At 38.5% G+C, this 461,373-nt stretch carries 423 protein-coding genes, 4 tRNA genes, 1 other RNA gene, 4 pseudogenes, 1 riboswitch and 2 other annotated features (1 of these 435 running past the window's edge); of the genes and pseudogenes, 45 read left to right on the top strand and 387 right to left on the bottom strand.

Features of this window, described 5'->3' with window-relative positions:
• The 12 genes from BLP54_RS02810 to rsfS form a co-directional block, all read left to right on the top strand.
• Positions 1-888 carry the 3' portion of a TIGR03960 family B12-binding radical SAM protein gene (locus tag BLP54_RS02810; RefSeq protein ID WP_090166514.1) on the top strand. 981 nt of this gene lie to the left of the window's left edge, so only the last 888 of its 1,869 coding nucleotides appear in the window; its start codon lies off the left edge, out of view; the stop codon is at positions 886-888.
• Positions 878-1,594, top strand: a complete 717-nt coding sequence (locus tag BLP54_RS02805; RefSeq protein WP_090166512.1) for a TIGR03936 family radical SAM-associated protein — start codon at positions 878-880, stop codon at positions 1,592-1,594. The genes BLP54_RS02810 and BLP54_RS02805 overlap by 11 nt, the downstream gene beginning before the upstream one ends.
• The gene (locus BLP54_RS02800) at positions 1,584-2,468 is read left to right on the top strand and encodes a ribonuclease E/G (RefSeq protein ID WP_090166510.1); all 885 of its coding nucleotides are present in this window, start codon (positions 1,584-1,586) and stop codon (positions 2,466-2,468) included. Before BLP54_RS02805 ends, BLP54_RS02800 begins: the two co-directional genes overlap by 11 nt.
• A gap of 36 nt (positions 2,469-2,504) precedes the next feature.
• On the top strand, positions 2,505-3,077 hold the full coding sequence (locus BLP54_RS02795; RefSeq protein ID WP_090166507.1) for a thermonuclease family protein: 573 nt from the start codon (positions 2,505-2,507) through the stop codon (positions 3,075-3,077).
• A gap of 24 nt (positions 3,078-3,101) precedes the next feature.
• Positions 3,102-3,470 carry a hypothetical protein gene (locus BLP54_RS02790; protein ID WP_090166505.1) on the top strand — a complete coding sequence of 123 codons (369 nt, stop codon included), beginning with the start codon at positions 3,102-3,104 and terminating at the stop codon, positions 3,468-3,470.
• 162 nt (positions 3,471-3,632) lie between these two features.
• Positions 3,633-3,941, top strand: coding sequence for a 50S ribosomal protein L21 (gene rplU / locus BLP54_RS02785; protein ID WP_072918564.1), 309 nt, complete (start codon positions 3,633-3,635; stop codon positions 3,939-3,941).
• A gap of 2 nt (positions 3,942-3,943) precedes the next feature.
• Positions 3,944-4,270, top strand: a complete 327-nt coding sequence (locus BLP54_RS02780; protein WP_090166503.1) for a ribosomal-processing cysteine protease Prp — start codon at positions 3,944-3,946, stop codon at positions 4,268-4,270.
• Between the two features lie 3 nt (positions 4,271-4,273).
• Entirely contained in the window at positions 4,274-4,558 is a 285-nt protein-coding gene (gene rpmA / locus BLP54_RS02775; protein ID WP_015549701.1) for a 50S ribosomal protein L27, read from the top strand.
• Positions 4,559-4,617: 59 nt separating this feature from the next.
• The gene (gene obgE / locus BLP54_RS02770) at positions 4,618-5,901 is read left to right on the top strand and encodes a GTPase ObgE (protein WP_090166501.1); all 1,284 of its coding nucleotides are present in this window, start codon (positions 4,618-4,620) and stop codon (positions 5,899-5,901) included.
• Between the two features lie 13 nt (positions 5,902-5,914).
• Complete coding sequence (locus BLP54_RS02765) at positions 5,915-6,202, top strand: YhbY family RNA-binding protein (protein WP_028247079.1); 288 nt, start codon at positions 5,915-5,917, stop codon at positions 6,200-6,202.
• Positions 6,203-6,211: 9 nt separating this feature from the next.
• The gene (nadD, locus tag BLP54_RS02760; RefSeq protein ID WP_090166499.1) at positions 6,212-7,405 is read left to right on the top strand and encodes a nicotinate (nicotinamide) nucleotide adenylyltransferase; all 1,194 of its coding nucleotides are present in this window, start codon (positions 6,212-6,214) and stop codon (positions 7,403-7,405) included.
• 3 nt (positions 7,406-7,408) lie between these two features.
• Positions 7,409-7,756, top strand: a complete 348-nt coding sequence (rsfS, locus tag BLP54_RS02755; RefSeq protein ID WP_028247078.1) for a ribosome silencing factor — start codon at positions 7,409-7,411, stop codon at positions 7,754-7,756.
• A 42-nt stretch (positions 7,757-7,798) separates the two neighbouring features.
• Here rsfS and lexA read toward each other — a convergent pair whose 3' ends face one another.
• A complete protein-coding gene (lexA, locus tag BLP54_RS02750) occupies positions 7,799-8,413 on the bottom strand; it encodes a transcriptional repressor LexA (RefSeq protein WP_090166497.1) in 615 nt (204 codons plus the stop codon).
• 178 nt (positions 8,414-8,591) lie between these two features.
• Here lexA and BLP54_RS02745 point away from each other — a divergent pair, with 178 nt between their 5' ends.
• The 3 genes from BLP54_RS02745 to BLP54_RS02735 all read left to right on the top strand — a co-directional run bounded on the left by BLP54_RS02745 (position 8,592) and on the right by BLP54_RS02735 (position 12,189).
• Positions 8,592-8,924, top strand: a complete 333-nt coding sequence (locus tag BLP54_RS02745) for a LysM peptidoglycan-binding domain-containing protein (protein WP_090166494.1) — start codon at positions 8,592-8,594, stop codon at positions 8,922-8,924.
• Positions 8,925-9,014: 90 nt separating this feature from the next.
• A complete protein-coding gene (locus tag BLP54_RS02740) occupies positions 9,015-10,640 on the top strand; it encodes a hypothetical protein (RefSeq protein WP_090166492.1) in 1,626 nt (541 codons plus the stop codon).
• Positions 10,641-11,124: 484 nt separating this feature from the next.
• A complete protein-coding gene (locus BLP54_RS02735; protein WP_090166490.1) occupies positions 11,125-12,189 on the top strand; it encodes a tyrosine-type recombinase/integrase in 1,065 nt (354 codons plus the stop codon).
• Here the strand turns inward: BLP54_RS02735 and BLP54_RS02730 are convergent.
• From BLP54_RS02730 to BLP54_RS02460, 55 genes and pseudogenes are all read right to left on the bottom strand, one after another.
• Positions 12,186-13,100, bottom strand: coding sequence for an RluA family pseudouridine synthase (locus tag BLP54_RS02730; RefSeq protein WP_090166488.1), 915 nt, complete (start codon positions 13,098-13,100; stop codon positions 12,186-12,188). The genes BLP54_RS02735 and BLP54_RS02730 overlap by 4 nt on opposite strands.
• Before the next feature lies 1 nt (position 13,101).
• Positions 13,102-13,623 carry a signal peptidase II gene (lspA, locus tag BLP54_RS02725; RefSeq protein ID WP_090166486.1) on the bottom strand — a complete coding sequence of 174 codons (522 nt, stop codon included), beginning with the start codon at positions 13,621-13,623 and terminating at the stop codon, positions 13,102-13,104.
• A complete protein-coding gene (aroB, locus tag BLP54_RS02720) occupies positions 13,623-14,711 on the bottom strand; it encodes a 3-dehydroquinate synthase (RefSeq protein WP_242870610.1) in 1,089 nt (362 codons plus the stop codon). The genes lspA and aroB overlap by 1 nt, the downstream gene beginning before the upstream one ends.
• A 66-nt stretch (positions 14,712-14,777) precedes the next feature.
• Entirely contained in the window at positions 14,778-15,290 is a 513-nt protein-coding gene (locus BLP54_RS02715; protein WP_090166482.1) for a cell division protein SepF, read from the bottom strand.
• A gap of 17 nt (positions 15,291-15,307) precedes the next feature.
• The gene (locus BLP54_RS02710) at positions 15,308-16,012 is read right to left on the bottom strand and encodes a YggS family pyridoxal phosphate-dependent enzyme (protein WP_090166480.1); all 705 of its coding nucleotides are present in this window, start codon (positions 16,010-16,012) and stop codon (positions 15,308-15,310) included.
• Between the two features lie 16 nt (positions 16,013-16,028).
• The gene (locus tag BLP54_RS02705; protein WP_090166478.1) at positions 16,029-17,414 is read right to left on the bottom strand and encodes a biotin/lipoyl attachment domain-containing protein; all 1,386 of its coding nucleotides are present in this window, start codon (positions 17,412-17,414) and stop codon (positions 16,029-16,031) included.
• A 65-nt stretch (positions 17,415-17,479) separates the two neighbouring features.
• Complete coding sequence (locus BLP54_RS02700; RefSeq protein WP_090166476.1) at positions 17,480-17,902, bottom strand: twitching motility protein PilT; 423 nt, start codon at positions 17,900-17,902, stop codon at positions 17,480-17,482.
• A gap of 192 nt (positions 17,903-18,094) precedes the next feature.
• The gene (locus tag BLP54_RS02695) at positions 18,095-19,075 is read right to left on the bottom strand and encodes a D-alanyl-D-alanine carboxypeptidase family protein (protein WP_242870609.1); all 981 of its coding nucleotides are present in this window, start codon (positions 19,073-19,075) and stop codon (positions 18,095-18,097) included.
• On the bottom strand, positions 19,059-19,454 hold the full coding sequence (locus tag BLP54_RS02690) for a methylglyoxal synthase (protein ID WP_028247062.1): 396 nt from the start codon (positions 19,452-19,454) through the stop codon (positions 19,059-19,061). The genes BLP54_RS02695 and BLP54_RS02690 overlap by 17 nt, the downstream gene beginning before the upstream one ends.
• Positions 19,455-20,570 (bottom strand): FtsW/RodA/SpoVE family cell cycle protein, encoded by a 1,116-nt coding sequence (locus BLP54_RS02685; protein WP_090166474.1) that lies wholly within the window; start codon positions 20,568-20,570, stop codon positions 19,455-19,457. It lies immediately after the preceding gene.
• Positions 20,571-21,251, bottom strand: a complete 681-nt coding sequence (locus BLP54_RS02680; protein WP_090166472.1) for a septum site-determining protein MinC — start codon at positions 21,249-21,251, stop codon at positions 20,571-20,573.
• Positions 21,252-21,279: 28 nt separating this feature from the next.
• On the bottom strand, positions 21,280-24,129 hold the full coding sequence (locus tag BLP54_RS02675; RefSeq protein WP_090166470.1) for a penicillin-binding transpeptidase domain-containing protein: 2,850 nt from the start codon (positions 24,127-24,129) through the stop codon (positions 21,280-21,282).
• Positions 24,116-24,661 carry a rod shape-determining protein MreD gene (gene mreD, locus BLP54_RS02670; RefSeq protein WP_090166467.1) on the bottom strand — a complete coding sequence of 182 codons (546 nt, stop codon included), beginning with the start codon at positions 24,659-24,661 and terminating at the stop codon, positions 24,116-24,118. Before mreD ends, BLP54_RS02675 begins: the two co-directional genes overlap by 14 nt.
• Positions 24,654-25,517 (bottom strand): rod shape-determining protein MreC, encoded by an 864-nt coding sequence (gene mreC, locus BLP54_RS02665; RefSeq protein WP_242870608.1) that lies wholly within the window; start codon positions 25,515-25,517, stop codon positions 24,654-24,656. Before mreC ends, mreD begins: the two co-directional genes overlap by 8 nt.
• 12 nt (positions 25,518-25,529) lie before the next feature.
• Positions 25,530-26,543 (bottom strand): rod shape-determining protein, encoded by a 1,014-nt coding sequence (gene mreB / locus BLP54_RS02660; protein WP_090166465.1) that lies wholly within the window; start codon positions 26,541-26,543, stop codon positions 25,530-25,532.
• A gap of 49 nt (positions 26,544-26,592) precedes the next feature.
• Complete coding sequence (locus BLP54_RS02655; RefSeq protein WP_090166463.1) at positions 26,593-27,879, bottom strand: methionine gamma-lyase family protein; 1,287 nt, start codon at positions 27,877-27,879, stop codon at positions 26,593-26,595.
• 1 nt (position 27,880) lies between these two features.
• Positions 27,881-28,819 (bottom strand): tRNA (adenosine(37)-N6)-dimethylallyltransferase MiaA, encoded by a 939-nt coding sequence (gene miaA / locus BLP54_RS02650; RefSeq protein ID WP_090166461.1) that lies wholly within the window; start codon positions 28,817-28,819, stop codon positions 27,881-27,883.
• Positions 28,819-30,701, bottom strand: a pseudogene (gene mutL / locus BLP54_RS02645) (DNA mismatch repair endonuclease MutL). Before mutL ends, miaA begins: the two are co-directional and overlap by 1 nt.
• A complete protein-coding gene (gene mutS, locus BLP54_RS02640) occupies positions 30,701-33,310 on the bottom strand; it encodes a DNA mismatch repair protein MutS (protein WP_330386121.1) in 2,610 nt (869 codons plus the stop codon). Before mutS ends, mutL begins: the two are co-directional and overlap by 1 nt.
• A gap of 19 nt (positions 33,311-33,329) precedes the next feature.
• Positions 33,330-34,913, bottom strand: a complete 1,584-nt coding sequence (locus BLP54_RS02635; RefSeq protein ID WP_090166459.1) for an NAD(P)/FAD-dependent oxidoreductase — start codon at positions 34,911-34,913, stop codon at positions 33,330-33,332.
• Positions 34,914-36,125 carry an aminoacetone oxidase family FAD-binding enzyme gene (locus BLP54_RS02630; RefSeq protein WP_090166457.1) on the bottom strand — a complete coding sequence of 404 codons (1,212 nt, stop codon included), beginning with the start codon at positions 36,123-36,125 and terminating at the stop codon, positions 34,914-34,916.
• A gap of 5 nt (positions 36,126-36,130) precedes the next feature.
• Positions 36,131-37,813: a putative polysaccharide biosynthesis protein gene (locus BLP54_RS02625; protein ID WP_090166455.1), complete on the bottom strand. Its 1,683-nt coding sequence runs from the start codon at positions 37,811-37,813 to the stop codon at positions 36,131-36,133.
• A gap of 7 nt (positions 37,814-37,820) precedes the next feature.
• The gene (locus BLP54_RS02620) at positions 37,821-38,957 is read right to left on the bottom strand and encodes a DUF3048 domain-containing protein (RefSeq protein WP_090166453.1); all 1,137 of its coding nucleotides are present in this window, start codon (positions 38,955-38,957) and stop codon (positions 37,821-37,823) included.
• A gap of 19 nt (positions 38,958-38,976) precedes the next feature.
• Positions 38,977-39,474: an rRNA maturation RNase YbeY gene (gene ybeY, locus BLP54_RS02615; protein WP_090166452.1), complete on the bottom strand. Its 498-nt coding sequence runs from the start codon at positions 39,472-39,474 to the stop codon at positions 38,977-38,979.
• Positions 39,471-40,613 (bottom strand): hypothetical protein, encoded by a 1,143-nt coding sequence (locus tag BLP54_RS02610; protein WP_176754441.1) that lies wholly within the window; start codon positions 40,611-40,613, stop codon positions 39,471-39,473. The genes ybeY and BLP54_RS02610 overlap by 4 nt, the downstream gene beginning before the upstream one ends.
• Before the next feature lie 63 nt (positions 40,614-40,676).
• Positions 40,677-41,663 (bottom strand): PhoH family protein, encoded by a 987-nt coding sequence (locus tag BLP54_RS02605; protein ID WP_090166447.1) that lies wholly within the window; start codon positions 41,661-41,663, stop codon positions 40,677-40,679.
• Between the two features lies 1 nt (position 41,664).
• On the bottom strand, positions 41,665-42,969 hold the full coding sequence (locus tag BLP54_RS02600; protein ID WP_176754440.1) for a pyrimidine-nucleoside phosphorylase: 1,305 nt from the start codon (positions 42,967-42,969) through the stop codon (positions 41,665-41,667).
• 19 nt (positions 42,970-42,988) lie between these two features.
• Positions 42,989-43,468 (bottom strand): 23S rRNA (pseudouridine(1915)-N(3))-methyltransferase RlmH, encoded by a 480-nt coding sequence (rlmH, locus tag BLP54_RS02595; RefSeq protein WP_090166445.1) that lies wholly within the window; start codon positions 43,466-43,468, stop codon positions 42,989-42,991.
• Between the two features lie 222 nt (positions 43,469-43,690).
• Positions 43,691-44,848 carry a chitobiase/beta-hexosaminidase C-terminal domain-containing protein gene (locus BLP54_RS02590; RefSeq protein ID WP_090166443.1) on the bottom strand — a complete coding sequence of 386 codons (1,158 nt, stop codon included), beginning with the start codon at positions 44,846-44,848 and terminating at the stop codon, positions 43,691-43,693.
• Positions 44,849-44,850: 2 nt separating this feature from the next.
• A complete protein-coding gene (locus tag BLP54_RS02585) occupies positions 44,851-46,521 on the bottom strand; it encodes a formate--tetrahydrofolate ligase (protein ID WP_090166441.1) in 1,671 nt (556 codons plus the stop codon).
• A gap of 16 nt (positions 46,522-46,537) precedes the next feature.
• Positions 46,538-49,270 (bottom strand): FtsK/SpoIIIE family DNA translocase, encoded by a 2,733-nt coding sequence (locus tag BLP54_RS02580; RefSeq protein ID WP_090166439.1) that lies wholly within the window; start codon positions 49,268-49,270, stop codon positions 46,538-46,540.
• A gap of 79 nt (positions 49,271-49,349) precedes the next feature.
• Entirely contained in the window at positions 49,350-50,798 is a 1,449-nt protein-coding gene (locus tag BLP54_RS02575; RefSeq protein WP_090166437.1) for a glycogen synthase, read from the bottom strand.
• 39 nt (positions 50,799-50,837) lie between these two features.
• The gene (locus BLP54_RS02570; protein WP_090166435.1) at positions 50,838-51,566 is read right to left on the bottom strand and encodes a YebC/PmpR family DNA-binding transcriptional regulator; all 729 of its coding nucleotides are present in this window, start codon (positions 51,564-51,566) and stop codon (positions 50,838-50,840) included.
• Positions 51,567-51,627: 61 nt separating this feature from the next.
• On the bottom strand, positions 51,628-52,512 hold the full coding sequence (locus tag BLP54_RS02565; protein WP_090166432.1) for a hemolysin family protein: 885 nt from the start codon (positions 52,510-52,512) through the stop codon (positions 51,628-51,630).
• A 103-nt stretch (positions 52,513-52,615) separates the two neighbouring features.
• Positions 52,616-53,374, bottom strand: coding sequence for a hypothetical protein (locus tag BLP54_RS02560; protein ID WP_090166431.1), 759 nt, complete (start codon positions 53,372-53,374; stop codon positions 52,616-52,618).
• A gap of 8 nt (positions 53,375-53,382) precedes the next feature.
• Positions 53,383-54,015: a redox-sensing transcriptional repressor Rex gene (locus BLP54_RS02555; protein WP_090166428.1), complete on the bottom strand. Its 633-nt coding sequence runs from the start codon at positions 54,013-54,015 to the stop codon at positions 53,383-53,385.
• Positions 54,016-54,091: 76 nt separating this feature from the next.
• Positions 54,092-56,011, bottom strand: a complete 1,920-nt coding sequence (gene abc-f, locus BLP54_RS02550; protein ID WP_090166425.1) for a ribosomal protection-like ABC-F family protein — start codon at positions 56,009-56,011, stop codon at positions 54,092-54,094.
• Positions 56,012-56,077: 66 nt separating this feature from the next.
• The gene (locus BLP54_RS02545) at positions 56,078-58,159 is read right to left on the bottom strand and encodes a polyribonucleotide nucleotidyltransferase (RefSeq protein ID WP_090166423.1); all 2,082 of its coding nucleotides are present in this window, start codon (positions 58,157-58,159) and stop codon (positions 56,078-56,080) included.
• A gap of 180 nt (positions 58,160-58,339) precedes the next feature.
• Positions 58,340-58,606: a 30S ribosomal protein S15 gene (gene rpsO, locus BLP54_RS02540; RefSeq protein WP_028247035.1), complete on the bottom strand. Its 267-nt coding sequence runs from the start codon at positions 58,604-58,606 to the stop codon at positions 58,340-58,342.
• Positions 58,607-58,755: 149 nt separating this feature from the next.
• Complete coding sequence (locus BLP54_RS02535) at positions 58,756-59,385, bottom strand: DUF4340 domain-containing protein (protein WP_090166421.1); 630 nt, start codon at positions 59,383-59,385, stop codon at positions 58,756-58,758.
• A 65-nt stretch (positions 59,386-59,450) separates the two neighbouring features.
• Positions 59,451-60,725 carry an adenylosuccinate synthase gene (locus tag BLP54_RS02530; RefSeq protein ID WP_090166419.1) on the bottom strand — a complete coding sequence of 425 codons (1,275 nt, stop codon included), beginning with the start codon at positions 60,723-60,725 and terminating at the stop codon, positions 59,451-59,453.
• A gap of 27 nt (positions 60,726-60,752) precedes the next feature.
• Entirely contained in the window at positions 60,753-61,625 is an 873-nt protein-coding gene (locus tag BLP54_RS02525) for a DegV family protein (protein ID WP_090166417.1), read from the bottom strand.
• A gap of 92 nt (positions 61,626-61,717) precedes the next feature.
• Positions 61,718-63,352, bottom strand: coding sequence for a chaperonin GroEL (gene groL / locus BLP54_RS02520; protein ID WP_090166414.1), 1,635 nt, complete (start codon positions 63,350-63,352; stop codon positions 61,718-61,720).
• Positions 63,353-63,387: 35 nt separating this feature from the next.
• Complete coding sequence (locus tag BLP54_RS02515; protein WP_072918020.1) at positions 63,388-63,672, bottom strand: co-chaperone GroES; 285 nt, start codon at positions 63,670-63,672, stop codon at positions 63,388-63,390.
• A 177-nt stretch (positions 63,673-63,849) separates the two neighbouring features.
• Positions 63,850-64,977 (bottom strand): DUF2974 domain-containing protein, encoded by a 1,128-nt coding sequence (locus BLP54_RS02510; RefSeq protein WP_090166412.1) that lies wholly within the window; start codon positions 64,975-64,977, stop codon positions 63,850-63,852.
• A 9-nt stretch (positions 64,978-64,986) separates the two neighbouring features.
• Positions 64,987-65,712 carry a DUF308 domain-containing protein gene (locus BLP54_RS02505; RefSeq protein ID WP_090166410.1) on the bottom strand — a complete coding sequence of 242 codons (726 nt, stop codon included), beginning with the start codon at positions 65,710-65,712 and terminating at the stop codon, positions 64,987-64,989.
• Positions 65,713-65,728: 16 nt separating this feature from the next.
• Positions 65,729-66,367: a CPBP family intramembrane glutamic endopeptidase gene (locus BLP54_RS02500; RefSeq protein WP_090166408.1), complete on the bottom strand. Its 639-nt coding sequence runs from the start codon at positions 66,365-66,367 to the stop codon at positions 65,729-65,731.
• On the bottom strand, positions 66,354-67,007 hold the full coding sequence (locus BLP54_RS02495) for an HAD hydrolase-like protein (protein WP_090166406.1): 654 nt from the start codon (positions 67,005-67,007) through the stop codon (positions 66,354-66,356). The genes BLP54_RS02500 and BLP54_RS02495 overlap by 14 nt, the downstream gene beginning before the upstream one ends.
• Positions 67,004-69,244, bottom strand: a complete 2,241-nt coding sequence (locus BLP54_RS02490; RefSeq protein WP_090166404.1) for a DNA gyrase/topoisomerase IV subunit A — start codon at positions 69,242-69,244, stop codon at positions 67,004-67,006. The genes BLP54_RS02495 and BLP54_RS02490 overlap by 4 nt, the downstream gene beginning before the upstream one ends.
• A 33-nt stretch (positions 69,245-69,277) precedes the next feature.
• A complete protein-coding gene (locus tag BLP54_RS02485; protein WP_090166402.1) occupies positions 69,278-71,203 on the bottom strand; it encodes a DNA gyrase/topoisomerase IV subunit B in 1,926 nt (641 codons plus the stop codon).
• Between the two features lie 88 nt (positions 71,204-71,291).
• Positions 71,292-71,729, bottom strand: coding sequence for a dUTP diphosphatase (dut, locus tag BLP54_RS02480; protein WP_090166400.1), 438 nt, complete (start codon positions 71,727-71,729; stop codon positions 71,292-71,294).
• A 21-nt stretch (positions 71,730-71,750) separates the two neighbouring features.
• Complete coding sequence (gene nrdG, locus BLP54_RS02475) at positions 71,751-72,242, bottom strand: anaerobic ribonucleoside-triphosphate reductase activating protein (protein WP_090166398.1); 492 nt, start codon at positions 72,240-72,242, stop codon at positions 71,751-71,753.
• Positions 72,243-72,270: 28 nt separating this feature from the next.
• The gene (nrdD, locus tag BLP54_RS02470) at positions 72,271-74,394 is read right to left on the bottom strand and encodes an anaerobic ribonucleoside-triphosphate reductase (protein WP_090166396.1); all 2,124 of its coding nucleotides are present in this window, start codon (positions 74,392-74,394) and stop codon (positions 72,271-72,273) included.
• A gap of 184 nt (positions 74,395-74,578) precedes the next feature.
• Complete coding sequence (locus BLP54_RS02465) at positions 74,579-75,208, bottom strand: lactate utilization protein (RefSeq protein WP_090166394.1); 630 nt, start codon at positions 75,206-75,208, stop codon at positions 74,579-74,581.
• Between the two features lie 18 nt (positions 75,209-75,226).
• Complete coding sequence (locus BLP54_RS02460) at positions 75,227-76,045, bottom strand: MBL fold metallo-hydrolase (protein ID WP_090166393.1); 819 nt, start codon at positions 76,043-76,045, stop codon at positions 75,227-75,229.
• 72 nt (positions 76,046-76,117) lie between these two features.
• On the opposite strand from BLP54_RS02460, the gene BLP54_RS02455 reads away from it, so the two are divergent.
• Positions 76,118-77,107, top strand: a complete 990-nt coding sequence (locus tag BLP54_RS02455) for an acyltransferase family protein (RefSeq protein WP_090166391.1) — start codon at positions 76,118-76,120, stop codon at positions 77,105-77,107.
• Positions 77,108-77,113: 6 nt separating this feature from the next.
• On the opposite strand, the gene BLP54_RS02450 is transcribed toward BLP54_RS02455, so the two are convergent.
• Entirely contained in the window at positions 77,114-78,028 is a 915-nt protein-coding gene (locus BLP54_RS02450; protein WP_176754439.1) for a hypothetical protein, read from the bottom strand.
• 13 nt (positions 78,029-78,041) lie between these two features.
• On the bottom strand, positions 78,042-78,578 hold the full coding sequence (locus tag BLP54_RS02445; protein ID WP_090166389.1) for a flavodoxin domain-containing protein: 537 nt from the start codon (positions 78,576-78,578) through the stop codon (positions 78,042-78,044).
• A 171-nt stretch (positions 78,579-78,749) separates the two neighbouring features.
• Here BLP54_RS02445 and BLP54_RS02440 point away from each other — a divergent pair, with 171 nt between their 5' ends.
• The gene (locus BLP54_RS02440) at positions 78,750-79,820 is read left to right on the top strand and encodes a metallophosphoesterase (RefSeq protein WP_090166387.1); all 1,071 of its coding nucleotides are present in this window, start codon (positions 78,750-78,752) and stop codon (positions 79,818-79,820) included.
• 66 nt (positions 79,821-79,886) lie between these two features.
• Here the strand turns inward: BLP54_RS02440 and BLP54_RS02435 are convergent, their stop codons facing one another.
• Together BLP54_RS02435 and BLP54_RS02430 are read right to left on the bottom strand one after the other, a co-directional pair.
• Positions 79,887-81,278 carry a glycoside hydrolase family 32 protein gene (locus BLP54_RS02435; protein ID WP_090166385.1) on the bottom strand — a complete coding sequence of 464 codons (1,392 nt, stop codon included), beginning with the start codon at positions 81,276-81,278 and terminating at the stop codon, positions 79,887-79,889.
• A 14-nt stretch (positions 81,279-81,292) separates the two neighbouring features.
• Positions 81,293-83,158 (bottom strand): PTS sucrose transporter subunit IIABC, encoded by a 1,866-nt coding sequence (locus BLP54_RS02430; RefSeq protein WP_090166383.1) that lies wholly within the window; start codon positions 83,156-83,158, stop codon positions 81,293-81,295.
• Positions 83,159-83,427: 269 nt separating this feature from the next.
• On the opposite strand from BLP54_RS02430, the gene BLP54_RS02425 reads away from it, so the two are divergent.
• Positions 83,428-84,408 (top strand): LacI family DNA-binding transcriptional regulator, encoded by a 981-nt coding sequence (locus tag BLP54_RS02425; RefSeq protein WP_090166381.1) that lies wholly within the window; start codon positions 83,428-83,430, stop codon positions 84,406-84,408.
• Positions 84,409-84,476: 68 nt separating this feature from the next.
• Here the strand turns inward: BLP54_RS02425 and BLP54_RS02420 are convergent, their stop codons facing one another.
• The 34 genes from BLP54_RS02420 to BLP54_RS02255 form a co-directional block, all read right to left on the bottom strand.
• A complete protein-coding gene (locus tag BLP54_RS02420) occupies positions 84,477-85,484 on the bottom strand; it encodes an NAD(P)H-dependent glycerol-3-phosphate dehydrogenase (RefSeq protein ID WP_090166379.1) in 1,008 nt (335 codons plus the stop codon).
• Positions 85,485-85,625: 141 nt separating this feature from the next.
• Positions 85,626-86,276: a glycerol-3-phosphate acyltransferase gene (locus BLP54_RS02415; protein ID WP_242870607.1), complete on the bottom strand. Its 651-nt coding sequence runs from the start codon at positions 86,274-86,276 to the stop codon at positions 85,626-85,628.
• Positions 86,276-87,601 (bottom strand): ribosome biogenesis GTPase Der, encoded by a 1,326-nt coding sequence (der, locus tag BLP54_RS02410; protein WP_090166377.1) that lies wholly within the window; start codon positions 87,599-87,601, stop codon positions 86,276-86,278. Before der ends, BLP54_RS02415 begins: the two co-directional genes overlap by 1 nt.
• A 19-nt stretch (positions 87,602-87,620) precedes the next feature.
• Complete coding sequence (locus BLP54_RS02405) at positions 87,621-88,940, bottom strand: DUF512 domain-containing protein (RefSeq protein WP_090166375.1); 1,320 nt, start codon at positions 88,938-88,940, stop codon at positions 87,621-87,623.
• Positions 88,934-89,293, bottom strand: coding sequence for a YraN family protein (locus BLP54_RS02400; RefSeq protein ID WP_090166373.1), 360 nt, complete (start codon positions 89,291-89,293; stop codon positions 88,934-88,936). Before BLP54_RS02400 ends, BLP54_RS02405 begins: the two co-directional genes overlap by 7 nt.
• 6 nt (positions 89,294-89,299) lie before the next feature.
• Entirely contained in the window at positions 89,300-89,596 is a 297-nt protein-coding gene (locus BLP54_RS02395) for an EscU/YscU/HrcU family type III secretion system export apparatus switch protein (RefSeq protein WP_090166371.1), read from the bottom strand.
• Between the two features lie 18 nt (positions 89,597-89,614).
• On the bottom strand, positions 89,615-91,492 hold the full coding sequence (locus tag BLP54_RS02390; protein WP_090166369.1) for a flagellar hook-length control protein FliK: 1,878 nt from the start codon (positions 91,490-91,492) through the stop codon (positions 89,615-89,617).
• 17 nt (positions 91,493-91,509) lie between these two features.
• A complete protein-coding gene (locus BLP54_RS02385; RefSeq protein ID WP_090166367.1) occupies positions 91,510-92,274 on the bottom strand; it encodes a ribonuclease HII in 765 nt (254 codons plus the stop codon).
• A gap of 2 nt (positions 92,275-92,276) precedes the next feature.
• Complete coding sequence (gene lepB, locus BLP54_RS02380; protein WP_090166759.1) at positions 92,277-92,810, bottom strand: signal peptidase I; 534 nt, start codon at positions 92,808-92,810, stop codon at positions 92,277-92,279.
• Positions 92,811-92,968: 158 nt separating this feature from the next.
• Positions 92,969-93,808 carry a ribosome biogenesis GTPase YlqF gene (ylqF, locus tag BLP54_RS02375; protein WP_090166365.1) on the bottom strand — a complete coding sequence of 280 codons (840 nt, stop codon included), beginning with the start codon at positions 93,806-93,808 and terminating at the stop codon, positions 92,969-92,971.
• Positions 93,809-93,817: 9 nt separating this feature from the next.
• Positions 93,818-94,414 (bottom strand): signal peptidase I, encoded by a 597-nt coding sequence (gene lepB / locus BLP54_RS02370; protein ID WP_090166362.1) that lies wholly within the window; start codon positions 94,412-94,414, stop codon positions 93,818-93,820.
• Between the two features lie 118 nt (positions 94,415-94,532).
• Positions 94,533-94,883, bottom strand: coding sequence for a 50S ribosomal protein L19 (gene rplS / locus BLP54_RS02365; protein WP_028246997.1), 351 nt, complete (start codon positions 94,881-94,883; stop codon positions 94,533-94,535).
• Positions 94,884-94,983: 100 nt separating this feature from the next.
• Positions 94,984-95,688 carry a tRNA (guanosine(37)-N1)-methyltransferase TrmD gene (trmD, locus tag BLP54_RS02360; RefSeq protein WP_090166360.1) on the bottom strand — a complete coding sequence of 235 codons (705 nt, stop codon included), beginning with the start codon at positions 95,686-95,688 and terminating at the stop codon, positions 94,984-94,986.
• 1 nt (position 95,689) lies between these two features.
• On the bottom strand, positions 95,690-96,208 hold the full coding sequence (rimM, locus tag BLP54_RS02355) for a ribosome maturation factor RimM (RefSeq protein ID WP_090166357.1): 519 nt from the start codon (positions 96,206-96,208) through the stop codon (positions 95,690-95,692).
• A 9-nt stretch (positions 96,209-96,217) separates the two neighbouring features.
• Positions 96,218-96,604, bottom strand: a complete 387-nt coding sequence (locus tag BLP54_RS02350) for a hypothetical protein (protein ID WP_090166355.1) — start codon at positions 96,602-96,604, stop codon at positions 96,218-96,220.
• Between the two features lie 2 nt (positions 96,605-96,606).
• A complete protein-coding gene (locus tag BLP54_RS02345; protein ID WP_090166352.1) occupies positions 96,607-97,590 on the bottom strand; it encodes an ABC transporter ATP-binding protein in 984 nt (327 codons plus the stop codon).
• Positions 97,583-98,728 (bottom strand): ABC transporter ATP-binding protein, encoded by a 1,146-nt coding sequence (locus BLP54_RS02340; RefSeq protein ID WP_015549832.1) that lies wholly within the window; start codon positions 98,726-98,728, stop codon positions 97,583-97,585. Before BLP54_RS02340 ends, BLP54_RS02345 begins: the two co-directional genes overlap by 8 nt.
• 13 nt (positions 98,729-98,741) lie before the next feature.
• Positions 98,742-100,274 (bottom strand): ABC transporter permease, encoded by a 1,533-nt coding sequence (locus tag BLP54_RS02335; RefSeq protein ID WP_090166350.1) that lies wholly within the window; start codon positions 100,272-100,274, stop codon positions 98,742-98,744.
• A gap of 13 nt (positions 100,275-100,287) precedes the next feature.
• A complete protein-coding gene (locus BLP54_RS02330; protein ID WP_090166348.1) occupies positions 100,288-101,277 on the bottom strand; it encodes an ABC transporter permease in 990 nt (329 codons plus the stop codon).
• A 224-nt stretch (positions 101,278-101,501) separates the two neighbouring features.
• Positions 101,502-103,760, bottom strand: a complete 2,259-nt coding sequence (locus tag BLP54_RS02325) for an ABC transporter substrate-binding protein (RefSeq protein ID WP_090166346.1) — start codon at positions 103,758-103,760, stop codon at positions 101,502-101,504.
• Positions 103,761-103,822: 62 nt separating this feature from the next.
• Positions 103,823-104,398, bottom strand: coding sequence for a hypothetical protein (locus BLP54_RS02320; RefSeq protein ID WP_176754438.1), 576 nt, complete (start codon positions 104,396-104,398; stop codon positions 103,823-103,825).
• Between the two features lie 264 nt (positions 104,399-104,662).
• The gene (locus BLP54_RS02315) at positions 104,663-104,899 is read right to left on the bottom strand and encodes a KH domain-containing protein (protein WP_028246987.1); all 237 of its coding nucleotides are present in this window, start codon (positions 104,897-104,899) and stop codon (positions 104,663-104,665) included.
• 33 nt (positions 104,900-104,932) lie between these two features.
• Complete coding sequence (gene rpsP / locus BLP54_RS02310) at positions 104,933-105,175, bottom strand: 30S ribosomal protein S16 (RefSeq protein WP_028246986.1); 243 nt, start codon at positions 105,173-105,175, stop codon at positions 104,933-104,935.
• Positions 105,176-105,225: 50 nt separating this feature from the next.
• Positions 105,226-106,566, bottom strand: a complete 1,341-nt coding sequence (gene ffh, locus BLP54_RS02305) for a signal recognition particle protein (RefSeq protein WP_090166342.1) — start codon at positions 106,564-106,566, stop codon at positions 105,226-105,228.
• A 3-nt stretch (positions 106,567-106,569) separates the two neighbouring features.
• A complete protein-coding gene (ylxM, locus tag BLP54_RS02300; RefSeq protein ID WP_090166340.1) occupies positions 106,570-106,905 on the bottom strand; it encodes a YlxM family DNA-binding protein in 336 nt (111 codons plus the stop codon).
• A gap of 79 nt (positions 106,906-106,984) precedes the next feature.
• Positions 106,985-108,196, bottom strand: a complete 1,212-nt coding sequence (gene ilvA / locus BLP54_RS02295; RefSeq protein ID WP_090166338.1) for a threonine ammonia-lyase — start codon at positions 108,194-108,196, stop codon at positions 106,985-106,987.
• 20 nt (positions 108,197-108,216) lie between these two features.
• Positions 108,217-109,146, bottom strand: coding sequence for a signal recognition particle-docking protein FtsY (gene ftsY, locus BLP54_RS02290; RefSeq protein ID WP_090166336.1), 930 nt, complete (start codon positions 109,144-109,146; stop codon positions 108,217-108,219).
• Positions 109,147-109,148: 2 nt separating this feature from the next.
• Positions 109,149-112,709 (bottom strand): chromosome segregation protein SMC, encoded by a 3,561-nt coding sequence (smc, locus tag BLP54_RS02285; RefSeq protein WP_090166334.1) that lies wholly within the window; start codon positions 112,707-112,709, stop codon positions 109,149-109,151.
• A 51-nt stretch (positions 112,710-112,760) separates the two neighbouring features.
• Positions 112,761-113,462 (bottom strand): ribonuclease III, encoded by a 702-nt coding sequence (gene rnc, locus BLP54_RS02280; RefSeq protein ID WP_090166332.1) that lies wholly within the window; start codon positions 113,460-113,462, stop codon positions 112,761-112,763.
• 68 nt (positions 113,463-113,530) lie between these two features.
• Positions 113,531-113,767, bottom strand: coding sequence for an acyl carrier protein (gene acpP / locus BLP54_RS02275; protein ID WP_015549845.1), 237 nt, complete (start codon positions 113,765-113,767; stop codon positions 113,531-113,533).
• 3 nt (positions 113,768-113,770) lie between these two features.
• Entirely contained in the window at positions 113,771-114,790 is a 1,020-nt protein-coding gene (plsX, locus tag BLP54_RS02270; RefSeq protein ID WP_090166330.1) for a phosphate acyltransferase PlsX, read from the bottom strand.
• 93 nt (positions 114,791-114,883) lie between these two features.
• Positions 114,884-115,063, bottom strand: coding sequence for a 50S ribosomal protein L32 (rpmF, locus tag BLP54_RS02265; protein ID WP_028246978.1), 180 nt, complete (start codon positions 115,061-115,063; stop codon positions 114,884-114,886).
• 1 nt (position 115,064) lies between these two features.
• Positions 115,065-115,595, bottom strand: a complete 531-nt coding sequence (locus BLP54_RS02260; RefSeq protein ID WP_090166328.1) for a YceD family protein — start codon at positions 115,593-115,595, stop codon at positions 115,065-115,067.
• A gap of 90 nt (positions 115,596-115,685) precedes the next feature.
• Positions 115,686-116,882 (bottom strand): acetate/propionate family kinase, encoded by a 1,197-nt coding sequence (locus BLP54_RS02255; protein ID WP_090166326.1) that lies wholly within the window; start codon positions 116,880-116,882, stop codon positions 115,686-115,688.
• 196 nt (positions 116,883-117,078) lie between these two features.
• On the opposite strand from BLP54_RS02255, the gene BLP54_RS02250 reads away from it, so the two are divergent.
• Positions 117,079-118,248, top strand: a complete 1,170-nt coding sequence (locus BLP54_RS02250) for a tRNA(Met) cytidine acetate ligase (protein WP_090166323.1) — start codon at positions 117,079-117,081, stop codon at positions 118,246-118,248.
• A 36-nt stretch (positions 118,249-118,284) separates the two neighbouring features.
• On the opposite strand, the gene BLP54_RS02245 is transcribed toward BLP54_RS02250, so the two are convergent.
• The 67 genes from BLP54_RS02245 to BLP54_RS01915 all read right to left on the bottom strand — a co-directional run bounded on the left by BLP54_RS02245 (position 118,285) and on the right by BLP54_RS01915 (position 185,410).
• A tRNA-Glu gene (locus BLP54_RS02245) sits at positions 118,285-118,356 on the bottom strand.
• Between the two features lie 91 nt (positions 118,357-118,447).
• A complete protein-coding gene (gene galE / locus BLP54_RS02240) occupies positions 118,448-119,464 on the bottom strand; it encodes a UDP-glucose 4-epimerase GalE (protein WP_090166321.1) in 1,017 nt (338 codons plus the stop codon).
• Positions 119,465-119,675: 211 nt separating this feature from the next.
• The gene (gene rplT, locus BLP54_RS02235) at positions 119,676-120,035 is read right to left on the bottom strand and encodes a 50S ribosomal protein L20 (RefSeq protein WP_015549854.1); all 360 of its coding nucleotides are present in this window, start codon (positions 120,033-120,035) and stop codon (positions 119,676-119,678) included.
• Between the two features lie 44 nt (positions 120,036-120,079).
• On the bottom strand, positions 120,080-120,277 hold the full coding sequence (gene rpmI, locus BLP54_RS02230; RefSeq protein ID WP_015549855.1) for a 50S ribosomal protein L35: 198 nt from the start codon (positions 120,275-120,277) through the stop codon (positions 120,080-120,082).
• 18 nt (positions 120,278-120,295) lie between these two features.
• Positions 120,296-120,793, bottom strand: coding sequence for a translation initiation factor IF-3 (gene infC, locus BLP54_RS02225; RefSeq protein ID WP_090166319.1), 498 nt, complete (start codon positions 120,791-120,793; stop codon positions 120,296-120,298).
• Positions 120,794-120,995: 202 nt separating this feature from the next.
• Positions 120,996-121,811, bottom strand: a complete 816-nt coding sequence (locus BLP54_RS02220; RefSeq protein WP_176754437.1) for a Cof-type HAD-IIB family hydrolase — start codon at positions 121,809-121,811, stop codon at positions 120,996-120,998.
• The gene (locus tag BLP54_RS02215; protein WP_090166315.1) at positions 121,804-123,966 is read right to left on the bottom strand and encodes an RNA degradosome polyphosphate kinase; all 2,163 of its coding nucleotides are present in this window, start codon (positions 123,964-123,966) and stop codon (positions 121,804-121,806) included. The genes BLP54_RS02220 and BLP54_RS02215 overlap by 8 nt, the downstream gene beginning before the upstream one ends.
• A 14-nt stretch (positions 123,967-123,980) precedes the next feature.
• Positions 123,981-125,396, bottom strand: coding sequence for a Ppx/GppA phosphatase family protein (locus BLP54_RS02210; protein WP_090166313.1), 1,416 nt, complete (start codon positions 125,394-125,396; stop codon positions 123,981-123,983).
• Positions 125,397-125,415: 19 nt separating this feature from the next.
• Positions 125,416-126,552: a prephenate dehydratase gene (gene pheA / locus BLP54_RS02205; RefSeq protein ID WP_090166311.1), complete on the bottom strand. Its 1,137-nt coding sequence runs from the start codon at positions 126,550-126,552 to the stop codon at positions 125,416-125,418.
• A 29-nt stretch (positions 126,553-126,581) separates the two neighbouring features.
• Complete coding sequence (locus BLP54_RS02200) at positions 126,582-127,604, bottom strand: DUF5050 domain-containing protein (protein WP_090166309.1); 1,023 nt, start codon at positions 127,602-127,604, stop codon at positions 126,582-126,584.
• Between the two features lie 39 nt (positions 127,605-127,643).
• A complete protein-coding gene (locus BLP54_RS02195) occupies positions 127,644-132,092 on the bottom strand; it encodes a PolC-type DNA polymerase III (RefSeq protein WP_090166307.1) in 4,449 nt (1,482 codons plus the stop codon).
• Positions 132,093-132,113: 21 nt separating this feature from the next.
• Positions 132,114-133,163, bottom strand: coding sequence for a flavodoxin-dependent (E)-4-hydroxy-3-methylbut-2-enyl-diphosphate synthase (ispG, locus tag BLP54_RS02190; protein ID WP_090166305.1), 1,050 nt, complete (start codon positions 133,161-133,163; stop codon positions 132,114-132,116).
• A gap of 14 nt (positions 133,164-133,177) precedes the next feature.
• Positions 133,178-134,224, bottom strand: coding sequence for an RIP metalloprotease RseP (gene rseP, locus BLP54_RS02185; RefSeq protein WP_176754436.1), 1,047 nt, complete (start codon positions 134,222-134,224; stop codon positions 133,178-133,180).
• Positions 134,218-135,366: a 1-deoxy-D-xylulose-5-phosphate reductoisomerase gene (locus BLP54_RS02180; RefSeq protein ID WP_090166302.1), complete on the bottom strand. Its 1,149-nt coding sequence runs from the start codon at positions 135,364-135,366 to the stop codon at positions 134,218-134,220. Before BLP54_RS02180 ends, rseP begins: the two co-directional genes overlap by 7 nt.
• Before the next feature lie 12 nt (positions 135,367-135,378).
• On the bottom strand, positions 135,379-136,179 hold the full coding sequence (locus tag BLP54_RS02175) for a phosphatidate cytidylyltransferase (RefSeq protein WP_090166300.1): 801 nt from the start codon (positions 136,177-136,179) through the stop codon (positions 135,379-135,381).
• A 12-nt stretch (positions 136,180-136,191) separates the two neighbouring features.
• On the bottom strand, positions 136,192-136,890 hold the full coding sequence (locus BLP54_RS02170) for an isoprenyl transferase (RefSeq protein ID WP_090166298.1): 699 nt from the start codon (positions 136,888-136,890) through the stop codon (positions 136,192-136,194).
• A gap of 76 nt (positions 136,891-136,966) precedes the next feature.
• Complete coding sequence (gene frr / locus BLP54_RS02165) at positions 136,967-137,521, bottom strand: ribosome recycling factor (protein WP_028246961.1); 555 nt, start codon at positions 137,519-137,521, stop codon at positions 136,967-136,969.
• Positions 137,522-137,530: 9 nt separating this feature from the next.
• Entirely contained in the window at positions 137,531-138,226 is a 696-nt protein-coding gene (gene pyrH, locus BLP54_RS02160) for a UMP kinase (protein WP_028246960.1), read from the bottom strand.
• Between the two features lie 39 nt (positions 138,227-138,265).
• Positions 138,266-139,048 carry a polymer-forming cytoskeletal protein gene (locus BLP54_RS02155; protein WP_090166296.1) on the bottom strand — a complete coding sequence of 261 codons (783 nt, stop codon included), beginning with the start codon at positions 139,046-139,048 and terminating at the stop codon, positions 138,266-138,268.
• Positions 139,049-139,073: 25 nt separating this feature from the next.
• The gene (locus BLP54_RS02150; protein WP_242870606.1) at positions 139,074-139,988 is read right to left on the bottom strand and encodes a polysaccharide deacetylase family protein; all 915 of its coding nucleotides are present in this window, start codon (positions 139,986-139,988) and stop codon (positions 139,074-139,076) included.
• A gap of 124 nt (positions 139,989-140,112) precedes the next feature.
• Positions 140,113-141,042 carry a translation elongation factor Ts gene (gene tsf, locus BLP54_RS02145; protein WP_090166292.1) on the bottom strand — a complete coding sequence of 310 codons (930 nt, stop codon included), beginning with the start codon at positions 141,040-141,042 and terminating at the stop codon, positions 140,113-140,115.
• 4 nt (positions 141,043-141,046) lie between these two features.
• A complete protein-coding gene (rpsB, locus tag BLP54_RS02140) occupies positions 141,047-141,775 on the bottom strand; it encodes a 30S ribosomal protein S2 (RefSeq protein WP_072914316.1) in 729 nt (242 codons plus the stop codon).
• A gap of 145 nt (positions 141,776-141,920) precedes the next feature.
• Entirely contained in the window at positions 141,921-142,496 is a 576-nt protein-coding gene (locus BLP54_RS02135; protein ID WP_090166290.1) for an endolytic transglycosylase MltG, read from the bottom strand.
• Positions 142,496-143,173, bottom strand: coding sequence for a DUF6115 domain-containing protein (locus tag BLP54_RS02130; protein WP_143001978.1), 678 nt, complete (start codon positions 143,171-143,173; stop codon positions 142,496-142,498). Before BLP54_RS02130 ends, BLP54_RS02135 begins: the two co-directional genes overlap by 1 nt.
• Before the next feature lie 77 nt (positions 143,174-143,250).
• Complete coding sequence (locus BLP54_RS02125; protein WP_090166286.1) at positions 143,251-143,577, bottom strand: hypothetical protein; 327 nt, start codon at positions 143,575-143,577, stop codon at positions 143,251-143,253.
• 63 nt (positions 143,578-143,640) lie between these two features.
• Positions 143,641-144,408: a FliA/WhiG family RNA polymerase sigma factor gene (locus tag BLP54_RS02120; protein ID WP_090166284.1), complete on the bottom strand. Its 768-nt coding sequence runs from the start codon at positions 144,406-144,408 to the stop codon at positions 143,641-143,643.
• A 32-nt stretch (positions 144,409-144,440) separates the two neighbouring features.
• Positions 144,441-144,749 (bottom strand): hypothetical protein, encoded by a 309-nt coding sequence (locus BLP54_RS02115; RefSeq protein ID WP_090166282.1) that lies wholly within the window; start codon positions 144,747-144,749, stop codon positions 144,441-144,443.
• Between the two features lie 20 nt (positions 144,750-144,769).
• Positions 144,770-145,255 (bottom strand): chemotaxis protein CheD, encoded by a 486-nt coding sequence (locus BLP54_RS02110; RefSeq protein ID WP_090166280.1) that lies wholly within the window; start codon positions 145,253-145,255, stop codon positions 144,770-144,772.
• A gap of 13 nt (positions 145,256-145,268) precedes the next feature.
• Positions 145,269-145,883 (bottom strand): chemotaxis protein CheC, encoded by a 615-nt coding sequence (locus tag BLP54_RS02105; RefSeq protein ID WP_090166278.1) that lies wholly within the window; start codon positions 145,881-145,883, stop codon positions 145,269-145,271.
• 11 nt (positions 145,884-145,894) lie between these two features.
• On the bottom strand, positions 145,895-146,362 hold the full coding sequence (locus tag BLP54_RS02100; protein WP_090166276.1) for a chemotaxis protein CheW: 468 nt from the start codon (positions 146,360-146,362) through the stop codon (positions 145,895-145,897).
• Between the two features lie 14 nt (positions 146,363-146,376).
• Positions 146,377-148,506: a chemotaxis protein CheA gene (locus BLP54_RS02095; protein WP_090166274.1), complete on the bottom strand. Its 2,130-nt coding sequence runs from the start codon at positions 148,504-148,506 to the stop codon at positions 146,377-146,379.
• Between the two features lie 20 nt (positions 148,507-148,526).
• Positions 148,527-149,777 (bottom strand): chemotaxis-specific protein-glutamate methyltransferase CheB, encoded by a 1,251-nt coding sequence (gene cheB, locus BLP54_RS02090; RefSeq protein ID WP_090166272.1) that lies wholly within the window; start codon positions 149,775-149,777, stop codon positions 148,527-148,529.
• A 3-nt stretch (positions 149,778-149,780) separates the two neighbouring features.
• Positions 149,781-150,524, bottom strand: coding sequence for a flagellar brake protein (locus BLP54_RS02085; RefSeq protein WP_090166270.1), 744 nt, complete (start codon positions 150,522-150,524; stop codon positions 149,781-149,783).
• Between the two features lie 2 nt (positions 150,525-150,526).
• On the bottom strand, positions 150,527-151,402 hold the full coding sequence (locus tag BLP54_RS02080) for a MinD/ParA family protein (RefSeq protein WP_090166268.1): 876 nt from the start codon (positions 151,400-151,402) through the stop codon (positions 150,527-150,529).
• Positions 151,403-152,746 carry a flagellar biosynthesis protein FlhF gene (flhF, locus tag BLP54_RS02075; protein WP_090166266.1) on the bottom strand — a complete coding sequence of 448 codons (1,344 nt, stop codon included), beginning with the start codon at positions 152,744-152,746 and terminating at the stop codon, positions 151,403-151,405.
• A 5-nt stretch (positions 152,747-152,751) separates the two neighbouring features.
• Complete coding sequence (gene flhA / locus BLP54_RS02070) at positions 152,752-154,800, bottom strand: flagellar biosynthesis protein FlhA (RefSeq protein ID WP_090166264.1); 2,049 nt, start codon at positions 154,798-154,800, stop codon at positions 152,752-152,754.
• A gap of 26 nt (positions 154,801-154,826) precedes the next feature.
• A complete protein-coding gene (flhB, locus tag BLP54_RS02065; RefSeq protein WP_090166262.1) occupies positions 154,827-155,957 on the bottom strand; it encodes a flagellar biosynthesis protein FlhB in 1,131 nt (376 codons plus the stop codon).
• On the bottom strand, positions 155,957-156,736 hold the full coding sequence (locus tag BLP54_RS02060) for a flagellar biosynthetic protein FliR (RefSeq protein ID WP_090166260.1): 780 nt from the start codon (positions 156,734-156,736) through the stop codon (positions 155,957-155,959). Before BLP54_RS02060 ends, flhB begins: the two co-directional genes overlap by 1 nt.
• Positions 156,737-156,742: 6 nt before the next feature.
• Positions 156,743-157,012 (bottom strand): flagellar biosynthesis protein FliQ, encoded by a 270-nt coding sequence (fliQ, locus tag BLP54_RS02055; RefSeq protein WP_090166258.1) that lies wholly within the window; start codon positions 157,010-157,012, stop codon positions 156,743-156,745.
• Positions 157,013-157,053: 41 nt separating this feature from the next.
• A complete protein-coding gene (gene fliP, locus BLP54_RS02050; protein ID WP_090166256.1) occupies positions 157,054-157,914 on the bottom strand; it encodes a flagellar type III secretion system pore protein FliP in 861 nt (286 codons plus the stop codon).
• 22 nt (positions 157,915-157,936) lie between these two features.
• Positions 157,937-158,299 (bottom strand): flagellar biosynthetic protein FliO, encoded by a 363-nt coding sequence (locus BLP54_RS02045; RefSeq protein ID WP_090166254.1) that lies wholly within the window; start codon positions 158,297-158,299, stop codon positions 157,937-157,939.
• Positions 158,300-158,301: 2 nt separating this feature from the next.
• On the bottom strand, positions 158,302-158,664 hold the full coding sequence (locus BLP54_RS02040) for a response regulator (protein WP_015549898.1): 363 nt from the start codon (positions 158,662-158,664) through the stop codon (positions 158,302-158,304).
• A gap of 24 nt (positions 158,665-158,688) precedes the next feature.
• Entirely contained in the window at positions 158,689-159,873 is a 1,185-nt protein-coding gene (gene fliY, locus BLP54_RS02035; protein ID WP_090166252.1) for a flagellar motor switch phosphatase FliY, read from the bottom strand.
• Between the two features lie 3 nt (positions 159,874-159,876).
• Entirely contained in the window at positions 159,877-160,854 is a 978-nt protein-coding gene (gene fliM, locus BLP54_RS02030) for a flagellar motor switch protein FliM (protein WP_090166250.1), read from the bottom strand.
• A 41-nt stretch (positions 160,855-160,895) separates the two neighbouring features.
• A complete protein-coding gene (locus BLP54_RS02025) occupies positions 160,896-161,420 on the bottom strand; it encodes a flagellar basal body-associated FliL family protein (protein ID WP_072914400.1) in 525 nt (174 codons plus the stop codon).
• Between the two features lie 14 nt (positions 161,421-161,434).
• The gene (locus BLP54_RS02020; protein ID WP_090166248.1) at positions 161,435-162,421 is read right to left on the bottom strand and encodes an OmpA/MotB family protein; all 987 of its coding nucleotides are present in this window, start codon (positions 162,419-162,421) and stop codon (positions 161,435-161,437) included.
• On the bottom strand, positions 162,421-163,218 hold the full coding sequence (locus tag BLP54_RS02015; protein WP_090166246.1) for a motility protein A: 798 nt from the start codon (positions 163,216-163,218) through the stop codon (positions 162,421-162,423). Before BLP54_RS02015 ends, BLP54_RS02020 begins: the two co-directional genes overlap by 1 nt.
• 270 nt (positions 163,219-163,488) lie before the next feature.
• Entirely contained in the window at positions 163,489-165,309 is a 1,821-nt protein-coding gene (locus BLP54_RS02010) for a flagellar hook protein FlgE (RefSeq protein ID WP_090166244.1), read from the bottom strand.
• Between the two features lie 92 nt (positions 165,310-165,401).
• Positions 165,402-165,803: a TIGR02530 family flagellar biosynthesis protein gene (locus BLP54_RS02005; protein ID WP_090166242.1), complete on the bottom strand. Its 402-nt coding sequence runs from the start codon at positions 165,801-165,803 to the stop codon at positions 165,402-165,404.
• Between the two features lie 14 nt (positions 165,804-165,817).
• Positions 165,818-166,681 carry a flagellar hook assembly protein FlgD gene (locus BLP54_RS02000; RefSeq protein ID WP_090166240.1) on the bottom strand — a complete coding sequence of 288 codons (864 nt, stop codon included), beginning with the start codon at positions 166,679-166,681 and terminating at the stop codon, positions 165,818-165,820.
• Between the two features lie 31 nt (positions 166,682-166,712).
• The gene (locus tag BLP54_RS01995; RefSeq protein WP_090166238.1) at positions 166,713-168,188 is read right to left on the bottom strand and encodes a flagellar hook-length control protein FliK; all 1,476 of its coding nucleotides are present in this window, start codon (positions 168,186-168,188) and stop codon (positions 166,713-166,715) included.
• Between the two features lie 57 nt (positions 168,189-168,245).
• The gene (locus BLP54_RS01990) at positions 168,246-169,139 is read right to left on the bottom strand and encodes a MotE family protein (protein ID WP_090166235.1); all 894 of its coding nucleotides are present in this window, start codon (positions 169,137-169,139) and stop codon (positions 168,246-168,248) included.
• A gap of 3 nt (positions 169,140-169,142) precedes the next feature.
• Positions 169,143-169,598 (bottom strand): flagellar export protein FliJ, encoded by a 456-nt coding sequence (fliJ, locus tag BLP54_RS01985; protein ID WP_090166233.1) that lies wholly within the window; start codon positions 169,596-169,598, stop codon positions 169,143-169,145.
• 11 nt (positions 169,599-169,609) lie between these two features.
• Positions 169,610-170,902 (bottom strand): flagellar protein export ATPase FliI, encoded by a 1,293-nt coding sequence (fliI, locus tag BLP54_RS01980; RefSeq protein WP_090166755.1) that lies wholly within the window; start codon positions 170,900-170,902, stop codon positions 169,610-169,612.
• 26 nt (positions 170,903-170,928) lie between these two features.
• Complete coding sequence (locus tag BLP54_RS01975; protein ID WP_090166231.1) at positions 170,929-171,837, bottom strand: FliH/SctL family protein; 909 nt, start codon at positions 171,835-171,837, stop codon at positions 170,929-170,931.
• Positions 171,821-172,828: a flagellar motor switch protein FliG gene (gene fliG, locus BLP54_RS01970; protein ID WP_028246924.1), complete on the bottom strand. Its 1,008-nt coding sequence runs from the start codon at positions 172,826-172,828 to the stop codon at positions 171,821-171,823. Before fliG ends, BLP54_RS01975 begins: the two co-directional genes overlap by 17 nt.
• Before the next feature lie 4 nt (positions 172,829-172,832).
• Positions 172,833-174,446 (bottom strand): flagellar M-ring protein FliF C-terminal domain-containing protein, encoded by a 1,614-nt coding sequence (locus BLP54_RS01965; RefSeq protein WP_090166229.1) that lies wholly within the window; start codon positions 174,444-174,446, stop codon positions 172,833-172,835.
• Positions 174,447-174,624: 178 nt separating this feature from the next.
• Positions 174,625-174,930 (bottom strand): flagellar hook-basal body complex protein FliE, encoded by a 306-nt coding sequence (gene fliE / locus BLP54_RS01960; RefSeq protein WP_242870605.1) that lies wholly within the window; start codon positions 174,928-174,930, stop codon positions 174,625-174,627.
• 29 nt (positions 174,931-174,959) lie between these two features.
• Positions 174,960-175,415 carry a flagellar basal body rod protein FlgC gene (gene flgC, locus BLP54_RS01955; protein WP_090166225.1) on the bottom strand — a complete coding sequence of 152 codons (456 nt, stop codon included), beginning with the start codon at positions 175,413-175,415 and terminating at the stop codon, positions 174,960-174,962.
• A 22-nt stretch (positions 175,416-175,437) separates the two neighbouring features.
• Positions 175,438-175,836 carry a flagellar basal body rod protein FlgB gene (gene flgB, locus BLP54_RS01950; protein WP_090166224.1) on the bottom strand — a complete coding sequence of 133 codons (399 nt, stop codon included), beginning with the start codon at positions 175,834-175,836 and terminating at the stop codon, positions 175,438-175,440.
• A 278-nt stretch (positions 175,837-176,114) separates the two neighbouring features.
• Positions 176,115-176,891 carry a GTP-sensing pleiotropic transcriptional regulator CodY gene (gene codY, locus BLP54_RS01945; protein WP_090162189.1) on the bottom strand — a complete coding sequence of 259 codons (777 nt, stop codon included), beginning with the start codon at positions 176,889-176,891 and terminating at the stop codon, positions 176,115-176,117.
• Between the two features lie 151 nt (positions 176,892-177,042).
• Positions 177,043-179,112 carry a type I DNA topoisomerase gene (topA, locus tag BLP54_RS01940; protein WP_090166222.1) on the bottom strand — a complete coding sequence of 690 codons (2,070 nt, stop codon included), beginning with the start codon at positions 179,110-179,112 and terminating at the stop codon, positions 177,043-177,045.
• 143 nt (positions 179,113-179,255) lie between these two features.
• Positions 179,256-180,353 (bottom strand): DNA-processing protein DprA, encoded by a 1,098-nt coding sequence (gene dprA / locus BLP54_RS01935; protein ID WP_090166220.1) that lies wholly within the window; start codon positions 180,351-180,353, stop codon positions 179,256-179,258.
• Between the two features lies 1 nt (position 180,354).
• Positions 180,355-181,884: a YifB family Mg chelatase-like AAA ATPase gene (locus tag BLP54_RS01930; RefSeq protein ID WP_090166218.1), complete on the bottom strand. Its 1,530-nt coding sequence runs from the start codon at positions 181,882-181,884 to the stop codon at positions 180,355-180,357.
• An 89-nt stretch (positions 181,885-181,973) separates the two neighbouring features.
• Complete coding sequence (trpS, locus tag BLP54_RS01925; protein WP_090166216.1) at positions 181,974-182,981, bottom strand: tryptophan--tRNA ligase; 1,008 nt, start codon at positions 182,979-182,981, stop codon at positions 181,974-181,976.
• 17 nt (positions 182,982-182,998) lie between these two features.
• Positions 182,999-183,541, bottom strand: coding sequence for a DUF5662 family protein (locus BLP54_RS01920; RefSeq protein ID WP_090166214.1), 543 nt, complete (start codon positions 183,539-183,541; stop codon positions 182,999-183,001).
• 15 nt (positions 183,542-183,556) lie between these two features.
• Entirely contained in the window at positions 183,557-185,410 is a 1,854-nt protein-coding gene (locus tag BLP54_RS01915) for an alpha-amylase family glycosyl hydrolase (RefSeq protein WP_090166212.1), read from the bottom strand.
• Positions 185,411-185,540: 130 nt separating this feature from the next.
• Between BLP54_RS01915 and BLP54_RS01910 the strand changes: the two genes are divergently transcribed.
• The gene (locus BLP54_RS01910; protein ID WP_028246912.1) at positions 185,541-185,849 is read left to right on the top strand and encodes a DUF1292 domain-containing protein; all 309 of its coding nucleotides are present in this window, start codon (positions 185,541-185,543) and stop codon (positions 185,847-185,849) included.
• Between the two features lie 2 nt (positions 185,850-185,851).
• Here the strand turns inward: BLP54_RS01910 and BLP54_RS01905 are convergent, their stop codons facing one another.
• The 10 genes from BLP54_RS01905 to hrcA form a co-directional block, all read right to left on the bottom strand.
• Positions 185,852-187,549, bottom strand: a complete 1,698-nt coding sequence (locus BLP54_RS01905) for an ATP-dependent helicase (protein WP_090166210.1) — start codon at positions 187,547-187,549, stop codon at positions 185,852-185,854.
• A gap of 56 nt (positions 187,550-187,605) precedes the next feature.
• Positions 187,606-189,054 (bottom strand): glutamate--tRNA ligase, encoded by a 1,449-nt coding sequence (gene gltX, locus BLP54_RS01900; RefSeq protein ID WP_090166208.1) that lies wholly within the window; start codon positions 189,052-189,054, stop codon positions 187,606-187,608.
• A gap of 100 nt (positions 189,055-189,154) precedes the next feature.
• Positions 189,155-190,456 (bottom strand): carbohydrate-binding domain-containing protein, encoded by a 1,302-nt coding sequence (locus tag BLP54_RS01895; RefSeq protein ID WP_090166206.1) that lies wholly within the window; start codon positions 190,454-190,456, stop codon positions 189,155-189,157.
• Between the two features lies 1 nt (position 190,457).
• Entirely contained in the window at positions 190,458-191,147 is a 690-nt protein-coding gene (locus BLP54_RS01890) for a DUF4956 domain-containing protein (RefSeq protein ID WP_090166204.1), read from the bottom strand.
• Between the two features lie 22 nt (positions 191,148-191,169).
• Positions 191,170-191,865, bottom strand: a complete 696-nt coding sequence (locus tag BLP54_RS01885; RefSeq protein WP_090166203.1) for a polyphosphate polymerase domain-containing protein — start codon at positions 191,863-191,865, stop codon at positions 191,170-191,172.
• Between the two features lie 148 nt (positions 191,866-192,013).
• Positions 192,014-193,507 carry a UDP-glucose--hexose-1-phosphate uridylyltransferase gene (gene galT / locus BLP54_RS01880; protein ID WP_090166201.1) on the bottom strand — a complete coding sequence of 498 codons (1,494 nt, stop codon included), beginning with the start codon at positions 193,505-193,507 and terminating at the stop codon, positions 192,014-192,016.
• A 165-nt stretch (positions 193,508-193,672) separates the two neighbouring features.
• Positions 193,673-194,842, bottom strand: coding sequence for a molecular chaperone DnaJ (gene dnaJ / locus BLP54_RS01875; protein WP_090166199.1), 1,170 nt, complete (start codon positions 194,840-194,842; stop codon positions 193,673-193,675).
• 3 nt (positions 194,843-194,845) lie between these two features.
• Positions 194,846-196,738, bottom strand: a complete 1,893-nt coding sequence (gene dnaK / locus BLP54_RS01870) for a molecular chaperone DnaK (protein WP_090166197.1) — start codon at positions 196,736-196,738, stop codon at positions 194,846-194,848.
• 26 nt (positions 196,739-196,764) lie between these two features.
• Positions 196,765-197,370 carry a nucleotide exchange factor GrpE gene (gene grpE / locus BLP54_RS01865; protein ID WP_090166195.1) on the bottom strand — a complete coding sequence of 202 codons (606 nt, stop codon included), beginning with the start codon at positions 197,368-197,370 and terminating at the stop codon, positions 196,765-196,767.
• 11 nt (positions 197,371-197,381) lie between these two features.
• Complete coding sequence (hrcA, locus tag BLP54_RS01860; RefSeq protein WP_090166193.1) at positions 197,382-198,431, bottom strand: heat-inducible transcriptional repressor HrcA; 1,050 nt, start codon at positions 198,429-198,431, stop codon at positions 197,382-197,384.
• A 199-nt stretch (positions 198,432-198,630) separates the two neighbouring features.
• Here hrcA and lepA point away from each other — a divergent pair, with 199 nt between their 5' ends.
• From lepA to BLP54_RS01840, 4 genes are all read left to right on the top strand, one after another.
• Positions 198,631-200,436: a translation elongation factor 4 gene (gene lepA / locus BLP54_RS01855; RefSeq protein ID WP_090166191.1), complete on the top strand. Its 1,806-nt coding sequence runs from the start codon at positions 198,631-198,633 to the stop codon at positions 200,434-200,436.
• Position 200,437: 1 nt separating this feature from the next.
• Positions 200,438-201,640: a radical SAM family heme chaperone HemW gene (gene hemW / locus BLP54_RS01850; RefSeq protein ID WP_090166189.1), complete on the top strand. Its 1,203-nt coding sequence runs from the start codon at positions 200,438-200,440 to the stop codon at positions 201,638-201,640.
• Between the two features lie 130 nt (positions 201,641-201,770).
• Positions 201,771-202,034, top strand: coding sequence for a 30S ribosomal protein S20 (gene rpsT, locus BLP54_RS01845; protein WP_072914510.1), 264 nt, complete (start codon positions 201,771-201,773; stop codon positions 202,032-202,034).
• Between the two features lie 67 nt (positions 202,035-202,101).
• Positions 202,102-203,049, top strand: a complete 948-nt coding sequence (locus BLP54_RS01840) for a tRNA dihydrouridine synthase (protein WP_090166187.1) — start codon at positions 202,102-202,104, stop codon at positions 203,047-203,049.
• An 8-nt stretch (positions 203,050-203,057) separates the two neighbouring features.
• Here BLP54_RS01840 and BLP54_RS01835 read toward each other — a convergent pair whose 3' ends face one another.
• The 25 genes from BLP54_RS01835 to argC form a co-directional block, all read right to left on the bottom strand.
• The gene (locus BLP54_RS01835; RefSeq protein ID WP_090166184.1) at positions 203,058-203,822 is read right to left on the bottom strand and encodes a hypothetical protein; all 765 of its coding nucleotides are present in this window, start codon (positions 203,820-203,822) and stop codon (positions 203,058-203,060) included.
• Between the two features lie 63 nt (positions 203,823-203,885).
• Entirely contained in the window at positions 203,886-204,683 is a 798-nt protein-coding gene (locus tag BLP54_RS01830) for a PilZ domain-containing protein (RefSeq protein ID WP_090166183.1), read from the bottom strand.
• 287 nt (positions 204,684-204,970) lie between these two features.
• Complete coding sequence (gene holA, locus BLP54_RS01825) at positions 204,971-205,951, bottom strand: DNA polymerase III subunit delta (RefSeq protein WP_090166181.1); 981 nt, start codon at positions 205,949-205,951, stop codon at positions 204,971-204,973.
• A gap of 43 nt (positions 205,952-205,994) precedes the next feature.
• Complete coding sequence (locus BLP54_RS01820) at positions 205,995-206,582, bottom strand: cytidylate kinase-like family protein (RefSeq protein WP_090166178.1); 588 nt, start codon at positions 206,580-206,582, stop codon at positions 205,995-205,997.
• A gap of 18 nt (positions 206,583-206,600) precedes the next feature.
• Positions 206,601-207,344, bottom strand: coding sequence for an amino acid ABC transporter ATP-binding protein (locus tag BLP54_RS01815; RefSeq protein WP_090166176.1), 744 nt, complete (start codon positions 207,342-207,344; stop codon positions 206,601-206,603).
• Positions 207,334-208,005, bottom strand: coding sequence for an amino acid ABC transporter permease (locus BLP54_RS01810; protein ID WP_090166174.1), 672 nt, complete (start codon positions 208,003-208,005; stop codon positions 207,334-207,336). The genes BLP54_RS01815 and BLP54_RS01810 overlap by 11 nt, the downstream gene beginning before the upstream one ends.
• 66 nt (positions 208,006-208,071) lie before the next feature.
• Complete coding sequence (locus BLP54_RS01805; protein ID WP_090166172.1) at positions 208,072-208,866, bottom strand: transporter substrate-binding domain-containing protein; 795 nt, start codon at positions 208,864-208,866, stop codon at positions 208,072-208,074.
• A gap of 18 nt (positions 208,867-208,884) precedes the next feature.
• Positions 208,885-209,586 carry a gamma-glutamyl-gamma-aminobutyrate hydrolase family protein gene (locus BLP54_RS01800; protein ID WP_090166170.1) on the bottom strand — a complete coding sequence of 234 codons (702 nt, stop codon included), beginning with the start codon at positions 209,584-209,586 and terminating at the stop codon, positions 208,885-208,887.
• A gap of 76 nt (positions 209,587-209,662) precedes the next feature.
• Positions 209,663-210,634, bottom strand: a complete 972-nt coding sequence (locus BLP54_RS01795) for an SGNH/GDSL hydrolase family protein (protein ID WP_090166168.1) — start codon at positions 210,632-210,634, stop codon at positions 209,663-209,665.
• Positions 210,635-210,649: 15 nt separating this feature from the next.
• Positions 210,650-211,540, bottom strand: a complete 891-nt coding sequence (locus BLP54_RS01790) for a radical SAM protein (RefSeq protein ID WP_090166167.1) — start codon at positions 211,538-211,540, stop codon at positions 210,650-210,652.
• Positions 211,541-211,542: 2 nt separating this feature from the next.
• Positions 211,543-213,309: a threonine--tRNA ligase gene (gene thrS, locus BLP54_RS01785; protein WP_090166165.1), complete on the bottom strand. Its 1,767-nt coding sequence runs from the start codon at positions 213,307-213,309 to the stop codon at positions 211,543-211,545.
• Between the two features lie 98 nt (positions 213,310-213,407).
• Positions 213,408-213,615 (bottom strand) — a binding site (T-box leader).
• Positions 213,616-213,653: 38 nt separating this feature from the next.
• Positions 213,654-214,715, bottom strand: coding sequence for a hypothetical protein (locus tag BLP54_RS01780; RefSeq protein ID WP_090166163.1), 1,062 nt, complete (start codon positions 214,713-214,715; stop codon positions 213,654-213,656).
• Positions 214,716-214,718: 3 nt separating this feature from the next.
• A complete protein-coding gene (locus BLP54_RS01775; RefSeq protein ID WP_090166161.1) occupies positions 214,719-215,177 on the bottom strand; it encodes an NUDIX hydrolase in 459 nt (152 codons plus the stop codon).
• Positions 215,178-215,270: 93 nt separating this feature from the next.
• The gene (locus BLP54_RS01770; RefSeq protein WP_242870604.1) at positions 215,271-215,915 is read right to left on the bottom strand and encodes a peptidoglycan recognition protein family protein; all 645 of its coding nucleotides are present in this window, start codon (positions 215,913-215,915) and stop codon (positions 215,271-215,273) included.
• 49 nt (positions 215,916-215,964) lie between these two features.
• On the bottom strand, positions 215,965-216,183 hold the full coding sequence (locus BLP54_RS01765) for a hypothetical protein (protein WP_090166159.1): 219 nt from the start codon (positions 216,181-216,183) through the stop codon (positions 215,965-215,967).
• Positions 216,184-216,237: 54 nt separating this feature from the next.
• Positions 216,238-218,535 carry a DNA internalization-related competence protein ComEC/Rec2 gene (locus BLP54_RS01760; RefSeq protein WP_090166157.1) on the bottom strand — a complete coding sequence of 766 codons (2,298 nt, stop codon included), beginning with the start codon at positions 218,533-218,535 and terminating at the stop codon, positions 216,238-216,240.
• Positions 218,536-218,546: 11 nt separating this feature from the next.
• Positions 218,547-219,560 carry a GerMN domain-containing protein gene (locus BLP54_RS01755; RefSeq protein WP_090166155.1) on the bottom strand — a complete coding sequence of 338 codons (1,014 nt, stop codon included), beginning with the start codon at positions 219,558-219,560 and terminating at the stop codon, positions 218,547-218,549.
• On the bottom strand, positions 219,560-220,996 hold the full coding sequence (locus BLP54_RS01750) for a sensor histidine kinase (RefSeq protein ID WP_090166152.1): 1,437 nt from the start codon (positions 220,994-220,996) through the stop codon (positions 219,560-219,562). The genes BLP54_RS01755 and BLP54_RS01750 overlap by 1 nt, the downstream gene beginning before the upstream one ends.
• Before the next feature lie 35 nt (positions 220,997-221,031).
• Positions 221,032-221,730: a response regulator transcription factor gene (locus BLP54_RS01745; RefSeq protein ID WP_090166148.1), complete on the bottom strand. Its 699-nt coding sequence runs from the start codon at positions 221,728-221,730 to the stop codon at positions 221,032-221,034.
• A gap of 16 nt (positions 221,731-221,746) precedes the next feature.
• Complete coding sequence (locus BLP54_RS01740) at positions 221,747-222,313, bottom strand: ComEA family DNA-binding protein (protein WP_090166146.1); 567 nt, start codon at positions 222,311-222,313, stop codon at positions 221,747-221,749.
• A gap of 154 nt (positions 222,314-222,467) precedes the next feature.
• On the bottom strand, positions 222,468-223,667 hold the full coding sequence (locus BLP54_RS01735; protein ID WP_090166144.1) for an aspartate aminotransferase family protein: 1,200 nt from the start codon (positions 223,665-223,667) through the stop codon (positions 222,468-222,470).
• The gene (gene argB, locus BLP54_RS01730; RefSeq protein ID WP_090166142.1) at positions 223,660-224,556 is read right to left on the bottom strand and encodes an acetylglutamate kinase; all 897 of its coding nucleotides are present in this window, start codon (positions 224,554-224,556) and stop codon (positions 223,660-223,662) included. Before argB ends, BLP54_RS01735 begins: the two co-directional genes overlap by 8 nt.
• A gap of 112 nt (positions 224,557-224,668) precedes the next feature.
• Positions 224,669-225,892: a bifunctional ornithine acetyltransferase/N-acetylglutamate synthase gene (gene argJ, locus BLP54_RS01725; RefSeq protein WP_090166140.1), complete on the bottom strand. Its 1,224-nt coding sequence runs from the start codon at positions 225,890-225,892 to the stop codon at positions 224,669-224,671.
• A 9-nt stretch (positions 225,893-225,901) separates the two neighbouring features.
• A complete protein-coding gene (locus tag BLP54_RS01720; protein WP_090166750.1) occupies positions 225,902-226,354 on the bottom strand; it encodes a GNAT family N-acetyltransferase in 453 nt (150 codons plus the stop codon).
• Between the two features lie 203 nt (positions 226,355-226,557).
• Entirely contained in the window at positions 226,558-227,610 is a 1,053-nt protein-coding gene (argC, locus tag BLP54_RS01715) for an N-acetyl-gamma-glutamyl-phosphate reductase (protein WP_090166138.1), read from the bottom strand.
• 295 nt (positions 227,611-227,905) lie between these two features.
• Between argC and BLP54_RS01710 the strand changes: the two genes are divergently transcribed.
• On the top strand, positions 227,906-229,129 hold the full coding sequence (locus BLP54_RS01710; protein ID WP_072914598.1) for an argininosuccinate synthase: 1,224 nt from the start codon (positions 227,906-227,908) through the stop codon (positions 229,127-229,129).
• 37 nt (positions 229,130-229,166) lie between these two features.
• Here the strand turns inward: BLP54_RS01710 and BLP54_RS15770 are convergent, their stop codons facing one another.
• From BLP54_RS15770 to BLP54_RS01630, 18 genes are all read right to left on the bottom strand, one after another.
• Positions 229,167-229,334 carry a hypothetical protein gene (locus BLP54_RS15770; RefSeq protein WP_176754435.1) on the bottom strand — a complete coding sequence of 56 codons (168 nt, stop codon included), beginning with the start codon at positions 229,332-229,334 and terminating at the stop codon, positions 229,167-229,169.
• A gap of 76 nt (positions 229,335-229,410) precedes the next feature.
• Positions 229,411-229,893, bottom strand: coding sequence for a hypothetical protein (locus tag BLP54_RS01705; RefSeq protein WP_090166137.1), 483 nt, complete (start codon positions 229,891-229,893; stop codon positions 229,411-229,413).
• A 12-nt stretch (positions 229,894-229,905) separates the two neighbouring features.
• Entirely contained in the window at positions 229,906-231,489 is a 1,584-nt protein-coding gene (locus BLP54_RS01700; RefSeq protein ID WP_090166136.1) for a DUF4153 domain-containing protein, read from the bottom strand.
• A gap of 11 nt (positions 231,490-231,500) precedes the next feature.
• On the bottom strand, positions 231,501-231,728 hold the full coding sequence (locus BLP54_RS01695) for a helix-turn-helix domain-containing protein (protein ID WP_090166134.1): 228 nt from the start codon (positions 231,726-231,728) through the stop codon (positions 231,501-231,503).
• 22 nt (positions 231,729-231,750) lie between these two features.
• Positions 231,751-232,227: a DUF2975 domain-containing protein gene (locus tag BLP54_RS01690; RefSeq protein WP_090166132.1), complete on the bottom strand. Its 477-nt coding sequence runs from the start codon at positions 232,225-232,227 to the stop codon at positions 231,751-231,753.
• A gap of 128 nt (positions 232,228-232,355) precedes the next feature.
• Positions 232,356-233,108 (bottom strand): exodeoxyribonuclease III, encoded by a 753-nt coding sequence (locus BLP54_RS01685; protein ID WP_090166131.1) that lies wholly within the window; start codon positions 233,106-233,108, stop codon positions 232,356-232,358.
• Positions 233,108-234,361 carry an ABC transporter permease gene (locus tag BLP54_RS01680; protein WP_090166129.1) on the bottom strand — a complete coding sequence of 418 codons (1,254 nt, stop codon included), beginning with the start codon at positions 234,359-234,361 and terminating at the stop codon, positions 233,108-233,110. Before BLP54_RS01680 ends, BLP54_RS01685 begins: the two co-directional genes overlap by 1 nt.
• Positions 234,361-235,860, bottom strand: a complete 1,500-nt coding sequence (locus BLP54_RS01675) for a biotin/lipoyl-binding protein (protein WP_090166127.1) — start codon at positions 235,858-235,860, stop codon at positions 234,361-234,363. Before BLP54_RS01675 ends, BLP54_RS01680 begins: the two co-directional genes overlap by 1 nt.
• Positions 235,844-236,548, bottom strand: a complete 705-nt coding sequence (locus BLP54_RS01670) for an ABC transporter ATP-binding protein (protein WP_090166125.1) — start codon at positions 236,546-236,548, stop codon at positions 235,844-235,846. The genes BLP54_RS01675 and BLP54_RS01670 overlap by 17 nt, the downstream gene beginning before the upstream one ends.
• 2 nt (positions 236,549-236,550) lie before the next feature.
• Entirely contained in the window at positions 236,551-237,747 is a 1,197-nt protein-coding gene (locus BLP54_RS01665) for an efflux RND transporter periplasmic adaptor subunit (protein WP_090166123.1), read from the bottom strand.
• 131 nt (positions 237,748-237,878) lie between these two features.
• Positions 237,879-238,337 (bottom strand): HD domain-containing protein, encoded by a 459-nt coding sequence (locus BLP54_RS01660; RefSeq protein ID WP_090166748.1) that lies wholly within the window; start codon positions 238,335-238,337, stop codon positions 237,879-237,881.
• A gap of 115 nt (positions 238,338-238,452) precedes the next feature.
• On the bottom strand, positions 238,453-239,334 hold the full coding sequence (locus BLP54_RS01655; protein WP_090166121.1) for a hypothetical protein: 882 nt from the start codon (positions 239,332-239,334) through the stop codon (positions 238,453-238,455).
• 11 nt (positions 239,335-239,345) lie between these two features.
• Entirely contained in the window at positions 239,346-240,008 is a 663-nt protein-coding gene (locus tag BLP54_RS01650) for a PilZ domain-containing protein (RefSeq protein WP_090166119.1), read from the bottom strand.
• Positions 240,009-240,039: 31 nt separating this feature from the next.
• Positions 240,040-240,894: a bifunctional 5,10-methylenetetrahydrofolate dehydrogenase/5,10-methenyltetrahydrofolate cyclohydrolase gene (locus BLP54_RS01645; RefSeq protein ID WP_090166116.1), complete on the bottom strand. Its 855-nt coding sequence runs from the start codon at positions 240,892-240,894 to the stop codon at positions 240,040-240,042.
• Positions 240,895-240,907: 13 nt separating this feature from the next.
• Complete coding sequence (locus tag BLP54_RS01640) at positions 240,908-241,522, bottom strand: cyclodeaminase/cyclohydrolase family protein (protein ID WP_090166114.1); 615 nt, start codon at positions 241,520-241,522, stop codon at positions 240,908-240,910.
• Between the two features lie 76 nt (positions 241,523-241,598).
• Positions 241,599-241,772: a hypothetical protein gene (locus tag BLP54_RS15765; RefSeq protein WP_159430880.1), complete on the bottom strand. Its 174-nt coding sequence runs from the start codon at positions 241,770-241,772 to the stop codon at positions 241,599-241,601.
• A 62-nt stretch (positions 241,773-241,834) separates the two neighbouring features.
• Positions 241,835-243,511: a GGDEF domain-containing protein gene (locus BLP54_RS01635; RefSeq protein WP_090166112.1), complete on the bottom strand. Its 1,677-nt coding sequence runs from the start codon at positions 243,509-243,511 to the stop codon at positions 241,835-241,837.
• A gap of 24 nt (positions 243,512-243,535) precedes the next feature.
• Complete coding sequence (locus BLP54_RS01630; protein WP_090166110.1) at positions 243,536-244,462, bottom strand: carbohydrate kinase family protein; 927 nt, start codon at positions 244,460-244,462, stop codon at positions 243,536-243,538.
• Positions 244,463-244,561: 99 nt separating this feature from the next.
• Here BLP54_RS01630 and BLP54_RS01625 point away from each other — a divergent pair, with 99 nt between their 5' ends.
• Positions 244,562-245,497, top strand: a complete 936-nt coding sequence (locus tag BLP54_RS01625) for a GTP-binding protein (RefSeq protein ID WP_090166108.1) — start codon at positions 244,562-244,564, stop codon at positions 245,495-245,497.
• A gap of 67 nt (positions 245,498-245,564) precedes the next feature.
• On the opposite strand, the gene BLP54_RS01620 is transcribed toward BLP54_RS01625, so the two are convergent.
• From BLP54_RS01620 to BLP54_RS01595, 7 genes are all read right to left on the bottom strand, one after another.
• Positions 245,565-247,391: an alpha-amylase family glycosyl hydrolase gene (locus BLP54_RS01620; RefSeq protein ID WP_176754434.1), complete on the bottom strand. Its 1,827-nt coding sequence runs from the start codon at positions 247,389-247,391 to the stop codon at positions 245,565-245,567.
• 290 nt (positions 247,392-247,681) lie between these two features.
• On the bottom strand, positions 247,682-247,858 hold the full coding sequence (locus BLP54_RS15760) for a hypothetical protein (protein ID WP_176754433.1): 177 nt from the start codon (positions 247,856-247,858) through the stop codon (positions 247,682-247,684).
• 111 nt (positions 247,859-247,969) lie between these two features.
• Entirely contained in the window at positions 247,970-249,211 is a 1,242-nt protein-coding gene (locus BLP54_RS01615) for a 3-isopropylmalate dehydratase large subunit (protein ID WP_090166104.1), read from the bottom strand.
• Between the two features lie 13 nt (positions 249,212-249,224).
• Positions 249,225-249,704: a LeuD/DmdB family oxidoreductase small subunit gene (locus BLP54_RS01610; RefSeq protein ID WP_090166102.1), complete on the bottom strand. Its 480-nt coding sequence runs from the start codon at positions 249,702-249,704 to the stop codon at positions 249,225-249,227.
• A complete protein-coding gene (locus BLP54_RS01605; protein ID WP_090166100.1) occupies positions 249,704-250,951 on the bottom strand; it encodes a 3-isopropylmalate dehydratase large subunit in 1,248 nt (415 codons plus the stop codon). The genes BLP54_RS01610 and BLP54_RS01605 overlap by 1 nt, the downstream gene beginning before the upstream one ends.
• A 15-nt stretch (positions 250,952-250,966) precedes the next feature.
• Positions 250,967-251,434 (bottom strand): LeuD/DmdB family oxidoreductase small subunit, encoded by a 468-nt coding sequence (locus BLP54_RS01600; RefSeq protein WP_090166098.1) that lies wholly within the window; start codon positions 251,432-251,434, stop codon positions 250,967-250,969.
• 79 nt (positions 251,435-251,513) lie between these two features.
• A complete protein-coding gene (locus BLP54_RS01595; RefSeq protein ID WP_090166097.1) occupies positions 251,514-253,457 on the bottom strand; it encodes a glycoside hydrolase family 127 protein in 1,944 nt (647 codons plus the stop codon).
• Between the two features lie 195 nt (positions 253,458-253,652).
• Between BLP54_RS01595 and BLP54_RS01590 the strand changes: the two genes are divergently transcribed.
• Positions 253,653-254,201: a YgjV family protein gene (locus BLP54_RS01590; protein WP_090166095.1), complete on the top strand. Its 549-nt coding sequence runs from the start codon at positions 253,653-253,655 to the stop codon at positions 254,199-254,201.
• Positions 254,202-254,297: 96 nt separating this feature from the next.
• Here BLP54_RS01590 and BLP54_RS01585 read toward each other — a convergent pair whose 3' ends face one another.
• The 16 genes from BLP54_RS01585 to gloA2 form a co-directional block, all read right to left on the bottom strand.
• Positions 254,298-255,716 carry a flagellin N-terminal helical domain-containing protein gene (locus BLP54_RS01585; protein WP_090166093.1) on the bottom strand — a complete coding sequence of 473 codons (1,419 nt, stop codon included), beginning with the start codon at positions 255,714-255,716 and terminating at the stop codon, positions 254,298-254,300.
• 193 nt (positions 255,717-255,909) lie between these two features.
• Positions 255,910-257,079, bottom strand: a complete 1,170-nt coding sequence (gene alr, locus BLP54_RS01580; RefSeq protein ID WP_090166091.1) for an alanine racemase — start codon at positions 257,077-257,079, stop codon at positions 255,910-255,912.
• A gap of 94 nt (positions 257,080-257,173) precedes the next feature.
• Complete coding sequence (locus tag BLP54_RS01575; RefSeq protein WP_090166089.1) at positions 257,174-257,911, bottom strand: amino acid ABC transporter ATP-binding protein; 738 nt, start codon at positions 257,909-257,911, stop codon at positions 257,174-257,176.
• A gap of 16 nt (positions 257,912-257,927) precedes the next feature.
• Positions 257,928-259,433, bottom strand: coding sequence for an ABC transporter substrate-binding protein/permease (locus BLP54_RS01570; protein ID WP_090166087.1), 1,506 nt, complete (start codon positions 259,431-259,433; stop codon positions 257,928-257,930).
• A 127-nt stretch (positions 259,434-259,560) separates the two neighbouring features.
• Positions 259,561-260,304: a sce7726 family protein gene (locus tag BLP54_RS01565; protein WP_090166085.1), complete on the bottom strand. Its 744-nt coding sequence runs from the start codon at positions 260,302-260,304 to the stop codon at positions 259,561-259,563.
• Between the two features lie 4 nt (positions 260,305-260,308).
• The gene (locus BLP54_RS01560; protein ID WP_090166083.1) at positions 260,309-260,761 is read right to left on the bottom strand and encodes a low molecular weight protein-tyrosine-phosphatase; all 453 of its coding nucleotides are present in this window, start codon (positions 260,759-260,761) and stop codon (positions 260,309-260,311) included.
• A 112-nt stretch (positions 260,762-260,873) separates the two neighbouring features.
• Entirely contained in the window at positions 260,874-261,566 is a 693-nt protein-coding gene (locus BLP54_RS01555; protein WP_090166081.1) for a L,D-transpeptidase, read from the bottom strand.
• Between the two features lie 185 nt (positions 261,567-261,751).
• On the bottom strand, positions 261,752-263,599 hold the full coding sequence (locus BLP54_RS01550) for an alpha/beta hydrolase-fold protein (RefSeq protein ID WP_242870603.1): 1,848 nt from the start codon (positions 263,597-263,599) through the stop codon (positions 261,752-261,754).
• A gap of 196 nt (positions 263,600-263,795) precedes the next feature.
• Positions 263,796-263,869, bottom strand: a tRNA-Met gene (locus BLP54_RS01545).
• A 21-nt stretch (positions 263,870-263,890) separates the two neighbouring features.
• A tRNA-Val gene (locus BLP54_RS01540) sits at positions 263,891-263,963 on the bottom strand.
• Between the two features lie 149 nt (positions 263,964-264,112).
• Entirely contained in the window at positions 264,113-265,156 is a 1,044-nt protein-coding gene (rsmH, locus tag BLP54_RS01535) for a 16S rRNA (cytosine(1402)-N(4))-methyltransferase RsmH (protein ID WP_090166077.1), read from the bottom strand.
• An 18-nt stretch (positions 265,157-265,174) separates the two neighbouring features.
• Positions 265,175-265,867 (bottom strand): DUF4230 domain-containing protein, encoded by a 693-nt coding sequence (locus tag BLP54_RS01530; protein ID WP_090166075.1) that lies wholly within the window; start codon positions 265,865-265,867, stop codon positions 265,175-265,177.
• Positions 265,860-266,669, bottom strand: a complete 810-nt coding sequence (locus BLP54_RS01525) for a hypothetical protein (RefSeq protein ID WP_090166073.1) — start codon at positions 266,667-266,669, stop codon at positions 265,860-265,862. Before BLP54_RS01525 ends, BLP54_RS01530 begins: the two co-directional genes overlap by 8 nt.
• Positions 266,670-266,692: 23 nt before the next feature.
• Positions 266,693-266,896: a PspC domain-containing protein gene (locus tag BLP54_RS01520; RefSeq protein WP_072918962.1), complete on the bottom strand. Its 204-nt coding sequence runs from the start codon at positions 266,894-266,896 to the stop codon at positions 266,693-266,695.
• A 189-nt stretch (positions 266,897-267,085) separates the two neighbouring features.
• The gene (locus tag BLP54_RS01515) at positions 267,086-267,631 is read right to left on the bottom strand and encodes a prolyl-tRNA synthetase associated domain-containing protein (protein WP_090166071.1); all 546 of its coding nucleotides are present in this window, start codon (positions 267,629-267,631) and stop codon (positions 267,086-267,088) included.
• Between the two features lie 58 nt (positions 267,632-267,689).
• Positions 267,690-268,073, bottom strand: a complete 384-nt coding sequence (gene gloA2, locus BLP54_RS01510; protein ID WP_090166069.1) for an SMU1112c/YaeR family gloxylase I-like metalloprotein — start codon at positions 268,071-268,073, stop codon at positions 267,690-267,692.
• A gap of 370 nt (positions 268,074-268,443) precedes the next feature.
• Here gloA2 and BLP54_RS01505 point away from each other — a divergent pair, with 370 nt between their 5' ends.
• Positions 268,444-268,650 (top strand): hypothetical protein, encoded by a 207-nt coding sequence (locus tag BLP54_RS01505; protein ID WP_028246811.1) that lies wholly within the window; start codon positions 268,444-268,446, stop codon positions 268,648-268,650.
• Here the strand turns inward: BLP54_RS01505 and BLP54_RS01500 are convergent.
• Together BLP54_RS01500 and ltrA are read right to left on the bottom strand one after the other, a co-directional pair.
• A complete protein-coding gene (locus BLP54_RS01500; RefSeq protein ID WP_090166067.1) occupies positions 268,634-269,218 on the bottom strand; it encodes a DUF6434 domain-containing protein in 585 nt (194 codons plus the stop codon). The two genes, BLP54_RS01505 and BLP54_RS01500, sit on opposite strands and share 17 nt — an antisense overlap.
• A gap of 279 nt (positions 269,219-269,497) precedes the next feature.
• Complete coding sequence (gene ltrA, locus BLP54_RS01495; RefSeq protein ID WP_090166065.1) at positions 269,498-270,778, bottom strand: group II intron reverse transcriptase/maturase; 1,281 nt, start codon at positions 270,776-270,778, stop codon at positions 269,498-269,500.
• A gap of 531 nt (positions 270,779-271,309) precedes the next feature.
• On the opposite strand from ltrA, the gene BLP54_RS01490 reads away from it, so the two are divergent.
• The 3 genes from BLP54_RS01490 to tnpC all read left to right on the top strand — a co-directional run bounded on the left by BLP54_RS01490 (position 271,310) and on the right by tnpC (position 273,916).
• The gene (locus BLP54_RS01490) at positions 271,310-271,690 is read left to right on the top strand and encodes a hypothetical protein (protein WP_090166063.1); all 381 of its coding nucleotides are present in this window, start codon (positions 271,310-271,312) and stop codon (positions 271,688-271,690) included.
• Positions 271,680-272,042, top strand: coding sequence for an IS66 family insertion sequence element accessory protein TnpB (gene tnpB / locus BLP54_RS01485; RefSeq protein WP_072919712.1), 363 nt, complete (start codon positions 271,680-271,682; stop codon positions 272,040-272,042). Before BLP54_RS01490 ends, tnpB begins: the two co-directional genes overlap by 11 nt.
• A 269-nt stretch (positions 272,043-272,311) precedes the next feature.
• Positions 272,312-273,916 (top strand): IS66 family transposase, encoded by a 1,605-nt coding sequence (gene tnpC, locus BLP54_RS01480; protein WP_090166060.1) that lies wholly within the window; start codon positions 272,312-272,314, stop codon positions 273,914-273,916.
• 474 nt (positions 273,917-274,390) lie between these two features.
• On the opposite strand, the gene BLP54_RS01475 is transcribed toward tnpC, so the two are convergent.
• The 46 genes from BLP54_RS01475 to BLP54_RS01255 form a co-directional block, all read right to left on the bottom strand.
• Positions 274,391-275,641, bottom strand: a complete 1,251-nt coding sequence (locus BLP54_RS01475) for a site-specific integrase (RefSeq protein ID WP_090166058.1) — start codon at positions 275,639-275,641, stop codon at positions 274,391-274,393.
• A gap of 88 nt (positions 275,642-275,729) precedes the next feature.
• Positions 275,730-275,909, bottom strand: coding sequence for a helix-turn-helix domain-containing protein (locus BLP54_RS01470; RefSeq protein ID WP_028246809.1), 180 nt, complete (start codon positions 275,907-275,909; stop codon positions 275,730-275,732).
• Positions 275,891-276,274 carry a type II toxin-antitoxin system PemK/MazF family toxin gene (locus tag BLP54_RS01465; protein ID WP_090166056.1) on the bottom strand — a complete coding sequence of 128 codons (384 nt, stop codon included), beginning with the start codon at positions 276,272-276,274 and terminating at the stop codon, positions 275,891-275,893. Before BLP54_RS01465 ends, BLP54_RS01470 begins: the two co-directional genes overlap by 19 nt.
• Positions 276,275-276,685: 411 nt before the next feature.
• Complete coding sequence (locus BLP54_RS01460; protein WP_072919459.1) at positions 276,686-277,201, bottom strand: sigma factor-like helix-turn-helix DNA-binding protein; 516 nt, start codon at positions 277,199-277,201, stop codon at positions 276,686-276,688.
• Positions 277,202-277,960: 759 nt separating this feature from the next.
• Positions 277,961-278,482, bottom strand: a complete 522-nt coding sequence (locus BLP54_RS01455; protein ID WP_090166054.1) for a hypothetical protein — start codon at positions 278,480-278,482, stop codon at positions 277,961-277,963.
• Between the two features lie 151 nt (positions 278,483-278,633).
• Positions 278,634-278,990: a helix-turn-helix domain-containing protein gene (locus BLP54_RS01450; RefSeq protein WP_072919454.1), complete on the bottom strand. Its 357-nt coding sequence runs from the start codon at positions 278,988-278,990 to the stop codon at positions 278,634-278,636.
• Between the two features lie 289 nt (positions 278,991-279,279).
• Positions 279,280-279,807: a sensor histidine kinase gene (locus BLP54_RS01445; protein WP_090166051.1), complete on the bottom strand. Its 528-nt coding sequence runs from the start codon at positions 279,805-279,807 to the stop codon at positions 279,280-279,282.
• Between the two features lie 17 nt (positions 279,808-279,824).
• Positions 279,825-281,324 carry an RNA-binding domain-containing protein gene (locus tag BLP54_RS01440; RefSeq protein ID WP_090166049.1) on the bottom strand — a complete coding sequence of 500 codons (1,500 nt, stop codon included), beginning with the start codon at positions 281,322-281,324 and terminating at the stop codon, positions 279,825-279,827.
• A 696-nt stretch (positions 281,325-282,020) separates the two neighbouring features.
• Positions 282,021-282,659, bottom strand: a complete 639-nt coding sequence (locus tag BLP54_RS01435) for a flagellar filament capping protein FliD (RefSeq protein WP_090166048.1) — start codon at positions 282,657-282,659, stop codon at positions 282,021-282,023.
• Positions 282,660-282,771: 112 nt separating this feature from the next.
• Complete coding sequence (locus tag BLP54_RS01430; RefSeq protein ID WP_090166046.1) at positions 282,772-283,437, bottom strand: hypothetical protein; 666 nt, start codon at positions 283,435-283,437, stop codon at positions 282,772-282,774.
• A 20-nt stretch (positions 283,438-283,457) separates the two neighbouring features.
• Positions 283,458-284,234, bottom strand: coding sequence for a hypothetical protein (locus BLP54_RS16035; RefSeq protein ID WP_242870602.1), 777 nt, complete (start codon positions 284,232-284,234; stop codon positions 283,458-283,460).
• Between the two features lie 33 nt (positions 284,235-284,267).
• Complete coding sequence (locus BLP54_RS01420) at positions 284,268-284,846, bottom strand: hypothetical protein (protein WP_072919632.1); 579 nt, start codon at positions 284,844-284,846, stop codon at positions 284,268-284,270.
• 12 nt (positions 284,847-284,858) lie between these two features.
• Positions 284,859-285,650, bottom strand: coding sequence for a FlxA-like family protein (locus BLP54_RS01415; RefSeq protein WP_090166044.1), 792 nt, complete (start codon positions 285,648-285,650; stop codon positions 284,859-284,861).
• A 15-nt stretch (positions 285,651-285,665) separates the two neighbouring features.
• Positions 285,666-286,244, bottom strand: coding sequence for a DUF6033 family protein (locus BLP54_RS01410; protein ID WP_090166043.1), 579 nt, complete (start codon positions 286,242-286,244; stop codon positions 285,666-285,668).
• Between the two features lie 195 nt (positions 286,245-286,439).
• Complete coding sequence (locus BLP54_RS01405; protein WP_090166041.1) at positions 286,440-287,825, bottom strand: sensor histidine kinase; 1,386 nt, start codon at positions 287,823-287,825, stop codon at positions 286,440-286,442.
• Between the two features lie 2 nt (positions 287,826-287,827).
• Complete coding sequence (locus BLP54_RS01400; RefSeq protein WP_090166039.1) at positions 287,828-288,544, bottom strand: LytR/AlgR family response regulator transcription factor; 717 nt, start codon at positions 288,542-288,544, stop codon at positions 287,828-287,830.
• Positions 288,545-288,699: 155 nt separating this feature from the next.
• Positions 288,700-289,341: a hypothetical protein gene (locus tag BLP54_RS01395; RefSeq protein WP_072919644.1), complete on the bottom strand. Its 642-nt coding sequence runs from the start codon at positions 289,339-289,341 to the stop codon at positions 288,700-288,702.
• Between the two features lie 102 nt (positions 289,342-289,443).
• Positions 289,444-289,800, bottom strand: coding sequence for a hypothetical protein (locus BLP54_RS01390; RefSeq protein ID WP_090166037.1), 357 nt, complete (start codon positions 289,798-289,800; stop codon positions 289,444-289,446).
• A 156-nt stretch (positions 289,801-289,956) separates the two neighbouring features.
• Positions 289,957-291,189: an LPD16 domain-containing protein gene (locus tag BLP54_RS01385; RefSeq protein ID WP_090166035.1), complete on the bottom strand. Its 1,233-nt coding sequence runs from the start codon at positions 291,187-291,189 to the stop codon at positions 289,957-289,959.
• Complete coding sequence (locus BLP54_RS01380) at positions 291,180-291,476, bottom strand: SpoVG family protein (RefSeq protein WP_072919429.1); 297 nt, start codon at positions 291,474-291,476, stop codon at positions 291,180-291,182. The genes BLP54_RS01385 and BLP54_RS01380 overlap by 10 nt, the downstream gene beginning before the upstream one ends.
• A gap of 102 nt (positions 291,477-291,578) precedes the next feature.
• A complete protein-coding gene (locus BLP54_RS01375) occupies positions 291,579-292,751 on the bottom strand; it encodes a relaxase/mobilization nuclease domain-containing protein (RefSeq protein WP_090166033.1) in 1,173 nt (390 codons plus the stop codon).
• A gap of 77 nt (positions 292,752-292,828) precedes the next feature.
• Positions 292,829-293,113 (bottom strand): hypothetical protein, encoded by a 285-nt coding sequence (locus BLP54_RS01370; RefSeq protein WP_090166030.1) that lies wholly within the window; start codon positions 293,111-293,113, stop codon positions 292,829-292,831.
• 71 nt (positions 293,114-293,184) lie between these two features.
• Positions 293,185-293,517, bottom strand: coding sequence for a plasmid mobilization protein (locus BLP54_RS01365; protein ID WP_330386109.1), 333 nt, complete (start codon positions 293,515-293,517; stop codon positions 293,185-293,187).
• The gene (locus BLP54_RS01360) at positions 293,474-293,776 is read right to left on the bottom strand and encodes a DUF4316 domain-containing protein (RefSeq protein ID WP_090166026.1); all 303 of its coding nucleotides are present in this window, start codon (positions 293,774-293,776) and stop codon (positions 293,474-293,476) included. The genes BLP54_RS01365 and BLP54_RS01360 overlap by 44 nt, the downstream gene beginning before the upstream one ends.
• 10 nt (positions 293,777-293,786) lie before the next feature.
• The gene (locus BLP54_RS01355) at positions 293,787-294,461 is read right to left on the bottom strand and encodes a DUF4366 domain-containing protein (RefSeq protein WP_242870601.1); all 675 of its coding nucleotides are present in this window, start codon (positions 294,459-294,461) and stop codon (positions 293,787-293,789) included.
• The gene (locus BLP54_RS01350; RefSeq protein WP_072919416.1) at positions 294,448-294,720 is read right to left on the bottom strand and encodes a DUF4315 family protein; all 273 of its coding nucleotides are present in this window, start codon (positions 294,718-294,720) and stop codon (positions 294,448-294,450) included. Before BLP54_RS01350 ends, BLP54_RS01355 begins: the two co-directional genes overlap by 14 nt.
• An 11-nt stretch (positions 294,721-294,731) precedes the next feature.
• A complete protein-coding gene (locus BLP54_RS01345) occupies positions 294,732-296,060 on the bottom strand; it encodes a CD1108 family mobile element protein (RefSeq protein WP_090166022.1) in 1,329 nt (442 codons plus the stop codon).
• Complete coding sequence (locus BLP54_RS01340) at positions 296,060-298,582, bottom strand: VirB4-like conjugal transfer ATPase, CD1110 family (protein WP_090166020.1); 2,523 nt, start codon at positions 298,580-298,582, stop codon at positions 296,060-296,062. Before BLP54_RS01340 ends, BLP54_RS01345 begins: the two co-directional genes overlap by 1 nt.
• A gap of 12 nt (positions 298,583-298,594) precedes the next feature.
• Complete coding sequence (locus tag BLP54_RS01335; RefSeq protein WP_090166018.1) at positions 298,595-299,461, bottom strand: VirB6/TrbL-like conjugal transfer protein, CD1112 family; 867 nt, start codon at positions 299,459-299,461, stop codon at positions 298,595-298,597.
• Between the two features lie 95 nt (positions 299,462-299,556).
• A complete protein-coding gene (locus BLP54_RS01330; protein WP_090166016.1) occupies positions 299,557-299,769 on the bottom strand; it encodes a Maff2 family mobile element protein in 213 nt (70 codons plus the stop codon).
• A 263-nt stretch (positions 299,770-300,032) separates the two neighbouring features.
• Positions 300,033-300,875, bottom strand: a complete 843-nt coding sequence (locus tag BLP54_RS01325; protein ID WP_090166014.1) for a carbon-nitrogen hydrolase family protein — start codon at positions 300,873-300,875, stop codon at positions 300,033-300,035.
• A gap of 125 nt (positions 300,876-301,000) precedes the next feature.
• Complete coding sequence (locus tag BLP54_RS01320; protein ID WP_090166012.1) at positions 301,001-301,525, bottom strand: hypothetical protein; 525 nt, start codon at positions 301,523-301,525, stop codon at positions 301,001-301,003.
• Positions 301,526-301,733: 208 nt separating this feature from the next.
• Positions 301,734-303,479: a VirD4-like conjugal transfer protein, CD1115 family gene (locus tag BLP54_RS01315; RefSeq protein WP_090166010.1), complete on the bottom strand. Its 1,746-nt coding sequence runs from the start codon at positions 303,477-303,479 to the stop codon at positions 301,734-301,736.
• Entirely contained in the window at positions 303,476-303,955 is a 480-nt protein-coding gene (locus BLP54_RS01310; protein ID WP_090166008.1) for a PcfB family protein, read from the bottom strand. Before BLP54_RS01310 ends, BLP54_RS01315 begins: the two co-directional genes overlap by 4 nt.
• A gap of 40 nt (positions 303,956-303,995) precedes the next feature.
• Positions 303,996-304,118: a hypothetical protein gene (locus tag BLP54_RS16205; protein WP_278335353.1), complete on the bottom strand. Its 123-nt coding sequence runs from the start codon at positions 304,116-304,118 to the stop codon at positions 303,996-303,998.
• 9 nt (positions 304,119-304,127) lie between these two features.
• Complete coding sequence (locus BLP54_RS01305) at positions 304,128-305,072, bottom strand: ParB/RepB/Spo0J family partition protein (protein WP_090166005.1); 945 nt, start codon at positions 305,070-305,072, stop codon at positions 304,128-304,130.
• A complete protein-coding gene (locus BLP54_RS01300; RefSeq protein ID WP_090166003.1) occupies positions 305,032-305,853 on the bottom strand; it encodes a ParA family protein in 822 nt (273 codons plus the stop codon). Before BLP54_RS01300 ends, BLP54_RS01305 begins: the two co-directional genes overlap by 41 nt.
• On the bottom strand, positions 305,846-306,775 hold the full coding sequence (locus BLP54_RS01295; protein ID WP_090166001.1) for a replication initiator protein A: 930 nt from the start codon (positions 306,773-306,775) through the stop codon (positions 305,846-305,848). The genes BLP54_RS01300 and BLP54_RS01295 overlap by 8 nt, the downstream gene beginning before the upstream one ends.
• A 33-nt stretch (positions 306,776-306,808) precedes the next feature.
• Positions 306,809-307,879 (bottom strand): DUF5688 family protein, encoded by a 1,071-nt coding sequence (locus BLP54_RS01290; RefSeq protein WP_090165999.1) that lies wholly within the window; start codon positions 307,877-307,879, stop codon positions 306,809-306,811.
• A gap of 280 nt (positions 307,880-308,159) precedes the next feature.
• Positions 308,160-309,083, bottom strand: a complete 924-nt coding sequence (gene metA / locus BLP54_RS01285; RefSeq protein ID WP_090165997.1) for a homoserine O-acetyltransferase MetA — start codon at positions 309,081-309,083, stop codon at positions 308,160-308,162.
• A gap of 60 nt (positions 309,084-309,143) precedes the next feature.
• Positions 309,144-310,823 carry a GGDEF domain-containing protein gene (locus tag BLP54_RS01280; RefSeq protein WP_090165994.1) on the bottom strand — a complete coding sequence of 560 codons (1,680 nt, stop codon included), beginning with the start codon at positions 310,821-310,823 and terminating at the stop codon, positions 309,144-309,146.
• On the bottom strand, positions 310,816-312,444 hold the full coding sequence (locus BLP54_RS01275; RefSeq protein WP_176754432.1) for a sensor domain-containing diguanylate cyclase: 1,629 nt from the start codon (positions 312,442-312,444) through the stop codon (positions 310,816-310,818). Before BLP54_RS01275 ends, BLP54_RS01280 begins: the two co-directional genes overlap by 8 nt.
• Positions 312,445-312,574: 130 nt before the next feature.
• On the bottom strand, positions 312,575-314,578 hold the full coding sequence (gene ligA / locus BLP54_RS01270; protein WP_090165990.1) for an NAD-dependent DNA ligase LigA: 2,004 nt from the start codon (positions 314,576-314,578) through the stop codon (positions 312,575-312,577).
• Positions 314,578-315,312, bottom strand: coding sequence for a pseudouridine synthase (locus BLP54_RS01265; RefSeq protein ID WP_090165988.1), 735 nt, complete (start codon positions 315,310-315,312; stop codon positions 314,578-314,580). The genes ligA and BLP54_RS01265 overlap by 1 nt, the downstream gene beginning before the upstream one ends.
• 65 nt (positions 315,313-315,377) lie before the next feature.
• A complete protein-coding gene (locus tag BLP54_RS01260) occupies positions 315,378-316,655 on the bottom strand; it encodes an SH3 domain-containing protein (RefSeq protein WP_090165986.1) in 1,278 nt (425 codons plus the stop codon).
• 33 nt (positions 316,656-316,688) lie between these two features.
• Positions 316,689-316,762, bottom strand: a tRNA-Arg gene (locus BLP54_RS01255).
• Positions 316,763-316,902: 140 nt separating this feature from the next.
• Between BLP54_RS01255 and BLP54_RS01250 the strand changes: the two genes are divergently transcribed.
• Both BLP54_RS01250 and BLP54_RS01245 read left to right on the top strand, forming a co-directional pair.
• Positions 316,903-317,763 (top strand): shikimate dehydrogenase, encoded by an 861-nt coding sequence (locus BLP54_RS01250; protein ID WP_090165984.1) that lies wholly within the window; start codon positions 316,903-316,905, stop codon positions 317,761-317,763.
• A 2-nt stretch (positions 317,764-317,765) separates the two neighbouring features.
• On the top strand, positions 317,766-318,797 hold the full coding sequence (locus BLP54_RS01245) for a 3-deoxy-7-phosphoheptulonate synthase (RefSeq protein WP_090165982.1): 1,032 nt from the start codon (positions 317,766-317,768) through the stop codon (positions 318,795-318,797).
• A 107-nt stretch (positions 318,798-318,904) separates the two neighbouring features.
• Here BLP54_RS01245 and BLP54_RS01240 read toward each other — a convergent pair whose 3' ends face one another.
• The 15 genes from BLP54_RS01240 to BLP54_RS01175 form a co-directional block, all read right to left on the bottom strand.
• Positions 318,905-319,357 (bottom strand): chemotaxis protein CheW, encoded by a 453-nt coding sequence (locus tag BLP54_RS01240; RefSeq protein WP_090165980.1) that lies wholly within the window; start codon positions 319,355-319,357, stop codon positions 318,905-318,907.
• Between the two features lie 40 nt (positions 319,358-319,397).
• Positions 319,398-321,419, bottom strand: coding sequence for a methyl-accepting chemotaxis protein (locus tag BLP54_RS01235; protein ID WP_090165977.1), 2,022 nt, complete (start codon positions 321,417-321,419; stop codon positions 319,398-319,400).
• A 288-nt stretch (positions 321,420-321,707) separates the two neighbouring features.
• Positions 321,708-322,250, bottom strand: coding sequence for an NUDIX hydrolase (locus BLP54_RS01230; RefSeq protein ID WP_090165975.1), 543 nt, complete (start codon positions 322,248-322,250; stop codon positions 321,708-321,710).
• 53 nt (positions 322,251-322,303) lie between these two features.
• Positions 322,304-323,854 carry a ribonuclease Y gene (rny, locus tag BLP54_RS01225; RefSeq protein ID WP_330386107.1) on the bottom strand — a complete coding sequence of 517 codons (1,551 nt, stop codon included), beginning with the start codon at positions 323,852-323,854 and terminating at the stop codon, positions 322,304-322,306.
• A gap of 195 nt (positions 323,855-324,049) precedes the next feature.
• Positions 324,050-324,643, bottom strand: a complete 594-nt coding sequence (locus tag BLP54_RS01220; protein ID WP_090165973.1) for a regulatory protein RecX — start codon at positions 324,641-324,643, stop codon at positions 324,050-324,052.
• A 2-nt stretch (positions 324,644-324,645) separates the two neighbouring features.
• Positions 324,646-325,701 carry a recombinase RecA gene (recA, locus tag BLP54_RS01215; protein ID WP_090165971.1) on the bottom strand — a complete coding sequence of 352 codons (1,056 nt, stop codon included), beginning with the start codon at positions 325,699-325,701 and terminating at the stop codon, positions 324,646-324,648.
• Between the two features lie 189 nt (positions 325,702-325,890).
• Complete coding sequence (locus BLP54_RS01210) at positions 325,891-327,480, bottom strand: peptide chain release factor 3 (RefSeq protein WP_090162758.1); 1,590 nt, start codon at positions 327,478-327,480, stop codon at positions 325,891-325,893.
• A gap of 85 nt (positions 327,481-327,565) precedes the next feature.
• On the bottom strand, positions 327,566-327,739 hold the full coding sequence (gene rpsU / locus BLP54_RS01205; protein ID WP_015549455.1) for a 30S ribosomal protein S21: 174 nt from the start codon (positions 327,737-327,739) through the stop codon (positions 327,566-327,568).
• Between the two features lie 207 nt (positions 327,740-327,946).
• On the bottom strand, positions 327,947-330,601 hold the full coding sequence (gene alaS, locus BLP54_RS01200; RefSeq protein ID WP_090165969.1) for an alanine--tRNA ligase: 2,655 nt from the start codon (positions 330,599-330,601) through the stop codon (positions 327,947-327,949).
• A gap of 43 nt (positions 330,602-330,644) precedes the next feature.
• On the bottom strand, positions 330,645-330,779 hold the full coding sequence (locus tag BLP54_RS16200; RefSeq protein ID WP_255405294.1) for a hypothetical protein: 135 nt from the start codon (positions 330,777-330,779) through the stop codon (positions 330,645-330,647).
• Positions 330,780-330,877: 98 nt separating this feature from the next.
• On the bottom strand, positions 330,878-331,801 hold the full coding sequence (locus BLP54_RS01195; protein WP_090165967.1) for a cobalamin biosynthesis protein: 924 nt from the start codon (positions 331,799-331,801) through the stop codon (positions 330,878-330,880).
• Between the two features lie 21 nt (positions 331,802-331,822).
• Entirely contained in the window at positions 331,823-332,662 is an 840-nt protein-coding gene (locus BLP54_RS01190; protein WP_090165965.1) for a DNA-3-methyladenine glycosylase 2, read from the bottom strand.
• Between the two features lies 1 nt (position 332,663).
• Positions 332,664-333,425 (bottom strand): MBL fold metallo-hydrolase, encoded by a 762-nt coding sequence (locus BLP54_RS01185; RefSeq protein WP_090165963.1) that lies wholly within the window; start codon positions 333,423-333,425, stop codon positions 332,664-332,666.
• A 119-nt stretch (positions 333,426-333,544) separates the two neighbouring features.
• The gene (locus BLP54_RS01180; protein WP_090165960.1) at positions 333,545-334,657 is read right to left on the bottom strand and encodes a DUF5692 family protein; all 1,113 of its coding nucleotides are present in this window, start codon (positions 334,655-334,657) and stop codon (positions 333,545-333,547) included.
• A gap of 139 nt (positions 334,658-334,796) precedes the next feature.
• Entirely contained in the window at positions 334,797-335,723 is a 927-nt protein-coding gene (locus BLP54_RS01175; protein WP_090165958.1) for a diacylglycerol/lipid kinase family protein, read from the bottom strand.
• A 75-nt stretch (positions 335,724-335,798) separates the two neighbouring features.
• Here BLP54_RS01175 and BLP54_RS01170 point away from each other — a divergent pair, with 75 nt between their 5' ends.
• Entirely contained in the window at positions 335,799-337,076 is a 1,278-nt protein-coding gene (locus BLP54_RS01170) for a chloride channel protein (RefSeq protein ID WP_090165956.1), read from the top strand.
• A 34-nt stretch (positions 337,077-337,110) separates the two neighbouring features.
• Here the strand turns inward: BLP54_RS01170 and BLP54_RS01165 are convergent, their stop codons facing one another.
• From BLP54_RS01165 to BLP54_RS01145, 5 genes are read right to left on the bottom strand one after another with little or no spacing between them, the layout of a single operon-like run.
• Positions 337,111-339,447, bottom strand: coding sequence for an alpha-galactosidase (locus BLP54_RS01165; protein WP_090165954.1), 2,337 nt, complete (start codon positions 339,445-339,447; stop codon positions 337,111-337,113).
• A 26-nt stretch (positions 339,448-339,473) separates the two neighbouring features.
• Positions 339,474-340,889 carry a glycoside-pentoside-hexuronide (GPH):cation symporter gene (locus BLP54_RS01160; RefSeq protein ID WP_090166740.1) on the bottom strand — a complete coding sequence of 472 codons (1,416 nt, stop codon included), beginning with the start codon at positions 340,887-340,889 and terminating at the stop codon, positions 339,474-339,476.
• 11 nt (positions 340,890-340,900) lie between these two features.
• Entirely contained in the window at positions 340,901-342,373 is a 1,473-nt protein-coding gene (locus BLP54_RS01155) for a DUF6937 domain-containing protein (protein ID WP_090165952.1), read from the bottom strand.
• A gap of 24 nt (positions 342,374-342,397) precedes the next feature.
• On the bottom strand, positions 342,398-344,857 hold the full coding sequence (locus BLP54_RS01150; RefSeq protein WP_090165950.1) for a glycoside hydrolase family 2 protein: 2,460 nt from the start codon (positions 344,855-344,857) through the stop codon (positions 342,398-342,400).
• Positions 344,858-345,418, bottom strand: a complete 561-nt coding sequence (locus BLP54_RS01145) for a TetR/AcrR family transcriptional regulator (RefSeq protein ID WP_090165948.1) — start codon at positions 345,416-345,418, stop codon at positions 344,858-344,860. It lies immediately after the preceding gene.
• Positions 345,419-345,620: 202 nt separating this feature from the next.
• On the opposite strand from BLP54_RS01145, the gene BLP54_RS16195 reads away from it, so the two are divergent.
• A complete protein-coding gene (locus BLP54_RS16195) occupies positions 345,621-345,752 on the top strand; it encodes a hypothetical protein (RefSeq protein ID WP_255405296.1) in 132 nt (43 codons plus the stop codon).
• A 728-nt stretch (positions 345,753-346,480) separates the two neighbouring features.
• Here the strand turns inward: BLP54_RS16195 and gltA are convergent.
• The 7 genes from gltA to BLP54_RS01110 form a co-directional block, all read right to left on the bottom strand.
• Positions 346,481-347,869 (bottom strand): NADPH-dependent glutamate synthase, encoded by a 1,389-nt coding sequence (gene gltA, locus BLP54_RS01140; protein WP_090165946.1) that lies wholly within the window; start codon positions 347,867-347,869, stop codon positions 346,481-346,483.
• On the bottom strand, positions 347,869-348,759 hold the full coding sequence (locus BLP54_RS01135) for a sulfide/dihydroorotate dehydrogenase-like FAD/NAD-binding protein (protein ID WP_090165944.1): 891 nt from the start codon (positions 348,757-348,759) through the stop codon (positions 347,869-347,871). Before BLP54_RS01135 ends, gltA begins: the two co-directional genes overlap by 1 nt.
• A 106-nt stretch (positions 348,760-348,865) precedes the next feature.
• A complete protein-coding gene (locus BLP54_RS01130) occupies positions 348,866-349,822 on the bottom strand; it encodes a TIGR03943 family putative permease subunit (RefSeq protein ID WP_090165942.1) in 957 nt (318 codons plus the stop codon).
• 22 nt (positions 349,823-349,844) lie between these two features.
• A complete protein-coding gene (locus tag BLP54_RS01125) occupies positions 349,845-350,984 on the bottom strand; it encodes a CobW family GTP-binding protein (RefSeq protein WP_090165940.1) in 1,140 nt (379 codons plus the stop codon).
• Between the two features lie 216 nt (positions 350,985-351,200).
• A complete protein-coding gene (locus BLP54_RS01120; RefSeq protein ID WP_090165938.1) occupies positions 351,201-352,034 on the bottom strand; it encodes a PRD domain-containing protein in 834 nt (277 codons plus the stop codon).
• A gap of 16 nt (positions 352,035-352,050) precedes the next feature.
• Positions 352,051-354,174 carry a PTS sugar transporter subunit IIABC gene (locus tag BLP54_RS01115; protein WP_090165936.1) on the bottom strand — a complete coding sequence of 708 codons (2,124 nt, stop codon included), beginning with the start codon at positions 354,172-354,174 and terminating at the stop codon, positions 352,051-352,053.
• Positions 354,175-354,423: 249 nt separating this feature from the next.
• Entirely contained in the window at positions 354,424-355,539 is a 1,116-nt protein-coding gene (locus BLP54_RS01110; protein ID WP_176754431.1) for an acyltransferase family protein, read from the bottom strand.
• A gap of 180 nt (positions 355,540-355,719) precedes the next feature.
• Between BLP54_RS01110 and BLP54_RS01105 the strand changes: the two genes are divergently transcribed.
• Complete coding sequence (locus BLP54_RS01105) at positions 355,720-356,376, top strand: hypothetical protein (RefSeq protein WP_090165931.1); 657 nt, start codon at positions 355,720-355,722, stop codon at positions 356,374-356,376.
• A 17-nt stretch (positions 356,377-356,393) separates the two neighbouring features.
• Positions 356,394-357,824: an Mbeg1-like protein gene (locus BLP54_RS01100; RefSeq protein ID WP_090165929.1), complete on the top strand. Its 1,431-nt coding sequence runs from the start codon at positions 356,394-356,396 to the stop codon at positions 357,822-357,824.
• A 74-nt stretch (positions 357,825-357,898) separates the two neighbouring features.
• Here the strand turns inward: BLP54_RS01100 and BLP54_RS01095 are convergent, their stop codons facing one another.
• Positions 357,899-358,321: a hypothetical protein gene (locus tag BLP54_RS01095; RefSeq protein ID WP_090165927.1), complete on the bottom strand. Its 423-nt coding sequence runs from the start codon at positions 358,319-358,321 to the stop codon at positions 357,899-357,901.
• 141 nt (positions 358,322-358,462) lie between these two features.
• Between BLP54_RS01095 and BLP54_RS01090 the strand changes: the two genes are divergently transcribed.
• Entirely contained in the window at positions 358,463-359,362 is a 900-nt protein-coding gene (locus BLP54_RS01090; protein WP_090165925.1) for a tRNA modification radical SAM protein MnmL/YtqA, read from the top strand.
• Here the strand turns inward: BLP54_RS01090 and BLP54_RS01085 are convergent.
• The 28 genes and pseudogenes from BLP54_RS01085 to BLP54_RS00950 form a co-directional block, all read right to left on the bottom strand.
• Complete coding sequence (locus tag BLP54_RS01085) at positions 359,359-360,318, bottom strand: Gfo/Idh/MocA family protein (RefSeq protein WP_090165923.1); 960 nt, start codon at positions 360,316-360,318, stop codon at positions 359,359-359,361. The genes BLP54_RS01090 and BLP54_RS01085 overlap by 4 nt on opposite strands.
• 18 nt (positions 360,319-360,336) lie before the next feature.
• Positions 360,337-361,101 carry an HD domain-containing protein gene (locus tag BLP54_RS01080; RefSeq protein ID WP_090165921.1) on the bottom strand — a complete coding sequence of 255 codons (765 nt, stop codon included), beginning with the start codon at positions 361,099-361,101 and terminating at the stop codon, positions 360,337-360,339.
• On the bottom strand, positions 361,094-362,194 hold the full coding sequence (locus tag BLP54_RS01075; RefSeq protein WP_090165919.1) for a pyridoxal phosphate-dependent aminotransferase: 1,101 nt from the start codon (positions 362,192-362,194) through the stop codon (positions 361,094-361,096). The genes BLP54_RS01080 and BLP54_RS01075 overlap by 8 nt, the downstream gene beginning before the upstream one ends.
• Positions 362,158-363,136: pseudogene (gene cbiB / locus BLP54_RS01070) on the bottom strand (adenosylcobinamide-phosphate synthase CbiB). Before cbiB ends, BLP54_RS01075 begins: the two are co-directional and overlap by 37 nt.
• Positions 363,090-363,665: a histidine phosphatase family protein gene (locus BLP54_RS01065; RefSeq protein ID WP_090165916.1), complete on the bottom strand. Its 576-nt coding sequence runs from the start codon at positions 363,663-363,665 to the stop codon at positions 363,090-363,092. Before BLP54_RS01065 ends, cbiB begins: the two are co-directional and overlap by 47 nt.
• A complete protein-coding gene (locus tag BLP54_RS01060; RefSeq protein ID WP_090165914.1) occupies positions 363,666-363,998 on the bottom strand; it encodes a bifunctional adenosylcobinamide kinase/adenosylcobinamide-phosphate guanylyltransferase in 333 nt (110 codons plus the stop codon).
• A gap of 23 nt (positions 363,999-364,021) precedes the next feature.
• Entirely contained in the window at positions 364,022-364,801 is a 780-nt protein-coding gene (locus BLP54_RS01055) for an adenosylcobinamide-GDP ribazoletransferase (protein WP_090165912.1), read from the bottom strand.
• A complete protein-coding gene (locus tag BLP54_RS01050) occupies positions 364,798-365,316 on the bottom strand; it encodes a bifunctional adenosylcobinamide kinase/adenosylcobinamide-phosphate guanylyltransferase (protein WP_090165910.1) in 519 nt (172 codons plus the stop codon). The genes BLP54_RS01055 and BLP54_RS01050 overlap by 4 nt, the downstream gene beginning before the upstream one ends.
• Positions 365,313-366,392 carry a nicotinate-nucleotide--dimethylbenzimidazole phosphoribosyltransferase gene (locus BLP54_RS01045; RefSeq protein WP_090165908.1) on the bottom strand — a complete coding sequence of 360 codons (1,080 nt, stop codon included), beginning with the start codon at positions 366,390-366,392 and terminating at the stop codon, positions 365,313-365,315. The genes BLP54_RS01050 and BLP54_RS01045 overlap by 4 nt, the downstream gene beginning before the upstream one ends.
• Positions 366,379-367,719: a cobyrinate a,c-diamide synthase gene (locus tag BLP54_RS01040; RefSeq protein WP_090165906.1), complete on the bottom strand. Its 1,341-nt coding sequence runs from the start codon at positions 367,717-367,719 to the stop codon at positions 366,379-366,381. The genes BLP54_RS01045 and BLP54_RS01040 overlap by 14 nt, the downstream gene beginning before the upstream one ends.
• A complete protein-coding gene (gene cobK, locus BLP54_RS01035) occupies positions 367,716-369,779 on the bottom strand; it encodes a precorrin-6A reductase (RefSeq protein ID WP_090165904.1) in 2,064 nt (687 codons plus the stop codon). The genes BLP54_RS01040 and cobK overlap by 4 nt, the downstream gene beginning before the upstream one ends.
• Complete coding sequence (gene cobJ / locus BLP54_RS01030) at positions 369,776-370,531, bottom strand: precorrin-3B C(17)-methyltransferase (RefSeq protein ID WP_090165900.1); 756 nt, start codon at positions 370,529-370,531, stop codon at positions 369,776-369,778. The genes cobK and cobJ overlap by 4 nt, the downstream gene beginning before the upstream one ends.
• A gap of 8 nt (positions 370,532-370,539) precedes the next feature.
• Positions 370,540-371,451 carry a cobalt-precorrin 5A hydrolase gene (locus BLP54_RS01025; RefSeq protein WP_090165898.1) on the bottom strand — a complete coding sequence of 304 codons (912 nt, stop codon included), beginning with the start codon at positions 371,449-371,451 and terminating at the stop codon, positions 370,540-370,542.
• An 8-nt stretch (positions 371,452-371,459) separates the two neighbouring features.
• Positions 371,460-372,254, bottom strand: a complete 795-nt coding sequence (gene cobM / locus BLP54_RS01020) for a precorrin-4 C(11)-methyltransferase (RefSeq protein WP_090165895.1) — start codon at positions 372,252-372,254, stop codon at positions 371,460-371,462.
• A gap of 12 nt (positions 372,255-372,266) precedes the next feature.
• A complete protein-coding gene (locus BLP54_RS01015) occupies positions 372,267-373,766 on the bottom strand; it encodes a cobyric acid synthase (protein WP_090165893.1) in 1,500 nt (499 codons plus the stop codon).
• Positions 373,754-374,875: a cobalt-precorrin-5B (C(1))-methyltransferase CbiD gene (cbiD, locus tag BLP54_RS01010; RefSeq protein WP_090165891.1), complete on the bottom strand. Its 1,122-nt coding sequence runs from the start codon at positions 374,873-374,875 to the stop codon at positions 373,754-373,756. Before cbiD ends, BLP54_RS01015 begins: the two co-directional genes overlap by 13 nt.
• A gap of 2 nt (positions 374,876-374,877) precedes the next feature.
• Entirely contained in the window at positions 374,878-375,507 is a 630-nt protein-coding gene (locus BLP54_RS01005) for a precorrin-8X methylmutase (protein WP_090165889.1), read from the bottom strand.
• Entirely contained in the window at positions 375,504-376,289 is a 786-nt protein-coding gene (locus BLP54_RS01000) for an ABC transporter ATP-binding protein (RefSeq protein ID WP_090165887.1), read from the bottom strand. Before BLP54_RS01000 ends, BLP54_RS01005 begins: the two co-directional genes overlap by 4 nt.
• A complete protein-coding gene (locus BLP54_RS00995; RefSeq protein WP_090166738.1) occupies positions 376,276-377,256 on the bottom strand; it encodes a FecCD family ABC transporter permease in 981 nt (326 codons plus the stop codon). The genes BLP54_RS01000 and BLP54_RS00995 overlap by 14 nt, the downstream gene beginning before the upstream one ends.
• Positions 377,257-377,301: 45 nt before the next feature.
• A complete protein-coding gene (locus BLP54_RS00990) occupies positions 377,302-378,831 on the bottom strand; it encodes an ABC transporter substrate-binding protein (RefSeq protein WP_242870599.1) in 1,530 nt (509 codons plus the stop codon).
• 21 nt (positions 378,832-378,852) lie between these two features.
• Complete coding sequence (locus BLP54_RS00985; protein ID WP_090165885.1) at positions 378,853-379,413, bottom strand: hypothetical protein; 561 nt, start codon at positions 379,411-379,413, stop codon at positions 378,853-378,855.
• Between the two features lie 12 nt (positions 379,414-379,425).
• Positions 379,426-380,625, bottom strand: coding sequence for a sirohydrochlorin cobaltochelatase (locus BLP54_RS00980; protein ID WP_090165883.1), 1,200 nt, complete (start codon positions 380,623-380,625; stop codon positions 379,426-379,428).
• 109 nt (positions 380,626-380,734) lie between these two features.
• A riboswitch (cobalamin riboswitch) is annotated at positions 380,735-380,930 on the bottom strand.
• 44 nt (positions 380,931-380,974) lie between these two features.
• Entirely contained in the window at positions 380,975-383,131 is a 2,157-nt protein-coding gene (locus BLP54_RS00975; RefSeq protein WP_090526706.1) for an EAL domain-containing protein, read from the bottom strand.
• A 141-nt stretch (positions 383,132-383,272) separates the two neighbouring features.
• Positions 383,273-385,816 carry a translation factor GTPase family protein gene (locus BLP54_RS00970; protein ID WP_090165879.1) on the bottom strand — a complete coding sequence of 848 codons (2,544 nt, stop codon included), beginning with the start codon at positions 385,814-385,816 and terminating at the stop codon, positions 383,273-383,275.
• A complete protein-coding gene (locus BLP54_RS00965; RefSeq protein ID WP_090165877.1) occupies positions 385,816-386,682 on the bottom strand; it encodes a YitT family protein in 867 nt (288 codons plus the stop codon). The genes BLP54_RS00970 and BLP54_RS00965 overlap by 1 nt, the downstream gene beginning before the upstream one ends.
• A 28-nt stretch (positions 386,683-386,710) precedes the next feature.
• A complete protein-coding gene (locus BLP54_RS00960) occupies positions 386,711-388,033 on the bottom strand; it encodes an RsmB/NOP family class I SAM-dependent RNA methyltransferase (RefSeq protein WP_090165874.1) in 1,323 nt (440 codons plus the stop codon).
• Complete coding sequence (argS, locus tag BLP54_RS00955; protein WP_090165872.1) at positions 388,034-389,794, bottom strand: arginine--tRNA ligase; 1,761 nt, start codon at positions 389,792-389,794, stop codon at positions 388,034-388,036.
• A 118-nt stretch (positions 389,795-389,912) separates the two neighbouring features.
• A complete protein-coding gene (locus BLP54_RS00950; protein ID WP_090165870.1) occupies positions 389,913-390,281 on the bottom strand; it encodes a hypothetical protein in 369 nt (122 codons plus the stop codon).
• A gap of 104 nt (positions 390,282-390,385) precedes the next feature.
• Between BLP54_RS00950 and BLP54_RS00945 the strand changes: the two genes are divergently transcribed.
• The gene (locus tag BLP54_RS00945) at positions 390,386-390,769 is read left to right on the top strand and encodes a thioesterase family protein (protein WP_090165869.1); all 384 of its coding nucleotides are present in this window, start codon (positions 390,386-390,388) and stop codon (positions 390,767-390,769) included.
• 41 nt (positions 390,770-390,810) lie between these two features.
• On the opposite strand, the gene BLP54_RS00940 is transcribed toward BLP54_RS00945, so the two are convergent.
• The 21 genes and pseudogenes from BLP54_RS00940 to trpD all read right to left on the bottom strand — a co-directional run bounded on the left by BLP54_RS00940 (position 390,811) and on the right by trpD (position 425,181).
• Entirely contained in the window at positions 390,811-391,614 is an 804-nt protein-coding gene (locus BLP54_RS00940) for a cohesin domain-containing protein (RefSeq protein WP_090162838.1), read from the bottom strand.
• Positions 391,604-395,863 (bottom strand): S8 family serine peptidase, encoded by a 4,260-nt coding sequence (locus tag BLP54_RS00935; RefSeq protein ID WP_090165867.1) that lies wholly within the window; start codon positions 395,861-395,863, stop codon positions 391,604-391,606. Before BLP54_RS00935 ends, BLP54_RS00940 begins: the two co-directional genes overlap by 11 nt.
• A gap of 66 nt (positions 395,864-395,929) precedes the next feature.
• Complete coding sequence (locus BLP54_RS00930) at positions 395,930-396,553, bottom strand: hypothetical protein (RefSeq protein ID WP_090165864.1); 624 nt, start codon at positions 396,551-396,553, stop codon at positions 395,930-395,932.
• Positions 396,554-396,699: 146 nt separating this feature from the next.
• Positions 396,700-397,263, bottom strand: coding sequence for an ANTAR domain-containing response regulator (locus tag BLP54_RS00925; protein ID WP_090165862.1), 564 nt, complete (start codon positions 397,261-397,263; stop codon positions 396,700-396,702).
• Between the two features lie 13 nt (positions 397,264-397,276).
• Positions 397,277-398,524: a glutamine synthetase family protein gene (locus BLP54_RS00920; RefSeq protein WP_090165860.1), complete on the bottom strand. Its 1,248-nt coding sequence runs from the start codon at positions 398,522-398,524 to the stop codon at positions 397,277-397,279.
• A 135-nt stretch (positions 398,525-398,659) separates the two neighbouring features.
• Positions 398,660-400,405 (bottom strand): ammonium transporter, encoded by a 1,746-nt coding sequence (locus BLP54_RS00915; RefSeq protein ID WP_090165858.1) that lies wholly within the window; start codon positions 400,403-400,405, stop codon positions 398,660-398,662.
• A gap of 77 nt (positions 400,406-400,482) precedes the next feature.
• Complete coding sequence (locus BLP54_RS00910; RefSeq protein WP_090165856.1) at positions 400,483-402,576, bottom strand: glutamine synthetase III family protein; 2,094 nt, start codon at positions 402,574-402,576, stop codon at positions 400,483-400,485.
• 16 nt (positions 402,577-402,592) lie between these two features.
• Complete coding sequence (gene asnB, locus BLP54_RS00905) at positions 402,593-404,179, bottom strand: asparagine synthase B (protein ID WP_090165854.1); 1,587 nt, start codon at positions 404,177-404,179, stop codon at positions 402,593-402,595.
• Between the two features lie 232 nt (positions 404,180-404,411).
• Complete coding sequence (locus tag BLP54_RS00900; protein WP_090165852.1) at positions 404,412-405,908, bottom strand: glutamate synthase subunit beta; 1,497 nt, start codon at positions 405,906-405,908, stop codon at positions 404,412-404,414.
• Between the two features lie 10 nt (positions 405,909-405,918).
• Positions 405,919-410,451 carry a glutamate synthase large subunit gene (gltB, locus tag BLP54_RS00895; RefSeq protein ID WP_090165850.1) on the bottom strand — a complete coding sequence of 1,511 codons (4,533 nt, stop codon included), beginning with the start codon at positions 410,449-410,451 and terminating at the stop codon, positions 405,919-405,921.
• Between the two features lie 144 nt (positions 410,452-410,595).
• Positions 410,596-412,425, bottom strand: a complete 1,830-nt coding sequence (locus tag BLP54_RS00890; protein WP_090165848.1) for a cellulase family glycosylhydrolase — start codon at positions 412,423-412,425, stop codon at positions 410,596-410,598.
• A 10-nt stretch (positions 412,426-412,435) separates the two neighbouring features.
• Positions 412,436-414,871 (bottom strand): glycoside hydrolase family 9 protein, encoded by a 2,436-nt coding sequence (locus BLP54_RS00885; protein ID WP_090165845.1) that lies wholly within the window; start codon positions 414,869-414,871, stop codon positions 412,436-412,438.
• A gap of 149 nt (positions 414,872-415,020) precedes the next feature.
• Complete coding sequence (locus BLP54_RS00880; protein WP_090165843.1) at positions 415,021-416,697, bottom strand: cellulase family glycosylhydrolase; 1,677 nt, start codon at positions 416,695-416,697, stop codon at positions 415,021-415,023.
• 352 nt (positions 416,698-417,049) lie between these two features.
• Entirely contained in the window at positions 417,050-418,663 is a 1,614-nt protein-coding gene (locus BLP54_RS00875; protein WP_090165841.1) for a GH25 family lysozyme, read from the bottom strand.
• 101 nt (positions 418,664-418,764) lie between these two features.
• Positions 418,765-419,328 (bottom strand): anthranilate synthase component II, encoded by a 564-nt coding sequence (locus BLP54_RS00870; protein ID WP_090165839.1) that lies wholly within the window; start codon positions 419,326-419,328, stop codon positions 418,765-418,767.
• Positions 419,325-420,818, bottom strand: coding sequence for an anthranilate synthase component I (trpE, locus tag BLP54_RS00865; RefSeq protein ID WP_090165837.1), 1,494 nt, complete (start codon positions 420,816-420,818; stop codon positions 419,325-419,327). Before trpE ends, BLP54_RS00870 begins: the two co-directional genes overlap by 4 nt.
• A complete protein-coding gene (trpA, locus tag BLP54_RS00860) occupies positions 420,808-421,584 on the bottom strand; it encodes a tryptophan synthase subunit alpha (protein ID WP_090165835.1) in 777 nt (258 codons plus the stop codon). Before trpA ends, trpE begins: the two co-directional genes overlap by 11 nt.
• The gene (gene trpB, locus BLP54_RS00855) at positions 421,577-422,806 is read right to left on the bottom strand and encodes a tryptophan synthase subunit beta (protein WP_242870614.1); all 1,230 of its coding nucleotides are present in this window, start codon (positions 422,804-422,806) and stop codon (positions 421,577-421,579) included. The genes trpA and trpB overlap by 8 nt, the downstream gene beginning before the upstream one ends.
• Positions 422,801-423,367, bottom strand: a pseudogene (locus BLP54_RS16325) (phosphoribosylanthranilate isomerase); the annotation flags it as partial. The gene trpB and the pseudogene BLP54_RS16325, both read right to left, overlap by 6 nt.
• 1 nt (position 423,368) lies before the next feature.
• Positions 423,369-424,148: an indole-3-glycerol phosphate synthase TrpC gene (trpC, locus tag BLP54_RS00850; RefSeq protein WP_090165831.1), complete on the bottom strand. Its 780-nt coding sequence runs from the start codon at positions 424,146-424,148 to the stop codon at positions 423,369-423,371.
• Positions 424,108-425,181 (bottom strand): anthranilate phosphoribosyltransferase, encoded by a 1,074-nt coding sequence (trpD, locus tag BLP54_RS00845; RefSeq protein ID WP_090165829.1) that lies wholly within the window; start codon positions 425,179-425,181, stop codon positions 424,108-424,110. The genes trpC and trpD overlap by 41 nt, the downstream gene beginning before the upstream one ends.
• Positions 425,182-425,372: 191 nt before the next feature.
• Positions 425,373-425,615 (bottom strand) — a binding site (T-box leader).
• Positions 425,616-425,842: 227 nt separating this feature from the next.
• Between trpD and BLP54_RS15755 the strand changes: the two genes are divergently transcribed.
• Positions 425,843-426,010, top strand: a complete 168-nt coding sequence (locus BLP54_RS15755; RefSeq protein WP_176754429.1) for a hypothetical protein — start codon at positions 425,843-425,845, stop codon at positions 426,008-426,010.
• Positions 426,010-426,747, top strand: coding sequence for an ion transporter (locus BLP54_RS00840; RefSeq protein WP_090165827.1), 738 nt, complete (start codon positions 426,010-426,012; stop codon positions 426,745-426,747). Before BLP54_RS15755 ends, BLP54_RS00840 begins: the two co-directional genes overlap by 1 nt.
• A gap of 41 nt (positions 426,748-426,788) precedes the next feature.
• Here BLP54_RS00840 and ftsZ read toward each other — a convergent pair whose 3' ends face one another.
• The 16 genes from ftsZ to pckA all read right to left on the bottom strand — a co-directional run bounded on the left by ftsZ (position 426,789) and on the right by pckA (position 444,082).
• Positions 426,789-428,006 carry a cell division protein FtsZ gene (ftsZ, locus tag BLP54_RS00835; RefSeq protein WP_090165825.1) on the bottom strand — a complete coding sequence of 406 codons (1,218 nt, stop codon included), beginning with the start codon at positions 428,004-428,006 and terminating at the stop codon, positions 426,789-426,791.
• 122 nt (positions 428,007-428,128) lie between these two features.
• Positions 428,129-428,893, bottom strand: a complete 765-nt coding sequence (locus tag BLP54_RS00830; RefSeq protein WP_090165823.1) for a cell division protein FtsQ/DivIB — start codon at positions 428,891-428,893, stop codon at positions 428,129-428,131.
• The gene (locus tag BLP54_RS00825; protein WP_090165821.1) at positions 428,886-430,043 is read right to left on the bottom strand and encodes an FtsW/RodA/SpoVE family cell cycle protein; all 1,158 of its coding nucleotides are present in this window, start codon (positions 430,041-430,043) and stop codon (positions 428,886-428,888) included. Before BLP54_RS00825 ends, BLP54_RS00830 begins: the two co-directional genes overlap by 8 nt.
• 18 nt (positions 430,044-430,061) lie before the next feature.
• The gene (gene mraY, locus BLP54_RS00820; RefSeq protein ID WP_330386103.1) at positions 430,062-431,009 is read right to left on the bottom strand and encodes a phospho-N-acetylmuramoyl-pentapeptide-transferase; all 948 of its coding nucleotides are present in this window, start codon (positions 431,007-431,009) and stop codon (positions 430,062-430,064) included.
• 11 nt (positions 431,010-431,020) lie between these two features.
• Positions 431,021-432,967: a peptidoglycan D,D-transpeptidase FtsI family protein gene (locus tag BLP54_RS00815; RefSeq protein ID WP_242870598.1), complete on the bottom strand. Its 1,947-nt coding sequence runs from the start codon at positions 432,965-432,967 to the stop codon at positions 431,021-431,023.
• 139 nt (positions 432,968-433,106) lie between these two features.
• On the bottom strand, positions 433,107-433,595 hold the full coding sequence (locus tag BLP54_RS00810; protein WP_090165815.1) for a hypothetical protein: 489 nt from the start codon (positions 433,593-433,595) through the stop codon (positions 433,107-433,109).
• Positions 433,596-433,656: 61 nt separating this feature from the next.
• Positions 433,657-434,601: a 16S rRNA (cytosine(1402)-N(4))-methyltransferase RsmH gene (rsmH, locus tag BLP54_RS00805; RefSeq protein ID WP_090165813.1), complete on the bottom strand. Its 945-nt coding sequence runs from the start codon at positions 434,599-434,601 to the stop codon at positions 433,657-433,659.
• Positions 434,602-434,609: 8 nt separating this feature from the next.
• Complete coding sequence (gene mraZ, locus BLP54_RS00800; protein ID WP_090165811.1) at positions 434,610-435,041, bottom strand: division/cell wall cluster transcriptional repressor MraZ; 432 nt, start codon at positions 435,039-435,041, stop codon at positions 434,610-434,612.
• 270 nt (positions 435,042-435,311) lie between these two features.
• A complete protein-coding gene (gene lgt, locus BLP54_RS00795; RefSeq protein ID WP_090165810.1) occupies positions 435,312-436,172 on the bottom strand; it encodes a prolipoprotein diacylglyceryl transferase in 861 nt (286 codons plus the stop codon).
• Between the two features lie 12 nt (positions 436,173-436,184).
• A complete protein-coding gene (locus BLP54_RS00790) occupies positions 436,185-436,532 on the bottom strand; it encodes a PilZ domain-containing protein (protein ID WP_090165808.1) in 348 nt (115 codons plus the stop codon).
• Positions 436,533-436,567: 35 nt separating this feature from the next.
• Entirely contained in the window at positions 436,568-438,928 is a 2,361-nt protein-coding gene (gene pheT, locus BLP54_RS00785; RefSeq protein WP_090165806.1) for a phenylalanine--tRNA ligase subunit beta, read from the bottom strand.
• 15 nt (positions 438,929-438,943) lie between these two features.
• Positions 438,944-439,999: a phenylalanine--tRNA ligase subunit alpha gene (locus BLP54_RS00780; protein ID WP_176754428.1), complete on the bottom strand. Its 1,056-nt coding sequence runs from the start codon at positions 439,997-439,999 to the stop codon at positions 438,944-438,946.
• A 71-nt stretch (positions 440,000-440,070) separates the two neighbouring features.
• Complete coding sequence (gene queA / locus BLP54_RS00775; RefSeq protein WP_090165804.1) at positions 440,071-441,108, bottom strand: tRNA preQ1(34) S-adenosylmethionine ribosyltransferase-isomerase QueA; 1,038 nt, start codon at positions 441,106-441,108, stop codon at positions 440,071-440,073.
• A 52-nt stretch (positions 441,109-441,160) separates the two neighbouring features.
• Positions 441,161-442,033, bottom strand: coding sequence for a YihY/virulence factor BrkB family protein (locus tag BLP54_RS00770; RefSeq protein ID WP_090165801.1), 873 nt, complete (start codon positions 442,031-442,033; stop codon positions 441,161-441,163).
• Between the two features lie 80 nt (positions 442,034-442,113).
• Positions 442,114-442,295: non-coding RNA, 6S RNA (gene ssrS, locus BLP54_RS00765), on the bottom strand.
• A gap of 173 nt (positions 442,296-442,468) precedes the next feature.
• Positions 442,469-444,082, bottom strand: coding sequence for a phosphoenolpyruvate carboxykinase (ATP) (gene pckA, locus BLP54_RS00760; RefSeq protein ID WP_090165799.1), 1,614 nt, complete (start codon positions 444,080-444,082; stop codon positions 442,469-442,471).
• A gap of 340 nt (positions 444,083-444,422) precedes the next feature.
• On the opposite strand from pckA, the gene BLP54_RS00755 reads away from it, so the two are divergent.
• Positions 444,423-445,796 carry a citrate/2-methylcitrate synthase gene (locus tag BLP54_RS00755; protein ID WP_090165797.1) on the top strand — a complete coding sequence of 458 codons (1,374 nt, stop codon included), beginning with the start codon at positions 444,423-444,425 and terminating at the stop codon, positions 445,794-445,796.
• Between the two features lie 582 nt (positions 445,797-446,378).
• Here the strand turns inward: BLP54_RS00755 and BLP54_RS00750 are convergent.
• The 3 genes from BLP54_RS00750 to BLP54_RS00740 all read right to left on the bottom strand — a co-directional run bounded on the left by BLP54_RS00750 (position 446,379) and on the right by BLP54_RS00740 (position 449,075).
• On the bottom strand, positions 446,379-447,947 hold the full coding sequence (locus tag BLP54_RS00750; protein WP_090165795.1) for a sensor histidine kinase: 1,569 nt from the start codon (positions 447,945-447,947) through the stop codon (positions 446,379-446,381).
• Positions 447,948-447,963: 16 nt separating this feature from the next.
• Complete coding sequence (locus BLP54_RS00745) at positions 447,964-448,638, bottom strand: response regulator transcription factor (RefSeq protein ID WP_090165793.1); 675 nt, start codon at positions 448,636-448,638, stop codon at positions 447,964-447,966.
• A gap of 86 nt (positions 448,639-448,724) precedes the next feature.
• On the bottom strand, positions 448,725-449,075 hold the full coding sequence (locus BLP54_RS00740; protein ID WP_090165791.1) for a hypothetical protein: 351 nt from the start codon (positions 449,073-449,075) through the stop codon (positions 448,725-448,727).
• 207 nt (positions 449,076-449,282) lie between these two features.
• On the opposite strand from BLP54_RS00740, the gene BLP54_RS00735 reads away from it, so the two are divergent.
• Both BLP54_RS00735 and BLP54_RS00730 read left to right on the top strand, forming a co-directional pair.
• On the top strand, positions 449,283-449,663 hold the full coding sequence (locus tag BLP54_RS00735) for a response regulator (RefSeq protein WP_090165789.1): 381 nt from the start codon (positions 449,283-449,285) through the stop codon (positions 449,661-449,663).
• Between the two features lie 3 nt (positions 449,664-449,666).
• Positions 449,667-450,548, top strand: a complete 882-nt coding sequence (locus tag BLP54_RS00730; RefSeq protein WP_090165787.1) for a chemotaxis protein CheX — start codon at positions 449,667-449,669, stop codon at positions 450,546-450,548.
• A 42-nt stretch (positions 450,549-450,590) separates the two neighbouring features.
• On the opposite strand, the gene thrC is transcribed toward BLP54_RS00730, so the two are convergent.
• From thrC to BLP54_RS00715, 3 genes are all read right to left on the bottom strand, one after another.
• Positions 450,591-452,081 carry a threonine synthase gene (gene thrC, locus BLP54_RS00725; RefSeq protein ID WP_090165786.1) on the bottom strand — a complete coding sequence of 497 codons (1,491 nt, stop codon included), beginning with the start codon at positions 452,079-452,081 and terminating at the stop codon, positions 450,591-450,593.
• Positions 452,082-452,153: 72 nt separating this feature from the next.
• Positions 452,154-455,039 (bottom strand): ABC transporter permease, encoded by a 2,886-nt coding sequence (locus BLP54_RS00720; protein ID WP_090165785.1) that lies wholly within the window; start codon positions 455,037-455,039, stop codon positions 452,154-452,156.
• Positions 455,040-455,099: 60 nt separating this feature from the next.
• Positions 455,100-455,801 carry an ABC transporter ATP-binding protein gene (locus tag BLP54_RS00715; RefSeq protein ID WP_090165782.1) on the bottom strand — a complete coding sequence of 234 codons (702 nt, stop codon included), beginning with the start codon at positions 455,799-455,801 and terminating at the stop codon, positions 455,100-455,102.
• Positions 455,802-455,998: 197 nt separating this feature from the next.
• Here BLP54_RS00715 and BLP54_RS00710 point away from each other — a divergent pair, with 197 nt between their 5' ends.
• Positions 455,999-456,832, top strand: coding sequence for a transglutaminase domain-containing protein (locus tag BLP54_RS00710; protein WP_090165780.1), 834 nt, complete (start codon positions 455,999-456,001; stop codon positions 456,830-456,832).
• Between the two features lie 2 nt (positions 456,833-456,834).
• Here the strand turns inward: BLP54_RS00710 and asp2 are convergent, their stop codons facing one another.
• The 3 genes and pseudogenes from asp2 to BLP54_RS00695 form a co-directional block, all read right to left on the bottom strand.
• Positions 456,835-458,331 carry an accessory Sec system protein Asp2 gene (gene asp2 / locus BLP54_RS00705; RefSeq protein ID WP_090165778.1) on the bottom strand — a complete coding sequence of 499 codons (1,497 nt, stop codon included), beginning with the start codon at positions 458,329-458,331 and terminating at the stop codon, positions 456,835-456,837.
• 21 nt (positions 458,332-458,352) lie between these two features.
• Positions 458,353-459,375: a hypothetical protein gene (locus BLP54_RS00700; protein WP_090165776.1), complete on the bottom strand. Its 1,023-nt coding sequence runs from the start codon at positions 459,373-459,375 to the stop codon at positions 458,353-458,355.
• A gap of 126 nt (positions 459,376-459,501) precedes the next feature.
• Positions 459,502-461,373: pseudogene (locus BLP54_RS00695) on the bottom strand (hypothetical protein); the annotation flags it as partial.

Raw genomic sequence — 461,373 nt, 5'->3', positions numbered from 1 at the left:
GATTTCCTTATTGATGACTGTTTATCAGAGGGTGTTAATGTTTCATTACCTTCTTTACGTATTGACGCATTTTCTCTTGATGTTATGTCAAAGGTTCAGGATGTTAGAAAATCAAGTATCACATTTGCTCCTGAGGCAGGCTCTCAGAGAATGCGTAATGTAATTAACAAAGGTCTTACTGTAGAAGATATCATCGGTGGTGCCACACTTGCATTTAAGGGTGGCTGGAACAAGGTTAAGTTCTACTTTATGCTTGGTCTTCCTACTGAGACTGATGAGGATATGAAGGCTATCCCACAGCTTGCTAATGAAGTGGCTGCGGCTTATTACGATACTGTTCCAAAGGAACAGCGTCAGGGTCGTTGCCAGATTACTATTTCTACATCATTCTTCGTACCAAAGCCATTTACTCCATTCCAGTGGGCTCCAATGTACGAGGCTGGAGAGTACTTGCGTCGTGCCAAGGTTGTTAATGACGAGATGAAGGCTCAGCTTAATCAGAAGTCGCTTAAGTATAACTGGCATCATTCTGATGTTACTGTTCTTGAGGGTGTGTTTGCCCGCGGAGACAGACGTCTTTGTCCAGCTATTTTAGATGCTTATAAGAGCGGATGTTTCTTTGATGCCTGGGGTGAATACTTTGATTTCGATAAGTGGCTTGCTGCTTTTGAAAAGAATAATATTTCAATAGATTATTATGCATACCGTCAGCGTGATTTAGATGAAATTCTACCATGGGATTTCATTAATTGTCACGTTACTAAGGATTTCCTTAAGAGAGAGTGGAACAACGCTATGAACGCTAAGGTTACTCCTAATTGTAAAATGAGCTGCAACGGTTGTGGTGCAGGAATTATTGGATCGGGGGTATGTCATAATGCGCGTTAGAGTTAAATTTGCCAAGACAGGCATAATGAGATATGTAGGTCATTTGGACCTTATGAGATTTTTCCAGAAGGCGGTTAAAAGATCAGAGCTTCCAATCAGATATTCAGAAGGCTTTAATCCACATCAGATCATGTCATTTGCAGCACCACTTGGTGTAGGTCTTACCTCTGAAGGTGAGTACATGGATATTGATTTAAAGGAAAAGGTTGATGCTGCATCAGCCCTTAAGGCTTTAAATGATAATATGGTTGAAGGCCTTGAGATTATTGGTTTCAAATATCTTCCAGATTCCGCTGAAAAATGTATGTCTGCAGTTACTGCTGCAAGCTACGTTGTAACTTATAAAGATTCAAAGGATGACGCCTGCTACATCGATAATATTATCGATTTAAAGGAAAGATTCTTTGATGAAGCTTCTAGCATTAATATTGTTAAGAAGACTAAAAAGGGTGAAAGAGAGCTTGATTTAAAGCCTCTTATCTACCGTTTCAATTTAATTATTAAAGAAGGTAAACCAGAATATGACCTCCTTCTTTCAAGCGGTAGCACAGACAATATTAAGCCAGAATTAGTTGTTAAGGCTTTCCATGAATTCATTGGATTGCCAGAATTTGATGAGCTTTCACTTGATATAAGAAGAATGGATATGTTTACTGGTGAGCCAGATTCCTTAATTTCTTTAGGAGATATTGGTGATGAGCATTAAAAAATGCGTAATTACAAAAGGAATATATTTAGATAAGGAGCTTCGGCTCCTTGTTTCTTTTGATGAAAAAGATAAACCTTTAGATATTTTTAATCTTGACGTCACCAAAGTCGGTGTCGTATGTGAGGCTACAGTTGAAAAGGTTTTAAATGATATTGATGCTTGTATATTGAAACTTTCTACAGGGGATAAAGGGTTTATTGAGAAACGTAAGTTAAAGCCGGATTTCTTTATTGAAAGACATTCAGATAAAAAGCTTGTATGTCAAAGTGATAGGTTCTTGGTTCAAATTAGTCAGGATAAAAAAGGAACAAAGCCCTATTCCTGCAATTTCATAAAGGATAATTCTACATCAGGTTATAGAGATTTTATAGATTTCTTTATTGAAAAATTTGCGGATAAGGATTGCGAGATAGTATCCGATTTAGACGAAATCATTTCTAAAAATCTAAACATAAGAGCCTACACAGATGAATCATTTTCTTTATGGCAATTGTTTGATTTAACAAAGCTACTTGATAATGTAACGTTAAAAGTTGCATATATAAAAAATGGTGGAAATATTGTTATTGAATCTACTGAGGCCATGACCGTTATTGATGTTAATTCCGGAAAGAATGGTGGCAAAGGTTCACCTATGGAAACAAATCGACAGGCATTAGAAGAAATTGCAGCGCAACTTAGATTACGCTCAATCTCTGGAATAATTATTATTGATTTATTAAAAGTATCAAACAAGGAAGAAGATAAGCTTATAGAAATTGCGAAGGATGCTTTTAAAGATGATTATTCTAATGTGACTATTCATGGTTTTACTAATCTAGGTCTAATGGAAATAACACGATCAAGATTGTTTTCACCTATAATTCTATAATGCTTTAATATTGAGACAGAAAGAGAAAAATTATTTATGAAAAATAAGAAATTGCGAAGAACTTTAATACTATTCTTCATTTTTTTAATTGGATGTAGTGGTCCGAAGGTATACAACAGTGTCAATAGTTATGAGGATTCAAATTTGGATGCAGTAAAATTCGTCAGAACTGTAGATGGAGATACGATTATTGTAGAGGATGCTTTAGGGGAACAGAAGCGTGTTCGAATGATTGGTATTGATACTCCGGAATCTGTCGCAGCCGAGGAAGAACGTAACAATGAGTATGGTGTAATGGCAAGCGATTATACTAAGGAGCTACTTTCTAAAACTGATATGTTATATTTGGAATATGATGTGGATGATGATGACCAGTATGATAGAACATTGGCTTATGTATGGTTAGAAGACGTGTCTAACACCTTTGATGAGCAGAACATAGAAAATTCAATGGTTAATGCTATAATCGTGAAGAATGGGTATGGAGTAGCAAAAAGATATGAGCCTACTGTGGCACATGATGATTGTTTACAGGCTCTTATGAGAACTGCCAGAGATAATAATACAGGTTTATGGCAGTATGAAGGCTTCAGAAATTTGTGGGATTAATCACTTATCTGCGGGGGTGCAGCTATGGATATTAATGAAATCATTCAGGTTGTAGAAAAAAAGGCAGAGGAAATTGCTGAGGAGGAAATCGTTAAGTATAACAAGGATTTTCCTGAAATTACGCTTACAGAGGATGCTAAGGATTCGGTGAGAACCCGTTCTACATCTCAGCTTACATTACAGCTTAGTAAATTTCGCTTTCACAAGGATGCTGATTTGGATGAGCAGTTTAATAACTGGTTTGCACAAAATGAAGAGGAGGATCTTAGACGCACCTGCAGACACTGTCTTGAGGATGAGGTGAAAAAGATTCGAGAAGCAAATGGTAAGAATTTGACTTCATTGGATGCTTACCTTAAGAAGCATCTTGGTGACGTTCATCAGATAGATTAGAGGATATATAAATTTTCTAAGTTTTATGAACAATTTAGATTGACGTAGTAAAAATCCTGTGTTAATATACTTGAGTATGCCGCTCAGTGTGGTTTTTAAAGTGTGTTTCATTCCGAAGCACCACCGAAACTGGCGAGTAATGATAAAAAGGAGGAACAAACCATGTACGCAATTATTGCAACAGGTGGTAAGCAGTACAAAGTCTCTGAAGGCGATATCATTACCATTGAAAAGCTCGGCGTTGAGGCTGGTGAGAAGGTTACTTTTGATCAGGTTCTTGCTGTTAGCGACAAGGAACTCAAGGTTGGTGCACCTACAGTAGCAGGCGCAACAGTTGAGGCTTCTGTTGTTAAGGAAGGCAGAGGTAAGAAGGTAATCGTTTACAAGTACAAGAGAAAAACAGGTTACCATAAGAAGAATGGCCACAGACAGTCATTCACACAGGTTAAGATCGAAAAGATTAACGGCTAATTATGATTAGCGTAGTAATTTCCAGACATAATAATGAAATAGTTAATGTTTCACTTGAAGGTCACGCAGGATATGCTGATCACGGTCAGGATATTGTTTGTGCAGCTGTATCAGTTCTTGTTATTAATACATTTAATAGTATTGAACAGTTTACTGATGATGCTTTTTCTAGTGAAGCTGCCGAGGATGGTGGTTATATGGCCATGGCATTCCCGGAGGGTATTTCGGATAAATCAAAGCTATTGCTTGATTCTATGATATTAGGTTTGGACGAAATTCAAAAACAATACGGTGATGAATATATTTCATTACAATACAAGGAGGTGTAAGACATGTTACAGATGAACCTTCAGTTCTTCGCTCATAAAAAGGGTGTAGGCTCTACAAAGAACGGTAGAGATTCAGAGTCTAAGAGATTAGGCGCTAAAAGAGCAGACGGTCAGTTCGTTAAGGCTGGCAATATTCTTTACAGACAGCGTGGTACAAAGATTCTTCCAGGCAACAATGTAGGTCTCGGTGGAGACGATACACTTTTTGCTTTAGTTGATGGAGTACTTCGTTTCGAAAGAAAAGGTAGAGATAAGAAGCAGGCTTCTGTCTATCCAGTAGAACAGTAATCATTTGACCCGACTCACATTACGTAAGTCGGGTCAATTTTAAATTTGAGGAGAAATCTATGTTTGCTGATAGAGCAAAAATTATTATAAAGTCAGGTAAAGGTGGCGACGGTCACGTTAGCTTCCGCCGTGAAAAATATGTACCAAATGGTGGTCCAAATGGTGGTGACGGTGGCAAAGGTGGCGACGTTATTTTTGAAGTTGATCCTGGTCTCAATACTTTAGTAGATTACCGTCATAGACGTAAATTTGCTGCTGAAAATGGTCAAGAAGGAGGAAAGGATAATTGTCATGGTAAGAATGGCGAGGATCTTATCCTTAAAGTTCCTGAGGGCACAGTTATAAAGGATGCTGAAAGTGGAAGAGTTATTGCAGATATGTCTGGTGATAACAAGCGTCAGATTGTCCTTCCAGGTGGTAAGGGTGGCCTTGGCAATCAACATTTTGCGACATCTACTATGCAGGCTCCAAAGTACGCTAAGCCAGGTGTTGATGCCATCGAGCTTGAAGTAATCCTTGAGCTTAAGGTTATTGCTGATGTAGGTCTTGTTGGATATCCAAATGTTGGAAAATCTACATTCCTTTCACGTGTAACTAACGCTCAGCCTAAAATTGGAAATTATCATTTTACAACACTTTCTCCAAATCTTGGTGTTGTTGATGTTGATGATATAAACGGATTTGTTATTGCTGATATTCCAGGACTTATCGAGGGCGCTTCAGAGGGAATCGGACTTGGACATGAATTCCTTCGCCATATTGAACGTACAAAGGTTATTATACATATGGTTGATGGCGCTTCTGTTGAAGGTCGTGATCCAGTTGAGGATATTAAGACTATCTCAGCAGAGCTTGAAGCCTATGATTCAGAGCTTCTTAAGAAACCACAGGTTATTGCAGCTAACAAGATGGATGTTATCGGTGAAGAATCTAACGAGGTTATAGAAGCCTTAAGAGCTGAATTTGAGCCTAAAGGTATAAAGGTTTATCCTATTTCTGCAGTTAGTGGTAAAGGTCTTAAAGAGCTTCTTTACGAGGTTGTAAGACTTCTTGATACCTGCGATGACGAGCTTATCGTTTATGAGCAGGAATTTGATCCAACTATCCGTGCATTTAGCGAGGAGCCATACACTGTTGAGATTAACGATGAGGGCGACTATGTTGTTGAAGGACCTCGTATCGAAAAAATGCTTGGTTACACTAATCTTGAATCTGAGAAGGGCTTCTTGTTCTTCCAGAATTTCCTTAAAGAGCAGGGCATCTTAAAGGAACTTGAGGAAAAGGGTATCCAGGAAGGTGATACAGTTAGAATGTATGGCCTTGTGTTTGATTATTACAAGTAATTAGGAGATTAAAATGACTAATAAACAGAGAGCATATTTATCATCTCTTGCAGCTGATATGAGTCCAATCTTACAGATTGGCAAGGCTTCACTTACTCCAGAGTATACAAATGCTGTTGATGAGGCGCTCGAGGCAAGAGAGCTTATTAAAATTAATGTTTTAAAGAATTGCTTTGATGATCCAAAGGAGATTGCACAGGTTCTTTCTGAGCGTACTCATTCAGAGGTTGTCAGAGTAATCGGTAGAAAGATCATTCTTTATAGAGCAGCGAAGAAGCCTACAATTAAGCTTCCTCAGTAAGGAGACATCATGAGAATTGGTATTTATGGCGGGACATTCAATCCAATTCACAACACACATATCGAAATAGCTAAGGCTGCACTTGAACAGTATAACCTTGACAAAGTATATCTTTTGGTTGCAGGCACTCCACCACATAAGAATACTGCAGAATCTGTTGCAGATATTTGCAGACTGGAAATGGTGGAGCTTGCTATAAGAGATGAAAAAGATTTATTTATCGACGACAGGGAGATTTACCGCGCGGGTAAAAGCTATTCCTACATTACTATGACAGAATTAAAGAATGAACATCCTAAGGATGATATATTCTTTATTATGGGTAGCGATAGTCTGTTAAACTTTAAGGACTGGGTTAATCCTGAAATAATTTCCCAAACTGCGACTATTTTGGTTGCACCAAGACTGGGAGATGATTTTGATTTACTGAGCAAAGTAATAGACGAATATAGGAAAGTATTTGAGGGAGAGTTCGGTCTCATTGATTATGAACCTAATGAGATTTCATCTTCAAAAATTAGGGCAGATTTTTATGATGATATAAAGGTTAGGGATTGCCTAAGAACTGAGGTTATTCTGTACATTATTAATCATAATCTTTATAGCAAGTATACTTACTCTTATGATGACATTTTGAAATTATCAGAGGAGATGAAAAAAGCCCTTAAACCAGGTAGATATATACATACATTAGGTGTTGCTACCACAGCTTATGCTCTGGCTCTTAAATGGAATTATCCGGCATATACAGCAATGGTTGCTGGAATGCTTCATGATTCTGCTAAATGTATTTCTGATGAAGAGCGTTTAAATATTTGCGAAAGCAATAATATTCCAATCAGCGATATTGAACGAAAATATCCGCATTTACTTCATGGTAAGGTTGGAGCACATTTTTGTTCGACAAAGTATAATGTTTTTGATCCTCAGATTGCACATGCAATTACAGTTCATACAACAGGATGTCCTGACATGAACTTGTTGGATGAGATTATCTTTGTAGCTGATTACATTGAACCAGGAAGAGATAAGCAGCCTAGACTAGATATTCTTAGGTCCGTGGCTTATACGGATTTAGATGAATGTGTTTACATGATATTAGAAGATTCTGTAGCATATTTGAATAATAATCCTGATATGGTAGATCCTACCACTGTAGATACATATAATTACTACAAACAGTACATGAAAGAAAAGAGGTAAACTATGGACGCAAGAGAAATGGCCAAGATTGTTTGCAAAGCACTTGATGATAAAAAAGCAATTGACGTTAAGGCTATTGATATTTCAAATATCAGTATTATGGCTGATTATTTCATTGTTGCATCAGCTTCTAACCAGAGTCAGCTTAATGCTATGCAGGATGAAGTAGACAGATTACTTTATGAGCAGGGTATTCATGCTAAGTCAATCGAAGGAAACAGACAGAGTACATGGGTACTTATGGACTACGAGGATGTTATTGTTCATCTTTTCTCTGAGGAAGATAGATTATTCTATGATTTAGAGAGAATTTGGAAAGATGGAATCTTAATTGATGCAAAAGATTTATAAAAATTTAGGACGACCAAAAGGGTCGTCCTTTTTTGTATCAATTTAGAAGAAGCGGAATACTCCGAATACCTTACCAAGAATTAAACAATTATCTACAATGATTGGGTCCATATTATCGTTTTCTGGCTGAAGACGAATGTGACCATCTTCTTTATAGAAAGTCTTTACTGTGGCACTGTCATCAACAAGCGCTACAACCATATCTCCATTCTTAGCGGTATCCTGCTGTTTTACTAAAATGGTATCGCCATCCAAGATACCAGCATTAATCATAGATTCTCCCTGAACTTTTAACATGAATGACTGCTGATTAGGCATGTGTTCTGCAGGAATAGGGAAGTATTCAGAAATATTCTGAATAGCTAAAAGTGGCTGACCAGCAGCAACCTTTCCTACCACAGGAACATTAACCACCTCACGGCGTACCATATTAAAACTATCATCTACAATTTCGATAGCACGTGGCTTTGAGGGGTCACGCTTGATATAGCCATTCTTCTCTAAAGTCTCTAGATGAGAGTGAACAGAAGATGTAGACTTGAGATTACATGCATCACAAAGCTCACGAACTGTAGGTGGATAGCCTCTATTTAAAATTTCAGCTTTTATAACTTCGAGAATTTCACGCTGCTTAGCAGATATTTTTCCATATGCCATATGAAAATCTCCTTTCACTTTTAATCTATCTTTAGAGTATCATACGGAACATATTTTTGCAAACACATTTTCCGAAATTTTGTTCGAAAAAGTGTTGACAAACGAATGTTTGTGCTTTATAGTTTAATTCAGAACAGATGTTTTCGAACATATTTTTCTTTTTGATGGAGGAGAGGTCATGAGAAAGAATACAAAAGCTGAGAGAATAGTAAGAAACAGAAAGATTATGTTAGCTGTAGCTACTGTTATTGTTTCGTTTTTCATAGGGTTCATGCTTCATAGCAGCAAGGCAGCTGCAGAGAACAGTCGCCCTGTTTATACATACTATACCAGCTATGAGATTCAGTCTGGTGATACATTATGGACTATTGCTGATCAGTTTATGACTCCTGAATCATCAGATAAAGAAGCCTTCATTGACAATATTAAAAAGATTAATCATATTGGTGGGGACAATATTACTGCTGGAAAATATCTTGTTATTGAATATAGTTCTTATAAAGAATTATAAGAAATTAAGTGGCGCACGATTAATACTTTATTTATAATATTTATATTGATATAATATTTGAGTTATATTTTACGGGAGTATATTGTAGTTATGAATAAAGAAAAAATCGTATCGCAGTTTTTATTATTTCTCTGTATAGGGATTGTTTTGTTACATGCAGTTTTTGTATGTAAGGAAAAGCAAAGCCTTAATCTTGATGAATCTATTTCATTTCAGTTCGCAAATGACGGTGTAATTGAAGCAGGTGAGTTTTTTAGTTCATTAGTAAATGGCTCTATTTCAGATTATTCTGCACAGCTTTCGAGTAAAGTTTTAGGTACTAATAATTGGGTAAGTCAATCCGAAATAGATGATGAGTATACTGCTATAAATAAAGGCAGATTTAATATTTTTAGTGCATATTATATTAATGCAGGAGATGTTCATCCACCGTTTTACTATACTTGTTTAAATATTATTTCATCTATTTTTTCTGTATTAAATATTTATTCCATTGGTTTAATTCTTAATATAGTTGCATTAACAATTGTTTGTGGTTTCCTATATCTTATGGGCTGTAAATTATTTGAAAACCGAGCAATGGCTTTAATATCGGTATTGTATTATGGTCTTAGCTTTGGGTTTATTAATAGTGCTTCTTTATTTAGAATGTACGCCTTACTTACTATGTGGTGTGTTATTCTAGTTTATCTTTATATCTCATGGTACGATGCTGGATTTAATTATGATAATAATACTTTTAAGAAGATATGTGCTGTTGAGTTCATGGGAATGCTCACTCAGTATTTTGCACTTTTTTACATCGTGCCATTGTTTCTTATTACACTTATTGTGATGTATTTGAACAAGATATCACTTAAAAAGTATCTTATTGGAAATATAATTACTGGAGTTCTTTATCTTATTGCTTGGCCATTCTTTTTAATGCATGTTGTTTTTTCAGATAGAGGTCACGACGTTACAAGTAATCTATCTAATGGTGGTATTTTACGAAGAATTTATTATTACAGAGGCGCTGTTATTGAGGGGCTGTTTGCTGATAACAATGTATTTTTCATTTTTGTTGTTATTATCTCGATAATTGTAGTTGGCTTTTACATTTATAGATTGATTCGTGAACATAATTTTAAAGAACAGCTTACGGCTAGAAGTTCTATTATATGGATATATTGTTTTGTTCCTGCATTAATATACTTTGTTATTGCGGCTTGTTCTGTACCTTGGTTTGTAGACAGATATATTATGCCTATAATGCCTGCTGTTTCTATGTTGATAGTCTTTTTTGTTTATCAGGCATTAGGATTGGTTTTGAAACATAAAAATATTTGTGCTGTTCTAATTATAGGTCTTACTGTTTTTTTATGTGTTTATTGGCACAAAGAAATCAAACCTTATTATTTATATAATTCTGCTGATAGAATTGCATATAATGCTACATGTAAGGATACTGATGCAATCGTTATAGATGTAGATTATGAGGTAGTAAATTTTGAGGTTGAGACAAATTTTAAGCATCCAAATATCCTGGAGATGGATTCTAATCACATATCTGATATTGGATCCATGATTGATAAAAACGATGATTACACTCTCTATGTTCGAAAGGAAAAAATAGAAGAGAGTGAGATAGAAGATTATTTCAAATCTATTGGCTACAAGATGGATGTCATAGATTTTGATACAGACTTTTATAGAATTTATAAGCTACATCATTAAGCTCGTTATTTGCTTTTAATACTGATAACTGATAATCTATTATTATGGATATGATTCTAATATCACATATTGTTTCAATGAAAATGAATTAAATAATGGTTACGTAAGCATTCAGTCTGATGAAGACAAAAATGTTACTTTTAAGAAAATCGAAAATGAACTTACCAAAGAATACGGTGAGCCTTATGATAAGACTAAGAATTCTATGAAGTTTAATTATAAGGATGATTCAGTGATATATCTTTCAAAAGATGGATTACAGGTTGCTGTTTTATATTCAATGAACTAAATAGTTTGCATTTACTTTTAAAATTAAGCGTAGCAGGGGTAATAGCTGCTGCTACGTATTTTTGGATATATCAATCTATCGGATAAATATCTGTTTTACCGATAGATATTGCTTTTTAAATCAATAATACTTATAATATACTTATAAGGCTCAGGCTCAGGCCCAGTAAAATCAACACTTAGGAGGATTTTTATTATGGGAAAAGACTCTGAATTCTATAAAAACAAATCTAGAGATCAAAAAATAAAATTACGTGAACTTGAAGCTCTGCTTCCAAAGCCTGCTCAGGATTATATTCTTTCTAAGGAACAAAATGCTCAGCCTAGTTCACTTATTTCTTATTGCTATGACCTGCTTACTTTTTTTCGATTTTTAGCTGACAAAAACCCTACTATTACAGGTAATGAGATCAAAAAAATTGATTATAAGCTTTTAGATAAGATTACTCCTGAAGATATTGAGGAATACAAACGTTATCTTGAGCTTAATACTATAGGTGAACAACATGAAAATGGTAAGAAGGCTATTGCACGTAAATTATCACCTTTAAGAGGCATGTATAAATATTTATTTCAAAGGGATTACATTTCAAAAGACCCAACACAGCTTGTAGATATGCCGACAATCAAAAAAGATAAAAATATTGTCCGTATGAATAATTATGAAGTTCAGGCTATTTTAGACGCTATAGACAACGGAAATGCTTTTACCTCTGAAAGGCAACGAAAATATAATCAAAAGACCAGAGGGCGTGATTTAGCCATATTAACGCTTATGTTAAATACTGGAATTCGTGTTAGTGAATGCAATGGATTAGATTTAACTGATGTTGATTTTAATGTTAATTCTTTAACAATTGTTAGAAAAGGTGGCGGTCAGGATATAATCTATTTCAACGATGAAGTTTCTCAGGTTTTGCAGGATTATGTTAATGGAGAACGTGAATATATTAATCCGGTAGATGGTCATGAATCTGCACTCTTCTATTCTTTACAGGGTAGAAGAATAAGCATTGATGCAATAGAAAATCTTGTTAAGAAATACGCTAAAATGGTAGTTCCTAACAAGAAAATCACACCTCATAAGCTTCGCAGTACCTATGGCACTGCTCTCTACCGTGAAACAGGCGATATTCGCCTTGTAGCAGATGTTTTAGGCCATGAAAATATTAATACTACTATTGATTATTACGCAGCCATTGAAGACGAACACAAACGTTTGGCACGTAATGCAGTTGATTTTAGAAGAAAAGATAATTAGGACATTTTTCTATATCTTTCCAGTAAATTTTCAAAATAAGCTGGTAATGGAGCATTTACCTCCACGTATTCGCTTGTGCTAGGCTGTATAAAGCCTAAGGTCTGTGCGTGGAGTGTCTGGCCCTCAAGTCCTTTTACAGGCTTACCATATACGTCATCTCCAAGAAGTGGATGGCCTGTGTGCGCCATATGAACACGTATCTGATGTGTTCGGCCGGTCTCCAGCTTAAACTGGACATAAGAATACCCCTTAAATTGCTCTAAAACGGTGAAATGAGTGATTGCTTCTCTTCCATCACTTACTACAGCCATCTTCTTCCTATCTTTAGGATTTCGGCCTATAGGGGCGTTTATAGTGCCTGTCTCTTCTTTGAAATTTCCTATTACAATTCCTTTATATATTCTATTAACAGAATGAACTTTAATTTGTGCTGCAATATCGTTATGTGCCTTATCATTTTTACAAACGAGAAGGGAGCCAGTGGTGTTCATATCTATTCTATGAACTATTCCTGGTCTGATTTCGCCATTAATTCCTGATAATGAATCCTTACAGTGATACATTAGAGCGTTCACAAGTGTTCCAGAGTAATGTCCAGGGGCAGGATGCACCACCATTCCCTTTGGTTTATTTACCACGATAACATCGGAATCTTCATATAAAATCTCGATCGGAATATCCTCTGGAAGAATATCTATTTCTTTTACTGGCTCTATGCTTACTACGATTTCATCACCAAGCTTTGTTTGGTATTTTGATTTAACCTGTCTTCCGTTCACTAAAACAAAGCCATTATCAATTGCTTTTTGATAATAGCTTCGTGATTTTTCAGGAAGATTTTCAGCTAGATATTTATCTATTCTAATATTTTCTTCCGAAGGTTCTTCAATTATGATTGTGATTTCATCCATATTATTTAAATAATAAGCGTTGCTTAATCTCCTCTAAATCCTCATCTTTATAATAAAAAATTATAACAAGAAATAAAGCTATAACGCTACATGTTACATAAATGTCTGCTACGTTAAATACAGGAAAATTGATCAATGAAAAATAAATAAAATCAACTACGTAATTATTTGAAACACGATCAATATAATTTCCAATGGCTCCTGCAATAACAAATATTATTATATAGTTTAAAAGTGTATACTTCTTGTTCTGTGGCATTCTTATAAGTACATAGGCAAGTAAAATTAAAAGAACAGGTGTGATAATAGCGAACAATACCTGTTTGCCTTCTAAAAGAGAAAATGCTGCACCAGTATTCTCTAGATAATGTAGCTGTAAAACGCCTGGAATAAGTATAATATCATCCTTATTCATTAAATGATTTATTGCCAAATACTTGGTGTACTGATCTAAAAAAATAGAAATCAGAATTAAAGCAAAACTGTATATTATGGATGTAATTTTGTTAACTTTATAAAACATTAATTTAGCACCTGATCTATTGCTTCAAGTAAATCCTCATCTGTGAAATCTAAATATGAAGATGCTTCGCCAATAGCCTTTAATATTGTAAATTTTATCTTTTTGCCAGTCATTTTTTTGTCGGATTTTGAGGCTTCAAGTATATCAGAAGCTGAAAGTCCAGAAACATTAATTGGCATATTATATAGTTTTAAGCAATTAATGATATCAAGGTATTGCTCCTCGGTAATATTGCCAAGCTTTTTAGAAAGGAAAGATGCACAAACCATTCCTATACCAACACATTGGCCGTGACCAAGTGAAAAATTGCTAAGCTTTTCGATGGCATGACCTAACGTGTGACCAAAATTAAGATAAGCTCTTATGCCTTTTTCTGTAGGATCAATTTCTACTACATGACGCTTTATATCACAGTTTTTCATAACCATATATGATAAAGCATCATATTCTCTAGCTTTTACTTTATCAATATTATCCTTTAACCACTGATAAAAGTCTTTGTCGGATATAAGTCCGTGCTTTATAACTTCGCCCATACCACAAGCAAAATTATCATCATCTAAAGTCTTTAAAGTACCAATATTCATATATACGAGTTTTGGCATTTTAAAGGCTCCAACCATATTTTTATATTGATTAAAATCAACTCCGGTTTTACCACCGACGGAACTGTCAACCTGTGATAATAAGGTAGTAGGCATTTGGATAAAATCGATTCCTCTAAGGAAGGTCGCAGCTGCAAAACCTGTAAGGTCACCTACAACACCGCCGCCTAAGGCTACTAACAAAGAGCTGCGAGTGAATTTTTTTATTATTAGATGTTCATAAAGGAGACTAACTGTATCTAAATTCTTTGAGGCTTCACCTGCATCAAAGCTGAAAGAACAGACATTGTTACATATACTTTTAAAAATACTAACAACCTCAGCTAAATAAAGGCCTGCGACATTTGAATCAGAAACAACACAAATATTATCGTACTCTTTATTTAAATCAGATTTAAAAACTGAAGCAAGGTCAGAAAAATCCGGACGAAAATAGATGTTGTAACAAGGTTTATTCTCGTATTTCACGTTTAAGCAATCCATAATTCTAGTCTCCTCATTTAATAACTGTATTAAAAAAGCACCAGATTATTATCTGGTGCTAATTTTTTAAAATCCTGTCTGTATCCCTGTAAAATCAAAGGCATCAACGATTCCTGCTAAATCACCAGATAGCTCAACTCCTGCTGGTGTAATTATGAAGATATAATCTTCGATACGCTGTAAATTACCATCGATTGCGTAGCAGGTTCCGCATGTAAAATCTATAATTCGCTGTGCAACACCTAAGTCTAATCCCTTCATGTTAAGAAGGACTGTTCGCTCAGCTAAAAGTGTCTCTGAAATCTCGCGGGCATCCTCGAATGAAGATGGCTTAATAACACAAACTTCCATTACAGCTCCTTTCCCTTTATTTCTCATTGGCGTAATCTTTGGCGCTGGTTTAGAAGCTCTAGTCTCCCTGTCAGAAGGCTTGTTCAAAACTGGACGCTTTTCTTCCTCATCTTTTTTTGAAAACTTATTGAAGAAAGATTCTTTCTCTTCTTCCTCGTAAAGTTCTTCGTCCTCATAGTCATCATAGTCATCACTAAGATGCATTGCGTCAAGCATTCTTTCAAACATAACATTACTCCTCAAAATTAGATATTATAATTTCTTTCTCCAAAAATGGCTGTACCCACGCGAACATGAGTAGCACCCTCTTCTATAGCAACTTCAAAATCATTTGTCATTCCCATAGATAAAATTTTCATATCTACATTATCGATGTTTTTATTAGCTATGTCAACCGATAAATCCTTTATTTTGTGAAAAATTGGACGATTTTCTTCTGGAACCACAACATTTGGTGCTATTGTCATTAAGCCCATTATACGAACAGCATCAAGATGTGAAATCTCCTCACATAACTGAGCTGCTTCTTCAAGTTTAACACCAAACTTTGTAGCCTCATTTGCTGCGTTTACTTCAATAAGGATTGGCACAATTACTCCATGTTTCTTGGCCTGAATATTAATCTCTTCAGCAAGTCGATAGCTGTCTACTGAATGAATAAGTTTTACTTTATCAACAATATACTTTACCTTATTTCTCTGAAGATGTCCGATTAGGTGCCAATCAATATCCTCTGGCATTTCAGGAATCTTTCCTGTGAGCTCCTGTACCTTGTTCTCTCCAAAACTGCGGATGCCACAGTCATAAATGACCTGTAAATCTTCGACGGGTTTTGTTTTGCTTACTGCTATAAGAGTAACATCTTCTCGATTTCTTCCGGCTCTTTTACAAGCATCTGCTACACGTTGTTCAACATTAGTTAAATTCTCTTTTAATTCTTCCACTCTCATTATATTACCTCGTTAATTAATTTATGATTGAATTTTCCTCTACTTCGTCACCCTGTAATACGATATGGTCATACATGGAAATTCCATAGTTTGTTCCTGTCTCTATGATTGAGTAGTCGTTATTTTGGTATAATATCTCAATTTGTTTAAATACTGCGTAACCTTTATTTACGTTGTATACGCCTTTTAATTTATCCATATCTGTACCTACTACATAGGTTTCGTTAGAATTAGGCTTACATAGTACATCGCCTCGGGAAAGCACTTCATTATCTACATAAAAATAATCATCAGTTTCATAGTAAATTGTAGGACTTACATACTCACTGGAGCTTTCAGTCTTTCTAAGAAATCCTGCTTCATCATCATTACTTCCTCGCATTTCATAAGACTTTGGAATGGTATAAAAGGATTTTTGTACTATTGATGAATTAGGAATTTTTAATCCTGAAATATTATTATTTATAAGCTTTATGTGGACATATCTGCTTTCGGCGTATCGATCCATGGAATCATCAAGGGATAAAATCAAATAATATTTCCCCGCTTTTTCTGTAAAAGATAAGGATGTCCAGGTTTCTGTTTCATCTTCCAAGAATTTTATTTTTATATATGATTCACTTTGAAGAGAATCGTATAGTGTTTTATCGACTTCACATATCAGATTCCAGTGATCAGACGTAATTAACTTATAAACTGGCTGACCTGCAACAACCGTTTCCTGAGATTTTAAATTAGTTGCTGCATATTTTGACATGTCAAAAGAATCTGAAATAAAGGAATCGATTGTAAGATTCTCAAGACCGTCAATTGAGTATACTATAAGTCCAGGTTGCGGACTTGAATATATATTAAAAGTACCACTTGCAATAGCTGATTGTACAGAATCATTCATTGCTTCCATAGCAGAAACTGTATAAAGCTGTTGAACCTGAGATTCTAATTCATTTTTAAATGAATATAGCTTGTTGTAGGTGATATTTGAATAATCAAAAGAGTAAGTTGATATGCTGTTTTGAAGCTTTTGATAATCATCTTCATCAAGACTTACGTCTACAGATTGAGAAGAACTTTTTAATGACGAAAGAATCTCTCCGGATAAATCTAATGCATAGACTTGTGACTTCGCTCCTACCTTAGTGTAATTTTCGGCTAAGTACAGGATATCACCATTTGTGTCTGCGTTAATAATTTGTTCCTGTCGGATTGCCAGTGCATTGTATTCAAGATTTGAAGATATAGAACCTTGTGAAACCTCGTAAACAGTGATATTTGCTTCTGTAATATAGGTAAGCAAATGAAAAAGCATGTAAATAAACATAACACCTATAGTAATGAAGCCAATAGATATATGATATTGCTTAGGATATTTAATTATTTTTTCATCCTTCTTTTTGCGCATTTAAATATATAGTACTCCTGCTACAATTTAAAAGGGCACGTTTCCGTGCCCCATTATTTTTGATTTTATAAAGATATAACTATCTTGCCTTTGGCATCCTCAGGTAAATCTTTTTCATTCCTACTAACAGACAAAACAAATTTAACATCAAACATGTTGCAAATCTTATCAAGCTTATTAAGGGCAACTGTAATACCTTCATTTGTGTCAATATTTGATACTGTAAGAAAACTGTCTAAGAAGACCTCTTGGATATCAGAGTTCTGAGATAAAACTCCACTTAAGAAACCTAAAAATTCATCAGAAGAATCGATTGGATAATCCCCCATGTTAATCAAACGAATCTTTGAATCTAACTCATACATATGTTTTGTATTCTTGTCGATGTAAACAATGGATCCATCCACCTTCTGGATATCACTGTTTACCTTATCAAGTAAATACTTTGTCTTGCCCTTGCCCTTCTCGCCTGAAATAATCTCCACCATGTCAAAATACCTCCCTTAAGTAATATTTATAGTTCTCCTTCTCGTTCCGGATTAACTATTTTTTTGTTATATACATTCTAACATAATGTGTAGAAAACCTAAATAACAAAAACAAGATTTATTCAAAAAATATACACATATAAAATACAATATATAGAACAATTGTAAGTTAAAACCGGAAAATTCAGAAAACTAAATACAATACTTGCTGAGTATTTCGTTCATAAGTAGATATAAATTACTACGGCAATCAGCATTAAATACAATGGAAATAATCTTATCCTGCTCTTCGTTCTCTGATAAAAGAACCAAACAATATCCGGCAGCACCAGTAGTACCGGTCTTACCGCCTAATATGTTAAAGCCTGCAGGTTTTTTGATCTTACCATTTTGATACTGATTTGTTGTAGCCCATTCAACCGTCTTTGCTTTTCCACCGCTGGTATAATTTGCAGTATAGGTATTTGCAGTGAAAATATTGTAAAAATCTGGGTTCTCAATGGCTGCATTGAGTATCAAATACATATCATATACAGTTGTGTAATGATTTTCATCGTGCAATCCGTTTGGAGTAACAAAATGTGAATTTGTAGCTCCAAGAGATTTTGCTGTCTCATTCATAAGATCAGCAAAGGTTTCGGTGTCTCCACTAATCCCCTCTGCTATAGCTATAGCTGCATCATTTCCAGAACGAAGCATTAAACCATATAGTAAATCTCTTAATGAAATTACGTCTCCCTCTTTTAAGTTAATTACAGAGGAATCACTGGCCTGTTTAACGGCATTGGCACTTACCGTGTAATAGTCATCCAAATTTCCTTTGAGACATGCTATATATGCTGTGAGAATCTTTGTAGTGGATGCAGGATAAAGCTTCTCATGCACTGATTGTGCGTATACTGTAGATTGCTTAGTAATGTTAAAGGCACCAGCGCCTGATGCAACTTGTGAATCTACATTAGAAGTACCTAAATCATCAGTGTTCGTAACACAAAGCTTCTTCGCGTATAATTCAACATCTGAGGTAGCTCCGTTTTGGGTTAACCCATATTCAAAGGATGTATCGTATAAATTGTATTTTGTGACATCCTCCTGCTCACTTTTGCATGCAGTAAGTGAAAGAGACATTGATGCTATAAGCACGAAAGATAAAAGTTTATTTATACATTTCACGCCACTCAAGATCTCCTCTATCTAATGACTTAATAAGCAGCTCTGCTGTCGCCAAATTAGTGGCTAGTGGAATATTGTGAGCATCACAAAGTCTTACAATATTGTTTACATCAGGCTCATGGGATTTAACAGTAAGAGGATCTCTCAGAAAGATAACCAAATCGATTTCGTTCTGTTCAATCTGTGCTCCTAACTGCTGTGTACCACCAAGGTGTCCAGCTAAATATTTGTGTACAGAAAGATTTGTTACCTCTTCAACTAGTCTGCCAGTAGTTCCTGTTGCAAAAATTTCATTTTTGCTAAGAATTCCTCTGTAAGCAATGCAGAAATTCTGCATAAGCTTCTTTTTGGAATCATGAGCTACTAATCCAATGTTCATTTAAAATAGCCTCCCATTATTATTTTTTGACTGTATGCCAACATTTAAAACAATACCTATTCCAAAGTAAACGGTAACAAGCGATGTTAGTCCATAGCTTACGAAAGGAAGAGGCAAACCGGTATTTGGCATCAATCCGGTGACTACGCAAATATTAACAAAGCTTTGGAAACCAATAAGTGTGGCCATACCAACACAGATAAGCTTTCCGGAAACGTCCTTTGCTCTTTTTGCGATTAGTAATATTTCTATTGTGATAAAAAATATTAAGATTATAACTAAAGCTGAACCTACAAATCCTAATTCCTCTCCTGCTACTGCGAAGATAAAATCAGTATGAGGCTCTGAAATATAATTACCATTTTTTACAGAATCAAAGGAATCATTTCCCAGGCCCTTACCAAGTAACTGACCTGAACCAATGGCCATAATGGAATTCTGCTGCTGATATGCTCCCTGAGGATATTTCTCAGGCTTAAGCCATGCAAGGATACGACCGCCTTGATATTCTTTCAAAATCGTCGGACCGTCCTGTACGACTAGTAAAAGCAAAATGATAATTGATGGGACTGTAATGCCTAAAACTATAGCGACAAGTTTATAACTTAATCCCACTACAAACATCATAACACAAATTATCATCATTGTGACTATAGTAGTGGATAAATCTGGCTCTTTTTCTATTAAAAATAACGGAAATGCAGATAAAAGTATTGTTAAACCTAATATTTTAGGTTTATTAATGTCTTCTTCATGCATCATTAAAAACCACGAAAAGAATAAAATTAAAAGAATTTTGCCAAGCTCGGAAGGCTGGAAGCGCACACCTACATCAATCCATCTGGTGGCACCACCTGCTTCATCACCGAATAAAAGCACGGCTATTAGCAAGGCAATAACTAATCCGTAGTAAATCCAATGAAAATGAAGAATAAAATCATAATCAATTAGTGTCATTACACTCATAACAATAACACCAAGAATCATACCAATAATTTGCTTTTGTTGGTTTGATTCATTGGCACTTCCGATTACAAAAATACCTATAATTGTAAGTGTAATAACTGCAAGTATTAATTTTATATCCAGATTTTTAAATCTATAATTATGAAACATTTATTTTATCCTTTTTAATAAACCACTGCTAAGAGGCTCGGCCAAAAGCTCATGGTTCCATACCGATATACCTATTGGCTCTTCTTTAGAACGTCTTACTCGAAGAGACCATTTTTCCTGAAGCTTAATTTCGCCTGTAACCGTTCCAATATGGATATCCTTTGAATTAAGCTCTCCAGCTACAATGTAGCAGCCTGTATTATCAGGGTATCCTGCGTGACAGCTACCATCCAGACTACCGAGAACAATAATATTGCCCTTTGCTCTTACACTTGCCTTGGATTTTACATCACCAAGTATAATAAGGCTGGAATCTGATGTAATCTCATCAGTTTTGGTGACACTGCCTCTGATGATTTTTGCATTCTCAAATATTTCATCAGTATAAAATCTATCGATTTCACCAAGCATTCTTGTGTCTTTATACTGATTGTTTTCGTTGAGAAGAATGATTTTTATTTTTGAATTAAGCTCGATTGCCTGAATGATAACGAGACCTTCTTCTGTACTAATCTCTCGACCAAAGGTTTCGAGAATCATAGAAGTCTCGCCAAAGAAATCTGCTGAAGTAGCAAATTTCTCGCAGATGGCTCTCACCAAATCTTCAAATGGTATTGTGGCATCAAGCTGTAACGATAAACCGTATTTATTACTTTTTAATACTACAGGATCGTTAGCCAAAACGTACCTCCTAAATTGTAATTATGTATTAATCAGTAACTTCGTTTCCTGAATTAGATACTGAAGTAGCCTCACCGCTAAGAAGCTCTTCTGTAGAAGAAACTCCAAAGTAATAAGACATAATATCCTTTGAAACAGCCGCTGCATTATGAGAGGTATAACCGTAAGCGATACGTGTTGCAAGGGCTATTTCTGGATTGTTATAAGGCGCAAACCCAATAAATAAAGCGTGGTTAGGTCTGCTTTTTACCTGCTGAGCTGTACCAGTCTTACCTGCTACTGGAACAGAGAAATTATTGAAGGAAGAAAGTGATTCTGTAACCATTTTCATACCATAATGGATTGCATCCCACTGTCCAGCATTAAGAACATCAATTTGATTTCTAACACTAGGCTTATAGCTTTCAACTACATTTCCTTCTGAATCCCTTACGCTGTCAAGTAAAGTAAGATTATATACAGTTCCTCTGCTGGCAATTGCTGTAGCATAACGCGCCAAACCAACTGTTGTATAGTTGTTATCAGACTGACCGATGGCTGCCATGACAGGATATTCTGTGGCAATATGAGGAGAATTCTCTTCTATCTCCACACCTGTTGTTTCATCCAAACCATAAAGTGATGCGTACTTAGATATTTTTTCAATACCCTTTACATCATCGTAGGCACCATCGCCTCCCGATAATCTCCAACCTACTTCATAGAAGAAGTAGTTACATGAATCTCTGATAGCTTCAGAAACATTGATACTACCGTGGTTGCTTGGGTAAATCCAACACTTAGGATTATTAGAAACCTTTGTATATTGACCAAGATCCACGATTTCTGAAGTTGTTGTAATAACGTTTTCAGCTAAACCTGCTGTAGAACTAACAATCTTAAAGGTAGAACCAGGAGCTGTTCTCTGCTGTGTAGCGTAGTTATAAAGAGGATTAGCTGCGCTATTTGTAAGATAAGCATAGTAATCTGAATCTACAGAGTTAGCAAGTCTGTTATTGTCGTAGCCTGGGTAAGTAACCATAGCTAAAACTTCACCAGTCTTTACATCTAAGATTACAGTTGAACCAGAACAAGGATCCAATGCAAGCTGACCTGGTGTAAGCTCAAGATTTTTGATCTTTGAAAGCATAAACTCGTAAGCAGAAATACGACCGCTTTTAAGCATGCTATAGGTTTCAGCATCTTCCTTTAACACACCCTGATCATAAAGAATAATACAAAGCTGTGTTCCTGATATTCCATCATCTAAAAGAAGATATTTATAAATTAAATTTTGGAAAGATTTATCCTGAGAAATATACTCGAGAGTATAATTAATCAGGTCATTATAAAGCTCTTCAGTATCAGCATATTTAGCTTCACTTTCGTACTTAGTAATATCTATCCAATTCTGCTCAATAGCATATAGCAGGTACTTGTTTACTGCCATATTCTCAGATGTCCAGTTTTCCTGAACCTCAGATGAGCTATCAATAGCAGAAGAATCAAATATACCAAGACTTTTAAGCTTTGTAACAATAAAAGTAGAATATGCCTGATATTCATCGGGTAAATCCTTGTAAACTACTTCATTACCAAACTTCAATTGAGTTTTAAGGTTAGCTAATACTTCCTTTTCCTTTATCTTGTATGCTGCTAAAACTGCCTTTTCAGTATCCGTCGCTTTTTCATCAGAGAAGGCTGTTGTATCAATGATGCCATTGGCAATTAATGAATTGTAAACATCATAAATTGGTACAACTACATCAGAAGAAGAAGCGTTTTCAGAGGCATGATATTGCTTAATATTGGCAATCTTTGAATATAAGATACCTGCAATCTCCTGCTCCAAAAGTGTGTAGGTAGCCTTTTGTAAATCCATATCGATTGAAAGATACACATCGTTTCCCGATACTGCTGGTGTGTAATCGCCTTCAGCAATTGTATTACCTACACTGTCTACGAATAAGGTTTCAGCACCTTTGGTACCAGAGAGATAATCATCCATATATTTTTCGATACCAGATTTACCGACAATATCTGTTGCCTCCACAGAATCATCTTTTGCTGAACGAGTTTTGTATTCGTCAGTAGAAATCTGTCCTGTATAGCCTATGATATGAGCAAAATATTCACTGTTTTTGTAGCGTCTAAGAGACTTCTGTTCTATTGCTACGCCTGTAAGCTCATTAACATTTTCCTCTATGTAAGCCACTGATTTTTCGGATATATCAGAGGCAATTACCGTTGAGATATATTTTTGATAGGAATTTTGTCCCATATTATAGCGGACTACCATTATCTCATATCTGAGCTTTTGGTTATATTCATCAGAGATGTTATATACTCTCTCACCCTGCAGATAATTGATAATATCATCAGCAGTGGCATTAGCTTCATCGATTCCCAGTTTTTCATTATATTCAAGGTCATCAATACTTGTTTTGCCGAAAACATCAGCACGAAAACGCTGAAGTGCACTGCCTGAATACATGAATTGATAACTGTTGGATGAATCTATATAGATAGGGAAATTGTTGTCAATTTCATCTCCGTTTGCTTGAAGTTTTGTAATTATTTCTGCGATTTCTGAATTAAGAGACTCGCTTTTCACTTTTTTGTTGGAATACGAGCCATTATCCTGAATAGTAACAGCATAAACTAATTCGTTATAAGCCAAAAGATTTCCATTGCGATCATAGATATTACCTCTGGTTGCAGGAATCGTCTCTGTTTTTTCAAGCTTCAAATTATAGTTGTCCTGATATTCGCTACCATTGATAATCTGCAAATAAAAAAGACGTGAAATAAGAACAGCAGCAAAAATACCCATTACTACTGAAACCACGCGAATACGTGAAGAAAATGCATTTACAAAAAAGTCCTTAATAATTTCCAATTCTATCAGAACCTTTCTTTTCTAATTTTTCTAGCCAGTTATTAATGTTCAATATTATGTAATATACAAAAATTGACACGAGCAGAGTATAAACTACCTCAGGTAAAATAATATTCATAAGATAAAATGAAAAATTGTACTGAGATTTTATAGCGTAGAGTGCTAAATAAGAAAATACTCCGTAAATAAAGTCGCTGGTGCCAATAAGAATCAGAGGCAACTTTAAGTCGTCTCCGAAAAACTGCTTTTTAAATAGACCATTTAAAAGGCCAATATACATATATACTAGAGCATAAAATCCAAATAAAGTACCTGAAAAAATATCAAGCAGAAGTCCTGTGCAAAAGCCAACAGTGATACCGTGGCGTCTACCCTTCATAAATCCGTAGGTAGCTACAACACATATAAGAATATTTGGAGTTACTCCTGCAAGTCTATATCGTGAAAAAATACTTGTTTGAAGTAAAAAACAAACATATATCACAAGTGCAATTACCAATATTTTCTTTAAATATTGTTTGAATTTACTCACTCTTATAGGACTCCTTTAATTGCTTGATTACAAGTACTTCTGATAAATGCTTAAAATCAACTACAGGAGTAATTGTTCCCGATTTCGAAAGGTCGTTTTCATCCTTGTTAACCTCTGAAACATATCCAATAAGGATACCAGGAAGATATTTATCAGAAATATTTGAGGTGACTACCATGTCACCAATTGCAACCTTATCAGCACTATCATCAAGATTAGAAAATGTAATAAGGTTGTTTAAGGTCATTTTTTCAAGAGAACCAGAAACGATACAATTGTCTTCTGTGGAAGAAATTGTGGCACTAACATTTGCAGTGTCATCGATTATTGCTCTAACAACTGCATAAGAATCGCCAACGGATGAAACAATACCTACTAAACCACCATCCGCAATAACGTTCATATTGACCTTAATGCCGTCCTTTGTTCCCTTGTCTATTGTGAAGGTGTTAAACCAGTTTGAAGTGCTCTTTCCGATGATACGCGCACCTGTTGTGTCGTAATCATAATAGCTTTGATCAAGCTCATATAGCTTTTGAAGCTCGTCCAATTCATCGAGCTTAAGCTGCATGTTGCTGATTTTTGAATTTAATTCTTCAACCTCTGCCTGTAAAGCTTCGTTTTCAGATACAAGCTCTTTTCTTGTCTTTGTGTCTGCTGAAGATATAGCTATAGTGCTGCCAATATAATCAATACCTTTTTGCATAGGAATGAAAATATGGTTGGCTATTGTCTCCAAGGGACCACCTGAAAAGCCAGTTGAATAACTAAAAAACAAAAGCATTATACAAATAATAGATAAGATGGTGAGCAAATATTTACTTGGAATACCACCATTTGCTTTTCTTTGTCTCATATTACCTCTGTATTATTTGAAAATTCTTGTCTTCATACTGTATCCGTATTTCTTGTATTTTGCATCAGTAAGAACCTGACCAAGACCGCGGACACATGATTCCTGAGGCTCATCGATAGCATTAACCTTAATGTTTGTAACCTCAGAGAATAAATCTGTAAGCTGATGAAGCTGAGATGTACCACCTGTAAGATAAATTCCAGAATGTACAATATCTTTTGCAAGTTCTGGTGGAACCTTCTCAAGAATAAGCTTTACATTTGTGCAGAAACTCTCTAAATCGCTCTTGATTGCATTGTAAATAACGTCACTTTCAATCTCCATTTCGATTGGAAGGCCACTTACAACATCACGACCTACTACAGTAAGCTTCTCTCCTCTGCCTTCGACTGCAGAACCGATTTCCTCTTTAAGCTGCTTTGCTGTCTTCTGACCAATAACAAGGTTATAGTTTCTCTTGAGATATGTAACGATGGATTCATCAATCTGGTTTCCACCGAATGGTAAAAGCTCAGATAAAACAAGTCCACCAAGAGAAATAACAGAAATTTCTGTTGTATCTGCACCTAAGTCTACTACCATAACACCTGTAGGCTCAGATACATCAAGTCCCATTCCGATAGCGCATGCGATTGGCTTCTCGCATACTTTGATGGAATGTGGTTTATTCTTTGATTTGCTGAATAAGTCTGAGAATGCTTTCTTCTCTACTTCTGTAATATCTGTAGGAACAGCTACAACAATATCTGCTCCCTTGATTTTTCCCTTAAGTTCCTTCTCGAGTACTTCGAAAAGCATAGTCTGCATATTATCAAAATCAGCAATAACACCTGAAACGATTGGGAAGGAAACCTCAATTGTATCAGGAGCCTTTTCATACATTGAATAAGCGCTGTCTCCGTATGCGTACATCTGATTTTTATTTACAATAGCAATAGTATTTTTAATGTTAATTGTCTGACTGTTAGAACCACTGAAAATTTTAAGATTCTGTGTTCCTATATCAATACCGAATGAACCTGGCATAACTTTCCTCCAAAAAATATTTTAGTAAAAAACCATAATCAATGAAATTTTAGCACAGTTGACTAGGGTTCACAAGGTTGCTGTTTACAAGTTTTTGCAGGGATTTAAGGATACCAAGCTTAGCGTGATTCCATGTTAATCCACCTTGGAAAAATGCAGTATATGGTGCTCTAAGCGGACCATCTGCAGAAAGTTCGATGGAAGAACCCTGAACAAAGGCACCTGCTGCCATTATAACCTGGCTATCATAGCCCGGCATATCCCATGGCTCTGGTGTAACGTATGAATCTACAGGTGCTGCAGCCTGAATTCCTTCACAGAAAGCTATAAGGCCTTCTGGCTTGTTGAAGGTAACAGCCTGAATTATGTCGTAGCGAGGTTCTGTTGCATTTGGGATGCAAAGGAAACCTAATTTCTCATAGAGATTTGCAGCAAAAATTGCACCCTTTAAAGCGCCTGCTACTACTGTTGGAGCAAGGAAAAATCCCTGATAGAAGGATTGCATGATGCCAAGTGATGCGCCAACTTCTTTACCGAGACCTGGACTTGTAAGTCTGTGAGCGGCATTTTCTACGCAAGCCTTTGTTCCAACAATATAACCACCAATTGGGGCAAGACCGCCACCTGGATTTTTAATAAGTGAACCAACACACATATCAGCTCCTACTTCTGTAGGTTCTATTTTCTCAACAAACTCACCGTAGCAGTTATCAACCATGCAGATAATGTCTGGCTTAATTCCCTTGATAAATGAGATAAGTTCTCCTATTGCCTCAACAGAAAGTGTAGGGCGATTTGCGTATCCCTTTGAACGCTGGATAGTAACAAGCTTAGTACGTTCGTTTATTGCTGCCTTTATACCATCAAAATCAAAACCACCGTCTTCAAGTAAATCTACCTGAGCGTATGTGATTCCATATTCAGCAAGTGAACCATTTGAAGGACGAATACCGATAACCTCTTCCAATGTGTCATATGGCTTTCCTACAGGCGATAAAAGCTCGTCACCAGGACGTAAATTACTCATAAGAGCAAGTGCAAGTGCGTGTGTACCACATGTAATCTGTGGACGAACAAGTGCATCTTCTGTCTTGAATACAGATGCATATACCTTTTCAAGAGTATCTCGTCCCACATCATCATAACCATAACCAGTGGATGTATTAAAGCACTCTGCAGCTACTCGATGTTCCTGCATAGCCTTGATAACCTTTAATTGATTGTACTCTGCCACTTCATCGATTTCCTTGAAACGTGCTTCAAGAGAATCAATAACAGATGCACCGAAATTAAAAACTTCATTTGAAATTCCAAATTCTTTATAAATATTTAACACCTTATATAATTCCTTTCTCTTTTAAGGTTTGTAGAATTTTATCTAAAAGTTGTTTTTCTGTTTTTAAGTCAGTTTTATCCAGCCAAACAACCTCTTTTTCTCTTCTAAACCATGTAAGCTGACGCTTTGCATAGTTTCTTGAATTCTTTTTTATCAATTCAAGAGCCTCTTCAAGGGACATTTCTCCATTAAGACTCGCTATGATTTCTTTATAGCCAATTCCATCCATAGAAGTCATGCCAGGCTTGCAACCTTCTTCAAGAAGTGATTTTACTTCTTCAAGCAAACCTGCTTCCGCCATCTTGTCTACTCTCAAATCTATGCGATTATACAACAGTTCCCTATCATCATTTAATACAAAATATGCAAAATTATAAGGACTAATTCTGTCTCTTTCACGCTTGTTATGTACGGAGAACTGTTCTCCAGTTTGTTTGAAGTATTCCAAAGCTCTTATTACACGCTTTCGATTGTTTGCAGGAATGGATTCAGCTGATTCGGGATCAACTTGTCTTAGCTTTTCCAAAAGAGCTTCATTTCCATTCTCATCAGCGTATTTTTCGAGAGAACTACGATATTCCTGATCAATTTCCTGATCAGTAAACTGTATATCATAAAGTATAGCCTGTATATAAAAGCCAGTACCACCGCAAATGATTGGCACTTTTCCCTTTGCATAGATTTTCTCCATTGCAGCAAGGACCATTTCCTTAAAGCGTACAACATGGAAATCCTCCTGTGGTTCGATAACATCGATCAAATGATGAACTACACCGTCCATTTCTTCTGGCATTATCTTTGCGGTTCCGATATCCATTCGCTTATATACCTGCATACAGTCAGCAGAAATAATCTCGCCATTTATAGCCTTGGCGAGATTAATTGAAAGTGAAGTTTTACCAACTGCTGTTGGGCCAGTAAGTACTACTAAGTTTTTCATTAAATAATCCTTTTAAACTTTTTACCAAGCTCATATTCGGAAAAAGATATCATTGTTGGTCTGCCATGAGGACAATGATATGGGTTATCCAAATCTAAAAGCTCATCAATAAGTGTTTTGATTTCTGGAATGGAAAGTCTGTTGTTTCCCTTGACTGCCGCCTTACATGACATAGAGGCAACTTTTTCAATAATCATATCAAAGGAATCACTTGCCTTATATGACTGGCAATCTGCCAAAACTTCAAGGAAAAAGGCTTTTGGGTCGAGGTTTAAAAGATTTCCTGGAATTCCGTTAATAGCAAGCTCATTGCCACCAAAGGATTCTACTCTATATCCCAGTTTTTCAAAAGCTTCTCTGTAATTTTCAAAGAGCAGCACATCCTGAGGTGAAAGTGAAACAATAACAGGAGGACTTATCATTTGAGAAGTCATCTCATTATTTTTCAGGCGTGCCATGGTTTTCTCAAAGAGTACCTTTTCATGTGCAGCATGCTGGTCGATTATATACATATTTTTGTCGTACTCTACTATCCAATATGTATCAAATACCTGACCTATAATTTTATGTTCTTTAAAAGCTTCCTTGTTTAGGAAACTGATTTGTTCATATTTTTCTCCGCCACGATTCTTTTCAGCAAACTTCTTTTCATAAGGAGTATCGCTGTGAATCTGTGCAGTGATAGACTGTTTTATTTTTTCGAGCCTGTCTCTCTCAAAAGGTTCTGGAGTTTTAACAGGCTTTGGATGAGGAATAACCTCTGCTTCTGGAGAAGACATTGAAGATGAAGTATTGAATTCAGGTTGTAGTTCTACCTTTGATGTATTTACAGGTTGCTGAATTATAGGCTGAGGCTTTACAACTGGTTCATCTATATGGGTCTCTAATACATCTTCTCTTTTTCTAAGACGCTGATTAATTATTTTTGTTAGAAGCTCGCATATTTGAGCTTCATTCTCAAAACGTACCTCCTGTTTTGTAGGGTGCACATTTACATCCACAGCTGAATCCGTAAATGCGATATTTATTACGAAAAATGGATACTGATGTCCCATTAAAAATCCGTAGTAGCCTTCTTCACAGGCACGAGATAAATTATTGCTTTTTATATATCTGCTATTAACGAAGAAGTGTTCAAAGGCTCTATTTCCTCTAGCTATAATAGATTGTCCTATAAATCCGTTAATATAAACCTTTTCATCCTTGTAATCTAAATCCAAAACATTGGAAGCTATCTGACGTCCATATATCTGATAAATGGTATCTGAAAGAGAGCCATTTCCAGAAGTCATTAGTTTTTCTTTGCCATTTAGAATAAATTTAAATGAAATCTCTGGATGTGAAAGTGCTAAATGCTCAACAACATCAAATACATAGCTTCCTTCAGTACTTTCAGATTTCAAGAATTTCTTTCTGGCAGGAGTATTATAAAACAACTGTCGTACTATAAAGGTTGTGCCATCAGGTGCTCCCACATCTGTAAGAGAAATCTCTTTGGCCCCCTCGATAATATAGCTGGCACCAAGAAGAGAATCCTTTGTCTTTGTGATTAATTCGACTTTTGAAACAGCAGAAATACTTGATAAAGCTTCACCTCTAAAACCTAGTGAACGAACGTTGTCCAAATCGACTGCTGATGAAATTTTAGACGTAGAATGACGAAGGAACGCAATCTGAATCTGGTCTTTATCAATTCCAGAACCATTATCGGTTATACGAAGATACTCTATTCCACCACCTTTAATTTCAACAGAAATAGCTGTTGCACCTGCATCAATACTGTTTTCGATTAACTCTTTTCGACAGAAGCTGGTCTTTCTACTACCTCACCAGCGGCAATCTTATCGATTGTTTCCTGACTAAGTAAATTAATTTTTCCCATTATTCATTAACCTTATTGTGAAACTCAAATAGTATATTCATAGCTTCAAGCGGAGTGATTTTTGTAACATCAAGCTCCCTTAAACCAGCTATTATTTCAGCTTCGTTTTCTGATATGGTTACCCCTTCAAGAGATTTTAACTTCTCTTCTACCTGTTCTCTGATAGAAATTCTGTCAGAAACAGCTGCTATATCGTTTTCATTTAGCGAGTTGACGATAGTTCTTGCACGACTAAGAACTTCTTCTGGTAAGCCTGCAAGTCGTGCTACCTGAATACCATAGCTCTGGTCAGCACCACCAGGAATGATTTTTCTAAGGAAGATAATATCTTCACCTAATTCCTGAACAGCGATGCAATAATTATGTACACCTTTTATCTGACCTTCAAGCTCTGTAAGCTCGTGATAGTGGGTCGCAAAAAGGGTCTTTGCACCAATTTGGTAGGCGATATGCTCTACCACCGACCACGCAATAGAAAGACCATCGTAGGTAGATGTTCCTCTACCGATTTCATCCAAAATTAAAAGTGATTTACTGGTAGCATTATGAAGAATATTAGCAACCTCATTCATTTCCACCATGAAGGTAGACTGACCGGTAGATAAATCATCGCTGGCACCTACTCGGGTAAAGATACGGTCAACAACACCAATCTGCGCAGAGGCTGCTGGTACAAAGCTTCCTATCTGTGCCATAAGAACAATAAGTGCAACCTGACGCATGTATGTAGATTTACCAGCCATATTTGGTCCCGTGATGATTGCTATTGTTCTTGAGTCGATATCAAGTTCACAGTCGTTTGAAATAAACTGATCTGCGTTAATCATCTGCTCTACAACAGGATGACGTCCATCCTTGATATCGATGATTCCTCTATTATCAATTATCGGACGTACATAGTGATTCTTTTCTGCAACTACAGCCATTGAAATAATTGCATCTAATAATGCAATAGCCTTGGCAGTAATCTGAATTCTGTCAACGTTTGAAGCAATAGTATCTCTGACTGTTTTGAAGAACTCGTACTCGATTGTGTTAAGACGGTCCTCGGCGCCGAGAATACTGTCTTCAAGCTCCTTTAATTCAGGAGTGTAATATCTCTCGGCATTAGCAAGGGTCTGCTTTCTAACGTAGTAATCAGGAACTAAATCCTTATATGAATTTGTAACCTCAAGATAGAAACCAAACACCTTGTTGAATTTGATTTTAAGGTTTTTAATACCAGTTTTTTCTCTTTCCTTTGCCTCTAAATCTGCGAGCCACTGTTTACCATCCACCTTTGCAGCACGAAGTCTGTCTACTTCTTCATTAAAGCCTGACTTGATAATGTCTCCATCTCTTGAAGAAATTGGAGGCTCATCATCGATAGCTGAATCTATGAGCTCAAATAAGTCCTTCATGTCATCAATATTTGAATTAGTATCCTCTAAGAGATGACAATGAAAGCCTGAAAGCAAAGTCTTAATTGGTGTAAGCATACCAATAGACTGCTTAAAAGCAATTAAATCACGTGGATTAGCCGACTGATAGGTAATCTTAGTGATTAGGCGCTCTAAATCATAAACTGAAGAAAGGTATTCTCTAAGTTCTTCTCTATCTATGAGAGATTCATTAATTTCAGAAATGGCATCCTGACGCTTAATAATCTCATCTACAGATACAAGAGGCTGCTCAATAAAGCTTTTAAGCTGTCGTGCTCCCATGGCGGTTTTTGTCTTATCCAAAACCCAAAGAAGTGAGCCACGCTTTTGCTTGTCTCTCATGGTCTCAGTAAGCTCTAAATTTCTTCTTGTTGAGTTATCAAGAAGCATATACTTTCCATCTGTATATGGAGTGATATGTGTAAGGTGAGCAAGCTCTGTCTTTTGTGTTTCTTTAAGGTAACTGAGAAGTGCGCCTGCTGCTATTCGACCATAGGAAAAATCCATTAATCCAAGCCCCTCTAAAGAATGGGCATGGAAGTGATTTAACAACTCTCTTGTAGAAAGTGTATCGTCGTAGAAAGATTCATCCAACTGTGATAAAGCACTTTCGATTTTCTGCGAAACCTCAGAAATATCAATGCCTGATTCAAAAATAGATTTTGAATAAATAATTTCTGCAGGATTGAATTTATAAAGCTCATCAATAAGCTTTCTTATACTGTCTACTTCTGTAAGATAAAAGTCTGCTGTGGAAATATCACAGGAACTTACGCCAAAAATGCCTCTGTTATAGAAGATGGACATAATATAATTATTACTGCCCTCGTCAAGTGCCATCTGGTCGATATTTGTTCCAGGAGTAACAACTCTGATTACTTCTCTTTTAACAAGACCTTTTGCTTCCTTAGGATCTTCTACCTGCTCGCAAATAGCTACCTTATAGCCACGGCTAACAAGTCTGTTTATATATGAATCTGCAGCGTGAAAAGGAACACCACACATAGGCGCACGTTCTTCCATACCACATGATTTACCTGTAAGTGTAAGTTCTAATTCTCTTGAGGCTGTTTTAGCATCCTCAAAAAACATCTCATAAAAATCACCTAAACGGTAAAATAAGATACAATCTTCATATTCTGCTTTAGTTTTAAGATACTCCTGCATCATTGGAGTGTATTCTGCCACTATTTATTCCCACCTTATTCTATAAATTCTGATTTGCTATCACAGCTTCAGCCACCTTAAGTCCATCCATGGCTGCAGATGTGATACCGCCAGCAAATCCAGCTCCTTCACCACAAGGATACAATCCTTTGATATTGGATTGGAACTGCTCATCTCTGCTAATTCTTACTGGTGATGAAGTTCTGCTTTCAACACCGGAAAGAATTGCATCATATCTATCGAATCCCTTTATTTTAGTACCAAAATGACCCATTGCGTCAATAATAGATTGATTAATTTCCTGAGAAAATATCTCAGAAAGAAGTCCAAAGGCTGTTTTTCCCTTAGTTTCAGAAGAAAAATCGCCATATGCCTTTGATAAACGATTCTCTTTAAAATCGCCGTAAAGCTGCTGTGGAATCAATCCATTGGCAAGAGTAAAGGCCTTGCTTTCTATATTGCGCTGGAATTCGATTCCGGCAAGAGGATTACTTTTATCAAATTCTGTTGCGCCAACGGATACAACAATAGCACTGTTGGCATTATGACTATCTCGTTTTGAATAGCTCATTCCGTTAACCACTAAGCGGTTTTCTTCGGATGAAGAATTAACAACGAACCCTCCTGGACACATACAGAAGGAATATACTCCTCGTCCATTTTCAAGATTATGTGCAAGCTTATAAGGGGCTGGCTCAAGCTGGTTAAACTTAGGACCGTACATGGTCTCAGAAATCATTGCCTGAGGATGTTCTATTCTAAATCCAACTGCAAAATCTTTTGCTTCCATATCAAAGCCAAGGTCATAAAGAGTTTTGAATGTATCTCTTGCACTGTGGCCAATTGCTAGTACTACAGAATCACTGTAGTAGGTTTCGCCTTTTGATATAACACCCTTAATTTTACTATCTTCAATAACAAAGCTATCTACCTGAGCTTCAAAATGGAATTCTCCGCCAAGCTTGATAATTTCATTACGCATACTGGCAATAACCTGTTTTAAAATATCTGTACCAATGTGTGGTTTGCCATCATATAAAATGTTTGAAGGAGCACCAAACTTAACAAAGGTCTCTAGTACAAATTTGTTTCTACCAAGCTTGTCATTAACAAGTGTATTAAGCTTTCCATCAGAAAAAGTTCCGGCACCACCCTCTCCAAACTGTACATTTGAAGATGTATTTAAAACACCGGTCTCCCAAAACTCTAAGATGTCTTTTGTTCTGTCATCAACCTTTTTACCACGTTCAAAAACAATTGGATTCATGTTGTTTAGCGCAAATATGTAAGCGGCAAAAAGTCCAGCAGGACCTGCACCAACCACGATTGGACGTGATGAATTATAATTTGTTGAAGGTAATGCATAAACCTTTGGCTTATACGTATTTACGTTATTGTCTTTTGAACACTTTTTTAAGACCTTAGACTCTAAAGAATTGTCTAAGGTGACTGCAACAGAATAAACGAAAAATAAATCAGGCTTTTTTCTAGCATCAATAGAACGCTTTAAAATTTGATATTCTCTTATATCCTTTTCATTTACTCTGAGTTTCTTTGCTATAGCGCTAATTATTTGGTTATCTTTTGCTGAAATATCTAGCTTCAGCTGGTCAATTTTAATCATTTACACCTCTTCAATAATTGCCTTTGCAGCCTTTGAAGCTGAAAGGTATGCCCATGTAAGATTATAACCACCACAAATTCCATCTACATCAAGAACTTCTCCAGTAAAGTAAAGACCTTTACAATTTTTTGACTCCATACTGTCTAATTCAATACCGTCTAGCTCAACACCTCCGGCAGTAACCTGTGAGTTGTCAAAGCCTTTTGTTCCTTCTAGACTAACAGTAAAATGCTTGAAATAATAAACCAAATTATCTATATCTTCTTCATCAAGCTTTGAAACAACGGTATCTCCGTAAATACGTGCGTAACTTACCACGGTCTGGATTACCTTTTCATTTGAAATACCATTTAAAGCTGCTAGAATGGTTGCATTATTGTTGTGTGAAAATCTTTTCTTAAGCTCTTCTTTTAGCTCATCTTCTGACATAAAGTAAGCAAAATCAATTGATATATCAGAGAGCTTCTTATCAAGCTCATCAAAACCTATATATCTGCTAATGCACATAACAGGATAGCCTGAAATACCGTCTTTATTAAACTGTATTTCGCCCTCGCAGGAGGTATCTCTGTATGAAACCATCCCCAATGCTCTCACGCCGGCTAAATCCTTAAGACATATATCCTTAGAGACTACGCCCACCAATGCAGGAGCAAGCTTTGTGACTTTCATTTTAAACTTAGTGGCCATCTTGTAACCGAATTTAGATGATCCTAGAGTCGCTGCAGATAATCCACCGGAAGCCACACATACCTTTTTAGCTTTAATTACTGTTCTATGGGTAGTAACTGTAAAAACATCATCTTTTGAAATATCTGTAACACGATTATCCAAGAATACATCAATTCCAAGAGCGATAATTTCATTTTCCAAAGCATCTCTTACTGTTTTAGCCTGATTGGTGATTGGATAATAATATCCATCAAAATCTCTTTCAATTACACCTAATTCTCGCAAGAAATCTATCAAATCGTCATGATAATCTTCCATAAAGGAAAGGTCATGCTGACTGTAATAATAATCACTACTCATACGTCTATTGGTAAAATTACATCTTCCGTTACCAGTAGATAATATGCGTCTTCCAACGACTCTGTTAAGTTCTGCTAAACATACCAAAAGACCTGCTCTTGCAAGCTTAATTGCAAGAACAAGTCCTGAGAATCCAGCACCAACTATACAGACATCGTAAAGCTTTTCGTTGTTATCCATATAATTTACCTCAATAAATGTAAGCTATAGGCAATACTGCATAGCTTAGCTCCGCCTGGGAATTTCATTAAGGTCTCTTCGTCTATACCTTTAAAAATGAACATAGAGACAAAGTAAACGATAACTCCAGCAATAATAGAGACAATACATCCTACAAAATTAGCAACACCTGCTGAAGCACTTAATGAAACCAGACCATTAATCAATCTGTAAACTAAGTATACTATAACACCCATAAGTGCACTTGCTTCAAGTGGAGCAAGAAATACTTTTTTGATATCAATATTTGCGCCTGAAAATTTCAGTACAGCAGATTGATTCAAAAAGCACATAAGCAGGGCGTAAAATGCATTTGCGATAATTACAGCGTAAATATGCAGATCAAAGACTTCTAGTAGTACGAATAAAAAGGCAACATGTGCCACTAGGGCTATTAATGCATTTTTTACAGGGATAGTCATTTTATCTATACCCTGTAAAATACCATTTGATAGTGTAGATAAAGAATAGAAAATAATAGAGCAACCACCTATCATAAGCATTAATCCAGAAGATTTTTCTGAATCACTGAATAAAAGCTGCATTATTGGTGAAGCTAAAACCATCATACCTACACAACATGGAAATGCTATAACCATGACAAATCTGTTGGCCATATTAATCTGCTTTTTAACCAGTGCAGCGTCATTTGAATGAAAAGCTGCAGTCAAGCTTGGAACAGTAGATGCTGCCATAGCAGATGCAATGGCCAAAGGTACATTTATAAGTACCTTATACTGACCAGTAAATACACCCCAGCTTTCGCTGATAAGAGTGGCATCATGGCCTTGTGCAAGGGCAATATTTTTATAAATACCCTGATCAATAATAGAGCTGATATTATAAACCGTTGTACTTAAAAGTACAGGGATAATAGTCATTACAAGGGCGGACATTATCTCGCCATATCCTTCAGTATTTCTGTGCTTATCTTTTTTCATCATTTTATTAAATACTTTTTTGAAAGCGAAAAAGATAAACAAAACAAAAATCAAAGCAAAGGCTGCTCCTGAAGCGGTACCCAGTGTACCACCTGCAGCACCGAAAGCCGCAGCATAACCCTTTTCATTTCCTAGAACACCACCAACTTTTTTTCCATAACTAAATAGAATGTGAGCAGCTACTACAGATACTATAGCGTTGACAATCTGCTCTCCTATTTGTGATATAGCACTTGGTATCATAGAGCCAAGGCCCTGGAAAAATCCACGAAATACACCAAGAATAGCAACCACTAATAATGTTGGAGCCAAAACCTTTAAAGCTATGGCTGACAGTGGAGTCTTTAAAAGTGAACCTGTAAAAAATTCGGCACCAAAGAATACTATTAGTGATGCACTACCACCTGTTATAAACGCAAAAAGAAGGGCGCCGTGCAAAACCTTGTTTGCGTCTTTTACGTGCCCTTTTGCCATTCTTGCAGAAACCAGCTTGGAAACAGCAAGTGGAATACTGTAAGAAGAAATAAGCAATATTATATTGTATACCTCATATGCGGTACCATAGTAGTCGTTTCCGATTTTGCCTATAATAGCCTTAAGTGGGACTCTGTACATGAGTCCCACAATACGGCTTATTATTGATGCCATTGCAAGGATACTGCCCTGCATAAGAAACTTGGTATCGCTACGTTTGTTTCTTGTAGTCATAAATTAATTATTTTGCCTTACTAAAATCATTTTTGTTTGCATAGAATACATTCTCATCACTGTAATCATGCTGGCAAGCCTGAATCCATGTTGTACCAATATTTAACTGGATTTCCTCGCCTGTAGCTAAGTCATAATAATGAGTGATATCACTATCACCATCCTTTGACCAAGCAATGTCAATCATCTTACCATTTGTGATGTACTTTCCAGTACCTGTGTTGTAAGAAAGAAGATATCCAAGATACTCAGAGCCCTGATAAATCCACCAAGCTACATCCTCAATGATAATGTTCTTAGCAGTAAGCTGCTTACCTGTTGTAGCATCTACCTGCTTCTGATTGAACTCATATCTGTAATATAATCCATCATCCTCGTTGTAAATCCAATAAGGCTTGTTTGTGTAATAGTACATCTGAATTGCCTGGCAATCTTCACCGTTTTCAAGGTTGTTGCCATTCTGAGCAAACTTGAAATGTGGCTCATAGTTTGCAGGTAATGTCATATCATACTTCATCTTCTCAAGACCAATTCCGATACCATCGGAGTTAGTGTATAAAGTATGCTCGCTCTTACCAGTTCTGTATGTAGCAGCACTACCCTTTTTACCTTCAAGCTTAAGTGCATTAAGGTTTTCTACGAGGCCACCGTCAATAAGCTCAAATGCTGCTGGATTTCCACCTGCATGCATGTAAACAGCATCGTATTCACTTGCAAAATATACATAATAAGGTCTTGCACTTCTAACGTTACCAATCTGGTCAAGACCAGTGTAGTCATCAAAAATAGCCATCATACGAGTGATGCCACCCTCAACTACACATTCATAAATAACCCCTGCATTTCCAATACCGTACTGAGGCAAACATGCCTTTGTGTTCTCAATCATAACTGCGACTGGACGCTGTCTTCCATATTTGGGATCAACCCATTCGCCATTAAGGTAGCTTCGAACCCTTCCATCCTCGGATACCTGATCCCAAAATGCTGCGGAATCATCGAGAACCTCAACGTCTTGCTCTTCCTCCGCAACTGGTGCATCATCAACATCAGTTACAGCGACTTCTTCATCTTTCTTACCGCAGGCAACAAGAGAAGTTACCATTGTAAGAATAAGCATTGCAGATACTACCCTTTTTTTCATAGATTAGTGTCTCCTTTTCTTAGTCTCGAGATATTTTTAGAATATCTAAAATCTCTCTTTGTTTTTCTTCCATAACAGTCGCTTCAGCCTCTGTCATGTGATCAAACCCAAATAAATGTAACATACTATGGGCTATAAGGAAAGCATACTCTCGGAGTACTGAATGGCCGTATTCTTCAGCCTGAGATAAAATTCTAGGAACTGAAAGAACGATATCTCCAAGAATAACTTCACCTGTTTCAGGATTAAATAAATCGTCATCGTTTTCGATTTCATCAAAAACACCTGGCGCTGGATATTCAATCATTGGGAATGAAAGAACATCTGTTGGAGCATCTATTCCTCGAAACTCCTTATTAATGGCGTGAATACCATCATTATCAGTAATTGTAATACTAATCTCTGCTTCAAATGGAAATTTGAGGTGATCAATTGCTGTATTAATTACATCTTTTGCGACTTTCTCATAGTCAAAATCAAAGTCAAATTCACATTCGCTTTCAATTAAAATTGTCATGCTAAAATATCCTCATTAGCTAAAATATTTCGAATCACTAAGAATTGATTCATTGAAAGAGTTGAATTATCATAAAAACCTTTTTGAGATAATTCGTTAATTGTTTGGTAAATTACCATGTTTTGATTCCAGGCACTGCTCATTGAATCTTTATCAAAAAGCTCGACCTTTGTAACAACTGAATCAACCATATGTACAATGGCAGATTCTTTAGAACTAGGTAAATATATTATGCCACCATATTCCGCAAGTATCTGAATTACATCACTTGGAAAGCAATAATCATTTGCAATTTTTAAGGCGTTATCTATCATTGGCTCGCCTTCTATTTTACCAAGTCGATAGTAAAAACCAGCGCAAGCTGCGAGCTCTGAGTTAGCATTTATAGCCTCAGCGCATTTCCGAGATAAAATGGATACTCTGCTGGCATGCTGATATTCAATAAATGAAAAATTCCTGATATCCTGAACTAAAGTGTAATCCTGGCTTAGGAACATTTCGTAATTACTGTGTTGTGTCTTTTCTACGTAAGTCTTGAACAGTGGTACCAGGCAAATGGTAAGAGCACTTGCTATAAATCCATCTACAAGTCCAAAAAATAAAATTGATAAAGAAAGTTCAAGGTAATTAAAATAATAAAATATTACAGAAATAACTGTAGTTACTGCAAAAATCAGAATTAAAATGTATAGTCTCTCCAGTCCTTCTTTTTCTTTGAAAAGCTGAGCAAAAACTGTGCCAAATGCAACAAGAGTAATATAGCAAAGAACGATAAAAATGCTATAGTCCAAGCAGATGGAAGTAACCACTACCATGTATAGGCTTAGTACATTTGACAGACTGTCATCAAATACTGTTTTGCAAACAATAGGTAACAATATGAATGGAGCAAAAAAATCAGGCGCAAGAATAGCGCATAAAAACGTAATAATCCATGCCAATAAAACTACAAAAGTAATTTTACCGTATGTAATATAGTTAAATTCTGGAAGCGCCCCTTCTAATCTTTTTCTAATGAGAAGTAAAACAAACAAAAAGAAGAAGCATACATTAATTGCCATTATGCAAATAAATTTGTCAAACAGAACGGTATTCATTAAACATAAAACTGTATTTGCAATAATGAAAATTAATGCCATTCCAATGGTATATCCAATCCTAATTGAAGAGAACCTATTGGTGTGTTTCATTATTCTACCCTTTTATTTTGCCCTTTTATTTTTACTTTCTAGTTTTTTCTCGTGTATTTCGTATGCGTTAACTATCTTTTGTACAAGTGGATGTCTTACAACGTCCTTTGAATCTAAAGTACAAATCTTTATATCATCAATATTTTTAAGAACCTTCATGGCGTCATCTAAACCGGATTTTTGACCATTTGGTAAATCCTTTTGAGTCTGATCACCTGTGATAACCGCCTTCGATCCAAAACCAATTCTTGTAAGAAACATCTTCATTTGAGCTGGTGTTGTGTTTTGTGCTTCATCTAGAATAATAAAGGAATTATCTAAAGTTCTGCCTCGCATGTACGCGAGAGGTGCAACCTCAATAAGACCTTTTTCCATATTTCTCTGGAAAGCCTCAGCTCCCATTATTTGATAAAGTGCATCATATAATGGCCTAAGGTAAGGATCAACTTTGCTCTGAAGATCACCTGGAAGGAATCCCAGCTTCTCTCCTGCTTCGATGGCTGGACGAGTAAGAATAATTCTAGAAACCTCCTCGTTTTTAAAGGCTGTGATAGCCTTTGCCATTGCAAGATATGTTTTACCAGTACCTGCAGGTCCTACACCAAAAACAATCATATTATTGCTGATGGCGTCTACATATTTTTTCTGACCAAGTGTTTTAGGGGCTACAGGCTTACCTGTCGTGGTATGGCAGATTATCTCACCTCTTGCCTCTGAAACATCGTGGCTTTCAATCTTTTCTTTTTCAATAGACATAACGTAATTTACATCCTGTGCTGTAATAATATTCCCTTTTTCAGAAAGAGCTAAAAGCTCATCGATAATGATTTTACCGTGCTCCACTCTATCCCTGTCACCTATAAGCTTGATGGCATCGTCTCTAAGAATAAAGGAGATATTCATGCCATTTTCTATAGATTTAATGTTTCTGTCAAACTGACCAAATATGTTGTCTATATGGTCAGAGGGAATACTGATATTTAAAGTAAATTCATCCATATTATTCTACAATATCAATAATCAAATCCATGTGATTGCATTTCTCAGAAGAGATAACAGTTGCATTTCTAATCATCTCTTCTGCGTGAGCAATTTTAGCCTGATCATTTGCGTGAATATAGCAAATAGGCTCACCTTTTTTGATTTCATCTCCAACCTTTTTATTTAATACAATACCAACAGCCATATCGATAACATCATCGAAAGTCTCACGTCCACCACCAAGTGACATTGAGGCAAGACCGATAGCCTCTGCCTTTATAGCATGAACATAACCGTCTGACTCTGCGTTAACAGGAACAATATGTGCAGCTGGCTTGAATTTCTTTGTATCCTTTGCAAATGAAGAATCACCGCCCTGAGCATCGATAAACTCGATGAATTTTTCGAATGCCTTGCCAGAAGCAACAGCCTCCTTCATAAGCTCTTTAGCCTTTGCCTTATCTGTCTCGATACCAGAGAATACAATCATCTGAGAACCAAGCTCATATACGACAGTCATTAAATCCTCTGGACCATTGCCATTTAAAGCTTCGATTGCTTCAATAACCTCTAAATCATTACCTACTGCAAAACCTAAAGGCTCATCCATGTTTGTAAGAACAGCAGCAATTTTTTTATCTGCTTTCTTACCGATATCTACCATTGACTTTGCAAGCTCAAGTGCAGATTCCTTATTTTTCATAAAAGCACCGTCGCCAACAGTAACATCCAGAACGATGGCATCTGTACCAGCAGCAAGCTTTTTAGACATGATAGAACCAGTTATGAGTGAAATCTCATCAACAGTAGCTGTAACGTCTCTTAGGGCATAAAGCTTTTTATCTGCAGGAGCCAAGTTCTTAGACTGGCCTGTAACGGCAATCTTTATGCTGTTAACCTGATTGATAAACTGGTCATCTGAAAGCTCAGCGTTAAAGCCTGGAAAAGCCTCAAGCTTATCGATGGTGCCACCTGTGTGACCAAGACCTCTACCGCTCATTTTTGCAACTGGAACACCAATAGAAGCAATGATTGGACCTAAAACAAGTGTAACTTTGTCACCAACACCGCCTGTAGAATGCTTATCAATCTTTACTCCATCAATTGAAGATAAATCAAGAATATCTCCCGAATCTCTCATGGCCATTGTAAGGTCATAACGCTCTCTTACGTTCATGCCATTAAAATATATAGCCATAAGTAAGGCTGATATCTGGTAATCTGGAATATCACCTTTGGTGTAGCCGTCAATAATATGATAAATCTCCTCTGTGGAGAGCTCCTGACCTAATTTTTTCTTTTCAATCAAATCATACATTCTCATAGAAAATACCTCTAATTACTTATTTGTGATAAGGCTCGTTTTTCATAATACGCATCGCCCTATAAATTTGTTCTGATAAAATTACTCGCATAAGCTGATGAGGAAAAGTCATTTTAGAAAAGGATATTTGATAATCTGCTCTTTTTAGAACATTATCTGAAAGACCAAGAGAACCACCTATAACGAAAACAAGTGAACTTTTGCCCTGTATTCCTAAATCCTCGATGAATTTTGAGAAAGCCACAGAATCCATCTGCTTTCCTAAAATTGCAAGAGCGATTACATAATCTCGCTCATTGATATGCTTAAGAATTCTTTCGCCTTCTTTGTCCTTAACAATGTCTATTTCTGTATCAGATGCATTCTCAGAAGTCTTTTCATCTGGAACCTCTGTTACCGTGACTGAACAGTATTTTGAAAGTCTTTTTACATACTCATCAATAGCGTCTCTATAAAACTTTTCTTTGATTTTTCCTACGCAAAGAATTTTAACATTCATGTATTATATTTTAGAACATTTAGTAGGATTTAACAATAGAATCACATAGATTTAGTGGTTTATATGAACAAATGGATAAAATAAAAAGGCACGCCTGCGGTGACGTGCCTTTTAAAAGGGAGAATAATGTTATGAAAAATGTATCTCTTAATGAGATAGGCTTATATTACTAATAAAATATGTATAAATAAAGTACTAATTGTGAAAAAAATGTGAACAATTTCAAGGATTATAAATATAATCCCCACGATACAAAGGACTGTTGTTTCCCTTACTATCGATAATTACCACAGTAAGAACGCTGGCACCTTTTAGGATAGGAAAAGGTTCTGTGTATAATATACCAACCTGCGCTGGGTCTGTACCATCCCACGTATAATAAGCCTTACATCCATCAGGTACTGTAATAGTAATATATTCCTGCTGAGTATATGTTCCAGCCTGTGGGCTGACCACTGGTGTATCAAGTGAAGGGTAAACGATATTATAGGTTTCACTTACCACTTCAGAATAATCACCAGATGGACTCAGCGATACAGCTTTCACTTCTGTAACTCCCTCTTCTAATTCAATTGCCTTTGAAAACAGTTTTCCAGATGTAGTTGGATTTTTACCATCTAAAGTATAGAAAATCTGATTATCGCTTTTGCTGGAAAGAACAAGGTATACTTCTTCGTCATAATCACCGCCTAATTCACTAAACTCTGGTGGTTGAACCACATAGTCATCAAAAAGCTTTAATATTTCTTCATTTGGAGCTTTGCTTTGAAGAGCATAAATGCTATCTGTATCTCCAATTGCTGTATAGGAATCAAGCAGATATGTATATATTTTTTTATTGGTAACATCAAGTTCCAATGCCTGAGTCAAGTATTCGATAGCTTTATCATATTCCTTGACTTTATAATACATTCTGCCTAATCCATAGATTGCTTCAAAAGAAGCATTATCAAGGTCATAGGCCTCTTGATAGAAACCTAAAGCTTTTGCATACTGCTCTTCACCCTCAGCAGCTACAGCGCTGTTCATAACGTTGTCATAAGAGTGGCTGCCGATTAATGGAATTATTATAACCATTCCTAAAATTACAATTAGAAGAAAAACTAAAAGCTTTATTAGAAAATCTTTGTTACGTATAACTGCTCCATTGTTGGTTGGTTTTTTATCAGTCTGTTGCTTTTGAGCGTTTCCAGTTGTTACAGGCTTATACACCCCAGTAGCAAAACGATTATTTTTAGCTTTATCCTTGTCTTCAACAACTCTGGAAAGAAGCTCTTCTTCTACTACATCGTAATTTGGCACAAGCTGAATAGACTCCCCACATTTTGGGCAGTATAAAAAACCTGATTCTATTTCAGCTCCGCATTTTTTACAATTCATAGTTAGAAAAGTCCTGTAATTACTCCATCGTCTGTAACGTCAATATTATTTGCTGCTGGCTGCTTTGGAAGTCCCGGCATTGTCATTATACTTCCTGTAACAGCCACAACAAAGCCTGCACCGGCAGAAGCATATACTTCTCTTACATTAACAGTAAAGCCTTCTGGTCTACCAAGCTTTGTCTGGTCATCAGAAAGAGAATACTGAGTCTTAGCCATACATACAGGGAAATCGCCCATGCCTAGCTCCTCGATTCTCTTGAGTTCCTTCTCAGCTGCTGGTGAATAAGAAACATCTGCTGCGCCGTAAATTTCTGTAGCAACAGTTTTAATTTTATCCTTTAAGGATAATGAATCTTCATAAAGTGGCTTGAAGTTGCTTTCTTTATTTTCAAGAACATAAAGCACCTTTTTAGCAAGCTCTACGCCGCCTTTTCCACCTTTTTCCCAAACTTCAGAAAGAGCAAATTCGCAGCCTCTCTCCTGACAGAAATTGCGAACAAAATCTGTCTCAGCCTGAGTATCTGTAACAAAAGAATTAAGTGTAACAACAACAGGTACACCGTACTTTTGTAAGTTTTCAATATGCTTCTCAAGGTTTACAATACCCTTCTTTAAAGCATCAAGATTTTCAGTTGTAAGCTCTGCCTTTGGTACTCCACCATTATATTTTAAAGCACGAATAGTAGCTACAAGTACTACGGCATCAGGCTTAAGACCAGCCATTCTACACTTGATATCAAAGAATTTCTCAGCACCAAGATCAGCACCAAATCCAGCTTCTGTAATAGTAATATCAGCTAACTTCATAGAAGCCTTTGTGGCACGAACTGAATTACAACCGTGAGCAATATTAGCAAATGGTCCACCGTGAACAATTGCTGGTGTGTGCTCCAGTGTCTGAATTAAATTTGGCTTAAGTGCATCCTTAAGAAGTGCTGCCATAGCACCGGTTGCCTGTAAATCATCGGCTGTTACTGGCTTACCCTCGAAAGAATATGCAACGATAATTCTTCCAAGTCTCTTCTTTAAATCATGCATATCATCTGCTAAGCAGAGAATAGCCATGATTTCTGAAGCTACTGTAATAACAAAATGGTCTTCACGAACCATTCCGTCCATCTTTGAACCTAAGCCTACAACAATATTTCTAAGAGCTCTGTCATTCATGTCAAGACATCTCTTCCACACAATCTGTCGTGGGTCAATTCCCAGAGAATTTCCCTGCTGAATGTGATTATCAAGCATCGCTGCAAGTAAATTATTAGCAGAGGTAATAGCGTGGAAATCTCCAGTGAAATGAAGGTTAAGATCCTCCATTGGTACTACCTGAGCATATCCACCGCCGGCAGCGCCACCTTTAATTCCGAAGCAAGGTCCTAAGGATGGCTCTCTAAGGGCAAGGCAGGCTTTCTTTCCAAGAACACCCATAGCCTGACCAAGACCAACTGATGTAGTGGTTTTTCCTTCACCAGCTGGTGTAGGATTGATAGCAGTTACAAGAACGAGCTTTCCATCCTTGTTGCCTTCAATTTTGCTTAACAGTTCATCAGAAAATTTTGCTTTATACTTGCCATAAAGCTCAAGGTCATCCTCCTGAATATTTAAGGATGAAGCAACCTCCTTAATGTGAACCATCTTTGCTTCCTGTGCGATTTGAATGTCTGACTTCATTTGCAAACTCCCTTTACTATGCATTTATTAGTTCTTCAAACTCTGATATTGCCATACGAATCTCTCGAGGCTTTGTTCCCATTTCAGGACCAACTACACCGGCTTCTGCCAGCTGATCCATGATACGGGCTGCTCTATTAAAGCCTATCCTGAAATTTCTTTGCAGATAGCCTATAGAACCCTTTTGATTTTCTATAACAAGACGTCCAGCCTCAGCGAATAATGGATCTCTGGAATTATCTGGCTCACCAGAGATGCTTACTGCACCTGAACTTGTCTCAGAGCTTTGAATTTGAGCTTCAATTTCTGAATTATCTTCTGCAGGGTCATTGTTATTCTTTAAGAAATCAACAACGGCACTGACCTCGTCATCACTAACAAAAGCTCCTTGAATTCTAATTGGTTTAGATAAATTCTGTGGAGCATAAAGCATATCACCATTTCCAAGAAGATCCTCAGCACCATTCATATCAAGAATAACTCGAGAATCATTTCCACTTGAAACAGAAAAAGCTATACGTGAAGGGACATTGGCTTTAATTAAGCCTGTAATAACGTTAACTGTAGGCTTTTGAGTCGCGATAATAAGATGAATACCTGCAGCACGTGCAAGCTGTGCCAATCGGACAATGGAGTCCTCAACATCGGCAGCTGCTACCATCATAAGGTCTGCAACCTCATCCAGGATAATAACAAGCTGTGACATACGTACACGCTTCTCTTCTGGAACTTCTTCTGGCAATGCATTGCTCGCAACTTTTTCATTAAAACCTTCTATATTACGAACCCCGGCCATAGCCAAAAGCTCATAACGGTCTGTCATTTCCTTAACAGCCCAATGCAGCGCACCGGCTGCCTTTTTAGCATCTGTGATTACTGGTAGTAACAAATGAGGAATACCGTTATATACAGAAAGTTCTACCATTTTAGGATCAACCATTATCATTTTAACCTCATCAGGGTTAGCGTGATAAAGGATACTCATAATAATTGTGTTAATACAAACAGATTTTCCTGAACCAGTAGCGCCGGCAATGAGAAGATGTGGCATCTTTTCAATATTTCCAACTATAACACTACCAGAAATATCCTTTCCAACACAGAAAGAAATCTTTGATTTTGCTGATTTAAACTCCTTAGAGGATACCAGTTCCTTAAATCCAACCATAGATTTAACTTTATTAGGAACCTCAATTCCGATGGCAGACTTACCTGGAATAGGAGCTTCAATTCTAACATCTGTAACAGCAAGACTAAGCTTAATATCGTCGGCAAGATTTACTACCTTTGATACTCTTGTACCAACTGCTATTTCAAGCTCATATCTCGTAACAGATGGCCCGAGTGTAACCTCAGTAACCTTTGCCTGAACGCCAAAACTACTAAGGGCTGTTTCAAGCTTGTTAGCCATCTCTGTAAGATATTCTTTTGAATCACCACCGTTTTTCTTTGCGTCCTTAAGCAAGGTAAGAGGTGGATATTTATATGGCTTTTTAGGCTTCTTTTTATCTGCATCTATAGACGCTTTTAGGCTTTCTGAAGAGTTTTCAATCTCATCAGCACTAGCTACAGACGCCTTGGCGTGACGAACCGGAGCTGCCTCCTGTTCCTGTCTTATGCTAGCAGCCTCTTGTTCTGCTTCCATAAGAGCTGCCCCCTTAAAGGAAATAGTGCTTTTCTTTGGAATAACAGGTTCTGGCTCACTTATAACAGGCTGAGCAACAGCAATTTCCTCTGCGGATTGCTCAATTTCTTTGAAAGCGTGAGCACTTTTTGAGCGCTTATCTCCTGCTCTTAGACGATGTCTGCTGGTTTTGGTGATTTCCATTTCTTCCTCTCCATCAGCCATATTAAAGCGAATTTCGTTTATACCATCTGCACTTGAAGCTGATTCAGTAAAATCAGGCATAATTGTAGTGTCAGAGGTAACACCGGAAAATCTTCTATCTCTACGATTTCCATCGTTTTGTTTTCTTTGTTGTAGCTCTAATTCTTTATCTTTTTCGATTTTATCTCTAATAGCCTGTCTATCAGAATTAAAGCGTGTCTGATTAGCTTCTCTTTCCATCAACTGACGTTCTCTGCGAATACGACGTTTTTCTGCAGCTCTGTCAGCATGATATCTTGATGATTGCTGAACTCTGTCGAAAGCAAATCTTTCAATGATAATTATTGTACAAACAATCATAGCAATGAGAACTATAAGGTAAGCTCCAAATAGTCCAAAGCTATCGTTAATTCCAAATACAATACCGCCTCCTACAAGTCCTCCGCCAAGGTGCTTTTCTTTCGCAAAAGAAAAAGCATCTAAAGGCAATAAAATATTTTGACCATTAATAATTAATTCTACAAATGCGCTTATAAACATTAGCAGAACAAAACCGGCAATAACTTTGGCAATTGCAACCTTATTACCATAATTTGAAATTATAAAAAATGCAGAAAAAGCTACCATGAATGGAAGGACATACTGAATAATGCCGAAAACACCAAATAGAAAATCAGCAACAGCATTACCAGCAACACCACCCAGTCCAAAATTACTAATGCAAAGTAAAATACAAAGAGCTATAGAAGACCATAAAATAATCTCCTTAGAAGAATCCTCGAAAAAAGGATCTTCAAAATCTAACTCGTCATTTACTCGCTTAGATGACTTTTTTCTGGTGGAAGCTCTTTTAGATGAGCCACCAGTCCTTGACCTGGTATTAGATTTTTTTCTAGAATTATTCTTCCCTTTTGTTGCCAAATTAAAACCTCATCCAATTATTCTTCGATTCATCAAAAAGAGAATAGCTAAACTATTCTCTTTTTGCATTTTTTATTTATCAACCAATCAAATAGTTGTAAATATTTTCATATTTTTCCTTTTGTACAGACCAAGAATAATTTTTACTCATACCGCGCTCAATCATTTTATTCCATTGAGCTTTTTTCTCGAAGAATACAAATTTACTATAGTTGACAGTGTTAAGAAGCTCATCGCCATTGTAATTAGCAAATGAGAATCCATCTCCTGTCTTCATATATTCATTGTATGCCTCAACAGTATCTTTTAAGCCACCTGTTTCACGAACAATAGGTACTGTTCCATATCTAAAGGAAATGAGCTGTGTAAGTCCACAAGGCTCAAATCTCGATGGCATAAGGAATGAATCAGCTGCAGCATATAATCTGTGGGCCATAGCATCATCATAGCTTATATTGGCAGAAATCTTTTCTGGATACTTCCATGCATAATGTCTAAACATATTCTCATACTTAGACTCTCCAGTTCCGATAACTACAAGCTGAGTAAAATCATCTACAATTCCTTCAATACAGTAATTGATAAGGTCTAAACCTTTTTGGTCCGTAAGTCTTGAAATAAGACCAATCATGTATTTCTTTGGGTCAACATCAAGCCCAAGTTCCTGCTGAAGCTTTGTTTTGTTGATTTTTTTATTCTTACGGAATGTAGAAATATCGTAATTCTTATAAATCTTAGAATCAGTGGCTGGATTGTATATACCGTTATCAATACCATTAACAATACCCTGCATATCATAATGACGAGCTCTTAAAAGTCCATCAAGCCCTTCTCCATAATATGGAGTCTGGATTTCGTCACAATAGTTAGATGATACAGTGGTAATGTAATCAGCATAAACAAGACCACCCTTTAGCATGTTTCCGCACTTCTTGTATTCAAGCTTGTCAGGTGTAAATAAATCCACTGGAAGTCCTGAAATACCGGATACTGTCTTTGTATCCCACATGCCCTGAAATTTAAGATTATGAATTGTCATAACAGATTTCATTCCCCAGAAGAATTGATCTCCCTGAAAATCTGTCTTTAAATATACTGGAATAAATCCTGTCTGCCAGTCGTGGCAGTGAATAAGATTTGGCTGAAATCCAATAAGTGGAAGCATTGAAAGAACAGCCTTATCAAAGAAAATAAACTTTTCAAGGTCCCATCTATCCTCTGAATAAGGATAGAAACAATCAAAATAATCATGATTGTCTATAAAGTAAAAAGTAACACCATCTAATTCATACTCAAAAACACCAACGTATTTTGTGCCTACAAGAGGTCCCATATTCATCTGAAAACTTGTTAGATATCGGAAATCTTTTTTATATTTTTCAGGAATAAATGTATAGTATGGCAAAACCACCCTGACATCAAAATAATCCTTACAAAATTCCTTTGGCAATGCACCACAAACGTCAGCCAAACCTCCGGTCTTTACAAATGGTACGCATTCACTTGACGCAAACAAAATTTTGTTCATTAGTTTTTAACCCCGCAAAAATTTTATAGTAAAACTACATTACTCATCCCAGTTATGGTAAACGTTCTGTACGTCATCATCTTCATCAAGAAGATCAAGAATCTTATTAATCTTATATAAATCCTGCTCGTCTGTAAGCTCAACATATGTCTGAGGAATCATTGTAACCTCAGCATCTGCCATAGGAATTTTTTCAGCCTCAAGAACTTCTCTTACCTTTGAGAAATCCTCAGGAGTAGTGTAGATTTCGAAGCAATCATCTTCTTCAGCAAAGTCTTCTGCACCAGCATCGAGAGCAATCATCATTAAATCATCTGCTTCCATAGAACACTCTTCTTTAGAAACGATGATCTGTCCTCTGTTATCAAACATGAAAGATACACAACCTGGTGTTCCAATGCTGCCACCACCCTTTGTGAAAGCATTTCTTACATTAGCAGCTGTACGGTTACGGTTGTCTGTAAGGCAATCTACGATGATAGCTGTTCCGTTAGGACCATATCCTTCATAGGTTACTGATTCATAGTTTACAGCGTCTGCATTACCAGCAGCCTTCTTAATACCACTTTCAATAGTAGCATTAGGTACGTTATTAGCCTTAGCTTTTGCGATTACATCACGAAGCTTAGAGTTATTGTTAGGATCTGGACCACCTTCCTTAACGGCTACAGCAATCTCTCGTCCGATAATTGTAAAAATTTTACCCTTTGCAGCATCATTCTTCTCTTTTTTGTGCTTAATATTTGCAAATTTTGAATGTCCTGACATATATTTATATACCTCTTTTCTTATTTTAAAATCTCAAAAAATTATATCAAATAACAATGCGTTATTCAACGTGGCTTTTCCTACGAACATACACTTGTCCGATAACCTTTTCTGAGACATTTTTTACATAATATGTAAAATTATCATCTTCTAATTTGAAGCTGGAGCCATCTTCTGGAATCTTTCCAAGAAGTGAAATAAGATATCCATTAAGCGTCTCGTAATCCTCTGATAAAATCATTCCAAGGATTTCTTCAACTTCTTCCAGAGTGGTACTACCATCCATCATGAATGAATCCTGAGTACGGACTTCTATGGACGCTTCTCCCTCGTCATGCTCATCCTCAATATTTCCAACGATTTCTTCCAAAATATCTTCTAAAGATAATATTCCTGAAACCTGACCATATTCATCTATTACTATAACCATGTGACGTTTTTTCGTCTGCATTTTTGCAAACAAAGTATTTATGCCATGGGTTTCTGGAACAAATTCTGCCACAGACATTAAATCCTGAAGATCTTTTATTTTAACATTGTCTATATCCTTATCAAAGTAAGTGAGGATATCCTTGATATGTAAAATCCCAATAATGTTATCTAAATCCTCCAGATATACCGGATAACGACTCATATTATTATTATTAATAAACTCTATAGCTTCTCTAAGAGTAAGCTCACCATCGATAGCCACAATATTTTTTCTATGAGTCATGATATCTTTTACATCAGTATCAGAAAACTCGAAAATATTTTGAATCATTTCCGCTTCAGAAGCTAAAATATTGCCATCTTCATGGCCTTCATTCACAAGCGAGATAACATCTTCTTCTGTGACATTTTCCTGCTTTGATTTGCGATACAAAATAATAATGGCTATAAGCTCTGCTATAACTATAATTAATAAAATTACAAGAAAAATATAGGGATTCGACCCGTCCTCCATTAGATTCTCCTTTCGAAAACAATGAATTCTAACATCTTATATTTTACCATAATGACAAAGAAAAGACTAAACTTTATGAAGCTTAGTCTTTAAAATTCATAGATTATTCAGATTCATCTGAAGTTGCATCTTCAGAGTTATTAGATTCTTTTGTTTCCTTTGACACAGCCTCCAAATCCACATCTTCTAAATCAACGTTAGATAAATCAGCTACTTCAGCATCTGTCGATTTTTTGGGTGCAGCATCATCGATTTTATCATCGGCTATACCAATATAAAAGTCGCCATTTTGCATATCAAAGAGATTTAAAACTTCCATTCCAAATACATCATGCATATATGAATATATTTCTTTATTATTTATCTCTCGATTATGCTTTCTAATAACATTTTTTTTGAGCTGAACACGGATATCTTTTATCCAATTTGTGATTTCTTCAGCCTCTGAAGAATTAGTCCTAAGCTTATCATAACAAAAATCCATGGTTGCCATCATAAGCTCTCTGTTTACCTCATCAGTTTGGGCAGGTAAATCCTTCTGTTCGTCTTCGGCAGCAGCAATCCTCTCGTTACATTCTTCAAGAAGTCTTTTATCATCGTCAAGTTTCTTTGAAACCAAGTCAGAGGTGCCCTCCATATTTTCCATAACGGAAGCCATAAGACTTTCTTTTACTTTTTTTAAATCCTTTAATTCCTTTTTGAGCTCAGCATCTCTTTTGAGGAGCTCATTTTCTTTTGTTTCTAAATCTTTAACGGTATCAGGCTTGCCTCCTAAGGCAAAAAGCCTGTGCCATTTTTGATCTAAAATAAGCATTGGAACCTTGATTTTAGCAATTGCACTTTGAAAATCATGTTCTGCCATAAAATCACCTACTTATTTTGCTTGGTAATATTATATGATAACTGCATTAAGCTGTCAGAAAGATGAACATTTTCAATAACAACATCTGGAATATCATCCAAATCAACATGAGCAAAGTTCCAAATAGCGTGAACGCCAAGTGAAACCAGCTTTAAAGCTGTTGATTTTGCATTTGCCTTTGGAAGTGTGAGGGCTGCAATTTCAACATCATTATTCTTAATAAATTCTGGTAATTCATCAAGCATCTGGATAGGTAAATCCCTAACCATTTTACCTTTTAAATCAGGGTTTGTATCAAATAAACCGATAATCTTGAAACCAACTCGTTCAAATTTAACATATCCTGCAATAGCCTGGCCAAGATTACCAGCACCAATAACTATAACGTTATGAGTCTCATTAACACCAAGGATATTTCCAATTTCGTCATGAAGATAAGCTACATTGTAACCATAGCCCTGCTGGCCAAAGCCGCCGAAATTGTTAAGATCCTGTCTTATTTGAGATGCCGTAACGTGCATACGCTTGCTTAAATCATTTGAAGAAATGCGTTCAACACCATCATCTAGAAGCTCTCCTAAGTATCTATAGTATCTAGGAAGTCTCCTGATTACCGCCTGCGAAATCTGTTTGTCCAAAATAAACGCCTCCTAATAAAAGATTAATTTTATTATAGGGTTCGCAAAAAAGTTTGTCAACAAATTAACAATTTATACGCTATATACTACTGATTTCCTCCCACTGTTGGTATAGGTTATCAAGTTTAGCATTTATTTCGTTCTGTTTAGCAGTCAATTCATTTAATTTAGCTGAATTGGTCATATTCTCAGGCTTGATAAATTCCTCGTCTATAGAGGCTTTCTCAGCTTCAAGCTGTTCTATTTCTTCTTCAATCTTTGAAATACGATTCTGAAGCTTTCTTTTCTCTGCTTCGATACGCTTCTGTTCCTTGAAGTCCAGCTTTGCAGCTGTTTCTTCCTGATTTGTTCCAGAGCCCTGAGACACGCTTGATGTAGATGAATTGCCATATAACTGCTCTTTCTTGGCAATGTATTCATCATAGTTACCAAGATATTTTGTCAGTCCACCATTTGAAAGCTCCAAAATGGTATTGGCGGTTTTATTTACAAAATATCTATCGTGACTTACATATAAAAGAGTACCATCATATTCATTAAGCGCCTCTTCAAGCATCTGTTTTGAATCCATATCCAAGTGGTTGGTAGGCTCATCGAGAATCAGAAGGTTTGATTTTGAAAGCATAAGCTTTGCAAGAGATACTCTTCCTCGTTCACCACCTGATAAATCACTGATACGCTTGAAAACATCATCCTCAGTAAACATAAAGGCTGCTAAAGTGTTTCTAACCTTTGTTTCTGTAAGGAAAGGATAAGCATCGTGAAGCTCACTGAAAATTGTATTAGATTCAGTAAGTCCCTGCTGCTCCTGATCGTAGTAGCCTACAGTTACATTTGCACCAAAACGAATCTCACCGGATTCGAAATCAGTAAGACCATTTATACATTTTAAAATTGTAGTTTTGCCTGTACCGTTATCACCTAAGATAGCGATTCTATCGCCCTTATGGACGTCAAAAGATAAATCTGTAAAGATGTTTTTATCGTCATAAGATTTGGTTACATGGGAAAAATCAAGAACATCCTTACCGCTTTCTTTTTCAATCTCAAGAGTAAGACGCATTTTTGGTAAATCCTTATCAGGTGCATCCATTACATCCATTTTATCAAGAAGCTTTTTACGGCTTTCAGCTCTTTTGATAGATTTTTCTCTATTGTATGACTGAAGCTTTTCAATTACTGCCTTCTGATGTTCTATTTCCTTCTGCTGCTTTTCATAAGCATTTTCGTAGGAAATCTGAGCAAGCTCTTTCTGAGCAACAAAGGATGAGTAATTACCAGTATATACACTGGTTCTGCCGTAAGATAAATCAACTACATGGTCAGCGATTTTATCAAGGAAATATCTATCGTGGGCAACAATTACAACAGCACCTTTATAGGAAGCCAGATATCCTTCCAACCACATTATAGAATTTAAATCCAGGTGGTTTATAGGCTCATCAAGAAGAAGTAAATCTGGTGAAGATGCCAGCAATCGACCAAGACTTACTCTTGTTTTCTGACCGCCCGAGAGCTCATTCATACTTTTCGAAAGATCGTCACCCTCAAAGCCTAAACCTTTAAGAATACCTACAGCTTCAGAACGGAAGGTGTATCCTCCCTTTAAATCAAACTGATGCTGAAGCTTATGATAATCCTCCATAAATGCTTCCATCTCTTCATGAGAAAGCTGACTCATTTGCTGTTCCATTTCTGTCAGGCGCTTTTCCATTGAAAGAAGGTCTTCTCTGGCACCAAGAACAGTGTCTAATATATTGCTTCCGAAGGAATCCTCTTGATACTGAGCCAAGTAGCCCATTGTGGCATCTTTTTTTAAAGTAACTTCTCCGTCATCTGCTGGAAGTTCTCCGATTATAATTTTAAGGAGTGTTGATTTGCCGGTACCATTGTTTCCGACAATAGCAACCTTTGAACCTTCGTCTACTGTAAATGTAGCATCTTTAATTATTGAATCCTCGCCAAAGGATTTATAAATATGTGAAACATTAAGTAACATGATTTTTTCCTTAAAAAATGCGCCCGACAAAGAGCCAGGCGCATTAAAATAGCTAGCTAATTAGTTTTACTGTACGTCCTTGATAGAGAAGCTAATACGTCCCATCTTGTCCTTGCCAAGGCAAACAACCTTAACAGTATCGCCAAGTGTAAGAACATCTTCTACTCTATCAATTCTCTCCTTAGCAATCTTAGAAATGTGAACCATTCCTTCCTTGCCTGGAGCAAACTCGATGAATGCACCGAATTCTTTAATGCTGACAACCTTACCTGTAAGAATCTGATCCTTTTCGAAATCTGTAGTAATGATTTCAATCATCTTCTTAGCCTCATCCATCTTAGCAGCATCTGTACCGCAGATAGAAACGTTGCCTTCATCTGTAATATCAATCTTAACATCACATCTTGCAATGATTTCGTTGATTGTCTTTCCACGCTGTCCAACAACATCACCAATCTTCTCTGGATCGATAGAAAGCTGAATAATCTTTGGAGCGTACTCGCCAACCTGTGGACGTGGCTCAGCGATTGCCTTGCTCATGCAGTTGTCCATGATGAAGAATCTAGCTTCACGACAACGAGCGATAGCGCCCTCAACGATTGGACGTGTAAGACCGTGAATCTTAATATCCATCTGGATAGCTGTGATACCTTCTTTTGTACCAGTAACCTTGAAGTCCATATCTCCGAAGAAGTCCTCAAGACCCTGAATATCTGTAAGAAGTACGAAATCGTCATCTGTATCACCTGTAACAAGACCACAAGAGATACCAGCTACCATAGCCTTAAGTGGAACACCAGCAGCCATAAGTGACATACAAGATGCACATGTAGAAGCCATTGATGTAGAACCGTTTGACTCAAATGTCTCTGAAACGGCACGGATTGCATATGGGAACTCCTCTGGTGTAGGAAGTACAGGGAGAAGTGCTCTCTCTGCAAGTGCACCGTGACCAATCTCACGACGTCCTGGTCCTCTAGAAGGCTTTGTTTCACCTACTGAGTATGCAGGGAAATTGTAGTGGTGCATATATCTCTTCTCTGTAACGAAGGCATCAAGACCATCAATCTTCTGTGCCTCTGAAAGAGGAGCGAGTGTTACTACGTCACAAATCTGTGTCTGACCACGTGTGAACATTGATGAACCGTGAACACGTGGAATAATATCAACCTCAGCTGCAAGTGGACGAATCTGATCAAGCTGACGTCCATCTGGACGCTTATGATCCTTAAGAATCATCTTGCGAACTGTCTTCTTCTCATACTGATAAATAGCCTCACCAAGAACTGCAAGCCATTCTTCGTTCTCTGCAAAAGCTTCCTCAAGACGCTCTGTAATCTGACGAATATTCTCCTCACGAACCTGCTTCTCATCTGTGAATACAGCTTCCTCCATCTCTGTTGGAGGAACGATTTCTTTCATCTTAGCAAAAAGCTCTTCTGGAATAGCACATGATGTGTACTCGTGCTTTGGCTTACCACATTCCTTAACCATCTCATCGATGAAGTTGATGATTGTCTGGTTAACATCGTGGCACTTGTAGATGGCTTCAATCATCTTATCCTCAGGGATGATGTTAGCACCAGCCTCAATCATGATTACCTTTTCTCTTGTAGAAGCAACTGTAAGCTTAAGGTCGCCCTTATCCCACTGCTCCTGTGAAGGGTTAACGATTAACTCACCATCAACCATACCCATCTGTGTCATAGCACATGGACCATCAAATGGGATATCTGAAATACATGTTGAAATAGCAGCACCAAGCATAGCAACAAGCTCTGGACGGCACTGTGGGTCAACAGCCATAACCATATTGTTAAGTGTAACGTCGTTACGATAATCCTTTGGGAAAAGTGGACGCATAGGTCTGTCGATAACACGAGATGTAAGAACTGCGTTCTCAGATGCCTTACCTTCTCTCTTATTAAATCCACCTGGAATCTTACCTACTGCGTATGTCTTCTCTTCGAACTCTACTGAAAGAGGGAAGAAATCGATGCCATCACGTGGCTTATCAGATGCTGTAGCAGTTGAAAGAACTGTTGTATCACCATACTGAATAAATGCTGCTCCATTAGCCTGAGCTGCAACTCTGCCGATATCTACACGAAGTGTTCTACCAGCTAAATCCATTGTAAATGTCTTCATGGTTTTCTCCTTATAAACTTAAATTATATTAAGCTCTAACCCGAAACTACTGAAAATGAAGCGAACTTCTAGAACCTTGACTTATTATAAGTCTTTCGCTAACAAATTCAGTGGCTTCGGATTGGGCTCGAAAACTAAATCATAGAAAAATGAGCGGAGAATACACTCCGCTCGTATAGATTACTTTCTTAAGCCAAGACGCTCAATAATTGAACGATATCTCTCAATATCTGTGTTCTTAAGGTATGCAAGAAGGTTTCTTCTCTTACCAACCATCTTCATCATACCACGACGTGAATGATGATCACCTGGGTTAGCCTTAAGATGCTCTGTAAGCTCTGAGATACGAGCTGTAAGAACTGCAATCTGAACCTCTGGAGAACCTGTGTCACCAGCTGTTCTAGCGTACTCATTGATAATTGCCTGCTTTTTCTCTTTTGTAATCATTTTAATTACCTCCTAATAAAACTATTAATATGCCGTAACTAAGGAAAGGTCGGAGTGTCCAAAACCTGAGTTACAGTAAATCGTACTTTAGTATAATAGCACAGCCAGTAAAATATGTAAACAAAGAAAAAATCATAAACTAGCTTATATTAAAGCTGTACCATATCCTGAATGGCATATTCTGATATATTGCCTATTTTACCGCTATTTACATATATTGTAGAAAAATCATAATTCACTGCAAAATAAATATTTCCTTTTTCATTCTTATCGCCTATAGAAATATAGATTGCGTCTCCAGTAGAATCTTCTATCGAAAATACTTTTGACTCTGTGTTTAAGCCATAATCTTCGCCATTTGCATTTTCAATATAATCGATACTATGAATATCACACAAATAATTTAGAACATTATCAATTCGACTCTGATTTAAACTGATATCAGTATTATCAGTATAAATCCACTGATCATTAATCTTTTCGAAATAAAGTTCAATACCATTTGAATCAGTCATAGTGAACTTATAAACCTCTTCTTTTGGTATATAGATTATTTGCTCACCCTTATCCTTTTTTTCGCTTTCTTTATCAAGTTTATCTGCTATGGATGGGGTATTGGATATAATTGTTTCGTCGCTGGGATTGAGCAATCCTAAAGGCGGATTTTCACTATTCCATACATGATTCATATAAATAATAGCTATAAAGGCGCCAATCAGTATCAGAACAAGAATCAATAAAGCTATCTTTAATTTCTTAGAATTCAAAAATGCCCCCATAACTCCAGCTCCTCCTAAACAAAAAAAATTGCTTTACAACTATATTGTAAAGCAATTTTAATTGATTATCTATAAATAATATCGTCTCTGCTAGGACCGTTTGAAATCATTGTAATTGGGAAGCCAATCTCCTTCTCAATAAATTCAATGTACTCACGGCAGTTTTCTGGAAGATCTTCGTATTTCTTAATACCACGAATATCGCACTTCCATCCTGGAAGAGTAACAAGAACTGGCTTAGCCTTTTCAAGCTTAGATGTAACAGGGAAATCGGTAGTAACTTCTCCATCGATTTCATATCCAACACAAACTGGAATTTCATCGAGGTATCCAAGAACATCAACTACTGTGAAGGCTACATCTGTTGTACCCTGCATTCTACATCCATATTTTGATGCAACACAGTCGAACCAACCCATACGACGAGGACGTCCAGTTGTAGCACCAAACTCACCACCATCGCCTCCGCGACGTCTGAGCTCATCAGCCTCATCTCCAAAGATTTCTGAAACGAAGGCTCCAGCACCTACTGCTGAAGAATAAGCCTTACATACTGTAACCACCTGCTTAAGCTCCTGAGCCGGGATACCAGCACCAATACAACCATAAGGTGCAAGTGTTGATGAAGATGTAACCATAGGATAAATGCCATGATCAGGATCCTTAAGTGTGCCAAGCTGTCCCTCAAGGAGAATTGTTTTGTCTTCCTTAAGTGCATTCCAAAGATATGCAGAAGTATCGCAAACATAAGGTGCAATCATATCTCTGTACTCGTGAAGTGTATTAAGAAGCTCTTCTGGTGTAAGAAGTGGCTTGTGATAAAGATGCTCTAAAAGAACATTCTTCTGCTCGCAAGTACGAACTACCTTTTCCTTTAAAAGCTTCTCATCAAAAAGCTCCTGAACCTGATATCCAATTTTTGCATATTTATCTGAGTAGAATGGAGCGATACCACTCTTTGTTGAACCGAAAGAAGCCTTTCCAAGACGTTCTTCTTCATATTGATCAAAGAGAATATGATATGGCATTACAATCTGAGCTCTGTCTGATACCAAAATCTTTGGTGCAGGTACTCCCTTCTCAACAATGGAGTTGATCTCATTAATAAGGATTGGAATATTAAGAGCTACACCATTTCCAATAATACTTGTGGTGTGACTATAAAATACTCCGGAAGGTAATGTATGAAGAGCAAATTTACCGTAATTATTTACGATAGTATGACCAGCATTAGCTCCTCCCTGAAAACGAACTATGATGTCAGCGTTTGCAGCCATCATGTCAGTAATCTTGCCTTTTCCTTCGTCGCCCCAATTGGCGCCTACAACTGCTTTTACCATAACAATCCTCCTAAAATATTGCCTAAATTATTCTATATCAATCAGCTTCTTTGTAACTGTACAAGCTAAAGCGCCTGGTCCAATATGACATGAAACTGATAATGATAACGGATCTATCCAAATATTTTTAACAGGAAATTCTTCTAATAGTTCTTCACGGAATTTCTCAGCTGCTTCCTGATTCTGAGTATGTGCTACAGAAATAACAACATCATCAAAATTATCTGTATGAAGGACATCTTTCATATCCTTTTTTAAAGCTTCTATCATAGTCTGCTTTGCAGCCTTCATGGTACGTGCCATGCTGTATTTATCAAGCTTTTCTCCATAGATAGATAGAACAGGCTTAATCTTAAGCAAGGAACCAATAGCTGCTACAGCAGGAGTAAGTCTTCCACCCTTCTTCAAGTATTCAAGAGTATCAACTGTAATATAAATTGTAGATGCAGATTTAATTTCCATAAGTGCGTCGCAAATTTCTTGTGCACTCTTACCCATATCCGCAAGCTTCTTAGCTTCTAAAGCTGAAAGCTTCTGTGTAACGGATATACGCTGATTATCTACAACAACAACTCTTCCATCATAATCCTCTGACAACATCTTTGCTGTGGCACAAGATGATGAAAGGCCAGATGACATAGGAATGTAAACAAGCTCATCATATTCTTCAAGAATCTTATCCCAGGAATCCATAAGATTACCTGTGATAGGCATTGAAGTAGTAATTTCTCCGCCTTGGGTAAGCTTCTCATAAAACTCGTCCTGACTAAGGTCGATGTCCTCGTAATATAACTGTCCATCAATATAAAAAGGCATTGGCTCAACGAAGATACCTAATTTTTTAGACTCTTCCTGAGTAATGCCACTATTGCTATCTGTAAGTATTGCTACTTTACTCATAATTCACCTCGAAAATTGTATTGCTTAAAATAAAAGCACCGCTGATTATGATACCATAACCAGCGGTGAAATAAAACATTTTTAAGTGAATTTTAGTACATTCCACCCATTCCACCAGCAGCAGCGGCTGCAGCAGCTGCATCAGCAGCAGGATCCTTAATATCAGCAACAACTGACTCTGTTGTAAGAAGTGTAGATGCAACAGAAGCAGCATTCTGAAGTGCTGTTCTTGTAACCTTTACAGGATCAAGGATTCCAGCCTTAACCATGTTTACATACTCTTCCTTGTATGCATCAAAGCCTACAGCGTCCTCAGACTCACGTACCTTGTTAATGATAACTGAGCCCTCAAGACCTGCATTTGCAGCAATGTAGAAAAGTGGAGCCTCAAGTGCCTTAACAATAACGTTAGCACCAGTCTTCTCGTCACCAGAAAGTGTCTCAGCAAGCTCAGCAACCTTCTTCTGAATGTGGATGTATGCAGAACCACCACCTGAGATGATACCTTCCTCAACAGCTGCACGTGTAGCGTTAAGAGCATCTTCCATACGAAGCTTAGCTTCCTTCATCTCTGTCTCTGTAGCAGCACCTACACGGATAACTGCAACACCGCCAGCGAGTTTAGCAAGTCTCTCCTGAAGTTTTTCCTTATCAAACTCTGATGTTGTCTCATCAATCTGACCACGAATTTGTGCTACACGAGCCTCGATTGCATCCTTATCGCCAACACCATCAACGATTGTAGTGTTTTCTTTATTAACCTTTACTGACTTAGCACGACCAAGCTGCTCAAGAGTTGTATCCTTAAGCTCAAGACCAACCTCCTCAGAGATTACCTGACCGCCTGTAAGGATAGCAATATCCTGAAGCATTTCCTTACGTCTATCACCATAGCCTGGAGCCTTAACAGCTACTACATTGAATGTGCCACGAAGCTTGTTAAGGATAAGTGTTGTAAGTGCCTCTCCCTCAATATCCTCTGCGATGATAAGAAGTCTTGCACCTGACTGTACAATCTGCTCAAGTACTGGAAGAAGCTCCTGGATATTAGAAATTTTCTTGTCTGTGATAAGGATGTATGGATCATCAAGATTTGCTTCCATCTTATCCATATCTGTACACATGTAAGCTGAAATATAACCTCTATCGAACTGCATACCTTCTACAAGGTCGAGCTCTGTCTGCATTGTCTTTGATTCCTCGATTGTGATAACACCATCGTTAGAAACCTTTTCCATAGCGTCAGCAACCATCTGACCTACTTCATCATCACCAGCAGAAATAGCAGCTACTCTTGCAATCTGCTCCTTGCCATCAACAGCCTTTGACATAGCTGAAATAGCCTCTGTAGCACACTCTACAGCCTTCTTCATTCCCTTTCTAAGAACGATTGGGTTTGCTCCTGCAGCAAGGTTCTTCATACCTTCCTTAACCATTGCCTGAGCAAGAACTGTAGCTGTTGTTGTACCGTCACCTGCTACATCATTAGTCTTTGTAGCAACTTCCTTAACAAGCTGAGCGCCCATGTTCTCAAATGGATCATCAAGCTCAACATCCTTTGCGATAGTCACACCATCATTTGTGATAAGTGGAGCACCATATGGCTTTGCAAGAACAACATTACGCCCCTTTGGTCCAATAGTAACTCTAACTGTATTTGCTAATTTATCAACACCTGCTTCTAAAGCCTGTCTAGCTTCAGCACCGTACTTAATTTCCTTTGCCATTATAATTTACCTCTTTTCTGTATTTTGAATTTAGATTATTCAACAACTGCAAGAATATCATTCTGACGAACGATAATGTATTCTTCGCCTTCAAGCTTAACCTCAGTACCTGCGTACTTAGAGTAGATAACCTTCTGGCCTTCCTTTACCTGCATAGTAACTTCCTTACCATCTACAACCCCACCTGGACCAACAGCGATTACAAGTGCCTCCTGTGGCTTCTCCTGTGCTGCTGATGCAAGAATAATTCCTGATTTTGTAGTCTCTTCTGCCTCGCACTGCTTTAATACAACGCGATCTGTTAATGGAACCAATTTCATTTTATATTACCTCCTAAATAATAATCTCTGTCATTCTGTTAGCACTCATTGTATACGAGTGCTAACTACAAAAAGTATAATAGGATTCTATTGAAAAACTTTCAACTAAATCGGAAGGAAGAATTTCAATAGAATCCTATTAAAAACTCTTTATTTCTCTTTTTTTCTCGTTTTTTCTTACTTTTGCATTTTTGGAAGCTTGGAAAGTACCGTATTTTTAAGGGTATCTCCGCCTACTGCCATCAAATGTTTCAGAACGTCTATGACTATTGCCTGGTTTTCTGGATCCAATTCCTGGATTTCCTTAGTAACTATTGCAATAGATTTTACTTTATTGCCTGTAATATGGGACATTTTCGTAGCTCCAGAATTAGATAAAAGCTCAAAGAATACGTCACCAAACGCTTCTCTGGTTTCGTAGTCAAACTTCTTAGTCCATTCTTTCATTATTTCATCAATCATAACTGATGAATTTGCTACAGAATCTACCTTTGTAAATCTATTACGAACCACCTGCCAACTAAATAAATCATGTTGGCTTAACCCTTTTGTATTAGAGGATACAACAGAAATCTTTGCTTTAGTGTACATCATCATTCCGATAATAGATTCATTTGGAATATATTTGTGTACTCTTTTAATTACGGACTTGTATTCTGGTGTTTTAAGAATTTCAGGAATAAAGCCAGGGCCATCGTTATTATAAATTTCTATAATATTATCCTTTATGTGAGGTTTACAAAATGCTGAACCATATAAGGCAAAGCTTCCACCCTTTGAATGACCTCCTATACGAAGCTGCTTCATTGTTCGGGCAAAATTTTTATTTAAGTATTCTACAGCCTTTAACTGACCACCTGTCCCTGGCGAAAAGGACATATTGAAATCCTCTTTCCATCCAATAAGACTGTCATCGGTACCACGGAATGCAACATAGATAGTGCCATCTGGCAGGTAAAAGGTGCATACAGCAAACTGACTTTGCTCTTCAGCATCAAGCTCGTTAACAAAACCAGAAAGCTTCATACCGCCAAATCTCTTAGAATGAGCCATTTCTCTTATAAGAAAAGGCGCGCGTTTTGTAAGGGAAGTCCTTGCCAGTAGCTCATTTTCAGAATGTTTTTCAAAAAATAAGTCACAGGCGTCTTCTATTGAAATCTTTTCCTTTAAGCCTGGTCCTGGGACTATACCATCGAAGGCTGTATATACAAGCTCGCATAAGACAGCATTGTCGACCTCGTTAAATGGGTCAATATCAAATGGTACGTCTCCTCGCCAAATCAGATAATCTTCAATGTTAGCCATAGTTATAAATTATTCCTCAAATAATGAGTCTGAGTTTGTGTCAGTGTAAATATCGTCAAAGTAATCTTCCTGAGGCTCCTCTTCAAAAATCGAATCATCAAGCGATGACTTACCTGGAGCATCCTCTAGATTACGATTGTAATTGCGATTAGCATCCTTTTTATGATCATGTAATCCAATTGCCATAAGAAGCAATGAGAATAAAGATAAAGCACCAACGGCAATCAAATATGAGCAAGTAATTACATTTCTTTCAAAAAACTTCTGTGGAACAAAAAGGAAATAGATACTAGCTGCTATACTTGCTATTCCGAAAATAAGGCTTATGAACCAAACCCCTCTTTGAATATGGAATAAAGCAAAAGATTGTTGAAGCATTACTGCTCCTAGAATCACGCCTATTAAGCAAACCAATGCATCAATAAAAGTTGAAATAGTATTGGCCTGGAAAATAAAAACAGCGCCAATAATAACTAAAATAACTCCCATGGTAAATCCATAGTTGGAAATTTTTATAAATTCATGATTAAAGAAGAATTTAATCATGTACCATGCTCCAAAACAAATAAAAAGTATGCCTACTGCTAAAACGGAAAATGAATAAACCATTTTTGAAATAAACTCAGCATCCAAAACCAAAAGGCATATTCCTAATGCAAGATAAATAAGAGATGCAACAATGTGCGCAACCAATGCCACCTTTGAATCCTTAATTTCTTCACTGTTCTTAGTCATTATTACCCTCCTCTAGTTAGCTAAATAATATTGCAATAAGATTGATTAGGCCATGAGCTAAAAAACACATCCAAAGTCTTTTGTTTTTAACATACATGGCTCCAAGTGCTATACCAACAATCACTGCATATATGAATTGTACTATATTATTATGTATAATTCCAAAACAAATTGTAGATAAAACAACAGCTTGTATAGGCCCGTACCATAAACACAACTGTCCTGCTATAATTCCACGCATTAATTGTTCCTCTAAAATAGGAATTACAAGAGCATTACAAATAAGCTTTAGCCACAATCCACCATCTGAAAGTGTACTACTTGCCTTTGAAAAATTTGTGGAGCGCTGTATAAGTCCGCTATGTGTAAGAACAATATTTGATAAAACACCAACAGCAATTACAAAAATCACCCATATTAAGCTTTTAATTATTTCGTTTTTATCTAGTTTTGTAGGTATTATCTTAGGGGAGCCCTTATATATTATCCACATTGGTACCAAACAAAATAATGCTGCAATAAGCAGGCATATAAGCCTGCCTATATTTGCAGCATATAAATCCATCAATAAAGAACTACCAAGCTGATAGACAATAAAATATACCAACAATGGATAAATTATTTGAATTACTCGATTAGTCTTAATTTGATTCAATGTAATCTAACACCTCACTTGGAAAATCAAAGACCTCTAAAGCGCCATGCTCCAGCATTTCTTCAGTAGAACCAAATCCCCAGGAAACTCCAATGCAATCAATGCCAGCAGCCTTTGCTCCATCTACGTCAAATTTGGTATCTCCAATAAGTATAGTCTCTTCCTTTTGATGCCAAGGGGATCTGCTGAAACAAAGATTAATAACCTGCTCTTTTGTATTAATCTTTGCATCCATTGTGGCACCGCAAATATCAGTGAAATATTTATCTATTCCTAAATATTCAAGGATCTTTCGTGCAGTAGGTTCAGGCTTAGAGGTACATACCAATAGACAGTAGCCTCTTTTTACAAGTGCATCAAGCAGACCCTCCACACCTTCAAAGGCCTCAACATTTAAACATCCATTTTCAGCATCATAGTAATGTCTGTATGTAGCCACAGCCTCTTTAAAATCCTCATCTCTAACACCTAGATAATTAGGAAACGAATATGTAAAAGGAGGTCCTACGCATTTACGAAGTGTTGCATAATCTGGGATATCATATCCATACTTAGTAAGTGTAATTTTAAGACCTTCTATGATACTTGGAGCAGAATCGATTAATGTACCATCCAAGTCAAAATAAATGTTTTTTATCACTTCTTAACTCCTTTAGTATCACGGCTTCCTATATGAAGTCGGTTGAGGGCAACAGCTTTATCTTTTACTTTTACTTCTAGTGAATCACCTTCTGAAAGCACGTAGATATTTGTAAGCTCATCACCCTTTGCAAGCTTAATTCCTCTAACTCCCGCAGCAGTCTTTTTCTTCTCTGGAATTGTATCTCCCTCAATTCTTAAGAACATATCTTTTGCCGACTGCATAACAACTGTATCACCAGGATTAATAATTTTAACGCAGATTACTTCATCCTTGTCATTTAATTTTGTGGCAGCAATTGTTTTTCTGGAAACATCAAATTCGCTACCATCAACAAGCTTAATCATTGCCTGCTTTGTACCAAAGATAAGCTTATTCTTAATAATATTTTCCATTGAATCAGCGAATATAAGATTCTCTTTGGTAAGGTCAATCTTTGAACCCTTTTCAGCGGTATCAATAGGCTGACCCTTATCTCTAAATTTACCGAATGGGAGACTTAAAACTTTTATTGCATGCATGTCTCCCTTTTCTGTAAACAGACAAATCTTATCTATGTTTTTACAGAATACAATCTTCTTTGACTCGATTTCTGCAGCCTCTTTATTTCTTTCAAAGGTAGGCATATCTACCACACGGGCATATGCGAATCTGTCGATAAGAACAGCCACATCGATAACCTCAATAGGCTTCTCTTCTACAACAGCTTCCTCTACATTATCGATAACTGTACGACGATCTTTTGCATATTCTTTTCTGATTGCCTGAAGATCTTTGATGATTACCTTTGCCATCTCAGCACGAGAACCAAGAATCTTTGTGTATCTGGCAATCTTATCCATTGTCTCAGCATAATCGCCACGTAAAGCTTCGATTTCCAAGCCAATTAAGCGATGAAGTCTCATATCAAGAATTGCCTGAGCTTGCTTCTCTGTGAAATGAAGCTGCTCTGCATCTGCTTTAGACTTCTGTGACTTAAACTTGATTCCAGCAGTAATTCCATCTACGAGACAGGCCTTTGCCTGCTTAACATCCTTTGAGCCACGAAGAATCTCGATAATCAAATCGATTACATCGCATGCCTTTATAAGACCTTCCTGAATCTCTTTTTTCTCCTGCTCTTTTCCGAGGAGATGTGTGTACTTTCTAGTACAAAGCTCATACTGGAAATCAACGTGATGCTTGATAATTGGAACAATTCCAAGAGTCTCAGGCTTACCATCAGCAACCGCAAGCATATTTACACCAAAGGTATCCTCAAGACGAGTCTTCTTATAAAGAAGATTGAGTACATTCTGGGCATCAGCACCTTTTCTGAGCTCGATAACGATTCTCATCTGCTCGCCCTTAGACTGGTTTGAAATATCTGCAATATCATTAGTCTTTTTTGTCTCTACAAGACTACAGATATCATTTAAGAACTTACCGATATTAGCGCCAATCATAGGATAAGGGATTTCAGTGATAACAATTTGCTCTTTACCACCCTTAATCTTTTCGATTTCGGCTTTTCCACGAATTTTAATTTTACCTACACCGGTAGAATAGATTTCCAGCAAATCATCTTTATTTGTAACGATACCACCTGTTGGAAAATCTGGACCTGGAATAATCTCCATCATTTCAGCAGTGCTAATATCTGGATTCTTCATGTAAGCAATTACACCATCAACAACCTCACCAAGATTGTGTTGAGGGATAGATGTAACCATACCTACAGCGATACCATCTGAACCATTGATAAGAAGATTTGGAACACGTACTGGAAGTACTTCTGGCTCCTTTTCTGTCTCATCGTAGTTAGGAATGAAATCTACAACGTTTTTATCAAGGTCGCCAAGATATACTTCCTGAGCAACCTTTGCCAAACGTGCCTCTGTGTATCGCATGGCAGCGGCTCCATCACCTTCGATTGAACCAAAGTTACCATGACCATCCACAAGAGGAAGGCTCTTTTTGAAGTCCTGGCTCATTACAACCAAAGCTTCGTAAATGGAGCTATCACCATGTGGATGATATTTACCCATTGTATCACCAACGATACGGGCAGATTTTTTGTAGGGTTTATTATAATCAACCTTCAACTCATACATATCGTAAAGTGTACGACGCTGTACAGGCTTGAGACCATCTCTAACATCTGGTACTGCACGAGCAAGTATTACAGACATGGAATAGTCAATGAAGGATTTTTGCATTATCTCTGAATATTCAGTTCTAATAATTTCTTGTGCCATTAATAATATATCCTTTCAAATCAATTACCGGAATTAAACATCCAGCTCAGCTTCCTTTGCATGCTTATAAATAAACTGCTTACGAGGAGCAACATCACTACCCATAAGAAGCTCTGTAACTTCTGAAGCCATAAGACCGTCCTCAATTTCTACAAGCTTAAGCTTACGACGTTCTGGATCAAGTGTAGTCTCCCAAAGCTGCTCAGCATCCATCTCACCAAGACCCTTGTATCGCTGAAGAGTAAAGGATTTTCCTTCCATCTTTTTACGATATTTTTCAAGAGCAACATCATCATAAAGATATTCCTCTTCTCCCTTTGATGGGATTGCCTTGTAAAGAGGTGGCATTGCAATATAAACATGGCCTTCTCTAATAAGCTCTGGCATAAATCTGTAGAAGAATGTCAGAAGAAGTGTACTGATATGAGCACCATCCACGTCGGCATCTGCCATAATAACAATTTTGTTGTAACGAAGCTTTGTAATATCAAAGTCATTACCGTAGCCTTCTGAAAAACCACAGCCAAAAGCATTAATTAGAGTCTTAATTTCCGCATTGGCAAGAACCTTGTCCATTGATGCTTTTTCAACGTTAAGAATCTTACCTCTGATAGGCATGATTGCCTGATACATACGATTACGTGCTTTCTTTGCTGAACCACCAGCGGAATCTCCCTCTACGATAAAGATTTCGCATTTATCTGCTTCACGGGATTCGCAGTTAGCGAGCTTTCCATTCTGATCAAAGGAGAACTTCTGCTTTGTAAGAAGATTAGTCTTTGCTTTCTCTTCGGATTTACGAATCTTGGCACTCTTCTCTGCACAGGAAATGATTGCCTTTAAAGTCTCTAAGTTTCTATCAAAGAATAAAACGAATTCATCCTGGCATACTTTCTGAGTAGCCTTAGATGCATCTGGGTTATCAAGCTTTGTCTTAGTCTGTCCTTCAAAACGTGGATCAGGATGCTTAATACTGACAATTGCTGTGATACCATTTCTAACGTCTGCACCAGTAAAGTTGGCATCCTTATCTTTGAGAATACCAAGCTCACGAGCATAGTTATTAATTACTGTAGTAAGTACAGTTTTAAATCCTGTAATGTGTGTACCACCCTCAGAGTTGTAAATGTTGTTACAGAAGCCGAGAATATTCTCCTTGAATTCGTTGCAGTACTGGAAGGCCACCTCAAGCTCTACATCATCGCATTTACCTTTGAAGTAAACAACATCGTGAAGAGTCTCTGCTGATTTGTTAATTTCCTTAACAAATCCCATGATTCCCTCAGGCTCATGATATGTAATATATTCTGGTGTCTCACCACGTAAATCTGCATAGTTGATAGTGAGACCTGGATTAAGATAAGCAGTCTCGTGAAGACGTGACTTTACCTCATCCTCCTTAAAATATGTCTTTTCAAATATTTCTGCATCTGGAAGGAAATTGATTTTTGTTCCGTGCTTGTTTGTCTTTGAAACCTTAGGAAGAAGTCCGTCTACAAGCTTTTCTGTAGGAACACCTCTCTCATATCTGTCATGGTGAACAAAGCCCTCGCGGGAAATATCAACAACCATATATTCAGATAAAGCATTTACAACTGAAGAACCTACACCATGCAAACCACCAGATGTTTTGTAAACACTGTCATCAAACTTTCCACCAGCATGAAGGGTAGAGAATACAAGACGTGCTGCTGGAACACCCTTAGCGTGCATACCAACAGGAATACCACGACCATTATCTTCAACTGTACAGCTGCCATCCTTTTCGAGAGTAACATAAATAGTGTCACACTCTCCTGCAAGATGCTCATCAACTGAGTTGTCTACGATTTCGTATATAAGATGATTGAGACCTTTGCGTGAGGTAGAACCGATGTACATACCCGGACGCTTTCTAACAGCCTCAAGTCCCTCTAAAACAGATATACTGCTTTCATCATAGGTAACTTTTTTTGCCATAAAAATTCTCTCTTTCAAAAAAATAATTATAAACGTCTATAAAACGTCTAAAAGGCGTCTGGATTTCCAGGCGCCAGTTAATATCAATTTAGTGTTTTCCGGTAGAACCAAAACCACCAGCTCCACGAGCTGTATCTGAAAGCTCTGATACTTCAGAAAATTCTACTGAAAGGAAAGGCACTACTACAAGCTGAGCAATCTTTTCTGCTGGTGTAATAACCCTCTCAACCTCTCCATCATTGTGAAGAGCAACCTTAACTTCTCCCCTGTAATCTGAATCAACTACACCTACACAGTTTGCAGGACGAAGACCTTCTTTTGCAGAAAGTCCGCTTCGGGCAAAAACACCGCCAAAATAACCAACTGGAATCTCCATTGCAAGTCCTGTACCAATCATCTTGGTCTCGTGTGGTGCAATCTTTACCTCTTCTGTAACGTCTGCAAACAAATCATAGCCTGCAGCATACTCTGAACCTCTCTCTGGAAGCTTTGCAGAGTCGGTAAGCTTTGTAATATTAATATTCATAAAATAATAATCTCCCTTAGTCTAATCTACATGCAAAACAATCTGATCTAGCTTTCTAGTCTGAGGAACATCAATAACCCGCTGATTGATGCTTCCACGCCATTTTGCCTGTAAATCTATCTTATCAATTTCAAACTCCCCGTCAACAAGAACATCCACATATTCCATGATTTCCAAAGACTTAATTTCCTCGTAAGTGAATCCAGTATAGAGCCAGACGGTCTTGCCGGGAAACCTCTCCCTAATTTCCCGGGCAAGCTCCGTCACTTCCTTTCGATTTCCTGGATACAATGGGTCACCTCCGCTGAATGTAATTCCGGAAATATAGTCTCTGGACAGTACTTCAAACAATTCATCTTTGGCAGCCTGATCAAATTTCAGTCCTCCTTCTGGGTCCCAAGTAATAGGATTCTGACAATCCTTGCAATGATGGTCACAGCCCGAAACCCAAAGCACAGCTCTAAGACCATCGCCATTAAGCATGTCATCTTTAGTTATATTATGATAATTCATTACAATTATTCTCCAAGTCTACAAAATCTTACATAGATTTACGATCAGCGATTTCCGCCATTTTCGCCTCGTTAAGACGTGTATCTCCCTTTACACGTGAGTAAGATAAATATCCATTCATTCGGTCAATTTTTGTGAGATTCTTGCTACCGCAAACTGGGCAAACATCCATCTCAAGTTCCTCATGTCCGCAATCATCGCAATATGAAAGGGAAAGGTTAACACCCTCATAGAAGCCCTTCTGCATAGCACGACGTACAAGTGTCTTTACAGCCTCACGGTTGTAGTTAATAGGATAACGAACATACTGAATCTTTCCACCGTTTGAAAGCTCCCAGAAGCGTCCTTCTTTATCCTGCTTTTCAATTGGTGTGATATCTTCTGTCACATGGCAATGGAAGGAATTTGAAACATAGTCTCTATCAGAAACATTTTCAACGATGCCATATTTATTTCTAAACTGCTTTACCTGTAAGCCACAAAGATTTTCAGCTGGAGTACCGTAGATAGCATAAAGATTACCATCCTCCTCCTTGAACTGATTAACCTTTTCGTTAATGTGCTTAAGTACCTCTAAAGCAAATTCACCATCCTCAACAAGGGATTTGCCATTGTAAAGCTCCTGAAGCTCATTAAAGGCAGTAATACCAAAGGATGCTGTGGCAGCCTTTAATAATGGCTTAATCTTATCGTGGAAACCTAGATGTCCACCGTAGAAACCACCCTCACAGTATGCAAGTGGATTTGTAGATGCACGCATCTCTCCAAGATAAGCATATGTACGAATGTGAAGCTTTCTAATCATCTCCAAATAATAATCAAGTACTTCGTAGAAATCCTTAGATTCCTGACGTGCCTTTGCAAGAATCATTGGAAGATGAAGTGAAACTGCACCGATATTGAAACGGCCAATAAAGACTGGCTCATCTTCATCATCAGCTGGCTTCATTCCGCCTCTTTCATACCATGGTGAAAGGAAGGCTCTACATCCCATAGGTGATATTACCTTGCCATATTTTTTATACATGCTGGCAATGTAACCCTCACCAGTAAGAGAAAGCCAATCTGGGTACATGGTCTTTCTTGAACAATCGATACCAGCTTCGAATACGTCCTCAAGCTCACCACCAGGTCCGTGAAGATTTTCATCATAAAGGAATACAACCTTAGGGAAAAGTACCGGCTTTTTAAAGCCAGGCTTACCCTGTCCGATTGAACGAACCTTAAGGCATGCTTTTGATGCCATCTTCGCAAATACGGATGTACCAAGACCGATTGTTACTGTGATAAATGGATAATCGCCACGTGATGAAGCAACAGTATTAAACTTGTACTCCCATCCCTGGAAGCCCTGCTCCATATCGCGCTGAACCTCAGCCATGGAAACTTCTTCTGCTTTTGTCTTATCGATTCCTAAATCAAGATATTTCTTTAAATACTTGTCATAAGAAATCTGAGCATACTTTTCCAGAATCTGATCTGCCTGTGGAATAGTAAAACCACCATACTGTTGGCTGGCAGCTGAAAGAACAATATCACCTATAACATCAAAGGCAACATCAAGGCTCTTTGGCTCGTTATAGAAAATGTTACCCATCTCAAAGCCACCTTCAAGAACAGATTTAACATCAAAAAGACAACAGTTCATTGTGTCTCTTCTGGCGTTCATATCATGAATGTAAATATAGCCATCACGAATAGCCTGAACTTCTTCTGTTGTAAGGAAGAATTTCTTGTAAAGCTCACGATTAAGCTCGTTAAAAATCAATGAACGCTTGGTAGAAACAAGGGCCGAATCAGTATTTGAATTCTCCTTGTCACCGATGTACATGATGTTCTGAGACTTCTTATAAACATCATCAAGCATCTGAACGAAATCCTGCTTATAGTTGCGGTAATCGCGGTAGCTCTTTGCAACCATTGGATTAACACGCTCCAAAGCACCCTCAACAATGTTATGCATTTGCGCAATCTCAATCTTCTCAAGGCCAAGCTCCTCCACTCTCTCCTCAACAAATTGACATATAAATTTCTCCTGCTCAGGAGTAAATTTTACAAGAACGCGTGTAGCTGACTTCCCCACAGCCTCTACAACTTTTTGTACATCAAATGGCTCAAGTGCACCATCCTTTTTAACTACAAAACGATTCATACCTAACCTCCGGAAATTTATTAAAAAACTGCTAATAATTTTAGAATTTTCTGTCAATATCTAGTTGATTCAAAACAAAAACTACTAGATATTGTGTTGATGGTTTTATACTACCACCACACTATCTAGTAGTCAATAGGTTCACAAAACACAAAATAAAGTTTAACAATTCAGACACATTTCACTAAAATCCCAGATTGTCGTTAACCAGAATCACGTGAATACGGCCTTCATGACGAGAATAGCGAGTCATAAGGAACTGACAACAAATTGTATCTGGTGACTTGCAGTCCATACAAGAACCTGTCTTAGCGCAAGGAGTAGATAATCCAAAACGCTGTGCATTAATAGGTGCCGCAACATTTCTTGCCCTCTTTATGGCAGAATCTACATCTGGACACACCTTATTCATTCCAACAATGAAAATAACATGCTTTGGTCCCTGAGCTATTGCTGAGACTCTGTTTGCATTACCATCGATGTTAATCATTACTCCATCTTCTGTAATTGCATTGGCACTACTGAGGAAATAATCAGCATCGTAAGTTGAAAGCATTGCTGCTCTTTTATCCGTTGCAGCATCTCTATCGATAAAGTGATATTCACCTTCTTTTAAAGCTTCAACAAGACCGATTTCATGAGCTGACATTGCTCCACCCATAGAAATTGAAGAACCCTCTGGAATTAGCTCTAAAGCTTTCTTTAAAGCTTCTTCTTTATTTGAAGCATAATAACCACTCATGTTTCTAGACTCTAGTCCTTTAATAACCTTCTGTGCCAGTAATTCATTTCTTTTAATAATATTAGCGTCCATTTTTATCCTCCTTCTACATTAAATATTTATTTCAAGACCAACTTTCAGTTGTTCCAGTTTGTCTCCCAGTTCACTTTTTAATATTCCATAAGCCCTGTTTTTGGTGCAGTGGCCTGTGCATATATATTCAATATTCTTTTCCTTAAAAGTATTTGCTACTGACAGGATTTCCTCTTCACTCTTGTTAAATAGATGTAAGCCGCCTATATATCCGTATATACGTTTTTCAGGAAAGGTAGATTGCACTTCATTTATAATATTTTCAACTCCACCATGGGAACAAGAATTTAAAATCACAAGACCTTTTTTAGTATCTAGAACAAGACTTTGTTCATGAGCAAAGTCATCAGGAAACCATTTATGGTTTGCCTTTATAAACATTTTCTCTCTTTTTCCTATCAAAGATAATCCTTCAGACTTATGAGGGACTAGATAGACTCCCTCCATAAGTTTATAGTCTCCAGACACTTTTTCGATTCTATCAGGATAATCTCTTAGCACGTGTTTTGGGATGCCGATATAGACTCTAAAGAACTTGCGCTTATGGTAGCAATTTTCAAGAGTCTCCTCACGCAAATAGAATTTTGCCTTGGAATTATTTTTAAAGAACGAAGGCATTCCATTTCCATGATCATAATGAGCATGACTAAGAACCCCATAATCAATATCAGCCACATCAAAACCAAGGCTTTTAAGATTACTCAAATATAAATTTGAAGCCCCTGTATCTAGTAAAATTTTCTTATCAGAAAACTCTATCAAAAGAGATAACCCCCATTCTCCTTCTAGTCCCATATTTGAAATATTATCTACTATAACCGTAATTTTCGCGCCCATAACATCTCTCCGTGAAACCTTCATTTACAAATGAATAAACTATATGGTACCCTCTAATACGAGGTGAAATTAATGACTACAAAATCAAACCGTAAATCACAATTTGATATAATTCGTATTCTCGCAATACTTATGATATTTAACTACCACTTTTGTATGGAGGCTGGTGCCAGCCAGTCCTTTTTTTGCGTATATAAAAATGGTGGTTGGGGAAGTGTGGGTACCAGCATCTTTTTCCTTCTTTCTGGATATCTAATCCATATGGGAAGTAAGAATACTAATATATCTACGTATTTAAAAAAGCGATTTTTATCTATATATCCATCCCTTTGGCTTAGTTTTATCATAGTGTATTTATTGACTAGTATTAACAAAAATAATTACCTATGGGGCGGGGAGATATGGAGAATTGCTTTATCTATTCTTGGAGTAGATACTTATCTTCAGTACTACTACGTTCCAACCTACTCATGTGTTGGTGAATGGTTCACCGCCATGATTATATTCTTATATATAGCTTATTTGCTACTTCGTATTCTTATAAAAAAATATCCTGTGATTTCATCAATCGTAATTGCGATTCTGTACTTTACCGAATGTATACGAGGAATACAGCCAACTGTTCCAGCCGATGCAAGTATTTTTACAGGTATTATGCTTTTCTGGATTGGAATGATGTTCCAGGAATATCCAACAATACTAAAGCCTGTTTGGTGGAAAATAATTTCTGCCATTGCAGTTATTCTTTTAGTATTGTTTGTAAAGCTACCATTCATAGGGAACGTTCTTCCATGGAAAAATCTTCTTGGAATAGCAATTTTTTATGTTTTATATGTGTTATTTTCTTCAATAAAATACAGTGAAACAACTGCTAAAGTATTGAAATTCTTCAGTTCATTATCTTTCGCTTTTTATTTGGTGCATCATTTTGTTATGCTTCAAATTATTGAAAGATATGGCATCGTTAATATCGTATTTACGTATATCATGGCTTTGATTATTACAATATTAACAGCATCTGTTGTTACAAATATCACAAATAAAATACGTTATAAAAGGTAGCACCTATTAAAATAAATCCAGCATGCTATCCAAATATATTTCTTCTCTGACTTTTAGTTGATATTCTGGTTTAGTCATGTAGTATAACAAAAATTCAAGTATAACTGCACTACCCAAGCCTCTGCCTTCAATTTTAAAATTCGAGAATCCGCTAGGCATATAGATATTTAATATATCCTCTTTTCCAATGAATCCCGGATTGTTCATGGCATCAGAAAATCTATAACCATTAGATGCAGTAGGTGAAACACATATGTGATCCTCACAGGCTTCACCAAGACTTTTTCTACTAACATTTTCATAGCAGTTTTTTCTATCATAACAGTTGAACCAACAACATTCATTACACAAGAATTCCACTTTATCTTTTTGTTCCTGTGTCAATGAATTAAGGCTGTCAAATTCTCTATTAAGTCTAAAATCTGGAACTACAAAAGAATACTCTTTGCAATTTAATTCATTCTTAAACTCTTCGAAATCAGTAATAACCTTTGTTGTGCTTGAAACAAAATAATAGTTTGTATAATTATTCTTTATGTAATTAAGCAGTAAATCCGAATATACGATAATGCCATTTTTCTTTGTTCCATTATTCTCAAATAACTTACATAACAAGTTGCACTTTCTATCTGTAAGATGTTCCTCTTTTAAAAGAGAATTGCTAAAGGTCAATCGTGATGAAATATCAAATTTTTTCATAAGTGAAGCTACTGCTTCTGGACTTTCATCCCCAGAACCAACACGTCCACCTCCCCAGATACAATCATCAGGGGCACCATAGATAGAACCAATTTCGCACCAATCATAAAAATATTCTCTATGATTATAAAAAAGAGGAAGAAAGACTTTATAAAGTTCATAAAACTCAAACAACCCCGGAAGGTGATAATAACATTTCAAAATCTCTCTACCTCTATTCATTCATAATATTTTTCTAGGAAACACAACTTGTATTAATAGCCTCAATAAGTGGTTTAATATAAGATTTGTCAGTCCAGTCATGTTTATCGGTACCAGCTTCCATCAAAGCTTTTTCCCAAACCTCATAATCCTTTGGATCTTTCTTTGCTACAGACTTTTGAAGCATTTTACAAAGATTTCTATCCATAAAGGACATATTATCCATATCCCATCCTCCACGGAAATAGAAAAACGGAAGCATCTTCAAATAATCCTTCATATTCTGATCAAATATGAAGCTAATAGCACCTTCTTCAATAGGTGATGCACCATCGCAGAAGACATATAACTGCTTATCCTTGAGTGCATCAATATGCTTCTTTAGAAAAGACAATCCTGCAATTCCCTGAGCATAAAGACCTCCACCAAAAACTACTGTATCATACTCTTTTATATCTTCAATCTTTGCATGCTTAACATCAATACAATCAAAGCCTGTCTCTTCCGCAATCCACTGAGCATATCGCTTTGTAGCACCATACTTTGACTTATAAATTACTACACCTTTCATAACTTTATCCTCCAACCTTTCCCAATTAAGCTACAAATTAATGTCACTGTTTAATATTCTACCTTATTTTGAAAATAAATCTATAGGAAATAGTCTTCTCAATAAATAATTTGACACATTTTAATAGTATTATAGTGGCTAGGTATTTTTAGCTTTTGAGGTGAAAGATATATGATTTGGTTAATAATGTTTGTAGGTGCTGCCTTAGGAGCAATTCTAGGCTCCATCTACATGATTAATTCAATAGCAAAATTTTCATTTATAAAAAACAAGCTGGTTGCTTTTATTATTATCGCAGCATTATTTCTCTTGTTTTTCTTCACGTTAGGATGGATTAATTCTCTTACAATAAGCATTTATACTACGCTATTCTTCCTGATTTTTGGAATACTAGTTAAAATACTAAAGCTAAAATATAACCTGCCGTCTTCAATTCATTGGCAGGGATGGCTAGCTATATTTACTTCTATCCTGTATCTTGGAACAGGCTACTATCTTTGCGTTTCTGTTGTGGAGAAAGACTATAATCTATCTACTACTAAAAATATTGAGCCTATAACAGTCGCTATGATTGCAGATTCTCATATTGGCACCACCTTTGATGGCGATGGCTTTGCCAAACACTTAAAGACTATAGAGAATCAAAATCCGGATATTTTTTTAATAGCTGGAGATTTTGTAGATGATGGCACAAAAAGGCTTGATATGGAAAAAGCTTGCAAGGCTTTAGGTGAAATGAACCTTAAATACGGAGTCTGGTATTCCTATGGCAATCACGATGAAGGCTATTTTAATCATAGAGATTTTTCCGCAGAAGATTTAGAAAAAAGTCTATTAGAAAATGGAATTCACATATTAGCAGACCAGTATGAGCTTATAGATAATAACTTTTATCTTGTTGGAAGGTTAGATAAAAATCTTAATGGAGATATCAGAAAGACAATTGCTGATTTACTTCTAGACATCCCCGATGATAAATACATAATTGTTATGGATCATGAACCAAATGATTATAATGCAGAATCCAACTCTAAAGCAGATTTAGTTGTCTCGGGACATACTCATGGAGGCCAGATGATTCCAATACGTCATATTGGAGTGCTTGTTGGTGCCAATGATTTCACCTACGGATATACGAATATTAACAATACTGATTTTATCGTTACCTCTGGTATATCGGATTGGGCTCTAAAATTTAAGACTGGTGTTAGGTCTGAATACGTAATAATAAATATAAAATAAGAGATGGGAATATTTTTCCCATCTCTTTTACATGTCATCCTAGACCTACTAAAATAGATTGATAAACTATCTTTGTACTACATTAAAAGAATTAAGACTATAGGCTTCTATATTATCAATGCTTCCGTCTATAGTAATTGAATTCTTGGCATCCTTAGGCTTAAAACATTTTGTAGTGAAGGTATAAAGACCATCATTAATAAAGATTTCTATACTACATGTATCTACATAAATCTTCATGTTTTCTATTTTCTCACCGTCAGCTAACTTAAGCTTTCTGCTAGTTCTATTGCTTCCTAGCATCTCATCACTAAATGAGAATACCAAGTCATTTGTAAGCTTATTGTATTGAACATCAAAACCTTTGTTAAACTGAATAGAAAAGTCGTCCAGTCCAAACTCTGATAGATTTAATTCATATGAATCAATGTCAGCAATGTTTTTGATATCAATTTTTTCTTCTCTTAAATCCATGATTTCAGCAATTGGCTGCTGAAGCAATTTCCCAGAATTGCTATCATAGACTAATTCCCTTGGCAATGACAACATATGCTGCCATCCATCTTTTATTGAAATATCATGACCATATTCCGCATCAGGCATACCCATCCAGGCAATTAGGATGGTTCTTTTCTTTTCGTCTACATATGTCTGTGGAGCGTAAAAATCAAAACCATAATCCCATTCTGTAAATTCGCCTAAGCCCTTGCCATCAGCCAATAAATCCTTTTTTGCATTAAAATAACCAGCCTGGTAGATATTTTGGAAAGAATACTCTTTCGCCTCCAAACCCTGAGGAGATACTGACAAGAACTGTTTGCCATCTACATAAAATAAGTCAGGACATTCCCACATATAACCAAATTTTTCAAACTCTATAAAATGACTAAATTTCCAATTAATCTTATCCTTGGATTTAAATAAAATAACGCATCCTTCATCACTCTTTTTTCTTGCCCCAAGAGTCATGTAGTAATAGTCATCCTGATACCAAACCTTAGGGTCTCGAACATGAAGAGTAAGATTATCTGGATAATCCTCACTTCTCAGTAATACTCTTTTTTCGCTAGCATCTATTCCGTCCTCGCTAGTTACTAAAATTGTATTACTCTCTCTTCCTTCAAGGATATAGTCATAATCTCCTGGATGCTTAACGTTACCTGTGTAATAAATATACATTTTATTATCTTCCACGTAAGCGCATCCTGAATAAACACCACTTGCGTCCTCTGGCATATCAGGCTTCATAAATACTCCAGAGAATTCATAATTGATAAAATCCTTTGTAGAGAAATGTCCCCAGTCCTTTTCACCGCCCTTAGGCTCATCTGGTGAATACTGGAAAAATATATGATGTACGCCATCAAGCTGGCAAAGACCATTAGGGTCATTAAGCCAGCCTGATATAGGAAAAAGATGAAATCTAGGAGTTAAATATTTTTTATCTTTTATACTCATCTAATAAACACCTTTTATTTTGTTACTGTTAAAACCTTTTCACTGAAATCAGTGTTACCTGTCTTGATTGTACTAACCTCAGCAAACTTCTGTGTGTTAGAAACAATAACTGGTGTAACAAGTGGGTAACCAGCCTTTGTAATAGCATCCATATCAAATGTTACAAGAGTCTGTCCACAAGCAACCTTGTCACCCTGAGCAACGTGTGCTTTAAAGTGTTCTCCATTTAATTTAACGGTATCAAGACCGATGTGAATAAGAACCTCAATGCCATCATCACTTACAAGACCAATAGCATGCTTTGTATCATAAAGCATAGCAACAGTTCCATTGAAAGGAGCAACAACCTTACCCTCTGCTGGATTAATTGCAACGCCCTTTCCAAGTGCCTCGCTTGCGAATACCTTATCAGGAGCTTCTGTAAGAGGAATGATTTCACCCTTAAGAGGAGTATATACTGAATCTGCATCTACATTTACTTCAGACTTTGTCTCAACAACAACTGAAGGAGTCTTCTCCTCATCCTTATAAAAAATCCAAGATGCTGCAAATGCTACAACAGATGCAACTGCAAATGTAAGCAAATATCCTGGTAAACAATCAGTAACGATAAGAAGTCCAAATAAACCTGTGATACCGTTTGCTGTAGCATAAACACCCATGATAGATGCTACACAAGCACCTGCGGCACCACCAATCATACCAGCGATAAATGGCTTTCCGTAACGAATATTAACACCGAAGATAGCTGGCTCTGTGATACCCATGAAAGCTGAAAGTGAAGCTGGAAGGGCCATAGCCTTTGTCTTATTGTTTTTAGTCTTTAATGATACTGCAAGAGCAGCTGCACCCTGTGCTACATTAGCTGCTGTAGCGATAGGCATCCAGATATTCATACCATTATCAGAAAGCATCATCATCTCGATTGCATTGTACATGTGGTGAGCACCAGCAAGTACTGTTGGAGCATAAAAACCACCCATAAGGAATGCACCAACACCAAATGGAATAGTGATAAGTGCCTTAGCTCCTGAAAGAACCCATGTCTCAATCTGAGCAAAAATAGGTCCAACGAATGTCATAGCGATGAAACCTGCAATAAGTACTGAACAAAGTGGTGTTACAAAAAGATCAAACATTTCTGGAACAATCTTATGTAATTTCTTTTCGATAGTACACATTAACCAAACAGAAAGAATGATAGGAATAACGTGTCCCTGATAACCAACATTTGCAATGTTCCAAGCACCAAACCAAGACCAAAGTGTAGTTGTCTCAGCACCGCTTGCTACTGTCCAAGCATTAACAAGACTAGGATGAATCATAATCATACCAATTACTGCGCCAAGATAGATATTTCCACCAAAAATCTTAGCTGCTGAAATAGCTATAAGGATTGGTAAGAATGTAAGTGCAGTATTTGAGAACATATTTACAAGATTATAGAAATATGAATCTGCCATTGATGGCCAAATCTGCACAAGGCCACCAAGTAAACCGTTTAAAAGTCCAGTTGCAACAATAGCTGGAATAATTGGGATAAAGATATCGCCAAGAGTCTTGATAGCTCGCTTCCACCATGGTGCCTTGCTTGCAGCAACCTGCTTAAGCTCTTCCTTTGTAGATGCCTCGATACCGGCTATATCAATAAACTCGTCATATACCTTATTAACTGTACCTGTACCGATGATAAGCTGAAGCTGACCTGATGCATCAAATACACCCTTAACTCCATCTATCTCCTCTAATGCTGGTACATTAACCTTGCTGTTGTCAGCAATTACTAATCTAAGTCTAGTTGCACAATGTGCAGCTGAGATTAAATTATCTTTTCCGCCAATCTGTTCGTAGATCTGGCTTGCACACGATCTGTAATCCATGTTTTTCCCTTTCTGTTTTTCCTTTAATGAATATACGATAAAATCGATTAATATCACTTATGAAATCGATTTCACATCTTGGTGACATTATATAACTAGTAAGGCAAAATTCCTATTAGTAATGTGTGATAACGATTTCATATATTTTTTATATGTTTTTCACAAAATAATCTATAAAAGCCTAATTATCCTTACAAAAATTGATTTAGACCTGTCTAACAAATATAATATTAGTGAAAACGATTTCAATAATATTTTAGGAGAAACCCATGAATATTAATCAAATAGCAAAACTTGCAGGCGTATCCCCAGCAACAGTTTCCAGATACCTAAACAATGGATACCTAAGTGAGGAAAAGCGCCAGGCAATCGCTAAAGTAATAGATGAGACTGGATATATTCCATCTACCCAGGCTCAAACTCTCAGAACCAAGAAAACCAAGATTATCGGGGTTATTATCCCTAAGATTGATTCGGATTCCATTTCACAGGTTGTGGCTGGTATTGGCGAGGTCCTTAATGAAAAGGGCTATAAAATGCTTTTGGCCAACACAGATAACCATGATGAAAAAGAAATAGAATTTATTAATACATTCAAACAGAACATTGTTGATGGCATCATCCTCCTTGGAACTACACTTACACCTAAGCATAAAAAAGCCCTAAAAGACCTTACAATCCCATATGTAGTCTTAGGACAACAGACTGATATTTCCACCTGTATATTCCATGATGATTACACAGCAGCATACGAATTAGCAGATTACATCATAAATAAAGGTCATAAAAATATTGGCTACATTGGTGTTACTGAAAAAGATATTGCTGTAGGTGTAAATAGAAGGAAAGGCTTTCTTGATGCCCTGGAAAAACACAATATCAAGCTTCCTGCCAAGCTCATCAAGACCGGCTCATTCTACATGGATAATGGCTATGAAAATGCTAAGGCTCTACTTTGCCAGAATAAAAATATTGATGCTATTTTGTGCGCTACAGATACTATAGCTTTAGGGGCTATCAAATACCTAAACGAAAATAAAATAAAGATTCCTGGCGAAATTGCTGTTGCCGGCTTTGGGGAAAGCAAGCCATCTTCCATCCTTTCTCCTAGCCTTACTACTGTGCATTTTTATTACAGAGAATGCGGAATTGAAGGTGCCACCTTCTTACTAAATAAAATAAACAAACCTGATATTCCTGATAAAGCTATGAAATTAGGCTTTGAAATAATAGAAAATCAATCTGTTTAACAAGTAATTACATATTTAAAGAAAATAAAAAAAGGTAACCAACTTGATGACGTTAGTTACCTTTTTTCTTACCATTCCATATCTGAAGTTTCGTCCTTCTTTGAACGAGTCATAAGCTCGTATACTGCATCACCTGCAGCCATTCCGTCAAATAAAACCGCATTAACAACATCAACGATTGGCATTTCTATATTATATTTTTCAGCAAGCTTCTTTGCTGCCTTTGCAGAATATACACCTTCTACAACCATGGCTACCTTTTCCATGGCATCATCTTTTGACATGCCCTGTCCAATATAAAAGCCTGCCATTCTATTTCGAGAATGCATTGATGAGCAAGTTACAATAAGATCACCAACACCAGTAAGACCAGCAAGTGTCTCGGCTTGACCACCCATAGCTACAGCAAGTGCGGATATCTCCTTGATACCACGTGTAATAAGTGCTGCTTTTGCATTATCACCAAAGCCTAGTCCATCAGACATACCAGCAGCAAGTGCAATGACATTCTTAAGAGCTGCACCAACCTCGATACCCTTTACATCTGGTGAGGAATATACTCTAAAGTATTTATTCATGAAAAGATTCTGAACAAAAAGAGAAGTCTGTCTGTCAGTAGAGCCTGCAACAACAAGAGTAGGTTTAAAAACTACTACTTCCTCTGCATGGCTTGGGCCAGATAATACGCATATACGTTTTTCGCATCCTAAGACATCCTCTAAAATTTCTGTCTGAGTGTAAAGTGTCTCCTCTTCGATACCCTTTGTTACAGTAATAAATATCTGATTATCATTAACATATGGTTTGATTTTTTCAGCCGTCTCTCTGGTTGCCTTTGAAGGAACTGCCATAAGAACTACATCAGCTGTCTTTGCAGCATCCTCAATATCTGCTGTAAAAATCATAGATTCAGGAAGCTTTACTCCCTTAATCTTATCGCTGGTATGAGTGTCATTCATCTGGTCTACCTGAGACTGTCTATGCGACCAAACCTTTACCTCATGTCCATTCTTATTAAGCATAACAGCCAGGGCAATGCCCCAGCTGCCTGCACCTAAAACACTAATTCTAGCCATAAAATACCTCTAGTCTATCAAAGTCTTACGCTAGTTACGCAAACAAGCCTAAGTGTTATTTCACTCAACTAACATGTTTCGTTCAATAACCTTAGAGCTTGTTTACTACTAGCTTGTTATTTTCATTTTATGATGTAATACTCACGCTCTTGTCTCTGGATGAAAAGAGAACTTATTTTCATTTCCATTAATTAAACGCTTGATGTTGGCGTGGTGAAGCACGATTGCGAGACCTGAAACGAAGCAACAAATTACAAGTACTTCTACAAGCTCTGATCCTTTAAATGGTACTAATCCGAAATAAGCTCCAACAAGCATTTCAACTGCAAAGGATAAACATCCAATAATTGAGCCAAGTGATACGTAGCGTGTAAGTGCCACAAGAGCAATGAAAATACACGCTGGAATTGGAAGTCCCATAGGGAATAAGGCAATGATAAATCCGAGTGTAGAAGCTACACCCTTACCGCCCTTAAAATGCATGTAACAAGGAAAATCATGTCCTAAAACTGTACCAAGGCCTGCATAAACCATGTAGATGCTTACATCATCAAAAAATCTGTGATAAGTAAGCCAAACAACAAAACATGCAACTACACATTTAAAACAGTCCCAAAGTAAAGTAATAAGACCGGCAGGAACTCCAAGATTACGCATTGTGTTTGTAGACCCTACATTACCGCTGCCTACTTTTGTAAGATCAATGTGCTTTGACTTTCCAATAAAATACCCCATCAAAATCATGCCAAAGCAGTAACCAATTAATACAGCAATAATTCTCCCAATAATCATTATTCGTTTTCCTTTCTCTCTCTAATTATAAATTTCAGAGATGTTCCTTCGAAGCCAAATGCATCTCTGATTCGGTTCTCAAGGTATCGTACATATGAGAAGTGCATCAGGTACTTCTCATTTACGAAAATAACGAAAGTTGGTGGCTTAACAGCAACCTGAGTTGTATAGAAAATCTTAAGTCTCTTACCCTTATCTGTAGGTGGCTGCTGAAGAGCAACTGCCTCACTAACAATTTCATTAAGTACACCAGTGGCAATACGCATTGAATTGTTCTCAATAACAGCATCAATAGTCTCGTAAATCTTACCAAGACGCTGTCCGCTCTTTACAGAAATGAAAAGGATAGATGCATAAGGCATAAATGAAAGAATCTGACGAATCTTTGTCTCGTGCTCTTTCATGGTCTTATCATTCTTTTCAATGGCATCCCACTTGTTTACACAAATAATTATACCCTTTCCACGCTCATGAGCAATACCAGCAATCTTTGCATCCTGCTCTGTAACACCTTCTGTAGCATCAATCATAATAATAACAACATCAGCCTTTTCTACAGAAGCAACGGCACGAACAATGGAATATCTTTCAAGATCTTCTTTGATTTTGCTCTTACGACGAAGACCTGCTGTATCAATGAAAATATAATCCTTGTGATTGTAGCGAACTCTAGTATCCACAGCATCTCTTGTAGTACCTGCAATATCAGAAACAATAACTCGCTCCTCACCACAAAGCTTATTAATAAGTGATGACTTTCCTACGTTTGGCTTACCAATAACGGCAATCTTTGGAGTGTCATCTTCTTCCTCCTCGCCAGTCTGCTCAGGGAAGTATTCCACAACCTTATCAAGCATATCACCAAAACCAAGACGACTTGAAGCTGAAACTGGAACTGGATCACCAATTCCAAGATTATAGAACTCGTAAACATCAGCCATATCACGCTCAAAGCTATCTACTTTGTTTACAACAAGAATAACTGGCTTATGACTACGTCTAAGCATATCTGCAACCTTTGAATCACTATCCTGTAATCCCTGCTTAACGTCAACAAGGAAAATGATAACATCAGCTGTATCGATGGCAATCTGAGCCTGCTCACGCATCTGTGAAAGAATAATATCCTTTGAATCTGGCTCAATACCACCTGTATCAATCATGGTGAAATCATAGTTCAGCCATGAAACATCTGCATATATACGATCTCTTGTAACACCAGGAGTATCTTTTACAATAGATATTCTTTCTCCTGCAAGAGCATTAAATAAAGTAGATTTTCCAACATTTGGACGACCTACAATAGCTACTACTGGTCTTGACATATATTACCTCTTTTCTGAATTAACGTCCGATTATCGCGTAAACTAAATCACGCCCGTCTGATTGTACAATACGGGTCTTCACTTGTAAAGCTGACTCCAGCTCTGAAAGTGTTATATCATCAAGGAAAACCTCTTCCTGTGCACGAAGCATTGTGCATGATAAAAGAAGATTATCTCCTAAATCTCTGTCCTTAAGCTGTGCAATAAGATCCTGTCCTGTGATAAGACCTGAAACAGTAATTTCCTCTCCGAAGAAATCATTAGTGATAGGCACAACCTCTACTGAAACTTTATTAAACTTTTCAGTAATTATATCTCCAAGCTCCTGCATAAATGGTGCTGCAAGTTTTCCTGTGGCAATGGTAACCTTGCGACGCTTCATGAAGAATGGCTTCTTAATATCCTCTAAAGCATCTAATACTTCCTCCTTTAAAAGACGAAGCATTCCTACACCATTTTCCAGCTGAATAAAGCCATCATATCTGTCTGCCTCAGGAAGAGGACGACCTGCTAAAATGTACCATTCATCTGAAGCCTGAACGAAGTGGTTTCCCACCTTTTCCATGGCAATCTTCTGCCACTTTTCAATTTGGTCAATGACAGCTCCTGCTTCCTCAGCAGTGTAGGTTCTCAGTGGGAAAAGCCCATCTCTAAACTTTGTAATACCTACAGGAACAACCGACATTGAACTCATTACTGGTGCAAATTGAAGTAAATCTCCAATTGTTCTATCAAGCTCTGGCCCGTCATTCAATCCTGGACATGAAACTACCTGTGCATTCATAGGAATCTCAGCTTCATAAAGCTTTCTAATCTTATCCAGTATATCTCCGGCAAATCGATTATGTAAAAGCTTCATTCTAAGCTCTGGATTTGTGGCATGAACAGAAATATTAATAGGTCCAAGCTTATATGCAATAATTCTATCCAAATCAGCCATCTTCATGTTTGTAAGAGTGACATAGTTACCCTGTAAGAATGATAGACGAGTGTCATCATCCTTAAAATAAAGAGTTTCTCTCATACCAGGTGGCATCTGATCAATAAAGCAGAATGCACACTTATTAGAGCAGGATTTATAATCATCCATAAGACCGTTACAGAAAATGACGCCAAGGTCCTCGCCTTCTTCCTTCTTCACGATAACAACACCTGTGCTGCCATCTTCATGAAGAAGCTCCACAGTGATATCTGCATCATCAGAATAATAATGATAATCAAAGATATCTACCAGCTCTACATTATTTATTTTTGTAATAATATCTCCAGGTACAAGCCCAGCTAAATGTGCTGGTGAGCCTTCCATTACCTGTTTAATTTTATGACTTGAATTTAACATATTGGTATATACTCAAATGCATTTTTATAATGCGTTAAATGTCCTTCCTCAATTGCTACTACATCAAACCTGACACTTGTATTTCCACTCACTCTATGTTGCATCATATAAACGTCAGCACATCGTGAGATTTTTCTCATTTTATTGAAGTTTACAGCTTCGGCGGCAGAGCCAGCCCTTTTGTTTTTGCGATATTTCACTTCTACAAAAACAAGATATTCTCCATCCTTTGCGACAATATCTATCTCGCCCATTTTACAGTAATAATTCTGTTCCAGAAGCCACATACCATTGCGTTTTAGATAATCTGCAGCAAGGCCTTCGAAATCATTTCCCTGTCTTCTATTATTCATATATCTTTATCTTCCAAGCTTAGCTTTAAGCTTTTCCATGTCGTTTACAAAGACTAAAATCTCCGCAACAACCTCATACAACTCCGGAGGAATGGCATCACCAATGTTTAACTTACTCAAAGTCTGAGCAAGCTCGTTGTCCTGATAAAAAGGAACATCTGCCTTTTTAGCCTCCTCGATAATCTGCTCTGCCACATATCCCTTACCGGAAGCAAGGATTTTAGGCGCAGCATCTCCAGCTTCATAGGAAAGTGCAACCGCTGTTTTATTTTTGTCGAATGTTTTTTCCTTTTCTCCAGCCATAATAAGTCCTCACGATTATTATGCTCTCATATCAAAGCTGTATCTATGAACTATACCATCTTTATTTGTATTTTCTGTTTCTATTGGAGGTGCTCCTAAGAAATCCTCCACAAAGCTTGTCTTTGGCTGACCACAAGTCATCTCTGAGGTACATGTAAAGCCTTTTGCGGCAAGCCTTTCAGTTAGAATATCAATATTGTCCTCTATAAGCTTTAACGCAGACTCATCAGCAAGATTCCATTTACAACCTACCTTCATCTCTTTTAAAGCTATGAAAACGTCTGTAGGCCCTAAATACTCCATATCAAAGTGAAGAAATGCTGTGATTTCCTCACCTTCTTCATAACTGCTTTTTTTGTTCTGACGAACATATAACATGCTATCTGTATTTTGATTGTACATTTTCAGAGGAATCTGCACAAAGTTATACATTTCATTAGCATTATTCATGAAATTGATATTCTGTTTTATTTCTGTAGTCTGATTCTTAATAGTCTCAGCAGCTTTATTGTTAAAGCTGGACATAAGCTTTTCTAATGCTTCTGTCTGCTTAAGAACTCTCTCATATAACTTTGATAGCTGACCTGCCTTGGTTACATCCTTTGGCTCCATAGTGAAACTGTCAGCAATTAGATTTTTGAGTAGCCCCTTATAAAGCGGAGCCTTTATTATATCATTTAATGTCTCTTTTGGAATATCTGGATGCTCATTTAAATAATCCGATATTTCGCGAAAGACCTCTTTTATATTGGCATCTGCCTTTAATGTGCCGTCCTCTCCGAAAATCTCAAGATTATCCTTAGGAAAATCAGGCATAGTGCTTAGTATTGTATTAAAGGAAGCAATCTGTTTTTCACCGGCAAAACTATTTAGCGTCTGTGTACCAATATTCTCCTGTATAACAGCATTTTTTGTCTGCTCTGCTACAACCTGAGCTTGTTGCTGAGTATTTGCTTCTTTGGCAATTTCAGCGCCTTCAGCAGCCTGCTCATCAGCCACAACTTCAGCAATAACCTGTCCCTGAAGCTGATTTAAGTTTTCTGTCACTACAGAATTCTGCTGTGCACCAATCACTTGAGGATTTATACCTTCATTTCCACTGTTGCTGAAATTCTGTACCTGCATGGCTTCCTGATTTGTTTGCTGTACAGCCTGTTCTTCACTAAACTGCCCCTGGGTTGCTATGCTTGGTGTAGATGCTTCTTCAGCACCATCAATAAATATATCTCTTAACTGGTTGTTTAAACTGATAACGTCACTGGTAGAGACCTCGTCAGAAGTCATCAATTCAGGAAGCATATCAGAAATTATATCAAAATTATTAGCTAGAGCAGCTTTATCATTGGCATAGTTTTGGAACATGGAAATATTCTCAGGCGTAAGTTCAAGCCCATATTTTGCCATGGTGACAAGGGTCTGAGGTTCCACCTGAGGATTATTAAGCATAGCTCTATTCATAACTGTCAAATTTTCAGGATTAATTGAAAGGGAATTCTGCATCAAAGAATTGACCATATTTATGGTCCTTTCATTAACAGAAATATTCGCCATATCAAGAGCCTTAAGAAGTGTGGGATTAGCATCAAGGCTATTCAAAGAAACGGGACGAATTTGAACTAAATTTCCGTCGTTACTCTTTACCTGAAAGAAAACAGACTGACCGGGCACAAGACTAACGCCAGAATCCAGACGTGCAGTCATAGTTTGACCATTGGCAAGCCCAATAGTAACCTTGCCATTATCAACAGAATTGACAGAGCCTTCGAAAATCTCTCCCTCCTTTAGGTTGTCTGTAACAGAACCTGTAAGAGACTGACTCTGGCTCATCTTTGTGGTATCGGCAGCGTTAATATTGTAGCCGTTACCATATGGATTAAGCCCAGTATTGATGTTCATAACTCACCCCTGCAAACTTAAACAAAGTTTCCGATAAAAGATCTTCTATGTATAGGACATGGACCATATTTTTTCAAAGCTTCAATATGCTCTGCTGAACCATATCCCTTGTTATTTGCAAAATGATATTCAGGATAAATACTATCGTACTCAACCATCATTCTATCTCTGGTAACCTTAGCAATAATGCTGGCAGCACCGATAGAAATTGATTTAGCATCACCTTTGATAATAGGAACCTGTGGTATTTTTACCTGTGGTATTGTTACCGCATCATTAAGAAGCATTTGAGGTTCAACCTTGCTTTCTTCAATGGCCTGTCTCATTGCTTCGTAAGTAGCCTGAAGAATATTGATTTCATCAATTCGAGCTTCTGATGCAGCACCTATACTAACGGAAACTGCCTTTTCCATAATCTCTTCGTAAAGCTCTTCACGTTTTGCAGCAGAAAGCTTTTTCGAATCATTGATGTAAAGTATGTCACAGTCCTTAGGTAAAATAACGCAAGCAGTAACAACAGGACCTGCAAGAGGACCTCTTCCAACTTCATCTATACCACCGATGAAATCATACTGCTCCCAATATTTGTATTCGAATTCTTTAAGACGTTCGATACGCTCCTTTTCGAGACGTAACTTTTCCATCTTTTTTTGAGCCTGACCAATAATCTTAGAAACGCCAGGTCTTCCATCATTGATATATTCCTGAATAAAATCAGGAAGAATATCAATATCCGCCGCTTTGAATTCCTTTTGAATATCAGTAATCTTCTTTTCGCTCATGATTATTCAATATTGTCTACAAGACCAAAGTCTTTAAAAGGATAAACCCTAAGCCAAGCCTTGCCAACAATATCATCTCCCTTTATATTTCCAACAGCTTCAAATCTTGAATCTGTACTGTTGTTACGATTATCACCAAGAACGAAATACTCATCTGGTCCAAGGAGAATATCTGTATTTGCTAAACCAGCATTTAAGATAGTCTCAGTACCATAGCTTTCCTCAAGGAGCTCATCATTTATATAGATATTTCCAGAACCATCAATATAAACCCATTCTCCTGGGAGACCTATAACTCTTTTGATATAGTATGTATCCTCCTCGTACTTATATGGGAATACAACCACATCAAAACGCTCTGGATCATGAATTCTGTAGCTAATTTTATCTACAATAAGATTGTCGCCATCTGTAAGTGTATCTTCCATAGAAGAACCACTAACAACGGTTCTCTGACCGATAAACTGTGTAATCAAAAATACAACTAAAAAACAAACCAGTACGTTTATAATTACGCTGAGTATCTCTCTAACAATAACACCCTTTGTAATAGGCTCTTCTTCCTCTTCAAAAACTTCACCTTTGCTTCTTGAAGGTTTTGTCTCAGAAGGAGAGTTATCTACATTACGTCTAGCTCTTTCAATATCCTTTTTAATCTGTTCTTCTTCGTTAAAGTTAATTACGTTGTTCATTTTTACGGCCTTTCAAGTGATATATTTCCTAAGCTTCCATTTCTGAATTCGTCAATCAATACTGCTGCTGCTTTGTCAAAATCAAGCTCCGAACCCTTCTTTACAAAGTTTCTTTTTGCAGCAATTTCAGAGATGATTTCATGATTAACAGCATCCTCATTAATCTCATAGCGCTTGTTAAGTATTCCTGGATAATTCTCCTTAAGGAAATCTGCAAGCTCTAAAGAAAGCTCTCTAGTCTCAATTATTGCATCGTTAATAGAACCAATAAATGCTAAGTGAAGTCCAACTGTATTATCTTCGAACTTTGGCCAAAGAATACCTGGAGTATCCAAAAGCTCTACTGATTTATTAAGCTTAATCCATTGTTTACCCTTTGTAACACCTGGCTTGTTTCCAGTTTTAGCAACTGCTCTTCCGGCAAAGGAATTGATAAATGTAGACTTTCCTACATTTGGAATACCAACTACCATGGCTCTTACAGGTCTATTCTTAATACCACGTTTTCTGTCTCTCTCAAATTTAGCTGCGCAAACTTCATCTAATGTAGCTTGCACACCCTTCATGTTTTTTCTGTCACGGGAATCAAGCTCTACGCAGTAGAATCCCTGTGCTTTAAAGTATTCTTTCCATTTTTGATTGACGCTCTTGTCTGCTAAATCAGATTTATTCAAAAGAATAAGTCTAAGCTTTCCGTTTGCAAGGCCGTTAATATCGGGATTACGGCTGGAAACTGGACAACGAGCATCAATAACCTCTATTACTAAATCTATAAGTTTAATATCTTCCTGCATCTGACGCTTTGCTTTCGTCATATGCCCTGGATACCATTGAAATTCCATAAATCACCTCTAGAATGGATATTTCATCCATACCCTTCCTAAAATATCTTCACTGGCAACAAAGCCCACACTTTCGTATCTTGAATCCTCGGAAGAATTACGGTTGTCTCCAAGAACAAAATACTGATCCTCCATAAGAGTAATTGGTGCAGCAGCAATACCAGGATTCTCAATTCGCTCTACTTCAAGATTTTCTTTGTAAAGCTCATCATTTATATAAATACGGCCATTATTAATGTATATAGTGTCTCCAGGAGTTGCGATTACTCTTTTTACACTATAACTGGCGTTTACATTAGATTTTGGCTTGAATGCAATGACATCTGATTGCTGAGGCTTAGAAAACTTGTAAGCAATAGTATTTACAAGTAATATATCGGATGTTTGGTAGGTAGGTTCCATAGATGCATTAGCACATTCTACCTGTTTTCCGAAAGAAATTACCACGCCATAAGCTAAGGCAATAACAAGAGCCAATTCCAAAGCAAAGATTAGAATATATCTAACCTTATCAAAATCTATCTTTCTACGTCTTCTCCTAAAGTTAAGACCGTCTTTTTTCTTAAATAATCTACCTTTTAAAAATCCTTTATCTGATGAAAACATACAATATCCCTTTTTAATCTTTAGTATAAATATACCGCACTTTGAGTATAATTTCCATTAAAAGTCCTTAAAAGTAAAAGAACAGCCACATTTAGTGACTGTTCCATGGATTTCGAGATTAGATTCTCTCCTTAACCTTTGCCTTCTTACCTGTAAGATCTCTGAGGTAGTAAAGCTTAGCTCTACGAACCTTACCCTTACGAACTACTTCGATCTTCTCAACGTTAGGGCTGTGAAGTGGCCAAGTCTTCTCTACACCAACACCGTTTGATGACTTACGAACTGTGAATGTCTCACGGTTGCTGCCGCCCTGTCTCTTAATAACTGTACCCTCGAAAACCTGTGTACGAGTACGGTTACCCTCAACGATACGACCGTAAACCTTAACTGTGTCTCCAACCTGGAACTCAGGAAGCTCTGCCTTAAGCTCAGCAGCTTCGATGTTTCTAATAATCTCGTTTGCGTTCATTTTATTTCCTCCTAAACTCGCGACGTTCTTGAAATGCCCTATTGCATATCAGAGGACCATCTCTTCTTTTAGCAACTCTAGTATAATAACACGGATTGTGCTATTTATCAACATTAGATTCTAAATATTTCTCATATAAATCTGGACGTCTTTCTTTAGTTCTAAGGATTGACTGCTCTTTTCTCCAGGCATCTACCTTTGCATGGTCACCAGAAAGTAAAATTGGTGGAACCTTTCTATCATTCCATGTCTCTGGGCGGGAATACTGAGGATATTCCAATAAGTTGTTCTCTAATGATTCATCCTCTCCTGACTCAGAATTTGTAAGAACACCTGGTACCATACGAGATATTGCATCTATCATTACAAGGGATGGAAGCTCACCACCTGTAAGTACATAATCGCCAATTGAATAGTACTCATCTACTATTTCCTCTAATACACGCTCATCAATGCCTTCATAGTGGCCACATAATAAGCAAATATCTTCTTTGAGCGCAAGCTCTTTAGCGTTCTGCTGCTTAAAAAGCTGCCCCTGGGGAGTAAGGTAAATACAATGAACCTTATGACCTGCCTTCTCACAGATAGCCTTATAGGCATCATAAATAGGCTGAGCCTGCATAACCATGCCTGCACCACCGCCATAAGGATAATCATCTACTTTTTTATGCTTATCAAGAGTGTAATCTCGAATGTTAACTGCCTCAAAAGATATTGCACCAGCATTCTTGGCACGACCTAAAATACTGGTATTCAAGGCATCCTCTATCATTTCTGGGAAAAGGGTTAAAATATAATACTTCATGCTAATCCATCAATCCCTTCAATAAATGTATATCTACTCGACGTGCATCCACATCTACCTTCAAGATACAGTCCTTGATAGCGGGAAGAAGAACATTTCCTCCATTTACAAGCTCAATGTCATAGACATCATTAGCACCTGTCTCCATTACGTCAGATATCTCACCAAACTTCTCATCAGGATTTTCATCTGTATATACCTCACAGCCAATTAAATCTGCGATGAAATATTCATCCTTTTTAAGAGCTACACGATTTTCCTTTGTGACGTAAAGACCCTTGCCCTTATATTTTTCGATATCATTGATATTATCAATTCCCTTAAACTTAAGAATAACAAGATTCTTCTGTGGACGGGCGTTTTCTACTTCAAGCTCTATATAGCCATCTTTGCCGCCATCTAACAAAAGATGCTTCATACCCTTAAAACGGGAAATATCATCTGTAAGAGGAAATACCTTTACCTCTCCTTTAATACCATGAGTCTGTGTAATTGAACCAACCTGAAATAATTCTTCCAAATATGCCTCCTAATTAGTAAAAATCTTAATTAAAAAATATAAAAGTGCTACCACGATAATAACACCTGCTTCAATATAAGTCCATTTTCGCTTTTTGTAATACTTTTCTACAGCAATATCCAATTCAGATTTTGCTCCCTCAGGAATTATACATTCCGTAAGGTATTTTTCAAGCCCAACACTAGTAAGAATTTCAACTGCAAAATCCCAATCTGCAGCAGGAACAAGTAATACACTACTCTTGTGAACAAGATTTTCATTAGCTAAATAAAAGCGATTTTTTAAATCCTGCACATAGACTTCAAGTCCCTCATTGCTGAGAGACTTGAAAGCATGCTGTAATACTTCTGATGAATCAGAAGATATAATCGTTCTTAAATATCCAAAATCATTCATAATTATTTATCATCATATAAGTGACATCTTACAACATGTCCGTTACCCATATCCTTTGGCTCTGGAGCAACTTCCTTACAAATGCCCATGCACTCTGAACATCTTGTATGGAACTTACATCCCTTAGGAGGATTAGCAGGGGATGGAATATCTCCTTCAAGAATTACTCTATCCTTCTTAAGGTCTGGGTCAGGCATTGGGATAGCTGAGAAAAGTGCCTTTGTATAAGGATGAAGAGGATTTGCAAAAATATCCTCTGTCTTACCTGTCTCAACAAGTCCGCCAAGGTACATAACACCAACTGTATCAGAGATATGCTCTACAACAGAAAGGTCATGTGAAATGAATAAGTATGTAAGGCCTCTATCCTTCTGAAGCTTTCTAAGAAGGTTAATTACCTGCGCCTGAATAGAAACATCAAGAGCAGATACTGGCTCATCACATACGATAAAATCAGGATTAAGCGCAAGTGCACGAGCGATACATACACGCTGTCTCTGTCCACCTGAGAACTCATGAGGATATCTATCCTTATGGTGCTCCTGAAGACCGCACTCCTTCATAATCTTTGAAATGTACTCATCATATTCAGCAGCTGGAACAAGACCATGCTCTCTAACTGCCTCGCCAATAATCTCACCGATTGGAAGACGTGGTGAAAGTGATGAATAAGGATCCTGGAAAACAATCTGCATCTTTGTACGGAGTTCTCTAAGTTCCTTTTTGCTCTTAGCATTTACATCCTCGCCATTGAAGATAACCTCACCGTCAGTCTTCTCTAAAAGACGAAGGATTGTACGACCTGTAGTAGATTTACCACAACCAGACTCACCTACGAGACCCATTGTAGTACCTCTTTCGATTTTAAATGAAACGTCATCTACAGCCTTAACGTTTCCTGTTACACCACCAAAGAAGCCACCCTTTATAGGGAAGTATTTCTTAAGGTGATTGACTTCCAAGATATAATCTTTCTCGTTACTCATGTCTCTCACCCTCCTCTTTGCATCTGTAACATCTTACCATATGTGTATCTGAGATGTAGTACTCCTCTGGGAACTCACCATTACAGCACTCCATACACATATCACATCTATCTTTGAAATAACAATAATCTGGCATGTTAACTGGGTTTGGAACAGAACCTGGGATTGAGTAAAGCTCATCTACCTTCTGTCCAACAACTGGCTTAGATTTCATAAGACCAATTGTATAAGGATGACGTGGGTCTTTGAAGATTTCTCTTGCTGTACCCTTTTCAACTACACGACCAGCATACATAACAACAACATAATCAGCCATCTCAGCTACAACACCAAGATCGTGAGTGATGAGCATGATTGAGCTGTTGATTCTGTCCTTAAGATCACGAAGAAGGTCAAGAATCTGAGCCTGAATTGTAACATCAAGAGCTGTTGTAGGCTCGTCAGCTACGATAAGCTTTGGCTCGCAGGCAAGTGCCATAGCGATACAAATACGCTGTCTCATACCACCTGAAAGCTCGTGTGGATACATGCTATAAACGCCTTCCTTGTTGGCGATACCAACCATACCAAGCATCTCGATTGTACGAGCCTTAACCTGCTCATCTGTCATCTCTGGACGGTGAAGCTTGATAACCTCATCGATCTGAGCGCCAACTCTGAATACAGGATTAAGTGCTGTCATTGGCTCCTGGAAAATCATAGCCATCTTGTTTCCACGAAGCTCCTGCATCTTAGAAGCTGGAGCATTTACAACGTTAACACATTCATCACCTGAGTTGAAACGAATCTCACCTGAAACTGTCTGCCCCTGTGGACGCTGTACAAGCTGAAGCATAGAAAGTGATGTAACTGACTTACCACAGCCTGACTCACCTACGATACCAACAGTCTTACCCTGTGGTACGTTAAATGAAACACCATCTACAGCCTTTACTGTTCCGATATCTGTAAAAAAGTATGTATGAACATCATCAAACTCAACGCAGTTCTCTGGGTTCTTCATCTTTGTAATATATTCCTCTTCTGGAATATGCTTTCTATTTCTCTTAGCCTCGAATTCCTTTGTAATCTTTCGATTCTCTTTTGAAATCTTACGGGATTCCTTGGCTGATATATAATTTACATTTTTCTTTGCCATGTTATCACCTCTATTATCTCTTCATCTTTGGATCGAAAGCATCACGAAGGCCGTCACCAATAAAGTTAAATGCAAGTACTGTAAGGAGAATAAGAATACCAGCTGGAATCCATACGAATAAGTAGTTTGTCATAACGTAAGAATCGTTAACTGCATTGATAATATTTCCCCAAGAAGCTGCTGGGTACTTAACACCAAGTCCAAGGAATGAAAGTGTTGACTCAGCAAGGATAACTGAACCGATATCCATTGAAGCAAATACTACAAGCTGTGGAATTACATTAGGAATAAGGTGCTTGAACACACGTCTCTTAATGCTGATACCACAAGCCTCGCAAGCTGTCATAAATTCCTGTTCACGAAGAGATAAAATCTGACCTCTAATGATACGGGCAATACCTACCCATCCGATGAGACCCATAAGGATACACAGGTAGAAAATACGCACACCAGCTCCTACCTTGTAGAAGTCCATGATTGAACCGATGATAAGGTAAAGTGGCATTGAAGGTACACAGTAAATGATATCTACAAGTCTCATAAGAAGTGTATCTACCCAACCTCCAAAGTAACCAGCGAAGCCACCTACGATAATACCAAGGAAAAGCTCGATTGCAACTACTACGAAACCGATAAGAAGAGAAATACGACCACCATACATAAGACGAGCAAGAAGGTCCATTCCGTTTGCATCAGTACCAACCCAATGCTTTGAAGAAGGACGTTCAAACTGATTAATAACGCTTGTATTCTTATATTTAGTAATCTCATACTGACCATTTGTATTTGCTACCTGATATTCCTCATCATTAAAATCAAATGATTCAGCATTATCAGTGATTGCTTTAACAACTGCCTCTCTGAAATCAATAGTAATAGAAACACCATTTTCTACAGCATTAATACTGTATGATGTTACATAGGCTACATCTTCGCCTGAAGCATTTCTAACCATTGTACCAGAGCCATGCTCCTCTACTGTGTATGACTCACCGTTATAGTCAAAGCTTGTTTCGTCATTAGCTCTTGCAGCAACCATAGCAGCTGTAAGACCAGACTCTACTAAGCCACCTTCTGGAGCATAAGCCTGAAGCTTGCATACGTAAGCAAGGCTCTCGCTTCCATCAGCACTGGCAATTTCAAATATATCATTATTTAACTCATTAAGAGCAAATGTAGAACCATCACGAGTCTCGATTGTAGGCTCTTTTTTAACAAGTGCACGGATAAGTTTTGAGCTGATATCCTTTGGAAGCTCAACACCGTCATTTGCAAAAACCTGGTACTCTGAAATTTCTGTAGCACCAGCATAATCCTTTTTCATCTCCTCAGATGTGTAGAAAACCTCACTCTGAGAATAAGGAACAACAACACCACCTAAAAAGGCAAATAAAAACATACAAATAATAATAACAAGACCTGTAATTGCAAGCTTGTTTCTAAAGAAACGCTTTGCAACCATCATTCCAGGAGAAAGTACCTGAACGCGGTTAGCATCATCAAGCGCAAGCTCTTCGCTATTATTTACATTCTTTTCTTCACTCACGTTACTTTCCTCCTTAATTAACTCTTACTCGTGGGTCAACTACTGCATAAAGAATATCTGCAATAAGGTTACCCAAAAGAATAAGCATTGCAAAGAATAACATATAGAACATTACAAAAGGAATATCACCCTGAATAATGCACTGATATGATGTATATCCAATTCCTGGAATCTGGAACAATGTCTCAGTAATCATAGCACCACCAAAAAGACCAGGCAAAGTTCCACCAAGCAAGGTGATAATTGGAATAAGAATGTTTCTAAATGCGTGGTAATTTACTACTCTGCTTTCAGGAAGACCCTTTGCACGAGCTGTACGAATATAATCTGCATTAAGTACCTCAAGCATATTTGTACGTGTGTAACGCATCAATGAACCAACGCTAACAATAGTAAGTGTAATTGCAGGAAGCACAAGATGATATGCCATATCAAGAATCTTTCCACCGGTAGAAAGGTTCATGTAATTTCGACCTACAATACCATATAAATCAAAAATATTAAGCTTTACAGCAAAAATCCACTTAAGAACAGTTGCAAAGAAAAAGCTTGGAAGTGAAATACCGATAAGAGCAAATACTGTAATGGCATAGTCTGCACCAGAATACTGCTTTCTTGCTGCAATAACACCAAGAGGAATTGCTATACAAATCTCAAGGATAAATGAAGCAAGTGAAAGTGCAAATGAATACCAAATTACACTAGAAAACTTCTCAAGTACTGGCATGTTGAAGTACCAGCTATCACCAAAATCACGCTGAGTAATAAGCTTAACAAACCATTTAAGATATCCCTGTACAATACCTACGTCCAAACCATAGGCTGCGTTTAATTGATCGAGCCACTCCTGATAGCTCTTTGCTCCTGGCTTCTGTGAAAGAGCCATAGCTTTCTGTTCTACGAAAGATGTAGGCATGCATCTCATGATTGCATAGATAATCATCGATACGAAGAACAAGATAACGATTGATAATAATAATCGTCTGATCACAAATTTCTTCATGACACTAAAATTCCTTTCTTATTATTCCCCTTTATTTCATAAATAAAGATATTTTATGGTGAGACAAATAAAGGACTAATGCCCTTTACCAAATTCAATAACTCATCCCATCATAAAATACCTTTATTATTTGAGTTTATTAAAGGTAGTTTTAATCAAAAAATTAAGCAAAATATTTCCTAGGGCTATTATACACAAGCCCTAGGAAATAAAGAATACTTAAATTACTTCATCTCAAGTGTAGCAAGATCATCCATCCAAATCCAGAATGGTGTTGGATCCTTTACAAGAGAATCAATATTAACTCTCTCTGATGAGTAAAGAACTGCATTCTGTCTCTGGTATGTAGGAATTTCTACTGCATAATCTACAATATAATCAAGACATTCCTTATAAACAGCCTTTCTGTAAGACTGATCATCGCTAGTTCTAGCATCTTCGATAAGAGCATCAAGCTCTGGCTCGTTTACCTCATAGTGAGTTGTACCACCCTTGCTGTGGTATACCTGATACATATCAGGATCTGGAGTAGCACCCCAAGCTGCACACCACATTTCTGCAGTCTTTGCATTAAGAGCATCCCAAAGAACTGAAGAATCTGAAAGATCGTTAATTACAAGTTCAAAACCAATCTTTGCAAGTGATTCCTTAGCACCTGTAAGAATTCCAAATGCTGGATGATCACCGTTTCCACCACCAGGAATCATAGCCTCGTATGAAAGCTTTGCACCAGCTGGAGCTGCTGTAAGCTTACCATCTGTAACTGTATAACCAGCTGCCTCGAAGTAACCAAGTGCTGCATTAAGAGCTGCCTCGTACTTCTCATCATCTGACATACCATCTGTATAAATTGGATCACCATTTACATCCTTAGAGAATGCAATTTCATAATCTGGGTCAGACTTCTGTGGAGCTGCCCAAGAAGAATTAGAGATAGGATACTGAATTACTTCAGCTGCATCTCCATAGTATGAATCAATAACTACATCACGGTATGCAGCAATAACTGTTGCGATAGCCTTACGAAGATTCTTAGATTCCTCTGAACCCTGATCATTACCAACCTTAACATTCTTTGCACACATACCGATGTAACCATAACCGAGGTTATCAGCAAGTGTAGCTGTAAGAACATCACCAGCAAGCTCTCCATTAGAGTTCTCACCAGCAATCTGCTCTGCTGCTGCCTTAGACATTGAAGGCTCAGCTAAATCGATTGTTCCCTGAAGTACACCAGGAATCTTATCAGCCTCCTGTGTCTCCTTAAACTGAAGATACTTAATCTTTGGAGCACCAAGGAAATAATTTTCATTTGCTTCAAGATAAGCAACCTTGTTCTTATACTCTACAAACTTGTAAGGACCAGCACCAAGTGGCTTAGTAGTCTTTTCTCTTACAATTGAAAGATCGTTCTTAGGGAAACCAAACTTGTTGTTATCATAGTCATAAAGTGACTTGTCACCATAGTAGTGTAATGGAGCAATTGCAGTACCAAGCTTTTCGATAGCTGGAGCAGAGAACTCTTCTACAGTAATCTGCATTGAGTAATCACCAGTCTTAACAATACCTTCGATATGATCTGCAGACTCACCAGTCTCAACACCTGTTGTAGACATTGCAACTACATCTGCTGGGAATGAATCAGCGATTGTAACTGAAGCTGCTTCCTTATCCATAGAAGCAAAATTCCAACCATACTGCTCACCAATTGCAAGGAAGAAATCCTCTGTAGTAGCACCAGCTGGAAGCTCAAAGCCCCAACCTGCAGCTGCAGCTGTTACATCTCCTTCTGCAACACCAGCATTTTCTACCATATAATCAACGATTGACTGAGTGAACTCAGCACCCTTTGTCTCAACTGCATCCCAGAAAGCCTTCTGCTGCTCTTCTGTGAAGTTAGTGAAATCTGTGTTGTCCTTACCTGCCTCAGCAATAAGAGTAGAAAGTGTAGAAACACCGCTTCTATACTCTTCCATTCCCTTTACAGGAAGTGAAGCAAATGTAGAAGGTCCATCATATGTAGGATCTGATACTACATAGAATGAAAAGATAACATCATCGATAGTAACAGGCTCTCCATCAGAGAACTTTAAATCATCTCTAATCTCAATATCATAAGTAACTGAGCCATCTTCATTCTCGTTAACCTTGATATTAGATGGTGTGTAATATGTGTACTCTGTACCATTGTACTCAGCCTTATAGCCATCGATACCTTCTAAGATATACTGACCAGCACGGTCTACTCCAAGAAGACCAATCTGTACACACTTATCATCCAAATACATATCTGGATGTGATTCAGCGAAGAATGGGCTGAATTTCTGGCTCATAGCATCCCAACCGATAACAAGTGGAGTGTCAGAGCCATTGCTTGCGCCGGATTCTGATTTTCCAGCATCGTCTGCCTTCTTGCCACAAGCAACCATAGAAAGTGCCATTGTAGCTACAAGAAGAAGCGAAACAATCTTTTTCTTTTTCATAAGAATTCCTCCTATTATTTATATTTACACCCTTAATATATTCCCGGGAGCAAATTAACTTTTTAATTGGAGTTCCTAATTACCCCTCCAAACATTTTGTCATATTTTACACCAAATGCAACAACTGAGGCTATAAGCAAAAGTAATATCGCAATATAAGAAAATTCTATAACAAAATTTATATTATGATTTATACATATAAATATTAAATCCAAAATTATATTTATAGCTGCCAATATTAAAATGGCCATAGAGCTCTTCTTTAATCTTATTATGCTTTCTTCATATCCTGCCTTTTCCATTCTGCACTTTTGACCTAATAGATTAAAAGTACCAAGAAGATTAAATCCTATAGGAAGGAACAAGAAGAAATACGGAAATACAATCCAGGCTGTTTTTGATGAATCTGGATTAATAAGACCAGCTCCTAAAAATATAAGTATAAACAAAAGTGAAAAGCCAGCGCATACAAGCTTGTATTTATTGAACTGTTTTTCATCATAAGGAAGTTCGAAATAGCTTCCTTCGTAAAATGTAACGGTACGTAATTTGCCATCCAGGCCAATACTTTGTACCTGTTTGTAATCATCTTTATACTTGTTAAACAACATAACTAAAAAAACATATGTAAGTGCCACGCGGACATTATAGGTAACAAAAAAACAAGGTTTAAGAACGCCCTTGTTCATAGAAGCTATTGTAGTTTATTACTTTAAAGTATTCAATAGCAATTTTTATTCACACCAGTGAATAAAAATACAAAAAGTGAAGAAACTGTGAATTTACGGGGTTTGTTTAACAGTTTATCGCTTTTATGGACTAAAGTGTTAGAGTATTGTATCCCTAAATAAACAATATTGTCAAAATATATGGACCCAAATTGCTTCGGGTCCATATTTGATTTAGTTAACATCTACAATGTCAACAATAACCTTCTTGTCAATCTTTGAGGCTGCAGCCTTAACAACCGCACGTATAGCCTTTGCGATTCTACCCTGTTTTCCAATAACCTTTCCCATATCTGAAGGTGCAACGCGAAGCTCAACAACAATTGACTTAGCGTCTTCTTTCTCGGAAACAACAACCTCTTCTGGATTGTCTACAAGTGACTTAGCAATTACTTCAACTAATTCTTTCATCACTATATTCCTCTACCTTTCGATTGTGAATGATTACTGAACACCAGCCTGCTTGAAAAGTCTTGCAACTGTCTCAGTTGGCTTTGCACCATTAGCAATCCACTTCTTAGCTGCCTCTGTATCAACTGTTACCTCAGCTGGCTCCTGATTTGGATCATATGTACCGATCTCATCGATGTTTCTACCATCACGTGGTGCTCTAGCGTCTGCTACTACGATTCTGTAGATTGGTCTCTTCTTCTGACCCATTCTCTTTAATCTAATCTTTACTGCCATTTTTAATTCCTCCTGTTAAATAAAACAATAAATTAATAAATTACTAACGGTTAAAATGGAAAACGCATTCCACGTCGTCCTTTTCCCATCATATTCGGCATTTGCTTCATCATTTTCTTTGATTGCTCAAACTGTTTAATGAAGCGATTAACCTCTGCTATATCTAAACCAGCTCCAGCAGCAATTCTGTGCTTTCTGCTAGGATTTAGTAATTTTGGATTCTCACGCTCTGCCGGAGTCATAGAAAGGATGATAGCTTCTATGTGAGCAAGCTTTTTATCATCCACTGCATTTTCAAGCTGTGCCATCTGAGAAGCATTCATACCTGGCATCATACCAAGAATTGAGGTGAGCCCCCCAAGCTTCTTCATCTGCTCCATTGAAGTGAGATAATCATTGAAATCAAATGACGCTTTCTTAACTTTCTTTGTAAGTGCAAGAGCTGCATCCTTATCGATTTCTGCCTCAGCCTTTTCTATGAGTGATAAAACATCTCCCATTCCAAGGATTCGGCTTGCCATACGGTCTGGATGGAACTGCTCTAAATCTGAAAGCTTTTCACCCATACCAGCGAATAAAATAGGCTTTCCTGTAACAGCCTTGATAGAAAGGGCTGCACCGCCTCGTGTATCACCATCAAGCTTTGTGATGATAACGCCATCGATACCAATCTTTTCATCAAAGGTCTGAGATACATTAACTGCATCCTGACCTGTCATGGCATCAACTACTAAAATAGTGTTGAGGATGTCGATATTGCTCTTAATAGCTGCGAGCTCATTCATCATATCCTCATCTATATGAAGACGACCTGCTGTATCGAAAATGACTACATCAAAACCGTTCTTCTTAGCATAATCCATAGCCTCTTTTGCAATCTTTACAGGCTTTTCCTTGTCTCCCAAGGAGAAAACCTCTACGTCCTGCTTTTTACCATTGATCTGTAACTGCTCAATAGCGGCTGGTCTGTAAATATCGCAGGCAACCAAAAGTGGCTTCTTTCCACGCTGCTTAACCTTTCCGGCAAGCTTTGCTGTAGTGGTAGTTTTACCGGCACCCTGAAGACCAACCATCATGATAGTGGTAATAGCTCCGCCTGTGCCATAAGTAATATCTGTAACCTCTGAGCCCATAAGATTAACAAGCTCTTCGTTTACAATCTTTATAACCATCTGTCCAGGATTTAAGCCGTTCATAACATCTGAACCAATAGCTCTTTCTGTGACAGTGTTAGTAAACTGTTTTACAACTTTGAAATTAACATCCGCTTCAAGCAATGCCATCTTTACTTCTTTTAAAGCAGCCTTAACATCTGCCTCTGAAAGTCGACCCTTGCTACGGAGATTTTTAAATACTCCTTGAAGCTTCTCTGAAAGTGAGTCAAAAGCCATATATTATAATTCCTCTAAAATCAATGTCGATAAACGGGAAATCTCAGCTAAAGTATCTTTGCCAGGCTCTGAAGATGTAAGCTTGTTAATCTTCAAAACATCTCCCCTGATGTTCATGAATTTATCAACTAAATGGAGCTTATCTTCATACTCCTGAAGCTGATGATCACATCTTTTGATGATATCATGAACTGCCTGTCGAGATATTGATAAAGTGTCAGCAATTTCAGATAAAGACAAATCATCATTGATACTCATCTCATATACGCTACGCTGGCGCTCTGTGAGCAATTCGCCGTAGAAATCATATAAATATCCTGATTTAATCTTATCTTCCATGACTCTCCTTTATCACCGCAGATTAATATACTATATAAACAAATAAGTGTCAAGTACTTTTACTTGACACTTAAAAAAATTAAAGTGAAGTTCTAACAATCTTAGGTTTGTATCCGCCTTCATCAAGAGCCTTGATAATCTGTCCCTTGTGATCTGTTCCAAATGCTTCAAGTGTAATGCGAAGCTCAACAGCAGCTGAACGGTTTGTAGTAACAAACTGATTATGCTCAAGCTTGATTACATTACCCTGATTATCAGCAATAACCTGAGAAACCTTTGCAAGCATACCTGGCTTATCAGGAAGAAGTACAGATACTGTGAAAATTCTATCTCTGAAGATAAGCCCCTGCTGAACAACAGAAGACATGGTAATAACATCCATATTACCACCAGAGATAACAGAAACTACTCTCTTACCTTTAATATTAAGATGATTTAAAGCTGCAACTGTAAGAAGGCCTGAGTTTTCAGCAATCATCTTATGATTTTCAACCATATCAAGGAAGGCTACGATAAGCTCATCATCATCAACTGTGATAATCTCATCGATATTCTCTTGAAGATATGGGAATATATTTGAACCTGGAGTCTTAACCGCAGTACCATCTGCAATAGTATTTACAGAAGGAAGTGTTGTAACTGCTCCTTTATCAAAGGAAGCCTGTAAAGAAGCTGCTCCGCTAGGCTCAACACCTATTACTTTAATCTTTGGATTAAGAAGCTTTGCAAGTGTAGAAACACCGGTAGCAAGACCGCCACCACCAACTGGAACTAAAATGTACTCTACAAGTGGAAGCTCTTTAAAAATTTCCATTGCAATAGTACCCTGTCCTGTAGCTACAGCCAAATCATCAAAAGGATGAATGAATGTGTAGCCGTGCTCATCTGCAAGCTTATATGCATAATCACATGCCTCATCATAAACATCACCATAAAGAACTACTTCCGCACCGTAGCTCTTTGTGCGGTTAACCTTGATAAGAGGTGTGGTAGTAGGCATTACAATTGTAGCCTTGACACCATATTTTTGAGCTGCGTAAGCAACACCCTGAGCATGATTACCAGCTGATGCTGTAATAAGTCCTTTTGCTCTCTCCTCATCTGTGAGAGTACTAATCTTGTAATATGCACCGCGAAGCTTGTAAGCTCCTGTTAGCTGCATATTTTCTGGCTTCAGATATACATCGTTACCAGATTTCTCGCTGAAATAGTCACTGTAAATAAGTTTTGTCTCGTGTGTGACCTCTGTGACAATCTTTGAGGCCTCTTCAAATTTGTCTAAAGTAAGCATTTTTTCTCCCTTACTGACGCTTACTGTTCAGCGTAGAACAAAGCATTAACAAATTCGTCTGCGTTGAACTTTTCTAAGTCGTCTATTGTTTCTCCAACACCAATGTATTTTACCGGTAATTTTAACTCAGATTGTATTGCAATTGCAATACCTCCTTTTGCTGTTCCATCAAGTTTTGTAAGAACAATACCAGAAATATCTGTAACCTCAGAAAATTCCTTAGCCTGAACGAGAGCATTTTGACCTGTTGTTCCGTCAAGAACAATAAGTGTCTCTCTATAAGCTTCTGGAAATTCCTTAGTGATGGTGCTGTTAATCTTAGAGAGCTCATTCATAAGGTTTTTCTTATTATGGAGACGACCTGCTGTATCTACTAAAAGTACATCAATACCACGGGCCTTTGCAGCATGAACCGCATCATAAACTACCGCTGCTGGGTCCGAACCTTCTGGTCCTCCTACAAAATCAACGTTTGCTCTGTCTGCCCATTCCTTTAGCTGGTCAGAAGCTGCTGCTCTAAAGGTGTCGGCGCCTGCTACCATAACTTTCTTACCGTTAGCCTTAAGCTTTCCAGCAAGCTTTCCAATAGTAGTAGTCTTTCCTACGCCATTTACACCAATAACCAGCACAACAGATGTCTTCTTTTCGAAATCAAAACTTGTCTCATCTAAAGACATCTGCTCCTTGATTTCATTAATAAGAAATTCCTTACACTCTGCAGGCTCTTTGATGTGCTCTTTCTTAACTGCATCCTTAAGATCATCAAGAATAGTTTCTGTGGTACGCACACCAATATCGCCCATGATAAGGACTTCTTCCAATTCCTCGTAGAAGTCCTCATCGATGTTTGAAAATCCATTAAAAATATAATCCATGGATTTTATAAAATTATCTCTTGTCTTTGTAAGTCCCTTAACGAGACGTTTCCAAAATGGTATTTTTTCTGCCATAACTAATCATCCAACTGTGATTCTATAAGATTTACTGATACAAGTGCTGATACACCCTTTTCCTGCATTGTAATACCGAAAAGTCTGTCAGCAGCGTTCATTGTACCACGACGGTGTGTGATAACAATAAACTGAGTATTCTTTGTGAGCTTATGTAAGTAATTTGCAAATCTGTCTACGTTTGCATCATCAAGAGCCGCTTCAATCTCGTCAAGAAGACAGAATGGTGATGGCTTAAGATTCTGAATTGCAAATAACAATGCAATAGCTGTAAGTGACTTCTCACCTCCGGACATCTGCATCATATTGATAAGTTTCTTTCCAGGTGGTTGGGCATTAATAATAATACCTGTCTCAAGAAGATCCTCACTGTCAACAAGCTCTAAGGTACCATGACCACCTCCAAAAAGCTCCTTGAAAGCCTTATCAAACTGTACCTGAATATCCTTAAAGCCTTCAGCAAACTGCTTTCTCATTCCCTCATCAAGCTCTTCAATGATACGAACAAGAGAAGCCTCTGCCTCAACAAGATCATCATGCTGCCCCTTAAGGAAGTTGTATCTTTCAGAAAGCTCCTTGAACTCTTCGATAGCATTAACATTAACATTGCCCATTGCACGTATAGAGTTCTTAATCTTATTAGCATCCTTCTTCATCTGATCAAGATCATTAAGTTCAGGATCCTTCATCTCTTCTGCATTGTGGTAAGTAAGCTCATACTCATTCCACATATAATTATTCTGATAAGAAATAGAATCGTTAATCTTCTCTTTCTGAGAATCAAGACGATAGATTTCCTTATCCAATTCAGAGATTCTGTCAGAAATCTCCTGACGCTGCTCGAAGAAATTCTTGTGAGAATTATTAAGATTATCACGCTTCTCAACATTCTCTTTGATTTCAGTCTCAAGCTGACCAAAGGAATCATCAGATGCAGAGATTGTAGCCTTAATCTCTTCTATACGCTTTGTATTAGTCTCTATTTCATCCTTTGAAGATTTAGCATTTTCCTTGATAGAAGCAATATCGCTGTCGCATTTTTCAATTTCTGATATAACACGGTCGATATTCTGCTGAACGAAATCAACATTGCTTCTAGCGTTAGCCTCTTCAATGAGAACTTCAGACATGGTTCTGTTAACAGATGTCTCCATGTAAGTCTTCTCATCAACTTCATCAGAAAGCTTCTGGATTTCAGCCTTAAGCTCAGCCTCTTTATCCTCAGATTCTTTCTTTTCGAAATCAATCTCTTTCTTACCTGCAGCAATTTCAGTAAGCTGTGCCTCAAGCTCTTCGCTTTCCTTTGAAAGGCCTTCATAAGCAGTAAGACTTTCCTTCTTCTGCTCGTTAGCACGATCTAATCCGAGCTTTGCTGTATTAAGAGCAATAGCTGCTTCGTTAAGTTTTGCCGTGTTATCCTCTCTATCAGCTTCAAGAAGACCAGCTGCTGTCTCAATGTCATCAGCTCGCTTCTTCAGATCATCCATTTCCTTAGAGAGAACATCAAGCTTCTCCTCAAGCTCCTCGATTTCACGGTTTCTTCCAAGAAGATTTGACTTGTTCTTGAAATGACCACCAGTCATGGAACCACCTGGAGCAAGATACTCGCCATCTACTGTAACAATATGAATGCTATAGTTGTTCTTCTTTGCAAGGGCAATAGCTGAATCAATATTATCAGTAACAACAACTCTTCCAAGTAAGTAAGCCACAACGCCATCGAATTTGCTGTCGCAGGTAACAAGTTCAGAAGCAAGACCAAGTACACCTTTTTCATTAAGAACCTCTGTCTTCTTGAAGTTGCCACGTCCGTCTACAGATGTAAGTGGAAGGAAGGTGGCACGGCCAAGCTTATTATCCTTAAGGAAGCGAATAAGCTCCTTAGCACAAGCCTCGTCAGCTGTAACAATATTCTGGATGTTTCCCCCAAGAGCTGTCTCGATGGCCATCTCATATTTCTTTTCTACATGGATAAGATCAGAAACAACACCTTCGATGCCCTTAATCTTACCCTTCTGCTCCATTACCTTACGAGTAGAATTACCATATCCCTCATAACGCTCAGCAATATTCTTAACAGACTCAAGACGTGTCTGAACTCTTGCGAACTCATCCTTCTTGGCCTGTAAATCTGCAAAATTCTTACGATTCTTTTCTTTCCATTCTGCAGCTTTTTCAGAAAGCTCTTTATCCTTATCCTGAAGCTCTAAAAGTAAGCTCTGAGCATTTTTAAATTCTTCTTCTGCAGCTGCAACAGCAGAATCCAAATCTTCCTCACGAGTCTTTCTCTCTAAAAGACGCTGAGTAAGCTTCGCCTTGCGAATATTTGTCTGCTCGAGCATTGTCTCAAGACGCTGCTCCTTAGACTTAATAGAAGCTCTATTATTAAGGAGCTCCATAATAGCTTTATTATCAGCATCAATCTTTTCATTATTTGCAACAATTGCATTCTGTAAATCAGAATAGTTGCTCTTAACAGCATTGAGACGTTCTACAGCTTCTTCTAAAGTCTTATCAAGGGATTCCTTTTCTGACTTAAATCCAGCAACCTGTTCCTCTTTATCTTTCTTGTCAGCTTCAATTTCAGCTACACGAGCTGAAAGGCTTTCATCTGTAGCATTAGCTGAGCGAATCTTTTCCTCTAAAAGGGCAATCTCGTTTTCAAGCTTTCCTTTGAGAAGTGTAGAGTCAGACTGCTGTTGCTTTAAGCTTTCAATCTTTTCATCAAGTTCTGTGATTTCCTGCTCTAAGGCATCGTATTTGACACGAATATCTTCTTGTGAAGCCTTGCTTGCCTCAAGCTGTTCATTTGCAATCTTAGAGTTCTTCTCGACTTCTTCAAGATTTGTGTTGAGCCTGTCAACCTCTAAAAGGAAGGCATTAACATCAAGCTTCTTTAAATCCTCTTTGAACTTAAGATATTTTTTAGCATCCTCTGACTGCTTCTCAAGTGGCCCAATTCTTCTTTCCTGTTCTGATAAAATATCATTTACACGAACCAGATTCTCACGCTCATTTTCAAGCTTCTTAACAGACGCTGCTTTTCTCTTTTTATATTTAACGATACCAACAGCTTCATCAAAAAGCTCTCGTCTATCTTCTGGCTTACCAGAAAGAATCTTTTCAATCTGGCCCTGTCCGATAATAGAATAACCTTCCTTACCTACACCAGTATCATAGAAAAGCTCAGCAACATCTTTAAGACGGCATGGTGTACCATTTAAAAGGTATTCGCTCTCACCTGAACGATAAACTCGTCTTGCAATTGTAACCTCTTCATAATCTACTGGAAGCACATGGTCGGAATTGTCCATGGTAAGTGCAACATAAGCATATGAAAGTGGCTTTCTTGCCTCTGTACCTGCAAAGATAACATCCTGCATAGAAGCACCACGAAGCTGCTTTGCAGACTGTTCACCAAGAACCCATCTAACTGCATCAGCAACGTTTGATTTTCCGGAACCATTAGGACCAACGATACCGGTGATTCCATTATGGAATTCAAACTTCATCTTATGCGCAAAAGACTTAAATCCATATAATTCTATACTTTTTAAATACATTTTTTTCTCCCTGAAATTTTTCTCTACTCCCCTACCAGCTCATCTAATAGCCTAAATTATCTTTATAGAATCTTCTTTGTGTAGACGCATGAGGCCTTCGTAGGCAGCTTCCTGCTCGGCAGCCTTTTTTGTGCTGCCTACGCCTGTGCCAAGGACACGAGTGCCTACCATAGCGCGAACCTCAAACTGCTTTGCATGGTCTGGGCCTGATTCTGAAATCAGCTCATAAGTAAGAGCCTCCTTGAAATTAGCCTGAACAACCTCCTGCAAACGGGTCTTGCTATCGTAGAACAACTGCTTGTGTTCAATATCATTTAATACAAAACGATGGATATACTTAGATGCTGGCTCCATACCACCATCTAAAAAGATGGCACCAATAGTAGCCTCGAAGGCATCTGACAAAATAGACTTACGATTGCGTCCACCTGTCATATCCTCACCTTTAGAAAGGAGAACATAATCTCCAAGATTAATCTCCTTGCAGATATAAGCAAGGGTTGGCTCGCATACAATGCTGGCTCTAAGCCTTGAAAGCTTTCCCTCGTTTAAATCGGTGTAATTTAGATACAAAAACTCACTCGATACTATCTCAAGCACTGCATCACCAAGGAACTCAAGTCTCTCGTTATCAGAGAGTTTCTTCATATGGTGTTCGTTAGCGTAAGAACTGTGTGTAAGTGCCTGACGTAATAAGCTTTCGTCTCTAAACTCATATCCGATAGTCTTTTGAAACTCTTTTAAATCCTTCAAAATAATACCTCCTGTATATGAGTAAAATAAAGCATCCAGCCAAAGCTGGATGCTTTGAACTTTTTAAATTACTTTTCTGCTACAGTCTTCTTAATAAGCTCTACAGCATCACCAACAGTTGAAAGCTTCTCAGCTGCATCTGTATCAACCTCGATGTTAAGCTTCTCCTCAACGCCCATGATAATCTGGAATACATCAAGGGAATCAGCACCTAAATCATCAACAAATGTTGTCTCTGGCTTAATCTCAGCTGTATCTACATTTAATACCTCTGCAATAATCTCCTTAAGTAAATCGAATTCCATTTTCTAGTCCTCCTTTTTCTCTATAACTATATTATTCTGGATATGCTCGTTAATCTTCTGCTCCTTAAAAGCAATACACTGGAAAATAGTGTTCTTTACTTCGCCTGCCTTAGCACTACCGTGAGTCTTAACTACAAGCCCCTTTAAACCAAGAAGTGGAGCTCCGCCATACTGAGTAGCATCAAAGCTCTTTAAAGTCTTCTTAAGAGCTGGAAGAGCAAGTGCTGCGCCAATCTTCGAGCGAAGTGTGCTCATAAGACCACACTTAATAATAGAAACAAGAGTACCTGCCAAGCCTTCATAAAGCTTTAAAATTACATTTCCAACGAAGCCGTCGCAAACAATAACATCTGCGTAACCGTTTGGAATCTCTCTGGCTTCTATACTTCCAATGAAATTTATATCCTTGCATTCTTTTAATAGTGGCATAGTCTCTTTTACAAGAGCATTACCTTTTTCCTCTTCTGCGCCAACATTTACAATGGCAACACGAGGATTTTTAATACCTACTACCTTTTCCATGTAGATGCTGCCCATCTTGGCAAACTGAACAAGATGGCTGGCACGACAGTCAACATTGGCTCCTGAATCAGCAAGAAGCGCAACTCCTGTCTTAACTGGGAATAGTGCTCCAAAAGGAGCTCTCTCAATGCCACGAATACGACCAACAATACCAAGTCCACCTGTGAGAAGTGCACCTGAATTACCAGCAGAAACAAAGGCATCTGCAACTCCATCTTTTACAAGATGAAGGCCTACTACCATAGAAGAATCCTTCTTACGCTTAATAGCCATAACAGGATGCTCTGCTGTTTCGATAACTTCAGTGGCATTCTTTATTTCAATCTGTTCTGTTGGATACTGATAAGCCTGTAATTCAGACTTAATCGCATCTTCCTTTCCAACAAGAATTACCTTAACTTCATTATTAAGATTTACCGCATCTACAGCGCCTTTTACCATCTCTGAAGGTGCATTGTCTCCACCCATGGCATCAAGCGCTACAACTGTATAATCGCCCATAACATTCCCTTTCTTACATACTGTTAAAAGTATACTTGAAATGACGCCAAAAAGAAAGCCCCTCGATTAACGAGGGGCGACTCAATACGTAAATTATTCTACAGTAATGATTTCTTTTTTGTTGTATGAACCACAGTTCTTGCAAACTCTGTGTGGTACCATAAGCTCGCCGCACTTGCTGCACTTAACAAGAGTAGGGTTGCTCATCTTCCAATTTGCTCTTCTTTTATCTCTTCTTCCCTTAGAAGATTTGTTCTTTGGACAAATAGACATGCTATTTCACCTCCTTAAAGCTATTAAAGACATCTAAAAATTGTGCCATTCTAGGATCTAAAACTGTATCATCGCAGCCACAGGCCTCAATGTTACGATTCTTTCCGCAAACTGGGCAAATGCCCTTGCAGTCATCCTGGCACAATATCTTTGCCGGGAAATTCACTAAGATCTCGTTTAAAATTAGCTCATCTACAAGGATGTCCTCCTCATCAATAAATGAATAAGGACCAAGCTCTTCATCAGGAACCACTTCTCCATCAGTGACCTGAATGGTCTCATCAACGGAAACAGGAACCTTAAAAGTAACTTCTGTTAAGCATCTGTCACACGCTCCTGAAATAGTACTTTCAGTATTAAATGTGATATGAAGCTTACCATTTCCAATCATAGATAAAACTACTTCAAATGGCTCTATGTGATTGATAGAAAAATCACTGCCAAGATAAGAAAAATCTTTTATATCGCAGGAACCTGCGAACTTCTTATTTTGATCAGTTAATGAAGTAATATCCTTAATAGAAATCTTCATAAATATCTCCTATCCACACTTTGTCAATTATACATAGCAGAAATATAGTTGTCAAACATTTTCTGCAAAATTTATGACGTAATTTAATAATTATTTTCCAGATACGATAGCTGCTGTATCTCTTGCAATCATAACCTCTTCGTTTGTAGGGATAACAAATACCTTAACCTTTGAAGAATCTGAAGAGATAAGCTTATCCTCTGAAGGACCATCGTTTCTTGAAGCATCAAGCTCAACGCCCATGAATCCAAGGTGATCACAAACTGCCTGACGAAGGCCGGCATTGTTCTCGCCAAGACCTGCTGTGAAGCAAATCATATCTACACCGTTCATAGCAGCTGCATAAGCACCTACATACTTAGCGATACGATAAGCAATCATATCCATAGCAAGCTTTGCTCTCTTATTGCCCTCTCCTGAAGCAGCGATAAGATCTCTAAAATCTGATGAAATACCAGAAATACCAAGAGCACCTGACTCCTTGTTAAGTACGTTCATAACGCCTGCAAAATCAAGGCCTTCCTTCTTAGCCATATATTCAACAGCTGAAGGATCGATATCACCTGAACGAGTACCCATAACAAGACCCTCAAGTGGAGAAAGACCCATTGATGTATCAACAGACTTTCCATTTAATACTGCACAGCAAGATGCACCGTTACCGATGTGGCAAACGATAATCTTAGAATTGTTGATGTCAGCGTTTGCAAACTCGCAAACTCTCTTTGATACATAGCTGTGTGATGTTCCGTGGAAACCATAACGACGAACACCATACTGCTCGTAATACTTATAAGGTACAGCGTACATGTAAGCTTCCTGTGGCATTGACTGATGGAAAGCTGTATCGAATACACCTACCTGTGGCTTGCCTGGCATAAGCTCGCGGCATGCGTTAATACCAATAATATTTGCTGGGTTGTGAAGTGGAGCAAGATCATTACACTCTTCTACAACCTTAATCATTTCATCTGTAATAAGTGCAGAAGCTGCAAACTTCTCACCGCCGTGTACGACTCTGTGTCCAACAGCATCAATCTCATCAAGGGATGCGATAGCACCTGTCTTAGCATTTGTGATTGCATCAATAACAGCTGCAACAGCCTCCTTATGTGTAGGCATAGGAATGTCTGTGATTTCCTTATCAAGACCTTCCTTCTGGTATACGATACGTCCGTCGATACCAATTCTCTCACAAAGTCCTTTGCAAAGTACCTGCTCACTCTCTGAATCAATTACCTGATACTTAAGAGATGAACTACCACAGTTGATAACTAAAATCTTCATAATAGCTATTTCCTTTCTGATATATTTTTAATCTTTCTTTAATGTTTGTTCAAACGACATTTTATTATAGCACAAAGATATGAAAAAAACAGAAATAAACACAGGTTTTTAAAGAAAAACAATGGTGAGGTTTATTTGAGAATTCCATATAATACGTGTATCATATTAATATATATTTTCATCAGGAGGAAACCTAATGATTATAGGCATTGTTGCAGAATACAATCCGTTCCATAACGGTCATAAACTTCAGATAGATTATGCAAAAAATGTTTTGAAGGCAGATGCTGTTGTTGTTGCCATGTCTGGCAGCTTTACTCAGCGCGGAGAAATTGCCTGCTTCGATAAATACACAAGAGCACACGCAGCCCTTATTTCTGGTGCTGATATCGTGTTTGAAATCCCTACTATCTTCTCTACCGCATCTGCAAGAGAATTCGCTGCAGCCAGCGTTCAACTTCTAGCAAATACAGGTATTGTAGATACGATTTTATTCGGAGCAGAATCAGATGATATAAATCTATTTAAAGAAGCTGCCAATAAGCTTGTTGAATTGGAAAAATCTGGTAAATTAGACGATGAAATAAGTGCATCTATGGCCTTAGGCGACAGCTACGCTACAGCCCGTTCAAAGGCCTTAGAAAAGCATATACCATCAGAACTAATATCTAACCCTAACAACATCCTGGGATTAGAATATTGCCGTTATATAGCCGAGAATAAACTTCCACTTAAAATAGCTATAATCAAAAGACAGGGAAATGGATATAATGAATTAGCTCTCACAGGAGAATTTAGCTCCGCTTCAGCCATAAGAGCTCATTTAAAAGAAACAGAACTTGTTGTAGCTGTTCCTGAGGAGGCCAAAGCAATCTATGAAAAATTTAAGCCTGTATGCAGTGATGATATTTCATCAATCCTGCACTATAAATTGATTACAGAAAAAGAATATGAAAAATACCTCGATTGCTCTTTTGATCTCGCTGACAGAATAAAAAACAATTTAAAGGATTATATTTCATTTAGTCAATTCAGCGATTTATTAAAAACCAAAAATATTGCTTACTCTCGAATCAGCAGAGTATTATGCCATATTTTGTTAAATATAACTCAAGATGATTTTGAAGAAGCAAAAGCTTCCGGATATATTAATTATTTAAGAATGCTAGGTTTCAGCAAAAAGGGAGCAGAATATCTTGGAGCTGTCAAAGAAAATGGAATCTCCCCACTCCTTACAAGTCCTACCGACGAGATTGATAGTCACGATATTTTCGCAGCTGATATTTATAGAACAATTTTAACTGAAAAAACAGGAATGACCTTTCCCAATGAATTTAATAGAAAGTTTGATTTAGTAAACATATAACAAAAAGCACTCAGAAAACTGAGTGCTTTACTTTCGCAGTTCCTAGCGGAATCGAACCGCTGTTTTCGCCGTGAGAGGGCGACGTCTTAACCGCTTGACCAAGGAACCATATTGTCTGTCGCAAGGCTTGTTGCCTCAGCGACAAGACATATAATACTATGTAGATTGACTTATGTCAACACTTTTTTTAATTTATTTTTTAGTCTGCGTATCCATTAGGATTATTCTTCTGCCATCTCCATGAATCAGCGCACATCTCTTTAATTCCGTACTCTGCTGTCCATCCAAGCTCCTCTTTAGCCTTTGTAGCATCTGAATAGCATGTAGCAATATCACCTGCACGACGTGGCTTAATAGAATAAGGAATCTTAATGTCGTTGGCAGCCTCAAAGTTCTTAACAATATCAAGAACTGAGTAACCTACACCTGTACCAAGATTATAAATCTTAAGACCAGCATTCTCCTCAATCTTCTTAAGAGCCTTAACATGTCCCTTAGCAAGGTCAACAACGTGAATGTAATCACGTACGCCTGTACCATCTGGAGTATCATAATCATTTCCAAATACGCCAAGCTCAGGAAGCTTTCCTACAGCCACCTGTGTAATGTAAGGCATAAGGTTGTTTGGAATACCGTTTGGATTCTCTCCCATTGTTCCTGATGGATGCGCTCCAATTGGATTGAAGTAACGAAGAAGAACTACATTCCATTCTGGATCAGCCTTCTGCATATCAGAAAGAATCTGCTCAAGCATAGACTTTGTCCATCCGTATGGGTTTGTACACTGTCCCTTAGGACAGTTCTCTGTGATAGGTATCTCAGCTGGATCTCCATAAACTGTAGCAGATGATGAGAAAATAATGTTCTTGCAGCCATGCTGTCTCATAACATCAACAAGAGTAAGTGTACCAGCAATATTATTCTCATAATATTCCCAAGGCTTAACAACTGACTCGCCTACAGCCTTAAGACCTGCGAAATGAATACATGAATCGAGCTGTTCTTTTTCAAACACCTCGTTTAATCTATCTCTATCTAAGATATCTCCCTTGTAAAACTTAACTGGCTTTCCAGTAATAGCCTCAACTCTTTCCAAAGACTTCTCTGACGCATTTGAAAGATTATCATAAACTACAACGTCATAACCCGCCTGCTGGAGCTCAACGCATGTGTGGCTACCAATGAAGCCTGCTCCACCTGTAACTAAAATTGCCATAATATATATCCTCCTTCAGTTAAACTAATTATGTTAACCATGTTCAAGAATAACAGAAACAATGAAATAAAAAAAGAGTCATTTTTATATATATAAGCGCATATTCAATGGCTTTTGTTGTGATAATAGACAAAAATCATAAAGTGTCTTTATGAAAACATAACAAAAAAGAGTCCTGGAATAAATCCAAGACTCTTATCATCCAAAAATATTAAGCTGCAACCTTTTCCTTTGCAACCTCTACGAGCTTTGCAAAACCTTCTGCATCGTTAACAGCGAGCTCAGCGAGCATCTTTCTGTTCATCTCAACACCAGCGAGCTTAAGACCGTACATGAACTTAGAATATGAAAGTCCATTGATACGAGCTGCAGCATTGATACGAGCGATCCAAAGCTGTCTGAACTGTCTCTTCTTCTGCTTTCTTCCTGCATATGAAGATGTAAGGGCACGCATAACTGACTGCTTTGCAACACGATACTGCTTGCTTCTAGCACCTCTGTAACCCTTTGCTAACTTTAATGTTCTATTATGTCTTTTCTTAGCGTTTAATCCGCCTTTAACTCTTGCCATTTTAAATTCCTCCTAACCAAATAAATAACTGTTCCAAATCAATTTTAGAGATATGGAAGTACTTTCTTCATGTTCTTTACGTTTGTAGCATCTACAATTGTAGCGTGACGAAGATTTCTCTTGTTCTTTGTTGTCTTCTTGGTTAAGATGTGACGCTTGTAAGCCTTATTTCTCTTAAGCTTTCCTGTTCCTGTTACCTTAAAGCGCTTTGCAGCTGCTCTTCTTGTCTTCATCTTTGGCATGATAATTTTCCTCCTGTATTACGATTTCTTTTCTGTAAGCACCAGGCTCATAGAACGGCCTTCAATCTTTGGTGCCTTTTCCACTACTGCAACATCAGCAAGTGCCTCAGCAAAATCATCAAGTATATGCTTGCTTGACTGCATGTGAGCCATCTCACGGCCACGGAAACGAAGTGTTACCTTAACCTTATCACCCTTAGAGATGAATTTCTTTGCTGCATTTACCTTAGTGTTCATATCATTAGCATCGATGTTTGGAGACATACGAATCTCTTTAACCTCAACAACGTGCTGCTTCTTCTTAGCTTCCTTTTCCTTACGTGCCTGCTCGTAGCGGTACTTACCGTAATCTACAATCTTGCACACTGGTGGATTTGCTTTTGGTGAAATCTTAACGAGATCTAAGCCCTCGTCATCTGCAAGCTTCTGAGCTTCCTTTGCTGACATAATGCCAAGCTGTTCCCCATCGGAGCTGATTACACGAACTTCTTTGTCGCGAATCTGCTCATTAATCATTAAATCGCTAATGGTACTACCTCCAATAAATAAAAAAAATAGTGGATACAGAATATCCACCATAAATCATCACAAACAAGGTTTGTGTGAAGTATAAACCCGAGTCACTTATGTGCTAAGGTGAGAGTGGATACTCTACTTTGTTTTCACAACATAGGTAATTTAACATAGAATTCCGCTGACGTCAACAGTTTCTTTGATATTAAAGAAAATATTTATAAATTACTTCTGCTACACCAGCATTATTATTATCATTTTCAGTTACATAATCAGCAACAGCCTTAAGCTCCTCTCTTCCATTTGCCATGGCTACACCAACACCTGCAACTTCTACCATACTGATGTCATTACGTTCATCACCAACAGCAACTACATCAGATATTGATATATTAAGGCGAGCGGCAAGTTTTTTAACTCCATCGCCTTTTCCAGAGCCCTTCTTTACATATTCAAGAAACGCATAATGCGAAAAGAAGCTCTCAAATCTGTCATCATAAACCTCTGCATGATCATCTTTAAAGGCCTGAAGTGCTTCTGGATGATCATAATCAATAGCAATAAGCTTTGTGATATTTTTTCCTTTAAGCTCGTCTATATTAGATAAATATACAAGCTGTTCACCTGAAAGTTTCTTGTAGCTTTCAATGAACCAGTTATCATTAAAGGTATAAATATGAGAAGCATCAAAGGTAACTACAGTAAAACCACATCTTAAGACTTCTGAAATGACCTCAATTGCATCTTTGTCATCCATGCAGTCACTGAAAAGAGTTTCATCGCTAATCATTTTAGTACCGATAATGCCCTGATGGCCTAAAATATAAACATCATCTCTTTTGAATTCATCATATATAGATAAAATTTCTTTTAAAGCATGATTTGGTCTACCAGTATTAAATGCAAAAGCATGTCCTGCATCTAATAGTTTTGTGATTGCCTCTAAATTCTCCTTAGAAATAGTCTTATCATCATTAAAAAGTGTACCGTCCATATCAACGGCTAATAATTTCTTATTCATCAAAAACCTCATTAGCCAGAATAGGAACAAAAGTCCTCTTTTTAAAGAAATCTATCTCTGGCTCATTATTCCTTTTTGCTTCCTTACAGAAGGTATCCTGCGCTCCCACAGGCTTTTTACCTCTCGGAGGTTTAATTCTAACATAGGTTCCATCTCCTGTCATCTCATAAGCTTTAAGAGTATCACCTAGTTGAACATCAAGAATATGTTTAACCTGAGATTTTAATATTTCATCTTCAACTGGAAACATAATCTCCACACGGCGGTCAAGATTTCTAGGCATCCAGTCGGCACTACCCATATAAATATCTTCAAGACCATTATTATAGAAATAGAAGATACGGGCATGTTCCAGATAGGTACCAACAATTGAAGAAACATGTATATTTTCGCTTACGCCGGGTATAGCTGTTCTAAGACAACATATTCCACGAATAATAAGATGAATCTTCACACCAGCATTGCTTGCTTCATAAAGCTTTTCAATAATTTCCTTATCACAAAGCGAATTCATCTTAGCAAGAATAATGGCTTCTCTGCCATTTTTTGCATTATCTATTTCTCTTTCAATAAGGCGGACAAATGTATTTCTTAGCCATAAAGGTGCTAAGACCAACTTATTCCAGCTTGCTGGCTCAGAATAACCTGAAAGCATATTAAATACAGCCGTAGCATCTTCTCCGTAAGACTCACGACATGTAAGCATACCGCAGTCTGTATAAAGCTTAGCAGTAGAATCATTATAGTTACCAGTTCCAAGATGTACATATCTTCTGATACCATCTTCTTCACGGCGAACAACAAGAGCTATCTTACAGTGAGTCTTAAGACCTACAAGACCATAAATAACATGGCAGCCGGCCTTTTCAAGCTTTTTAGCCCAAATAATATTATTTTCCTCATCAAATCTCGCCTTAAGCTCTACAAGTACTGTTACCTGTTTACCATTTTCAGCTGCGTGAGCAAGACTTGCTATAATTGGAGAATTACCACTTACTCTGTAAAGTGTTTGTTTAATAGCAAGAACCTGCGGATCAAAAGCAGCCTGAGCAATAAAATCAACAACAGGGTCAAAGGTTTGATATGGATGATGCAAAAGGATATCTCCTTTTTTTATTTCATCAAATATCTTATCTCCTGGTCTTAGTCTAGGATTATCCTGAGGTTTGAAGACCGGAAGTCTCAAATCACTGTGTCCTTCTATACCATATAACTTCATCAAAAAAGTGAGATCTATAGGTCCTTTAATCTTATATATATCAATCTCGTTAACACCAAGATTCTTTTTTAATATTGCAAGAAGCTTTTTATTTATAGAAGCCTCCACCTCAAGACGGATAACTTCTCCCCACTGACGAGATTTTATTTGCTTTTCAATTTCAATAAGCAAATCCTCAGCTCCCTCTTCATCAATGGAAAAATCAGCATTTCTCATAATACGGTATGGCGATGCTGCAACCACATTATAATTAAGAAACAGCTTTCCCATATTGCGCTCAATAATCTGTTCCAACAGAATAAAGCAATCATTCACTTTATCATCTGAAGGAAGTCGTACGATTCGAGGTAAAACTGAAGGCACCTGAACTGTGGCAAACTCTACATCATCACTTTCTGCTCCTGCTCCAAATGAATCCTTTTTCTTTTCAATTAGAGCTGCAATATTAAGGGACTTATTTCTAATAAGAGGAAATGGACGGGAAGCATCAAAGGCCATTGGAGTAAGTACAGGATACACCTGACTCATAAAGAAAGAATCAATAAACTTCAATTGTTCCTGATTCAAATCCTCATATTTTTCATAGATAATAATCCCCTTTTCCTTAAGAATAGGAGTAAGGGATTTATTGAAAGTAAGATATTGAAAATCTACAAGCTCACGAGTCTTCTCATTAATGGCAATAAGCTGCTGTGTAGGAGTCATTCCGGCAATGTCAGGTTTCGTGTAGCCAGCATGCTCCATATCCTTAAGTGATGCAACTCTGACCATAAAGAACTCATCCAAATTAGAGGATGTAATGCTGACAAATTTAAGGCGCTCTAAAATCGGCAACTCTTTGTTGGTCGCCTCATTTAAAACACGTCTTTCAAATTTCAGCCAGCTTAATTCTCGGTTATCATAATATTTTGCATCAGAAATGTTTACCTTTGCCATGAGTCCTCCTAAAACTACTTATTCTCTTTAAGTACAGGTTTTATAGAGAAAATTTCCTGAAAGAAATCTGCATTCTTTTTAAACAAGCCCTTTTCTAAGGCAAGGGAGCTATTAGCTTCAATTGATATAACCAGCTCCTTATCTTTTACACGCATTGATACATTTTTAATCTTCTGCTTATGAGAACGATCAAGGGCATTTGCCACCTTAAGAATAGCAAGCAACTTTAATATTAATAAGTATTCCTCAGTAGAAAATCTATCTGAAAGATTCTCATAAGGTTCCACAGGTTTTCTGTTAAAAGCAACCGTTGTAGCTATAATCTCCCTTTCCTTATGGCTAAGTCCAAGGATTTCAGATGACATTATGATTGTATAGGAACAATCAGACGCATCAGCAAGAGAAATATATTTACCACAGTCATGCAATATAGCAATAGCCTGCATGAGAACTCTTTGACGTTTGCCCAATCCATGATATTTTTTCATAGCGTCAAAAATTTCTCCTGACAGCTTGTATAAAGCTTTCAGATGAGGCTGATAGCTATCATATCTTTTTGCAATGGACCATGCAGCCGTAATAATGTCATTGTCAAAGTCGTGTGTAGCCACAAGCCATTTTTTGTTATAGCAAAAATGGTATGCCATTCCATCACATACAGAAACACCTGGTGCTACGACATTTTTAGGCATAAGTGTTTCAGCCAGAGTTTTGACAATATAATCTTCTACCTTTGTAAGCTGATTCGTAAAGCCGATAGCATTTTCTATAGCGCAACTTATCTGGCTACCAAGAAGAATCATGTATTTAGGTTGAATATCTCTGAGGAACATGGTTTTGAAGACTTCCAGTTCCTTATAAATCATCTCATAAATCTGATCTAAGGATGAGACTACTATTCCTATCTTCTTAATGTTTTCGCTAAGGGAAACTGTACCCATGGAAAGATGTTGGGTAGTGATAATTTTTCCTTTTGAAAATAAAGTAATCTGAAGAGAAACTCCACCGATATCCACAAGAACTGCCGAATCACTAATCAGTTCTTCAAAATCATCGGTGGCAGCAACCGCTTGGTAACCCAAAAATCTCTGCTCGGAATTAGAAATTACTTTGACTGAAAATCCAGTTTGGACTTTTATTTGTTCAAGAACAATAAGAGAATTTTCCGCCTGTCTGATATTAGGGCCAGCAACTACAGAAAAAGCATCTACCTTATAGCCATCAATAGCTCTTCGCATATCATTTAAAACTTTACAAAGTTTTTCTGTGGTTTCAGGCAAAATACGACCATAATTTAGCACGTCCCTAATAATATCAGACTGTGCCTTAATAGTATCTATGGTCTTAACCTTTTTCTGCTGCTTACCTATCTCAAAAATCTTCATTGTAGTCTCATAGGACCCAATGTAAATACTTGCAAAAAGCTTCATAAAAAACCCCTTAAATATATTAGTAATTTCCCAAAACCCTGAGACTTACACACTCCTCCTTGAGACCAGTTAAAGCATTTCTAACCGCCTCATCATTAAGATTGCCATCAATATCTATAAAGAATCTATACTGCCAATTAACCCCCTTAATTGGACGAGATTCTATTCTATTCATATTTATTCCATTAAACATAAGATTCGAAAGAATCCTGTAAAGACTTCCTGGTGTATGAGAAATCTCAAGACATAAACTAATCTTGTCTGCATTCTTTCGATATTTTTTATCTTTTGAAACAATGACAAAACGTGTCTCGTTATTTTTATCATCCTGAATAGCTTCCTCTAAAATATCTAAATCATAAAGGAAAGCATTATATGTACTTCCAATAGCAGCCTGAGTGATATCTCCATCATCTTTAATTTTTTGTGCACTCATGGCAGTGTTTCTAAGGTTTTTAACATCCCAATCTATATGCTTGGTGCGAATATATTCGTCACACTGAGCAATGGCCTTTGGGTGAGAATAAACTGTTTTAATATCAGAAATCTTTGCCCCCTTAACTCCAAGGAGCGCATGGTCAACCTTTAAAATCTGCTCTCCGATTATGGCAACATTGTATTCGGATAGTAAATCGAAATTCTCTTCTATTGAGCCAGCCAGGCTATTCTCAATAGGAAGAACTGCATAATCTGCTTCACCACTACTTATAGCATCCATAGCATCACGCCATAAATCCACATGAAAACTGCTTTTCATATCATCATCAAAGAATGCAAGCATAGCAAGCTGGGAATAGGCACCCTGAACACCCTGAAAGCAAACTGTTGCTTCTGAAAAATCAAAATCATCTACCTGTTGAAATCCACTATCGAAGTTAATTCCATTAGCTCTAAGAATAGAAAACTGTTTCTTTCGACTTATAGACATTATCTGAGTATATAATTCCTTTACCGCCTGCTGACTAAAGCCATCCTCAACATAGGAAGAAAGCTTTTCCAGCTTTTCATCCTCTCTGACTTTGTCGTATACTTTTTTCCCGGTAGCTATTTTGTACTCTGCTACCTGACAGGCTAATTCCATTCTGTGTGTAAATAAATTAAGAATTTCTTTATCTACCTGATCAATCTCTACTCTGATGTCATTTAAGTCTCTCATGTTGCTCCTTCGTTTGTGCTAGGTTAATATCAGTCATCAAGTGGTAAAATAGGTGGATCAAATTTTGATACAGCGTTACCACGAACTGGACAATGATAAATCTCTCCAGAAAAATAATCAGCAAAATAAACATACTTGCTAGTAATATTAATATTGTTGAATTGGCCTTCCGCTATTAGCTCTTCTGCACCACTGGCCATATCTACTCTATATAATCCATCAGGATTTCCCTTCATACTTTGATAGTACAAATATAATCCATCAATGTTATAGCTTTGAGCTGGATAAGACGTAAGCACAGTCTTATCTGTACTTCCAAGAGCAGCTTTACAAATTCTATGTTTGCTATCTAAATCAATAAAATAAAGATTACTCTTCTCAATTATTGGCATCCACAGATTAAAGGCTGATGCGTATGCAATATCTTTAGAATAAATATTCATACTATGCAGATTATGATCATTTTCAACTCCAGAAAAATAGAGTTTCTCACCTACAACGCATCTAGGATCAATAGCAAGCTTACTAAGCTGCTGCCCTTCAGTTCCATCAATTTTAACAGTATTAAGATTCGTAGTTAATAATTCGTCATCAAATCGTAAATAAATAATATTATTACCTGCCAATGCACAGGCGTTGCAATCAGCTTCATCCAGAATCATTACCTTCTTATTGCGCTTATTCAATCGGCAAAGGCTGTTTACATTAACATTTAAAAAGCCAAATTGGGAATTATCCCTGTTTTGCTGACGACTATAATAAACATAATGTGAATCCGCATTAAGGAAATAAACACTATCATTAGCTACTATCTCAATATCAGACTCATCCGGATTCATCTTATAGATACGATTGTAGTCTGTAGGGTTTGCAAAATATACGACACCATCTGTCTCGCAAAACAAACCATTACCATATAGATTTCCAATGGTATTGCCATTAGTACCAGCATCATTAAAGTAGGTAATAGTATTAATGTACTTGTAATAAACAGCGCCTGCAATAATTCCCAGTGCAACTATAGCAATAATGATTCGTCTAACTATCTTCATTCTACTGCCCTCCCAGGCTAAAAGCCTAATCAATACGCATTAAGTAAAATCAAAAATAGAAAGCTGATTTGACTGAGGTAAATCCTTGATAACACCAAGTTCTACCATCTTATCGATAATAGTCTGTGAAACCTTACCTCTGTCTTTTATATCATCCAAAGAAAGAAACTTTCCCTGAGAGGCTGCAATCTGTAACTGCTCAGCAGCCTTATCACCCATTCCTGGAAGTGAATTAAATGGTGGAAGTATCTTTCCATCTACTATTTTAAAGTATCTTGAGTCAGATTGGTATAGGTCCATAGGTAAAAAATCAAAACCACGGGCATACATTTCCTGAACAAGACGAAGTGCAATTAATACATCTTTATCTGTAGCAGATAAATCAGACTGAGCCTTTAGGGCCTTAATTTCCGCTTCACATCTTGCCTTACCCTGACAACATTTCTCATAATCAAAACCACCGGCTCTGATTGAGAAGAAGGCTGCATAATAAGCAAGTGGATAATTAATCTTACAATATGCTACTCTCCAAGCCATCATAACGTAAGCGGCAGCATGAGCCTTAGGGAACATATACTTAATCTTCTCACAGGATTCAATATACCAGTCTGGAACACCATGCTCCTGCATATGCTCCTTATATGTAGGCCACTCGTCACATTTACCTTTAGCAACAATACCCTTACGAACTCGCTCCATGATTGTAAATGACTCAGCAGGATCAAGACCCTTATGAATCAAATAAACCATAATATCATCTCGAGTACAGATAGCTTCTGTGATGGTTGCTGTTCCGCTAAGAATCAGATCCTGAGCATTTCCCAGCCATACATCGGTACCATGAGCAAGACCGGCGATACGAACCAAGTCTGTGAAATATTGAGGTTTAGCCTCAACAAGCATCTGCATGGCAAAATCAGTACCGAACTCTGGAATACCTAGTGTACCAAGTGGAGTTCCCATAATGTCCTCAGGTGTAATCCCAAGAGCTTTAGTGCTTTGGAACAGTGACATTACATCCTTATCATCAAAAGGAATTGTTGTAGCGTCAATTCCAGTTAAGTCCTCCAATCGCTTAATCATGGTAGGATCAAGGTGTCCTAAAATATCAAGCTTAAGAAGATTGGCATCGATTTTATGGTAATCAAAGTGAGTTGTAACAATGTCAGTATCCTTGTTAGCAGGATGCTGAACAGGTGTAAAGGAATATATATCCTCACCATTCGGAAGAACTACTACACCACCCGGATGCTGACCTGTAGTGGACTTAACACCTTCAACACCCTTAGCAATTCGCTCATTTTCTGCACGACGTTTTCTAATATCTCGCTTATCAAAATACTTAAGAACATATCCAACGGCGTTCTTATCGGCAAGTGTAGAAACAGTACCAGCCTTGAAGGTTTGCCCTTCGCCGAAGATAACCTCTGTATATTTATGAGCCTTTGACTGATATTCATTTGAGAAGTTCAAATCGATATCAGGCTCCTTATCACCCTTAAAACCAAGGAAGGTTTCGAAAGGAATATCAAAACCATCCTTTGCCAAAGGCTTGCCACACTTCGGGCAAATCTTATCTGGCATATCTACGCCTGAAAGTCCCTGATTAACAATTTCCTGTACTTCTGGACCATCAAAATCTACGTAGAAACAGTTTGGACATCTGTAATGAGGTGGTAGTGGATTAACCTCAGTGATTCCTGCCATTGTAGCTGCAAAAGAAGAACCTACGGAACCACGGGAACCTACCAAATAACCATCCTCATTTGATTTCCATACAAGCTTTTGAGCAATAATGTACATAACGGAATATCCATTACCAATGATTGAATTAAGCTCACGCTCAAGACGAGCTGATACTATCTCTGGAAGCTCAGGACCATATACTTCATGGGCTCTTGTCTCACAAATACGACGTAAATCCTCTTCAGAATGCTCAATAACAGGTGGACATTTATCTGGACGAACCGGATGAATGTACTCACACATATCCGCAATCATATTCGTATTTTCGATAACTACCTCATGTGCCTTGGCAAGACCAAGGTATGAGAATTCATCAAGCATCTCATCTGTAGAATGAAGATAAAGTGGCGCCTGCTGATCCGCATCATCAAAGCCCTTGTTAGCCATAATGATACGTCGATATACCTCGTCCTGTGGATCTAGGAAATGAACATCACAAGTAGCAACAACAGGCTTATTAAACTCCTCGCCCAAATCAACAATTTGCTTGTTTATATTCTGTAAATCAGTTACAGAATTAATATCCTCGTACTTATCAGAACGAATCATGAAGTCATTATTTCCAACAGGTTGAATCTCAAGATAATCATAATAGTTAGCAATTCTGGCTATCTCTGAATCATCTCTGCCATCTACAATAGCTCCATATAATTCACCAGCCTCGCAGGCAGAACCGATAATCAAACCTTCTCGACATTCTGTAAGTAAAGTCTTTGGTACTCTTGGATAACGGCTAAAATAATATAAATGAGACTCTGAAACGAGTCTGTAAAGATTAATACGGCCCAAGTCATTCTTTGCTAAGACAATACAATGATGAGCTTTCATCTTTTTGATTTGCTCAGCAGTAGGTTTTGCTTTTTCATTCAGCTCAGCAAGAGTATGTATATTTTCATTTTCAAGTTTAACAATAAACTTTTCAAAAATCTTTGCAGTAACCTCTGCATCAGCTACCGCTCTATGATGATGCTCATTTACTACCTTTTCCAATTTACAAACAGCATCAAGATTGAATTTAGCATTATTAGGATGTAAATATCGAGCGATTTCTACAGTGTCTACATGAGTGTAATCATACGCAAGCCCTAACTGTTTACAATTATATCTAATAAAACCTGTATCAAAGCCTGCATTATGAGCAACTAAAACGCTACCCTTACAGAAATCCATGAACTTAGGCAAAATAACATCTATTGTAGGAGCATCTAGTACCATATCATCTGTAATAGATGTGAGTTCTGTAATTCTATAAGGTATTGGCACCTTAGGATTAATAAATTCAGAGAAATAATCTACAATTTGACCATCCTTAAACTTTACTGCACCTATTTCTATAATCTTACAGGTTCGAGGATTAAAACCAGTCGTCTCAATATCAAATACTACAAACTCATCATGAAGAGACTGTCCCTTGTCATTTGTAACAGGACGCTTGGTATCATCTACAAGGTAAATCTCACAGCCATAAATAACCTTGAAATCTCCAAGACCTTTCATGTGATCTGCGTCACAGAAAGCCTGCACTACACCATGGTCGGTAATAGCAAGGGCTTTGTGTCCCCAGTCTTTGGCACGTGAAATAATGTCAGTGATTTCAGAGACACCATCGAACTCAGACATCTTTGTATGGCAGTGAAGCTCTACACGTTTCTCCACTGCTGTATCCTGACGTACAACTCTAAAATCTTTTATCTTTTGGATACAAGTGATTCTACCAACGGTAAGCTCCTTAGAGAAGGTATCCTCATCTAACTTACCCTGAACCTTATAAAAGCCACCAACTTTAAGCTTAGACTCAAGCTCTCTACCCTGATCAGCATCACTAAACCAGAATTTTATTGAGATAGAATCTGTAAAGTCGGTCATAGTACCTGTACCAAAATAACCACCCTTTTTAGTCTCTCTAAATTCAAGGGCGTTAAGCTGACCTTTTATTACAATAGAACCAAGAAGTTCTCCATTAATATCTTCCATCGTAGTGGCATCTTCAGCAATCTCTGAACCCATAATGATATCTGGGTCATCTGACTTTGTAAGAGGACGCACGAATTTCTTCTCTGGTTCTTGATTTTCAGAATTATTATCTTTTTCTTTGTTCTTATTATTCGTTTTATCTTCTGTTTTTTCCTCTGCTGGCTGTTCTTCAGATTCTTCTACAGCGGCAGTCTTAGCACTAATTGAAGCAATCCTCTGCTCTATTTCACGTTCAGCATTTTCAAGATATTTGCTTTTTACAGGTTCCTTATATTCGAAGAAAATCTTACCATCCATATGACAACGATTGCACAAAATATTATGGAGCAAATCAAATAATTCATGCTCCTTTTCTCTGCCAATGACTGTGTCCTCGATGGTAACCTTAACATTTCCGTCTTCTGTAATATCTAAGTCTGCTTTTTTATATATGTTAAAAAGAAGAGCGCTTCTTGCTTCCAGCTCTTCTAAAATACTGTCATTATAAGATGAAATTAAATTCTTTGGAGTGTACTGACTTGATAAATCAAAGTCCTCCAAAATTCGAATGGAAACACCGTTGTTTGCAAAGAATTGTTTCTTAATAGACTTTTCTAATTTCCAAATACGGCGCTTAGGAATAAGTGTATTGAAAGTAACGTATATACGAATATCGTCTTTTGAACGACCCGTACTGACCTTAGTGATTGTTGCATCACTAAGGGCAGTAGACAAATCGTTATCTGCATTCATATTTGGGAATACTTCATAAAATCCCATTTGATCCATAACATATCTCCGAACTTAAGCCTAACGAGGCCAATTAATCAACTCTTCACGTAACGCATTAAGGAGCTCTCCCTCAGGCATTTTGCGAACCACTTCGCCATGCTTGATAAGAAGTCCTTCTCCGATACCACCAGCTACACCAAGGTCTGCTTCCTTTGCTTCTCCTGGTCCGTTAACTACGCAGCCCATAACCGCAACTTTAATGTTGAGATCTGAGAACTCTTCTACCATTGTCTCGACCTTATTTGCAAGTCCAATCAAATCAATCTGTGTACGACCGCATGTAGGGCAAGATACAACCTCGATACCCCCCTGTCTAAGACCAAGTGTACGAAGAATAAGCTTAGCAGTCTTTATTTCTTCTACAGGTGCACCTGTAAGTGAAACTCGAATTGTATCACCGATACCCTGCGATAGAATCATTGCAAGTCCTGCGGCGCTCTTAATGTTACCAGCTCTAAGTGTACCCGCCTCAGTAATTCCTACATGAAGTGGATGATTAGTCTTGTCTGCAATAAGCTCATGCGCCTTGACGCACATCATAACATTAGAAGACTTAATACTGATAACAAGATTATCATATCCTAAATCTTCGATAATCTTTACCTTATCAAGAGCTGACTCTACAAGTCCTTCTGCTGTAACACCACCATATTTTTCAACAAGCTCCTTTTCAAGGGAACCTGAATTAACGCCTACACGAATAGGAATATTCTTTGCTTTTGCAGCATCAACTACAGCCTTAATACGATCAGTACTTCCAATATTACCTGGATTAATACGAATCTTATCAGCTCCATTTTCAATGGCAGCAATGGCAAGTCTGTAATCAAAATGAATGTCTGCAACAAGAGGGATACTAATCTGTTTTTTAATCTCTCCTATAGCTTTAGCTGCATCCATGTCTGGACATGCAACACGGATAATATCGCATCCAGCTTTTTCAAGCTCATGAATCTGTGCTACTGTAGCAGCCACATCCTGAGTCTTTGTATTACACATAGACTGGATGAGAATTGGATTACCTCCACCGATTACTTTATTTCCAATATGTACAACTTTTGTATCCATACAAAAATCTCCTATTACATAAGTTTTAAAATATCATTGTACATGACAACAATCATCAAAAGCATCAATAATGCAAAACCAACCAGGTTAATTCCATTTTCAATCTCTGGCTTCATCTTCTTTCCGCGAATAGCCTCAAATAAGATGAGCACAATACGACCACCGTCAAGAGCTGGGAATGGAAGCAAATTCATTACACCAAGGTTCGCAGAAAGTAATATAGCTATTGAAAGTAAGTTAACAAATACATAGAACATTCCACTAGTCACTGACTGATCATAAACGTCAGAAATAGTAGTAACCACTCCAACAGGTCCTGAAACCTGATTAACAGAAAGCTCTCCTGTAAACAACATCTTCAAACTACTAATCGTAACGTAGATTTGATATTTCATCTCGTAAGCTGCATACTGTAATACTCCAACAGGTGATACCTTAACGTATTCATTTGCTTTCTGAATACCTATAAGCTTACGACCTGCTTCTTCATCATACTTTGGTACAAGAGTGGTGGAATATCTTTGATTATCACGTTCATAAACAACATCAATAGAATCAGCATTAGCATGAAGAAAAGTATAAATACTAATCTCGCTATAAAAGTGAACATTATATCCACCTAAGCTGATAATCTTGTCTCCTGCTTCTATGCCTGCTTCTGCAGCAGCATATCCAGGCATTACATCTGTAATAGTTGTGTCATTAACACCAACAGATGCAATGTAAATAACCGAAAGCATATACGCTAAAATAAAGTTAAACAGTGGGCCTCCAAAAACAATCTGGAATCTCTCCCATTTACCTTTTTTACTAAAGGCTCTGTCGCTATCGCTTTCTTCATCTTCACCTTCCATTACACAGCTACCGCCGAAGGGAAGTGCTTTCAAACAATACTTAGTCTCACCCTTTCCCCAACTAAAAAGTGTTGGTCCAAGACCAAGAGTAAATTCGTTAACCTTTACACCACATTTCTTTGCAAATAAGAAATGTCCTAACTCGTGAAAAATAATTATGAAACTAAAAATCAGTATTGCAAGTATTATCTTAAGAATAACTACCACCTGCTCTCTATGTAATCGTAAGTCATCTGTTCTGTCTCAAGAACCTGCTCAATAGTAGGATTCTGGATAAAGTCTACATTAATCATAGCCTCAGAAACAATCTCTGGAATCTCCAAGAACTTAATCTTATTCTTTAAGAACTTGGCAACTGCTCTTTCATTGGCTGCATTGAAAACTGTAGGCACATTGCCACCAGCATCCATAGCGTCATAAGCAAGAGCAAGACCATAGAAGGTTTCCATATCAGGTCTCTCAAAAGTAAGAGTACCAACTTTAAATAAATCTAATGGCTCTGAATACAAAGTCTTACGATTTGGATAGAATAATGCATAAAGAATTGGAAGACGCATATCAGGTGTACCCATCTGCCCAATAACTGCACCATCCATAAATTCTACTGCTGAGTGAAGAATACTTTGAGGATGAACCACTACTTCTACCTGATTAAGGTTAACACCAAAAAGCCATTTAGCTTCCATAACCTCAAGACCTTTATTAATCATGGTAGCAGAATCAATTGTGATTTTTGCTCCCATTGACCAGTTAGGATGCTTAAGGGCATCTTCTAAGGTAACGTTTTCTAAGTCATCAAGTGTACGACCTCTAAATGGTCCACCTGAGGCTGTAAGAAGAATCTTAGAAATCTTATTATGTCTCTCACCATTAAGCGACTGGAAAATAGCACTATGCTCACTATCCACTGGGAGAATAGAAACACCTTTTTCCTTTGCCAGCGGCATAATAATATGACCAGCTGTAACAAGTGTTTCTTTGTTTGCAAGAGCGATATCCTTGCCTGCATTGATAGCTGCGATTGTTGGCTGAACACCAACCATACCTACAACTGCAGTAACAACTGTATCAGCCTCTTCTGCAGTAGCAACTGCAATAAGACCTTCCATACCATAATGAATATCTATTGTAATATCAGAAAGTCTAGTCTTTAAATCCTTTGCCAACTCTTCTGTTCCAACTGAAACAAGAGTAGGCTCATATTTTCTAATCTGACTTTCAAAAAGATCCAGATTACTACCACAGGACATAGCCACAACATTTAAATCATCAGGATTCTGAGAAACGATGTCTAATGTCTGTGTACCAATTGAACCTGTAGAACCAAGAATTGATATATTCTTTGCCATGTGTGTCTACCTCTATAAAATGTAATATGCTAAGAAAAATATAATTGGTGCAGTAATAATAACACTGTCAAAACGATCTAAAACTCCACCGTGACCTGGAATAAGCTTTCCATAGTCTTTTATATCAAAATTACGCTTAATAGCCGATGCAGCAAGATCACCCACCATAGATATGAGTGCACCAATTCCTGCAAAAACAACAAGAGGAATAATTGGGAAATCCTCTAATCTGAAAATATTATCAATAATAAAACAGTAAAGCGCTGTAAAGAGCATAGATCCTACCACTCCACCTACTGCTCCTTCAATGGACTTCTTTGGTGAGAGAAGTGGTGACATTTTGTGCTTTCCGAAAAGTACACCTACACAATAAGCTGAAGTATCGCATCCCCATGAGCAAAGGAAAATAAGCCATACTATAAACTGACCATTAGGAAGCATTCTTGTCTGATAAAGGAATGAAAGCATCACTCCAACATAAAAAAGACCAAAGAAGGCTGCCATAATCTGATGTGTATGGTATTTAGGATACGCAAATACGAACACTCCTAATAAACAGATAAGAAATACAAGCATTATCGCCATATTATCTGGTGAAAACATAAGCTTAAGGTTGGAATAATATGCAACGCATGCAGCATAGCCTAAAAAACCAAGTGGCTTCTTTTCAATATCAAATATACGATACAGCTCGAACATTCCAATAAGAGATAATGCAAGCATTACTCCAAGAAGTAAATCTCCACCGGTACAAATAAATAGCAAAGCTAAAATTACAAGTACTATTCCACTAATAAGTCGTGTGATAAACATTTAAAATCCTCTCTAAATTCCGCCAAAACGACGATTTCTTTTGTCATATTCTTCTATAGCTTTCTTTAACTCATCAGGAGTAAACTCTGGCCATGCCACAGGTGTAAAATAAAACTCCGCATAAGCAAGCTGCCATAGAAGATAGTTTGATAAACGTTGCTCTCCTGATGTACGAATCATAAAATCTGGATCAGGAATATCTTTTGTATCTAAATAACTTCCAAAAAGCGATTCATCAATGCTTTCAACATCTATTTTACCATCTTTTACGTCAGACGCCACCTTTCTGATAGCTCTTGTCATCTCATCTCTACTACCGTAATTTATAGCAATTGTAAGTGTAAGTCCTGTGAACTGTGATGAATACTCTGTAAGCTCATCAATGGCTTTGCGAAGCTTTTCATCAAGTCTTGTTAAATCTCCAATAAAGCGAACACGAAGGTTATCCTTCTTTGCTGTTCTCATGCAAGTCTTAATATATTCTCCGAGAAGCTTCATTAAAGCTTTTACTTCATCATCAGGTCTTGACCAGTTTTCTGTAGAGAATGCATACATTGTCACATATTTAACCCCTAAATCGTGAGCTGCTCTACATATGGTCTCAACATTTTTCGCACCTACTGTATGCCCGTAAGTACGAGGCATCCCCTTTGATTTTGCCCATCTCCCATTTCCATCAAGAATAATGGCTATATGCTCTGGTACGTTCATAGTGCCTCCATTTTTTATAAAAATAATGAAACAGGGCACAAATTGTGCCCTGTAAAAATTAATTTAATAATATCTCTTAGACAGTCATAATCTCTTTAGTCTTTGCCTCAACAGCCTTATCAACCTCAGCAATGAACTTATCTGTCATCTTCTGACACTTATCTTCAAGATCCTTGATTTCATCCTCTGAAACGCCCTCATCCTTTGAGTGCTTCTTTAAATGATCAATAGCATCTCTTCTGATATTTCTAATAGCAACCTTTGCATCCTCGCCGTGCTTCTTAACATCCTTGGCGATTTCCTTACGACGTTCCTCTGTAAGCTCAGGGAATACAAGACGAATAAGCTTGCCATCATTTGTAGGATTAATTCCGATATCAGACATGTTGATAGCCTTTTCAATCTCTTTAACAAGAGAAGCTTCCCATGGCTGAATCTGAATAAGTCTTGGCTCTGGAACTGAAATATTTGCTACCTGCTGAAGTGGAGTTGGTGCTCCATAATAATCAACAGTAATCTTATCCAGGATATGTGGGTTAGCACGACCTGCTCTGATAGTTGTGAACTCACTTTCAAGATTATTGTAGCTCTTTGTCATTTTTTCTTCGTATACAGAAAGTATATTATCCATTAGCCCTCCTTATACGGTTACAACCGTACCATTAAATTTGCCTGAAATTGCCTTTACGATAGAATCCTCCTCATTAAGTGAGAATACATACATAGGCATTTTCTGCTCCATAGCGATTATTGATGCTGTCATATCAACTACCTGAAGCTTCTGATCGATAACATCCTGAATGCTAATCTCATCATAACGCTTAGCATTAGGATTCTTAGCTGGATCGCTATCATATACGCCATCGATAGATTTTGCTAAAAGAATGCAATCAGCTTCGATCTCAACTGCTCTAAGAACAGTAGGTGTATCTGTAGAGAAATATGGATGTCCTAAACCACCTGCAAAGAATACAACCATTCCTCTCTCAAAATACTTGTTTGCTCTATCCTTAGAATAAAGCTTTGATACATTTCCACACTCAAATGGAGTGAGAACCTGTGTCTTCATACCAACAGTTCTGAAAATCTCAGAAACATAAATACAGTTCATAACTGTAGCAAGCATTCCAATCTGATCAGCTTTTGTTCTGTCGATATTTTCAGAAGTGCGTCCTCTCCAGAAATTTCCGCCTCCAATAACAACGCCAACCTGAACGCCATCATCAACAAGCTTCTTAACCTGACGAGCGACCATTAAGCAAGTAGCTTCATCAAATCCAAAACCCTTATCCCCAGAAAGTGCTTCTCCACTAAGCTTTAATACTACTCTTTTCATTTATTCTTTTATTTCCTTTATATATTTTGTCTCGTCAAATTAGATATTAAATACGCTGTTTACATCAACATCTGCGTAGCTCTGTGAACAGAAGCCTTCGATAACAGCACCATTATTAATCTGAACTGAACGAGACTTGATGTTACCCATAACAACTGCTGATGTGTCAACAACAACAGGTCCGTTAACATCAATATCACCCTTAACAGCACCAGCGATAACTGCTGATGTAGCTGTGATATTTCCAATAATTACTGAACCAACACCAATCTTAGCTGTTCCAGTAGTAACAACCTCTCCTTCAATCTTTGCAGCATCTGCAAAGAACTCAGCAGAAGAAGAATTACCTGTAACCTTACCTGCGATAACAAGCTTACCATTACATGTAACATCACCAACGATTTCACCCTGAACCTCGATAGAACCAATTGATTCAACGTTACCTGTAATCTTCATACCACCAGTAATAACTGCATTTTCGTCTGAAGCAACGTTCTTTGCGTCAGAACCATTTTCCATAACTCCCATTGTCTTTGATGCCTCCACCTTTGAATCATTTTTTGTGTCTGAGAAGAATGACTTCTTCTCTGCTGACTGCTCTTTTGCAGGAACAGTCTCTGTTGCCTTTGTAGCAGGCTCATCAACCTTTTTAGAAACCTGCTCAAGAAGGCCATCAAGCTTATTAAGCTCAGACTCGACATCAATATCGCCATCGAGAGTGTTAACCATGACCTCCTCAGTAGCTGCAGTGTCGTCGCCACCTGGTACTAGCTCATTAACTGCATCATTAAAGTCTTCTTTGAAATCTTTAAAGAAACCCATTTATAAATCCTCCATAACATATTCTTTATTGAACAACACTAACGTGTTGTATTATTTCTGTTTCATCTGTAATTGGTAAAATCATAGCTCCCGCATCATTAAGAGACTCGATAAGTCTAGGTAACGCTTCAACCGTTGCCTTTTTGTTTGTACCGTCATGTAACAATACTACAGACGTCTTGTATTTTACCACATCACTCATAACATTATCAACAAGTTCATCTGCTGTAAAAGCCTGTGAAGTAGCATCTCCAGAGGCAATGTTCCAATCATAATATTTGACCCCGATAGAGTTCAAATAATTAATAAAAACAGACATACTTGTATTGCTAACTTTATTACTGCTTCCACCTGGAAATCTGTATAATTTTGTATCAACACCAGTAGTGTCTAATATTAAATCGTGAATCTTGTCATAATCTGCAATAAAAGAATCTTCAGACTGATAGATTTTAGAATAGTTATGGCTATAAGAATGCATACCAATAGTATGCCCATCCTCTACTATACGTCTGTAGGCATCACCGTAAGTATCAATATCCTGTCCTACAACGAAGAAAGTAGCCTTAACATTATAATCATCAAGAATATCTAATATAGTCTCAGTGTTTTCACTAGGACCATCATCAAAGGTAAGATACACCATAGGTATGTCACCTTCTTCTGCAATATTATCCATGTTATCTACAAGATAAACATTGTCCAAGAAGCTATCATCTACCATCTCGTCAGCATCATCAACAGTATTAGAGACAGCAATTTTAGCTGAAATGGAATCAATTTGTCTTTGAAGAGAAATAACTTCAAAAATAAGGATAGTCATTACAATTAAAGTGAGAAGCATAAAGCTGATAATTGTATAAACTATCATCTTTTTCATTCGAGCTACACGCTTACGCTTTGCGCGCTGCTTCTCGAGCCCATCATTTGCAATATCCAAGGTTATAACTCCCTCCCCTTAAAATTTCTCTTTTATTTTATCACAACCAATTTACAAGATAAAGGATAAAAAAGAAAGGGTCTACTAAATGTAGACCCTTTTAAAAAGCATATTTATGAACTAATTAAGCGTTCATCTGAGCTGCAACCTCAGCAGCGAAGTCTTCGTTCTTCTTCTCAAGGCCTTCACCAGTCTCAAAACGAACGAATCTCTTGATTGAAAGTGCAGAACCTGTAGCCTTAGAAACTTCCTCTAAGTACTTAGCAACTGTCTGCTTTCCATCCTCAGCCTTAACGTAAACCTGATCAAGAAGACAGATTTCCTTAAGCTCCTTAGATACACGACCTTCGATCATTCCGTTGATAACCTTCTCAGGCTTCTGTGACTCCTTAGGATCGTTCATGATCTGAGCAAGAAGGATTTCCTTCTCGTGAGCGATGTACTCAGCAGAAACCTCATCACGGCTAACATACTTAGGATTAAGAGCTGCAATCTGCATAGCAAGATTTGTAGCTGCCTCCTTAGCTGCATCTGACTCAGCGCCAGCCATATCTACGATAACGCCGATACGTCCACCACCGTGTGTATAAGATACTACGAATCCATCAGATGTAACCTTCTCAAATCTTCTAAGAGAAAGCTTCTCACCGATTGTAGCAACCATCTCTACGTGAACATCGTTAACTGTCTTAGATGAATCCTCAGCCCATGGCTGTGCAAGAAGCTCATCAATTGTATTAACATCAGACTTAAGAATCTGAGTAGCAACCTTCTCTACGTATGTCTGGAACTTCTCGTTCTTAGCAACGAAGTCAGTCTCTGAGTTAACCTCAAGAACAACTGCTGTATTGCCTTCTACTACTACCTTGCAGATACCCTCTGCAGCGATACGAGATGCCTTCTTCTCAGCCTTAGCTGCACCGTTCTTACGAAGAAGCTCGAAAGCCGCATCCATATCACCATCGCACTCAGCGAGTGCCTTCTTACAATCCATCATACCTGCGCCAGACTGCTCGCGAAGGTCCTTTACCATTGCTGCTGTAATAGCTGCCATATTATTATGCCTCCTCTTCTGCTGTTGCTTCCTCAGCAACCTCATTCATTTCACCCTGCTTTGCTTCGATAACAGCGTCTGCCATCTTTGCAACGATAAGCTTTACTGCACGGATAGCATCATCGTTACCAGGGATTACATAATCAAGCTCATCTGGATCACAGTTAGTGTCACAAACACCTACAAGTGGAATACCAAGTGCGTGTGCTTCCTGAACACAGATGTGCTCCTTCTTAGGATCGATAATGAAGATAGCATCAGGAATTCTGTTCATTTCCTTAATACCACCAAGAACCTTTGTAAGCTTCTCCTGCTCCTTCTTGAGCTGAGTCACTTCCTTCTTTGGAAGAAGATCGAATGTACCATCTGCTTCCATCTTCTCGATTTCCTTAAGACGAGCGATTCTTGTCTGAACTGTCTTAAAGTTTGTGAGCATACCACCGAGCCATCTCTCGTTTACATAGTACATACCGCAACGCTCTGCCTCAGATGCGATAGCGTCCTGAGCCTGCTTCTTTGTACCAACGAAAAGGATGTTACCACCCTGCTGAGCGATGTCAAAGATAACATCATAAGCATCGTCTACCATACCTACAGACTTCTGAAGGTCGATAATGTGGATACCATTACGCTCTGTGTAGATATAAGGAGCCATCTTAGGGTTCCATCTACGTGTCTGGTGTCCGAAGTGAACACCTGCCTCAAGTAACTGCTTCATTGAAATAACACTCATTTTAATACCTCCTGGTTTGTTTCTTCCGCATAATTCCACCTGACAAACACCCGGCCTACGATAGGTTGGGAACCAATGTCAGTCCTTATGCGTGTATTTTCAACAGCCCTTAGAATTTACCATAATTTTGCAATTATTGCAACTATCAATTCTTTGGGGGCGTTGTTGTTCTAACATCTTTATTTACAAGAACTGCCACCAAATCATCATAGGTGCTTCCCTGCTTTACATAAAAGGTTCCATTTTGAATCAAATTATCCACCTTGCATTTATTAAGATATTTGTTGAATTCCTCAGAATCATCAATAAGTCCTGCTTTCTTTAAGTGAGAGCAAATCACTTCTGAAGACTCTCCTGCACGAACAGTAAATGGAACATAGGTAATAACCTCATCCTCTGAAGCAGCAGTGCTATCTTCAACTGTCTGCTCTACGGAAGACTCGGCAGAAATCTCTTCTTCCCCGACTGAAGTAACTTCTTCAGTAACAACAGGGGCTTCCTCCACAACCTCAGAAGAATCTTCCTTTTCAGCTACAATAGCTTCTTCCTCTGTCCCCTCTGGCATTACCATGCCAAGAGCTGAAGCCTTCTCTATAATCTCTTCATCTGTCAGAGACTTATTATATAGAAAGTCTCTTCCAAAATAAAAGCTTATAGTTAAAAGTAATGTTGCTAACGTAACGCCAATACCAATTCCTCTAAGATAGTACTTAAACCTCATTATCTCCCCTCCTGATATAAACCAATAACAAACTTAACTTCACCAAGACCACGTCCAAGTTTTTTTGCTATTTCTACGTCAGACAATCCTTCATCCGCCATTGCAAGGATTTGCATATTATCATTAGCCTTAATTGGCTGATTCTCCTCTGAAAACTTTTGAGCAAGCGCCTCGGTGAAGGAAATAGTCTTTGACTCCTCTTCCTTACGCTCTTTTTCCTCCTCCTTTGCAGCAAGAAGCGCTTCTCGCTCCTCGGCAAGCTTCTTCATCTCTTCCTCAATCTCAAGTTCCTTATCCTTAAGCATATCAAGCTTTCTGGCAACGGAAGAATCCAGAGCAACAAGGGTATCCTGAAGCTCAGATAGTTTCTTTGTCATTTCGACCATGGTCTGATGCTTTTCATTAAGCATTGAGTACATGAAAGTCACTTCTTTATGAGATTTATCTACAGATTCCAGAACTGTATCTGAATACTGTGAGATTTCAAGGATTTTCTCATTAGTCTCTTTATCAGTACGTCTATCCAGCTCTTCCATGGCAGAGTCTATCGTGGCAGAAAGCTTGTCTTCTGTCTCAACTCTGGCATCAGCCATCTTATCTTTTATAATTTCTTCGATTTGTTCTTTTGTGAGCTTCGTAAGATTCTCTCGATCCTTCTCAGATAATCTTTCAGACACAAAAAAGCTCCCAATACACAGGCCCAGCCCGATAATTAGGAGCACAATTTCAAGTATAGTCATTATAGTCTCCCCTCTTAAATCCTCATATCAAAGGATGTTGTATGCTTCTCAGAAACACTTCCATCAGGCATTTTTTTGTCTTTTTTACCTTTTTTTATGCCTTTTTTGTCTTTGTTTCCTTCGTAGCCCTTACCATTTCCTTCTCTTTCGTAACTGTCCTCTTCCCTGTTTGACTTGTACAGGTCATTAACCTGCTTTGCCTGCTGTTCTTGCTGTTTCTCTACCGTGTGGGTGAGATTCTGCTGTTCAAGCATGGGCTTTTGATCCTCCTGAGCCTTGGTATGACTTAGCTCATTTGTATTTTGGATCATTCCATTAAAATTGATTGGACTTATCGACATAACATACCCTCCCTAAAGATCATACACCATAAATCAATCATTCAATTAACAGAACTACAAAAACTACTGATTAGTTAAAATACCCATGTATTCACCAAGAACCTTTCGCATTTTTTGAAGAGCCTTGGTATGTAACTGTGAAACTCTCGATTCCGAAACCTCAAGAGCTGCGCTAATTTCTTTTAAAGTCAAATCTTCGTAATAATATAAAAGTATAACCTGCTTTTCCTTTTCGGTAAGCATATCTAAGGCTTCCTGAAGTTTTTCAGTAAGCTCTTTTTTTGAAATATTATCTTCAGGCTGGATAAAGTGAGAGTTATGTTCCGCCTCCATAACAGGCTCATTTCCAGCTTCCACAAATTCGTTCAGTGATACTACATTAGTGACATTTAGCTGAGACTGCCACTTAGAAAATTCGTCCGAAGAAATTTTAAGCTCAGCAGCTATATCTTCATCGGTGGCACTATGACCCGTGCGAGCTTCAACCGCCTTGATTGCATCATCAATCATCCTCTGTCTTTGACGTATTGTACGAGGAATCCAGTCCATCTTGCGAATCTGGTCCAAAATAGAACCGCGGATTCTAAGACTTGCATAGGTTTCAAACTTAACATCCTTGGCCAAATCGAATTTATCTATAGCATCAATAAGTCCAAAAATACCGTAGCTACACAAATCTTCATACTCAACTGTATTTCCCAAATACATGCAGAGTCTGCCAGCAACTATCTTAACAAGCGGCGCATATTCAAGTATTAATTGCTCCCTAATCTCGGGAGTAGGACTAACTTTGTATTTGTCCCAAAGCTTTTCCTTGTCACTCGCCTTCATTAATGCCCCCTTAAATCAAGTCTGAATCAGTTCTATAACCCCTCCTCTGGTCCAGACGCAACATCCTCGGAATTCATTTGATCTTCTTCTTCGATTTCATCTTCGGCCAGCACACTGCTAATATCCTGAGGCTCCTCATCAAGAGACTCAGCCGGTTCCAATTCTCTGAAGGCATAATCAAGAATCATTTTGATTACCGTGCCCATAAACAGAAAAATGATAACAACAATTAACAGTCTTGATACAAAGACCGAAAGTTCAACCCTTTGAATAATAGAAATAACACACGAAATAAACGCTGCAGCCAACGTAATTATAATAGGTATAGGCTTTGTGTTCATCTGTGCCTCCAAATATTATTCTAAATAATTTTTAGCTCTTTGCCAACTGCCTTAATATAGTATTCTCCTGTCTCACTGTACAGTTCTACAGTACGACCATAATTTAGGCCGCAATCCTCCGCAACAAGCTTAACTCCAAGTTCTTTAAGCTTTTGACGGCTCGCCTCAGCGTTACGATCACCAACGTTAATTGATGTGGACGCACCTGGCATTTCGAACATCTTAGCACCACCGGCGATTTTAGCTACCATTCGAGCTTTGTTTGCTCCAGCTTTAATCATGTCATCATAAAGCTTTTGAATACCAGTATCTGCAAACTTAGCAATATTTGTATTGTTTCTGATTGCAGTACTGTCAGGTAGCATAATGTGCGCCAAACCACTGATTTTTGTAGATGGGTCATAGATTGCAATACCAATACATGAGCCCAAACCAATGGTCGTCAGTGCATCAGGAGCTTTACATATTTTAAGATCAGCCATGCCGACTTTAATCATCTGCCCCATACATTCACTCTCCTTATATTGATACACCAAGCGCGGTTAATATCTTCGCATAAGAATCTTCTTCTGGCATTAATATAAAATGTCCCTTGATTCCTAAATCATCAGAGAATTCTGTATTAATCATAAGAGCATTATCACCAAAAATACCAAACTGAACAGCAGGAACTGAAAGAATAGCTGCTGCCATATCAACTGCAACAAATGGTACTGATGGTAAAATTGTAAGGTTTGTCAATCCTGATAAAGCTGACAAATACGAACCTGCAATAATATTTCCAACTTCTTTAATTGCAGATAAATCCATTTCATTGAATGGTTCTGAGTAATCAGGGTCGCGCATCATAAGCATATTTACTACATGATGGGCTGACTGCATATCCATTAAAAACATCATGGAACCATCTATATCTGCTTCAACACCAAGCATGATACCAACAATAATTTCGTCTTCAGCTCCAATTGCGCCACCTAATTCTTCTACAGGAAGAAATGCGACCTCTGGAACACTCATATCAATCCTAAGGCCAAGCATATTGGCGATGGCCGTTGTTGCATTACCAGCGCCAATATTACCTATTTCCTTGAGGACATCAAAATATTTTTCATTTACTTCATTAAGTGTGAGCATATAACCTCCCGTTAAGAAGCCTCATTCTCTCCTATAATAGAACTAATTTCGAAGATAGAAATGAGCTCGTCCCCATTTTTTCCTACGCCATTAATAAAGGAATTTTTACTCTTCAATGTTGAAGATGGTGCCTCAATATCATCCTCTGATAATGAGAGAACCTCCTTTACCTCATCAACAATAACGCCCATAAGTCCGCCACCATCAAGCTTAAGAATGATAATACGAGATGCATCAGTAAACTCGTCATCATCCAAATCCATTCGGCGTCTAAGACTCATTACAGGAACAACCTCACCACGAAGATTAATTACTCCACGGTAGTAAGAAGGTGCTTTTGGCACTCTGGTAATCTTACTAAGTCTAACGATGTTATCAATATAGGAAATGTCGATACCATAGTGCTCGCCACCAATTTTAACAACAATGTATTGCTTCTTTTCTTTTTCAACTACATCATACATAGTTATATCTGACATGGTCTCACCTCCTATTAAATGACAGCATTAACATCAAGAATCATAGCGATTTCACCATCACCAAGGATAGTAGCACCACTAATGAGCTTGTTGTTATCCAGCTTACCAAGAGATTTGATAACGATTTCCAGCTGTCCAATAAGATTATCAACGATAATACCACCAAGAGTATCACCCTTCTTACAGATAACAACTGTCATTGTATCTTCTGTATCTTCCTTTGGTTCGCAATCAAGAAGGTTATCCAAATGAATAAGTGGAATAACCTGTCCTCTAAGGTGAATAACCTCCTTGGACTCTACATACTTGATTTCTGACTTAGGAATATTTTCAATGTTCATAATAGAAGCAAGCGCAATCGCATACTTCTCATCTCTAATTTCAACCATGAGCGCCTGAATGATAGCAAGTGTAAGTGGAAGTCTTACTGTAAAGGTAGAACCTTCACCCATCACAGATTTAACTGTAACATCACCACCAAGGGCCTCAATATTACTCTTAACAACGTCAAGACCTACGCCTCGACCAGAGATATCTGTAATCTGTTTAGCCATTGAGAAGGATGGCATAAACAGGAAGTCTATAATTTCCTTCTGAGTAAGATTCTCAGCTTCTTCAGGCGTTACAAGACCTCTTTCAACAGCTTTATCTCTAACCTTGTCAGTATTAATACCGCCACCATCGTCTCCAACCTCAATGATGACATTGTTGCCTTCCTGGAAAGCGTTAAGGAAAATTGTTCCCTTTTCTGGTTTTCCAGCAGCACGTCTGTCTTCAGGAGACTCGATACCGTGGTCAGCAGAATTTCTAAGCAAATGCTGAAGTGGATCACCAAGCTGATCTACTACAGTACGGTCAAGCTCTGTGTCCTCACCAGTCATAATAAGTTCCATTGGTTTGTTGAGCTTTCTATCCAAATCTCGAATCATTCGAGGGAACTTAGCTACAACGGATTCGATAGGAACCATTCGAACCTTCATAACTGATTCGTGAAGGTTTGTTGTAATTCTCTCAAGGTATTCAATATTCTCATGTAATGTCTGGCTGTCAATCTCACCAGAGCCATTACTCTGAGAAGCAAGTGAGTTCTTTGCAATGATAAGCTCGGATACCTGATTCATAAGTGCATCCAGCTTTTCAATATCTACACGAATTGTACGGGAAGTAACAGGCTTGTTCGCTGGCTGGTTAGTCTTTCCGCCTGCTGCCTTTGCTGCTGGAGCTGGAGCTGCTGAAGGTACAGGTGCTGGTGTTGCTGCCGCAGGTGCTGGTGCAGCCTCTGGAGCTGGTGCTGCAGCCTCAGGTTCAGGAGCCCCTTCCTTCTTTTCATACATCTCTGGTGTAACCTTTTCAGCTTCAACTGAATCTATTTCTGATACAGTCTTAATAGACTCAATGATAGGATCGAGCTCGGCCTCTGAAGAAAGAATAAATGAGAAATCAAACTCAAAATTTTCATCCTCAATATCTCCAGAGCTTGGGTCGAAGGCCATAATCTGACCAAAGTCTTCAACAGCCTTAAATACAAGGAAAGCTCTTGCTGCCTTAAGCAAGCACTCCTTGCTGATATGAACTGTAAATCCATAGAGCTGCTTCTCGCCTTTAAGCTTCTCACAAAGCTCAGGATCAACAGGAATCTTCTTATAAAGCGGGCCATCAGCTGCGTCTGCAGCAGGTGCAGCCTCTTCGCCACCTTCTGCGCCACCCTCTGCTGGAGCTTCAGCAGGTGCTGCAGCATCGCCACCGCCTTCACCTGAACCGCCACCTGCAAGGTAATCATTTAAAAGCTTAATTAAAGCTTCATTCTCTTCTTCACCTTCGTTTGATGTGGCTTTAACTGTTTCAAGGTAAGTTTCGATAGCATCAAGACACTTAAAGAGAATATCAATAAGTGCAGAATTAACCTTAACGTTATCATTTCGAACTTCCTGGAAAACGTTTTCCATATCATGGGTAAGACGCTGCATTCTCTTGAATCCCATAGTACCAGCCATACCTTTTAAGGAGTGAGCTGCTCGGAATATTTCATTTACAACATCCTTATTATCAGGCTCCTTTTCCAATTCCATAATGTTATCGGAAAGGCTCTGAATATGACCACTTGTCTCATCAATAAAGATATCCAGATACTGACTTACATCCATAACTCATGACCTCCAGTTTTCTACAACCTTTTTACAATTGAATTAGCAACTGATTTAAGTGGAGCAACTTCATTGGACAACCCCCCTTGCTCCACCGCTTTCGGCATTCCATATACAACACATGTGGAAGCTTCTTGCGAAATTACGTAAGTCTTTTTGTATTGATTCAAGTATTTAATTCCTTCAGATCCATCTGCTCCCATTCCTGTAAGAACAACACATATTATCTCATCAAAACTAGATTTACTGAGAGACCTGTACATAACATCTGCACAAGGTTTTAAGCTGTTTACAGGTGGGCTGTCATCCAAATGACAATAAGCCGCATGACTTCCGTCTTCGCAGATTTCCATGTGCTTACCACCCGGCGTAATATAAACCCATCCAGGCTTAAAGTACTCTCCATTTTCGGCTTCCTTAACATTTACCGCTGATATCTGATCCAGACGGGCTGCAAGAGATGCTGTAAATCCCTCTGGCATATGCTGAACCAAAACAAGCGGAACAGATAAAGTTGCTGGTAGCATTGGAACGAATGTATGTAATGCTTGAGGACCTCCAGTAGAACACGCCAGAGCAATAATCTTTTTTGTTCTGACCCCTGTACCTACAGGTTTTACAGTAGGTTTCTTATCACCACCTGGAGAAGCTGCTGGAGCCGGTGGAGGTGCAGTAGCTGGCTTTCTCTCAACCGGTGTTGGAGCCGCAGGTCTCGCTGGCGTAGAAGAAGTTTGCGCAATACTGCTTCCACTTTTGGTAGCCTGAAGGCTCTTTTTCACATTCTCCATACGCTCCAAGGTAGAGCGCCTAGATTCCTCAATAGCCTTTGTAGCATCGCTTGTACTTCTTCTGGCAGATATCTGTCTAAAGCTTGATTGCTTAGTTGCATTATGCAACGCCGTAACCAACTGTCGACCAAATACATCCCTGGTATCGCTGCCTGATCTGATAGGCTTTACTACAAAGTCTAAAGCACCATACTCCAAAGCCCTTATGGTACTTTCTGTATCCTCCTTCAAAATAGAACTAACAAGAACAGCATTAAACGGTATCTTCTCATTGTAAAGCTTGGCAAGTAAATCGACGCCCTGTAGCTTAGGAAGAACCATATCAAGTACCACAAGATCATATGGATTGTTCTTTATTTTATTGTAAGCATCTTCGCCGTCTGCACTAACGTCGACTACACGAAAATCACTATCTGCGTTGATAATATCACAGATAACCCTTCGCATAAGTGCAGAATCATCAACAACCAAAATCTTATACATTCTTTACCCTTGATCCTTCTTTCTTAAGCGTCGCTCCTCGTCAAAAATGTACTTAATAATTGTCTCCCTATCTTCTGCCTCTTTAAACAGGAATTCTATTCTATGTTCATATAGTCCTATATCCTGTTTGAATTCATTTTTAATCATTTTCGCAACTACATTTATGCGTTCAGATACGGTATTAGATTTCAGTTTGAAAGAAACATACATAAATTTGTCGGTCTGAATATCTTTCTTAGCACGAATTTTAGCGCCACCACCACTTATATCCACGATATTTCCATCAACTGGTTCACCGTAGGTATTACCATATTTTTCCAAATCACGTTCTACCAAAACCATATTAGGTAAATATGCAACATCCTCAGGAATAGGTAATATCTTAACTGCTATTAAGCAATCAAATCGATAATAATCTCTTCTTTGAACCTTTTTAAGCTCGGTAGAAGGCTCAAAAACATATACCGGAAAATTCTCTAATCGACCTCTTTTTGTAATCTCGCCAGTAAGCTGAAACATTCCAGCTTTAGTATTGAAGACAGCATGAAAAGGAACATTCATCGGTATAGTGACTGTATGTCCCTTTCTCGTAGGAATATGAAATACTATATCCTTGTTCTTGGTAACACCAAAGACGCTGGAGATATAAGCACTTCTATCCTCATCTATGTTGTTTTCAACATCAGAATTTGTGCTGGCAATTGTAAATTCAATCGGTGTGCCAGGTCTCAGATCGAATATTTCCATACTCAAGCCCTATCTCTTAAAAGTGCACTGAAAATATGTGAAACACCCCACTTATAATGAGTGTTTTCATCTTTCTGAAGAAGCTTCGATGCGATACCTTCAAAGCTTTTGGATGCCTTACTGGTAGGATAATCCAGAGACACTACCTTTTGGTTTCTCACAGCTTTTTCTAAATTGCCGTCATAAGGAATGTATCCTAAATAATCTAAATCTCCACCCAAAAATTTCTTCACCACAGATTGCATCTTCATGTAAACAGCTTTTCCTTCAGCCTCACTGTTTACCTTATTAGCAACTAAATGTACGTTGGTTCCATCCTTAACATACTTTGTGCTCTTACACATAGCTTTCATTAAGGAGTAGGAATCGGTAAGCGAGCTTGGTTCTGGAGTTGAAACTAATATAACCTCTGGAGAGGCAAGAACAAACTCTAGCACCTGGTCCGAAACGCCCGCACCAGTATCTATTATAAGAATATCACATAAGTCGTTTAAAAGTGATAGATTATGCACTAAAAACGTAATTTGTTCACGATTTAGATTATTTAATCCCACTACACCAGAGCCACCTGATATAAAACCAATCCCCATTGGCCCTGTAGAAATAATATCTCTAATACTTCTGCCATTAAAAATTACATCAGATAAATTGTATTTTGGCAGAGTCCCAAACATTACCTCCACATTGGCAAGGCCAAAATCCGCATCAAGGATAATCACCTTTTTCCCCATCTGCGAAAGCTGCACAGCAAGATTAACGGCCATATTGGATTTACCAACGCCTCCCTTGCCAGAGGTTATTGTAATAACCTTGGTGTTCTCGATATTTCTAACGCTCTGTGCCTTTATTACATTTCGTAAATTTTCCGCCTGATCCATTTAGTTTCCTCCCAATAACTGTTTAACCAGCTTCTGGGCATTAACAATCTCGATATCGTCTGGCACATTCTGCCCCGTAGTTATGTAGGAAAGCTGTGCACCAGTATATTGTTTTAAATTAAAAATATTACCAAGACACTTCGTCTCATCAAGCTTGGTAAAGATTAAGTTGAATTTGGTGAATTCCATATAGGTGTCTGCAATCTCTACTAAATCCTTGTGTTTTGTTGTTGCTGATAAAACAAGATAAACCTCGCTATCATAGAATTCTCCCAAGGCACTAATAAGCTTCTTGGTATCGTTCTTCTGGTCCTGATTTTTGTGAGAGAACCCTATGGTATCTACCAAAATAACGTCTAAATCCTGATTCTCTCTGTTCTGTCTTTTTACTGTATCTAACAGCTCATCGGCAGAATAAATAACATTTAGAGGAACGCCAAGAATATTAGCGTAGGTCTGAAGCTGGTTTGCAGCAGCCATTCTAAAGGTATCTGCTGTAATTAGGCCAACCTTCTTGCCCTCCTCAACCTTAAACTTGGAAGCAATTTTGGCGATTGTAGTAGTTTTGCCTACACCTGTTGGACCAATAAAGAAAATAACCTTAGGTTTCTTTTCTCCTGCAACTATTCTAGTTGGTGTTCCAAGCTTTAATACCATTTTTTGATAAACAGAGGACAAAAGATTATCAAGAGAATGACTGGTCTGTAATACCTTATCCATGTCATCCAAAACCTGATTAATGTATTTCTCCTGAACCTCGTTGTCCAAAAGGACGTTATAAAGCATCTTTACAAATACATGGTTATCATTATCGATAGAAAGCTTTTCACTGTGAACAGCTTCTATTGGCATCTCCACTGGAGATCTTCCTACAGTAGTTTCTTCCTCAGGCTCAGATTTTACTGGAGCCTTAACAAAGGCCGGCTTCGAATATGTAGGTTCGATTAGTTTTGCTCTTGGTGCCGAGCCAGAAAGAGGTTCAAATTCAACTTGATTAGAAGTCATAGTATCTCCCTCCTGTTTCTCTAACACTTCATTTACTGCGGAAAATGCATCCTTTAAAATAAGAGCATCGTCTGCAACAGCATCAAAAGTACCAATCTTTTCTTCGCCATTATTCTCCACTTTTTCTGAAGCTACAGTTGCAAAATCCAAAGCTTCTTTTGAAAAGCCATCATCCTCTACTGCAGCTGTCACTTCATAAGTGCTACTCTTAAAGAAGCTTCCAAGTCCCTTTGGCTTGATAACCTTAACATTCATGATAACTGCAGCATCGCCAAGCTCCTCTCGAACTTTTGACATTGCCTCTTCTTCAGTTTTTCCAGTGTACTTGTTAATAACCATTTAATTCACCCTGTAACCATTCCCACCGATGAAAGTTCTACATTAGAATCAATCTCATTATAGGAAACAACAATTAAATCTTTTATATAGTCCTGAGTCATGCTCTTGAAGTACATTCTTACGATAGGAGATGTAACGACAATAGGTGTTCTTCCCATGTCCTCAATCTTTTTAATCTCATCCTCAAGAGAAGCTATAATTGCTTTTATTCTCTCTGGGTCTAATGTCAGATATGCACCCTGTTCAGTCTGTTTAATAGATGCCATAATATCCTGTTCCACCTTCGGATCAACCGTGATAACCTGCGTAACTTCATTAGGTGCAAAATATCTGCCTGAAATAGCTCTCTTCAAGCCCTGACGAACATACTCTGTCAAAACATCAGTGTCATGAGTTGTTGTAGCATGATCAGCCAGTACTTCAAAAATAGAAAGCAAATCTCTAATAGAAATACCCTCTGATAACAGATTCTGTAATACCTTCTGTACATCTCCCAATCCAAGGAGCTTAGGTATAAGCTCATCAACAATAACAGGATTTGATTCCTTGAGATTGTCCACAAGATTCTGAACATCCTGTCTTGTAAGAAGCTCGGCAATATGGCTTCTAATAATCTCAGTAAGGTGTGTAGCAATTATTGAAGGAGGATCTACAACTGTGTAACCTAAGGATTCTGCCCTCTCACGCTGACTCTCTGTAATCCAGATAGCCGGGAGATGGAAGGATGGTTCAAAGGTAGGAATACCAGTGATTTCTTCCTCAACATAGCCTGGATTCATGGCCATGTAATGGTCAAATAGTATCTCGCCTTCTGTAACCTGAATTCCCTTTATCTTTATAATATATTGATTAGGGTTCAGCTGAATGTTATCTCGAAGTCGAATGATCGGAACAACAGTACCAAGTTCCAAGGCTATCTGACGGCGAATCATAACGACTCGATCCAGCAAATCTCCTCCCTGATTAACGTCTGCAAGAGGGATGATTCCATAACCAAACTCCAGCTCAATCGGATCAACCTGCAACAGCGAAACAACATTTTCCGGCTTTCGAATTTCCTCTGCTTCTGTTTCCTCTGCAGCTACCTCCTGTTCTATCTCTTCCTCGCCAAGAGTCTTTGACATTGAATATCCAGAAACACCAAAAGCTGCAGCAAAGCCTAGGAATAAAACAGTATTAAGAGGTGTGAATGCCAAAACTGCCATTGAAGCTGCAACAATATACAAAACCTTTGGTAAACCAAAGAGCTGCTTAACCAAAGTACCTGAGAAATCTGCTGCCTTTGAGCCCTTTGTTACAAGGATACCTGTTGATAACGAAATAAGCAGTGAAGGAATCTGAGAAACCAGGCCATCACCTATTGTAAGGATACCAAACTGCTGAATTGCCTCAGCAAATGGCAAGCCCTGATTAATCATTCCAAGAGCAGTACCACCAGCCATATTAACAACTGTAATAATAAGACCTGCAGTGGCATCTCCTTTAACGTACTTGGTAGCACCGTCCATAGCTCCGAAGAATGCTGATTCTTCCTGAATCTTATCTCTTCTTCGTTTTGCTTCCTGATCATCAATAGCTCCGGTATTCAAATCCGCGTCAATGGCCATCTGTTTACCAGGCATAGCATCCAGTGTGAATCGTGCTGAAACCTCAGCTACACGCTCAGAACCTTTATTGATTACCATAAACTGAATGATAATCAGAATAAGGAAAATAATTCCACCAATAATAAGATTATTACCACCAACGAATGTACCAAAGGTTCTTACTACGTTTCCTGGGTCACCACTTGAAAGAATAAGCTTTGTCGAAGAAACGTTTAGAGAAATTCTAAAAATAGTGGTAAAAAGTAATAAGGTTGGGAAGAAGGACATGTCCAGAACTTCCTGCACAAACAGAACGTTCATAAGGACAATAAGAGCAATGGATATATTGAAAGCAATCATTATATCCAGTAAAAAATTTGGAATTGGAATAATAAAGAAGGCAACTGCGGCAAGCAAATACAAGGCTATTCCAACATCAGTTTTCTTTACAGATGCAGCTATGTCCATTACTCATCTCCCCCTTTCTTTAGATTTTAAACAGCTTTATTTCTTTCTGTATATACCACAGCCAAAATCTCGGCTACAGCCTGATAAAGCTCCGGTGGGATAGTCTGATCAATATCAACCGTTGCATATAAAGCTCGTGCTAACGGCTTGTTTTCAACAATTGGAACACCGTTTTCTGCGGCAGTGTCCTTAATCTTCTTCGCAAGATAATCCTCACCCTTTGCTATAACCCTAGGAGCTTCATCCTTGGTATTGTCATATAAAATTGCTACTGCAATATGGGTAGGGTTTGTAATAACAACATCAGCCTGCGGAACATTTTTCATCATTCTGCGCTGAGATGTCTCCATCATCTTCTGACGTTGTTTTCCTTTAATCTTAGGATCTCCTTCAGTATTCTTGTATTCATCCTTTACCTCTTGCTTGGTCATCTTCATATCATTAGTAAATTTCCACTTTTGATAAGCGTAATCAATAAGGCCCAGGATTATATATACGATACTGATTTTTATTCCTATTTCACAAATTAACTTAAATATCAAACTGAGGGATGCATTAAGCCCTATATCATAAAGAATGAATAAATTACCAGCCTGATCGCGAATAGAAATATATGCTATATAACAAACCAAGAATATCTTTGCCAGTGCCATCAAAAGATTCATAATAGAATCCTTTGAAAAAATACGTTTAAAACCACTGACTGGATTGAATTTGCTAAGCTTAGGCTGTAGTGGCTTCAAAGTAAGCTTCCATCCTACCTGTATCAGATTGGTTACAAATCCTGTTATGAAACCAATAATAAAGAATGGAAGCAGGATTATAAGCATTTTCACAAGAAGAATTCTAAAAATACCGGTTATGGTATGTACCGTAAGACCGCTTCCGTTATAAGAAACAACATCAGGAATAATGGAATAAATCCACGCAAAAATCTCTTCAAAGCGAACGCCTGCAAAACCCAGGAAAACACTTAGAGCAAAGAAAAATCCAAGAAGCGCTATTCCATTTACCATCTCCTTACTTTTGGCAACCTTGCCTTCGTTTCTAGCATCGGAAAGCTTCTTACTGGTAGGCTGTTCAGTTTTCTCTCCACCCTCTCCATCTGCAAAGAACTGCAAATCATAGGGAAAAAGAAGTTCTTTCGTCTCTGTCATTAATGCAACCCCTGAATGTATAAAGTAAGCATTGTTTTCATTTCCTTGAAAATAAAGGCCGCAACATCAGGTAAAAGGAAAATCGTCAAAAATAAAACCGTAAATCCTACAATAATTTTTAGTTGAGCACCAACAGAGAACATATGAATCTGTGGTGCCACTTTTACCATAATTCCAAGAATGGTATTCAATATCATTATTACCGCAAAAACTGGAAGGATGATTCTAAAGGCAATAACAAAAACATCTCCCATAAACTTCAAAGTAGATACAAATAGTGAATCCCACTTAAAAATAGTTCCCCCAATTGGAATCAATGTAAAAGCATCACAAAAGGTTTTAAAGATATATCTATGCATCCCTGATAGAATCAGAAGAATCATAAGGAAATTGTTGTACAAAGAACCAGTAACACTGGATTCAGTACGAAGTGTTGGGTCGTATTCCTGGGCCATTGAAAGACCTATATTCATATCAATCATATTTCCAGCCAAAAGAATAATGAAGTTGCAGCAATATGTTGAAAACCCAATTATCAAACCAGTCAAGGCTTCCTTCGTAACTAAAAAAGCATATCCAACTACTGTAGAATAGTTAAGCGCACTAAAATCAACCACAAAATACAAAAGAAGGGAAACAAGTGCCGCAAAGCCGACCTTCACCCTTGCAGGTGTATTGCTGATGCTAAAAAAGGGTGCTACTACTACGAACATGGATATGCGTGTAAGTATCAACAAGAAATATTCAAAGTTTTCTAATGTAAAATGTATACTAAACATTCATTTCTAGCCCAGATAAATACTAAAATTTGCCCACAATTCAGTGATATATTCCGTTAACACTGTTAGCATCCATGGACCGAAAAATAGAAGAGCCGCAAAAACCCCTACAATCTTTGGAATAAAGGTAAGAGTCTGCTCCTGAATAGATGTGACTGTTTGAAAAATACTGATAATCAAACCTATAGTAAGGGATACCAGCAAAAGTGGTAGAGATGTAATCAGAAGCATATAAACCGCATCTCTAATGATATCTAATACCTGTCCTTCAGTCATAACTACCCTCTCCTAAAGCCCCCGGGTGAATAGGTAAAGTGTTAATAGAAAGTCTTCACCAATCCACCAATAACAAGATCCCAACCATCTACCAATACGAATAACAATATCTTAAACGGTAGTGAAATCGTAGTAGGTGGAAGCATCATCATACCCATTGACATAAGTACTGATGCTACTACCATATCAATAACAATAAATGGAATGTAAATCATAAAGCCTATAATAAAGGCTGTTCTAAGCTCTGATAATATAAACGCCGGCACGATAACTGTAAAAGGAACATCCTCATACTTGTTATCTTCGTATGTGATACCAGCTATATCACAGAACAGATTTAAATCCTTAGTTTGAATTTGAGGATACATAAATTCTCTAACAGGAGTTATAGCTGCATCAATTGCTTCCTGCTGAGTAATCTCCCCTGCATCAAATGGGTCAATCGCCTCGGTTTTGATTTGAGTCAATACTGGAGACATAATGAATAATGTTAAAAACAACGCCAAACCAATCAATACCTGATTTGGAGGCGCTGTGTTAGTTCCAATAGCAGCACGCACAAAGTGTAGAACAATGACGCATCTGGTAAAGGAAGTTAACATTATGAGAATTGATGGCGATAGAGTAAGGATTGTTAAAACCAATAACATCCTAAGGGTGGAAGAAAAATTTCCATCCTCGCCATTGAACGTTAATGTAAAACCATTCCTTTCGCCAACAACTTCATCCGACGCATTTGGTGCGTTTTCAGTTGCACCGTAAGTCCCATTTGCAGCCCCATACTGGGTTCCGTCATATTCTGTTGCATGAACTGTAATCCCAGTAGAAATAAGGGTATAGCAAACAACTACAGTTGCAAAAATAATACTGAAGACTAAATACACCTTTTTGATTTTATCCATAACATAAACTGCCCCAACGATGTTATTTCTTCTTTGAGAATTTGTCCAATACGCTTTTGAAATCGACGGGCGTTATAGCCTTCATTTCTCCCTCTTCGATTTCTTTAAGCTGGTCGGATGATATTTCTCCAAGAGGAACAACCTCATCTTTGCCAACGGCAATCAAGAAATATCGATCCTGACCGGCTCTTATAATTTGAACATATTTATTGCTGGAGATTTTTAAAACTTCAACAATTTCAAGGTTTTTGTTGAAGCCCTGAGTCTTCTGATAGCCGGCAATCCATTTGGTTACATAGAAAGTAACGGCAAGAACACCAACAAATACAATTAATATAAATATTAACTGAAAGAAACTCTCACCAGCAGAAGAAAGAAAAAGCATAATTATCCAATTACCTTCTTAACAGCTTCGAGAACTCTCTCTGCCTGGAATGGTTTAACGATAAAGTCTTTTGCACCAGACTGGATAGCCTCGATAACCATGGCCTGCTGACCCATAGCAGAACACATGATAACGCAAGCGTTTGGATCCTTCTCCTTGATGGCCTTTAACGCACCGATACCGTCCATCTCTGGCATAGTAATATCCAGAAGAACAAGGTCTGGTGTAAGCTCGGCATACTTATCAACAGCAATCTTGCCGTTCTCAGCTTCGCCGACTACATTGTAGCCATTCTTTGTGAGAATGTCCTTGATCATCATTCTCATGAAAGCAGCATCGTCACAGATTAAAATGTTTTTTGCCATGTCTTCATCTCCTTAAATATGTATTTATTCTTTGATGATTTCTGTAATACGTACTCCAAAGGATTCTTCAATTACTACTACTTCACCTTTGGCCACGTACTTGCCATTAACAAGTACATCTATTGGTTCACCGGCTATTTTATTTAGCTCGATGATAGTACCAGGAGCAAAATCCAAAATATCTTGGATTGTCTTATTGGTTCGACCTAATTCAACAGTAACATCAAGTGGTACATCTAAAATCAAATCGATGTTTTCCTGAGCAAACTGTGCAGAAAAACCTGGTCCAAATGGTGTGAACTGCGCAGGCTGAACATTGATTGTTGGCTGCGGCATATACATGTATGGTGGCATTTGCTGGCCAGCCATCATATTTGGATCCATCTGAGGAGGTGGCGCTGCCGCCTGTGGAGGAGGCGCCGCTGCTTGTGGAGCAGCCTCAGGAGGAGGTGCTGCCGCTGGTGCTGGTTCTGGAGCAACTCCACTGTCCACTGTAGACTTGGAATCATTCTCCATTGTGTTCTGCACCGCATTACACATTTCTTTTGCTAGAGAAATTGGATACAGCTGCATCATTTCTGAATCAACTAAATCTCCAATTTCCATCTTGAAAGCAATTCTAACGAAATTGCTCTCAAGGAAAGAATCTATCTCACCACCACTAATAGCAGTCAAATCTGTAAGGGTTGCTGTTGGTGGGGAAATATCAACCATCATACCAAGCATAGATGAAAGGGAGGTTGCTGACGCACCCATCATCTGGTTCATTGCTTCTGATATCGCTGACAGATGAAGCTCGGTAATTTCACCATCGGTGTTGGTTCCGTCACCACCCATCATCAAATCGGTAATAACCTTAACATCGTTTTCTTTTAAAACAAGAACGTTACTACCGTCAATACCTTTTGTATATCCAATACGAACAACTACACATTTGTCCGTATATTGGGAAGCTAACTCATCCCAGTTTGTTTCTGTAACAACAGGAGTAGAAATCTCTACTTTAATATTTACAAGTGCAAACAATGATGTTGCTGCACTACCCATGCTGATATTGGCAACCTCGCCAATAGTATCAATCTCCTCACTTGAGAGTTCTCCAGCTCCTCCGCCGGATCCTCCGCCACCATCATCTGCTGGCGCAGCATCGGGAATGCCACCACTAAGTAGTGCATTAATCTCATCCTGTGATAATACACCGTCGCCCATTCGCTACTCCTCTCTTATGATTTGTGTTACTCTTACTGCGTATTCTTTTCCTGAAGCACCTGGAAGGGCAGCGAATTTCCTAATGTCGCCCACAAAAACATCCAGTTCTTCGTCAACCTTTGTATCTAGCTTTACTATATCGCCTACCTGGAGTTGAGAGAAATCAGCTACTGTAATAACACTGTTGCCAAGTACGGCTTTTACAGGTATCTTTGCCTTACTAATAAGAGCTTCAACAGAGTCTGAAAAACTGGTTCCCGTTTTCTCCTTTTGACTACTATACCAGAACTTTGTGTTCAATTTGTCCATAACTGGCTCTAAAGTAATAAATGGAAGACAAATATTCATAAGACCTTCCACATCACCTATCTTAATATTCAAGGTGACAATCGCTATCATTTCTGACGGCGATATAATCTGAGCAAACTGTGAGTTTGTCTCAATTCGCTCAAGTCTTGGGTGAACATCTAATACGTTCTCCCAAGGCTCTCTTAAGAGCTCTATGCAGGAGGTCATAATTCTTTCAATGAGCAAAAGCTCTATCTCAGAGAAATCTCTTACTTTATCAAGAGGCTCTCCAACTCCTCCTAACATTCTGTCTACCATGGCAAATCCAAGATTGGATGCCATTTCTACGATAATATTTCCCTCCAAAGGAGAAAAATCAACTACACCTAAAAGAACCGGGTTTGATAGAGAATTTGAAAACTCCATGTAGGTAACTGCTTCGGAGTTCATAACCTCAATCTGTATATTCTTTCGTAAGAAGATTGGCAGATTAGTAGAAAGCAATCGACCATAATGTTCGAAGATAATCTCCATTGTACGAAGATGCTCTTTTGAGAACTTTGATGGTCTGGCAAAATCATAGTTCTTTACAGGCTTTTCTTTGTTGTTTTTAATCTCTTCAGCATCAAGCTCACCACTTGTCAACGCGTGAAGCAGATTATCTATTTCGTTTTGTGAAAGAACGTCACCCAAGCTTTCTCACCACCATTCATCCCGAAAATTTTTCATCAGTGCTATTGGTAAGTAGCACTTGAGAAGTTTACTCTTACTATGAAGGATGACTTAAACAATGACTGGATGGCTTCGAGGATTTCCTCTTTTACACCCTCTTCATTATTTCTCATTTCATCTATTGTATGTCCAGCAACTACAGTCTTAATCGTATCATTCAGGATATTGTCATATGGTGTCAATGTACCATCTGCAGCAAACTTAGCATAATCCTCATTTTGATTATCCATTGAAAGAGAAACAGCAAGCACAGCATAATGAGCTTCACCGTCGCCATCATCCTTAAGGTTAATAGTCTGGGTAGAACCCGAATTAACAGGATAATCAACCATGTTCTCGACGTTGATAGCTAAGGATCCTGCTGTATCACCAGCCACCAAATCTAAGTCTATAGCTGAGCAAACCTTTGTAATAAGCTCATTTGCCTTTTGGGTCTCTGGAATAATTGTAATTGTAAGAACCGCAGTAAGAACAAGATTTACCACAACAAGAGCAAGAATAACTACCGTAATCAAATTCTTTTTCATGCTCGGTCCCCTTTCTACTCATTCACAATGGAGTCTGCTCCAAAATCTGATGAATATTTATTAAATATCTTAATTTCTACTCTTCTGTTCCTTGCTCTTCCTTCAGCAGTGCTGTTATCTGCTATCGGAACATATTCACCACGACCAGCGGATTTTATATGTGCAGGATTAATGTTTGTCTTTGATCTAATCCTGTCAGCAACATATAACGCTCTGTACATTGAAAGAACATCATTGTTCTCGTAAGTTCCTGAGTGCATCGGAACATTATCCGTATGACCCTCAACCTCTATAATGTTATCTGTATAATCAGCCAAAATCTTTGACAAATTATCTATAATTGCATTTGCGTCCTCAGTAAGGACAGCTTTACCTGAGTTAAAAAGTAATGCACCATTGATGGTAATCATTACATACTCGGCATTAAAATCTACTTCGACCTGGTCCTGAAGACCATGTAGTCTGAGCTGTTCTTCAATCTCCTCAGCGATTTGTTCGCTTTCAGATACACCAGCCTTTTCTAACGCCTTCTTTGCCTGAGCAACGGACATATCCTTAGCTTCGGCCTCATTTTCTGAAACATTTTGTTCCTGACTTGAAGCATCTCCAGGGTTTTGTCCTGGTTCTGTCTGGGAACCGTTTTCAGTGTTTGCCCCATCTTCTGATTGTTCGCCTTCTACTTTCTGATCAGAGGCTCCCTGATGCTCGTAATCATCATCCTCGCCATCAGTTACACTTTTGAAATAATCATCAAACATTTCCAACTGGCTAATACCAGATGAAATCATATGCCCTTCTCCAATGGAACTACCACCGGAAGAGAAAATACTAAAGCTGGACTGAATACTTGCTATTACTTCCTCGAATTTTGCTGTATCAGTACTACTCATAGAGAAAAGCAAAACGAAGAAACAAAGTAGCAGATTCATTAAGTCGGAGAAAGTGGCCATCCAGGCAGGAGACCCAGCAGGAGCTTCTTCTTGCTTTTGCTTCTTTGCCATTAGCCCTCACCTCCTCCATCGCCGCTGCCGATGCCTTCTCTAGCAGAAGGTGGAAGGAATGATTTAAGTTTTTCTTCTATAACACGTGGGTTTTCACCGGCCTGAATTGAAAGAAGACCTTCCACGGTTATTGACTTCATCATAATTTCAAGTGCATTATCAACACCTAGTTTTGTTCCAACTGGACCAGTGTACCAATTGGCAATCAGTGAACCGTATAATGTTGTAAGCAAAGCAACCGCCATATTAGGTCCGATGGTGGATGCATCTGAAAGGTTCTGTAGCATATTTACAAGACCAACAAGGGTTCCAATCATTCCCCAGGCAGGTCCCATCTCACCCCATTTACCATAGAAAGCAATAACCTTTTTGTGTCTGTCTTCAAGACAGCTCATATCAGTTTCAAGAATAGCTCTAACAAGTTCTGGATCAGTACCATCAACTACAAGGTTGATTCCTTTTTTTAAGAACTCATCCTCAATGCTGTGAGCCGCCTCTTCAAGAGCAAGAATACCCTCTTTACGAGAAATATTAGCCAAGTTTATAATGTTACCTATAGTGTCTGCCGCGTTTCCAACAGGAGGTTCTTTTATAGCTATACCAATACCCTTAAGACCAGCAATGAAGTCCGGCATCTTATTACAGGTGATACATGCAGACAAAGACCCACCGATAGTAATGATTACTGATGGAACGTCTATGAAATTTGCCATTGCGGCTACACCACCTGATGAAACGATACCGAAAATAACCATTACGACACCAAGTCCTAAGCCGATAAGTGAAGCTATATCCAAACTCTCACCACCTTGTAAATGATATTAGAAACTAGCCTCTAATGCGAAAATCCAGAAAAATCTGTATAGAATTACTCGGTATACACTTTTGTGATTATTTTACTAGATTTGTACATTATTGTCTACTTTTCTTATGAAAATGGTCGCATATTATTGTGTAATTTTTATGTCCAAACCACTAAATATAGAATATTCACAAATTTTTCAGATTTTTATAAAAAATTTAGAAAGAGAGGGCTATTGCCCTCTCTTCCAAAATATGTCTATAAATTATCTCTTAAGGTTGATTAACTCTTCAAGCATGGTATCTGATACAGTGATAATACGTGAATTTGCCTGGAAACCACGTTGTGTAGTAATCATGTCTGTAAACTCACTTGAAAGGTCTACATTGGCCATTTCCAGCTGTCCAGTATTCATAGAGGAACCATCAGCTGAAATATCGATACCAATACCATCGAACTCACCTGAGTTAAGGGTTGTATCGTAACAGTTGTCGCCCTTCTCCTCAAGACCTGATGCATTAGCGAACTGTGCTACTGCAATCTGTCCTAAAAGAACTGTATTACCATTACTGTAGGAACCGAAAATCTTACCATCATTCTGAACAGAAAGACCTGTCATTGTACCAAGCTTCTTACCTTCGCCTCTCATTGAAGAACCATCAGGAATACCACGATTTGCAACAACGGTAGATGTGCCCTTGTTATCGTAGTTCAAAAGACTTGCAAATTCGATTTCAATGTCAGACATGGCATTGTTCTGAAGTTCCTCATTAATTGGATCTTCATCACTTCTATTAGGTCCAAGTAAATGTGCATTAAACATTAATTTTGTTCCGCCATCATTACCTACCGAAAGCAGTGTACCTTCCTGTGTATCAAACTGAATACCATAGTTAACTGTATTGAAGCTAACCTTGATAGCTGGAGAAGTAGTTGCCTTGGTAGAAGGATCAAAACCGTTTAAATCAACACCGCCGTCTGTAATATCTGTCAAATCACTTGTAGGGACACCCAAAAGTTGAGTTAAAGTAATAACAACTTCATCACCTTCAGCGTTTGTATATGGGAATCCATGCTTACTTGCATCATAGGCTAGTGATGTACCAGTAAGGTTACCGTCTGAATCCAGTTCCTTTAATACAAATGAAGGAGGATTCTCACTATTCTTATCAATTAAATATTTTACAGCAGGAGAAACACTTGAATCTGTAAATACATATCCACCTGTAGAAGTACCATCTACATTAGTTACATTGTCATCCCATTTAACAGCAGATGAGAAATTGTATTCTTTTGTGGTGATATCATTTGTACCAAAAATGTCTTCAAGTTTACCACCGTTGCTAATATAATCAGCTAATACATCATGGTTGTCTTGATCCAGAACATTTGTAAGCTCAATAGTGTATCTACCCATTGTGCCATCAACTTTCTTAATAGAAAACTTGGCAGTATATGCATAACCAAGATTATCATAAAGTGTAAAGGTTCTTACATAACCACCAGTACTTTCAAACTGGCTGTCATTCTTATCAATTACACCTGCGAAATTTGCGGCAGTTGTTGCCTCTGGTGCAGATGTAAGGTTTTCAGTTCTCATAACTCTAAGAGCCGAAACTGTATCTTTAATAATGTTTGAAGGGTCGTCAGGGTCTACCTGCCATCCCATTACAAGGTATCCAGTTGTAGTCATAGCAAGGTTACCATTTCCATCAATGTAGAAGGAACCTGCTCTTGTAAATAAGTTCTGGGAACCGTTGTTAACGATAAAGAAGTTTGTTGAATTAGCATCTGTAAGTCTGATATCAAGAGCATCACCTGTAGACTGTGCTGCACCTGCAGATGTAATAGAAACCTTTGTGGCACCATTAGTAACACCAAGACCTATCTGCTTAGCGTTAGTACCACCACGGGTTGCTGTTGCACCGGATGCCTGTTGTGTAGTTTGATACATGATATCAGAGAAAGTTGTTGCAGAAGATTTGAATGCAACAGTGTTAACGTTAGCGATATTATTACCGATAACGTCCATCTTGGTCTGGTGTGTCTTAAGACCTGCTACACCAGAGAAAAGTGATCTCATCATAACTAAATGACCTCCTCAACTAATACACGAACAATTGAGGGTGTCTGTTTGTCGCTTCTGTCAGTCCACGACTTAGCTTCCATAAGGTCCAGCTAAACTATAACAGCACCATCAATATTTGTAAAAATGTTCTCATCTGATTCAGTCTGGTCCATAGCCGTAACTACGGTTTGATTTGGTACGTTAACTATAAAAGCTAAAGTATCAACTAACACTAGAGAATCAGTAATCCCTTTTTCAGAAGCCTTCATGACTCCTTCTTCCAGTCTGTGGGATTGCTCCTCCGTGAGCTCAATATTTCTGTCATCAAGCCTTTGTGCTGCATGCTTTGAAAACTTTAATTCAGATGCACTTTGAAGCTTCTGCTTAAAAATATCCTCAAAGCTTGCGCCGTTTAAATTACCAAGTGGCCTGGACTCGGCTGCTGGATTGAGATAGGTTCCAGCTACCTTCTCGATGGAGGTAAAATTTGGATTAATATTTAAATTACTCATATATGCCTCCTAAACTAAACCTCTGTTGCATCGCTTACATCAAGTTCTTCTGTCTCTTCTGAGCTGCTGTCTGTCTCTTCAGTCTTAATAGTTGTATCTGCTGATTTCTCAGCTACTGCCTCAGCCTGTTCTACAGTATCCTCAGTTTTTTCAACTGCCTCAACCTTTTCTTCTTCCTCAGGCTCCTCTTCCTTTGCAGCCTTTTCAGCTTCACTATCTGCCTGCATAAGCTTTGTATACTGTGCTAGCACTTCATTATACTTCTTTAAGAGCTTTTCATCTACGAAGCTACGATCATATTCGTCCATAGCATTGTAAATGCTAGCTGCTTCACCGATAACCTCACCATCCCTAACAGTAACCTGTGCTGCTTCAGGAAGCTTTTTGATTGCATCTGTAAGAAGCTTTGCAATGTATTTTGCGTTGTAATAATCTGTATCAACTACAGATATCATTTTGGACATTTCATAAAGCTTGCCGTCAACGGAAAGCATCATTCCTTTTTTGTCATCCTTTTGAACAAAATCAACCTTTCCGGTTACTTCCTGTCCATCAATATTAAGTGCTACAATCTTTCCAACAATACTGTTACTCTGGATAGTCTCCATGTTCTGCTGAAGCGACTGCATTGCTTCTACCTGAGTAAATGAAGCAAGCTGCGCAACATACTGACTATTATCGCTTGGCTGTAATGGATCCTGATACTGCATTTCAGCTACAAGAAGCTGTAAAAACATATCTTTGTTGTATCCAGTGTCACGTTTTTCCTCAGTTTTTGAAGTAGAAACAGTTTGATTGGCCTTTGCAGCATCCTGTGATGCCTGTGTTTTGGTATATTCACCATTTTTTACGGCACCAACTAATAATGAATCTGCCATCAAATATCTCCTTTCAATGGGTCGGCCATTTTTAGGCCATGAAATCTAAGGTACCACCATTATCCTTCATCATCTGAGCTATCAGAATATCCTCCTCTGTCATTAATCCTGTTAATTCATCGAGATTATTTAAGTCAATTCTGCTATTTCTTCTTGAGGAATTTCCTGAATTCTGCTCCTGATTATTTGAACCTTCTCGTCCATTCTCATCAAGATTTCTTTCGAACTCATGAGTTCCTACGGAAACCTCAATAGAAGTAACCTTTGTCGAGCTTTGATTCATTTCTGTTCTAAGAGCTGCCATCTGACTTTCAAGAGCTGCCTTTACAGCGTCATTTTCGGTAAAAATCTTTGCTGTAATTTCGCTACCCTTCTGTGTAACCTCCAGGTAAATTTTTCCTAATCCTTCAGGATTCAAGGTCATCTCCATGGTGGTAGATTCTGAATCTGTCATTACCTTCGCCTGTTCAACCAACTGACTAACAATATCTTCTGCCTTTACTGTTTCACCCGTTGGAAGTGAAACCGCTGTGTCTTCAGCTATAAACTGTAGTTGATTGTTCTGCTGTGGTGGAAGAATTCCATCTTCTCTTACAATGTTAGATTGGTTGTGTGTTTTCTCAGGCATCTTAAAAGTGCTCTGAGTCATCTCTTCCTTTTCTTCACCCTGAGACTGGTTATCCTTCTCATTAGTGTTTTCTTCTACAGGTTTAAATACCTTTTCTGTCTCTACTGTAGCAGTTGCTTCTTCAACAACAGGAGCTTCCTGTTTTTCAACAGGTTTTACGTCTTCCTGTACAAGCTGAATTACAGGTTGTTTATCATCTGTAGTAGTATCCTTCACATCTATCACCTTATCCTGATCCGATACTTCAGGCACTTCAACATCAGAAGCTATTTCTATCGTTTCCTCCGCCTGGATTAAGGTTGAATCGTTCTGTGAAACCAGTTCTTTAAGCTGAATAAAGGAATTATTCGTTTCTTCAAATAGCTGGTTTGAAAGATCTGTTGCTTTGTCCAAAATCTCAGCAAAATCATCACTTAATACGAGAGTAATTGACTCCGTCTCCCCAGTAAGTTCTGATACAAGCTGTGCAAGACTCTGTGGATTAAGAAGATCAATAAAGGTTAGCCCTAGGTTTTCCATTGCCTTCTCGATGTCTTCCTCGGTCACATCGAGTTGGTCTTCTATTATTTCCTTGACTTCCTCTACTACCGCCTCAATTTTTTCTGCTACCTCTGATTTTTCCGGCAGTGGTTTTTCTTCCTGTTGAACAGACTTCTTATTTGTTGTAGAACTGTCTACCGAAACAGTCTTTTTATCTGGCTGTTTCTCAGGAAGTGCAGAATTCACGTCTGAGTTTACACTTTGGACTTTGTTAGCAACGCCCTTCAATGTCTTTTCAAATAAGCCTGCATCAACGTTAGCCGATGCTTTGTCTGATGTTACAGAAACATCAATCTGACTTACCTGAACCAGCAAATTGGAAACATTGCTACTTGTCATGTAACCCCTCCTTTCACATATTCTGTTTTCAAGTTGCTATAAAACGTATTGTTAGGATTAAGGCTCCATCATCTTTGTGAGTATTGCTGCATTTTTTGCATCCATTGCTGAAAGAATACTAGAACGGGTACTTGCATCCATAGCCTGAAGGATTTCACATACCAAGTCGTAATCATCACTCATCTCATCAAAGATTGCCGCTGCATTTTTTGCCTTCATGCTTGTGTAAGTCTTAACGTAATCTTCGATTTCCTGGTCTGTCTGGAGCTGTGAAATAACCTGCTTATAGATAGCTGCAGCGTTATCTGGCTCGATGGATTCATAATACGTCTTATATTCATTTATATCGGGTGCATTATCCGAAAAAACAACCTCTTCATAGAATTTTTCTTTTAATTCTTCAAAAGCTGCTTCGTTAGCTTTATACTCTGCCAATTCCGCCGAGGCAGCTTCTAATTCTGTTATATAATCACTATTTTCATTACCCTTGGTTTTTAGTTCTTCAATCTCTGTTTCAAGCTCTTTTATGCGCTCTATTGCCTTCTCCACAGTATCATACTGTGAATAAGGATTATCTTCTTCCTCCTGAGGCAAATATTCCTCGATACCTGGTAAAATCTGATTAACATAAGGCACATCCTTCAGCACTGGAAATAGAATTGATGAGCCAAATCCACCAACATCCATCTTTACTAAAAAGGCAAAAATAACCAGCCAAATCATAATGATAAGCAACACAACAAAAGCCATGATGATTCCGCCGCCTATTCCTAGACGTTCCTCATCCTCTGGCAATACTTCACCATTCTTTTTGGCTTCTTTACGGCGTTCCTTCTCGGCTTTTTTCGCTTCTTTTTTTGCCTCTTTTTCGGCCTTCTTGTCAGCCTTTTCGTTACCAGTATCAGGTGCTGGTGCTGCTACCTCTTCAGGTGCCTGTGCTTCATCTGCCATAACTTACTCATCCTCTTTTTCTGTGTTAAAATACGTGTAACTAACCAACTCATCCGTGATTTTACTTTCCTCACGGTCTAACTCATCTAAAAATTCTTCAAAGGCATGTTCTCTAAGCTTCTCATGCATTTTTCGTTCCATCATAACTGCATTAAGCTTTTTTCTGGCATTTTCCATTGCCTTTTGCGCCTTAGAAACCTCGATCATTTGATCTCGAAGCGCTACCTTCATGGATGTAATAGCGCTTTTACAGGTTTTGATGGCTTTTATATCGATATTTCCTACAGACAATTCCTTTAGCTGTCTTTCATAATCTGCCTGCTTAATCATTAACTTTCTAAGCTTATCCTGTTCCTGATTAAAACGCGCTGTAGCCATACCAAAATTTGCCTTCTCCTGCTCCTCTATCTTCTGTTTTAATTCAAGAATATTTTGCATTCGATAAACAAATTTTGCCATTAGAACCACCTCTAATCATCGAAGATTGCTGTCATCTGCCCAATAATCTCGTCATAATCAAACTTATCATGGGTAGCCTGAAGTAAGAACTCATTTACTGCATCAATCTTCTTGATAGCGTAATCAATCGCTTTGTTTGAGCCATTTTTATAAGCTCCAATATTTATCAAATCCTCTGCTTCCTGATAGGTTGCAAGGACATTTTTCAGCTTGCCTGCAATAGCCTTATGCTCTGGTGTTGCCACTGCTGACATAACTCTGGAAATGGACTGCAATACATCAATAGCAGGATAATGATTTTTTTGTGCCAACTTTCTATTAAGAACTATGTGACCATCTAAAATAGATCGGGCTGTATCAGTGATAGGCTCATTGAAATCATCACCATCTACAAGGACAGTATAAAGACCTGTGATGGAACCTACTGCAGAATTACCTGCACGCTCCAAAAGACGTGGCATCTCAGAATATACTGATGGCGGATATCCTCTTGTTACTGGAGGCTCGCCCGATGCCAATCCTATCTCACGCTGCGCCATCGAAAAACGGGTAAGTGAATCCATCATGAGAAGTACATCTTTGCCCTGGTCTCTAAAGTATTCAGCTATTGCAGTTGCTGTAAGGGCTGCCTTTTTTCTAATAAGAGCAGGTTTATCTGAAGTAGCACAAACCACAACAGATCTTGCCATACCTTCTGGACCTAAGTCGTTTTCTACGAATTCACGAACCTCACGTCCACGTTCTCCAATAAGAGCAATAACGTTAATCTGAGCCTTTGTATTTCTGGCAAACATACCCATTAAGGTAGATTTACCTACACCTGAGCCTGCAAAAATTCCAATTCTCTGGCCCTTACCAACAGTAATAAGACCATCTACAGCCTTCACACCAAGAGACAATGGCTCTTTGATTATGACTCTTTCCATAGGATCTGGAGGGTCAGCTTCGGCTGGATACTCTATAAGGTTCTCAAAATCTGTAAGATCATCCACATCCGAAGGAACACCAAGGCCATCTACAAGATGTCCAAGAAGCTGGTCTCCAACATTAACACCAAGGGGATGTCCAGTGTTTTCAACCATGCATCCAACGCCTATACCTTCCACGTTCTCATAAGGCATCAAAAGCAGACGTTTGTCTTTGAATCCGACAACCTCTGCTTTAATACGCTGATCAGAGCCCTCCACGATTATTTCACACAAATCGCGAAGCTTAGCCTCTGGTCCCACTGATTCAATTGTAAGTCCTACAACCTTTACAACCTTCCCAAGAGATTTAAAGTAATCCTTCTCTGTCAGCTGCATCAATAATCCCTGGTCCACTGTGCCTCCTAGCTTAGGGCTCTAATTTCCCTGATAAGATTATCTAACTCTGTATCAATGCTACAATCAAAAATACCGCCATCTGTCTCAATAATACACTGACTATCATTCAAAAGTGGGTCTGCAATTATATCGAGTCCCACTTCAGTTCCAACTTTACCTTGAATTTCTTCCTTCTTTCCCTTTAAAAATTCTGCATTTGCATCACTAACCTTGATTTGCATCTGGCCTGTGCGCTCAATTTTCATAATGCAGTGGTCTAAAAGATGATATAACACATCCTTTTTGCCTGAAAGCTCTGCAGCAAATACATGCTCAAACACAGGCAGACACATTTCAACGATTTCATGTGACATATCAATTTGCTTTTGCATATAATCATTTTCAATACGCTGAATTTCTGCCTGCATATTATTCTGTGATTCCTGAAGTTCAAGGGCTGCCCTTTGTGTACCTTCGTTATAGCCCTCTTTTTCTCCATCCTGGCGAGCAAGATTTCGCATAGCATCAGCATTAAGCTGAGCAGCATTTAAAATCTCCTCGGCCTGCGCATTTGCATCCTCTATAATTCTCTGAGCCTCTTCCTGAGCTGCTGCTATAATCTCTTCTCTGGCAGGGCCAAAATCCTCAGGCTCTTCTTCCTCTTCCTGCATGATAGAGTCAGCCAAGCCTAAGAATTCATCTGGATCAACTCCCTCAGGAATTTCAGCGCCTGATTCACGCATGGCTTCTAAACGACGCTCACGCTCTTCTTCTAAAAGCCTGGCTTTGTATGCCTTTTCCTGCTTAAGAATAAGCTCCTTTGCCAAAGCATTGGAATCGATTACGAGTTCACCTGTTTCGCCAGTTTCTTCGTCTGGTTCATTTGGTTTCACAAGAAACCCATAGATGACATTGTTACTAGACAATGAGCTCATCTCCGCCTCCTCTAGAAATTACAATCTCTGCAGAATCCTCAAGCTTTCTGATAATACCTACTATCTTCTGCTGAGCTTCTTCAACATCCTTCATACGAACAGGACCCATGAATTCCATGTCTTCCTTAATCATAGCTGCAAGACGAGAAGACAAATTCTTAAAGATTGCGGCCTGAACCTCATCATTAGCTCCCTTAAGTGCAACGCCAAGATCTGAGTTGTCAACGTCTCTAAGAACACGCTGAATAGCTCTGTCGTCCAAAAGAAGGATATCCTCGAATACGAACATCTTCTTTCTGATTTCCTCAGCAAGCTCTGGCTCTTCAATTTCAAGAGACTCCATGATACGTTTTTCAGTACCACGGTCAACTGTATTAAGGATATTAACTACCGCATCTACGCCGCCGGCGATAGTGTAATCCTGATTGATAAGAGATGAAAGCTTTCTCTCGAGAACTCTCTCGACCTCTTTTATAACCTCTGGGCTGGTTCTATCCATAAGCGCAATACGCTTGGCAACATCAGCCTGCTTTTCTGGTGGCAACGCTCCAATGATAAGTGATGCCTGGCCAGCAGACAGATAAGACAAAATCATCGCAATTGTCTGTGGATGCTCCTCCTGTATGAAGTTCAGCACCTGAGAAGGCTCTGTCTTTCGAATAAACTCGAAAGGACGAACCTGCAATGATGCTGTCAGCTTTGTAATGACATCCTGAGCACGGTCATCACCAAGAGCCTTCTCAAGAAGCTCCTTAGCGTAACCAATACCACCTTCTGCGATGTACTGCTGAGCAAGACATACCTGATAAAATTCTTCGATAACCTCTTCCTTGAGCGCAGGAGAAATACTTCTCGTATTGGCAATCTCCAGTGTAAGTTCCTCGATTTCCTCTTCCTTGAGATGCTTAAATATCTGAGCTGATTTCTCTGGTCCTAGGGCGATTAAAAGTATAGCGGCTTTTTGAACGCCATTCATGTCTTCAGTTGCCATAACCTTATCCCCAATCCTCGTTTAGCCAATTTCTCAGAAGCTGAGCAACAGCCTCCGGTTTCTCATCCACAAACTTTTCAATAAGTATGCGGGCTTCAGATTTCTCTGTGTATCCAATATCTTCAAGCTCCTCTTCCTCTTCCTGAGCAGTAGAAGCAATAAGATCATCAATTGTAAGCTCCTGTTCCACAGGCTCCTCTTCTTCAGTCTTAAGACTTCTAAATACAACAAAGCCGAGCATTGCGAAGATGAGAAGTGCAAGAACAATCTGAACAATGTCTGAAACCGAAATAGGTGGACCTTCAGAGTACTGGAACATTGGAATCTCGTATGCCACAACCTTAACGTTAGCAGTAGGGAAACCTGTTGTTCTTGCTACTACCTCTACGATGTCATCTGAAACCTCCTGTTGAACAGGATTTGAATTTGCTTTTACAAATTCGTCAAAGGTCTGCCCTGCTTCTTCAAGGGTTCCATCCTTCTCCATCTTGTCTTCATTGTAGATAGCAAATTTCTTACAGGTAACTGAAATAGAAGAATCCTCTAAGCTTTGCTTTCCGATTTCGTCCTTATGAGTGGTTATCTTCTCATCTGGAAGATAATCCTTCTCAAAATCTTCTGTGGAAGCAGATGATACATTTTCATTCTCGATTACGTAGGTAGTATCATCATCGTTTGAATCTGTTCCTGGAACACCACCACTACCGCCTGTTGAGCTGGAGCTGGAGCCCTTTTCCCAATCAAGATAACCCTCGGTACGACCTTCATCAACTGAATAGTCATAATGAACGTAGCTGTTTTCATCAAAGCTCATTGAAAGATTAACACCAACAGAAACAGCATCGTAAAGGTTTGTTCCTTCAAGAACAGTCTGAACACGTTTTACAATCTCTTCTCTGGCTTTATCTCTGGCGTCCTGATTAGCAGAAGCAGATGCCCCTGCTGTACCTGCCTTGGCATTTGGGAACAACAGATTACCCTCTGTATCCATGATTGTGATATTATCAGTTGTTTCGTTCGCTAGGTTTGTAGCCAAATGTCTGGCTAAACCTTCAATTGTTTCATCTGTAATAGGCGAATTTAAGGTAAGAATTACAGAAGACCATCCAGGCTGATTTTGTGCTATAAGGGTACCATCATCCTCAGGAATATTTAGAGTAACCCTTGCCTTATCAATCATTTCGAAGGCTTCGAGATCAGTAGCAAACTGCTCTTCTAGATACTTTTTATATTTCTTCTGTTTGTCTGCTTCAGTGGCTGAAAAGCCACCGTCAAAAACATTATCTACAGAATATTTAGATGTCGGGATTTCATTGGAACCAAGAAGAACGTTAGCACGACCTTCATCCTTCTCGTCAATATAGAACGTAAAGCCATCTGGAGATGTCTCATAGTTAATCTTTTCGTTCTCCAGTAGCTCTTTAACAGCGGCGGCCTGTTTACCATCCTCGCATACTACCAGCTGCATCATGGTAGGCCTTGTGATAACAAAGGCTAAAATAGCAAAAGACACAATAACAACAGCAGTGATTGAAATAATCAATACCTGCTGCCGTTTCGTAAACTTTCTCCACCACTCAAGAAATCGATTAAGAATAGCCTGAATTTGTTCTGGCATAGACTCTCTCCCCTACATATATGCAACCAAAATACCATTCTCCAAAATCACCATAATAATCTCTCGGTGCTAAAGCACCTATTCTTCCAAGGAAAAAGTGCCATTATAATTCGCTCCGCGAATGGGGCACTTCTTGAGCATACTTTTTTATAACAGGCAAGCTGTTAAAAAAAGCATGCTATACTTGCATCTGCATAATTTGCTGATAAGATTCTAAGATTCGATCTCTAACAGCTACAGTGTACTGCAATGCAGTGTTTGCCTTCTTTTCTGCAATCATTAAATCGTGGGTGTTATCAGTTTCTCCTAGCTGAAATGCCACCTGCGCTTTATTTGCCTGCTTTTGCAGAGAATTTGTATCCTCTAATAAATTCATAACTGAATCCAGCATACTCTGGAAACCAGTTGTGGCGTCCACCTTAGGCGTTCTTGTATCCTTAACAGGTGTGCCACCATATAAACTCTGAAGTGACGAAATATCCATATGCATCCCCCGTTATCTACTACAATCAATTATCGCTGACCAATCTGAATTCCATATCCTGCCATAGATTTAATAGCATTAAAAGCTGTTACATTTGCTTCATAGGAACGGCTTGCATCAATAAGATTTGTCATCTCTGTAACTGTATTAACATTAGGGTATCTAACATAACCATTCTCATCTGCGTCTGGATGAGATGGGTCGTATTCCATAATAAAATCTGTTTCAGTGTCTTCAGATACCTTGCTAACCTTTACGCCATTGCCATAATAGTGCATGGTCTTTTCATTTAAGATATTCCTAAAACTTGGAATTCCAGCATGATACTCCTTCTCTTTGAAGGTAACTATTTTTCTTCTGTAAGGACCGCCATTCTCAGTTCTTGTCGTACTTACATTTGCAATATTCTCAGCAATAATATCCATACGAAATCGCTGAGCGGTCATTCCTGTAGCACAGATATCAAAAGGTTGAAATAATCCCATAGGCACCTCCTAATCAAACATACTACTTGTTACAAACAATTGAAAATCTTTCGAATTCGTTTGATATACTTGTGGTGTACGCCTGATAGCGAAGTGTTTCTGATGCAAGCTCAACATTCTCAGTGTCTGGATCTACATTATTTCCATCCAGTCTGTAAGAGAAGTTCTCATAATCAGTGTACTCAAAGCCATCAACATGGTTGCCATTATCATCAAGCTTATTAACAGCTCTGTCCAGAGTCCTTTCATGGGTTCCCAACAATTCCTTTTTCAAGACACTTGCAAATTCTATATCTTTTCTCTTATATCCAGGAGTATCTTCGTTAGCTAAATTATTCAGGATAAGAGTCTGTCTACGCCAGCTAGCGTCGGCAGCACAATCAAGCGCATTTACGTAAGAAAAAGCATCTGACATAATCATACCTACACACCTCCTAGATTACTTTAACTTCATTATATTGAAAGTTTTCTGAAATTTCAAACACCTTTTACACTATATTGTGTATATCGTCAATATTAAGCACAATTAGTAGTGTAATTATCAAGTTTGTAACTCTAGTTATTAGAATATTATTTATGATAATACATTATTGTGTAAAAGTTGTGTAATATAACTAAATATACAAAAAAGGACTTAAAGATATCTCTAAGTCCTTTTAAAACACAAATCCATTTTATATGAAGCTAATGAATTATTAATTATTTGTTTTTCTTGATTTCCTCAAGCTCATCAAATACTACATCGTTGAGAACCTTAATGTATGTACCCTTCATACCTGATGAACGAGACTCGATAACACCTGCTGACTCAAACTTACGAAGAGCATTAACGATAACTGATCTTGTTATACCTACTCTATCGGCAATTTTTGATGCAACCAACACCCCTTCGTTACCATCTAATTCATCAAAGATGTGAATGATTGCTTCAAGCTCTGAGTAAGAAAGTGTTGAAATAGCACTCTTAACTACCTGGAGCTTACGATTCTCCTCAGCTGACTCTTCGTTAACCGAACGCATCATCTCAAGACCAACTACTGTTGTACCATACTCTGTAAGAATGATATCGTCGATATCGTACTGCTTGTCGAATCTGTAAACGAAAAGTGTTCCAAGACGCTCTCCAGCAATATCAATAGGAGCGATAATTGCAGAATACATATCAATATCAGACTTTTCAAAGCCAAGAGTTTTAAGATTTACATTTTCCTTAGTTGAAAGAATAGAAAGTAATCTCTCATTTAAAAGTGGATCAATGAAACCACCAACTTCATCAACAATAAGCTCACCGATTTCTGTTGTGTTTGGAAGGTGAGATAGACCAAGAACCTTACCCTTCTTAGAAATAACAAGTACAGAAGAATCAAGAATCTCTGTCAATACAGAACAGATATCATTAAAAACAACCTTTGAAGAATTGTTGTTATGAAGAAGCTTTCCAATCTTTCTAGTCTTGTCTAATAACTGTACACTCATTTAAATATATTCCTCCTAAATAAAACAAAATGCAAACCTTTCATAAGCATCTGTTTCCCCTGACTTCTAAAGTCAAATCTGAATTGTTCAAATTATAGCACTGAATGCATTAAATTTCAATTAATTTCAGAATATTTTAACTATTCAAATATTAATTTTGACTCTGGACAAATCTACACTCATCGTTGCCACAAACAAGCTTATTGCCCTTCTCTACCATATAAGTGCCACACTTTGGACATTTAACAGTTGTTGGCTTTGACCAGCTGATAAAATCACACTCTGGGTGATTAGCACAGCCAAAGAACTTTCTGCCCTTTTGAGATTTTCTAATTACAACATCTCCGCCGCATTTTGGACAAGGAACTCCAATCTTCTCCAAAAATGGCTTTGTATTTCGACACTCAGGGAAACCAGGACATGCCAGGAACTTTCCGTGAGGTCCAAACTTGATTACCATGTTTCTTCCGCATTCCTCGCAGATAACATCAGTAACCTCGTCGTGAATTTCAACCTTTGCCAACTCTTCCTCGGCAATCTTAACTGCCTTCTCCAAATCTGGATAGAAATTTCTGACAACTGACTTCCATTCAACTGTGCCCTCTTCAACGCCGTCCAAAAGAAGCTCTAAATTAGCAGTGAACTTGTCGTCAACAATAATTGGGAAGGAATCAACCATGATAGAGTTAACTACCTCACCAAGCTCTGTAACGAAAAGGTTCTTAGCTTCCTTTGTAATATAATGTCTCTTTAAAAGAGTGGTAATTGTAGGCGAATATGTACTAGGTCTTCCAATTCCAAGCTCCTCTAAAGTTTTAACCAATGATGCCTCAGTAAAATGTGGCGATGGCTGGGTAAAATGCTGCTTCTCCTCAAAGCTGTTAAAGGAAAGCTTTGTATCCTCTGTAAGCTTTGCAAGTGGATGAGTCTTAGAATCTTCTTCATCATCCGCAGCTGTATAAATCATCATAAATCCATCAAAGTTGATTGATGATTCAGATGCTGTAAACACTTGGTCCTTAGCTGAAACGCTAAGTGATACTGTATCATAAAGAGCGTTTGCCATCTGGCTGGCTACAAAACGCTTCCATACAAGCTGGTACAATCTATATTGATCGCGTGTAAGGCTGTCCTTAATCTCAGATGGAATAAGTTCGATATTTGCAGGACGAATAGCTTCATGCGCATCCTGAACCTTACCTGTGTTCTTCTTTGAGCTTCCTGCTGTCTCAGATAAATACTTATCTCCGTAGTTTGCAGAAATGAAATCTTCTGCAGCTGCCTTAGCTTCATCAGAAACACGTGTAGAATCTGTACGTAAGTATGTAATAAGACCCACTGTACCATGTCCCTTAACACTGACACCTTCATAGAGCTGCTGGGCAACACTCATAGTCTTCTGAATTGAGAAATTCAAAGCCTTTGAGGCTTCCTGTTGCATAGTAGATGTTGTGAAAGGAAGTGGTGCCTTCTTCTCACGAGTACCTCTCTTGATAGAAGCAATCTTGAAATCAGCGCCCTTAAGCTCTGCCATAATCTTATCAAGACTTTCCTTATCAGAGATATCCTTCTTACCTGTCTTATCGCCATAATACTTGGCAACGATAGGCTTCTTTGCACCTGCTGTATCTAAAAGCACATCAAGTGTGTAATATTCCTGAGGAATAAATTGTTCAATTTCTTTTTCTCTGTCACAAATAATTCTAAGTGCAACAGACTGAACACGTCCTGCTGAAAGGCCTCTCTTAACCTTTGCCCAAAGAAGGGGGGAAATCTCATATCCAACCATTCTGTCAAGCATACGACGTGCCTGCTGCGCATCAACTAAATCCATATCAATTTCACGTGGATTCTTAAGTGAATTTTTGACAGCAGTTTTTGTAATTTCATTAAAGGTAATACGATATACCTTTTTGTCCTGTAAATTAAGTGCGTGAGTAAGATGCCAAGAAATAGCTTCTCCCTCACGGTCGGGATCAGTTGCGAGAAAGATTTTGTCTGCCTTCTTCACTTCCTTACGAAGCGCTGCAAGTAACTCGCCCTTTCCTCTAATAGTTATATATTTAGGTTCAAAATCATTTTCAGGATCAAATCCCAGCTGAGACTTTGGCATATCCCTAATATGTCCCTGAGAAGCCATTACCTCATAATTGCTTCCTAAAAACTTCTTAATGGTATGCACCTTTGCTGGCGACTCTACGATAACCAGATTTTTTGCCATAGAAACTCCATCTCCATATTCTAGTTTCGCTCCAATATTATATTGAAACGTTACTCACTATACAACATTAAATTTCTATTTTCAAGAAAAACTTTAATTATTGACAGAACATTCAAATCTTCGTTACAAAAACCGATACCAAATTACCCTTGTTTTATATAATTATTTTTGAAGGCCTCTGCTAGCAGGCCTTTACGTTCTAAGGCTAAAACCTGCGATAAAAGCTGAAGATAATCCATTCCAGATTCCTCTAAAACTGTAGATAAGCTCTTGGGATATAAATCAAAATAATTGTATACCTGAAGAAGTTCTGGCTCTAAATCCATCATGCTCTTCTTTTTCTTCACTACAATATTCTCAGGTGTTTTACCGCATAAATCAGAAATTTCATTAATAAACTGATTAATGTCCCAAATAACACCTGCGCCTTGCGATATAAGTTTATTACATCCTGAAGATAATGAATCTCCAACCCTGCCCGGGACAACATAAATATCTTTTCCCTGTTCAAGAGCAAAATCAGCGGTTATCAAAGATCCTGACTTTTCCCTTGCTTCTACTACAATCACGATATCTGATAAGGCTGAAACTATACGGTTTCTTCTAGGGAAATTCATAGCTACAGGATTTGTCCCCAGCTGATATTCCGAAAGGACAGCTCCATTTTTTGCTATCTCTTCATATAATAAATGATTCTCAGGAGGATAAATAACATCACAGCCACAGCCAAGCACTGCAACGGTATTACCTCCCCCCTCTAGACACCCCTTATGCCCATATGAATCAACGCCCCTTGCCATTCCGCTAATTACAGTAAAGCCAGCTTTTCCCAACTCTCTTCCCAGTTCGTGAGCTATTTTTTTGCCATAGGCACTACAACGTCTTGCCCCAACAATAGAAACACAGTTACTAAAATCAGGAAGGTTACCAAGATAATAAAAACCATAAGGTGTATCGTAAATATTCATTAGTTTTTCTGGAAAAGCTTTTCCTTCTACAGTAGAAAATGAAAAAGGTGTGTGAGTAAATTTTTCATATTCCTTTTGCAAATCATATTTGGACCTGTTAAACAGGAATTTATCTATTGTTTTTTCATCAAGCAAACCACTGTTAAGTAGCGCTGATTTTTGCGACGTATAAAGATTATAGGAATCATAAAAATAATCAATTAGCTTTACTTTCTTACTGTAAGAAATATCCTCATTAGAAAGAAGCCAGTACTGGTAAACTATCTCATTCATACTAACCCTCCTCCCAATATTTCTTATCTAATCCTCGATACAAGATAGCTTCTTGAAGGTGAATAAGTTTAATTTGTTCACTTCCTGCCATATCAGCAATTGTTCTGGCCACCTTAAGGACTTTATGATAAGTTCTTGCAGTCAATGAATACTTTTCATACATAGCTTCCATGTAATTTAATTCTTCTTCATCCAGCTGACAAAACTTCTCAATCAAATTGCTTGGAATCTGACTGTTAAATCTAAATCCATAGTCAGCATATCTATTCTTTTGAATTTCATGAGCTTTAATTACACGAGTCCTTATATCTGCAGAAGATTCATTATCCTGCTTGTTATTTAACATTCCAAAATTCAAAGTAGGCGCCTCAGCGCAAATATCTATCCTATCCAGAAGTGGTTGAGAAACCTTATTTAAATATCGTTGAATAGACATTCTCGTACAATGGCATCGATTCAAATCAGGATAATAACCGCAGGAACATGGATTCATGGCTGCCACCAGCACAAAATCTGCAGGGAAGGTAAAGCTTCCCTGGGCTCTTGCTATATTAACCTTTTTATCCTCCAATGGCTGTCTGAGTATCTCAAGCGTGGACTTACTAAATTCTGTAAGCTCATCTAAAAAGAGAACTCCACCATGGGCCAGTGATATTTCCCCTGGCTTTGGAATATGTCCTCCCCCCACCAAGCCCTGAGCTGAAATAGTGTGATGAGGACTTCTAAAAGGTCTGTTTTTTATTAATCCAAGGCGTTCATCAAACATCCCTGAAACAGAATAAATCTTTGACAACTCCATTTGCTCCTCAGCATCCATTGTTGGAAGAATTGTGGGAATACATTTTGAAATCATGGATTTTCCTGCCCCTGGAGGCCCAACCATAAGAAGGTTATGCATTCCAGAAATAGCCACCTCACAGGCACGTCTTAGAGCCTGCTGTCCATTAATCATCGAAAAATCAAAGGCTTCCTCTTGAGGCTTTTGTGGAAATTCAAAACTAAGTTCCTCCATATAGAATTCATTCTGATTCAATAAATCAATAACATCTCGCAGCTGTTTTGCACCGATTGTGATGATATCTGGAACCAGTCTTGCTTCCATTAAATTCTCTTCAGGAACAATAACAATATCCAAATTGTTTCTTTTTGCTTCGATCACCATGGATAACACACCATTTACAGGCTGTATTTTGCCGTCTAAGGCGATTTCTCCACATATGCATATATTCTCTAGCCTTTCGCAATTAATTATGCCTATAGCCGATAATATGGCAACTGCGATAGGTAAATCAAAACCTGCTCCTGTTTTTCTAATACTTGCTGGTGATAAATTAACGGTGATTCTTTTAATAGGCAACGTGTAACCTTCATTTTTTAAGGCTGCCCTTACACGCTCTCTCGCCTCTTTCACCTCCGAGGAAAGGTAGCCAACCATATCAAACATAGGCATACCCTCAGATATATCTGCTTCAACAGATATAATTTTAGAATCGATACCAAAAATGGTAGCGGTTTTTACAATACTATACAATTAATCTCCTGTGGGATTATGTTTAGATGATAGAAAAAAGACAGGAGTTATATTAGCACACTCCTGTCTTCAAATCAATTCTTTTATAACTATCGGATTCTTTCTGTAAGTCCAAGTTTCTTATGAACCTTACGAAGAGTCTTATTTGCAAAATAAGAAGCCTTTTCTGCATTCTCCTTAATGCATTCGTCAATAAATGTCTTATCTTTTTCTAACTCAGCACAACGCTGGTGGAATGGATCAAGCATATCTGCTACTGACTCACCAACAGCAAGCTTAAAGTCGCCATAGCCCTTGCCCTCGAACTCTTTGGCAATCTCATCCATAGTCTTGCCTGTAACAACGCCATAGATTTCCATAAGATTAGAAACGCCTGGCTTGTTTTCAGTGTCATAACGAACCTCTGCATCAGAATCTGTAACAGCCTTCTTGAACTTACGGATAATTGTATCTCTGTCATCTACAAGGTAGATGGTTGCATTTGTGTTCTCATCAGACTTAGACATCTTCTTTGTAGGCTCAGCGAGTGACATGATTCTTGCTCCAGTCTTTGGGAAGTAACCCTCTGGGATGGTAAATACATCACCATAAATGTTATTAAATCTTTCTGCAACATCACGACAAATCTCAAGGTGCTGCTTCTGATCAGCTCCAATTGGAACAAGGTCTGCCTGATATAGAAGGATGTCAGCAGCCATAAGGGCTGGATATGTAAATAAACCTGCATTAATATTGTCAGCGTGCTTTGCAGACTTATCCTTGAACTGAGTCATGCGGTTGAGCTCACCCATGTAAGTGAAGCAATCAAGAACCCATCCAAGCTCAGCATGAGCTGGTACATGTGACTGGAAATAGATGCAGTTTTTCTTAGGATCAAGACCTGCTGCCACGTACTGTGTATAGATACGTCTGGCATTCTGCCTGAATTCTGTAGGATTCTGTCTAACTGTAAGTGAATGTAAATCCATTACACCAAAGAAACAGTCGTACTCTTCATGTAAATTAACCCAGTTTTTAAGGGCTCCAATATAATTGCCAATAGTAAGCTTGCCTGTGGCCTGCATTCCTGAATATAATACTTTTTTCTCTTTTTCCATAATTATTATCTCCGAACTTACTTTTTATTCTTTAATATTTCTCGTCTGATGTAGTCGTTAGTAGCTGCCTCGCCGTGTTCTGCAAGATAAGTAAGCATATTCTCCAACAGCTTTGCAGTATTAGCATGCATCATGTACTTTCCTTTACCCTTTTCATAGTATTCAAGGGCACTTCTGTTTGTGTATGCATCCTTCTGATAAGTCTTGCAGGCAGCAACTCTGTCACAATACATTTCAACTACATATTTAACTGGCATTTCCATTCCAGTCATACAACCGTGTTCACCTTCACCTATACCGTAATCAATCCAGTATTCAAGGTGATGTTTATTGCGGCCTTTGTGATGAAGCCATGCCAGAGATACTCCTGTTGCTTCTCTCTCAGCATTATTAGGACTTTTGAAGCCCTGATAGTATTTAGCGCCAACAGAAAATTCTGTCCATGAATATTTTGATAAATCATAAAGAAGCCCCTGCTTATATAAGCCTACAGCAAAGCACCCCTTCATAACTAAATGTCTATGATGAGTAATTGTTTTAAAATGTTCCCAAGCCTTCATGAAAAACTCCTAGCCTTATTTCTTTTCTGGCTTCATTCCAACAAGAACTGTAATGGAATTACCAGGTACTTTTATTGATTGCTGATCATGAATTGGTTTAGGTGAAAAATCACTCTTATCATCAAACTCAGCCGTATTAAAGCAAAGGCGCCATCGCTTTCCTGGCGCTAAAAGAGGAAGTGCCATATCAACACTGTCATAGTGGAAGTTATAGCATACAAAAACATCTTCCTTTTCGTTAGCATAAGCGCCATTATAAAGAACGCCAAGAGCCTTCTGCTCTTCGCCAATACTCATCATCCAAGGTTCTGAGCCGTGAAACGACATATCAGGAAGACCAAGATGTTTGTAATCATTCATGTAAAATGGAGTTTCGCCTCTAAGACACTTGTGATGCTTTCTAAAAGCTACAAGTTCCATAACGAATTTTTGCAAAGTGTTCTTGGATTTGTTCTTGGCAAACATAGTATAGCCAATCTTGTTATCCTGACAATATGGGTTGTTATTACCCTCATGTGTAGCTGCCGTTTCATCTGCAGCAACAATAAGTGGAACGCTTTGAGACATGAAAAGAGCTGTGAAAGCATTTCTCATTTCTCTAAAACGATTTGCATTAATTATTTTATTTGTGGTTTTTCCTTCAATACCATAATTAAAGGAATAATTATTATTGGTACCATCACGGTTTTCTTCACCGTTATCCATGTTGTGCTTCTCACCGTAAGAGTAAGAATCCCAAAGGGAAAAACCGTTAACATTAGCCATATAATTCACAAAACCATATGAGCCATTCTGTCTACGCATATGATTTGCAAACTGAACCATACTTCCATTCATATGATTCTGAATCTGTCTTGTGACGTTCATAAAGGAATCATTGTAGATAAACAAATGCTTCTTACCTGACTCCTGACAAAGAATCTCCTCTGGAATGTATTCATAAAAGATTTTTGTTTCTGCCAAAAATGGCTCTGCAGCAATACGCTCAATAGGTGCATTACAGCCAACAATATGGAAGCCATCTATATGGAAATATTTTACATAGTACTTTAAGCAATCGATATATACCTGTGGACTAACCTCAAGAGCAAAGGAGAACTCCATAATAGCTTCCATGCCATTGGCATGCAGTGTACTAATCAGATTTCTCATAGAGTCACAGGCTTTGCCTGCACCACCAAAATATGATGCCTTAGGTGCAAAATAATTAGCTAAGCCAAAGCCCCAGTAATTAGTCTTTCCTGTGTATTCTAATACATCTGTCATTTTTCCCTTTGGAGAAATGACGCCCTTTGTCTCTAGGAATAATTCCTCAAAATCATACAGAGGCATGATTTCAACGCTCGTAATACCAAGCTTTTTAAGATAAGAAATCTTAGATGTCAAGCCTTTGTAGGTACCCACCTTAGATTCTGACATATTAAAACCAGCGGTAAAGCCTCTTAAATGAAGCTTATATAAAACCATATCAGTAGGCTCAATCTGGACTTTTGTGTCCTTCCAATCCTTTTCGATATGGGAAATACCAGAATAAACTTTGAACTGATGCTTTTCTCTACCTGTAACATCAGCCCATAGGTCACGCCCAACAATAGCTGTAGCATATGGATCGACGTAAGCTTTTTTATCTTCCTTCAGAAGATAACATATCTCATCAGGATTAATACCTGTTACCAGTACTGAATATACAGCACCAACAGCATAATCCTTAGAAAGCTCTATTAAAGATAATTGTTTATATGTGGATTTATCGAATAAAATGATGGAGATTTTCTCCGCAGAAGGCTTCACAGCAAATGTGAAGGTAACTGCATCTCTTCCACTAATTCGTGGACCATATTCCCCAAAATCTCCTCTTGAAATGTTCATGATTAAGCCCCATTTTCTTGCATGTTGTGTAATTATTGGCTGAAATATCAAAAATTACTAGACATCGCCATTGATGAATTATATCATAAGGGCAGTTCTTAAACAAATATTATCTTAAAAGGAGTATAAGATGGACGAGAATCAGGTTTTCCCAGTTGATAACGAGGATGATGATGTAGTAGTTACTTTGAATTTAGATGACGGTTCAGAGGTTACATGTGAAATCCTTACAATATTTGATGTTAATGATCAGGATTATATCGTATTGCTTCCACTTGATAAGAATGGTGAGCCAAACGAGGACGGAGAAGTGTTCATCTATCGCTATTTCGAAGATGAGACAGGTGCTCCATCCCTTGACAACATTGAATCTGATGAAGAATACGAAGCTGTTTCAAAGCGCTTCGATGAAATCTGTGATGAGGATTTCGGTGAGTAATATCACAACTTCATTTCATCTAAAAATCGGGACTTGTCCCGATTTTTTTTATTTGTATAGGATATATAAAGGTTCTTTTTACTACGGGTAATCCCTACATAAAATAGACGCCTCTCTCCTTCCATATCCTCTCGACTCTCCACTTTATTGGAAGGGATAATCCCATCATTTGCAGAAATTATAAAAACGTTTTCAAACTCAAGACCCTTACTGGAATGAAGTGTATATAACCCTACCTTTCCAGTTTTATCGACATTCATATTTTTATTCTCGTAATCTATTTTCAGCCTGAGTATATTAAGCTTATCTATAGCCTGTCGTATTGTCCTGCTTTCCCTAAAAACCTCCGTCAGGAAATCCAAAATCTCGTAATACTCTGCCACCTCTACCTGTTTTTTAACAGCTTCTTCTACCAAAAAAGTATCATAGCCCATAGCCTTTCTAATGTAACTAATGGCGGCTACTGGGGACATTTTTGATATAAGCTCAATATCAGTCCATAAAGCTTCTACAGTTCTGTAATTATATGGACTTGTACGGTAAAAATCCAACATTGCCTTCTTAGAAGACCCTTTTTCCAAGGACTGCCTGTGAAGAAATCTGTTAGGTCGATTTAGTATACCAAGTATTCGTGCTTTAGTGATATTCCCTATAGAAATTTGAAAATATGTCTCTATATCATTAATGATAAAGTGCGAATATATATTAGGCATCTGCTCCTTAAGATAAAAAGGTATACTGGCGTTCACAAGCTTATCCACCACATATCTGGCATCAGAATGATTACGATACAAGATAGCAATTTTATCATAGTCGTATCCCGTATCTTTAAGGCTTATAAGCTGTTCAATAATAGCTTTGGCTTCCTCCTCGGGTGAAAAATGCTCTTCCACCATTATATTCCCTTCAGGAGCAGTGCTTTTGATATCCTTACTAAATCTGTTTTTGTTAACGCTAATTAACCTTCCTGCAGCTTCCACAAGGTTGACTGGATTTCTATAGTTATAATCAAGAATAATCTTCTGGGCCTTGGGATATATTTCCATAAAATCCTGCATAATTTTAGGATTAGCACCTCTAAAACCATAAATTGACTGGTCATCATCACCTACACAGAATAAATTATTAGTCCTGGCAGATAACATGGTAATAAGCTTAAACTGAAGGTCATTCATATCCTGCATCTCATCTACAAGGAAATAAGAAAATCTGCTTTGCCATTTTTTCAAAACCTCAGGCTTTAGAATGAATAACTTGTAGGCTTTTGTAAGCATATCGTCAAAATCTACCACATGATATTTATCCTTAATCTGCTGATACTTCTTCTTGGCCTCCTTCTCGTCGTCTTTTGCAAAATGAAGAGCTTCCCTCCAAATTCTTTCCCGCATCTGGCCCATTATTATGTCAGAATTTTTATATCCAAGTTCCTTTTGTATTATTCCCCAAAACAAAGAATGGAACGTTCCAAAGGTCACGGGAGCTTTCTCCTCTGATAAACCTTCGAAACGTTCCTTCATTTCTATCGCTGCAGCTTTGGTAAAAGTAATTACCAAAACCTGTTCTGCTGGTATACCTGAATTAATAAGCTCTCTCACCCTTTGTGTCAAAACGGCGGTTTTACCGCTACCTGGGCCTGCTATAACAAGGCAGGGTCCTTCCTTATGGAGAACAGCCTGCCTTTGTGTGGCATTAAGATTCATAAAACTCCTCTATGCCCAATATTCAAGATCAACCAACTAATTAAATTTGAACCCTATTATGACAACTTTTCAATAGCTGCCTTGATACGCTTGATAGATTCTTCCTTACCAAGAATCTCCATCAACTCTGTTGCACCGCCAGGAGTCATCTGCTTACCTGAAACAGCTGTACGTACTGGCCAGAGAACGTATCCATTTTTATATTCGTGCTCTGTAGCAAATCCTGAAAGAAGTGTGTAAAGAGCATCATTAGAATAATCATCCTGAGCCTCAAGAACTGGTAAAAGCTCCTTAAGAACAGCAAGTGATGACTCTTCGTTTGTCTTCATCTTCTTGTGAGTATACATTGCACTGTCATACTCTGGAACAGCATCAAAGAAATCAACGTGATCCTTGATGTCTGGGAATACCTCAATACGAGTCTGAACCATCTTTGCAATCTTCTTAAGATCTACATCGCTCTTGATGTATTCCTTAAGGTAAGGCTCAGCCATCTCGTAGAACTTATCAAAGTCCATAGCCTTCATGTACTCGCCATTCATCCACTTAAGCTTTGTGATGTCGAATACTGCAGGTGACTTTGAAATACGATGATAATCGAACTCCTTTACAAGCTCCTCAAGTGAGAATATCTCGTTATCATTCTCTGGAGACCATCCAAGGAGAGCTACGAAGTTGACAACTGCCTCTGTAAGGAAGCCCTGCTCGATAAGGTCTTCGTAAGAAGAGTGACCTGAACGCTTAGAAAGCTTCTGGTGCTCCTCATTTGTAATAAGTGGACAGTGAATGTACTTAGGTACTTCCCATCCAAAAGCCTCATAGAGACGATTGTACTTAGGTGATGATGAAATATACTCATTACCACGAACAACGTGTGTGATGCCCATAAGGTGATCATCTACTACGTTAGCAAAGTTGTATGTAGGATATCCATCAGACTTGATAAGAATCATATCATCAAGCTCTGCATTATCTACTGTAATCTCTCCGTAAAGCTCATCTACAAATGTAGTTGTACCTGTACGAGGATTGTTCTGACGAATAACATAAGGCTTTCCAGCTGCAAGATTAGCCTCTACCTCCTCCTTTGAAAGACCAAGGCAGTGCTTATCATAAATGTGAATCTCCTTATCTCCGATAACCTGCTTGCACTCTGCAAGACGCTCATCATCACAGAAGCAGTAATATGCTTCTCCTTTTTCGATAAGCTGCTTTGCGTACTCAAGGTAGATACCAGCTGCCTGACGTTCAGACTGAACGTATGGGCCAACACCCTTGTCCTTATCAGGACCTTCATCGTGGATAAGGCCTGTAGCTGCAAGTGTTCTGTAGATAATATCAACAGCGCCCTCTACAAGACGCTCCTGATCTGTATCTTCTATTCTAAGAAGGAAATCTCCTCCCTCGTGCTTTGCTACTAAATATGCATAAAGAGCTGTACGAAGATTACCAACGTGCATACGACCAGTTGGTGATGGTGCGAAACGTGTTCTTACTTTACTCATTTATATTTCCTCTCAATATCAAAAATAAACTAAGGACTGCAAAAATCCGCAGTCCTTAATTATTTTATACCAATTTCTATTTTTTTCAAGTAGTTGATTCTTATAATGAATCATCATTCTGTTGGTTATCAGTGCCACCTTCTGGCGCTTCTGTTTTTTCACCATTTTCTGGTGGCTCTGGTCTGTTCTCAGGATCAAAATCCTCTGGAAGGTTATTAGGATCAAAATCCCCCTTCTGTCCTGGGCCGCCCTGACCTTTCTGACCACCTGGGCCTGCTTTGCCACCCTGGGCACCCATTCCTCCGCCTGAGAATGTCTCGCCGGTAATATTATTATCTCCGCCGTTTTCAATGATTGGGCTGTTGCAGCCTCCTGTAGCAGTTACCTTTCCTCCGTTTATGATGACAGAAGATTCATCCGCATCTAAGGCGCCATCTGGCATTCCAGCTCCAGTAGCATTAACAACGCCATCATTTATGGTAAGGCAACCATCAAAACCGCCGTTACTATCTATAGCATCATTATTAGTGCTTTTAACAGTAACTGTTCCTCCATTGATTTCTATATAGCAGCTGGCGTTAATACCATCATCTACAGAATCTACAGTTAAATCGCCTCCATTTATGAATATCAAGCTCTTTGACTCGATACCCTCGTTTTCACTAGTGACGTTAACAGTTCCTCCGTCTATGCTCAAAAGGTCATTGGCACGAATTCCATCCTTCACATTTGAAACGACATTGATTGTTCCAGATTCTATATAAAGCTTGTCATCGCAGGCAATGCTATGCTTATAGTTTCCTGTTACATTAAGCGTACCTTCTCCTAAAAAGATTAAATCATCATTACATGAAATAGTAGCCTTTCCAATCTCGTTATCTTCCGAGTCTGTTTCATATTCTGTAGCATCTTCTAATGAGTTTGTAGTTCCTGCTGCTGTTTCAATATAAAGATTCTTTACCTGTTCGCCATAAATTACAGGACCTTTTTCGCTCTTTAATTCAACACCATTGAGTATCAGCTTTACATTTTCATCTGTATTTATAAGAATGGATGCATTTTCACTAGCGCCTGTCAGTGTGTAGGCACCGCCCTCTGTGATATATAAAACACCATCCTCATTAGAGCATCCACTTCCATCTATAGTCATTCCTTCAGATGAAAATGTAACAGTAGCTTTACTATCCCAATCGGTTTTAATAGTCAGTTCCTTATAAGCAGCTGATGCAGATGCAGCATCACTATAAGCTGTATCCGAAGATACCTCTTCTGTGGTGACTGTAGTTTCTGTCTGTTCCTCTGATTTTGCTGAAGTAGCTGTATTAGTTTTATTAAAACTGCAGCCAACCAGAGAACCAACAAGTAATAAACCTAAAATACTAATTACAATTTTATTTTTCATATTATAATTCCTCTGCTTCGTTCATATCACAACGACCACATACAACTGTAAGATTTCCGTTTCTCATTCGGATTTCATCGATGAATGATTTTTCCTGCTTTTCATCATTTAATTTTACCCTATAATTGATTTCATACATAGAGCCCATATTTGTAGTTTTTACAGCCACCTGCTTATGGCTCTTTGTATACTTCTCAAAAATATCATCGAAAATATCGCTATAATCAAGATTTTCTGGAATTGTTACCCTAAGATCCTTTTCATCCACATCATTTGCTGCAAAGTTTGTATAGTAAAGAACCATATGGATTGCACAAATAAATGCTGTTACCAAAAGTGCCAGCGGCAATTCTCCAATTGCACAAATAATACCTACTGTCATTGTAAAGAAAATGAACCCTATGTCCCGGGAGCTTCCCTGAAGTGATCTAAATCGAACCAGCGAAAAGGCGCCTACCACTGCAAGGCTTGTACCAAAGTTTCCATTAACTGCCAACATTACAAGACAAACTAAACTAGGTAAAATAATAAGTGTTCTTGCAAAATTCTTTGAGTTTTTTCCTGTTTTGATATACGTAAATGAAATAATAAGTCCTAAAATTGCTGCAAGACCTGCATCCATTAATGCGTCTGCGATTGTAAATGTTGTCTCCACATTTGTACTTTGAATTGCTGATAAAATCGATTCCATATTTTTTTATTTACTCCTTTTCTTACGCTTCCTTTAATTGCTTCTTATAAAAATTTCCATATTTCGAAAATGATGTTGGATATATCTCATACCTTGATAGTAATCTTACAAACCACAAAGGCATTGAATCTGATATTTTAACTTCCATTAATCTTTGACCTGGCTCTAATAGATACTCATTATCCTCATCACTGTACAAGGTCAGGTTGTAATCCCTGCTTCTTATGTTCATATCAAAAGTAACTCGAAATTCTGAATCCTCTTTTCCAAATAATGCCAGTCTGTCATAAGCTATGTATCTTTTAGGTTCTAGAGGATAATGACTAAAGAAATAATCTATCTCTCTAAAAATCTGATTTGGATTCGTTGGTAATACTCCATCAATCAGGTAGCTTTCAGCTTCTTCCATTGGAATTGCTACTCGCCTCTTATTAACCAGACCCTTGTATTTTTTCTTTATTTCCAGAAAACACATACTATCGTAGGATGGCTTTCCGTAACAGCGAACTCTAAATTTCTCTTTGTACTTAGGTCCCTCAATTGATGTTCTAATCAGTTCATCTGTTGGAGTATCGTAATATATATTCCTAATGGTATGGATTCCGTAATTATCTTCCTCCATATATTCATCCAAATCTTTCTTAAATTTAAGATAAGTATTTTCATCTAGTAGAAATTTCTTTTCGTATCTGTTAAATACTTTTTGAATCTCAGCCATGCTTTGGTTCCTTTCTGTGTGATTTGTTGCTATGGCTATAATCTAATGGGGGAAAGTGATTGTTAAGTGAAGGTAAAATGAATTTCAAAAAAAGATTAAATGAAAAAAGCTCCTTGATGGTCTCCCATCAAAGAGCTAAAAAACAATATTATAATGTATCAACAAATCTCATAAATGCTGCAAGTCCTTCTTCATTGCACTTGTATACACCTGCGCACTCTAGTACTTCACAGAAGACCTTACCAATTTCCTGTTCAAGGATTTCTTTTACATTGCTAGCATCTATGTGTTCATAATTCTTAGAGAACTCTTCTACCCAATCAGCATGCTTTTCAAGTACCTCATTGCTTCTAAGGTCCTTGCCATTAACAATGTAATCCGCAAGCTGTTCCATCTCACCCTTGAGACGACTAGGAAGAACTGCAAGTCCCATTACCTCAATAAGTCCGATATTCTCCTTCTTTATATGATGAAGGTGAGCATGTGGATGATAAACACCAAGAGGATGCTCCTCGGTAGTGATATTATTTCTAAGAGCTAAATCAAGCTCAAATAAATCTCCACGCTTTCTTGCAATAGGTGTAATAGTATTGTGCTTCTCTCCATCTGTCTCAGCAAAGATAAATGCTGCTTCATCTGTGTAGCCCCGCCAAGCATTAAGAATATGTTCAGCTAAATCAATAATTCTCTTTTCATCCTTGCACTGGAGACGAATTACTGATAGAGGCCATTTAACAATGCCTGCCTTAACATCTTCAAAGCCTGCAACTGTAAACTCTCTTATGATAGGAGCCTTTTCCATTGCAAATGTATAGCATCCGCCCTGGAAATGGTCGTGGCTAAGAATAGAACCTCCTACGATAGGAAGATCTGCATTACTTCCAAGAAAATAATGTGGGAAAAGCTTTACAAAATCAAAAAGCTTTACAAAAGTAGCACGCTCAATCTTCATTGGAGTATGCTCGCCATTAAATACGATGCAGTGCTCGTTATAATATACATATGGGCTATATTGGAAGCCCCATTTACTATCATTAATTGTTATTGGAATAATTCTGTGGTTTTCTCTTGCAGGGTGATTTGTACGACCTGCATACCCCTCGTTTTCCATACAAAGCTGACACTTTGGATATGAAGACTGCTTTGCATTTTTTGCAGCAGCTATAGCTTTAGGATCCTTCTCAGGTTTTGAAAGATTAATTGTAATATCCAATGTACCGTAATCAGTCTCAGTGGTCCATTTCAAATCCTTCTTTACTCTGTATGTGCGAATATAATCCGATGCTTTACTAAGATTATAGAAATAATCAGTAGCATCTTTAGCGCCTTTATTCTTATAAATACTATCAAACTCGTTAATAACCTGTGATGGTCTTGGGCAAAGGCAGTTCATCAGCTTTGTATCAAATAAATCTCTATATGTAATAGAGTCTTCTATGATACCCCTCTTAACTGCTTCCTCCAAAAGATCTGCAAGAACCTCCTCAAGAATAATGTCTGATAAATCACAATCTGGGTCAGTATACTCATCTTCCTTCAGACATTCTAATAAAAGATTTGTAGTATAGATACGCTCACATTCAGGTGTAAGCCCCTTATTAATTCCATACTGAACTAATTTTTTAATACTTTCCTGAATCATAGTCCCCTCCGATTAATTCAATTATTGTATTTCAAATTATTCATTCCCCTACGGAAACTATTTTATAATATTTCAGTTTTCATAAACAAGCTTAACCACCAAAATTCTTGCAAATTCGACTATTAAAAAAGCTAGTAGTCTGTGTAGACTACTAGCCAAATATTTTTATAAATCATCTATTGCATCTTTGATTTTATCTGCAAAGCCCTTACGCTTCTTCTCTGTCTTAACAGACTTTGGACCACCTGTAGTTGTACTTCCTGTAAGCTCATCAAACTTTCTAAGTGCATCCTTTGCGTCCTTAGAAAGAGATGTAGGAACCTGAACAACAAGTGTAACGTAATGATCACCTCTCACTGCTTTATTTCTAAGTGATGGGATTCCTTTGCCCTTTAAGCGAATCTGAGTATTTGTCTGAGTACCAGGCTTAACCTCGTATGAAACCTTTCCATCAAGCGTCTCGATGATAACCTCTCCACCAAGTGCTGCCTGAGCAAATGAAATTGGAGCCTCTGAATAAATATCATAATCACGACGATGGAATGTAGGATGACTGGAAACGATAACCTCTACAAGTAAATCGCCTCTAGGACCACCATTTCTTCCTGGCTCACCCTTTTCACGAATGCGTACGCTTTGACCATTATCAATACCTGCAGGAATAGATACAGCAATCTTCTTTCTGCGAGATACATAACCTGTACCGTTACAATCTGGACATGGAGTATCAATAACTTCACCTGTACCATGACAATCTGGACAAGTAGTAACGTTCTGAACCATTCCAAAGAGGGACTGCTGTGTAACCATTACACGTCCCTTACCGCCACACTTAGTACATGTGCGCTTGCTTGTACCAGGCTTTGCACCTGAACCGTGGCATGCGGCACACTCTTCCTTAAGTGTAATCTCTATCTGCTTCTCGCAACCAAAGGCTGCCTCTTCAAACGTGATGTGAACAGCTGCACGAAGGTTTGCACCACGCATAGGACCATTAGATGCACTTCTTCCGCCGCCACCAAAGAAGCTTCCGAAAATATCGCCAAAAATATCGCCGAAATCCATACCTGAGAAATCGAAACCACCGGCTCCGCCTCCGCCATTTTCAAAGGCTGCATGACCAAACTGGTCGTACTGACGTCTCTTATCTGGATCAGAAAGAATCGCATAGGCTTCTGAGGCTTCCTTAAATTTCTTTTCAGCTTCAGCATCACCTGGATTCATATCTGGGTGATATTTCTTTGCAAGCTTTCTGTATGCACTTTTGAGCTCGCTTTCTGAGGCTGTCTTGGAAACACCAAGGACCTCATAGTAATCACGTTTTTGTTCTGCCATCTATTACACTTCCTTAAAGTCAGCGTCTACAACGTCATCGTTAGCTGCGCCTGTGTTTGCACCTGCTCCAGCGCCTGCACCTGTGAACTGGCTCATATCTGGGCCTGCACCAGCTGCACCCTGAGCTGCCTGTGACTGTTCATACATCTTTGCGAATACCTTCTGAGCTGACTCTGTAAGCTTCTCCTGAGCTGCCTTAAGCTCACCAATCTGTGAATCAGACATCTCTTCTGGAGTTGTGTACTGATCAAGAAGCTTCTGAGCTGCTTCGATATCAGCCTCTACTGCTGCCTTATCAGCTGCGTCAATCTTGTCGCCTACCTCATCAAGAGCCTTCTTTGTCTGGAATACAAAGCTCTCAACATCGTTTCTTGTATCAACAGCTTCCTTACGCTTCTTATCCTGAGCCTCGAACTCAGCAGCTTCCTTAACTGCCTTCTCGATATCATCATCAGACATGTTAGAACCAGCTGTAATTGTAATGTGCTGCTCCTTACCTGTTCCAAGATCCTTAGCAGATACGTTTACAATACCGTTTGCATCGATATCGAATGTAACCTCGATCTGTGGTACACCTCTCATTGCTGGTGGGATACCATCGAGTCTGAACTGTCCAAGTGACTTGTTATCCTTAGCGAACTGACGCTCACCCTGTACTACGTTGATATCTACTGCTGTCTGATTATCAGCTGCTGTAGAGAAAATCTGGCTCTTCTTTGTAGGGATAGTTGTGTTTCTCTCGATAAGTCTTGTAGCAATACCACCCATTGTCTCGATAGAAAGTGAAAGTGGTGTTACATCAAGAAGAAGGATATCGCCTGCACCAGCATCGCCAGCGAGCTTACCACCCTGGATTGAAGCACCGATAGCTACGCACTCATCTGGGTTAAGAGTCTTGCTTGGCTCGTGACCTGTAAGAGCCTTTACCTTATCCTGAACTGCTGGGATTCTTGTAGAACCACCAACAAGAAGTACCTTTGAAAGCTCTGATGCATTAAGACCTGCATCCTTAAGAGCCTGATTTACAGGGCCTGCTGTAGCCTCTACTAAATCATGTGTAAGCTCATCAAACTTAGCACGTGTAAGGTTCATATCAAAGTGCTTTGGACCTTCTGCTGTAGCTGTGATGAATGGAAGATTGATGTTTGTAGTTGTTGCTGAAGAAAGCTCCTTCTTAGCCTTCTCTGCTGCTTCCTTAAGTCTCTGAAGTGCCATCTTATCTGTAGAAAGATCTACGCCTTCAGCTGCCTTAAACTCAGCAAGCATCCAATCTGTAATCTTCTGATCAAAGTCATCACCACCAAGTCTGTTGTTACCAGCTGTAGCGAGAACCTCAATAACGCCATCACCGATTTCGATGATAGATACATCAAATGTACCACCACCAAGATCGTATACCATAATCTTCTGCTCCTGCTCGTTATCAAGACCATAAGCAAGTGCAGCTGCTGTAGGCTCGTTGATGATACGCTTTACATCAAGACCTGCAATCTTACCAGCATCCTTTGTAGCCTGACGCTGAGCATCGTTGAAGTATGCAGGAACAGTGATAACTGCCTCTGTAACCTTCTCATTTAAGTAGCTCTCAGCATCGCTCTTAAGCTTCTGAAGAATCATAGCTGAAATCTGCTGTGGAGAGTACTTCTTATCGTCGATGATACGACCATTATCTGTACCCATATCTCTCTTGATAGAAGCGATAGTCTTCTCAGCGTTTGTAACAGCCTGACGCTTTGCTGGCTCACCAACAAGTCTCTCACCTGTCTTTGTAAATGCTACGATAGATGGTGTTGTTCTAGCACCCTCTGTATTTGCGATAACAGTAGGCTTTCCACCTTCCATAACAGCAACACAGCTGTTAGTTGTTCCTAAATCGATACCAATAATCTTTCCCATGATTTATATCCTCCTAAATAATTTCCTTAGTTTGCTACCTTTACCATTGAATGACGGACTACAGTGTCATTGTACATATAGCCCTTCTGGAATTCTTCTACGACGATGTTCTCGCCAACTTCCTCATCCTCAACATGCATTACTGCGTTGTGGAAATCTGGATTGAATTCCTGTCCTACAGCCTCGATTGGCTTAACTCCTGCCTCATCAAGAGTTGTAAGTAATTGCTTATATATCATGAGCATTCCATCTGCAAATGGATCTGCTCCTTCCTCAACTGTAGCAAGACCTCTTTCGAAGTTATCTACTACAGGAAGAATCTTTTCTACGATGCTCTTTGCACCTGTTGCAAACATCTGAGACTTTTCAACTTCAGTTCTGCGTCTGAAGTTTTCAAATTCTGCCATCTGACGCATTACTCTGTCATTAAGCTGTTCGATTTGCTCGTCTCTTTTGTCTTTTTTCTTTTCCTTTTTCTTGAAGCCCTTCTTAGATTCTTTCTCAGAACCCTTAGCCTCAGCTGCCTCTTCTGTATTCTCAGCCGCAGCTTCCTCTTTCATTTCTTCAGCGTTCTCTACAGCTTCCTTAACTGCTTCTTCTGTAGAAAACTCTTCCATTTTATTCTCTGCCATTAAGAAATCTCCTAACTATCATTTTTCTTCTCATTACGGAGCAGCTTATCAAGCTGTCCCTTGAGACTTTTTATATTATCAACAACATTTTCGTAATCCATTCGTTTTGGACCTACAATACCAATTGTGCCTTTAACTCCGTCTCCAAGTTCGTATGTTGCTGTAACAATTGAGCAATCCTTCATGGTAGATATTGGTGATTCATCACCGATGTATACCTGAATGCCTGTCTCCTCATCAGAAGCATTCTCTGCGAGAAGCTCTATCAACGACTGCTTTTCTTCGAAGGTATCTAAAAGCTCAGATGCTTTCTTTGAATCTGAAAGCTCTGGGTATTTGAAGATGTTAGTCGCACCCGAGGTGTAAACCTGTAAATCTTCATCTTCTGTAATGGTCTCTGCTACAGTATCAAGTACCTGGGAAACTATCTCATCATGAATTCCCGCCTGATCCTTTAATCTGGTAATAAGCGCTAGATTAATCTGATCAACGGCTAGACCATTAAGATTTGTGTTCAAAAGCATATTTAGCTTAAGTAATGTCTCATTATCAAGTGGCTTGTCAATGTGAATGATTTTATTCTTTACAATATTTCCATCCATAACTACAACAGAAAGCAACTGATTTTCATCAACTGCTGAAAGCTGTACGAACTTCAATCTGTTCGAAACAACTGATGGAGCAGAAATCAATGTAGCATACTGTGTATTAGTAGCCAAAACCTTTGCCACGTTTTTAAGAAGAGTCTCCATCTTCTCTTCTCGTTCAATCATCCATTCCTTCATATCTGAAACTTCTTTATCTTTGGAAGCTATCAGATTGTTAACATAAAATCTGTAACCCTTGTCAGAAGGAATTCGTCCTGCAGATGTGTGAGGCTGAACGATATATCCTAAATCCTCAAGATCTGACATCTCATTACGAATGGTAGCCGAGCTTAGATTTAAATCTGTATATTTAGAAATGGTACGTGAACCAACTGGCTCTCCTGTTTCTAAATAATTTTTGATAATAGCATTTAGAATCTTAACTTTTCTCTCATCAAGCTCTGTATCTGCCATACATTCACCTCACTCACAACCGCCTTTGATTGTTAGCACTCATCAAATTGGAGTGCTAATCATTTTCTGATGTTAATTTACACCTACCCTATCCTTTTGTCAACTGACTTTAGATTTTTTTTAGATTTATAAATAGATAAATAAAGCCAAACATGATAAACTAGTCAAAGCTAAGAATATTAAATAAGAAGAGGAATTTATGGATCAGAGTAAAATTAGAAATTTTTGTATTGTAGCACATATCGATCACGGCAAGTCTACTCTTGCTGATCGTATCATACAGATGACTGGAACTCTTACCGACAGAGAGATGCAGGCACAGGTTCTTGATAATATGGACCTTGAGCGTGAGCGTGGAATCACAATCAAGTCTCAGGCCGTCCGTATTATTTACAAAGCCGATGATGGTCAGGAGTATATCTTTAATCTTATCGACACTCCAGGTCACGTAGATTTTAATTATGAAGTTTCCCGCTCCCTTGCAGCTTGCGATGGGGCTATTCTTGTTGTAGATGCAGCTCAGGGTATCGAGGCTCAGACTCTTGCAAATGTTTATCTTGCATTAGATCACGACCTTGATGTTATCCCTGTTATCAATAAGATTGACTTACCATCTGCAGATCCAGAACATGTTATAGAAGAAATTGAGGACATTATCGGTCTTGAGGCTCAGGATGCTCCTCAGATTTCCGCTAAGACAGGTCTTAATATTCACGATGTACTTGAAGCAATAGTTCATCAGCTTCCAGCACCTAATGGGGATGTAAAAGCTCCTCTTCAGGCACTTATCTTCGACTCCCTTTACGATCCTTACAAGGGTGTTATCGTATTCTGCCGAGTTAAAGAAGGTACTCTTAAGGTTGGCGATAAAGTTCGCATGATGGCAACAAATGCTGAATTCGACGTTGTTGAAGTTGGCTACTTTGGCGCTGGTCAGTTCATTCCTTGTGATGAGCTTCCTGCTGGTATGGTTGGTTACATGACAGCTTCTATCAAAAACGTACGTGATACTCGCGTCGGTGATACTATCACACACGTTAATCGTCCAGCAGCCGAGCCTCTTCCAGGCTATAAGAAAGTTAACCCTATGGTTTACTGTGGATTGTATCCAGCTGATGGTGCAAAATATCCAGACTTAAGAGATGCTCTTGAGAAGCTTCAACTTAACGATGCTGCACTTCAGTTTGAGCCTGAGACTTCTATTGCTCTCGGCTTCGGATTTAGATGTGGTTTCCTTGGTCTTCTTCATTTGGAAATCATTCAGGAACGTTTAGAGCGTGAGTATAATCTTGATCTTGTTACTACTGCTCCATCAGTAGTTTACCGAGTACATAAAACTGACGGTACCATGATTGAACTTACAAACCCAAGCAATCTTCCAGATCCATCAGAGATTGATTACATGGAAGAGCCTATGGTTGATGCCGAAATCATGGTTACCAGCGAATTCATTGGTGCTATTATGGATCTTTGTCAGGAGCGCCGCGGTCAGTACATAAGCATGGAGTATATTGAGGAAACACGTGCCCTTATCAAATATACTCTTCCACTTAACGAAATCATCTACGATTTCTTTGATGCTTTAAAGAGCCGTTCACGTGGTTATGCTTCCTTTGATTACGAAATGAAGGGATATCAGAAATCTGAGCTTGTTAAGCTTGATATCCTCATTAATAAAGAAGAAGTTGATGCACTTTCCTTCATCGTCTTCTCGGGAACAGCTTACGAGCGAGGAAGAAAAATGTGCGAAAAGCTTAAAGATGAAATTCCACGTCACTTGTTCGAGATCCCTATTCAGGCAGCTGTTGGCTCAAAGGTTATTGCTCGTGAAACAGTTAAAGCTATGCGCAAGGACGTTCTTGCCAAGTGTTATGGTGGCGATATTTCACGAAAGAAAAAACTTCTTGAAAAACAGAAGGAAGGAAAAAAGAGAATGCGTCAGGTTGGCAATGTAGAAATTCCACAGGCAGCCTTCATGAGCGTTCTTAAGCTTGACGAGGACTAAAATGAATCCTATCGAACTGTACATACATATACCATTTTGCGTAAAAAAATGTTTATATTGCGATTTCCTTTCTGGGGTTTTCGATGAAAAAATGCAGCGGCGTTATACCGCTGCTTTGTGCACTGAGATAAAATACGTTGCAGCCACTCATCCAAACTGTATTATTTCCACTATTTATGTGGGTGGTGGCACACCATCATGGCTCTCAGAGGATTTGATGGATGCTATTATCACCACTGTTAAGGAATGCTTCAAAATTGATCCTTTGGCAGAAATATCGGTTGAATGTAATCCCGGTACACTTTCAGCAGAAAAGCTTAATGTATACCGTTCAATAGGTATCAACCGTCTAAGCATCGGTCTTCAATCTGCAAACGATGATGAACTTAAGGAATTAGGTCGTATTCACGATTACAATCGATTCTTACATACATTTGATTTGGTTCGTAAAGCTGGATTTGATAACGTCAACGTTGATATTATGACCGGCCTGCCTCATCAAAATGTTGCCAAATTGGAAAAGACTCTTAATGCAGTTACGATGCTTCGTCCAGAACATATATCAGCCTACTCTCTCATCATAGAAAAGGGTACACCCTTCTACGAAAAATACAGATTTGATGCTGTTAAACAACAGGCTGGCATGGAGACTGAAGAATTACCTACTGATGAGGAGGCATACCGCCTATATAAGTTTACAATGGACTATCTTGAGAATAAGGGATATAAACGCTACGAAATCTCTAACTATGCGCGAAATGGTAAGATTTGTCGCCATAATGTAGGATACTGGGATAGAGTTCCTTATCTTGGTGTAGGTCTTGGTTCTGCTTCTCTTTTTGATAATGTACGCACTACTAATCTTAGAGATATATACAAATATGTTGAGATTTCAGAAGCCATTGAGAATGGCACTATTCCATCCGCAGAATTGTCTTCTCCATATTTTGATTCAGAGGAACAGCTTTCAAAGAAAGATGCCATGGAAGAATTTATGTTTTTGGGCTTACGCAAAATAGACGGTGTTGCCCGTTCTGATTTCTTCCAGATGTTTGGCATAGATATCGAGGCAATTTACGGCCCAATTATTACTGCTCTTCGCAATCAAGGCTTTATGGAAGCCAAAGAAGGTCGTTTATATTTAACAGATATTGGTATTGATGTAAGTAATCAGGTTTTATCAAAATTTTTATTAGATAAATAGCCAAATTCTATTGACAAACTGACATTTATTCACTATTATATTCGAGTATGCGTTGAACTGTCCGTGTCCGGCTACAACGTATTTTAATTAGAACATTTAATTTTTATACAAATTGGAGGTGTAGCAACACATGGCAAATATTAAGTCTGCTAAGAAGCGTGTTCAGGTAACAGCTGTTAGAACAGAGCGCAATAAGGCAATCAGATCAGAGGTTAAGACATACGTTAAGCGTGTTGAGGCTGCTGTTGAGGCTAAGGACAAGGCACTTGCTGAGTCAGAGCTTAAGGCTGCTATCAAGGTTATCGAGATGGCTGGTTCAAAGGGTGTTTATCATGACAACACTGTTAGCCGTAAGGTATCTCGTCTTTCAAAGCTTGTAAACACACTTGCTTAATTTAAGATAAGAATTTTTATTAGAGCACTGGTCCCGTCAACCAGTGCTTTATTTTTTAGGAGTAACTATGGATAATAAAAAAAATATATACCTCGCTCCTCTCGAGGGCGTCACCGATAGTATATTTAGAAACACCTTTAATAAATACTACGGCGGAATTGATAAGTACTACACTCCTTTTATATCCCCTAACTCTACTTTTAAATTCACAACCAGGGAGTTCAAAGATATCGATCCAGAAAAAAATGATATTAATACAACTGTTCCTCAGCTTTTAACCAACAATGCTGAGCACTTTCTATGGGCTGTTCACGAAATAGCCGCGCTTGGCTTTAAAGAAATTAACTTTAACCTTGGATGCCCATCCGGTACTGTTGTAGCAAAGAAAAAAGGCTCCGGTCTTCTCTACTATCCTGAAGATCTTGATAAAATGCTTGATGATATTTTTGCAGGTTTGAAAGATGATGTGCAGATATCCATAAAAACACGATTAGGCAAACTGGAACCTGAGGAATTTTATGAAATACTAGATATCTATAACAAGTATCCTATTTCAGAGCTTACTATTCATCCTCGTGTACAAAAGGAATTTTATAGAGAGCCTATTCATCCAGAGTTCTTTGAATATGCCTTAGAACATTCAAAAGCACATTTAGTATTTAACGGTGAAATCAAGACAAAAGATGATATAGAAAACACTTTTTCAAAGTATGCTGGTATTAATGCAATTATGATTGGCAGAGGCCTTATATCCAATCCTGAGCTTGCTATCACCTATAAAAACGGCCAAGAGACTACACCTTTGGACCTTAATAAATTCAAATTATTCCATAATGATTTGCTCGCACAATATATTGAAATTCTTTCTGGCGAAAAACCTGTTTTACACCGAATGAAAGAATTCTTAGTCTACTGGGAATCTAACTTTCCAGATGATGCCAAAGCAATCAAGAAAATTAGAAAATCAAACAATCTAAATGAATACAAAACATTAACAGAAGCCCTATTTCAATAGGGCTTCTTCTAATTTACATTTTCAGTTGTACCATCTTCATCATTATCTATTAAGGTATTACCTAAAGCATCTGCAACTTCAGCTCTCCATCTGTCAGAATTAGAAGTTTTTTGAATATCCTCTGCAAATGCCTTTTTTCCGGTAAGAAATTCAAGTTGCTTCATCGCAACATATTTTTGAAGCTGATCAGCATGCTTATCAGCTAGGACACAACCATAAATGGTGCTCCCGCCCTTTACTTCTTCAGTTCTATGAACCTTTCCTATAAATTTTCCATAAGAGAAGGATTTATCTCCATCTCTTTCTATCATATTAAGCACAAATGGTCGATTGGTATCTACATCATTTTGAGATAGATTAATAAAACTAAATCCGCAATAAGATATTTCACGAACCAGTATAATAAACTTCTCCTCTCCCTGTTCCAATTCCATACGTGTATCAACATTAACTCTAACACCACGTCTTCTATTAAAACGTATACCAATCGTTGATACAGCATTTATTAAATGAAAGGTCTTTTCTCCTGGTAACGTAGTTTTTCGTATAAGTATATTTTCAAACTTAAATACACCATCAGGATTTACCACAACTACCTGAAGCACAGAATTCTGCCCTTGAAAAGTCACTGGAATTTCTTCGCCATTTACCTCCATTGTAATAAGCTCTACCGGTAAATAATGATTCCCATAATTAACATTAAGAAATTCTGTTTGCTCATCAGTAAGCTGCGCATAAGTGCAGGATATATCTACCTTCTTACCATCCATCATAGCTGTAACAGAAATGCTATCCTCTGGTCTTACCTCTGAAATATGAAGTTGCTGTTTTTTTCATCACTCATCCAAGCTCTCCACTAGAGAATCAACAATCTTGTTTTTCCAATTATCACCAGTAGCATTTTTCTGAATGGTAGCATTCATTTTTTTGCCACTAAGCTGCTCCATCTGCTTCATAGCAATATATCGCTGAAGGAAAGATGAATGATCAGCAGAAAGAACACACCCACTAAAAATTCCCCCAGCAGGTAGCTCTCTTTGATTAATAACCTTACCTGTAAATTTTCCAATAAGCTTTTCGCCATCATCTGTATCTTCCATAAGAAACAGTATAAATGGTACTCCAAGTTTTACTTTTGACTCGCCAGGCTCAATAAAGCCAAGACCGCAGTATGAAAGATCTCTAACTATAACTCTCAAAATCTCGCCATTTTGCTGAATATCCATACTTTTGTCCAAGGCAATTCTAACACCTCGTCTTCTATTAAACTTTTCTCCCTCAAGCAATTTTACCTTAAGAAGATTTACAGATAATCCTGTAGTCAGTTTAACCTTGTATATCTTTATATTATCCCAATGATACACACCCTCAGTATTTATTGCCAAAAGCTCAAGCTTAGACAAATGGCCCTTAAAAGAAACCTCAAACAACTGCTCCTGCCATTGTTTCACCACATCTTCCAGAGGAATAACAAGGTTACCATAATGCTCTTTAATCTCAGCAAGCTCTTGCGGAGAAACTTTTGCATAATCCACCGGTAGCTCCAGCTTTTTACCATCAAGTGTAGCTACAACAGACAGGGTTGTGTCTTTATTAACTTCTGAAATAGATAATGTTTTTTTCTTCTCAGCCATAGCCTTATTATAGCAGATAGAATCTTATCACATCCCAATATTCACTAAGCTTTCATACTTTTATAGTATTATATCAAGTAGTAGTGTGCGAATTGTGTGCAGAGGACAAGTAATGAAACAGTTTACCTACGAAGTTTCTAACATCGAAAAAATCTCAATATGTCTTAGTGAGGTACAGAAAGAAATCTCTGAAGAGCGGATGCAGCTCTTTACGAGGCAAAAACGACTGGAAAAGATAAAACTTGTATAAAATAAAAAAAGCTGAGGGTTCAAAACCTCAGCTTTTACTATTTACCTGCATATTTCATTATTATCATTTCTACAGCCAGATTTTCATCCAACAGTCCAGTCTTTACCTGCTGCTCAAAGGTAGCAGCATCTTTAAGAAGACATTTAATTTCCTTGGATCCAAGATTCCTAATGAGTGCTTCGTTTTTACGAACAATATAATCCTGCATACCTATTTTACGAGATATAGTAGCAGTATTATCTCCCAATTCCTTTAATTCTCTAATAACCGACAGCTGTCTAAACTGACGAACTATCATATAGAGAATTCGCATTGGAGGTTCTTTGGCTGAAAGCATATCCTGATATAAGTCCATAGTCTTAGGTAAATCCTTAACCGCAATGGAATTAATCATATCAAAGATCTTTGTCTCAATCTGTGGAATGCAGATAGCTCTAACATCCTCGACAGTGATCTGTGGATTGTCACCAACATAAGAGATAAGCTTATCCATCTCACGTTTCATGTTATCCATGCTGCTATCTGTCATATCACGAAACTGTTCCCAGGCATCCTTCTTCATCTGTTTGCCTGATTCTTTTAGCATACCTCCAACCCACTTGGCAAGCACGGTCTCATTTGGCATATTAATTTCTATGTCTCGACCTGCAGCCTTTGCAGCCTTATATAGCTTACCTCGCTTGTCAGCTGTAGGCTCTACAAAAATAAAAACAGTAAAATCTGGAATAGTAGAAAGATAATTGCCAAGCTCCTCAGGCATCTTCTTACCAAAGCCACTATTCTCTATAAGAATCACTCTATGCTCTGCAAAAAATGGCATAGTCTCGGCTTGGTCTATTACCTGATTAACATTAATACCTGTATCTGTATACTTGGAGAAATTCATGTTATCACCCTCATTAACAAGAGCTGCAATCAGTTTATTTTTGTACTGAAGCTTAAGATATTCCTCCTCGCCATAGAGCAAATATAAATTTTGAAATTGTCCGTTTTGAATGTCTTCATCTATTCGTCTCATAGATAAAAGTATATCCTATTATTTATATACATAAAAGTATTCATTAATTTTTTGCAGTGTCGCATATCAACTTGACGCAATTATCAATTCCAAGGGTGGAGCTTTTCACGCATAAATCATAATATGCTGCATTACCAAATTCTGTATCAGTATAATACTTACAATATTTTTTTCGAGCTTTATCAACAGCATGAATTCGCTCTATTACTTTTTCCTCTGGCATCTCTGGCATCTTTTCCATCATTCTGTTAATTCTGAAGTGCTCAGATGCAGAAATGAATACATGAAGAGTTCTATCAAATTCTTTTAATATGATATTTGCATTTCGACCAACAATAACACAATTGCCTTTTTCTGCAACCTTTTTGATAGCTTCAGATTGGGCTCTGAAAAGCTTTTCATCAAGAGGCTTATTATAGAAATCAAATAGACTCTGACCAAAGCCAAATTGCTTAGGAACTCTCTCATCGTAAAAGCGAACTTCGTCTGGAGTAAGACTACCACTTTCTATAGCCGCTCTTACAATCATATCTTTATCGCAATAGTAGTAGCCTAATTCCTCTGCCACCCTCGTACCAATTGTGCTTCCGCCAGCACCAAACTGACGGCTAATTGTAATTATATTTTTCATACCCTTCTCTTATCCCTTTTATAATACTTTATTCAAGAAATCTATTGTTCTAGCTTCCTTAGGTGCCCCAAGAACCTCCTGTGGAGTACCTTCCTCGATAATATAGCCACCATCCATAAAAATGACTCTATCAGCTACTTCTCTGGCGAATCCCATCTCGTGTGTAACAATAACCATTGTCATTCCTTCGGCTGCCAAATCCTTCATTACCTGTAAAACCTCGCCAACCATTTCTGGATCGAGGGCTGAAGTAGGCTCATCAAAAAGCATTATATCTGGCTGCATACAAAGCGCTCTGGCAATAGCAACACGCTGCTTCTGACCACCTGAAAGCTGATTTGGGAAGCTGCCAGCCTTTTCTGCTAAGCCAACTCTGGCAAGCATTTTCTTTGCGCGCTCCTGAGCTTCTTCCTTAGAACACTTCTTTAACTGTACAGGCGCTAAGGTAAGATTATCTAAAATGTTAAGGTTGTTAAAAAGATTGAAATGTTGGAATACCATACCAATATTCTCGCGAACCTTATTGATATTTACCTTTTTATCAACGATATCCTCATTATTAATAATGATACTGCCCCCTGTAGGCTTTTCAAGCTTATTAAGACATCTTAAAAAAGTAGACTTACCTGAACCTGAAGGTCCAATAATACAAAGTACCTCACCTTTATATACATCAGTACTGATATCCTTCAGTACCTCTAAATCTCCAAAAGTCTTCTTTAAATTCTTAACACTGATTTTTACTTCATTCTTATCTACCAACGCTTAACCTCCTTTCAACAACCTTTGCACTGCGTGAAAGGATTGTAATGACAATCAAATACATAATTCCAACGATTGCCCATGTTTGGAAAGACATAAATGTATTCGCCTGAACATTTTTAGCCGTATTAACAAGTTCTGGAAATCCAATTACTGAAAGGATGGATGTATCCTTAAGAGTAATGATGAACTGATTAATAAAAGTAGGAATCATTGTTCTAATAGCCTGTGGTAATACTACTTTTCTCATAGCCTGACCATATGTCAAACCAAGAGAACGAGCTGCCTCCATCTGACCAATATCAACTGACTGAATACCTGCTCTAATAATCTCTGCCATATAGGCACCACAATTAAGAGCAAGACAAGCTGTTCCTGCCTGAAGTGCAGTAAGATTCATTGAGAATCCACCTATTATTGTATTAAAGAAATATGGAATACCAAAATAGATGAAAAATGCCAAAACAATAAGCGGCACCCCTCGAATTACATCTACAAAGATCTGCGAAATGACATTGCAAACTCTATTTTTCACAACTCCCATTATTCCAAAAAGCATTCCAATAATGCAGGCAAAAAACAATCCAAGTAATGCCAAAAGCAGTGTGCGTCCCAACGCAATCAAAAGCATAGGACCGTATACTGTAATAATTTTAAACATAAAAACTAACCTTTCTATAAAAATAATATGGGCAGGGTTTATTATAACCCTACCCATAATCAAAGTCTACTCTCCGAGATATTTGGCAATTATCTCATCGTATTTTCCATTAGACTTAATATTCTTAAGACCAGCGTTAAACATATCAACTAACTCCTGATTGTCTGAGTTGAAAATAGCAAAGCCATAAGCTGCTGGATCATTTCCAGTACCATCTACTATCTTCATAGCAATGCCTGTGTCCTTAATATTTGAAGCCATGATAGGGGTATCATCAAAACAAGCTACAACCTGTCCACCTACAACTGCCTGATACATTGTTGGTGAATCCTCAAAGTAAGTAACTGTGAAACCATAGTCACCTGCAAGACTCTCAGCATAAGCTGCTGACATTGTACCAGTCTTTACAGCTACAGACTTTCCAGATAAATCCTCAAAGCCCTTAATATCTGAAGAAGCTTCTACAGCCATGCTCTGGTTTGCATCATAATATCCATCAGAGAAAATCCATCCAGATTCCTTTCTCTCATCTGTAATAGATGCTCCAGCAATCATGCCATCCGCCTGACCTGCCTGACAAGCTACGATTGAAGCGTCCCAACCAAGTACCTGAACCTCATATTTGAAGCCCTGATCCTCTGCAACTGCAGCCAGGATATCCATATCGATTCCTACGAAATCACCATTATCATCTGTGTACTCGAATGGCTTGAAAGATGTGTCTGTTGCAATTTTCCAAACCTTATCAGAAGAACCTGCCGCACTCTCAGAAGCTGATTCAGATTCTGATGCACCTCCACAAGCGACTAGCGACAACGCCATAATTCCTGTTAATAATCCACTAATAAGTCTTTTCTTCATAAAAACTCTCCTTTTTATTTATTTACAAGCATCAATAAATGCCTGAATAATCTTTTTACTGTCTTCATTATTATGATATGAAAACTCTGGATGCCACTGGACTGCTAATCCAAAACTATGTCCAATAATTTCTATAGCTTCAACTAATCCATCCTCTGAAACAGCTGACTGTATCAAAATTGGAGCTAATCTTTTTATAGCCTGATGGTGGTAGCTATTCACACCATGTGTCCCTGCACCAATTATTTCTGAAAGTTTAGTATACTCTGACACGTCAACTTTATGTACTATTCTATCATAAGGTGGCTCCATGTGGTGTAAAATTATTTCATTATATTCACTAGGCAAATCCTGATACAAAGTTCCACCTAAATGAGCATTAATAAACTGAATACCTCTACATATACCAAGAAGCGGTTTGTCATCCTGAATACAACGATCCAAAAGATAGCCTTCCATAAAGTCTCTAGTCTCACAGGACTTCCCACATTTAGCCGTTTTTAAAGCACCATACTCAGATGGCGACACATCATGACCACCTGTAAAAAGTATTCCATTACATAACCTGTAAACCCCTTCCAGCTCCTGCTCATCAGTAGTAAGTGGAAGCATTACCGGAACACCTCCACATGCCTCAACAGCCTTCATATAACCTGGCAACATCCAAAGACTTTCTTTTTCGTCATCATATAATGGTATCAATCCAATTATAGGTCTCATTATCATCTCCAAACAAGCAAAAAGACGCCTGCTATCTAAAGCGGACGCCTTCGTCTTTACTGTCTGTGATTATACACTAAAACCCTAAGGTTTGTAAAATCTTATTTGAAATATATTCCATTCCCAAATCATTTGGATGCTTTAAAACTGAGGCTTTTGTAATAGTATGATACTTTCCGTCGTAACCAAGTACCTTTGAGCCTTTTTCTGGAAGATATTTTTTAACTCCTCTTATTTCAGATAAATCAACAAAATCACAACCTTGCTTGATAGCCACATCCTTCTTAGCAGCATCTCTTCCGCTTCTGTACCAGAAATCGCCTATTACAACTATTTTTGCATCAGGCTGAGATGTTTTTACATAATCTACAAGCTTGTTAAAATCCTTTTTGAAGGTGCTCATATCGCTAACATTCTCACCCAGCTGAATGATTACTAAATCGTAGCTTTTTGCAAGCTTTTCATCGAATTTTTTTAGCTGTTTTGAACGAGAATAGCTTGTTTCCCAACTTTGAACTGGAACAATATCTAAGTTAACAGTCCCATATTTTTCCATAAGGCCATTCTGCAATCTGTGGATATAATCTTTATCAATGCTTGATGCTGCCATTCCCCATGGTCCCCACCAATAACTGCACATAGGGTGTACTGTAATGGAATTACCGATAGCAAGAATGTCATAAGCGCCATCCGCCAAAGTCTCTGTACCTACTACTGGTACAGCCGAAGGCACGGTGGCAGTTACAGCTTTTGCGGCCTCTTGGGCGTTTGGAAATCTTCCTTCTGCTTTGCCATAATTAACATAATGCCAATAAAGCATCTGCTCATCATTTCCTATGATTGATACTACATCAGGATACTGAGTAGCATAAAAGGCTGCATCAAACACTACTTCTTCACTTGCGGTTGTTTCCTGTGTGCTGCCTCCTAGCTCAGCGGCTCTTACCGTGCCTGTTGGCATAATAAATAATATTAGTAATAAAGCAAGTACTGAATAAGTTAAGACTTTGTTTTTAGTTCTAGTTATCATGTTGTTAATTAAAATCATCACCTACCACCTTCACTATATAATTTCATTACCAAATTTAGGAATAAAGCTTTCCTTCGCAACCTTTCTATCCTGGATAAATGCATTTTCTATTCCAAGATTTAAGGCATAATCCACAACAGCTTCGTATTCTCGTTTTGTCACTCTTCTATTAAGCTCAGGATACTTTTCTGCTATATGAGGCATTGGCGTATACTGGCTCATCAAACTAACGTATATACGATTTCCATAGGTTTCATACAAATATTTAAGTATAGCTTTAGAATCCTTAGTGTGACCTGGAAGAAGAAGCTGTCTTACTATAACTCCAGACTGAATAAATCCATCTTCATTAAACTTAGGTTCTCCCACCTGTCTCACCATTTCTACTATAGCAGATTTTACCACATCAGGATAATCTTTTGCGTGAGAATATTGAGAAGCCAACACATCGTCCCAATATTTAAAATCAGGTAGATACGCATTTACGATACCATCCAGAAGCTTTAAACTTTCTTCAGTCTCATAGCCACTAGTATTGTAAATTATTGGAATCTGCAAGCCCTTGTCTCGTGCAATTTTTACCGACTCCACAATAGATGGAATGTAGTGAGTTCCTGTTACAAGATTGATATTATTAGCACCCTGTCTTTGTAAATCCAGGTAAATATTCGCCAGTTCTTCAGTTGTAATTTCCTTACCTACCTTGCCATGGCTAATCTCTTCATTCTGACAAAAAACACAGTGGAGCGGACATCCACTGAAGAATACCGCTCCACTACCATTTTCACCAGAAATGCATGGCTCCTCCCAAAAGTGAAGGGCAGCTCTTGCCACTTTTACAGTGGATGAAACCTGACAAACACCAAGTGCTTCATCACGGTCTACCCCACAGTTTCTAGGGCAAAGCGTACATTTCTTATTCATTGTTATTTACGACCTTTTGTCTTAATCTCATTTACAATAAGCTCTACAAACTCATCAAACTTAACTGTTGTAGTACCCTGCTCTCCGTGAAGTCTGTATGATACAGTACCCTCAGCCTCCTCATTCTTACCAAGAACTGCAAGGTAAGGAACCTTCTGAATCTGAGCCTCACGCATCTTGTATCCAAGCTTCTCTGAACGAGTATCGAACTCAACACGTACATCTGCATCGTTAAGTGCATCAACAAGCTTCTGTGCATATGCGTTAAGCTCCTCATCATCGTTCTTTACAGGAAGAACTTTAACCTGTGTTGGAGCAAGCCATGTAGGAAGGTTACCCTTTGTCTCCTCAAGAATGTATGCCATAAATCTATCAAGCGAGCCAAGGATAGCTCTGTGAATTACTACTGGTGTCTGCTTGTTAGAATCTGCATCTGTGTAAGTAAGATCAAACTTAGCTGGGAGGCAGAAATCAAGCTGGCAGGTAGAAAGTGTAATCTCATTACCGATAGCTGGCTTAACGTTAACATCAAGCTTTGGTCCGTAGAATGCAGCCTCGCCAATCTCCTCTGTGAACTCAATACCGATTTCCTGAAGAGTCTCACGAAGAGCCTGCTCTGCTGTGTTCCACATCTCATCATCCTGGTGATACTTCTTTGTATCTGCTGGGTCACGAAGTGAAAGAACGCATCTGTAATCTGTAATACCGAAATCCTCGTATGTGCTGAAGATAAGGTCGCATACACTCTTAACCTCAGACTTAATCTGCTCCTGTGTACAGAAGATATGTGAATCGTTCTGGCAGAAGTGACGTCCTCTCTCGATACCCTTAAGAGTTCCTGATGACTCGAAACGGAAATCATGAGCGATCTCAGCGATACGGATAGGAAGCTCCTTGTATGAATGTGGACGGTTTGCAAAAATTCTCATGTGGTGTGGGCAGTTCATAGGACGAAGAACAAAGTTCTCTCCCTCAACTTCCATAGCAGGGAACATATTCTCCTTGTAGTGATCCCAGTGACCAGATGTCTGGTAAAGCTGAACTGTACCAACGCAAGGTGTCATTACGTGAAGGTAACCAAGCTTGCGCTCCTTGTTGCGGATGTAATTCTCAAGCTCTGTCCAGATTGTGTAACCGTTTGGAAGGTACATTGGAAGTCCACGACCGATTAAATCATCAGCCATGAAAAGCTGCATATCCTTACCAATCTTTCTGTGATCACGCTCCTTAGCCTCCTCAAGAAGTGCAAGGTGCTCATCAAGCTGCTCCTGTGTTGGGAAGCAAACACCGTAAACACGGTTAAGAACCTGATTCTCGGCATCACCCTTCCAGTAAGCACCAGAGTGCTTAATAAGCTTGAAGTAACGGCAAAGCTTAACATTATCTACGTGAGGTCCACGGCAAAGATCAGTGAAATCGCCCTGATCGTAGCAAGAAATTGTCTGAGTGTCCTCATCCATGTTATTAATTAAGTCAATCTTGTATGGGTCATCCTTAAACATCTCAAGAGCCTCAGCCTTAGAGATTTCTCTTCTGTATATCTTGCAACCAGACTTTGCTACCTTCTTCATTTCCTTTTCGATTTTAGCAACGTCCTCATCTGTAAGCATAACATCGCCAAGATCCATATCGTAATAGAAGCCTTCCTCTACTACCGGACCAACCCAAAACTTAGCGTTTGGATAAAGATGTTTTACAGCCTGTGCCATCATGTGAGCACATGAGTGATTTAGAGTATTTAATGACTCATCTTCTTTGAAATTAACCATTGTTTTTCTCCTTTTACTAATGAATGAAAAATGTAAATAACTACTGGTACTAAGGGTGTAAAACAAAAAAGCACCCATAGAACTGGCATCTAACCAATCCTAAGGGTGCGAATATACATTTCACACGGTTCCACCTTAGTGTTTCACTCATTTTGTCTTTAACGGAACTACCCGGAGACGCTTACGCAAATGCTTTCGCGCTCAGCTCGAGAATGGTGTTCATATAAGCTTCCACTAGACGCTTCCAGCCTAGGCGTCCTCTCTCTTAGCTTCCGCAAATACTACTGTTTCTGTCATCGCTTTTCTGTGCTATATCCTACCACAAATATAGTAATTCCACAAGATTAAAGGTTGATTTTATTATATTGAAGCTGGTTGCTACCGATAACTGCCTGGGTCGCTCCAATTGAATCAAGCTTGGCATTAATCTTTGACTGGAATTCATCATAAGGAATAAACTGAGCATCAGGTATAGTATCTATAAGTCTCTGATAGTCACTATCTGTGTATAGATTCGGAATGTCTGTAATTTCATTATAGTTGTCATCATATACTAAATACGAAAATACGATAGGAGCCATTTTATCTGCTGTGCTTTTCTCGGTCTGAAGCGAGTAAACTACAATATTTCCAGAAAGGCTTGAGGGATCTAAATCTTCTACACCATATCTGTAAGCCAGCATTGATAAATCGTATTCCTCTTCCTCATAATATCCATAAGAATAAGAACCGTCAGCCTTTATTATTCCACAATCATAACCATGGTTGCTGGCTCCATTGCTGCCTCCGCCACTGATGAAGCCCTGATAATTAATTGAGGTTTCGCTTCTTGACCAGCTGCAATATGAGTACACAACCTGGATTTTTTCATCCATTTCCTTAAGAATAAACTCGATGCTTGAAGCTTCCTCTACTATTGGACAAGTGAATCTAAGAACCATCTCCTTATTTCCATCATTTCCGCAATCAAGATAAGCGTATTCTACTGATTCAACTTTTCCTTCGGCATAGTAATTATCAGGGTTGCTGAAGATTGCGTTCATATCTTCTACAAGCTCAGAGATTGTGTAATCATCCTTTGAAAGCTTACTAACAAACTCGTCCTGATAAGACTGGTATTCGTTGTCGAGATATACGTTCTTTTTGTAGTAATCAAAGCTAAGTTTACCTGTGCCGTTTATGAGGTTTTCATAGTTATTATCTGATGTTTCTTTTGCTGGCCCAGCTTCGTCAGATTTTTTCGTCTCTGTCGTTGAAGCTGCTGGAGTATTAATCCCTGTTGTCTCTTCCTGATTATTATTCTTTTGTAAGAATACATATCCAGCAAAGCCAATAATCATTATTATCGCAATTACGATAACCGCAATAGAAATTGCTCTTCTTTGTCTTCTACGTCTCTTTTTCATTTATCATTCCTCCATTACTGTCTCTATCAAATTGTCTTCTTTATCATAAACTAGCTTTAATGAAAAATAATCTTGTCTATCATTTAATAGTTTTAGGAATGTTCTATCTCCCTCCCAGAGATTTAAATCCATCACCTTATCAATATCTACCCAGGTAAGTTCTCCCTCATCACAGGAATCTGTAATGGTGCCTGTGAAGTCATCACTGGTAAATAGGTGTGCATACTCAGTCTCATCTCCCATAACAAAGGTAATATGACCTCGCATTTTTGCACTGTTAAGTGTAAGACCGGTCTCCTCTTTTACTTCTCTTTTGATGCAATCAAGTGGAGATTCTCCTTCTTCGATATGGCCTCCCACACCAATATATTTTCCAGAATTAATATCATGCTCCTTCTTGGTGCGATGAAGCATTAGGTACTTGTTATCTTTAATTAAATAGCAAAGAGTTGTAAGTGTCATTTATAGTCCTTTCAACTTTTTTTATTAAAAAACATCACTAAAGTATTCTAATACAATAGTGATGCTTTTACCATCTTGTCATCTTAATCTTTCTTATAAATCAGCAAGAAACTGCTCCCATGCATCAGGATTTTTCACATAATATATAGGACACTCTTTTCCTGTAACATCATAGTGTCTTATCACGTCCTCAGGCTTCATACCAAACTCCTTTAGAAGCCAGTCTGTTAATTTAATCAGAGAATCATAGGAAGCCTCAGTAAACTTTCCTGATTCATCAGGATGACAAACCTCTATAGAAATAGTGTCATGGTTTCGATGATTACTTGCTGAAGAACGCTCATAAAGTGGAACACAGTTGATTATCTCACCATCTATCCCCACCACAAAATGTGAGCAAACATCCGAATCCTCGTGATTATAAAAATCTCTATTCTGCTGTGCGGTTGTTCCTGGATTTCCCACATAATGAATTACTATATTATTGATTCCATCTAACCTAAGTCCTGTTCGCGATGGATTCCCCTCATCTATGTACTGCACATCAATCCAATCTGGAAGTTGAATATTCTCGGCTATCTCAAGCCTGTCTCTATGAAAAAAGTATTTATATCCTCCGAATACTAATCCGCCAAGAATCAACAATTCCATAATAAGGGTAAATAATCTTTTACGCCTTTTAATTCTTCTTTCTTTTCGTCTGTTTTCTCTTCCTTTGCTCATCTTTCTTGAGCCCATTATTCTCGCCTCTTTTCAACCAGTTTACACACTATAGTATTCTAATACATTATAAAAGATAAGTCTTGATTTTCTCTTCAATCAATTTAACATCAAAGCTGATTCCAGCCGATTCAAAAGAAACTATTAAATTATCTCCTAAAACAAGCCCTGACTTTTCATATCTTAATAGCTTTTCCAAATTTGTTTCTGAATAATCCTTATCAGAAGCCAGTCCAAAATGTTCCCAATAGAATGTTTTTCTATTCCTGTCTATGTCCTTTTTCATGGTAAAGGCAGGAAATCCTGCTAAAGCTTATATTTCAAACATGGAACAAATCATTTATTTCTCAGAGATATATTCATCCACCCCTGCTTTATCCACCCTAACGCGTCCAGAATTCATCGTATAATAGATATGCCCTGCCGCGGCCTCCAGACGCTCTATCGCTTCAGCAGAAGGATGGCCATAGCGATTTACTTTTGCACAGCTGATAACAGCTACATCTGGTGATAGCACTTTTAAAAATGAAGAATCCGAGCTAAAGCGACTACCATGATGGCTAACTTTCAAGAAATTAACATGTCCAACAAGACCTGCGTCAGCAATTGCCTGCTCCTGCTCAGCAGCTATATCACCACCAAAGAAAGCATTATATTCATAGTGACCATCTAAATTCCTGTCATAATTCATAAGCAAACACAATGATAAAGCGTTTACATCATCAGAAACCATTCCCTCATATGGATAAACGCAGGTGAATGACAGGTGTTTGCTTCCACAGACGTCCCCCTGCTTCATATAGATTATGTTTGTCCTATTAAGCTCAGCCAATGTCAGTAGCTGCTTCAAAGTCTCTCCCTCAGGAATCTCTGCCGACAACACAATATTATCTATTCTGTATCCCTGTTCTAGTAATACAATCACTCCTGAAACATGGTCTTCATCCATATGAGATACAAACCAATAATCAATTGAACCAGCTCCTTTATATTTCAAAAACGGTAAAAGTGTGTACTGACCAATTTCCTCGGTCGAAGTACTACCTCCATCGATAAAAAATCGAACTCCATCTCCTGAATTAATGTAGATTCCATCTCCCTGTCCAACATCAAGAATATCAATTTCGAAAGAGCCACGCATAGGTGCCAGCCATAAAAAGGCAAGCAAAATAAGCAAAGAACTTTTGAGCAAGAACCTTTTCCCACGAAATTTATGACTTTTGGATCCAGAAACTTTTAAACAGATATCCAAACCATAAACAATAAATAATAGCGCCATATAATATGCCGCAACAAAACATATACTCTTAGTTCCAACCACCACATTTGAAAATGGCAATCCCTGGGCAAAATCAGAAATACACTCATAAAAATAAATTATGAAATGACAAGCAAATAAAAGTACTTTAGCAGCTGGCATAAATAGTAGTCCCACAAAACCTGCTATAATACCAGTTCCTAACAACAATGGCATTAATGGTAGTACCAGTAAATTCAAAAATACTGAATATAAAGGTGTCTGATTATATAGCTGTGTAACAAGAGGCAACATTGCAACAAACATTCCAAAGGAAAATACCAGACTATTGAGAACATACATAATCGCCTTTTGTAGCAGAGACCGTCCCTCATAAAACTTTTCATGTGACTTTTTTGACTTTCTTTGATAAACATAATAATTCGTAAATGCGTTATTCAACGGCAAAACAAAATAATAAATTGAAAGGATTGCTCCAAAGGAAAAAATAAAACTTCCATTCTTGATATATAAAGGATTTTCAATTATCAAAAAGTCAGCCATAACAGCCATCGCTGTTGGCATGTCGTAGCATTCTCCAGTTATCTGAGCCATAAGATAAACAAGAAACATTCCAATAGCTCTGATAGAAGATACACTTCCGCCAGTAATAAATCCATACAACACAGCAATTGCTCCGGCTGATAATCCGCAAGCAAGGAATCCAAAACCTCTCCTTCTAAGAAACTTATATAACGCCATGCAAATTACAGAAACATGTAGACCTGAAACTGCCAAAATATGAGCTATACCAACATCCTGAAAAAGAGATTTTAAATCCGTATTCAATCCGCTCTTTTCACCAATAACCACGCTGGATAAAAAACCTGCTTCTTCGCCAGGAAGGGACTGTTCGTATACCGATGAGATATGCTGTCTAAATCTATAAGCATAATCATTACCAACAAATAATCCGCATTGATAATCATAAAAATCTATATCCGTGATTTCAAAATAAAGCCCCAGCGAATTATAGTAATTCTTCATATCAAAGATGCCATCATTTGTTGCAACTGAAAAATGCTTCATCTTACCAACAATATTAAGTTTTGAATAATTGGGAATTATGTCCGATTCTAATTTGAAAATAAAAGATGTTTTTGAAAGTGATTCGCTTCCAGTGGTTGCAGAAGCGTTTTTTACATAATAAAGAACTTTGTCCTTTTTAACTTCCTTGTGATATATATATCCTTCGGCCTTGATCTGCTGCCCTTCTTCTATATGAGCAGCAGCCTCAGCCTTATCATATACCCCCATAAAATCCCAGGGGGCATATGCACTAATTGAAATAATAAGAATAATCAACAAGGAAATCTTACAAAGCACACGACCTTGTAACATATAACCTCCTGTTATTCCTGTGTAGTATCCTCTTCTTCAGGGACATCCTCGTCCTCAGAGTAATACTCATCTTCTTCTATGTAAGTATCTTCTTCATCTAAAGAAGTAAAATTAATAATCGTATCGTTTCTAGGTACTGCGCCAGACAAATCAACATCCACATTAGATAAACGAGGTGTTTCACCATTTACCAAAATCTGAACCTGCTTGATACTATCCAATTCAGTAAGAGAATTAACTATTGAATATAGAGTAACATTCTCAGTAACGCCAGCAATTGCAGTCTCTAAAGTGGCATCGAAATTGGCAATACAAACACCATCCTCTGATACCGAGATAGAATTAAGCTTTGTGCCCGTTGGCAATGCAGATAAAAGTCTATTGTCATCAGGTCCCTTTAAAAGCTGTTCCATAACAAGCTTCTCGATGGAAACATTACGGCTGTAATACACCTGTCTGTTCTCTGCAACAACAGACATTCCATCTGCACTTGCAAAATACAAGGTAAGGGTTGTGGATAACAGTGAATCAGTTTCCTCTCCAAAATCTTCTATAAAGGTATCTGCCGTCATTGCTCCAACAGCTTCACCGCTGGAATCTACCAATGGCGAATTGTTAATGTAAAAAGAAACAGATTTAACCTTTTTTATCTGTACCAGTGATTTTACAATAGCTGCCCTAACCAAAACCTCAGTATACATATCCAACGAATCATAATCACCTACAAAATAGAGTTCTAAGGTACCATCGTTGAGTTCCCAGCGTTTCAAATCAAGACCTGAAGGGATGGTTGTAATATATCCTATTTCTTCAGTATCCTTTCCAAGCATCTCTATAACTTCAGCTATCTGATGCTCGGTATCTGTCGCCTTAATATCGTAATCCACAGCTGTAATGCTGGTCTTATCCGTATTTACGTAGTAAATCTTAGAATCATATTCTCCAGAGCCTTTGCTACATCCAATCAAGGAAAGCATCAATGAACAAACAAGTATGAATCCTAAGAGTCTCTTCATCTTATTCATTAGCGCACCTCCTTTTCAATGTAATTCAGAGGGATACGCACATCAAAGGTAGAACCTTCACCAAGCTTTGAGCGCACCTTTACCTCGCCATTATGCATAGCAATGGCGCTCTTTGTGATAGCCAGGCCAAGGCCCGTTCCACCAATCTCCCTTGAATGAGATTTGTCAGCTCTGTAAAATCTCTCGAAGATATGATCTACAGAATCCTCAGGAATTCCAAGTCCATTATCTTCTACCTTAATATAGAAGAATTGATGATCCGAATTCAAGGAAATATGAACCCAGCCACCCTCGTCATTGTACTTAATTGCATTCTCAACAAGATTAGTAACCACAAGAGTAAACTTAACCTCATCCACCTCGGCAACAACAGGTCTGAAGGATTCAAATACTACTTCGATTCCTGCCTTTTCAGCAATAGGTTTAAGGCGCTTAAGAATATGCTCAATAAGCTCATTAATATTTAATGCTGAAACATTAAGCTGAGCACCACTTTTATCCATACGAACAAGACTAAGCAAATCATTAATAATCTTAGTCTCTCGATCGATTTCGTCGCCTATATCAACCATGAATTCTCTATACATCTCAATAGGAACATCCTCAGAACCATTAAGAGAATCCGCTAAAACCTTCATAGAAGTAAGTGGAGTTTTAAGCTCATGAGACACGTTCGATACAAATTCCTGTCGAGACTGGTCGATAGCCTGAAGCTTCTTAAATACTTCATTAAACTTCTCAGAAATAATCTCAAGCTCAAGGAAGGACTTATTATCTGGAAGCTCATTTGAATACTCACGAATAATGGCATCCAAAGAATCAGAAAGCTTTGTCATTGGACGCGAAAAATAAATCGCTGATACAACAGCAATAATTATCGATAGAGAAACAATTATTACGGAGCCAATAAGAGCATAGGAAACATAATTATCCAAATTTGTATCAATATAATCCATTGATTTATTAATAACCAATGTACCCACTATCTCATTATCTGAATTTGATAATGGAACTGATACGATAAGATATTTTGTATCTTCGTCATAATAATACAGAGAATCTCCCTGCATAGAATGAATGATATTTTCCCAAATAACGGTCTTACCAATATCTACGGAATATGAATCTTTAACTACCTTTAATGCTGAATTAACAATAAGAATTCGACCATTGTAGCTGTCGGCAATAGCCTTTAGTTCAGTGTCTAGCTCGGTATTTTCTTCTCCGAGAATATATCCACTTGTAACTAACTGGCTATTGTACTGAGCAGCCTGGGCCATAAGATTTGTGGCATCAGTATGAATAGAGACTGATTTATATGCCCTCAATGAAATAGGCACACAAACCAAAAATGGAATGATGCCTATTAACAATATTATAAGTGCAATTTTAAATCCTAAACTATGAAAAGCAGAAAAGCTAAATTTATTTTTCATTAATAAAACTCTCTTTATAAGATAATCCTAAGGATTTACTGATAATAGTAGCCTACTCCCCATTTAGTACGAACGTACTTAGGCTCCTTTGGATTTGGTTCGATTTTCTCTCTAAGTCTACGAACATGTACATCAACTGTACGCTCATCGCCAGGATAATCTGTACCCCAAATCGTATGTAATAAATCCTCACGTGAAAATACCTTTTTAGGATTTGTCACTAAGAGTAACAGCATATCAAATTCCTTTGAAGTAAGATTGTACTCTTCTCCAAGAATAGTAAGTCTTCTATTGCTCTTATCGAGAACTAAATCACCATTTTCGATAATATTCTCTTCATTCTTATGCTCAGCTGATGCTGCCATACCAAGAGATGCTCTACGCATAATGGCCTTAATTCTTGCCTTAACCTCAAGAATGTTAAATGGCTTTGTAATATAGTCGTCAGCGCCATACTCCAATCCAAGAATCTTGTCCATGTCATCACCCTTTGCGGTGAGCATAACGATAGGCACTGTTGAAAATTCTCTGATGCTCTGACAAACTTCAAATCCGTCGAGCTTTGGAAGCATAACATCCAACAGAATCATATCGTAATGATTTGCAGTGGCAAGATCTAACGCCTCCTGTCCGTCATAAGCGCAGTCAACTTCCATGCCGTCCTGCTCCAATGAAAATCTGATTCCTTTCACAATAAGCTTCTCGTCGTCTACAACCAATACTTTCTTAGCCATAATTATCCTCGATTTACTAAATTTTTATTAGTGAATTAATTTGTTTGAAAATACCATCACCTATCCCAGATACATTCTTAATGTCTTCTATAGAAGCAAAATTACCATTTGCATTTCTATAAGAAATTATCTGAGATGCCTTTGACTGTCCGATGCCCGGAAGTGTCATAAGCTCTGCTTCTGTGGCAGTATTCAAATTGATTAGTCCATCGTCATCAGATTCCTCTTCCGATAATAAAAGCTCTGCCCTTTCTTCTTTAGAATAGACATATATCTTCTGCCCGTCCTCAAGAAGCGAAGCTTGATTAATATCAGAATCGTCTGCCGAATCCAACAAACCACCTGCAGCATCTATTGCCGCATAGACCCTGGAATTGGATGGTAATTCATAGACTCCTGGCTTTACAACTGCGCCAGCAACCTGAACACAAATAATCTGAGAAACAACCTCTGGAATATCATTGGATATCTCATCCTGTTCCTCTGTATTTTCCACCAATTCTGTGGATTGAAAATATGATTCGTGCCCGCAGCCAGTGAACATCAAAAGGCTACAAAGCACAAGAAATATATATTTTTTCATGCAATCTCCTATCTAAAATAAAAAAATTTTACATAGGAAATGTCAGTATCACTTGTACATTGTAGCCAATATTTTTAAATATTACAATACTTTTACGTTATTATTTCACGACTTTTTTCATAACTTTTTTCTCATGTGCCAAAAAATCTCGAATTTAAAGGAAAAAATCAAAAACTTTTTCTAGTTTTTCCTTGAATTCATCAACATCCTGCTCTGTAATTACAAGAGGAGGAAGAAGTCTAAGAACATCTTTTCCAGCCGAAAGAACAACAAGATGCTCCTCTAGAAGTGCTCTGGAAACCACATCCTTAACTGGAATTGTAAGAACAAGTCCCTGCATCAAACCAATTCCTCTTCTTTCAGTTATAAAGTCATATTTGTTTACAAAAACATCCAAAACCTCTTCCAGATAAGAAGCTATCTTCTGTACGTGTTCTGTAAGCTTATATTCCTGGAACATATCAAATACTTGCGAAACTGCTGTGGCGCAAAGTGGATTTCCTCCATAGGTAGTGCCATGATCCCCTGGAACCAAGGACTGCTCAGCCACTTTATCTGTTACACAAAAGGCTCCTACTGGAACACCATTTCCAAGTGCTTTTGCTGTGGTTAAAATATCTGGCTTGATGCCATATTGCTGGAAAGCGTACATACTTCCAGTACGTCCCATTCCGCACTGCACCTCATCTAAAATAAGAAGTATACCCTCATCATCACAAAGCTGACGTACCTTCTGAAGAAACTCTTTATCAGCTGGATATAATCCACCTTCTCCCTGAACGGTTTCCATGATGATTGCACAGGTTTTATCAGTAAGATTAGCAAGCACCGAACCAAAATCATTAAAGGTGGCAAATTTTACTCCAGACATTAATGGATAAAAAGGCTCTCTATAATGCTCTGTTCCTGTCACCGAAAGTGAGCCCACCGTACGTCCATGAAAACTATTTTCCATGGCGATTATCTCATAGTCTCCCTGACCTCTTCTTGTATAAGCATATTTTTTTGCAGTTTTGAGCGCGCCTTCAATTGCTTCCGCTCCGGAATTTGTAAAGAAAACCTTGTCCATTCCAGAAGCCTTTGAAAGCTTTTCCGCAGCCTCAATCATTGGAATATGATAGTAAAGATTTGAAGTATGAGTAATTCTCTTAAGCTGTGTGATAAGCGCATCCTCATAATCTTCATTTCCGTAACCAAAGGCCATTACACCAATTCCTGATGCAAAATCAAGGTATTCTTGGTCCAGCTCATCATATAGATGAACACCCTTGCCATAATCAAAAATTACAGGAAAACGATTATATACATGTAGTAAATTATTTTCTGCTTTTTCAATGTATTCCTTTTTATTCATCGTAATACCTCGTGTCCTTATTTCCGATAATAGCTGTTCCAATACCTTTATTAGTGAAGAATTCCAGCAACAGACAATGGGCAATTCTTCCATCCAAAATATGGACTCTGTTAACACCCTGCTCGATGGCATCTATACAATTGGTGAGCTTAGGAAGCATACCACCACCGATATAACCATCTCCGATAAGAGCTCTTGCCTCATCAACGGTCATCTCAGAAATAAGTGTTGATGGGTCGTCCTTATCCTTATATACTCCTTCGATATCTGTAAGGAAGGCAAGCTTTTCTGCATTTAAAGCCTTTGCAATGGCACAGGCAGCATCATCTGCGTTAATATTATAGGTTTCATAATTGTCGTCCATTCCAATAGGACATACGATAGGAAGAAAATCCTTCTCGAGAAGATCCTCGAGAATCTTTGGATTAACCTCTTTAATCTCACCAACAAAACCAATATCCTGACCATCTGAAAGCTTCTTATCTACCTTTAAAAGACCACCGTCTTTTCCAGATACACCGATAGCATTTACTCCAAGAGATTGAACGTTCTGAACAAGTGACTTATTAACCTTATTCAAAACCATTTCAGCAATTTCCATGGTAGCTTCATCTGTCTTTCTAAGACCATTGATAAACTCTGGCTTAATGCCATTCTTCTCTACCCATTTGCTAATTTCCTTGCCACCGCCATGTACAATAATAGGCTTAAAACCTACAAGCTTAAGCAAAGTAACATCCTGAATGACCTGCTTTTTTAATTCCTCATCAACCATGGCACTTCCGCCATACTTTACAATCATAATCTTTCGATTAAAACGCTGAATATAAGGTAATGCCTCAATCAAAACCTGGGCCTTATCCAATATTGGCTGCATACTGCTATCCATAAATCCTCCAATCCGCAGTTACACTAACAAGCCATATGATTAGTTCCGCTTACTACATGTAAGCTTCACTAATATATGAGCTTGTTAGCTACTGCTCATTTAAAAGTTATACTTAACTACGATAATCTGCATTTATTTTTACGTAATCGTATGTGAGGTCGCAGCCCCAGGCTGTTGCCTCAGCGTCTCCTTCATGCATATCAACGTAAACTGTAACCGCATCCGCTTTCATAATCTCTAAAGCTTTATCTTCATCAAAAACAATAGGTGTACCCTTATCAAAAACCTTCAGTTCGCCATTAACGCTTTTGAAATACAACTCCACATCGTTCTGGTCAAAATCTGCTCCAGAATAACCCATAGCACAAAGAAAACGACCAAAGTTTGCATCACATCCAAAGATAGCTGCTTTAGAGAGATTTGAACCCACGATAGCTCGTGCTAATGTCTTTGCATCTGCCACAGATTTTGCATTTACCACCTTTGCTTCAAAAAGCTTGCTTGCGCCCTCTCCATCGGCTGCCATTCTCTTAGCAAGATTCGTACATAAGAAGTTAAGGGCTTCCTTAAAGCTTTCGTAATCGGCATCTTCGCTACTGATTATCTCATTACCAGCCAAACCATTTGCCATGCAAAGTAAAGTATCATTTGTAGAAGTATCGCCATCAACAGTAATCATGTTAAAACTGTCGGCAACCACCTCACTTACTGCCTTCTGAAGAAGAGTTTTCTCAATAGCTACATCCGTACCAAGAAATGCAAGCATGGTACACATATTAGGATGAATCATTCCTGAGCCCTTGCTCATACCACCAAGAGTGGCTGTAACTCCTCCTACTTGAAACTCAACAGCAATTTCTTTATTAACTGTATCTGTAGTCATAATAGCTTTTGATGCTGCAGTTCCTGCCTCAAGACTTTCATCAAGGTCAGGTGCCATTGCCTCAACACCAGCCACCAGCTTATCTACTGGAAGCTGCATTCCAATAACACCAGTTGATGCAACAGCCACTGAATCAAAGTTTACGCCTAAAGTCTTTTCTACTCCCTTTGCTGTAGCTTCACAGGCATCAAAACCTTCCTGACCTGTACAGGCATTAGCTATACCTGAATTAATTACAACAGCCTGCATAGGCTTATTCGCTTTTACGATATTTATATCCCACTGAACGCATGCCGCCTTTACCACATTACTTGTAAAGGTTCCTGCGCTGACACATGGAACCTCTGAATAAACCATTGCCATATCAGTACGTCCCTGATATTTAATGCCAGCCGCTGTGCTGGCTGCCTTAAACCCTTTTGCGGCTGTGATACCACCCTTTATCTCTTTCATAAAATTCTCCTATTTATTAAATGCTGTAATATTTGCTTCGTTTAATACGAAATCATAAACATTTAAATCATCACGCATTATCCATTGTTCAGCCTGCCAAAAGCCATTACCAAGCTTATTTTCTTTAAAAGCCACCAGCTGAATCTTATTAATTCCCTCTTCCTTCAATCTAATCATTGCTTCAGAAGCCATAGCTTTTCCAATACCGTGTTTACGATAATCCTCATGAACACAAACATGATAAAAGCATGCTCGTCTTCCATCATGTCCAACTAAAATGGAACCAACAATTTTATTATCTGAAACTGCTACCACTGAAAGCCCAGGGTTCCTCTTAAGCACTCGGGTTACACCTTCCCTAGAGTCGTCAAGACTTCGCATGGCAAAGCCATGGATTGTAGTCCAAAGCTGATAAACCTCATCATAATCGCTTTCCTCCATAGTTCTGATAGTGTAATTCATATGTACCCCTAAATCTAAAGTGACGTTAATGCTTTCATTTGTTGTAACCATAATAAAACTCCTATCTAAATGCCTACATGCCTATGAGTTATTGTGGGCTATAAGGAAAAGCCCACAATAATCCTGCTTTGCAGGACAACATTTCTCTTTCAGATAAATGTTGCTATTGTCCGTTTTTTGTTTTTCTGATGAAAAACAAAAACCTATGGGAACATTGGTGCAAAATCAAGTCCCATCTTTTCATCAAGTCCGAAAATAATATTCATGTTCTGAACTGCCTGTCCTGCAGCACCCTTAACAAGATTATCAAGTGCTCCCATCATAACGATTCGGCCTGTTCTCTCATCTATCTTGCAGCTCACATCTACGAAGTTGCTGCCCTCAACCCACTTTGTTTCAGGGCACTCACCATATTCAAGAACTCGAACAAAGAATTCATTATCATAGGCATCGTGATATGCTTTCATTACCTCTTCCTTTGTAGGAAGCTTTCCTTCCTTCTTAACGAGGCTGGCATACTCTGTAACAAGGATTCCTCTATTCATAGGAACCAGATGCGGAGTGAAATTAATCATAATCTCCTGACCACAGGCATATCCAAGCTGTTCTTCAATTTCAGGTGTATGACGATGAGAGGTAACACCGTATGCCTTAATGCTCTCATTAACCTCGCAGTAAAGATTAGGAAGCTTTGCTCCTCGTCCCGCACCCGAAGTTCCTGACTTCGCATCTACAATAAGTGTGGATGGATCAATAAGTCCTGACTTCACTAACGGATATGCGGTAAGAATTGAACAGGTAGTATAGCAACCAGGATTTGCAATAAGTCTTGCCCCCTTTTCCTTATCTCTATTAATCTCACAAAGGCCATAAACAGCTTCTTCTATAAACTGTGGTGACTTATGTTCGAGGCCATACCATTTTTCGTATGTAGCAACATCCTTTATACGATAATCCGCAGAAAGATCAATCAGCTTACAGTTACTAAGAATCTCTTCAGTAAGAACTCCTGCTAAGTACCCCTGTGGTGTAGCTGTGAAAATAACATCTACCTGCTTTGATAATTCAACGATATTATCATCGAGGCATTTATCCTCAACCAAGGTGAACATATTTTTATATATAGAAGCAAATCGCTCATCTACATATGATCTGGAACCGTACCAAACGATTTCTGCCTCTGGATGACTGTATAACAACCTAACAATTTCTGCTCCCGCATAACCGGTAGCACCAATAATTCCTACCTTAATCATAGCTGTCCATTCCTTTTCTAAATTTGAGTAATTTTATACTTCCAATATGACTTGGAATAATTTAATATGATTGTAGTACTTCACTTTCACAAAGTAAAGTACTACAGTGAAATTTTATAAAATAATTTTGCATAAATATACATCTATATATCGACTAAATCAAGTATATTTTTAACATAATTCATTTTTATTCTCTAATTATGCATAAATTTCCACTTGAAATATCAAATTAAGTGGTGTATGATTTGTTCAAATTCAAGCGAATTAAAATTAATTTCTATAAAGGAGAAACATTATGGCACAGGAAAAAGTTGTACTTGCTTACTCAGGTGGTCTTGATACCACTGCTATCATTCCATGGCTCAAAGAGAATTATGGATATGAAGTTATTTGTTGTTGCATCGATTGTGGACAGGGCGAAGAATTAGATGGTCTCTCAGAGAGAGCTAAGGCCTCTGGTGCTTCTAAACTTTATATAGAAGATATTGTTGATGACTTCTGTGATAACTACATTGTACCTTGCGTACAGGCTGGTGCTATTTACGAGAATAAATATCTTCTTGGTACAGCTATGGCTCGTCCAGGAATTGCCGCTAAGCTTGTTGAAATTGCCAGAAAAGAAGGTGCTGTAGCAATCTGCCACGGTGCAACTGGTAAAGGAAATGATCAGATTCGTTTCGAGCTTGGTATTAAGGCGCTTGCTCCAGATATTAAGGTAATAGCTCCTTGGAGAAATGATAAATGGAAGCTCCAGTCTCGTCAGGACGAAATTGATTACTGTAAGGCTCACGGAATTGACCTTCCATTCTCAACAGATCAGTCTTACAGCCGTGACAGAAACCTTTGGCACATCAGTCATGAAGGTCTTGAGCTTGAAGATCCTTCACAGGAGCCAAACTATGATCACCTTCTTGTACTTACTACTCCACCAGAGAAAGCTCCAGATAAAGCTGAGTATGTAACAATGACTTTCGAAAAGGGTGTTCCAACTTCTGTAAATGGAAAGCAGATGAAGGTATCCGATATCATCAAAGAGCTCAATGAGATTGGCGGAAGAAATGGTATTGGAATCGTTGATATTGTAGAGAACCGTGTTGTTGGTATGAAGTCTCGTGGCGTATATGAGACACCAGGTGGCACTATCCTCATGGAGGCACATGCTCAGCTTGAAGAGCTTTGTCTCGACCGCGCGACAATGGAAATGAAAAAGGAAATGGGTAACAAGCTTGCCCAGGTTTGCTACGAAGGAAAATGGTTCACACCACTCTGTGATGCAATTCAGGCTTTTGTAAAATCTACACAGGAATATGTTACAGGTGAAGTTAAATTCAAGCTCTACAAGGGAAATATCATCAAAGCTGGTACAACATCACCTTACTCACTTTACTCTGAGAGTCTTGCAAGCTTCACAACAGGAGATCTTTATGACCACCACGACGCTGAAGGCTTCATAACACTTTGGGGACTTCCACTTAAAGTAAGAGCCATGAAGTTACAAGAAAATAAAAATATGAAATAAAAAAATGGGTTTCGCTAAAAAGGCGAAACCCATTTTTTTACTCTTCTGAATCCAAAGCGGCATCCATAATGTTCATGAGCTCCATTGCGCTACGGAAATTAATCTTCTCATCGCGATCTGCCCATGTAACCTGCCCCTGCCAGCTCTCATTCTCGCATTTATTAATATGTACTACGAAAGTTGCTTCTTTATTATTGTCTGCCATCACAACCACCTCCCGTGAATTCTAAAACTATAATAGCACATATTATGTTATATAAAACATTACTTTTTTAAATATTTTAAGTGTTTACTATTAAAATATAAATTTTATCCAAACTACCATCATAGATACCAAGTACATAATTCTCGCTATAATTATCATTTGGGTTCATATCAGCAAGATAGTATTTTCCAGTACTGATATTCATAAGATAATCATTTAAATCTTTATTATCTTCTGATAAACAAAATCTAATATGATTTTCATATTCTTCATCAGGTATCTCACTCCATGTGCTTATATTAATCTTTTTTTCATCATAATCCACAGAATAAAGCTCTATACCATCTCCATGAAAACCTCCTGCATCATTATATAATTCAGTAACATAGACATCTTCTAAATCAAGAAGATAAATAGCCTTTGCTAATTGAGGTCCATCTAAATACCCTGAACTAAAATAATAACTTGGAGTATGCATTAACCATTTTAAGGAAATAAATAATATGAAATATGCAAGCATAGTAAGGACTACTATCATTACTATTCTACCTTTAGTCATGAGAATTCTCCTCTATTTTCCAAACAACTTCTGTGCTCTTGCATAAGAGAAATTATACTTTCTAAAGCCCTCATAGTTTTTCTTAGCGTATTTATCCCTGCTTGTAATGTGTAAATCAAACTTGTGGAGAAGATTTTCATCGTTTACAAGAGCAGGAGCTGCATCAGTAGAAAGGCTACTTAAAATATAGTCAGTAACTGATCCATATTCATCAATCTTGGCATATTTATCTTCATAGGCACGGTTTTCAACAACAGTAAGATCATACTTTGCTATCTGATAATCTGGATTCGCAAATACGAAACCAATGTAAGCCACGGTTATAACTACCATGCATGCTCTAAATACTGGAAAGCTTCTGTTAAGAACTGCTACCATCAAGAATGCCAGCCATAAACAAAGTACCGCCAAGAACCAAAGTACAAATAATCTAAGGAAGGTAAGGTTATAAACCTGAATGTACATAATCATTCTTACAACTGCAGATGCAATCATAATATATGTACATGCTCCTATGAAAAACATGACACCATTAAGTACTTTTGATTTCTTAAACTCTCTGGTACAAACAGATACCATAACTACATTAATAATACATACTGTAAGAAGCTGATAGAATCCTTCATGTGCGTATTCAGCATATGTGTAGCCTGACGGAAGCTTCATGGAACCAGTGAATAAGAACACTACCTGAATAAGGCAGAACACTAAATAAACAACTCCTATAATTGATGAAAAAGTAATGGCTGTAATAGGATTTGCTTTTCCGTCTCCCCTGGCTTTTATCTTCACTTCTCCCTTATCAAAAACATAAGGAATAAGATAAGCTGCTAAAAATGAAAGTAATAATGTGCATATAATTCCGATGATATCTCCAAAATTATCAGGAAGGTGAATGGATTCTACCATCTTTTCCAATAAGCGATTGAAAACCATATCAGCAGAACTTAATAACGATATAACAACAAAGAGCAATGGGATTGCAACTATAATACCAATTACAATTGCTGAAATAACCTGCTTCTTTTCTTTATTAATCTCTCCACCTCTGCCCTTAATCCACTGTCCAAGATCAAAAAACGGATTAAGAAAATGTGCAAATGGCAAAAATATTGAAACTATAATTCCACCAAGCCAGCAAGCTATGTCCCATCCTGTGGTATCTACATACAGGTACAAAACAAAACTAAAGAATAATAAGAATATTGCAACCGCATCTAAAAATAATAGTGCTCCGCTAGTAGTCATGCACTTATGAATAGATAAAAGCATAAGGGACGCCACATGGAATATTCCAAGTGCTTTATTGCCACTGCGAGTACTTAACAAAGATAAACCATCTTTTTTTCTAAGCAAATGAAACAATCCAAGTGTTGCTGCCATAAAAATCGGATAAGTAATTCCTGAGTAATTCCTATACAGACAAAACGTATATACAAGAGAAAAGATTAAAGCTAATACTCCGTATTTACGAAATACCTCTGCACTGCCCTTTTGCTCTTCAAGCTCAACCTTTTGAACAACTGGCTTAATCTCTTTTACCATGTTTTTGATTTCTGCCTCTGAATAATTTGGTCCTGTGTAAATCTCCGCCATAACATCCTCCTTTAAGACTCTCTAGTCTCTTCTGTCTCATCTTCTACGTATTCTAAAATGTCTCCAGGCTGGCAATCTAAAGCCTTGCAAATTGCATCAAGGGTTTCTAAGCGGACTGCCTTAGCCTTGTTATTTTTAAGGATTGAAAGATTTGCCAAGGTAATACCAACCTTACCAGCAAGCTCCGTCAATCCTATTTTCCTTTTTGCCATCATGACATCTAAATTTATAACAATCATCGTAGCTCCCAATCTATCCATACTAAATAGTCAAATCATTTTCCTGCTTATAACTAACTGCCTTATCGAAAACACAAGCCAACACCCTGCTAAACAAGCCTGCGAAAATGAACACTCCTGCAATAATAACAGCCGCAGGTGTGAAATAAACAAAGCATCTGAGAAGCTTTAGTCCGCCAATAACAAATGCATATATTGACATACGAACCAGACTGCTAACATTTTCCTGAACAAAGCAATCATCACGAATGACTGTCTTCATCATCTTTCTAAGCTCCCAGAGAATCATAAGAGCAGATGCTCCAACAAGCATTATGGATACTACTGCATATGGATAATGCTCTAAAATCTGAGCGTACTCTGTAGTTTCGCCCCAAAGCTTCATAACAAGCTTCACTGCGTACTTAAGACCAAAAGGAACTGCTATTTCCATAATCAATCCAATAAAAAAGCAAATGTCCAATATCGTTTTTACGAATTTGTTTAATTTGTTGTCCATAAAATCACCAGTCCTCCTAAAACTCTTTCTAAGGATGTTATAACACTCTTATTTTTGTTTTGCAACAACTTTTTATCGTTTTTCGATAAATTATTTTTGAGAAACAAAAAAAGACGCTTACGCGCCTTTTATTCAAAATCAAGTTCAATTGGACAATGATCAGAACCAAACACATCTGTGTGTATCTTAGCATCCTTCATTCTATCTTTCATATCCGCAGATACGATAAAGTAATCTATACGCCATCCTGCATTCTTCTCTCTGGCCTTAAAGCGATATGACCACCAAGAGTAAATGTCAGTCTGGTCTGGATAGAAATGTCTGAAGCTATCAACAAATCCAGCCTCAAGAAGTTCTGTCATCTTCTGACGTTCCTGATCTGTGAAGCCTGCATTCATTCTGTTAGTCTTAGGATTCTTAAGATCTATTTCTTCATGGGCAACATTTAAATCACCGCAGAGAATAACGCCTTTTTTCTTATTCAGCTCACATAAATATGCTCTAAAATCATCCTCCCAGACCATACGATAATCAAGTCTCTTAAGCTCATTCTGGGAATTTGGAGTATAACAGGTAATGAAATAATAATCCTCAAACTCCAGCGTAATAACACGCCCCTCGTGGTCATGCTCTTCTATACCGATGCCGTAGGTTACAGAAATAGGCTCCTTCTTTGTGAAGATGGCTGTTCCAGAATAGCCCTTCTTCTCGGCATAATTCCAATAAACGTGATAGCCTTCCTTCTCACATTCTATCTGACCTTCAGAAAGCTTAATCTCCTGAAGGCCCATGATATCTGCATCAATGCTATCAAAAAATTCCCAAAAATTTTTTCCAATTACGGCACGTAGGCCGTTTACGTTCCAAGATATAAATTTCATTAATTTGTCCTCAATGCGTCAATAGGATTAAGATTTGCTGCCTGGTGACTTGGAAGGATTCCAAATACAATTCCGATGACCATCGAAAATACAACAGCAATCATAGCAGCTGGCCATGAAATAGCAATTGGAGTTCCACTCATAATAGAAATAATCTTTGCAAGACCTATTCCACTTACAACTCCAAGTACACCACCCATAGAAGTAAGCACGGCTGCTTCTGTAAGGAACTGCCACATTATCTTAGTTTTGCGTGCACCAATAGCCTTCTTCAAACCAATCTCAGCAGTACGCTCTGTAACAGATACAAGCATGATATTCATTACACCAATACCACCAACTAAGAGTGATATTGCGGCAATCCAAATAAGCATGGAATTAGTCGATGAAGAGAGCTGCTGTAATCTTGTAGCCTGCTCAAGCAAATCCTTTGACTGATATTTAATGCTGCTGTCATCAGGATGAATATTGCCGTTCAAGATATCAGCAGTCTTTTTACCTGCTTGTGTCATGTCATCAGTAGAATTAGCTCTTACAAGAACATTTTCAGGCTCATCGTAGCGATAACTTATTGGCCAATCACTAACTGGTATATAAATTTCACCAGATTCATCCTGCTTGTAAGTCTCATAATCAGCCATAGTATTAATAACAGGCTCAAATGTAGAACGAGCTGCAACAACACCTACAACTACATAGGAATCCCCACCTATTTCGATTACTTTTCCGATAGGATCTTCGTTTTGAAGAAGTGTAGAAACTATAGCCTCATCTATAACACAAACCTTTTTATACGAATTCACTTCTTTATCAGTAAACAATCTACCTTGTTTTACTGTTAAATTAGCTGTACTAAAATAGTCCGTCTCAACACCCTTTACATAGCCACCATTCATAGATGCATTCTGATAATATACACCATCATAAATATTTCGCACGGTATATCGGCTAGCTGATTTAACCTCTGGAATTGCTTTGATATCATCCATAAGCGAATCTGAAACCTGAGGGACACCGTAGGGTGGCGCATTATAGCTCATTTCATAAGGCCAATCATTCTGATAGAGCTGAATATCAACAGTATTTGAGCCAGAACCAATAAGGTTTTCCTTAATCTGCTGATTTGTACCTTCAATAGTAGATACAATGGCAATAATAGCCGCGATACCAATAATAATACCAAGCATTGTCAGGAAAGACCTGAGCTTGTGAGTCCATATACCTCTAAACGCTAAACGTATATTTTCAAACATTATCCCAAGCCTCCATCATCTTCTAAATATTCTACCTGTTCACACTGAACCCCCTCAATAGCGCCATCACCATAAGGGAATGCAAGATAGTCATCCATTGTTAATCCTGACTTAACCTGAGTCTGATACCCCCATACAGTCTTTCCAACTTTAACATATACTTTTTCTAGTCTGTTAGAATCATTCATTCTCATTACATAACTTCCACCTGAATCTTTTCTGATAAGGTAAACTGGAATGTAAATGCCCTTTTCTTCCTGACCTGAAGGTGTAATGGAAATATCAACGGCTGACCCAATTTCAATGCCACTGTTCTTATCAAAGCTGGCCTTGAACTCATAGTTACTACTATTAGAATTGCCTTCAGACCAGAAGTTTCCACCGTCTGTTGCAGGAGTATCACTTATAGAAATGACTTTAGCTTCAGCAGTAGCGCCATTATCCCAGCAAGAAATAGAAACTGTATCGCCTATCTTTAACTGATCAAGGTAAAACTCGCCTATACTTCCGGAGATAAAGTACTCATCAGTAGCTGTTACAACAAAGAATGGCTGTGAAGTATTGTAGTTATTAATATCCTGAACCTTAGAAACAGTACCTGAAACCTTAGCAACAACATCACCTGTGTCGGTAGTGTTTTCCATTGTTTCAAGCTCATACTGAAGCTTACGAATCTCCAAATCCTGTTTCTTGATAGAATCCTGTGCATCAGCTATAGCAGCATTGAGCTCATCTGCCTTCATGCCTTCTGGTGGCTTCTTTTCGCTGATGACCTTACCATCCATATCGTAGCTGGTCTCGCCAACAAGTTTACCCGTGTCGTAATCAAAATATGAAGTGCTGCGAAGGTAATTGTATACAGTCTTTTTTTCTTTAGTAGTAGCACTACTTGATTTAATAGCATCAATGTCAGTTTGACTATCTAAATCACGTCTTACTTCTTCACCAGTATCAGGATCTGGAAAAATCTTGCTAAATCCGACAGAGTTCCCATTCATGTCAAAAAGCTCTTCACCTATAAGCTTGTCACTTGAGTCATAATATTCCCTGGCTTCCACATACTCATAATCAGCATAAACATCCTGCCAATAAACATAATCTGGAGCTGGCTCTGTCTTCATAAGACGATCAAGCTTAAGCTGTTCAACACTTAAATCATGATTAGCCTTTGCTATCTGAAGCTTTTTATTATTTATATCCTGAGTCTCTTTTTTTACAGATAAAATAACATCTCCAGCTTCAACATGGTCGCCTTCTTTAACGTTAACACTCAAAACCTCTGCCTTTGAAGGAAGATACCCCATCTGGGATTTATCCGCTGTTACCTGTCCAAAGCTTTGAATATCATCGCCCCAATAGGAATCTGTTCCCATGTTAGATAATGGTGCTACCTTAGCAACCTTTTTGCCCTGCTTGTAATTGTAGCCAAAATATAACCCGCCAGTAACTAATCCTGCTAATACAACTATGATGAGGACTATCTTAATTATTTTCTTCATGAGTGTCCTCCTCTAATCCATGAAACAGCTGACCATCAACAATTCGATAGGTCTTCTTGGCATGACTGGCAATATTTGCATCATGGGTAATCATAATTATTGTAGTGCCTTCATCATTAAGCTTTTGGAAAAGCTCCATGATAGCAGCACCGGATTTCTGATCAAGAGCACCTGTAGGTTCATCTGCAAGAAGCACCTTTGGATTGTTAACAATGGCTCTTGCAATGGCAACTCTTTGCTTTTGACCACCAGAAAGCTGGTCAGGACGGAACTTTACTCTGTCTGCCAGTCCAACTCTGGTAAGAGCTTCCACTGCTCTACGCTCGCGCTCGCGCTTTGAAACGCCTGCATAGCTAAGAGGCAGTGCTACATTTTCAATAGCATTCTCTTCGTTCATAAGATAAAAACTCTGGAATACAAAGCCAATGGAATTAAGGCGTAAATCTGAAAGCTGTCTATCTTTCATTTTAAGGACATCCTTTTCTCCAAAATAATAAACCCCAGAAGTAGGTTTATCCAAACAGCCAATAACGTTCATAAGAGTACTTTTACCAGAGCCCGAAGGTCCCATAATTGCCACATATTCCCCTTCATCTACTGAAAGGGAGACATTATTTAATGCAGGTACGGAGGTCTCTGTTCCAGATTCTCCGTACACCTTATTAATATTTTCAAGCTTAACTATCATAACTATTCTCCCTCAACAGTGCTGACTGTGCGCATTCCTTCAGAAAGATCTTCCATTGGATATGCAATCTTGGTATCATTATCAATTCCAGAAACTGAATAAACCATCTGCTCCTCATGATAATCACCAAGCTCGATGCTCTGTTTTACAAGCTTGCCTTTCTTATCTGCCCATACAAAAGGATTTCCATCCTCATCATAAGCAATGTAATAATCATATAAATATGTGCCGTCAGAAAAATCCATCTCAGGTGCACCAGTCTGACCAAGCTCAATATAAAGATGCTGTCCCATCATAAGACCATCGCTACTATCCAAAGTTACATAAAATGGATACTTTGTAGAGCTGTCCTCTGAGCTTCCACCCATATAATTATCATTGTTATTTTCCTGTTTTGATTCAGTGTCAATCTTTGTGATGGTTCCGCTCCATGTCTTGTCCTTCTCAACACGTGAACGAATCGTTACAGGCTCATCAACATTTATTGACCAAACATTCTGCTCGTTAATCTGTCCCTTAACTCTCATCTCCTTTGAGGCAAGGATGGTAATAAAAGTACCATCAGAAGTATAAGGATTTGTGTCATCTGCAATCTTAGTAATAATGCCATCTACTGTAGAAGAAACTGTGGCATTATTAATCTTTTTATTATTCTCTTCAATCTTAGCCTGAGTCTGTGCTATAGAATTCTGCGCAATAGCAATATCATGCTTTAAGCCTTCAATCTGATTTGCAAGATCTTCCTTCTTTTCTTTGTCTTCATCAGTCTGACCTTTTATTTTTGACAAATCATTTGTAAGCTTCTCAATCTGTCGATTTGTCTCATTGATATTGATATTCTCGCTTTCAATAGAGAAATTATACTGAACATTCTCAGCCTCAAGACTGTCAGATTTATAAGAAAACAATGGTGTACCAACGGAAACTGTATCACCCTCAGAAACGAAGACCTGGTCAAGCTCTCGCTCAGAACTCTTAGTTACAGATGTAGATTCCTGTCCCTCAACAATCCCCATAAATACATCCGAAGAATATGAGCTATTCTCTCCCATTATTTCAGATAAAGACATTACATATATTTCTGAGGATGAATCTGAAGAGGTGGAACCACCGCCAATTAGACCTGATTTTAGAACAGCAAAAGCGCCGCCAGCTACTATTGCTGCCACAATAAGAAATATGACTATTCTTTTCTTCATAACATTTCCTTTCGCCCAAGAAAATTTCTAGAACTAGGCACCAACTGTTCTAGTTCTGATAATACAGTTATAACATTAAAAAAGGAGCATTGCAATAGAACAATGCTCCATAAGTATAAAATATTGTGTATTTAGCGACACAAAAGAGTTTCTTTTGTAGACACATATTTATCAGCCAAACAAACCACCCAGGCTTCCCTGCATCTAGGAATTTTTGTGATATTCAAAGGCCACATATGACTCTCAATTACATTCTGGGTATGTATTCCAATTCCAAAATGAGCTTTGGCGTTTTCCTTGGCTGTGTTGGAATGGGAAAATCCATGAAGACCGTGCCCTCCATCTGTCTCATGCCAGTCATATAAATAATAGTCATGTAAGAATGCACCGATAGAAAGAACTTTCTCGTTGCAACCGATATGAAATCTTTTATTAATCCAATAACTAAGTCGTGTTACGCTTTCAACATGATCATAGGTTGTAATTCTACCGTGCTGAGTATAATTCTTCATATCCTGCACGCGAACGTCATTTTTAATTGGCGCAAGAATAGAATTTAATCTTGCTTCTTCCTCTGCTCTTAATCTCATAAAAACCTCAAAAAATAATACTAACCTCTCTGAAGTCTTAAGGATTGTATCAGAGAAATATGTAAATGATGTGACGGTCAAATGACCATTTTTCAAGTGTTGTCTGAATAAATTATTATCTATATTTATAGAAACTATCTGTCCTTCTACCATCGTTAAAGGAGCCCATTACAAGGATTGCACCAGCTGCATTTACCTCTGCCATCCCCACTTTTCCAGCGTTTTCTTCATTATAAGAAATATAAAAAATAAATACAGGCTCATTGAAAAAGTAGTCGTATCTTTCTTCATCGGTAAGTTTCTCTTCTACTTCTTCGCAACACTCACCCTTCTCTAAAAGAAAACGTCCAACATAATCGGTATCTTCTCTTGCAAAAGTAACGGTATAACCCTGGTCAGCAGGAAAATCTTTTTCAAGCTGAGCTTTTGCAGCTTTGTAATCAGAAACAGCCACCGGCTCGCTATCAGAGACCTTAGCCTCTACGGTAGGATTCATATCTGGGATAGACAAAGCCAGCACTACCAGCCAGGATTGAATAAATAAAATCAGGGTCAAACAAACAATAGCAGCATATTGAAAGATTTTCGGCAATTTTATATCCGGTAGTCTGGTTTTAGAGACATCAATCTTAGGCAATTTTATATCCGGTAGTTTAATCTTAGTAAAGTCAAGCTTAGCCAACGAAAAGTGTCGGGTTTCTTTAGTCTTGATTTTATTTTTCGCATAATCACTACCAAGAATAGTCTCCATACAATGGTTACAGATTACGTGATTATCAGCGTGCTGTCCACAAAGCACACATGCTTCATCAATACTAACACCTGCAGCTATATCAAAAATTCTGGCTTTAAATCGGCGGCCAAAAACAGAGTCTAGAATTCGTCTTTCATTCTCTAGCCTCAGTATCCCCTCAACTACCTCCATCTTTGTGAAATCATACTTGGAAGTAATGCTGGCCATATATAGCAATTCTTGCTTTAGCTTGTCGTCTGCCATCAACGTCACCCTTATTTAGATTGGTTGTTTGCTTTACAATCCATTCCTTTAAAACATAAATATGCAAGAAGTTTATTATCCCTTTCAAGGACCTTTCCTGCATAAAGAATACCGTCTTTATGTACCTCAGCACGAACTATCTGCACCATAATACCAAGACTGATATCGATTTTGTGAGCCACGTCAGCAAAATTTATCTCAACCTTGTCTCCAATAGTAACTCTATTTGCATTTCCTACAAAAGAAACTCCTCTATCACTAACATCCAGAACAGTGACAGCGAATCTTCTTCCATCCTCCATCATGGCAGAGCCAGGTTTTTTAACCATAACTCTCACATCTTCACGTCTCTCACTAGAAGCAGCTATTGTTCCGAAATCGCTGGAATCTATAGCGTAATAATCTACGCCCTTGAAATTAACAAGACTTACTGCAACATTTTTCCAAACAACTCTACCTCCAGTATTTGGGTCAATGCAATGCAGTGAAAAGGACATACTCTTTGGTGAACCCTGAGTAAAATCTACCGCTGTATTATTATAAACATAAGGTTTAACCAATGCGCCAGTACCAGCATTGGTTCCAACCACTTCCGTCTTCAATTCAAAAGATGAGCCGCCAATCAGGATTTCTAAGGTAACTACCTGACCAGCCTCAAGCTGTTGAAGTTTCATTGTATTCTCCCTATTTCCTCATATATGTCCATTATATATGAACGCGCTGTGCAGATTCAACCACATGCTTTACAAGAATGCTTGTAGTAACTCCACCAACACCACCAGGAACAGGTGTTATAGCATCTACTATAGGCTCTGCTTCATCAAAAATAACGTCGCCACACAATTTATTCTTCTTATCATTCCAGCTAATACCTACATCGATTACAGTCTGACCCTCTCTGAGGTAATCTGTTCCTACGCTCTCCATCTGTCCTGATGCTACAACTACTATATCGGCATCTTTTGTAATTGATGGAACATCAATTGTTTTTGTATGACAAATAGTTACAGTAGCATTTTCATGCATAAGCATCATGGCAACTGGACGACCTATTACAAGTGAACGACCTATTACAGCTACCTTCTTTCCAGAAAGAGAGACACCATAATACTTTAATATCTCCATAGCTGCTTCTGCAGTACAAGGTGAAAAACCAAGTTTAGTATTTGTAAATACTCCTGCAAGGGATAAATCTGTACAACCATCTACATCCTTATCAGCTCTTAAAAGCTTTCTAGCCTTTTCACCATCGATATGTTTAGGAAGTGGTCTAAACATAAGAATTCCGTGTATTGTTATATCATTATTTAATTTATCCAGTGTGTCAAGAAAGTCTTCTTCACTCACATCCTCTGGAAGTGCGAAAACCTTAACCTGTACGCCAACCTGCTCACATTTCTTTAACGCACCGCGCTCATAGGATAAATCATCAGGTCGCTCTCCAACTCTAAGAATACCAAGAGTAGGTGTAATCCCTTTAGACTTTAATTCTTCAACATCCTTTAAAAGCTTTTCATTTAATGCTTCAACAACATCTTTTCCCTTAAGTAATTTTGCCATTTAACTAACCTTCCTATAATCTATTCCAAACATCGCTATAAATCGAATCAGCTTTGCTTACATATTCTTTTACTAAAGCATCTACACGGGCATCCAAATCCTCAGCATATGCTCTGTCTTTCATTGATTTTGTATTAATCTTTACATTAACAGCAGCGCCCTTTATCGCTCCCTGAAGCATAGCAACTCCTGTAGCAGCATCACTAATCATAATCACAGAACCCTTATCTGCAAATTCTTTCTGTAAATCCACCGCTTCACAGGCAAGTTCTAATATATGCATAGGAACAGAAGCTGCATCCCTAAGACATTTTTCCATAAGCTCATCTCTATCTTCAGTATCTTTTGGCAAAGAATACGCTTTTGAGAGAGGTTCAAAAGCAACAGCATCATCTTCTATACACTGTAGTAAATCAACTCTAAGCTTTTGTGCCTTATCCATTAACACCAATATTTCATCTTCTACATCAGCATATTTTTTCTTTCCAACGGTAAATTCACCTACCATATCTCCAAGAGCAATGCCAATTGAAGCAACTAAAGCACTGGCGCCACCACCGCCTGGCACTGAAGTCTTAGAGGCAAGCAACTTAGTAAAATCAGAAATACTCGAGTTAATTAAATCCATAATAAATTTTTTCTCCCATCTATCATATTTATATAAACAAAACTCCAAAGCCTTGAATCCTCAAAGCCTTGGAGTCCTATGCCTTTAAAAAATCAAATATTGTCATCTGATTTGAATCAGATACTAATGAGTCATATTTTTCCTGTTCCTCAGCTGTCATCTCTCTGTGGAACACATATGTCTCCTGTTTGATTGTCCCGTCTTTATCAAAATACAACTGTCTGTAATTGATATTCTCCCTATCTGTCATACAGTCTTTGAAATCCTTTCAAGTCAACATTATAAGCATATTGAAAGACCGTTGCAAACATTTTATCTATCTAAACGTCTATCAAATCCAGTGTCTTTATAATATTCTTTTTTTGCTAAATACATATTATCATCTGCTATTTTACAAAGGGTATTTATATCGATTCCAGGATTGTCTCTAAGTGACGCAGCACCAACAGAAACACTTATTTCATCAATATATGTACCCTTCCATTCATAAGTATACTTTTTAAAATTCTCAAGCCTTCTAGTAAGCTCAGCCTTGCTAGCAATAAGCATGGCAATAAACTCGTCACCACCCATACGACTTATAACACTGGTAGAATTATCCTGAAAAGCCTTCTTTATGCAATCAGCAGCGCCAATCAGAAGTTCGTCTCCTGCATCATGTCCCAAAGTATCATTTGTATATTTTAATCTATTAACATCAAAAAATACCACCGTAGTGTCACTTGAAAGCTCTCTGTCCTTGATTGAGTTAAGTTCCTCATAGAAATATCTTCTATTAGTAAGCTTTGTCAGTTCATCTGTATAGGCAAGCTCTTTAACCTGCACCAGTTCTGCTTCTTCCTCCACCTTAAGGCCAATCCTTCGATATATAATTCCAATCTGAGTGGATATATAAACCACAAGTCCAATAATAACTATCACATTGTAATTACTATCAATGTTATTAATATACATTGCCAAAGCGATAACGCAAACAAACAAGAACAGCAAATTGCCCATTGCTATAAGTCGTCTCTCGCTCTTTCGCTTCTCCGCCTTAATGCTTGAATATGAATAGTAAGCAACAAGGAAAATCATTGAAACATCAATTACATGAGCAAAGATTACAATATTGCCCCATTCTACAACACCAAACAAAGCAAATAAAAAGGCTCCCAAAATCAGCATTGCATATATGCCATCCAAAACATTATCACGCCTGCTTATTCTAAAGTTTACAGCTCTAACCAATTCCAGGAATGCAAGTGGCATAAGCACAAAGCACATTATTTCAAGAATGGCAAATCCTGTATTGTTTCCGAAAATAACCGTCAATAAACGGGTCTCACATAGCAAGCATGTACCTGCCAACATAGAAAAGGAACCAGAATAAAGCAATGCCTGGAAGGAAAGCTTTCTTAAAATTAAGGATTTTCTAAGTATAAAATGAATAGCAATTAAGGCTTCCCATAGTCCAGTGAAAAATAATATAACAGATAGAACTATTGGAAGCATCTCTTCCTTAAGTATTCGAATTCCATAACCCGATCTGGTGGTAATAAAGGCTTCTGTCAATTCAGAGCCATAAAGGGATTTTTGCATAACAATTTTGACAGAAACTGTCTTGTAGGAATACTCCGGTTTCATAAGAACATGAATTTCCTTCTTTCCTACATCAGACTCCTGACCAAAAAGAGTATTATCCAAGGAATGATATACCTCATTTCCATCAACATATACAGCAGCCTTGTCATAATAGCACTTCAACACAAGGAACTGATCTCCATATACTAATGGTAAGGTATTTTCAATGACAAACTCCTCTTTATTTGCGTAAGGGAACACCACATCCACACCATTATTAGTCCATCCGTTATCCATGGAGACATAGTTCTCTCGCAGCCTTGCATCGTCCTGATTTGAATATGCAAAACCCACCACAATTATAAAACATATTACTATGATGTAAATTGTAGCGATAACTCGCCTTACAAAACCCCAATCCACCATAACCTTCGCTCCTTAAAAAAGCTGCTAGTTATTAACCTCGATTCCAAACTCACTTGGTAAAAATCTTGGGCAAACATTGTCGGAAGTAACGATAACAGATGCTGCAAGTGTAGAACCTATCTCGCAAGCCTCTTCCATTGTCTTTCCATAAGTAAGACCAATAGTTACACCTGCAAAGAAGGAATCTCCTGCGCCTGTTGTATCCTTAACGTCTACCTTTCTTGCTGGAACAAAACCTGTGTTACCATCTATATCGGCATATACAGCACCCTGTCCACCAAGAGTAACAATCATCTTCTTAATCTGAGCGCCCTGAATCTTCTTAGATAAAATATCCTGCATCTCCTCTGGAGTCTTCTCTGAATAATCATCCATGAAAAGGATTCCTGCTTCCTGCTGATTGCAAACAAAACACTCAACATTCTTAAGGAAATCACGACGTTCTACAGCAATACTCATATTTGAAACAGCTGCATAAACCTTAAGATTATACTTTTCTGCATACTTGAACACTCTCTTAATAGTGTCCTTTTCCATATCAATTTCAAGGGCTATACTGTCTGCATCCTTAAAAATCTCGTCACCCTGCTCATCAAGAATACTATTAATTTCTGAAAGATCTGGGCGCTTTGAAATAGATGCAACCACATCACCATGATTATCAAAAACTGCAAGCCACTTACCCATTCCATCTGGTGTACGGCGAACAAATCTTGTATCTACCTTATGGTTGTTAAGCTTATCTAAAACACCTGTACCAATACCACTATCATCAACAAGGCTTACAAATGTAGGTCTAAGCTCTACATTAGCAATATCCTCTACTACGTTTCTACTAACACCACCGTGTACTTCTTCAACAGTACCTACATTTCTACCAGCAGGAATATAACTTGCTGTAGAGTGTCCTTTAATATCAATAAATACTGCTCCTAAAACAACGATTCCCATGAATTCTATACTCCTTTTAAAAATAGTATTTTTGATTATAACACTACATGCTATAATATCAAATAATTGTGTTTAAATATTTTTCTAAGAGGTATTTTTATGATAAAAGTCGACCTTATTACAGGATTTCTTGGTAGTGGAAAAACTACCTTCCTTAAAAAATATGCAAAATACTTTATGGATCAGGGACAGCGCATCGGAATACTTGAGAATGATTACGGCGCGGTCAATGTAGATATGCTTCTACTAAACGAGCTTAGATGTGACAACTGTGAGCTTGAAATGGTAGCTGGTGGATGCGATGCTGACTGCCACAAAAGACGCTTTAAAACAAAGCTTATTTCCATGGGCATGAGTGGCTATGACCGCGTAATCATCGAGCCTTCTGGTATATTTGATGTAGATGAGTTTTTCGATTCATTAAGAGATGAGCCCCTAGATAGATGGTATGAAATTGGAAATGTAATCACTATCGTAGATGCTAAGCTTGACGAAAATCTTTCTGAGGATTCAGATTTCTTCCTTGCATCTCAGATTGCAAATGCAGGAGTGATTGTTCTCAGCCGAAGCCAGATGACAGATGATACTCATATCACTGCTACTATCTCTCATCTTAAAAGAGCTGCCGAAAAGGCAAAGCTTGATAAGAATATTGATTCAATCGTTTTTTCCAAGAACTGGAATGAACTAGTTTCTGCCGATTTTGATAAAATCTCAAACAGCGGCTATAGCACACATTCATATATAAAGAAGCTTGGTACTGATGATGCAGGTTACAAGACTCTTTACTTCCTGGAACTTCCTATGAAAAAGGACGGACTTAAAGAAAAAATCGATGCACTTATGGCTGACCCAGCCTTCGGCAAAATATTCAGAGCAAAAGGGTTCTTCAAGGATAATGAGGTATGGTATCAATTCAACGCCACTAAAGAAGATTTCGAACTAAACCAAATGCCTGTTGGGCAGGAAGTCTTCATTATTATCGGTGAAGAAATCAATGAAACAAAAGTAAAAGAATATTTTGGAGCAAAATAGCATACAACCACCAATATTAGTAAAAGAAGGATTCGCATATGCGAATCCCTCTTTCGTTTAAGGAATATTAATTAGAAAAAGTGTAGGTACCAACTGTACTCTTGTTGCCAGAATTTCCTGAAATATAATAACCTAATCCATCAACAAAACCAGAATTAATATCTACTGTCTGTTTTCCATTTCCATCAGAGAAAATCAATCCCTTAATGTCCTTTGGAATCTTAGCAGAATAAACTGACTCATTGTACTCGTTCTTCTTTACAAAAGTTGCAGCCTTTCCTGGCCAACCTGTTGTATCACTGCTGCCCCATGTATATACATATACATTGCTCCAGTTAGCATTATTTGAGAAGTAAACTGTAATTTCATTCTCGATTGGTGGTGTTGGAGTTGGAGATGGAGTTGGTGTAGGTGTTGGAGTTGGTGTAGGTGTTGGTGTTGGGGTAGGTGTAGGTGTTGGAGTTGGTGTAGGTGTTGGTGTTGGGGTAGGTGTAGGTGTTGGAGTCGGGCCAACGTCTTTAAGTAAAACTGCAATACCTGTTGATCCAACGTGACCTCTGATATTTGATCCATCTACTGTAAATGTGCTTCCACTTACAAGATCCTTATATGTACCACTTCTAAGTGTACTTCCTGGATTTGAAACACTTACATCCCAATTTGAACCTGAGCCTAAAACAAGTGTAGCACCTGACTGTCTTGCCACGATAGCTACATTTCCATATGTAGAATAGTATTCCTTCTCGCCTGCACACTGGTTATGAAGCTTATTTACTGCAGCAACTTCAGGGCTTGTAAAGTGTGTGCTTCCCTTTTCGCCAACCTTGATTGCTGTCTTTTCTTTAGCATATGGTCTTGAGAAGTAAAGTGCTGATGAATTTGCTTTTGAACCAAGGATTGCATATGCTCTGTCAACTTTGTTCTGGTCAATATACTTAGTCCAGCCGCCCTCCCCTTGCGAATGATTAGAATATGTATCGTGACTTTCAGCGAAGTAAATCACCTCATCGTCCTCGATACCATTTGCTGTTGTCCAATAACCATAGCTGTATGGAACAGAGCCCTGATTTAAAGCCTGCATTACTGTAGCACTATAAACTGAATCAGTTACAGACATATAATCTGTATACTCGCTCATAAGTCTTTGTGCGTATGAGTCATTACCGACTACAGGCTGATCAAGAATCTCACCATAATTGAAAATTGAGTTATCAATTACATTTCTCCAGAAGCTACAATTTTCTGATGGAACAGAAATATGCTTTGCAGCATCCCATCTGATTCCATCAACTCCATCAGACTTAAGCTGAGAGATGTAATTCTTTACTTTATTCTGAACATAAGGATCCTCTGAATTAATATCTGGCATACCGATATCTCTGTGAGTAATCTGATGACGATTGTTGTAATCAATACCGCCCCACTCGTTATGCCAGTGACTTGAATCCTTAAGGCTACCATCGATGTTTGCGTGATCGCCAGCAAGGTGATTTGCTACTACGTCGACTACAACCTTGATTCCATATTTGTCTGCTTCCTGACAAAGTCTTCTTAAGTCACTTTCTGAACCAAGACCTGCATCGCCAACATAAAAACCATTTGGCTGGTAAAGCATATACCAGATTCCACCTCTTGAGCAGCTTGCCGCCTGAGCAGGTGAAGTTTGAACTGTAGAAAATCCAGCTGCCGCAATATTTGGAAGCTCATCAATTATCTGCTGATAAGTCCAATCGAAACAATGCAAGATATTACCATCTTTAATGTTTGTCTGAAGACCATAAGCGCCTGTCTGTGCAGCCTCTACAGTACCAGCATTAAAACTAAAACCACTAAATACTAACCCAGAGGCCACTAAAAGTGATAGCACACTGCGACACATTCTTTTGTTTAACATTCTTACCCTCCATTTTCTCATACATTATAATTGGGATCCCCTTCGATGCTGCGCAAACGGTTCCGCATTTACCGGTTTTATGGAAACGTTTCCAGCCCATGTCGTTATTTAAAATAGCTGATAATACACATGTGTGTCAATATAATTTACTATTTTCAGAAACATTTACAAATATTGCTTAATCATTTTGTGTAAATTTTTGCTTAAATATGCGCAATTCTGCGCAACATTTTCAAAATTATGGACAAAAAAAGAGGACCCTCAGGTCCTCAAAATCTACTCAGCAATATTTATTGATTAGATAAGATAACAGCCTCATCTTTATATGCTACTCCATTAAAAGCATGCTTAAATAGAACAATATCTCGCTTAAAATTAGGTGAGAAGAAATCTCCATCAACCCCAACTACTACTTCTAAATCTTGATCATACTGACTTAAATTTTCAATAACATCTCTGATTCTCATTATATTTTTACCTCTTCTTTCAAAAACCAACAGGATTTATAATACAGTCTCAAAGATATTTTTACAATACCATAATTACACACCTGTGTAGTTATCACAAAATCTTCACACTTATCCTTCTACAATCTCGCCAGCAATTGCTGTTGCCGCTGCAGTAACAGGACTTGCCAGATAAATCTGCACTTTACTAGTTCCCATTCTTCCAAGAAAATTCCTGTTGTTGGTAGCAACAACAACTTCATCATCGGAAAGAATTCCGCCGCCTCTGCCACAGCACAATCCACATCCTGGTGTAGTAATAATTGCTCCAGCATCAGAGAGAATCTCTAAGGTTCCATCTGCTAATGCCTCACGATAAATCTTTCGACTGGCAGGAGTAACAATAAGTTTTACAAAAGGAGCCACATGTTTCCCCTTAAGGATTGTAGCTGCAGCTCTTAAATCTTCAAGACGCCCATTAGTGCATGACCCAATAAATACCTGATTAACCTTTGTGCCTTTAAGTTCTTTTACAGGCTTTATATTATCCACGAGCGACGGACAAGCACAGACAGGTTTGAAATCTTCTGCCTTATATCTAAGAATTTTTGAATACTTAGCATCATTATCAGAACGAAGCTCTTTAAGCTTATCATCAAATGGAATCTTGCAATAATCGCAAGTCTTTTCATCAGGTGCAAAAAGACCACACTTAGCACCGGCTTCAACTGACATATTTGACATAGTCATACGGCTTGCAACACTCATGGCATCAACCGTGCTACCAGTAAATTCGATTGCCTGATAAGTGGCTCCTGAAGCAGTCAAATCACCAATGATTCTGAGAATAATATCCTTTGAGGTAACATTTCCATGCAAGGTACCTTCGATTTCCACCTTTATAGTTTCAGGAACCTTAATCCAAAGCTGGCCAGTGCCCAGAATACCTGCCATCTCCGTATATCCGATACCAGTAGAAAATGCTCCCACACAACCATATGTAACAGTATGACTGTCTGTACCAAAGGCTATGTCTCCTGGCTTCACATAGCCAGCCTCTGTCATAAGCTGATGGCAGATTCCATCTGTACGATGAACATTTTTGATGCCATACTTATCTGCAAACTCATCTCCAACTCTAAAGTGTCTGCTGTCATCTACCTGTGTAGCTGGGAGGAAATGATCATAGATCAAAACAACGCCCTCTGGTTTTGCTACTTTCTTGAAGCCCATTTCCTCAAATTTCTGCACTGCGAAAGGAACCATGATGTCATCAATCATGCACCAATCTACGTCTACAGTAACAATATCTCCAGGCTTTACTTCATGCCCTACCTTATTTCCAATTATTTTTTCAACAAGTGTATGTCCCATTTAATCCTCCCAATTAGTCTAATCCATTACGTTTTCTCATGGCCTTTACAAGACCGCCTGCCTCCAAAATCTCAGTAAGATTTTCTGGAAGACTTGCTATTGGATAGGATTTACCATTAACAATAATCTCTTTTCCTGGAATAACCTCTGCCTCATCGCCTTCAGCTACTTCATCATATAAATCCGGCTGTTCGATTAAAAGAAGTCCATTGTTAATTGCATTTCTAAAGAAAATTCGTGCAAAGGATTTTGCAACAATGCAAGATATACCAAGAGCCTTCACCACCTCTGGTGCCTGCTCACGAGACGAACCGCAACCGAAATTGTTTCCTGCAACAATCATATCGCCAGGCTGAATCTGAGCCGCCAGATCTGGTCGAAGTGGAGAAAAAGCGTAAGGCTTCATCTCCTGCACTGTCTCAAAGGCTAGGTACTCTGTAGGCAAAATAATGTCTGTATCTATGTCATTATCTAATTTCCAAATCTTACTCATTACTGTACCTCCGCTGATGTTATGTAGCCTTTGATGGCTGATGCGGTTACTGTAGCGGCAGAAGCCAAATACACAAAGGAATCCTTGTGACCTGCACGGCCCTTAAAGTTACGTGTGCCTGTTGAAATAAGGGTCTCTCCTTCACCGATGACACCCTGGCAAGCGCCCCAGCAAACACTGCAATTAGGATTCATAACCATTGCGCCTGCATTCATAAAGATATCAAGTAAGCCTTCTTTGAGAGCCTGCTTATACACTTCGCGACTGGCTGGAACAACGAGGAATCTCACTTTATCAGCCACATGCTTTCCTTTGATTACCTCTGCTCCGACACGAAGGTCTTCTATACGTCCATTGTTACAACTGCCAAGGAATGCCTCGTCAATTTTTGTGCCTTCGCATTCTGATACTGGAACAATGTTATCAACGAAATGTGGTTTTGCAACGATAGGCTCAATCTCCGATAAATCAATATCAAAAACTTCTGAGAATACAGCATCATCATCTGATTTAAAAATAGCCTTTGGCTCACGGCCATGTGCCTTTAGGTAATCAAGAGCTACATCATCTACTTCCATAAGTGCAGTCTTGGCACCAGCCTCAACGCAGAGATTACAGATAGAGATTCTGTCTGCTATAGAAAGACCTTTTAGTCCATCTCCTGCAAACTCCATAGCTTTGTAATTAGCGCCATTTGCAGAGATTCGCCCTATAATAGTAAGAATTAAATCACGGGCATATACGCCCTTCTTTAATGTACCGTGAAGATTAAATCTGATTGTTTCTGGAACAAGAAGCCATGAGGTTCCTGTAACCATTGCATAAAGATAATCTGTACATCCAACACCTGTACCGAAAGCTCCAAGTGCTCCATAAGCACATGTGTGGGAATCTGCACCAAAAATAAGCTCGCCTGGACGAACGTGTTTTTCCATCATAACCTGATGGCATACGCCTTCTCCCTCATAAAAAGTGATGCCATGTTCTTTTGCAAAATCTCGCATTTTTTTATGAGAGGCTGCAGTCTTTGGACTATCCGCTGGAATATTATGGTCAATAATCCAAACCAATTTATCCACATCAGCAATTCTTGGCTTTTTTAAATTGTTATACATATCAATAGTAAGATGGGTTGTTCCATCATTACTCATAAGTCTGTCTAAAGTAACTGTCTCAATATCGCCAGCCTTACAGCTCTCTTTTCCTGCGGCTGCAGCGATAATCTTTTCTGCCATAGTCATGCCCATAATCTTTATCTCCTTTTAGTTATCTAGCGATGCAATCAAGCCACCCTGATCCAAAATTTCCTGCATTTTTGCTGGTAGCTTGGTACATGGAAATTGCTTGTCACCTACAGTAATGATGCCGGCCTGCAAATCCAGTTCCATTTCATCGCCATCTTTTACAGCATCATATAGTTCCTTGCTGACAATTACAGGCATACCAATATTAATAGAATTACGATAGAAAATACGGGCAAAGGACTTTGCGATTACAGCCTTCACTCCAAGAGCCTTTAGCACACTAGGTGCCTGCTCGCGAGAAGAGCCACAGCCAAAATTCTCATCAGCTACAACAAAATCCCCTGGCTTCACCTGGGATGCAAAATCTGAATTTAGCGATTCAAAAGTATGCACCTTCATTTCGTCTATTGTAGGGAATAGCAGATATTGAGATGCGATAATCTGATCAGTATCTACGTCTTTGTTAAATCGAAATACCTTACCCATAATTCCTCCTGATGTCAAAATAGTATTGCAACTATTGTAGCGTAATTCTTTAGTGATTTAAAGAGCTAAATTACACAAATTATTCTCTAATCCAAACCTGCATCTCATTTTCCCCACGATTTGCCCAGGCATAATATGGAATAAATGTGAGCTTTACGTCTTTAAGAGATGGTTTGTCTTTAGTGTAAAGACCTGAATCTTTCTTTGCATATAGTCTCTTTCCTGTTGTTGTTAACAAACCTACGCCGTTAAGCAGACTATGATCAAATTTGTATTCAAAATGAGCATTTAATGGCAAGCTGAGACAATTTAAGTCTTCCCCATTATCAACACCTTCAAGACAATAGATTAATGGACCTCTGGAAATCGCTACCTTTCCAACATCCTCAGATACGTGTGGATTAGCGTAGTTTCTAATTACTGACATATCAAAATTAACACCTATTACCACAGAGGCACCTGGCGCCACATCAAGGTAGTGATAGCCCTTCTGTGAATCGATTTTCACAAGATTGCCACCTATTCTTATCCTAAAATTTTCAGACCAGGCTGGTATTCTTATTCCAATTTTTACATTAACCCCTGAGTTATTGCTAACGTAAATGCCTGCCTGCTCATCCCATGGAAAACTTGTAGTCTGCTTTATTAAAACAACACCATCTCCCACATCCAACAGGGAATCCGAATCCATATATTGATTAACTAAAATAGTATTATCTTTTATCGTATATACGAAATCATCCAAGGATGCAATCATTCTAGCCAAATTAGGAGGACAACATGCACAACCAAGCCATGAAGGTCTCACCGGCTTAACATGACTTTTTCCTGGATCTTTCTTTGATTTTACCGGATTAACCTCAAGAGGATTTACATAGAAAAAATGCTTGCCATCAAGTGCCATTCCAGCCAAGGCGCAATTGTACAATGCACGCTCCATCACATCAGCGTATTCTCCACATGGATCAATTCTAAGCATCTGACGTGCAAAAAACATAAGTCCAATAGCAGCACATGTCTCACAGTACATTGTGTCATTTGGCAAATCGTAATCCAACGTAAAAGCCTCACCATTTACAGTGGAGCCGATACCACCTGTTATAAACATTCTACAATCAGTGATGTTATCCCACAGTGTTCGACAGATTTTTAAAATCTCCTGATCACCAGTTGTTGCAGCTAAATCTGCAAGAGCTGTACACAAATAAACCACGCGCACTGCATGTCCTTCTGCAGTCTTCTGCTCGGATATAGGTGCATGATTTTGGAAATATGTATTAGGAACATTTGCCACCCAATTAAGGGCATTAGGCCCCTGATATTTTCTAGCCTGTTCCTTGAAAAAATTAGGATGTTTTCCTCTTTCTGTAAGGAAGTATTTTGCTAGATTAAGATACCTCTCCTCACCTGTTGTATGATAAAGTCTCAGAAGTCCTATCTCTATTTCTTCATGACCATCATAACCGTGAATTTTGCCCTCCTCAGGGCCAAAATTTGTATCGATATTATCTGCACATTTTTTGGCTATATTAAGGACTTTTTCATTGCCTGTAGTAGCATAATAAGCCACCGCTGCCTCAATAAAATGCCCCATACAATAAAGCTCATGGCTTCCTGCCAGGCTTTGATATTTATATTCAATTCCAAGAATCGAAAAATAAGTATCAAGATAACCATCAGGTTCCTGAGCAGCTTCTATCAAATCAATAACCTGCAACGCATTTTTCTCCAACTCTGGATCCATCTTCTCTCTAAGTGAATATGCTACTGCCTCCAGCCATTTATATACGTCACTGTCCTGAAAAGTCCAGCCATAATGGGTTCCCTGTACCTTTCCGGCAGCAACCTTGAAATTCTCAATAGCATGGCTTTTCTCGTTAGGTATATTGGCATCATCCCTCTCTTTTTCGATAGTGATGCCTGCAATATCATTCAAAACCTGCCACTGATAAGGAATCATTTCTCTTCGAACTAACTCCCTGTACCTACCCCAAAAACTTGATGTAATCTTTACACTCGACATACCCTTCTCCTTCAATCAAACTGTTTACTAGATAACCAAATTATATCAAATCAATTTTAATACGTGCTCATTTTTTTGATTTTGTAGATATATAAAATTGTTATTTTTATGTTTTCTATTTAATACTTTTTTTTATCACATTTATGACTTATCATAATCTTCTGTAAAAAATTTAGTTTTGAGGTGATATATAAAATGAATTTATTTATTGTAAGTCAGATATTCGCCATTCTCGCCTGTATTTTAATGGTAGGAATCGGCTATTTAAAGACCAAAAGAGGCATGCTCATTGCTCAGAACGTGCAGTTCATATTTTTTATTATTTCATATGCCTGCATCGGAGGAATCGCTGCGGTAGTTGGAAATATCGTTAGCTTAATAAGAAACATGGTTTGTCTCAAATGGAAATTTACTACTCCATTAAAGATTTTCTTTATCGTTCTTCAGTTCGTAATTACATATGTTTCTTTATACAATGTTTGGTTCGCATGGCTTCCACAGAAAGCTGGCACACACGGACTTATGGATTGGCTTCCATTTGTAGCAGCTACACTTATTACTCTTACACTTAGCTCTAAGAATCCACTTATAATCAAGCTTGGTTGCATCGGAAGTATTTTAAGCTTTGGAACTTACGATTTTGTACTTAGAAACTGGACAGTATTTGCATTTGATTGCTTCTCACTTGTCACAAGCTTGATTGGTGTTTACAGAATTGTAAATGATAAAAAGGAACCATTCTAATTTATATAATAATTTCATATACAAAAAAGAGGGCTTTTGGAATATTTCCAAAAGCCCAAATTTTATGTCGCGTTTTTATTCAATCAAAAGATTTAATTAACCAAGGATTGAAAGAACACCATTTGTAGCCTGGTTAGACTGTGCAAGCATAGCCTGACCTGCCTGCTGAAGGATGTTGTTCTTGCTGTAGTTAACCATTTCCTCAGCCATATCTGTATCACGGATACGTGACTCAGAAGCGTTTGTGTTCTCAACTACGTTATCGACGTTAGCAATTGTGTGCTCAAGTCTGTTCTGGATAGCACCAAGTGATGAACGCTGTGCAGATACCTTAGAAACAGCATCAGCGATAGCATCGATAGCGTATGTAGCAGACTTACCTGTAGCATCAGCTACGTTAAGACCCTTGATACCAAGAGCTGTAGAATCCATAGCATTGATTGTAACATTAATCTTGTTTGTCATGTCAGCATCAGAACCAACATGAAGATTAAATGTAAGGTCGTTCTGAACCTGAGCCTCACCCTTCTCAAGTGTAAGCTTAACATCATCACCTGTTGTATCGATTTCCGCCTTACCAGCAGCCTTTGAAGATGCACCAATTGTAGATGCAGCCTGGAACTCGGTACCTGCTAACTCGTATGCCTTCTGAGCTGTAATAAGGTTCTTGTTATTGATATCAACCTTAGCATCTGTAGATGTGAATGATGTAGGATCAACAGAATCACTCTTAGCAAATACTGATACAGACTTTCCATTGTACTGGATTGTTGAACCATGGCCAGCAAAAGTATTGATGTCGTCAAGATTTAACTTTGACTCTTCTTTTGAAGTTGTACCATTTGTAAGTTCATATGACTTACCATCAATGATAAGTGATCCTGAAGTTGCATTTTTATTTGACTTATCAATTGCACCTAAAGTCTTAAGAGCCTCATTAACTGATGTAGCACCGATTGAATACTTTGTACCACCAATTGTTACGCTATCACCAACATTAAGCTTATTCATTGTGAAAGTAGCCTTCTCAGTATTCTGAGTAAGCGTTCCTTCAAGACCAGCATCATGAGCATCAATCTTAACAGTCTTCTTTCCGTTAGAACCCTTAAGAAGGTGTGTCTCATTGAACTTTGTAGACTCAGCTACACGATCGATTTCTGTTGTAAGCTGGTCAATCTCGTTCTGGATAGATGAACGATCTGACTCAGAGTTTGTACCATTTGAAGCCTGAACAGCAAGCTCGTTCATTCTCTGAAGCATTGAGTGAACTTCTGTAAGAGCACCTTCAGCTGTCTGAACTGCAGAAACACCATCCTGAGCGTTTGTTGAAGCCTGTGAAAGACCTCTGATCTGCTTACGCATCTTCTCAGAAATTGAAAGACCAGCTGCATCATCAGCTGCACGGTTAATCTTGTAACCTGAAGCTAACTTCTCTGTTGACTTAGCCTGGCTACCAGCTGTTGTGTTAAGTACTCTTGCGGCATTTAAAGCCTGCATGTTGTGTTGAACTACCATAATCTTTATTTACCTCCATGTAAACATTCCCGAAATCCATTAGGGGAATAAACCAAAAGTGCTTTCGCACTAAACCAAAAAAACCATGCGAATTTATCGCACGGTTTTGGAGTATAAGGCCTAGCGTTATAAAAGTCAACTCATTTTCAAAAGAATTTTCGTTTTATAACTATTTTTCACACTTTATTCACATTTACATTCTAAGCATGAGTTCCTTTTCGACTACATTTCCATCACGAAGATAGATACGAGGAACGCGCTTACTTACAGCACATGTAAGCTCATAAGGAATTGTTCCTGCAAGCTCAGCAAGCTCATCTATAGAATTCTTCTCTCCGAAGATTTCTACCTCACTGCCAACATCAACGGTAGGCATATCAGTAATATCAATCATACACATATCCATGCAAATCTTTCCACGAAGCTTTGCTGGACCCTCTTTTGTATAAAGACTGCATTTATTCGAAAGACTGCGAAGGAATCCATCAGCATAACCATATGGAAGAACTCCAATACGGGTGGTCTTGTCAGTTACGAACATTCCACCGTAACTAATGGCTGTGCCTTCTGGATAGATTTTGATGGTGCTAACTGTAGTCTTCATAGTCATAGCTGGCTTCAATCCCATCTCATGAGCGAACTCGCCGTATCCATAAAGTAACAATCCGGGGCGAACCATATCAAGATAAGTATCAGGGAAGCGAACTGTAGCACCTGTATTTGCACAGTGACGAATTGCAAACTTATGGCCAAGTTCCTTTTCTACTGACTCGATTACACGTGTAAATAAATCAAACTGCTTTTTAGTGTATTCATCACACTGATCACCATGCTCATCAGCAACAGCAAAGTGAGTGAAGATACCTTCGGCAGAAAGACCTGGCAATTTGCAGGCTTCCACAATGCCTTCAACACCAGTTCCAAAATAATTATCATAGCAAAGATAGCCAAGACGTGACATACCTGTGTCCACCTTAATATGAACCTTTAAGGTACCACCACACTTAACAGCCTCAGCGCTGTACTCATCCGCCTTAGCCTTGCATGTGATTGCCTGAGTAATATCATATTCAATAAGACGTCCCACCTGCTCCTTTGGTGTGTGACCAAGAATAAGAATAGGCATCTTTATTCCGTTTACACGAAGCTCTAAAGCCTCGTCCGCACTACTTACTGCTAAATAATCAGCTCCAAGCTCCTCTAAAAGCTGGCTTACCTGAATAGATCCATGGCCATAAGCATCAGCCTTTACAACTCCAAGAAACTTTACATTTGGTCCAATTTTTTCTCTTATCTTTTTATAATTATAGGCAATAGAATCAAGATTTATCTCTGCCCATGTACGTCTAAGTGTAGATTCCATTTCTTATCATCTCCTAAATCAAAGTAGCTCATATCATTATACTACTTTAAAACATAAAAAAAAGTGCTTCTCCAATTTTGGAGAAGCATAATAATTACAATACCTTAGATAAGAAATCCTGAAGACGCTGGCTCTTTGGGAACTCGAAAATCTCAGCAGGAGTCCCCTCCTCTTTGATTCCCTTTTCATCAAAGAACATCACGCGGTCTGCAACTTCTTTTGCAAAGCCCATCTCGTGAGTAACAACAACCATTGTCATTCCATCATCAGCAAGCTCCTTCATAAGAGAAAGAACCTCACCTACCATTTCTGGATCTAGAGCTGATGTAGGCTCATCAAAAAGAATAACCTCTGGATTCATAGCAAGTGTACGGGCAATTGCGATACGCTGCTTCTGTCCACCTGAAAGGCTGTCTGGATAAGCCTCTGCCTTATCTGAAAGTCCAACTCGCTCTAAAAGCTCTGCAGCCTTTGCATCAGCCTCAGCCTGAGTCATAAGACCAAGCTTTACTGGAGCAAGTGTAAGATTTTTCTTAATAGTAAGATGTGGGAAAAGATTAAAGTGCTGGAACACCATTCCCACGCGACGGCGAACATCGTTTATATCAACTCCCTTTTTAGTAATGTCTTCGCCATCAAGATAAATAGTACCACTTGAAACATCCTCAAGCTGGTTCAACGTACGAATGAAGGTAGACTTGCCACAACCAGATGGTCCGATGATGGCAATAACCTCTCCCTTTTCAATCTGCATATTTACATTTGAAAGAACCTCATTGTCTCCAAAAGACTTTGAAAGGTTCTCAACCTTTATTAAAACTTCATTAGCCATTTTTTCTCTCCTTTAATTACTGTTCACTTTTACGTAAATTCTTTTCAAGCTTTCCTACGCCCATGTTAAGAACCTGAACAATAATAAGATATATAAGCGCAACTGCAATCAATGGAAGGAATGCCTCGTATGTAATACTTCTGATAATATCACCACCACGAGTAAGATCCATAAGACCAATGTAACCGCAGATTGATGTTTCCTTAATAAGTGAAATGAACTCGTTTCCAAGTGCAGGAAGTACATTCTTAATAGCCTGAGGTAAAATGATAGAAATCATAGTCTGCTTATAGTTAAGACCAAGGCTTCGTCCTGCCTCCATCTGACCACCATCAATAGACATGATACCACCACGCATAATCTCAGCTACATATGCACCAGAATTTATCGCAAATGCGATAATAGCCACAAGAAGCTTTGGAACATTCACTGACTTGAATACTACATAATAAATAATCAAAAGCTGAATCATCATAGGAGTTCCACGGATGATTGTAAGGTAAAGCTTGCATATGGCATTTGCGATAGCCCAACCACCTGTCTTATCGTAGGTAACACGTACAATGGCAACTATAAAACCGATAATCATACCAGCAAGTACAGCCAGGAGGGCAATGATAAGTGTGTTAACAAGACCCTTTACAAGGTATGTCCATCTGCTATCATCTACGAAGTTTCTCTTAAGATTATCTGTAAAGCTGAGGCTACTTCCTGCTGCCGCACCGTTATTTACAATGATTACCTGCTTCGTCTTTACGTATGACTCAGAGAAGTTGATAGACTTAAGACGCTCCTCTGTCTTTGTCATTCCAGCTATACCGAGGTCAGCCTTGTGTGAACTTACAGCATTGATGATACTATCAAACTCGATATCCTCGATTTCAATCTCCATACCAAGCTTATCGCCGATAGCCTTAATAAGTTCCATATCGATACCTACTGCTTCACCATTTTCATAATATTCATATGGAGGGAAGGCAACGTTTGATACAACTACAAGCTTTCCATTGTCATAAACTGTTCCGGCTGGTGTCTCATAAGGACAAGTGCCCTTTGTATCAGCGCCAATGTAATTCTTTGTAATCTGATCAAGTGTGCCATCTTCCACTAATTCAGCAAGAGCACCATTTACTTTTTCAAGAAGATCCTCATTATCCTTTGCAATACAGATAGCATAATCTTCTGTTGTGAATGGCTCATCAAGAATTTGAAGATTAGCCTCGTCCTGTGTAGTAGCGATAGCTGGCTGCTCATCAACAATAACGCAATCAATCTTTCCCTGTCTTAAGGCCTGCACTGCATCTGTAAGCTTATTATATCGCTCGATTGTAGTGCCTTCTTCATCACCCTCTAAATCGGATGCATAAATATCCCCAATAGTACCGAGCTGAACTCCGATGCGTGATCCTGGTAAATCGTCCAATGACTGAATCTGTTTTCCCGTGTCCTTATCTGCTGTTCCGCAGGCTACAAACAATGCTGCTGTCATAGCTAAAAGGATAAGCGATAATTTCTTCTTCATGAATTTTTATTCCCCTACTCTGTATTTTTATTCATATATATTAACACAAAATGAATAAATATCAATATAAAATTAAAAGAGAACCTAACTTTTTTAGTCAGATTCTCTCATTTTAGTTGTCACAATGCTATTGTTTCTTAGCAAGTCTCCTAATTCTTCTAACCCGGGTAGACTTCTTTGTGCCTCTTCTTCTGGGGTTCTTTTCCTTTTGGTATTCCTTTATGTCTGCAAGAAGCTTTTCATAATCGCGCTCAAATAAAAGCTCACTAATTTCTACATTTAAAGCCTTTGGGTCAACCTTTGTCTCTGGTATATCTGGTTCCACACCTTCAGCCTTTGCTGCTCTTTTTATTCTTGTAATCTCAGCTTTTGTAGGTGGAGTCTTTGTCCATTCTATTATCTTCTTTCTCACAAATGGTTTGCTCTGGCCTGCATATTTAGGCATGCTAAATCTTTCAAGAAGCATAGCAAGCTCAGGTCTCCACAGCAGCTCTATTTTTCTCTCAAGCTTCATCTTTTTATTCAGCTGTGGCTGTCTGAGAAAATAAAAATCAGCCTTATCATCTACTTCATCCACTGTGATGATGCCCCAGTGTTCGGGAACATGCTCCTCTATATGGCTGGCATGACTGCTTCCCACAACAACTAAATTGTAATCAAAATATTTATCATAATCCTTTATCTGACTATCCAGTCTTGTATAAGTGTCTGCATCTGACTTAATCTCGATACCCACTATAGCGCCTGTAATCACCATAATTACATCGGCTCTAGATTTTCCTATCATCTTTTCCTCAAAGATTCTGGTCTTGCCGTATTCAAGCTCTAAATAATCAAATAAAGCCTCTCTTATATCCTTATCCTTAAGCATGCTTCTAATATCCTAAATGCTTTAATAAGCCTTCACAGCCTCTAAGTACATCATCATAGCAAACATCAAATTTACGTGTGTACCATGGGTCGTCAATATCTCTTGGTCTGTCTGTAAAATCGAGAAGTCTGTAAATCTTATCATCTTTATCTGGACCAAATTCATATGCAAGGTCGTGCATGTTCTCTGCATCCATTCCGATGATATAATCGAATTCTCCGTATTCGTCTTTACGAATATGACGGGCTGCATATCCATCACAGTTAATTCCATGTGCATTAAGCACCTGTCTTGTTGGTGGATATACCGGATTTCCGATTTCCTCATATGTCATAGCCGCACAATCAATGTAAAAGTCCTGACTGATTCCGCGCTTATCTACCATATTCTGAAAAACATATTTGGCCATTGGCGATCTACAAATAGAACCATGGCAAACGAATAATATTTTATGCATAGTGTAATCCCCGTTCTCTTTTTTTATTAACTTGTTTCATTTTAACAGTTGTCCTTTCAATATTCAAAATAAAAGGGCACAGACAAATGCCCGTGCCCTGAAAAAGTCTTCATTATCTAACTACGACTTTAGTTCCAATATTTACTTTATTAAACAACTGTGCTGCAAATTCATGTGGAAGATTTACACAACCATGGGATCCATGATTAATATAAGTATCTCCACCAAACTCTTCTGCTGTACGCCATGTAGCATCATGGAGACCAATGTTGGAATCTGTAAATCTCATCCAGTAATCTACCCAAACCTTCCATGTAGGTCCTCTCAAAGTCTTTCCTGGAATATGAGCCTTGATTGAATAGGTTCCTCTAGGTGTACCGCGATGTGCAGAAGTCTTTCCTGTAACGCACGGACTTTGCATTACAAGAACGTTATTCTCAAAATAAGAAACCGTCTGATTATTTATATCCACGTCTACATATGTAGGATACGGAAGATTATCAAATACCGTACCAATCAAGCTAGGTGTCTCAACGGCTTCTGGTTCTATCACCTCAGGCTCCACAATAATCCCTGTAAGCTCTTCATTTAGATTCTTATAACGCCCTTCGGCTTTTCCACAATTAATATAATGAGCCATCAAAATCTGCGGATCATTGCCAAATGTAGCTACTACATCAGGATTATTGGCTGCATAATACACTGGATCAAAATCTGTAATTTCTGCTGCCTCTACAACGATTGAATTCTTTTGGATGGCAAGTGCCAACACCATAACTGTGAGTGTAAAAATAATCTTTTTCATAGTTTAGTCTCCTAAAAAAGTAATGATTATTACACTCCCTTTTTTTCATTATTGAACCATTTTCATTTTAAAAGTTATCACACGCAGATTATTTTTCAATGGGTTTCACAGTATTGATTTTCTTTTTTCACATTGATTTCACAACAAAAAAGGGACCCCTTTCGGAATCCCTTATTTACGCTATTTTATTTACTGAAAGCTATCTGTGCGAAGTTGTAGAAACCAAGATACCAGATATTGAAATCATGTCCGCCGTTAAGCTCCTGCCACATAAAGTTTTCACCATTTTTGAACTGGTTGCAAACTGATGGAAGGTTCTTAGCTGCAGCTGAAGCACTTGAGTATGCTATGCCATCCTGAAGACCACAAATGTTGTAGAAGTAGTGGATTGGATACTTATTGCCATTTAAAATCTGTGCTGTCTTAGCTGCTGTGTTACTTGTAGGTGCAGCTGAGAAAGCTCCAAAGTAGCTGAATAAGTCTACGCACTCGCCAATACCGATATTAATTGTCTGCATACCACCCATTGAAAGACCAGCGCATGCTCTGTGGTCTCTGTCTGTGTATGTGCTGTAATGAGAATCAATGTATGGAATAAGGTCGTTTCTAAGCTCCTTACCAAAGTTATAGAAGGAATCTGTAGAACCGCTTGCTGATGCCTTTCCGTTTGGTGTTACTACGATAAATCCATCGATGTCACCATAATATGTAAGGTTATCCATGATAGCTTTTACACGTGAGTTGTTGCCTGTCATGCCCCACTCATTCTCGTTTCCACCAATACCATGGAGGAGGTAAAGAACTGGATACTTCTTGCTGCTGTCATAACCTGCTGGTAAATAAACATTAGCTCTTTTTGTGTATGTACGATTATTTGCGGAATAATCATGTGCTGTGTAAGAAATGTTTACAATCTTACCTGAGCCCTCACCACTTCTAACTGCTGTGTACTTTGAAGGAATTGAGTTCTCAATCTTAGCAGTTGGGTTGTAGTGTGGGTTCTGTGTTGGAACTGGTGTAGGTGTTGGTGTTGGCTTAGGTGTAGCTGTTGGTGTTGCTGTAGGCTTTGGAGTTGCTGTAGGTGCTGGTGTTGTAGTTGGCTGAACTGTAGCAGCGCCCTCAAACTCATAATCAAACTTGTCGCCAATAGAGCCTGTACCCTGGGAACCAAATTCTACGCTTGCTCTGTTTGCAATAGTCTTATTCCATTCAACAGGAGTAATCACATAGTAATTTCCACTTGTCTTAACATTTACATTCCAGCTTGAACCAATGTTAACCTGGTTCTTGTTAATCTTAAGTGTCCATCCATCTACCGCGCTACCTGTTTTATTTGTAATCTTATAGCTAATCTGGTAACCAGAGCCCCAGTTATTGATTGTGTATGAAAGCTCAAGTCCCTTTGTAGAAGCAGCTGGTGTCTGAGTAGGCTGTGGGGTTGGTGTTGGAGTAGCTGTAGGCTGTGTCTCCTGTCCTGACTGTCCATCAACTTTCTCTAACTGCCACTGCTGATTCTGATTTCCGTTATATCTGTACTGAATTACATTGGATCCGTCGGCTGTCTTATGGCCATTAACATCAAGATAACGAACTGCATTTGAAGCCTTTGTTGCAATATTGAAGATATTACTGTCATTTGTTGTCTTTACGACAAACTTCTGGGCATTTCCGCCATAGCCCTGATAAATTCCGATGTTAGCAGAATCTACATCCTCGCCGTTTGCTACATCGAGCATGTAATTGCCAAGACCTGAAGTAAGATTGATGTAACCATCATTTGTATTTGTTACATACCACTTCTGTCCCTCTGCTCCTGTACCTGAGCTGATGCATACATTTGTCCATCCGCTGGCTTTGTTGCCCTCAACTGTAAGGTACTTCTGAGACTGAACTCCCTTAATGTAATACCAGCCATCAGCAATCTGTGCTGTGTCGCCTGCAGCCTCTACATCAGTCTTCATTGTCATACCTAATGATGTAACAACAAGACCAAATGCTAAAGCTTTGGCTAAAATTCTTTTGCTTTGTTTCATTAACATCTTCTCCTTTTCTGTAAAATATGGGGTTGTCTACTTTAAATAGACACCGCAATAACCCCTGTTTATTATTTTAACAACACATGTCATATTATGCAATATTATTTTAATATTTGTGTAATAACTGGAATTTGGGTGAATCACCCTTGAGATACGAAAAAAAAGACCTAAGCATTTGCTTAGGTCTTTTAAGTAGCGAGAGGGGGATTCGAACCCTCGACACCGCGGGTATGAACCGCGTGCTCTAGCCAACTGAGCTATCTCGCCATAATAATATTTGATTTTAAATGGGACCTACAGGGCTCGAACCTGTGACCCTCTGCTTGTAAGGCAGATGCTCTCCCAGCTGAGCTAAGATCCCAGAGCTTTTAGCGTTTTATTACCGCTTCAAGCGACTCGTATAATATAGCATTGGATTGGGGGGATTGTCAACTGCTAAATGAATATTCGCAATACTTTTTCATATTTGTCTAATTTGCTGAAAACCATCCCCGTCCGTTGCTTATAAATTTAGGCCTTAATAGCCCATCTCATCTTAGTAGATTTACTTCTTGGATTAATTCTGCACTCCTCTACTGATGGACGAGTTACATCTGATGAGACTTCAGAATATACACCTACTCTAGCCAGCTCCTTAAAGGATTTCTTCACCAGACGATCCTCTCCTGAATGGAAAGTAAGAATAGCCACACGTCCACCTGGCTTAAGGATGCCAGGAAGCTTTTCAAGGAAAGAATACAATACTTCGAATTCGCTATTAACGTCTATACGAAGTGCCTGGAAAACCCTGGCACAGCTTTTCTTAACTGCCTGCTCCTTCTCATCCTTAGGAACCTTCCAGAGAGCTTCTGTAATGGCCTCTCGAAGAGCTGTAGTTGTATCCATAGGATTTCCCTTAGACATAAGAGTAAATACCTTATGGGCTATCTCCTCAGCATATGGCTCATCAGAATTTTCTACCATCATTCCAACAAACTCTTCTTCAGTAATGTTATGAAGACGTTCTGCAGCAGATTCACCATGTTCTGGATCAAGACGCAAATCAAGAGGTCCATCTATCTTATAAGAAAAACCTCTTTCTGGATTATCAATCTGCATAGAAGAAACTCCCAAATCAGCTAGTACAAAATCAAATTGTCCGGCCTCTTCAGCAACCTTGTCTATGTTTGCAAAATTTATAAGTCGGAACTGAAAATTATCTTCACCAAAACCAAATCCGCGAAGGCGCTCTACCGTCTTTGCGGATTCAATAGGATCTACATCAAGTCCATAAACACAACCATTTCCCTGAAGCTTTTCAAGCATCTTTCTGGTATGGCCACCATATCCTAAGGTGCAGTCCAAGCCCTGCTGTCCCGGCTGAATCTGAAGGAAATCTAAAATCTCCTTTACCATAATCGAAATATGCATTCCAGCTGGTGTGGAGCCCTTGCTTATAACACGCTCTATGGTGTCCTTATATTTTTCTGGATTGTGTTCCTTATATTTCTCCTCAAATTTCTTTGGATACTTTCCAGAATAACGAACTCTTCTTTTGTGCTGCTTTTCTTCCATCAATAAATTCCTTATCTATTAGTTAATAAATTCTACCTTTAATTTATATCTGCTATCAACAGCCTTCACTACAGGCTCGTAAATATCATATACTGCTTTAAGTGCCATGTCATCTGCTTTCTGTCCATTTGAAGCCTCATTAAAACTCTCGCGAAGTCTTTTACTAAGTTCCCTCTCAATAGTATTGTAATCCTGCACTGTCAGCTTAATACTTCCAATGGTAAAGAACCCACTTTTCTGACTACCAATCTCCACTTTGTCTGGATCTATTTCGATGGTATCTAGATATGGATGCTTAATTCTAATGGTCAAAACCTTATTTTCCTCATCATCAATAATATTAGATTTATTAAGTTTATCAAGGTCTACCACGAAACTTCCTTTGCCTTTATATGTAACAGTCTGATATTTCTTAGTTGGATCCCAGTCAAGAGAATCTAGCATTCTGTCTTCAATGGTGTAGCTTACATCTCCTGTCACCTCGTATGCCACAAGTTTTCTGGTTTCATTTGGCTTTGAAAGAATCACATCAGAAAATGAAACTCTTACTCCGCTGCCACCTAGCTTGATGGTATTTGGATCAATCATTTCAATGCCATCATCAAATTTAGCAGTATCATTATCTTTCTTGATATTATATGCAATAATAATCGAAAGTGTCGCTACCAACAAAACAGCGCATAATAACTTCAGTATATTTGTCTTATTCATCGCCTCCACTCCTCATTCTGATTTTAAAGCTGCTAAATTGGAAAAGCTGATTTAATATCCAAAGCAGCAACGCAAATGTTAAAACCGGAATAACACAGTAGGCAATAATCAGGATGACAATAGAAACAATAAATCTCTGAATAATGCCCTTATAATAATCAAAAAGGTCCTTCACTCCGTCAATGGCTGACTGGAATGCCACAGAAATCTTCTCAAAGAATCCTTTGTCGGCAGTGGAATCAGATATTCCCTCTACCTTTTCTGCTCCATCCTCTGCAAGATTGACTGTTTCTTCCACGTAAGGCATATACTCTGCACAAATCTTTTCAGATAAGGCTGTACCGCAAGGAACCACCAGCACAAGAACCACAGCCAACGTAAATATCTTCAAAGACAATGCTTTAAAAAACTCCCTTTTTGTAACCATGTAGGCAAGAAGCAAAATGAGTGCAACAGGAATAACAAATCTAAAAACTAATGGCACACCTTTGATAACCAAAAGCTTTTCAAACATAATCATTCCAAGCATCAGAATGAAATATTTATTCATGTCTGCCAGTGAATCTGCCAAAGGTGTAGCGTAATCGTCTGGCAAAAATGTGATAACTACAGACATGGCAATTGTCGCCCCTGCTATTCCCATAACGGTGGTTTTAGCTTCTTCAAGTGTCTCAACAGATCCGCCAAACACCGGCAGATTCTCAGTTTTGGCTGAAGCTACGCAGTAAGAAAAAACAATAAGAAATACCATTAACAGGGCTTTTGTTATGAGTCCCCAGCGTTTTGTAGTTGTCTCAGTCAATATTTCTCTCCCTCATCTCTTTCTTAGTTGTTCATGTCAATGTAATCTGGCTCATCATCCATGATGATTGCGGCAATAATATAAGCAAGAATTCCTGAACCTCCTGCTAATGTAAATAAAACCCAAAGCAATCTTACAACAGTAGGATCAATATCAAAATAATTTGCTATACCTCCACAAACACCACAAAGCTTTCTGTCTGAACTTTTGTATAATTTTTTACTCATAATAAACATCCTTTCTAAAAATACTAATTGGTAATAAGTATATCACTTTTGTGTTGTTGGTTTTATTATAGATGATGTTTTCTTAGTACAATAGTACAAAAATGGTGATTATTGGTATTATATTTTTCTTATTTAGAAAAATAAAAAAGGTTACCCTAGAAAACTGTGGTAACCTTATACTTAAAAGCTTTAATCTTCTCCCACCAAATGTACAATCTCTGGTTCATGACCTACAGCTGGAAGAAATTTATCAAAAATATCAACTGTCTTTATTTTCAAGCTGGAGGTATTAATACATGGATGACATCCAATGTACTCATCCTTTTTTACATCCTCATCCACAAGAAGCTTTACAGCATGATCCTTATCATTCATCAATCCCATAACACTTACTGAACCTGGCTCAATATCAAGGTATTTAAGCATATCTTCAGGCGATGCAAAAGAAAGTCTTGCAGAATTAATCTGGCTGGATAATTCCTTTGTTTTAAATTTCTTATCACCTGGCATCATAAGCAAATAGAACTTAGTCTTCTGCTTGTTGCACAGGAAAAGATTCTTGCAAATAGTAACATCTAAAATCTTATCAATCTCATTGCAGACCTCCATAGTTGCTGCAGCTTCATGATCCGTTCTTTCGTATTCAATTCCAAGATTATCCAAAAAATCGTATGTACGAATTTCCCTTGACTGTCTTTCTTCACAATTTTCTGGTCTACCTTTTAACATTTTCATCTTTATCCTCCCGATTAAGCGCTGGGGCGAGGACAATCTGTAGTCCACCCCCCGCTTGCTATTCATGTAATTCTAGTGGTAGCCCATCTGGATCAAAGAAAAAGGTCATTTTCTTATGAGTGAACTCATCTGTTCTGATGGGTTCACATTCAATCCCTTTGCTTTTAAGCTCTTCCACTTCAGCTTCTATGTTTTTCACATGAAAAGCCAAATGTCTCAAACCACATGCCTCAGGAAATGATGGTCTCTTAGGTGGATTCTTTGGAGCAAATATTTCCAACTCTGTGTGTTCATTAACCCTAAGATCAAGCTTCCAATCCTCTTTCTGTGGTCTGTAATTTTCTCTTATTATCCCAAATCCAAGCTTATTTACATAAAAGTCTTTCGCACGCTTGTAATCGGAAACAATAATAGCAATGTGATGTATGCAAGATAATTCCATAACTTAATTCCTAATATACCTTTTCTATTTCTTCTGTAATAGAATACATTTCCTTGAATATAGTAGCAATAACCAAATTCACCGGCTTCTTAATACTTGAATTTGGATTTCTCATATTTTGATATAAACACTGTTATTTCTGCAGCAGGCTCAGTGCCTCCTGCAGTGCTATTAATTCACGTTTGATGTGTTTAATCATAATGTAACCAACTCTTCGTTTAGTATGTCTTCGCTCTCAGCCATAGCCTGTAAAGTCATGGTTAGAAGCTTTTCCAAATCAAATGCAGCCTGTCGTGTCATTACGATATCCCCCAAGTGGCAAGCGCGAATATATGGATGTTTCTATGGATTATCGATAGGAGGTACCCCTATGAAATCAATTCTTATTAAGGACACCACAAAAGAAGAACGTGAGCAAATCATCCGCAGCTCTCTGGACTGTGGCGGCGGCTGTGAGAACTGCTCTTCCTGCTGGCTCGGTGGCGGCTCCCCTTGGGATATGTACCAGGATTATATCGATGGCAAAAAGGAAATCGCAGAGATTAACCGTGAGTATAATGCTAGGTATCTGCATTAGTGAGGGCAACTAAGTCCGACTTTTCATACTTATTATGTCCTTGCATGCTCTTTTTGTATTTCCAACATTTAATAGCATCATCCAAACTTTTGCCCTGATTATCTTCAAAAAAGTCCCTAATGTAAGTGTTGTATTCAAACTGCTTGTCTATCTTGGTTTTACCTTTTTTCTTTTCTTCTAATATCTCATAGTAGGCAGCTATAGCATCTCTGTATGTTTTCCCCGCATTTGCTTTTAACCATTTCTGAAACTGCACATTAAATGAAAATGATTTACCAATCTTTTCTTTGAAAAAAGCTCTATGCTTCTCGGAACAGACTATATTGTTTTCTATGATTGTATCTTCAGTGAGAGTGCCAACTTCAACGGTATTTCTCTTAGTTTTGGACACTTCCTTTACCTTTCCAGTATCTAGAAAGTACGCAATTCTCTCAGTAAGTTCTACCTTTCCCCCAGAAGTAGAAAGTCCATTGTTTCTGCAAAACTCTACAAGCTCTTCCTTCAGATAATAGTAACTTCTGAATGAATCGCTATCTAGATTTGTGTTAAGTATTGGTCTTTGCGTCATATTTCACCTCTTATAGTTTAGTAATAGTATATCGTATTTACGAATAATAAAAAACATCTGTTGAATTTACTTTACGGGTATATTTACATTTTCTCAAACTATACCCGTAAAATTTTAAAACAAGCCCTTAGTTATGCCACACAGGCACATTTTTCAGCAAGATTGTGCTCTAACCTTGCGCGCTTTAGATAATCGAGTAGGAGGAAATTCTCTTAATTGAGAAATTCCGACCTCTCACACCACCGTGCGTACCGTTCGGTACACGGCGGTTCAATCAACTTAACAAGTAACACACCTTTTGGTGTAGTAGTCTACCATAGAGATTAGTCCGAATGAGGCTAATCTCTTATTGCTTATAGCTTGGGATATATCAGATGCATGACAGACTCTTGCATATCCATTTGAATATGCGGTTCTCCATGCAGCCCATTTAGGAACTCCAAGTTTTATAAGATTCTTTGCTCTATTCTGCGGAGTTTTCCAGTGTTTCCAAATGCACATGCGGAGTCTGTATCGGATGTATTTATCCATCTCCCTACATAAAGTTTTCATACTACCTATCTTGAAGTAGTTTATCCAACCTCGTATAAGCTGATTGAGTTTCTCAACTTTGTAACTGTTGCTAACGCCCCAACTACGACATGTAAGTTCTTTCATTCTCTTCTTAAACTTCGCTACTGATTTCGCATGTGGTTTTGCCTTAAACTGATGTGCTCTTGAGTCAAAGTAGAATCCAAATCCAAGGTATTTAAGTCCTTGCGGCTTGTCCACTTTACTCTTGGTCATGTTGACCTTGAGACCTAGTTTCTCCTCAATGAATCGCGAGATATTTCTCATAACTCTATTAGCAGACATTTCACTACCAACCATGATGATACAATCATCTGCGTATCTTACAAAGTTAAGCCCACGCTTTTCCATCTCCTTATCAAGTTCATTCAACATGATATTCGCCAGTAATGGCGAGAGATTTCCTCCTTGTGGTGTTCCCACAATGGAGTCCTCGTACTCATCATCAATCATGATTCCACTGACCAGGTATTTCCTAACGATAGAAATAACATCTCCATCTTTTATGGTTCTACCTATGATGGTCATAAGTTTATCGTGATTTACTGTGTCAAAGAACTTTTCCAAGTCAATGTCTACAATCCAATCATTACCGTCATTCATCATATCGAGCGCTGTTAGGATTGCTTGCTGTGCACATCTATTAGGTCTGAATCCATAACTGTGGTCATTAAATTGTTCCTCATAGATTGGTGTTAAAACCTGTGCTATGGCTTGTTGTATGAATCTGTCAGTTACTGTTGGTACTCCTAGGTTTCTGACACCACCATCAGGCTTTGGTATCTCCACTCTTCGTACTGGCTGAGGTTTATACTTTCTTATCCTCAACTGTTCCTTGATAGTATCGCCGTTCTTTTCAAGGTGTTCTTTGAGTTCTGTGTACTTCATTCCGTCCACTACTTCTGCACCTTTGTTTCGCACGACTTGCAGATATGCTCTGTTGAGATTATCGCTAGATAGTATCTGCTCCATTAGACTACTTGTGTCCATGCGTTCTTTCCTTTCCGCCTCGCTTGATTTGACCACCCTTTCCCCGATTGATTACGGCAGATGTTGTCATTTCTGCAACACGAGACATACTCAAACTTATTGATTGTTCACCCCTTCGCTCAATTTCCATTACAGAAACTTCTTCACTACTATGGGTTCGGCTGACTTCTCACAGTTCGTTGTTACTAGGCTAATGAAACCTCTGTGAGACCTCCACGCTTAAGGTGCACGCTCTTTCTCTCCATATATCCGCCACATTTACTCTGCTACTACAAATGTGATAGTTATTAGACTTCGTTGTTCCTTGCCAACTTATCTCTCGTAGCCTAGCCTTATATGTGATTTCTGTCCGTCGGACCAGAGATTTGCTTACAGCTTCCTTCAGATTCCACGTAAACGGTAAATCATCAGTACCTCGTTCCATTTGTTCGGATTTGAGATAATTCTGTATAACAACTATGGATTGTATGGAAACTATGGACATAGTTCTCATACAAGTCATAAAACCCGAACATACAGGAGGATACTCATATGAAAAATTCAGCTGCCTTAAAAAGACAGATGCGTTATCAGCAATGGGTTGAAGAAGTTAAAGACTTCAATTCCAGACCCAAAGACATGACAGTTCGTGAATGGTGTGCCCTTCACGATATTAAACCACCAACCTTCTATGATCACATGCGACGAGTTCAGGACTATTTCGCAAGTCAGCTTCAGACTACAGATGAATCTAATCAGATGGTTGTTAGTGAACCGACTTTTGTTGAACTATCACCTGCTATTACTGAACCAAAACCAGTAACGTATGGAGTAGCTTCAATCATTTGTGGCAATGCTCGTATAGAAATATCAGAAGATATTTCGGAAGAGTTTCTATTAAAACTGATAGGAGCAATAAGCCATGCTCAATGACACTACCAGTTTTAAGAAGATATACATTGCTACAGGTTACACTGATCTTCGCCAAGGTATTGATGGACTGGCATCATTCGTAAAGCTAAGATTCAATCTAGATCCTTTTGACAAGGATACCTTGTTTTTATTCTGCGGAAGAAAAGCAACCAAGATAAAAGGCCTTGTATGGGAAGGTGATGGCTTCCTCCTTCTTTATAAAAGACTTGAGGTTGGTGCTTTTGCCTGGCCTAGGACTGAGTCAGAAGCTCTGGCAATTTCAGCTGAACAGTATCAAAGGTTAATGAGTGGTTTTACTATAGTCGCTAAACATCCGATTTCAGAACTCAAAGAGCCTAAAGAAATCGTTTAGTTTTGTATAAAACAGAGAATTTTTAGACCTTCAAAATCAGGTGCATTTATGCGATTTTTGTTGTTACTAAAGCCTTAAATATAGCTCATAAGCAGTCCAATATTCTCTGGAAATACCATTAAATCAATTGAAAAGGCTAGTTACTAGCCTTTCATATATAAGCTCTGTGAAGCCTACAAACATAGGCATTATGACGAATGCTGAAGTGCTGAAAATTAGCGTAAATACTGCATTTCAGCTATAATAGTTCCATAAGAAATGGAGCGATTATGTCAGTTAAATTCACAGAGGAACAACTGAATAACTTTGACAAAGCAATGCTAATACAGCTGTTTTTAAATCAGCAGGAGCAGCTTGAATCTATCGATAACAAGATGCAGCTTTTACTGGAGCAGATAGCTGATATGAACCGTCAGCGCTTTGGTCGTTCATCTGAGAGATCTGATGAATCTAACCAACTGTCATTTACCATCGAGGATGGTGAAATCATTTTCAATGAGGCTGAAGCCTTTGTAGATGATTACTTTGATGATGACAATGAAGAAACTATTACCGTCACTAGAAAGAAATCTAAAGGCAAAAAGGAAGAAGATATAAAAGGTCTTCCTGTTGAAAAAATCCCTCATGAAATGACTGAGGAAGAACTTTTAAGCTTTTTTGGTGATGAAACCTGGAAGCGTCTTCCTGATGAAATCTATAGGCGGTATAAATATACACCTGCTTCTGTCTCGGTTGAGGAGCATCATGTAGCTGTTTATTCTGGTTCTAAATCAGAACGAATGATTAAGGCTAATCATCCAAAGCAGCTACTTAGAAATAGCATGGCCTCTGACAGTACAGTTGCTGGTATATTCAATGCTAAATACGTAAATGCGATGCCACTATATCGTATTGAAGCTGAATACAATAGAGTTGGTATTAACATATCACGTCAAACGATGGCTAACTGGGTTATCCAGTGTGCTGACAGATACTTAGCAGTCTTTTACGATTATCTTCATGAGCATTTGTATGACTATCATGTAATACAAGCTGATGAAACTCCTTGCTTAGTTAACAAGGATGGTCGTGATGCTGGTTCAAAGAGTTACATGTGGGTTTACCGTACAGGAAAGATGTACAAGGATAAACCAATTGTAATCTATGATTACCAGCGGACTAGAAAGTCCGATCATCCAAGAGAATTTCTCAAGGATTTCAAAGGCATCTGTGTTACAGATGGCTATCAGGTCTATCACTCCATTGAAAAGGAACGCGATGACCTGACCATAGCAGGATGCTGGGCGCATGCAAGGCGCCGATTCGATGAAGCCTTAAAGGCTACACCGAAGGATAAACAGAAATCCTGTACAGCGAATAAAGCTCTGAAGATGATTCAAGCTATCTATCGCGAAGAGAAAAAGCTAAGTGACCTTTCTCCAGCCGTAAGATACGAACATCGACAGCTTACTGTCAAGCCTCTGGTTGAGGCCTACTTTGCGTGGGTTCATAAAGTTGAACCAAGTGTATTAGCAAACAGCAAAACTCATAAAGGATTACAGTATTCAATCAACCAGGAGCAGTATCTAAAAGTATTCCTTGAAGATGGTGAAGTTCCTATGGATAACAACGCTGCTGAGCAGTCAATCCGTGGATTCTACATCGGAAAGAAAAACTGGGTTATGATTGATACAATCTCTGGAGCAAAAGCTAGCGCCATTGCTTACAGCATTGCTGAAACAGCAAAAGCTAATAACCTAAAACCTTATGAGTATTTCAAATATCTTCTTTCTGTCATACCAGAGCATTTGGATGATACAGATAGAAGTTTTATGGATAAACTACTTCCTTGGTCAGATGAACTGCCAAGCGAATGTAGAAAACCAGTGAAGTAACTACCGCAGCTCTTGTGACACTTTCATTTTGAGCCACCAACGCTGATTTGAAAGTGAGCCACTTGAGTGAGCGGTATTAATTTAAGGCGGTACCTATGGTTTACCGTTTACGATTCCACCTCACGATGGACACCCTTGCTGTTCGGCTATACACTTCCCACTATCTGGGCGTGTTCGGGACTTACACCCGTTAGAGCGCGCCCATGGCGCGCAAACCAAAAAAAGAACTGTCGCAAAATCTGCGACAGTTCCATCTTATTCCATTAAAAATCATCCGGTAGCTTATCCGAAATCTTATTCCACTCATAAGGTGTGTTCTGATATACGTAGTAAGAACACCAAGAATTTTTATAAGCCTTGATAATTCAACGTTTTCAGCCTTCTCATTTTGTTCTGACACCATTTTGACACCATTTTTATAGTACAACTTTTGACTGCCCAACAGAACCATTTCATCACTAATCGAAAAGCTAATCAAACAAATGAAACAACCTTTTTGCTATCTACTATGGCATTCTTAAAATCATCTTCCATAAATGCCGAACTCTGCTGTTCTATATCAAAGTAATAATCATTTAATGCAATTACTGCTTCATCCTTTTTATCATCCATTACATGCGTATACAAATTCATAGTCATATCCAAAGTCGCATGTCCTAAAAGTACCTGGACAGTCTTTGGTGGTATTCCAGCTTCAAAACATCTTGTAGCAAATGTATGTCTAAAGCAATGTGGAGATATTCTGTCAAACAACTCTGCTTCGTCCCTACAACTATTAATTTCATTTACAATCCTATCAATAGCATCTATTATAGTTTGATCACAAAGAGGTCTTCCGTATCTGGATACAAATAAAAGATTATCTAACCCATCTATAGGTTTTGCTCCGTGGCGAGACATTATGTTATTTCTGAGGACGAATTGTTTTTTCAAAGCAATTTCACATTTAGGACTGATAGGAATCTCTCTATTGCTTGTTTTAGTCTTAGGTGGTCCAATGTGAAATGTTTTCGATTCTTCACCTTCATATTTCTGATAAGTGAGAGTTTTATTTACTGTAATCTTCTTAGTGGTTAGATTAATATCTTCCCAAGTTAAAGCACAAATCTCACCTATTCTCATACCTGTAGTAACAGCTACGACAAATAGATTATCGAAATATGTACCCTTTGAACATTCAAAAAATGTTATCTGCTCCTCCTTTGATAATACTCTACGATTAAAGTCGTTCTTTTTAAGTTTTATATTTTTTGCAGGATTTCTAACAAGTAAGCCATCCATTATTGCTTTATCAAACATATCCACCAACATAATTTTAACCCTACTCTGTGTTGAATAGCCCAACCCGTTACCTTCCAAATCATTTAATAATTTTCTTACACTAGTTGGCTTTATATCTGTCAGCAACATATCTCCAAGAAATGGCTCGATATGCTTTGTATAAATCATCATATAATGTGTTCTTGTTCCCACCCTAATTGCGTTTTTCTTATATACATCAAGCCAAGTATTATACCATTGTGTTAATGTAATAGTTGATTCTTTAACTTCTTTTGTTTCCTCATCGTACTGGGCTGCTTTTAACTTCAAGCGGATATCATTAACACTTGAAGCATATACATTTTTTCTATTTCCATACCGATCAATAAATCTTGCAACATATCTACCATCCTTACGCTGAGTAATACCTTTTCCAAGTTCTCTTCCGTTTAGACTTTTTCCCATTTATTCCACCTGCCTTCATTATTATTTAACCAGCGCTTGTTATGTCTTAATTAAAATCAATTCCAATTGAATCGTCTAGGATGCCGATTTAGTATTTATCACATTCATCAGCTAACCACTGATCTAATCTAGCTTTATTTACAAACCACTTATTACCAATTTTTAAGCTAAACCCATTTCTTGGTTGCCTTATCAACTCCCTGGCTTTGGTTTCCCCAATTCCAAGGTATGAGCAAAATTCTTCTACTGTTAATAATGCCTTTTCCATTTATTCTTATCCTCCACATAAAAACCTAACTGAATTAGCATCTTAGGATTAACAAACTTATTCATAAAACGTTTGTCAAGAATGCCAAGCTTCTTAATCAGTTTTGACTTATCTATAGTAGTAATCTGTTCAGCCATAATCGCTGATTTTTCTGATAGACCATTAACGTCATCTAGAATTACATGCGTAGGCATTCCCTCACTTTTATGAATCTTTGTAGTGATAGGAAGCACTGTAACTGTAGGTGAAAAGATATTACCTTTATTATTCTGAACTATGAGTACTGGTCTTTCGCCTCTTTGCTCAGAACCTACTCCTTCACCTAAATCTGCTAAATAAATATCTCCACGATGAACTACAAGCATAGAACTCCTCCTTCCCTCTTATGTAAAAAGAGCGCCTTCACATAGATATAAAGAAGACGCCCCATAAAAATCATTAATTGTAAGTATCTATTTGCCACGCACCCCGATACTACTCCGGGATTCAATCAGGCGGCTGCAACACAGCTCCATAGGTTCTATCCTCCCCGCGGGTCTCGCCGGGCCGCTCCCAATACGATGTTTATGGCTGAACGGAAGTATCATTATACCTGCATGTATCATGGCCAGTTTGGTGTTACCAATTTTCCAGTGAGGCTATATCGCACATGGCGTACCTGTTGGGGCTCCACAATGCAGGAACGTACCTGATGAATGTATATTCAGTTGTAAGTTTCTAGTGAAAGATAAAATACCTTTCACTAGTTCTAACGAATGTCGGACAAAATATGTGCCCTAGAATAATTTTTTTATGTTTTCTATCGCCTTGGCTAATGTACGAGATACATTAGATTGATCTACACCTTCTATACGAGCTATTTCTTCCTCTGTAAATCCGTGATAAAAATACAACTTACATCTTCTTTTTTGTACTTCAGGAAGCTTCTCTATCATGTCCCTCAAAAACTCATAATCCTTTGAAATAGCTGGCTCATTTAATTCATACTTAGTCATCAAATCGTAATATGTTTCCTCTGTAACACTGTCTTCATATCCAAGAAATTCGTAAGTACGATAATTTCTCATAAGATGCTTACTTTCATTTTTATGGAAATCCTTAAAAGCTTTCCCCTGTTCAACGGAAAGAAGAATAACTGGGGAATACTTCAATAACTCATCTGCATATTTCTCCATCAGCTCATCCATAGAAAGATCAGATATAACCGCCCAAGTAACTCCACCATTCATACCTGGATATTCAAATTTAAGATTTATAAGTTCATATTCCTTGTTTTCATTATTTGTATTCATTTTTGACCTCCGAATTTTGAAAAATTAATAAGTTTCAAAACTCGAAAGTCATGGGTATCGACCTACATAGGTTTCCCACTCATGCATCCTTCATTACTCTCAGAGCTCCAGAAGGAAGCTAAAAAAGAGCATCAAAAAAAGACAAAGCAAAACAGAATATCTATCTAATAGATACTTCCTTCTGTTTTGCCCCGCCTTTCAATACTCAACGATATTCATAGCCGTGCCACAAACTCTTACTAGCCGCCTGCGAACTTGAAGTTCCATGACTAATTCAACGCTACCACAGCTAGCTCATTCTATGTAATTAAATTCAAATTTTAGGTTAATTCACTAAAAATAGTCAATCCCATGTCGTCGACAATAACCTTCAGCCCTCTTTTGCAAAATGGACAATTGTTTTCCATAACACCCATTAGCCGTCTAATAATCACCTTACCGCAGCAGGGGCAATAGATTTTCTCATCTGAATACATCATAACCATTTTCTCCTTTCCAAATTTTATCTAAGCTCCCCTTCTGCTATAGCATTTAACACCCTTGCGCATAAAGTATATTAACATAATCAAATTGTAGTGACCCATAACAATACTACAAACATTGTCTAACTGTAATCTAACAATCAAGTAAACGACTACTAACAAATCTCTAGCAATGCTATAACAATCATGTAAGCAGCATCTAAAAGATATAGAAAATCTATATACCGAACTAATAAAAGAATGCCCACGGTTTATAAAACCGTAGGCATATACCACACTATTCTGTATCTTCCTCTTCAAGTTTGGCAGCATATCGATACATCATAATCCCAAAAAGCTTTATAGCTTCTCTTTTCTTATTTTCAAGACTTGCAACTGAAAATCCTAATTCATTAGCAAGCACAACCATAGTCTTTTTATCCTTAGTCATATATCTGTTATTTAAAATAGATACATATATAGGACCAGAATTACCATAATCTTGCATTCCCTCTAACACATAATTCTTTGGTGCTTCCAACCATTCATATTCTGATACTTGCCAAAGCAACTTTCGTTGCATTTCTTTTGACTCTTCTATTGGTAACTTCATAATTTCCAAAAAGTCCTTACGCATCTGCCTTTTATTCTTTTCCTGATCAGATGCCTTAGTAATACTAGAAAGAATCTTTCCAGCTACGACACTACGACTGTACTGTTCTAACATCATTTTGGTAAGCTCGTAAGCTACCTTGGGATCAAAGCCCATACCTTCACAGATGATATTAATTCCTTCCTCATCTTTCGATTTTCTTCCCATTTCTCAAATCTCCGCCTTTCAAAACCTAATAACAAAAAAATCAAGGTAGCATCAACCACCTTGATTCATCATTTTATTATGTTTTTGAAAAAATCATATTATTTATACTGTCATTACTTCCTGTCGTTATTTTCAGATTCTCAAAATGGTTTCAGTTATTTATTTTATTAGATACTCTTCTTTTATCATCTACTGAATCTTTAAATGCCAACATTCCTGCCACATCCTCCGGAGAATCTCTATAAATATTAAGCCAAGCCAATTCATCATCTGATACATAAACAAGATGTTTATCACCTGTGAACTCAAAAAACTCGCATTCAGATATTTCTAATCCATTACACACTTTACATATTGATTCTAAGCGTGGAAGCCCTTCTGGTCTTGAATCTAACATACCATACAGAGTACTTTCTACCATTTCAGATTTACTTGCAAGATAATAGGGTGTCCATCCGCGTTCATCTAAATAATGATTTATTCTGTTTATAATATCAATTCTCTTCATGGAAGTCCGCCCCTCCTCTAAAATACTACTCCCTTATTTTAGAGGAATGATACGGCTCAATTAAGCATTTGCGTCGTAGTATTACTACGTTGCGCCGTAGTATGATAATAAAAAAGACGGTCACTAAGACCGCCTAGATATCACATATATATTTATATTTCTTGTTTTTTCGTACAATAACTTCATTTCACTACCTTTCATTTCTACTCATTAATATAACAATCATTAGTTCTAAAATCTCGATATTGTAGTGAAAAGTATTTTTTCTGTAACGAATGGTATCTTTATATTAAAAGTGTGCTTTTAACATCACCGTATTCATGAATCTACCATTTTTTCCTTCAACTCTCATTGTACCATTATATCTATTAGCAATGGATTCAATATTCTTTAACCCCAGTCCATGCCAAAGCTGAGTTTCAGGCTGGTTTTTATTTTCATCGCTATAAGGGTTTTCACAGCAGATTATTATCACTGGACTCTTAGACAGTATAGAAAAAGTTATAATCTTATCTACTCCGTCATAATCCTGCACCGCTTTAATCGCATTATCTAAAAGATTAGAAATAATAATCCCTATATCATATGCCTGTATTCCCCACGCATCATTAAAACCAACGGACATATTTATGGTAATATCCTGTTTGTTAGCCTTAGCCATTTTGTCGTTTAATATTACATCGATGATTGCATTCCCAGTGAAGCTTATACTATCTATCTTAGAAATATCTACATCAAGGTTAGTTATATACTCAGCAAGTGCTTCATACTGACCGTCATCCACCAACGCTTTGATAGATATGTAATCAGTAGGCAAAAATATGTAACCAAAAGCTATTTACTCTTTAAAATATATTTTCTATCTTTGTTAGAACCAATGGCTTCCACATCATCAAGAGTGGATAATATTTCCCTTGTTCTAGATGGTTTTAATCCTATCTTTTCAGCAATTTCAGCAGTTGAAGCCTCTCCAACAGTAGATAAAAATTCAATTATGTTTTTAATGTGTACCTCACTTTTTGTCGCCGTTTTTTTATCGCCGTTTTTTATCGCCGTTTTTTTATCGCCGTTTTTTACCGCCGTTTTTTCAAAAGTAAGCGATAAGCAAACTTGGTTCAACACGGTATTTTCAACTAACTCTGGTGTAACCCAACCATTATTACTCCATGCCTTAAGTATCGCCGGGAAGCCTGAGCCTGCATTATCTCCGAAGCCAACCATTCGTAACATTGTCTGCATCTTAGGATTACGAGCTTTTGAATTGCCTCCCAAATATATTTCTTCTTTAGGCAGTTTCAAGACTCCTGGATTAGTAAATTCAAAACCATCTTCTTTCTTAATAACTTTTAAAACACCGGCATCCATCATATAATCTGAATGAATAATAAGATTAACAAAACCTTCTCTAACAGCTTTATGCACAGCTGTATCATCTATTCTGGTTTCATTTTCAAGTCTAAAAGGTTTCTTTAAATCTGAAGTCAGTTTTCTAGCTACAATAGTGAAGAAATTAAACAAATTATTTTCCCATGTACCATCGTAAGTTAGTCTGTCACTCCAACGCATATCCCCTGATAAACCGCTTTCATCCCGGTAATCCATGAGAATATTATCAAATTTTTCTCTAATGGGAAGACCTTTTCCAAACATAAGCAACCCTGCCACAGTCAGACCTTCCACGCCAGTCATGCGATCTTTAGCGTAGCCTCCCAACATTCTCAAAAATTCCTTATCATCATAAGAATTCCAAACATGCTCTGGATTAGTAACTTTAAACATCTGCCTATATGATGATAAGGTTGTGATATCAATATCATCCATATTATAGTGTTCCAAAATAGCACTATCATTTCCATTTGGATTTTGATCCCTTATCATTGCACGAACCTCGTGCTCTGTAGCATGATAATCTCCTTCGTTATTACGCTTAAATGTACCCTTATATGGATTCTCTCCAATATAAACTGGCTTCAAATTGTAACTTGCACGAGGTACATGGATAATAATCAGTACGACGCCATCAGCAGATACAGTATACACATCATCATCTATCAAAATATTTGCATTGACTTTATTTCCGTTGAGTGTATTCCAAAAATCCTCTATCTGCTTAGTTGGATTAGATATTCCCTGGATAATAAATCTCTTTTCAGGATTTACCTCTTTTTTGTTTTCCTTAACACCTAAAACTATATCTCCACCAGATGTATTTGCAAATGCTGAATATGATTCATACACTGACTTTGGAATCGTAGATTCAGCCTCCTTACATTCAAGATTTACATTTTCACCTAAAAGCAATTTTCTTTTAATTTCTTCAAATGAGAGTTTCATTTTTTACGCTAACTCCTTTAAGATATGTTAAAGTCCTTTGTGATAAACAAAATATAAAGAACTACATAAAAGATTTTATACTAAAAATATTACTATGTCATTGAACTTGTAGTTTAAACCTACTATTTTTAATAAAACTATCGATTTAAGCTTGTCCATACATATAATTCCCTCGTTATTTTTTTCATTATGAGTAAATGTTATCATTCTTAAATGCTTAATACAATTCCTTACAAAAGGTACACTACCACTATAGCAGTGTACCCTTTGTTCGTTGCTTTATTTAAGTTCCATTCCTCAGTCCATCTGTCAATCTGAACTGTGCCACTTTCCGAAAGGTCCAAGTGGTTAACTAAAACAAATATTGTCTATTAAATAATTTCATTAGTATCAATAGCAAAAGATGAATATAGAGTTTCATTAGCCGTTCCTGACTCATATATTTTTGAAAGTGCAGATCTATTTATAGAATTAGTATTGCCAAGGAACAACATATCCATCACCGATTTATTAAGCGCTAGCTTCTTAGATTGTTCTTCGTAAAGGCGCCACCTCCTCATTCAATACAAAAAGCCAAGACTCATATTATATTCATCCATGAATCTTGGCTTACAGTTCTTATATTAAATTTCGGAAGCATTGACAATGCTATAAAGCTACATGCTATCAATGGACAGTTCCATGTAATGAATAGACTTAATACATCATAAATCCATTAGCATTATATGTCCCAGAACGCATTGCTAAAGCTTTATTTATGATTGAATCCATCGAATTAGCACTACTGATAAGTTCTCTTCTGTATGATGAACCGTTACCTAATAGTGCTTTTATATCTTCCGGATTAGCTGCGTTCAATTTTTCTTGATCAACTGAGAGCTTTTTATCAGCGTTAATTGTAATGCCAATCTTTTCAAAAGAAGCTGCATTTTCCTTGAATGTATCAGTGAATTCAGTCTTAAAGCTCTTATTTAATGCACCACCGCAACTATCTAAATTAGAAATAGTGCTATTGTAGGCTGCGACAAAATTGGTTACTCCTTTAATGAGCTTAGATTTATCATATTCTTTACCACTTTCAGCGGTATATAAATCTTTATCATCAAGCTTCTCCAGTGCATCCAAAAGATTATTGGTCGCATTATCCACATTTTTATATTTTGTATTATTTTTCGTGGTGCCAATACCTAATGATTCCATTTTTTGCTGATATTTTATTTCATTATTTGAAATCAACTGATTTATAAGAGGATTTCCTGACTTACTCTTATTAAGCATAGAAAGCAAGCCCTGGTTACATTGATAATATTCATAAGAATTATTTATTGAACTCATATGATTAGCCTCCTAAAAGCATTTTCTATAATATGTTTCGCCAAATCCTCTGATTCAATAATCTCAATGTAATGAAATGCACAAATAATGTATTGAATAGCAGGTAACTCATCTATTCCTTAATTGTATCCTCACTAATCACTTCCTTAGATTCGCTTTCCTTTGACTTATAGTAATTGTCAAACAGTGAATCCGCAGCATCTATTGTACGCTGACAAATATCAGGAAGCTTTCTTCCCCAAGACTTACCTGCTTGACCAAAGCCTTTGTGCATTGCCTTTTGCATTTCTTTCATTTTGTCAACATCATCACCAGCAAGTGCGCTGGCAAAATCAAACAATCTCTGAGAAGTTTGCTTAACGCCCCAATAACCATCTTCGCCTATATCAGCCTGGGCTTGAGCCTTTGTTGCTGCATCAACTTTAAAATTTCCTCCAGCAAGCATTCTCCAAAAGCTATCATCATTAGCCTTTCCAAAAGTACCAACTTGTCCAGATAAAGTTTTATTTACTAATTCAAGCATCTGCTGTTTTTGCTGTTCCATATCAGCTTTAAGCTGCTGGACCAATGCTGCACGATCTTCTTTACTCATCTTATTGATTTTATAAGTTCCAGTCTCTTTTACATCGCTTTTTTCGTATGTGGCACCTTGCTCTGTACTCTTATTTTCAGCCACTTTTTCTTCAACCTTTGATGTATCAGTATTCTTAACATCATTTTTATTCTGAACTATCGAAGTCGCGTTTGTATTTGTAATTCCACTAATATCCATACCCATAATAAATACCTCCAATCCTATTATTCCTTCACATCAAATTTGCTGTTAGCAAGCTGAGACACTGCCTTTGAATAGGTTCCATTCTTAGTATAAGAACTCCCAACTCCAGCTGCATTTGCAATAGAATTTCCCTTATTCATAATCTTTGATGCAAACGAATTATGACCAGTAAAAAGAGTCTTAAGAACTTCTATATCTGATTTTTTCAGCTCATCCTCATCTAAGGAAAGTTTATTACCTTTCCCAATAGAAATGCCCACCTGATTCAACAAGCGCTCGTGAGCTGATGTAGCTTTTGTCATCCATGCTGCATTTCTTAAAACACTTTTAGTATTTGATTCACCAGCCGCTTCAACTGTGCTGTTATAATCATCTATAAATGAATTTAAAGCCTTGCTTATAGCCTTCCAGTCATATTCTGATTTGGTTGTTTCTTCTCCAGTTTCCTCATTCTTTTCCTTAACTTCTTTTTTTGTCCAAAGGGAAGAATTCATCAATGCTTCAGCTGATTTAGACAACGATGCAGCATTATCTGACATCACTGAAAGCTTTGCTGTGGAGTCTTTACCAGAGGATGACTTCTGTGCCTTTTCCTGCGCATAATAAGCCTTCATTAGTTTGCCATAGGTTCCGCTCTTAATCATTGAATAATCCGACAAACTGAATGTTCCGCTTGATGCTGCAGGCGATGATACATTAAGTCCAGCCAAGAAATCATTAGAATAATTTTGATTGTTTACGTTGTAATTCTCGTCAAAATACTTATGACTTGATACATAATCGCTAATCTTTGCCATACTATCGACCTCCTTGTCTATTCTAATAATCTATTAAATACGATAATCAAACGGTTTATAATTCTCAGGAATATCTTTTTCCTGTTCTAATTTTTCAAACTGTTCATCTTTCAACAATTTAGCCTGTTCCAACTCTTCCTCCGATAATGCCTCCTCAGATGTTTCCTGCAATTCTTCAACCATCTCTTCCGTGACTTCTTCAACTGCCTCGGTGAGATTATCCATTAACTCATCAAGCATTCCATCATTTTCAACGCCAGTTGCTTCCTCAATCATATCCTCACGACGTTCTTCAGAAGTCTTAGGTTTATTCTTCTCAGCAGCCTCAGCAATCTTTTCAGCAAGCTCCTGGGCTTCGTCAAATACATGAAACATCTGAGAATTGTTGTACTCCATCTTAGCCGCTGCTATTTGATCTTCATACCCATGGAACAAGTCAAGTTTTCTGGCAATCTCATCTATGGTGTCGGCTTTCATATTCTTAAGATTTTCCTTTTGCTGTTCAAAGAACGCGATTTTATTATCACGTTCAGCTTGCCTGTTTAACCTATCCTGCGTGCTTTTTAATCCAAGATTACCTAACAAATCAATGCCTTGTAACTTAATATTCATAGGCAATCCCTCCTATAATACCTCATCAACATTATTACCTATTGGATTATCAGGATTGATTTCTACTCCCTCTGGAATTGTATTCTCATCATTAGACTCTACTAAATCTGCACGTTGTTCAGTTGTAGCTTCAGTTTCTGACTTGTTAGCTTTATCTGTTTTATTGTTCTTATCAGAAGCTATTGTAGTATATTTATCATCACTTTCAGCTGACTTATCAATTTCCTTGTTTGCACGATTAATTACATCCATTTGAGCAGATTCAATATCTCTGGTCCTTGCCTCAATATCAGCAAGCTGCTCCTGTTTCTTTTCTACGTCTTTTCCCCTGGCAGAATCCAGCTTTATTTCAGTTTCAAGAATGCCAGCTTCCCCTTTCATGTTGGCTTTAACTGCACCTTGGGCTTCAACCTGATTAATCGCACTATCAGCTGATATAAGTGCTTTCATACTAGCTGTAGAAATGCCCTTTGAGGCTTTTGATGATTTGACAGCCTTCTTGCCTCCTAGCATATCTTCCATAGATGAGCCTTTATTTTGCCGACTTTCCTTACGTTGCTCAATCTGGTGCTGGCGTAATTGATTTTGCAAATCAGATATCTGCTTCTGAATTTCCTGTCGCTTTTTCATTTTTTCTTCTATAGACATTTCCTTGTCCTCGCCAAGAGATTGAATCTGCTCCTGGGCATTATTTATCTGCTCCTGGATACTCTTACTAAAAGAATCCATCTGCTGATTTTGATTTATCTGAAATGTCGTACTAGATCTTTGTGATTCACTAATTCTATTTATATTAATGTTCATGAAATCGCCCCCAATCTATACACGAGCGTCAATGCTATGACTTTTTATCTTTATTTTTGCCTTAGCTGTGCTAATGTTATTATTCTTTGATAAACTCTTTTTCTTTGCAGCCTTTTGTTTTCTGAGTTTACTCAAGTAATCATATGGTTGCTGCTTATAATTCTGTTTACCACCATAAGTACCTATACTCCACTTACTCATTCCACCATCTTTATCTATCACCCAGCCTTGGGCAATGAGTTTGCCACCGCCAGCTTCAATTCGTTGTATGTTTTCCTTATCAAGACGTTTCATATTTTCAAATTGGTCCGTGTATTCCTTCTCCAATTCTGGATCTTCCGCCATTTTCTTAAGAAAAGTTGGGGATATAGCTATATTTGTAGTATCCTTAGAGCCATAAGTTGTGCCGTATGAAACATCCATAGCAAAAAACTGGATACCATCATATTTACTCTGTAAATAGCTCAACTCATCAGCTGCATTTTTTCTGGTGGATGTTTCTTCTGCAACTAATTCATTTCCCTTAATGTTTTGACTATTTGTTTGAATTCCCTGATAATAGCTCAGATTATTGCGAGATATTTCCATTCCCATGTAATCACCCTCCTTGGTTCACAATCGAAATCCTTTTCCTTTTATATAGACTAATAGCTTTCTATAATCGCTATCGACTAGTATTTTTTCAATCTAAACCCATTTGTTGTGAACCGCATTTTATATGATGTGAACAGCATCTATTACAAAAAATAAAGCCTACTGCATTACTGCAGCAAGCTTTGCTCTGTATTCCTATCCAACTAACATAATGTTAAGCACAAACCATAACCCATCTTTTTCACTCAATTGCTTAATCTCAATATCTCCGTTATATTTCCTAGCAATTTCCCTAATATTTCGTATTCCAAACCCATGGCCTTCACCATTCTTTAAGGATATAGGGAGCCCATCTTCATCAATCAGAGCCTTTCTCTCTGCCCTATTCTTGATACTAATAATATAAACCTTATCTCGTTCAACTGAAGTTATCTCCACAAACGGCTCCTTAACGTCAATTGAAGCTTCGTATGCATTTTGTAAAGCATTTGTAAGAACCACACACATATCAAATGGATTTACACCTACATTACTTGGATACTTGAAGAATGATTTAAAACTTATTTCATCCTTAGCAAATTTATCTACATACTCTGATAACGCAACATCAGTTACAGCATTTCCCGTCTTCGCAGATGGAACTACGTCCGTATATGCCTCTTCCCATTTACCAAGATAGTCTCTAAGCTCATCATACTTTTCAGACTCCAAAAGGCCTGACATTACAGCTACATGATTACCTGTATCATGACGCATAGCCCTCATCTGCTGATAAACAGCCTCAACTTGCTCCACATACCTTTTGCTGTCGTAAATCTGATTAGCAAGAACACGATTAGCATACTCGTTTTCTTTATTAGCCTTAATGCTCTGATAAAAATATAACGTCACAACTAATGTTAAATACGACATTACGCAGAACAATATTCTATATAAATTACCTGGAATATTTGCTTGAATACTTCCATTTTCAATGCCATCAAACCACAACATGTAATATGCATAGATGATGCGAGTAGCAAGAAAAATACATGCACATGGTATTAATAACATAATAAATTCCTTCCATGACAAGTTTTCATGCTTATTCTTATACGTTTTAAGTACAAGTCTGATTGAAATGAATAACAGCAATAACGCTAATCCGTACTCAATAACTGTTGAGACCACATATTCAGCCACTATTGCCGGAATGCTTTCTCTAAACAAACTGAATCCCATGATAAAATCTCGTTCATAGAACCCAAGCTCAGTGAAGATTTCCAGTGTCAGCCATCTTATGATGAAAAAGCACACACAAAGAAAAACCTTTTGCATAAGATTTCTTTTCTCATCCAATAAGAACAATATGATACCCACAATAAAAAGCGAACATATAGATAAAACTAATCTAATTCCATTTTGAATATCAACATATCTAAGAATACAGTCTACACCCCACTCAAAAAGAGCTGCAACATATACAGCTTTCTTCTTGTTAGCAAACGGACATAGCCAATAAACAAATAGAATCGAAGTAATTAGGCAGTATATTTCAATTGCACCAATCATAAAATTATTAAAAAAAGCGTCTGATACCATCGTCACAAACCTCTTGTATTATATGATAAATATGCTCTTACTAAATCTTGATACTTTCCCCTAGCAACTGGTAATTCTAATCCCATCACCTGAACAACTTTTGAGTTATATGATTGAATTGCTGAAAGATTTATTAAATACGCCCTATGAACCCTAAAGAAATCACCACCAACAATTTTCTCTAAATCCGCCATTCGTCCATAATACTCAATCTCATCATTATCCTTCATATGAAGTACAATTCTACGATTAAAAACCTCAGCAAATGCAATTTCTGATATAGCAATATTTCGACTTAATCCGTTGGCTTTAATCAAAAAAGTTTTACCTTCTGATTCTTTTGAAATCGGCTGATTCGGACGATGCATCACCTCTTCAATAGCTGCATGTAATACTTCTCCAAATTTATCCTTATTGATTGGTTTTACAAGGTAATTGAAAGCTTTGACATCAAATGCTTTAAATACGTATTCCTCTAGCGCAGTCACGAAGATAATCACAGCATTACTTCCTCTAGAACGAACTTGTCGTGCCAACTCCATTCCATCCATTCCAGCCATCTGAATGTCTAGAAACATAATGTCTACATTCCCATCTGCTTCTAACATACCTTCTGCAGATTCAAAACATATAACATCAGCGTTTTCCACTTCTTTTGAGATGCTTTCAGCTATAAAATCCCTTATGTATTTTTCATCATCACAAATTGCAATTTTCATTTTCAAATCCCCCACTGTTCATAAACATTATTATAGCCAATTTACCTTTATGTAAACCTTACCTCTTGCGTGAAACGCACTTTTTTTGTTGTGAATTGCATAAAGTAAAAATGGGATTATGAGCATTTGCCATAATCCCATTGTACATATTTCATCTAAGCTCTTAAATCAAAAGAAGTTTTTCCCTTACTACCAAAAATGCTTTCTGTAATCGCCCTTAAATCAGTTCCCATTCCAATATACTCTTGTGTTTCTAATGACTCACTCTTAATCTTCTCTAGTCTCCGCTTTTCTTCAGCTTCTTTTTCCTTCTTTTTCTTAAGACGCCTTTTTTCAAGTTTCTTCTGTGTTTCTCTGGCCTCATCAGCCTTACGTTTTGCATTTTCACGGGCGATTTTTCCGTCAGGATCATTGGTACAAGCACTTGTCATGGTAATCTCACCATTAGCATCATATTCAATAGTCATAAATGTCATCACTGGATTTCCAGGCATATTCTTTGTGTACTCAACGCTTCTTTTAACACACTCATTTGTTACAGCTAAATTTTCTTCGAGGAAAGCTGCCTTTTCTGGATCCTTATTGCACTTTTCAAGAAAAGCACTTGAAACTGTTACCGTCACGGGAACACCATACATGTTTTTAGTACCTGTATTCATCTCTGGATACTTTTCCTGAAGATATTTTGAATAATCATTTATATTCTTAAAACCAGTTTTTATCTCCTCCTGTCTGGTGACATAAGGCGTAGCCGTTTTAAGTTCCATTATCTGAGAAGTTACTCCACTTACATCCATAGCAATCAGCTCCTTTCATTCTCCCAATAAGAATATCGTGTTCTTAACCAATACTTGTAATAGATCTGTGCTGAAATGCTATAAACTTGGTGTGAATTGTAATTATACTTCCTGTAAAGCCTCTACGTTCCCCATATTCAGCATATCAAGTAAATCCCTACACCATCCAGCTTGCTTTTTGGCGCTAGGATTATTATTCTTCTTTAACCACGAAAATACCTGATTAATCATGGCTTCAGCATCATTTTTTACCCCTGTAAAAAATTTTTCTCCTAGCAACTCGCGATAATCACCATATGTCTCTAATTCATGTGTGAATTTCATTATTTGATATGCGGCCCAATTATTAAATGCGCCTGGAGTTTTGTTTCCAATGTGATCTTGATAAGATAAGTAAGCAAACATCTCCATATCAGAAGCTGAATTGGGGTTCACATCATTAACGTGAATATTATACACATGATACTTTCCGTCATCTCCGGTAAAACGAACCTGAACAACTGGATCTTATGATGTTGACTCAGGTGGAATAACCGCCTCAACCATATGAGAGACTAAACTAGAAACTGGAAAAGTCGTCATTCCAAATTATCCTCTTCTTTATTCCATAAAATCTTAAATACTTGGCTCATCCTTCTTATTTTCCCGGATCTTATTATTCTTTCCACTGAACTTTTCTTTCAGCTGATCTAACACAGATGGCTTCTTATCCGCAATAGCATTTTCCATATCATAGGCTGCAGCATAATGGGCATCTTCCTGAAGAGAATCAAAATCAATTTTCTTCACTCCACCAGAAGTATCCATCAATTCACTTACCACAATATCCGCTACCACTATAGCAATAGACGCATTTGGTCTATCAATTACACCGCCATCTTTTACACGCTTATTCTCATCGTAGATTGTGTAATCGAAGCCTCCATCAGTTTTCTGAACTGCCAAATATTCTTTTCCAATCTTGAAAGCCACTTCATCATTTGTTGTTTCAAATTCCTTGGCATTTTCTTCTATTCTGATTTCAGCTTCAATGCCATGGATGATTTCATTTGCAGTACGCCTGATAGTTTGCATAGAAGATTTAAGCTCTTCCATTTCTTTTCCTGAACTCCATCCAGCGATATAGCCAAAAGAATAATCAGAAGTATCGACACCGAAGTGTTGGCATACTGCATAAGCTACAGATTCAGCCTCGACCTCTTTTGTTCTTCTATCCTTTTTATGAGCTTCACTTTCATCACCTTTTTCAAAATTCCCATGCAAGATGGAATGAGCCAACTCATGTATCAAAGTTTTTAAAGTTTGAGCCTGAGTCATATCCTTCTGGACAACAATTTTATTATCCTTATGAGAATAGAATCCCTTGGCTCCACCTTCAATGTCTCTGTATTCAATAGGCACTTTTGAAATTTCAGCTACCGCTTTGGTGAGCTGATTGAACTTTTCTACCTGTCCAGAAAGCATATCTACACCAATATTTGGAAGCTCTTTTCCTTCTGTATCTGACACATCAAAGACCGTAGATACTTTAAACTTTGTTACTTCTATAGTTTTCTTTGCTCCATCTTTGTCAGTCTTGTCATCATCCACTTCGACCTTCACTTTAACTGGCGAGATAATCTTTATTCCTTTGGCTCCCTTCTTTACATGGCGCTCAAAATTCTTCTGCCATGCTCCATAACCAGCGACCAAACTTGCATCTGGACGCTGCATTGCTATTAGCAAAGTGTTATTGAAGCTGTAGTTATGAAACTTTGACATGGTAGTAAGATAGGTTTTGTATTTCTCAGAATTAAAAAGATCACGGAGTCCCTGTTCGAGTTTTTCCGTGATCTCTTTTACTTCCATTCAAACTCCTTTACTTCACCAGATTCGTAAGAATCCAACACCTGCTTATAGAGCTCTTCTCTAAATTCCTTGGTTATCGGAAATGCGATATCCTTAAAAATAGGATTGCCCTCTTCATCAACAGTCTTGCTTTTGAAACAAGGCATTGATACAAAAAGGTCTCCCTTCTTGCTTTCCACAACCGAAAGATTCTTTACAACAAAACTATCTCCAAATGTTACTGAGCAAAGTCCTTTTACGTTATTGGTTGAAGCTTCTAGCTTATTTGTTTTTACATTAATTTTCATGTTCATAGTCCTCCTTAATTTTTCCATTCTAGTGTTGGCCTAAGGCCAATATTTTCGCGTGGCAAGCAGGGCATTTGTCCGACAAATGCATTTTTGCGGCTTTTACAACTCATTCTCTGAATGAGAGTTTCGGGTACGACTACGTCTACCCTCTTTTTCTTTTTTCTCTTCATCATAGTGATAAATCATTTCCAAATTCTTCCTTGCAATTAGATACTGATTGATGTTTTTCTTGATTTCTGCGTACTCCAAAAACTCTTTTTTCTTTTCATCTAGGATTTCTCCATATTCTTTTCTGAGCTTTTTAATATCAGGTTTGAATCCTTTAGGAAGAGATTTGTATACTTCCTCAGCTGCTTTATAAACTAAAAGCTCCGACTCATGTTCTTCCCAAAACTTCTTACTGTAGCCACTCTTTTTGTATGAAACAAACACCGCTCTGGTCTTCGCATAATCAATTACAGCCTTTTGGAGCTTTTTATTTTCATCCAAAATCGCTTCCTTCTTTTTCATTGATTCCTGTAATTTCTGCATCTTTCCAGAACGATCATCAGTGATTTCTTTCAGTTGCTCGTAAGATTCAATTTTATGTTCCTGCAGAAACAAAAGTGTCTTAGCCATCTGTTTTGCATTAAACTTTTTAGCCCAGTTGATATAACCTTTACCTTTTCCCTCAAGAACCTTATTTTCAACGTCCTTGATAAATTCCAACCTTTTATTCTCATTATTCTTTCCACGATAGTACTTTCCTCGCTGTCTCCTTTCACTGCGAGGTGCAGGATTTATGATAGAAAGCCCATTCTCTGAACATAAAATATCTGATATTCTCCCAACTGCCATGCCGCTATGACGGAAATCCCTGAATTTTTTCTTCCCATCCAAAGCTATGGAATTAAAAATAATATGATTATGAATATGAGCCTTATCAGTATGAGTACAAACTGTAAAAGCATGCTTACCTTTGGTAAATCTCATGGCCAGCTCATAACCAATCTCATTTGCTTTTTCTGGAGTTATCTCCCCTGGCTTAAATGACTGTCTTATCTGATAAGCAATGACTTCGTCTTTACGAACTGAACGAACTCTGTCGTGGTATAATTTGTGAGAAAGCACGAACTCCTCGTTTGCTGTTTCAATATCACAGCCATGGGTTGTGACGTATTTCTTTTGTTCTGTCTTCAGCTCGTTTTCTGTGTAATCCATTCTTTCCTGTAAGCACGTAGCCAAATCTTTGCCCTTTGTCACATGCAATGCCATCAGTCTTGTAGCTGCCATAAGTTTTCCTTTCTATCAAAAAAGCAGCCTCCTCCATTTTCGGAAAAGACTGCCTTAATGATTTTTATATAGTTTCTTTAGATTCGTCTTAGGTTATCCCGAAGAGAATCACATATTAACTGTAGATTTGCTGCAAAGAACAAAATGCCAAGAACTACCACAATAATGACTCCACTAATTGCAGCTAATGGGATGTCATGACCAATAAGATTTATGATTCCAATCACAAGGAAAATATTGATAATTACAGCTCCTACTCTTGCACCAACTTCTATAGAAACCTTAGCTAAAAGTGAACCAATAGTAAGAAGTGCCATCACAGGAACCAAAATCAATTTCAAAAAAACTCTAAAAATAAACATAAGCCTCAACCTCCCAAATCAATCATTTTTCTAAAGTCTAATCTAGCAAATTAAAACATGCAATGATGTCACTAATCAATCGCTGCAAATTTCTGCATGATATCTCTTGTGCCATTCCAGATTTCATCAAGACGCTTTTGAAGCTCTTTTATATCTTGCTGGTAAACTACTCCCAGTCCATTAGCTTTCTTTGCATATTGATTAAGATTGTTAGAACACATACGCAGTAAATACACTAATTCATTTAAATCCTTAGTATCAATCTTAACGCAGTATCCATCTAAAATCATCTTTCTCATGTAGGCACTCATGCTAGAGATTTCCAACTCATCCATCTTGAATTTCATTCTTTGAAGCTCATCATCTGTCAATCTCACAGTTATGCGATTTGTGTATCTTTGCACTTTTCTCTGCCTCCAAAGCTATCTTCCTTTTCTCTTCATACTCTTTTTCCTTTTTGTAGGTTTGTTCTGAAATGCTATCCTCTGGAAGATTATTTATGATGCCATCAAAATTGTTATCATTTCCTTCAATGGCATCTTCTGCAACCTTGAGATAATTCTTTTTTGAAAAAATTGTATGTTGTTCAAGGATATTTTCCTCAATATCAGAAAGCTCCTCTTCCTTGGAAAGTCTCTCATTTGCAATATCAAGTCCATCCATAGGCTACCTCCTATTCCACAGGCACATCATCATAATCCATATCCTCTGATTCTGAAGGAATTTCAATATATTCCTCCCCATCATCAATGATAGGACCAGTCTTTTTCTTTATGAAACTGCTCTTATTACTGTAGAAATAAAGACCACCTACACCAGCCATTCCAAGCAAAATACAAATAACCAATATGTTGCTTTTACTTGATTTCTTTTCTGGTTTTACTGGTCCTTCATCAGTATTTGTTTCTTCACTATCTGGTTTTGTTGTTTGAGCTTTCGCAGCCTCAGCAGCTTCCTTTGCTTTTTCCAATTCTTCCTTTTCATCATCATCTAAAAGAGCCATTAGATCCTGCTCATCAACAAGATTAAGGAAATGAACTGTGTTCTCGCCATTATCATCTCTATCGATAATAATATAAAAGATGTTTCCATCTTTTGTTGTAACCGTAATAAACTGCTTTCCTGTTTTTTCTTTGGTTCCATAATCATCCACAATAGAAAGATTTCCATCTGGTGTAAGAGGCCCCATTTCTTCAACCTCTTCCTCCTCAGATTCTTCATAATCTTCATCAATTACAGATGTGTCTACATTATCTGGAACATGAGCTTCTGCTCTTATTGGTGCAGATACTGCTGCAATCACGCCTACAAGAGCAAGCATCATTATTTTAGTTTTAATATTCTTCATCGAAATCATCCTCCTTTACAACATTCGTATTTGCGATTTCTTCAATAGGTTTATTCCCTGGCAAGTTATCCTTCGAGTATGCAATCAAGTTAGCCAGTTGCTCAGGGGTTAACTCTGCTGCAACCATCATGTCATGAATACAGGTCTTTTCTATTTCTGCACATTTCTTTTGGAGATTCTTCACTTTGTTATCCCATTCATCTCTTTTGGCTTCAGCTCTTTTCAAATCACTTCTGACTTTATCTAATCTTTCAAACATGGTTCCTCCATCTATGGCAATCTTCCATAACATAAAAAGTGTTTTCTGTAGTAATTACTTTCAATAGATGTGTACTGGATTGGATTTCCGCAATGTAGCATAATTCCATTTCCACAGTAGATTCCTACGTGAGTGGCTCCTGCTTTGTTCTTTTGAGTACCTTTAAAGAAAATCAAATCACCTGGTTTTGCTTCCTCTGCAGATACGACAGTGCATTTCGCCTTAAGTCCATTACAATCTGTTCTTCCAACACTCCATCCTGAATGATTAAGCACCCAGCAAACAAATCCACTACAGTCAAATCCCTGACTAGGACTAGAACCGCCCCACACATATGCTCTACCTAAATACTTTTCACCCTCAGCAATCATTGCTGCAAAATTCTGATCAGTTAAAGCTTCAGGTGGCACTTCTAAATCATCTGGTATCTCTATATCTGTATATAGATCTTCAAACAACTCTGGCTTGTTACCTTTTGTTTCAAGCAATAAATTGTACCTGGCTCTTTGTACATCACTTAATGGTTTTGAAGCAATTACGCTTCCCAAGCCTTTGTTATTTAGCTTTACTTTCAAAATAGAAACTGTATAGTACTCTATCTCCTGATAGGAATATACTTTTCCATTTTCTATGCCATATTTAGTAACTGTTCTATACCTTGTTTCTGTTCTAGGTGTATAGGTGAGATTATACTGTGCATCAAATAATTCCTTTATTACAGGCTTCATGTCTCGCCTAGTGAAATTCTCATAAGCTGCTGTTAAATAAGAAATCAGCTCGTAGGGATTGTGTCCAATCTCTTCAAGCTGATACTCATACTCATCGTAGCCAGGAAAATCTGACTCTGTATTATTTATTGTTTTCCTAAGTTCTTTCTCTAGTTTTGTATAATCAGAATTAACACCTATGATATCCTCATCATAAGCTGTATAGGTTCCAGCAACTACTGATTCACTCATAGAACCAAACAGACTAAGCAAATCAACCTTTACTACGTGAAGAACAATAATACATACCACAATAACCACTAAGATAACAGCGATAATAGGATTTTCTATAATCAGCTCCACTAATGAAGATACCAATCTCCTACCAGCATCAAATAACGCCTTACCGATTTTAGCTGCCTCCTCAGCTGCTTTCTTTGAAACTTCGGCAGTAGCTTTGGCAGATTGTTTACCTGCTTCTGCTGCAGCCTTAGCCTGTTCTCTTTGAATTTGAGCTCGTTTTATTTTTTTCTTAATCAGCTTTTTTGTTAATTCATGAGCTTCACTGACTGCAGACCTTCCATAATCCAGTGCATCTCCACCTACGTTTTCATCCTTATTGTAGTCATACATTACATGCCTCCCATCTGTTTAATCTGCGCAAGCTCCTCTGGTTTTGTGGTGAGATACTTATATAGGACGTTATCCTTAGGGAAGTTATCCTTGAATGGAAGTACCACATCACCAAAGAACATCAATCCTCTACCAGAAGGAGCATTGGTTACATATTTAAGCTGGGCTTCACTAATGCCTAGACTATCTGCAAGAATTTGTTTATCCTCAGCACCCTGATTAAGCATATAGATGAAATCGCAGTTTTCGAAAATGTTACTAATCTCTGGACTAGCTAATACATCCTTAACATTCTGAGTAAGTGCTGTAGGGATTCCTCCCCACTTTCTAAATCGCTTATAGATTTCTACTGAATATGCAGCTGTCTGCTCATCCTTTAACAAAAGGTGGAACTCGTCCATATAGTATCTGGTAGTCTTTCCTATATCACGATTCATAGTTACACGGCCCCACACCTGATCATGAACAATAAGCATACCTACCTTCTTAAGCTGCTTTCCTAAATCCTTAATGTCATAGCAAACTATTCTGTTATTGATGTTTACGTTTGTACGGTGATTAAACACGTTTAGAGAGCCTTTAACATATAATTCAAGGGAAGTAGCTACCTCTTTAGCCTCTTTCTCAGATTGCTTCATAAGCTCCTTATAAAGGTCTTCAAGAAGTGGCATACGCTCTGGTATAGGATTCTTATAAAACTCGGCATACACATTCCTAATACATCTATCAATAATCGTCTTCTGAATACCAGTAAGACCATCCCTTTGATTAAGAATTAACTCACAAAGTGATAATAGAAACTCTGCCTTAAGTGAAACAGCATCCTCACCATCTGAATAGTTATCATTGATATCCATAGGGTTGATATACTGAGTAGACTTCTGACTAATATGAATTACCTGGCCACCAAAGAGCTCTACTAAAGGTGTATACTCTCGCTCTGGATCACTGATAATGATGTCATCACTACTAGATAGCACTACATTGGCTATCTCTCTTTTTGCAGCCAGTGATTTACCAGAACCCGGCTTACCAAAGAACATTCCATTTGGATTATTAGCCTTCTTTCTATCAGCAAAGATAAGCTCTCCTGTAAGTGCATTTTGGCCATAGTACAAATCGTTCTCATCCTGCTTTAATAGCTCTGGAATTAAAAAAGGGATAAACACAGCAACCGATGAAGTGGTTACCTGTCTATCCTTTTTAATAAGATTACATCCCAGAGGAAGTACACTCTTAATAGCTTTAGCTTGTCTGTATTCAAGAGTATACGTCTCGCAGCTAAACTGCTGAGCTATACTCTTTTGCTGCTTAACATTGTTCTTTAGGCTGTCTTTTGTGCTACCAGTAGTCATTAATACGAATGTCATATTGAACATTCTTTCATTCTGACTCTGCAGATTAGAAAGCATTGAGCTGGCATCAGCACCATACAGATTAAGGTCATTAGGAATTAAATCCATATCATATCCAGCCTTTACTGCTTTCTTCTGCTCATCAATCTTGTTTGAATCAATATCAGTAATCTTTCTTTTAACTCCTTTGATGGCTTCATTCTGATTTACAGACTGTAAATGAATACTGATAAACTGCTGACAGTCTAAATCAAGAAGCTGCTCAAAGAACTGATCAGATATTTCAGGAGCATCATAAGAGAAACAACTCACCTGACCATAGTAGCCTGGTTTCTTGAAAATATTCTTCATAGGATATTCAATATTATCTTCAAGACTACCCGCTCCAAATTGCATTTGATTTAGGATATCAATCCTCTGCTGTCCATCTAGCGTCTTTGCTTTGACTCCCATTTGTTCGAAGTTTTCTATCACCTTATCTTCAATCTTATGAAGTCGCCCCTTTGCCTCTTTTAGTGAGCCACCTCTTATACCGAAAGTTAGATACTTAGTCTTAACTAGCACATCGTCAAGACATCCTTTGTGATCTATAAGCATCTTTGAATACTCAGCCCTAAGTGAATCCATATTATCGTCTTTACGAACTATGCTTAAATGTTCCCTTAGTTCTTTAGCGTTCGCATATACGTTAGCAAAGGTTAATTCAAACTCTACACTCGTATCAAAGTAATTTAGGAATGTCTTCCACTGTTCAAAAATCAAATCCTTATGCCTATCAGAAGCGAGTTTATAATTAATATCACTAAATTCAACAGTCTTGGTATAAAGATTTCCATCCACAAGACAAATGCCATTAGCATACATCCTATCATAAATCTGTTTCTCCTGATTCTTCTTAAGCTTAAACTCTATTGCTCTTTGAATAATGATTTCGAATGTATCTCCATTCTTCTCATACATAGCCACAAAAAATAGCGGCATCATGACCGCCATCATCACAAAGGTAGGAACACTTATATCTACCTGTAATTTCTTAATCAGGAAGAATGTAGGGATACCAATCATAGCTGCAAGCGTAAAACAAATCACCTGCCTCTTAGTAAGCCCAAAAGCCACCTTTTCCTTCACTCTTGTTAAATCGCTGGGGACTTTTACATTTACTGCCATATCTATTCCTTTCTACTGTGCTGAAAATACTCTCTTTGATAGTGTGCCAGTCTTAAACAAACTGAATACCAGAAGTATGTTGTATCCCATAATGCCCCAGATAGTACCTACAATATCATCTGAAATCGTAATGTTCTGAATGAGCACTGCATAGATTCCTACTACAATAAGGATTAAGAATCCTTGGAATCCAATAGCAAGCAAACTTCTCACATAGTTCTGTCCTATATGACTCTGTTCCTTATTTCCAAATGTTGAAAATGGAATTGGAGCCATACTAACTAACAGATAGATTTCTATCATACGTCCATAGATAACTACAAATATGATTAATGAAAGAATCTTAAAACCTGCTCCGAGCACTGTGATTTCAGCGTATATAGGTAGGATTTCTCCTATACCCATACTCTCTAAGGTAGATCTCAATTGTGCCAGCTGTGGTCCTGTAACCGCTGTAGAATGCGTAATGAAACTACCAGCGTCTTGGCATACATGGCCGGTAACATCAAAGACTGCCATAGTAAAGTCAAAGCAATGTGTAATTGCCAAAACTGCCACCGATGTTTTTAACAACCATTTAATAAATATCCATGTCTCAAAGTTTGCTAAATTATTATGTGCTACCACTAACTGTATCAACTCATAACAGGCAATGAATGTCATAATAATTCCTGCTATCGGTAAAAGAGCCGTTTCAGAAGTTGATTTAATCAGTGGATACACACCTGGAACAAAATCTGCTGGACCAGTAGATACCTGTCCAGCTACTTTTGCTACTTCATCATTAACACTATCAAAAAGACCCGTCAGAACCCACATAACACCGTCAATAAGCTTACTCTTCACATAGTCCGCCATTGCGTCAAATATTAAATCCATATGTTGTTCTCCTGTCTTTACTACAAATACAAGGAGCTGAAAGCAATGCCTTCAGCCCCAATTTCAGGTTCAATATTTAGTTTTAATACCAGCTCTTAGAACAAACCTGAAAGAAGTGGAATGAGCTTAATACCAATGAGGATGATTCCACCACCACTCATGAACTGCTTCATTCCCTGCGACTTAGCGCCCGGATTGTCATTGCCATATCCTTCAAGAAGGTTTACCGTGCCCCAAACTCCAAGGCCTGCGCCGATTGCTGTTACTAAAGTTCCCATTACGTCTACACCTGAATTAAAAAATGCCATTTTGATACCTGGTTCGAAAACTCACCATCATCCATTGTCCTTCATCCGGAATCTCTCCATCATTTTTTCACCTTCATTCGGAAGCAGCGAGCTTCCGAATTTTCCTTTCTTCTTAAAAATATAGTTTATAGTTTCATCTCATGCCTTAATCCTGCGCACCTGATTTTGGGCATAATAATAGACCAGAGAATCTGAGCGTCCCCAGAGTCGCTGGTCTATGTAAGGTTCATATTCAGTTCGACAAACCTGAATTATCTGTGAATCTATTCTTGCCCAACTCTAATAAATGGTGCTGAAATTGTAGAGTCTAATAACCCTTTATATGCACTTACTTTTCTGAATGTATTCCCCATCATTTCTGTGCTTCTATATTCTCTTATTGCATCCATATCAAAATCTGCATAATACAGCCCTTCTGTCATATCGTCAGCAAGCACAATCGTATTATCAACGCAAATACCATTTTTATCCCAGCAAATAGGACTGTATGCACAGGAACAACCTGCATTTTGTCCATTTGCATTTGCCATTGCTATCCCAACCATATTCTCATATGCTCTGGTAGACAAAGCTTGAATGCGTGGTTTCATTGAGCCACAGTCATTAGGCACAAGAATGATTTCTGCCCCTTTTAGCATAAGCATTCTCGCGCTCTCAGGGTATTCTCTATCGTAGCAAATCATTATGCCAATTTTTATTTCATCAAAATCACAAACCTTAAACTCGGTTCCTGCCTCAACATCTTTTTCATCTGCGAAATCACAAGTATGTACCTTGGAATACTTCATCAGTATTTCCCCAGATTTATTGATTACAAATGCTGTATTTTGAGGTTGCACCTTGCCTTTAGTAAAAGATGTCAGCACAACACCGATGTTATGCGTTTTAGCTGCTTCGCATACTTTCTTGATAACTTCATCTTCACAGGATATGCTTTTTTCATATGTCATCGGAAGATCGTAACCTGTTATAAAGCACTCCGGAAGCAGCAAAATATCTGCTCCATGTTTAGATGCATCCTTCATCGAACAGATTATGGTAGCAATATTTCTCTTTATATTCGAATTCTCTGCACGAGACTGTAAAATCGCCACTTTAAAAGTCATACTTTCCTCCGTAAATTCCGATTCTTAATATATAAGTAGAGCATAATTCCGCCTAATAGCGCTTTCATTTAGATAAACACATTTATCTTATAATTCTTCCAATGCGGGCACTTGAAAAAATATCCTCAAAACAGTTTGGAGAATTTGCGTATAAATGAGTTCTCATCATATTTTTGTATCTCTGTAAATTCTTTATTATCATCATTGTCGCCCCAAAAACTCAGATATTTATATACCTCTTCTAGATTACTTATTTTTAATCCTATACAAGATGCCAAATGATGCTTCTTCTTAAAATCGTTAAATGATTCTATTGCATCTGTTACAATTGTGACTCTTTGATCAGCATAAAGTTCATTAGCCAAAATTCTATTCTTATGAATAGTACTCATAAAATGTTGTCCTCTAAATTCCTCAAAAATTATTTCTTGAATATCAGAAGAATCATAAAAAAGAACGCCTCCAACAATTGTCTTCCCATCCGATGTTAATACCAAAAATTTATGGAAAGACTCCAACTCTTCTCTGTACTGTTTATCAATCTGTTCAAAATCATCCCTTGTAACACGATAAGTTCTTTCATCATTCAACAACTCTCCCACAGGAAGAACTATACTGCGCAAAATACGCTCAAATGTTTCTTCTTGCATAACTTCTATAACACCTCACCTTTATTTCTATTTTTTTTAATATATTTTTCCACATCTATTTATCATTTGAATTCTTTCAAACTTAATCATCGTAATTATAAAATCATCATATTTAATTAGTTACAACATAAAGTATAGCAATTTTAATACAATCAAAAAAGATAACTTTTTATATTTTGGCGGCAAGCCTGCGCCAACCGCCATACCATTACATCTTCACTACATCAAACATTTCTCCACTTTTGACCTTTAATCCACTCCTAAGATACTTCTCAATATCTAAGTTATTTCTAGAATCATATTCTCCAGTCTCCTGATACAATGGATGCTGAGTAACATCATATTTGTCCGACAAAAATGGTCTTACACCACGAAGCTGCAAGATGCATTTATCTCCATCCATAACAGCCAGCTCATCCATAGTCATTAGGTCTTTACCGGCTTTTTGATAGTTAGTAGAAAATGAAGGATTGTTACCTCTACTTTCTCCAGTGTTATACATGTCAATAGTTTCCTTACCTAATGCTTGGCTTAAATCTTTTAATGTGGATGGTTCTGAACCACCTAAGAAAAGCTGCGAATCCATATTTCCAATGATAGTGTCACAGTGATCTTTATAGATAGCTTTCAACTGTGATTTAGCTTGTAGGAATAAGCAAGCACTTATCTCACGGCTTCGAATTGTAGCTACCAGCTTCTCTAGGTTTGGTATCTGTCCGATGTTTGCTGTCTCATCTATAAGACAGCGTACATGCACTGGAAGTCTTCCTCCATAAACATCATCCGCTTTCTCACAAAGCAAATTGAAAAGCTGTGTGTAGATAAGTGAAATCAAAAAATTGAATGTAGCATCTGTATCACTCATGATTAGAAACAATGCTGTCTTTTGATCACCTAATGTATCAAGCTGTAATTCATCATAAGTTGTAATCTCACGAAGCTCTTCAATATCAAATGGGGCTAATCTGGCACCGCATGAAATTAAAATACTTTTCATCGTTTTGCCAGCTGCCATTTTAAACTTTTTATATTGCCGTACCGCAAAGTGATTTGGATTCTTTTTCTCCAGTTCGTTAAACATAATATCTACAGGATTCTCGTAATCCTCATCATCTTCCCTGACCTCGCAGGCATTTAAGAAATCAAGCAATGTATTAAAGTTTTGTTCCTCTTCAGGAGCCTCATAATGGATATAACCAATGAGTGCTGTATAAAGGAGGGTTTCAGCTTTGGTCCAGAACTGATCTCCTTCTTTACCATCCCCTTTTGTATTAGTAATAAGCGCATTAACAAGCTTTAATATATCCTTTTCAGAGTGAATGTACTCGAAGGGATTGTAATGCATGCTTTTTGCAAAATTGATGGTATTAAATATTTTCAATCTATAGCCATGCTTCAAAAGAGTCTTACCACATTTGATAACAACATCTCCCTTTGGATCAGTGACTACATAACTAGAATGCATCTGTAAAAGGTTTGGCAGTAAGAAGAATCTAGTCTTACCTGATCCAGAACCACCTGTAATTACAACATTCTTATTTCTTGCATATTTTGGCTGTTTAGGGCGGCTGCTCATCATCAGTCGCTCTGTCTGGGTGAGGATGATATTATCCTCAAACTTTGGTGCCTCGAAAGGCTCTATGTCCTGCTGATTTCCCCATCGTGCTGAACCATATTCTGCACCATGACGATATTTCTTAGCATTCTTTCCCTTCACATAAACAACAACCTTCATCACAACACCAATAACAATACCGACTACCAAATCAAATGGATAAAAACTTGGTAAGAAATTCGAGAAGGCAATCGGAAGAGACTGAAATAATCCATCAATCTTTTCCGATATTCCAAAACCTTCTGATATTCTCCAGGCTTCACCTAGATTTGTTGCGAATAATCCCATCAACACATAAGGAACATTCAGCAGAATTAATTTCTTCTGCTGCTTTGTCATCTAACGTGCTCCTTCTTCTTAGTTCGTGTTTTCTTTGGTTGTGACTTAACCTTCTGAACCAGACGTTTAAGCTTTTCACGGACGCTAGGCCTTTGTTCTTTCTTAACCATCTTGGCTCCATATTCATTCATTACGGCTTCTAAAGCATCTGTATCTCTAGCCTTAAAGAAAGCAGTATATACTGGTGGATTTTGATTTTTATCTTTTATAACTGCGAAATCCACTCCATACTTCTTGGCTATTCTTTCAAAGGTCTTAATACCTTTATCACCAATCTCCATACTGGTAACACCTTGATTCTGCTTTATAAGCTCATCAATAGATTGCTTTCCCTGTATATGGCTATCAATACTTTCTAGCTTCTTATTTGCTCTATGCCGCATATAAAGCCTAATGCCGGCCATAATTCCATTAATGGACATTCTAGTACCTGTTATAGCCAGCCGGACTGTTTTCTCTTCAATCTCTTCCTGCAAAATCTCACCTCCTCTCCACTAAAAAAACAGATACTAAATATTAATTCTTAGCATCTGTTTCTTCTTTCTCTTTATTCTGTTTTATTAATTCCTGATATTTTGAAAGCCTATCAGCTTTCTTTTGATTTTCATCAAAACTTAAATCTACTTCTACTGGAATCATAGTTACCTCCTACAAGCACATATCTTTATTTCTTTGTTGTTTCTTCTGCCACTGTTCAAGCAGCTTTATAATAGTGTCTTCCATCTGGCGTGGTGTGAAAGACTTTGGAAAATATTTCTTAAGGACATCATTCTTAAGAGTAACTCTGTCTACATCCTGCTTTTTCTCTTCTGAAAGAATGATGTTCATTCCTTCCTGAGTTATTCTATTTTCTATGGCTAATGCTTTGATTCTCTGAGCCTGAGAAAGTGATGGAATAGACTGTGAGTATTCAATAGCCTCTAATAAGTCTTTTTGTTGAGTTGGATTTAGGAACGATAACTCCACAGCTGGATTAAACCCAATTTGTTTATTATCTACCATATCCATCAGCTCTGGACAAAGATTTGTCAGACGAATATATCTCTGAATCTGCTTTGCACTTTCTCCAACTTGTTCAGCCAAAATATCTCTAGATTTCTTTCCATCTAACTTGTGGTCAACTTGACCACAAGTTAAATCACCTCTTTCACCTTGATGCTTCATCGCGTCCAACTTCATCTTATAAGCCCAGGCTCTTTCACTAGGAAGTATTTCTTCACGCTGCAGATTACTATCTACCATCAAAATGGTCGCTGCATCATCATCCAAATCCCTAACAATACAAGGAATTGTTTCTAAGCCAGCAATCTCACAAGCATGATGTCTTCTATGCCCTGAAAGGATTTCATAACCATCGCCATCAAGTCTTACAATAGCTGGCTGTAAAACGCCAAACTCTTGTATTGATTCTACCGTCTTTGCCATATCTTCATCGTCTTTAACCTTAAAAGGGTGACCTTCAAAAGCATGAAGTTCTGTAAGAGGCAATTGCACAACCACATCACCATCAGGTACTTTGGCTGTTTCTTCCTTAGCTGCCCCGCCAAAGATATCATCGTAACTGGTCAATTGAATGTTTGCGCGCTCTTTCATTCTTCAATACCTCCTTAGTTAACTCTCTATAAGCCTCTGCAACTTTTCCCTTAGGGTCATGAGCGTAAATACTCTTGCCCTCAGCACTTATTTCAGCTGCTCTAACTGAATGTGGAATCTCAGTTTTATAAACCTTTAACTTGCTGCCATAAGTCTCACGAATAAGATTACTAATATCCTTAGCGTAGTTTGTTCTGTTATCCACCATTGTTAAGAGGATTCCATCAATCTTAAGCTTGGGATTAATCTGTCGTCTTACTTTGCTAACAGTCTGTAAAAGCTGCTCTAAACCTTTAACCGAAAGGTACTGTGCCTGAACTGGTATCACTAACTGATCAGCAGCTGCTAACGCATTTACGGTAAGCATTCCAAGCGAAGGCATACAATCAATTAGCACATAGTCATAATTCGTTTTTACGGAATCAATATATTCTTTCAAAACCCTTTCACGACTCATATAGTTGACAAGAGATAATTCCATACCAGAAAGCTCTATGTTTGCTGGAAGCAAATCGACACCTTCTTTGTGATGAAGAATCCCTTCATCACCACCTATCCGCTCTTCATTAAGCACCTTTGCCATAATATCCTTTACTGTTACCGGTATCTCATCTGTTCGTGGATACCCAAGGCTGATGGTAAGTGAACCCTGTGGGTCCAAATCAACCAATAAAACCTTTTTTCCTTCTGCAGCAAGACCAATTCCAAGATTTTCTGTACTTTGGGTTTTCCCAGTCCCACCTTTCTGATTTACAAGCGCCATAACAATTGGCTTACTCATTGTTTTGCCCTCCTTCATTCCTAAATATTTCATTATTGCAACGAGTCCTGTAGTAAGAAGATGTCGTTAATAGCGAGTTATACAAGGTCGTTAATAGATACGATTTGATATTACCTATTTTCGATTTTGTTTCTTCTAGACGTTCCAGCACGAATGCGATATTAAACATATTCAGTTTCATAAACTGTGATCTAACAATACTCATTGGCTTTTTCTCTCCACAAATAACGATTTCCTTCTTAGATGACGTAACTACATCAACAATCAACTCATAAAGCTCATCAACAAGAGGATTATCTGAATAATCAACTCTCAAAGCATCCAAGCTTATCTGTTTTGCAATATAACATCTGATTGCGGAGTAGTTATCAAAGTCTTGTCTCGTCCTGTCCCGTCCTTCATCTACATAACCTTCATCATTAGACAAGACTTGACTAGACTCAGTATCACTAAATTCAGTTTTATTAAACTTAGTATTATTTGTTTGTCTTTCCGACAATTCTTGATTTGACTTATCGACATTTCTTGAATTGTCATTTGGACAATTCCGGAAGTGTCCATCCGACACTTCCTCTGAAAAGTCCAATACGTAGATGAGATTTGGCTTATTCAGCCCCTGCCTTTTTCTTTCAATTAATTCAATTTCCTCAAGCTCTTTGAATACACTGCAGGCCTTTTTCTCTCCACAACCAATAACCTCTTCAGCAGCTTCACTGATTGTGCAGTAAACAAAGACTCTACCTTCATCATCAAACCATTCATTTTCTGCAGATAAACTCATCCTATCCAACAGGAAACCATACAGTACCTTAGCCTCACAGGAAAGCTTGCGATATCTTTTTCCCGTTAGTAACAACTTTGGAATTCTTATAAATGAAAAAAGGTCAGCTTGCCGCCGACCATAAAAATACTTTTTAGACATTAAATCCCACCTCGTATATTCACTTTATTTGGCCTATATAGCCATTTCACCTTTGTCCTTAGACTTTGGTTTATGCTCCTTCTTTGGAGCTTCCTTGACCTTATCCTGGGTCTTCTTAAGCTTACCAACAGCAGATTCTTTCTCAGCCTCTTTATCAGGCTCATGCTCCTTTGTAGCTATACGCTCTTTGAAGTTCTCTGCCAGCTCAAATACCTTTTCCTTTGAATCATAGTGATATAGATTATCCGAAAGGATGTCCTCTGGCTCTAACTCACAAGAATTCACATTGGATATCATCTCCTTAAGTGATTCTATATCGTGAGCCATAGACTCAGGTACTAAAAGCACCTCGTGGATTGAACAAGGGATAATATAGAAGTCTTCTCCCATCTTTTTTGCCTGCTCATCCAAGAAGCCCTCATAAGCAATAACACCAGCTCCATGATGCTTATCCGCCACTGTTCCAACGAGAATCTGATCTTCTGGTCCACCAGCAGGGAGCATAAATCCTGCATCCGGAATAAGCTCTGCAATTGTTCCAAATAAAGTATTAACCTCCACAGGTCTGATCTCCGGTGATGAAATAAGAGCATCCTGATGAAGTTGCTCCTTTGTAATATCCATCTTTTCAAGCATCTCATTTGTCACAACGACTGATGCTATTCCATCATCCATCTGTCCAAGCAATACGCGATATACAATCGCTATGTCCTCCATATCTTTGTGAGGAACCTTCTCAAGAAGTGATGCATTCTTCTCAGCATTTACTGCTTCAAGTACCAGCTTGTCTTTGATGAAATCATAATCTGTAAGCTGATTTGCATTGTAGCTTGGCATGTTAGAAATAGCGTCATCCATCATACTTGTCGCGTGGTTCAAAACCAAGTCGTAATCACCTGTTTTCTCATAAGCTGCAAACAGATTTGAGAAATTACCACTAGGTCCCATCATGGAATTCTCAAGCTTAACAGAAATTGCATCATAACCATCCTGATTAAGCTTCTGTGAAGGTGCGATATCTACACTTGCGATATCATGCCCTTTTGCCTCAAGATTCTTCTTAAGGTCTTCTGTGAACTGTTCTTTGAACTGTTCGTAGTCCATATAACCAACCTCCTTATGAATATTTTATTTTTGTCTATATGTGAGACAAAAAAAGAGCAGTTATTCAATAAAGAATACCTACTCTATGTAACAAAAATATTCAGTTTGGAAGGCAAATGGTGTCAAAAAAATTGACACCATTTTGACACCATTTGCTCACGACACCCATTTCAAAAATGCTTATTTTACGCCATTTTGACACCACAAGTTATGACAACTTACGATACGTTACGATAAGATATAACAGTTTACATAAATAGCAAAAATCCTTATAAATCCGCTATTTTTCGCTAATCTTATTCCACTCATAAGGTGTGTTCTGATATACGTAATAATTCAACCAATTAGAATACATAATATTTCCATGGCTTCTCCACTGGAGCAGAGGTTTCTGCTCAGGATCATCGTCTGGATAATAATTTACAGGGAGGTCGATTTTCAATCCCTTGCTCTTATCACGCTTGTACTCGTTATCAAGAGTGAAGCGATCATACTCTGGGTGTCCCATTACAAAAATATTGCTGCCATCCTTAGACATGCAAAGGAACACTCCTGCTTCCTCTCCTTTAGCACAAACTACGAGATCCTTACAAGCCTCTATATCTTCTGTGCGCACGCCTGTGTGACGGCTGTGTGGCGCATAAAAAACGTCATCGAAACCACGAACAAGTGGAATCTTTCTGTTCTGAACCTTGTGTGGGAACACACCAAATTTCTTATCATCCAAATCGTACTTATTAATGCCGTAACGATAATAAAGACCAGCCTGACATCCCCAGCAAAGATGAAGTGTAGATGTGACATGAGTCTTTGTCCACTCAAATACATGAGTGAGCTCCTCCCAATAATCCACCTCTTCAAAAGGCATCTGTTCTACAGGTGCTCCTGTAATAATCAACCCATCAAAATATCTATCGTACACGTCCTCAATGCGCTCATAGAAAGTATCAAGATGAGTCTTACTTGTGTGCTTGCTCTCGTGGCTTCCGACAGTGAGGAAAGTCACATCCACCTGAAGTGGTGTATTGGAAAGGGATCGCAAAAGCTGAAGCTCTGTAGCCTCCTTCAAAGGCATTAGATTTAAAATCCCAATTGAGATAGGTCTGATATCCTGATGAGTGGACCTATTCTCGTCCATAACAAATATATTCTCTTGCTCAAGTATTGCCTTAGCAGGTAAATCGTTTTGTGTTCTAATTGGCATACTTCTCCCTCTCCTTTACCATCTAGTATATCTACGTAACTTTTTTAATGATAACACAACCTAACTTCTTGTGCCATGCATTAATTCTTTATTCGCATACATTCGCTCATCTGCCTTAAGATATACTCGATTAGGATCTGCATTCTCATATTCATGTCTAAAAGCATAGCCAATTGCTGCGCTACGATTTATTGATGGATCTAATTTATTCAGTTCATCTAATTTATTGTTAAGCTTTTCTATAAACTCATCCAATTTATCCATGCTATCCCCTGTAAGAATAGCGACAAATTCATCGCCACCTATACGTCCAACAAAACCTTCCTTACCAAAAATTTCATCCAGCGTCTTCCCAAATTCGGTAATATATTTATCACCCATCAAATGTCCCTGATTATCGTTAATAGCCTTTAAACCATTCAAATCAATACTGACAATACAGTAATCCATTTCACTCTTGGTGAGCTTTTCCATATAAGCCTCGTATTTCGATCTATTAGCTAAACCAGTGAGCTCGTCTGCGTAAGCCAAATGTGCAAGGGAAGAATACTCTTCATTTCTCGCAAATGACTCAGAAATAAAAGTGTAATAATTAAGTAGTGTTCCGAAAACCATACAGATAGCAGCTACTGGAACAATAAGTTTTGATAAAAATATCTGTTTAGTAATGCCATAAATCTCTAAATAATAAAAGAAAACATTAATGGCAAATGCAGATGCCAGGCCAATTTGACCAATCAACTGAGTGTACTGCGATTTCGTTACTAGATTTCCTTTTGCATCTTTCAGAAGCACCATTACGAACATGAAGCCAATCAAAACTGCAGCATCCAACTGATATATAAGTAAAGTCCTATTGATGTGAACCAATCCCGCGAAATGAATTATTATCAAAGCAAATGGCACAAGTGAACCTACGACACTGAATCCCAAAAAAACTTTATTATTTAAATAATCTCGCATACAGCCGATTGTTAAATACATAAGTGGAACTACCATATACAAAGATATATATTCTATTTCAGTCTGATGTCCATTGGTTTCAATAAACAAATCCAATAGTCTAAACTGAGCCAAAAACCATATTCCCAGCACAAGATACATTAATGCAGCGTATATCTGCATATTCACCTCTGCAATATCGCTTCTGAAGCCTATAGCCACTGCAAAAAATATAATGCCAAACACTATTAGAAATGCCGAAACCAAATATATAAACATGTGATTATATACTTCAAATGTCAGCAATCCTACATATCCGCCAACTGCTGGAGCATCATAATAATCGTACGCCCCCTCCTCAGCCACAAGCAAATTAATCTGAATGTTTGATGGCTTAATTTTTTTAGGTAGACTAACGAAATTATTTTCACAGCCAATAAATTTTCCATTTTTATATTCGTCTAAAAATCTTTGTCCTATCAGTTCTTCCCCAGAATATACTCTCCAGGCACTAAATCTAGATTCAAACATTATTGTTGGAGATACAAAATTAAGCAAATTTACATTATCATTTTTTAATGTAATAATATCCCCTTTATGCGTTCTATTTCCAATAAGCTTTCTGAGATTTGATAATTCAACATTCTCATATTTTGTATCGTTGTAAGTAACCTCCCAACCACTATTCAACACAACAACACTTGAATAATAATCAGGTCTAAGGAAAAAATAGCCAATCGTAAGTACAATAATAAAAGCCAAAAAGGAGATTCCAAGATAAAGTATCTTTTTACCCATGGTGCACCTCCTTCATTTCATACATGCGCTGATCAGCTAGAGTAAATACATCCTGATATCGTCCGCCCGGCACCTCGTTGCTAAATGCATATCCAACAGATGCACCCAAGCTAATATCTTTACTGTATGCATTATATTTTTGCATTTTTTCCTCTAAATCACGGACGCAGGCTTCGCACAATTTTTCGTCGATATTTTTAAATACCACAACAAATTCATCGCCTCCGGTTCGTGCTATCATATCAGAATCTGCATAGACAATCTCTAATATCTTCGCAAATGCGATAATCATTTTATCCCCAGTCATATGTCCAAAGTGATCATTAACATATTTAAGCTTGTCTAAATCCAAGCTGATAATTGTATAATTTCCAAATAAATTTGCAAAATATTGATTGCATGCAGCTCTGTTCAAAAGTCCAGTTAATGCATCGGTAAAAGCCATGCCTTCCAATTGCTTTTTTACTCTATCGGCACTCATATGATTGATGCCATTCATGAAATAATAAACAAAATAACAAAGCATGAAAATTAACATTCCAAGCTCTAACAAATCTATAGATGGGAACAATTTTGTATCAGTCAAATTGGCCTCATCATTGAAAATAGATTCTATCAACATCTCTAGCAAAGAAAAAACAAGCATCATAATAAATCCAAACAAAAGATAGAAATCTGCATCCACACTAAAATAGTATTCAGATTCCTCATTAATTTTCTGCTTATCTACAATTCCCCTTATAAGTGGAGGCAGGATAACAAGAATCTCAACAATATCCAGTATACCTACAATACTTACCATTCTGTTAATGTGAAGAATACCCATGAAATGAAGCAGCAAAAATACTATCGGAAATACGATATTGATTGTGATAAATGTGCGCTGCGTTCTCTTAATTAAATCTGGATGAATAGAATACAAGATAATCGAAAATGCCAATGGCATCAAATAAAATGCTATATACTCCAACATAGAAAATAAAACATCATGGGAACCAATAAACCATAATATATCATTTCTTGCAAAGACATAGCAGCCCAATAGCATTGAAAAATCTGCACCAATATAAATTTGTATAGCACTTCTTCGGGTAAAAGCCAGATAAATTGACAATGAAAACAATAAACAAGAATAGACAACTAAAAAGCTGCCAACAAACATAGAAATTCTATTATAACTATAAAACGCTCGAACCAAGTAACTTCTTTGACCAAAATAAATCGGCGCAATCCTTCCGGATGAATCATTTTCACCCATTGTATAGGTTAGCATGATATTATGCATACCAGACTGCGGGCTCATATCTATCAAACTATATCTTTTCGGAATTAATTTTCCTTTTTCAAATTCATCCTTACCGAAAGAATATCTAATTCTTCCATCAACCAACAAATCAACTGCCTGAAGCTTTGTCCTAAACATAAGCGTGGATTTGTCTGGAACAAAAATTGTTTGCGATATAGTTATGCGTTCTCCTCTACGAATTCTGCCGATTTTATACTTGGATAATGACACATTATTAGACACTTCACCGTCACGAAAAACAGACCAGCCAGAATCTAAGCAGCTGATTGAAAAATTCGATGATGAGGTAAACCATCTACCCCCAAATACCAACATAACTATTGTTATAAATAGTATTAGCATCGGGAGTATCAGGAACCTTTTTATTAAAATTTGTCGCCTTCTTTCCATCATGTGCACATTATAAAATATATATGTGTTTTTTTTTGTAAGAAATCGTTATAAATTAGCTATTTATCAAGGATAACAATCCATTTTCATCAAGCACTGTAACGCCTAAAGCATTTGCCTTATCTAATTTACTTCCTGCAGCATCACCTGCAACAAGATAATTGGTCTTCTTTGAAACTGAACCAGAGCACTTTCCGCCATTTAATTCGATAAGCTCCTGAGCTTCTTTTCGACCCATAGTAGGAAGTGTTCCTGTGATTACGAAAGTAAGACCTGAAAGCTTGTCTGTAGCGCCTTCTTTTTCTTCCTCTACCATATTAACACCTGCAGCCTTTAATCTGCCTATAATGTCAATATTTACAGGGGCGTGCAAATAATCATAAATAGATTTGGCACTGATTTCTCCAATATCATTAACCTGCATAAGCTCTTCTTCTGACAGTTCCATGATTTTTTCGATGTCCTTGAACTGTCCAAGTAACGCCTTTGCAGCAGCCTTTCCAACATTAGGAATACCAAAGCCTGTGAAAAGCTTTACAGCATCATTTTCCTTTGAGCTTTCGATAACACCAAGAAGCTTGTCAGTATTCTTTTCCTTACCGATAATCCCCTCCTCAATAAGCTCATCTCGCTTATCCTTAAGAGAATAGATATCAGCAATATCCTTAATGTACCCTCTTCTTACAAGGTCGATGATATATACTTCACCAAATCCTCTAATATCCATAGCATCTCTTGATACAAAATTAATAATATGACGCTCTAACTGAGCTGGACAGCTAGGATTAGAGCACTTCATATCTGCTGTATCAGCATCCCTTGATACAGGGCCGCCACAGGCTGGGCAAACACTTGGAATCTTATATGTCTTAACTCCATCTGGACGTTTATCGTGCTTAACCTCTTTAATCTTAGGAATGATTTCGCCTGATTTATAAACTACTATCGTATCTCCGATACCGATGTTCAGTTCATCAATAAAATCCTGATTGTGAAGTGTTGCACGGCTAACTGTTGTACCGCATAAACGAATTGGCTCAAAAATAGCTGTAGGATTTACTCGACCAGTACGGCCTACAGAAAGCTCTACATCAAGAAGTTTTGTCTCTTTCTCCTCTGGTGGATACTTGTACGCAATATGGCCACTTGTATACTTAGCACTGGTTGAAAAATCTCCTCTGTATGCGACCTGATCAATCTTAACTACCGCACCATCTATATCAAATTCAAACTCTTCTCTCTTCTCGCCAATCTCATCGATAACAGATAAAATATCCTCTGCATTATCGCATATACGATGGAAAACAACTGGCACATTGTGCTCGTCCAAAATATCAAGTCCCTTACAATGACTCTCTGTAAGCTCATCCGGACCCTGCTGAACATTGAATACAAACATCTTCAAACCACGCTTTTTAGTGATATTTGCATCAAGCTGGCGAAGTGTTCCAGCAGCAAGGTTTCTAGGATTAGCTGCAAGCTTACCTCCAGCAATTTCCTGCTCTTCGTTGTATCTGTCGAAATCCTCGTGAGACATATATACTTCACCTCGAAGCTGAAGTGATTCATATGGCAAATCAAGATATTTATTTACATCTGGAATAACAAGTGCATTTTCTGTAACGTCCTCACCTACAAGACCGTCTCCTCTTGTCTCAGCAAGCTTAAGCTTTAACTTTCCCTGACTATCTTTCTCGTATCTGAGAGTCATAGAAAGACCGTCAATCTTTGCCTCTACAGAAAACTTTGCATCAGGATGAACAGCTTTCACTTTATCAACCCATGCTGTCACATCTTCCTTATTGAAAACATCTTCAATAGAAAGCATAGGTACATCATGAGTAACCTTTACTCCTGCTTCACGCATGGCAACTCCACCAATCTTCTGTGTTGGTGAATCTGGTGTGACCCATTCTGGGTGCTCAGCCTCTGCTGCTTTCAATGCCTGCATCAACTGATCATATTCGAAATCAGAAATTTCTGGCTCGTTTTGGTTGTAATATCGGTCCATGTGGTAGTCGATTTGGTCTACCAGCTTTTTATATTCTTTCAGTTCCATTAATTCTTTGATCCCTCTAACATTTTATTTAGCTTTTTAAGCTCATCAGAAGTTACATCTCTGTATGTATCTTCCTTTAAATCTCCAAGCTCTATATTCATTATTCTTACTCTCTTAAGAGTACGAACTCTGTAACCAAGCTCCTGGCACATTCTGCGAATCTGACGGTTCAGTCCCTGAGTAAGAATGATTTTAAACTTATTTGGTCCAAGCTTTGTCACCTGACACTTGCGTGTGGTGGTGTCCAACTCTGTAAGGTACACACCTGCCGACATTCGCTTAATGAAATCCGCTGTAATTTCCTTGTCAGTGGTGACAATATATTCTTTTTCATGAGCATTTACTGCTCTCATTATCTTATTAACTAAATCCCCCTGATTTGTAAGCAAAAGCAACCCAGTACTGTCTTTATCAAGACGGCCTATTGGATATATTCTCTCAGGATAATTCAGGTGGTCTACAATATTATTCTTCTCTCGCTTTTCTGCAGTGCAAACAATCCCTGCTGGCTTATTGTAAGCAATCAGCACCTGTTTTTTCCCAACATTTGATACTGGTTTACCCTTAAAAAAGACCACATCTGACGAAGACACCTTCATGCCCATCTGTGCCGGTTGCCCATTTACCATAACCTCTCCAGCTTCAATGGCAGCATCCGCAGCTCTTCGACTGCACACTCCCGCATCAGACAAATATTTATTTAATCTGTATAATTCTTCCACTAAAGCCTCCATCTATATATCAGAATGGAGACCAAGTTCATGGTCTCCATAAATTTCTTATTTATTAGAAGAAAGACTTACTTAGATAAAAGATCTGTTCTGATGTAGCCTTCCTTTTTCTTAAACTTAACCTTTGTCCATCCCTCTGCATAGCTCTGGATTACTTCTACCTCATCACCATCGTAAGCTACTGCTACCTTAGATGAAGATGTATCCATGCTTGAGCGGATGTTTGTTGTACTCTTGATAGTAATCTTGTCACCCTTGTTTAAGGTCTTAGCTGCAGGTGTCTCTTCCTGAGTCTCCTGAGTTTCTTCTGCTGTATCATTACCATCAGAAAGCTTTACTGCATCCTTTGTAATATATGCCTTTGTTCCGTTGTAATCAAACTTGTAGAAATCACCCTCTTCTCCGTATACAGTGATTTCAACCCCCTTCTGGATAGAGCCAAGTCTGTTACTGTTCTTATCTGCCTGCTCACGTACATTAGCCTTTGCGCTGGTCGTTGCTGTGTATGAGTTTGCCTCTTCCTCAGCAGCCTTTGCAGCCTCTTCAGCGGCCTTAGCGTCTTCCTCTGCCTTTGCCTTTGCTTCTTCCTCTGCCTTTGCGGCTTCTTCTGCTGCGGCAGCTACCTGAACCTGGTAATCAGAATTCCACTGAACAATTGCAGCTGGAAGTGTCTCTGACATAAATGTAGCAAGGCTGGCGTCTTTATCAATAGCATCCTCGTATGCCTCAGTAACCTCAGCTTCTTTATCTAACTTATCCTGCTGACGAATAAATACAGAAATCAAATCAGAAATCTCTGTATCCATCTCATAGATATTATTTGTCTGATTGAAAGAACCATAAATATTGTTTATGAAAAGCTTACCGTCATCATTTGTTTCTACATAGAAGAAATCAAGACCAGGAGCCTGTGTATCAATGTCCTTATATTTAAGATCTACTCTAACAGAACAAAGGTAAGATCCATTCTCAAGGCCATCTTTTGTGAAAACCTTGATGTTATTAAAGCTATCAATGTACTGACTATAGAACTGAATGTAGCTAACTTCCTGATCTGAAACTGGATCGGCTATCTTCTTAAGTGAATCAGTATCTCCAGCTGCGTAAGCTACGTAATAATCACTAATTAATTTATTAAGCTCTTCATTTTTATTTTCTTTGTAATTCTTATAAACACCCTCTACTGATTTATCCTGTGTTGCCGACTTTCCTGTTCCCATAAACAGTACAAATGCCATGCATATAAAAATACAACCAGCCAAGAAATATCTTTTATGTAAAGCGATAAAATCGCCGCAAATTCCTGCTATATATCTAATCTTATCTTTTAACTTTTGAAAATCCATGTATGCCTCCGATGACTTTTGTAGGCTTTTAACTGTAGACGGCCGGATTCGAACCGGCGGTCTTCGGAGTCGGAGTCCGATGCGTTATCCAGCTACGCTACGCCTACTAATTTACTTGCCGATTTATTGTATCACAACTTACTACTCACATCAAATCAGAAAACCTTATTTTTGGAGAAAACTTTAGTTGATAAAAGTGCTAAAGTGTTCTAAAATCATAATAATTTATTTAGGAGGTTTTGCAGGTATGAATCCAATTGGTTCCACTAGATTATATTGTTTACTCGGAAATCCTGTTTCGCATAGTATCTCTCCTGCCATGCACAATTTGGCTTTTGATACTCTGGGGCTGGATAACTCTTATATGGCTTTTAATGTCGAGCCTGATGACTTACCAAGGGTTGTTGATGGTTTAAAGGCTGTAAACTGCGGCGGTTTTAATTGCACTATGCCCTTTAAAACAGCAATCATTCCTCTTTTGGATGAAATCGACGAGATTGCGTCCTTGGCTCATTCCGTAAACACAGTAGTTAACATTGATGGTAAACTTCGCGGCTATACAACTGATGGAATCGGATTCTTACAGTCCATGGCTGAGTGTGGGATAAAGTATAAAGGCACCACTATAACTATGCTAGGTGCAGGCGGCGTTGCCACTTCTATTATCACTCAGGCTGCTTCCGAGGGTGTATCAAAGATAAATATTTTTAAACGTAAAAATTCAACCTTTAAAGATACAGTAGAGTATGCCGACAAAATTACAAAGGCAACGGAATGTGATGTTTTTGTTTATGACATGGCAGATAAGGACATTTTAGAATTTTCCCTTCAGGAAAGTGATATCCTTATTAATTGTACAAATGTAGGAATGGGTGACGATGATACCTCTCTTGTTCCAAAGGAATTCCTTCATAAAAATCTCATCGTATGTGACACAATCTACCATCCAGACATGACCCGACTATTAAAAGATGCTGCAGCTGTGGGATGCAAAACCATGAATGGAAAATATATGCTGCTATATCAAGGCGCGGCTGCCTTCAAGCTTTGGACAGGTCAGGAAATGCCAAAAGATGTAGAAAATAAAATTAAAAGAATAGAGGAATAAAAATGAGTTTCAATTATCTTAAAAAAATGCCTTCACCAGAAGAAATAAAGGAAATGCTTCCCGTCCCTGAGAAGGTTCAAGAGCTTAAGCTCAAGCGTGACAAGGAAGTAGCTGATATTATTACTGGAAAAGATGACAGATTCTTATGTATCATCGGACCTTGTTCGGCTGACAATGAAGACGCTGTATGTGAGTACATCAGTAAACTTGCAAGAGTTGCTGAAGATATAAAAGACAAAGTATTAGTTGTTCCTCGTATTTATACAAACAAACCTCGTACAACAGGTAGCGGCTATAAGGGAATTGCCTCTCAGCCTGATCCAAATGAAGCTCCTGATATGCTCGCTGGACTCATCGCCATGAGAAAAATGCATATACGAGCAATGACAGAATCAGAGCTTACAGCTGCTGACGAAATGCTCTATCCTGAAAACTGGGGCTATGTAGATGATCTTCTTTCTTATGTAGCAATCGGTGCCCGCTCTGTTGAGGATCAGCACCACCGCCTCACCGTATCAGGCTTTGACGTTGCATCAGGAATGAAGAACCCAACCTCAGGTGATTTCTCAGTAATGCTTAATTCAGTGTATGCCGCACAGCATCCACATCATTTTACCTTCTCAGGCTACGAGGTAACCACTACTGGTAATCCTCTTGCACACACAATTTTACGTGGTGCTGTTTCAAAGCACGGCAACAGCACTCAGAACTACCACTACGAAGATCTTATTCGTCTTCACAACATGTATGAGGAAATGGATTTAGTAAATCCTGCATGTATTATCGATGCAAATCACTCTAACTCAAACAAACAGTTCAAGGAACAGATTCGTATCGTAAAAGAAGTGATGCACAACCGCAATCACTCAGATGATATTAAGAAGTTAGTAAAGGGTGTAATGATTGAATCTTATTTAGTTGAAGGATGTCAGCCTATTTCTGAAAACCAGACCTATGGACAGTCTATCACTGATCCATGCCTTGGTTGGGAAGATACCCGTCATCTCTTGTATACGATAGCAGAGAGAAATTAAAGCATAAAAAACCTCTAGTAGCTATCAAGCTCTTAGTTTTGCGCAGTGAAACATGTTAGTTGAACAGTGCAATACTAAGGCTTGAGAGTATAACTAGAGGTTTTCCTTTATGCTGTAAGTCTACCTACTTCAAAAATTGAAATAAGCTCATCATCCTTTTTTCCTACTCCACTAATGAAGCTATCCTCTTTCTTGAGAAATGGTGAAGGCTCGTTAATCTCATCATTAGCTATATTCATTACAGCCTTTACATCATCAACGATAATTCCCATCATCTCGTCATTCTCGAGGTTAAGAACAATAATGCGAGAATCCTTATTAATATTCTCCTCAACATAATTCATTCTCTTACGAAGGCTCATTACAGGAACAACATGTCCACGTAAATTGATTACACCCTTCATATACTCTGGAGCCTTTGGGATACTTGTGATATCTGGAACCATAATAATAGAATTGATTACAGAAATATCAATACCAAATGATTCCTTATCAATATGGAAAACAATATACTGCTTATCCTCATTTTCCACATTCTTCATAACCACTAAATCGTTCATTATTGAATCCTCCTTTATTCTTTATAAAACCTGTTAATAATTAAGCTATTTTAAAGAACTTCATTTCTTCATTTAACTGATCAGCAATGCCCTTAAGGTGTGATGCTGATTCTGCAAGTGTCGATACTGTAGCTGAAAGTTCCTCTACTGATGCACCTGTTGTCTCTGAAGAAGCTGCATTCTCTTCTGAAATAGCAGAAAGAGATGACATTGCATTAGCTACAACTGTGTTAGAAGATACACAAATATCCGCCTCACCAGAAATCTTAGTAACACTGTGAACTGTCTCATCAATATCCTGAAGCATTCCCTGAACTGTATCAAGGGCCTCACCAAGAGCCTTCTGCTGTTCCATATTTCCGTTCATAACATGGCCAGCTGCCTTAACTGCCTGCTCTGCCTCAGCTAAAAGCTCATCCATTAATACTCTGATTTCCTGAGCAAGGTTCTCTGAATCATCAGCAAGCTTTCTAATCTCTTCAGCAACAACTGCGAAGCCCTTACCAGCCTCACCAGCACGTGCTGCCTCAATTGAAGCATTAAGAGAAAGAAGGTTTGTCTGAGCTGCGATACCAGAAATACCCTCAACTCTTTCATTAATATTTGAAACTGCATTCTGTGTTGAAGAAATCTTTTGAGCAATTTCTTCAATCTTAAGAGTCATATCACTGCTTGTATTCTGAAGAACTGCAAGTGATGAGCTAGATGCCTCTGATGCATTCTTCATTCTATCTGCAAGTGATGACATTTCAACAGTTGAATCCTGAACACTTTCAACAGCGTCTGTAATCTGATTTGTGCTCTGTGCTGCAGACTGTACTTCTTCTGCCTGCTGTACTGCACCACTTGCAATCTGCTGAACTGCAACTGCAACGCTTTCTGCTGTAGCATTAATCTGATCTGCCATCATTGATAACTCTTCTGATGACTCGCCAACATTGCTTGAAGAATCCATAATGCTAGCAACAATACGTGAAAGCTTCTCAATTACTGTATTTGTATAATTTACAATGTGACCAAACTCGTCTTTACGATTTGTAAACTTATCAATATTCTTAAATCTACCCTCTGCAAGAGCTGAAAGTGAATCATTAACTGCAAGGATAGGCTTTGTAAAGCTAACAGCAATAAAGAAAGCAACAAATCCACCAACTAAAATAAGAATTAAACCTAATATATTAGATGTAATGGCACTCATACGAGCTGAGTAAAGCACCTCATTAACTGGAACATTCATACATACGGTATAGCCAGTGATAGGCTCTTTAACGTATGATGTATACATTAATTCACCCATAGCGCTATTTTCAAAAGTACCAGACTCTTCATCAGAGCCTACGAAAGGCGCATCCGCAATAACGATTGGTTCATCATCAGCTGATATTTCCATATAAGAAGCAGCGGCAATAGTTCCGTTCTTATCAACAATAAAGCATGAACCACCTGCATCTACTAAAACATCATGAAGCTGTGCTAAATCATAACTTCTATATAAAACACCAATAACATTTTCTGTATTTGGCTGGAATACAGGAACTGCAAGACAAATACTTCTTACGCCTGTTGAAGTACTAACCATTACCGAAGAAGCAGTTGTTGAGCCCTTCATGGCACCCTGGAAATAATCTCTAGATGACACATCAGTAAGATCCTTATTATCACTTCTAAGAACCATCTGTCCCTGAGTATTTACAAGGGTAATTTCATTTCCATCATTAATCTTAGAATTAATGTACTGCATCTGATACTTAACAGCGTCTGCATTTTCTTGATTAACAAGATAATCTACTGTATCCTGAGAAGCAGCAATAGTATTTAATGCAGCTTCACCTTCAGCAAAAATAGTATTTAATACTGCCTGTAAGTACCAAGCAGACCATTCATTCTGCTCCTTAGCTGCAAAAGTTGATTGCTTTGTAGCTGCAAAATAATTAACAGAAGTTGATACCAAAAGTGGTATACCTGCTAAAGCAACCATTGCAACAATAAGCTTTGTCTTTACACTTGAAAAAAACGAAATCTTAGCTGTATTAATTTTGTCAGTTTTCTTAGTCTTTTTCATATAAACCTCCATAAAAAATAAACCAAAAACCATGAACCAAAAACAAAAATGCATTTGTGTTATATTTGTGAACACAGAATGAGATTATAACAGGTTTTATAACGCCATGTTGTATTTATTTAAGTACAATATAGTAATATGTCACAAAATCTTATAGGTTTTATATTGTGATAATGCACAAAAAATTGTCATTTTTAAAAAAACGCCGAGAATTCAAGGCAAAAAAATAGAGATTAAAGAACAATGTCTCTAATCTCTACAAACTGATACTTGATACAGTATCAATCACTAGTTTCTACATTTAACTGCATAAGCCATAATTGCGGCCACTGTCTTTGCATCCTGCATTTTTCCAGAAAAACACATATCCAACAAATCTTTTAAATCCCATTCTTCAATATCAATTTCCTCAGATTCATCGAGTTTCTGCTCTCCTACTTTTTCAAGCTCAGTAGCAAGATAAACATCGATTAATTCATCGCAAAAGGCTACAGTTGATTTAAGAGAAAGAAGCTTTTCTATTTTTCCAGCTCTATATCCTGTCTCCTCTTCAAGCTCTCTTGCAGCACATACAGCTGTATCTTCATTTGCAGAATCTCTTTTGCCCGCGGGAATCTCCAGTGTCTCTCGATTCAGGGCATTTCTATATTGTCTTACCATTAATATCTTTCCATCTGGCTTTACAGCAAGTACACATGCAGCTCCCATTCTATGACTTATAAAGTCCCACTTTTCTGTCTTGCCGTTTGGAAGAAGCATAGTGTCTTCGTAAAAATCAAGAATTGAACCACTATGAACAAGTTTTCTATCTATTCGTTTTATCTGTTCCATTATTAATTTGTGCCTCCATTAAAAAAGCGGCTGGATAACCAGCCGCCCAGTAATTACTTCGCGTAATCTGTAACTCGTGATTCACGAATTACGTTAACCTTAATCTGTCCTGGATACTCAAGCTGATTCTCAATCTGCTTTGAAATATCCCTCGCCATGATGACCATATCGGCATCTGTAACCTGTTCAGGAACCACCATGATTCGAATCTCTCTACCTGCTTGAATAGCAAAAGATTTTTCAACACCCTTAAAACTGTTAGATATTTCTTCAAGTTCTTTTAATCTGTTTGTGTATGTCTCCATAGCCTCTCTACGAGCACCTGGACGAGCTGCGCTGATAGTATCAGCGGCTTGTACAATACAAGCTATAAGTGTTTCTGGCTCTACATCGCCATGATGTGCCTCTACAGCATTTACTACTGTCTGAGACTCTTTGTACTTACGACAAAGATCTGCGCCGAGCTGTACATGAGTACCCTCCTGCTCTCTATCTACTGCCTTTCCAATATCATGGAGTAAACCAGCACGCTTAGCCACTCTAACATCAAGTCCAAGCTCTGCAGCAAGGAGTCCTGATAACTGAGCAACCTCGATAGAATGCTTAAGTACATTCTGACCGTAGCTAGTTCTAAATTTCATCTTTCCAAGTAATCTAAGAAGCTCTGGGTGAATACCCTGAACACCAACCTCGAGAGCGGCTGCATCGCCTTCCTCACGAATCTGCTGTTCTACTTCCTTTTTAGCCTTCTCAACAGTCTCCTCAATTCTTGCTGGATGGATACGACCATCAACAATGAGCTTCTCCAATGCAATACGTGCAATTTCACGTCTAACTGGATCAAAAGCAGATAAAATAACTGCCTCTGGAGTATCATCAATGATAAGCTCAACGCCTGTCATAGTCTCAAGTGTGCGGATATTTCTACCCTCACGACCAATGATACGGCCCTTCATCTCATCGTTTGGAAGCTGAACTACAGAAATAGTAGTCTCTGCTACGTGATCTGCTGAGCACTTCTGGATAGCACTAACAACGATTTCACGTGCCTTCTTCTCAGCTTCGTCCTTAGCCTGAGTAAGACTTTCCTTAATAAGCTTTGCTGCGTCTAGTTTGACGTCTTCTTCTACAGATTTTAAAAGTTGTTCTTTTGCTTGTTCGGAGGTAAGTCCTGAGATTCTCTCTAGTTCCTGCACACGCTGTTGATTAAGCTTTGCAACCTCTTCTCGCTGCTTGTTAAGCTGCTGTTCCTGACGAGCGAATTCAGCTTCTCTCTTCTCTACCGCTTCAAGCTTTTTCTCAAGGTTATCTTCCTTCTGAGAAATTCTATGCTCGCTACGCTGAATCTCTGCTCGGCGCTCACGGATTTCCTTGTCGAGATCGTTCTTCTGTCTCATGGCATCTTCCTTTGCCTCGAGCATTGCCTCTCTCTTCTTGGCCTCCGCACTCTTTACAGCCTCATCAATAATCTCACGAGCCTTAGCCTCGGCAGAATCTACTTTATTCTTGCCCTGAGTCTCATGATGCTTATTTGCTGCAAATAGTGTCACAACAACTGCTACAAGAGCAACGATAATTGAAACAATAATCGTTGCACCGTTCACAGGAGCACCTCCTTATTAAATTTCTAAATTTTGAATATAAAATAAAAGCTATACTGCTCTCATTTATAAACTTCAACACAATTAGTTTAACTTTATAATGGGCTCATGTCAAGAAAATGTATACTATATATAGTAGTCTGGGCATGAATTAAGTCACCTTCAATTCTATTAAATAAAATTAAACTTAATTAAACCTTAACTTAAGGATTTACTGATTGACTCAGAGGAAAATCCTCTTCCTGCCAAAAATCGATACATCTTTCCTCTGTCTTCATAGGTGGCATTTTCCTTGTCATAACCCTTCTTTTCAAGAAGGCGATTTATCAATTCTTGCTCATCTACTGTGTATTCTTCCTCTAAAACTCGCTCAATAACATCAGATGAAATACCCTTTTCTATAAGGTCCTGACGGAGCCTGTTGCGACTGCGGGAATCCTGATAAAAACGAACATGACTGGCAGCCATGCGGGCATCATCCAAATAGCCATAGTCATTAATATAATCTATGGCTATATCGACGATGTCTGATGGGTATCCGCCTTCTTTCAGCTTATCCCTAAGATTCTTTTCAGAACGATCCTGCTTTTCAAGTAGGTGAAGGGCACGCTTCTTACAGCGAGGGATGAGAATCTCCCTGCATATCTCCTCATAAGAAGCCTCGCTAAGCTCTGCTCCCTCTTCTATACCATAGCTCTCATATTCTTTTTTATATAGAACAAAATCTGCCCCGTTGTCGAGACAGATTTTTGCTCTTCCCTTGGATAATTTAACAAGAGATGTAATTTCCATAATTAATCAATAACCTCTGTAGGTATATCTTCTTTTTCGCCACCGATAAGGCCAACTTCGTTCTCGTCAGTCTCTTTGTAGTAATCACGGATAGCAGCTGCGATTTCCTCGCAAACCTCTGGATTCTGCTTAAGGTAAACCTTAGCATTCTCACGACCCTGACCAATCTTCTCGCCAAGGTATGCATACCATGCACCAGACTTCTGAACGATATCAAGATTTGTAGCTACATCAAGGATGTCTCCCTCACGTGAGATACCCTCACCAAACATGATATCGAATTCTGCCTCACGGAATGGAGGTGCTACCTTATTCTTAACAATCTTTGCACGTGTTCTGTTACCAATTACCTCACCGTTCTGCTTAAGAGCCTCGATACGGCGTACATCGATACGAACTGATGCATAGAACTTAAGAGCACGACCACCTGTGGTAGTCTCAGGATTTCCAAACATAACGCCAACCTTCTCACGAAGCTGGTTGATAAAGATAACTACGCAGTTTGTCTTGGCAACGATACCTGTAAGCTTTCTCATGGCCTGTGACATAAGACGAGCATGAAGACCAACGTGGCTGTCTCCCATATCTCCGTCGATTTCTGCCTTTGGTACGAGGGCTGCAACTGAATCCACTACGATGATGTCCATAGCACCTGAACGTACCATAGTCTCTGTGATTTCAAGAGCCTGCTCACCATTATCAGGCTGAGAAATGTATAAATCGTCGATGTTAACACCGATTGCCTTAGCATACTTAGGATCAAGAGCGTGCTCAGCATCGATGAAACCAGCGATACCGCCTGCCTTCTGAACCTCTGCTACTGCGTGAAGTGCAAGTGTAGTCTTACCAGATGATTCTGGTCCATATATCTCAATGATACGGCCCTTAGGGAAACCACCCTGACCAAGTGCAAGATCAAGGCTGATAGAACCTGTAGGAACTGTCTCCACCTGGATATTAGCTCCCTCTCCAAGCTTCATAACTGAGCCCTTACCGTACTGCTTCTCGATCTGTGAAATAGCCGCATCTAATGCTTTAAGCTTATCTTCATTTGCCATTTTATAAAACCTCCGTTCGGAACAACTGTTCGTTCTTTTAATATAATAATAGTGAAATGGGTATTAAATGTCAACAATAAAATGGGATAAAAAATCGAAAAAAACAAAAACAAAAAAGACAGTGGCGAACGCCACTGCCCATTAATATACATGCCCGACTTTGGTAAGTCAAGGACTTTTTATTTATGCTTAGTTTGTACCGAACTCAGAAAGAACGAGACCCTCGTTTCTATCAAGAACCATACCTACAGACCATGAATTTACAAATAAAAGAAGTGGTCTGTCCTTAAGGTCTTTGATCTTCTTCATATCAGAAGTACCAGAAATCTTATTAATGTCGTAATCTCCTTCAATCCATCTGATGTGCTCATATGGAAGGTTCTCAAGACCGATTTCTACATTATATTCGTTGTTCAAACGATATTTTAAAACGTCAAACTGAAGAACACCTACAACACCTACGATGATTTCTTCCATACCTGTGTTGTACTCCTGGAAAATCTGGATGGCACCTTCCTGTGCAATCTGTGTGATTCCCTTCATGAACTGCTTACGCTTCATTGTATCAATCTGACGAACACGTGCGAAATGCTCTGGTGCGAAGGTAGGAATGCCCTCGAACTTAAATGGCTTCTTAGCAGAAGTGAATGTATCACCAATGCTGTAAAGACCTGGATCGAATACACCAATGATATCTCCGGCGTATGCCTTGTCTACTATCTTACGCTCATCAGCCATCATCTGCTGTGGAGCAGAAAGCTTAGCCTTACGCCCCCCCTGAACATGTAAATAATCCTTTGAGGCATCGAAAGTACCAGAACAAATACGAAGGAAAGCTACTCTGTCTCGGTGAGCCTTGTTCATGTTTGCCTGAATCTTAAATACGAAAGCTGAGAAATCCTCAGAGAAAGGACTAATCTCGCCAGCGTCACTCTTACGAGGAAGTGGGCTGTAAGTCATCTGAAGGAAATGCTCAAGGAATGTCTCAACACCGAAGTTTGTAAGAGCTGAACCAAAGAATACTGGTGAAAGCTCTCCGGCTGTAACTAATTCCTGATCAAATTCAGCACCAGCACCATCAAGAAGCTCAAGCTCCTCCATAAGCTGATCGTACTTATCCTGACCGATTTCATCCTTTAAAGCTGGATCGTCGATAGATAAGATACGCTCCTCGCCCTGCTTTGTACCCTTCTGTGTATCAGAGAACATGCGGACACAGCGTGTATTTCTATCGTAAACACCCTTGAATTCCTTACCTGAACCGATTGGCCAGTTTACAGGAACTGTAGCGATACCAAGCTCGTTTTCAATATCATCAAGAAGCTCAAATGTATCATTTGCATCTCTATCCATCTTATTGATGAATGTAAAAATAGGAATGTGTCTCATAACGCAGACCTTGAAAAGCTTACGTGTCTGTGCCTCAACACCCTTTGATGCATCGATAACCATTACAGCTGAATCTGCTGCCATAAGTGTACGATATGTATCCTCTGAGAAGTCCTGATGTCCAGGTGTATCAAGGATATTTATGCAATAACCGTCGTACTCGAACTGAAGAACAGAAGATGTAACCGAAATACCTCTCTCCTTCTCGATTTCCATCCAGTCGGATACTGCGTGACGAGCTGTAGCCTTACCCTTTACAGAACCTGCAAGGTTAATCTGTCCTCCATAAAGAAGGAATTTCTCTGTAAGAGTGGTCTTACCAGCATCGGGATGGGAAATAATCGCAAATGTACGACGTCTCTTAATTTCTTCTTCAACTGTAAAAGCCATTTAAAACCTCCATGTATCTAAACCGAAAAATAGCCTATACCGCCGTAACGATATAGGCCATAAATTCAAAATTGTAAGCTGTAAATTAGTATTTACGCTTTCTAGCAGCCTCAGACTTCTTCTTACGCTTTACTGAAGGCTTCTCATAGTGCTCACGCTTACGAATCTCCTGCTGGATACCAGCCTTAGCACAGTTTCTCTTAAATCTACGAAGAGCGCTGTCTAATGACTCGTTTTCTTTAACTGTAACATATGACATAGTCTAATCCTAACCTCCCTCCATTTGGGGACTTGTACTCATTAATCTAAAAGCACTAACAAGCATTTTAACACAAAATCAAGTTTTGTCAACCCAATTTTTAATATAACTACGCAAGTTACGGTCTCAAGCCTTAATATTGCTTTCGTCAACTAAAATGTTTCCTTCAGCAACATTAAGAGCTTGATACCTACTTGCTTAATCTTCTTAGTTTAGCATGCCCTCTAATGCAGTTTTTGCTTCTGCTAAGGCATCAGCGATACCTGCTGGGTTCTTGCCTCCGGCCTGTGCCATGTTTGGACGACCGCCGCCGCCACCGCCAACCTTTGGTGCGATAGCCTTAACAAGATTTCCTGCATGTGCGCCCTTAGCCTGAGCATCATCTGTAGCCATAACTACAAGATTTACCTTGCCGTCGCAATCAGATGCAAGAACAACTACACCCTCGCCGAGCTTTGTCTTGAGATCGTCGCCAAGATCACGAAGGCCGTTCATATCTACACCTGAAACTGATGTAGCAAGAAGCTTAACACCCTTAACCTCGACAACTGAATCCATAACATCACCAACAGCTGCCTGTGCAGCCTTAGCCTTAAGAGAATCAAGCTCTGAGTTTGTCTCCTTAAGCTGCTTCTGAAGGTGCGCAATCTTCTCTTCAACCTCTGCTGGCTTACACTTAAGTGCTGCAGCTGCAGCGTTAAGCTTTGCCTCAAGGTCTGCATAATATTCGAATACTGCAGTACCAGTGATAGCCTCGATACGACGTGTACCAGCAGCTACACCAGACTCAGAAAGAATCTTAAATGCTGAAATCTCTGATGTGTTTGCAACGTGTGTACCACCACAAAGCTCTACAGAGAAATCACCCATCTTAACTACGCGAACTGTATCGCCATACTTCTCACCGAAGAGAGCCATAGCACCGCTCTTCTTTGCCTCGTCGATAGACATAATAGCTGTCTCAACAGCAAGGCCTTCAGCGATCTTCTCGTTAACCATCTTCTCTACCTTAGCAATTTCCTCAGAAGTCATTGCCTCGAAGTGAGAGAAATCAAAACGAGTTCTGTCAGCATCCTGGTAAGAACCCTTCTGCTCTACGTGTGTACCAAGTACCTCACGAAGTGCCTTCTGCATAAGGTGAGTAGCTGAGTGGTTCTTGCAGATGCGAGCACGACGCTCAGCATCAACAGTAAGTGTAACCTTCTCGCCTACCTTAATCATACCAGTAGTCATCTCACCAACGTGACCAATCTTTCCACCCTTAAGCTTGATTGTATCCTTAACAGTGAACTGTCCATTAGCTGTAGAGATAACACCTGTATCACCAATCTGACCACCCATTGTAGCGTAGAATGGTGTCTCAGGAACGATGATTGTACCAATCATTCCCTCAGCAAGTGTATCAACAATCTCTGTCTCTGTTGTAAGTACTGTAACTGTAGACTCTGATGTAGTCTTGTCGTAGCCTACAAACTCAGATGTAACAGAAAGATCGATATCATCGTAAACAGATGCATCTGCACCCATGTAGTTTGTCTCTTTACGAGCAGCACGAGCTGTCTGACGCTGCTTCTCCATGCAAGCCTCGAAGCCTGCAGCATCGTATGTGAAGCCCTTCTCCTCAAGGATTTCTGCAGTAAGATCTACAGGGAATCCGTAAGTATCGTAAAGCTTGAATGTATCCTCGCCTGAAAGCTCCTTAGAACCAGCTGCAACAAGCTTCTCTTCCATACCAGCAAGAATCTCAAGACCCTTGTCGATAGTCTTATTGAACTGCTCTTCCTCAGCTGTGAGAGTCTTGAAGATGAACTCTCTCTTCTCCCAAAGCTCTGGATAACCGTCCTTACATTCGTTGATAACTGTCTCTGAAAGCTTAGCCATAAAAGTACCCTTGATACCAAGTGCACGACCATGCTTTGCAGCACGACGAATAAGACGACGAAGTACGTATCCTCTACCCTCATTTGAAGGTGTAACACCATCAGAAATAAGGAATGTTGATGAACGAATATGATCAGTGATAAGACGGATAGAAACATCATCAAGAGCATCTACCTGATACTTCTTTCCAGACATCTCGCAAATCTTATCACGAATAGCCTTCATTGTATCGATATCGAATACTGAATCTACATCCTGCATAACAACTGCGAGACGCTCAAGACCCATACCTGTATCGATGTTCTTCTGAGAAAGCTCCTCATAACCGCCGTGGCCATCACCATTGAACTGTGTGAATACGTTGTTCCAAACCTCCATGAAGCGGTCGCAATCGCAACCAACCTTACAATCTGGCTTTCCACATCCGTATTTCTCTCCACGGTCGTAGTAAATCTCTGAGCAAGGACCACATGGACCAGCGCCGTGCTCCCAGAAGTTGTCACATTCGCCTGTCTCTGGATCACGATAGAAACGTGTGATGCGCTCTGGAGCTACACCAACTTCCTTTGTCCAGATTTCGAAAGCTTCCTCATCCTCTCCGTAGATAGATGGGTAAAGGCGATCTGCATCAAGCTTAAGAACCTCTGTAAGAAATTCCCAAGACCATGCGATTGCCTCATGCTTGAAGTAATCTCCGAATGAGAAGTTACCAAGCATCTCAAAAAAAGTAAGATGGCGAGCCGTCTTACCTACATTATCAATATCACCTGTTCTAACACATTTTTGACAAGTAGTAACGCGCTTTCTTGGTGGAATCTCCTGACCTGTAAAGTATGGCTTGAGTGGTGCCATACCAGCGTTGATGAGCAACAAAGAGTTGTCATTCTGTGGTACAAGAGAAAAGCTATTGAGGCAAAGATGATCCTTGCTCTCAAAGAACTCCAAGTAGGCGCGTCGTAAATCATTAACACCGTTATTCAAAACAAAGTCCTCCAAAATATATTACTTGGAAGAAGACGAAGAATTACTCCTCAATACCTTCTTTCCTATTTTTTGACTTGCGAAGCTTAACTCCAATGAAGCCTCCGCAGATGCCTAGCGCAACCAGTATGATCATTTTAATCAGATAACTTGCAAAAGTAGATAAAAATGCAGACATGGCAATTCCTCCTAAATCACAATTTATAATACTAATTAAACCTGTATTACATACTTACTCAAATTATAATCCAAAGTATTTTTAAATTCCACTGTATTTCAGAAAAATAACAATAAAATCACTAAAATAACCTGGCATAATAAATAACTATTTCTAAGTAGACCTACAGCCTTTCTAATATCCTTGGCATCTGCCACCTTATCATCATCTCCTATCAGCCCATTTTCTAAGGCAATATCAAGAGCTCCCGCAAAAGCTGATACACTTCCCTGCCCATCTCTCAGGTGAATGTATCTGGCGTTTTTGCCATTAAAACCACCAAAGGTATGACGAGCGGCAAATACCACGATTGCACTGCTAACTCTTGATGGAAGCCAATCCACCACCTTATTAACACTCACAATAGGCTGACCAAAAAATTCGTATCTACGATTTTGGGCTACACTATCACCTATTCTATCCTGAATCAGCATCAAAGACCTATAAAGGAAGCCTCCAACTGGTCCAAATAAAAACATAACCAACAAGGATGACAGCACACTACGATCAGTCTCTTTAGCAATATACGTAATTACGTTTTTTGTAACGTTTGGCTCTGTATCGGCATTCTCCTCTTGATTCATAAGAATACCTGCTGGATGCTTCATAGCATCAATACCATCACCATAAAAATCATCAGTCACTCCAAGACCGCCATAGTACAAGCGATGATAATCCAAGCAGAAATAGGTAGCCACAGCCTCAAAAAGTACACCAAAGGAAGGTGCAATTTCGTAGCACAATATGTTAAAAAACAGGATGATTAAAAATACTGGCGCTACGACAATAACTATAAGCCATCTTCCAAAGCTTCTTTGTTTTGAAGGCTCAAGAAGGATAATCTCATCCCCCAGTAAAGCCCTGTCCAGGAATTCTACCAGTCTTTTGATGGTATCCATAGGATTCCACAGGCTATAAATTCTCCCGAAAACAAACTCTAAAATTGTCCCTAATAATAACGCTAGAATGTGTAGTTTAAACATTACTCTATCCCTTGTATATAATTATTTTGTCTTACGTTTATGATAGAACTGTAACTGTTGAACGTACCCCTGAAATCCGCCATAGGAGCCATTAATATAATCAAGATAATCCTTCTTGGAATAGTCTTTGTAATCCTCAGTAATTATCTTTTTCATCCAGGTATCAATTGGATAACTTTCCATGAAATGGAAGCCGTAAAGCATAATGCAGTTGGCAACTTTTGGTCCGATTCCTTTTATTTCAAGAAGCTTGTTATAGGCTTCATCAATAGGAAGTTTGCTAATCTTTTCTATATCAAGCTCTCCAGCTACCACCTTTTTCGAAATGCCAATTATATAATCTGCTCTATATCCAAGAGCTGTTCCATCCATCAGCTCCGACTCTGGAATATAAGCCAGTGTGTCTGCCTTTGGAAAATGAATACCATCAGAATATCTATCACACAGAATCTGAATAGATTTTTTTATCTTAGGAATGTTGTTATTTTGAGAAATAACATAAGAGATAAATACCTCCCATAAATCCTGTCTGAGAATCCTCATCCCAAAAGAATCCTTTAAGGAATCCTTCAAAAATTTATCATTGCTACTGCGAATTTTATCATTGTAGGCAATGTAATCTGTGTCAAAATCAAAATATCTCTGCCAGAAATCCCACTGACTTTCCTCACAGGCAAAGTCCCAGGTATCTTTATCTTTGTTTAAATAAAAATATATATCATTATCTCCTGAACAGGCGCTGTAGGTATCTGGCATACCATCTGCACCCTTTGTTTCCCGCTTCATTCTGAAAACTTGACCAGAGTTCATGATGACCTCTGGATCAAACTCTTCGGGAGTTAATTTCTTGCTAAAAATCATTCTAGTCCTCTATTTCAAAAATCATATTTTCTTGATCAATATCTATTATCCGATCTTTAAGGTTCGCCATTCCCGGCCTTCCCTTAAATCTTTCAATCCATTTATATTCACCCCACATATGCATAGGGAAAATATAATCGCATTCAATATTCTTTACAAAATGCTCCATTCCAAGGAAATAGCCATCCTCTCCCATTCTGGAATCAAGCACTACAAAAGCTAAATCAAAATGTCGATTTGCAATTGGCTTTAAGGCGCGCTTATATTCTCTGCCATAAACCTCACCGTAAAGCTCCCCTCGTCCTTCTGCATTCCACCAATTCAAATCACCAGCATGATAAATATTCATGCCATTTACATTGATTACAAAGGCCACTCCTGCATCCGTAGAACGAAGAGTTTCAATTGTCATATCGTCTATACGATATTTTTTAAGTGGTGCTACAAAGGTTATCTTATCTTTTATAGATAAATCATAACCATTTCGAATCAAGTAATTTCTACCAAGTCGAATATCTTTTGAAAGAATAAATTTAACATTATTTCTTCCCTCTGCAAGTCTAAGATTTTCCAACCACCAATGATCCTTGTGGCTGTGACTTGCAAACACATACAAGGCCTTCTCTGGAGAAAGCTCCGGCAAAGAACCATGATATTCTACAACTTCCGCACAAACTTCTTTATTAAAATAATCAAACAACAAGTATCTATCATCCAGCTCCACCAAAAAAGAGCTATGCATCAAGTAATAAACCTTAGTCATTATTCAGGCCCTTCTTTAATTACAATTTCTTATTAACAAAACTCCCCAATTAAAGATAATTATAGCAAAAAAGCCCGGACAGATAAACTGTCCGGACTTAAAATAATCTGTATAACTAATTACTTAGCTGCACGAGCCATAGCTTCTTCGTAATCCTTTGTACCTTCGAATACTGGAGCAGAATATGGATTGTGTCCAAGTCTGATAGAGTTTCTAATGATAACTGCAATACAAATTACGTTAGCTGCTAAAGCTGCCATTGCTACAAAGCCCTGCATTGTAGGATCTGCTGTGATACCCATTGCTGCAATAGCCTCACCAGCTGCTGCTGTCTTGCCCTGGCCTGCATTGTAAAGAGCGATAGCCTGCTCGTAAAGATCCATTGTTGTGATACCAGCCTCTGTAGCGCCACCGTATACACGAGGAAGAACAGCTGCAAATGTACCCTTTAACTGGAAGAGAGGTACTACCTGTGCCCACATGCACCAAATTGCAAGTGTATTAGCACGGTTCTGGATCCAAGCACCCTTGTTCCAAAGTGCGTTAGCAAATGTAGGAGCAAGAAGAAGTGCAACACCACAGTACCATGTATGTGTAGGAAGATTTAAGTATGTGTACTCGAAGTTCCATACATCATATGCAATAATGAACCAAACTGTCATATCTGGCCAAATCATATCTGACTGGTTCTTGTCGTTTGATGTGTAAAGCTTTACACAACCTGTCATACAGAAGATGTTGATCATACCAGCGATAGCGTTAACAACGTTCCACCATCCACCGTAGATGAATACACCTTCGTTTGAAGCCCACCAAGCACCAGAAAGTGTACCAGAAATCTGATAAGCAGCAAGAGCTGACTCCATATCTGATACGTTAGCAATCATGATGTTTGCTGCAACGATGAACCATGGCCACCAAGCGAACCATTTTTCCTTACCAATGCCCCACTTGTACTTGATCATCATGAAGCCGACACATCCGATGTCTGCAGCATAAAGTTTAAAGTAGTGGAACCAACCATCCATGTAAGCTACTGTTGGATTAGCAGAACCACCGAACATACCAACATGTGCAAGAATAAAGTAAACAGTAAGAATAGCTGGGATGATTACGAAGATAATCATACCGCCGACCTTAGTGCGACGTCCAAGCTCATTCATAATAATTAATCCAGCAAATACTAAGCACCAGCCAAGGATCTGCCAAAGATTAGTAATTTGGAAAAGCATATTTCCATCCTCCTTAATTATTTAAATATACGAGAAACGATTCCCCGTTACTCCATTACATATTATAACCTTATACTACAAAAATAACAATGCGACAGCTGTGGATTATTTAATACTTTTTTAATAAATTGTACATGCATCAACCTCGTATTTTAAGGGCCTGTGGCAAACATTCGAAGCAAATTTCCTCAAAAAATCCAAGGTGTTCCCCATCTGCATGAACACACATTGGGGTATCCATTTTGATTTTCATTTTATCAAAATTTAAGAACTCGAAACCCGATTTACCTCCATGTTTTCCGGCAACCAAGTATGGCAAAAGGCACAAACATTTCAGTCTGCTAATATCATGGGCATGAAATGCTGTAAGATATCCTGAATCAGGCTTTGCAAATGGAACCATAGGAATACCACCGCCTTCTGCCTTACAATTCATAGCAGCTGCAAATATAGTTCCCTTTACCTTGCTCTCTTTCATCTCTCCCTTATACCATAGGGTAATTTCTGAATCAGCAAAAGGCATTGTAAAAATATCTCCCACTGTAAGAAGACCATAGGTAGCCTGCCCCAAGCCAAATCTATTAAGGAATTTTTTAAGCTTACTATCAAGAGCCTGAAGACATACGTATGCATCTACACCTATTCCTGCACTAACTTCAAAGAGTCGCTCTCCTCCATCATAAATAACCTTACCTATATCATAGGTTTTGTATTCTTCAGTTTTCAAAGCTCTATCCAATATTTCCACAGCATCTCCCTGCAGACCTATCCCACTGACAAAATCGTTTGCAGAACCAGATGGTAAAGGAGTATATATCGTATTTACGAAGTCTGTTATTCCGTTTAGGGCTTCGTTTAAGGTGCCATCTCCTCCCATAACAAAAAGACCAACTTGTTCTCCAGTACTGGTGGCAGCTTTAGCAAATTCTGTAGCATCTCCAGCTCCTTCAGTAAAGTGCACCTGATATTCCACCTTATTATTTTTCAGATACTCTTCAATTCGATTCCAGGTTTCAGCTGCTTTGCCAGTTCTTGAGGCTTTGTTTACAATAAAATAGTTCTTCATAATAAAAATACCTTTTCTATAATATGTAATAATGATAGCATATAAACTATCGATAAAAAAGAAAGGTGAATCCACATGATTAACGACGAATTTAAGAAAAAAGCCTATCGCAAAATAGATCACAACAGCCAGCGAGCTCTGTCTGTTGTATCCTGGACAGTAGCTTCTGTTCTTGTAGGACTATTTGTTGGTGCCTTTGCATCAGCCTTTGGTCTTTCCATGAGATTTGTTATTCAAACAAGAGAAGCCAACCCTTGGATTATATATCTTCTACCTGTAGGCGCTGTTTTTATTACCTTTATGTATAAAACAATCCTAAAGGAAAATGACAGCGGTACTAACACTGTTATTGCAGCTATTCAATCCGATAAAAAGCTTCCTTTTAGATTAGCACCACTTATTTTTGTAGCTACATGTATTACACATTTAATTGGTGGTTCTGCTGGCCGAGAAGGTGCTGCTCTTCAAATGGGAGGAGCTATTGGAAATGGAATTGGACGTGCCTTCAGACTTAATTCTACAGATAAAAAGACAATGATTATGTGTGGCATGAGCGCAGCCTTTTCTGCTTTGTTTGGAACACCAATGGCTGCAGCAATTTTCTCTATGGAAGTTATTTCCGTTGGAATAATGCACTATGCTGCTTTGGTGCCATGTGTTATCTCTTCACTTGTAGCAAGAGCTGTCGCAAATAAAATGGGATTAGGTGCTGAAGAATATCTAATTCCCGACATTCCTTCTTTTGGAATCAAGAACGCAGTTTTAATATGTATTTTCGCAGTAATTTGCGGTTTCGTTTCTATTTTGTTTTGCACATGCTTACATAAATATGAAGAGTTCCTTTCAGGGAAGGTCACTAACCCATATATAAAAGCAGTTGTAGGTGGTACCTCTGTTCTTATACTTACACTTTTAGTTGGAAATCAAAATTATAACAGTACTGGTTCTGCAATCATTGCTTCTTGCTTTACAGGTGCAGCAATTGGATTACAGGTATTCTTATTAAAGATAGTTTTCACCACCCTCACATTATCCTGTGGCTACAAAGGCGGTGAAATCGTTCCAACATTATTTATAGGTGCTACTTTAGGAGCTGCCGTAGGACCACTCCTTGGTCTTCCAGCACCACTTATGGCAGCTGTAGGTATGGGCGCTCTCTTCTGTGGCGTTACCAATTGTCCAATATCAAGCTTGCTAATCTGCTTTGAGTTATTCGGATATGAGCCAATGCCTTACTTCCTTTTAGCGGTAGCCTTCGCTTACTGGGTATCAGGCTATACTGGACTTTATAAGGCACAAAAGATTGTTTACAGTAAATACAAAAGTAACTATATCGATAAAAAAGTACAATAAAAAATTAAGACCAGCAAATCGCTGGTCTTAATTTTTATTCTTTCTCTGCGAAATATAAACGTGCTCCAAAGTCTGGGAAGTAACGAACCTGTTCGTTATATCCTGTTCCTACAAAGGACTGAGCAAGCTTTACACCTGCATTGTTAAGTGTATCACCACTGGCCACGAAATCCTCTGATTCTCCTGGCATCTTCACGAACTTCGCAATTACGTTATGAAGAATTCCATCCTGTTTGATATGAACAGGAGCTACTGTATTAACTAAATCTCCAAATCCCTTAAGGTCATATTCAAGCTTACGTCCAAAGAAATGATACTTAGCTTCAGGATCAAGTCCTGCCTGATCAATTCTAAGGTACTGCTCTCCTGCCTTAATCTCACGCTGCATTACCATTGTGATAGCAGTGCTCTTGCTCTTATCTACAATACTCCACTCGTAGATATTTCCATCCTTTAAGCGATAGAAATCTCCAAACTGAAGTGTTCTTCTATACTGCTTATAAAGCTCAATCTGAGCCTTTACTGATGCAATATCCTCAGCCTTGGAATCGTTAAGATTAAGCTCGTAACCAAGTACACCAAAGCTTGCCACGGCAAAGCGACTCTCAATAGGTGTAACACGAAGAGTCTGATGGTTTGGACATGCAGAAACATGAGCTGTGTAGGTGCTCTGTGGATAGCCATAAGAATAGCCATTCTGAATAACGAGGCGGCTAACTGCGTCAGTATTATCACTTGCCCAAATCTGTGGGTAATAGCAAAGTGCACCAAGATCAAATCTATTTCCGCCAGATGCACAGCCTTCCATAAGGATTTCTGGGAAGCGCTCTGCAAGTGTTCTTAGTAATCTGTAGAAGCCGAGAACATATCTGTGGCTAACCTCCTGCTGCTTTTCAGCTGGAAGGTACTTTGAATAATAATCTGAGAAGTTGCGATTCATATCCCACTTAATATATGAAAGGCCTGGTGTAGAGAACACCTCACTCATTCTGTCAATCATGTAGTCAACAACTTCTGGATTACAAAGATCAAGTAAGCGCTGATTACGTCCCTCTGCATGCTCCATTCCTGGAATATCAATAGCCCATTCAGGGTGCTTACGATAGAGCTCGCTGTCTACATTAATCATCTCTGGTTCTACCCAAAGACCAAACATAAGACCAAGGTCATTAACCTTCTTTGATAAGCCCTCAAGCCCACCTGGAAGCTTTTTCTTGTTAACAATATCCCAATCTCCAAGAGCTCTCTTATCGTCATTTCTGTCGCCAAACCATCCGTCATCCATAACGAATAATTCTACGCCTGTATCCTTAGCAGTCTTTGCAAGCTTAAGAAGACTCTTTTCTGTGAAATCAAAATATGAAGCCTCCCAGCTATTGATAAGGATAGGTCTTTCCTTATCCTTCCACTCACCTCTTGTAATATGCTCTCTAACAAAATCATGCATATTATGGCTCATCTTGCGATAGCCTGTACCTGAATAAGTAAGTACTGCTTCTGGAGCCTGGAATTCCTCTCCTGCCTCAAGAGTCCATGTAAAGTTCTGTGGATTAATACCATAGGCAACTCTGGTCTTTCCCCATGGTGAAACCTCACTTGCAGAATAATGATTTCCTGAATATACAAGGTTGAAGCCCCAAACCTCTCCGTCAGTCTCTGTTGCCTCAGCCTCAGAAATCATAAAGAATGGATTGCAACGATTTGAGCTCGTACCTGTGAAAGATGAATTAACAAGCTTACCTGCAGTAAGAATCATGTCAGCCTTGTTCATCTCTCTTGTCCATGAACCGTGGAAAGAAGTAACCTTCATACCAGCAGTATCATAATCAAGAATCATTGAAAGCATACGTGTGAGCTTAACAGAATCCTCAGAGCTATTGATAAATCTGGCAGTACGAGTAATTACATCACACTCCTCAAAAACAGAATATGAAAGAACCAATGTAAATCCATGATTCTTATCCTTTAAGGTAACCTCAAGAGTCTTGGCATCGTTGTCCTCGTCATAAGAGCTAGGTAAATCCTTAAGCTCTGGCTTGCAGTTGAGCACCTGGTAGCTGTCATAAACAAAATCAAGAGAGCTGCTGCCGTCTGCACAGACAACCTCAACCATAGGCTCTCTAAAATCGCCCTTACCAAGAGCCGAAGTCTCAAGTCTTACATCCTCCAATGAAAGTTCAGGATGCTCAGCATTATATGTAACAGTGTTACCTGGAGCAAATGCACGCTTTTCTTTAAGCACAGATGGCTCATCCTCATGGATGAGCCTTCCGTAATACAAATGTTCCAGCTGACCTGTCTCCAATACACGAAAAGCATATGTAGTATTGTTAGTATTTAAAACAAATACCTTACCATCAGCTTTAATCATTTTTAATTCTCCTCATTACATAATAATTAATTGCGAGTCTTTAACTCCTCTGCAATTTCCTCTATCTTCTCATCAGTAAGTATATACTTCTTTTTAAACCAAATAATTGCAAAAACGAGACCAATAATTGGAATAATTGTCATAGTCATTCTAAGTCCCATCTTCTGAGAAGCTTCTACTCCCATTGAATAATCGATTTCTGTAGCTGTCTCAGCAGTATCATTAGAAAGAGCAAGCACCTGAAGTGCAATAGCTGCAATCAAAGCTGAAATACCAGAAGCAAGCTTTACAACAAAGGTCTGCATAGAGAAAATAACAGACTCATCTCTACGATTATTCTTTAACTCGCCATAGTCAACAGTGTTAGCAAGGAATACTGTTGTAATAACCGAAAGCATTCCGTTTGCAGAAAAGATAAAGAATGCTGGAATAAACAATAAATAAACATTGCTCATTGATGTTGATGCAAGAAGTAAAAGTGAAATATATCCTACAATAGCCATTCCCATGCTTATAAAGTAAATCTTGATAGAAGTAAAGAACTTTCTAAGGACTGGGTATAAAAGCATCATTGCAAGAATCTGAATACCACCACCAAAAGTAGAGAATAATGTATAATCTCCTCTCCAGCCAGTGCCACCAAAATCATACTTAAAGAAGTAGATTACAAGGTTTGATGTAATGTAGATTGAACAGTTTACAATTACGATTGCTACAACTACTGCCATAGCCTGATCGTTCTGGATGAGTGCCTTGAACATCTCACCAATAGATGCTGTCTTCATATCTACTGTAGATTTTTCCTTAACGAAAATGCAGCAGATTACTGTAAATAATACGAAAAGAACAGCGATTGCAATTGAGAAGTATGAAAAACCAACTCTTTCAACTTCTCTGTCTGTGATGCCTGCGCCACCAAACAAATGACCAAGAGCAGATACTGACATAACAGTGATGATTGTGATAATAGCAGAACCAACGCCAGCACAAGAACGAGCAAGTGTTGTAAGTCCCTCTCTCTCCTTACCACCTTCTGTGAAAGCAGGAATCATTGACCAGTAAGGAATATCCATCATTGTATAAGTAACACCCCAAAGGATGTATGTTACAGCTGCGTAAGCCACAAGGCCTTTTCCATTAATTGATGGTGGAGCTGAAAACATAAGAGCAAGAACAACTGCGTTAGTAAGTGTACCGATGAGAAGCCAAGGTCTAAACTTACCCCACTTTGTCTTAGTCTTTGCAACAATGGCGCCCATGATAGGATCATTAAACGCATCAAACACACGAGCAACCATGAGAATAACGCCCATTGCTGCAGCGCTAACGCCTAAAATATCCTGAAAATAGTAAAGTACATAAGATGCGGAAAGCATATATACCATATCCTTTCCTACTGCACCTAATCCGTAGGAAGCCTTTGCAGCTCCTGATAATTTCATTTTGTTATCCATTATTTATTTCCCCCTTTAAGTCCCATAGCAAGCTCTACAACTTTGTAAGCTCCGTCATAGAGACCAATTGTCTTATTAACCTTAATGCTTTCGCACATATCTGAAAGAAGTCTGTCATCCTTCATAAACATATCAATCATCTGGATTGTATGTGGAATATCTCTACACTCTAAAGTACCATCTCCCATTTCTGCAGAGTGAATAGCGCCCCACATCTCATGCTTTCCTACTCTCTTAATGAAAAGCTTTGGAATTGGATAGAATGCAAGCTCTGATGGCTTTGTAACAAGAACATCACAGCTTCTCATAAGAAGGTTTGTGCAGTAAACAGCCTCAAAAATATTCTCATGATAGAATCCGTGGATACCCGTAACATCTCCTGTGATAGCATCCTCAGCAAACTTTGTTGTAGCCTCGAACTCATTGAAATGCTCTGTTGCTACAGCCTTCATTTCAGGAATCTCTGCAAGGAGATCATCCCAAACGTTCTTGTAATCACCAACGTTTACATAAAGCATAGCCTTGTTTTTCTGAATTGCAGGAAGAAGGTATTTGATAATTGCTGCGAAAATCTCCTTCTGTGCACCAGCACCACCGATTGTAAGAAGAAAACGCATAGCCTTACCATCACGCTTTCTAGCCATTCTTGCATCACAATCAGCTTCGATATTGCTAACAAGCTCGTGATCAATATAATGACCTGTGTAAACCAAATCATCATTTGGCATTGGGTTACAAACTGCATTGTTTGGAGCCATTCCGTTACAAATGCGATAACCCATGTACGCGTTCTTGCACTGGATTGTATGAACACTGCCTTCAGCAAAATGAAGAGCCATTGGCCAGTTATCAGGAATTGCATTTACAACGTTTTTCATTCCTGCATGGATAGCAGCCTGTGCTGGCCATACATGTGTACCGATAACTGGAATCTCCTTTGGCACATTCTTGAAGACTGGTGCCATAAGCTCTGCATTCTTCTGGTCTGAAGAATTATAAGAAAGCTTTCTAAACCATTCGTAATTTGCTGGTTCCCAGATAAACTTATTAAAAAGCTTATTCTTTGACATACGTGATCCCTTAGAATACAAATCATTCTGATGGCTAATTACCTTTGTACAGGTTGTCTGTGGGTAGCCATTTAAATCCATCCAGTATGGTGTGTAGCCAAGTGCTTTTGCAGCTGAAGCCATAGCCATTGAAATACGATAATGACCAAAGCCCATTCTTATATTTCCTACAATGATACCCTTCTCTGTATCAAACTCTTCCTTTGACTGTCCTTCCTTAAGGAGAACGTCATAGACACCAAGGGAATCGCCGATGTGTGAATTCTTCTCAAGAACAATGTTGTAATCAACGTTTGAATCATCCCCAAATTTCTTGGCATACTTCGCTTTAGATTTACAAGCCTTGTTGTAATCTTTGTCAGCGATGACATTTCCAAAAATAACTTTACTCTTGTCTTGCATTACTTATTCCTCTTACCCCTTTAATTATTTAGTTAAACACTCCACCGAAAGACCAATGGTAACTGGCTCTAAGCCATCGCACTTAATAGTGAGCTTACCATCGCCGTCCTCTCCAATGGATTTTATATATACTCCCGTACAGCCTCCCATTGGGGCTACTGTGTCTGGTCCAACTATTTCAAATGGACCTTCAATTTCAAAGCTCAGTGGCTGAGCAAAATAGAACAATTGATTATCATTCTGGTCTACTATTTTTATACGAATATTTGCCACATCATAGGTATGAAGCTCTGTCAAAAGTGTATGGCTGGCTTTCGCTTCAATGTGAGCCTTTGTAACCGCTGCTTTAACAACTGTCTTAACAACCTGACCATCCTTTATAGCTTCAAATTTATACTCTCGAGATTCTCCACCCCAGTCACCAATAAACTTGTTGTAAATTGGAACTGCCTTTTTAGGGCTGACGCCATGGAATAATACAAGTCTGGCTGCATTTAATACCAAGGTAGGTGTTGGTCTGAATCCCTTTAAGGTAACCTCGTTAAGAATCTTCTTAATAAGCTTAGCCTGTCCCTTTGAAAATTCTCCATCCTGTTCGATGGCATCACCAACAAAATCATCTATCAAAATCGGACCATGCTTGATGTTTTCGAATTTGCTGTCCTCAGGGAAGTATTCCTTTATAAGAACATCGTTCTTATACATCTTCACTGAATCTGCATTGCTGATGATATAGGATTTTCCTCTATTACATGCTGGATGCTCACCAATATCAAAGCTTGTTGTAACATCAAGTACTGTCTCTGTCTCTGAAAAAGCTGCATATACTGACGCTGCAAGCTTAGGATTTCTGAACATATCCATAACACCGTGGTAGCAGATTCTGTCCCCTGAGCCGAAGTCCTTATGAGTGTTGTAATCAAACATACACCATCCAAAGGCTCCAGCAATATCAGGCTCTCCCGCCACCGCATCCACAACTGTGGCATGTCTTATAGCGTGCTCCTGTCTATGCTCTTCCCAGTCAAAAGGCTTTGTTGGGAACATGTGACCATTGTACTCACTAATCAGATAAGACTTTTCCTCATTTGAGGTTATGTCTTTCTTCTTAGCACAACCCTTATTTTTTCCTGAGAACGAGAAATCATTATATGTATAAACATCTTCAAGAAGATTACTCTTGGCAATGCATCTTACGCCGCCTGTAGGTCTTGTTGGATCAAGCTCGTGAGCAGCTGCATTTGTTCGCTCGTAAAACTCATCATTATCTGGTGACTCATTAATTCGTACACCCCAGAGAATTATTGAAGGATGATTTCGATACTGACGAACCATATCCTTTGTATTTTCTACTGCAATATCCTGCCATTCCTTGTCACCGATGTGCTGCCAGCCTGGAATCTCTGTAAACACTAAAAGTCCAAGTCTGTCACACTCATCAAGGAAGTAATGTGACTGTGGATAATGAGAAGTTCTTACTGCATTCAAAGCCAACTCTTCTTTTAAGATTTTGGCATCAAGTCTCTGCATTGATTCTGGCATAGCATACCCAACGTATGGATATGACTGATGTCTGTTTAATCCTCTAAGCTTTATCTTACGACCATTGAGGTAATAGCCGTTCTTTCTGAACTCTGAACTTCTAAAACCGATTGTCTCTTTGACTTCATCAACCACATTGTCATCAAGAACAAGCTGTGTCTTCAAAGTATATAAATATGGGCTTTCAATATCCCAAAGCTTTACTGTAGATGGAGCACTGGTAAGGCTGAGATAATAGCCACCGTTTCTCTCCTCAAGACCTCCTACTGGCTGAGAAAAAAGAAGCTCATCATCAAGATACTGTTTGATGAATACTCTTTCATCATTAGCAAGCTTATTTATATTCTTTCTGAAAAAGCACTCTGTTTTAATGATTCCCTGAACGTTCATCATCTTTATCTGCTTAGCTGAGCGCTTGCTAGTAGAAACACGTTCTAATAAAGCTGGCTGAACTATAAGATCTTCAAAGTGAACCTTTTCTTTTACTTCAAAATAAACATCTCTATAGATACCACCGTAGGTCATATAATCTATTACATAACCGAAAGGAGGCTGATTAAGTGTCTCTCTGGAATCAACCTTAACTGTGATGAGGTTTTCCTCTCCCAGCTTTAAAACCTTTGTGATATCAACAGAAAATGCTGTATAACCACAATCGTGATGCTTTAAATGTGTTCCATTAACGTACACATCACAGGCGTGTCCTACTCCTTCAAACACCAAGGAAACAAATTGATTTTCCCACTGAGCAGGTGCGAAAATGCTTTTCTGATATCCACTGACCATCTGGTAAATACTCTCATCAAAATATGACAATGGAGTGACCTTTACCGTATGTGGGATATTGACTAAAGTGCTATTTTCCATCGGCTCATTAATCATATCCTCAGAAAAGTTTTCGTTGAATCGCCATTTTCTATCTAAATAAATTCTTTGTGCCATTTACTTTTCCTTTATAAGAATTCCATCAATAAGTACATCTACAACTTCCTTTAAAGCAGTTGGGTAATCCATTTTGCTCTGCTTAAGGAAATCCCCCATTAACAATCTCTCAACACTGGAACCATAAATAAGCTTAAAAATTTCAAGATTTATTGGTCTGATTTTTCCTTCTTCCATACCCTTAGTAAGTAAGTCGAAAGTCTTCTCCCAGCCACTCTCAAGTCGATTATTCATCTTCTCGTGAGCCATAGGATATTTTTCAGCCATTTGCTGCATAGCAGCATAATCAAAACCATAACTATTCTCTGGTAATACAACAAGGATGCCACGAAGCTTTTCTACTGTAGAAAGCTTTGCGTTGTTATAAACCTTATCCTCTTCTTCCTTGATAATGTTAAATGCGTAATCTACCATTTCACACATCAATTCATTTTTATCATTGAAAACTGTGTAAATAGTTTTCTTACTCATCTTCATTTCTGAAGCGAGATCATCCATTGTGAACTTAGGACCCTTCTCCTTAAAAACGTTTAAGGCACCTTCTAAAATTCGTTGATTCATATAATTTTACTCCCAAAAACTATAATTTGTATATTGAGTTTCCTTAACTAAATAATACCACACTAATGGAAACTAACTCAATAGAAATAGGTTTGTCCATTTTTCACAATATATTAACAATGTTTTTGTTGACAAAGCACAACCATAGGTTTATCATGTCCCTGTTGATTAAGAAAAAGAGAGTTTATAGGAGGAAATAAGAATGTTCGAAGAAGTATCATTCCAGATGTACACAATTTATTCAGATTATGAAAAATATTGCAAAAATAAGAGAAACGAGGGCAAGGAGCCAGTATCTTTCTTCAAGTATGCATTTGGTCAGTACGAAGACTAATATCAAATATATGGCGGTCACCTTTTATGGTGGCCGCTTTTTTGTATCCTCTCCCAGTCACACTCTTCCTCTACTTTAACTATAGACTCTAGGAGGCCCACACTCCCCACCACCAACTAAAGCATTTGAGCAGAATTATAGATTTTCTTAATACTGCTGGTTGAGCTTTTATTGGTGTCTTTTCATTGGTTTTGCACTTCGAAGAGAATGCTGTGCTTTCCACAGACATGTTTTATCTATAAGTATTCTCCAAAGTTGTTTGTTGAGGTTGCTTTCATATTCCGTTTGCTAAGTAGAACTTAAAAAGAGATATTTGTTTGTAAGGGCACCGTGGCACATTCAACGTCCTGTTTCAAGTGACCACTGCTGCCGCCGTCCTAGCGGCAGCTGCCCTTACAATTCAAATATCTCTTTTAGTTCTACTAAGCTCACTCCAAATATCCAGCAACCTTCAACAAAAATTTTGGAGAATAATTCTTAAATTATATTTCATGTCTGTGTTAAGCACACATTCTTGGCAGAAGTGCAAAGAATTGAAAAGACACCAATTAATAAAAAAGCGAAACGCAGTATTTAGAAAATCATAATTCTGTGATTGCGTAGTTGGTGGTGGGGAGTGTGGCCCTCCTAGAGTCTATTGAATAATTAATTAGAGTGTGGCTGGGGAAAGAATTAAAAAAAGCGGCCTCCGGAGATTTTCCAGAGACCGCCATATATTTGATATTAGTTTAGTTCTTAGACTTGAAGTACTCGTCGATAGCTGCGGCTGCTGTCTTGCCTGCGCCCATGGCGAGGATTACAGTAGCGGCACCTGTTACGGCATCACCACCTGCGAATACGGCATCTTTTGTAGTTGCACCCTGCTCTGTAGCGATGAGGCAACCCTTCTTGTTTGTATCAAGACCAACTGTTGTGCTAGAGATAAGTGGGTTTGGAGATGTACCAAGTGACATGATAACTGTGTCACACTCGATTTCGTACTCTGAACCTGGAATCTCTACTGGACGACGACGACCTGAAGCATCTGGCTCGCCAAGCTCCATCTTGATAATCTTGCATCCACGAACGCTACCTTCCTCATTAACAAGGATTTCAACTGGATTCTGAAGAAGATCAAAGATAACGCCCTCTTCCTTAGCGTGATGTACTTCCTCTGCTCTTGCTGGAAGCTCTGCCTCAGAACGACGGTATACAACGTGAACCTCAGCGCCAAGACGAAGGGCTGTACGAGCAGCATCCATAGCTACGTTACCACCACCAACTACTACGACCTTCTTGCCGCGAGCGATTGGTGTATCATAACCTTCCTTGAAAGCCTTCATAAGGTTATTACGTGTAAGGTACTCATTTGCTGAGAATACTCCGTTAGCCTGCTCACCAGGGATATGCATAAACATTGGAAGTCCAGCACCTGAGCCAATGAATACAGCCTCAAAGCCTTCCTTTTCCATAAGCTCATCGATTGTGATTGAACGACCGATGATTACGTTCTTTTCGAACTTAACGCCGAGAGCCTTTACGTTCTCAACTTCAGCCTTAACTACCTTGTCCTTTGGAAGACGGAACTCTGGAATACCATAAACAAGTACTCCACCCATCTCGTGAAGAGCCTCAAATACAGTAACATCATAACCAAGCTTTGCAAGGTCGCCAGCTGCTGTAAGACCTGAAGGGCCTGAACCGATAACAGCTACCTTGTGTCCGTTTGGAGTAGACGTGTTCTTTGGCTTAATTCCATTTTCTCGAGCCCAGTCAGCAACGAAACGCTCAAGCTTACCGATAGCTACTGCCTCACCCTTGATACCACGGATACACTTGCCTTCGCACTGTGACTCCTGTGGGCATACACGACCGCAAACTGCTGGAAGAGCTGATGACTCAGAGATAATCTCGTATGCTCTCTCGAAGTTGCGCTCCTTAACCTGCTCGATAAAAGCAGGAATATTAATAGAAACTGGGCAGCCGCCTACACACATAGGCTTCTTACAGTTAAGGCAACGTCCTGCCTCTTCTACTGCCTCTTCCTCTGTATATCCAAGACAAACCTCTTCGAAGTTTGTAGCACGAACCTTAGGGTCCTGCTCTGAAATAGGTACTCTAACTAAAACGTCTCCCATTACTTGTCACCTCCACAATTTCCACATCCGCCGTGGTGTGTATCGCCTTCCTGCTGCTTAAGAAGTGCTCTACCTTCTTCTGTCTTGTACTGCTTTGCTCTGGCCATAGCCTGATCAAAGTCTACAAGGTGACCATCAAACTCTGGTCCATCTACGCAAGCAAACTTAACTTCATCACCAACTACAAGACGGCAAGCTCCACACATACCTGTTCCATCAACCATAATTGGGTTCATAGAAACTACTGTAGGAATGCCAAGCTCCTTTGTAAGGAGACATACAAATTTCATCATAATCATAGGACCGATTGCTACGCAGTGGTCATATTTCTTGCCAGAATCTACAAGTGCCTGAAGCTGCTGACAACCATTTCCATGGAAACCGTAGCTACCGTCATCTGTTGCAAGGTAAAGTTCATCAGCTACTTCACGCATCTCATCCTCATAGAAAAGGATATCCTTAGAACGTGCACCAATAATAACTGTAGTCTTTACACCATGCTCCTTAAGCCACTTAACCTGTGGATATACTGGAGCTGTACCAACACCACCTGCGATGAAGACGATGCTCTTCTTTTTTGTCTCTTCTAAATCTTCCTCAAGGCAAAGCTCTGAAGGCTGTCCAAGTGGGCCTACAAAATCAGCGAAAGCATCTCCCTCATTAAGAAGTGCCATACGCTCTGTAGAAGCTCCAACTGTCTGGAATACTATTGTAATAGTGCCCTCTGCTCTATCATAGTCGCAAATTGTAAGAGGAATACGCTCACCCTCCTCATCAATCTTTACGATAATAAACTGACCTGGTAAGCAACCGTCAGCAACTCGTGGTGCCTTAACCACCATAAGGAAAATCTTATCAGAAAGCTTTTCCTTCTTTACGATTGGATACATAAACAAGACTCCTTCCCTTTTTTACCAATTTCTAATAATTTATCTTATTTCTTTAGTTTTGTAAAGTGTTAAAGCAACAAAAAGCTTCCCCTTTCGGGGAAGTCTTTTAACTAAAGTATACAAGCTCATCTTCTGGCTTCTCAGCTGGCTCTACAGATACAGGATAGAGAACCGGACCCTTACCCTTGTATTCCTTTGCGAACTCAACCTTAATAGTAGCTGTAATATCAATCCAGCTTCTATGGCCAAGAGATGCTGCATTATCCCATTTACACTTCATACCAAGGAACTGAATATCCTCAACACAGCAAGTCATTGCGAAACGACCTGGAATAAACACATCTCTGCGAAGCTTCTTATCATTTGGATTATAAACAAGACCTCTAAAATGAACTGTCTTTCCATCGTACTTCTTAGGTGTTTCCATACAATCCATAAACCAAAGTGCATAATCAGCATCTGTAATATCGATTACATCAGCATCTAAATCAAATGGAAGCTCCTCAGGAGTATCATCAATAGAACCATCTGCACGCTCATAAACAATCTGAGCTGGTCGGTTCATAGATTTTATCTGACCTCTAAACTTAGACTTTGGTGTAGCCTCTGTACAACGATTGAAGATAACTACTTCTGCCTTAAAAAGCTGTTCCATCATCATAGTACGCATATTATTAAGGTAGTTTTCAAAAGTAGTAGCATCTACCGTAGCAAGACTCTGTGCTGGCACCCATCCTTCTGGAAGCGGCTCATCATAAATCTTATCTACACCCCAGGTACCATTGTACTCAAGGAAGATAACATCAGGGTCGTACTCCTTAGAGATACGTGTGAGATTCTCAAGATTGAACTCATCCTCAGAATCAATAGTAGCTACTTTTGCATTTATTGTCTTAAGCTTTTCAATGTCGTACTCAACATCTCCATCCTCACAAGAAAGGATGAGAATTTTATCTTCGCCGCCCTGAGCGAAGTCATTTTCAAACAATGTCTCCTGGATAAGAGTAGTTTTTCCACTATCCATGAATCCAGTAAAAACATAAACTGGTATATCTCTAGCCATTCTAACCTCTATCTAAAATGTATTACTCTAAGCCGAAAAGTTCTTCAATCTTGTGCTCATCAATATCTGCACCGATTACAACAAGACGTCCTGTGTAGTCAGGCTCACCACTTCTAAGCTCGTACTCTCCATCTACAAAATCGAAATAAATCCAGCCGCCCTCTACAGACTCAACCATACCCTTTGAGCGGATAACTGTACCATAATCTGTAGTGTTAGCAAATGCCTTCATAGCCTTCTCGATTGTAGCCTTCTCAAACTTATGAGGTGTCTCCTTGCCCCATGTATTAAATACTTCATCTGCATGATGGTGATGATGCTCATGATCATGGTCATGGCAACCACATGTGCAATTCTCGCCATGGTCGTGATGATGATGTTCATGCTCGTGGTCATGCTCATCATGATCGTGATGATGATGCTCGTGCTCATGGTCATGCTCATCATGGTCGTGATGATGATGCTCGTGCTCGTGGTCATGCTCTTCATGGTCATGATGGTGATGCTCGTGCTCATGTTCCTCGTGAGCTTCCTCAGCAAGATGCTTTAAATCAACTGCAAGATTGTCCTGTCCTTCCATAACTGAAAGAAGCTTCTCGCCAGTGATTTCCTCCCATGGAGTTGTAATAATAGCAGCCTTTGGATTAAGCTTCTGAATCTGCTTAACACAGAACTCAAGCTGATCCTCTGTAGCTGTCTGTGAACGTGAAAGAACGATTGTAGTAGCAAATTCAATCTGATTGTTGAAGAACTCACCAAAAGCCTTCATCTGCTTAGAGGCCTTAAGAGCATTAACAACTGTAACGAGACCGCAAAGCTTAACGTCAGCTGTCTCCTCAAGCTTAATAACTGATGTCATAACATCTGAAAGCTTACCAACACCAGATGGCTCAATAAGAATACGATCTGGGCTGAACTTTTCAAGTACCTCGTGAAGATTCTTATCGAAATCTCCAACAAGTGAACAGCAAATACAACCAGAATTCATTTCTGATATTGTGATACCAGCATCCTTTAAGAAACCGCCGTCGATACCAACCTCGCCGAACTCGTTTTCAATAAGGACAACCTTTTCTCCCTTATAAGCTTCTTCAAGCATTTTCTTAATGTAAGTAGTCTTTCCTGCTCCCAGGAAACCTGAAATTATATCAATCTTTGTCATGATAATACCTTCCTTTTTGACAAAATTTAATTCTCTACAACAAACATATATATTATCACATTATTGTTAAAACTTCTACTCCTTCACATTTTGCTATTGGTAAAAAATATCATTAAAAAACCAGCCTATTTTTCAATAAGCTGGTTAGATAAAGTTTCGATTATAAAAATCGGGATTATTAAATGTGAACTGTTTTTAGGGATTTAAACAACATTATTAATCCATTTCATCAAGAGCTACTCTCTCAATATGCATAGCCAGATATCCAATCTCTGCATCATGAATATCTCGGCCAAGACTTTTTGAAAGCTCTTTACAGATTTTTGTAGCTGCCTGAAATGAATTTGCGGCAGAGGCATTGATGTAGTCGTTCATATCAAGCTTTATTACCTCTCCCTTTAAAGTACGGGCAATCATATAACGAATATGATTGAGCAACCTGTTATAAGATAATGACTGAGTATCTATCTTCTTTCCAGTTTCTTTCTCTACCATGCTCACGCACTGTCTCACAGCGTCGGCCATTTGCATAGCCTGAGATACTGCCTGATCCATAATAGATGAATGCACATGAAGTGCAATATATCCAATCTCATCGTCTGTAAGATTGACATCAAGACGATTCGACAAAATCTCCCTTGCTGCTTCTGCCACTTTAAACTCTGAATGAAAAAGAACTCTGATATCATCTGTAAGGGGGTTTTTAAGCTGCTCATTGTTCTTACTTCTTTTAACTGCATACTCGATATGGTCTGCCAAAGGAAGCAAAACATCACGATCAATTGTTTTAAATGCTTTCTCGGCGCCATCTAAAATCTCGTTTGCAATCTCAAGATATACAGGATCGATACTGGTTGCTAACTCTTTTTTATCGCCTCTTTCGGTAGACTCCTTAAGAGAATAAATCTTATGCTCATCGGAAGTCTCGATAATCTCACTGATATGTTTTCCGAATCCTATTCCCTTACCGAGAATAAGATACTCCTGTGTTGTGTTTTCCAAGATACCTATCAGCGCATTGTGATTGAGGACCTTCTCGATTCTGTACATTTTTTCTCCTTAATGATTACTCGTAAAAATCTACTGCAAGTAAGTCATCACCTGCATTAACATCGCCATTTGCAATGCGGCGAAGCTTCTGATTGCTCTTAAGCTCTGTGCAAAGAACTGGTGTGGCAATTGAAGGAGCGTTCTTAGAGATATAATCTAAGTCTGCCTCCATAAGTACATCACCCTTCTTTACCTTCTGTCCATTTGTTACATGAACGTTAAAGCCTTCACCCTTAAGCTTAACTGTGTCAATACCAAAGTGAAGAAGCATTGCTACATCATCATCTGTCTTGAATCCGATAGCATGCTTTGTATCGAATACGAATACAACTGTTCCGTCAGCTGGTGCTACAACCTTGCCCTCCTTAGGAGTAACAACGGCACCATCACCCATCATCTTCTGAGCAAAAACATCATCTGGAGTCTCTGCTAAATCTGCAGCAACACCTGTAAGTGGGCTACCAAGAATAACTGTCTTTACAACCTTACCTGTTGGCTCAGCTGTCTCAACTGCCTTTGCTTCCTCAGCAACGGCATCATTTGCTCCATTATACTCAACATTAGGAGCTGTCTCAAGATAATCTTCAAGATTTGACTTAATAACTGTAACGTGTGGTCCGTAAATAACCTGAACACCATTACCCTTGTGAACTACACCTGAAGCACCTGTAGCCTTAAGCATAGCATCGTTTACGAGCTCTGACTTCTTTACTGTACAACGAAGTCTTGTTGCGCAGCAGTCAACATCAGAGATGTTAGCCTTACCACCAAGACCGTTACAGATCTTCTCAGAAGTGTTGTCATTCATAGACTCCTTCTTAGCATTGTAATCAGAACGTCTGTAAAGCTTAACCTCTTCATCTGCATCTCTACCAGGAGTCTTAAGATCGAACTTCTTGATAAGGAATGTGAAAAGGAAATAGTAAACTACAAAGTAACCTACACCTACTACTGGTACCCATACCCATGATGTCATAGAGTTTCCAGGAAGAATACCAAAGAGGATTAAGTCAATGATACCGCCTGAGAATGTCATACCAACACCAACGCCGAGCATATGCATGAACATGTAAGATGCACCAGCGAATACACAGTGGATACCGTAAAGAGCTGGAGCTACAAATAAGAATGTGAACTCGATTGGCTCTGTGATACCTGTAAGCATTGATGTAAGAGCTGCTGAAAGGAGAAGACCTCCTACTTCCTTCTTCTTCTCAGGAAGAGCGCATCTGTACATAGCAAGTGCTGCACCAGGAAGACCAAGGATCATGAATGGGAACTTACCAGACATGAATCTTGTAGCTGATACTGCAAAGTGATCAATTGTGTTCTGTGCACCAAGCTGTGCAAAGAAAATGTTCTGTGCACCTTCGATCATCTGACCATTAACCTCGAGTGTACCACCGAGAGCTGTCTGCCAGAATGGAAGGTAGAATACGTGGTGAAGACCGAATGGAATAAGAAGTCTTTCCATAAGACCATATACCCATGTTCCTGCATAACCAGAAGCAAGAACAACACCACCTACTGCGTAGATGCCCTGCTGTACAAATGGCCATACGAAGAACATTAAAATACCAACTGCTGTGTATACCAAACCTGAAATGATAGGTACGAATCTTGTACCACCGAAGAATGATAATACCTGTGGAAGCTGGATCTTGTAATACTTATTGTGAAGTGAAGCAACACCAAGACCTACGATCATACCACCAAATACACCCATCTGTAATGATGTGATACCGCAAACTGAAGTTGTTGCACCATCAAGCATTGCCTCTGTTCCACCATTGATTGTGATCATAGCGCCGATTGAAGCGTGCATGATAAAGAAAGCGATAGCTGCTGCTAAAGCTGCTACTTCCTTCTCCTTCTTTGCCATACCGATTGCAACACCGATAGCAAAGATGATTGGTAAGTTAGCAAATACAATGTTACCGGCCTCGTTCATAACTGTAAGGATAGCATATCCTACTGTACCTGGGCCTAAAACTGATGTGAGGTGGTATGTCTCAAGCATTGTTGAGTTTGTGAATGAACCACCGATTCCGAGAAGCAAACCTGCTACTGGAAGGATTGCGATTGGAAGCATGAATGAACGTCCAACTCGCTGCAATACTGCAAATAATTTGTCTTTCATTTTTTTAATCTCCTATACATGAAAAATTTTTGCGCACCTATATGGGAAAGTATTTGTCTTCTCCTATGCCGGGTGATGGGTAAATGGGCATAAAAAAAGACACGAACCCACATAAATACAAAATAGTTTATGTATAGTTCGTGCCTTGATTGGTTACAAGTTACACACTACGGATGTTAAATTATCACGTATGTGTCCTTGTGTCAATACTTTTTCGTTATTTTCGTAAACGTTTAAGTGATTTTCTTCTTATACATTCACATAATTGCCGCGTTGTCTATTAATTACCGGGAATGAGCCCTTAACAAAGCGCCATAATTCAATTAATCCTATACTTGATACAAGTACAAGAATGCCAGCTGGAATAATGTATGGTGCTGAAATTCTGAATCCACCAAATATATTCATAAATGACTCAGCATATATAATAATTACCCACTGAACAAGATAGATTACATCAACATTCTTTCCAAGGTATGCTGTTGCCCCATTCACTGCAATATTCTTTACTACCTGAGAAAGGAAATAACATAATGATACAGCCACAAGGATTACCATTGAAATAAATAAATGATGAAGTAAAGACTGATGATAGAAAACTCTGCCAGCCAACATGTACATTGTTCTAATATCATATCCACATGCTGTATAAATTAGAGTGAATGCGATTGTTCCAACTAAAGCCACTGGGCAAATAAGACGGTAAAATCTTGTTTTGTCCTCTGTACGCTGTAAATAGTATGCAAAAATCATTCCAAATACTGGATAAAATAACCATCTAAACATTGGAAAGGTTGTAACATCACAGGTATCGAAAAATAAGCCAAATAAATATTTAGTCCATGAATTTGTGAAATCAAGCTTTGAAAGCATTCCTCCTAATACAGAAAGGACAAGGGATACTGCCATCATAGCTGGAAGTGGAAGTCTCAATTTCTTCATGAGGGCAATTGTGAAAAATGCCATTCCTGCAAACTGGAGAATACTTACCAAAAACAAAGAATCTGCAAGTGTCCATGGAACTTCATATCCTAAGTATATAGCTATTGCAGTAGGAACAGTACCTTTTACAAAGCTTAATAAATATCCAGTTCCAAGTAACTTCAAACCTCTTTTTGTCATATCAGCAGGTGTATTGTTTCTGGAATACATAATTCCTACACCCATACAAAACATAAACATAGGCGCTCCCAATGGACCAGCTAAAAACTCCATAAGATTTCTAAAGATTCCAGTTGGTGCTATCTCTGCATCGATATTGCTAATCTCCTCATAACAATGTATGCAGACCATAAACAATACACTGAAAGCCTTAGCCCAATCTAATTCTTTTTGTCTTCCTCTGTTAATTATTATATCGTTCACCACTATTCTCCTCATTCTTCCATACAGTTATATAGTGTAATTTTTTTCAACAGCTGTGTATCATAGCACAGAAAATAACGCATGACAATCCAATTTCTATTGATTGGGTAATTTAACACTGTCTTCATAATTGCGTGGTAGAATACGTATACTGTCGTAGTGAAGAAATGGAGGTGTCTTATGGATATAACAGCTTCCGAGAAAAAGGTATTAAACGGTATTTCCTTTAATACCGAAGAAATTGAGAGTGGAAATCTTCGTGAAAGTGATGCTACTCTTCTTAATGAAATGAGAGCTGTAGAAAATTACCTGATAGAAAAATACCCAAGCTTCACTTTTGAAATAACCGGCTGTGAACCAAAATCAGGTACAACACGAACTTATTCGGAATGGTATTTCAAATCTAAGGAAATCAACAGAGAATCTGCTTTTATTGCAATGTCCGAAGAGAACGATAAATATTTCACTGTAAGAGATGCCTTCTTTGGACAGATAATACGTGAGCCTATAAAGAATTATCTAGAAGAGTTACTTACTAAAGCTAATCTGCCTGTTATTACCATAGAAGTATCATTTTGGGAATATCTTGGAGAAGAATACGGAGAAGAAATATCTGCCGAAAAAGTTTTGACTGGAGAAATAGACGCTGGAAATGATTTCAAAATTTTCCTTGATGGTTCAAAGCTTCCTGATGAAGACTATCAGGCTGTCATGGAAAAGATAAAGACCTGCTTACAGACAAATAAAATAAGTGGCGAGGTATATCTGGTAATTCTATCAAGCTGTGATGGCGACTTTGCCAGAGACCGAGTTTTTTCTGATAGTATATTGTTATAATCCAAAGAGGTATTTTTATGAACAGTTGTCTATCTATAGAAGAAATTGTTTTGATTAACTGCCTGCTTTACTGCGAGAATCTTGGAGGTCCAAGAGGAACTTTCCTTTCAATAAGTCAAGAATCCCGAACCATTGGCAATTTTGTAGATGGTGTACTTCACTATGCAACAAAAATTGAAAATGATAAGGAATATAGCACTGGTGTAACCGGAGCAGAATATAAACAGCTTATGTGGGCCATAAGACCTATGGAGCATCTGAAGAATATTATCATTATGCAGGTACACTATGAAAGTGAAGGTGCTGGAGGTGGACGTAGTGCTCTTCTCTTCGATCCTTCAGCAAACGAAGCAATAGTTGCCTTCAAAGGAACACAAAGCGATGCTGAATGGATAGATAATGTTTCCGGGTTATATCGTGTACCTACAGAATTTCAGGATAACGCCCTAAACTGGTTTAAATCTCTAGATTTGGAGAGCTATGATACCATCACAGTAACTGGTCATTCCAAGGGCGGAAATAAAGCAAAGTTTATCACTATAATGGATGACAGAGTAGACAACTGCTTTTCTTTTGACGGACAGGGATTCTCTGACGAATTCATTCGTAAATATTCACCATTAATATTAAAGAATCAGGATAAGATACTGAACATAAGCGCAGAAAGTGATTTTGTAAATATCCTTTTAAACGATGTGGGCAAAAAGCAGTTCTACTTAGGCACCAATTACGGTCGTCTTGGCTTTGCTGAAAATCATTGTCCGAATGCCATCGCTTTCTATGATGATATTGGAGAAATGACAATACATGAGGCACCTGGTCAGGATAAGAAGATGTCAGCTCTTGATAAAATGCTTAACAGCTTTATCAGATCTATCCGCATGTCTACAAAGGAAAAGGTTGCCAATATGCTTGGCAGCGTTATCGTTAATGCCTCCAGCGGCGATACCGACAAACTGGTATATTCCTTTTCTGACAGCACTAATTCAGATAGTGCAGCTAAATTAATTGCCTATACTTTACGCTATAAAGTTGAAAAACCTAAAATGATAGATTCTGTAAGGGAAATCCTACAGCAGAATGGATTCAGCACCAATATGCTTGGTGCTATAAACTTCGTGACAAACTATGACCTGTTAATGGAACTAATAGGAAAAAAGCCTGAGGCAGTCATATCTATTTTAAAGATGCGACATGCCTCAGACAATCTGATTCAATTTCTAAGAAAACATATGGAACTTTTTGATTTACTGGTATCAGTATCAAGAAAAATGCGCCGAATCAATCCATTGAAATATAGTGGTGATGATTTAAAGGCTGAAGATACCACCATAATCATCAATTCTCAATTTATGATTTCAAGGCGTACTCTGTCATTTTTAGTATTTGGAGCAATAGTTATCACTCTCACCTGCATATTTATCTTATGGCTACGGCTGTGGAGGTAAATAAAATTATATCAAGCCATAAAAAAGAACCAGACTTCCATCTGGTTCTTAATATTTTAGATTACAATTCAAAATTAAGCTAAAAGCTTTCCAAGGAACTCATCACCCTTTTCAGAACACATTCCACAGGTATGAGCTACAATTCTTTCAAGCTCTGCCTTTTCATCAGGACCGCCCTCAAAAACTGTTCCGTTGAAGGCATTACCACTTGCTGACTTAACAGTCTTATACTTTGTAGTAAACTGAGTGATTTTATCATATGTACCAAAGACCTGAATTGTTGAAAATAACTTTTGGATATTCTCGCTATCCTTAGCCTTAACATACTCACTCATCTTTCCATATAAAAGAGAACTCTCATACTGATAATCCTCTGAATACTTTTTAACAAAATCAATAAAATTCTGTCCTAAATCAACAACGAAAGCTTCTTCCTTAGTACCTCCAAGCTGCTGCTGTGTCATACCAATTTTTTTTCTCGTACGAACTGTAATCATAATTCTTCTTCCTCAATACCTATAAACATTACAAATACTAATACTATTCAAAAACCTTATCGATTCTATAACAGAAATACCCGCTTGTCAATCATAATTTTTATTATTGAAGATATGACTACAAGGCTATAAAATTGTGTCATGAACTATTTAAGCCTATCAGATTATCTAAAAGATAAATACGGAACAAAAGTCTATAAGTTATCTCTTACAAGTGGCTGTACCTGTCCAAATAGAGATGGAACTATAAGTACAGGAGGATGTATCTTCTGTTCAGAAGGCGGCTCAGGGGATTTTGCTGCAAAATTTATGCCACTAAATGAACAGATAACCTCTGCCAGAAAGCTGGTTGATTCTAAAATTCCAGCTAAGATTCCACTTTCAGAGAGAAAGTACATAGCATATTTTCAGTCCTTTACAAACACCTACGGTGACCAACAGCGACTTATGACACTTTTTAAAGAAGTACTCTCCTACCCAGAAATCGTCGGTCTTTCCATTGGCACAAGACCAGACTGTCTTTCTGATGAGATGATAGACTTTCTTGCTGCGTTAAATAAGACCAAGGAAGTATGGGTAGAGCTTGGCTTACAAACTATTCACGAAGAAACAGCTCGTTTTATTAACAGAGGCTATGAACTTTCAGTATTTGAGGATGCATATAAAAGACTTACAGATGCTGGTCTAAAAGTTGTGGTGCATGTAATACTTGGTCTTCCAGGCGAATCAGAAAGCGATATATTAGAAACCATCAAGTATTTAGCAAATCTAAATCCAACTCTTTTTGGAATAAAGCTTCAGCTCTTACATGTTTTAAAAGGAACTAAATTGGCTGATATGTATGAAAAAGAGCCTTTCCATATATATGAACTGGAGGAATACTGTGAGCTTGTAGGTAAATGTCTACAGCTCCTTCCAAAAGAAACTGTTATTCATCGTCTTACTGGAGATGGACCAAAAAAGCTTCTCATCGCCCCTCTATGGAGTGGCAACAAGAAGCTTGTAATGAACACTATGCGTAAATATATTTCTAATCTTTAATTTTGTACCATATCTATGATACCAGCCACGGCTTTGCTGTATTCCATCAGCTTCTGCTGTGAGCTGGAATCTTTTTCTTCAATGATTCTCTTATATTCTACAAATTCAAAATACAATCTGTGGCTTCCATCTGAAAGATCCACCTCTTTTGTTTCTGTATCCATGTCATTAAAAAGAACATCATATTCAGTCATACCATTAACATGAGGATAAATACATATTGTGGCATCCACACCTTGGATTGTACTTGGTCCTGGTGCATTGCAATCCTTTGTGGCAGCGCATATACATTTAAAGCTGCCGTAATCAGCTAACAATACTCCGCTGGTATCAACTCCCTTTTCCATATTAGGACTATAGGTAGCTGACTTTGGCATTCCAAATAACCCTACCATTGCAGAAATGTTATAAACATTTAAATCTCTAAGTGCTCCACCTGCATGGGCTGGATCAAACACTGCAGGAGTTGCAGTTCCTTCATGAAAGTTCTTGTATCGACGTGACATCTGACTGTAATTGAAATTACAAAGCTTTAAATCTCCTACAAGCTTAACATCTTCCTGAAGCTGCTTATATGCAGGCAGGTGATAAATGCTCATAGCCTCAAAGAGCATAACCCCATTTTTCTTAGCAAGCTCATCAAGCTCTTCCAGTTCTGCCAAATTAATAGAGATTGGCTTTTCGCATATTACATGCTTTCCAGCTTCAATTGCACGCTTTGAGTACTCTACATGCAAATCATTTAAAACCCCTATGTAAACCAACTCAATGTCTGATTTCAAAAGATCGTCATAATCTGTATAAACACCCTTTAACGAATACTTTTTAGCTAGTTCCTTAAGCTTGTCTTCGCTTTGCTTTCTTCCACAGATATAAATTTCTTCAAATCCAATCTCATCTATGAAGGACAGGACTTCCTGTACTATAACACCGTTGCCGGCTATACCCAATTTCATATTTTTATTCTCCTTGATTTATGCAAATAAAAAATCTTCAATTTCCTTTTTAATATAATCCAGCTTTTGCTGAGTGTTCTCATCCTCTACCTGAATAGTGAGAAGCTGAGCTAAATACCCCTGCTGAATAGTAAGCTTTCTACTATATGGATAAACCAGCTCAAAGGCCAATGAAAAATGCCCAACATAATAATCTAAATAAGAAATCTTAGTGCTTCGCAAGACTGCCGTGTGAGCTTTGACCTGCTCCAACACCTGATCACTTAAAGGCTGACTTTTTATACATTCAAAAGGAACTCCATATATTCCTTCTATTGGCTCCTCTACCTGAACACGGAAAATATCAATTTTATCCGCATCCCTGATAATATTCGCAAACATCTTTGTTCTATCATCCAACTTATCGGAAATACGATATTTATTATGTTCTCTTATTGCTGTTTCGATTAAATTGTCATACTCTCTTGTTTCAATATAATCTTTTATTAAACCTGGTTCCTTAAACAATAAATCCGCACCGAATTCTGCATGATCTACAGACTGTGCGTCACTGAAGGTCTGGTATCTTTTAATCTGTTCAAATCTGCCTATATCATGAAGCATACCGATAAGCCATGCCAGCTCAACATCCTCTTCTGACAGACCAAGACTTTCAGCAATAGCCTTTGAATTCTCAGCCACCTTATAGGTGTGAGCTATTTTCAATGCTATCTTTGGATCCTTTGGATTGTAATCACTTGTATAATTTGCAAATAACTGTTTAACCTGTTGTTCATTAATCATTAAGTAAGTCCTCCAGGGCCGACAGTAGCTTTTCATTTTCTCCATGTGATTTAACTGCTACTCTATAAAAGCCTTTTTCCAACCCATTATAATCTGAGCACTCCCTAATTAAAATACTATATTCCAATATTTTCTTATTTAAATCTAATTCTGAGCATTTAAATAGAATATAATTTGCGTCACTGGTATAAACTTTTGCTCCAAGCCTACTAAGCCCCTGAGTCAAATATCTTCTTTCCTGCTCTATAAGCTTAGCTGAATCTTCTATGTATTCCATATGTTTGAGACATTCAACACCTGCCATCTGGGCAAACATGGAAAGATTCCATTCTGGAAGATGATTCCTTAGCGAGGTAGCCATAGCTTCGCTTCCGCATAAACAATAACCAATTCTTACGCCAGGTATGGCAAAGGTTTTTGTATACGCCCTGAGAACAATCAATGATTTGTGTTCTGAAATGTCATAGGCAAGAGAGTTTTCTCTTTCTTCTCCTGTAAGAGCAAGAAAACACTCATCTACTACAAGTACTGTTCCAGCTTTCTCACAGGCTGAAACAATCTCCTCTAAAAGCGTCTTTGAAATCAATTTACCATTTGGATTATTTGGATTGGTAAGAAACATCAAATCTGCCTTTACCACCTGAATATGCTCCAAAATATCATGGTGAATTTCAAAGTCATTATCTTCCGACAAGGAATAGTATGAAATGTCGCAATCCTTGCAGGCACCTTTCACGCAGGTCTCGTACCCAGAAAAACATGGTGCCAGTAACAACACTTTTTTAGGGGCAATGCTATGACATATTGCCATTATTATTTCTGATGCTCCATTTCCATATACAATATGATTTTCTGGAATATTAAAAATTCCAGATGTCATTTCAACAAGTCGTTCATGATAAATATCAGGATATTTATTTGCATGAAAAACTGCCTCAGTCAGCACCCACTGAACTTCAGCGGGCATCCCCATTGGATTTATATTGACTGAGAAGTCGTGCTGTATGCTGTTTCTGTAGATGTCACCACCATGCATAATTGAAACCTTTTTTCCTTCTACATATTTATCCAAATCATTAGTATCAAAATACAAATTGCTTCACATAAAAAAGATGCACCAAACATTAATATATTTGCTCTTTTTATATCCTTAAGCTCAATAGAACGTATTGGATCTCCAATGTACTTTTTTTTCTACAAGCTTTCCAAAGTAACTTGCTGGTCCTGCAAGCTGTAATCCAAGGGCTCCTGCACAGGCACTTTCTGTCTGAGCAGAATTTGGACTGGCATGATTAAATCTGTCTCTAAAAAAGATTTTGCAGGCTTCTAAAAAGCTGTAATCCTTTCCTAAAAACAAACAACTTAAAATAATAAGCACTGCACTGATACGTGATGGTATAAAATTCACCACATCATCAAGCTTTGCAGCAGCTCTTCCAAAATCCATATACTTATCATTTTTATATCCAACCATGGAATCCATGGTATTGATTGCCTTATACGCAATTCCTAAAACTGGACCACCTATAGCAAGATAAATAAGTGGAGCAATCACTCCATCTGAAGTATTTTCCGCAACAGTCTCAACCGCAGCTTTAATTACTCCTTTTTCATCAAGACTTGCTGTATCTCTGCCAACTATCATTGACACTGCTTTTCTTCCTGCTTCAAGGCCTTCCTGATCAAGAGCCTTATAAACCTTCATGCTTTCCACATAAAGACTTTTTGCTGCAATACACTGATACGTAATTACGGATTCTATTATAAGACCTAAAACTGAATTCAATGTGTATGCCAGGTGTAGAATAACAAAACAAATTCCTGCTGAGACCGTAATTACGATAATTACCATAATAAGCCCCAGTTTTCTTTTGCGTTTATTTACTTTATCAGGCTCCAAAGTTCTTTCTGCTCTTTTCAGAAATAAATCTGTCAGATTACTGATTAAGCTTCCAATCCATCGTACTGGATGTGGGAACCCCATCGGGTCACCTAAGAAAAGATCTAGGATAGAGCCCACCAAAAATGCCGTCATGTGATAAATCAATTGTGTATCCCTCGCCGTTTTCTACATGATATGAATAGTAATCTCCCCCAAAGATATTACTAAGAATCCCCATTATAGTACCACCATGGGCAATTACAGAAATGTTGTAATAATCCTTACTGAGTTCTATAAGCTTGTCAAAGCCTGCCACAAACCGGTCTGTAGCCTCCTGCCTGCTTTCTCCCTCTGGAAATGGCAAATCTCCTCCGCTATCTATCCAACGCTGATAATCTGGGTCAGCGGATAATTCCTTATAATTTTTCCCCTCAAACCTTCCAAAATTCGTCTCCCTAAGCTCATCAATAACTACAGGCTTAAGAGCTGGATAAATAATCTCTGAAGTTCTGATGCAACGAATCAAAGGACTGGAAAAAACAATATCTGCTTCAGGATAATTTCTATCCTGAATTTCCTTTTCCCCCTCTAGCGTAAGAGGTTCATCAGTAACACCTATATAACAGTTGGTGAGATTTCCAGCTGTCTTTCCATGACGAATAAAGGTTATCGTTCTATCCATTTATTTTATCCTTTGTCCTATACCACATACCACTCGATAAACCTCAGTGGCATCCTTTGCCAGCTCTATCATAATGCGACCGCAGACCTCTCTCCAGGTTCTGTCAGCCTCATCCATTGGAACAATTCCATTTCCAATTTCATCAGAAATGATTACCCACTGGCCATCACTTATAACGTCTCTGATTTCAGAAAGAATTTCACTATTGTTCTTTCCTTCGGAAATACGTTTTTTTACAAATAAATGAAACTGATTAAAATACTTAGCATTTGGAAATTCAGTTCTAGCAAATTCTGTTTTTCCCTGATAGCTTCCACCAACAATTAAAATCATTTATTCTTCACCTCAATGTATGATTAACCTAAAATAGCTGGATTATTTACCATAGAACAAATTGCTAAGGCAATAGCCATAAACACCTCTGCTTTACATACAAACCAACCGGCTAAATCTCCTGTGATACCTCCAAATTTTGTGTAAGCAACGTAAATGTAATAAACAAGGACTACAGCAAGAGCTAAAAACGAATAGGTACAATACCACTGAAATATCCACCCTGCAGTAAGAGTGCATATAATAAATTCCACTGCAAGACAAGCTACTACTATATTATTGCTTGCGGTTCTTGCCGAGGTACTTAAGATTCCATCGTCCTTTGCTTTTTTTGAACGTACAACACATATACCACTGACAGCTCTGACTATAGCAAAGGAAAAGCACCAGGTAAGGAATGCTTTGTCATCCATAAGATAAACAGCGGTAAATAGAATTATTCCCAAGGTAATCAGATTAATTACTGAAAAAGCTCCTATATGAGAATCCTTTAAAATTTCCAATTTCTTTTTTCTATCGCCCCATGAAGCTAAAGCATCACAGGTGTCCATATATCCATCTACATGAAAGCCTCCTGTGATAAGAATTGGAATAACAATAGAAATAGTTGCAAAGGGAATCGCATTAATAGGTAAAACATAATATAGTTTATGCCAAAGATATAACACAGCACCAATGATCATCCCCACAAATGGAAAGAAAATAAGATGATATTTCATATCCTCACTATCCCAGTTAAACCTTGGCATAGGTATTCTCGAATACATGGAAAATGCCACTGCTATAGATTTAAGTATTTTCATCGTTCCACTCCTATTCCCACAATAACCTCCACGGCTTTATCGGCCATTTGGGCTATTTTAGCATTTACTTCCCCTAAGGCTCTAAGATATTCTTTTGTGGTCTCATCATATTGAAGACCATCTTCAAATACATCGTTCGATACTATTACAAGGCTCCCTGCCTTTGCTTCCAATTCATTAATATCCTTTAGAATTTTATCAACTATGTAGGAAGCTTTGTTAATCTTTCCATCTCTAAACATTTCATTAGCCACCAAATTAGACATACACTCCAGAAGAATAATACTATCCGCATCTGGCTCTATCGCATTTACGATATCATACGGCAACTCCACAGTGACAAAATCCTTTCCCTGACGCATAGACCTATGCCTTTTAATACGTTCTTCAGTCTCTTTGTCACCAGACTTCATTGTGGCTAAATAATATTTATTTTTATATTTGGAATTGCAAACATAATCCTCTGCATAAGAAGATTTTCCGCTACTACTTCCACCATAAATCAATGTAATCATTTATTAAATCTCTCGTACTGCTCCACTTCAGAATCCTGAAACTTAAGTGCATTATGGAATACTTCATCAGTAAGTCTAAGCATATGTGCCATCATAACAGCACCAGCGCCTTCGCCAACAGCCATCTTTCCATCAATAACAGGTTCGATATCAAGCTTTGAGGCAAGCTTTCTTGCAACTGGCTCTTTACTGATGTGTGAAGGGATAAGATAATCCTTTGTATTTTCCAGCAATCTGTCTGCCACCAGAGCAGACACCATGCTTAACATTCCATCTAAGATAATTGGTACTTTGTACAGTGCGCCTCCAATAACAATTCCTGTCATGGCAGCAAGCTCAAGACCACCAAAATTACTGCAAATTTCAACTGGATCTAATCCACTGTACTTTGAAAGGGCCATTGAAACTACTGCACGTTTTCTGCTGAAGCCTTCCTCATCAAGACCAGCCCCTCTTCCAGTAACTGCCTCTGCATTTAAATCCAAAAGGTATCCAGCCATAACAGAAGCCGACGTAGTATTTCCTATTCCCATTTCACCAACAAGAATTATATTTTTTCCTTCTTCCTGACTGTCCTTCACCAAATCCATTCCCACCTGCACAGCACGTGAAAACTCTTCCACAGACATAGCTGGCTGCTTAAGGAAATTACAGGTCCCATATTTCACTCTACGATTAAGTGTGTAAGGAACCTCTTCTGCGTAATTGATACCAACATCTACAGAAAGAATATCAATACCAAGGCTTTTTGCCATAACACCAGCTGTGGTAACTCCTTTACCGATGTTAGTTGCACAGATTCTTGTAACATCCTGACTAGTCTGACTGACTCCCTCTTCAACTATACCGTGGTCACCACAGCAGACTATAAGTCTCATATTTGATAAATCAGGTGCCTTAAAGCCCTGAATTGCAGCAATTTTAGAGTAAACTGTTTCTAAAGTTCCAAAGCTTCCTATAGGCTTTGCAACTCTGTCCCATTCATTTTGAAGTTCCTTTAAAGCTTCCTTATCAACAGGCTCTACTTTAAGCTTGTTTTCAAGAACATCATCAAATAAGTATCTAGCGTTCCCCATAATTTTTCATAACCTCCACAAAATTATTTATAAATTGCATATTCGATGGATAATATAGATGTGGAAAGCCTATATAGCTTCCATTGTTGCTGTGAATGCATTCCCAGCTTTTTCCCCCAACTGGCTTTGTAGCAACACAGCTATTACCATTATTATCCGTGTCGTAATAATGAAACTCATGGCCTTTTATCTGAAGCTCGCCCGTATCAATTGTCACATAACCGAAACGGACAAGCTTCCCCTTCCATTCTACGTGAGCGTTTATGGCTCCAACCATTTCATAAACCTCCCCCTCCTGATTTTTAATTGTTTCAGAAAGGTACATAAACCCACCACATTCTGCCAGCACGGGTATCCCCTTATCAATGGCATTTTTTATGTCTTTTTTCATGGAGTCATTTGTGGATAGTTCCTGAAGAAAATTTTCAGGATAACCACCACCAAGCAAAATACCACTAATGTTATCAGGTAATTTAGAATCCGCTATTGGTGAAAACTCTACAATATTGACTCCCGATTCCTTAAGCATTTCCAAATTTTCCCTGTAATAAAAACAAAATACCTTATCTCTTGCCACCGCAAGTGTAAGTTTCGTATTTACGTTTTTCCTGGTTTCCTTATCTTTAATTATATCTAAACTGCAAGCTGAGAAGGCAATATTCTTTAAGCTCTCCATATCAAGATTTTCTGAAATCAAATTAGCTAAGGTATTTATCTTATCTTGGAGTTCAGGAACCTCTTCTGGCATTACAAGCCCTAGGTGCCTGCTAGAAAGCTCCTGATTTTTCATATCAGGAATGGTTCCTAAGAATTTTATTCCAAGCTCATTTTCGATTAGAGCTCCCAAAGTATTTCCAAAGGCTACACTGGTTCGGTTTAAAATCACAGCCTTGATAAGGTTATGTTCATCATAATCCAAAAAGCCTCTAAGCTGCGCTATTACTGAACGACCTGTACCCTTAGCATCTACTACCAATACAACAGGTGCCTTAAGTACTCTGGCCAAATCATAGGTGGAGCCCTGTGTTTCTACGCCTCCGATTCCATCATAGAGTCCCATGACTCCCTCTATTACTGCCATATCACCAGAAAAAGATTTTCCAAACAATGATTTTGTGGTGTCGTCATCAGTAAAGAAAGTATCTAAATTTCCTGCCGGAATACCAAGAACAGTCCTATGGAACATGGGATCTATATAGTCTGGGCCACATTTGTAGCTACACAAACTAAGCCCTGAGTTTGTCAGTGCACGCAAAATACCACATGTAATTGTAGTTTTTCCGCTACCACTCTTAGGGGCAGCTATCACAATTCTTGGATACTTCATAGGTTAAACGCTACGATATATACGGGGTTTTGACCCTGCATTATACTGTAATCTCCTGCCTTCTTTGCCTTTGATACCGTTACCTGGATTACATCCGCATTCTCAATTTCAAATTTCTTTATCACACTGTTGATTTCTGCAATAGTCTCTATGGTCACAGAGTTAATTACAATTCGCATATGCGAATTCGTTTTCTTTAGTGTCATAAGGATATCTTCTAATCTACCTCCACTTCCACCGATGAAAACATGGGTAGGAGCAGGAAGATTTTCAAGAGCATCCGGTGCTGTTCCAGAAATAACAGACACATTTTCAAGCATATACTTTGATACGTTTTTACGAATAAGCTGACAAGCTACCTCCTTGAGCTCTATGGCATAAACCTTTATGCCGGCATCCATTCTGGCGATTTCCACGGCTACAGATCCGCTACCACTTCCAATATCATAAACTACAGCATCCTTATGTAACTGTAATTTACAAATAGAAAGCTGACGAATCTCCTCCTTGGACATAGGAACCTTATCTCTTATAAAATCATCATCAGAAAGCTTTGGAGCTATTACTTTAGGCTGCCAATTTGCATTTTCAATAATGATTGTGCTTAGTCCATCCTGATTGTAAGTACTGCATTTTTCTGCACTGTACCATCCTATTTTTTCATCAGAATAAAGATTGGTTCCAATGAAAACTCTAAACTTTATATTTTGTTCCTTTTCCAGCGCTACAAGAATATCTCCAATATCTCTTACGTCCTTGCTTCCAGAAGTAATAACAAAGGTTTCTTTGTTATGCCTTACAGCATCTATAAGCTCTGTTCTCCACCTCTCCTGAGGAATTCCATGGGAACTCATTATCTTTGCATTCTGCCAAGTAAGATTAGCCTTTGCAGCCACTGCATTAATAGACGAAATTCCAGGTAAGATTTTCACTTCTGCATAACCAGTCTGCTTTAAAGCCTCCGCCAGCTTAGTGGCGCCACTATAAAATCCAGTATCTCCTGAAAATAAAACAACAGCCTTCTTCTTGCCATACTGAATGTTCTCTGCAATTTCTTCCATACAAGGAAGAATGTCCTTTGCAAGATAATATGGATATTTCTTGGCATTGCTTTCAAGCCCTAGTAACATTCTTGGGGCGCCAAACAAAAAATCTGCTTCAGCAACTGCCTGCTGAACTTCGGCGGTAACTGTACCAAAACCCATTCCAAAACCTGCCAGCGAAACAATAATTTTTTTATCTGCTGTAATTGTATCAGCAGATATCTTTTCAAATGCTGGCTCTGGAGATTTTGTTATTCCAAACAATTTATAAATCTCTTCTACGACCTGAGAAAAGGACCTTGCATTGGCAGTCTCCTTTGGTCGTCTTATGACATAGCTTTTTATTCCACAAGCATTTGCAGCTTCTATTCTATTGGCCTCTCCACTAGATTTTCCGCTTTCCTTCAATACACAAATGCTGGCATTAAACTCCTTAAGACAGGCAACATTCATTCCCTTGGAAAATGGTCCCTGCATGGCAACAATCTGGTTGCCCTTAAGCCCCTGCTGTTTACATATATCAAGGCTTTCATCATTAGGAATTATTCTTGCAATGATTCTATCCCTGAGCCCCTCATCTTCACAAAAAACAGTAAGTTCTTTGCTGCCTGTTGTAAGAAAGATATTTCCCGTAGTACTTTTAAGAGCCTTAGCACATTCTTCTACGGAATCAAAGAAGGTACAGTTGCTGTAATCTATCTGCTCCTCATCCCTGGCAAGTCTGAAAAAAGGAACATTCTGATATTTAAATAGACTGTTCTCTATTTCCTTCTTTACAATTTCTGCAAAAGGATGGGTGGCATCAACAATTACGTCCGGTTTTTCCTGTTCGAATAAATTAACCATTCCTTCAGCATCAAGTCGACCTGAATGAATTTTTATATATGATGATTCTTTTACAGGTTCTTTACCATATTCGGTGGCAACACAGTAGACGCAAAAAATCTCAGCCTCCTCAAGTGTTTCAGCCAGCTTTCTTCCCTCTGTAGTTCCTCCGAAAATGATTACCTTTTTCATATTTTGTATCCTCTAGGTGTAACCAGTTTATTATTTATAATTTCACTCCTTGAGCTTCCAATAAAAACGGTGGTAAACATATTAACCTGTGTATTTCTTAACTCTAAAAGGGTGCATACCTTTGCTTTGCTACCTTCTCTACCAATATTTTCCACATAACCACAGGCACGGCTTTCATCTGCTCCAGCGGCCAGCATAATATCACAGGCCTTCTGTAAATAATCATGTCTCTTATGGCTGGAAGGATTGTAAATAGCAATAGCAAAATCTCCCTGTATTGCCGCTTTCAGTCTGCCTTCAATAACCTCCCATGGGGTAAGTAAATCACTAAGACTAATCACGCAAAAATCATGATTTATTGGAGAACCAAGCATTGCTGCTCCAGAAATAGCCGCCGTTACTCCAGGAATAACTGTTATGCTAGCCTCCGATATATCTGAATTTGCATTTTCGTATTCTGGAAGAAGCTCATACATAGGTGCAGCCATTCCATAAACACCTGCATCACCACTACAAATAAAAGCTACATTTTTCCCTTCAATGGCAAAATCATAGCAGGCTCTGCAACGCTCAATTTCTTTCCTCATTGGAGTAGTAAAAAAATCTTTCTCAGGAAAATGTTCCTTCACCAAATCGATATATACTGTATAGCCAACAATAACATCAGCCTGCTCCATAGCTGAGTAAGCCTCTTCCGTCATCATCGACTTATCTCCTGGTCCCATGCCAACTATATAAATATGTCCTGCCATTTTTTCTCCTACCAAACTAAATTCATTGAAGTTCTTTTTGCTGCCGCAAGTGTCATTCCATCTTTAGCAGTTTTATTCCTGATTAATTCCCCGTTCTCCCCAGCTAAGCTTAGAGCTGCACGTTCACATACGTTTCCAACTCCAACCTTATCCTTTACAAAGGAGGATTCCTCAAATTCACCTTCTACCAACTGTAATTCCTCGGCAGAAAAGGTAACGAATGGTACTCCAAAATATTCTGCCAGCTTAATCAAACCTATCTCCTCTGCTTTCACATCAATGGATGCTATTGCATAAAGATTCTTTTCAAGCTCATCATCCTCGTAAAACGTATTTACGAAAACTTTTAATTCTTCGAAAGGCTTTCCTTTCTTACATCCAATTCCAAGTATTAAACGTTTGGGAATAAGCCTGAGACCCTCGATAACAATTTCATCCTCGGATTCTTTGATATCAAGCGCCTCTCCCTTCAAAGCTTTTGCCGATACCTTTTTAATCAAGCTCTTATCCGTAATTAAAAGACCATTTTTCTTAGCAAAAACATCTACCGCAAATACGTTATTAATATCTGTAGCTGTAGTGATAACTGGATCTGCACCAAGAGCTTTGCCAATTATATTAGCCAGCTCATTGGCTCCACCAAAATGCCCTGATAAAATCGGAATAACATTTTGCCCCAGCTCATCAATCACAATTACCGGACTATCCTTTAGCTTGCTTGAAATAAACGGAGCAATAGTACGCACTGCTATTCCAGTAGAACCAATAAAAACTATAGGAAGATGCATTTCAAAACAGTCCTTGGTCCAATCTGACAATGAGCTCTCCTCTGGCTTTGCCTCTACAATAAAGAATTTATTAAGTTTGTCGGCTATCTTTTTCCCATTATCAGTAAAAAAAACTACTCTAATTAATAACATTTTTACTCCTAGGCTTCCCCTTGAGGGGAAGCTGTCACCGAAGGTGACTGATGATGTGTCCTATACATAGTTTCAAATGTTGGATCATAAAGCTTACTCAACGAATAGTTAGACTTTGCAATTACATTTCCCACAAGTATTACCGCCAGATTACTAATCCCTTTAGCCTTTGCAGTGTTTGCAAGAGTTCCTACGGTACAGATGTACTTTTCTTCATCTGGCAAGGTTGCTTTATAAACAATTGCAGCTGGGGTATTTTTATCATATCCCCCTTTAATCAGTCTCTCCTGAAGTTCCTCAAGCATGCCTGCACTTAGGTATATAGCCATCGAAGCTCCATGAGCAGCAAAGCTCTCAATACTTTCCTTCTCAGGAACTGCAGTCCTACCTTCCATCCTTGTTATAATCAAAGACTGACTCACATCTGGAAGAGTATATTCTAAATTCAAGGCAGCAGCCGCACCAAAACATGCGCTAACTCCTGGGCAGCTCTCATAAGCAATATTATTTTCGTCAAGAATATGCATCTGCTCCTGTACAGCACCATAAATACTTGGCTCGCCAGTATGAAGTCTCACAAGAGTTTTCTTTTCCTTGTCTGCCCTAAGCATTACTTCCATAACCTCATCTAAAGTCATGGTAGCGCTGTTGTAGATTTCACAACTGTCTTTTGCATATTCTAAAAGTTCTGGGTTAACCAAAGAGCCCGCATAAATAATTACATCAGCCAGCTGCAAAAGCTTCATTCCTCTTACCGTAATAAGATCTGCTGCGCCACATCCTGCGCCAACAAAATAAATCATAAGTCCTCCAGTTTATTTAAGTATGCTGTAGATATAATCCATATCTAGATTTCCTCTTACTATGGATGCTAATTTATCGTATTCAGCCTCTTTTAGTTGCTGATAGTCAACACCTGCGCCCTCTAAACTAAGTCCTTTGGCTTGAGCAATTGAATCAGCAAGTCGGTATGCCAAATCACCATTATCAAAAATACCGTGAACATAAGTCCCCAGGATATTTTTATTTTGAACGAGAATAATATTGCCCTCATCGTCTCTCTCGATTATTTCAGGTAAAGCTGATTCTTGTTCTATGGTAGTAACTCCATTATGAATCTCATAACCTACAAACTCTTCACCAGCAATGCATGAAAAAACGTCAGTCAAATCATCAAAACAATCCTCAGTCTGGCTACGATTTTTTTCTCCACTAAGGATAGTTTTTAGAGAAAGAAGCTCCATTCCTCTTATAGAACCACCCTCCTCTACCACCTCAGGGTCTTCCACAATATCTCCCATCATCTGAAAACCACCACAAATACCTACTACAGGCTTATCCATGGCAAAACGCTTAAGCGCTGCCTCCATTCCAGATTTTCTCATCCATCTCAAATCTGAGATTGTATTTTTACTGCCAGGTATAATTACCATATCAGCATCAGTAAGTTCTCTTGGATTTGAAATAAAATTAACCTTTACACCTGGAAGGTTTTCAAAGGGAGCAATATCGGTAAAATTTGAAATCCTAGGTAAACGTACCACTGCGATTTCTATCGTATTTACGATATCACCATAGTCATAGGTGTTTGATAATCTTTCACTTAGACTATCTTCATCATCTATCATAAGTCTTGCATAGGGAACAGTTCCGACAACAGGTACCTTACCTCGCTCCTCAAGCATTTCTATGCCTGAATCTAAAAGACTTTTATCCCCTCTAAATTTATTAATTATAAGACCTTTTACTCTTTCTCTTTCCTTAGGCTCTAAAAGCTCCAAGGTTCCAAGAAGCTGAGCAAAAACGCCGCCTCTATCTATATCACCCACTAAAAGCACGGGAGCATCGACAAGCTCTGCCATGCCCATATTTACAATATCATCACTCTTAAGATTAATTTCAGCAGGACTGCCTGCTCCTTCTATCACAATGATATCAGCCCATTCTTCAAGCTTATTAAAGGCTGCCATTATATCTGGCACCAATTTTTTCTTAAAGGCGAAATAATCTCTGGCAGACATATTTCCAATGGCTTCACCATTTACAATGACCTGACTGCCGATATCATTTGTTGGCTTTAGCAAAATAGGATTCATGTAAACTGATGGTGCCACACCTGCACACTCGGCCTGCATTGCCTGAGCACGTCCAAGCTCTAATCCATCTGCTGTTACAAAAGAATTTAGAGCCATATTCTGTGACTTAAAGGGAGCCACTTTATAGCCATCCTGCTTGAAAATGCGACACAGAGCGCCTACCAAAAGACTCTTTCCTACATTTGACATAGTGCCCTGAATCATTATTACTTTTGACATTCTAATAATATTCCTCTACTGTTTGCCGACTCCGCAAGAAGTCCAAATTCGTTTGAATACAAGATACAATCAATTTTAATTCTTCCCTGAGCTCTAAAATCCAAATAGAACAATATCTTCCCAAGGGCTATATCCATTGTTGGCTGGAGAAATCCTGCCTCATCAATAATATGCAGAGCTTCTTCTGTGTTAAGGCACTCAAGCACTTTTCTGGCTAAATCCCCATCACCGCCTGCTCGTAAAGCACAAGCTGAAAGAATCTCCATTCTGGAATCTGCCTCGTGAGAATGGGTATTCATAATGCCACCAGCCACTTTTATAAGCTTTCCAATATGTCCTGTAATAAGCATAGCTTCAAAACCAAGCCTGCAGCACATATCTACCGTCTCACCAATAAAGTTTGAGCATTTTACACTTTTATCTAAATCGTAGTCGTAACAATCCTTCATGAACTTAAGTCCATAGTTTCCTGGAGTAACAATGGCGGTTTTAAAGCCTAATTCTTTCTTTTGCTTCAACTCTACTTCTATGGTATCTATGAGTGCTTTCGCGCTCATTGGCTCCACAATACCAGTGGTTCCAAGGACTGAAATCCCATTTACAATTCCAAGACGTGGATTAAAGGTTCTACTTGCCAACTCCACACCCTCTGGAATAGAAATGATTATCTGAAGCTTGCCGTTGAAATCCAAAAGCTTACAAACCTCTGCTACTTCCTTTTCAATCATCTCTCTTGGCACATGATTGATGGCCGCATTCCCAACAGGCTGATCCAGCCCTGGTAAGGTCACTCGTCCTACTCCTTCGCCACCATCAATCTGGATTCCAAGGCTTTGTCCTGCTGCGGCTTCAGCACTTGGTATTTCTATACTCACAGTCGCAGTTACGTGGCAGCCTGTAGTAACATCAGGATCATCTCCACCATCCTTTATTACTGCACAGCTAACCTTTTCTTCCTGTCGATTCACGTCCACGATATCAGCCTTAAACATGATTCCAGCAGGAGTCTCGATTTCTATATTAAGTTTTTCCTGCCCTGTTAGAAGCATATACGCCGCCGCCTTAGCAGCAGCTGCTGCGCAGCTTCCAGTGGTGAATCCTTTTTTCATAATCAATCCATGTTATAAAGTAACGCATTTACGATAGCAGCCGCGATATTACTGCCACCTTTTCTACCCTCATTTATAATGTATGGGACATTAGAGTTAAGAAATAGCTCTTTGGCTGCAACAACATTTACAAAACCAACTGGAACTCCGATGACAAATTCAGGTGTGAAAGTTCCCGCTTCCATCATTTCATAAAGTGAAATAAGGGCTGTAGGAGCATTTCCGATAGCAAAAATAACAGGCTTACCAAGCCTTGCTGCCCTCTCCATAGATACAGTGGCTCTAGTTACCTGACGTTCCTTTGCTTCTGCAGCCACATCCTCATCTGCCATGAAGCAATGAACCTGTCCTCCAAAGGATGCCAGCTTCTTTTTATTAATTCCAGAGAGTGCCATATTTGTATCAGTTACTATATCAGCACCACTTCTGATAAGCTCTTTTGCCTTTTCAATAGCACCAGCTGAATAACGCATAGTATCAGCGTAATCAAAATCAGCGCTGGTGTGGATAGTGCGCATGGTGATTGGCGCTTCATCAGCTGGTAAGGTGACACCTCTATCTGCCAGCTCCTGAGCGATTATTTCAAAGCTTCTTTTTTCAATTTCATTTGGAAGTACAAATTCTATCTTCATAACGTCTCAATAATACTATTTGAATAAGCCAACAATCCTGAAATAATTTTGTCGCCTGTTCCTTTTGGCATGCTATATATCTTCTCAATATTCGCACCAGTAAAAATCTCTTCAGGTATTCCGATTTTATAAATACTTCCATCACAGATTCCAATAACCTTATCTGCGATAGCAGGAACAAATTCAAGTTCGTGAATAGACATTAGAACAGCTATATTTCGTTCCACAGCAAGTTTCTTGATAACAGACAGAATGTCAATCTTATACTGAATATCAAGGAAGGAGGTTGGCTCATCGAGAATCATTATCTCTGGCTCCTGAGCTATTGCCCTTGCAAGCATAATCCTTTGTCTTTGTCCGTCGCTGATTTTCATAAAGTCCTTATCAGCCACATCTTCAGCGCCAACAAGCTTTATGGCCTCGTTAATTATTCTTTTGTCCTCAGCACTTAATATTCCAAGACGGCCAGTATAAGGATATCTGCCAGCTGAAACCACCTCAAAACAAGTCATTAGCTCCGGATGTATTCTTTCTGTCATTACCATTGAAAGCTTTTTGGCAAGCTCATTATCCATGAGTGATTCGTCAATATCACCACTTATAAAAATCTTTCCCGACATCTTTTTCAGTTGTCTTGTAATAGTTTTGAGAATTGTGGATTTTCCTGAACCGTTAGGTCCGATTAAAGCAATTATTTCCCCTGGGTAAACACGAAAACTGGCGTCCGAAATAACTGGCTTACCATATCCAACTGTTAAATCTATCGCATTAATTTTTTCCATTTCCTGTCTCCTTACGCTTAATTAAAAGATAGATTACAACAGGCGCAAGTCCAATTGCTGTAACCGCGCTAATACTTAACTCCACAGGTGCAAAGGCAGTGCGGGCTATACAGTCACACACTAATGTAATAATGGCTCCACCTAAGAAACATGCTGGAATCATCACAATAGGCTTTGAGGTTTTCATAACACTTCTCATGATATGAGGTACCGCAATTCCTACAAAAGAAATAGGCCCCGCAAAGGCTGTAACCGTGCCTGACAGCACACTTGAAAGAATAATAAGTGCTATTCTAAGTGCACTTATATTTACACCCATATTTCTTGCATAATTTTCTCCAAGCTGATAAGCCCCAATAGGCTTTGATAAAAAGAAGGTCAAAAACATGGTTGCAGAAATAAAGATTATTGATATATAAACATTTTCCCAACTGATACCTGAAAAACTTCCCAGTGACCAGTTATGTAGATTTACGATATTTGAATCATCCGCAAATGCGATAATAAATTCCGTAATTGCGGAACAGATATATCCTATCATTACACCGCAAACTACAAGCATCGACATATTTCTAACTCTTTTTGACAATAGCAAAACTATTCCCATAGAAATCAGGGAACCTGTAAAAGCATTTATAACCATTCCAGCAGAGCTCATTATTTTCCCCTGCCCTAAATAAACTACCATGGTAAGGGCTACAAAAAGCTTTGCACCGGAAGAAACACCAAGTACGTAAGGTCCTGCGATAGGATTACCAAAGAAAATCTGAAGTAAAAAGCCTGATACAGCCAAGGCTCCACCCAGAATAATAGCTGCTAAAATTCTAGGTAGTCTTATAGAAAAAATGATTTTATCAAGATAAGCATCTCCTGAATTAATGAGAGCTTTAAAGATTTGTGGCACAGTAATATCAGCGCTGCCCATTCCTATGCTCAGCACAAATATAATAAAAAGCAATATTATCATTCCCAAAAATTTAATCGTGTAATATCTTTTTTTGTTATTCAATGTCTAATCCTCTAGCTGATAAATAAATGTTAACGACTTATCTTCTTTATCTAAAATATTATGTATATCTTCTATTAATTCTGCCACATCACTGGTTCTTTGAAAATAGCTCTTTTCAATACAATATACTTTATTTTCTTTGACAGCCTTAAAATCTGCCAAAACCTCTGATTTTGTAACTAATTCACTGATGGAAGAAAGTTCTCCTTCAATGGTACTGTTATAAATCAGAACATCAGCATCAGCTGCCTGAAGATAAAAGTCCTCCATGGTAATTTTAGTAGTAGAAACAGCAGAAGTATCTGTGTCCTCTATATTTGCTGGTACATAAATCCCACCAGCCATACCTACCATAGTAGAAATATAGTCTCCTGGTCGTCTCACCACCACTTGACCATTTGATGAAATCGAAAAAACTGCAACTTTTAACCCAGAATTGGTTTTACTCTCCACTTTACCAACTCTTTCTACCTGATTATTAAAGATATCCTCTGCCTCATCTAATTTGTTATATAAAACTCCATAAAGCTTAATCCACTCCAATCGGCCTAGTGGATTTTTCTCGTAACTGGAAAGCTCTACCATAACTGGAACTCCAAGCTCCTCAAGCTTATCTTTAACAGATGGTTTATGATAAATCATGGTATTTTCTATAGCAAAATTACAATTTTCAGTAAGAATAAGCTCATAATCCGGCGCAGAATACTTTCCTGCATAGATAATATCACCACTCTTCATCTTTTCTTTTGCTTCTTTTATATACCAATCCTTACTATCTGTTCCAGATAATCTGATATTATCAAGGGCATCAATTGATGAAATTAAATCCATTACAGAGGTGGAAACCAGATAGGTTTTATCTACTGAATCAATAGGTGTGATATTCGATGATAACCCAGTCATTTTTGAAGCACCTTCGCCAAATAAAAAGTATTGGGTCATATCACCACTTCCAATTGTGATGAAAGAATAGTTCTTATTATTGTCATCCTGATAATTATCTACGGAAAATTGGTTAGCGTACTGCAAAGGCATAGATGAAGTATATTTTAGTTTTGAAGGTAAGGACACCTCATCAGTCTGCTTTTCATTCACTTTTTCCCCTATTGAAGCTTCTGATGATAGAATTGTTCCCGGAGAAAACACCATAAGTGTATATTCTATCTCATGAGGTGTACTCATGGCCGTGGTATCCCCTATCACATCGAAGCTTTCGTCAAAGGATGAAAATGGTATCGTAAATACGGAATTTTCATCTATATTAGCTTCGTTATCATAGCGAATACCATCCACTACCATATAGTCATAGTGTGAGCTGGACCAAACCAGCTTTACAGTATTTCCCTCCTCTGATACTGTTACCTCTGCAGGTGATTCTACTGTAGCTCTTCCACTTCCGCCTTCTAAAGCTACCTCACACTGATAAGTACCAGTCTGAGGGTTATTATCCTTTATTAAATTATCCTTATTAAAAAAGCTGCAGGCTGTAAGACTTAGAGCCAGCACTGCAGCTATTAAACCAAATTTTTTCAAACAAACACCTCAGACCCCGATCTATTCTTCTACAACTGGGTTTGTAACACTTACCTTATGGTCGTACCAAACACCCTTTTCGCCGATAAGAGCAAGATCAAACTCTGTATCTAAAGAAGCTACTGGAACATCAAAGCCGTGAACCATTTCTGTAGTTCCATCTTCATAAGTTACTTCATCATCTGTAGACTGAAGCCAATTAGCCTCATCGCTCTCAGCATCAGCTGCAAGACCTACATAGAGATTCTGAATCTTGTCTGAAACAAGCGAAATGTGAACTGTAGCCTGACCATCCTTAACAGTAAGAGTACCGTGACCATTCATAGCCTCATTTACATGGAACATGCTGCTGTCTGTGTTGAAATCTACCTGATATACTCCATCCTCAAGATTGATTCCGGCTGTCTCAGTAGCCTCTGTCTCTGTTTCCTCAGCTGGCTCTTCCACCTGCTCAGTTTCTGGAGCTGCTGTCTCCTCTACTGCAGTCTGTTCTTCAGTAACCTCTGCTACCTTATTTCCACAGCCTACAAGAGAGGCTGCCATTGTCAATACTAATGCTAATGCTAAAAATCTGCTTTTCATTTAATAAATCTCCTATAATACTGCCTTTGTATGCTCAACGTAAATCTTCTGAACCTCTTCGATTCCACCAAGTCCTGAAATCTGGCAATCAACTGACTCGAAACTTCCATCTGCTGTAAACATTGACTTCCAAGAGTCATCATCATCACCAGCCATATCGTTGTTTGCGTGATCACCAGCAACAACCATAAGTGGACGAAGAACTACCTTAGTGTAACCAGCTTCTTTAACAGCTGCGATAATATTCTCGCAAGATGTCTCCTCTGGCTCACCTTCTACGGTACCGATGAATACGTTCTTATAACCAAGGTCATTCATCTGTGTCTGCATCTGTGAATAAGTAACCTTTGCAGTGTGGCTTGTACCGTGTCCCATAAATACAAATGCAACACCTTCATCAGCTGCAGCATCAAGACTGTCAAAACCACCTACAGAAACAGCTTCAGCTACAACTGCCTTTGCAACTGTTTCCTTATCCTTATTAACCTCAGCTGCGTCTTTGCCAACCTGACCAAGAAGTGGCTCAGCTACCTTTACTGACTCAAACTTATCTGCATAAGCATCAACTGCTTCCATAAGCTCATCATACTCTGCGCCGTGCATAAGGTGTGTAGGCTGTACAACAAGGTTCTTAACACCATTATCTACTGCTCTGTCGAGAGCCTGCTTTACATTATCAATCTTTTCATTATCACGAGCTAAAATGTGATTGATGATAATCTGTGCTGTAAATGCACGTCTTACTGACCAATCTGGATTAGCCTCTGCGATAGCCTTTTCTACACCGCCGATATCATTTACACGGCTATCATTGAATGATGTACCAAAGCTTACTACAAGAATTTCGTTCTCACCGATTTCATCCTGATTTAAAGGATCATCCTTAGATGCATCACCTGTATCTCTACCAAAGTAATCTGGATCAGCATCCTCGCCCTCAACTAATTCCTTCTGAGCATCTGTAAGTGCATCCCAAGCTTCCTTAGCTGCCTTACACTGTGCTTCTGTGTCCTCTGTCCACTCCTGAACATAAATTGCATCAATAAGCTCTGCTACCTTCATAGCTGCCTCCTCGTCAGATTCACCCTCTGTTGCAGCTGTTGTCTCAGGAGTCTCTGATGTCTCTCCTTTATTTGCTGTCTGTCCACATGCTGTAAAAGCCATAGCAGCTACCATCAGCATCGCAATTGAAGATAATACTTTTCTTTTCATATATTGCTTCCTCCATTTCTATAATGTGCGGACGCAAATCTAAAAAGGGCCGCAAAATGCGACCCTCAATTCAATCAAAATCATGAATTAAGATTCGAAAGTCCGCAAATCATTAATTTAAGAATAGGCAGGTCTCCTGACTTCGATCATCATCTACATTCTCTTCCCAAGCAGCGCTCAGTGACATAAATGTAAACTCCCTGACACAGTGACGGCTTCGTTCTGGATTCTCACCAGATTCCCTTTTCACCCATACCAACTTCGTAAATACGAAATCTATAGGCACCTAAACTTTAAAAACTTATTAAATTCTAAAAAAAGTTACCATATTTAACACACTATGTCAAACCTAAGAACCGTCATTCTTTATTGTGATAACCGAAACTGCAAAAGCAATATTATCGTTAACAGGATTCTGACCAATCCTTTTAATATATACATCAATTATAAGTCCTGCTTCTTTTGCGTCTTCAACAAGAACCCAGTCTTTGCTATCGGTACTTTCCACAGCACATAAAAACTGATCTGATGGAAGGGCTTTTTGCTTAATCATTATGTGACCAAGATCAGATTGTTCTATATATCCCAATTTTACAAGGAAGCTTGCAAAAGATTTATTATATCGAACAACATATAATCCATCTTCTCTTAGTTCCAAAATACCTGTTGGTATCTGACCCAAGAACTCATTAGATCCCCAGTTATTATCCGCTTCTACGTCAGGTTCCATTACATTAGTACGAGTGATAGCGTCATAATAATCTACTTCAGATTCTTGCTCAATCACATTGCCTACATTGGTCTCCGTAATTGTGTACCACTCTTCCAGCGGTATAGGCTTTGCAAAATGAAAGCCCTGTAACTTTCCAGCTCCTATTTCTCTGAGGAATTTAACCTGATCTGCAGTTTCAACGCCTTCTACAACTGTATCGATTCCAAGCTTTCTAGCCATCTGAATAAGTTGCGTCATAATAACGTGATTTCTTTTATTTGTAGAAAACTCACGCATAAAACTCATATCAAACTTAATCAAATCAACATCGAATTTTTGAAGCATATTGAGGGATGAATATCCACTTCCAAAATCGTCCATCCATACCTTAAAGCCTGCTTCATGGAACCTTCTGATTTGCTCAATTACAAAACCAATTTCTAATTCAGAAACACTTTCCGTTATCTCTATAGTAATTTTATCAGGCGCAATTGACGACTTCTCTACCCTCTTTTTTATTTCTTCAACTATATCACACAGCTGAAAGTCAAATCTTGATAGGTTTATAGATACAGGAACAATAGGATATCCCTTCTTTTCAACCTCCTCTAAATCCCGTAAAACACAATCAAGAATATATAAATCTAACTTATGAATAAGCTTAATATCTTCTAATACATATATGAAATACTGAGGTGGGATTAATCCCCTAACCGGATCTATCCATCTTGCCAATGCTTCTTCATCACAAGCCTGTCCATTTACAGATCTGATTATCTGCTGGTAGTATGGTTTAATCCAGCCTTCCTCCATAGCTCTATCAAAATTATTAATTACATACTCGTAGTTCGTTGCTGACTCATGAATGTTGGCATCATAATAAGAATACTTTGAAACATAGGCCCCCTTTTCTCTATCACTTGCCATCTTTGCTCTATCAAAAGCAGTTGAAGCAGAAATCTCCTCAAAGGCATCAGAATATATACCAACATGTATCGGAACCGTTCTTCCCTCATTGGCATACTTCATATCCTCAAACATTTTTTTTAGAATATCCTCCAAGCCTTCGGATTTTGTATAAACTGCAAAATGATCAGACCCCATTCGTCCGCAATTTTCATTAGTAAAATAGTTTTTTAAAGTGTTAGCGGTGGCAATTATAAGATTATCGCCCTCTCTCAGACCATACTTTTCATTAAAATATTTCATACCTGTCAAATCAAAAAATACCATTGCAGGTGCATGGCCCTCTTTGCGATATCTTCTACCTCCAGCTTCTGCCAGCTGAAGGAAATAAGACATATTTGGTAAGCCTGTAAGAGTATCATAGAAATTGTCTCTTATCAGACTTTCCTTTGTCATAATATCATCGAAATTAGAAGCCAGTTTTTCTGTGAGCGGATTATCACTATTCAGCCCTTCTACCATGTATATAGTAGATGAAAGCATGGTTCCGTTAGGCGTAAAGAAATGTTCTCCATGAGAATGTAAAATAACATAATCATTTATTAACTTTGACATAGTTCTATAAACACAGTCAAAATTATCTCCACCAGCAGCGAATTTTAATGCAGCATCTGCAACTCTGGCTTTGTCATCTGGATGAGTGTCTTTATACATATCATCATCTAAATATGCAGTGACATCTTTTCGCTCCATTCCCATAAGCTTACACATGCCATCTGTAACTAAAAGCGTCACTACTCGCTTGTCTATATACTGATATATTGCCATGGCAATATTTAATTGCTCAAGAGCAGCTCTTTCAATTTCCCCGAACTGATACTTCTCCATTGTTCTAATACCCCCCCCGGTCGCACAAAATAAACAGGCAGACATTACCCATCTTTTGCTAGTATAAAAAAAAATAATGAATTAACTGTTAAAAATACAATCAATTCATTATTTTTTATAATAATTTGTTACTATTCAAAATTATTTTATATCAAACTGTTCTCGAAGTTCCTGAGCCTTTCTTTCTACCTCTTCAATAAATTCTCTGGAAGATATTAATCTAGCTCCTGCTCCTCGAATAATAACCTGTTCAAGACCATCTGAGGTAACTACTGAAATATCATACTTCTTGCCATGCTCATGTGTAAATCGTTCAATATAAGCATCTGCAGTCTGTGCCTCTGCTGTAAAAACCTGATGAATATTCAGATAATCCGAGGCAGTCACCTCATGCCCCTTAACTCGGTATGCATCAAATACTGCAATAACATTATAATCTGTCATAGCCTTATAATTGCTAAGAATATCAAGAAGCTTTCCTCTTGCTCCATCAAGATTCACGTCTAAAACAGCCTTTAACTCAGGCCATGCATATATCAGGTTATAGCCATCCACAAGAAGATATTTTTCTCTGGCTTTGACTTCCTTCGGCGCTGTATACACATAATCAGAATCTACACGTCTTGGTCTGCTACTTTCTCCGTAATGCCATCCCTTTTTAGGATTCTTTCCGTGATTGCTATGAGTAGCCATGTGAAGAATCTTATCTATCTCATCTGGATCAAGCCACTCCTCAACTGAATGATTCATTCTTTTTGTAACCACAACCTCTGAATCATCCGATGTTTTCTGACTTCGACATGGAACATGGCAATTTTCTTTGACTTCGTCCCAATTAACAATGACCGCACTACCGTGAGAACAAAAAACTGAAGAAGATGGATTATCTACATCAGAATCCGGGGTATATCCTATAAGCTCCTTCACTTCCTGACTGTTATGGCAAGGCAAATATCCGTGGAAGGTAAGTGACAGCTGTCCTTCCCCCTTGGTATAGGTAATTAGTTTGGATTGATAATTTCTTATCTCCGAAGCAGGCGCCGTGCCTGTAAGCTTAGACATACCATTGTAATCTTCTGGGACATCAAAAGAACCAGACATAGTTTCTATTTCAGTCATTGCCCTTCCAATAGCATCTGATGGTACTAGAAGTTCAAATTTATAATATGGCTCTAAAATAGTGGTACCAACCTCCATAAGTCCTTGTCTTATAGCTCTGTAGGTAGCTTCTCTAAAATCCCCACCTTCTGTATGCTTTATGTGTGAACGACCACCTATTACTGTGAATTTAATGTCAGTTAAAGGCGCTCCTATTTCAACTCCTAAATGTTCCTTCTCAAGAATGTGAGTTTCAATTAGTCTTTGCCAATTAAGAGCTAAATCATCTGTGGCAACATCAGTTTCAACTACTATTCCACTGCCTGCTGCTAATGGTTCCATCAAGATATGAGCTTCTGCGTAATGTCTCAAAGGCTCAAAATGACCAACACCTTCCACTGGCTCAGAAATAGTTTCTTTATAGAGGACACCAGCTTCTTCAAATTCAATGTCATAATTTAATTCTTTTTTTATTTTATTAATAAGAATTTCTGTCTGAACCTCACCCATAAGATTCATTTTTATCTCTTCTTTATGAGTATCCCAACTTACATTTAAAGATGGATCTTCCTCATTAAGTGCAAGTAGCTTTGGATATGCCAGCTTTGGCACTGTGCCATCTGTAAACACAAGCTTGTATTGAAGAACCGGTCTAAGCATAAGCTCCATCCTGTCGTCTTCAGTTCCAAGCCCCTGACCTGGAAAGGTAGCCTTAGGTCCAACAATAGCAACCACATCACCTGCTTCCGCTTTTTCCACTTGCTGGTATTTTAGACCTGAATATATTCGAAGCTCGTTTACTTTTTCTCCATTAGGAAGAACTTCTTTTACTTTAAGCGCTCCGCCAGTTATTTTAGTAAAGGTAAGTCGTGCATCTCTACCAAGGCTTTCTATTTTATAAATTCGAGCACCGAAATCCTGCTCTCTCTCCATGCCTTCTGAAAGAGAAGCCATAAAAGCCATCAGCTCAGTGACACCTTCATTTTTCATGGCAGAGCCAGAAAAAACCGGAAATACTTTTCGTGATAATACCATCCTGTTTATGGTCTTCTGACACAAATCCTCTGTCTCTAAGAATTCCTCCATGGCAGCTTCATCTTCCATAGACATTGATTCCTTATCCGAAAAAACAACACATCTGTCAGAAAGCTGTGTCTTCAAATCAGTAATAACTTCATCGAGATTTGCTGTATCCATATCCATCTTATTAACAAAGATGATTGTAGGAATATTATTCTTTTCGAGGAGTCTGAAGATAGTTTTTGTATGAGACTGAACGCCATCAGTTCCAGATATCAAAAGAATTGCATAATCAAGTGCCCATATTGCTCTTTCCACCTCAGTGGCAAAATCCACATGCCCTGGTGTATCTAATAGAGTAATAGACTGATTATTGTATTGAAAAACTGCAGGCTTTGAAAAGATAGTTATTCCTCTGGTCTTTTCCTGCGAATCAGTATCCAAAAAAGCGTCCCCGTGGTCTACTCGACCAATGGACGCTATCTGGCCTGCATTATACAGAATTGCTTCAGACAATGTAGTTTTACCCGCATCTACATGTGCCATTATTCCCCATACAGATTTCATTAATTATAACCTCTAAATCCCTTACCAATTATCTCACTTGAGTTGGTAATTGCTATAAATGCAGAAGGCTGATTTCTTCTAATAAAATTCTTCAGCTCTACTGCCTGCTGTCTTTTAAGAATAGTGAGGATTACTGTCTTTTCCTGGTGACCATAAGCCCCCACTGCCTTATAGACGGTAGCTCCCTTTCCAAGATCGTTCATAATAAAATTAACGATAGGTTCTGGATCACTACAGATAATAGTGAAATACTTTGCAAGGTTAATATTTTCTATTGTCTCATCAACCACAAGTGATTTAGCCAAAAGACCTACAAGAGAAAAAAGTCCTGTTTGCACATTAAATACCAGACAAGCACATGCTACGATAAATACATCTGACATAAACAATGCTGTACCAATATCAACCTTTGTATATTTCTTTAATATCATTGCAACTATGTCGGTACCACCTGAGGAAGCTCCGAGATTAAAGAAAATTGCTGATGAAAACGCTGGCAGCGCCACAGCAAATAACAACTCCAACACAGGCTCATCTGTAAGTGGCCCATCCATAGGACATACCATTTCAAGAATTCTTGGACCAAAAGAAACCAGCAAAGTAATATATGTTGTCTTCACTCCAAATTTCTTGCCAAAAACTAAAAAGCCAATAACAAGAAGGAACATGTTGATTATCAAATTGATATTACCAGGTGTTCTTGGCAAAAGCTCAGCCAGCACAATAGAAATACCACTGACACCACCAAAAGAAAAATGATTAGGGAATTTGAAAAAATAAATTCCTATAACCATAACTATTGAAGCTATAGTAAACATGATAAACTCATATATATCCTGTTTATGTTTATAAATTCTATGAAGCATATAATTCTCCTTTTATCCTACTAAGGATTTATCCAAGTATTCTTAGTCCCTTAGGATAATGATTTTTGATTTGACCCTTTACAGCCTTTCCCCAGCCTACCGAAAAACCATCCACTGTCATAAGTGTCCAACCATCCTTTACATCAGCCATTACAGACTGGCCTCTAAGATAATTCTGAATCTCCTGGCTTTCTGAAGATAAATTAAAGCTATTTTTAACTTCTTCATTGGTAAGTGCTAAAGCCAAGGCATGGCTTGGTTCAAATCTATTTTTCTTAAGTGTACCAAGGAAAAGTCCTCCTCGCAACACATGAAGTCCATTAAAGTCTGGGCAATTTTCTGGAAGTCTATAAAGTAAATCTCCCAATAATAACAAATTATCATCCCAGCTGTCATTTAACGTTTCTTTTACAAAAATCAAATAATCATTTAATATCTTGTTGTTTATCTTTTTGGTATTGAAAACGCTGCGGTTTAAAGAGCATTCCTCTCTTCTTCCTTCTTTATCAGCCTTTTCAAGGAGAGCTGCGTAATGCCCCTCTCCCTTCACCTCGTGTGGCCACAAGCGCCTTTCCTCAATAAGAGTCATATCTGGATGACGACTTATGAAAGCAGCTACAGCCTCCTCATCCTCCAATTTAGCAAAGGTGCAGGTGCTATAGCACATCCTTCCGCCAGGAATAAGCATCTCATATGCTCTATCCAATATTTCTGCCTGTCTGTCAGCACACATCTCCACTGACTCTAAAGACCACTCTGTACAGGCATCATGATTCTTTCTGAACATTCCCTCACCAGAACATGGTGCATCTACCATTATTTTATCAAAATACTCTGGAAATGTATCTGCAAGCTTATCAGGATATTCGGAAGTAACTATGCAATTTCTTATGCCAAGTCTTTCAACATTTTCAGATAGAATCTTGGCTCTGTTCTTCATTGGCTCGTTAGAAATCAGTATACCCTCGCCATTTAGATAACCTGCTATCTGAGTAGACTTTCCTCCTGGAGCTGCACACAAATCAAGGCATACGTCTCCTGGCTCAGGTGAAAGCATCTCCACTGGAAGCTGCGCAGAGGCATCCTGAATATAATATACTCCTGCAGCATGATATGGATGAAGACCTGGACGTGCCTCATCCTCATAATAATATCCGTTCTTACTCCACTCCACCTTTCCTGTGAGCATATCAGACATAGTGTCTACAGCTGAAACATCTGCCTTTACAGGATTGAATCTCAGTGCTGATATCTTATTTTCCTCGTAAGAACACAAAAACGCATGGAAGTCAGGACCTAAGTCCTGCTCCATGCGATTAACAAAATCAATTGGTAAAAAAGATGTGTCCATTTACATACGCTCCGGTGCATTGAAACCGAGAAGGTTAATAGCCTTTTCAAGAACGCCCTTTGTAAGCCATAAGAGCTTCAGGTAGCTGGCCTTAACTGTCTCGTCCTCCTCAGCCAAAATCTTTGTATCATGATAAAATCTGTTGAATGCATTAGCTAAATCGTAGATGTAAGCGCAAATCTTGTGTGGTGCCATCTCCTCATAAGCTGATGTAAGAGCTGCCATGAACTTTGTGAGCTCAAGCTGAAGAGCACGCTCTGACTCAGAATGTGCTGGAAGAATAGCTCCGTCAAATGAGCTAACTCCTGCCTTTGTGAGGATTGATTTACAACGTACGATTGTATAAAGAATATATGGGCCTGTGTTTCCTTCTGCTGAAGTGAAACGATCAATATCAAAGATATAATCCTTTGACGCCTGATTTGAAAGATCGCCATATTTAACAGCTGAAAGACCTACAATCTGAGCAGTCTTTTCTGCTTCTTCATCGTTCATAGTGCCGTTCTCTTTAATCTTCTCAAGCATCTTCTCTTCTACTTCCTGAAGAAGGTACTCAAGACGCATAACGCCACCCTGACGTGTTTTGAAAGGCTTTCCATCCTTACCATTCATAGTACCGAAGCCTACGAAGTAAAGGTTCTTATCTGCTGGTACAATACCAGTCTTCTTTGCACAACGGAATACCTGTGTAAAGTAAAGCTCCTGACGCTTATCAACAACATAGATAACTGAATCTGGATTGTAATCCTTCATGCGCCATACAAGTGTTGCAAGGTCAGTTGTATTGTAAAGAGATGCTCCGTCTGATTTAAGAATCATACATGGTGGGACCTCTTTTGTATCTGTTTCTTCCTTAACATCTACTACAAGAGCACCCTCTGAAATGTATGCGAAGCCATCATCCTTCATCTTCTGAACCATATCAGGAATGTAAGGCTGTGCATCGCTTTCGCCCTTCCAAAGGTCGAAGTCTACATCAAGCTTTTCGTAGTTGCACTTAAGGTCTGTAACTGAAACATTAAGAATATGTTTAAGGAGTGCCTGATAGCCCTTTCTTCCATGCTGAAGCTCATAAGTAGCTGTCATAGCTGCTTCCTTATAGGCAGGATCCTCTTTTGATTTTCCTGATGCACATGGATAAATCTCCTCTAGCTCTGTAATAGTAAATGGTGGCTCTACAGGATATTCTCCATCGTAATTCTCATCAAAATAAACAAGCTCTGGCTTGCGAAGTTTAAGCTCTGTGATGATAAGACCCATCTGAAGACCCCAGTCACCAAGATGAACATCACCAATCACTTCATCTCCCATAAAGCGAGCTGTACGCTTAATAGACTCACCAATGATTGCAGAACGAAGGTGTCCAACGTGAAGTGGCTTTGCAACATTTGGTCCGCCGTAATCTATCATAACCTTCTTTGGTGAAGAAACTTTGTCTACTCCAAAGCGCTCAGAATCCTCTGCCATGCTAGAAACAAAAGCTGCAATAAATTCATCTGAAAGGTTCATATTAATGAAACCTGGAGGGCAAGCCTCACACTTTGAAAACATGCTGTTTCCTGCAAGCTTTTCTGCTACCTCACCTGCAATGGCGATAGGAGCTTTTTTATATTCCTTTGCAGCTGCAAGTGCACCATTACACTGAAACTGGCAAAGATCTGGACGGTTTGAAAGAGAAACCATTCCATATTTCTCGTCGTATCCACAGGCTGTAAAACCTGCGACAACTTCTTCCTTAATCTGCTGAAGAATCGCTTTCATTCTTATCCTCCATATGTAATCTATTTATATGTTTACTTAAAAAAGTCAAATCCACGGTGCTAAATTATAACATAAAAAAGAGAATCCCACAATCGCGGGATTCTCAATAAATCAAGGATTATATACCAATATAATTCAAGATATAAATCACAAAAATAATTCCCAGACCGATTGTGTTAAGAACAAGTAATCTCTCCTTTATCTCCTGTCTGAGTTTCACCTGATTAAGTGTCTCCTGAATACCATTAAGCTTTGCTTCCAAAACATCGCACTTCTGCTCTATAGGCAAACTAATCTCCTCGATGTTTTCCCGAATGGTACTCTTTAACTGCTTCGCGATATTTCCATTCTCCTCAGGCTGTTCTAGATCCTTGGCATCAATAAGCTTTTCAAGCACAGAGATACTGTCCTTCAGCCGTGTAAACTCTTCTTTAATATCACGCTCTGCAAAATCAGATAAATCGATAATATTTTCTTCGCTAATCATGCTTATTCCCCTTTCCATCTAGAGTTATGCAATAATTTTACCACTTTATTCACAAAAAGAGTATAATATTTCTATGAACTTTTTAGAGGAAGGAGCATCTAAATATGTTAGAAATCGGAATGAAGGGCAATGCAGAAACAGTCGTCACTCTGGACAACACTGCTAAAGCTTTTACCAGTGGAGCTCTTGAGGTTTTTGCAACACCAGCAATGATTTCTCTTATGGAGGAAACCTGCTGGAAAATGATACAGCCAGAGTTGGAGGAAGGCCTTGGGTCTGTAGGTACTAAGGTTGATGTGAGTCACATGGCACCAAGTGCCATCGGAATGACTGTCATGTGTGAAGCAACTCTTATCAATATTGATGGTCGCAAGCTTACCTTCGAGGTAGTTTGTTCCGATGAGAACGGAATGATTGGAATGGGAACCCACGAACGCTTCATCATCAACAATGAAAAGTTTATGCAGAAAGCAAATGGACACAAATAAAAAAACGGCTGGGACTTAAATGTCCCAGCCGCATTTTTTACTTAGCCGAATAATCCGAAGAACTTCTTTACCTTAATTGAAACAGGTGCAGACTCCTCTGAATATACTCTGTCTTTGCCACTTCCCTGGTATGAAACCACCTTGTAGTAGTATGTCTTGTTATTTTCTACTGAAAGATTCCAATAACCGTTAACACCACTTACAGTAGCAAGCTTTGTGTACTTACCATTCTTTGATGTGCTGCGATATACAACATATCCATCAGCGTTAGCATCCTTATTCCACCTTACTAGAACGCCAAGAAGTGTCTGATCTATTCCACTGATTGAAGGCTTCTTAAGCTTCGGTCTTCCAACCTCTACTACATCCTCTAAAACTGTCTCTTCAACAACTGCTGCCTCTTCATTATTAATGCCATAAACCTTTGTTCCAATTGTTGTCTTCTGAGACTGAAGTCCCTTCTTAACTGTAAACTGTACAGTCATAAGAGTTCCCTTAACAGACTTTGGAGCATCACCAACGAAGGCATATGCAACTCCCTTTGAAGCTCCATCCTCAAATGCTTTGTTAACATCTGCATCAGCGAATTTGATTCCCTCTGAATCGCTCTTAAGCTCAAGAACAGCTGGATCATATTCAACAGCAACTCTACCATCTGTAACAGTTGTCTTATCTAAAGTTACCTTTACAGTAACTTTCTGGCTGTCGCCCTTACCTGTAGACTGCACTGATGTATGAACAGGTGCCTTCTCTGCAGCTAAAACTGGTGTAGCAGGTATTCCAGTAAGTAATGTAATTGCTGCCATACCGAGAACGACTGCTCTTCTTAAATTCTTATTCATCATTCTCTCCTCCTAACTGGTCCTCTACTACTTCAGAATCCTCTTCTGATTCCTCTGTCTCTTCTTCTGTAGCATCATCTGTAGTCTCTTCTGAAGCTTCTTCCTTTGTCTCATCATCATCTGACTCTGACTTCTTAGAATCTACCTTCTCTTCTGCCTTAACATCATCAGCCTTCTTCTCATCTTCAGAAGCCTTTGTGTCCTCAGCATCTTCATCCTTTGAATCAACAACCTTTACCTTTACTTCAGCTGTAAGGTGCTTACCTCTCTTATCTGTAGCTACAGTATAAACTGTAAGTGTTGTCTCTCCAGCCTTCTTAGCTGTGATTACACCTGACTGAGAAACAGAAGCAACGCGGCTGTCATCACTAATCCAAACAACACGATTGTAGCCCTCTGCTAACCACTTAGGACCAACAGTAGCTGTAACCTGTGCCTTCTCGCCTACCTGAAGCTCAACTTCATCCTTATCAACAGAAAGTTCTGTAACGTACTTTGTATCAGCATGACCAGTATTGTTGAAACGATATACTGACTTATTCATAGCGTAGTCAATAACGTCTACATAGAATACATCTTCTGGAGCATCGATAGAGATTGTAATATCCTCATCTGGTGTCTCCTGATTTACTGCATACTTACCGATAATTGTCTCCTTATCGCTACCAATTACAAGAACTGAAGCAGCATATCGATTATCGTATAATGTGATGTCATACTTACCATCTTCACCCTTAACAGCATCTACAACAGCTGGAGCTGTGTTATCAATTGTCATTGGTGTTGTAAGGTACATGCCTGGAGCTGTAAGTGTTGTTACATCCTCAACATCATCATAGTATGCAGGAATTGCCTGAAGTGTAATATCAACCTGTGTTCCATCTGGAAGTGGGTTGCCTTCAGCATCTGTACCAGCCCAGTTAAGTTCCTGAGCTGCAAGAGTTTCCATCCATCTACCCTTGCTTGCATAATAGAACTCAGCGAAATTCTCGCCCTTTGAAACCTTCTCAAAGTACTTCTCGCCAGTCTCTTTATCCTTAATTGTAAGAACAACTCTGCTAGCATTTCTGATTAATGTGTAGTACTGAGAACCAAGGTATGTGCCATTCTCTGAGCTGATTGCATTTCTATCAGCAATGTACTTAGCATCATCTGTGAAGTAGTTAGGAACGTAGTAGTTCTCATTATTCATTCCAAGTGGGAAGATTGAAAGGAAGTTTGTTCTCTTAACACCTGAGTATGTTACAGCATTAGCTGCATACTCCTTATCATGCCAGTACTGCATGAAATCAAAATCTTCGAACATTGGAGAATCAGCCCAGCTTCCATAGAATGCAAGGAATGGAACTGACATGTTAACTGTACCATTTACATAGATGTAACCATCTACATACATACCGTTTTCAAATCCTGCAAGATACTGTCTATCCTCCTCTGAAAGGTTGATGTTAACAGAAATCTTTGTGCTGTCCTTAACTTCAACAACTTCAAGGCCAAGATTTACATCTGCGTTACCCTTGATTGCCTTAGCAAAGGTGTATACATCCTTTGTGTTAACAACGCCATCCTTGTTGAAATCGAAGTACTCTTCGTTATTCTCAACGATAGCTACTGAATTTGTTCCGTTTACTACCTGAAGGAGAACCTTGCGGTCCTTTGCATTTACCTTACCATCATCGTTAAGGTCATATACAAGCTTTGTATCATCAGCTGTAAGTGTTACAGCTGGGTTAAGCTTATGTGATGTGCCAGAGAAGTATGTTGTACCCTGCTTATCATAAAGCTCCTCTGTTAATACTGTTGAATCAAGTACATAGTACTGTGGCTCAACCTCCATGTTGTAAATGTCAAAGTCGAATGAGTAAGAACCTGTCTTTGATGGATCATCACCAAGAACAGCCTTTACCTTACCATCGTTGCCTTCCTTATCTCCAACAAGGATATATGAAGGTGATGTAACTGCATCCTGAACATTTGCAAGACCTGCACCCTGTGCACGAGGTGAATACTCAAGACCGTTTTCTCTGTCATTTCCTTCATATAATGGTGATGCTGTACTCATAAGGAGTGACTGAGCAAGTGTACGTACAGAAACACCATTTAACTCTGCAAGATCATTCTCGCGAATGTACTGCTGAACAAGAGCACTCTGGCCAGCGATTGATGGAGCAGCCATTGAAGTACCACTCATAAGTCCGTAAGAACCATTATCTCTTGTTGAGAAGATATTTCCACCAGGAGCTGTAATCTCTGGCTTAAGATCAAGTGTACCAGGAACACCAACTGATGAGAAATCACTCATTGTGTAACCATCTGCAACATCTCTTACTGTCTCAGGAAGTGATGTTACCTTGATTGTTCCTTCGTAAACGCCCTCAGCGACCTGCTTACCTGTTGCAGCTACAGCCTGTCCATCAGCCTGTGTGATAGAACATACTGGAATAGTTGCATCAGAGCCCTGCATTGTCATGCTGATTGTACCTGGCTGGTTATTGTAAATTACACAAGCCTTAGCACCAGCTGCTGCTGCGTTCATGTGCTTCTGAGCAAATGTGATAGAACCACGAGATACAAGTACTACCTTATCCTTAACATCTACACCTTCATAATCAGAAGCTTCGCCGATACCATCAAAGTATACGAATGGATACTCAACACCACTCTGATCAGCTGTTGTATCAAGCTCATAGAAATGTGGTGCAAGTGAATCAGAACCATCTGAGAAGGATACATGCTTATCATCTGTAGTAGCAAAATAGAAAGATGTTAAACCTGAGTTAACAGCACTAGCTACTGTAAGAGCATTTAAGTATGAACCTGGTGAGCCAACTGTATCAAGGTTTACATCCTTGCTTAAGTTTGCTCCATACTGAGAGCTATCTGACCAGCGACCTGAGTTACCAGCTGAGATAGAAACTACAGTACTTGTTCCTTCAAGCTTCTTGAAAATATCATTGATATAACCTTCTACATCAGATGACTCACCAGCAGCTGAAGAACCAAGTGAAAGGTTTACAGCATCAGCCTTAAGGAGAATTGCATCCTCAATAGCTGCCATATAATCATCTGTGTATGCACCACCTTTTGTACCGAAAACCTTCATTACAATAAGCTGTGCATCTGGAGCGATACCTACAACGCCTGCTGCCTGCTTATCATAACCTGTTGCTGAAGTTGCACTTGGTACATAAGTGTTTGCAAGAGAAATACCAGCTACATGTGTACCATGGTCTCCCTCATCATCATTGTCATGTGTAATATCAAGGTTTGAATCTACATAGTTAAATGCAAATGCTACCTTCTCGTTGTTGTAAAGAGTATCTGCTGTGATATCAGCATCTCTCTTGAACGCATTAAGATTTGGTAATACGTTATCAATTTCTTCCTTATCAAGAAGATCATAATCAGCTACAGTCTTGCTTGCAGCTTCTGCTGTCTCCTTAAGGTGAGCATCGAATGCACCGCCATCAAAAGATGGATGATCAATATCAAGACCTGTATCGATTACAGCGATTCTTGTTCCTGCTCCTGTGTAACCAGCTGTCCATGTGTTGTAGCTGCCTACCATGTCACCTGAAGTGATTGTATTAGGCTCTGCCTCTACCTGTGGGTCATGCTGTGCTGCTACATATACAGCTGCAACTCCGTCAACCTTTTCAATCTCCTCAATGTCCTTAAATGCTACATCAGCTGAAATAGCATTTGTTAAGATAGAGAAATTGTAGTTAACCTCAAGAGCTTCTCCGTCAAGAGCTTCTCTCTCGATTTTCTTTACTTCATTCTCCTGCTGAGCTTCGATTTTATCAGCGGCCTTCATAGCAGCCTTGTTGTCTGCTAAATCTGCTGTGTCGAATCCCTTGTCGAGGACGCTGTCGCCCTCCATAACAATAATTACTCTGGTCTGCTCATCTGGATCCTGAGCCTCTACAGGTGTTTCAACTTCCTCACCTGAAAGAACACTCTTTGGATCTACAAGACCTTCTTCCTGAGGATCAACCTCCTCAAACAGTGGCGCTTCAGCATCTGTTGTCTCTTTAACCTCTACAGCCTCTTCCTCTGATGCGTCAGCATCTTCAGAATCATCTGCTTCTTCAGAAGCCTCTTCAACAGTATCGTTGCTTGCTTCTGATTCAACGGTTACTTCTGCTGACTCGTCAACTGGACTAGCAAGTGCTGTAAGTGCTGGCGACATTGTCATGGCGGCTGCCAGAATTACAGACAATACCTTTTTAGGTATCCAGTTCCTTCTCATATAATGAGTCCTCCCTTTATGTTATTTATAAAAAACGTACCTAACCATAATAGTCAGATACGTATTTTATCTATTTGCCTTATGCAAAATTATTCCAATCAATATAGCCACCCCCAAAATTACAGCAACAAAAATTGGGACCGGGCTAACTGTTTTTACATTCGTATCTAAATTATTCTCCTGAACTTCGGAAGATGATAGAGTTTCTTCTGCCTCTTCTATTTCTTCTGTCTTTTCTAATTCATTCTCTTCTTCTATGACTTCAGACAACTCCGCTGATGTTGTCTCAGTTTCTTCTATAGTAGTGTTATTGGTTGTGTTATTAGTATTGTTCGATTCAGTGGTCTTCTGTGCACCAGTGTCAATTTTGATAAAACTAACCTCATCAAGCTTTTCAATGCTCTTTGCCTCTGAACCAGAAACAACGGCAACTATAGCGTTACTTCCTTCATCTCTACGGCTAACCTGAAGACTTGTGTCATTACAAATCGTTTCTTCTATGATGCCAATCCCCTGATCGATAGATACCCCATCCGTAAATACGATATACACATGTACGATACTGTCAGTATCTGTATCATCAGTAATACCTAATTCCTCTTTATTAAGGGTCGTATCGCTATCTTGAGCCACTATTTTGTTACTAATTAATGAATCTGAATTAACCTCAGTAAAATCAACCTTTGCCATACTTTCCCTACTCAAAAAATAAAACTATGTTTAATTAACAACACTAATTTAAATTGATAACACTTTATAGTGCTAAAGTCAAGGTGTTTAAAATAAATTCATAATAGAAATTTTTTATATTTCGTATTAGGAATTATTTATAGGTTCTATTTTCCCCCAACTATCTCCCTGGCAACTTCAACACGAGTCATTCTACGGTCCATTGCCTGTCTTTCAATCAGCTTATGTGCCTCCTCCTCTGAGATGTTATTTTCCACCATAAGCAGTATTTTAGCTCTGGAAATAATCTTCATATCCTCAAGCTTTTTCTCAAGCTTTTCGCTCTCTTTATGAGCCATGGTTATACGTCGCTGTGCCACCTTCGCAAGCTTTAAGGCCTGCCAAAATAGCTGCTTGTTAATAGGCTTGCCTACAGTGATTACACCGTAGTCTTCCACCTGAGCGGAGATTTCCTCTAAACGCTCAGCCTTAACAAAGAGTATAACCTGACATATATTTTTCTCTGCGATATCTATGGAAAGCTCTTCGCCACTTGCCCCTCCTATCGGTCCATTAATGATACAAATATCAAAGTCATAGTCCAGTATGGCACGCTTGGCCATTGGTCCACTTGTAACAGCAACCATGTCTATGTATCCATTTTCCTTTAGGAAGGATTTATAAAAGGAAGTGCCCTTTTCGTTATCGCACACAATTAGTGCCCTATCCATTTATTAATGCTCCTTAAACTCTGCTCTTAATTGTCTCAATATAATGAGTTGCAATATCTTTGAAATTGGAATTATTAATAAATTCACTTTTTGAAGCACATTTAATAGCATCATCAATAGTAAGAGGAAGAGTTGCTAAATTAGCTGTTCTATCCTCAGTCAATAATCTTGAATTAATATCAAGAGGTGGTGGTAGCTGCTCTTTATTTCTAACACCTGCCAAACCTGCCTGAATCACAATAGCACTTGCAAGATATGGATTAATACATGAATCCGGTGAACGTAAAATGAAATGCTCACTATGTCCATTAATCTCAGGCACTCTTAAAAGTCTGGAATTATTCTGAGAAGACCAGGTAATATACTTTGGCGCCTCTGTAATTCCAAAACGGTTATACGAATCTTTTCTACAGTTAAGGAAGAGCGTGATATCTCTCATTCTGTTGAGAATTCCTGCAATAAAGCTCTCTGAAAAGGCCTTGTCTGTTATTTGGAGATTCTCCCCCTTCTTATAATTTGCCATTTTTATATGAAGACCATTTCCTGGCTTATCCTCAAGTGGCATTGGATCAAAGGATGCGTACACTCCATTTCTGGCTGCAATATTTTCAACTACATTTTTATAAGTAACAAAATTATCAGCTGTAGTAAGAACATCATCTGGCATGAAATCTATCTCATTCTGTCCTGGACCTCTCTCATGGTGAGAAGACTGTGGCTTGATACCAATTTCCTCCAGAGTAAGACAAATTTCTCTTCTGATATTTTCTCCCTTATCATTAGGAGCAACATCAAAATAACTACCATTATCAAAAGGAATATTTGTAGGATTGTCCTCCTCATCAGTCTTAAAAAGATAGAACTCAGACTTCAATCCCATTCTTGTATTAAAGCCTTCTGCCTCACACTCCTTTAAGGTCTCCTTAAGGAAATGGCGATAATCGTATGCAAATGGAGTGCCATCAGCAAGAACAATATCACAATATAAACGAACAACTCGTCCAGACTGTGGACGCCAAGGTAAAATATGAAGAGTGTCAGAATCTGGCTTTAAGAATAAATCCTGGTTCTCTATATTTTCATATCCATTAATAAGGAAGGAATCAAAATTAATTCCTTTTTCAAAAGCGGAACGAAGCTCTCCTGGCATAATAGAAATATTCTTCTGAATACCATATAAATCGCAAAATGCTAAACGAATAAACTTAACATCATTTTCTTCAACAAACTCAATTACATCTTCAACTGTAAACTGTGACATATTCCCTCCTAAATTTGATATAAAAAATGGCGCACTTTTTAAGCCTTCTATTGCTCAAAAAATACGCCTTTGTACTCATCTAGATTACAACAGGCGTATCCTTTTGTAAAGCATTTTATTATTCTAAATTTAAATTTATTCTACATCCTGTAAAGCTGCAAAATCCTCTTCACCAGTACGAATCTTAACAACCTGCTCTACGTCATAAACGAAGATTTTTCCATCACCTATATGACCAGTGTAAAGAACCTTCTTAGCAGTCTCAATAACATCCTTAACAGGTACCTTGCAAACTACTACGTCTACACGAATCTTAGGAAGAAGTGATGGCTCTAAAGCAACACCTCTGTAGTACTCAGGAGCACCCTTCTGAACACCACAACCCATTACGTGAGAAACAGTCATACCAGTAATACCAAGTTTAAGAAGTGCATTCTTAAGCTTCTCAAGGTTACGCTCCTTGCAAAGGATTTCTACCTTTGTCATACGTGGGCGACCTGCTGCTGTAATCTGTGAAGGTGCGTACTCAACCTCAATAGCCTCCTCAGGAGATGCAAGACCTGCTGCCTCAAGTGTCTCTGTAATAAGACTTGCTGTCTCCTCATCATATTCATCAGAATCAAAGTCATCATCAAGCATGTTAAAGCCTGAATATGCACTTGGAAGACCATGCTCTGTTCTATCAAGACCAACAATCTCCTCTTCTGCTGAAGCACGAAGACCAATAACTGCTTTAATTACTGAGAATGTAATTGTAATTGTTACTGCTGCCCATGCGCCTACTGTAAGAACACCAAGTAACTGTATACCAAGTAATTTGAAACCGCCCCCATAGAAAAGACCTGTGAGCTCACTTGCTGGAGCTGAAGTTGTTGCAAAAAGACCAACTGCAATTGTACCCCAAATACCATTCATCATATGAACGGCTACTGCTCCTACTGGATCATCAACACGAAGCTTATAATCGAGAAGCCATACGCCAAATACTACAAGGAAACCTGAAACAATACCAATTACCATAGCACCAAATGCATCTGTAACATCGCAAGGAGCTGTGATAGCTACAAGACCTGCAAGTGAAGCGTTAAGTGACATTGAAACATCTGGCTTGCCAAACTTAAGCCATGTAAATACCATTGTTGTTACTGTTGCAACTGCAGGAGCAATTGTTATTGTAACAAAGATTGATGCTAACTGCTCAAGGGATGTAGCTGCAGCACCGTTAAATCCATACCATCCAAGCCAAAGAATAAATACGCCAAGTGCGCCAAGTGCAATATTATGTCCCGGGAAAGCATTTACCTTTGTAATACGTCCCTTGCTGTCTCTTGAGAACTTACCAATACGAGGTCCAAGAATCTTTGCTCCGATAAGTGCACAGATACCACCAACCATGTGGATTGCTGCAGAACCAGCAAAGTCATGGAAGCCAAGCTGTGATAACCAGCCGCCGCCCCAAATCCAATGTGCTTCGATTGGGTAAATTACAAGTGAAATAACACCTGAATAAACACAATAGCTAACAAACTTTGTACGCTCAGCCATAGCGCCTGAAACAATTGTTGCTGTTGTAGCACAGAACACAAGGTTAAATACAAAATTGCTCCAGTCAAAGCTTGCATAATCAGTAAAAATTCCAAGAGTTGGTTTTCCTACAAGGCCAAAGAGTGTATCCTCTCCAAACATAAGACCAAAACCTAAGAAAATAAACATTACAGTACCAATACAGAAGTCCATAAGGTTCTTCATAATAATGTTACCTGTGTTCTTAGCTCTGGTGAAGCCTGCCTCTACCATCGCAAAACCTGCCTGCATCCAGAACACCAATGCGGCACCTATCAGGAACCACACACCAAATAAAATGCTAGTATACTCTTCCATAATACTTTCCTCCTAAATCATATATTTAAAATGGGGCACAGTCTGGTATCTCCAAACTGTGCCCCATTGCACCCTAATTATTTAACCGAATATAAGATTTCTCCATATGTTGGATATGGCCAGATATCGCTTGGTACTACTGTCTCAAGCTCATCAACAACCTCTCTCAAATCATTCATATCAGCAAAGATTACATCGTGATGGTACTTAGCAAGCTCATATGTATCAGTAAGCTTCTTTCCTTTCTCGATATCCTTCTCCAGCTTCTCAAGCTTCTTGTCCATAGCTGCTGAAAGCTTTGATGCCTTCTCAAGATGCTTCTTATCAACTGTAAAGTCCAGGTCAAGGCCTGTAGCAAGCTTAGAATTAAGTGTCTCTGCAAGTGTGTACTGATAATCTGAAGCTGCAGCCATAATATCTTTCTTAACCATTGAGTCAAAGGTAAGAGCCTCGATGTCGATTACCTTATAGTAGTTCTCAAGCTGAATATCGTAACGGCTTAAGATTTCCTGCTCTGTAAATACTCCATGCTTTGTAAATACATCAATTGACTTCTTGTCTACAAAAGCTGGAAGGGCATCTACTGTAGATTTAAGGTTCTTAAGACCTCTCTTTTCAGCTTCCTTTACCCATTCCTCTGAGTAACCATTTCCATTGAAGATGATTCTCTTATGAGCTGTAAGCTCTCTCTTGATAAGCTTATCAAGCGCCTTATCGAAGTCCTTAGCCTTCTCAAGCTCTGCTGCGAATTTATCAAGCTCCTCTGCAACGATTGTATTTAAGATTACATTTGGTCCAGAAATAGATGCTGATGAACCAAGTGATCTAAACTCAAACTTATTACCTGTAAAGGCAAATGGAGAAGTTCTGTTTCTGTCTGTTGTATCCTGTGAAATGCTTGGGATTACTGCAGCACCGATTGACATCTTTTTCTTCTTGATATCTGCATAATCCTTGCCATCTATAATAGATTCTACAATTGCCTCAAGCTCATCACCGATGAACATTGAGATGATTGCTGGTGGTGCCTCGTTTGCACCAAGTCTGTGATCATTTCCAGCAGAAGCAACAGATACACGGAGTAACTCCTGATACTCATCAACAGCTTTGATCACGGCTGTGAGGAATAATAAGAACTGGGCATTTTGGGAAGGAGTAGCACCTGGTTCTAACAGGTTCACTCCGGTATCTGTTGAAATAGACCAGTTGTTGTGTTTACCAGAACCATTTACACCAGCGAATGGCTTCTCATGGAGCAGGCAAGTCATGCCATGTCTACCTGCCACTACCTTCATCATCTCCATGGTGAGCTGGTTATGATCAGTTGCTATATTAGTGGTTGAGAAAACTGGTGCAAGTTCGTGCTGTGCTGGAGCAACCTCGTTATGCTTTGTCTTTGCGAGAACTCCCAGCTTCCACAACTCCTCGTCTAACTCTTTCATGAAAGCCGATACTCTAGGCTTGATTGTTCCAAAATAGTGATCCTCAAGCTCCTGTCCCTTTGGAGGCTTTGCTCCGAAAAGTGTACGGCCTGTGTATATTAAATCTGGACGCTTGTTATACATCTCAGAATCAATAAGGAAATATTCCTGCTCCGGACCAACTGTTGTAATTACTCTCTTTACTTCGTCGTGTCCGAAAAGCTTAAGTATTCTAACTGCTGACTTATCAAGTGCCTCCATAGAGCGAAGAAGTGGAGTCTTCTTATCAAGCGCCTCACCTGAGTATGAGCAAAATGCTGTAGGGATACAAAGTGTATCATCCTTGATGAATACATAGCTTGTAGGATCCCATGCTGTATATCCTCTAGCCTCAAACGTAGCTCTAAGTCCACCTGATGGGAATGAAGACGCATCAGGCTCGCCTTTAATAAGCTCCTTGCCTGAGAAAGTCATAATAACCTTTCCACCTTCCTCTGGCTGAATAAATGAATCATGCTTCTCAGCTGTTACACCTGTCATTGGCTGGAACCAATGTGTGAAGTGTGTAGCACCAAGCTCAATAGCCCATTCCTTCATAGCATGCGCAATTACATTTGCAAGCTCTCTATCAAGTGGACGTCCCTCCTCTACAGTATTTCTAAGGGCTTTGTAAGCATCCTTAGGGAGACGCTCTTTCATGGTCTCATCATTGAAAACTTTACTTCCAAAAATCTCTGTTACCTTGCTCATATCATTATTCCTCCTTTTAAATTCCACTAGCTCCATAATTTGATAATACTCGGGCGGATGGATCGTTTACGTTGCATCCTTCCCAATTTTTATTTGGCATCCAGAAGTCTACAATCATTTCTGCCTGACCTGGATAGTACTTTTCAAATAAATCTCTATAAAGGAGAGATTCCTTTGTGAATGGTGCTCTGTATTCGTATTTACGTTTTGCATTCTCGAGGTCTTTATCTGAATAAATACTGTTTGCATACTCCTTTAAGTAATAAACCATTGAATGTCCAACTGCATCGGAAAATGCCGCTTTCTCTCTAAAGAGAATGTCGTAAGGCAGGTAATCGTCTCCCTCGAAGGCATGCCTTAATAAATATTTTCCTTTGTTGTACTTATTCATCTTTATTTCAGGATTAATGCTCATCACATAATCCACAAAGGCTAAATCTCCAAATGGAACTCTTGCTTCCATTGAGTGAACTGAGATACATCTGTCAGCTCTAAGCACATCGTACATATAAAGCTCTCTCAGTCTCTTCTCTGCTTCAAGCTGAAACTCTTCAGCATTAGGAGCAAAGTCTGTATATTTATATCCGAAAATCTCGTCTGAAATCTCACCGGTAAGAAGTACTCGAACCTCTGGGAACTCTTTTTTGATTCCTTTACAAATAAGATACATTCCCATGCTGGCTCTTATTGTTGTAATGTCGTAAGTTCCAAGAGCTGCAACAACTTCTTCAAGAGATTCAAGAACAATATCCTTATTGATGATTATCTCGTGATGCTCTGATCCGATGTAATCAGCAACCTCTTTTGCATACTTTAAATCGATTGCATCTTCATTCATTCCAATTGCAAAGGTTTTGATTGGTTTATCCATCATCTTTTGTGCTACTGCACAAACAAGTGATGAATCAAGTCCTCCGGAAAGAAGGAAACCAACTGGTGCATCTGCATCAAGTCTCTTTTCAATTCCTGCCACCAGAAGCTCTTTAATCTTTGCTGAAGCCTGTTCAACACCATCCTTACTGTAAGGCTTGCGCTTTGCCAAATCTCTGTAGCATACAAACTTTCCAGCTTTGTAATAATGTCCAGGTGGAAATGGTTTAACCTCTTCTGTAAGACCTATTAAGTTCTTTGCCTCAGAAGCAAACATTATCGAACCTGCTTTGTCATATCCGTAGAACAAAGGTCTGATTCCGATTGGATCTCTTGCTGCTACCAAATCGTCTTCAGCTTTATCGTAGATAACCATTGCAAATTCTGCATCCAGCTTTTCAAACATTGCTGTACCGTATTTGCGATACATCGGTAAGATGATTTCGCAATCACTGTCGCTTAAGAATTTGTAACCGTCTGCTTTTAACTCTTCTCTTACTGGCTTGAACCCGTATAGCTCACCGTTGCAGATTACATAATTACCATCCAGTTCGAAGGGCTGCATTCCTGCTTCTGTAAGGCCCATGATTGATAATCTTTGGAATCCCAGGACCGAATCGTTTATGCGTATCACCTTTTGCATATCTGGTCCTCTAGACACTGTTTTAGAGAATGCCGCTTCGAAATCTTTCATTTCAACGTGGCATTTGCTTAAAGCCATAATTGAACACATACTTCTTTTTCCTTCCCAGATTTCCTGGTTACGGTAACAAGCCTTAGTGTTTCTTCATTCAGCTAACATGCTTCATTCAGAAACCTAAGAGCTTGTTACCTACCAGTTTTTTTAGAAACAAAAAAGCGCCGTAAACGTAGCTCATCTCTACGTTTACGACGCCTTTGTCGTTCCATTGATTTTTATTGATTTGAATAATAAAACTTTGTTAATTCGTTGTCAACAACTTTTTTTATAAATTTGAATAACCCATTAAATATTCATCTACTTCACGGGCACAATCGCGTCCCTGACGAATTGCTTTTACTACGAGAGACTGGCCTGTGTGCATGTCTCCAGCGGTGAATACTTTCTTCACATTTGTGGCAAATGAATTCGCATTTACGGATGCAACGTTAGTGCGTCCATCCACTTCCACCTTAAATGCCTTTGTAACATAATCCTGTGAACCAAGGAAACCTGCTGCGATAAGACAAAGCTGACATGGAACCTCTTTTTCTGTACCATCTACTGGCACCATCATCTTTCGTCCTGTCTTCTTATCCACCTGTGACTCTAAAGAAACTAAAACTACAGACTTAAGGTTACCATTCTTGTCAGTCTTAAATTCCTTTACAGTTGTTGTGTAGACACGTGGATCATGTCCAAACTTAGCAATAGCCTCCTGCTGACCATAATCTGTCTTGCACACAAGTGGCCACTGTGGCCATGGATTAGACTCAGCACGAACATCTGGAGCCTTTGGCATCATCTCAAGCTGTGTTACAGACTTGCAGCCGTGACGAATTGCTGTACCTACACAGTCATTACCTGTATCGCCACCACCAATGATGATTACATCCTTGCCCTTGGCAGAAATATATTCGCCATCTACAAGCTGCATATTGTTTGCCCAGAGACACTTTGTAGTTGAAGTGAGGAAATCTACAGCAAAATATATTCCTTTGGCCTCTTTACGACCTGTTGCGGCAATATCACGAGGATTAGAGGAACCACAGCAAAGAATAACCGCATCATACTTTGACACTAAATCATTTGCCTTAACATTCTCACCAACATTCGCATTTACGATAAAGCTGATGCCCTCCTGCTCCATTACCTTTACCTTGCGGTCGATAATCTGCTTCTCAAGCTTCATGTTAGGGATACCATAGCGAAGTAATCCACCAACCTTGTCATTACGCTCATAAACAGTGACGCTGTGACCACGTCTGTTAAGCTGATCTGCCACTGCAAGTCCTGAAGGACCTGAACCAATTACTGCAACCTTTTTACCAGTGCGAACCTTTGGTGGCTTTGCATCTGCAAGGCCATTCGCATAGGCGTATTCGATGATAGCCATCTCATTTTCCTTTGTAGAGACAGCATCTCCATTTAAACCACAGGTACATGCCTTCTCACAAAGAGCTGGACATACCCTGCAGGTAAACTCTGGGAAATTGCTGGTCTTATGAAGACGTCTGTATGCCATCTCATAGTTTCCCTGATATACTAAATCATTCCACTCAGGAATCAGGTTGTTAAGAGGACAGCCTGAAGTCATCCCCTTAATTGTCATACCTGCCTGGCAGAATGGAACACCACACTCCATACAACGGGCTGCCTGCTTCTGCTGCTCCTCCTTTGAAAGTGGTGTATGAAATTCGTTAAAATTCTTAATACGCTGAAGAGGACTAACTGCAGAAGCCTCTTTGCGCTCATATTCTAAAAATCCTGTTGGCTTTCCCATGATAATCCTCCTATCTGCACAGTAAATTAAACGCTTCAATCTGAGCCTGTTCTGAAGATAAGCCCTTCTCCTCCATCTGGACGATTGTCTGCATCATCTTCTTGTAATCGAATGGCACAATTCTCTTGAACTTAGGAAGGTACTCGCTAAAGTTTTCGTATACTTCCTTACCCTTCGCAGAGCCTGTTGCCTTAACATGCTCCTTGATGATTTCCTTAAGCTCTAAAACGTCATATTTATCTGTTACAGTCTCAAGGCTTACCATAGATTTATTCAGCCTCTTATAAAGTGTTGCATCCTCATCAAGCACGTATGCAATACCGCCTGACATACCTGCAGCAAAGTTCTTTCCTGTTGTACCAAGGACTACTACACGACCACCTGTCATGTATTCACAACCATGGTCTCCACAGCCCTCTACAACTGCTGTCGCTCCGGAATTACGAACTGCAAAACGCTCTCCAGCAACACCATTGATAAAGGCTTTACCACTTGTGGCACCATAAAGTGCAACGTTACCAATGATAATATTCTCATCCTGCTTGTAAGTAGCTTCCTTTGATGGATATACTACAAGCTTTCCGCCAGAAAGTCCCTTACCAAAGTAATCGTTGGAATCTCCTTCAAGCTCAAGTGTAAGTCCCTTTGGAATAAATGCACCGAAGGACTGACCTCCTGCACCGTGGCAGTTAACCTTGTAAGTATCTTCTTCAAGACTCTCACCAAAGTGACGAGTAAGCTCAGCACCAAGAAGTGTTCCAAGGCTTCGATCTGTATTGGAAATATCTACAGAAAGCTCTCCACCCTTTCCTGACTTAATTGCGCTGCCAAGCTTCTTAAGAAGAATCTTCTCATCAACTGTCTTTTCAAGCTCAAAGTTATATACATTCTTATTCTCGTAAGAAATCTTCTCACCCTCAAATGGGTTGTTAAGAACTGCTGACATATCAACCTTGCCGTAAGCACCGTTCTTGCAATTGTCCTTAACCTTAAGTAAATCTGTACGTCCGCAAAGCTCATCTACAGTCTTGCAGCCGAGCTCTGCCATGTATTCACGAAGCTCCTGAGCGATAAAGCGCATGAAGTTTACAACATATTCTGGCTTTCCTGCGAAGCGTTTTCTAAGCTCTGGATTCTGTGTGGCCACACCAACTGGGCAGGTGTCAAGGTTACATACACGCATCATTACGCAGCCCATAGTTACAAGTGGAGCTGTAGCAAAACCGAACTCCTCTGCACCAAGTGCACATGCGATAGCTACATCACGACCGCTCATAAGCTTTCCATCTGTCTCGATTACGACCTTGTTTCTAAGGCCATTCATCATAAGAGTCTGATGAGCCTCAGCAAGACCAAGCTCCCATGGAAGACCTGCATTGTGGATAGATGACTTTGGAGCTGCACCAGTACCACCGTCGTAACCTGAAATAAGAATTACCTGAGCTCCTGCCTTTGCTACACCAGAAGCAATTGTACCAACGCCTGCCTCTGATACAAGCTTTACAGAAATACGAGCATCCTTATTTGCATTTTTCAAATCATAAATAAGCTCTGCCAAATCCTCGATTGAATAGATATCGTGATGAGGTGGTGGCGAAATAAGAGCAACACCTGGAGTAGAAAGACGAGTCTTTGCAATCCATGGGTAAACCTTCTTTCCTGGAAGATGTCCACCTTCACCTGGCTTTGCACCCTGAGCCATCTTAATCTGGATTTCCTTGGCACTTACAAGATACTTACTTGTAACACCAAATCTACCAGAAGCAACCTGCTTGATTGCAGAGCAACGGTTTAATCCATCTGGACCAATCTCATATCTCTCATCTTCCTCACCACCTTCACCGGAATTTGACTTTCCGTGAAGCATGTTCATGGCAATGGCCATTGTCTCGTGAGCTTCCTTTGAGATAGAGCCGTAACTCATGGCACCAGTTTTAAATCTCTTAACGATAGAATCAACAGACTCTACCTCATCAATACTAATACCCTTCTTAGGGTAATTAAAATCTATTAAACCACGAAGGTTTCTGATATTATCCTCTTCATTTACAAGAGCTGTGTACTCCTTAAATGTATTGTAATCTCCTGTTCTTGTAGAAAGCTGAAGGAGATGAATTGTAGCTGGATTGTAGAGATGCTCCTCTGCACCTGAGCGCATCTTGTGCTGACCTCTTGAATCAAGAGTCTCATCTACATCTAAATCAAGGGGATCAAAGGCCTGTGAATGTTGCATGTCCACCTGATCCTGAATATCCTTTAAAGTGATTCCACCAATTCGGCTGATGGTTCCTGTAAAGTACTTATCGATTACATCAGAGCTGATACCGATAGCCTCGAAAATCTTAGCGCCCTGATATGACTGTACTGTAGAAATACCCATCTTTGATGCAATTTTAATAATGCCGCTGATTACTGCCTCGTTATATGCATCAATAGCTGCGTGAACATCCTTCTGAAGCTGACCTTTTTGGATAAGCTCAGCAATAGTCTCCTGTGCAAGATATGGGTTGATAGCAGAAGCACCATAGCCTAAAAGTGTTGCGAAATGATGAACCTCTCTTGGCTCACCTGATTCCAAAATTACTGAAAGGCTTGTACGCTTCTTTGTCTGAACCAAATGTCTCTGAACAGCTGCAACTGCAAGAAGTGATGGAATTGCCACATGGTTTTCATCCACACCTCTATCTGAAAGGATGATGATATTTGCACCCTCTCTGTTTACTCTGTCTACCTCTACGAAGAGATGCTCGATAGCCTTCTCCAAAGAAGTATTCTTATAGTAAATGATTGGCACTGTTTCAGCCTTAAGACCTGGCACCTTCATAGACTTAATCTTCATCAAGTCAGTAGTTGTAAGGATTGGGTTGTTAATCTGGAGCATGTTGCAGTTTTCTTCCTTTTCCTCAAGGACGTTTCCCGCTGTTCCAAGATAAATTGTTGTAGCTGTAACAATCTCCTCACGAATAGAATCGATTGGTGGATTTGTAACCTGTGCAAAAAGCTGCTTGAAGTAATTAAATAATGGCTGATGATGCTTTGATAAAACTGCAAGTGGTACATCAATACCCATTGCACCGGTGTTTTCACCACCATTTAATGCCATTGGAAGGATTGAATCCTTAATCTCTTCATAGGAATATCCAAATGCCTTCTGAAGCTTATCTCTCTCAGCCTGGCTGTATACTGGTACTGATTCATTAGGAATCTTAATGTCTGCAAGGTGGGCAAGATTAGCATCAAGCCACTGACCGTAAGGCTGACGTGCTGCAAATGTAGCCTTAAGCTCATCATCAGCAATAAGTCTACCCTCTACAGTATCAACAAGAAGCATCTTGCCTGGCTTTAATCTATCCTTTGCCTTAATTCTGCTCTCTTCGATTGGAAGAACACCAACCTCTGAAGAAAGAATAAGGTAATCGTCGTTTGTAATATAGTATCTTGATGGGCGAAGTCCATTTCTATCAAGAACGGCACCCATAATATCTCCATCTGAGAAAAGGATTGATGCTGGACCATCCCATGGCTCCATCATTGTGGAATAATACTGATAGAAATCGCGACGAGCCTGCTCCATTGCCTTGTTCTTTACCCATGGCTCTGGAATTGTAATCATAACAGCAAGTGGAAGTGGCATACCGTTCATTACAAGGAACTCCAATGCATTATCAAGCATGGCTGAATCTGAACCTGCCTGATTACATACTGGGGTAATCTTTGTCATTTCAGATTCGAGAACCTGAGAAACCATTGTCTCCTCGCGGGAAAGCATCTTATCTGCATTACCCTTAATAGTGTTAATCTCACCATTATGTACAATAAAACGGTTTGGATGAGCACGCTCCCAAGATGGATTTGTATTTGTTGAAAATCTTGAGTGAACTGTAGCGATAGCTGACTCATAATCAGGATCCTGAAGATCCTCGAAGAAAAGTCTAAGCTGATCTACTAAGAACATTCCTTTATATACGATAGTTCTGCTAGAAAGAGAAGCTACATAGGTATCCTCAGCTGTCTGCTCAAAAACACGACGTGTCACGTATAGCTTTCTATCAAAATCAAGTCCCTTCTTACAGTTTGCAGGCTTTTTAATGAAGCCCTGCATAATGTGAGGCATGCATTCTACTGCAAGCTTACCAAGAATTTCTGCTTTTGTTGGAACCTCTCTCCAACCTAAAAATTCCAAGCCTTCCTTCTCAGCAATGATTTCGAACATCTTCATGGCCTGTTTTCTCTTTAGCTCATCCTGAGGGAAGAAAAACATACCAACTCCGTATTCTCTCTCATCACCAATGGCAATGCCTGAAGTCTTACAAGCTTTCTTGAAAAACTTGTGAGAAATCTGAAGTAAAATACCTACGCCGTCACCTGTTTCTCCAGCTGCATCCTTACCTGCTCTATGCTCAAGATTTTCTACAATCTTTAAAGCATCTGATACAGTCTGATGAGTCTTGATTCCTTTGATTGAAACTACAGCACCGATTCCGCAATTATCATGTTCAAAGGCAGGATTATATAATCCCATCTGCTGATTGTCATTAGCCATATCTGCTACTCCTTCCACATTTTACATAACAAAAAAGACGTCTAAACGAACCCACTTCGGGTGTTGTTTAGACGCCTTTGTCTTGCACTAATATACAATTATTTCTATATAAATGCAAGTACTTTTTTACATTAAAGTGTTAAATTACTTGTAATAAGTTGTCACTGTCTCACCGTTAGAGCCAAGAGGCACCTTGTGATCAAGACCTACAAACTTACCAGTCTTTGAATCAGACCAAAGTGTCTGCTTCATCATGTTGTACTTAGCTGAATCCCATGTTACCCAGTCGCCTTCAAGAAGGCCGCCTGTGTCACCAGAGTTAGGATTGATGCACCAGAAGGTATGGTTGATGTGATTCTTAGCGATGAAGTCTGACATGATGTTCAGATACTTCTCATTTGAACCACCATCCATGAATCCACCCCACTCACCAATAAGGAGAGGTGCGATATCCTTATCCTGGAGATAGAACCAGCTGTCATACCAAACATCCTCAAGAAGAGTCTTTTCGCTGAAATCCTTCTTGAACCATGTCTGCTCGTAAACAAGTGGACCGTAATCATGTGGAGAATATACTAACTGATTCTGATACTTTCCAAGGTCTACTGGATATTTGCCAGCGTTTCTGAGGTTTCCACCCCACCATCCGCCGTAATACTTAAGCTCATCTTCTGAAGCATTAGGATCCTGTAAGCCTGAGTTGTAATCATAACCAGCTCTTGGTGTCTCCTCGATACCTTCTACCATAATAAGAAGGTTAGGGTTTACATCGAGTATAGCCTTTCCACAACGGCTAGCTGCATACTGCCAGTTGCACTCATCCTTAGAATCGTCCCACTTAGCTGCAGGCTCTTCACCTGTAGAATATTTACCGTGTGGCTCATTCTTAAGATCACAAGCGATGATTGTATCATCATTCTTATACTCTTTTACAAACCATGTCCAGCCATCAATCCAATCCTGAGTTGTGAATCCTTTAGGACCATACCATACATTGTAATTGTGACCTGAGTTGTTTGCATCAGCGCTATGGCAATCCATCATAATCTTGATACCATTTACTCGGCAAAGATCTACGAAGATATCAAAGATTTCTCTTGAATCCATATCGCTTCCATCAGCTCTCTTAAGCTCTGGATTAGCATACGTATTTACGTTAACCTTTACTTTCTTACCAGCCTTCCAGTCAAGGAGAAGCTCTGTAGAAATTGGCACACGTACAAGGTTGATACCGTGATCAGCCATGCCCTCAACTACATCCTTCATATTAGCACTCCATAATCCATGGAATACCTTCTCTGAGCAGTTGAAGCCAAACCAGTTTGCACCAGTTAAGTATACTTCACGTCCCTGCTTATCAAGGATTTTATGGCCATCTGTGTGAAGCCAATCATCTCCCTGAACTGAAGGATCCTCTACTACTGTTGTAGGAGTTGGAGTTGGCGTTGGTGTTGGTGTTGGCTTAACAGTAGGTGTTGGTGTCACAACTGGTGTTGGAGTTGGTGTAGGCTTTGCTGTAGGTGTAGGTGTTGGTGTTACAACTGGAGTTGGTGTTGGCTTTGGTGTATCAGCCTGTCCATCCCCATTTGCAATAATCTCAACTGTAGAACCAACATGAGTAGAACCCTGTACACCGAATTCCACTGTGCTACCTGGCTCAATTACTGAATTCCACTCCATTGGAGTGATTTCATAATAGTCACCAGACTCTTTTACCTTAACATTCCAGCTTGAATCAATTCCAACATCATTCTTGTTAACCTTAAGAGCCCAAGAATCAGCTCTGGTTGTTGTATCATTCTTTACCTTAATTAATACCTGATAGCCTGAGCCCCAGTTATTAATTGTATAGGCTGTTGTTAATTCCTTCTCTGCTGCTCTAACACTAAGAGGTGCAAGATTGCATCCTGATACAAGTAATAAAGCTGCTAAAGAAGCAGACAATGTCTTCTTGCAAATTGATTTTTTCTGCACTTGGCACCTCCTACTCTACAGTAATTCCAACTGTTGAGTTTACGTGACCTGATCCCTGAACACCAAATGATGTAGATGCACCTGGCTCAAGAACTGAGTTCCATGACATAGGAGTGATTACATAGTAATCACCTGTCTCGTCAATGTTTACACACCAGCTAGAATCAATCTGAATGTCGCTCTTATTTACCTTAACTGTCCATGTGTTAGTTGTGGTCTTAGAGTCATTCTTAACATTGATTAATACCTGATATCCTGAACCCCAATCATTAACTGAGTACTCAGCTGTCAAACTTCCAGAAGGTGTTGGAGTTGGCTCTGGAGTTGGAGTTGGTGTTGGCTTTGGTGTAGGTGTTGGTGTTGGCTTTGGTGTAGGTGTTGGTGTTGGTGTTGGAGTTGGTGTTGGCTTTGGTGTTGGTGTTGGTGTTACTACTGGTGTTGGTGTTGGCTCATCAACAACATCAACTGTCTTCTCACCGAGCACTAAAGTAGAACCTTCGAACAACTGCATTCCCTTAGGTGCAGACATCTGAGAATTGCTTGTTCCGCCAAGTCCTGCTACACATGGGCTTGTAGAATAATCCCACTTACCAGGTGCTGTAATTCTAACCTGAAGCTCGCACTTGCACTCACTCTGTCCACCTGGATAGATTTCAGCGCCTGCAAGATCAAGGTCGATATAGTAAAGACCTGAGTTGCCAGACTTCTTAAAGCTAGAAATCTTTACAGGATGCTGCATGTAAGTTGTAGAAACCTTCATATCTGATGCACTGTTTCCCTGTGCGATAACATCGCTAAGGTCGAAGTACATACGAAGCTTTAAGTTGTCTGTAACTCTTGCTGGCCAAGCTGTATGATTCTCGATAACAGTCTTAAGCTCAACAAAGTTAATCTTGTTGTTCTTATCCTGAGCATTGATGCCAGCCTTAAGAACAAACTCTTCACCATCTGTCTTTTCGATAGCTGTTGGTGTTGTAACGGCACCAAATCCGTTCTTTTCATAGAGATATGCACAAGCGCCTGTGAAGCCTGCATTGTAATCGCAAGCAACCTCGTTTGCCTGATAATCACTACGAACATCCTTGTATGAATCGTCTGCAGAACCAGGTCCACCAACGATAGCACCTACAAGTGTATGTCTTGAATTCTCAGGAGCTGCGTTGAGGTTGTTTGACCAGCAACCATGAGCTGCTCTGTGATGAGGATTCTTAGGAGACTGTGCATTGTAGCCAACCATGAAGTTCTGGCCATTGCTTCCCAGTGTGTAATTGATTGTTCTTTCGATATAAGCATTTGCTCCATCCTTATGAGCTTTATCTGCTTTATCAAGACCAAGATAAATTGTATCAATGAATGCCTGGTTGCAAGCATAACGAACTGAACCCCACTCACTTAAGAATGAAAGTCCACCAGGAGTAATTCTTACTGAATTAGAACCTTCAAGCTTGCCATTCCAGCAATCAATACTATTCTCAATTGGTGTGTAATACTTATCCTTACCTGTTAACTCTGCAAGAAGTAAGCATGCCCCCATATGTGTATCATCCCAAGACATTGTCCATGAATATGCAATTTCATCGCCACCCTGGAATTCTGAACCAAAGTTCTCAGCATACTGCTCAGCCTTTGTAAGATATGTCTTATCTCCCGTTGCCTTGTATAACCAGCAGCCTGCTAATGATAACTCATCATAAAATCCGCTGTATGATGTATAGAATCCGCTTGCTGCTGTGTAGCCTGCATCACTCTTTGCACTTTCTGCCATCTTATATAAGGTCTTGGCATGTGATAAGTATAATGCTGCTCTTGAAGGATCTGAATCCTTTAATACAAGAGATGCTACTGCAAGTGAAGCTGCAGCCTCACCTGTTACACAAGAACCACCACCTGCAGATGTTCCATCTACCTTAAAGGATGGTCTAGACATCTTTGTTTCAACAAGCTCTGGTGCGCCCCAGAATCCATGGTCCTTTCCACCATCGCCTACTTGATAATAATATGTGTTTGAATCTGGATTACATTTTACAAAGTAATCATTTGCCCACTTAATATCGTGAAGCATCCACTTTTCCTGTCCAGACTCCTTGTATGCCTTTGGATTATTTAAGTATGACCAACCAAGAACCATAGATGAATATGCCATTGGTAAATTAAACTTAACATTATCACCAGCATCATACCATCCACCAGTAAGATCAAGTCCGTTGTCTGAGCCATCCTTAAGTGCAGAATCTGCTCTCCAGTTTGTTCTTGATAATGTTTCCTCTGAAAGCTTTCCAGATTCCTGAAGCTGATAGAACAATAATGACTTTGCAAGAGCATCACCATAATTGTAATTTGCAGCATCAGCCTTAAGTGTTGGAAGGCTAAAGCCTCCAATCACCATGGATGCAGACAGAGAGCACATCAGAACCTTTTTGCAAAAAGATTTTGTGTTTTTGTGCATATAACATATTCCTCCTTAAAAATTGTTTTTATATTATGATATCCGCGCGCTTGATATCATAGTTTACTTAAACGTTTGAGTTCCTGATTAAAAGGAATGCGAGTAAAATTTACTCTAAAAATCTACCCGCATTCTCTAATTTTTTAATCTTACTTAACAGTTATATCTACTGTTGTACCAATTGAACCATTGCCCTGAATTCCGAAGTCTACCGACGCTCCCGCTTCTATAGAAGAATTCCATGACATTGGTGTGATTACATAATAGTCACCATCCTCGGCAACATTTACACACCAGCTTGAATCAATCTTTACATCTTTCTTATTTACCTTCACTGTCCATGTATCAACCTTAGCTGAAGAATCATTCTTTACCTTGATTAATACCTGATAGCCTGAACCCCAATTATTAATTGTGTACTCAGCCTTTAAATCACCTGTAGCTGAAGGTGTTGCTGTTGGCTGAGGAGTTGGTGTAGGGGTTGGCTTTGGCGTTGGTGTAGGTGTTGGCTTTGGTGTTGGTGTAGGTGTTGGCTTTGGTGTTGGTGTAGGGGTTGGCTTTGGTGTTGGTGTAGGGGTTGCTGTTGGCACTGGTGTAGGTGTTGGAACAGCTTTTCCATTGATAGTAGCTGGTGTTCCATCTACATGCTTCATAATTGCACTGATGATTTCTGGATCCATCCACTTTAATGAATTTCTATCAATGTATCTGTGACACTCACCATCAGAACCTGCAGAATTATTCTCATAGACATTGTTATCCCAAAGAACCATTGCTACATTGCTGTATTTTGCAGCTGTTCCCCAATAGTAATCAGCCCACTTTACACGATCTGCCCTATTGTTTCTGTTTGTTGCACTTGTCTCACCAACGATAACTGGTACGTTCTTTGATAAGAACTTAGAATTTAAATCATTGAAGAATGAATCAATATCCCCCTTATTGCTATCGTCAAACTTTGTTGTGTATGTATCACTTGCAAGAGCGAAATAATAAGGAATATAAGCATGAACTGAAAGAATCAGTCTGTTGCTTACTGAGTCCTTAGGCATAGCAAATGAATTTGTCATACAGCCTTCGATAGAAGCATCATAACCTGGAACCATTACGCATCTTGTAGCGTTGTTTCCACCTGTTGCTCTGATTGCATCAAGTGCTACCTGATTGTAATCATTGATGCATGCAACAGCCTCTTTAATATCAGAGCTTGGATTATTTCTTGGGAACCACCACTCCTCGCTGTGTCCAACAAGTCTTGGCTCATTCATTGTTTCAAAAACAAGGTGATAATCATAATCCTTGAACTCTTTACCAATCTGTGTCCAAACTGACTTGAAATAAGCCTCTGAACGATTCTTATTAGCATTGTTTGGAACATAGAAGCAATAATCGCTGTTAATATCATGATGTGTATTGAGAATTACATACATATCATTTGCAATACAGTAATCTACTACTTCATGTACTCTCTTCATGAAGAAATCAGGAATTTGATAATTAGATCCTGTTGTATACTGTCCCCATGAAACAGGAATACGAATTGTATTAAAACCTGCCTTAGCTACTTCATCGATTAAAGCTTTTGTTGTCTTTGGGTTTCCCCAGTATGTCTCATTTGAAGTTGTATATGGGAAATTTGACTTCTGACCATAAGAATCAAGGCTGTTTCCTATATTCCAACCTACTGTCATGTCTGAGACAACCTGTGTAGCAGTTTTGTTTGTACCGCTGGCAGCATTTGCTGTTTTTACAGGAACTGCTGTTACAACGATTATTAATGTCAATACTAACGATAATAATCGCTTAATTTTTTTAACATTATGCATTCTTATGCATCTCCCTTCGTCTTACTGTCGCGACCTATATATATAATATGTGTACTTAAACGTTATAGTCAATAACTTATGCCTCGCTGTGTATTATTTCACACGTGCAGTTTTCACGTCGCAAAAACTCTGTCAAGACTAATATACTAGTATTTTTAACAATTAATTGTAGTATTTTTTTATGCACTTTGTATCATTTTCGTAATATTTTGTTAATATTTTACTCTTTCGATTTAATTTTTCACTGTGCATATTTACTAAAAAAGACCCAATTTTTTCTTACAAAAAAATCGGGTCTTTTTTTAGAGTTTCCTTTTTCAGAAGGAAAACTTTAAATTGGCGAGTATCATTTTTACTCTACTACTTTTATATAACTGCTTACGCAATATAGTGTCTGTCCGTTGTAATCAATTCTTGACCAGCCATACTCATTATTAATACCTGTGCGTGTAGCCGTCATACCATTGTATAAAGTGATAACAACCTGCGAATCTGCATCGGTAACGCTTGGCTTAGAGCGAAGGTTAACTATTTCCTTTGCAGTTATTAACTCATTACAATCGGTAAATTTTGTTTTAAATCCTGTTGTAGCTGGTGTCTGCTCTGCTTGGGCTGCATCTGTAGCTGTTTCTGGAGTAGGTGAAGGTGCTGTCTGGGCGGCTGCAGATAAATCTGTTGTAAGGTAGCTTGAAACTGCATAATATGTGCCGCCCTCAAATACCACTCTTGACCATCCGCTCTTGCTGACTCCTGTACGTGTAGCAGTCTGACCATTAATAAGAGTCACCTTAACTGTACTATCTGCTCCCTGGCTAGGCTTATCTCTTAAGTTTGTCTTACTCTTAGCTGTGACAGTTTCATCAACAGCATCAAACTTCATTAATGCCTCAACATCTGCAGTTGCTACTGCTCTTTCAGAGGTATCCTTTGCTGTCTCTGTGCCATTATAACCAAAGTATGCAACATCAACATCCACCTTTTTACTGATTCCTGGAATGGTACCCTGGTTAGTATATTGCCACATAGCACATTTTCCGCTATATGCAGGACCTGTAGCAATGGCTGATGTATCCTGGTTATACCATGCCATCCAGATTTTCCATTTTTTCTCTAACGAAGATGCATTCCACTTGGCATCATTTGTCAGCTCATTTTTTGAAGCATAGAAAATAGGTGTATATCCGGCCTTATATATGGCATCCAAAAAAGCATCTGCAACTGCACTTCTCTCATCCTTTGTCAGATTGTACTGTCGACTTGAGCTATTTTCAAATCCCTCACAGTTATATCCAACAGGATATGTTATAGGATATTGAGCAATATAATTTGCAACCCAGGTAGCCTCCTCATTGGCCTCTGTAGAATTTATCGCTGTAGAAAAGAAATAAGCACCAATCTTAATTCCATTCTTTTCAGCTTCCTGCATATTATATTTTGCATTTGAGTCAGCTTTGATTTCTCCTGTAGATGAATCTCTGTAACCAACACGAATCATCGCAAAATTGATACCTGAAGAAGCTACCTGTGTCCAGTCGATAGTACCCTGAAATTTTGAAACATCAATACCATAAGTGATATTTGAGTTCTCGCCTACAGTGCTGGCGCTTACCAGACTACCAACATCAACATTTGCTCCAGATTCTACCTTGACCTCTACCTGTGGATCCTTAGAAGATTTTTCTTCCTCCTCTGTGTCCTCTGTAACTTCCTCTGCTGGTTCTTCCTCTGGCTCATCTACCACTACTTCGATTTTAACATCATCTTCTGGCTCCAGTTCTTCTGCTACTTCTACTGGCTCTTCCTTTCCACCAGTAACCTTTTTCACAATAAAAACTGTACCCAGCGTTAAAAATAGAATACCTACAGCAATACCGCCAATAAGTATCCTTCGCCTAAAAATATCTTTTTGCTTCCTTCCTCTGCTGGAAGCTTTTTTGTTGTAATCAAAATGATTAAAGTCCTTCATTGTTGTAATTATTCTTCCTCCAATTTTTCAATAAAACACATATCTAGTATAGCAAAATATAAAAAATAAGCCAGCCCGAAGGCTGGCAAATTCAACATTTTTTATGCTATAAAATTTTTAATCATCTGCTTTCCATCAGGGGTAAGAATAGATTCTGGATGAAACTGAAGTCCATATATTTCATAGTCCTTATGCTTTACAGCCATTACTTCCCCATCCTCGGAAGTAGCTACAACTTTTAGATTAGATGGCATAATCTCAGGATCAGCTGCCAGCGAATGATAACGTGCTACTTTTATTTCCTCAGGAAGTCCCTTAAATAATTTGCAATCTCTATCAATTGCTACCACTGATTGTTTACCATGCATAAGCTCCTTGGCATATGTGATATCAGCACCAAAGGTTTCACAGATTGCCTGATGCCCAAGACATACTCCAAGAATAGGAACCTTTCCTGCAAAATGAGCTATCACATCTTCACATATTCCTGCATCTATTGGTCTGCCTGGACCTGGTGAAATAATAATCTGACTTGGATTTAGTTTTTCAATATCGCATAAACGAAGTTCGTCATTTCGAATTACAAGAATATCCGAATTTATTTCACCCACCAGCTGGTAGAGATTGTAAGAAAAGCTATCGTAATTATCTATTAATAAAATCATGCCAATCCCCCCTCTGCGTACTTCACAGCATTAACAACTGCCTTTGCTTTATTAATACACTCCTCTGCTTCCGTAAGTGGTACTGAATCATATACGATTCCGGCACCAGATCGAATACAGATTGTATCCTTTTTCTTATACACAAGTCTGATAGCGATGCACACATCAAGATTTCCTGCAAAGTCGATATAGCCCAAAGCACCACCGTAAATACCTCGCTTGCTCTGTTCCAACTCCTCGATAATCTGACAGGCTCTAAACTTAGGTGCACCAGAAAGAGTTCCAGCAGGAAGAATAGCATCTACGGCATCAATTACATCCTTGTTATCAGCAAGCTGGCCTACCACTGTAGAACCGATATGCATTACATGAGAATAACGCTCCACTCCCATGTATTTTTCCACATTTACCGAACCAAGCTTGCTTATTTTACCTATATCGTTTCTACCAAGATCTACAAGCATATTGTGCTCTGCAAGCTCTTTTTCATCCCTGAGAAGTTCAGCTTCAAGTGCTTCATCTTCACTCTGGCTCTTTCCACGTGGGCGTGTGCCTGCAAGAGGGAAGGTGCTTACCTTTTTCTGCTCTACCTTTACCAAGGTCTCAGGTGATGCGCCTGCTATTTCTATGTCATCACTGTTGAAATAAAACATATATGGTGATGGATTTGTAGAACGAAGATATCTATAAGTATCAAAAAGGCTTCCTTCTGCTTTGGCTGTCATAGGATTTGAAAGTACCACCTGGAAGATATCACCTTCCTTAATGTAATGTCTTGCCTTTTCTACCATCTGGCCATACTCTTCTTTAGAAAATTTTGGTGTAATTTCAGAGTTAAGTTTAAGTGGCTTAAACTCCTTTTTTACACCCTCATTAAGAAGCTTCTTTAGTTGCTCTAATCTTTCTCCTGCCTGTACATATGCTTCTTCCAGCGAATCCGTATCCAGCATAATTCCTGTAATGATATAAATCTTCTGCTTGTAATTATCAAAGGCTATTACATCATCAAAAAGCATTAAATCCATATCTTTAAAATCATCTTCACCATGATTTTCAAGGGCTAGCTTTGGCTCTGCATATTTGATGTAATCGTAAGAAAAATATCCAACAAGACCTCCTGTAAAAGTTGGAAGCCCCTCCAAGGTTAGTGTCTTATAATCTGCAAGCACCTGACGAAGAATTAATCCAGGATGTGCAACTTTTCTCTCTTCAACTAGAGTTTTATCTGCCCCATGATTTTCTTTAATTTTCACAACACCATCCTGGCAGGTAATTTCCATCTTTGGATTAAATCCAAGAAACGAATATCTGCCCCATGTTTCAGACTGACTGGCACTCTCCAACAGATAGCACTGATGGCTGGCATTCCTTAAAATTCTTACGGTCTCGATAGCTGTAAGACTATCTGAAAGCATCTCAATCGCCACTGGAATACGCTTGTAATCACCGCTTTCTGCCAACTTTTTTACTTCTTCTAAACTAGGAAACATAATATGCCTCCTTCATTTCTTTAACAAATTTACCTACATGTGCTGGTGCATCTTTTCCGTGCTCCGCAATTACTCTTACAATTGCGGAACCTACGATGGCACCATCTGAAATATTAGCCATTTCAGCTGCCTGCTCTGGAGTAGAAATACCAAATCCCACTGCGCATGGTACATCAGTATTTTTTCTAACACGCTCCACCAAAGACTTAATATTTCCGTTAAGCTCTTTTCTTGTACCTGTTACCCCAAGGCTGGAAACGATATAAATAAATCCTCTGGCGTCTGCTGAAATCATGTCTATTCTGTCCTCAGAAGTTGGTGCAATCATCGACACAAATTCCACATCATACTCTGCAGCCGCATCCTCAAACTCAGCTTTTTCTTCGAATGGCACATCTGGAAGGATGATTCCACAGATTCCTGTCTCCTTACATTTTTCAAAGAATCTGTCGCTGCCGTATGAATAAACCACGTTCGCATAGGTCATAAATACTAAAGGAATGCTAACCTCTTTTCGTACCTCTGCAACCATCTTAAATACATCATCAGTTGTAACCCTGTTCTTAAGAGCTCTGATATTAGCCTCCATAATAACTGGTCCCTCTGCTGTAGGATCAGAAAATGGGATACCAAGCTCAATTAAATCTGCCCCGTTTTTCTCAAGCTCCTTTATTATCTTCTTTGTGGTCTCAAGGTCTGGATCACCGCAGGTGATAAATGGAATAAATGCTTTTTTATTGTTAAATGCTTCTGCTATCTTACTCATAGATGTTCTCTCCTCTGTAACGTGCAATTGCGGCACAATCCTTGTCACCACGACCTGAAACTGTAACCATGATTATCTGATTCTTGTCCATTGTAAGAGCAAGCTTCTTCGCATATGCGATAGCATGTGAGCTTTCGATGGCTGCGATGATTCCCTCTGTCTTTGCAATGTACTCAAAGGCCTCAACTGCCTCATCATCTGTAACTGGCACATACTCTGCTCTGCCTATATCATGAAGATAAGCATGCTCTGGTCCAACGCCTGGATAATCAAGACCAGCTGAAATGGAATAAACTGGTGCAATCTGTCCGTACTCATCCTGACAAAAATAAGACTTCATACCATGGAAGATTCCCACCTTACCAGTGTTAACTGTAGCTGCTGTCTCAAAAGTATCAATTCCTCGTCCTGCTGCCTCGCATCCGATGAGTCTTACATTTTCGTCACCAATATAGTGATAGAAAGAACCCATGGCATTACTTCCACCACCTACACAGGCAAGAACTGCATCTGGAAGTCTTCCTTCCACTTCAAGAATCTGTGCTCTTGATTCTCTTGAAATAACCGCCTGAAAATCTCTAACGATTGTAGGGAATGGATGAGGTCCCATTACTGAACCCAGGCAATAATGTGTATCGTCAATTCTTGTAGTCCACTCTCTCATACACTCTGAAACAGCGTCCTTTAAAGTTGCAGTTCCACTGGTAACTGGTACAACATCAGCTCCCAGAAGCTTCATTCTATACACATTTAAAGCCTGACGCTTAGTATCCTCTTCACCCATGAAGATCACACATTCCATATCAAGAAGAGCTGCTGCTGTAGCAGTTGCTACACCGTGCTGACCGGCTCCAGTCTCTGCAATAAGTCTTGTCTTTCCCATCTTCTTTGCAAGAAGTGCCTGTCCTAATACATTGTTTATTTTATGAGAACCTGTGTGATTTAAATCTTCTCTCTTAAGGTAAATCTTTGCTCCACCCAAATCCTTAGTCATCTTCTCTGCGTAATAAAGAAGGCTTGGGCGACCAGCATAATTATCAAGAAGTTCCTTTAACTCTCTATTAAATTCTGGATCATCCTTATAGTGGTTATATGATTCCTCCAGCTCATTTACTGCATTCATAAGTGTTTCTGGAATATACTGACCACCATGTACTCCAAAACGCCCTGTAGTCTTTGCCACTTTTTTATCCTCTCGAACCGCATTTACGAATTCTCTCATCTTATGACCATCCTTAAGCTTATCGGTCTCAATTCCTGAGCTGACATCAACGCCATAAGGATTTGTAGCCTCAATAGCCTCTGCAACATTTTCCTGATTAAGGCCACCAGCTAAAATAAAAGGTCTATCGATATATGAAAGCAATTTCCAATTAAAAGTCTTTCCATCGCCCTGACCTACATCAAAAAGAATCATATCTGCACTGGACTTTTCTGCCTTAATAAGTTCCTCAGGTTCATCTCCTTTGAATCTTTTGATTACTGGAATGCATTTATCCTGAAGATCCTTAATATAATCTTCACTTTCATTTCCATGAAGCTGAGCAACATCAATGATTCTCTCATCGTAAAGCTTTTCAATTTCAACTGGATTAGCATCAACGAAAACACCTACAGTTTTAATCTCTGGATTAAGCATAGCTCTAAGCTTCTTTGCCTTATCCCTTGTAACGTTTCGTCTGCTCTTCTCATAGAAGACAAAACCAACATACTCTGGCTTAATTTCATTAGCTTTTTTTATATCTTCTTCTCTTGTAAGTCCGCATAATTTAATAGCTGTCATATCAATTTCCTCTTAATTCTCTAAGTTTTGCTGCTTTATCTTCTGCCTTCATTAAGGTCTCACCTATCAGAACTGCATCTACCTTGGCATCCTGTAAAAGCTGTATATCTTCTGGTCCTTTGATTCCGCTTTCTGAAACAAAAATAACATCCTTAGGAACCAATTCTCTTAGTCCTCTGCTATTTCCTGTGTCTACTGAAAAATCCTTTAAATTTCTATTGTTTACACCAATTAAACGTGCTCCCGCTTCAATAGCCATTTTTACTTCATCAGCATCGTGAGCCTCTACCAAAGCACTAAGCCCCAGTGTATCGCATATACGAATATATTCTCTTATTTGTTCTTCCGTCAGAATTGCACATATAAGAAGTACCGCTTTAGCTCCAAGAACCTTTGCTTCATATATCATGTATTCATCTACAGTAAAATCCTTTCTGATACATGGAATATTTACTGCATCTGCGATTTCTCTTAGATATTCCTCACTACCTAAAAACCATTTAGGTTCTGTGAGAACTGAGATGCAATCTGCACCTGCCTCTTCATAGTCCTTTGCAATCTGAAGATAATTAAAATCCTCTGCGATGATTCCCTTTGAAGGAGAAGCTTTTTTGCACTCACATATAAAACTTATTCCTGTTTTTTTGAGAGCTTCTTCAAATTCAAAATTCCCCTTTGGAAGACCATAAGCCTTTGCTTTTAGTTCTTCCAAAGATATATATTTTTTTGCTTCCTCAACTCTATGCGTTGCATGCTGCCCTAGCTGCTGTAGTATGTTCATCTGCCTCTCCTGCTTTAATTTCATTGCTTACTAAAACAAATTTCTCTAAGGTCTCAAGAGCTTTTCCTGAATCAATAATCTTTGCAGCAAGCTTAATTCCCTCAGAAAAGCTCTCTGCTTTTCCTCCGATGAAGAGTGATGCACCTGCATTTAATAGAACTGCATCTCTCTTAGGTCCCTTAGCTCCTTTTAAGATTTCTCTTGTAATCTTTGCGTTCTCCTCAGGTGTGCCGCCCTTTAAATCTTCCTTTGTGCATCTGGTAAATCCAAAATCCTCTGGCTTAATTGTGTATGTAAGCAACTCACCGTTGTAAATTTCACAAATCTTTGTAGGTGCACTTAAAGAAATCTCATCAAGCTTGTCCATTCCATATACAACCATTCCTCGCTTTACGCCAAGACTTACAAGAACCTGAGCAAGCGGTTCAACTAAGTATTCATCATATACGCCAAGTAGCTGCATAGAAGGTGTTGCTGGATTTGTAAGTGGTCCTAAGATATTGAAAACTGTTCTAAAACCAAGCTCTTTTCTGATTGCTCCTACGTACTTCATTGATGCATGATACTTCTGAGCAAAGAAGAAACACATTCCCACTTTATCCAAAAGCTCCACACACTTTTCTGGATCCTGCTGAATATTTACTCCAAGTGCCTCAAGACAATCAGCTGTTCCACAAAGTGAAGAAGCTGCTCTGTTTCCATGCTTAGCTACCTTCATTCCAGCAGCTGCTGCTACAAGTGCTGAGGTTGTAGAAATGTTAAAGCTATGTGCATTATCGCCGCCTGTTCCTACTATTTCAAAAACATCCATTCCAGTTTCAACTTTAAGAGCATGCTCTCTCATTGCTGTAGCACATCCTGCGATTTCATCTGTTGTCTCTGCCTTTGCGCTCTTTGTAGAAAGAGCTGCAAGGAAAGCTGCGTTCTGAGTCTGAGATGTTTCTCCATTCATAATCTCATTCATTACCTGATAGGCCTCATCATATGTAAGGTCTCCTTTGTTTACGATTTTTGCAATTGCTTCTTTTATCATGTCTATTCTCCTTTCTACTATTGAGCGGCATCCTGCTTTTTTATGCTCCCGCAGGCCACCTTCCATACTTCGCTAGGCAACCTCCCCTTCGGGTTCCTTCCTAGCTTGCATGGAGCCTTCCTGCTCGCGCTTACCTAGTTTTTCTAGCCGCTCTAAACTAAAAAAGCCCTTGATAGAAACGTCACGTTTCTATCAAGGACGAAAATTTATTCCGCGGTGCCACCTTGAATTCATGATTTACTCATGCGCTTATCAGGATACCATCATATCCCTGGCAACTAACGAGTGCCTTCCGTCGTGCAATACTCTAGCAATAATGCTATTTCCTCACGCCCTCAGGAGTCCATTCCCAAAACACTATCTTACTGCATCCCACCATCACAGCTCTCTAAAAAGAATCATGTAGAGGTACTCTTCTCCCTCATCGGTTTAGTACTTTATTACGTTGAAGTAACTATATCATTACAATTATACAGTGTCAATACAATATTTCAGATTATTTTTAAAATAAAATCTTGATTTACAAAAAATGAATCTCTCACCTTCCACTTCCTACAAGTTTTGCAAGTATACTGTTGGGATAAAGATACGAAAATCTACATAATGTGTATAATTTTTTTTCACATTAAGATGATATTATTTATTTTAGGAGATTATAACTATGAATAAAAAAGAAGGTAATAACAAAGATATCTTAATTAGTGATTCCGGCCTTACAAAGGATGCACGTACAAAGCAGGCAAAAATTTTTGTGCTGTTATGTGACATCCTTACTATTGCATTGATTGTTTTAGGTATTATTGCATTTATTAAAGGTGGTAACATCTAATGGGTACTGAATACGATTTTAAACGTCGAATATATGAAGTGCTAGAGGTGTCGTCTATTGGTGATGTTTCTAGCCGGGCTTACGATAGGCTAATGACTGTGGCTATTATCGTAGGTCTTGTTCCTTTGACTCAAAAAGGAAATAATCTACTTACTCTTATTATTGATGTAGCTGTAAGTATACTCTTTATTATTGATTACATAGCACGAATTTATACTGCAGATTATAAAATGGGCTACAAGCATTATAGAGCCTACATAGCTTATATTTTTACACCTTTAGCATTATTTGATTTGTTGTCAATTTCTCCGGTTTTATATATCTTCTTTCCAGTCTCAACGATAATCTCGCTTTTCAGATTGTTTAGAATCTTTAGAGTTTTAAAACTGGTTAGATACTCTAAAACAATGATTATCATTGCAAATGTAATAAGAAAAGTTAAGGCTCAGCTTTTAGCAGTATTGATTTTGATTATAGTTTATATAATAGTATCAGCAATGCTGGTGTTCCAGCTAGAACCAAATCTGTTTGATACCTTCTTTGATGCCTTGTATTGGGCTACTATTTCTATTACTACAATTGGGTATGGTGATATATATCCTGTTACTCCGGTAGGACGATTTATTACAATGATTTCAGCATTGGTAGGAATGGCTGTCATCGCTCTTCCGACTGGTATTATAACTGCAGCCTACATGGCTGAAATAACCAAGAAAAAAGGTAAATATGAGTTATAAAAAAGGCACTGCAAATGCAGTGCCTTTACTAATTCATATAATTATTTCTTAATTGAGCTCATGAAATCTGGCATCTTAATATTGAGCTCTGGAACTGTGCTCTCTGTAGGTGCCACTGGTGTAACCTGCTTCTGTATAGGTGTAGTAGGTGTAACAGCTCTGTTAACAACTGGTGTAGGATTTGTAACACCTGCCTGTCCAGCTGGAGCTACTGTACGCTGCATGCTTGCAAGAATATCAGCACTAGACTGTCTAGGCTGTGCGTTGTACATCATACCTGAAGCTGTACGCATTCCTGGTGTAGAAACTGGCTCACCAAGACCTGTAGCAATAACTGTAACAGATACTTCGTCATCCATAGTCTCATCTACTGTAATACCAAGGATAATATTTGCATCTGCGCCTGTCATATCCTGAACATAAGATGTAGCCTCGTTTGCATCGTTAAGACCAACATCACCACAGATATTAACGATAACATCTGTAGCACCCTGGATGCTTGTCTCAAGAAGTGGAGAAGCAACAGCTGCCTTAACAGCCTCAAGAGCCTTCTCATCACCCTTAGCAGAACCGATACCTACATGTGCTAAGCCCTTGTCCTTCATAACTGTCTGAACATCAGCAAAGTCAAGGTTAATAAGTGAATTCTTAGTAATGAGATCTGTGATACCCTGAACAGACTGGTGAAGCACCTGATCTGCCATGCGGAAGCTCTCTCCGATACCCATAGACTTGTTGCAGATTTCAACAAGCTTCTGGTTAGGGATAACGATAAGAGTATCTACGCTCTCCTTTAATCTTTCAATACCATTAAGGGCATTATTCATACGTGGCTTTCCTTCAAACTGGAAAGGCTTTGTAACAATACCTACTGTAAGGATGCCCTGTTCCTTTGCGATTCTAGCAACAACTGGAGCAGCACCTGTACCAGTACCACCACCCATACCACATGTGATGAATACCATATCAGCTCCCTTAATAGCAGCTGAAATATCCTCTGCGCTCTCCTCAGCAGACTTCATGCCTACTTCTGGATTTGCGCCAGCGCCCTTTCCACCTGTTGTTTTCTCACCTATAGCTAAAAGAGTAGGCGCCTTACATAAATCCAACGCCTGCTTATCAGTGTTGATGCCAATGAACTCAACTCCCCCAATTCCCTCTTCAACCATACGCTTTACTGCATTATTGCCGGCGCCGCCTACGCCTACAACAATGATTCTGACAGGAGCCCCTGTCTCGTCAGTCGTAATGTTAATCAAAACTTTATCCTCCTTATTATTAAACCTCTAAGGGAGGTCAAACAAATTCTCTAATACCAAAATACTATATATAATATTATATTTTTTCACTCTATTTATCAACCGTTTTTTATCAAAAAAAGTTAATTTTCTTCCTCTCCAGAGTCCTTTTCGAATACAATATCTGTGTTAGCGCTGGAATAATTCTCAAGATGTAGTGTTCCGGTCATTCCATCAAGCTGTGGAAGAATCCTAAGTGCACGGTCAATCTTCTCCTCCAGATAAACGCTACTTCCAAGAGCAATATTATAGGTGTCATAAGACAAAATTATTCGTCCATCTTCATCATATGAAACCACATTTGGCATTAAATCATTTTTATTTAATATCTTGATTAATGAGGTAAGATATCCAATCTGTTCTTTACCGATAGGAAGCTTTTCACCTCTCTCTGGGTTTTCACAGACAACACCTTCAACTTTCATGTACCCTCTATCCACAAAAGTCTCACTAATCTCGACTATTTCTCCACTATGATTAAAATAAACGTATTTTCCATCCTCCTGATATATGTACCCAAGAATCTTCTTCTCATTACAAACAATTGTAATTGAATTTAATCCAGTCATTTTAACATCGAAGGAATCTATAAATTCAGCATCTCCCTTAGGGAAAAGCTTATTCTTAAAAAACGCATATACTGCATTCCCTGAATATTCATCATCCAAAATATAATTCTTTATCTCGTCGGCTGTATAAAGATCTGTGCCCTCCACGGAAAGCTCTTTAATTGGGCACATAAAATATGCGCCTGCGCCCAGCACGGATGCAACAATAACCACAGCCAGAACAAATTCTATAAAAACAAGCACAAAGGCTTTTCTTCGTCTTCTAGCTCTTCTACTCATATTCCTCCCCATCAAAATCCATATTCTTAGACACGCTAAGGGCCAATCCAAATTCTGATAAAAGAATCGCCACTGATGTTCCACCGTAACTAATTAGCGGTAAAGAAACACCTGTATTTGGAATTGAATTGGTAACAACGGCAATGTTAAGTACAACCTGAAGCGCAATATGAGCCATTATACCGATACAAATATATGAACCAAACATATCCTTGGCGTGAGTAGCTATGAAAAGTAATCTGTAAAGCAGGAGGATATATAAAAGGATAATACAAACTGCGCCGAATATACCTAATTCCTCACAGATAATAGAAAAAATCATATCATTCTGAGCCTCTGGCACAATGTATTTTTGCATACTGCCACCAAGCCCCTTTCCAAACAATCCACCACTACCAATGGCGTAAAGTCCTTGAAGAATCTGGAATCCAGTATCCTCTATATAATCCTCTGGATGAAGCCATGCTGAGATACGCTGTGCTCTGTAGCTAACAAAGTGTATTGCCAAAAGTCCCAAACCAACAAAGCCTGCACCAGCAAGGAAGAATGGTCTGTATTTTGGTGATGCCACAAATGTCATAACAAAAGCTATACCTGCAATGATAATCGCTGTAGACAGATTGTTATATGCTACTACACCAAATATTGGAAGAATAAGTGCCAAGGTACGAATAGTTCCCTGAATTGTACGTTGATGCTTTGGCGCTCTATCAACTACAAAAGCTATGAGCAGAATAACTGAAACCTTTCCAATCTCTGATGGCTGCACAGAAATTCCGCCTACCTTAAGCCAACGTGTAGAACCATTCAAGGTAGTACCTACGAAATTAACAATTACACATAAGAAAATAGAAACAAAATAAATCGGAATAACAAATGCACTCCATCTTCTATAATCAACTTTTGTAAAGAAGCTCATGCCTACAAAGCCAAGTCCTGCCGCAAATAATTGCTTCTTAAGGTAGTAAGTAGAATCTCCTATCTTAAGAGACGCTGCATAAGCAGAGGTGCTGTAAAGCATAACCAGGCCAAAGGCCAAAATAAACACAACAATAAAAAGCAAGGTGTAATCGAAATTTAAAAGCTTTTTAATTTTCTTTCGCTGTCTGGCCTCCCTTCTGGAAGCAGCCAGCTCCTTATCTCTTGCCATAAAAGTAAAACAACTCCCCTATACTAAAAAGTATGCGAATGTACATAAGAAAATTGTAACTGTTGTAAATACAGCAACAACCTTTACCTCAGACCAACCACCGAGCTCATAGTGATGATGAATTGGTGCCATTCTGAAAATTCTCTTTCCACCTGTCATCTTAAAGTAACCTACCTGAAGAATAACAGAAAGAACCTCTGCAAGATAAATCAGAGCAACAACGATAATGAAGATAGGCATCTGTAAAGTGTATGCAACTGATACAACGAATGCACCAAGAGCAAGTGAACCTGTGTCGCCCATGAAAATCTTAGCAGGATGTACATTAAACATTAAAAATCCAAACAATGCACCAATCATGGCAGCAATTGCTGGAGTAATATCTGAATAAAGATGAATTGCTACAAGTCCCCAGAAACCTGCAATTGCAAGTGTAACTGAAGTGGCAAGACCATCAAGACCATCTGTAAAATTGGCACCATTAACTGTTCCAAGCACTGCAAGGAAAAGAAGTGGAATTGCAAGCCAGCTAATATCCACAAAAGCACCTGTTGCTGGAATTCTAAGTTCTAAAGAAACATCAGAAAACTTTACCATATATACAGCAAAGCCTGTTGTAAGAACGATCTGACCAAGCATCTTCTGCCATGCCTTAAGACCGTCTGAGCTTCGCTTCAAAGCCTTGAGTAAATCATCTACAAAACCAAGAACACCAAAGCCAACTGTAAGAATAACGATTGGATAGATATGCGGAACATTTCTTCCAAACAAAATAGCTGTAACAGCAAATGCAATAAGTATCATGATGCCACCCATTGAAGGTGTACCATTCTTTGCTTTGTGCTCCTTAATGTACTCACGCTCTGTGTTTCCCATCTTAAGTCTACGAAGTAATGGAATACACACTGGCGCCAGCGCTACAACTATAAAAAATGCAACTATCATTGGTAAAAAAACTTCTAACATAATAAAACTCCTTAGTTTTGATCTTCGTTACCATTATCTGGGGTTACGGACGGGTCTGCTGTGGACTCGCCACCCTCAGGTGTGTCCTCAGCTACACCTTCATCCGGCTCGCTCTGCTGAGCAGCCTCGGTAAGAGCTGATGCTGCGGCAGCCTCCTCTTCTTCTGTAAGAGAAGATTCAACACCCATATAAGGTAATGCCTGTTCAAAAATGTTATGAACAATCTCCTGGGCGAAGCTACTGTGGGCCTGATTGTTGCCCTCTGCTCCTACTCCAGGTTCATCAACAATAACATATACTACAAGCTGCGGATTATCAACAGGTGCAAAGCCAATGAAGGAAACCAGGTATTTGTGATTGCCTCGAGGAAGCTTCTCCGCTGTACCTGTCTTACCACCGATGGTATATCCGTTAACACCGGCAGTCTTTCCAGTACCATCAGATACTACGAAGTGAAGATATTCCTTAAGTATATCACTAACCTCTTTTGAAACTGTCTTCTTTAAAAGATTAGGCTCAATCTCGCTAACAGTATTACCATTTGAATCGGTAATCTTCTTAACAAGATGTGGCTCATATAAATTACCTCCATTTACAAGGGAACAGAAACCTGTTCCAAGCTGAATCATAGTAGTATTAAAGTTCTGACCGAAAGAATTTGTAGCAAGGTTAATAGCGGAATGTAAATCGTCCTTGCTATAAATAAGTCCTGCTGTGCTGGCTTCACCTGTAAGGTCGATGCCTGTCTTCTGTCCAAATCCAAATATCGACTGATAATCAGAAAATGTATCTGCGCCGATGACTCTTACCATCTGCATAAGGGCATCGTTGCAGGAATTGGACAATGCATCTGCAATAGTCTGTGTGCCGTGACCACCTTTATTGTGGGCAACACATCTTACCAACTTTGGATAGCCGGAAATCATCTCACCACCATCACAAAAATAGGTCTCACTGCCTGATAAGGCACCTGTCTCAAGTCCCATAGCTACGGTAAAAGGCTTAAAGGTAGAACCTGGCTCATAGGTATATGTAATTGGAAAATTCTGCCAGATTTTATTAAGCTTATCCATCTTGTCATCTGTAGACATTTCCGCAATCTGCTCTTCTGTGTAATATGCAGATAAATCCCTTGGATTGTTCAAATCAAAGGATGGATATTGAGCCATGGCAAGAATCTCACCTGTATTAGGATTCATAACCAGCGCAGCTGTATGAAGTGAACCCTGATACTCTGGCTCATCAGGATGGTCTGCATTCCACTGAGCCATTGTCTTCTCGTTCCAATCTTTTATAGCATTTTCAGCAATAGTCTGGATGTTAACGTCCAGAGATAAAACAATGTTGTTACCGTTAGTGGCATCAATTGTCGTCTGTTCAAGGTTACTGTCGGAATTAAGGTATCCATAGGTACGTCCGTTAATTCCGTTCAAAACATTTGAATATTTGTTTTCAAGACCAATTACACCAACATTACCGCTACTTGCATAACCTATGGTAGCTGCTGCCAGACTTCCATATGGATACTGTCTTACATATTCCTTTTCAAACCAAATACCAAAGACCTTTCCTTTGTATTCTTTTGAAGCTTTCTTCTCTTCAAATGCAGCCATCTCTTCGTAAGGAACCTTTTTAGCCAATACAAAATATGCAGATTTTGGATGTTCCTCAAGCTGAGTACGAATCTTCTCTTTATCTATTTCTGGGAAGCACTCAGCTACCAGGTTTACTGTGGCTGTAATGCAGCTATCCTTATTTTTGTCCTTAGCCTTTTTTTCATTATCATTTAGAACCTTACTATCTAGAATAACGTTGTAAACATCAACGCTGGTGGCCAATACTGTTCCTCTGGTATCAACAATATTTCCTCTCTGAAAAGGAATAATCGAGCTGTCGTATTTTTGTTGAGCCAAAACTATCTTTTCGTATTTATCACCACTAGTGTACTGGATGTACATTATGCGTCCTATTAGAACAACAAAAAGAATACAAACAACTCCAAATACCAGCCAGAGTTTTCTTTGCATTCTTTTTAAAATCTTTTTATTAGGTTTTATTCTTCGTCGTTTTTTATTACTAGGCATTATGCGTATCTTCCTATGGTATATCCTTGTACTGACTCATGTAGTCAGAACCATCTATACTATAATACACTATTTGGTTGCTGGTTGCATATACCATTCCCAACTCATTTATAGCCTTGTCTTTTATCTCTGAAAGATTGGTATTTGTAGCGATTCTACTCTCAGCTGCATTGTTATCAGCATTGATGGTAGAAAGCTCATTTTCCATATCTGCAATGTGTCCCATTCTTGTTGTAACGTTAGTCTGAAGTGCCACATAGCCCACGAGCATAAAGCAGGTAAGAACAACTGCCATAATCATATAACCTGTTAACAATCTATTCTTTCTAAGAGCTGCTACACGTCTTCTATCTGTAATCTTCTGGCGACGGATGGCATCCTCACGCTTTTCACGCTCACGCTGCTCACGTGTAGGCAGACTTCTAGCCGGACGCAACTGGTATTCTGTCTCTTTGCGGACGGCATTGCCATCGTTGTAATAGTAAGTCTTTAATTCCTGCATATCTCTCTATTCCTCAATTTAAACTAGTAATCAAAACTAGCACCCAAAATTCTCTATCTGCTTAGGCTTCGTCACCACGCTCGAATACTCTAAGCTTCGCACTCTTTGAGCGGGAATTTGCCTCCAGCTCCTCATTGCTTGGTAATATTGGCTTTCTAGTAACCACTTTACCCTTTGACTTTTTCCCACAAACACATACCGGGAAGTTCTTTGGACATGTACAAGGATCCTCATTTCTCTTAAAGGCAACCTTTGTAATTCTGTCCTCCAACGAATGGAAGGTGATGATACAAAGTCTTCCACCTGGATTAAGTAAATCAATCATATCGTCTATATGATCTTCTAGAACAGTAAGTTCTCTGTTTAATTCTATTCTGAGAGCCTGATAGGTTCTCTTTGAAGGATGACCCTGACCAACCTGAGCCTTCTTTGGAATACTCTCAGCAATGATTTTATTAAGCTGACCAGCTGTAAGTATTGGAGCTTTTTCTCTCTCCTTGATGATGTTTTTAACAATCTGCTTTGAAAATTTTTCCTCACCATATGTGTATAGGACGCGGGTCAAATCCTCTGCTGAATAAGTATTAACTATATCAGCAGCCGTCATAGGATTGTCCTTGTCCATACGCATATCCAAAGGAGCATCCTCTACTCTGTAAGTAAATCCTCTGTCTGCCTCGTCAAGCTGGAAGCTGGAAACTCCAAGATCAAGCATTATGCCATCCACCTTTGTAACACCAAGCTCTGCAAGACGCTCCTTCATGAATTCATAATTACTATGAATTCTGGTGACCTTATCCCCGTAACATGCAAGCCTCTCCCCAGCTGCCTTTAGGGCGTCGGTGTCCTGATCAAATCCGTAAAGATGTCCTGTAGTAAGGTGACTGGCTATCTCAAAAGAATGGCCGCCACCTCCCAATGTGCCATCAACATAGATTCCGTCAGGTTTAATATTCAAATTGTCCACTGTCTCATGTAAGAGAACCGAATAATGATTAAATTCCATTTAACTCCTTAAATTCCGAGACCAAGCTCAGCCATATGCTCTGCTATTTCATCCATGTCATCGTAGGTGCCTTCCTCTATCCAGCGTTCCTTAGACCAGATTTCAATTCGGTTAAGAACACCTACAGAAACAACTTCCTTATCAATTCCAGCATATTCCTTAAGTGTAGCTGGAATAAGTACTCTTCCTTGCTTATCGATGTCGCATTCTGCTGCTCCTGCAAAGAAGAATCTGGAGAACTTTCTAGCATCCTTTGTGGTACGTGGAATCTCTCGGAACTTTTCCTCGATATTCTGCCATTCGCTAAGTGGATAAACGAAAAGGCAACCATCAAGTCCCTTAGTGGCAACGAAGTGATCTCCCAACTGCTCACGAAACTTTGCAGGCATAATAAGACGATTCTTCGCGTCTAAATTGTGACTGTATTCGCCCATGAACATGAGACACTCCCTCCTTTCCAAATGGCAGACTGTCTCCATATCCACCACTTTATGACACTTTTATTCCACTTTCCTCCACTTTTAACTACATTCTAAACCAAATTAAGCTCATCTGCAACCCGCAAAGCCCGTAAAATCAATATTCCCCACATGTGGTATAAAGTGGTGGGCGTTCCCATAATTAGCACAAAATATGCCAAAAAAAGACATAAAAAAAAGACATTGGATTGACCAATGTCTCAGATTGTACTTAAAAAAATACATTTTTATTTAATTATTTTCTAATTTCTTGAGATTATATACATATAATCCTGTGCCAAGAACAATTAATATCGCAGCCAATGCTTGTGATACCGGGATGCCTGTGCCCCAAAGCTTAAGCTGATCAGTACGAATTCCTTCTATCCAGAAGCGTCCTGCTCCGTAGCCTAAAAGATAGGTAAAAAATACCTGACCATGGAACTTCTTTTTTCTTATCATTAGGAACATGATAATAAACAAGCCTAGATTCCATAAAGACTCATAAAGGAAGGTAGGATGAACAGATATATAGTCTACTCCATTTATCTGCACGATATTTGTAAGCATCTCAGATGTAACATCCGACTGACTTCTAATGGAATTAATAGGAAGCAGCATTGCAAACAACCCATCCGTGTACTGTCCAAAAACTTCTCTATTGAAGAAGTTGCCCCATCGACCAAATATCTGGCCAATGACCACACCGCCAATACAGATATCCATTACCTGTAGGAAATTATGCTTTCTAAGTTTGCAAAGCACTGCTACACAGGCGATACCGGCAAGCACTCCTCCATAAATAGCAAGACCGCCCTGTCTGATATTGAAAACACTAAGGGGATTATCTTTGTAGTACTCCCATGCAAATATTACGTAGTAAAGTCTGGCTCCGATAACACCAACAATAATGGTGATAATACAGATATCCAAAAATTTGTCTTCATCAAAGCCCTCTCGCTTTGCTTCATTAAGAATGTAAGTGACCCCAACCAACATACCAATAGCAATTATAACGCCGTAAAACGCAATGAAAAAGGACCCGATATGGAATCCTTTTTCAATATTGTTTAGAGTGATATGAAGATTTGGAAAAATAATGCTAGAATCCAATTTATGTCTCCTCTATTCTGCGTCGCTAAACAACTGATAAATCTCAATCTTCAGCGCGTCTGTATCTGTCATTCCGACAAATATACAGCCATACTCATAGATGTCTCCATCAAGCTTGTTAGAACGAACAACCTTAAATACGGAATCAATGGTTTCCTTTGTCCAAATTTGAATCTTAGCATCGAAAGTTGCTCCGATTTCAAATTCCACACCAGGAACCCTAAAAGCTAAACCTGTCTTTGAGATATTGGTTACCTCAACCTCCATGTACTTCACGGTGGTGATGTTGGCTTCATCAATTCGCTCAATTTCTACCTTTACACCAATGTCTAAACGTTTGCTTTTTCTTTTCTCCTCCATCTCATGCCCCCCAATACATTAATTAGTAGTTACGTTTAAGCCTTAAGATTTATCCCCTTATTCTTAAGCTTCTCAATAATCTCGTCAACTACCTTCTGAACTTCTTCATGTGTAAGAGTACGCTCATCATCCCCAAAGAGCAATCTTACGGTAATTGACTTGCTGCCTCCGTCTGAATAAACATCGGATACACCGACCTTTTTCAGAATATCTTTAGCACTTTCTTTTATTGTATCATTTATTTCAGAAAATTTCTCGGCAATAAATGATAAATCTACTTCAATTGATGGATATTTTGATGGTTCTACATATTTTATAGGCTCTGGATTGATATCTGAAAGCGCTTCAACATCGATTTCTGCGAAAACAATGGCTGCTTTCTTATCAATTTTCTTTGATACTACTGGGTGAGCAACACCAATTTCACCAATCTGAACGCCATCAAGAATAAGAGCGTTAAGATTCTTTGGATGCTCATATGAATGTGTAGCCTCAAGCTTCTTATATGTAAGAGCCTTATTTCTAACATCGTCTACTGTCTCAGCAATCATATCGCGAAGTTCGAAGTAAAGCTGCTCAAGTGACTTTGTCTTAGAGAATAATGTGATGCAAAGCTTCTTCTTCTCATCGCAAAGGCCGTCTGCCTTAAGTCCTTCAACAACACGACCAACCTCGAAAATACCGAAATCAGTATCGTAACCTGTATTGTAATTAACCTGGCAAAGCTGAGTTGGAATCATTGAACGTCTAAGAGTCTCAATGTTAGGGTTTGTAGAATTAGCAAGCTTAACATTCTCTTCTACTTCTATTCCAAGCTTCTTATACTCGTCAGCATACTGCCATACATAAGAATGTACCTCGTGAAGCTTAAATCTCTTAACAAGGATATCCTTAATTCTGTCTTCTACATTCTTTGTCTCATCCATACGAACTGGGTAGAGAGGAGCATTTGTAGTAGAAAGCTCAAAATTATCGTAACCATAGATACGAGTAATCTCTTCGATGATATCTGCCTTTAAGCTGATATCCTTTGTAGCACGATATGAAGGAACATCAACGTGGAAGTTATCCCCGTCCTGCTTTACCTCAAAACCTAAAGCAGTAAGTGTATCCACAATGTGCTCATTTGTAATCTCAATTCCAGTGTACTTATCCACAAAGTTCTTGTCAAAATCGAGGGCTACATGTGGATAATGGAAAGCATATTCATCAGTAAGGGCTGATACAACCTTTACACCTGGATCAATATCAAGAAGAAGCTTCATGAAACGAGCGATGGCAACTGTAGTCATCTCTGGATCAAGACTCTTCTCATAACGAGCAGATGCATCTGTTCTGTGAGCAAGACGAACTGCACTCTTTCTGATTGAAGCTGCATTAAATGTAGCTGACTCAAGAGTAAGTGTTGTTGTATCTTCCACGATTTCTGAATCGAGACCACCCATGATACCTGCGATAGCAACTGGTGTGTTATCATTGCATATCATAAGTGTATTCTCATCTATGTTTCTCTCAACACCATCAAGTGTTGTGAAAGTAAATGGCTTATCAAATCTCTTAATACGAATCTTACCAACCTTGCGTGAATCGAAAGCATGCATTGGCTGACCCATTTCGAGCATAAGGTAGTTTGTAAGATCAGTAAGAAGATTGATTCCTCTCATACCACAATAGTAGAGACGAATTCTCATATTCATAGGAGCAACATTCTTCTCAACATTCTCTACCTTAATAGATGAATATCTCTGGCAAAGCTCATCCTCAATCTTAAGATCAATCTTTTCAAGATTGTCGTACTTGCTTAAGTCGATTGTAGGAAGTTCCTTAAGTGGACGCTTTGCAATTGTTGCGAACTCTCTGGCAATACCGTAGTGTCCCCAAAGGTCTGGACGGTTTGTAAGAGACTTATTATCAACCTCAAAGATTATATCGTCAATTTCGTATAAATCCTTGATATCTGTACCATTTACTACGTCTTCTGTAATATCCATGATGCCATCATTGTTATCAGAGATTCCGATTTCCTTCTCTGAACAGCACATACCATATGACTCGAAACCAGCTAATGGACGTGGTGCAATTGTAATCTCACCAAGCTTTGCTCCAACCTTTGCGAAGGCTGTCTTCATACCAACGCGAACATTTGGTGCTCCACATACAACATCTGTAAGCTTTCCATCTCCGGTATCAACCTTTAAGAGATGAAGTTTCTTAGATTCTGGGTGCTCCTCTACTGATTTAATCTCGGCAACAACTACACCTGATAAATCCTCACCCTTATGGAAAATATCATTTTCAACCTCTGCTGTTGCAAGAGAGAACTTAGCGATAAGCTCCATCTTGTCGAGACCACTAAGGTCAACAAAATCAGAGATCCAATTCATTGAAATAAACATATCAAAAGTCCTCCCTTACTGCTCGTCATCAGTGAACTGAGCCAAGCTGCTAAGATTACCGCTGTTCAGATCACGGATGTCCTTAATACCGTATTTCATCATTGCAAGTCTTGTAAGGCCAAGGCCAAAGGCAAAACCTGTGTACTTTTCTGGATCAATGCCACCCTCTTCGAGAACCTTTGGATGAACCATACCGCATGGGCAAAGCTCAAGCCATCCTGAATGCTTGCAAGAAGGGCAACCCTTACCACCACAGTTGAGGCAGTTGATATCAAGCTCGAAACCTGGCTCCACGAATGGGAAGAAACCTGGACGAAGACGAACCTTAATATCTCTTCTAAATACTTCTGAAAGCATAGTCTTCATGAAGTAGATAAGGTTTGAAATAGAAATGTCCTTACCTACCATAACACCTTCCATCTGGAAGAAAGTATTCTCATGACATGCATCTGTAGCTTCGTTTCTAAAACAACGACCTGGGAAAATAGCCTTAATAGGTGTACCATTCTCAAGAAGCTGCTTTCTATACTTCTTGTAAATAGCGTTCTGAGCAGCTGTAGTCTGAGACTTAAGAAGCTGACCATTCTCAAGATAATATGTATCCTGCATATCTCTTGCAGGGTGATACTTAGGAATATTAACAGACTCGAAACACTCGTAATCTGTAACCACCTCGCTGTAATCCTCTACTGTAAAGCCCATTGATTTAAATATTGTCTCGCACTGACGCTGAACAAGAGTAATTGGATGATAGCTTCCCTGATCAAAATGCTCTGGAAGGGAAATATCAAACTCTGGAACCTTATCGATTTCCTTCTGAAGTTCTAATGCTGCAAGCTCATCCTTCTTCTCGGCAATCTTGTCTGCAACAGTGTTCTTAAGCATGTTAATCTTCTGGCCAAACTCTTTTTTCTCTTCCGCTGAGAGCTTGCCCATTTCTTTCATGGCAGCTGTAACACTACCCTTTTTACCAAGGTATGAAACTCTTATATTCTCAAGCTCTTCAGAATTCTTGATATTCTGAAGCTCTGTTTCGAACTTGGCACTTAATTCAGTAATAATATCTACCATAGGTGGCCTCCCTAAATAATAATCTCATTAAGTTAAAATTTTAACAGTTGAAAGTGTTAAATTCAATACTCCTACTGCTGTAAATCAGTAATCATCATGGCATCTCCAAAGGAGAAAAATCTGTATCTTTCCTGAACAGCTTCCTCATACGCAGCAAGGACATGTTCTCTTCCAGCCAGTGCTGAAACCAGCATAATAAGTGTCGATTGTGGAAGATGGAAATTTGTAATCAAACAATCGATAACCTTAAACTCATAACCAGGATATATGAATATCTGTGTCCATCCACTCTTTGGGACAAGTGGCTTTCCTGGCTCTGCAGCTGATTCAAGAGTACGTGTACTTGTGGTGCCTACTGAAATAACTCTTCCTCCGTTAGCCTTTGTCTCATTAATAATATCGCAGGCTTCCTGAGTAATCTCATAGTACTCTGAGTGCATGTGGTGATCTAATACCTCATCCTCTTTTACAGGACGGAAGGTACCGAGACCTACATGAAGAGTAACCTCCGCAATCTTTACTCCCATAGCCTTAACTTCTTCGAGAAGCTCAGGTGTAAAATGAAGACCTGCAGTAGGTGCTGCAGCACTTCCATCATACTTTGCATAAACTGTCTGATATCTGTCTCTGTCCTGAAGCTTATGAGTGATATATGGTGGAAGTGGCATTTCTCCAAGCTTATCTAAAATCTCTTCAAAAATACCATCATAAGAAAACTCAATGATACGATTTCCCTCATCTACAATATCAATAATCTTTCCAATTAAAAGACCATCGCCAAAGGAAATTTCCATTCCTGGACGAGCTTTCTTGCCAGGCTTAACCAAACACTCCCACTGAGTGTCGCTGAGTCTCTTTAATAGAAGAATCTCTACCTTTCCGCCAGAGCCTACTCTTGCTCCATATAATCTTGCTGGAATAACACGAGTGTTATTGATAACCAGGCAATCACCTGGTCTGAGATATTCTTTAATATCATAGAAATGGCGATGAAGTGTCTCGCCTGTGTTTTTGTCCAAGACCATAAGTCTTGAGTTGCTTCTCTTTTCAAGAGGGTCCTGAGCTATCAACTCCTCAGGAAGCTCGTAATCAAAATCTTTTACTAACATCTTAATTTCTTTCTAAATCATTAATAAACATTCAACCTAGTTTAGCACAGAATTACTTGGTAGTCCAATTACTAAAATGCTTTGACTTAAAGTCTTTTTTGAACTTCTCCCATGCCATTCCAAAGGCATCTGCAAAAAATACATTTGCCTCAGCAGCCATAAGCATAAAGTACATACAGAAATAAAGCCAAAACATAAAAATCATCATAGTGGCCAAAGCTCCATACATAGAAAAGCCATTAAAGTATTTTACCCAGATAGCAAGGAACAAACTGAATATATACCAGCTAACCGCACAGATTATTCCACCTGGTAGCTGGCTCATAAACTTTAGATTTTTATTTGGCAATGCGGTAAATAAAAACGTAAATACGATAACCAAAAAGATAAAAACAAAAATACTTCTAAACAATGGTCGTATTCCAAATACGTATGCAAGGAAGCCATAATTGCTTTTAGCATATCCCTGAAGCTTCTGTGTAAATACAAGCATGAGCATGATTACAACAATAATTGAAAGAAGAAACATTGTATAGAAAATCGCCTTGATACGTCTGGCAACCCAATTTCGTGTTTCTTCTATTTGATTAACCTGATTAAGTCCTACCATAAGATTCTGAAAAGCTTTTCCTGAAGACCAGATAGCCATCAGCGCAGAAATAGAAATAGCACCAACAGAACCCTTTGTAACAAGGTGAACAACCTTTGCCATGAATGGTGAAAACTCCGCAGGAATAACCTCATAAATAAGCTCATTAAGATAATGACTAATAGAAGGAATCAAGCCGGCAATCCACACTAAAAGCATAGTTACAGGGATGGCAGTCATAATCATAAAGTAGGCCGTCTGTGCAGCGTACGCACCTATGTTATCTCTGCCGCATTTATCTAAATATGTTTTTCCATATCCCAAAAAGGTCCACATAAAATATTCTCCTCAACGCCTAAATTTTAGCAAAGAAAAAGCGACTATGCAACGCATAGCCGCTACTGTTTTCTTTTAAAACCTAACCCGGAGGTGCCGGGCCTATCAATTGACTCCTAGCGCCAGCTAGGTGGATCGCCGCAACTAATCTTTTGCCTTCCACTGCAAAGGAGGCCTGACAGCCGATTAGAAATATAAGCATTCCATTTAAAGTAAATGTAGGTTCAAAAAGGATAAGTTAAATCGTACATCCCAGGTTAGGTAAAAGTCGGTATCTTGTACCTGCAATTATATTACAATATATTTGTGTCAAAATAAAGAACAGATTTTTCACAAAGTTATATTGAAGTCCTATATTCCAAAGATAAACCCACCTCGTAACAATATGTCACAAGGTGGGTAAATTATTAGAATTTATAATTGTTAAGCTTCAAATTAGAGCTGTGGACCTGCAGAAACAAGTGCCTTACCAGCCTCATTTGTTGTGTACTTAACAAAGTTCTTGTTGAATCTAGCTGCAAGATCTTTTGCCTTCTCTTCCCACTCAGAAGCGTTAGCATATGTATCTCTAGGATCAAGAATCTTAGGATCAACACCTGGAAGCTCTGTAGGAACTTCGAAGTTGAACATAGGAATTGTCTTTGTTGGAGCATTCTTGATGTCACCGTTAAGGATAGCATCGATGATACCTCTTGTATCCTTAATTGTGATTCTCTTTCCTGTTCCATTCCATCCTGTGTTAACAAGGTAAGCCTTTGCTCCAGACTTCTCCATCTTCTTAACAAGCTCCTCAGCATACTTTGTTGGGTGAAGCTCAAGGAATGCCTGACCGAAGCAAGCGGAGAATGTAGGTGTAGGCTCTGTGATACCTCTCTCAGTACCAGCAAGCTTTGCTGTAAATCCTGAAAGGAAGTAGTACTTTGTCTGCTCTGGTGTAAGGATAGATACTGGAGGAAGTACTCCGAATGCATCTGCTGAAAGGAAGATTACGTTTTCAGCATCAGGACCAGCAGAAACCTTGTTTACCTCAGCTGCAATATTGTTGATGTGGTCGATTGGATAAGATACACGAGTATTCTCTGTAACGCTCTTGTCATCAAAATCAATCTTACCTGCGCCATCAACTGTTACGTTCTCAAGAAGAGCATCTCTTCTGATTGCGTTGTAGATATCTGGCTCAGACTCTTTATCAAGACCGATAACCTTTGCGTAGCAACCACCTTCGAAGTTGAATACGCCGTTGTCATCCCAGCCGTGCTCATCATCACCGATAAGACGACGCTTTGGATCTGTAGAAAGTGTAGTCTTACCTGTTCCAGAAAGACCAAAGAAGATTGCTGTGTGCTTTCCATCCATGTCGCAGTTAGCTGAGCAGTGCATTGAAGCAATACCCTTAAGTGGAAGGAAGTAGTTCATCATTGAGAACATACCCTTCTTCATCTCTCCGCCGTACCATGTATTGATGATAACCTGCTCACGAGTTGTAATATTGAAAGCTACACATGTCTCAGAATTAAGACCGAGCTCCTTGAAGTTTTCAACCTTAGCCTTTGATGCATTGTAAACTACGAAATCTGGCTCGAAGTTTGCAAGCTCCTCTGCTGTTGGCTTAATGAACATGTTCTCAACGAAATGAGCCTGCCAAGCAACCTCAACGATGAAACGAACTGCCATACGTGTGTCTTTGTTTGCGCCGCAGAATAAATCTACAACGTAAAGATCCTTGTTAGAAAGCTCCTTCTTAGCAAGGTCCTTTACCTTCTCCCAAACCTCTTCAGACATTGGATGGTTATCATTCTTATACTCTTCTGTTGTCCACCAAACAGTATCCTTAGAATTCTCATCCATAACGATGTACTTATCCTTAGGTGAACGTCCAGTGTAGATACCTGTCATAACGTTAACAGCGCCAAGCTCTGTTTCCTTACCTACTTCAAATCCCTCGTTTGAATCTGCGAGCTCTGCCTTGTAAAGATCCTCATAAGAAGGATTGTGAACAATGCTAGTAGTTCCTGTGATGCCATACTTTGTTAAATCAACATTAGCCATCTTGTCTTTACCTCACTTTTCTAAATAAATTTTTACTAGCTAACCCCTATAAAATAAAGGCTAAAAACTAATTTTCGCTAGTTATCATTCTAGACGTTACACAAATTATTGTCAATAAATTCACAAAAAAAGTGTTTTATGATTTGTACAATTTTTAAACATAAAATTAAGCAATTTGCTAACTATAAAATTTTTCTTAAATTTGCCTATTTCTCTTGCAAAATAACCTAAATAAATGTCACAATTAACCTTGTATATTTACACATATTTATGGTAGTATACATTAAATTGTAGTTTAGCACGCTAAAGTGCGAAATAGTTTTGAGGAGGACAATGTTACATGGTGATTGAGAATTACAGCGAGATAACTCCTGAATTGGAAAAGCTTGCGGAGCTTTCCAAAAAATCTTCATATATAGATCCAGAGTTGTACACTACTTATGATGTTAAAAGAGGTCTCCGTGACCTTAATGGTAAGGGTGTTCTTGTTGGTATCACAGAGATTTCTGAGGTTAATTCAAAGAAGTTTGTGGATGGTAAGGAAGTACCTTGCGACGGACAGCTTTTCTACCGTGGCTACAATGTACGTGACTTAGTTAAAAACCTTCCACAGGAGCAGCACTTTGGCTTTGAAGAGTGTGCATATCTTCTTTTATTTGGCACTCTTCCAACTACTGAGCAGCTCAACGAGTTTAAGGGGATACTGGCACATTACCGTTCACTCCCACAGAACTTTGTTCGCGACATGATTATGAAGAGCCCTTCAAAGGACATGATGAACTCACTTGCCCGTTCCGTCCTTGCTCTTTATTCATATGATGATTACGCTGATGATACATCAGAACCAAATGTTTTAAGACAGTGTTTGCAGCTCATAGCTAATTTCCCATTACTTTCGGTTTACAGCTACGCTGCCTATGATTATTACTATAATGAAAACTCACTTATCATTCATCAGCCTAGACCTGATTATTCTACAGCAGAGAACATTCTTCACTGCCTTAGACCTGATAGTAAATTCACTCCACTTGAAGCAAAGCTTCTTGATGTTGCTTTAATCCTTCATATGGAGCACGGTGGTGGTAACAACTCTACCTTTACTACTCACCTTGTATCATCTTCAGGTACAGATACATACGCTGCTATTGCTGCTGCCCTTGGTTCACTTAAGGGTCCAAAGCACGGTGGCGCCAATATCAAAGTTGTTAAGATGTTTGAAGATATGAAATCAGTCTTAAAGGATTGGGAAGACGAGGAAGAGGTTGGTAATTACCTTCGTGACCTTCTCCACGGCGAAGCCTTTGACCGACAGGGGCTTATTTATGGTATGGGACACGCTATCTATTCTGTTTCAGATCCACGTGCTCTTACCTTCCATTCCTTCGTAGAAGACCTTGCCATTGAAAAAGGCATGGAAAAGGAATATCGTCTTTACGAATTAGTTGCAAAGCTTGCTCCAAAGATTATTGCTGAGGAGAGAAAGATTTATAAAGGTGTTTCACCTAATGTGGATTTCTATTCTGGATTCGTATATCAGATGCTCGGCATTCCAGGAGAGCTCTTCACTCCTATCTTTGCCATCGCTCGTATCGCTGGCTGGAGTGCTCACCGCATGGAAGAGATTTGCCATAAGGGTAAGATTATGAGACCTGCATACATGACAGTATGCCAGCACAAGAAATACATTCCAATTGAAGAAAGAGTTTTGGATTAAAATGTTTAAGGATTCTAGCGTTTTGCTGGAATCCTTTTTTCTACCTGCTTGAAAATGGGACTGTGGCATGCCACCAGCCTTCAACACACATATATTGGGGGAATCTACAGTGTTTTTACAAAAAAGGAAATAACTACTCTTACAAGAGATTCATTTACGTAACAATGCTCAAATATATACTGTTTTTCCGTAATCAAAAATCCACATAATTTAACCAATATCCATTTATTCCAATATCCCCATTAAATACTACACATACAAAAGATTATGTTCCCGAAATAATACTCACTTTATCAAAACTCTACGTAACAAATGCATAAACCATACCATTTTTCCGTAAATCGCAGTTTTAGCACATATTTGCCCTAAATTTATGTATATCTATTCTCTGGGCTATGCCACAGTCCCATTTTCAAGCCTGCTTGATTACCTTATACCCATCTACAGGCAGTGGGTCAATGACGCGAAGCGCCGAAGGGTATCATTGGCACTGCCTTGATGGGTATCCTGTAATCAGCAGGTTGAAAATAAAAAAGGACTTTAGCCATAAGCTAAAGTCCCTAGAAAACATCTCTTCCTTTCCTATTCCTCATCCTCTTCAACAAAAGGATTTATTGTTATCTCAAACCAGAAGGTTGCGCCCTGACCTTTTATAGAGAAGACACCATATTTAGCACCATGAAGCTCAAGTACATTCTTTACGATAGATAGCCCCAGGCCGGTACCCTGAATAGCTCGTTTATGAGCTGATGAATCTTTATAATATCTATCCCAAACGTATGGGATATCCTCCTGTTTAACTCCCTGTCCTGTATCCTTTACTTCTATTCGAAGCTTGTTGTCTATAACCTTTTGTATAACAGTAACTTTCTTGTCATCGCCCGTATAATTAATAGCGTTATTTATAAGGTTATAAAGCACCTGATACATCTTCTGCTCGTCCGCATATACGATAACTTCATCATCGTATATAAAATCAATAGTATATCCATCCACCTCGCGAAGCTTATTATATCGCTCCAAAACATGACGAATACTTTCAGTAATATTATAATCCTCAGGCTGAATAGTGATTGTACCTGCCTTAAGTTTTGAGATATCTAGCATGTCATTAACAAGACCTGAAAGTCTCTCCGTCTCATCAATAATAACCTGCACATTTTCCGGTGTGTTTTCTCCAGGAATATCACGCATTACCTCTGCATATCCCTTAATCATTGTAAGAGGTGTTCTCAAATCATGAGATACATTTGCTATCAATTCCTTTTGGAAGCTGTCGGCTTTTCCTAATTCGGATGTTGCATAATTTAAAGTATCTGAAAGCTCAGCCACCTCCATGTAATCATGTGAATTGAATTTAACAGAGTAATCTCCAGCAGCCAGCTTCTTTGCTCCATCATTAATTTTAATTATGGATTTTGACAGGCTTCGCGAAAGCATTACTGCCAATATAAAAGCAATAATAATTATAATAACTGAGATGTATTTCAGCTCAGCCTTTAGTGTACTAACGGTGGCATCCACTGGGGTCAAAACAGAATTAATCATTATGACCTGCTTAGAGCTACCTACATCGATTACTCGCACATAAATAACTGATTCGGCCATATCGTCTCCGATGTTCTGACGGAATTGTCCTGGCTCCTCTCTCTTTGGAGGTATCGTATATGCGATTCGTCCCGCGTTGGCATCCTCTTCTTCAGTAGGCTTTTCTATGCTATCAAGAACCTCTCGAATTTTGTTCTGCATCTCACTGCCCTTATATTCTATAACAGCCTCCCCACCATTGGCCACAGCCTCATCGTAGAAAATTTCGAAAAGAAACGGTGGCAATGAGGACATCTGTGAATTATAGATGTACTCTGCATTGTAGATAGAATTACCATCTTCATCAGTAATAAAAATTCCAAGATTATGGTTTGCTGCGATCTTTTCTATATCGTCAGAACAATCATCGTCACTATTATTGGACGATAAAAGCAATTCCTCTACATTGTTAAGAACAGTTTCTGTTTCCTGTCTTTTTATGATTTTATAGAAATCATCAAGGTAGACTATCTGAAAAAACCATAGTACTCCTAAAAGCACTATGGTAAAAATCAGGAATATTGAAAAGGTCTTCCATTTAATACTAATACGACTTTTTCTCAAAAGAATCCCTCCATTATTACGCTTCAAATCTGTAGCCAACGCCACGAAGGGTAATTAATAATTTTCTGTATTCGCCAAGACTGTTTCTAAGTAACTTAATATGGGTATCGAGCGTTCTGTCATCGCCATAATAGTCATATCCCCATACCTCAGTAATAAGTCTTTCTCTTTCGAGCGCAATATTCTTATTACGAACAAGATAAAAGAGAAGCTCATATTCCTTTGGAGACATTTCGATTCTCTTTCCATCTATAGAAACTGTACGAGCGGTAAAATTAATTTCCAATCCTTCGTATTTGAAAACATCCATAGCTGCTCCAGCGTCAGGTTTGCTGCGACTGGTAACAACATTCACGCGCATCATCAGCTCCTTTGGCGAAAATGGCTTAACCACGTAGTCATCAACTCCTGCTTCAAAGCCGTGAATTCTGTCGTACTCCTCACCTCTTGCTGAAAGCATAATAACTGGAATATCTTTTATCTTTTTTATTTCACTACATGCCGAAAAGCCATCTAACTCCGGCATCATAACATCCATAATTATAACATCGTAATCACTGTTGGCCTTTACCTTTTCGATGGCCTCCATGCCATCACAGGCCTCTTCGACTGCATAGCCTTCAAACTCACCATACTTACGGATAATTGAGCGAATCTTTTCCTCGTCATCAACCACCAAAATCTTCTTCATGTACGCCTCCTAAAACACGATACGTAAACTACCGAATTATAGTATCCATCACTTATGTGAATTCTAGGTGATGTTATTTAAATTTTTTAATGAATATACTGCTTTTTTGCCTTATGAATAGCTGCAGAAAATAAAATCCACACAACAACAAAAGCTATAAGGAAAATTACATTTACAAACTTAGGAAATGCAATAAACTGTGAATCATTTAAGAGTCCCTGTACACCAAAAATGATACAGAATGCTCCAAAGATTGCACACTTAGGCATAAGATAAGCTGAAAGTCCCTTTATATCTCCACATCTGGTAAGCTCCTCCGTGGTGACAACCATAGGATCAACCTCTCCCTTTTTATATCCCTTGATGCCTGTAAATAACAGGTACGCTCCCAGCAATGTGATAATTGCATCAAAGATTGAGAAAAAATTCATTGTCATTATTGTTCCCTCCAAAAATCTTTATGCATTAATTATAACGAAAATGCCTCATTTTTTCTATTGCATCCAAGAAATTATTCGATACAACGTCGTTGATTAATATTTGCTAAATTCACAAAATATACTTAAGATTTCTGATAAATCCATTTGAATCTACCCAATTGTTATTGTATTATTAATTTATAATATGCAGGAGGTGTTGGCTTTATGGACATAACTAACAAAAAAATTCTAGTTTGTGATGATTCAGTACTTGCCAGAAAACAATTGGTTGATGCTGTAAAGGAAGTCGCAACTGGCGCCACCTTCATAGAAGGAAAAAATGGCGCTGAAGCTATTGAACTTTACAAAAAAGAAAAACCTGACCTTGTCTTCATGGATATTGTTATGCCAGAAAAAGACGGTACACAGGCTCTTTCTGAAATTACATCTTTTGACAAGGATGCAGTTATTATCATCGTATCTTCTGTGGGTACACAGGAACAGCTTAAAAAAGCCATTCAACTGGGTGCAAAGGATTTCATTCAGAAACCTTTTGAGAAGAACCAGATTAAAGAAATTATCGAACTTCGACTTGGAGGAAAGTAGTTTATGTACACACAGTTCTTAGGTAACTATTTGTTGCAAAAGGGAATTGTAAATCAGGAACAGCTATTTAGTGCTATGTCCCGACTTTCGCAGACCCACATAAAGCTTGGTACAATTGCCATACATGAGGGTTTAATGACTGCCAACGAAGTGGATGAGTGTCTTTATGTTCAGACTCGCGAGGACAAGCGCTTTGGTGAAATAGCCATAGAACGAGGTTATCTTGAAGAAGCTCAAGTTCAGGAGCTCCTATCGAAGCAGACCCCTGATTTTATATTGCTTGGTCAGAATCTGGTTGAGGATGGTGTTTTTTCATACGAAGAACTGGAACGAATTATCTTTGATTATAAAAATGAAGCCGAGCTTTATGATTTGAGTCTTGATGTAGAAAATCAGGAAGCAATTCAAAGTATTATTTCCAAGTTCTTCCTTATGGCAGAGATGCCTGCAAACGACCTAAATCTTATGTACCTTGAGCTTATGTTTAACAGCCTTATAAGATTTATAGGAGAAGACTTCTCTCCTCTTTCACCTATGGTGCTGGAGGAATTTCCTATAACATTCGGCGTATCTCAGGGTATTAGCAGTGACCATGAGTTCATTACACACATCGACTGCGACAGAGAGACCGCTATTGCATTTTCATCAAGATATGCAAAAGAGGATTTCAATGAATTTAACGAGTATATTGTAGCTGCATTAGAGGATTTCCTTAACCTCCACAATGGATTGTTCATAGTAAATGCCTCTAATCAGCTTTCAGAAGATATTTCCCTGTCACCTCCTGTGATAACAGAGGAAGGTGTTCTTTCAGGACCTAACAAATGTGTAGACTTCCCAGTAGCCTATCCATTTGGAATTGTTCATTTACTAGTATGTTATTAGTTTAAAAATGGCACCCGAATGGGTGCCATTTTTTAATACAAATTAAATGCCTAGGAAACGCTTAACTTCTGCGCACATATCCTCTACCTCTACGACTGTGTCGTGACGAACTGGAGCGGAACGAATCTCTTCTATTGCGTTTGGTACATCAACCTTACCAAGTTCTGAAAGCTTATCTACAAGTACGAAATCCTCTTCCTTTTCGTATGCTGAGTCAATAGCACCCATAACTGCACGTGTAAACTTAAATGGGCTGGCTGTTGAAGCAATCACAGTTACCTTATCATCACCAGTTTCCTTCTTATATTTGTTATAAACAGAAGCAGCTACACCTGTGTGTGTATCAATAATGTAGCCTGTCTCATTGTATAAATCCTTGATTGTCATTCCTGTCTCAAGCTCTGATGCATAATTACCATAGAAGCTATCAAGCTTTGCACGCATATCATCAGTAATCTGATACTTTCCTGTAACCTTAAGCGACTCCATGAGCTCTGCGTTCTTTTCAGCATCATTTCCAGCAATGTGATAAATTAATCTCTCAAGATCACTTGAAATAAGAATATCCATTGAAGGTGAATTTGTAAGAATAAAGTCTCTGTTCTTGTCGTATTCTCCTGATGTAAAGAAATCATAGAGAACCTTGTTCTCATTTGATGCACAGACAAGCTTTGCAATTGGAAGCCCCATGTTCTTAGCATAATAAGCTGCGAGGATATTACCAAAATTACCTGTAGGAACAACTACATTGATCTCCTGACCAGAAGTAATCTTCTCCTCTGCAAGAAGCTTTGAATACGCATATACGTAGTAAGCAATCTGTGGAACAAGACGGCCAATGTTGATAGAGTTTGCTGATGAGAACTGGAATCCTGCTGCATCTAATTCTGCTGCAAGAGCCTTGTCATTAAACATCTGCTTAACACCTGTCTGAGCCTGATCAAAGTTACCCTTAATACCAACTACATGAGTATTGTCACCCTTCTGAGTAACCATCTGACGCTCCTGAATAGCAGAAACACCATTCTTTGGATAAAATACAACGATTCTTGTACCTTCAACATCTGCAAAACCTGCAAGGGCTGCTTTTCCTGTATCACCTGATGTTGCTGTAAGAATTACAATATCATTCTTTATATTATTTTTACGAGCGGAAGTAATCATAAGATGTGGCAAAATTGAAAGTGCCATATCCTTAAATGCAATTGTAGCTCCATGGAAAAGCTCAAGATAATATGCTCCATCCGCATATACGAGTGGTGCAATCTCTTCTGTATCAAACTTGCTGTCGTATGCACTGTTAATGCAATGCTTAAGCTCATCCTCTGTAAAATCTGAAAGAAAAAGCTTTAATACCTCATAAGCAACCTGCTGATATGTCATCTCAGCAAGCGTCTCCACAGGAACCTCCAACTTAGGAATAGATGTAGGCACAAACAAACCACCATCATCTGCAAGTCCCTTTAAGATTGCCTGTGAAGCAGTAATTTCCTGCTTATTTAAATCTCTAGTACTAACATAATTAACTGACATGATTCTTCCCTCGCTTATCTATAAATTTCTTTTCAGTTTACTGTAGCACAGTAAAGAAGTAAAGTCTAGTGTTTATTCCACTGCTTTCAAAGATTCCGTCATACTAATCTCGTCTAACTTTCTACCCATAAGTATATTGATAAGCAACGTAAACACAATCGTCAATACAAATGACAGCAGGTAGCTAAAAGCTGTGACCCTAACATCAAATGTAATCAAATCCACTATTATCTCACTCATTATGAAAGCATGGAAAAACTTTCCAACCACAAGTCCAACTGCTGCACCCATTATAGCAAGAAGAATATTTTCTCTAAATACATATGCTCTGGTTTCCTCTTTATAGAAGCCCAAAACCTTAACCGTCGCTATTTCTCTTACTCTCTCAGAAATATTTATGTTTGTAAGATTATACACAACCACTGCTGCAAGAGCCATAGCACTTCCTATTACAAGATAGATGATTATGTTTAAACTGCCCATCATGTTCTCGACTCTGTCTAACATATCCTTTGTTGGAACAACCATACTTATGGCTGTATCCCCCATAAGCTCTGCTCCAGCTTCATGAGAATCCACACCTTCATCAACCACAACATAAAGGTTCTTTCTCTCCGGAATATCTCCTATGTATTTCTCATAGGTGCTGGCATTCATATACATGTAGTTGTAAATAAAGTTTTGATTAATAGCTCCCACCTTAAACTCTGTCGGTTTCATATCATCAGAAGATATTGTAATAGTATCACCAAGCTTCATTCCATATCTGTCACACAGTCCCATGTTAATTACTATCTCGTCTTCTGACAGAGAACTCATATCAATATGATTGCCCTTAATATCATGCATATCATAGAACGTATCTATATCAGCTCCATCATCATAAACATTCATATAGATATTCTTGGTGTGTTTACCAAATTTCATATCTACAGAGGTATGATAGAAAAGAATATAGTCCTCCTTGTCATATCCCTTCTTCTCTAAAACTGGAACTGATTCTTTGGCTCCCTTTTTTAAGGTTATATCCATATCGTAAAGGGAAATATTTGTGTACTGATTCACAGCTATATCAGCAATGGAATCATATACACCAAAACCTGCCACAAGAAGTGCTGTACATCCTGCTATACCCATTACCATCATAATCAGTCGACCTTTGTATCTAAATATATTACGAAGGCTGACCTTCTTTAGGAATTTTAATCTGTTCCAGAAGAAAGGAATATATTCCAGGAAGATTCGCTTACCAGCCTTTGGCGCCTTTGGTCTCATTAGAGAGGCTGCCATCTCTGTCATCTCGACTCTGCAAGATACAAGTGTGACTCCAACTGAACAGATAAATGCTGCAGCAAAACTGATGATAAGCATCCTGCCATCAAAATAGTAATCCACCTCTCTAGTGTTATACATCATCTGATATGCATACCATATGGCCTGTGGAAAACCAAAGGTTCCTAAAGCGAAGCCTATACTTGTGCCAAGAAAGGCTGCAGAGCCTGAATAAAATGCAAATTTACCCATTATTGCTCCATTGCTATAGCCTAAAGCCTTAAGCACTCCTATCTGTGTACGCTGATCTTCTACCATGCGGTTCATGGTAGTCATACAAACTAAAGCTGCTACTAAAAAGAAGAATATAGGAAATACGTTGCCTATAGCACCTACTATCGTAGAATCGCTTTCAAAGCACACATAACCTGCGTTACTGTCGCGCTTCAAAAGGTAAGTATCAGCTTCTTCTATGTCGTCTATCTCTTTTTGTGCATCAGCTATCTCAGCTTCAGCATCAGCAATCTTTTCATTAAATTCCTCTACACCATCCTCATACTCAGCCAAGCCATCTTTGTATTCCTTCACCCCAGAATCATAATCCTTTTTTGCCTTACTGAGACTTGATTGCAAGGTATAAAGCTGAGCGGACTTTTCCTGATACTCGGCTACAAGAGCATTGTATTTGTTCTCATCAACCATGGCTGGATTCATCTGTCTTGCCATATCCATCTGATTAATACCATCTAACATCTGGTCAAGACCATCCTTCAACTGTATCTCAAGGCTCTCATATTCCTCTATTTGCTTCTTGCCAGAATCCAGCTTCTTCTTTGCTGAATCCAGCTCCATCTTTGCATCTGCAAGCTCTTCTCCAGTGGATGCTTTCTTATCTTCTAATTCCTTTTTAGCATCATCCAGCTTTTCCTGAGCCTCTTTAACTATACTCTCATATCTTTTTTGCGAAGCCGCATCAAGTGCTTTCTGTATCTTATCTTCATTAGCCTCTATAAGACTGTCATACTCTTCGGTATATAGCTCTGGATTGGAATCAAGCTTCACATAACAATCCGTATAAAAATCATCTTTAAAGGCTTTACCTTCAACATAGATAAAACCATCTAAAACACCTGCCCCAATAGATGTAGTACCACGTTCGTATTGGATGTATAACGGCGATTTTGCTACGCCAACAATTTTAAAGCTGCTGTAATTAAATCTGTCCCTGTCCTCTTTCTCATTTCCATCTGCCACGTAAATTGTAGAGCCTATGGCATCACTGTCTAATATAGCTGCATCAACAAGACATTCGTTTTCATACTGAGGCCATCTTCCATCTATCAGCACCACCTTATTTATTTCCTTTGGCAGACTGATTACTTTAATGGCATAGTCACTGTCTTCATACTCCATCATCACATCAAAGGAAATAGATTCTTCCACGGAGCCAGCCTCAATATTTTCCTTTAAATAGTCGATTTCCTCTTCGCCAAAGCCCAGGGATGAAATAAGCCTAAAATCATAGAACTGAGTATCTTCAAAATATTTTTGCATAGATACTCTTAGGGCAGGGTCAGTTACTTTTAATCCTGCAAAAAAGCCCACGCCTATGGCGATGATTATAAGCAGGGCTATATAGCGACCCAGGGAATCTTTTATTTCTCTTAACGTTGATTTGGCTAACATATATTATTACACCTCATCAGTCAGCTCTGCTGACAGTTTCTCATCAAAGGGAAACCTTTGCTACCAGTTAATCTCATCCACATCTACTGGATTATCATTCATATGCATATCCACAACAGTTCCAGACTTCACAGTTATGACCCTGTCTGCCATTGCAGTGAGTGCGTGATTATGAGTAATAACTACAACCGTCTTTTTCCCCTTCTTGCAGGTCTCCTGTAAAAGCTTTAGAACCGCTCGTCCTGTCTCATCATCAAGAGCGCCTGTAGGCTCATCACACAGTAAAAGCTTTGGATTCTTTGCCAAGGCTCTGGCTATAGCTACACGCTGCTGCTCTCCACCAGAAAGTTGGGCTGGGAAATTGTTCATTCGCTCCTTAAGCCCTACCTCTTCCAATATTTCCTCTGCTGGAATTGGATCCTTACATATCTGAGCAGCCAGCTCTACATTCTCCTTTGCTGTAAGATTTCCCACCAAATTATAGAACTGGAATACAAATCCTACATCAAATCTACGATAGCTAGTAAGTTCTCTTGGAGAATAACCTGATACATCTCTATCAGCCAGATATACACCTCCACTGGTGAGGGTATCCATTCCTCCAAGTATATTCAAAATAGTAGTCTTGCCGGCTCCAGAAGCCCCAACAATAATACAAAATTCGCCCTCTTCAATCTCAAAATTCACATCATGAAGAGCCTCAACTCTGACCTCTCCAGTCTTATAAATTTTTCCAACATTTTTAAATTCTACAAAACTCATAGGCACCTCCAAATAGCGCAAATGGATGTAGCCTAATGATAACATGGGTCCCAAAATCAATCGTAATTTTTAGGTTAAACAAGTATGAATTTTCTGTGTAGTTAACAATTCCTTCATATATTATCTGATATCATCCATTATAATAAAATTACCAGCCACAAATTGTACCCAGAAATTTAACTATTGAGGATTTATGTATGGGAAAAGCAGTAAGAAACAATTATGGTAAAGGATTAACAGGCATATGCGTTATTTGCCTTCTTGTAATGTTCTTTTTGAACTGTGATTTCGAAGCTTATGCTAATAATGATTTATACATATATAACAGCGTTCTTAATCCTTCTCAACAGCGAGTTTACAATCAGGTATACGAGAATATACTTACCTTTAATGAAGCTGTATTCCGCCTGAATGTGCCTCTTACTCATGAGGATTTATACATCACTATGAATGCTGTATATAACGATCATCCTGAGCTTTTTTGGGTTAGTACTTCTTACAAATATGGATATAACTCCCACAATATGGTTATCCAGATGAAGCTCAATTATTGTATTCCTAAGTCTAGTCTGGCCGCTGCTACCATAGCCTTCAACAACGCTATAGACAATATTGTTACTCAGGCTGCAGCATATCCTACTGATTTGGAAAGAGAACGAATTGTTCATGATATGATTTGTGATTTATCTACCTACGCAAACACAAATAAGAGCCACCAAAGTGCGTACTCTGCATTGGTGGAAGGTTGTAGTGTATGTGCAGGATATTCGAGGGCGTTTCAGATTTCCTGCCAGAAACTTGGCATAACCTGCTATTATGTTACGGGAATTGCTAACGGCGAAGAACACGCCTGGAATATAGTCAAGATAGGTGGAAATTACTACAACGTAGATGTTACCGGTGATGACACTATAAACGAAACCTTAAATACCTATTCATATCAGTATTTCAATGTTAGCGATACAGCCATAGCTCATAACCATGTGCGCTCTGCTCTATCTGCAAAACTTCCGGTATGTAACGCCTTATAAAATCAAATACGTTCAAAATCTTCCCGCAGGACTCGCTCGTACTGGCTCTTAAACCAGGCGCCGATTCCTGCGGAATTATCGTTATGACGTCCATGTAATCCCTTACCGTACACCTGAACTCCAGAAGAATTCAATTCTGATAACAGTCTGTCATAGGCTGTATCATCATAATCATCCTCGTACATGTAAGAAACTATAAATTTTGTATGTCCAAAGTCGCTATTTCTAATCTTGTTCCAAAATCTATCATTTAATATATCGATGGCATCCTTTTCCATTCCACCACCGTGAAAGCGCAACAAATCAAGAGACGTAGGAAATCCCCCCGGTCTCTTTAATCTTTCGTTCTCAGCAATATTCCCCAGGCTAGCCAGTGGCTTGCCTAAAATCAGCGCATGCGGTCTCAAATCACATCCGTAATACATAGAGCCAATGGTGCCCATGGAAATACCTGATAATATAAGCTGATTTGAATAAAATCCCAGTCTATCAAGATATCCCTGTATTACAGAAATCATTAACTGCTCATACTCTTTATTTCCCATGTAAAATCCACCGCCCTGAAAGCGCTGCTCGGCAATAAGAAGGAATGGGCATCCCATTTTTTTCATCATGTAATACCCTTCAAACCCCTCCATAGTCTTATATCCTGAAAAATAAACAGCCATAGGTGGTTTCATATCACCTGGATCAAAATATGCGAATATCTCTTCTCTGTCAGAGGTAACATATCTTTCTCCACCGACCATAAAGCATCCCTGGTCCCATCTGGAAATACGGTCGTGTAATCCAATAATATCCAGTCTTCCGCTGCCCTTTGCCTTTAACTCGCAGAATATAGTACCAGGGCCATTACGTCCCTCTATAAGGACAGGATTTTCCATATCTTCTTCGCTGAATTCCCAGCTATCGCAAATGTCTGCCAGACTACCAGATACAAACTGCTTTATTACAAGCATTAGCTCTACCTCTGGCTCCTTTTTATATTCTAGCCAAAATTCTATGGCCTGGCCTGCTTCGATAGGAATATTTCCTCTCCAAAATGCAATCTGATTGAACTCCTGACCATAACTTCCATTAAGAGTGACACTATACTGACCATACCATTTTATGCTACCCTTAAATCCCTGAGCTATTCCCACAGCTTCTGGTCTAAACTTTTCGCCATATGGCTTTGGAAAATATTTTTTTATCTCATTATCAAGAAAACTTTGAATCGTGTCCTTTGGAATTACCTTTCCTATTTTCTGGGCAAATAGTCTTTTGGTAATAGAATCTGGCACAAAGGAATCCACTATAAAAAAACAATAAGCCATGGACATCTTGTTTACTGCCTCGAACTCTTCCTGGGTAATATTACGCTCCAAAACTACAAGCTCATAAATCTCTTTTTTGAGCTCTATATTCTCGTTAGCATATATTATCTTTACCCTGTCTGGAAGCTGGAATCTCTTTTCCCAGCTTTCCTGTCCAATTTGCAGTATTCTAATTCTATCCATGGCTTTTTTCCATTTATATAATTAAAATTTACGCTTTTCCACACTCAATCCCAAGTAATTATCAAATAACGAAAAAGCACTTGCGAGAGGTACAATATATAAAGCTTTTGACAACTGCACTATTGTTGATGGATTATCACCCTGTAACGCAATTACGATGTAGGATACAAACATTAATCCAAGCCAACAACATAAATCAGATATGTTTTCTTTCTTGATACTCTTAATGATTATTACAACGATAAGTACTGACAAAAGTATTATCCATGGTGTTCCACAAACTGTCCTGATTCCCTCTTCAAAGGTTCCCATGTGACTGAAATTGTAAACCACCACATTCTGCCAGAAGGCTGCTGCATTCTTGAAATACCAAAGGTACAAGCCCATTGGAATCATTACTGTAATAAGACCCTCAATTACAGATACAACAAATGCTTTATATTCATCTGATGGAAGCTTCTCATTCCAGAATTTCACTGCAAAAAATACCAAAAGAATCACCCAAATAAGGGAATAAACTGGCTGCAGAAAGAATACCAAACCAAAGTCAATTGCAAGAAGATAAGTGTGATATGAAAGGAAACCATATTTTAGCTGTCTTGCAACATGATAAACCGTCAATGAGAAAAGGAAAAACATAAACTCCTCTGCTCCTGCATGAGTAAGTGCTCCCATCTCAAAAACTGTAAGCAAGAAGGTACTAATTAATGCAAATATCTCAGAGGTATAAAGCTTTGCAGTCTTGAAATTAAACAATACTGTAAAGAACACAATCACCGTTTCCATTATAAAATGAACAATATGTGTGTCTGTAGGCAGATATCCAAGACCATAAAACTCATATAATACTGGTCCATAGTGTCCATCAAGCTCAACATATGCCAAGAAGCCCTGACGAACCGAATACGCAATATCTAATATTTCAGTTTGGATTGTAGTAAATGAACCCTCTATCCAAGGATTAAAAGGGCTGGACATGGCTATAATCAAAGTGATTGAAAGAATTGCCAGAGCCTCCAAGGCAGATTTTACTTTACCGTTCATAAATATCTCCTCTCGATTAAAAAACAAAGAGAGTAGTAAGGTCATCCCCACTACCCTCTTATTATAGAATGATTTAAATTTACATTCTACCAACTTCTGTGAATTTTTTCTGTATGTATATATACCTTATTCAGAAAGGTCATTCATTTTGTTCTTTCTCTTATCCTTTGCAATCTTACCTGAGATAGCACTTATAAGAATAAGAATCCAGTACCACCATACTCTTCCACTTACGCCTGCCTTAGACACACCAAGTGGAGTTTCCTCTTCAAGGATTTCAACCACATCATCTACCTTTGTAGCCTCATCATCAAGAACCACTGCAAGGCTTACTTCCTGATCCTCAATTGAAACTTCAACCTCGTTGAACTTGGTTGTGCTAATGGTAATCTTTGGCTCGCCAACCTCTTTAAAGTTGTCTTCTACCTTAGTCTCTACAGGTGCAACATGGCTAGACTCACTTGCTGATGAACTAGAACCTGATCCATTTCCTGAACCATTTCCATTGTTACTTCCCTGTGGTGCAGGTGTAGTAGATGTTACTGCAGATTCTGAAGCTGATGTACTTGCCGAAGCACTTGCACTTGCTGATGCAGACTCTGATGCTGATGTGCTTGCTGACTCTGACTCACTCACTGATGCAGACTCAGATACTGAAGCACTAAGGCTTACTGATGTACTTTCAGATACTGCTGCACTCTCAGACATACTTTCAAGCTCACTTAATCTTGAAGATGCTGATAAGCTCTCTAACTCGCTAAGTCTTACAGAAGCAGATTCAGAAATCGAAATGCTCTCACTTGTTGAAACAGACTCTGAAACGGAGATACTCTCACTTGTTGAGATACTTTCTGAAATACTTACGCTTGCGCTCTCACTCGCTGAAACTGACTCACTGAGACTTACAGATGTTGAAAGACTTTCCAGTGTACTGATGCTCTGTGAAAGTGACTCTGATGCAGAAACACTCTCACTAACTGAAGCAGACTCTGAGGCACTTGCTGAAGCGCTCTCTGACATGCTTACTGATGCTGACTGACTCATGCTATATGAAAGAGATACACTCTCTAATTCACTAATACGCTCAGAAATGCTTGCAGACTCTGAAGCACTTACTGATTCTGACAAGCTTGCACTTGTTGATGCTGATTCTGATGCACTAACTGATGCAGACTCACTCATGCTTGTTGATGCACTCTCTGAAGCTGATGTGCTTGCACTTGTAGATGCACTCTCTGATGCTGATGTACTTACAGACTCTGAAGTACTCTGGCTTGCACTATCACTCATTGAAGTGCTTATGCTTGCTGATTCACTTGCACTTGTTGAAGCACTTTCTGATGATGATGTGCTTGCTGACTCACTTGAGCTTGTTGATGTACTCTCAGATGCTGATGTACTTGCTGATTCTGAAGCACTCTGACTTGCACTATCACTCATTGAAGCGCTTGTACTTGCTGAGTTGCTCATGCTTGTTGATGATGACTCACTAGCTGAAGTACTTGCACTTGTACTAGCTGATTCTGAAGCACTGTTACTCATTGATGTGCTAGCTGACTCTGATGCACTTGTACTATTTGAAGCAGATTCTGAAGCTGAAGCACTTGCAGACTCTGAAGCATTCTGGCTTGCACTATCGCTCATTGAAGTGCTTGCTGATGCAGACTCACTTGCACTTGTTGAAGCACTTTCACTTGCTGAAGTACTTACAGATTCTGAACTGCTCTGACTTGCGCTATCGCTCATTGAAGTGCTTGTGCTTGCTGATTCACTTGCACTTGTTGAAGCGCTCTCTGATGCTGATGTGCTCTGACTTACACTATCACTCATTGAAGTACTTGCTGATTCTGAAGCACTCTGGCTTGCACTATCACTCATTGAAGTACTTGCACTTGCTGATTCACTCATACTTGCTGAAGTGCTCTCAGATAATGATGTACTTGCTGACTGAGACTCACTTGTAGATGCAGATTCACTTACACTAGCTGATGTACTCTC

This window comes from Pseudobutyrivibrio sp. 49 (genome assembly GCF_900100545.1).
Taxonomy (GTDB): domain Bacteria; phylum Bacillota; class Clostridia; order Lachnospirales; family Lachnospiraceae; genus Pseudobutyrivibrio.
This window is presented reverse-complemented; position numbering and strand designations above follow the sequence as displayed.

Excerpts from the sequence above, each read along its gene's own strand:
- BLP54_RS00970 (WP_090165879.1), bottom strand. The coding sequence starts at position 385,816 with ATGAAATCTGTATGGGGAATAATGGCACATGTAGATGCGGGTAAAACT.
- BLP54_RS02095 (WP_090166274.1), bottom strand. The coding sequence starts at position 148,506 with ATGGATGTAAGTCAGTATCTGGATATCTTTATTGATGAGACAAGTGGT.
- flgC (WP_090166225.1), bottom strand. The coding sequence starts at position 175,415 with ATGGGATTATTTCAACCTTTTGATATCTGTGCTACAGGAATGACCGCT.
- BLP54_RS00960 (WP_090165874.1), bottom strand. The coding sequence starts at position 388,033 with ATGGACACATCTTTTTTACCAATTGATTTTGTTAATCGCATGGAGCAG.
- fliJ (WP_090166233.1), bottom strand. The coding sequence starts at position 169,598 with ATGGCAAAATTTGTTTATCGAATGCAAAATATTCTTGAATTAAAACAG.
- nrdD (WP_090166396.1), bottom strand. The coding sequence starts at position 74,394 with ATGAATCGTTTTGTAGTTAAAAAGGATGGTGCACTTGAGCCATTTGAT.
- tnpC (WP_090166060.1), top strand. The coding sequence starts at position 272,312 with ATGTCAGTTAAATTCACAGAGGAACAACTGAATAACTTTGACAAAGCA.
- BLP54_RS00755 (WP_090165797.1), top strand. The coding sequence starts at position 444,423 with ATGGTGATTGAGAATTACAGCGAGATAACTCCTGAATTGGAAAAGCTT.
- flhF (WP_090166266.1), bottom strand. The coding sequence starts at position 152,746 with ATGGTTATTAACAAGTACACTGGAAAAACTGAAGAAGAGGCAATGTCA.
- BLP54_RS02620 (WP_090166453.1), bottom strand. The coding sequence starts at position 38,957 with ATGAAAAAAAGGGTAGTATCTGCAATGCTTATTCTTACAATGGTAACT.
- BLP54_RS00825 (WP_090165821.1), bottom strand. The coding sequence starts at position 430,043 with ATGGCAAGAGATAAGGAGCTGGCTGCTTCCAGAAGGGAGGCCAGACAG.
- BLP54_RS02060 (WP_090166260.1), bottom strand. The coding sequence starts at position 156,736 with ATGTTTAGTATACATTTTACATTAGAAAACTTTGAATATTTCTTGTTG.
- BLP54_RS01345 (WP_090166022.1), bottom strand. The coding sequence starts at position 296,060 with ATGTATGACTACAATAAGGATGAAAACGTAGGTGGAGATGCACTGGAT.
- BLP54_RS00945 (WP_090165869.1), top strand. The coding sequence starts at position 390,386 with ATGTTAGAAATCGGAATGAAGGGCAATGCAGAAACAGTCGTCACTCTG.
- BLP54_RS02170 (WP_090166298.1), bottom strand. The coding sequence starts at position 136,890 with ATGAACGTACCAGAGCATATAGCCATTATTCTTGATGGAAATGGGAGA.
- flhA (WP_090166264.1), bottom strand. The coding sequence starts at position 154,800 with ATGGACATAGCTGCATCTGTAAAGAAAACTGATGTTGGAATAGCCTTG.
- acpP (WP_015549845.1), bottom strand. The coding sequence starts at position 113,767 with ATGGAATTCGATTTACTTAAGGAGATTATTGCAGAGGTATTAAATGTA.
- BLP54_RS01360 (WP_090166026.1), bottom strand. The coding sequence starts at position 293,776 with ATGGATGGACTTGATATTGCAAATGAGAGACTTTCCAAGGAAGAGGAG.
- BLP54_RS16195 (WP_255405296.1), top strand. The coding sequence starts at position 345,621 with ATGTTCGAAGAAGTATCATTCCAGATGTACACAATTTATTCAGATTAT.
- BLP54_RS01330 (WP_090166016.1), bottom strand. The coding sequence starts at position 299,769 with ATGGCATTTTTTAATTCAGGTGTAGACGTAATGGGAACTTTAGTAACA.
- BLP54_RS01080 (WP_090165921.1), bottom strand. The coding sequence starts at position 361,101 with ATGATTAATGAACAACAGGTTAAACAGTTATTTGCAAATTATACAAGT.
- BLP54_RS02385 (WP_090166367.1), bottom strand. The coding sequence starts at position 92,274 with ATGAGCGAAAAGAAGATTACTGATATTCAAAAGGAATTCAAAGCGGCG.
- BLP54_RS01025 (WP_090165898.1), bottom strand. The coding sequence starts at position 371,451 with ATGTTATTAATTAGAGTAGTTTTTTTTACTGATAATGGGAAAAAGATA.
- BLP54_RS01395 (WP_072919644.1), bottom strand. The coding sequence starts at position 289,341 with ATGGATGTAAGTGGAGTAACTTCTCAGATAATGGAACTTAAAACGGCT.
- infC (WP_090166319.1), bottom strand. The coding sequence starts at position 120,793 with ATGATTAATGAGCAGATTCGCGACAAAGAAGTTCGTGTAATCAGCTCC.
- BLP54_RS02600 (WP_176754440.1), bottom strand. The coding sequence starts at position 42,969 with ATGAGAATGTATGATTTGATTGAAAAGAAAAAATTAGGTCAGGAGCTC.
- BLP54_RS01530 (WP_090166075.1), bottom strand. The coding sequence starts at position 265,867 with ATGAATAAGACAAATATACTGAAGTTATTATGCGCTGTTTTGTTGGTA.
- pheA (WP_090166311.1), bottom strand. The coding sequence starts at position 126,552 with ATGAGAGACTTAAATGACATCAGAGTAGAGATTGATCAGGTAGATAAA.
- BLP54_RS02440 (WP_090166387.1), top strand. The coding sequence starts at position 78,750 with ATGATTTGGTTAATAATGTTTGTAGGTGCTGCCTTAGGAGCAATTCTA.
- BLP54_RS01705 (WP_090166137.1), bottom strand. The coding sequence starts at position 229,893 with ATGACTAAAGGTAGAATAGTAATGATAGTAGTCCTTACTATGCTTGCA.
- BLP54_RS01135 (WP_090165944.1), bottom strand. The coding sequence starts at position 348,759 with ATGTATCCAATCGTAAAGAAGGAAAAGCTTTCTGATAAGATTTTCCTT.
- ltrA (WP_090166065.1), bottom strand. The coding sequence starts at position 270,778 with ATGGACACAAGTAGTCTAATGGAGCAGATACTATCTAGCGATAATCTC.
- BLP54_RS01420 (WP_072919632.1), bottom strand. The coding sequence starts at position 284,846 with ATGAATATTAAGTTACAAGGCATTGATTTGTTAGGTAATCTTGGATTA.
- BLP54_RS00910 (WP_090165856.1), bottom strand. The coding sequence starts at position 402,576 with ATGAGCAAGGTAACAGAGATTTTTGGAAGTAAAGTTTTCAATGATGAG.
- BLP54_RS02125 (WP_090166286.1), bottom strand. The coding sequence starts at position 143,577 with ATGTCGATAAGTCCAATCAATTTTAATGGAATGATCCAAAATACAAAT.
- ispG (WP_090166305.1), bottom strand. The coding sequence starts at position 133,163 with ATGGATACAAAAGTTGTACATATTGGAAATAAAGTAATCGGTGGAGGT.
- BLP54_RS02040 (WP_015549898.1), bottom strand. The coding sequence starts at position 158,664 with ATGGCAAAAAACATTTTAATCTGTGACGATGCTGCTTTCATGAGAATG.
- ffh (WP_090166342.1), bottom strand. The coding sequence starts at position 106,566 with ATGGCTTTTGACTCACTTTCAGAGAAGCTTCAAGGAGTATTTAAAAAT.
- BLP54_RS01655 (WP_090166121.1), bottom strand. The coding sequence starts at position 239,334 with ATGGCAGACGACAAGCTAAAGCAAGAATTGCTATATATGGCCAGCATT.
- BLP54_RS01350 (WP_072919416.1), bottom strand. The coding sequence starts at position 294,720 with ATGTTTGAAAGATTAGATAAAGTCAGAAGTGATTTGAAAAGAGCTGAA.
- BLP54_RS02080 (WP_090166268.1), bottom strand. The coding sequence starts at position 151,402 with ATGGATCAGGCGGAAAATTTACGAAATGTAATAAAGGCACAGAGCGTT.
- ylqF (WP_090166365.1), bottom strand. The coding sequence starts at position 93,808 with ATGGAATTTCAATGGTATCCAGGGCATATGACGAAAGCAAAGCGTCAG.
- BLP54_RS01150 (WP_090165950.1), bottom strand. The coding sequence starts at position 344,857 with ATGGCACAAAGAATTTATTTAGATAGAAAATGGCGATTCAACGAAAAC.
- BLP54_RS02135 (WP_090166290.1), bottom strand. The coding sequence starts at position 142,496 with ATGAGGTTTAAGTACTATCTTAGAGGAATTGGTATTGGCGTTACGTTA.
- BLP54_RS01570 (WP_090166087.1), bottom strand. The coding sequence starts at position 259,433 with ATGAAGAAGAAATTATCGCTTATCCTTTTAGCTATGACAGCAGCATTG.
- obgE (WP_090166501.1), top strand. The coding sequence starts at position 4,618 with ATGTTTGCTGATAGAGCAAAAATTATTATAAAGTCAGGTAAAGGTGGC.
- BLP54_RS01050 (WP_090165910.1), bottom strand. The coding sequence starts at position 365,316 with ATGATTACATTGATTTATGGTGGAAGTAGTAGCGGAAAATCTTCTTAT.
- fliI (WP_090166755.1), bottom strand. The coding sequence starts at position 170,902 with ATGCAGCTGACAGAGAAGGATTACTTTAAATCTCTTGGGAAGGTTGTA.
- BLP54_RS02405 (WP_090166375.1), bottom strand. The coding sequence starts at position 88,940 with ATGTTAAATTCAAGTCATAAAATTAAACAGGTAATGGAAGGCTCACCA.
- BLP54_RS01210 (WP_090162758.1), bottom strand. The coding sequence starts at position 327,480 with ATGGCTTTTACAGTTGAAGAAGAAATTAAGAGACGTCGTACATTTGCG.
- BLP54_RS01335 (WP_090166018.1), bottom strand. The coding sequence starts at position 299,461 with ATGGATTTAATATTTGACGCAATGGCGGACTATGTGAAGAGTAAGCTT.
- trpE (WP_090165837.1), bottom strand. The coding sequence starts at position 420,818 with ATGTTTCCTAGTTTAGAAGAAGTAAAAAAGTTGGCAGAAAGCGGTGAT.
- BLP54_RS01220 (WP_090165973.1), bottom strand. The coding sequence starts at position 324,643 with ATGGAAATTACATCTCTTGTTAAATTATCCAAGGGAAGAGCAAAAATC.
- BLP54_RS02515 (WP_072918020.1), bottom strand. The coding sequence starts at position 63,672 with ATGAAATTGGTTCCATTAACAGATCGCGTTGTATTAAAGCAGTGCGAG.
- BLP54_RS02535 (WP_090166421.1), bottom strand. The coding sequence starts at position 59,385 with ATGGGGGCATTTTTGAATTCTAAGAAATTAAAGATAGCTTTATTGATT.
- rplT (WP_015549854.1), bottom strand. The coding sequence starts at position 120,035 with ATGGCAAGAGTTAAAGGCGGATTAAACGCTAAGAAAAGACATAATAGA.
- BLP54_RS01720 (WP_090166750.1), bottom strand. The coding sequence starts at position 226,354 with ATGAATTACACTATCAGAACTATGGAGGAAAGCGATTATGATGAGGTT.
- asnB (WP_090165854.1), bottom strand. The coding sequence starts at position 404,179 with ATGTGTTCAATTATGGCTTTAAGCAAATGCCACGTTGAAATGAAAGAT.
- BLP54_RS02120 (WP_090166284.1), bottom strand. The coding sequence starts at position 144,408 with ATGAAGGCGAGTGACAAGGAAAAGCTTTGGGACAAATACAAAGTTAGT.
- BLP54_RS01155 (WP_090165952.1), bottom strand. The coding sequence starts at position 342,373 with ATGCAAGACAAGAGTAAAGTTATTTTTGGAAATGTCATCGCTGACAAA.
- BLP54_RS01740 (WP_090166146.1), bottom strand. The coding sequence starts at position 222,313 with ATGAAAAAATATATATTTCTTGTGCTTTGTAGCCTTTTGATGTTCACT.
- BLP54_RS01385 (WP_090166035.1), bottom strand. The coding sequence starts at position 291,189 with ATGGAAGTAAAAGAGATCACGGAAAAACTCGAACAGGGACTCCGTGAT.
- trpA (WP_090165835.1), bottom strand. The coding sequence starts at position 421,584 with ATGAGTAAGATAGCAGAAGCATTTAACAATAAAAAAGCATTTATTCCA.
- rsfS (WP_028247078.1), top strand. The coding sequence starts at position 7,409 with ATGGACGCAAGAGAAATGGCCAAGATTGTTTGCAAAGCACTTGATGAT.
- BLP54_RS01430 (WP_090166046.1), bottom strand. The coding sequence starts at position 283,437 with ATGGGTATGGATATTAGTGGAATTACAAATACAAACGCGACTTCGATA.
- metA (WP_090165997.1), bottom strand. The coding sequence starts at position 309,083 with ATGCCAATTAGAACACAAAACGATTTACCTGCTAAGGCAATACTTGAG.
- pheT (WP_090165806.1), bottom strand. The coding sequence starts at position 438,928 with ATGTTTATTTCAATGAATTGGATCTCTGATTTTGTTGACCTTAGTGGT.
- ilvA (WP_090166338.1), bottom strand. The coding sequence starts at position 108,196 with ATGCTTACTTTAGACAAATTTGAAGAGGCCTCAAAGATTGTCACAGAG.
- BLP54_RS02715 (WP_090166482.1), bottom strand. The coding sequence starts at position 15,290 with ATGTTTGAAAGAATGCTTGACGCAATGCATCTTAGTGATGACTATGAT.
- BLP54_RS01700 (WP_090166136.1), bottom strand. The coding sequence starts at position 231,489 with ATGGCGGAGATTTACACAGGACCAAATTATTCAGAGGCAGAAATCAAA.
- BLP54_RS15765 (WP_159430880.1), bottom strand. The coding sequence starts at position 241,772 with ATGACAGATAGGGAGAATATCAATTACAGACAGTTGTATTTTGATAAA.
- BLP54_RS01280 (WP_090165994.1), bottom strand. The coding sequence starts at position 310,823 with ATGGGTAAAAAGATACTTTATCTTGGAATCTCCTTTTTGGCTTTTATT.
- BLP54_RS01990 (WP_090166235.1), bottom strand. The coding sequence starts at position 169,139 with ATGGCAGATGAAGCACAGGCACCTGAAGAGGTAGCAGCACCAGCACCT.
- trpD (WP_090165829.1), bottom strand. The coding sequence starts at position 425,181 with ATGATAAAAGAAGCAATTGCAAAAATCGTAAACAAAGGAGACCTTACA.
- BLP54_RS15760 (WP_176754433.1), bottom strand. The coding sequence starts at position 247,858 with ATGAGAATCAGAGATGTTATTGAAAATTTAAGTCAGTATGATCAAGAT.
- BLP54_RS01325 (WP_090166014.1), bottom strand. The coding sequence starts at position 300,875 with ATGACTTTTAAAGTGGCGATTTTACAGTCTCGTGCAGAGAATTCGAAT.
- BLP54_RS00885 (WP_090165845.1), bottom strand. The coding sequence starts at position 414,871 with ATGCACAAAAACACAAAATCTTTTTGCAAAAAGGTTCTGATGTGCTCT.
- BLP54_RS01470 (WP_028246809.1), bottom strand. The coding sequence starts at position 275,909 with ATGGAAAAGGCATTATTAACAGTAGAAGAATTTTGCTCATACCTTGGA.
- BLP54_RS01060 (WP_090165914.1), bottom strand. The coding sequence starts at position 363,998 with ATGATTTTAATTGTTGGTGGAAGCTATCAGGGAAAAACAGAATTTGCT.
- BLP54_RS02255 (WP_090166326.1), bottom strand. The coding sequence starts at position 116,882 with ATGAAGATTTTAGTTATCAACTGTGGTAGTTCATCTCTTAAGTATCAG.
- BLP54_RS01910 (WP_028246912.1), top strand. The coding sequence starts at position 185,541 with ATGGACGAGAATCAGGTTTTCCCAGTTGATAACGAGGATGATGATGTA.
- BLP54_RS01005 (WP_090165889.1), bottom strand. The coding sequence starts at position 375,507 with ATGAAGATAGAATTTGTACTTCCAAATGAAATTGAAAAAAGAAGCTTT.
- BLP54_RS01415 (WP_090166044.1), bottom strand. The coding sequence starts at position 285,650 with ATGAACATTAATATAAATAGAATTAGTGAATCACAAAGATCTAGTACG.
- fliP (WP_090166256.1), bottom strand. The coding sequence starts at position 157,914 with ATGGATAAAATCAAAAAGGTGTATTTAGTCTTCAGTATTATTTTTGCA.
- BLP54_RS01765 (WP_090166159.1), bottom strand. The coding sequence starts at position 216,183 with ATGAAAAAGGACATAGACAGGAATAGAAAAACATTCTATTGGGAACAT.
- BLP54_RS00995 (WP_090166738.1), bottom strand. The coding sequence starts at position 377,256 with ATGATAATATTGCTTTTTATTATATTTGTGCTGAGCATAGGAATGGGC.
- BLP54_RS16200 (WP_255405294.1), bottom strand. The coding sequence starts at position 330,779 with ATGTCTGCATTTTTATCTACTTTTGCAAGTTATCTGATTAAAATGATC.
- BLP54_RS01840 (WP_090166187.1), top strand. The coding sequence starts at position 202,102 with ATGGATAATAAAAAAAATATATACCTCGCTCCTCTCGAGGGCGTCACC.
- BLP54_RS02175 (WP_090166300.1), bottom strand. The coding sequence starts at position 136,179 with ATGTTTATCACACGACTTATTAGTGGAATAGTACTTGTAATTTTAGCT.
- BLP54_RS01455 (WP_090166054.1), bottom strand. The coding sequence starts at position 278,482 with ATGGGAAGAAAATCGAAAGATGAGGAAGGAATTAATATCATCTGTGAA.
- cbiD (WP_090165891.1), bottom strand. The coding sequence starts at position 374,875 with ATGAAAAAAGGATTCACCACTGGAAGCTGCGCAGCAGCTGCTGCTAAG.
- BLP54_RS02425 (WP_090166381.1), top strand. The coding sequence starts at position 83,428 with ATGAATATTAATCAAATAGCAAAACTTGCAGGCGTATCCCCAGCAACA.
- BLP54_RS02325 (WP_090166346.1), bottom strand. The coding sequence starts at position 103,760 with ATGAAAAAGAAAAAGATTGTTTCGCTTCTTCTTGTAGCTACAATGGCA.
- lepA (WP_090166191.1), top strand. The coding sequence starts at position 198,631 with ATGGATCAGAGTAAAATTAGAAATTTTTGTATTGTAGCACATATCGAT.
- BLP54_RS02100 (WP_090166276.1), bottom strand. The coding sequence starts at position 146,362 with ATGTCAGATATAACTATGTATGATGTAGTTGAAAAAGAAAAGAAGCAA.
- BLP54_RS00700 (WP_090165776.1), bottom strand. The coding sequence starts at position 459,375 with ATGAACGGTAAAGTAAAATCTGCCTTGGAGGCTCTGGCAATTCTTTCA.
- trmD (WP_090166360.1), bottom strand. The coding sequence starts at position 95,688 with ATGAAGTATTATATTTTAACCCTTTTCCCAGAAATGATAGAGGATGCC.
- BLP54_RS01305 (WP_090166005.1), bottom strand. The coding sequence starts at position 305,072 with ATGAAAGAGCGCGCAAACATTCAATTGACCAGTTACGATGATATCTTT.
- rlmH (WP_090166445.1), bottom strand. The coding sequence starts at position 43,468 with ATGAATGTTAAAATTCTTTGCGTAGGAAAAATCAAAGAAAAGTTTTAT.
- BLP54_RS01175 (WP_090165958.1), bottom strand. The coding sequence starts at position 335,723 with ATGAAGAACTATTTTATTGTAAACAAAGCCTCAAGAACTGGCAAAGCA.
- BLP54_RS01375 (WP_090166033.1), bottom strand. The coding sequence starts at position 292,751 with ATGGCAGCTACAAGACTGATGGCATTGCATGTGACAAAGGGCAAAGAT.
- BLP54_RS01235 (WP_090165977.1), bottom strand. The coding sequence starts at position 321,419 with ATGAAAAAGACTAAGAAAACTGACAAAATTAATACAGCTAAGATTTCG.
- BLP54_RS01915 (WP_090166212.1), bottom strand. The coding sequence starts at position 185,410 with ATGAACATTTCAAGAGGAGATTTTGGGGAATATGGTCCACGAATTAGT.
- BLP54_RS02450 (WP_176754439.1), bottom strand. The coding sequence starts at position 78,028 with ATGAATAGAGGTAGAGAGATTTTGAAATGTTATTATCACCTTCCGGGG.
- BLP54_RS01130 (WP_090165942.1), bottom strand. The coding sequence starts at position 349,822 with ATGGCTAGAGATATACCAGTTTATGTTTTTACTGGATTCATGGATAGT.
- BLP54_RS01290 (WP_090165999.1), bottom strand. The coding sequence starts at position 307,879 with ATGGACTACGAACAGTTCAAAGAACAGTTCACAGAAGACCTTAAGAAG.
- BLP54_RS00930 (WP_090165864.1), bottom strand. The coding sequence starts at position 396,553 with ATGGCAAAGGTTGATTTTACTGAGGTTAATTCAGATTCATTAATTAGT.
- BLP54_RS01055 (WP_090165912.1), bottom strand. The coding sequence starts at position 364,801 with ATGAAAATACTTAAATCTATAGCAGTGGCATTTTCCATGTATTCGAGA.
- BLP54_RS01810 (WP_090166174.1), bottom strand. The coding sequence starts at position 208,005 with ATGTTTAAAATTATTACAGTATACGGTCCTATGCTTTTGATTGCGTTG.
- BLP54_RS01760 (WP_090166157.1), bottom strand. The coding sequence starts at position 218,535 with ATGTTACAAGGTCGTGTGCTTTGTAAGATTTCCTTGTTGATTATTCTT.
- dut (WP_090166400.1), bottom strand. The coding sequence starts at position 71,729 with ATGAATATTAATATTACAAAGCTTACCGACTCTGCAAAGCTTCCAGAG.
- rpsT (WP_072914510.1), top strand. The coding sequence starts at position 201,771 with ATGGCAAATATTAAGTCTGCTAAGAAGCGTGTTCAGGTAACAGCTGTT.
- BLP54_RS01190 (WP_090165965.1), bottom strand. The coding sequence starts at position 332,662 with ATGATTTTTAGCAAGAAATTAACTCCCGAAGAGTTTGATCCAGAGGTC.
- BLP54_RS02735 (WP_090166490.1), top strand. The coding sequence starts at position 11,125 with ATGGGAAAAGACTCTGAATTCTATAAAAACAAATCTAGAGATCAAAAA.
- BLP54_RS01040 (WP_090165906.1), bottom strand. The coding sequence starts at position 367,719 with ATGAAGTATCCAAGAATTGTGATAGCTGCCCCTAAGAGTGGTAGCGGA.
- BLP54_RS02020 (WP_090166248.1), bottom strand. The coding sequence starts at position 162,421 with ATGGCAAAGAAGCAAAAGCAAGAAGAAGCTCCTGCTGGGTCTCCTGCC.
- fliG (WP_028246924.1), bottom strand. The coding sequence starts at position 172,828 with ATGGCAACTGAAGACATGAATGGCGTTCAAAAAGCCGCTATACTTTTA.
- BLP54_RS01490 (WP_090166063.1), top strand. The coding sequence starts at position 271,310 with ATGAAAAATTCAGCTGCCTTAAAAAGACAGATGCGTTATCAGCAATGG.
- BLP54_RS01745 (WP_090166148.1), bottom strand. The coding sequence starts at position 221,730 with ATGGCTAAGAAAGTATTGGTTGTAGACGACGAGAAGCTTATTGTGAAA.
- BLP54_RS02330 (WP_090166348.1), bottom strand. The coding sequence starts at position 101,277 with ATGAAGAAATTTGTGATCAGACGATTATTATTATCAATCGTTATCTTG.
- BLP54_RS01100 (WP_090165929.1), top strand. The coding sequence starts at position 356,394 with ATGAACAGTTGTCTATCTATAGAAGAAATTGTTTTGATTAACTGCCTG.
- BLP54_RS02705 (WP_090166478.1), bottom strand. The coding sequence starts at position 17,414 with ATGCGCAAAAAGAAGGATGAAAAAATAATTAAATATCCTAAGCAATAT.
- BLP54_RS01370 (WP_090166030.1), bottom strand. The coding sequence starts at position 293,113 with ATGTTTATTTTTAGAGTTTTTTTGAAATTGATTTTGGTTCCTGTGATG.
- BLP54_RS02565 (WP_090166432.1), bottom strand. The coding sequence starts at position 52,512 with ATGGAGGACGGGTCGAATCCCTATATTTTTCTTGTAATTTTATTAATT.
- BLP54_RS02005 (WP_090166242.1), bottom strand. The coding sequence starts at position 165,803 with ATGAGTAATTTAAATATTAATCCAAATTTTACCTCCATCGAGAAGGTA.
- miaA (WP_090166461.1), bottom strand. The coding sequence starts at position 28,819 with ATGAAAAACTTAGTAGTACTTACTGGCCCAACAGCAGTTGGTAAAACT.
- BLP54_RS02525 (WP_090166417.1), bottom strand. The coding sequence starts at position 61,625 with ATGAGTAAAGTAGCAATACTTACAGATAGCAATAGTGGCATTACTCAG.
- BLP54_RS00830 (WP_090165823.1), bottom strand. The coding sequence starts at position 428,893 with ATGAGTAGAAGAGCTAGAAGACGAAGAAAAGCCTTTGTGCTTGTTTTT.
- rpsU (WP_015549455.1), bottom strand. The coding sequence starts at position 327,739 with ATGTCATATGTTACAGTTAAAGAAAACGAGTCATTAGACAGCGCTCTT.
- BLP54_RS02220 (WP_176754437.1), bottom strand. The coding sequence starts at position 121,811 with ATGAATAAGAAATTATTAGCCGTTGATATGGACGGTACACTTTTTAAT.
- BLP54_RS02490 (WP_090166404.1), bottom strand. The coding sequence starts at position 69,244 with ATGGCACAAGAAATTATTAGAACTGAATATTCAGAGATAATGCAAAAA.
- BLP54_RS02155 (WP_090166296.1), bottom strand. The coding sequence starts at position 139,048 with ATGGGTTTCTTTAAAGATTTCAAAGAAGACTTTAATGATGCAGTTAAT.
- BLP54_RS00740 (WP_090165791.1), bottom strand. The coding sequence starts at position 449,075 with ATGACAATGAATTTTTTCTCAATCTTTGATGCAATTATCACATTGCTG.
- grpE (WP_090166195.1), bottom strand. The coding sequence starts at position 197,370 with ATGGCAGAGAATAAAATGGAAGAGTTTTCTACAGAAGAAGCAGTTAAG.
- BLP54_RS02635 (WP_090166459.1), bottom strand. The coding sequence starts at position 34,913 with ATGATTAAAATTGACCAGCTGAAGCTAGATATTTCAGCAAAAGATAAC.
- BLP54_RS01565 (WP_090166085.1), bottom strand. The coding sequence starts at position 260,304 with ATGCTTAAGGATAAGGATATAAGAGAGGCTTTATTTGATTATTTAGAG.
- BLP54_RS02575 (WP_090166437.1), bottom strand. The coding sequence starts at position 50,798 with ATGAACAAAATTTTGTTTGCGTCAAGTGAATGCGTACCATTTGTAAAG.
- topA (WP_090166222.1), bottom strand. The coding sequence starts at position 179,112 with ATGGCAAAAAATCTGGTTATCGTAGAGTCGCCAGCAAAGGTGCATACC.
- BLP54_RS01635 (WP_090166112.1), bottom strand. The coding sequence starts at position 243,511 with ATGGTGGATTGGGGTTTTGTAAGGCGAGTTATCGCTACAATTTACATC.
- flhB (WP_090166262.1), bottom strand. The coding sequence starts at position 155,957 with ATGACAGAGACGAAAGAACTTCTTTTTCCCTATGATTTGCAGTTCTTT.
- BLP54_RS02700 (WP_090166476.1), bottom strand. The coding sequence starts at position 17,902 with ATGGTGGAGATTATTTCAGGCGAGAAGGGCAAGGGCAAGACAAAGTAT.
- BLP54_RS01685 (WP_090166131.1), bottom strand. The coding sequence starts at position 233,108 with ATGAAATTTATATCTTGGAACGTAAACGGCCTACGTGCCGTAATTGGA.
- BLP54_RS01775 (WP_090166161.1), bottom strand. The coding sequence starts at position 215,177 with ATGACACTTACAACTCTTTGCTATTTAATTAAAGATAACAAGTACCTA.
- fliY (WP_090166252.1), bottom strand. The coding sequence starts at position 159,873 with ATGGGCGACGGTGTATTATCACAGGATGAGATTAATGCACTACTTAGT.
- BLP54_RS02590 (WP_090166443.1), bottom strand. The coding sequence starts at position 44,848 with ATGAATTGTAAAAAATGCGGAGCTGAAATAGAATCAGGTTTTTTATAC.
- BLP54_RS02085 (WP_090166270.1), bottom strand. The coding sequence starts at position 150,524 with ATGGAAATATTCGATCTGAGACCTGGCACACCGATTGAATTTACAATT.
- BLP54_RS02200 (WP_090166309.1), bottom strand. The coding sequence starts at position 127,604 with ATGAAGATAGTTAGACGAATCATTATTGCTATAGTTGCACTGGGAATT.
- BLP54_RS02790 (WP_090166505.1), top strand. The coding sequence starts at position 3,102 with ATGGATATTAATGAAATCATTCAGGTTGTAGAAAAAAAGGCAGAGGAA.
- BLP54_RS01230 (WP_090165975.1), bottom strand. The coding sequence starts at position 322,250 with ATGGAACAGATAAAACGAATAGATAGAAAACTTGTTCATAGTGGTTCA.
- BLP54_RS01090 (WP_090165925.1), top strand. The coding sequence starts at position 358,463 with ATGAACTATTTAAGCCTATCAGATTATCTAAAAGATAAATACGGAACA.
- argS (WP_090165872.1), bottom strand. The coding sequence starts at position 389,794 with ATGAAAGCGATTCTTCAGCAGATTAAGGAAGAAGTTGTCGCAGGTTTT.
- BLP54_RS01805 (WP_090166172.1), bottom strand. The coding sequence starts at position 208,866 with ATGAAGAAAAGACTTATTAGTGGATTATTAACAGGAATTATGGCGTTG.
- BLP54_RS01575 (WP_090166089.1), bottom strand. The coding sequence starts at position 257,911 with ATGGCTAATGAAGTTTTAATAAAGGTTGAGAACCTTTCAAAGTCTTTT.
- BLP54_RS02350 (WP_090166355.1), bottom strand. The coding sequence starts at position 96,604 with ATGAATGATTTTGGATATTTAAGAACGATTATATCTTCTGATTCATCA.
- BLP54_RS00715 (WP_090165782.1), bottom strand. The coding sequence starts at position 455,801 with ATGAGTTTTGTAGAATTTAAAAATGTTGGAAAAATTTATAAGACTGGA.
- BLP54_RS02610 (WP_176754441.1), bottom strand. The coding sequence starts at position 40,613 with ATGGCATTAATTTTCATTATTGCAAATACAGTTTTATGTTTAATGAAT.
- fliQ (WP_090166258.1), bottom strand. The coding sequence starts at position 157,012 with ATGACTGAAGGACAGGTATTAGATATCATTAGAGATGCGGTTTATATG.
- BLP54_RS01125 (WP_090165940.1), bottom strand. The coding sequence starts at position 350,984 with ATGACAAAGATTGATATAATTTCAGGTTTCCTGGGAGCAGGAAAGACT.
- ligA (WP_090165990.1), bottom strand. The coding sequence starts at position 314,578 with ATGGAACTGAAAGAATATAAAAAGCTGGTAGACCAAATCGACTACCAC.
- BLP54_RS02105 (WP_090166278.1), bottom strand. The coding sequence starts at position 145,883 with ATGCTCACACTTAATGAAGTAAATGAAAAATATTTTGATGTCCTCAAG.
- lepB (WP_090166362.1), bottom strand. The coding sequence starts at position 94,414 with ATGTTTTCATCAGATAAAGGATTTTTAAAAGGTAGATTATTTAAGAAA.
- BLP54_RS02400 (WP_090166373.1), bottom strand. The coding sequence starts at position 89,293 with ATGAATAATAGAAGACAGGGAAATGATTTCGAAGGCCTTGCTGCAGAT.
- trpC (WP_090165831.1), bottom strand. The coding sequence starts at position 424,148 with ATGAACATACTACAGCAGCTAGGGCAGCATGCAACGCATAGAGTTGAG.
- BLP54_RS00985 (WP_090165885.1), bottom strand. The coding sequence starts at position 379,413 with ATGAAAAGCAGATTTTTAGCATTAGCATTAGTATTGACAATGGCAGCC.
- BLP54_RS01995 (WP_090166238.1), bottom strand. The coding sequence starts at position 168,188 with ATGACAAGTAGCAATGTTTCCAATTTGCTGGTTCAGGTAAGTCAGATT.
- codY (WP_090162189.1), bottom strand. The coding sequence starts at position 176,891 with ATGAGTGTACAGTTATTAGACAAGACTAGAAAGATTGGAAAGCTTCTT.
- BLP54_RS02010 (WP_090166244.1), bottom strand. The coding sequence starts at position 165,309 with ATGATGAGATCACTTTTCTCTGGTGTAGCAGGTCTTAAGACACACCAG.
- dnaK (WP_090166197.1), bottom strand. The coding sequence starts at position 196,738 with ATGGGAAAGATTATTGGTATCGATTTAGGAACAACTAACAGCTGTGTT.
- abc-f (WP_090166425.1), bottom strand. The coding sequence starts at position 56,011 with ATGTTACTTAATGTTTCACATATTTATAAATCCTTTGGCGAGGATTCA.
- BLP54_RS01320 (WP_090166012.1), bottom strand. The coding sequence starts at position 301,525 with ATGCAAGAAGAAACATTTGAGCGTATTTTGCGCAGTATAGTTCTTCCT.
- BLP54_RS02505 (WP_090166410.1), bottom strand. The coding sequence starts at position 65,712 with ATGACTAAGAACAGTGAAGAAATTAAGGATTCAAAGGTGGCATTGGTT.
- dnaJ (WP_090166199.1), bottom strand. The coding sequence starts at position 194,842 with ATGGCAGAACAAAAACGTGATTACTATGAGGTCCTTGGTGTTTCCAAG.
- mraY (WP_330386103.1), bottom strand. The coding sequence starts at position 431,009 with ATGTTAGAAGTTTTTTTACCAATGATAGTTGCATTTTTTATAGTTGTA.
- groL (WP_090166414.1), bottom strand. The coding sequence starts at position 63,352 with ATGGCAAAGGAAATTAAGTACGGTGCTGAAGCTAGACAGGCTTTAGAA.
- BLP54_RS01095 (WP_090165927.1), bottom strand. The coding sequence starts at position 358,321 with ATGATTACAGTTCGTACGAGAAAAAAAATTGGTATGACACAGCAGCAG.
- BLP54_RS01475 (WP_090166058.1), bottom strand. The coding sequence starts at position 275,641 with ATGGGAAAAAGTCTAAACGGAAGAGAACTTGGAAAAGGTATTACTCAG.
- BLP54_RS01755 (WP_090166155.1), bottom strand. The coding sequence starts at position 219,560 with ATGAATAAGATGAAGAGACTCTTAGGATTCATACTTGTTTGTTCATTG.
- tsf (WP_090166292.1), bottom strand. The coding sequence starts at position 141,042 with ATGGCAGCTATTACAGCAGCAATGGTAAAGGACCTTCGCGAGCAGTCT.
- BLP54_RS02395 (WP_090166371.1), bottom strand. The coding sequence starts at position 89,596 with ATGGCTGGAGAAAAGGAAAAAACATTCGACAAAAATAAAACAGCGGTT.
- BLP54_RS01450 (WP_072919454.1), bottom strand. The coding sequence starts at position 278,990 with ATGAAGAGAATTGATATTATAAACAGAATAAATCATTATTTAGATGAA.
- BLP54_RS00950 (WP_090165870.1), bottom strand. The coding sequence starts at position 390,281 with ATGATTAGCGAAGAAAATATTATCGATTTATCTGATTTTGCAGAGCGT.
- rsmH (WP_090166077.1), bottom strand. The coding sequence starts at position 265,156 with ATGGAAGAAAAGCAGCACAAAAGAAGAGTTCGTTATTCTGGAAAGTAT.
- BLP54_RS01600 (WP_090166098.1), bottom strand. The coding sequence starts at position 251,434 with ATGGGTAAGGTATTTCGATTTAACAAAGACGTAGATACTGATCAGATT.
- BLP54_RS00710 (WP_090165780.1), top strand. The coding sequence starts at position 455,999 with ATGGGAAAAGCAGTAAGAAACAATTATGGTAAAGGATTAACAGGCATA.
- BLP54_RS02795 (WP_090166507.1), top strand. The coding sequence starts at position 2,505 with ATGAAAAATAAGAAATTGCGAAGAACTTTAATACTATTCTTCATTTTT.
- BLP54_RS02460 (WP_090166393.1), bottom strand. The coding sequence starts at position 76,045 with ATGGGCGCGAAAATTACGGTTATAGTAGATAATATTTCAAATATGGGA.
- ylxM (WP_090166340.1), bottom strand. The coding sequence starts at position 106,905 with ATGGAAGATAAGATTAAATCAGGATATTTATATGATTTCTACGGCGAA.
- lexA (WP_090166497.1), bottom strand. The coding sequence starts at position 8,413 with ATGGCATATGGAAAAATATCTGCTAAGCAGCGTGAAATTCTCGAAGTT.
- BLP54_RS02690 (WP_028247062.1), bottom strand. The coding sequence starts at position 19,454 with ATGAACATTGGATTAGTAGCTCATGATTCCAAAAAGAAGCTTATGCAG.
- BLP54_RS02210 (WP_090166313.1), bottom strand. The coding sequence starts at position 125,396 with ATGAAGCTTTTTGCAAGTATTTACATTGGGTCCTATGAGACTACAATG.
- BLP54_RS02630 (WP_090166457.1), bottom strand. The coding sequence starts at position 36,125 with ATGGATAACAACGAAAAGCTTTACGATGTCTGTATAGTTGGTGCTGGA.
- der (WP_090166377.1), bottom strand. The coding sequence starts at position 87,601 with ATGTCAAGACCAGTAGTAGCTATTGTAGGTCGTCCAAATGTTGGAAAA.
- BLP54_RS01165 (WP_090165954.1), bottom strand. The coding sequence starts at position 339,447 with ATGATTAAAGCTGATGGTAAGGTATTTGTTTTAAATACTAACAATACT.
- BLP54_RS16205 (WP_278335353.1), bottom strand. The coding sequence starts at position 304,118 with ATGATTCCAGTAGAAGTAGATTTAAGTTTTGATGAAAATCAAAAGAAA.
- BLP54_RS01595 (WP_090166097.1), bottom strand. The coding sequence starts at position 253,457 with ATGTCGAGTGTAAAGATTACATCAAGTTTTTGGGGTAGGTACAGGGAG.
- rplS (WP_028246997.1), bottom strand. The coding sequence starts at position 94,883 with ATGAACGCAAACGAGATTATTAGAAACATCGAAGCTGCTGAGCTTAAG.
- argC (WP_090166138.1), bottom strand. The coding sequence starts at position 227,610 with ATGATTAAGGTAGGAATTATTGGTGCTACCGGTTATGCGGGAGCAGAA.
- BLP54_RS01670 (WP_090166125.1), bottom strand. The coding sequence starts at position 236,548 with ATGATAGTTAAGCTTGAAAATATTAATAAGGTGTACGGAGAATCTGGA.
- BLP54_RS01160 (WP_090166740.1), bottom strand. The coding sequence starts at position 340,889 with ATGAAATTATCAGGAGCTGCAAAGGCTTCCTACGGATTAGGTGCAGTA.
- BLP54_RS01145 (WP_090165948.1), bottom strand. The coding sequence starts at position 345,418 with ATGAATCAACGAATTTTAGAAGGTGCCTTAAACGTTTTTAAGGAGAAG.
- aroB (WP_242870610.1), bottom strand. The coding sequence starts at position 14,711 with ATGGATTGCTTAAACGTGAAATACGAGAATAAACCTTGTTACAACATC.
- BLP54_RS02195 (WP_090166307.1), bottom strand. The coding sequence starts at position 132,092 with ATGGATCAAATGGGATTTTATGAAGTATTCCCAAATATGAATGCAGAT.
- BLP54_RS00935 (WP_090165867.1), bottom strand. The coding sequence starts at position 395,863 with ATGAGAAGGAACTGGATACCTAAAAAGGTATTGTCTGTAATTCTGGCA.
- BLP54_RS00920 (WP_090165860.1), bottom strand. The coding sequence starts at position 398,524 with ATGTCACAGTTTACAGTTGAAGATGTAATTGAGTTTGTTGAAGAAAAT.
- BLP54_RS01185 (WP_090165963.1), bottom strand. The coding sequence starts at position 333,425 with ATGACTAAGGTTTATTACTTGATGCATAGCTCTTTTTTGGTGGAGCTG.
- BLP54_RS01340 (WP_090166020.1), bottom strand. The coding sequence starts at position 298,582 with ATGGCAGTAAATGTAAAAGTCCCCAGCGATTTAACAAGAGTGAAGGAA.
- queA (WP_090165804.1), bottom strand. The coding sequence starts at position 441,108 with ATGTTAGTAAAAGATTTTGATTACGAGCTTCCTGAGGAGTTGATAGCT.
- BLP54_RS01675 (WP_090166127.1), bottom strand. The coding sequence starts at position 235,860 with ATGAAGAAAATAATTAAGATAGTCCTCATCATAGTTGTATTAGCAGGA.
- BLP54_RS01660 (WP_090166748.1), bottom strand. The coding sequence starts at position 238,337 with ATGAGATTAAGAGCAGAGGAAGAAGCAAGATTAAATTCTATTCTTGCG.
- gltX (WP_090166208.1), bottom strand. The coding sequence starts at position 189,054 with ATGAGTAAAGTAAGAACACGTTTCGCACCATCACCAACTGGTCGTATG.
- BLP54_RS01780 (WP_090166163.1), bottom strand. The coding sequence starts at position 214,715 with ATGAAAAAGAGACGTAGAAGACAAAGAAGAGCAATTTCTATTGCGGTT.
- pckA (WP_090165799.1), bottom strand. The coding sequence starts at position 444,082 with ATGGCTAATGTTGATTTAACAAAGTATGGCATCACAGGAACTACTAGC.
- BLP54_RS01640 (WP_090166114.1), bottom strand. The coding sequence starts at position 241,522 with ATGGATTTAATTAACTCGAGTATTTCTGATTTTACTAAGTTGCTTGCC.
- cheB (WP_090166272.1), bottom strand. The coding sequence starts at position 149,777 with ATGTATAAGATTTTGGTTGTTGATGATTCTGCACTTATGCGAAGGGTT.
- BLP54_RS00735 (WP_090165789.1), top strand. The coding sequence starts at position 449,283 with ATGGACATAACTAACAAAAAAATTCTAGTTTGTGATGATTCAGTACTT.
- BLP54_RS02340 (WP_015549832.1), bottom strand. The coding sequence starts at position 98,728 with ATGGCAAAGAAAAATGTAAATTATATATCAGCCAAGGAATCCCGTAAG.
- BLP54_RS01380 (WP_072919429.1), bottom strand. The coding sequence starts at position 291,476 with ATGAAAATTAATGTAAAAACAAATAAGCTAGAAGCTTCAACCAATAAC.
- BLP54_RS01120 (WP_090165938.1), bottom strand. The coding sequence starts at position 352,034 with ATGTACAGAATCGAGAAGGTCCTCAATCACAATGCGCTGATAGGTATC.
- BLP54_RS02345 (WP_090166352.1), bottom strand. The coding sequence starts at position 97,590 with ATGAGTAACGAGAAAGATTATATCTTGGAAGTCAATCACCTTAAGAAA.
- BLP54_RS16035 (WP_242870602.1), bottom strand. The coding sequence starts at position 284,234 with ATGGCAAAGATTAGCGATTATGTATCAAGTCATAAGTATTTTGACGAG.
- BLP54_RS01920 (WP_090166214.1), bottom strand. The coding sequence starts at position 183,541 with ATGAAGGCTTGGGAACATTTTAAAACAATTACTCATCATAGACATTTA.
- BLP54_RS01885 (WP_090166203.1), bottom strand. The coding sequence starts at position 191,865 with ATGGCTGAGATTCAAAAAGTATTTAACAGATACGAAAAGAAATTTCTA.
- BLP54_RS02560 (WP_090166431.1), bottom strand. The coding sequence starts at position 53,374 with ATGGCAGAACATGATTTTCAAAGTGCAATTGCTAAAATCAAGGTTCCA.
- rsmH (WP_090165813.1), bottom strand. The coding sequence starts at position 434,601 with ATGGAATTTAATCATTATTCGGTTCTCTTACATGAGACAGTGGACAAT.
- BLP54_RS01750 (WP_090166152.1), bottom strand. The coding sequence starts at position 220,996 with ATGAAAAATAAATTTAGCTTTTCTGCTTTTCATAGTTTAGGATTTAAA.
- tnpB (WP_072919712.1), top strand. The coding sequence starts at position 271,680 with ATGCTCAATGACACTACCAGTTTTAAGAAGATATACATTGCTACAGGT.
- thrC (WP_090165786.1), bottom strand. The coding sequence starts at position 452,081 with ATGTCAGTTAATTATGTTAGTACTAGAGATTTAAATAAGCAGGAAATT.
- BLP54_RS02765 (WP_028247079.1), top strand. The coding sequence starts at position 5,915 with ATGACTAATAAACAGAGAGCATATTTATCATCTCTTGCAGCTGATATG.
- BLP54_RS01555 (WP_090166081.1), bottom strand. The coding sequence starts at position 261,566 with ATGAAAAAGATTATTTTTACACTCACAGTTATGGTGTTGGCACTTGCC.
- gltB (WP_090165850.1), bottom strand. The coding sequence starts at position 410,451 with ATGGCTAATGACAATCAGCAGATGGGATTATATAATCCTGCCTTTGAA.
- BLP54_RS02780 (WP_090166503.1), top strand. The coding sequence starts at position 3,944 with ATGATTAGCGTAGTAATTTCCAGACATAATAATGAAATAGTTAATGTT.
- plsX (WP_090166330.1), bottom strand. The coding sequence starts at position 114,790 with ATGGGCGATTATACAGTTGTAGCGCTTGATGCCATGGGTGGAGACAAT.
- BLP54_RS01585 (WP_090166093.1), bottom strand. The coding sequence starts at position 255,716 with ATGGTAGTTCAACACAACATGCAGGCTTTAAATGCCGCAAGAGTACTT.
- BLP54_RS01560 (WP_090166083.1), bottom strand. The coding sequence starts at position 260,761 with ATGCATAAAATATTATTCGTTTGCCATGGTTCTATTTGTAGATCGCCA.
- BLP54_RS00900 (WP_090165852.1), bottom strand. The coding sequence starts at position 405,908 with ATGGGAAAGCCAACAGGATTTTTAGAATATGAGCGCAAAGAGGCTTCT.
- BLP54_RS01405 (WP_090166041.1), bottom strand. The coding sequence starts at position 287,825 with ATGGTATCAGACGCTTTTTTTAATAATTTTATGATTGGTGCAATTGAA.
- frr (WP_028246961.1), bottom strand. The coding sequence starts at position 137,521 with ATGGATAATATACTTTCTGTATACGAAGAAAAAATGACAAAGAGCTAC.
- rpsB (WP_072914316.1), bottom strand. The coding sequence starts at position 141,775 with ATGAGTGTTATTTCAATGAAGCAGTTACTTGAGGCAGGTGTTCACTTC.
- hemW (WP_090166189.1), top strand. The coding sequence starts at position 200,438 with ATGAATCCTATCGAACTGTACATACATATACCATTTTGCGTAAAAAAA.
- BLP54_RS01085 (WP_090165923.1), bottom strand. The coding sequence starts at position 360,318 with ATGAAATTGGGTATAGCCGGCAACGGTGTTATAGTACAGGAAGTCCTG.
- rpmF (WP_028246978.1), bottom strand. The coding sequence starts at position 115,063 with ATGTCTATTTGTCCAAAGAACAAATCTTCTAAGGGAAGAAGAGATAAA.
- BLP54_RS01180 (WP_090165960.1), bottom strand. The coding sequence starts at position 334,657 with ATGCTTTTCCAAATTACTAATCTTTGGCAGATCCTTGGCTGGTGCTTA.
- BLP54_RS00720 (WP_090165785.1), bottom strand. The coding sequence starts at position 455,039 with ATGTTAGCCAAATCAACGTTAAGAGAAATAAAAGATTCCCTGGGTCGC.
- rpsO (WP_028247035.1), bottom strand. The coding sequence starts at position 58,606 with ATGATTACAAAAGAGAAAAAGCAGGCAATTATCAATGAGTACGCTAGA.
- BLP54_RS02800 (WP_090166510.1), top strand. The coding sequence starts at position 1,584 with ATGAGCATTAAAAAATGCGTAATTACAAAAGGAATATATTTAGATAAG.
- BLP54_RS15770 (WP_176754435.1), bottom strand. The coding sequence starts at position 229,334 with ATGGCAGACAATAATAAAGAAGCAACTTTCGTAGTACATATTAATAAA.
- BLP54_RS00745 (WP_090165793.1), bottom strand. The coding sequence starts at position 448,638 with ATGAAGAAGATTTTGGTGGTTGATGACGAGGAAAAGATTCGCTCAATT.
- BLP54_RS00975 (WP_090526706.1), bottom strand. The coding sequence starts at position 383,131 with ATGGAGAAGTATCAGTTCGGGGAAATTGAAAGAGCTGCTCTTGAGCAA.
- BLP54_RS02730 (WP_090166488.1), bottom strand. The coding sequence starts at position 13,100 with ATGGATGAAATCACAATCATAATTGAAGAACCTTCGGAAGAAAATATT.
- BLP54_RS01245 (WP_090165982.1), top strand. The coding sequence starts at position 317,766 with ATGAGTTTCAATTATCTTAAAAAAATGCCTTCACCAGAAGAAATAAAG.
- BLP54_RS02455 (WP_090166391.1), top strand. The coding sequence starts at position 76,118 with ATGACTACAAAATCAAACCGTAAATCACAATTTGATATAATTCGTATT.
- BLP54_RS01065 (WP_090165916.1), bottom strand. The coding sequence starts at position 363,665 with ATGGATAGAACGATAACCTTTATTCGTCATGGAAAGACAGCTGGAAAT.
- BLP54_RS01610 (WP_090166102.1), bottom strand. The coding sequence starts at position 249,704 with ATGAGTAAGATTTGGAAATTAGATAATGACATAGATACAGACATTATT.
- BLP54_RS01830 (WP_090166183.1), bottom strand. The coding sequence starts at position 204,683 with ATGGCTGAGAAGAAAAAAACATTATCTATTTCAGAAGTTAATAAAGAC.
- BLP54_RS00980 (WP_090165883.1), bottom strand. The coding sequence starts at position 380,625 with ATGAAAAGAAAAGTATTATCTTCAATTGCGATGCTGATGGTAGCTGCT.
- BLP54_RS01170 (WP_090165956.1), top strand. The coding sequence starts at position 335,799 with ATGATTAACGACGAATTTAAGAAAAAAGCCTATCGCAAAATAGATCAC.
- BLP54_RS02445 (WP_090166389.1), bottom strand. The coding sequence starts at position 78,578 with ATGAAAGGTGTAGTAATTTATAAGTCAAAGTATGGTGCTACAAAGCGA.
- BLP54_RS01265 (WP_090165988.1), bottom strand. The coding sequence starts at position 315,312 with ATGGAGGCTTTAGTGGAAGAATTATACAGATTAAATAAATATTTGTCT.
- BLP54_RS02570 (WP_090166435.1), bottom strand. The coding sequence starts at position 51,566 with ATGTCAGGACATTCAAAATTTGCAAATATTAAGCACAAAAAAGAGAAG.
- holA (WP_090166181.1), bottom strand. The coding sequence starts at position 205,951 with ATGAGACGAATAGATGAAGACATTCAAAACGGACAATTTCAAAATTTA.
- BLP54_RS01620 (WP_176754434.1), bottom strand. The coding sequence starts at position 247,391 with ATGTTAAACAAAAGAATGTGTCGCAGTGTGCTATCACTTTTAGTGGCC.
- BLP54_RS01315 (WP_090166010.1), bottom strand. The coding sequence starts at position 303,479 with ATGACAAAGCAGCAGAAGAAATTAATTCTGCTGAATGTTCCTTATGTG.
- rpsP (WP_028246986.1), bottom strand. The coding sequence starts at position 105,175 with ATGGCAGTAAAGATTAGATTAAAGAGAATGGGTCAGAAGAAGAGACCA.
- BLP54_RS00940 (WP_090162838.1), bottom strand. The coding sequence starts at position 391,614 with ATGATGAATAAGAATTTAAGAAGAGCAGTCGTTCTCGGTATGGCAGCA.
- BLP54_RS01275 (WP_176754432.1), bottom strand. The coding sequence starts at position 312,444 with ATGTTGGTATTTGGGGGTAGATGGTTTACCTCATCATCGAATTTTTCA.
- BLP54_RS01240 (WP_090165980.1), bottom strand. The coding sequence starts at position 319,357 with ATGAACGATTTAGTGGTTATGAAGAATGTGGAAAATGAGGATAAGCAG.
- lspA (WP_090166486.1), bottom strand. The coding sequence starts at position 13,623 with ATGTTTTATAAAGTTAACAAAATTACATCCATAATATACAGTTTTGCT.
- asp2 (WP_090165778.1), bottom strand. The coding sequence starts at position 458,331 with ATGGATAGAATTAGAATACTGCAAATTGGACAGGAAAGCTGGGAAAAG.
- BLP54_RS02115 (WP_090166282.1), bottom strand. The coding sequence starts at position 144,749 with ATGAACACAAAGCCTATACCTATTATAATTACGTTGGCTGCAGCGTTT.
- gloA2 (WP_090166069.1), bottom strand. The coding sequence starts at position 268,073 with ATGGAATTATCTTGCATACATCACATTGCTATTATTGTTTCCGATTAC.
- BLP54_RS02415 (WP_242870607.1), bottom strand. The coding sequence starts at position 86,276 with ATGATTATTGGGAGAATTATTGCTGTATTAATTGGTTACTGCTTTGGC.
- BLP54_RS00780 (WP_176754428.1), bottom strand. The coding sequence starts at position 439,999 with ATGGTAGATATTATTACTGAATTAAGTGCCAAGTTCGAAACAGAGCTT.
- BLP54_RS01500 (WP_090166067.1), bottom strand. The coding sequence starts at position 269,218 with ATGACGCAAAGACCAATACTTAACACAAATCTAGATAGCGATTCATTC.
- nrdG (WP_090166398.1), bottom strand. The coding sequence starts at position 72,242 with ATGAATTATCATAATATAACTAAAGATGACATGCTTAATGGCGATGGT.
- BLP54_RS01965 (WP_090166229.1), bottom strand. The coding sequence starts at position 174,446 with ATGCCAGAACAAATTCAGGCTATTCTTAATCGATTTCTTGAGTGGTGG.
- BLP54_RS02805 (WP_090166512.1), top strand. The coding sequence starts at position 878 with ATGCGCGTTAGAGTTAAATTTGCCAAGACAGGCATAATGAGATATGTA.
- alr (WP_090166091.1), bottom strand. The coding sequence starts at position 257,079 with ATGGAATCTACACTTAGACGTACATGGGCAGAGATAAATCTTGATTCT.
- BLP54_RS00870 (WP_090165839.1), bottom strand. The coding sequence starts at position 419,328 with ATGATTTTATTAATAGATAATTACGATAGCTTTTCTTACAATCTCTAC.
- BLP54_RS01400 (WP_090166039.1), bottom strand. The coding sequence starts at position 288,544 with ATGAAAATTGCAATTTGTGATGATGAAAAATACATAAGGGATTTTATA.
- BLP54_RS01460 (WP_072919459.1), bottom strand. The coding sequence starts at position 277,201 with ATGAATACAAATAATGAAAACAAGGAATATGAACTTATAAATCTTAAA.
- BLP54_RS01195 (WP_090165967.1), bottom strand. The coding sequence starts at position 331,801 with ATGTTTAAACTACACATTCTAGCGTTATTATTAGGGACAATTTTAGAG.
- mreB (WP_090166465.1), bottom strand. The coding sequence starts at position 26,543 with ATGCCAGGTTCATTCGGTATTGATATAGGAACACAGAATCTTAAAATT.
- BLP54_RS02110 (WP_090166280.1), bottom strand. The coding sequence starts at position 145,255 with ATGGGGCAGATGATTAAAGTCGGCATGGCTGATCTTAAAATATGTAAA.
- BLP54_RS00790 (WP_090165808.1), bottom strand. The coding sequence starts at position 436,532 with ATGGAGGAGAAAAGAAAAAGCAAACGTTTAGACATTGGTGTAAAGGTA.
- BLP54_RS01690 (WP_090166132.1), bottom strand. The coding sequence starts at position 232,227 with ATGGACAACAAATTAAACAAATTCGTAAAAACGATATTGGACATTTGC.
- BLP54_RS02025 (WP_072914400.1), bottom strand. The coding sequence starts at position 161,420 with ATGAAAAAGAATTTGATTACGGTAGTTATTCTTGCTCTTGTTGTGGTA.
- BLP54_RS02180 (WP_090166302.1), bottom strand. The coding sequence starts at position 135,366 with ATGGCAAAGAATATATCAATTCTTGGTTCTACAGGTTCAATTGGTACA.
- BLP54_RS01520 (WP_072918962.1), bottom strand. The coding sequence starts at position 266,896 with ATGAGTAAAAAATTATACAAAAGTTCAGACAGAAAGCTTTGTGGTGTT.
- BLP54_RS02435 (WP_090166385.1), bottom strand. The coding sequence starts at position 81,278 with ATGAGTATAAAAGATAAAAAATATTTAACTCCTAGATTTCATCTTTTT.
- pyrH (WP_028246960.1), bottom strand. The coding sequence starts at position 138,226 with ATGAAAAGAGTAGTATTAAAGCTTAGTGGAGAAGCACTTTCTGGGGAT.
- dprA (WP_090166220.1), bottom strand. The coding sequence starts at position 180,353 with ATGAATGAGATAGTTTACCAGTACTGGCTTCTTTCTAATGAGGATATT.
- cobK (WP_090165904.1), bottom strand. The coding sequence starts at position 369,779 with ATGAAAAAGGTAATCATTTTCGGAGGAACTACAGAGGGAAGAAAGCTG.
- nadD (WP_090166499.1), top strand. The coding sequence starts at position 6,212 with ATGAGAATTGGTATTTATGGCGGGACATTCAATCCAATTCACAACACA.
- BLP54_RS02740 (WP_090166492.1), top strand. The coding sequence starts at position 9,015 with ATGAATAAAGAAAAAATCGTATCGCAGTTTTTATTATTTCTCTGTATA.
- BLP54_RS01440 (WP_090166049.1), bottom strand. The coding sequence starts at position 281,324 with ATGAAACTCTCATTTGAAGAAATTAAAAGAAAATTGCTTTTAGGTGAA.
- BLP54_RS02420 (WP_090166379.1), bottom strand. The coding sequence starts at position 85,484 with ATGGCTAGAATTAGTGTTTTAGGTGCAGGCAGCTGGGGCATTGCCCTG.
- BLP54_RS00915 (WP_090165858.1), bottom strand. The coding sequence starts at position 400,405 with ATGGAAGAGTATACTAGCATTTTATTTGGTGTGTGGTTCCTGATAGGT.
- BLP54_RS02685 (WP_090166474.1), bottom strand. The coding sequence starts at position 20,570 with ATGTTTCATAATTATAGATTTAAAAATCTGGATATAAAATTAATACTT.
- BLP54_RS02530 (WP_090166419.1), bottom strand. The coding sequence starts at position 60,725 with ATGGTAAAAGCAGTTGTAGGCGCCAATTGGGGCGACGAAGGAAAAGGC.
- BLP54_RS02710 (WP_090166480.1), bottom strand. The coding sequence starts at position 16,012 with ATGAGAGTGGAAGAATTAAAAGAGAATTTAACTAATGTTGAACAACGT.
- rplU (WP_072918564.1), top strand. The coding sequence starts at position 3,633 with ATGTACGCAATTATTGCAACAGGTGGTAAGCAGTACAAAGTCTCTGAA.
- BLP54_RS01295 (WP_090166001.1), bottom strand. The coding sequence starts at position 306,775 with ATGTCTAAAAAGTATTTTTATGGTCGGCGGCAAGCTGACCTTTTTTCA.
- BLP54_RS00880 (WP_090165843.1), bottom strand. The coding sequence starts at position 416,697 with ATGCATAATGTTAAAAAAATTAAGCGATTATTATCGTTAGTATTGACA.
- cobM (WP_090165895.1), bottom strand. The coding sequence starts at position 372,254 with ATGATTTATTTTGTTGGCGCAGGATGTGGCGCAGCAGATCTTATTACG.
- BLP54_RS02485 (WP_090166402.1), bottom strand. The coding sequence starts at position 71,203 with ATGGCAAAAAAAGTTACCTATGATGAAAGCAGTATATCTGTTTTAGAG.
- BLP54_RS01770 (WP_242870604.1), bottom strand. The coding sequence starts at position 215,915 with ATGGGCTCAAGAAAGATGAGCAAAGGAAGAGAAAACAGACGAAAAGAA.
- cobJ (WP_090165900.1), bottom strand. The coding sequence starts at position 370,531 with ATGGCAGGACATATTTATATAGTTGGCATGGGACCAGGAGATAAGTCG.
- BLP54_RS01605 (WP_090166100.1), bottom strand. The coding sequence starts at position 250,951 with ATGGGCATGACTATGGCAGAAAAGATTATCGCTGCAGCCGCAGGAAAA.
- BLP54_RS01000 (WP_090165887.1), bottom strand. The coding sequence starts at position 376,289 with ATGGAAAAAATTAATGCGATAGATTTAACAGTTGGATATGGTAAGCCA.
- flgB (WP_090166224.1), bottom strand. The coding sequence starts at position 175,836 with ATGATTATGTCAGATGCTTTTTCTTACGTAAATGCGCTTGATTGTGCT.
- BLP54_RS00730 (WP_090165787.1), top strand. The coding sequence starts at position 449,667 with ATGTACACACAGTTCTTAGGTAACTATTTGTTGCAAAAGGGAATTGTA.
- thrS (WP_090166165.1), bottom strand. The coding sequence starts at position 213,309 with ATGGTTAATTTCAAAGAAGATGAGTCATTAAATACTCTAAATCACTCA.
- BLP54_RS01630 (WP_090166110.1), bottom strand. The coding sequence starts at position 244,462 with ATGGGAATCGTTGTTTTAGGAGCAGTATTTATTGATATTAAAGGACAC.
- rpmI (WP_015549855.1), bottom strand. The coding sequence starts at position 120,277 with ATGCCAAAGATGAAGACAAGAAGAGCAGCTGCAAAGCGCTTTAAGGTA.
- BLP54_RS01890 (WP_090166204.1), bottom strand. The coding sequence starts at position 191,147 with ATGGAATCGATTTTATCAGCAATTCAAAGTACAAATGTGGAGACAACA.
- BLP54_RS01790 (WP_090166167.1), bottom strand. The coding sequence starts at position 211,540 with ATGAATAAGAAATGTACGCTTTGCCCTAGAAACTGTGGGGTAGACCGT.
- argB (WP_090166142.1), bottom strand. The coding sequence starts at position 224,556 with ATGGATAGCAGTATGCAGCCAATATTGGATAAGGCCCAGGTTTTGATT.
- smc (WP_090166334.1), bottom strand. The coding sequence starts at position 112,709 with ATGTATTTAAAAAGTATAGAATTATATGGATTTAAGTCTTTTGCGCAT.
- trpB (WP_242870614.1), bottom strand. The coding sequence starts at position 422,806 with ATGAGAGAATTCGTAAATGCGGTTCGAGAGGATAAAAAAGTGGCAAAG.
- BLP54_RS01015 (WP_090165893.1), bottom strand. The coding sequence starts at position 373,766 with ATGTCAAAAGTAATAATGATTCAGGGCACTATGTCAAATGTAGGAAAG.
- BLP54_RS01975 (WP_090166231.1), bottom strand. The coding sequence starts at position 171,837 with ATGAGCTCATTGTCTAGTAACAATGTCATCTATGGGTTTCTTGTGAAA.
- BLP54_RS01835 (WP_090166184.1), bottom strand. The coding sequence starts at position 203,822 with ATGATGGATGGTAAGAAGGTAGATATATCCTGCACTTATGCGCAGCTT.
- BLP54_RS01695 (WP_090166134.1), bottom strand. The coding sequence starts at position 231,728 with ATGATTGTTATAAATTTAGATGTCATGATGGCAAAAAGGAAAATAGGA.
- BLP54_RS02430 (WP_090166383.1), bottom strand. The coding sequence starts at position 83,158 with ATGGATTACAGATCGTGTGCAAGCCAGATCTACGAACAGATTGGCGGA.
- mraZ (WP_090165811.1), bottom strand. The coding sequence starts at position 435,041 with ATGTTCATGGGCGAATACAGTCACAATTTAGACGCGAAGAATCGTCTT.
- BLP54_RS00770 (WP_090165801.1), bottom strand. The coding sequence starts at position 442,033 with ATGTGGACCTTTTTGGGATATGGAAAAACATATTTAGATAAATGCGGC.
- mreC (WP_242870608.1), bottom strand. The coding sequence starts at position 25,517 with ATGAGACAAAGAAAAGCAAATGGTGGTATTCCAAGTAAATATTTGCTC.
- BLP54_RS01905 (WP_090166210.1), bottom strand. The coding sequence starts at position 187,549 with ATGAATCTTAATGCCACACAAAGGCAGGCTGTTCTCCATAAGGAAGGA.
- BLP54_RS01625 (WP_090166108.1), top strand. The coding sequence starts at position 244,562 with ATGATAAAAGTCGACCTTATTACAGGATTTCTTGGTAGTGGAAAAACT.
- ftsY (WP_090166336.1), bottom strand. The coding sequence starts at position 109,146 with ATGGCAGAAAAAATACCATTTTGGAAACGTCTCGTTAAGGGACTTACA.
- BLP54_RS02260 (WP_090166328.1), bottom strand. The coding sequence starts at position 115,595 with ATGAAGATTTCTATTAAGGATATTACTTCATTAACTGATCAAAATAAG.
- BLP54_RS02000 (WP_090166240.1), bottom strand. The coding sequence starts at position 166,681 with ATGGCAGATTCATTATTAGTTGGTGCCGTAAAAAATGGTGAATATACC.
- BLP54_RS01800 (WP_090166170.1), bottom strand. The coding sequence starts at position 209,586 with ATGAGACCTATAATTGGATTGATACCATTATATGATGACGAAAAAGAA.
- BLP54_RS02465 (WP_090166394.1), bottom strand. The coding sequence starts at position 75,208 with ATGGACGCTAATATTATTAAAAGAAATGAATTACTGGCACAGAAGGTT.
- BLP54_RS01895 (WP_090166206.1), bottom strand. The coding sequence starts at position 190,456 with ATGAAAAATAAAATTGTAATTAGTATTTTAGGTTTATTACTTGTTGGT.
- gltA (WP_090165946.1), bottom strand. The coding sequence starts at position 347,869 with ATGGGAGACGTTTTAGTTAGAGTACCTATTTCAGAGCAGGACCCTAAG.
- recA (WP_090165971.1), bottom strand. The coding sequence starts at position 325,701 with ATGGCAAATGAAGATAAGCTTAAAGCATTAGATGCGGCTATTTCACAG.
- argJ (WP_090166140.1), bottom strand. The coding sequence starts at position 225,892 with ATGAAAGAGATAAAGGGTGGTATCACAGCCGCAAAAGGGTTTAAGGCA.
- BLP54_RS01410 (WP_090166043.1), bottom strand. The coding sequence starts at position 286,244 with ATGGGAATGGAAATATCTCGCAATAATCTGAGCTATTATCAGGGAATT.
- BLP54_RS01680 (WP_090166129.1), bottom strand. The coding sequence starts at position 234,361 with ATGTTTGAAAATATACGTTTAGCGTTTAGAGGTATATGGACTCACAAG.
- BLP54_RS02315 (WP_028246987.1), bottom strand. The coding sequence starts at position 104,899 with ATGAAAGAATTAGTTGAAGTAATTGCTAAGTCACTTGTAGACAATCCA.
- BLP54_RS01300 (WP_090166003.1), bottom strand. The coding sequence starts at position 305,853 with ATGAGTAAGCCAATTGTTATGGCGCTTGTAAATCAGAAAGGTGGGACT.
- BLP54_RS01665 (WP_090166123.1), bottom strand. The coding sequence starts at position 237,747 with ATGAAGAAAAGAATAGTCATATTTCTTATTGTGGCAGCAATAGTAGCT.
- rpmA (WP_015549701.1), top strand. The coding sequence starts at position 4,274 with ATGTTACAGATGAACCTTCAGTTCTTCGCTCATAAAAAGGGTGTAGGC.
- BLP54_RS02215 (WP_090166315.1), bottom strand. The coding sequence starts at position 123,966 with ATGGCAAAGGTAAACATTTCTGATGCAAAATATTATGATAACCGAGAA.
- BLP54_RS15755 (WP_176754429.1), top strand. The coding sequence starts at position 425,843 with ATGAATAAAAAAGAAGGTAATAACAAAGATATCTTAATTAGTGATTCC.
- BLP54_RS01105 (WP_090165931.1), top strand. The coding sequence starts at position 355,720 with ATGGATATAACAGCTTCCGAGAAAAAGGTATTAAACGGTATTTCCTTT.
- BLP54_RS02605 (WP_090166447.1), bottom strand. The coding sequence starts at position 41,663 with ATGGATGAATTTACTTTAAATATCAGTATTCCCTCTGACCATATAGAC.
- BLP54_RS00840 (WP_090165827.1), top strand. The coding sequence starts at position 426,010 with ATGGGTACTGAATACGATTTTAAACGTCGAATATATGAAGTGCTAGAG.
- BLP54_RS01710 (WP_072914598.1), top strand. The coding sequence starts at position 227,906 with ATGGCACAGGAAAAAGTTGTACTTGCTTACTCAGGTGGTCTTGATACC.
- BLP54_RS01650 (WP_090166119.1), bottom strand. The coding sequence starts at position 240,008 with ATGAAACTTCAACAGCTTGAGGCTGGTCAGGTAGTTACCTTAGAAATC.
- hrcA (WP_090166193.1), bottom strand. The coding sequence starts at position 198,431 with ATGGCAGATACAGAGCTTGATGAGAGAAAAGTTAAGATTCTAAATGCT.
- BLP54_RS01435 (WP_090166048.1), bottom strand. The coding sequence starts at position 282,659 with ATGAGTTCAATAAATAATTCTTATGAATATTATCAATGTAACCAGGGC.
- galE (WP_090166321.1), bottom strand. The coding sequence starts at position 119,464 with ATGGCAATTTTAGTTACAGGTGGAGCAGGCTTCATTGGTAGCCACACA.
- ybeY (WP_090166452.1), bottom strand. The coding sequence starts at position 39,474 with ATGACAATTTTAATTGAAAGCGAATGTGAATTTGACTTTGATTTTGAC.
- BLP54_RS01505 (WP_028246811.1), top strand. The coding sequence starts at position 268,444 with ATGAAATCAATTCTTATTAAGGACACCACAAAAGAAGAACGTGAGCAA.
- BLP54_RS01590 (WP_090166095.1), top strand. The coding sequence starts at position 253,653 with ATGAATTTATTTATTGTAAGTCAGATATTCGCCATTCTCGCCTGTATT.
- BLP54_RS01115 (WP_090165936.1), bottom strand. The coding sequence starts at position 354,174 with ATGAAAGACAAATTATTTGCAGTATTGCAGCGAGTTGGACGTTCATTC.
- BLP54_RS01250 (WP_090165984.1), top strand. The coding sequence starts at position 316,903 with ATGAATCCAATTGGTTCCACTAGATTATATTGTTTACTCGGAAATCCT.
- BLP54_RS01515 (WP_090166071.1), bottom strand. The coding sequence starts at position 267,631 with ATGAAAATGTTAAAAGGTAGACCAGAAAATTGTGAAGAAAGACAGTCA.
- BLP54_RS01355 (WP_242870601.1), bottom strand. The coding sequence starts at position 294,461 with ATGAAGAATATTAAAACTAAAATAATGATGCTTGCTCTTGTAGGCGTG.
- BLP54_RS01260 (WP_090165986.1), bottom strand. The coding sequence starts at position 316,655 with ATGGATTTTCAAAAGTTAAAAGATAAGATTAGATATATAGCAGGAATT.
- BLP54_RS01735 (WP_090166144.1), bottom strand. The coding sequence starts at position 223,667 with ATGAATAAAAAGGAATACATTGAAAAAGCAGAAAATAATTTACTACAT.
- BLP54_RS00875 (WP_090165841.1), bottom strand. The coding sequence starts at position 418,663 with ATGAAGGACTTTAATCATTTTGATTACAACAAAAAAGCTTCCAGCAGA.
- BLP54_RS00925 (WP_090165862.1), bottom strand. The coding sequence starts at position 397,263 with ATGGATAGGGCACTAATTGTGTGCGATAACGAAAAGGGCACTTCCTTT.
- BLP54_RS02745 (WP_090166494.1), top strand. The coding sequence starts at position 8,592 with ATGAGAAAGAATACAAAAGCTGAGAGAATAGTAAGAAACAGAAAGATT.
- BLP54_RS01795 (WP_090166168.1), bottom strand. The coding sequence starts at position 210,634 with ATGATTTTAATTAACAACATGATAACTAGAACTAAAAACAAAGTCTTA.
- BLP54_RS02510 (WP_090166412.1), bottom strand. The coding sequence starts at position 64,977 with ATGGCTAACATTGAAGATTATCTGATTTGGCGAGGAGACGTACCATTT.
- BLP54_RS01820 (WP_090166178.1), bottom strand. The coding sequence starts at position 206,582 with ATGAAAAATATAATTACAATTAGCCGTCAGTTTGGTGCTGGCGGAAGC.
- galT (WP_090166201.1), bottom strand. The coding sequence starts at position 193,507 with ATGATTCAGGAAAGTATTAAAAAATTAGTTCAGTATGGAATTAATAAG.
- fliE (WP_242870605.1), bottom strand. The coding sequence starts at position 174,930 with ATGGATATTTCGTCACTTCAGAGTTTATATGGTGGCACACCTGTTAAG.
- BLP54_RS01550 (WP_242870603.1), bottom strand. The coding sequence starts at position 263,599 with ATGAAACAAAGCAAAAGAATTTTAGCCAAAGCTTTAGCATTTGGTCTT.
- BLP54_RS00810 (WP_090165815.1), bottom strand. The coding sequence starts at position 433,595 with ATGCAGGAATTAAAGACTTACTATTACAACGATGGCAATGCCGTCCGC.
- BLP54_RS01645 (WP_090166116.1), bottom strand. The coding sequence starts at position 240,894 with ATGGCAAAATTACTTAAGGGAAAAGATGTTGTTGAAGCATTAAATGAA.
- BLP54_RS02250 (WP_090166323.1), top strand. The coding sequence starts at position 117,079 with ATGATTATAGGCATTGTTGCAGAATACAATCCGTTCCATAACGGTCAT.
- BLP54_RS00965 (WP_090165877.1), bottom strand. The coding sequence starts at position 386,682 with ATGCTTCATAGAATTTATAAACATAAACAGGATATATATGAGTTTATC.
- BLP54_RS01045 (WP_090165908.1), bottom strand. The coding sequence starts at position 366,392 with ATGGGGAACGCTAGATACTTATTTGATGATGTTCTTGAAAACAAGCTT.
- BLP54_RS02390 (WP_090166369.1), bottom strand. The coding sequence starts at position 91,492 with ATGAACATCAATACTGGGCTTAATCCATATGGTAACGGCTACAATATT.
- trpS (WP_090166216.1), bottom strand. The coding sequence starts at position 182,981 with ATGGAAAAAGAGAAAAAAGTATTATATTCAGGAATGCAGGCCACAGGC.
- BLP54_RS02585 (WP_090166441.1), bottom strand. The coding sequence starts at position 46,521 with ATGAAGTCAGACATTCAAATCGCACAGGAAGCAAAGATGGTTCACATT.
- BLP54_RS01615 (WP_090166104.1), bottom strand. The coding sequence starts at position 249,211 with ATGGGACATACACTTGTTGAAAAAATAATTGGAAATAAGGTAGGGCAT.
- BLP54_RS02045 (WP_090166254.1), bottom strand. The coding sequence starts at position 158,299 with ATGCTTTTTCTTTCTTCTGCTGGTGAGAGTTTCTTTCAGTTAATATTT.
- BLP54_RS01465 (WP_090166056.1), bottom strand. The coding sequence starts at position 276,274 with ATGCTTGTAGTTCATCGTGGAGATATTTATTTAGCAGATTTAGGTGAA.
- BLP54_RS00815 (WP_242870598.1), bottom strand. The coding sequence starts at position 432,967 with ATGTACATCCAGTACACTAGTGGTGATAAATACGAAAAGATAGTTTTG.
- BLP54_RS02545 (WP_090166423.1), bottom strand. The coding sequence starts at position 58,159 with ATGAAGACATTTACAATGGATTTAGCTGGTAGAACACTTCGTGTAGAT.
- BLP54_RS02625 (WP_090166455.1), bottom strand. The coding sequence starts at position 37,813 with ATGACTACAAGAAACAAACGTAGCGATACCAAGTTTCTTATGCAGGGC.